Source organism: Franconibacter pulveris, assembly GCF_056780215.1.
This window is the reverse complement of record NZ_CM165555.1, coordinates 3,358,019-3,819,391: the sequence shown is the minus strand read 5'-3', so window position 1 is coordinate 3,819,391 and position 461,373 is coordinate 3,358,019. Positions and strand designations below refer to the sequence as shown.

The 461,373-nt window shown below is 56.4% G+C and carries 399 protein-coding genes, 17 tRNA genes, 3 rRNA genes, 3 other RNA genes, 5 pseudogenes and 1 other annotated feature (1 of these 428 running past the window's edge); of the genes and pseudogenes, 273 read left to right on the top strand and 154 right to left on the bottom strand.

Features of this window, described 5'->3' with window-relative positions:
* The first annotated feature begins 121 nt into the window (after nt 1-121).
* On the top strand, nt 122-388 hold the full coding sequence (gene sdhE, locus ACU4F7_RS17975) for an FAD assembly factor SdhE (RefSeq protein WP_029591037.1): 267 nt from the start codon (nt 122-124) through the stop codon (nt 386-388).
* The gene (locus ACU4F7_RS17970) at nt 369-785 is read left to right on the top strand and encodes a protein YgfX (protein ID WP_029591036.1); all 417 of its coding nucleotides are present in this window, start codon (nt 369-371) and stop codon (nt 783-785) included. Before sdhE ends, ACU4F7_RS17970 begins: the two co-directional genes overlap by 20 nt.
* A 12-nt stretch (nt 786-797) precedes the next feature.
* On the opposite strand, the gene fldB is transcribed toward ACU4F7_RS17970, so the two are convergent.
* Nucleotides 798-1,319: a flavodoxin FldB gene (fldB, locus tag ACU4F7_RS17965; protein ID WP_029591035.1), complete on the bottom strand. Its 522-nt coding sequence runs from the start codon at nt 1,317-1,319 to the stop codon at nt 798-800.
* A 101-nt stretch (nt 1,320-1,420) separates the two neighbouring features.
* On the opposite strand from fldB, the gene xerD reads away from it, so the two are divergent.
* The 7 genes from xerD (at nt 1,421) to ACU4F7_RS17930 (ending at nt 8,591) form a co-directional block, all read left to right on the top strand.
* The gene (gene xerD / locus ACU4F7_RS17960) at nt 1,421-2,317 is read left to right on the top strand and encodes a site-specific tyrosine recombinase XerD (protein WP_481637473.1); all 897 of its coding nucleotides are present in this window, start codon (nt 1,421-1,423) and stop codon (nt 2,315-2,317) included.
* A gap of 22 nt (nt 2,318-2,339) precedes the next feature.
* Nucleotides 2,340-3,059: a bifunctional protein-disulfide isomerase/oxidoreductase DsbC gene (gene dsbC / locus ACU4F7_RS17955; protein WP_481637472.1), complete on the top strand. Its 720-nt coding sequence runs from the start codon at nt 2,340-2,342 to the stop codon at nt 3,057-3,059.
* A gap of 3 nt (nt 3,060-3,062) precedes the next feature.
* Entirely contained in the window at nt 3,063-4,796 is a 1,734-nt protein-coding gene (recJ, locus tag ACU4F7_RS17950; RefSeq protein ID WP_024555520.1) for a single-stranded-DNA-specific exonuclease RecJ, read from the top strand.
* Between the two features lie 97 nt (nt 4,797-4,893).
* Nucleotides 4,894-5,992, top strand: a protein-coding gene (gene prfB / locus ACU4F7_RS17945; RefSeq protein WP_125454235.1) for a peptide chain release factor 2 whose coding sequence is annotated in 2 segments (ribosomal slippage) — nt 4,894-4,968 and nt 4,970-5,992 — 1,098 coding nt in all. Because the reading frame shifts where the segments join, the coding sequence is not laid out codon by codon here.
* 9 nt (nt 5,993-6,001) lie between these two features.
* Complete coding sequence (gene lysS / locus ACU4F7_RS17940; protein ID WP_481637471.1) at nt 6,002-7,519, top strand: lysine--tRNA ligase; 1,518 nt, start codon at nt 6,002-6,004, stop codon at nt 7,517-7,519.
* A 144-nt stretch (nt 7,520-7,663) separates the two neighbouring features.
* On the top strand, nt 7,664-8,419 hold the full coding sequence (actS, locus tag ACU4F7_RS17935) for an amidase activator ActS (protein WP_481637470.1): 756 nt from the start codon (nt 7,664-7,666) through the stop codon (nt 8,417-8,419).
* Between the two features lie 98 nt (nt 8,420-8,517).
* A tRNA-Gly gene (locus ACU4F7_RS17930) sits at nt 8,518-8,591 on the top strand.
* A gap of 31 nt (nt 8,592-8,622) precedes the next feature.
* On the opposite strand, the gene ACU4F7_RS17925 is transcribed toward ACU4F7_RS17930, so the two are convergent.
* Entirely contained in the window at nt 8,623-9,576 is a 954-nt protein-coding gene (locus ACU4F7_RS17925; protein ID WP_029591030.1) for an AraC family transcriptional regulator, read from the bottom strand.
* 110 nt (nt 9,577-9,686) lie between these two features.
* Between ACU4F7_RS17925 and ACU4F7_RS17920 the strand changes: the two genes are divergently transcribed.
* The 3 genes from ACU4F7_RS17920 (at nt 9,687) to ACU4F7_RS17910 (ending at nt 13,340) form a co-directional block, all read left to right on the top strand.
* Complete coding sequence (locus tag ACU4F7_RS17920; protein WP_024555515.1) at nt 9,687-10,886, top strand: MFS transporter; 1,200 nt, start codon at nt 9,687-9,689, stop codon at nt 10,884-10,886.
* Between the two features lie 151 nt (nt 10,887-11,037).
* Nucleotides 11,038-12,219 (top strand): acetyl-CoA C-acetyltransferase, encoded by a 1,182-nt coding sequence (locus ACU4F7_RS17915; RefSeq protein WP_029591029.1) that lies wholly within the window; start codon nt 11,038-11,040, stop codon nt 12,217-12,219.
* A 440-nt stretch (nt 12,220-12,659) separates the two neighbouring features.
* The gene (locus tag ACU4F7_RS17910; protein ID WP_029591027.1) at nt 12,660-13,340 is read left to right on the top strand and encodes an oligogalacturonate-specific porin KdgM family protein; all 681 of its coding nucleotides are present in this window, start codon (nt 12,660-12,662) and stop codon (nt 13,338-13,340) included.
* Nucleotides 13,341-13,538: 198 nt separating this feature from the next.
* On the opposite strand, the gene ACU4F7_RS17905 is transcribed toward ACU4F7_RS17910, so the two are convergent.
* The gene (locus ACU4F7_RS17905; RefSeq protein WP_029591026.1) at nt 13,539-14,714 is read right to left on the bottom strand and encodes an oligogalacturonate lyase family protein; all 1,176 of its coding nucleotides are present in this window, start codon (nt 14,712-14,714) and stop codon (nt 13,539-13,541) included.
* Between the two features lie 563 nt (nt 14,715-15,277).
* Between ACU4F7_RS17905 and kduD the strand changes: the two genes are divergently transcribed.
* On the top strand, nt 15,278-16,039 hold the full coding sequence (kduD, locus tag ACU4F7_RS17900) for a 2-dehydro-3-deoxy-D-gluconate 5-dehydrogenase KduD (protein ID WP_024555511.1): 762 nt from the start codon (nt 15,278-15,280) through the stop codon (nt 16,037-16,039).
* A gap of 379 nt (nt 16,040-16,418) precedes the next feature.
* On the opposite strand, the gene ACU4F7_RS17895 is transcribed toward kduD, so the two are convergent.
* The 4 genes from ACU4F7_RS17895 to ACU4F7_RS17880 are packed head-to-tail and all read right to left on the bottom strand — an operon-like array spanning nt 16,419 to nt 20,657.
* Complete coding sequence (locus ACU4F7_RS17895; protein ID WP_029591025.1) at nt 16,419-17,708, bottom strand: ABC transporter substrate-binding protein; 1,290 nt, start codon at nt 17,706-17,708, stop codon at nt 16,419-16,421.
* Nucleotides 17,708-18,847 (bottom strand): ABC transporter ATP-binding protein, encoded by a 1,140-nt coding sequence (locus ACU4F7_RS17890; protein WP_481637469.1) that lies wholly within the window; start codon nt 18,845-18,847, stop codon nt 17,708-17,710. Before ACU4F7_RS17890 ends, ACU4F7_RS17895 begins: the two co-directional genes overlap by 1 nt.
* A gap of 12 nt (nt 18,848-18,859) precedes the next feature.
* Nucleotides 18,860-19,774, bottom strand: coding sequence for a carbohydrate ABC transporter permease (locus ACU4F7_RS17885; RefSeq protein WP_481637468.1), 915 nt, complete (start codon nt 19,772-19,774; stop codon nt 18,860-18,862).
* Entirely contained in the window at nt 19,767-20,657 is an 891-nt protein-coding gene (locus ACU4F7_RS17880) for a carbohydrate ABC transporter permease (protein ID WP_029591022.1), read from the bottom strand. Before ACU4F7_RS17880 ends, ACU4F7_RS17885 begins: the two co-directional genes overlap by 8 nt.
* Nucleotides 20,658-21,265: 608 nt before the next feature.
* On the opposite strand from ACU4F7_RS17880, the gene wzz(fepE) reads away from it, so the two are divergent.
* Entirely contained in the window at nt 21,266-22,384 is a 1,119-nt protein-coding gene (wzz(fepE), locus tag ACU4F7_RS17875) for an LPS O-antigen length regulator Wzz(fepE) (RefSeq protein ID WP_481637467.1), read from the top strand.
* Between the two features lie 46 nt (nt 22,385-22,430).
* Here the strand turns inward: wzz(fepE) and ACU4F7_RS17870 are convergent, their stop codons facing one another.
* Entirely contained in the window at nt 22,431-22,754 is a 324-nt protein-coding gene (locus ACU4F7_RS17870) for a cupin domain-containing protein (RefSeq protein WP_481637466.1), read from the bottom strand.
* A gap of 151 nt (nt 22,755-22,905) precedes the next feature.
* On the opposite strand from ACU4F7_RS17870, the gene ACU4F7_RS17865 reads away from it, so the two are divergent.
* Complete coding sequence (locus tag ACU4F7_RS17865; protein ID WP_024555504.1) at nt 22,906-23,604, top strand: aspartate/glutamate racemase; 699 nt, start codon at nt 22,906-22,908, stop codon at nt 23,602-23,604.
* Here the strand turns inward: ACU4F7_RS17865 and ACU4F7_RS17860 are convergent, their stop codons facing one another.
* Nucleotides 23,605-24,528: a LysR family transcriptional regulator gene (locus tag ACU4F7_RS17860; protein ID WP_029591018.1), complete on the bottom strand. Its 924-nt coding sequence runs from the start codon at nt 24,526-24,528 to the stop codon at nt 23,605-23,607.
* Nucleotides 24,529-24,662: 134 nt separating this feature from the next.
* Between ACU4F7_RS17860 and lysA the strand changes: the two genes are divergently transcribed.
* Nucleotides 24,663-25,925: a diaminopimelate decarboxylase gene (lysA, locus tag ACU4F7_RS17855; RefSeq protein WP_029591017.1), complete on the top strand. Its 1,263-nt coding sequence runs from the start codon at nt 24,663-24,665 to the stop codon at nt 25,923-25,925.
* Here the strand turns inward: lysA and ACU4F7_RS17850 are convergent.
* Nucleotides 25,917-26,945, bottom strand: coding sequence for a LacI family DNA-binding transcriptional regulator (locus ACU4F7_RS17850; protein ID WP_035887649.1), 1,029 nt, complete (start codon nt 26,943-26,945; stop codon nt 25,917-25,919). The genes lysA and ACU4F7_RS17850 overlap by 9 nt on opposite strands.
* A 326-nt stretch (nt 26,946-27,271) precedes the next feature.
* On the opposite strand from ACU4F7_RS17850, the gene ACU4F7_RS17845 reads away from it, so the two are divergent.
* From ACU4F7_RS17845 to ACU4F7_RS17825, 5 genes are all read left to right on the top strand, one after another.
* Nucleotides 27,272-28,609, top strand: coding sequence for a PTS sugar transporter subunit IIC (locus tag ACU4F7_RS17845; RefSeq protein ID WP_024559251.1), 1,338 nt, complete (start codon nt 27,272-27,274; stop codon nt 28,607-28,609).
* Between the two features lie 7 nt (nt 28,610-28,616).
* Nucleotides 28,617-30,044 carry a glycoside hydrolase family 1 protein gene (locus ACU4F7_RS17840; RefSeq protein ID WP_481637465.1) on the top strand — a complete coding sequence of 476 codons (1,428 nt, stop codon included), beginning with the start codon at nt 28,617-28,619 and terminating at the stop codon, nt 30,042-30,044.
* 9 nt (nt 30,045-30,053) lie between these two features.
* On the top strand, nt 30,054-30,371 hold the full coding sequence (locus ACU4F7_RS17835) for a PTS sugar transporter subunit IIB (protein WP_481637464.1): 318 nt from the start codon (nt 30,054-30,056) through the stop codon (nt 30,369-30,371).
* Nucleotides 30,372-30,437: 66 nt separating this feature from the next.
* Nucleotides 30,438-31,211 (top strand): FCD domain-containing protein, encoded by a 774-nt coding sequence (locus ACU4F7_RS17830; RefSeq protein WP_029591014.1) that lies wholly within the window; start codon nt 30,438-30,440, stop codon nt 31,209-31,211.
* The gene (locus ACU4F7_RS17825) at nt 31,208-31,657 is read left to right on the top strand and encodes a GNAT family N-acetyltransferase (RefSeq protein ID WP_481637463.1); all 450 of its coding nucleotides are present in this window, start codon (nt 31,208-31,210) and stop codon (nt 31,655-31,657) included. The genes ACU4F7_RS17830 and ACU4F7_RS17825 overlap by 4 nt, the downstream gene beginning before the upstream one ends.
* On the opposite strand, the gene galR is transcribed toward ACU4F7_RS17825, so the two are convergent.
* On the bottom strand, nt 31,645-32,661 hold the full coding sequence (galR, locus tag ACU4F7_RS17820; protein WP_029591012.1) for an HTH-type transcriptional regulator GalR: 1,017 nt from the start codon (nt 32,659-32,661) through the stop codon (nt 31,645-31,647). The genes ACU4F7_RS17825 and galR overlap by 13 nt on opposite strands.
* An 860-nt stretch (nt 32,662-33,521) precedes the next feature.
* On the opposite strand from galR, the gene aas reads away from it, so the two are divergent.
* A complete protein-coding gene (gene aas, locus ACU4F7_RS17815; protein WP_029591011.1) occupies nt 33,522-35,681 on the top strand; it encodes a bifunctional acyl-ACP--phospholipid O-acyltransferase/long-chain-fatty-acid--ACP ligase in 2,160 nt (719 codons plus the stop codon).
* Nucleotides 35,674-36,864 carry a lysophospholipid transporter LplT gene (lplT, locus tag ACU4F7_RS17810; protein ID WP_481637462.1) on the top strand — a complete coding sequence of 397 codons (1,191 nt, stop codon included), beginning with the start codon at nt 35,674-35,676 and terminating at the stop codon, nt 36,862-36,864. The genes aas and lplT overlap by 8 nt, the downstream gene beginning before the upstream one ends.
* Nucleotides 36,865-36,910: 46 nt before the next feature.
* Here lplT and ACU4F7_RS17805 read toward each other — a convergent pair whose 3' ends face one another.
* From ACU4F7_RS17805 to mutH, 4 genes are all read right to left on the bottom strand, one after another.
* Nucleotides 36,911-37,951, bottom strand: a complete 1,041-nt coding sequence (locus ACU4F7_RS17805; RefSeq protein WP_481637461.1) for an NADP(H)-dependent aldo-keto reductase — start codon at nt 37,949-37,951, stop codon at nt 36,911-36,913.
* A 137-nt stretch (nt 37,952-38,088) separates the two neighbouring features.
* Entirely contained in the window at nt 38,089-38,307 is a 219-nt protein-coding gene (locus ACU4F7_RS17800) for a YgdI/YgdR family lipoprotein (protein ID WP_024556457.1), read from the bottom strand.
* A 128-nt stretch (nt 38,308-38,435) separates the two neighbouring features.
* Nucleotides 38,436-39,149 (bottom strand): TerC family protein, encoded by a 714-nt coding sequence (locus ACU4F7_RS17795; protein ID WP_029591008.1) that lies wholly within the window; start codon nt 39,147-39,149, stop codon nt 38,436-38,438.
* A gap of 71 nt (nt 39,150-39,220) precedes the next feature.
* Nucleotides 39,221-39,907: a DNA mismatch repair endonuclease MutH gene (gene mutH, locus ACU4F7_RS17790; protein ID WP_024556455.1), complete on the bottom strand. Its 687-nt coding sequence runs from the start codon at nt 39,905-39,907 to the stop codon at nt 39,221-39,223.
* A 684-nt stretch (nt 39,908-40,591) separates the two neighbouring features.
* Here mutH and rppH point away from each other — a divergent pair.
* The 12 genes from rppH (at nt 40,592) to recD (ending at nt 58,939) form a co-directional block, all read left to right on the top strand.
* Nucleotides 40,592-41,122, top strand: a complete 531-nt coding sequence (gene rppH / locus ACU4F7_RS17785; protein WP_024556454.1) for an RNA pyrophosphohydrolase — start codon at nt 40,592-40,594, stop codon at nt 41,120-41,122.
* 12 nt (nt 41,123-41,134) lie between these two features.
* Nucleotides 41,135-43,381, top strand: a complete 2,247-nt coding sequence (gene ptsP / locus ACU4F7_RS17780; RefSeq protein ID WP_029591006.1) for a phosphoenolpyruvate--protein phosphotransferase — start codon at nt 41,135-41,137, stop codon at nt 43,379-43,381.
* A gap of 152 nt (nt 43,382-43,533) precedes the next feature.
* Nucleotides 43,534-44,409, top strand: coding sequence for a prolipoprotein diacylglyceryl transferase (gene lgt / locus ACU4F7_RS17775; protein WP_029591005.1), 876 nt, complete (start codon nt 43,534-43,536; stop codon nt 44,407-44,409).
* A gap of 6 nt (nt 44,410-44,415) precedes the next feature.
* Nucleotides 44,416-45,210, top strand: coding sequence for a thymidylate synthase (gene thyA / locus ACU4F7_RS17770; protein WP_024556451.1), 795 nt, complete (start codon nt 44,416-44,418; stop codon nt 45,208-45,210).
* Between the two features lie 177 nt (nt 45,211-45,387).
* A complete protein-coding gene (locus tag ACU4F7_RS17765; protein ID WP_029591004.1) occupies nt 45,388-45,861 on the top strand; it encodes a prepilin peptidase-dependent protein in 474 nt (157 codons plus the stop codon).
* Nucleotides 45,852-46,412: a prepilin peptidase-dependent protein gene (locus ACU4F7_RS17760; protein WP_029591003.1), complete on the top strand. Its 561-nt coding sequence runs from the start codon at nt 45,852-45,854 to the stop codon at nt 46,410-46,412. The genes ACU4F7_RS17765 and ACU4F7_RS17760 overlap by 10 nt, the downstream gene beginning before the upstream one ends.
* Nucleotides 46,409-46,837: a DUF2509 family protein gene (locus tag ACU4F7_RS17755; protein ID WP_029591002.1), complete on the top strand. Its 429-nt coding sequence runs from the start codon at nt 46,409-46,411 to the stop codon at nt 46,835-46,837. Before ACU4F7_RS17760 ends, ACU4F7_RS17755 begins: the two co-directional genes overlap by 4 nt.
* Nucleotides 46,813-47,142: a prepilin-type N-terminal cleavage/methylation domain-containing protein gene (locus ACU4F7_RS17750; protein WP_071788445.1), complete on the top strand. Its 330-nt coding sequence runs from the start codon at nt 46,813-46,815 to the stop codon at nt 47,140-47,142. The genes ACU4F7_RS17755 and ACU4F7_RS17750 overlap by 25 nt, the downstream gene beginning before the upstream one ends.
* A 12-nt stretch (nt 47,143-47,154) precedes the next feature.
* Nucleotides 47,155-50,526 carry an exodeoxyribonuclease V subunit gamma gene (gene recC / locus ACU4F7_RS17745; protein WP_481637460.1) on the top strand — a complete coding sequence of 1,124 codons (3,372 nt, stop codon included), beginning with the start codon at nt 47,155-47,157 and terminating at the stop codon, nt 50,524-50,526.
* Nucleotides 50,527-50,679: 153 nt separating this feature from the next.
* Nucleotides 50,680-53,568 carry a pitrilysin gene (gene ptrA / locus ACU4F7_RS17740; RefSeq protein ID WP_481637459.1) on the top strand — a complete coding sequence of 963 codons (2,889 nt, stop codon included), beginning with the start codon at nt 50,680-50,682 and terminating at the stop codon, nt 53,566-53,568.
* Entirely contained in the window at nt 53,565-57,107 is a 3,543-nt protein-coding gene (gene recB / locus ACU4F7_RS17735; protein ID WP_481637458.1) for an exodeoxyribonuclease V subunit beta, read from the top strand. Before ptrA ends, recB begins: the two co-directional genes overlap by 4 nt.
* Complete coding sequence (gene recD, locus ACU4F7_RS17730; protein WP_481637457.1) at nt 57,104-58,939, top strand: exodeoxyribonuclease V subunit alpha; 1,836 nt, start codon at nt 57,104-57,106, stop codon at nt 58,937-58,939. Before recB ends, recD begins: the two co-directional genes overlap by 4 nt.
* A gap of 26 nt (nt 58,940-58,965) precedes the next feature.
* Here recD and argA read toward each other — a convergent pair whose 3' ends face one another.
* Complete coding sequence (gene argA / locus ACU4F7_RS17725) at nt 58,966-60,297, bottom strand: amino-acid N-acetyltransferase (RefSeq protein WP_024556443.1); 1,332 nt, start codon at nt 60,295-60,297, stop codon at nt 58,966-58,968.
* Nucleotides 60,298-60,529: 232 nt separating this feature from the next.
* Here argA and amiC point away from each other — a divergent pair, with 232 nt between their 5' ends.
* Nucleotides 60,530-61,777: an N-acetylmuramoyl-L-alanine amidase AmiC gene (gene amiC / locus ACU4F7_RS17720; RefSeq protein ID WP_024556442.1), complete on the top strand. Its 1,248-nt coding sequence runs from the start codon at nt 60,530-60,532 to the stop codon at nt 61,775-61,777.
* A gap of 60 nt (nt 61,778-61,837) precedes the next feature.
* On the opposite strand, the gene ACU4F7_RS17715 is transcribed toward amiC, so the two are convergent.
* Together ACU4F7_RS17715 and ACU4F7_RS17710 are read right to left on the bottom strand one after the other, a co-directional pair.
* Nucleotides 61,838-61,914 (bottom strand) — tRNA-Met (locus tag ACU4F7_RS17715).
* A 41-nt stretch (nt 61,915-61,955) separates the two neighbouring features.
* Nucleotides 61,956-62,032 (bottom strand) — tRNA-Met (locus ACU4F7_RS17710).
* Between the two features lie 203 nt (nt 62,033-62,235).
* Between ACU4F7_RS17710 and mltA the strand changes: the two genes are divergently transcribed.
* Together mltA and tcdA are read left to right on the top strand one after the other, a co-directional pair.
* Nucleotides 62,236-63,333, top strand: coding sequence for a murein transglycosylase A (mltA, locus tag ACU4F7_RS17705; protein WP_024556441.1), 1,098 nt, complete (start codon nt 62,236-62,238; stop codon nt 63,331-63,333).
* A 57-nt stretch (nt 63,334-63,390) separates the two neighbouring features.
* A complete protein-coding gene (gene tcdA, locus ACU4F7_RS17700) occupies nt 63,391-64,200 on the top strand; it encodes a tRNA cyclic N6-threonylcarbamoyladenosine(37) synthase TcdA (protein WP_481637456.1) in 810 nt (269 codons plus the stop codon).
* On the opposite strand, the gene csdE is transcribed toward tcdA, so the two are convergent.
* Both csdE and csdA read right to left on the bottom strand, forming a co-directional pair.
* Entirely contained in the window at nt 64,201-64,644 is a 444-nt protein-coding gene (csdE, locus tag ACU4F7_RS17695) for a cysteine desulfurase sulfur acceptor subunit CsdE (protein WP_481637455.1), read from the bottom strand.
* Nucleotides 64,645-65,850, bottom strand: a complete 1,206-nt coding sequence (gene csdA, locus ACU4F7_RS17690) for a cysteine desulfurase CsdA (RefSeq protein WP_029590994.1) — start codon at nt 65,848-65,850, stop codon at nt 64,645-64,647.
* A 191-nt stretch (nt 65,851-66,041) separates the two neighbouring features.
* On the opposite strand from csdA, the gene ACU4F7_RS17685 reads away from it, so the two are divergent.
* The 4 genes from ACU4F7_RS17685 to rlmM all read left to right on the top strand — a co-directional run bounded on the left by ACU4F7_RS17685 (nt 66,042) and on the right by rlmM (nt 69,063).
* Complete coding sequence (locus ACU4F7_RS17685) at nt 66,042-66,269, top strand: YgdI/YgdR family lipoprotein (RefSeq protein ID WP_029590993.1); 228 nt, start codon at nt 66,042-66,044, stop codon at nt 66,267-66,269.
* A 342-nt stretch (nt 66,270-66,611) separates the two neighbouring features.
* The gene (gene gcvA, locus ACU4F7_RS17680; RefSeq protein ID WP_024556436.1) at nt 66,612-67,529 is read left to right on the top strand and encodes a glycine cleavage system transcriptional regulator GcvA; all 918 of its coding nucleotides are present in this window, start codon (nt 66,612-66,614) and stop codon (nt 67,527-67,529) included.
* A 45-nt stretch (nt 67,530-67,574) separates the two neighbouring features.
* A complete protein-coding gene (locus ACU4F7_RS17675) occupies nt 67,575-67,970 on the top strand; it encodes a DUF423 domain-containing protein (protein WP_024556435.1) in 396 nt (131 codons plus the stop codon).
* Complete coding sequence (rlmM, locus tag ACU4F7_RS17670) at nt 67,963-69,063, top strand: 23S rRNA (cytidine(2498)-2'-O)-methyltransferase RlmM (RefSeq protein WP_481637454.1); 1,101 nt, start codon at nt 67,963-67,965, stop codon at nt 69,061-69,063. The genes ACU4F7_RS17675 and rlmM overlap by 8 nt, the downstream gene beginning before the upstream one ends.
* A 434-nt stretch (nt 69,064-69,497) precedes the next feature.
* Here rlmM and xni read toward each other — a convergent pair whose 3' ends face one another.
* The 5 genes from xni to queF form a co-directional block, all read right to left on the bottom strand.
* On the bottom strand, nt 69,498-70,253 hold the full coding sequence (gene xni, locus ACU4F7_RS17665; RefSeq protein ID WP_029590991.1) for a flap endonuclease Xni: 756 nt from the start codon (nt 70,251-70,253) through the stop codon (nt 69,498-69,500).
* A gap of 128 nt (nt 70,254-70,381) precedes the next feature.
* Nucleotides 70,382-71,749, bottom strand: a complete 1,368-nt coding sequence (locus ACU4F7_RS17660) for an L-serine ammonia-lyase (protein ID WP_481637453.1) — start codon at nt 71,747-71,749, stop codon at nt 70,382-70,384.
* Between the two features lie 65 nt (nt 71,750-71,814).
* Nucleotides 71,815-73,101 (bottom strand): HAAAP family serine/threonine permease, encoded by a 1,287-nt coding sequence (locus ACU4F7_RS17655; protein ID WP_029590989.1) that lies wholly within the window; start codon nt 73,099-73,101, stop codon nt 71,815-71,817.
* A 467-nt stretch (nt 73,102-73,568) separates the two neighbouring features.
* Nucleotides 73,569-74,933, bottom strand: coding sequence for a nucleotide 5'-monophosphate nucleosidase PpnN (ppnN, locus tag ACU4F7_RS17650; protein WP_029590988.1), 1,365 nt, complete (start codon nt 74,931-74,933; stop codon nt 73,569-73,571).
* Nucleotides 74,934-75,040: 107 nt separating this feature from the next.
* Complete coding sequence (gene queF, locus ACU4F7_RS17645) at nt 75,041-75,883, bottom strand: NADPH-dependent 7-cyano-7-deazaguanine reductase QueF (RefSeq protein ID WP_029590987.1); 843 nt, start codon at nt 75,881-75,883, stop codon at nt 75,041-75,043.
* 70 nt (nt 75,884-75,953) lie between these two features.
* Here queF and syd point away from each other — a divergent pair, with 70 nt between their 5' ends.
* The 7 genes from syd (at nt 75,954) to gudD (ending at nt 83,180) form a co-directional block, all read left to right on the top strand.
* Nucleotides 75,954-76,499 carry a SecY-interacting protein gene (gene syd / locus ACU4F7_RS17640; protein ID WP_029590986.1) on the top strand — a complete coding sequence of 182 codons (546 nt, stop codon included), beginning with the start codon at nt 75,954-75,956 and terminating at the stop codon, nt 76,497-76,499.
* A 645-nt stretch (nt 76,500-77,144) separates the two neighbouring features.
* Complete coding sequence (locus tag ACU4F7_RS17635; RefSeq protein ID WP_029590985.1) at nt 77,145-77,474, top strand: YqcC family protein; 330 nt, start codon at nt 77,145-77,147, stop codon at nt 77,472-77,474.
* Nucleotides 77,471-78,262 carry a tRNA pseudouridine(65) synthase TruC gene (gene truC / locus ACU4F7_RS17630; RefSeq protein WP_481637452.1) on the top strand — a complete coding sequence of 264 codons (792 nt, stop codon included), beginning with the start codon at nt 77,471-77,473 and terminating at the stop codon, nt 78,260-78,262. The genes ACU4F7_RS17635 and truC overlap by 4 nt, the downstream gene beginning before the upstream one ends.
* 11 nt (nt 78,263-78,273) lie before the next feature.
* Nucleotides 78,274-78,723: a flavodoxin gene (locus tag ACU4F7_RS17625; RefSeq protein ID WP_029590983.1), complete on the top strand. Its 450-nt coding sequence runs from the start codon at nt 78,274-78,276 to the stop codon at nt 78,721-78,723.
* 398 nt (nt 78,724-79,121) lie between these two features.
* Nucleotides 79,122-80,477: an MFS transporter gene (locus ACU4F7_RS17620; protein WP_481637451.1), complete on the top strand. Its 1,356-nt coding sequence runs from the start codon at nt 79,122-79,124 to the stop codon at nt 80,475-80,477.
* Nucleotides 80,477-81,817: an enolase C-terminal domain-like protein gene (locus ACU4F7_RS17615; RefSeq protein ID WP_481637450.1), complete on the top strand. Its 1,341-nt coding sequence runs from the start codon at nt 80,477-80,479 to the stop codon at nt 81,815-81,817. Before ACU4F7_RS17620 ends, ACU4F7_RS17615 begins: the two co-directional genes overlap by 1 nt.
* A gap of 25 nt (nt 81,818-81,842) precedes the next feature.
* Nucleotides 81,843-83,180 carry a glucarate dehydratase gene (gene gudD / locus ACU4F7_RS17610; RefSeq protein ID WP_481637449.1) on the top strand — a complete coding sequence of 446 codons (1,338 nt, stop codon included), beginning with the start codon at nt 81,843-81,845 and terminating at the stop codon, nt 83,178-83,180.
* A gap of 130 nt (nt 83,181-83,310) precedes the next feature.
* On the opposite strand, the gene barA is transcribed toward gudD, so the two are convergent.
* Nucleotides 83,311-86,073: a two-component sensor histidine kinase BarA gene (barA, locus tag ACU4F7_RS17605; protein WP_481637448.1), complete on the bottom strand. Its 2,763-nt coding sequence runs from the start codon at nt 86,071-86,073 to the stop codon at nt 83,311-83,313.
* 57 nt (nt 86,074-86,130) lie between these two features.
* Between barA and rlmD the strand changes: the two genes are divergently transcribed.
* The 7 genes from rlmD to queE all read left to right on the top strand — a co-directional run bounded on the left by rlmD (nt 86,131) and on the right by queE (nt 95,853).
* Nucleotides 86,131-87,429: a 23S rRNA (uracil(1939)-C(5))-methyltransferase RlmD gene (gene rlmD / locus ACU4F7_RS17600; protein ID WP_481637447.1), complete on the top strand. Its 1,299-nt coding sequence runs from the start codon at nt 86,131-86,133 to the stop codon at nt 87,427-87,429.
* Nucleotides 87,430-87,477: 48 nt separating this feature from the next.
* Nucleotides 87,478-89,706, top strand: a complete 2,229-nt coding sequence (relA, locus tag ACU4F7_RS17595) for a GTP diphosphokinase (protein WP_024556418.1) — start codon at nt 87,478-87,480, stop codon at nt 89,704-89,706.
* 143 nt (nt 89,707-89,849) lie between these two features.
* Nucleotides 89,850-90,641 carry a nucleoside triphosphate pyrophosphohydrolase gene (gene mazG / locus ACU4F7_RS17590; protein ID WP_029590977.1) on the top strand — a complete coding sequence of 264 codons (792 nt, stop codon included), beginning with the start codon at nt 89,850-89,852 and terminating at the stop codon, nt 90,639-90,641.
* A 226-nt stretch (nt 90,642-90,867) separates the two neighbouring features.
* Nucleotides 90,868-92,505, top strand: coding sequence for a glutamine hydrolyzing CTP synthase (gene pyrG, locus ACU4F7_RS17585; protein WP_029590976.1), 1,638 nt, complete (start codon nt 90,868-90,870; stop codon nt 92,503-92,505).
* Between the two features lie 82 nt (nt 92,506-92,587).
* Entirely contained in the window at nt 92,588-93,886 is a 1,299-nt protein-coding gene (gene eno / locus ACU4F7_RS17580) for a phosphopyruvate hydratase (RefSeq protein WP_024556415.1), read from the top strand.
* Nucleotides 93,887-94,045: 159 nt separating this feature from the next.
* On the top strand, nt 94,046-95,068 hold the full coding sequence (adhP, locus tag ACU4F7_RS17575) for an alcohol dehydrogenase AdhP (RefSeq protein WP_481637446.1): 1,023 nt from the start codon (nt 94,046-94,048) through the stop codon (nt 95,066-95,068).
* Between the two features lie 113 nt (nt 95,069-95,181).
* Entirely contained in the window at nt 95,182-95,853 is a 672-nt protein-coding gene (queE, locus tag ACU4F7_RS17570) for a 7-carboxy-7-deazaguanine synthase QueE (protein WP_024560156.1), read from the top strand.
* A gap of 45 nt (nt 95,854-95,898) precedes the next feature.
* Here the strand turns inward: queE and queD are convergent, their stop codons facing one another.
* Complete coding sequence (gene queD / locus ACU4F7_RS17565) at nt 95,899-96,261, bottom strand: 6-carboxytetrahydropterin synthase QueD (RefSeq protein ID WP_029590974.1); 363 nt, start codon at nt 96,259-96,261, stop codon at nt 95,899-95,901.
* A 303-nt stretch (nt 96,262-96,564) separates the two neighbouring features.
* Between queD and cysJ the strand changes: the two genes are divergently transcribed.
* The 3 genes from cysJ to ACU4F7_RS17550 all read left to right on the top strand — a co-directional run bounded on the left by cysJ (nt 96,565) and on the right by ACU4F7_RS17550 (nt 100,906).
* Entirely contained in the window at nt 96,565-98,364 is a 1,800-nt protein-coding gene (gene cysJ, locus ACU4F7_RS17560; protein WP_029590973.1) for an NADPH-dependent assimilatory sulfite reductase flavoprotein subunit, read from the top strand.
* Nucleotides 98,364-100,076, top strand: coding sequence for an assimilatory sulfite reductase (NADPH) hemoprotein subunit (cysI, locus tag ACU4F7_RS17555; RefSeq protein WP_024557183.1), 1,713 nt, complete (start codon nt 98,364-98,366; stop codon nt 100,074-100,076). The genes cysJ and cysI overlap by 1 nt, the downstream gene beginning before the upstream one ends.
* 95 nt (nt 100,077-100,171) lie before the next feature.
* Nucleotides 100,172-100,906, top strand: coding sequence for a phosphoadenylyl-sulfate reductase (locus ACU4F7_RS17550; RefSeq protein ID WP_024560158.1), 735 nt, complete (start codon nt 100,172-100,174; stop codon nt 100,904-100,906).
* A 31-nt stretch (nt 100,907-100,937) separates the two neighbouring features.
* Here ACU4F7_RS17550 and ACU4F7_RS17545 read toward each other — a convergent pair whose 3' ends face one another.
* Nucleotides 100,938-101,978 (bottom strand): aminopeptidase, encoded by a 1,041-nt coding sequence (locus ACU4F7_RS17545; protein WP_029590971.1) that lies wholly within the window; start codon nt 101,976-101,978, stop codon nt 100,938-100,940.
* Nucleotides 101,979-102,222: 244 nt separating this feature from the next.
* On the opposite strand from ACU4F7_RS17545, the gene cysG reads away from it, so the two are divergent.
* The 13 genes from cysG (at nt 102,223) to rpoS (ending at nt 113,558) form a co-directional block, all read left to right on the top strand.
* A complete protein-coding gene (gene cysG / locus ACU4F7_RS17540; protein WP_481637445.1) occupies nt 102,223-103,638 on the top strand; it encodes a siroheme synthase CysG in 1,416 nt (471 codons plus the stop codon).
* A gap of 155 nt (nt 103,639-103,793) precedes the next feature.
* Nucleotides 103,794-104,702 carry a sulfate adenylyltransferase subunit CysD gene (cysD, locus tag ACU4F7_RS17535; RefSeq protein ID WP_024557187.1) on the top strand — a complete coding sequence of 303 codons (909 nt, stop codon included), beginning with the start codon at nt 103,794-103,796 and terminating at the stop codon, nt 104,700-104,702.
* A 9-nt stretch (nt 104,703-104,711) separates the two neighbouring features.
* On the top strand, nt 104,712-106,139 hold the full coding sequence (gene cysN, locus ACU4F7_RS17530; protein ID WP_029590969.1) for a sulfate adenylyltransferase subunit CysN: 1,428 nt from the start codon (nt 104,712-104,714) through the stop codon (nt 106,137-106,139).
* Nucleotides 106,139-106,744 (top strand): adenylyl-sulfate kinase, encoded by a 606-nt coding sequence (gene cysC / locus ACU4F7_RS17525; protein ID WP_481637444.1) that lies wholly within the window; start codon nt 106,139-106,141, stop codon nt 106,742-106,744. The genes cysN and cysC overlap by 1 nt, the downstream gene beginning before the upstream one ends.
* Before the next feature lie 49 nt (nt 106,745-106,793).
* On the top strand, nt 106,794-107,114 hold the full coding sequence (locus ACU4F7_RS17520; RefSeq protein WP_024551663.1) for a DUF3561 family protein: 321 nt from the start codon (nt 106,794-106,796) through the stop codon (nt 107,112-107,114).
* 181 nt (nt 107,115-107,295) lie between these two features.
* Complete coding sequence (gene ftsB, locus ACU4F7_RS17515) at nt 107,296-107,607, top strand: cell division protein FtsB (protein WP_024551664.1); 312 nt, start codon at nt 107,296-107,298, stop codon at nt 107,605-107,607.
* An 18-nt stretch (nt 107,608-107,625) separates the two neighbouring features.
* Nucleotides 107,626-108,336: a 2-C-methyl-D-erythritol 4-phosphate cytidylyltransferase gene (gene ispD, locus ACU4F7_RS17510; protein ID WP_029590967.1), complete on the top strand. Its 711-nt coding sequence runs from the start codon at nt 107,626-107,628 to the stop codon at nt 108,334-108,336.
* A complete protein-coding gene (gene ispF, locus ACU4F7_RS17505) occupies nt 108,336-108,815 on the top strand; it encodes a 2-C-methyl-D-erythritol 2,4-cyclodiphosphate synthase (RefSeq protein WP_481637443.1) in 480 nt (159 codons plus the stop codon). Before ispD ends, ispF begins: the two co-directional genes overlap by 1 nt.
* The gene (truD, locus tag ACU4F7_RS17500) at nt 108,812-109,861 is read left to right on the top strand and encodes a tRNA pseudouridine(13) synthase TruD (RefSeq protein ID WP_029590966.1); all 1,050 of its coding nucleotides are present in this window, start codon (nt 108,812-108,814) and stop codon (nt 109,859-109,861) included. The genes ispF and truD overlap by 4 nt, the downstream gene beginning before the upstream one ends.
* On the top strand, nt 109,842-110,603 hold the full coding sequence (surE, locus tag ACU4F7_RS17495) for a 5'/3'-nucleotidase SurE (RefSeq protein ID WP_481637442.1): 762 nt from the start codon (nt 109,842-109,844) through the stop codon (nt 110,601-110,603). Before truD ends, surE begins: the two co-directional genes overlap by 20 nt.
* On the top strand, nt 110,597-111,223 hold the full coding sequence (locus tag ACU4F7_RS17490) for a protein-L-isoaspartate(D-aspartate) O-methyltransferase (protein ID WP_024557194.1): 627 nt from the start codon (nt 110,597-110,599) through the stop codon (nt 111,221-111,223). The genes surE and ACU4F7_RS17490 overlap by 7 nt, the downstream gene beginning before the upstream one ends.
* Nucleotides 111,224-111,349: 126 nt before the next feature.
* Entirely contained in the window at nt 111,350-112,504 is a 1,155-nt protein-coding gene (gene nlpD, locus ACU4F7_RS17485) for a murein hydrolase activator NlpD (protein ID WP_481637441.1), read from the top strand.
* A gap of 61 nt (nt 112,505-112,565) precedes the next feature.
* On the top strand, nt 112,566-113,558 hold the full coding sequence (gene rpoS, locus ACU4F7_RS17480; RefSeq protein WP_024551671.1) for an RNA polymerase sigma factor RpoS: 993 nt from the start codon (nt 112,566-112,568) through the stop codon (nt 113,556-113,558).
* A 101-nt stretch (nt 113,559-113,659) separates the two neighbouring features.
* On the opposite strand, the gene ACU4F7_RS17475 is transcribed toward rpoS, so the two are convergent.
* Entirely contained in the window at nt 113,660-114,070 is a 411-nt protein-coding gene (locus ACU4F7_RS17475) for a MarR family winged helix-turn-helix transcriptional regulator (RefSeq protein ID WP_024557196.1), read from the bottom strand.
* A 173-nt stretch (nt 114,071-114,243) separates the two neighbouring features.
* Here ACU4F7_RS17475 and ACU4F7_RS17470 point away from each other — a divergent pair, with 173 nt between their 5' ends.
* Genes ACU4F7_RS17470 through ACU4F7_RS17460 form a run of 3 tightly spaced genes read left to right on the top strand, consistent with a single transcriptional unit; the run spans nt 114,244 to nt 116,526 of the window.
* Complete coding sequence (locus tag ACU4F7_RS17470) at nt 114,244-114,837, top strand: non-oxidative hydroxyarylic acid decarboxylases subunit B (protein WP_481637440.1); 594 nt, start codon at nt 114,244-114,246, stop codon at nt 114,835-114,837.
* A 14-nt stretch (nt 114,838-114,851) separates the two neighbouring features.
* Nucleotides 114,852-116,279 (top strand): non-oxidative hydroxyarylic acid decarboxylases subunit C, encoded by a 1,428-nt coding sequence (locus tag ACU4F7_RS17465; RefSeq protein ID WP_029590963.1) that lies wholly within the window; start codon nt 114,852-114,854, stop codon nt 116,277-116,279.
* Between the two features lie 10 nt (nt 116,280-116,289).
* On the top strand, nt 116,290-116,526 hold the full coding sequence (locus tag ACU4F7_RS17460) for a non-oxidative hydroxyarylic acid decarboxylases subunit D (protein WP_481637439.1): 237 nt from the start codon (nt 116,290-116,292) through the stop codon (nt 116,524-116,526).
* Between the two features lie 186 nt (nt 116,527-116,712).
* Here ACU4F7_RS17460 and mutS read toward each other — a convergent pair whose 3' ends face one another.
* Nucleotides 116,713-119,280: a DNA mismatch repair protein MutS gene (gene mutS / locus ACU4F7_RS17455; RefSeq protein ID WP_481637438.1), complete on the bottom strand. Its 2,568-nt coding sequence runs from the start codon at nt 119,278-119,280 to the stop codon at nt 116,713-116,715.
* A gap of 415 nt (nt 119,281-119,695) precedes the next feature.
* On the opposite strand from mutS, the gene mltB reads away from it, so the two are divergent.
* The 16 genes from mltB to ACU4F7_RS17375 all read left to right on the top strand — a co-directional run bounded on the left by mltB (nt 119,696) and on the right by ACU4F7_RS17375 (nt 134,376).
* Nucleotides 119,696-120,787, top strand: a complete 1,092-nt coding sequence (mltB, locus tag ACU4F7_RS17450; protein WP_029590960.1) for a lytic murein transglycosylase B — start codon at nt 119,696-119,698, stop codon at nt 120,785-120,787.
* A 143-nt stretch (nt 120,788-120,930) separates the two neighbouring features.
* A complete protein-coding gene (pncC, locus tag ACU4F7_RS17445) occupies nt 120,931-121,428 on the top strand; it encodes a nicotinamide-nucleotide amidase (protein WP_024557202.1) in 498 nt (165 codons plus the stop codon).
* 87 nt (nt 121,429-121,515) lie between these two features.
* Complete coding sequence (gene recA, locus ACU4F7_RS17440) at nt 121,516-122,580, top strand: recombinase RecA (protein WP_029590956.1); 1,065 nt, start codon at nt 121,516-121,518, stop codon at nt 122,578-122,580.
* A 48-nt stretch (nt 122,581-122,628) separates the two neighbouring features.
* Complete coding sequence (gene recX / locus ACU4F7_RS17435; RefSeq protein WP_024559825.1) at nt 122,629-123,153, top strand: recombination regulator RecX; 525 nt, start codon at nt 122,629-122,631, stop codon at nt 123,151-123,153.
* 136 nt (nt 123,154-123,289) lie between these two features.
* Complete coding sequence (alaS, locus tag ACU4F7_RS17430) at nt 123,290-125,917, top strand: alanine--tRNA ligase (protein ID WP_481637437.1); 2,628 nt, start codon at nt 123,290-123,292, stop codon at nt 125,915-125,917.
* A gap of 246 nt (nt 125,918-126,163) precedes the next feature.
* Complete coding sequence (gene csrA / locus ACU4F7_RS17425) at nt 126,164-126,349, top strand: carbon storage regulator CsrA (protein ID WP_000906486.1); 186 nt, start codon at nt 126,164-126,166, stop codon at nt 126,347-126,349.
* Between the two features lie 292 nt (nt 126,350-126,641).
* Nucleotides 126,642-126,734 (top strand) — tRNA-Ser (locus tag ACU4F7_RS17420).
* 4 nt (nt 126,735-126,738) lie between these two features.
* Nucleotides 126,739-126,815 (top strand) — tRNA-Arg (locus ACU4F7_RS17415).
* Between the two features lie 84 nt (nt 126,816-126,899).
* A tRNA-Arg gene (locus ACU4F7_RS17410) sits at nt 126,900-126,976 on the top strand.
* 219 nt (nt 126,977-127,195) lie between these two features.
* Nucleotides 127,196-127,272 (top strand) — tRNA-Arg (locus ACU4F7_RS17405).
* Between the two features lie 354 nt (nt 127,273-127,626).
* Nucleotides 127,627-127,703, top strand: a tRNA-Arg gene (locus ACU4F7_RS17400).
* A gap of 342 nt (nt 127,704-128,045) precedes the next feature.
* Nucleotides 128,046-128,612 carry a fructose-1-phosphate/6-phosphogluconate phosphatase gene (gene yqaB, locus ACU4F7_RS17395; RefSeq protein ID WP_029590953.1) on the top strand — a complete coding sequence of 189 codons (567 nt, stop codon included), beginning with the start codon at nt 128,046-128,048 and terminating at the stop codon, nt 128,610-128,612.
* Nucleotides 128,609-129,040 carry a YqaA family protein gene (locus tag ACU4F7_RS17390; protein ID WP_481637436.1) on the top strand — a complete coding sequence of 144 codons (432 nt, stop codon included), beginning with the start codon at nt 128,609-128,611 and terminating at the stop codon, nt 129,038-129,040. Before yqaB ends, ACU4F7_RS17390 begins: the two co-directional genes overlap by 4 nt.
* Nucleotides 129,041-129,117: 77 nt before the next feature.
* Nucleotides 129,118-130,674: a glutamate--cysteine ligase gene (gshA, locus tag ACU4F7_RS17385; RefSeq protein ID WP_481638751.1), complete on the top strand. Its 1,557-nt coding sequence runs from the start codon at nt 129,118-129,120 to the stop codon at nt 130,672-130,674.
* 150 nt (nt 130,675-130,824) lie between these two features.
* Nucleotides 130,825-131,340 carry an S-ribosylhomocysteine lyase gene (gene luxS, locus ACU4F7_RS17380; RefSeq protein WP_029590950.1) on the top strand — a complete coding sequence of 172 codons (516 nt, stop codon included), beginning with the start codon at nt 130,825-130,827 and terminating at the stop codon, nt 131,338-131,340.
* 444 nt (nt 131,341-131,784) lie between these two features.
* Nucleotides 131,785-134,376, top strand: a complete 2,592-nt coding sequence (locus tag ACU4F7_RS17375) for a bifunctional diguanylate cyclase/phosphodiesterase (protein ID WP_481637435.1) — start codon at nt 131,785-131,787, stop codon at nt 134,374-134,376.
* Nucleotides 134,377-134,417: 41 nt separating this feature from the next.
* Here the strand turns inward: ACU4F7_RS17375 and emrB are convergent, their stop codons facing one another.
* The 9 genes from emrB to proV form a co-directional block, all read right to left on the bottom strand.
* Nucleotides 134,418-135,956 (bottom strand): multidrug efflux MFS transporter permease subunit EmrB, encoded by a 1,539-nt coding sequence (emrB, locus tag ACU4F7_RS17370; RefSeq protein WP_029590948.1) that lies wholly within the window; start codon nt 135,954-135,956, stop codon nt 134,418-134,420.
* Between the two features lie 14 nt (nt 135,957-135,970).
* Complete coding sequence (gene emrA, locus ACU4F7_RS17365; RefSeq protein ID WP_029590947.1) at nt 135,971-137,143, bottom strand: multidrug efflux MFS transporter periplasmic adaptor subunit EmrA; 1,173 nt, start codon at nt 137,141-137,143, stop codon at nt 135,971-135,973.
* Nucleotides 137,144-137,277: 134 nt separating this feature from the next.
* Nucleotides 137,278-137,808 carry a transcriptional repressor MprA gene (gene mprA, locus ACU4F7_RS17360; RefSeq protein ID WP_481637434.1) on the bottom strand — a complete coding sequence of 177 codons (531 nt, stop codon included), beginning with the start codon at nt 137,806-137,808 and terminating at the stop codon, nt 137,278-137,280.
* A gap of 90 nt (nt 137,809-137,898) precedes the next feature.
* Nucleotides 137,899-138,234 (bottom strand): L-valine transporter subunit YgaH, encoded by a 336-nt coding sequence (gene ygaH, locus ACU4F7_RS17355; protein ID WP_481637433.1) that lies wholly within the window; start codon nt 138,232-138,234, stop codon nt 137,899-137,901.
* Nucleotides 138,224-138,970 carry an AzlC family ABC transporter permease gene (locus ACU4F7_RS17350; protein ID WP_029590945.1) on the bottom strand — a complete coding sequence of 249 codons (747 nt, stop codon included), beginning with the start codon at nt 138,968-138,970 and terminating at the stop codon, nt 138,224-138,226. Before ACU4F7_RS17350 ends, ygaH begins: the two co-directional genes overlap by 11 nt.
* A 120-nt stretch (nt 138,971-139,090) precedes the next feature.
* Nucleotides 139,091-140,281, bottom strand: coding sequence for an MFS transporter (locus ACU4F7_RS17345; protein ID WP_481637432.1), 1,191 nt, complete (start codon nt 140,279-140,281; stop codon nt 139,091-139,093).
* A gap of 273 nt (nt 140,282-140,554) precedes the next feature.
* Nucleotides 140,555-141,550 (bottom strand): glycine betaine/L-proline ABC transporter substrate-binding protein ProX, encoded by a 996-nt coding sequence (gene proX / locus ACU4F7_RS17340; RefSeq protein WP_029590943.1) that lies wholly within the window; start codon nt 141,548-141,550, stop codon nt 140,555-140,557.
* Nucleotides 141,551-141,638: 88 nt separating this feature from the next.
* Complete coding sequence (gene proW / locus ACU4F7_RS17335) at nt 141,639-142,712, bottom strand: glycine betaine/L-proline ABC transporter permease ProW (protein ID WP_481637431.1); 1,074 nt, start codon at nt 142,710-142,712, stop codon at nt 141,639-141,641.
* On the bottom strand, nt 142,705-143,907 hold the full coding sequence (gene proV / locus ACU4F7_RS17330; RefSeq protein ID WP_029590941.1) for a glycine betaine/L-proline ABC transporter ATP-binding protein ProV: 1,203 nt from the start codon (nt 143,905-143,907) through the stop codon (nt 142,705-142,707). Before proV ends, proW begins: the two co-directional genes overlap by 8 nt.
* A gap of 193 nt (nt 143,908-144,100) precedes the next feature.
* Between proV and ACU4F7_RS17325 the strand changes: the two genes are divergently transcribed.
* Nucleotides 144,101-144,265 carry a hypothetical protein gene (locus tag ACU4F7_RS17325; protein ID WP_481637430.1) on the top strand — a complete coding sequence of 55 codons (165 nt, stop codon included), beginning with the start codon at nt 144,101-144,103 and terminating at the stop codon, nt 144,263-144,265.
* Here ACU4F7_RS17325 and nrdF read toward each other — a convergent pair.
* The 4 genes from nrdF to nrdH are packed head-to-tail and all read right to left on the bottom strand — an operon-like array spanning nt 144,262 to nt 148,006.
* The gene (gene nrdF, locus ACU4F7_RS17320; protein ID WP_029590940.1) at nt 144,262-145,224 is read right to left on the bottom strand and encodes a class 1b ribonucleoside-diphosphate reductase subunit beta; all 963 of its coding nucleotides are present in this window, start codon (nt 145,222-145,224) and stop codon (nt 144,262-144,264) included. The genes ACU4F7_RS17325 and nrdF overlap by 4 nt on opposite strands.
* A gap of 9 nt (nt 145,225-145,233) precedes the next feature.
* Nucleotides 145,234-147,315, bottom strand: a complete 2,082-nt coding sequence (gene nrdE / locus ACU4F7_RS17315) for a class 1b ribonucleoside-diphosphate reductase subunit alpha (RefSeq protein WP_481638750.1) — start codon at nt 147,313-147,315, stop codon at nt 145,234-145,236.
* A 35-nt stretch (nt 147,316-147,350) separates the two neighbouring features.
* Nucleotides 147,351-147,761, bottom strand: coding sequence for a class Ib ribonucleoside-diphosphate reductase assembly flavoprotein NrdI (nrdI, locus tag ACU4F7_RS17310; RefSeq protein WP_481637429.1), 411 nt, complete (start codon nt 147,759-147,761; stop codon nt 147,351-147,353).
* Nucleotides 147,758-148,006: a glutaredoxin-like protein NrdH gene (gene nrdH, locus ACU4F7_RS17305; RefSeq protein WP_029590937.1), complete on the bottom strand. Its 249-nt coding sequence runs from the start codon at nt 148,004-148,006 to the stop codon at nt 147,758-147,760. Before nrdH ends, nrdI begins: the two co-directional genes overlap by 4 nt.
* A 307-nt stretch (nt 148,007-148,313) precedes the next feature.
* Here nrdH and pdxR point away from each other — a divergent pair, with 307 nt between their 5' ends.
* On the top strand, nt 148,314-149,681 hold the full coding sequence (pdxR, locus tag ACU4F7_RS17300; protein WP_481637428.1) for a MocR-like pyridoxine biosynthesis transcription factor PdxR: 1,368 nt from the start codon (nt 148,314-148,316) through the stop codon (nt 149,679-149,681).
* A 32-nt stretch (nt 149,682-149,713) separates the two neighbouring features.
* On the opposite strand, the gene ACU4F7_RS17295 is transcribed toward pdxR, so the two are convergent.
* Nucleotides 149,714-150,049: a DUF883 family protein gene (locus ACU4F7_RS17295; RefSeq protein ID WP_481637427.1), complete on the bottom strand. Its 336-nt coding sequence runs from the start codon at nt 150,047-150,049 to the stop codon at nt 149,714-149,716.
* Between the two features lie 163 nt (nt 150,050-150,212).
* Between ACU4F7_RS17295 and ACU4F7_RS17290 the strand changes: the two genes are divergently transcribed.
* Complete coding sequence (locus ACU4F7_RS17290) at nt 150,213-150,554, top strand: DUF2002 family protein (protein WP_024558437.1); 342 nt, start codon at nt 150,213-150,215, stop codon at nt 150,552-150,554.
* Between the two features lie 41 nt (nt 150,555-150,595).
* On the opposite strand, the gene ACU4F7_RS17285 is transcribed toward ACU4F7_RS17290, so the two are convergent.
* Nucleotides 150,596-151,048, bottom strand: coding sequence for an L-alanine exporter AlaE (locus ACU4F7_RS17285; protein ID WP_481637426.1), 453 nt, complete (start codon nt 151,046-151,048; stop codon nt 150,596-150,598).
* Between the two features lie 579 nt (nt 151,049-151,627).
* Here ACU4F7_RS17285 and ACU4F7_RS17280 point away from each other — a divergent pair.
* Nucleotides 151,628-151,954: a hypothetical protein gene (locus ACU4F7_RS17280; RefSeq protein ID WP_481637425.1), complete on the top strand. Its 327-nt coding sequence runs from the start codon at nt 151,628-151,630 to the stop codon at nt 151,952-151,954.
* A 39-nt stretch (nt 151,955-151,993) separates the two neighbouring features.
* On the opposite strand, the gene ACU4F7_RS17275 is transcribed toward ACU4F7_RS17280, so the two are convergent.
* A complete protein-coding gene (locus ACU4F7_RS17275) occupies nt 151,994-152,173 on the bottom strand; it encodes a hypothetical protein (RefSeq protein ID WP_024558434.1) in 180 nt (59 codons plus the stop codon).
* Between the two features lie 107 nt (nt 152,174-152,280).
* On the bottom strand, nt 152,281-152,583 hold the full coding sequence (locus ACU4F7_RS17270) for a helix-turn-helix domain-containing protein (RefSeq protein WP_481637424.1): 303 nt from the start codon (nt 152,581-152,583) through the stop codon (nt 152,281-152,283).
* Between the two features lie 106 nt (nt 152,584-152,689).
* Here ACU4F7_RS17270 and ACU4F7_RS17265 point away from each other — a divergent pair, with 106 nt between their 5' ends.
* Together ACU4F7_RS17265 and ACU4F7_RS17260 are read left to right on the top strand one after the other, a co-directional pair.
* Nucleotides 152,690-152,911: a helix-turn-helix domain-containing protein gene (locus ACU4F7_RS17265; protein ID WP_481637423.1), complete on the top strand. Its 222-nt coding sequence runs from the start codon at nt 152,690-152,692 to the stop codon at nt 152,909-152,911.
* Nucleotides 152,912-153,042: 131 nt separating this feature from the next.
* Nucleotides 153,043-153,201, top strand: coding sequence for a YqaE/Pmp3 family membrane protein (locus tag ACU4F7_RS17260; RefSeq protein ID WP_034882227.1), 159 nt, complete (start codon nt 153,043-153,045; stop codon nt 153,199-153,201).
* A 105-nt stretch (nt 153,202-153,306) separates the two neighbouring features.
* Here the strand turns inward: ACU4F7_RS17260 and yncL are convergent, their stop codons facing one another.
* Nucleotides 153,307-153,399: a stress response membrane protein YncL gene (yncL, locus tag ACU4F7_RS17255; protein ID WP_071809129.1), complete on the bottom strand. Its 93-nt coding sequence runs from the start codon at nt 153,397-153,399 to the stop codon at nt 153,307-153,309.
* 330 nt (nt 153,400-153,729) lie between these two features.
* On the opposite strand from yncL, the gene ACU4F7_RS17250 reads away from it, so the two are divergent.
* Entirely contained in the window at nt 153,730-155,556 is a 1,827-nt protein-coding gene (locus ACU4F7_RS17250) for a glycoside hydrolase family 15 protein (protein ID WP_481637422.1), read from the top strand.
* Between the two features lie 38 nt (nt 155,557-155,594).
* On the opposite strand, the gene ACU4F7_RS17245 is transcribed toward ACU4F7_RS17250, so the two are convergent.
* Entirely contained in the window at nt 155,595-157,562 is a 1,968-nt protein-coding gene (locus ACU4F7_RS17245) for a PhoX family protein (RefSeq protein ID WP_481637421.1), read from the bottom strand.
* 242 nt (nt 157,563-157,804) lie between these two features.
* On the opposite strand from ACU4F7_RS17245, the gene ACU4F7_RS17240 reads away from it, so the two are divergent.
* The 3 genes from ACU4F7_RS17240 (at nt 157,805) to ACU4F7_RS17230 (ending at nt 159,663) form a co-directional block, all read left to right on the top strand.
* Complete coding sequence (locus ACU4F7_RS17240) at nt 157,805-158,242, top strand: putative T6SS immunity periplasmic lipoprotein (protein WP_481637420.1); 438 nt, start codon at nt 157,805-157,807, stop codon at nt 158,240-158,242.
* Nucleotides 158,243-158,316: 74 nt separating this feature from the next.
* A complete protein-coding gene (locus ACU4F7_RS17235; RefSeq protein WP_481637419.1) occupies nt 158,317-158,757 on the top strand; it encodes a GNAT family N-acetyltransferase in 441 nt (146 codons plus the stop codon).
* Between the two features lie 90 nt (nt 158,758-158,847).
* Nucleotides 158,848-159,663 (top strand): DUF4225 domain-containing protein, encoded by an 816-nt coding sequence (locus ACU4F7_RS17230; protein WP_481637418.1) that lies wholly within the window; start codon nt 158,848-158,850, stop codon nt 159,661-159,663.
* A gap of 11 nt (nt 159,664-159,674) precedes the next feature.
* On the opposite strand, the gene ACU4F7_RS17225 is transcribed toward ACU4F7_RS17230, so the two are convergent.
* Nucleotides 159,675-160,001, bottom strand: coding sequence for a hypothetical protein (locus ACU4F7_RS17225; protein WP_481637417.1), 327 nt, complete (start codon nt 159,999-160,001; stop codon nt 159,675-159,677).
* A gap of 270 nt (nt 160,002-160,271) precedes the next feature.
* On the opposite strand from ACU4F7_RS17225, the pseudogene ACU4F7_RS17220 reads away from it, so the two are divergent.
* Nucleotides 160,272-160,400 (top strand): annotated as a pseudogene (locus ACU4F7_RS17220) (phage polarity suppression protein); the annotation flags it as partial.
* Between the two features lie 400 nt (nt 160,401-160,800).
* Entirely contained in the window at nt 160,801-161,703 is a 903-nt protein-coding gene (locus tag ACU4F7_RS17215; RefSeq protein WP_481637416.1) for a hypothetical protein, read from the top strand.
* 85 nt (nt 161,704-161,788) lie between these two features.
* On the opposite strand, the gene ACU4F7_RS17210 is transcribed toward ACU4F7_RS17215, so the two are convergent.
* The 3 genes and pseudogenes from ACU4F7_RS17210 to ssrA form a co-directional block, all read right to left on the bottom strand.
* Complete coding sequence (locus ACU4F7_RS17210) at nt 161,789-163,147, bottom strand: SIR2 family protein (RefSeq protein WP_481637415.1); 1,359 nt, start codon at nt 163,145-163,147, stop codon at nt 161,789-161,791.
* Nucleotides 163,148-163,182: 35 nt separating this feature from the next.
* Nucleotides 163,183-164,383, bottom strand: a pseudogene (locus tag ACU4F7_RS17205) (integrase domain-containing protein).
* Between the two features lie 191 nt (nt 164,384-164,574).
* Nucleotides 164,575-164,939: a transfer-messenger RNA gene (ssrA, locus tag ACU4F7_RS17200) on the bottom strand.
* 619 nt (nt 164,940-165,558) lie between these two features.
* Between ssrA and ACU4F7_RS17195 the strand changes: the two genes are divergently transcribed.
* From ACU4F7_RS17195 to ACU4F7_RS17180, 4 genes are all read left to right on the top strand, one after another.
* The gene (locus ACU4F7_RS17195) at nt 165,559-177,942 is read left to right on the top strand and encodes an Ig-like domain-containing protein (RefSeq protein ID WP_481637414.1); all 12,384 of its coding nucleotides are present in this window, start codon (nt 165,559-165,561) and stop codon (nt 177,940-177,942) included.
* A 149-nt stretch (nt 177,943-178,091) separates the two neighbouring features.
* Complete coding sequence (locus tag ACU4F7_RS17190; RefSeq protein WP_235470031.1) at nt 178,092-179,390, top strand: TolC family outer membrane protein; 1,299 nt, start codon at nt 178,092-178,094, stop codon at nt 179,388-179,390.
* Nucleotides 179,391-179,415: 25 nt separating this feature from the next.
* Complete coding sequence (locus tag ACU4F7_RS17185) at nt 179,416-181,551, top strand: type I secretion system permease/ATPase (protein WP_481637413.1); 2,136 nt, start codon at nt 179,416-179,418, stop codon at nt 181,549-181,551.
* Between the two features lie 9 nt (nt 181,552-181,560).
* Entirely contained in the window at nt 181,561-182,730 is a 1,170-nt protein-coding gene (locus tag ACU4F7_RS17180; RefSeq protein ID WP_029589858.1) for an HlyD family type I secretion periplasmic adaptor subunit, read from the top strand.
* A gap of 298 nt (nt 182,731-183,028) precedes the next feature.
* On the opposite strand, the gene smpB is transcribed toward ACU4F7_RS17180, so the two are convergent.
* Nucleotides 183,029-183,511 carry an SsrA-binding protein SmpB gene (smpB, locus tag ACU4F7_RS17175; RefSeq protein ID WP_024559497.1) on the bottom strand — a complete coding sequence of 161 codons (483 nt, stop codon included), beginning with the start codon at nt 183,509-183,511 and terminating at the stop codon, nt 183,029-183,031.
* A gap of 150 nt (nt 183,512-183,661) precedes the next feature.
* On the opposite strand from smpB, the gene ACU4F7_RS17170 reads away from it, so the two are divergent.
* Together ACU4F7_RS17170 and ACU4F7_RS17165 are read left to right on the top strand one after the other, a co-directional pair.
* Complete coding sequence (locus tag ACU4F7_RS17170) at nt 183,662-184,099, top strand: type II toxin-antitoxin system RatA family toxin (protein WP_029589855.1); 438 nt, start codon at nt 183,662-183,664, stop codon at nt 184,097-184,099.
* Nucleotides 184,089-184,388: an RnfH family protein gene (locus tag ACU4F7_RS17165; RefSeq protein ID WP_029589854.1), complete on the top strand. Its 300-nt coding sequence runs from the start codon at nt 184,089-184,091 to the stop codon at nt 184,386-184,388. Before ACU4F7_RS17170 ends, ACU4F7_RS17165 begins: the two co-directional genes overlap by 11 nt.
* Nucleotides 184,389-184,541: 153 nt before the next feature.
* Here ACU4F7_RS17165 and bamE read toward each other — a convergent pair whose 3' ends face one another.
* From bamE to nadK, 3 genes are all read right to left on the bottom strand, one after another.
* Nucleotides 184,542-184,886 carry an outer membrane protein assembly factor BamE gene (gene bamE, locus ACU4F7_RS17160; RefSeq protein WP_024554293.1) on the bottom strand — a complete coding sequence of 115 codons (345 nt, stop codon included), beginning with the start codon at nt 184,884-184,886 and terminating at the stop codon, nt 184,542-184,544.
* A 244-nt stretch (nt 184,887-185,130) separates the two neighbouring features.
* Nucleotides 185,131-186,792 (bottom strand): DNA repair protein RecN, encoded by a 1,662-nt coding sequence (gene recN, locus ACU4F7_RS17155; RefSeq protein WP_029589853.1) that lies wholly within the window; start codon nt 186,790-186,792, stop codon nt 185,131-185,133.
* Between the two features lie 86 nt (nt 186,793-186,878).
* The gene (nadK, locus tag ACU4F7_RS17150; RefSeq protein WP_029589852.1) at nt 186,879-187,757 is read right to left on the bottom strand and encodes an NAD(+) kinase; all 879 of its coding nucleotides are present in this window, start codon (nt 187,755-187,757) and stop codon (nt 186,879-186,881) included.
* Nucleotides 187,758-187,879: 122 nt separating this feature from the next.
* On the opposite strand from nadK, the gene grpE reads away from it, so the two are divergent.
* Entirely contained in the window at nt 187,880-188,467 is a 588-nt protein-coding gene (gene grpE / locus ACU4F7_RS17145) for a nucleotide exchange factor GrpE (RefSeq protein WP_029589851.1), read from the top strand.
* A gap of 53 nt (nt 188,468-188,520) precedes the next feature.
* Here the strand turns inward: grpE and ACU4F7_RS17140 are convergent, their stop codons facing one another.
* Together ACU4F7_RS17140 and ACU4F7_RS17135 are read right to left on the bottom strand one after the other, a co-directional pair.
* Entirely contained in the window at nt 188,521-189,810 is a 1,290-nt protein-coding gene (locus tag ACU4F7_RS17140; protein WP_029589849.1) for an HlyC/CorC family transporter, read from the bottom strand.
* Nucleotides 189,811-189,837: 27 nt separating this feature from the next.
* The gene (locus ACU4F7_RS17135; protein ID WP_024560046.1) at nt 189,838-190,629 is read right to left on the bottom strand and encodes a cytochrome C assembly family protein; all 792 of its coding nucleotides are present in this window, start codon (nt 190,627-190,629) and stop codon (nt 189,838-189,840) included.
* 163 nt (nt 190,630-190,792) lie between these two features.
* Here ACU4F7_RS17135 and ffh point away from each other — a divergent pair, with 163 nt between their 5' ends.
* The 5 genes from ffh (at nt 190,793) to rplS (ending at nt 194,562) form a co-directional block, all read left to right on the top strand.
* A complete protein-coding gene (ffh, locus tag ACU4F7_RS17130; RefSeq protein ID WP_024554765.1) occupies nt 190,793-192,154 on the top strand; it encodes a signal recognition particle protein in 1,362 nt (453 codons plus the stop codon).
* 391 nt (nt 192,155-192,545) lie between these two features.
* A complete protein-coding gene (gene rpsP, locus ACU4F7_RS17125; protein WP_024556461.1) occupies nt 192,546-192,794 on the top strand; it encodes a 30S ribosomal protein S16 in 249 nt (82 codons plus the stop codon).
* 18 nt (nt 192,795-192,812) lie between these two features.
* A complete protein-coding gene (gene rimM / locus ACU4F7_RS17120; protein ID WP_029589847.1) occupies nt 192,813-193,361 on the top strand; it encodes a ribosome maturation factor RimM in 549 nt (182 codons plus the stop codon).
* Nucleotides 193,362-193,393: 32 nt separating this feature from the next.
* On the top strand, nt 193,394-194,167 hold the full coding sequence (gene trmD / locus ACU4F7_RS17115; RefSeq protein WP_024556463.1) for a tRNA (guanosine(37)-N1)-methyltransferase TrmD: 774 nt from the start codon (nt 193,394-193,396) through the stop codon (nt 194,165-194,167).
* A gap of 47 nt (nt 194,168-194,214) precedes the next feature.
* Entirely contained in the window at nt 194,215-194,562 is a 348-nt protein-coding gene (rplS, locus tag ACU4F7_RS17110; RefSeq protein ID WP_002914145.1) for a 50S ribosomal protein L19, read from the top strand.
* Between the two features lie 131 nt (nt 194,563-194,693).
* Here the strand turns inward: rplS and ACU4F7_RS17105 are convergent, their stop codons facing one another.
* Entirely contained in the window at nt 194,694-195,059 is a 366-nt protein-coding gene (locus ACU4F7_RS17105; RefSeq protein WP_481637412.1) for an STY0301 family protein, read from the bottom strand.
* Nucleotides 195,046-195,447: a BPSL0067 family protein gene (locus ACU4F7_RS17100; RefSeq protein WP_481637411.1), complete on the bottom strand. Its 402-nt coding sequence runs from the start codon at nt 195,445-195,447 to the stop codon at nt 195,046-195,048. The genes ACU4F7_RS17105 and ACU4F7_RS17100 overlap by 14 nt, the downstream gene beginning before the upstream one ends.
* A gap of 239 nt (nt 195,448-195,686) precedes the next feature.
* On the opposite strand from ACU4F7_RS17100, the gene ACU4F7_RS17095 reads away from it, so the two are divergent.
* Complete coding sequence (locus tag ACU4F7_RS17095) at nt 195,687-196,148, top strand: DUF2946 domain-containing protein (protein WP_481637410.1); 462 nt, start codon at nt 195,687-195,689, stop codon at nt 196,146-196,148.
* A 65-nt stretch (nt 196,149-196,213) separates the two neighbouring features.
* Complete coding sequence (locus ACU4F7_RS17090) at nt 196,214-197,590, top strand: PepSY-associated TM helix domain-containing protein (RefSeq protein WP_481637409.1); 1,377 nt, start codon at nt 196,214-196,216, stop codon at nt 197,588-197,590.
* A gap of 32 nt (nt 197,591-197,622) precedes the next feature.
* On the opposite strand, the gene ACU4F7_RS17085 is transcribed toward ACU4F7_RS17090, so the two are convergent.
* Nucleotides 197,623-197,997 (bottom strand): DUF2799 domain-containing protein, encoded by a 375-nt coding sequence (locus ACU4F7_RS17085; protein ID WP_481637408.1) that lies wholly within the window; start codon nt 197,995-197,997, stop codon nt 197,623-197,625.
* 270 nt (nt 197,998-198,267) lie between these two features.
* Between ACU4F7_RS17085 and aroF the strand changes: the two genes are divergently transcribed.
* The 3 genes from aroF to ACU4F7_RS17070 all read left to right on the top strand — a co-directional run bounded on the left by aroF (nt 198,268) and on the right by ACU4F7_RS17070 (nt 201,434).
* Nucleotides 198,268-199,338 (top strand): 3-deoxy-7-phosphoheptulonate synthase AroF, encoded by a 1,071-nt coding sequence (gene aroF, locus ACU4F7_RS17080; protein WP_481637407.1) that lies wholly within the window; start codon nt 198,268-198,270, stop codon nt 199,336-199,338.
* A gap of 10 nt (nt 199,339-199,348) precedes the next feature.
* Nucleotides 199,349-200,470, top strand: a complete 1,122-nt coding sequence (gene tyrA, locus ACU4F7_RS17075) for a bifunctional chorismate mutase/prephenate dehydrogenase (RefSeq protein WP_029589842.1) — start codon at nt 199,349-199,351, stop codon at nt 200,468-200,470.
* A gap of 76 nt (nt 200,471-200,546) precedes the next feature.
* Nucleotides 200,547-201,434, top strand: a complete 888-nt coding sequence (locus tag ACU4F7_RS17070) for an SMP-30/gluconolactonase/LRE family protein (protein ID WP_481637406.1) — start codon at nt 200,547-200,549, stop codon at nt 201,432-201,434.
* 15 nt (nt 201,435-201,449) lie between these two features.
* Here ACU4F7_RS17070 and pheA read toward each other — a convergent pair whose 3' ends face one another.
* From pheA to raiA, 3 genes are all read right to left on the bottom strand, one after another.
* Nucleotides 201,450-202,610 carry a bifunctional chorismate mutase/prephenate dehydratase gene (gene pheA / locus ACU4F7_RS17065; RefSeq protein WP_481637405.1) on the bottom strand — a complete coding sequence of 387 codons (1,161 nt, stop codon included), beginning with the start codon at nt 202,608-202,610 and terminating at the stop codon, nt 201,450-201,452.
* A gap of 20 nt (nt 202,611-202,630) precedes the next feature.
* Nucleotides 202,631-202,756: a sequence feature (Phe leader region), on the bottom strand.
* Nucleotides 202,708-202,755 (bottom strand): pheA operon leader peptide PheL, encoded by a 48-nt coding sequence (gene pheL, locus ACU4F7_RS17060; protein ID WP_121497579.1) that lies wholly within the window; start codon nt 202,753-202,755, stop codon nt 202,708-202,710. (Overlaps the previous feature by 48 nt.)
* Nucleotides 202,757-202,852: 96 nt before the next feature.
* The gene (raiA, locus tag ACU4F7_RS17055; RefSeq protein WP_029589839.1) at nt 202,853-203,191 is read right to left on the bottom strand and encodes a ribosome-associated translation inhibitor RaiA; all 339 of its coding nucleotides are present in this window, start codon (nt 203,189-203,191) and stop codon (nt 202,853-202,855) included.
* Between the two features lie 356 nt (nt 203,192-203,547).
* Here raiA and ACU4F7_RS17050 point away from each other — a divergent pair, with 356 nt between their 5' ends.
* The gene (locus tag ACU4F7_RS17050) at nt 203,548-204,759 is read left to right on the top strand and encodes a lysozyme inhibitor LprI family protein (RefSeq protein WP_481637404.1); all 1,212 of its coding nucleotides are present in this window, start codon (nt 203,548-203,550) and stop codon (nt 204,757-204,759) included.
* Nucleotides 204,760-204,817: 58 nt separating this feature from the next.
* On the opposite strand, the gene bamD is transcribed toward ACU4F7_RS17050, so the two are convergent.
* Nucleotides 204,818-205,555, bottom strand: a complete 738-nt coding sequence (gene bamD / locus ACU4F7_RS17045) for an outer membrane protein assembly factor BamD (RefSeq protein ID WP_024556472.1) — start codon at nt 205,553-205,555, stop codon at nt 204,818-204,820.
* A gap of 126 nt (nt 205,556-205,681) precedes the next feature.
* On the opposite strand from bamD, the gene rluD reads away from it, so the two are divergent.
* The 8 genes from rluD (at nt 205,682) to rrf (ending at nt 215,632) form a co-directional block, all read left to right on the top strand.
* Nucleotides 205,682-206,662: a 23S rRNA pseudouridine(1911/1915/1917) synthase RluD gene (rluD, locus tag ACU4F7_RS17040; RefSeq protein ID WP_029589836.1), complete on the top strand. Its 981-nt coding sequence runs from the start codon at nt 205,682-205,684 to the stop codon at nt 206,660-206,662.
* Nucleotides 206,659-207,390 (top strand): purine nucleoside phosphorylase YfiH, encoded by a 732-nt coding sequence (yfiH, locus tag ACU4F7_RS17035; protein ID WP_029589835.1) that lies wholly within the window; start codon nt 206,659-206,661, stop codon nt 207,388-207,390. The genes rluD and yfiH overlap by 4 nt, the downstream gene beginning before the upstream one ends.
* A gap of 129 nt (nt 207,391-207,519) precedes the next feature.
* The gene (clpB, locus tag ACU4F7_RS17030; protein ID WP_024556475.1) at nt 207,520-210,093 is read left to right on the top strand and encodes an ATP-dependent chaperone ClpB; all 2,574 of its coding nucleotides are present in this window, start codon (nt 207,520-207,522) and stop codon (nt 210,091-210,093) included.
* 442 nt (nt 210,094-210,535) lie between these two features.
* Nucleotides 210,536-212,077: ribosomal RNA gene (locus tag ACU4F7_RS17025) — 16S ribosomal RNA — on the top strand.
* A gap of 68 nt (nt 212,078-212,145) precedes the next feature.
* Nucleotides 212,146-212,222 (top strand) — tRNA-Ile (locus ACU4F7_RS17020).
* 35 nt (nt 212,223-212,257) lie between these two features.
* Nucleotides 212,258-212,333 (top strand) — tRNA-Ala (locus ACU4F7_RS17015).
* 186 nt (nt 212,334-212,519) lie between these two features.
* Nucleotides 212,520-215,425, top strand: a 23S ribosomal RNA gene (locus tag ACU4F7_RS17010).
* A gap of 91 nt (nt 215,426-215,516) precedes the next feature.
* A 5S ribosomal RNA gene (gene rrf, locus ACU4F7_RS17005) occupies nt 215,517-215,632 on the top strand.
* Together the 16S, 23S and 5S rRNA genes with 2 tRNA genes alongside form the textbook arrangement of a ribosomal RNA operon.
* 158 nt (nt 215,633-215,790) lie before the next feature.
* Here the strand turns inward: rrf and ACU4F7_RS17000 are convergent.
* Nucleotides 215,791-217,587, bottom strand: coding sequence for a thiamine pyrophosphate-requiring protein (locus tag ACU4F7_RS17000; RefSeq protein ID WP_481638749.1), 1,797 nt, complete (start codon nt 217,585-217,587; stop codon nt 215,791-215,793).
* A gap of 162 nt (nt 217,588-217,749) precedes the next feature.
* Here ACU4F7_RS17000 and ACU4F7_RS16995 point away from each other — a divergent pair, with 162 nt between their 5' ends.
* The gene (locus ACU4F7_RS16995) at nt 217,750-218,202 is read left to right on the top strand and encodes a DUF4385 domain-containing protein (protein ID WP_481637403.1); all 453 of its coding nucleotides are present in this window, start codon (nt 217,750-217,752) and stop codon (nt 218,200-218,202) included.
* 152 nt (nt 218,203-218,354) lie between these two features.
* Nucleotides 218,355-219,656 carry an MFS family transporter gene (locus tag ACU4F7_RS16990; protein WP_029593645.1) on the top strand — a complete coding sequence of 434 codons (1,302 nt, stop codon included), beginning with the start codon at nt 218,355-218,357 and terminating at the stop codon, nt 219,654-219,656.
* On the opposite strand, the gene ACU4F7_RS16985 is transcribed toward ACU4F7_RS16990, so the two are convergent.
* The 5 genes from ACU4F7_RS16985 to trxC all read right to left on the bottom strand — a co-directional run bounded on the left by ACU4F7_RS16985 (nt 219,653) and on the right by trxC (nt 225,399).
* Nucleotides 219,653-219,976 (bottom strand): YfiM family lipoprotein, encoded by a 324-nt coding sequence (locus ACU4F7_RS16985; protein ID WP_029593644.1) that lies wholly within the window; start codon nt 219,974-219,976, stop codon nt 219,653-219,655. The two genes, ACU4F7_RS16990 and ACU4F7_RS16985, sit on opposite strands and share 4 nt — an antisense overlap.
* 57 nt (nt 219,977-220,033) lie before the next feature.
* Nucleotides 220,034-221,389 carry a CDP-diacylglycerol--serine O-phosphatidyltransferase gene (gene pssA, locus ACU4F7_RS16980; RefSeq protein WP_029593643.1) on the bottom strand — a complete coding sequence of 452 codons (1,356 nt, stop codon included), beginning with the start codon at nt 221,387-221,389 and terminating at the stop codon, nt 220,034-220,036.
* Between the two features lie 112 nt (nt 221,390-221,501).
* Nucleotides 221,502-224,162 carry a bifunctional acetate--CoA ligase family protein/GNAT family N-acetyltransferase gene (locus ACU4F7_RS16975; protein ID WP_481637402.1) on the bottom strand — a complete coding sequence of 887 codons (2,661 nt, stop codon included), beginning with the start codon at nt 224,160-224,162 and terminating at the stop codon, nt 221,502-221,504.
* Nucleotides 224,163-224,196: 34 nt separating this feature from the next.
* Nucleotides 224,197-224,898, bottom strand: a complete 702-nt coding sequence (locus ACU4F7_RS16970) for a tRNA-uridine aminocarboxypropyltransferase (protein ID WP_481637401.1) — start codon at nt 224,896-224,898, stop codon at nt 224,197-224,199.
* A gap of 69 nt (nt 224,899-224,967) precedes the next feature.
* Nucleotides 224,968-225,399 (bottom strand): thioredoxin TrxC, encoded by a 432-nt coding sequence (gene trxC / locus ACU4F7_RS16965; RefSeq protein ID WP_029593640.1) that lies wholly within the window; start codon nt 225,397-225,399, stop codon nt 224,968-224,970.
* Between the two features lie 210 nt (nt 225,400-225,609).
* Between trxC and ACU4F7_RS16960 the strand changes: the two genes are divergently transcribed.
* A complete protein-coding gene (locus ACU4F7_RS16960) occupies nt 225,610-226,647 on the top strand; it encodes a tRNA/rRNA methyltransferase (RefSeq protein WP_481637400.1) in 1,038 nt (345 codons plus the stop codon).
* Between the two features lie 31 nt (nt 226,648-226,678).
* Here the strand turns inward: ACU4F7_RS16960 and ung are convergent, their stop codons facing one another.
* Nucleotides 226,679-227,368, bottom strand: coding sequence for a uracil-DNA glycosylase (gene ung / locus ACU4F7_RS16955; RefSeq protein WP_024556603.1), 690 nt, complete (start codon nt 227,366-227,368; stop codon nt 226,679-226,681).
* A gap of 306 nt (nt 227,369-227,674) precedes the next feature.
* On the opposite strand from ung, the gene grcA reads away from it, so the two are divergent.
* On the top strand, nt 227,675-228,058 hold the full coding sequence (grcA, locus tag ACU4F7_RS16950; RefSeq protein ID WP_481637399.1) for an autonomous glycyl radical cofactor GrcA: 384 nt from the start codon (nt 227,675-227,677) through the stop codon (nt 228,056-228,058).
* An 83-nt stretch (nt 228,059-228,141) separates the two neighbouring features.
* Here the strand turns inward: grcA and srmB are convergent, their stop codons facing one another.
* Nucleotides 228,142-229,470, bottom strand: a complete 1,329-nt coding sequence (srmB, locus tag ACU4F7_RS16945; RefSeq protein WP_029593638.1) for an ATP-dependent RNA helicase SrmB — start codon at nt 229,468-229,470, stop codon at nt 228,142-228,144.
* Between the two features lie 130 nt (nt 229,471-229,600).
* On the opposite strand from srmB, the gene trmN reads away from it, so the two are divergent.
* Nucleotides 229,601-230,338 (top strand): tRNA(1)(Val) (adenine(37)-N(6))-methyltransferase TrmN, encoded by a 738-nt coding sequence (gene trmN, locus ACU4F7_RS16940; protein WP_481637398.1) that lies wholly within the window; start codon nt 229,601-229,603, stop codon nt 230,336-230,338.
* On the opposite strand, the gene nadB is transcribed toward trmN, so the two are convergent.
* A complete protein-coding gene (gene nadB, locus ACU4F7_RS16935) occupies nt 230,323-231,942 on the bottom strand; it encodes an L-aspartate oxidase (RefSeq protein ID WP_029593636.1) in 1,620 nt (539 codons plus the stop codon). The genes trmN and nadB overlap by 16 nt on opposite strands.
* A gap of 277 nt (nt 231,943-232,219) precedes the next feature.
* Here nadB and rseD point away from each other — a divergent pair, with 277 nt between their 5' ends.
* The 12 genes from rseD to acpS all read left to right on the top strand — a co-directional run bounded on the left by rseD (nt 232,220) and on the right by acpS (nt 241,741).
* The gene (gene rseD, locus ACU4F7_RS16930) at nt 232,220-232,381 is read left to right on the top strand and encodes a rpoE leader peptide RseD (RefSeq protein ID WP_125454270.1); all 162 of its coding nucleotides are present in this window, start codon (nt 232,220-232,222) and stop codon (nt 232,379-232,381) included.
* Nucleotides 232,378-232,953 (top strand): RNA polymerase sigma factor RpoE, encoded by a 576-nt coding sequence (gene rpoE, locus ACU4F7_RS16925; RefSeq protein ID WP_024553705.1) that lies wholly within the window; start codon nt 232,378-232,380, stop codon nt 232,951-232,953. The genes rseD and rpoE overlap by 4 nt, the downstream gene beginning before the upstream one ends.
* 31 nt (nt 232,954-232,984) lie before the next feature.
* Nucleotides 232,985-233,638: an anti-sigma-E factor RseA gene (rseA, locus tag ACU4F7_RS16920; protein WP_481637397.1), complete on the top strand. Its 654-nt coding sequence runs from the start codon at nt 232,985-232,987 to the stop codon at nt 233,636-233,638.
* Nucleotides 233,638-234,591 (top strand): sigma-E factor regulatory protein RseB, encoded by a 954-nt coding sequence (gene rseB / locus ACU4F7_RS16915; protein ID WP_024556609.1) that lies wholly within the window; start codon nt 233,638-233,640, stop codon nt 234,589-234,591. The genes rseA and rseB overlap by 1 nt, the downstream gene beginning before the upstream one ends.
* Nucleotides 234,588-235,064 carry a SoxR-reducing system protein RseC gene (gene rseC, locus ACU4F7_RS16910; RefSeq protein ID WP_029593634.1) on the top strand — a complete coding sequence of 159 codons (477 nt, stop codon included), beginning with the start codon at nt 234,588-234,590 and terminating at the stop codon, nt 235,062-235,064. The genes rseB and rseC overlap by 4 nt, the downstream gene beginning before the upstream one ends.
* A 201-nt stretch (nt 235,065-235,265) precedes the next feature.
* Nucleotides 235,266-237,065 (top strand): translation elongation factor 4, encoded by a 1,800-nt coding sequence (lepA, locus tag ACU4F7_RS16905; protein ID WP_029593633.1) that lies wholly within the window; start codon nt 235,266-235,268, stop codon nt 237,063-237,065.
* 14 nt (nt 237,066-237,079) lie between these two features.
* Nucleotides 237,080-238,054 (top strand): signal peptidase I, encoded by a 975-nt coding sequence (gene lepB, locus ACU4F7_RS16900; RefSeq protein ID WP_024558784.1) that lies wholly within the window; start codon nt 237,080-237,082, stop codon nt 238,052-238,054.
* A 171-nt stretch (nt 238,055-238,225) separates the two neighbouring features.
* Nucleotides 238,226-238,906: a ribonuclease III gene (rnc, locus tag ACU4F7_RS16895; protein WP_024558783.1), complete on the top strand. Its 681-nt coding sequence runs from the start codon at nt 238,226-238,228 to the stop codon at nt 238,904-238,906.
* A complete protein-coding gene (gene era, locus ACU4F7_RS16890; RefSeq protein WP_024558782.1) occupies nt 238,903-239,808 on the top strand; it encodes a GTPase Era in 906 nt (301 codons plus the stop codon). Before rnc ends, era begins: the two co-directional genes overlap by 4 nt.
* A 9-nt stretch (nt 239,809-239,817) precedes the next feature.
* A complete protein-coding gene (gene recO, locus ACU4F7_RS16885; protein WP_029593632.1) occupies nt 239,818-240,555 on the top strand; it encodes a DNA repair protein RecO in 738 nt (245 codons plus the stop codon).
* Between the two features lie 74 nt (nt 240,556-240,629).
* Nucleotides 240,630-241,361 (top strand): pyridoxine 5'-phosphate synthase, encoded by a 732-nt coding sequence (pdxJ, locus tag ACU4F7_RS16880; protein ID WP_481637396.1) that lies wholly within the window; start codon nt 240,630-240,632, stop codon nt 241,359-241,361.
* Nucleotides 241,361-241,741 carry a holo-ACP synthase gene (acpS, locus tag ACU4F7_RS16875; RefSeq protein WP_024558779.1) on the top strand — a complete coding sequence of 127 codons (381 nt, stop codon included), beginning with the start codon at nt 241,361-241,363 and terminating at the stop codon, nt 241,739-241,741. The genes pdxJ and acpS overlap by 1 nt, the downstream gene beginning before the upstream one ends.
* On the opposite strand, the gene ACU4F7_RS16870 is transcribed toward acpS, so the two are convergent.
* The gene (locus tag ACU4F7_RS16870; protein WP_029593630.1) at nt 241,738-241,998 is read right to left on the bottom strand and encodes a YfhL family 4Fe-4S dicluster ferredoxin; all 261 of its coding nucleotides are present in this window, start codon (nt 241,996-241,998) and stop codon (nt 241,738-241,740) included. The two genes, acpS and ACU4F7_RS16870, sit on opposite strands and share 4 nt — an antisense overlap.
* Nucleotides 241,999-242,054: 56 nt before the next feature.
* Nucleotides 242,055-242,903: a MurR/RpiR family transcriptional regulator gene (locus ACU4F7_RS16865; RefSeq protein ID WP_029593629.1), complete on the bottom strand. Its 849-nt coding sequence runs from the start codon at nt 242,901-242,903 to the stop codon at nt 242,055-242,057.
* A gap of 120 nt (nt 242,904-243,023) precedes the next feature.
* Here ACU4F7_RS16865 and murQ point away from each other — a divergent pair, with 120 nt between their 5' ends.
* The 4 genes from murQ (at nt 243,024) to tadA (ending at nt 246,506) form a co-directional block, all read left to right on the top strand.
* Nucleotides 243,024-243,917, top strand: coding sequence for an N-acetylmuramic acid 6-phosphate etherase (gene murQ, locus ACU4F7_RS16860; protein WP_029593628.1), 894 nt, complete (start codon nt 243,024-243,026; stop codon nt 243,915-243,917).
* Between the two features lie 13 nt (nt 243,918-243,930).
* Nucleotides 243,931-245,298 (top strand): PTS transporter subunit EIIC, encoded by a 1,368-nt coding sequence (locus ACU4F7_RS16855; RefSeq protein ID WP_481637395.1) that lies wholly within the window; start codon nt 243,931-243,933, stop codon nt 245,296-245,298.
* A 3-nt stretch (nt 245,299-245,301) separates the two neighbouring features.
* Nucleotides 245,302-245,937, top strand: a complete 636-nt coding sequence (yfhb, locus tag ACU4F7_RS16850; RefSeq protein ID WP_029593626.1) for a phosphatidylglycerophosphatase C — start codon at nt 245,302-245,304, stop codon at nt 245,935-245,937.
* Between the two features lie 65 nt (nt 245,938-246,002).
* On the top strand, nt 246,003-246,506 hold the full coding sequence (tadA, locus tag ACU4F7_RS16845) for a tRNA adenosine(34) deaminase TadA (protein WP_071809287.1): 504 nt from the start codon (nt 246,003-246,005) through the stop codon (nt 246,504-246,506).
* Here tadA and mltF read toward each other — a convergent pair.
* On the bottom strand, nt 246,397-247,980 hold the full coding sequence (gene mltF / locus ACU4F7_RS16840) for a membrane-bound lytic murein transglycosylase MltF (protein ID WP_029593625.1): 1,584 nt from the start codon (nt 247,978-247,980) through the stop codon (nt 246,397-246,399). The two genes, tadA and mltF, sit on opposite strands and share 110 nt — an antisense overlap.
* Before the next feature lie 268 nt (nt 247,981-248,248).
* Between mltF and purL the strand changes: the two genes are divergently transcribed.
* The 5 genes from purL (at nt 248,249) to glnB (ending at nt 256,685) form a co-directional block, all read left to right on the top strand.
* Complete coding sequence (gene purL / locus ACU4F7_RS16835; RefSeq protein WP_481637394.1) at nt 248,249-252,136, top strand: phosphoribosylformylglycinamidine synthase; 3,888 nt, start codon at nt 248,249-248,251, stop codon at nt 252,134-252,136.
* A 569-nt stretch (nt 252,137-252,705) separates the two neighbouring features.
* Nucleotides 252,706-254,142 (top strand): sensor histidine kinase, encoded by a 1,437-nt coding sequence (locus tag ACU4F7_RS16830; RefSeq protein ID WP_481637393.1) that lies wholly within the window; start codon nt 252,706-252,708, stop codon nt 254,140-254,142.
* Entirely contained in the window at nt 254,139-254,915 is a 777-nt protein-coding gene (gene qseG, locus ACU4F7_RS16825) for a two-component system QseEF-associated lipoprotein QseG (RefSeq protein WP_481637392.1), read from the top strand. The genes ACU4F7_RS16830 and qseG overlap by 4 nt, the downstream gene beginning before the upstream one ends.
* Nucleotides 254,912-256,249 carry a two-component system response regulator GlrR gene (gene glrR, locus ACU4F7_RS16820; protein ID WP_024558769.1) on the top strand — a complete coding sequence of 446 codons (1,338 nt, stop codon included), beginning with the start codon at nt 254,912-254,914 and terminating at the stop codon, nt 256,247-256,249. The genes qseG and glrR overlap by 4 nt, the downstream gene beginning before the upstream one ends.
* Nucleotides 256,250-256,346: 97 nt before the next feature.
* Complete coding sequence (gene glnB / locus ACU4F7_RS16815) at nt 256,347-256,685, top strand: nitrogen regulatory protein P-II (RefSeq protein WP_002438074.1); 339 nt, start codon at nt 256,347-256,349, stop codon at nt 256,683-256,685.
* Nucleotides 256,686-256,819: 134 nt separating this feature from the next.
* Here the strand turns inward: glnB and hmpA are convergent, their stop codons facing one another.
* Entirely contained in the window at nt 256,820-258,010 is a 1,191-nt protein-coding gene (hmpA, locus tag ACU4F7_RS16810) for an NO-inducible flavohemoprotein (RefSeq protein WP_481637391.1), read from the bottom strand.
* Nucleotides 258,011-258,330: 320 nt separating this feature from the next.
* Between hmpA and glyA the strand changes: the two genes are divergently transcribed.
* The 5 genes from glyA (at nt 258,331) to ACU4F7_RS16785 (ending at nt 262,899) form a co-directional block, all read left to right on the top strand.
* Nucleotides 258,331-259,584: a serine hydroxymethyltransferase gene (glyA, locus tag ACU4F7_RS16805; RefSeq protein ID WP_029593618.1), complete on the top strand. Its 1,254-nt coding sequence runs from the start codon at nt 258,331-258,333 to the stop codon at nt 259,582-259,584.
* Between the two features lie 58 nt (nt 259,585-259,642).
* Nucleotides 259,643-260,005 carry a MerR family transcriptional regulator gene (locus tag ACU4F7_RS16800; RefSeq protein ID WP_481637390.1) on the top strand — a complete coding sequence of 121 codons (363 nt, stop codon included), beginning with the start codon at nt 259,643-259,645 and terminating at the stop codon, nt 260,003-260,005.
* A gap of 57 nt (nt 260,006-260,062) precedes the next feature.
* Entirely contained in the window at nt 260,063-260,464 is a 402-nt protein-coding gene (locus tag ACU4F7_RS16795; RefSeq protein ID WP_029593616.1) for a carboxymuconolactone decarboxylase family protein, read from the top strand.
* 84 nt (nt 260,465-260,548) lie between these two features.
* The gene (locus ACU4F7_RS16790; protein WP_481637389.1) at nt 260,549-262,204 is read left to right on the top strand and encodes a methyl-accepting chemotaxis protein; all 1,656 of its coding nucleotides are present in this window, start codon (nt 260,549-260,551) and stop codon (nt 262,202-262,204) included.
* Nucleotides 262,205-262,338: 134 nt separating this feature from the next.
* Complete coding sequence (locus ACU4F7_RS16785; protein ID WP_029593615.1) at nt 262,339-262,899, top strand: DsbA family protein; 561 nt, start codon at nt 262,339-262,341, stop codon at nt 262,897-262,899.
* A gap of 73 nt (nt 262,900-262,972) precedes the next feature.
* Here ACU4F7_RS16785 and ACU4F7_RS16780 read toward each other — a convergent pair whose 3' ends face one another.
* Nucleotides 262,973-263,143: a type II toxin-antitoxin system RelE/ParE family toxin gene (locus ACU4F7_RS16780; RefSeq protein WP_481638748.1), complete on the bottom strand. Its 171-nt coding sequence runs from the start codon at nt 263,141-263,143 to the stop codon at nt 262,973-262,975.
* A 106-nt stretch (nt 263,144-263,249) separates the two neighbouring features.
* The gene (gene relB / locus ACU4F7_RS16775; protein ID WP_029593614.1) at nt 263,250-263,450 is read right to left on the bottom strand and encodes a type II toxin-antitoxin system RelB family antitoxin; all 201 of its coding nucleotides are present in this window, start codon (nt 263,448-263,450) and stop codon (nt 263,250-263,252) included.
* Nucleotides 263,451-263,771: 321 nt separating this feature from the next.
* Here relB and ACU4F7_RS16770 point away from each other — a divergent pair, with 321 nt between their 5' ends.
* The gene (locus ACU4F7_RS16770) at nt 263,772-264,911 is read left to right on the top strand and encodes a 3-phenylpropionate MFS transporter (RefSeq protein ID WP_029593613.1); all 1,140 of its coding nucleotides are present in this window, start codon (nt 263,772-263,774) and stop codon (nt 264,909-264,911) included.
* On the opposite strand, the gene csiE is transcribed toward ACU4F7_RS16770, so the two are convergent.
* Nucleotides 264,908-266,191, bottom strand: coding sequence for a stationary phase inducible protein CsiE (csiE, locus tag ACU4F7_RS16765; RefSeq protein ID WP_481637388.1), 1,284 nt, complete (start codon nt 266,189-266,191; stop codon nt 264,908-264,910). The genes ACU4F7_RS16770 and csiE overlap by 4 nt on opposite strands.
* Nucleotides 266,192-266,315: 124 nt before the next feature.
* Between csiE and ACU4F7_RS16760 the strand changes: the two genes are divergently transcribed.
* Nucleotides 266,316-266,963, top strand: coding sequence for a DUF1007 family protein (locus ACU4F7_RS16760; protein WP_481637387.1), 648 nt, complete (start codon nt 266,316-266,318; stop codon nt 266,961-266,963).
* The gene (locus ACU4F7_RS16755) at nt 266,954-267,928 is read left to right on the top strand and encodes a nickel/cobalt transporter (RefSeq protein ID WP_481637386.1); all 975 of its coding nucleotides are present in this window, start codon (nt 266,954-266,956) and stop codon (nt 267,926-267,928) included. The genes ACU4F7_RS16760 and ACU4F7_RS16755 overlap by 10 nt, the downstream gene beginning before the upstream one ends.
* Nucleotides 267,929-268,020: 92 nt before the next feature.
* On the opposite strand, the gene suhB is transcribed toward ACU4F7_RS16755, so the two are convergent.
* Nucleotides 268,021-268,824, bottom strand: coding sequence for an inositol-1-monophosphatase (gene suhB / locus ACU4F7_RS16750; protein ID WP_024558758.1), 804 nt, complete (start codon nt 268,822-268,824; stop codon nt 268,021-268,023).
* A 121-nt stretch (nt 268,825-268,945) separates the two neighbouring features.
* Here suhB and trmJ point away from each other — a divergent pair, with 121 nt between their 5' ends.
* From trmJ to ACU4F7_RS16690, 12 genes are all read left to right on the top strand, one after another.
* Entirely contained in the window at nt 268,946-269,680 is a 735-nt protein-coding gene (trmJ, locus tag ACU4F7_RS16745) for a tRNA (cytosine(32)/uridine(32)-2'-O)-methyltransferase TrmJ (protein ID WP_481637385.1), read from the top strand.
* 127 nt (nt 269,681-269,807) lie between these two features.
* Complete coding sequence (iscR, locus tag ACU4F7_RS16740; RefSeq protein ID WP_024558756.1) at nt 269,808-270,296, top strand: Fe-S cluster assembly transcriptional regulator IscR; 489 nt, start codon at nt 269,808-269,810, stop codon at nt 270,294-270,296.
* Between the two features lie 123 nt (nt 270,297-270,419).
* Nucleotides 270,420-271,634: a cysteine desulfurase gene (gene iscS, locus ACU4F7_RS16735; RefSeq protein ID WP_029593609.1), complete on the top strand. Its 1,215-nt coding sequence runs from the start codon at nt 270,420-270,422 to the stop codon at nt 271,632-271,634.
* Nucleotides 271,635-271,660: 26 nt separating this feature from the next.
* Entirely contained in the window at nt 271,661-272,044 is a 384-nt protein-coding gene (gene iscU, locus ACU4F7_RS16730) for a Fe-S cluster assembly scaffold IscU (protein ID WP_024558754.1), read from the top strand.
* 13 nt (nt 272,045-272,057) lie between these two features.
* On the top strand, nt 272,058-272,381 hold the full coding sequence (gene iscA, locus ACU4F7_RS16725; protein WP_024558753.1) for an iron-sulfur cluster assembly protein IscA: 324 nt from the start codon (nt 272,058-272,060) through the stop codon (nt 272,379-272,381).
* A gap of 80 nt (nt 272,382-272,461) precedes the next feature.
* On the top strand, nt 272,462-272,977 hold the full coding sequence (gene hscB, locus ACU4F7_RS16720) for a co-chaperone HscB (protein ID WP_024560287.1): 516 nt from the start codon (nt 272,462-272,464) through the stop codon (nt 272,975-272,977).
* Between the two features lie 15 nt (nt 272,978-272,992).
* On the top strand, nt 272,993-274,843 hold the full coding sequence (hscA, locus tag ACU4F7_RS16715) for a Fe-S protein assembly chaperone HscA (RefSeq protein ID WP_481637384.1): 1,851 nt from the start codon (nt 272,993-272,995) through the stop codon (nt 274,841-274,843).
* Nucleotide 274,844: 1 nt separating this feature from the next.
* Nucleotides 274,845-275,180 (top strand): ISC system 2Fe-2S type ferredoxin, encoded by a 336-nt coding sequence (gene fdx, locus ACU4F7_RS16710; RefSeq protein ID WP_024558750.1) that lies wholly within the window; start codon nt 274,845-274,847, stop codon nt 275,178-275,180.
* Between the two features lie 11 nt (nt 275,181-275,191).
* Nucleotides 275,192-275,392, top strand: coding sequence for a Fe-S cluster assembly protein IscX (gene iscX, locus ACU4F7_RS16705; RefSeq protein ID WP_024558749.1), 201 nt, complete (start codon nt 275,192-275,194; stop codon nt 275,390-275,392).
* 67 nt (nt 275,393-275,459) lie between these two features.
* A complete protein-coding gene (gene pepB / locus ACU4F7_RS16700) occupies nt 275,460-276,746 on the top strand; it encodes an aminopeptidase PepB (RefSeq protein ID WP_481637383.1) in 1,287 nt (428 codons plus the stop codon).
* 105 nt (nt 276,747-276,851) lie between these two features.
* Entirely contained in the window at nt 276,852-277,628 is a 777-nt protein-coding gene (sseB, locus tag ACU4F7_RS16695) for an enhanced serine sensitivity protein SseB (protein ID WP_035888789.1), read from the top strand.
* A 470-nt stretch (nt 277,629-278,098) separates the two neighbouring features.
* Complete coding sequence (locus ACU4F7_RS16690) at nt 278,099-280,216, top strand: M48 family metallopeptidase (RefSeq protein ID WP_481637382.1); 2,118 nt, start codon at nt 278,099-278,101, stop codon at nt 280,214-280,216.
* A gap of 33 nt (nt 280,217-280,249) precedes the next feature.
* Here ACU4F7_RS16690 and ACU4F7_RS16685 read toward each other — a convergent pair whose 3' ends face one another.
* The 4 genes from ACU4F7_RS16685 to ACU4F7_RS16670 form a co-directional block, all read right to left on the bottom strand.
* Complete coding sequence (locus ACU4F7_RS16685; protein ID WP_024560291.1) at nt 280,250-281,026, bottom strand: MurR/RpiR family transcriptional regulator; 777 nt, start codon at nt 281,024-281,026, stop codon at nt 280,250-280,252.
* Nucleotides 281,026-281,874, bottom strand: coding sequence for a 3-mercaptopyruvate sulfurtransferase (sseA, locus tag ACU4F7_RS16680; protein WP_029593604.1), 849 nt, complete (start codon nt 281,872-281,874; stop codon nt 281,026-281,028). Before sseA ends, ACU4F7_RS16685 begins: the two co-directional genes overlap by 1 nt.
* A 93-nt stretch (nt 281,875-281,967) precedes the next feature.
* A complete protein-coding gene (locus ACU4F7_RS16675; protein ID WP_481638747.1) occupies nt 281,968-283,332 on the bottom strand; it encodes a 6-phospho-alpha-glucosidase in 1,365 nt (454 codons plus the stop codon).
* A gap of 12 nt (nt 283,333-283,344) precedes the next feature.
* A complete protein-coding gene (locus ACU4F7_RS16670; RefSeq protein ID WP_481637381.1) occupies nt 283,345-284,889 on the bottom strand; it encodes a PTS transporter subunit EIIC in 1,545 nt (514 codons plus the stop codon).
* A gap of 321 nt (nt 284,890-285,210) precedes the next feature.
* On the opposite strand from ACU4F7_RS16670, the gene ACU4F7_RS16665 reads away from it, so the two are divergent.
* The 10 genes from ACU4F7_RS16665 to der all read left to right on the top strand — a co-directional run bounded on the left by ACU4F7_RS16665 (nt 285,211) and on the right by der (nt 301,854).
* On the top strand, nt 285,211-290,175 hold the full coding sequence (locus tag ACU4F7_RS16665; protein ID WP_481637380.1) for an alpha-2-macroglobulin family protein: 4,965 nt from the start codon (nt 285,211-285,213) through the stop codon (nt 290,173-290,175).
* Between the two features lie 27 nt (nt 290,176-290,202).
* A complete protein-coding gene (gene pbpC / locus ACU4F7_RS16660) occupies nt 290,203-292,509 on the top strand; it encodes a peptidoglycan glycosyltransferase PbpC (RefSeq protein ID WP_481637379.1) in 2,307 nt (768 codons plus the stop codon).
* Nucleotides 292,510-292,674: 165 nt separating this feature from the next.
* A complete protein-coding gene (gene ndk / locus ACU4F7_RS16655) occupies nt 292,675-293,106 on the top strand; it encodes a nucleoside-diphosphate kinase (RefSeq protein ID WP_029593599.1) in 432 nt (143 codons plus the stop codon).
* A 178-nt stretch (nt 293,107-293,284) separates the two neighbouring features.
* Nucleotides 293,285-294,451: a dual-specificity RNA methyltransferase RlmN gene (gene rlmN, locus ACU4F7_RS16650; RefSeq protein ID WP_024558739.1), complete on the top strand. Its 1,167-nt coding sequence runs from the start codon at nt 293,285-293,287 to the stop codon at nt 294,449-294,451.
* 397 nt (nt 294,452-294,848) lie between these two features.
* Nucleotides 294,849-295,874, top strand: coding sequence for a cytoskeleton protein RodZ (rodZ, locus tag ACU4F7_RS16645; protein WP_481637378.1), 1,026 nt, complete (start codon nt 294,849-294,851; stop codon nt 295,872-295,874).
* A gap of 26 nt (nt 295,875-295,900) precedes the next feature.
* Nucleotides 295,901-297,019, top strand: coding sequence for a flavodoxin-dependent (E)-4-hydroxy-3-methylbut-2-enyl-diphosphate synthase (ispG, locus tag ACU4F7_RS16640; protein ID WP_024558737.1), 1,119 nt, complete (start codon nt 295,901-295,903; stop codon nt 297,017-297,019).
* 112 nt (nt 297,020-297,131) lie between these two features.
* Nucleotides 297,132-298,406: a histidine--tRNA ligase gene (gene hisS, locus ACU4F7_RS16635; protein WP_481637377.1), complete on the top strand. Its 1,275-nt coding sequence runs from the start codon at nt 297,132-297,134 to the stop codon at nt 298,404-298,406.
* A gap of 36 nt (nt 298,407-298,442) precedes the next feature.
* Nucleotides 298,443-299,063 carry a YfgM family protein gene (locus ACU4F7_RS16630; protein WP_024558735.1) on the top strand — a complete coding sequence of 207 codons (621 nt, stop codon included), beginning with the start codon at nt 298,443-298,445 and terminating at the stop codon, nt 299,061-299,063.
* 10 nt (nt 299,064-299,073) lie between these two features.
* On the top strand, nt 299,074-300,255 hold the full coding sequence (gene bamB, locus ACU4F7_RS16625; RefSeq protein WP_481637376.1) for an outer membrane protein assembly factor BamB: 1,182 nt from the start codon (nt 299,074-299,076) through the stop codon (nt 300,253-300,255).
* Nucleotides 300,256-300,375: 120 nt separating this feature from the next.
* Nucleotides 300,376-301,854, top strand: a complete 1,479-nt coding sequence (gene der / locus ACU4F7_RS16620) for a ribosome biogenesis GTPase Der (protein WP_024558733.1) — start codon at nt 300,376-300,378, stop codon at nt 301,852-301,854.
* Between the two features lie 352 nt (nt 301,855-302,206).
* Here the strand turns inward: der and ACU4F7_RS16615 are convergent, their stop codons facing one another.
* From ACU4F7_RS16615 to tssD, 3 genes are read right to left on the bottom strand one after another with little or no spacing between them, the layout of a single operon-like run.
* On the bottom strand, nt 302,207-302,656 hold the full coding sequence (locus tag ACU4F7_RS16615) for a hypothetical protein (protein ID WP_029593596.1): 450 nt from the start codon (nt 302,654-302,656) through the stop codon (nt 302,207-302,209).
* Nucleotides 302,653-303,021 (bottom strand): DUF2778 domain-containing protein, encoded by a 369-nt coding sequence (locus ACU4F7_RS16610; RefSeq protein ID WP_029593595.1) that lies wholly within the window; start codon nt 303,019-303,021, stop codon nt 302,653-302,655. The genes ACU4F7_RS16615 and ACU4F7_RS16610 overlap by 4 nt, the downstream gene beginning before the upstream one ends.
* Before the next feature lie 11 nt (nt 303,022-303,032).
* The gene (tssD, locus tag ACU4F7_RS16605; protein WP_481638746.1) at nt 303,033-303,476 is read right to left on the bottom strand and encodes a type VI secretion system tube protein TssD; all 444 of its coding nucleotides are present in this window, start codon (nt 303,474-303,476) and stop codon (nt 303,033-303,035) included.
* Between the two features lie 860 nt (nt 303,477-304,336).
* Here tssD and ACU4F7_RS16600 point away from each other — a divergent pair.
* Nucleotides 304,337-304,558, top strand: a complete 222-nt coding sequence (locus ACU4F7_RS16600) for a zinc ribbon domain-containing protein (protein ID WP_029593593.1) — start codon at nt 304,337-304,339, stop codon at nt 304,556-304,558.
* On the opposite strand, the gene ACU4F7_RS16595 is transcribed toward ACU4F7_RS16600, so the two are convergent.
* From ACU4F7_RS16595 to xseA, 3 genes are all read right to left on the bottom strand, one after another.
* Nucleotides 304,555-304,908 (bottom strand): protealysin inhibitor emfourin, encoded by a 354-nt coding sequence (locus ACU4F7_RS16595; RefSeq protein ID WP_024558728.1) that lies wholly within the window; start codon nt 304,906-304,908, stop codon nt 304,555-304,557. The two genes, ACU4F7_RS16600 and ACU4F7_RS16595, sit on opposite strands and share 4 nt — an antisense overlap.
* Nucleotides 304,908-305,933 carry a M4 family metallopeptidase gene (locus ACU4F7_RS16590; RefSeq protein WP_029593592.1) on the bottom strand — a complete coding sequence of 342 codons (1,026 nt, stop codon included), beginning with the start codon at nt 305,931-305,933 and terminating at the stop codon, nt 304,908-304,910. The genes ACU4F7_RS16595 and ACU4F7_RS16590 overlap by 1 nt, the downstream gene beginning before the upstream one ends.
* Before the next feature lie 74 nt (nt 305,934-306,007).
* Complete coding sequence (xseA, locus tag ACU4F7_RS16585) at nt 306,008-307,381, bottom strand: exodeoxyribonuclease VII large subunit (protein WP_029593591.1); 1,374 nt, start codon at nt 307,379-307,381, stop codon at nt 306,008-306,010.
* A 170-nt stretch (nt 307,382-307,551) separates the two neighbouring features.
* Here xseA and guaB point away from each other — a divergent pair, with 170 nt between their 5' ends.
* The 4 genes and pseudogenes from guaB to ACU4F7_RS16565 form a co-directional block, all read left to right on the top strand.
* Complete coding sequence (gene guaB, locus ACU4F7_RS16580) at nt 307,552-309,018, top strand: IMP dehydrogenase (RefSeq protein ID WP_029593590.1); 1,467 nt, start codon at nt 307,552-307,554, stop codon at nt 309,016-309,018.
* A 64-nt stretch (nt 309,019-309,082) separates the two neighbouring features.
* Nucleotides 309,083-310,660 (top strand): glutamine-hydrolyzing GMP synthase, encoded by a 1,578-nt coding sequence (guaA, locus tag ACU4F7_RS16575; RefSeq protein WP_029593589.1) that lies wholly within the window; start codon nt 309,083-309,085, stop codon nt 310,658-310,660.
* A 123-nt stretch (nt 310,661-310,783) separates the two neighbouring features.
* Nucleotides 310,784-310,879: pseudogene (locus tag ACU4F7_RS16570) on the top strand (type II toxin-antitoxin system Phd/YefM family antitoxin); the annotation flags it as partial.
* A 75-nt stretch (nt 310,880-310,954) separates the two neighbouring features.
* Nucleotides 310,955-311,119, top strand: a pseudogene (locus tag ACU4F7_RS16565) (type II toxin-antitoxin system RelE/ParE family toxin); the annotation flags it as partial.
* A 366-nt stretch (nt 311,120-311,485) separates the two neighbouring features.
* Here the strand turns inward: ACU4F7_RS16565 and ACU4F7_RS16560 are convergent.
* Complete coding sequence (locus ACU4F7_RS16560; RefSeq protein ID WP_229701866.1) at nt 311,486-311,686, bottom strand: YfgG family protein; 201 nt, start codon at nt 311,684-311,686, stop codon at nt 311,486-311,488.
* A 352-nt stretch (nt 311,687-312,038) separates the two neighbouring features.
* Here ACU4F7_RS16560 and ACU4F7_RS16555 point away from each other — a divergent pair, with 352 nt between their 5' ends.
* Entirely contained in the window at nt 312,039-314,261 is a 2,223-nt protein-coding gene (locus ACU4F7_RS16555; protein WP_481637375.1) for a sensor domain-containing phosphodiesterase, read from the top strand.
* A 32-nt stretch (nt 314,262-314,293) separates the two neighbouring features.
* On the opposite strand, the gene ppx is transcribed toward ACU4F7_RS16555, so the two are convergent.
* From ppx to purM, 4 genes are all read right to left on the bottom strand, one after another.
* Complete coding sequence (gene ppx / locus ACU4F7_RS16550; protein ID WP_024560304.1) at nt 314,294-315,835, bottom strand: exopolyphosphatase; 1,542 nt, start codon at nt 315,833-315,835, stop codon at nt 314,294-314,296.
* Between the two features lie 6 nt (nt 315,836-315,841).
* Nucleotides 315,842-317,902, bottom strand: coding sequence for a polyphosphate kinase 1 (gene ppk1, locus ACU4F7_RS16545; RefSeq protein WP_024558720.1), 2,061 nt, complete (start codon nt 317,900-317,902; stop codon nt 315,842-315,844).
* A gap of 174 nt (nt 317,903-318,076) precedes the next feature.
* A complete protein-coding gene (purN, locus tag ACU4F7_RS16540; RefSeq protein WP_481637374.1) occupies nt 318,077-318,718 on the bottom strand; it encodes a phosphoribosylglycinamide formyltransferase in 642 nt (213 codons plus the stop codon).
* Complete coding sequence (purM, locus tag ACU4F7_RS16535; RefSeq protein WP_029593586.1) at nt 318,718-319,755, bottom strand: phosphoribosylformylglycinamidine cyclo-ligase; 1,038 nt, start codon at nt 319,753-319,755, stop codon at nt 318,718-318,720. The genes purN and purM overlap by 1 nt, the downstream gene beginning before the upstream one ends.
* A gap of 232 nt (nt 319,756-319,987) precedes the next feature.
* Here purM and upp point away from each other — a divergent pair, with 232 nt between their 5' ends.
* From upp to ACU4F7_RS16520, 3 genes are all read left to right on the top strand, one after another.
* Nucleotides 319,988-320,614: a uracil phosphoribosyltransferase gene (gene upp, locus ACU4F7_RS16530; RefSeq protein WP_024558717.1), complete on the top strand. Its 627-nt coding sequence runs from the start codon at nt 319,988-319,990 to the stop codon at nt 320,612-320,614.
* Nucleotides 320,615-320,696: 82 nt separating this feature from the next.
* Complete coding sequence (uraA, locus tag ACU4F7_RS16525) at nt 320,697-321,986, top strand: uracil permease (RefSeq protein ID WP_024558716.1); 1,290 nt, start codon at nt 320,697-320,699, stop codon at nt 321,984-321,986.
* Between the two features lie 94 nt (nt 321,987-322,080).
* The gene (locus tag ACU4F7_RS16520; protein ID WP_024555087.1) at nt 322,081-322,782 is read left to right on the top strand and encodes a DnaA inactivator Hda; all 702 of its coding nucleotides are present in this window, start codon (nt 322,081-322,083) and stop codon (nt 322,780-322,782) included.
* A 29-nt stretch (nt 322,783-322,811) separates the two neighbouring features.
* Here ACU4F7_RS16520 and arsC read toward each other — a convergent pair whose 3' ends face one another.
* Complete coding sequence (gene arsC / locus ACU4F7_RS16515; protein WP_024558715.1) at nt 322,812-323,165, bottom strand: arsenate reductase (glutaredoxin); 354 nt, start codon at nt 323,163-323,165, stop codon at nt 322,812-322,814.
* A gap of 11 nt (nt 323,166-323,176) precedes the next feature.
* Complete coding sequence (gene bepA / locus ACU4F7_RS16510; protein WP_481637373.1) at nt 323,177-324,640, bottom strand: beta-barrel assembly-enhancing protease; 1,464 nt, start codon at nt 324,638-324,640, stop codon at nt 323,177-323,179.
* 227 nt (nt 324,641-324,867) lie between these two features.
* Between bepA and ACU4F7_RS16505 the strand changes: the two genes are divergently transcribed.
* Nucleotides 324,868-325,932, top strand: coding sequence for an AI-2E family transporter (locus ACU4F7_RS16505; RefSeq protein WP_029593584.1), 1,065 nt, complete (start codon nt 324,868-324,870; stop codon nt 325,930-325,932).
* A 39-nt stretch (nt 325,933-325,971) separates the two neighbouring features.
* Here ACU4F7_RS16505 and bcp read toward each other — a convergent pair whose 3' ends face one another.
* Together bcp and ACU4F7_RS16495 are read right to left on the bottom strand one after the other, a co-directional pair.
* Nucleotides 325,972-326,442, bottom strand: a complete 471-nt coding sequence (gene bcp / locus ACU4F7_RS16500) for a thioredoxin-dependent thiol peroxidase (RefSeq protein WP_024558712.1) — start codon at nt 326,440-326,442, stop codon at nt 325,972-325,974.
* A 2-nt stretch (nt 326,443-326,444) separates the two neighbouring features.
* Nucleotides 326,445-327,014, bottom strand: coding sequence for a glycine cleavage system transcriptional repressor (locus ACU4F7_RS16495; RefSeq protein WP_024558711.1), 570 nt, complete (start codon nt 327,012-327,014; stop codon nt 326,445-326,447).
* Between the two features lie 146 nt (nt 327,015-327,160).
* Between ACU4F7_RS16495 and dapA the strand changes: the two genes are divergently transcribed.
* The 6 genes from dapA to ypfH all read left to right on the top strand — a co-directional run bounded on the left by dapA (nt 327,161) and on the right by ypfH (nt 333,745).
* Nucleotides 327,161-328,039, top strand: coding sequence for a 4-hydroxy-tetrahydrodipicolinate synthase (gene dapA, locus ACU4F7_RS16490; RefSeq protein WP_024558710.1), 879 nt, complete (start codon nt 327,161-327,163; stop codon nt 328,037-328,039).
* 16 nt (nt 328,040-328,055) lie between these two features.
* Nucleotides 328,056-329,090 (top strand): outer membrane protein assembly factor BamC, encoded by a 1,035-nt coding sequence (gene bamC, locus ACU4F7_RS16485; protein ID WP_481637372.1) that lies wholly within the window; start codon nt 328,056-328,058, stop codon nt 329,088-329,090.
* Nucleotides 329,091-329,220: 130 nt separating this feature from the next.
* Nucleotides 329,221-329,934, top strand: coding sequence for a phosphoribosylaminoimidazolesuccinocarboxamide synthase (gene purC, locus ACU4F7_RS16480; protein WP_024558708.1), 714 nt, complete (start codon nt 329,221-329,223; stop codon nt 329,932-329,934).
* A gap of 134 nt (nt 329,935-330,068) precedes the next feature.
* The gene (gene ypfJ / locus ACU4F7_RS16475) at nt 330,069-330,935 is read left to right on the top strand and encodes a KPN_02809 family neutral zinc metallopeptidase (protein WP_024558707.1); all 867 of its coding nucleotides are present in this window, start codon (nt 330,069-330,071) and stop codon (nt 330,933-330,935) included.
* 28 nt (nt 330,936-330,963) lie between these two features.
* Entirely contained in the window at nt 330,964-332,973 is a 2,010-nt protein-coding gene (locus ACU4F7_RS16470; protein WP_481637371.1) for a tRNA(Met) cytidine acetyltransferase TmcA, read from the top strand.
* A 73-nt stretch (nt 332,974-333,046) separates the two neighbouring features.
* Nucleotides 333,047-333,745, top strand: coding sequence for an esterase (gene ypfH, locus ACU4F7_RS16465; RefSeq protein ID WP_029593580.1), 699 nt, complete (start codon nt 333,047-333,049; stop codon nt 333,743-333,745).
* A gap of 70 nt (nt 333,746-333,815) precedes the next feature.
* Here ypfH and ACU4F7_RS16460 read toward each other — a convergent pair whose 3' ends face one another.
* Genes ACU4F7_RS16460 through ACU4F7_RS16450 form a run of 3 tightly spaced genes read right to left on the bottom strand, consistent with a single transcriptional unit; the run spans nt 333,816 to nt 335,521 of the window.
* A complete protein-coding gene (locus ACU4F7_RS16460; RefSeq protein ID WP_024558704.1) occupies nt 333,816-334,004 on the bottom strand; it encodes a YpfN family protein in 189 nt (62 codons plus the stop codon).
* A 28-nt stretch (nt 334,005-334,032) separates the two neighbouring features.
* On the bottom strand, nt 334,033-335,160 hold the full coding sequence (gene dapE / locus ACU4F7_RS16455) for a succinyl-diaminopimelate desuccinylase (RefSeq protein WP_029593579.1): 1,128 nt from the start codon (nt 335,158-335,160) through the stop codon (nt 334,033-334,035).
* Nucleotide 335,161: 1 nt separating this feature from the next.
* Complete coding sequence (locus tag ACU4F7_RS16450) at nt 335,162-335,521, bottom strand: ArsC family reductase (protein WP_029593578.1); 360 nt, start codon at nt 335,519-335,521, stop codon at nt 335,162-335,164.
* Nucleotides 335,522-336,054: 533 nt separating this feature from the next.
* Here ACU4F7_RS16450 and ypfM point away from each other — a divergent pair.
* Nucleotides 336,055-336,114: a protein YpfM gene (gene ypfM / locus ACU4F7_RS16445; protein ID WP_100207200.1), complete on the top strand. Its 60-nt coding sequence runs from the start codon at nt 336,055-336,057 to the stop codon at nt 336,112-336,114.
* A gap of 111 nt (nt 336,115-336,225) precedes the next feature.
* On the opposite strand, the gene acrD is transcribed toward ypfM, so the two are convergent.
* The 3 genes from acrD to narQ form a co-directional block, all read right to left on the bottom strand.
* Nucleotides 336,226-339,342, bottom strand: coding sequence for a multidrug efflux RND transporter permease AcrD (acrD, locus tag ACU4F7_RS16440; protein WP_029593577.1), 3,117 nt, complete (start codon nt 339,340-339,342; stop codon nt 336,226-336,228).
* Nucleotides 339,343-339,491: 149 nt separating this feature from the next.
* The gene (gene narP / locus ACU4F7_RS16435; protein ID WP_029593576.1) at nt 339,492-340,136 is read right to left on the bottom strand and encodes a nitrate/nitrite response regulator protein NarP; all 645 of its coding nucleotides are present in this window, start codon (nt 340,134-340,136) and stop codon (nt 339,492-339,494) included.
* Nucleotides 340,137-340,152: 16 nt separating this feature from the next.
* Nucleotides 340,153-341,883, bottom strand: a complete 1,731-nt coding sequence (gene narQ / locus ACU4F7_RS16430; protein ID WP_035888780.1) for a nitrate/nitrite two-component system sensor histidine kinase NarQ — start codon at nt 341,881-341,883, stop codon at nt 340,153-340,155.
* Nucleotides 341,884-342,234: 351 nt separating this feature from the next.
* Here narQ and napF point away from each other — a divergent pair, with 351 nt between their 5' ends.
* The 8 genes from napF to ACU4F7_RS16390 all read left to right on the top strand — a co-directional run bounded on the left by napF (nt 342,235) and on the right by ACU4F7_RS16390 (nt 349,473).
* Nucleotides 342,235-342,708: a ferredoxin-type protein NapF gene (gene napF, locus ACU4F7_RS16425; RefSeq protein ID WP_481637370.1), complete on the top strand. Its 474-nt coding sequence runs from the start codon at nt 342,235-342,237 to the stop codon at nt 342,706-342,708.
* Nucleotides 342,698-342,958 carry a chaperone NapD gene (napD, locus tag ACU4F7_RS16420; protein WP_481637369.1) on the top strand — a complete coding sequence of 87 codons (261 nt, stop codon included), beginning with the start codon at nt 342,698-342,700 and terminating at the stop codon, nt 342,956-342,958. The genes napF and napD overlap by 11 nt, the downstream gene beginning before the upstream one ends.
* Nucleotides 342,955-345,441, top strand: a complete 2,487-nt coding sequence (gene napA / locus ACU4F7_RS16415; protein WP_481637368.1) for a nitrate reductase catalytic subunit NapA — start codon at nt 342,955-342,957, stop codon at nt 345,439-345,441. Before napD ends, napA begins: the two co-directional genes overlap by 4 nt.
* Before the next feature lie 85 nt (nt 345,442-345,526).
* Nucleotides 345,527-345,973: a nitrate reductase cytochrome c-type subunit gene (gene napB, locus ACU4F7_RS16410; protein ID WP_024561450.1), complete on the top strand. Its 447-nt coding sequence runs from the start codon at nt 345,527-345,529 to the stop codon at nt 345,971-345,973.
* A gap of 8 nt (nt 345,974-345,981) precedes the next feature.
* Nucleotides 345,982-346,581, top strand: coding sequence for a cytochrome c-type protein NapC (gene napC, locus ACU4F7_RS16405; protein WP_481637367.1), 600 nt, complete (start codon nt 345,982-345,984; stop codon nt 346,579-346,581).
* Between the two features lie 107 nt (nt 346,582-346,688).
* Complete coding sequence (gene nudK, locus ACU4F7_RS16400; RefSeq protein WP_481638745.1) at nt 346,689-347,264, top strand: GDP-mannose pyrophosphatase NudK; 576 nt, start codon at nt 346,689-346,691, stop codon at nt 347,262-347,264.
* 133 nt (nt 347,265-347,397) lie between these two features.
* Nucleotides 347,398-348,450, top strand: a complete 1,053-nt coding sequence (locus ACU4F7_RS16395) for a DUF1176 domain-containing protein (protein WP_481637366.1) — start codon at nt 347,398-347,400, stop codon at nt 348,448-348,450.
* Nucleotides 348,451-348,522: 72 nt separating this feature from the next.
* Nucleotides 348,523-349,473 (top strand): hypothetical protein, encoded by a 951-nt coding sequence (locus ACU4F7_RS16390; protein ID WP_029593569.1) that lies wholly within the window; start codon nt 348,523-348,525, stop codon nt 349,471-349,473.
* 41 nt (nt 349,474-349,514) lie between these two features.
* On the opposite strand, the gene tkt is transcribed toward ACU4F7_RS16390, so the two are convergent.
* Nucleotides 349,515-351,509 carry a transketolase gene (tkt, locus tag ACU4F7_RS16385; RefSeq protein WP_481637365.1) on the bottom strand — a complete coding sequence of 665 codons (1,995 nt, stop codon included), beginning with the start codon at nt 351,507-351,509 and terminating at the stop codon, nt 349,515-349,517.
* Between the two features lie 19 nt (nt 351,510-351,528).
* Nucleotides 351,529-352,479: a transaldolase gene (tal, locus tag ACU4F7_RS16380; protein ID WP_029593567.1), complete on the bottom strand. Its 951-nt coding sequence runs from the start codon at nt 352,477-352,479 to the stop codon at nt 351,529-351,531.
* Nucleotides 352,480-352,771: 292 nt separating this feature from the next.
* Between tal and maeB the strand changes: the two genes are divergently transcribed.
* Nucleotides 352,772-355,051: an NADP-dependent oxaloacetate-decarboxylating malate dehydrogenase gene (maeB, locus tag ACU4F7_RS16375; RefSeq protein WP_481637364.1), complete on the top strand. Its 2,280-nt coding sequence runs from the start codon at nt 352,772-352,774 to the stop codon at nt 355,049-355,051.
* A 629-nt stretch (nt 355,052-355,680) separates the two neighbouring features.
* On the opposite strand, the gene fepC is transcribed toward maeB, so the two are convergent.
* Genes fepC through fepD form a run of 3 tightly spaced genes read right to left on the bottom strand, consistent with a single transcriptional unit; the run spans nt 355,681 to nt 358,462 of the window.
* Complete coding sequence (fepC, locus tag ACU4F7_RS16370; RefSeq protein ID WP_024558682.1) at nt 355,681-356,472, bottom strand: iron-enterobactin ABC transporter ATP-binding protein; 792 nt, start codon at nt 356,470-356,472, stop codon at nt 355,681-355,683.
* Nucleotides 356,469-357,458 (bottom strand): iron-enterobactin ABC transporter permease, encoded by a 990-nt coding sequence (gene fepG / locus ACU4F7_RS16365; RefSeq protein WP_481637363.1) that lies wholly within the window; start codon nt 357,456-357,458, stop codon nt 356,469-356,471. The genes fepC and fepG overlap by 4 nt, the downstream gene beginning before the upstream one ends.
* Nucleotides 357,455-358,462, bottom strand: coding sequence for a Fe(3+)-siderophore ABC transporter permease (gene fepD, locus ACU4F7_RS16360; RefSeq protein WP_481637362.1), 1,008 nt, complete (start codon nt 358,460-358,462; stop codon nt 357,455-357,457). Before fepD ends, fepG begins: the two co-directional genes overlap by 4 nt.
* Nucleotides 358,463-358,570: 108 nt before the next feature.
* On the opposite strand from fepD, the gene entS reads away from it, so the two are divergent.
* Nucleotides 358,571-359,815 carry an enterobactin transporter EntS gene (gene entS / locus ACU4F7_RS16355; RefSeq protein WP_481637361.1) on the top strand — a complete coding sequence of 415 codons (1,245 nt, stop codon included), beginning with the start codon at nt 358,571-358,573 and terminating at the stop codon, nt 359,813-359,815.
* A 25-nt stretch (nt 359,816-359,840) separates the two neighbouring features.
* Here the strand turns inward: entS and fepB are convergent, their stop codons facing one another.
* Complete coding sequence (gene fepB / locus ACU4F7_RS16350) at nt 359,841-360,797, bottom strand: Fe2+-enterobactin ABC transporter substrate-binding protein (protein ID WP_029593562.1); 957 nt, start codon at nt 360,795-360,797, stop codon at nt 359,841-359,843.
* Nucleotides 360,798-360,988: 191 nt separating this feature from the next.
* Here fepB and entC point away from each other — a divergent pair, with 191 nt between their 5' ends.
* The 7 genes from entC (at nt 360,989) to ACU4F7_RS16315 (ending at nt 368,505) form a co-directional block, all read left to right on the top strand.
* Complete coding sequence (gene entC / locus ACU4F7_RS16345; protein ID WP_029593561.1) at nt 360,989-362,173, top strand: isochorismate synthase EntC; 1,185 nt, start codon at nt 360,989-360,991, stop codon at nt 362,171-362,173.
* The gene (locus tag ACU4F7_RS16340) at nt 362,170-363,774 is read left to right on the top strand and encodes a (2,3-dihydroxybenzoyl)adenylate synthase (protein WP_481637360.1); all 1,605 of its coding nucleotides are present in this window, start codon (nt 362,170-362,172) and stop codon (nt 363,772-363,774) included. The genes entC and ACU4F7_RS16340 overlap by 4 nt, the downstream gene beginning before the upstream one ends.
* A gap of 9 nt (nt 363,775-363,783) precedes the next feature.
* Complete coding sequence (locus ACU4F7_RS16335; protein ID WP_029593559.1) at nt 363,784-364,647, top strand: isochorismatase; 864 nt, start codon at nt 363,784-363,786, stop codon at nt 364,645-364,647.
* A complete protein-coding gene (entA, locus tag ACU4F7_RS16330; RefSeq protein ID WP_029593558.1) occupies nt 364,644-365,396 on the top strand; it encodes a 2,3-dihydro-2,3-dihydroxybenzoate dehydrogenase EntA in 753 nt (250 codons plus the stop codon). The genes ACU4F7_RS16335 and entA overlap by 4 nt, the downstream gene beginning before the upstream one ends.
* A complete protein-coding gene (gene entH, locus ACU4F7_RS16325; RefSeq protein WP_024558673.1) occupies nt 365,397-365,810 on the top strand; it encodes a proofreading thioesterase EntH in 414 nt (137 codons plus the stop codon). It begins immediately after the preceding gene.
* A gap of 315 nt (nt 365,811-366,125) precedes the next feature.
* Nucleotides 366,126-368,231, top strand: a complete 2,106-nt coding sequence (cstA, locus tag ACU4F7_RS16320; protein ID WP_029593556.1) for a pyruvate/proton symporter CstA — start codon at nt 366,126-366,128, stop codon at nt 368,229-368,231.
* 76 nt (nt 368,232-368,307) lie between these two features.
* The gene (locus ACU4F7_RS16315; protein WP_024558671.1) at nt 368,308-368,505 is read left to right on the top strand and encodes a YbdD/YjiX family protein; all 198 of its coding nucleotides are present in this window, start codon (nt 368,308-368,310) and stop codon (nt 368,503-368,505) included.
* Between the two features lie 7 nt (nt 368,506-368,512).
* On the opposite strand, the gene ACU4F7_RS16310 is transcribed toward ACU4F7_RS16315, so the two are convergent.
* From ACU4F7_RS16310 to ACU4F7_RS16295, 4 genes are all read right to left on the bottom strand, one after another.
* Entirely contained in the window at nt 368,513-368,893 is a 381-nt protein-coding gene (locus ACU4F7_RS16310) for a helix-turn-helix domain-containing protein (protein ID WP_029593555.1), read from the bottom strand.
* Nucleotides 368,894-368,905: 12 nt separating this feature from the next.
* Complete coding sequence (locus tag ACU4F7_RS16305) at nt 368,906-369,166, bottom strand: type II toxin-antitoxin system RelE family toxin (protein ID WP_024558669.1); 261 nt, start codon at nt 369,164-369,166, stop codon at nt 368,906-368,908.
* Between the two features lie 181 nt (nt 369,167-369,347).
* Entirely contained in the window at nt 369,348-370,592 is a 1,245-nt protein-coding gene (locus tag ACU4F7_RS16300; RefSeq protein ID WP_029593554.1) for an MFS transporter, read from the bottom strand.
* A gap of 120 nt (nt 370,593-370,712) precedes the next feature.
* The gene (locus ACU4F7_RS16295) at nt 370,713-371,804 is read right to left on the bottom strand and encodes an oxidoreductase (protein ID WP_029593553.1); all 1,092 of its coding nucleotides are present in this window, start codon (nt 371,802-371,804) and stop codon (nt 370,713-370,715) included.
* Between the two features lie 261 nt (nt 371,805-372,065).
* Here ACU4F7_RS16295 and ACU4F7_RS16290 point away from each other — a divergent pair, with 261 nt between their 5' ends.
* The 4 genes from ACU4F7_RS16290 to ACU4F7_RS16275 are packed head-to-tail and all read left to right on the top strand — an operon-like array spanning nt 372,066 to nt 376,896.
* The gene (locus ACU4F7_RS16290; protein ID WP_481637359.1) at nt 372,066-373,571 is read left to right on the top strand and encodes a sugar ABC transporter ATP-binding protein; all 1,506 of its coding nucleotides are present in this window, start codon (nt 372,066-372,068) and stop codon (nt 373,569-373,571) included.
* Nucleotides 373,568-374,563 carry an ABC transporter permease gene (locus tag ACU4F7_RS16285; RefSeq protein ID WP_481637358.1) on the top strand — a complete coding sequence of 332 codons (996 nt, stop codon included), beginning with the start codon at nt 373,568-373,570 and terminating at the stop codon, nt 374,561-374,563. The genes ACU4F7_RS16290 and ACU4F7_RS16285 overlap by 4 nt, the downstream gene beginning before the upstream one ends.
* Nucleotides 374,564-374,587: 24 nt before the next feature.
* Entirely contained in the window at nt 374,588-375,652 is a 1,065-nt protein-coding gene (locus ACU4F7_RS16280; protein WP_029593550.1) for a sugar ABC transporter substrate-binding protein, read from the top strand.
* Nucleotides 375,652-376,896, top strand: a complete 1,245-nt coding sequence (locus ACU4F7_RS16275; protein WP_481637357.1) for an LVIVD repeat-containing protein — start codon at nt 375,652-375,654, stop codon at nt 376,894-376,896. Before ACU4F7_RS16280 ends, ACU4F7_RS16275 begins: the two co-directional genes overlap by 1 nt.
* Before the next feature lie 526 nt (nt 376,897-377,422).
* Here the strand turns inward: ACU4F7_RS16275 and ACU4F7_RS16270 are convergent.
* Nucleotides 377,423-377,872 (bottom strand): hypothetical protein, encoded by a 450-nt coding sequence (locus ACU4F7_RS16270; protein ID WP_481637356.1) that lies wholly within the window; start codon nt 377,870-377,872, stop codon nt 377,423-377,425.
* 347 nt (nt 377,873-378,219) lie between these two features.
* Between ACU4F7_RS16270 and ACU4F7_RS16265 the strand changes: the two genes are divergently transcribed.
* The 3 genes and pseudogenes from ACU4F7_RS16265 to ACU4F7_RS16255 all read left to right on the top strand — a co-directional run.
* Entirely contained in the window at nt 378,220-379,842 is a 1,623-nt protein-coding gene (locus tag ACU4F7_RS16265) for a hypothetical protein (protein WP_481637355.1), read from the top strand.
* Between the two features lie 662 nt (nt 379,843-380,504).
* Complete coding sequence (locus ACU4F7_RS16260; RefSeq protein WP_481637354.1) at nt 380,505-381,935, top strand: hypothetical protein; 1,431 nt, start codon at nt 380,505-380,507, stop codon at nt 381,933-381,935.
* Between the two features lie 186 nt (nt 381,936-382,121).
* Nucleotides 382,122-382,235, top strand: a pseudogene (locus tag ACU4F7_RS16255) (IS481 family transposase); the annotation flags it as partial.
* Between the two features lie 257 nt (nt 382,236-382,492).
* On the opposite strand, the gene ACU4F7_RS16250 reads toward ACU4F7_RS16255, so the two are convergent.
* The 5 genes from ACU4F7_RS16250 to mtnK form a co-directional block, all read right to left on the bottom strand.
* Nucleotides 382,493-382,660, bottom strand: coding sequence for a hypothetical protein (locus tag ACU4F7_RS16250; protein WP_155553786.1), 168 nt, complete (start codon nt 382,658-382,660; stop codon nt 382,493-382,495).
* A complete protein-coding gene (locus ACU4F7_RS16245; protein WP_481637353.1) occupies nt 382,647-382,991 on the bottom strand; it encodes a hypothetical protein in 345 nt (114 codons plus the stop codon). The genes ACU4F7_RS16250 and ACU4F7_RS16245 overlap by 14 nt, the downstream gene beginning before the upstream one ends.
* Nucleotides 382,982-384,085, bottom strand: a complete 1,104-nt coding sequence (locus ACU4F7_RS16240) for a hypothetical protein (RefSeq protein WP_481637352.1) — start codon at nt 384,083-384,085, stop codon at nt 382,982-382,984. The genes ACU4F7_RS16245 and ACU4F7_RS16240 overlap by 10 nt, the downstream gene beginning before the upstream one ends.
* Nucleotides 384,086-384,120: 35 nt before the next feature.
* A complete protein-coding gene (locus ACU4F7_RS16235; RefSeq protein WP_481637351.1) occupies nt 384,121-384,657 on the bottom strand; it encodes a hypothetical protein in 537 nt (178 codons plus the stop codon).
* A 597-nt stretch (nt 384,658-385,254) separates the two neighbouring features.
* Entirely contained in the window at nt 385,255-386,454 is a 1,200-nt protein-coding gene (gene mtnK, locus ACU4F7_RS16230; protein WP_481637350.1) for an S-methyl-5-thioribose kinase, read from the bottom strand.
* A 105-nt stretch (nt 386,455-386,559) separates the two neighbouring features.
* Between mtnK and mtnA the strand changes: the two genes are divergently transcribed.
* Nucleotides 386,560-387,579 carry an S-methyl-5-thioribose-1-phosphate isomerase gene (mtnA, locus tag ACU4F7_RS16225; protein WP_481637349.1) on the top strand — a complete coding sequence of 340 codons (1,020 nt, stop codon included), beginning with the start codon at nt 386,560-386,562 and terminating at the stop codon, nt 387,577-387,579.
* A 28-nt stretch (nt 387,580-387,607) separates the two neighbouring features.
* On the opposite strand, the gene hemF is transcribed toward mtnA, so the two are convergent.
* The gene (gene hemF, locus ACU4F7_RS16220; protein WP_029593541.1) at nt 387,608-388,510 is read right to left on the bottom strand and encodes an oxygen-dependent coproporphyrinogen oxidase; all 903 of its coding nucleotides are present in this window, start codon (nt 388,508-388,510) and stop codon (nt 387,608-387,610) included.
* Between the two features lie 3 nt (nt 388,511-388,513).
* Nucleotides 388,514-389,386, bottom strand: coding sequence for an N-acetylmuramoyl-L-alanine amidase AmiA (amiA, locus tag ACU4F7_RS16215; RefSeq protein ID WP_029593540.1), 873 nt, complete (start codon nt 389,384-389,386; stop codon nt 388,514-388,516).
* 213 nt (nt 389,387-389,599) lie between these two features.
* On the opposite strand from amiA, the gene ACU4F7_RS16210 reads away from it, so the two are divergent.
* A complete protein-coding gene (locus tag ACU4F7_RS16210) occupies nt 389,600-390,025 on the top strand; it encodes a GNAT family acetyltransferase (protein ID WP_024559082.1) in 426 nt (141 codons plus the stop codon).
* 33 nt (nt 390,026-390,058) lie between these two features.
* Here the strand turns inward: ACU4F7_RS16210 and ACU4F7_RS16205 are convergent, their stop codons facing one another.
* Nucleotides 390,059-390,451: a YgiW/YdeI family stress tolerance OB fold protein gene (locus ACU4F7_RS16205; protein WP_029593539.1), complete on the bottom strand. Its 393-nt coding sequence runs from the start codon at nt 390,449-390,451 to the stop codon at nt 390,059-390,061.
* 100 nt (nt 390,452-390,551) lie between these two features.
* Here ACU4F7_RS16205 and ACU4F7_RS16200 point away from each other — a divergent pair, with 100 nt between their 5' ends.
* From ACU4F7_RS16200 to cysM, 8 genes are all read left to right on the top strand, one after another.
* Nucleotides 390,552-390,989 (top strand): DUF2919 domain-containing protein, encoded by a 438-nt coding sequence (locus ACU4F7_RS16200; protein ID WP_481637348.1) that lies wholly within the window; start codon nt 390,552-390,554, stop codon nt 390,987-390,989.
* Between the two features lie 61 nt (nt 390,990-391,050).
* Nucleotides 391,051-391,626, top strand: coding sequence for an RpoE-regulated lipoprotein (locus tag ACU4F7_RS16195; protein WP_481637347.1), 576 nt, complete (start codon nt 391,051-391,053; stop codon nt 391,624-391,626).
* A 92-nt stretch (nt 391,627-391,718) separates the two neighbouring features.
* Entirely contained in the window at nt 391,719-392,618 is a 900-nt protein-coding gene (locus ACU4F7_RS16190) for a Dyp-type peroxidase (RefSeq protein ID WP_029593536.1), read from the top strand.
* Between the two features lie 149 nt (nt 392,619-392,767).
* Entirely contained in the window at nt 392,768-393,784 is a 1,017-nt protein-coding gene (locus tag ACU4F7_RS16185) for a sulfate ABC transporter substrate-binding protein (RefSeq protein ID WP_029593535.1), read from the top strand.
* Nucleotides 393,784-394,614, top strand: coding sequence for a sulfate/thiosulfate ABC transporter permease CysT (cysT, locus tag ACU4F7_RS16180; protein ID WP_024559076.1), 831 nt, complete (start codon nt 393,784-393,786; stop codon nt 394,612-394,614). Before ACU4F7_RS16185 ends, cysT begins: the two co-directional genes overlap by 1 nt.
* On the top strand, nt 394,614-395,489 hold the full coding sequence (cysW, locus tag ACU4F7_RS16175; protein ID WP_481637346.1) for a sulfate/thiosulfate ABC transporter permease CysW: 876 nt from the start codon (nt 394,614-394,616) through the stop codon (nt 395,487-395,489). Before cysT ends, cysW begins: the two co-directional genes overlap by 1 nt.
* Nucleotides 395,479-396,564: a sulfate/thiosulfate ABC transporter ATP-binding protein CysA gene (cysA, locus tag ACU4F7_RS16170; protein ID WP_024559074.1), complete on the top strand. Its 1,086-nt coding sequence runs from the start codon at nt 395,479-395,481 to the stop codon at nt 396,562-396,564. The genes cysW and cysA overlap by 11 nt, the downstream gene beginning before the upstream one ends.
* Before the next feature lie 69 nt (nt 396,565-396,633).
* Nucleotides 396,634-397,545 (top strand): cysteine synthase CysM, encoded by a 912-nt coding sequence (cysM, locus tag ACU4F7_RS16165; protein WP_024559073.1) that lies wholly within the window; start codon nt 396,634-396,636, stop codon nt 397,543-397,545.
* 30 nt (nt 397,546-397,575) lie between these two features.
* Here the strand turns inward: cysM and ACU4F7_RS16160 are convergent, their stop codons facing one another.
* The 6 genes from ACU4F7_RS16160 to cysZ form a co-directional block, all read right to left on the bottom strand.
* A complete protein-coding gene (locus tag ACU4F7_RS16160; RefSeq protein ID WP_481637345.1) occupies nt 397,576-398,103 on the bottom strand; it encodes a hypothetical protein in 528 nt (175 codons plus the stop codon).
* Between the two features lie 75 nt (nt 398,104-398,178).
* Nucleotides 398,179-398,682 (bottom strand): PTS glucose transporter subunit IIA, encoded by a 504-nt coding sequence (gene crr, locus ACU4F7_RS16155; RefSeq protein WP_024555239.1) that lies wholly within the window; start codon nt 398,680-398,682, stop codon nt 398,179-398,181.
* 43 nt (nt 398,683-398,725) lie between these two features.
* The gene (ptsI, locus tag ACU4F7_RS16150) at nt 398,726-400,453 is read right to left on the bottom strand and encodes a phosphoenolpyruvate-protein phosphotransferase PtsI (protein ID WP_481637344.1); all 1,728 of its coding nucleotides are present in this window, start codon (nt 400,451-400,453) and stop codon (nt 398,726-398,728) included.
* 43 nt (nt 400,454-400,496) lie between these two features.
* Entirely contained in the window at nt 400,497-400,754 is a 258-nt protein-coding gene (gene ptsH, locus ACU4F7_RS16145; RefSeq protein ID WP_000487600.1) for a phosphocarrier protein Hpr, read from the bottom strand.
* 386 nt (nt 400,755-401,140) lie between these two features.
* On the bottom strand, nt 401,141-402,112 hold the full coding sequence (gene cysK, locus ACU4F7_RS16140) for a cysteine synthase A (protein WP_029593531.1): 972 nt from the start codon (nt 402,110-402,112) through the stop codon (nt 401,141-401,143).
* A gap of 151 nt (nt 402,113-402,263) precedes the next feature.
* Nucleotides 402,264-403,025 (bottom strand): sulfate transporter CysZ, encoded by a 762-nt coding sequence (gene cysZ, locus ACU4F7_RS16135; protein WP_481637343.1) that lies wholly within the window; start codon nt 403,023-403,025, stop codon nt 402,264-402,266.
* A 230-nt stretch (nt 403,026-403,255) separates the two neighbouring features.
* Between cysZ and zipA the strand changes: the two genes are divergently transcribed.
* The 3 genes from zipA (at nt 403,256) to ACU4F7_RS16120 (ending at nt 406,569) form a co-directional block, all read left to right on the top strand.
* Nucleotides 403,256-404,263, top strand: a complete 1,008-nt coding sequence (gene zipA, locus ACU4F7_RS16130; RefSeq protein ID WP_481637342.1) for a cell division protein ZipA — start codon at nt 403,256-403,258, stop codon at nt 404,261-404,263.
* A gap of 70 nt (nt 404,264-404,333) precedes the next feature.
* A complete protein-coding gene (gene ligA / locus ACU4F7_RS16125; RefSeq protein ID WP_481637341.1) occupies nt 404,334-406,352 on the top strand; it encodes an NAD-dependent DNA ligase LigA in 2,019 nt (672 codons plus the stop codon).
* 1 nt (nt 406,353) lies between these two features.
* Nucleotides 406,354-406,569: a DUF3820 family protein gene (locus ACU4F7_RS16120; protein ID WP_024559111.1), complete on the top strand. Its 216-nt coding sequence runs from the start codon at nt 406,354-406,356 to the stop codon at nt 406,567-406,569.
* Here ACU4F7_RS16120 and ACU4F7_RS16115 read toward each other — a convergent pair.
* Nucleotides 406,563-407,558, bottom strand: a complete 996-nt coding sequence (locus tag ACU4F7_RS16115) for a bile acid:sodium symporter family protein (RefSeq protein ID WP_481637340.1) — start codon at nt 407,556-407,558, stop codon at nt 406,563-406,565. The genes ACU4F7_RS16120 and ACU4F7_RS16115 overlap by 7 nt on opposite strands.
* Nucleotides 407,559-407,647: 89 nt before the next feature.
* Between ACU4F7_RS16115 and ACU4F7_RS16110 the strand changes: the two genes are divergently transcribed.
* Nucleotides 407,648-408,577 carry a LysR family transcriptional regulator gene (locus tag ACU4F7_RS16110; RefSeq protein WP_481637339.1) on the top strand — a complete coding sequence of 310 codons (930 nt, stop codon included), beginning with the start codon at nt 407,648-407,650 and terminating at the stop codon, nt 408,575-408,577.
* Between the two features lie 2 nt (nt 408,578-408,579).
* Here ACU4F7_RS16110 and ACU4F7_RS16105 read toward each other — a convergent pair whose 3' ends face one another.
* From ACU4F7_RS16105 to ACU4F7_RS16075, 7 genes are all read right to left on the bottom strand, one after another.
* Nucleotides 408,580-408,900: a FlxA-like family protein gene (locus ACU4F7_RS16105; protein ID WP_029593524.1), complete on the bottom strand. Its 321-nt coding sequence runs from the start codon at nt 408,898-408,900 to the stop codon at nt 408,580-408,582.
* A gap of 143 nt (nt 408,901-409,043) precedes the next feature.
* Nucleotides 409,044-409,170: non-coding RNA, RtT sRNA (locus ACU4F7_RS16100), on the bottom strand.
* A 22-nt stretch (nt 409,171-409,192) separates the two neighbouring features.
* A non-coding RNA gene (locus ACU4F7_RS16095) (RtT sRNA) lies at nt 409,193-409,319 on the bottom strand.
* Nucleotides 409,320-409,341: 22 nt separating this feature from the next.
* Nucleotides 409,342-409,417: transfer RNA gene (locus ACU4F7_RS16090), tRNA-Lys, on the bottom strand.
* A 4-nt stretch (nt 409,418-409,421) separates the two neighbouring features.
* A tRNA-Val gene (locus ACU4F7_RS16085) sits at nt 409,422-409,497 on the bottom strand.
* A gap of 40 nt (nt 409,498-409,537) precedes the next feature.
* Nucleotides 409,538-409,613 (bottom strand) — tRNA-Val (locus ACU4F7_RS16080).
* Between the two features lie 45 nt (nt 409,614-409,658).
* Nucleotides 409,659-409,734 (bottom strand) — tRNA-Val (locus tag ACU4F7_RS16075).
* A gap of 258 nt (nt 409,735-409,992) precedes the next feature.
* Here ACU4F7_RS16075 and gltX point away from each other — a divergent pair.
* Nucleotides 409,993-411,408 carry a glutamate--tRNA ligase gene (gltX, locus tag ACU4F7_RS16070; RefSeq protein WP_481637338.1) on the top strand — a complete coding sequence of 472 codons (1,416 nt, stop codon included), beginning with the start codon at nt 409,993-409,995 and terminating at the stop codon, nt 411,406-411,408.
* Between the two features lie 51 nt (nt 411,409-411,459).
* Here gltX and ACU4F7_RS16065 read toward each other — a convergent pair whose 3' ends face one another.
* Together ACU4F7_RS16065 and ACU4F7_RS16060 are read right to left on the bottom strand one after the other, a co-directional pair.
* Entirely contained in the window at nt 411,460-411,843 is a 384-nt protein-coding gene (locus ACU4F7_RS16065; protein WP_029593522.1) for a YfeC-like transcriptional regulator, read from the bottom strand.
* A 3-nt stretch (nt 411,844-411,846) separates the two neighbouring features.
* Nucleotides 411,847-412,209 (bottom strand): YfeC-like transcriptional regulator, encoded by a 363-nt coding sequence (locus ACU4F7_RS16060; protein ID WP_024559105.1) that lies wholly within the window; start codon nt 412,207-412,209, stop codon nt 411,847-411,849.
* 219 nt (nt 412,210-412,428) lie between these two features.
* Here ACU4F7_RS16060 and ACU4F7_RS16055 point away from each other — a divergent pair.
* The 3 genes from ACU4F7_RS16055 to ACU4F7_RS16045 all read left to right on the top strand — a co-directional run bounded on the left by ACU4F7_RS16055 (nt 412,429) and on the right by ACU4F7_RS16045 (nt 415,070).
* Nucleotides 412,429-412,504, top strand: a tRNA-Ala gene (locus ACU4F7_RS16055).
* A 43-nt stretch (nt 412,505-412,547) separates the two neighbouring features.
* A tRNA-Ala gene (locus ACU4F7_RS16050) sits at nt 412,548-412,623 on the top strand.
* 269 nt (nt 412,624-412,892) lie between these two features.
* Nucleotides 412,893-415,070 carry a sensor domain-containing phosphodiesterase gene (locus ACU4F7_RS16045; RefSeq protein WP_481637337.1) on the top strand — a complete coding sequence of 726 codons (2,178 nt, stop codon included), beginning with the start codon at nt 412,893-412,895 and terminating at the stop codon, nt 415,068-415,070.
* A gap of 46 nt (nt 415,071-415,116) precedes the next feature.
* Here the strand turns inward: ACU4F7_RS16045 and ACU4F7_RS16040 are convergent, their stop codons facing one another.
* Entirely contained in the window at nt 415,117-416,301 is a 1,185-nt protein-coding gene (locus ACU4F7_RS16040) for a NupC/NupG family nucleoside CNT transporter (protein ID WP_029593521.1), read from the bottom strand.
* A gap of 353 nt (nt 416,302-416,654) precedes the next feature.
* Here ACU4F7_RS16040 and ACU4F7_RS16035 point away from each other — a divergent pair, with 353 nt between their 5' ends.
* Entirely contained in the window at nt 416,655-417,893 is a 1,239-nt protein-coding gene (locus ACU4F7_RS16035) for an Nramp family divalent metal transporter (RefSeq protein WP_071809273.1), read from the top strand.
* A 53-nt stretch (nt 417,894-417,946) separates the two neighbouring features.
* Here ACU4F7_RS16035 and ACU4F7_RS16030 read toward each other — a convergent pair whose 3' ends face one another.
* Complete coding sequence (locus tag ACU4F7_RS16030) at nt 417,947-418,294, bottom strand: DUF2502 domain-containing protein (protein ID WP_024559101.1); 348 nt, start codon at nt 418,292-418,294, stop codon at nt 417,947-417,949.
* Nucleotides 418,295-418,424: 130 nt separating this feature from the next.
* Entirely contained in the window at nt 418,425-419,417 is a 993-nt protein-coding gene (gene mgrA / locus ACU4F7_RS16025; RefSeq protein WP_481637336.1) for an L-glyceraldehyde 3-phosphate reductase, read from the bottom strand.
* 184 nt (nt 419,418-419,601) lie between these two features.
* Here mgrA and ACU4F7_RS16020 point away from each other — a divergent pair, with 184 nt between their 5' ends.
* The gene (locus tag ACU4F7_RS16020; RefSeq protein ID WP_481637335.1) at nt 419,602-421,263 is read left to right on the top strand and encodes an alpha-keto acid decarboxylase family protein; all 1,662 of its coding nucleotides are present in this window, start codon (nt 419,602-419,604) and stop codon (nt 421,261-421,263) included.
* Here the strand turns inward: ACU4F7_RS16020 and ACU4F7_RS16015 are convergent.
* Entirely contained in the window at nt 421,260-422,495 is a 1,236-nt protein-coding gene (locus ACU4F7_RS16015; protein ID WP_029593517.1) for an ion channel protein, read from the bottom strand. The genes ACU4F7_RS16020 and ACU4F7_RS16015 overlap by 4 nt on opposite strands.
* A 213-nt stretch (nt 422,496-422,708) precedes the next feature.
* Here ACU4F7_RS16015 and glk point away from each other — a divergent pair, with 213 nt between their 5' ends.
* Nucleotides 422,709-423,674, top strand: a complete 966-nt coding sequence (gene glk, locus ACU4F7_RS16010; RefSeq protein WP_024558546.1) for a glucokinase — start codon at nt 422,709-422,711, stop codon at nt 423,672-423,674.
* Nucleotides 423,675-423,699: 25 nt separating this feature from the next.
* Here the strand turns inward: glk and ACU4F7_RS16005 are convergent, their stop codons facing one another.
* The 3 genes from ACU4F7_RS16005 to ACU4F7_RS15995 form a co-directional block, all read right to left on the bottom strand.
* On the bottom strand, nt 423,700-424,431 hold the full coding sequence (locus tag ACU4F7_RS16005; RefSeq protein WP_481637334.1) for a LytR/AlgR family response regulator transcription factor: 732 nt from the start codon (nt 424,429-424,431) through the stop codon (nt 423,700-423,702).
* Between the two features lie 11 nt (nt 424,432-424,442).
* Nucleotides 424,443-426,140, bottom strand: a complete 1,698-nt coding sequence (locus tag ACU4F7_RS16000) for a sensor histidine kinase (protein ID WP_024558544.1) — start codon at nt 426,138-426,140, stop codon at nt 424,443-424,445.
* Nucleotides 426,141-426,220: 80 nt separating this feature from the next.
* Nucleotides 426,221-427,462, bottom strand: a complete 1,242-nt coding sequence (locus tag ACU4F7_RS15995) for a DUF1479 domain-containing protein (RefSeq protein WP_481637333.1) — start codon at nt 427,460-427,462, stop codon at nt 426,221-426,223.
* A gap of 244 nt (nt 427,463-427,706) precedes the next feature.
* Between ACU4F7_RS15995 and alaC the strand changes: the two genes are divergently transcribed.
* A complete protein-coding gene (gene alaC / locus ACU4F7_RS15990) occupies nt 427,707-428,945 on the top strand; it encodes an alanine transaminase (protein ID WP_029593514.1) in 1,239 nt (412 codons plus the stop codon).
* 45 nt (nt 428,946-428,990) lie between these two features.
* On the opposite strand, the gene ypdK is transcribed toward alaC, so the two are convergent.
* Entirely contained in the window at nt 428,991-429,047 is a 57-nt protein-coding gene (gene ypdK, locus ACU4F7_RS15985) for a membrane protein YpdK (RefSeq protein ID WP_097566156.1), read from the bottom strand.
* 379 nt (nt 429,048-429,426) lie between these two features.
* Here ypdK and ACU4F7_RS15980 point away from each other — a divergent pair, with 379 nt between their 5' ends.
* Nucleotides 429,427-429,789: a cupin domain-containing protein gene (locus tag ACU4F7_RS15980; RefSeq protein ID WP_481637332.1), complete on the top strand. Its 363-nt coding sequence runs from the start codon at nt 429,427-429,429 to the stop codon at nt 429,787-429,789.
* A gap of 27 nt (nt 429,790-429,816) precedes the next feature.
* On the opposite strand, the gene ACU4F7_RS15975 is transcribed toward ACU4F7_RS15980, so the two are convergent.
* The gene (locus tag ACU4F7_RS15975) at nt 429,817-430,788 is read right to left on the bottom strand and encodes a magnesium and cobalt transport protein CorA (RefSeq protein WP_029593512.1); all 972 of its coding nucleotides are present in this window, start codon (nt 430,786-430,788) and stop codon (nt 429,817-429,819) included.
* 1,173 nt (nt 430,789-431,961) lie between these two features.
* On the opposite strand from ACU4F7_RS15975, the gene tssB reads away from it, so the two are divergent.
* The 24 genes from tssB (at nt 431,962) to ACU4F7_RS15855 (ending at nt 460,724) form a co-directional block, all read left to right on the top strand.
* Nucleotides 431,962-432,456, top strand: coding sequence for a type VI secretion system contractile sheath small subunit (gene tssB, locus ACU4F7_RS15970; protein ID WP_029593511.1), 495 nt, complete (start codon nt 431,962-431,964; stop codon nt 432,454-432,456).
* A 17-nt stretch (nt 432,457-432,473) separates the two neighbouring features.
* Nucleotides 432,474-434,024: a type VI secretion system contractile sheath large subunit gene (gene tssC / locus ACU4F7_RS15965; RefSeq protein ID WP_481637331.1), complete on the top strand. Its 1,551-nt coding sequence runs from the start codon at nt 432,474-432,476 to the stop codon at nt 434,022-434,024.
* A gap of 17 nt (nt 434,025-434,041) precedes the next feature.
* Entirely contained in the window at nt 434,042-435,382 is a 1,341-nt protein-coding gene (gene tssK / locus ACU4F7_RS15960; RefSeq protein ID WP_481637330.1) for a type VI secretion system baseplate subunit TssK, read from the top strand.
* Entirely contained in the window at nt 435,379-436,068 is a 690-nt protein-coding gene (gene tssL / locus ACU4F7_RS15955) for a type VI secretion system protein TssL, short form (protein ID WP_481637329.1), read from the top strand. Before tssK ends, tssL begins: the two co-directional genes overlap by 4 nt.
* The gene (locus ACU4F7_RS15950; RefSeq protein WP_481637328.1) at nt 436,065-437,774 is read left to right on the top strand and encodes an OmpA family protein; all 1,710 of its coding nucleotides are present in this window, start codon (nt 436,065-436,067) and stop codon (nt 437,772-437,774) included. Before tssL ends, ACU4F7_RS15950 begins: the two co-directional genes overlap by 4 nt.
* 4 nt (nt 437,775-437,778) lie before the next feature.
* Nucleotides 437,779-438,270 (top strand): type VI secretion system effector Hcp, encoded by a 492-nt coding sequence (gene hcp / locus ACU4F7_RS15945; RefSeq protein WP_001007319.1) that lies wholly within the window; start codon nt 437,779-437,781, stop codon nt 438,268-438,270.
* A gap of 183 nt (nt 438,271-438,453) precedes the next feature.
* Entirely contained in the window at nt 438,454-441,108 is a 2,655-nt protein-coding gene (gene tssH, locus ACU4F7_RS15940) for a type VI secretion system ATPase TssH (protein WP_481637327.1), read from the top strand.
* Complete coding sequence (locus ACU4F7_RS15935; protein ID WP_481637326.1) at nt 441,105-443,804, top strand: type VI secretion system Vgr family protein; 2,700 nt, start codon at nt 441,105-441,107, stop codon at nt 443,802-443,804. Before tssH ends, ACU4F7_RS15935 begins: the two co-directional genes overlap by 4 nt.
* 2 nt (nt 443,805-443,806) lie before the next feature.
* Entirely contained in the window at nt 443,807-444,223 is a 417-nt protein-coding gene (locus ACU4F7_RS15930; RefSeq protein ID WP_481637325.1) for a DUF4431 domain-containing protein, read from the top strand.
* A 14-nt stretch (nt 444,224-444,237) separates the two neighbouring features.
* Nucleotides 444,238-446,031 carry a TIGR02594 family protein gene (locus ACU4F7_RS15925; protein WP_481637324.1) on the top strand — a complete coding sequence of 598 codons (1,794 nt, stop codon included), beginning with the start codon at nt 444,238-444,240 and terminating at the stop codon, nt 446,029-446,031.
* Nucleotides 446,028-446,570 carry a M949_RS01915 family surface polysaccharide biosynthesis protein gene (locus ACU4F7_RS15920; RefSeq protein WP_481637323.1) on the top strand — a complete coding sequence of 181 codons (543 nt, stop codon included), beginning with the start codon at nt 446,028-446,030 and terminating at the stop codon, nt 446,568-446,570. Before ACU4F7_RS15925 ends, ACU4F7_RS15920 begins: the two co-directional genes overlap by 4 nt.
* Before the next feature lie 143 nt (nt 446,571-446,713).
* Nucleotides 446,714-447,100: a M949_RS01915 family surface polysaccharide biosynthesis protein gene (locus tag ACU4F7_RS15915; RefSeq protein WP_481637322.1), complete on the top strand. Its 387-nt coding sequence runs from the start codon at nt 446,714-446,716 to the stop codon at nt 447,098-447,100.
* 172 nt (nt 447,101-447,272) lie between these two features.
* Nucleotides 447,273-448,481, top strand: a complete 1,209-nt coding sequence (locus ACU4F7_RS15910; RefSeq protein ID WP_481637321.1) for a hypothetical protein — start codon at nt 447,273-447,275, stop codon at nt 448,479-448,481.
* The gene (locus ACU4F7_RS15905) at nt 448,478-451,960 is read left to right on the top strand and encodes an ImcF-related family protein (RefSeq protein ID WP_481637320.1); all 3,483 of its coding nucleotides are present in this window, start codon (nt 448,478-448,480) and stop codon (nt 451,958-451,960) included. Before ACU4F7_RS15910 ends, ACU4F7_RS15905 begins: the two co-directional genes overlap by 4 nt.
* The gene (gene tssA, locus ACU4F7_RS15900) at nt 451,960-453,561 is read left to right on the top strand and encodes a type VI secretion system protein TssA (protein ID WP_481637319.1); all 1,602 of its coding nucleotides are present in this window, start codon (nt 451,960-451,962) and stop codon (nt 453,559-453,561) included. Before ACU4F7_RS15905 ends, tssA begins: the two co-directional genes overlap by 1 nt.
* A gap of 31 nt (nt 453,562-453,592) precedes the next feature.
* Nucleotides 453,593-454,666: a polymorphic toxin type 44 domain-containing protein gene (locus ACU4F7_RS15895; protein WP_481637318.1), complete on the top strand. Its 1,074-nt coding sequence runs from the start codon at nt 453,593-453,595 to the stop codon at nt 454,664-454,666.
* A 5-nt stretch (nt 454,667-454,671) separates the two neighbouring features.
* On the top strand, nt 454,672-455,136 hold the full coding sequence (locus ACU4F7_RS15890; protein ID WP_481637317.1) for a hypothetical protein: 465 nt from the start codon (nt 454,672-454,674) through the stop codon (nt 455,134-455,136).
* A 29-nt stretch (nt 455,137-455,165) separates the two neighbouring features.
* On the top strand, nt 455,166-455,606 hold the full coding sequence (locus ACU4F7_RS15885; protein ID WP_481637316.1) for a polymorphic toxin type 44 domain-containing protein: 441 nt from the start codon (nt 455,166-455,168) through the stop codon (nt 455,604-455,606).
* On the top strand, nt 455,603-456,046 hold the full coding sequence (locus ACU4F7_RS15880; RefSeq protein WP_481637315.1) for a hypothetical protein: 444 nt from the start codon (nt 455,603-455,605) through the stop codon (nt 456,044-456,046). Before ACU4F7_RS15885 ends, ACU4F7_RS15880 begins: the two co-directional genes overlap by 4 nt.
* Before the next feature lie 471 nt (nt 456,047-456,517).
* Complete coding sequence (gene tssF, locus ACU4F7_RS15875) at nt 456,518-458,272, top strand: type VI secretion system baseplate subunit TssF (RefSeq protein WP_481637314.1); 1,755 nt, start codon at nt 456,518-456,520, stop codon at nt 458,270-458,272.
* Nucleotides 458,236-459,321 carry a type VI secretion system baseplate subunit TssG gene (gene tssG, locus ACU4F7_RS15870; RefSeq protein ID WP_481637313.1) on the top strand — a complete coding sequence of 362 codons (1,086 nt, stop codon included), beginning with the start codon at nt 458,236-458,238 and terminating at the stop codon, nt 459,319-459,321. The genes tssF and tssG overlap by 37 nt, the downstream gene beginning before the upstream one ends.
* Entirely contained in the window at nt 459,299-459,844 is a 546-nt protein-coding gene (gene tssJ / locus ACU4F7_RS15865) for a type VI secretion system lipoprotein TssJ (protein WP_481637312.1), read from the top strand. Before tssG ends, tssJ begins: the two co-directional genes overlap by 23 nt.
* Nucleotides 459,844-460,326 (top strand): type VI secretion system baseplate subunit TssE, encoded by a 483-nt coding sequence (gene tssE / locus ACU4F7_RS15860; protein WP_481638744.1) that lies wholly within the window; start codon nt 459,844-459,846, stop codon nt 460,324-460,326. Before tssJ ends, tssE begins: the two co-directional genes overlap by 1 nt.
* A gap of 158 nt (nt 460,327-460,484) precedes the next feature.
* On the top strand, nt 460,485-460,724 hold the full coding sequence (locus tag ACU4F7_RS15855) for a hypothetical protein (protein ID WP_481637311.1): 240 nt from the start codon (nt 460,485-460,487) through the stop codon (nt 460,722-460,724).
* Between the two features lie 201 nt (nt 460,725-460,925).
* Here the strand turns inward: ACU4F7_RS15855 and ACU4F7_RS15850 are convergent.
* Nucleotides 460,926-461,000: transfer RNA gene (locus tag ACU4F7_RS15850), tRNA-Arg, on the bottom strand.
* Nucleotides 461,001-461,077: 77 nt separating this feature from the next.
* Nucleotides 461,078-461,373, bottom strand: the 3' portion of a protein-coding gene (locus ACU4F7_RS15845; protein ID WP_029593492.1) for a formate/nitrite transporter family protein. 658 nt of this gene lie beyond the right edge of the window; the window shows 296 of its 954 coding nt (coding positions 659-954); its start codon lies off the right edge, out of view — the gene reads right to left on this strand; its stop codon occupies nt 461,078-461,080.

The following is a 461,373-nucleotide window of genomic DNA, read 5'->3' as shown; positions in this document are numbered from 1 at the left end:
GCCCCAGGAAATTATTTTCCTGGACAACGCTTCGCAATTCGCAACATTCCTGTCAAAGGCGGAGAAAAAAAGCGGTACACTAGCAGCCGTCTTCTAAAAGCGGTTAAGCGGGAATATGCACATGGACATCAATAACAAAGCCCGAATCCACTGGGCATGCCGTCGCGGTATGCGCGAACTTGATATCTCTATCATGCCGTTCTTCGAGTATGAATATGACACGCTGAGCGATGAGGATAAGCGGCTGTTTGTCCGTCTTCTTGAATGCGACGATCCTGATTTATTTAACTGGCTGATGAACCACGGCAAGCCTGCGGATGCGGAATTAGCGCGGATGGTGCAGTTAATCCAGACACGGAATCAGGAACGTGGTCCTGTGGCAATCTGATCTACGCGTCTCGTGGCGAGCGCAGTGGCTTTCGCTGCTGCTCCACGGCCTTGTTGCCGCAGCGATTTTGCTGTTGCCCTGGCCGCTGAGCTATATGCCGGTCTGGCTGCTGTTGCTCTCGCTGGTGGTATTTGACTGCGTGCGCAGCCAGCGGCGCATTAACGCCTGTCAGGGCGAGGTGAAGCTCACCGCCGATTATCGCCTGCGCTGGCAAGGAATAGAGTGGGAAATCGGCGATTCGCCATGGATGCTCAACAGCGGAATGATGCTGCGTTTGCGCGATGAACAGACTGCGCGTCGCCAGCATCTGTGGCTGGCGGCGGACAGCATGACGGAAGGCGAGTGGCGCGATTTACGGCGCTTGTTGCTGCAACGCCCGGGCCACCCTTGCTCCTGACCTGAAACGGTCTCAGGCGAACTGCTCGGCCATTTCGCCCAGAATTTGCTCGCACCAGTTTTCGATGCGGCTTTCGCTTAAGTCATACTGGTTCGTTTCATCCAGCGCCAGGCCGACGAACAGCTGGCCTTCGGCAATCACCGGCTTATTGCTGGTAAACTCATACCCTTCGGTAGGCCAGTAGCCGATAAACTTAACGCCTTTTGGGGCGAGTTTATCGTGCAGCATGCCGAGGGCGTCCAGGAACCATTCGCCATAGCCCAGTTGGTCGCCCATGCCGTAAAGCGCCACGATTTTGCCCTCAAGGGCGAGGCTGTCGAGCCGATCCCAGATGGCTTCCCAGTCTTCCTGAAGTTCGCCGAAATCCCAGGTAGGAATGCCGAGGATCAGCACGTCATACTGCTCCATCAACGTGGGCGAGTCATCTTTAAGGTTGTGCAGCGTTACCAGATCAGGGCCAATAATATCGCGTATTTTTTCAGCCGCCATTTCGGTGTAACAGGTGCTGGAACCATAAAAAAGACCAATGTTCATAGCGGTAACTTCTCATTTCTTCATCTGCAGAGGCGCCAGTGTACCAGATCCTGTTCGCTATCAGGCATAATGGCGCGACCCTGGCGAAAGGCGGAAAAGCGATGGAACAAGATTTAGCTCGTATAGAACAGTTTCTCGACGCGCTCTGGCTTGAGAAAAATCTCGCCCAGAACAGCCTGAGCGCCTACCGGCGAGACCTGACCATGGTGGCGCAGTGGCTGCATCACCGGGGGTTGACGTTGCTCACCGCCCAGCGCGACGATCTACAGGCGCTGCTTGCCGAAAGGGTGGAAGGCGGTTTTAAAGCGACCAGCTCCGCCAGGATGCTGAGCGCTATGCGCCGTCTTTTCCAGCATCTTTACCGTGAAAAAGCGCGTGAGGATGACCCGAGCGCCATGCTCGCCTCGCCCAAACTGCCGCAGCGGTTGCCGAAAGATCTCAGCGAGGCGCAGGTTGAACGCCTGCTGCAGGCGCCGGTGGTGGATCAGCCGATTGAACTACGTGATAAAGCAATGCTCGAAGTGCTGTACGCCACCGGGCTTCGCGTGTCGGAGCTGGTGGGGCTGACCATGAGCGATGTTAGCCTGCGCCAGGGCGTGGTGCGGGTTATCGGCAAGGGCAATAAAGAGCGGCTTGTGCCGCTTGGCGAAGAGGCGGTCTACTGGCTTGAACAGTATCTGGCGCACGGGCGCCCCTGGCTGCTGAACGGCCAGTCGCTGGATGTGCTTTTTCCCAGCAGCCGCGCCCAGCAAATGACGCGCCAGACCTTCTGGCATCGCATCAAGCATTATGCTCAACTGGCCGGTATCGACAGCGAAAAATTATCGCCGCACGTTTTACGTCATGCTTTTGCCACGCATCTGCTCAACCACGGCGCGGATTTGCGCGTAGTGCAGATGCTGCTGGGGCACAGCGATCTTTCCACCACGCAGATTTATACCCATGTGGCGACGGAACGGCTGCGGCAACTTCATCAACAGCACCACCCGCGGGCGTGAGTGCGATATCCAAGGATCGATTATGAAAAAACAGGTTTTACTGCTCTCTTTTCTGGCGGCGACGCTTTCCGGTTTCGCTCACGCCGATGACGCCGCTATCCGCCAGTCGCTGGCGAAGCTTGGCGTACAGGGAGCGGAAATTCAGCCCTCTTCGCTGCCGGGCATGAAAACCGTGCTGACGGAAAGCGGCGTGCTTTACGTGACTGAAGACGGCAAGCAGATGATCCAGGGGCCGCTTTATGACGTCAGCGGCGCGCAGCCAGTTAATGTCACCAACCAACTGCTGCTTGGCAAGCTCAATGCGCTTGAAAAAGAGATGATCGTTTATAAAGCGCCCCAGCAGCAGCATGTGATTACCGTCTTTACCGATATCACCTGCGGCTATTGCCACAAGCTGCATGAAGAGATGAAAGACTACAACGCGCTGGGCATCACCGTGCGTTATCTCGCGTTCCCGCGCCAGGGGCTGCAAAGCCAGGCGGAAAAAGATATGCAGGCTATCTGGTGCGCCAAAGATCGCAACAAAGCCTTTGATAACGCCATGAACGGCGGCCAGACGGCGCCAGCCAGCTGCGATATGAACATTGCTAAACATTACTCGCTGGGCGTGCAGTTTGGCGTTCAGGGTACGCCCGCTATTGTGCTGAGCAACGGTTACGTTGTGCCGGGCTACCAGGGGCCGAAAGAGATGAAAGCTTTCCTGAATGAACATGATAAGCCGTTAAAGGCGGGTGGGCAGTAACGGGTGAAACAACAAACGCAACTTCGTCGTCGGGCCGTGGATGAATCCGCACAGTTGCCCGATGATTTACCGCCATTGCTGAAGCGGCTTTATGCCAGCCGCGGAGTGAAGAACGCCGAAGAGCTGGAGCGCAGCGTTAAAGGCATGCTGCCCTGGCAGAAGCTTGGCGGCATTCAGCAGGCGGTGGAAATGCTGCATAATGCGTTTCGCGAAGGATTGCGAATTATGATCGTGGGCGATTTCGATGCCGACGGCGCCACCAGCACGGCGTTGAGCGTGCTGGCGCTGCGCGCGCTCGGCGGCGGGAATGTCGCCTATCTGGTGCCCAATCGTTTTGACGACGGCTATGGGCTGAGCCCTGAAGTGGTCGATCAGGCGCACGCTCGCGGCGCGCAGATGATCATGACCGTGGACAACGGGATCTCCTCTCACGCAGGCGTGATCCGCGCCCATGAGTTAGGGATCCCGGTGCTGGTGACCGATCACCACCTGCCAGGCGAAACGCTGCCAGAGGCGGATGCGCTGGTTAACCCAAACCTGGCGTACTGCGAGTTTCCGTCTAAATCGCTGGCGGGCGTCGGGGTGGCCTTCTACCTGATGCTGGCGCTGCGCGCTCACCTGCGTGAGGCGGGCTGGTTTGAAGAAAAAGGCATTCCCATGCCTAACCTGGCGGAATACCTTGATCTGGTCGCGCTTGGCACCGTGGCGGACGTGGTGCCGTTGGACGCTAACAACCGTATTCTGACCTGGCAAGGCTTAAGCCGCATTCGCGCCGGCAAATGCCGCCCGGGCATTCGCGCGCTGTTGGAAATCGCCAATCGCGATATGCAAAGGCTCGCGGCAAGCGACCTTGGCTTCGCGCTCGGCCCGCGGCTTAACGCGGCGGGCAGGCTGGACGATATGTCCGTCGGCGTGGCATTGCTGCTGTGCGACAACATTGGCGAGGCGCGCATGCTCGCTAACGAGCTGGACGCGCTGAACCAGACGCGTAAAGAGATTGAACAGGGCATGCAGGCTGAAGCGCTGACCCTTTGCCAGCAGCTTGAGCGCAGCGCGGAAACGCTGCCTGCGGGCATTGCTATCTACCATCCTGAATGGCATCAGGGCGTGGTGGGCATTCTGGCGTCGCGGATTAAAGAGCGATTCCACCGTCCGGTTATCGCCTTCGCGCCGGCAGGCGACGGGCTACTGAAAGGTTCAGGCCGCTCCGTTCAGGGGCTGCATATGCGCGATGCGCTGGAGCGCCTCGATACGCTCTATCCCGGCTTGATGCTGAAATTCGGCGGTCACGCTATGGCGGCGGGGCTGTCGCTTGAAGCGGAACGCTTTGATGAGTTCCAGCAGCGTTTTTCCAGCCTGGTGAATGACTGGCTCGACCCGGCCATGTTGCAGGGGGAAATCTGGTCCGACGGGGCGCTTGCGCCGCAGGAGATGACCCTGGAAGTGGCGGAGATGTTGCGCGAAGCGGGCCCCTGGGGGCAGATGTTCCCCGAACCGCTCTTTGACGGCCGTTTTCGTATTCTCCAGCAGCGCCTGGTAGGCGAGCGTCATCTGAAACTCATGCTGGAGCCGGTCGGCGGCGGTCCGTTGCTTGATGGCATAGCCTTTAACATTGATACCACCCGCTGGCCCGATCAGGGCGTGCGCGAGGTGGAGCTGGCGTACAAACTGGATGTGAACGAGTTTCGCGGCAACCGTAACGTGCAGTTAATCATCGACTATCTCTGGCCAGTTTAACGCCAGGATTCGCTATAAAAGGCGGCGTAAATCCGGTAGACTTTCCGTTTTACGACCGCATTTTGACATTCGTCCTCACTAAAAGATCTTACAGACCATGTTTGAAATTAACCCGGTAAAAAACCGCATTCAGGACCTCACAGAGCGCAGCGACGTTCTTAGGGGGTATCTTTGACTACGATGCCAAGAAAGAACGACTGGAAGAAGTAAACGCCGAGCTGGAACAGCCGGACGTCTGGAACGAGCCGGAACGCGCTCAGGCGCTCGGTAAAGAGCGTTCCTCTCTGGAAGCTATCGTAGACACGTTAGATCAGATGACTCAGGGGCTGGACGATGTTTCCGGCCTGCTGGAGCTGGCTGTGGAAGCCGACGACGAGGAGACCTTCAACGAGGCTGTCGTCGAGCTGGATCAGCTGGAAGCGAAACTCGCGCAGCTTGAATTCCGCCGCATGTTCTCCGGCGAGTATGACAGCGCCGACTGCTACCTGGATATTCAGGCGGGCTCTGGCGGCACCGAAGCGCAGGACTGGGCCAGCATGCTGCTGCGCATGTATCTGCGCTGGGCGGAAGCGCGCGGCTTCAAGACGGAAGTTATCGAAGAGTCTGAAGGCGAAGTGGCGGGCCTGAAATCGGCCACCATTAAAATTTCCGGCGATTACGCTTACGGCTGGCTGCGTACCGAAACCGGCGTTCATCGCCTGGTGCGTAAGAGCCCGTTCGATTCCGGCGGTCGCCGTCACACCTCGTTCAGCTCCGCGTTCGTTTATCCGGAAGTGGATGACGATATCGATATCGAAATTAACCCGGCGGATCTACGCATCGACGTTTATCGCGCTTCGGGCGCGGGCGGTCAGCACGTAAACCGTACTGAGTCGGCGGTGCGTATTACCCACATCCCGACCGGCATCGTAACGCAGTGCCAGAACGACCGTTCGCAGCACAAGAACAAAGACCAGGCCATGAAGCAGATGAAGGCGAAGCTGTACGAGCTGGAAATGCAGAAAAAGAATGCTGAAAAGCAGGCCATGGAAGATACCAAATCCGATATCGGCTGGGGCAGCCAGATCCGTTCTTACGTGCTGGACGATTCCCGCATCAAAGATCTGCGCACGGGGGTAGAAACCCGCAACACCCAGGCGGTGCTGGATGGCGATCTGGACAAATTCATCGAAGCAAGTTTGAAAGCAGGGTTATGAGGAACCAACATGTCTGAACAACAACCACAGGGCGCAGAAGCGGCAGTCGATCTTAATAATGAGCTGAAAACGCGCCGTGAGAAGCTGGCCCAACTGCGCGAGCAGGGCGTCGCTTTTCCGAACGACTTCCGCCGCGACCAGACCTCAGACCTTCTGCATGCTGAGTTCGATGAGAAAGAGAACGAAGAGCTGGAAGCGTTGAACGTGGAAGTGAGCGTGGCGGGTCGTATGATGACGCGCCGCATCATGGGTAAAGCCTCCTTCGTAACCCTGCAGGACGTGGGCGGGCGTATTCAGCTTTATGTCGCTCGCGACGATCTGCCGGAAGGCGTGTACAACGAGCAGTTTAAAAAGTGGGACCTCGGCGATATCCTGGGCGCGCGCGGCAAGCTGTTCAAAACCAAAACCGGCGAGCTTTCCATCCACTGCACCGAGCTGCGTCTGCTGACCAAAGCGCTGCGTCCGCTGCCGGATAAATTCCACGGCCTGCAGGATCAGGAAGCGCGTTATCGTCAGCGCTACCTCGACCTGATTGCCAACGACGAATCCCGCAAGACCTTTAAAGTCCGCTCGCAGATGCTGGCTGGCATCCGCCAGTTCATGGTAGGCCGCGGCTTTATGGAAGTAGAAACGCCGATGATGCAGGTGATTCCGGGCGGCGCCTCTGCGCGTCCGTTTATCACGCATCATAATGCGCTGGATCTCGATATGTATCTGCGCATCGCGCCGGAGCTTTACCTGAAGCGTCTGGTGGTGGGCGGCTTTGAACGCGTGTTCGAAATCAACCGTAACTTCCGTAACGAAGGCATTTCCGTTCGCCATAACCCTGAGTTCACCATGATGGAACTCTACATGGCTTATGCGGACTACAAAGATCTGATTGAGCTGACCGAGTCCCTGTTCCGTCAGCTGGCGCAGGATGTGCTGGGCACCACTCAGGTTCCGTATGGCGAAGAGGTGTTCGACTTCGGCAAGCCGTTCGAGAAGCTGACCATGCGCGAAGCCATCAAAAAATACCGTCCGGAAACCGAAATGGCGGATCTGGATGATTTCGAAAAGGCGAAAGGCATTGCCCAGTCTATCGGTATTAAGGTTGAGAAGAGCTGGGGTCTTGGCCGCGTCGTCACTGAGATCTTCGAAGAAGTTGCCGAAGCGCACCTGATTCAGCCGACTTTCATCACCGAATACCCGGCGGAAGTCTCTCCGCTGGCGCGTCGTAATGATGAAAACCCGGAAATCACCGACCGCTTCGAGTTCTTTATCGGCGGCCGTGAAATCGGCAACGGCTTTAGCGAGCTGAACGACGCGGAAGATCAGGCGCAACGCTTCCAGGACCAGGTTGCCGCGAAAGATGCCGGCGACGACGAAGCGATGTTCTATGACGAAGATTACGTAACTGCGCTGGAACACGGCCTGCCGCCTACCGCCGGTCTCGGCATCGGTATCGACCGTATGGTGATGCTGTTTACCAACAGCCACACCATCCGCGACGTGATCCTCTTCCCGGCGATGCGTCCGGTGAAATAATCCGTCACGCTTGCCATAAAGCCGCGCGTTCCGCAGGGAGCGCGCGGCTTTTTCTTTTTATAAGGCCGTGCGGGTTTGGCGAACGAAACGGAACTGCTAAGATAAGCGCCGTCAATTGATTATCGTCTGTAATGAGGAGCTGTTTTGAGCACGGATTGGTCGTCCGCACTACTGAATAAGAAAGCCTGGTGTCTGCTTTTTTGCCTGTTTCTTGCCGCCTGTTCCAGCAACAAAGCGGGGGTTTCGAACGCGACGAAAGGCAGCTACAGCGGTTCGACCTATACAGTTAAGCGCGGCGACACGCTTTACCGCATCTCAAGAATGACGGGCAGCAGCGTCGGCGAACTGGCGCGCCTCAATGGCCTTTCACCACCTTATACAATAGAAGTCGGACAGCGGCTGCGCGTGCAATCTTCCGCAAGCGCTGGCGCATCGCGAACCGCTTCTCGCTCAGCAACCGCCTCACGCAGGCCTGCCGCATTACCGAAAGTGGATGCGCCGCCGCCAGGGCAGCGCTGCTGGCGCTGGCCAACCAGCGGGAAAGTCGTGCTGGGCTATTCCACCGCAGACGGCGGCAACAAAGGAATCGATATCGCAGGCCAGCGCGGCCAGCCGATTTATGCTTCGGCAGCGGGCAGGGTGGTTTATGTGGGCAATCAGCTGCGCGGCTACGGCAACCTCATCATGATTAAACACACCGAGGATTACATCACCGCTTACGCGCACAACGACACAACGCTGGTGAACAACGGCCAGCAGGTGAAAGCGGGGCAGAAGATAGCCACCATGGGCAGCACCGGCACCGATTCGGTGAAGCTGCATTTCCAGATACGCTATCGCGCCACCGCGCTGGATCCGCAGCGTTATCTGCCGCCGCAGGGGCGTTCGCCATCCTGTTAAGTTAGCGTGTCCGGCAACTGCTTATTATTCCGCCAGTTAGTAAAGGGCGGGGGTTGCCATCAGGAGGTGAAGGGCTATAATGCCATACGCACCTCAACGCGGGCGTAGTTCAATGGTAGAACGAGAGCTTCCCAAGCTCTATACGAGGGTTCGATTCCCTTCGCCCGCTCCAGAACTTTTCTGCTTTTTTTCTTCTCTTATTGCTAAATATCCTCCACCGGCTCCCTGACTGCCCCCGGCGATTTCCCGACGATACGTTTAAACGCCCGGCTGAAGGCCGCCAGCGAACTGTAGCCAAGTTCGAAAGCGACAGACTCCAGCGGCTGGCGCGCCTCGTTGATGTACTGCACCGCAAGACGCATACGCAGCTCGGCCAGATAGCGCGCCGGCGAACTGCCGGTGGCGGCGAGAAAGCGTTCGGCGAAAACTGAGCGGGAGGTGCCCGCCTCGCGCGCCAGCTTCTCTACCGTCCAGTTTTCGCCAGGCTTACGGTGCATGGCGTAAATGGCGCGGCTCAGCTTCGGGTCGCGCAACACCTCCACCCAGCCGGTGGCTTTGTCGCAGCCGCATTCCACCCAGGCGCGAACAATCAGCGCCGCCACCACGTCGGCAAGCCGCGCCAGAATAGTGGCGTAACCTGCCTGGCGCGTCAGCGACTCCCGCTCCATCGCCGCCAGCAGCGGCTGGATCTCCGGCCAGCTTTTCTGCAAACGGCTTATCAGCATCACTTCCGGCATGGCGGAGATTAACGGCTGCATGCCGCCGAGCTCGAATTCCATACATGCGCTGAATACTACCGCAGGCGGCTGAGGAGGATTGCTGTCGTCCGCTTTGCTGATTTCACAAACCGATTTGCACAGCGGCTCAGTCGCAAGCTGCGCGACGTCGACTACCGCCGCGTCTGGCTCGGAAAGCAGCGTATGGGCGTCGCCGTTGGGCATCAACAGCGCATCGCCGCTCTCCAGTTCATAGATCTTGCCGCTGACGGTGCGCAGCAGCAGCGGCCCGCGGCTGACGAAGTGAAACTGTGCCCGCCCCGGCGCGTAGTGAAAGTGCACGCCAAACGGGCGGCAGGCTTCAATCCGCCGGTAGTTAACGCCGGAAAGACGCATGCCGCGCAGCAGTTCGCTGGTGAGATCGGGTGTAGAGGCCGTCATAACGTAACTCCGGACGAATTATCAATAGATGAGGATTATATGTCATAGATCGTCCTGGCAGAACTGCCTATGCTTGCCGCCTGTGTAAATATATTGCTGGAGATAAGTTAATGAATTCCTGCACCGCCGCTGCCGCAACGTCGGCACCTGCAAAAGCCGCCTGGCCTGCCGTATGGTCGCTCGGGCTTGGCGTATTTGGGCTCATCACTGCGGAGTTCTTGCCGGCAAGCCTGTTAACCCCGATGGCGAACAGCCTTAGCATCAGCGAAGGCACCGCGGGCCAGGCCGTTACCGCCACCGCGCTGGTGGCGCTTTTCAGCGGCCTGCTGATTACCGCCGCCACGCGTAATATCGACCGCCGCTGGGTCCTTATCTTTTTCTCTTTCTTACAGGCCGTTTCCAGCGTGATGGTAGCGTGGGCGCCTTCGTTCGATCTGTTGCTGGTTGGCCGTTTGCTGTTGGGCGTGGCGCTGGGCGGTTTCTGGGCGATGTCTACCGCCACCGCAATGCGTCTGGTTCCTGCCGCGCAGGTGCCGAAAGCGCTGGCGATTATTTTCTCCAGCGTGTCGATGGCGACCGTCGTCGCCGCGCCGCTCGGCAGCTTTCTCGGTAATCTGATTGGCTGGCGGGCGGTCTTTGCGCTAACCGCATTACCGGGCGTGCTGGCGCTGCTGTGGCAGCTCTGGGTATTGCCGACCATGAAGCCAGAGAATGTCAGCAGCCTGCATACGCTGATAAAGGTGCTGAAGCGCCCGGGCGTGGTGGCCGGTCTGCTGTCCACGATCCTTATCTTCAGCGGCCACTTCGCCTTTTTCACCTACCTGCGTCCGTTCCTTGAAAAAGTCGCAGGGGCAGGCGTTGAGGCCATCTCGCTCATCCTTTTGGCTTTCGGCGTGGTGAACTTTATCGGCACGTCGCTTGCGGGGCATTTTATCTCCCGCAGCCTGCGTCATACTCTGGCGCTGGCGCCGGGCCTGATGGGCGTCCTGGCGTTGCTGTTAACGCTGTTTGGTCATCTGACGCTGCTGGACGGCGTGCTGGTGGCGCTGTGGGGGCTGGCGTTCGGCATGGTGCCGGTCGGCTGGTCTACCTGGCTTGCCAGCACGGTGCCGGATGAAGCTGAAAGCGCGGGCGGCCTGCTGGTGGCTTCCATCCAGCTTGCAATAAGCGCAGGCGCTGCGGGCGGCGGCATAATCTTTGACATGAATGGCGCGACCGGGGTCTTTACCGGCAGCGCGCTGCTGCTGCTGGCCGCGATGGCGACGGTGCTGGTGGCGGTCAGGGTCAGACCGCTGCCTACCGCAGAATAACGAAAGGGGCGCGCTATGCGCCCCTTGCTTTTATCTGCCTGTAAGCGCGCCAAAGATAAGGCGTGACTGTATTCACTCTTTTTATACATTGCTGATACCACCTCTTAACAATCGACTACTATAGGCCGGTTCTGTCAAGGGAGTGTTAATCATGAAAGATGTCGTTATCGTTGGGGCTGCGCGCACGCCCATCGGCTGTTTCCAGGGGGCGCTCGCCTCCCGCTCCGCCGTGGAGCTGGGCAGCCTGGTGGTGGAGGCGCTGCTCGCCCGTACGGGACTCAACCCGCAATGGGTGGATGAGGTTATCCTTGGGCAGGTTTTAACCGCAGGCGCCGGACAGAACCCGGCGCGGCAAACCGCCATCAAAGGCGGGCTGCCGACCACGGTTTCCGCCATCACCATTAACGACGTCTGCGGCTCCGGGCTTAAGGCGCTGCATCTGGCAACGCAGGCCATTCAGTGCGGCGAAGCCGATGTGGTTATCGCGGGCGGCCAGGAGAACATGAGCCGCGCGCCGCATGTGCTTATCGACAGCCGTACCGGCGCGCGCCTTGGCAACAGCCAGCTTATCGACAGCCTGGTGCATGACGGCCTGTGGGATGCATTTAATGACTACCACATGGGCGTTACCGCCGAAAACCTGGCGCGGGAATATGGCATCAGCCGCGAGTTGCAGGACGCCTGGGCGCTCGCTTCGCAGCAAAAAGCGCGGGCGGCCATCGACAGCGGCCGCTTTCGCGATGAGATTGTCCCGGTTACGGTTGAGCAGCCGCGCGGCGCCGCTGTGGTCGTGGATACGGATGAACAGCCCCGTACCGACGCCAGCGCGGAAGGGCTTGCAAGGCTTGCGCCAGCGTTCGACAAAAGCGGCAGCGTTACGGCCGGCAACGCTTCCTCTATTAATGACGGCGCGGCGGCGGTCATGATGATGAGCGCCAGTAAAGCGGAAGAGCTGAACCTGCCGGTGATGGCGCGCATTCGCGCTTTCGCAAGCGTCGGGGTGGATCCGGCTTTCATGGGCATCGCCCCGGTTTATGCCACGCGCCGCTGCCTTGAGCGGGCGGGCTGGCAGCTTGGCGAGCTTGATCTTATCGAGGCGAACGAAGCCTTTGCGGCGCAGGCGCTCTCGGTGGGCAAAGTCCTGGAATGGGATCAGCATAAAGTGAACGTTAACGGCGGCGCTATCGCGCTGGGTCACCCGATTGGCGCTTCCGGCTGCCGTATACTGGTGTCGCTGGTGCATGAGATGGTCAAGCGGCAGGCGCGTAAGGGGCTTGCCACGCTGTGCATTGGCGGCGGGCAGGGCGTGGCGCTGGCAATCGATCGCGATTAACAGACTTGCCTGCAATAAAAAACGCCTTCTCTGCGAAGGCGTTTTTTATTGCCTGAAGGGTTATTAATTAAGGTAGAAGTGATCTTTTTCGCTGAATGGCGCTGACATTCTGACTTCGGTTTAAGACCCTCAAAGGTTTTAAATTATATTTTCCGCATCAATCACCCGCTTTATTATTATAACTGTTTTTATTTCACCCTTTTTGAAACAAACTGGCCTGCAGAAAGTTAAATAACAAATGGAAAACAACTCCCGCCTTTTTTTGTGATCACACGCTTTTTTCATAGCTCTTTTGGGCGCTTTTTATTGCGCGGCGTCACGCGTTGTTTTTTCGTTATTTTTGAAACAATCAATTACGATCGAGATCACTAAAATAATCACTTCATAAAAATAAAATGCAGTTCCATAAAAACGAAACATCATTTTATTAAGGGTACTCTATGTTTAAGAAAGCTCTGGGACTGGCGGTGCTTTGTGGCGCAACTTGTACGGCGCAGGCCGTCACCGTGGATCTCCGTCATGAATATATCGACAGCGGTTCTAACGCTGACCGCGTAGCCGTGTCGCACCGTTTTGAAAATGGTTTTGGTTTTGGCGTGGAAGCCAAATGGCGCTCCGGCGGTGACGACCAGTCTCGTCCTTTTAACGAAGTGGTAGGCAGCGGCCATGAGGATAATATTAGCTGGCGCTGGAAAGCGACGGATAATATTGCCATTACGCCGGGCTTTACGCTGGAAAGCGGCGACAGCAAAACGATTTATAAACCGAACCTGCACGTACAGTACAGTTTCGATAATGGCGTTTACCTGGCGGCTCGCTATCGCTACGAGTATACCCGCGTGCCGGATGGCGCAGAAGAAGATGACCGCGTAAACCGCGGCGACGCCTGGGTGGGTTTTGCGCTGGGCGAATGGCGTACTGAATTAAACTATGTCTACGCGAAAAGCGACCAGGGCTTTGCGCGTAATAACAATAAAAACTATTCCAACGAATATAACGCTAAGGTGGCTTATAAAATTGATAAAAACTGGGCGCCTTATTTTGAGGTCGGCAACGTGGGTGTGAAAAGCACCGATGAGCGCCAGACGCGTTTACGTGTCGGCGTAGCTTACAGCTTCTGATAAATAACTTACCCTCGCTGAGTCTCTCCTGCTGTAAAAAGCAGGGGATAATTGATGTGCTTTTATATAAGTTATGTTGTGCTTATCTGCAAAATAACGGGCCGTCCTTCGGGACGGTTTTTTTATTTATCCCGGCGGAAATAAAAAGGCCCTCCCGCAAGGGGAGGGCAAGGCCAGTTACGGAACCACTCAATTAATTCAGGCTTGCAGCATTTCACGTTGTTCGGGCAATTTCGCAATGTAGATTGCAGGCTTGCCATCTTTATCCGAGCTGAATAGCACGGCGCTGTCGTCGGGCGTAAAAGAGGGGTGCGGATGTGTGACCTGGCGGCTGTTGGCAAACGTCGCCCATGAGGTATCGTGCCGCGCCACGCGGAAATAACGCTTGCGCGCAACGTCAAAAACGTAGAGGTAAGGATCGTTGTCGATGGTGTAGCCGCCTGTGTCTTTCACATCTACCGGCGTGCCGGAACCGTCGCCCACCAGCAGCGTGCCCTCAACGTTGCTCATCAGATGGGAGCAGGCCGGTATCGGCATAATCTCTTCATTACGCTGGCTTTGAGGATCATAGCGATACACCGTGCGGCCCTGCTTGCCCTTCAGGTAAGAGACGTAAACCAGCGCGGAACCGTTCGGCACCCAAAATTCATGGGTGCAGCTTTCGCCATCCGCATGCTCTTTTACCTTGCGAACGTTGCTGCCGTCTTCATTGACCAGCCACATGCGCGCATCCACAAGATCGTGCGGACCTTCATGGCAGAACGCGACGGTATTATCATCAAATGGACGGTAAATCGGGTGGCCGAGCCAGAGCTTCTCTTCGTGAATGGTCTTGCTTTCGCCGGTTTGCAGATCCACGCGCAGCAGGCGGCAATGCGGGCCTTTATGGAAGAAATCGTGAAAAATTTTCCAGTCGCTCAGCGGCACATAGTCGCTTTTCGCAATTTCGATGCCGACCAGTTTGGTGCAGTCGCTGTTGGCCACCCAGGTGCCATAGCCCACCCACTCTTGCGGCACGCGGTACACTTCACGCTCCGCCAGGGTTTGCAAATTCACTTCGAGCAGCGTGCGGTCATTTTTCACGTAATAGAGGAAAGCGTCGTCAGGAGACAGGAAGCCGCCGAAGGTATTATCGCCAGCGCCTTCGGTTAGCTGTACCGCCTCGGCTTTCGCCAGGTTCAGCAAGTAGTAGTTCCAGTGCCCGTCGAACTCGCCTGCGAACAGCAAATGGCTGCCGTCGTTAAAAAAACATTTCTGGTAGAAATAGTTACGGTGGCAGGTCACTTCCGGAGGCGTTAAGCGCGTCACTTCCGCCCCTGTATCCGGGTCACGGCTGACCTCATAGTTCAGTTTAACCCGCATGCCTTTCGCCATAGTGCGCTCCTCGTTTGTCGGTCCGTGAATAGTTTTCAAAAATAGAGTGTTAATTTATCAAAACAATGTTTCATTGTGTGTGACTGTGGGCGCAATTTCGTTTTATCGCTTTGCTTATCCTGCACAAATTCTTCCAACGCGGCTTGCGTTTATTTTTATGGTTTTGCTTACGCGCTTTCACATTTTCTCGTTTTAGCGCAGCCATATTCTGGCTGCCACCTCTTAAGGTTAACGCTGTGCCCGATAAGCGTAACTATTATTATCAACAGCTTACGAAATTTAGCGTTAACAGGCCGAAAGAGAAAAATAGGATAAGCGTGATCGGAACATCAAATTAGACAGGAATCTCACAAAAAATTGAAACATTGTTTTAAGTATAATTGAAAACGTGTTTCGGTAAGTTTAATATGATGCCATTGATGAAAACGAAACGATGTTTTGTTGATGAGGCAGGCAACGGTTCGTCCGCATTATCGCTGTTTTCCGCTGGATTTCAGGGGAGCGATGCGGAGAGCGTAATTACACGCCTGTTCGTGACAGGCTCGATTAACAAGGAAACACACATGATTCTGGATGCATTTTCTCTTCAAGGTAAAGTCGCTGTAGTATCCGGCTGCGACACCGGTCTGGGTCAGGGCATGGCTATCGGGCTTGCTGAAGCGGGTTGCGATATTGTCGGCATCAATATCGTTGAACCGACGGAAACTATCGAGCGCGTTACTGCGCTGGGCCGTCGTTTTCTGAGCCTGACCGCCGACCTGCGTAAAATTGACGTTATCCCTGAGCTTATTGAGCGCGCGGTGGCGGAGTTCGGCCACATTGACGTGCTGGTAAATAATGCGGGCCTGATCCGTCGTGACGATGCGATTAACTTCAGCGAGCAGGACTGGGATGATGTGATGAACCTGAACATCAAGAGCGTCTTCTTTATGTCCCAGAGTGTGGCGAAGCAGTTTATCGCCCAGGGCAATGGCGGCAAAATCATCAATATCGCCTCCATGCTCTCTTTCCAGGGCGGCATCCGCGTGCCTTCTTACACCGCCTCGAAAAGCGGCGTAATGGGCATTACCCGCCTGATGGCGAACGAATGGGCGAAGCACAACATCAACGTTAACGCCATCGCGCCGGGTTATATGGCGACGAACAATACCCAGCAGCTGCGCGCTGATGAACAGCGCAGCGCGGAGATCCTCGACCGTATCCCGGCGGGCCGCTGGGGTCTGCCGAGCGATCTGATGGGGCCGGTGGTGTTCCTGGCCTCCAGCGCTTCCGACTACATCAACGGCTACACCGTGGCGGTAGACGGCGGCTGGCTGGCGCGCTAAGCGCGAGTGATGTGATAAAAAAAGCCTCCCTTTGCGGAGGCTTTTTTATTGCCAGCCCATGGGCGAAACGGCGGGCGGCGCTGCGGCTTTCTGCCGGCATCAAGGGGGGAAGGTAAACCCGGGCGAGCGTGTTTCGCAATTCACTCTAACCTTTCTCCACAAAAGGTAAGGGAGCAGGGGAGCGGGCGGTCAAAAACCTGCTCGCGTTTCTCCCTCTCCTTGTGAGGGGGAGGGTGCGTCATCGGGCAGTGGCATGAGCGACTGTGCCAACACAGCGCCGCTGCTGCGTAAGCGTGAACAGCGCGAAGCGCTCGCTCCCTGAAAGGGCAAAAAAATACCCCGCCGTAAACGGCAGGGCAGGGATACGCGCTCAACGCGCTTAACGCGCGGCGCGGCGCAAGATACGCTCCGCCTGGCGCTGGAACTCGGCGGCGGTCTCTTCCACCGATTTCTGACCGTAGTCGATATATTGCAGCGCGGTGCCGAACTGCGAAACGATCTGCGGGTCGTCAAAGTAAGGCGAAACCGCAAGCGTCGTCGGCAGCGACTGCGCCAGCTTCAGGCCTGCGACAGACGGATCTTCATCTTTGATAACGCCCTCTTTAGTCAGCTGTTCTACCGCCGCTTTGCTCAGCGGCACGCCGCGTTCAAGGCCAAGCGCCGCCACCCCTTCCTTGCTGTTAAGCAGGAAGTTAATCAACTGCGCGGCTTCTTTCGGGTGTTTAGTCGATTTGCCAATCGACAGCATCTGCGCCGGTTTAAAGAACAGGCCTGCGTCTTTGGCTTCCGGCAGCATCGGGTAGGCGCCAAGCTCCAGCTTCGCCGGCGGCTTCAGGTTGTCGGAGTATTTCGTGATGGTGGAGTTCCACATGTAGGTGCCGGCCCACTCGCCCTGGATCCACGGCTTCATCTCATACATGTTGCTCTTGCCAAACGAGGCATAGTACTTGGTGTCCGGCATCACGTGGCTGTCGATAAGCTTTTTGTACATGCCGAAAAACTCAACCCACTGCTCTTTGCTGTAGGCGAACTTTTTGGTTTTCTCGTCAACGGCCGCCAGGTTGTATTTCTGCACCATGTAAGAGTTGAGCAGCGCGAGCACGTCCTGATGCTCCAGCACGACCGGGTAATACTGTTTGCCGAGCTTGCTTTCAAAGGTTTTCCCCGCCGCCATCAGCGCATCCCAGGTTTTCGGGTATTCCACGCCCGCTTTTTTCCAGGTTTCGTTGTTGTAATAAAACACGCGGGCGGTAACGGAAATCGGAATGCCGTTCAGCTTGCCGTTAACGGTGGTGGACTGCAGCTCTTTCGCGTCGAACTGGCTTAAGTCGATAATCTCTTTAACCTGGTTGAGGTCGTAAAAGCCGTCGCCGTTTTTCGAGAAAATGGGCAACCAGTTCCAGTTAGTCTGCATCACATCCGGCTCGGTGCCGCCTGCAATCTGGGTGGTGAGGCGCGAGAGGTGACCGTCCCAGCCGGTATATTCTGGCTTCACGCTGATGTCCGGGTGCTGCTTATGAAACTCCTCCAGCGCTTTTAGCGTCACCTGGTGACGGCCGTTGCCGCCCCACCAGGACATACGCAGGTCGACGTTTTCCGCCGCCAGAGAAGGAAAAGCGCAGAGGGTGAGGGTAGAGGAAATTGCTGCGCCCAGTAGTAATTTTTTCATTATTGGACTCCTGTCAGAGAGAGGTTCTGTTCTGTTTTAGCGTCAAAAATATGACATTTATTCATGTCGAACTTAAAGTACACCTTACGATTAAGGCCCTTAGCAATCATGGGCTTAGCTTCATCGGAAGGAATGCGGCAGGTGAGTTCGAAGTCCGCTACCTTCAGGTAGACAAAGAACTCATGCCCCATATTCTCTACGCGCACCAGCTCCCCGGCGCCGCACGCTTCGGCGTAAGGCGCGTCGCTGACGCAAACATATTCCGGACGCACGCCGAAGAAGACATTCTGGCCGACGTAACCCGCCAGCTTCTCCTGCTGACGGTCAGTGAGCGCCAGCGTATCGTTGCCTACCGTCACAAACAGGCGTCCTGCTTTTTCCACCACCTTGCCAGGCTTGATGTTCATCTCCGGCGCGCCGATAAAACCCGCCACGAACATGTTTTTCGGAAAGTGATAGAGGTTGTCCGGCGTATCGACCTGCATGATGTGGCCAAGCTTCATGACGCAGATGCGGTCGCCCATGGTCATCGCTTCGGTCTGGTCGTGGGTAACGTAAACCGTGGTGGCAGGCTTGCCGCTCTGCTTAAGCTGCTTGTGCAAATCGGAAATACGGATGCGCATCGAGGCGCGCAGCTTGGCGTCGAGGTTGGAGAGCGGTTCGTCAAACAGGAAGACGTCCGGTTTTTTCACGATGGCGCGGCCTACCGCCACGCGCTGCGCCTGGCCGCCGGAGAGCTGGCGCGGCAGGCGGTCGAGCAGTTCGTCAAGCTCAAGGATTTTCGCTGCTTCGTCAACCTGGCGGGCGATCTGCTCTTTCGGCAGCTTGCTGAGCTTCAGGCCGAAGGCGAGGTTTTCGCGCACCGTCATGTGCGGATAAAGCGCGTAGTTCTGGAACACCATCGCGATGCCGCGCTCTTTCGGCGCCAGGTTGTTTACCACCTTTTCACCGATTTTCACTTCGCCGCCGCTAATGGTTTCAAGGCCCGCCAGCATGCGAAGCGTGGTGGATTTGGCGCAGCCCGACGGGCCGACAATCACCATAAATTCGCCGTCCGCGATCTTCAGGTCGATACCATGAACCGCTTTAAAGCCGTTGGAATAGACTTTTTCTAACTTATTGAAAATGACCTCAGCCATGATATTCCCTCGTTAACCTTTAATTCCGCTGCTGGCCACGCCCTGCACGAAATAGCGCTGGGCCAGGAAGAAGACGATGATGGACGGCAGAATGGAGATGCTCGCCATTGCCAGAATTTCGTTCCACGGCGCCCCTTCGGTGACGTCGATGGACATTTTGAGCGCCAGCGCGATGGGGTATTTATCCACGCTGTAGACGTAGATAAGCGGCCCGATGAAGTCGTTCATCGACCACATAAACTGGAACAGCGCCACTGAGATCATCGCCGGCTTCAGGATGGGCACAACCACATACCAGAGCACCTGGAAGGAGTTGCAGCCGTCGATTTGCGCCGCCTCTTCCATGTCGCGCGGTACGCCGCGCAAAAACTGGATCAGCATGAAAACGAAGAAACCCTGGGTGGCGAAGGCCATCGGCAGCCAGAGCGGCAGATAGCTGTTCAACATGCCCATCTCGCGGAACATCAGATACTGCGGAATCAGCAGCACGGTGCTCGGCAGCAGCATGGTGGCGATAAGCGTGGCGAACCAAAACTTTTTCCACGGGATCTCAAAGCGTGCGAAACCGTACGCCACAATGGTGGAGGAGATAACGGTCAGCAACACTTTCGGGATCACATACTTAAACGTGTTCAGCATGTAGTGGCCGAAATTGTACTCGGTGCCGGTTTTCCAGCCGTTAATAAAGCCATCCCAGGTGGCGTGGGTGGGCCACAGACCGAGCGTCGTGAAAATCTCATGGTTCGGCTTGAACGACGCTGAAAACATCCAGGCCAGCGGGTAGAGCATCAGCAGGCCGACAAACAGCAGAATGACATAGCGAACCGAGCGGTTTATTTTTTCGCGCCTCAGGGTGCGCGCCACTTCGCGGTCGGCGTTGCTCATGGCAGGCCGCGGCGAAAGTTGTTCCTGTTGAATATCAGCCATTTTTGCCTCCCTTATCGGCGGAGTAGAAGACCCAGTATTTTGACGACTTGAAGGCTATGGAGGCGAACAGCGCCACCACCAGGAACAGCACCCACGCCAGCGCCGCGCCGTAACCCATGTCGAAGTACTTGAACGCCGTGTCGTAGATATAGAGCGAGAAGAGATAGGTGTAGTAGGTCGGGCCGCCGCCGGTAATGACGTAGGGACCGGTAAACTCCTGGAACGCCTGGGTGGTTTGCATGATGAAGTTGAAGAAAATGACCGGCGTAATCAGCGGCACGGTCACTTTCATAAACATCTGCCATTTCGACGCGCCATCGATCATCGCCGCTTCATACTGCGACTGCGGAACGTTTTGCAGCGCCGCAAGGAAAATCACCATCGCGGAGCCAAACTGCCAGACGCGCAGCAGCGTGACCGACATCAGCGCAAGCGAAGGTTCTCCGAGCCAGTTCACCGGATCCAGGCCAAACACGCCGATAAAACTGTTCAGCAAGCCGTCGATGGCAAACAGCGCACGCCACAGCACGGCGATGGCGACGGAGCTGCCGAGAATCGAGGGAATGTAATACGCGGTGCGGAAAAAACCGATGCCGCGCAGTTTGAAATTGAGCACAAACGCGATGCCCAGCGCGAAGGCAAGCTTCAGCGGGATAGTCAGAAATACATAGGCAAACGTGACGCCCATTGATTTCCAGAACAGGTCATCTTCCGTCAGCATATAGCGGTAATTTTCAATACCGTTAAATACCGGCGGGTTCATCAAATCGTACTCGGTGAAACTGAGCAAGAAAGAAGAAACAAAAGGGAAGGCCGTAAAGATTATAAGCCCTATTATGTAGGGCGATATCCAGGCCAGCCCCAGAAGCTTGTTTTCATTCATACACACCTACCTGGCAATCAAGGGTTTAGAAGTCGGATGTTTTAAACGCGTATCACCGCGACAGCAAAAGCGCCTGTGAGAATCAGGGGGCGCGTAGATTTTGCTATCTCTATGTATTTATTTGTTTGTTAGGCAAGATGCTGCGGTGTGGCGTACCACCACAAATCCATCATCCCGCACTGATGAACCGCCGTTTCTTTTTTGTAAAACGGTGTTTTAATTTATTTTATTGCTATTTATTTTGCCGTCATTCGATAAATGGCGGAAATGTGATCAGAGTCGAAACGGTGTTTCGAAAATTTGAAGCAGGTGGGGTTTCGCGAAAAAATGCGGGTACTATATTTGGTAGGTTATCAGGATTGTGATTGATTCAGCCTGTATATATCCGCAATAATAATGAGTCGGCTAATTTTCCATTCATCGAAACAGGGAGTAGTTTCTTTCTTGTTACCTAATTTAATTAGGCTTGTCAAAAGGATGTCCCTCCTGGCTAAAGACTGTGCGCATAACGATGAAGCTTGATATAAGCGCAATCATTACAAGCAACATAGTTTTATTGTTAATAATTTTTATTTGACTATTCATACGCAACTATTCATTCGTTCATTATGTCTTCTATTGAAATCAAAAATGATTCACTGGCTCAACCCACCGGCCTTTCTTTTGAGCGCCCTCGCCATGAAGAAATAGATTTACTCTCTTTACTGGAGGTGCTTTTCCGTTCAGCTAAAACGGTAATTTTCGTTACCGCTGTGTTTGCTGTATTAGGCGCGGCGATGGCATTGGTCATGCCGCAGAAATGGACCAGCGAGGCGGTGATCTCAACGGCTGAAACGCCGCAACTTATCGAACTGCAACGCATGATTATTCAGTTGCAAGTGCTGGATGTTGATACGCAAATTGATGCCAAATATCTCGAAAGCCTGTTCCTGAAGAAATTCGATTCCCGAAGCATGCAGGAAGCTTTTCTGCGTTCTTCTCCGTGGGTTCAGGCGCAGTTAAGCAAAGCGCAAGGGAATACAGCAAGCCTGCAACTCGCCATAACCAATGTGGCACAGAAGATCAAAATGCAGTCTAACGATAGCCCTAAAGTCGCTTCGCCTTACAGCTCCTGGACGCTGAGCTTCACTGCGCCGAAAGCGCAGGATGCCCAGCGAGTGCTTTCCGATTACATTAATTACGTTTCGCTGGCGGTACAAAAAGAGGTGATTGATAATCTGCGCGCCAGCGTGGACTTAAAAACCCGTATGGAAGAGAGCCGTCTGACGCTTGAACGTAATAATCTCGTCAATCAGCATAATATCGCCATTCAGCGCCTGCACTACTCGCTGGAGGTCGCTAACGCGGCGGGCATTAAAAAACCTGTCTACAGCAATGGCCAGGCGGTAAAAGATGACCCGGATTATTCCATCGCGCTGGGCGCAGATGGGCTGGCGCAAAAACTTGAGATTGAACGATCCATTAAAGATGTCTCTGCGTTAAACGCAGCTATTCAGAATCGTGAATATCGCCTGGCGGAGCTGAAAAAGCTCAATGTGGAAGAGACGGACTTTACGCCGGTTAACTTCCAGATGTCCGCTTCCCTGCCAGTGAAAAACGACGGTCCGCGTAAATTATTCATAGTGGTGCTGGCGACACTTGTAGGTCTGATAATTGCCTGCGGCACGGTGCTTCTTCGCCACGCCATGGCGCAACGCGTTATACGTGAAACTGCCATTTTGCCGTAAAATTTACTGCTTCTTAAAGCCGCCTGTGGGCGGCTTTTTTATATCTTTATTTCAGGAAATCTTCGCGCATTGGCGTGAACGTATCGAGCAGCGTCCCGGGTTTCAGGCAGACGCAGCCGTGTATAACATACGGTTTTTTATAGAGCGTATCGCCCGCGCTGACACGGTGGGTCTCTTCACCGATGGTGAATTCGAACTCGCCGGAGAGCACATAGGTGAGCTGCTCATGAGGATGGTTGTGCATCGGGCCAACGGCGCCCGCTTCAAAATGCACCTCTACCGCCATCATTTTGCCGTCGTGGGCAAGAATACGGCGCGACACGCCATTGCCAAGATCTTCAAGCCGGGTCTCTTTATGAAAGGTAAACATATAGCCGCCTCTTAATAAATAAAACAATGTTTCAAATAATCTATATCAGCCTGCTGATAAAAAGAAACGGGAGCGGCGCGAAGTGGAAAGCCGATCACATTTGGCGCCGCTGTCTGTTATAAACCTTTTAACGCGTATTCACGGAGGCGATATGAAAACCATTGGCTTACTGGGCGGCATGAGCTGGGAATCCACCGTGCCTTACTACCGGTTGATTAACGAAGGGGTAAAAGCGCGGCTGGGCGGGCTGCATTCAGCGAAAATTGTGCTGCATAGCGTCGATTTTCATGAGATAGAAGCCTGCCAGTCGAGCGGTGAATGGGACCGGGCGGGGGAGATGCTGGCGCAGGCCGCGCTGGGCCTGCAAAAAGCCGGCGCTGAGGGCATAGTGCTGTGCACGAATACCATGCACAAGGTGGCGCACCATATTGAATCCCGCTGCGAATTGCCGTTTTTACATATCGCTGGCGCCACCGGGCGAGCTATTCGTGAAGCAGGCTTGCAAACCGTGGCGCTGCTTGGCACGCGCTATACCATGGAGCAGGATTTCTACAGCGGTCGGCTCGAGAGCGATTATGGCATCCGCTCGTTAACGCCTGACGAAGCGGCAAGAGCGCGCATCAACCAGATCATTTTCGACGAGCTTTGCTGCGGCCAGTTCACCCCAGCGTCAAAGGCGTTTTATCAGCAGGAGATAGCAAAGCTGGTGGCGCAAGGGGCGCAGGGCGTGATTTTCGGCTGCACGGAAATCGGCCTGTTGCTAAATCAGGACGATTGCCCGGTGCCGGTGTTTGATACCGCCGCCATCCACGCCGCTGAGGCGGTGAATTTTATGCTGGGCGAAGCATAATCAGCTCGCCAGCAGCGCTTCAAGCGGCGCGGTGAAGCGGCTCATCTGCTGCTGAAGATGAGCGCTGAAGGCTTCCACCAGCGCCGAGGCGGGGCGGTGCAGGGGGCGGATAAGGCTCACGGTAAAAGGCACCGCCACGCTGAAGCGCCGCACTACCACGCCGCTTGCGGCGTAATCCAGCGCGGTAAGCGGGTTTACCACAGAGATGCCTACGCCTGCGCGCACCATCGCGCAGACCGAAGCGGCGCTGTGCGTCTCCAGCACCATACGCCGCTTGACCTCATGCTCCTGAAACAGCGAATCCAGCAGCTGACGGTAACTGTCGGTGCGCGAAAGGCTAATGTAATTTTCCCCTTCGAAATCCTGCGGCGTCAGCGCCGCGTTTTTCGCGAGCCGGTGGCCTGCGGGGAGCACGCACACTTCGTTTAAGGTCAGCAGCGTCAGGCGTTCAGTGCCGGCGGGAGTAGTAATGTTTTCCGTCAGCCCCAGGTCATGGCGCTGGGCGGAGAGCCATTCTTCAAGCAGCGGCGACTCCTGCGGCACGATATTCAGGCTTACCTGCGGATAACGGGCAAGGAACGGCTCCAGCAGCAGCGGTAAAAAAGATTGCGAGAAAACCGGCAGGCAGGCGATGGAAAGCTCGCCCTGGCGAAACTCGCGCAGGCTTTCGGCGGCGCTGACAATCCGGTCCAGCCCATACCAGGAACGCTGCACCTCTTCAAACAGCCGCAGCCCTTGCACGGTGGGGTGCAACCGCCCGCGGCTGCGGGTAAACAGCTGCAGGCCAATCAGCTTTTCAAAGCGCGCCAGTTCGCGGCTGACGGTGGGTTGCGAGGTATGCAGCAGGTTAGCCGCCTCGGTCACATTACCGGCGGTCATCACCGCATGAAAAATTTCGATATGACGCAGCGTAACGCCGGGCATGGCTGGCTCCTTTTACCAGGCGGGGAAGGCAATCCGCCATTCCATATCATTTTTGCATAGACTCCCGAGAAAACGATATTTTTTCTTCACTCCCGCCTGTGGCGTAATGAGGCAAAGCGAATAAGGAGCCTGCTATGCCACGTCCGTTAAACGATACTGATACCGCCCTGAATGCGGCCAATCTCATTACCCTTCCCGCGCAGTTTGGCTGCCCGGTCTGGGTTTATGACGCGCAGATTATTCGCGATCGCATCGCGCAGCTGCAGCAGTTCGACGTGGTGCGTTTCGCGCAGAAAGCCTGTTCTAATATCCATATCCTGCGCCTGATGCGCGAGCAGGGCGTGAAAGTGGATTCCGTCTCGCTCGGTGAAATCGAGCGCGCGCTGGCGGCGGGATACGATCCGCAGAGCAACCCGGACGATGTAGTCTTTACCGCCGACGTGATAGACGACGCGACGCTTGCGCGGGTAAGCGAACTGCGCGTGCCGGTGAATGCCGGTTCGGTGGATATGCTTGAACAGCTCGGCGCCGTGTCGCCAGGCCATCGCGTCTGGCTGCGCGTCAACCCGGGCTTCGGCCACGGTCACAGCCAGAAAACCAATACCGGCGGCGAAAACAGCAAGCACGGCATCTGGTACAGCGATCTGCCGCAGGCGCTGGCCGTAATGCAACGCTATCAACTGAAGTTAGTAGGTATTCACATGCATATCGGCTCCGGCGTTGACTACGGTCATCTGGAGCAGGTGTGCGGCGCGATGGTGCGCCAGGTGGTGGAGTTCGGCCAGGATCTGGAAGCCATCTCCGCAGGCGGCGGGCTTTCTATCCCGTATCGCTACGGTGAAGAAGCTATCGATACCGCTCACTATTTCGGTCTCTGGAACGGTGCGCGCGAGAAAATCGCCGATCATCTTGGCCACCCGGTCAAGCTTGAAATCGAACCAGGACGTTTTCTGGTGGCGGAGTCCGGCGTGCTGATCTCGCAGGTGCGCAGCGTCAAGCAGATGGGATCGCGCCATTTTGTGTTGATCGACGCGGGCTTTAACGATCTGATGCGGCCTTCCATGTACGGCAGCTATCATCACATTTCCGCGCTGGCGGCGGACGGGCGGGATCTTAGCAAAAACCCGCTCATCGATACGGTAGTGGCCGGGCCGCTGTGCGAGTCAGGAGACGTGTTTACCCAGCAGGAAGGCGGCAAGGTGGAAACCCGGGCATTGCCGGAAGTGAAGCCTGGCGACTATCTGGTGCTGCACGATACCGGCGCGTATGGCGCGTCGATGTCTTCCAACTACAACAGCCGCCCGCTGCTGCCGGAAGTGCTGTTTGATAACGGCGAACCGCGTTTAATTCGCCGCCGTCAGACCATCGAAGAGTTGCTGGCGCTGGAGTTACTCTGAATCCGGCGGGCCGTCATAGTACGGCCCTTTTGTTACGGAGTCGCGCAGCACCAGTGTGCCGGTAAACGGCGGAATGGGCTCCAGCGGCTCGTCGTTGGCAAGGCGGATAGCCTGGTCGATGGCGGTGGTAATCATGTTGTCGATAGGCAAGTAGACGGTGGAAAGCCCCGGCTCCAGCCATGCGGCGCTGGGGGCGTCGTCAAAACCAAACAGCGAAATATCTTCCGGTATGCGCAGCCCCGCCTGGTGCAGCGCTTTCGACGCGCCAAGCGCCATGTCGTCGTTTCCGGCGAACAGCGCGGTAAATTTCACGCCGCTTTCCAGCAGTTCCTGACAGCGCTCATAGCCGCTTTGCATTTTTGAGTCGCCGTTTTTCACCCGCCGCTCGTCCCAGGCAATACCATGTTTTTCAAGCGCTTTACGATAGCCCGCCAGCCGCGCTTTGCCGGTTGGCGTGTTAATCGGCACCGTAATGCAGCCAATCTCCCGGTGCCCCTGGGCAATTAGATAATCCACTGCCTGAAAGGCGGCGTCCTGCTGTTCGAAGAAAACGCAGCGCTCGCGCGCCTGGCTGACGTCGCGGTTAATCACCACCAGCGGCACGCCGATAGAATGGATGAGCGACATTATCTCTTTTTCGCTCATGTGGCGGGTGTAGAGCACAATGGCGTCGCACTGGCGGTCGGCGAGCATCTGCACCGCTTCCAGCTCGCGGACGGGCGCGTCGTGCCCGTCGGTGACAATCAGCTGTTTGCCGTGGGTTTCCGTCTGGCGCGACGCCTGTTGCAACAGGCGGCCAAAGTAAAAGCCGTCGAAGGTGGAAAGCACCAGGCCAATGCTGTTGCTGGTGCGGTGAGCCAGCGATCGGGCAAGAAAATTGGGCCGGTAGCCCAGCTCTTCCATCGCCCGGAACACCTGCTTACGGGTGCTCTCTTTCACCTGCCCGGTGCCGTTCAGCACGCGCGAGACGGTAGCCTTTGAAACGCCCGCACGCAGTGAAACATCCAGCATCGTCGCCATTCATTACTCTCCTGTCACTTATTGCTGTGCAGTTTATCACAGCGCGCCGCTTGTTGAGCGCGGCGGGGCGTGCTTACGCCAATAGCTCCGGCGCGATCACGCTTTCAGAAGGCAATTTTAACGGCAGGTAAATGCCCTGCTAATAAAAAGGGAATGTGGTATGCCAAATTCGCAGTGAAACGTGATTGCGGAATGCCAATTTCCCGGAGTGCGAGATCAGTCACAGATAATTACCGCAGCGGGTTCTATGTTTTGGCATACCAAAAAAACGGAAGTACGCGGTCTCCGTCCATCATAACAACAGCCCCCAACTGAGGTCATACCCTATGGCACTACAGGAAAAGCTGATCGATTCGCTGGGCAGTTTCGCCACGAAATTCAACAGCTACCGCTACATTATGGCGATCAAAGCCTCGTTCATTACCCTGATGCCGGTCATTATCGTCGGCGCGTTTTCCGTGCTTATCTCCAACATGGTGCTGGACCCGAAAAACGGTCTCGCCAGCTTCCAGGCGCTGTCGTTTCTCGCCGCGCTGAAGCCCATCACCAGCGCGATTAACTACGCCACGCTTAACTTTTTAAATATCGGCGCGGTCTTTTTGATTGGTATTGAGCTTGGCCGCATCAACGGCATCAAAACGCTCTTTCCCGGCCTGCTGGCGGTTATCTGTTTTATTTGCGTCACGCCGACCACGCTTGAGATGATGATCGACGGCCAGATGCACGTAGTGAAAGATGTGCTGGCGCGCCAGTTCTCCGATACCCGCAGCCTGTTCCTCGGCATGTTTATCGCTATCCTTTCCGTGGAAATTTACTGCTGGCTCGAGAGCCGCCCGGGGCTGCGCATCAAAATGCCGGACACCGTGCCGCCTAACGTTTCCGCCTCGTTTTCCGCACTGATCCCGGCCATTATCACCACGACCGTTATCGCGACGTTCGGCTTTGTCTTCCATCAGTTGACCGGCATGTACCTTTACGATGCGGTTTATCAGGTGGTGCAGCAGCCGCTGGAACGCGTGGTGCAAAGCCTGCCCGGGATCCTGCTGTTGATGTTTGTCGCGCAGCTTTTCTGGGTGATCGGCATTCACGGCAATCAGATGATTAAGCCCATTCGCGAACCGCTGCTGCTTGGCGCGATAACCGTCAACATGAGCGCTTTCGAGCAGGGCAAAGAGGTGCCGAACATCATCACCATGCCGTTCTGGGATGTGTATATGAGCATCGGCGGCTCCGGGCTGACCATTGGCCTGCTGATTGCGGTGATGATCGCCACCAAACGTAAAGAGATGAAAGAGATAGCCAAGCTCTCGTTCGGCCCGGGCATCTTTAACATCAACGAGCCGGTCATTTTTGGTATGCCGATCATGCTCAACCCCATCCTCGCCATTCCTTTCATTATCACGCCGCTGGTCACCGGCACGATTGGCTATTTCGCCACCGTAACGGGCTTTGCCGGTAAAGCGGTGGTTATGGTGCCCTGGACCACGCCGCCGCTTATCAACGCCTGGCTCTCCACGGCGGGGTCGATGGGTGCGGTAGTGACCCAACTGGTCTGCATTCTGGTTTCAATTCTGATTTATCTGCCGTTTGTGAAAGTGGCTTCTCGTCGCGCCGAGCAGGCGCAGCTGCAGGCCGCCAACCCGGAAATGGCGAAAAACGCGTGAGGACACCATGAGTCAAAAAAGCATTACCATTCCGCAGGATTTCATTCTTGGCGCGGCCTCGTCCGCCTGGCAGACCGAAGGCTGGAGCGGCAAAAAAGAGGGCCAGGATTCATATATGGATATCTGGTACAAGAATGACCGCCACGTCTGGCACGAGGGCTACGGCCCGGCGGTGGCGACTGACCTCTACAACCGCTACCGGGAAGAGGTGGCGCTAATGAAGCAGGCGGGGCTGACGCATTACCGCACCTCCATCAACTGGTCGCGCTTTTTTACCGATTACGAAAAGGGCGTGGTGGACGAAGAGTACGCCCGCTATTACGACAACTTTATCGACGAGATGCTGGCGGCCGGCATTGAGCCGATGATCTGCCTTGAGCACTATGAGCTGCCTGCTTATCTGTTTGAAAACTACGGCGGCTGGGCGTCGAAGAAGGTGGTTGAGCTGTTTGCGCTGTACGCCGAAAAGGTGTTTGAGCGCTATCACCACAAAGTGTCGCGCTGGTTTACTTTCAACGAACCCATTGTGGTGCAAACGCGGGTTTATCTGGACGCGCTGCGCTGGCCTTATGAGCAGAACACCTCCACCTGGATGCAGTGGAACCACCATAAAAACCTCGCCACGGCGAAAGTGGTGAAGCTGTTCCGCGAGAAGGGCTATACAGGCAGCGTGGGGGCTATCCTGAACCCGGAAGTGACCTATCCGCGCTCCAGCGCGCCGCACGATGTGAAAGCGGCGGAAATGTACGATCTGTTTTATAACCGCATATTTCTCGACCCGATGGTCCACGGCCGCTATCCGCAGGCGCTGGTGGCGCTGCTGGAGCAGCATGGCGTGCAGTGGGACTACAGCGCCGACGAGCTGGCGCTCATTCGCGACAACACCGTCGATGAGCTTGGCATCAATCTCTATTACCCGCACCGGGTGAAAGCGCCGTCGCGCGCCTGGAACCCGCAAACGCCGTTCCATCCGGCTTACTACTATGAGCCTTTCGAACTGCCGGGACGGCGGATGAATAAATCCCGCGGCTGGGAAATCTACCCGCGCATTATTTATGACATGGCGACGCGCATCAAAAACGACTACCGCAACATCCCGTGGTTTATCGCTGAAAGCGGCATGGGCATTGAAAATGAAGGGCAGTTTCGCAACGCCGAAGGGGTTATTCAGGATGACTACCGCATTGGTTTTATCAGCGAGCACCTCTACCAGACGCTGCTTGCCCGCGAAGCCGGGGCGAACTGCCAGGGCTACATGCTCTGGGCCTTCACCGACAACGTCTCGCCGATGAACGCGTTCAAAAACCGCTATGGGCTGATTGAAGTTGATCTGCAAAACAACCGGGCGAGACGGGCTAAGAAATCGGCAGGCTGGTACCGGGCGCTTCGCGAAACCCGCACGCTGACCCTGAACATTGATGATGACTGGAAATAAGGAGCGACCATGAAACGTATCGTACTGTGCTGTTCCGCAGGCATGTCCACCTCGCTGGTGGTGACCAAAATGGAAAAGGCGGCGGCGGAGCGGGGGCTGGAGTACCGCATCTACGCTATCCCGGAGCAAAACCTGCGCGATGAGTTGCAAAGCCACGCCGCCGAAATCCAGGCGGTGCTGCTCGGCCCGCAGGTGCGCTTCAAGCTTGCCGAGAATAAAAAGCTGACCGATGAGCATCAGATCCCTATCGACGTTATCGATACGGTAGCCTATGGCACCTTAAACGGCGCGAAAGTTCTCGATCAGGCGCTGAGTCTGGTAATCTAGTGCGCGTTTTTTCCGCGTTTAAAGCGGAGAAGCTTCTCAGGCTCAATTCAGTACACAGGTGATATCGTGGATAAGGTGGTTGTTCCGCCCGAAAAAAAGCAGTACCAGGAGATTGGTGAGGACCTCAGGGAGCAGATAATCCAGGGCCACTATCCTGTCGGTTCGCGGCTGCCACCGGAGCGTAATATTGCGGAAAAGTACGGCGTCAGCCGCACCATCGTGCGCGAGGCGCTGTTGATGCTGGAGCTGCAGGGCACGGTGGATATCCGCCAGGGCTCCGGCGTCTACGTCATGCGTATTCCTACGGAAAATGAAACTGAGGAAGAGCGTTTTTTCAACAGCGACATCGGGCCGTTTGAAATGCTCCAGGCGCGCCAGCTGCTGGAGAGTAATATCGCCGCCTTCGCGGCGAAAATGGCCACCAAAGCCGATATCGATAACCTTAAGCGCATTCTGGAGCAGGAGCAGCGCGCCATCGCCATGAACGACAGCAGCCAGGATAATTACAAGCTGTTTCATCTGGTGCTGGCGGGCGCATCGCAAAACCAGATGCTGCTCGCCACGGTGGAGAGCATCTGGCGGCATATGGACAGCAGCCCGCTCTGGCAACAGCTGCACGCCCATATTGAAAGCCGCAGCTACCGCCTGAAATGGCTTGGCGAACACCAGACCATTCTTGCCGCTTTGCGCCGTCGCGATGTCATGGGCGCCTGGCAGGCGATGTGGCAACATCTTGAAAACACCAAAAACAGCCTGCTGGAGCTTTCAGACGCCGATGCACCCGATTTCGACGGCTATTTGTTTGAATCCGTACCTATTTTTCAGGGAAAAATGCAGTGATTATTCAGCCGCTTTATGAAGCGCCGCAGCACGCGGAGCAGGTAACCGACTGGCTCTGGCAGGCCTTCGGCCCCGCGCAGCCGCGCGACTTTTTCGCCAGCATCGTTAACCACAGCCAGAAACCCGGCGCGCTGCCGCTGACGTTTATCGCCACCGAGGGCGAAAAGCTGCTGGGCACGGTCGGCTTATGGCGCTGCGATTTAATCAGCCGTCAGGATCTCTTCCCGTGGCTCGCCGCGCTCTATATTGATGAATCGCAGCGCGGCAAGGGGCTGGGGGGAATGTTGCAGGAGACGGTGACAGGATTTGCCCGAAGCCTTGGCTTTACCGACCTTTATCTCTATTCCGCCTGCAAAAATTATTACGAACGTTCCGGCTGGCAATACATCGGCGACGGCCTGGAATATCCCGATAAATCCGTTCACCTCTACCGCTACGGGCTTTGATTCTCCTGCGGCGCGCTGACGGAGTGGCGGCGCACCAGCGTAGGGCTGAAAAGGTGGGTGACTTCCGGCGGCGTGCGGTTATCGGCGAGCGCCAGCGCGAGTTCCGCCGCCTGGGTCGCCATCGTCACGATGGGATAGCGAATCGTGGTGAGCCTTGGGCGCACGTAGCGTGAAACCAGCACGTCGTCGAAGCCGATAAGCGAAATCTCTTTCGGCACGTCAATGCCGTTGTCGTTCAGCACTCCCATCGCGCCCGCCGCCATGGAGTCGTTATAGCAGGCCACGGCGGTAAACTGTTTTCCTCGCCCCAGCAGTTCGGTCATCGCCTGTTCGCCGCCGCTCTCATCCGGTTCGCCGAAGCTCACCAGCCTTTCGTTGCAGGGCAAACCGTGCTCTTTCAGGGCGTCGTAATAGCCCTGCAGCCGGTCTTCGGCATCCGAAATAGCGTGGTTGGAGCACAGGTAGCCGATGCGGGTGTGGCCTTGTTGAATCAGGTGGCGGGTGGCGAGCCACGCGCCGTAGCGGTCATCCAGCGCCACGCAGCGGCGCTCGAAACCTGGCAAAATGCGGTTAATCAGCACCATGCCGGGAATTTGCTTCATCAGCGGCGCCAGTTCTTCATCCGGGATCATCTTGGCATGCACCACCAGCGCGGCGCAGCGGTGGCGGATGAGTTGCTCTATCGCCTGTCGCTCTTTCAGTTCGTTGTGGTAGCCATTGCCGATCAGCAAAAAATTGTTGGTGTTATAGGCCACCTGTTCCACCGCTTTCGCCATGGCGCCGAAAAAGGGATCGGACACATCGCTGACCACCAGGCCTACGGTTTCGGTGGTTTGCTGCGCGAGCGCGCGGGCGTTGGCGTTAGGGTGGTAATTCAGCGTTTCCATGGCCTCCTGCACCGCCTGACGGGAAGCATCGCTGGCTTTTGGCGAGTCGTTAATGACGCGAGACACGGTGGCGACAGAGACTCCAGCAAGCCGCGCAACATCCTTTATAGTCGCCATAAAATACCTTCTGCATGGGTAAACGTTTACACACGGTTAAGTGTTACGGAAAAACCGCGTCACTTCAAGCAACTGGCCATAAACATGGGCGCGTTTTGTGGACCATATCCAAAAGCGGGGTGTAATTGTTACATCTGACCGCGCTCTGTCATCTGTAACTGAAAAAGGGGGAATAATGTCAAACAAAACCTTTGGTTACACTTTGCGATGGGCTGTTGCGATTGGCCTGTAGCGGCAGAGAAATCGCCGCTGGTAGAGTTGAGATCCCAGAGGTATTGATAGGTGGTGTCAGTTAACTGCTGACCACAAGCATTACACCAACCTGCGCGGATGCGCAGGTTTTTTTTTGCCTGTCATTCAGGTTTATCGCCCGGCGCCAATAACCAGCGATATTGCCAGGTGGTGCCAGTTAACGGCTGACCACAAGCATTACCCAGGCCTGCGCGGATGCGTAGGTTTTTTTTGCCTGTCATTCAGGTTTATCGCCCGGCGCCAATAACCAGCGGAATTGCCAGGTGGTGTCAGTTAACGGCTGACCACACGCATTATCCAGGCCTGCGCGGATGCGCAGGTTTTTTTGCCTGTCATTCAGGTTTATTGCCCGGTGCCAATAACCAGCGATATTGCCAGGTGGCGTCAGTTAACGGCTGACCACACGCATTACCCAGGCCTTCGCGGATGCGCAGGTTTTGACGCTCGTTCATGCCCTCTGTAATCCGCCTCGCGTTATTCCGAATTGTGTCGCTGTAGCCCATCCCCGCGCCCTTTCCCGGCTTTCAACTGTCGCTCATCCCCGACAACTCGTGTAATCTGCCGCGACTATACTTCATCCTTGATAACTGAAGACAAAGGGAGTTGAGATGCTTTTTGGATTTTTCCGCAACCTCTTTCGCATACTGTTCCGCGTACAGCTTCATGGCGATATTCGGGCGCTGAGTCAGCCGCGCGTTTTAATCACGCCCAATCATGTCTCGTTTATGGATGGGATCCTGCTGGCGCTCTTTTTACCGGTGCGTCCCGTATTTGCCGTCTATACCTCTATCAGCAGCCAGTGGTACATGCGCGCGCTGACCTCGTTTATCGATTTCGTGCCGCTGGACCCGACAAAACCGATGTCCATCAAGCAACTGGTGCGCTTAATCGGCCAGGGCAGACCGGTGGTGATTTTCCCGGAAGGGCGTATTTCGGTCAGCGGCTCGCTGATGAAAATTTATGACGGGGCCGGGTTTGTCGCCGCGAAATCGGGCGCGACGGTTGTGCCGATGCGCATTGAAGGCGCAGAACTCACCTTTACCAGCCGCCTGAAGGGCCTGGTGAAACGTCGCCTCTTCCCGGCTATCGACCTGCATATTCTGCCGCCGACCACCATCGCGATGCCTGATGCGCCGCGCGCGCGCGATCGCCGCCGTCTGGCCGGTGAAATGCTGCACCAGATTATGATGGAAGCGCGGATGGCGGTGCGACCGCGTGAAACGCTGTTCGAGGCGCTGCTTTCAGCGGCGCACCGCTACGGCGAAGGCAAAAACTGCCTCGAAGATATCAACTTTAAACCGGACAACTACCGCAGCTTGCTGAAGAAGACGCTGTTTGTCGGCCGCATTCTCGATAAATACAGCAAGCCTGGCGAAACTATCGGCCTGATGTTGCCCAACGCCGCCATCAGCGCCGCCGTGATTTTCGGCGCGTCTATGCGCGCGCGCGTACCGGCGATGATGAACTACACCGCCGGGGTGAAAGGGCTTAACAGCGCCATCACCGCCGCACAGATCAACACTATCTTTACCTCCCGCCAGTTTATTGAAAAAGGCAAGCTCGGCCATTTGATTGAGCAAATCACCTCGGTTCGCTGGGTATTTCTTGAAGATCTGCGCGGCGAAATCACCACGGCCGATAAGCTATGGATTTTCGGCCACCTGCTGGCGCCCCGCCTGGCGCAGGTCGCCCAACAGCCGGAAGACGCCGCGATGGTGCTTTTCACCTCTGGCTCGGAAGGCAACCCGAAAGGGGTGGTGCACAGCCATAAAAGCCTGCTCGCGAACGTTGAGCAGATCCGCACCATCGCCGATTTTACCGCCCGCGACCGCTTTATGTCGGCGCTGCCGCTGTTCCACTCTTTTGGCTTAACGGTAGGGCTATTCACGCCGCTCTTCACCGGCGCGGAAGTCTTTCTTTACCCAAGCCCGCTGCATTACCGCGTGGTGCCGGAGCTGGTCTATGACCGCAACTGCACCGTGCTGTTCGGCACCTCAACGTTCCTCGGCCATTACGCCCGCTTTGCTCATCCTTATGATTTCTACCGCGTTCGCTATGTGGTCGCTGGCGCGGAAAAACTGCAGGAGAGCACAAAGCAAATCTGGCAGGACAAATTCGGCCTGCGCATTCTGGAAGGCTACGGCGTAACGGAATGCGCCCCGGTGGTTTCCATTAACGTGCCGATGGCGGCAAAGCCTGGCACTGTCGGGCGCATTCTTCCTTCCATGGACGCGCGCCTGCTGGCCGTGCCGGGCATTGAGCAGGGCGGGCGTTTACAGCTGAAAGGCCCGAACGTGATGAAGGGCTATCTGCGGGTAGAGAAGCCGGGCGTACTGGAGGAGCCGACGGCGGAGAACGCCAACGGCGAGAGCGAGAAAGGCTGGTACGACACCGGCGATATCGTCACCTTCGACGAACAGGGGTACGTGATTATTCAGGGACGCGCCAAACGCTTTGCGAAAATCGCTGGTGAAATGGTTTCGCTGGAAATGGTAGAGCAGCTGGCGCTGGCGGTTTCGCCGGAGAAAATGCACGCCACGGCTATCAAGAGCGATGCCGCGAAGGGCGAAGCGCTGGTGCTGTTTACGACCGACAGCGAACTGACGCGTGAAAAACTCCAGCAGCAGGCGCGAACCCACGGCGTGCCGGAGCTGGCGGTGCCGCGCGATATTCGCTACCTCAAGCAGTTGCCGGTGCTGGGCAGCGGCAAGCCCGATTTTGTTACTCTCAAATCGATGGTCGACCAGGAAGAACAGACGCATGCATGACGCCAACCATTCCACGTCGCTCTTTTCCCGCGGCATGCTGGCGGTTATCGCCGCGCAGTTTTTATCTGCCTTTGGCGACAACGCGCTGCTCTTCGCCACGCTGGCGGTGCTGAAAGCGCAGTTTTACCCGGACTGGAGCCAGCCGGTGTTGCAAATGGTATTCGTCGCCGCCTATATCCTTTTTGCGCCGTTTGTCGGCCAGGTGGCGGACAGCTTCGCCAAAGGACGGGTGATGATGGTGGCGAACAGCCTGAAGCTGCTTGGCGCGGCAGCTATCGGCCTTGGCTTTAATCCGTTCATCGGCTATACGCTGGTGGGGATTGGCGCGGCGGCTTACTCGCCCGCGAAGTATGGCATTCTTGGCGAGCTGACCACCGGCGACCGGCTGGTAAAAGCCAACGGCCTGATGGAGTCGTCCACCATCGCCGCCATCCTTGTCGGCTCGGTGGCGGGCGGGGTGCTGGCGGACTGGCACATCGGCGCGGCGCTGGCGGTTTGCGCGCTGGTCTACGCCGGCGCGGTAGTGGCGAACCTGTTTATTCCGAAGCTTGCCCCGGCGCGCCCGGGGCAGTCATGGCGCTTTACGCCGATGACCCGCAGCTTCTTTAACGCCTGCCGGGTGCTGTGGCGAAACGACGAAACGCGATTTTCGCTGGTCGGCACCAGCCTGTTCTGGGGGGCGGGGGTGACGCTGCGTTTCCTGCTGGTGCTGTGGGTGCCGGTGGCGCTCGGCATTACCGATAACGCCACGCCGACCTACCTTAACGCGATGGTAGCGATCGGCATCGTGCTTGGCGCGGGTGCGGCGGCGAAGCTGGTAACGCTTGAAACGGTATCGCGCTGCATGCCAGCGGGCATCCTGATTGGCGTGGCGGTTATCGCGTTCGCGCTCCAGCAGGCGCTGCTGCCCGCTTATCTGCTGCTGATGCTGATTGGCATTTTCGGCGGCTTTTTCGTGGTGCCGCTCAATGCGCTATTGCAGGAGCGCGGCAAGCGCTCGGTAGGCGCAGGGAATGCGATAGCGGTGCAAAATCTTGGCGAAAACACCGCCATGCTGCTGATGCTGGGGCTCTATTCCCTGGCGGTAAAAGCAGGCGCCCCGGTGGTGGGCATTGGCGTCGGCTTCGGCGCTATTTTTGCGCTGGCCATCGCCGGGCTCTGGTTCTGGCGACGCAAACAGTAATAAAAAAACCCGCTCCGGCGGGTTTTTTTACAGACCAGACCCAGCTTTACGGCGCCGGGTAGGTATAAACCTGATGGACCGCTTCCAGCTCCGCCAGGACCTCTTCGCTTAATTCCAGATGCAGGCTTTCCACATTGGTTCTCAGCTGCTCAAGCGTGGTGGCGCCAAGCAGGGTGCTGGCGACAAACGGCTGGCGACGCACAAAAGCCAGCGCCATCTGCGCTGGATCCAGCCCGTGGCGCTTCGCGATATCTACGTAGGCCGCCACCGCTTTTTGCGACTGCTCACCGCTGTAGCGCGTAAAGCGGCTGAACAGCGTGTTGCGGGCGCCCGCAGGCTTCGCGCCGTTCAGGTATTTGCCGGTCAGCGTGCCGAAGGCGAGACAGGAGTAGGCCAGCAGTTCAACGCCTTCAAACTGGCTGACCTCCGCAAGACCCACTTCGAAGCTGCGGTTAAGCAGGCTGTAGGGGTTCTGGATAGTCACGATACGCGGCAGATCGTGCTTTTCCGCCAGGTGCAGATAACGCATCACGCCCCAGGCGGTTTCGTTCGAGACGCCGATATAGCGGATTTTCCCGGCGCGCTGGTATTCGGCCAGCGCTTCCAGCGTTTCGAGGATCGTTACGGCAGGCGCGCCCTCCGTCCAGCTGTAGCCCAGCTTGCCAAAGCAGTTCGTCGGGCGCTGCGGCCAGTGCACCTGATAAAGGTCGAGATAGTCGGTTTGCAGACGCTTAAGGCTTTCATCCAGCGCAATACGGATATTCTTGCGATCCAGCGCCTGGTTCTGGCGTATGCCGCTGTCATTGTTGCGGCTCGGCCCGCTCACTTTGGAGGCGATGATCAGCTTTTCGCGATTGCCGCGCTTTTTCAGCCAGTTGCCGACATAGGTTTCGGTCAGCCCTTGCGTTTCCGGTCGTGGCGGGACGGGGTACATTTCCGCCACGTCAATGAGGTTTATCCCCTGACTTACCGCGTAATCCAGCTGCTCATGCGCATCGGCTTCGCTGTTTTGCTCACCAAAGGTCATGGTGCCCAGTCCCAGCGTACTTATCTCAAGTGAGCTATGAGGGATACGGTGATAATGCATAGCCGGCTTCCTTATTATTAGACTGTGTCAGGCACTTCCCGACAAAGGAATATAAACATGGCAGAGGGGGACCAAAAGGGGAAGGGGAGGCCGCACAAAAAACGAAAAGGCCAGCGGAAAAACTGGCCTTTTATACGTTAACGTTCAATGATTTGTGACACCTGGTCGCGGTTGATTTGCTGTTCGTTGCCCTGCGGATCGCGGTAGCTTACCAGACCCGTATCATCGTCTACTTCCGGCTTGCCGTCGGTGAGGATCATACGGCCGTCTTTCGTTGCCATAACGTAGTCGCTGCTGCAGCCGGAAACAGCAAAAGCCAGACCCACAGCGGAAATGACTACAGCCCATTTATTCATCTTTATTCGCCTCGTATGGATATGGAATGGATTAACGTAGTCATTCTAGTAAATACCAGCGAAGCGCGACAAAAAAGCAGGCAATTCTTAAAGGAAATCAAAAAGCGCTCCCGAAGGAGCGCCTGAGATTAAAGGGGATTTTTCTTGTTACGTATCAAATTAAGGCTTTCAACGGCGATAGAGAAGAACATCGCAAAATAGATATAGCCTTTAGGAATGTGAATCTCGAAGCTTTCCAGCATCAGCGTAAAGCCCACCAGGATCAAAAACGAAAGGGCCAACATTTTGACGGAAGGGTGACGCTCGACAAATTCGCCAATCGGGCGCGCTGCGAACATCATCACGCCCACGGCAATCACGACCGCCGCCATCATGATAAACAGGTGGTCGGAAAGGCCGACTGCGGTTATCACAGAATCCAGGCTGAAGATAATATCGAGCAGCATGATCTGGAAAATCGCGCCGAAGAAAGAGTGGACGTTGGTTTTAAGCCCCTCTTCTTCACCTTCAATGGATTCATGGATCTCCTTGCTCGCCTTCCAGATAAGGAACAGGCCGCCGAGCAGCAGAATTAAATCGCGCGCGGAGATCTCTTGCCCTAACACGGTAAACAGCGGTTGGGTGAGTTTGATAACCCAGGCGATGGAAGCCAGCAGCGCCAGGCGCATAATCATCGCGCCGGCAAGGCCCAGTTTTCGGGCTTTGCCTTGCTGTGATTTGGGGAGTTTCGCCACAACCAGAGAGAGAAAAATAATATTATCGATCCCAAGCACAATCTCCAGCAGCGTCAGCGTACCGAGCGCCAGCCAGGCATTGGGATCTGTTACCCATGCAAATAACATCTAAAAGTCCTGCTTATAAAGAAAACGCTAATTATATGCATCCAACACGGCAGGGTAAAAATTTAATCTCTTTATAACAAAAAATGTCGCGCCAGCAGCGCGCCGGTGAAGTTCTTCTTCAGGTAAAAACCGCGCGGCAGGGTAAGAATAGGTTCACCGTTTGCGCCAATCGCTTCCGTCAGGGCTTTGCTGTTCGCGGCTTTGGGACGAAGCTGCAACACTTCGCCGTGACGAGCGGTGATGCGCTCAACGTGTCCGAGCACGATTAAATCCATTAACTCCTCCCAGTCCTGGCGAAGCTGCGCTTCCTCATGCGCCGAAGGACTCCAGAGCAGCGGCGAGCCTACGCGCCTTTCGGCGAGGGGGATCGCGCGCTCGCCTTCCACCGGGATCCACAGCACGCGTTTTAGCTTATGACGCACATGGCTGGTTTCCCATACCACGCCGGAATTGCCGGTAAGCGGCGCAACGCAGACGAAAGTGGTCTCCAGCGGACGTCCCTGACGGTCAATGGGGATGGTTTTCAACTCTACGCCGAGCGCGGCGAAATCCTGCTCCGGCTTGCTGCCCGCGCTGGCGCCAAGCCATAACTCCAGCAATATCCCTGTCCAGCCCTTGTCGCGCTTTAAATCGGGTGGAATGGGCAAGCCTGCGAGGGCGGCGAGTTCGCCCAGCGTCATGCCTGCCAGCAGGCCAGCCTGCGCAAGCAGCTGCGCTTCATCTTCCGGCGGTTGGCGAAGGGGAGAGAGTGACAACATGGTGCTTTTCCGTTAGGTTAAAAAATGAACAGCAAAAAGAGCGCTTGTGGACAGAGTTTACCGCGCTGTGAGCAACATATGCAGCCTGTTGATTGTAATGGTTATTTTAAATAAAAAAACCAATTCCGGGCTGACAAAAAACGGGTTTTCCCAATCTGGTCACTGACAATGAACAGGATCTTACACCGGGTTATCCACAGAAAAATGGGATAACTGTGAAAAGAAGCCACTACTGGTTCGATTTACAGCCTTGACGCGAACCGCTTTTGCACTTTTTCGCCAGCCTGTGACTAACTTATTGGCACAATCTGTGGATAAAAACGGCTCTGCTCGATCTTTCATCACCACCAGGATCTTAAGCGTGATGTGCATCACATTTTGTAGGCGCGAAGGGTGGGTTATTTATTTAATTGGCTGAAAAACAAGGTTATATTCGTATGGCTGTTTTTGGCTGGGACAGAATTGTCCTGGGTTTTCCCTGGGAAATTAGCTACTTCTACACAGTGATATCCACAGAAAAAGTGAATAAAACGGCCGCTTGCGCCTCGTCTCTGTTTATAAGTCGGCATATTTTTGTGAGTTATTCAAGGTTTATTCCTTGAAGTCGCGCCCAACAGAGTGGTTTACCGTCACAAAGGAGTATGAAACAATCGTTACTATCCAGGTTTATTTTGAGGTAGTCCGGTGATCGATGATGATGGCTACCGCCCGAATGTTGGTATCGTGATCTGTAATCGTCAGGGGCAGGTAATGTGGGCCAGGCGTTTTGGCCAACACTCCTGGCAATTTCCGCAAGGTGGCATCAACCCTGGCGAATCGGCGGAACAGGCGATGTATCGCGAGCTTTTCGAAGAGGTAGGTTTACAACGAAAAGATGTCCGCATCCTCGCCACTACCCGCAACTGGTTGCGTTATAAATTACCAAAACGTTTGGTGCGTTGGGACACAAAGCCGGTTTGTATCGGCCAGAAGCAAAAATGGTTTCTTCTGCAGTTGGTGAGCAACGACACCGATATCAATATGCAGACCAGCAGCACACCTGAGTTCGACGGCTGGCGCTGGGTCAGTTACTGGTATCCGGTACGTCAGGTTGTCTCCTTTAAGCGCGATGTCTATCGTCGGGTGATGAAAGAGTTCGCAAGCGTAGTGATGCCCTTGCAGGAAGCGGCGCCGCCGAGAAACGCTTCTCCTGCCTGGCGACGTAAAAGAGGTTAAGCCACGCAAATTATGCTCACCCGGTTGCGAGAAATAGTCGAGAAGGTTGCCAGCGCCCCGCGTCTTAGCGAGGCGCTGAACATCCTGGTTAATGATATCTGTCTTGCGATGGACACCGAGGTGTGCTCGGTTTATTTAGCCGATCACGACAGGCGCTGTTACTACCTGATGGCGACGCGCGGCCTTAAAAAACCGCGCGGCCGCACCGTTGCGCTTGCCTTTGATGAAGGGATTGTCGGCCTGGTGGGACGCCTTGCGGAGCCCATCAACCTGGCGGATGCCCAGAAACATCCCAGCTTCAAATATATTCCTGCCGTTAAAGAAGAGCGGTATCGCGCTTTTCTCGGCGTGCCTATTATTCAGCGTCGTCAGTTGTTAGGCGTGCTGGTGGTGCAGCAACGTGAACTGCGCCAGTATGATGAAAGCGAGGAGTCCTTCCTCGTTACGCTCGCCACACAAATGGCGGCGATCCTCTCCCAATCTCAGCTTACCGCGCTGTTTGGCCAATATCGGCAGACCCGCATTCGCGCGCTGCCCGCCTCGCCAGGGGTAGCGATAGCGCAGGGGTGGATGGACACCACGCTGCCTTTGATGGAGCAGGTCTACGAAGCGTCCACGCTTGATACTTCTCTGGAGCGCGAGCGTCTCACCGCGGCGCTGGAAGAGGCCTCCGCCGAGTTTCGCCGCTACAGCAAACGCTTTGCCGCAGGCGCGCAGAAAGAGACGGCGGCTATCTTCGATCTTTACTCGCATCTTCTCTCCGACGCCCGACTTCGCCGGGAGCTTTATAGCGAAATCGACAAAGGCTCGGTCGCGGAGTGGGCGGTTAAAAAGGTCATTGAAAAATTTGCCGAGCAATTCGCCGCCCTGACCGATGGCTATCTTAAAGAGCGGGCCGGTGATTTGCGAACGCTCGGACAGCGCCTGCTGTTTCATCTTGATGACAACATTCAGGGGCCGAATACCTGGCCTGAGCGTTTCGTTCTGGTCGCTGATGAACTCTCCGCGACTACGCTTGCCGAATTGCCGCAGGACAGGCTGGTCGGCGTAGTGGTTCGCGACGGTGCGGCCAACTCGCATGCCGCTATTATGGTGCGCGCGCTTGGCATTCCAACCGTCATGGGCGCCGATATTCAGCCCTCTGTTTTGCATCATCGCATGCTGGTTGTGGATGGCTACCGCGGCGAACTGCTGGTGGACCCGGAACCCGTTCTGCTGCAGGAATATCAGCGGCTGGTGACCGAAGAGAACGAGCTGAGCCGCCTTGCAGAAGGGGATGTCGAACAACCCGGCGAGCTGAAAAGCGGCGAACGGGTACAGGTAATGCTCAATGCGGGTCTCAGCCCGGAGCACGAAGAAAAGCTCGGCAGCCGTATCGACGGCATCGGTCTTTACCGCACTGAGATTCCTTTCATGCTGCAAAGCGGTTTTCCCTCCGAGGAAGAGCAGGTCGCGCAGTATCAAGGGATGCTGCAGATGTTTAATGACAAACCCGTCACGCTGCGCACGCTTGATGTCGGCGCCGATAAGCAATTGCCTTATATGCCGATTAGCGAAGAGAACCCTTGCCTCGGCTGGCGCGGCATTCGCATCACGCTCGATCAGCCAGAGATCTTTTTGATCCAGGTGCGCGCTATGCTGCGAGCCAACGCGGCGACCGGCAATCTCAGCATTCTGCTGCCGATGATCACCAGTATTGACGAAGTAGACGAAGCGCGTCGGTTGATTGACCGCGCCGGGCGGGAAGTGGAAGAGATGCTCGGGTATGCCATCCCTAAACCGCGCGTCGGCGTCATGGTGGAAGTGCCGTCCATGATCTTCATGCTGCCGCAGCTGGCGAGCCGCGTGGATTTTATCTCTGTTGGCACCAACGACTTAACCCAGTATTTACTGGCGGTCGATCGCAACAACACCCGGGTCGCCAACCTTTATGACAGCCTGCATCCGGCCATGCTCCGGGCGCTCAATCTGATAGCCGCCGAGGCGCGGCGTAATAACATCGATCTCTGCCTGTGCGGCGAGATGGCGGGCGACCCAATGTGCGTGGCGCTGTTAGTGGGAATGGGGTTCCACCATCTGTCGATGAACGGTCGTTCCGTGGCGCGTGTAAAATATCTGCTGCGTCATATTACGCTTGAAGAGGCGCAGAAGCTGGCGCAACGCAGCCTTGAGGCGCAGCTGGCGGCCGAAGTGCGCCATCAGGTGGCAGCTTTTATGGAGCGTCGCGGTATGGGCGGCCTGATCCGCGGCGGCCTGTAACCCTTTTTACTCTTACACATCTTTTACAACTTCCCCCCGTCTCAAGGCGGGCTTTATGCTATGATTCGGCACTTTGGGAGCGCCCGGAATCAGGCGCGCAGCATATTACCGCTGTCCACTTTCAGCGGAATAACAACGACTTGTGGTGACAGATGAAGAGTGGCTATCTGCATTTTCCCGATTTTGATCCGGTAATTTTTTCCATCGGACCGATCTCGTTGCACTGGTACGGCTTGATGTACCTGGTAGGTTTTGTTTTTGCGATGTGGCTCGCTGTCCGTCGCGCCAATCGTCCGGGCAGCGGCTGGACGAAAAACGAAGTAGAGAACCTGCTTTACGCAGGTTTCCTGGGCGTGTTTCTCGGCGGCCGTATTGGTTATGTCCTCTTCTATAACCTGCCTCTGTTCCTCGACGACCCGCTTTATCTTTTCCGCGTCTGGGACGGCGGCATGTCCTTCCACGGCGGCCTTATCGGCGTCATCGTGGTGATGATTATCTTCGCGAAACGCACTAAGCGCACTTTCTTCCAGGTTTCCGATTTTATCGCGCCGCTGATCCCTTTCGGCCTCGGCGCCGGGCGTCTTGGCAACTTTATCAATGGCGAACTGTGGGGCCGGGTCGATCCGGGCTTCCCCTTCGCAATGCTTTTCCCTGGCTCTCGCGGCGAGGATATGGCGCTGCTGCCGGCGCACCCGGAATGGCAGTCGCTTTTCAATACTTACGGCGTACTGCCGCGTCATCCGTCCCAGCTTTACGAGCTGGCGCTGGAGGGCGTAGTGCTGTTTATTATTCTGAATCTCTTTATTCGTAAACCTCGCCCGACCGGCGCCGTTTCGGGATTGTTCCTGATTGGCTACGGCGCGTTTCGCATTATCGTGGAGTTCTTCCGCCAGCCTGACGCGCAGTTTACCGGCGAGTGGGTGCAATACATCAGCATGGGGCAGATTCTTTCCATCCCGATGATTATCGCCGGCATTATCATGATGGTCTGGGCTTACCGCCGTCCGCCGCAGCAGCAAATTTCGTGAGACGTAATGAAACAGTATCTTGAATTGATGAATAAGGTGCTCCACGAGGGCACCCCGAAAAACGATCGTACCGGCACCGGCACGCTCTCTATTTTTGGCCACCAGATGCGCTTTAACCTGCAGGAGGGTTTTCCGCTGGTGACGACGAAACGTTGCCATTTGCGCTCCATCATTCATGAGTTGCTCTGGTTCTTAAAAGGCGACACGAACATCGCTTACCTCCACGAAAATAACGTCACTATCTGGGACGAGTGGGCGGATGAGAACGGCGATCTGGGCCCGGTTTATGGCAAACAGTGGCGCGCATGGGCAACGCCGGATGGTCGTCATGTCGACCAGCTCGCCACCGTACTGAACCAGCTGAAAAACGATCCGGACTCCCGCCGCATTATCGTTTCCGCCTGGAACGTGGGTGAGCTGGATAAAATGGCGCTGGCGCCCTGCCACGCGTTTTTCCAGTTTTACGTGGCGGACGGCAAGCTCTCCTGCCAGCTCTATCAGCGCTCCTGCGACGTATTCCTCGGCCTGCCGTTTAATATCGCCAGCTACGCTCTGCTGGTGCATATGATGGCGCAGCAGTGCGATCTTGAGCCGGGCGATTTTGTCTGGACCGGCGGCGATACGCACCTGTACAGCAACCATCTGGAGCAGGCGCGTTTGCAGCTTACCCGCGAGCCGCGCCCGCTGCCGAAGCTCATCATTAAGCGCAAGCCGGAATCGCTTTTCGATTACCGCTTTGACGATTTTGAGATAGAAGGTTACGACCCGCATCCCGCTATCAAAGCGCCTGTCGCGATTTAAACAGGCTGCCATAACCGGCGCATCTGCGCGCCGGTTTTTCTTCCTCTCGTTTCATTCTCCCGAGCTGCCTTCCACGTTACATGCAATAACCTGCAACAGGCTGAATTTCTTCCGGGACGCCTTCTGAAAAAGAAAAACGGCGCTCGTGATTTTTTCTTCTGCTGGCAGACTGCCGTCATGAACAGAAACGAGCAGGGCTATAGCCTGATTGAAATGATGCTGGTGATAACGATTGTCGCGATAGTGAGCGCAGGCGGCCTTTATGGCTGGCAGCGCTGGCAGGAACAGCAGCGGCTCTGGCAAACGGCAGGTCAGCTAAGGAACTTCCTTGAGCAATTACGCGAGGACGCCAACTGGCATAACCGCGACCATAAACTCTGGCTTAAGCGAGAGGGGCAGACATGGTGCATTGGCAGCGAAGCCGCAGAGGAGAGACGCTGTCGGGCAGGCATAAAGGGGCTTTTTTTACCACGCTGGGCCGAAGTGGAGGTTGTCGAAGTGACGCCAGAGCTGGCTTTTTACGGCCTGCGTAATACCGCCTGGCCGGGCCATATCTTACTGCGCAGCCCGGCGGGGGAGTGGCGCGTCATTATCTCCGTCTGGGGGCGCATACGGCTTTGTCCGGCAGGCGGGAGCCCGTCATGTCAGTAAAAATAAAAGGCTTCTCGCTGCTGGAAACCCTGATTGCGCTCGGCATCAGCAGCGCTCTGCTGCTGGGAGCGGTGCGGATGCTGCCAGCCTTGCACCTTGGCGTTTTGCGCCAGACGCAGCAGGCGGCGATGCAGGAGGAGCTATGGCAACTCGCTTTTGCTGTAGGCAAACAGCTTCAGCGTGCAGGCTATTGCCATGGCGACTGTGCTGGAGAGCCGCTGAAAATTGCCGCCAACGGACAATGCGTCATCCTCCAGTGGGATGCCAACAGCAATGGCAGATGGGAATCCTCTTCCGCTGACTCGGAGCAGACAGGTTACCGCTTGCGGGATAAAAGTCTGGAAACCCAGCGCGGCGCAACTCAGTGTGAGGGTAAAGGTTGGGAGAAAATGACCGACCCGCAAAAAATGCGTTTTGATGCGTTCACTGTACAGAGGCAGGCGCGCAGCGGCTTGCCTCCACTGTTAATTATTCGTTTTGCGGCCACGCCGCCTGGCCAGGGCGGTTCGCCAGTCAACATTGAGCATAGCGTTGTTGGGTACAACTTATGACCAGTCAACAGAGAGGCGTCTCGTCGCTTTCGGCTGTTTTGCTGCTGCTATTACTGGGTTCCTTTATGCTGAGCGGCCTGCAACAGCAGCTCAGCGCCCGGTTTGCTTCTGTCGCCAGCGAAAGTCTGGCGCTGAAGCAGTTTTCCACCGCTGTCTCAACGCTCGCCTGGGCGGAAAAACAGCGCTGGGGGCTTAATCAGGAGTGGCAGTGCCAGGCCTTTTCGGCGTATAAGGGGCGCGCTTGCGCGAAGCGGACAGTAAAAGGCGAAGCCATTGTGGCGGCGCAGGCGGCGGTTGATAGCCACTCGTTAACGTTGTGGCGCTGGGCCGAGCCCGTAACCGCTGGAATAAAATACCGTGCTCGCGGCTGGATCGATCTTTGTCCGCTGGAGGCTTTGCAATGTCAGCTTCCCGTCGCGCAGTAAGCCAGGCGGGTTTTAGCCTGCCGGAAGTACTGGTCGCTATGGTGCTTTTCATCATGGTTACCGTTTCTTTAAGTGGATTTTACCGGTCGTTGGCGATGGGGTTTCAGTCGCAGTGGCAAGCCCGCCAGCTGTGGCGTTTTGCGAGTCAGCAGACAGAAATCGCACCGCCAGCGCTACCGCAGGGATGGAAAGCAACGAGGTTGCAGACATCATCGGCGGGATGTGTCAGCATTTCGGTTATTGTTACCAGCCCAACAGGCAGGCAAGGGCAATTGGCCCGCTTACACTGCCCATCTGGTCAGTAGTCAGGAGATTTTATGTTACGGGTTTATCACTCCAACCGGCTGGATGTGCTGGAAGCGATCATGGAGTTCATTGTTGAACGCCAGCCGCTTGACGATCCCTTCGAGCCAGAAGTCGTACTGGTGCAAAGCACCGGTATGGCGCAGTGGTTGCAGATGACCCTCGCGCAGAAGTTCGGTATTGCCGCCAACATTACCTTTCCTCTGCCGGCAAGCTTTATCTGGGATATGTTTGTGCGCGTGCTGCGCGATATTCCGGAAGAGAGCGCTTTTACCAAACAGAACATGAGCTGGAAGTTGATGACGCTGCTTCCGGCGATGTTGTCGCGCCCCGAGTTTTCGATGCTGCGGCATTACCTCAATGATGATGACGATAAACGCAAGCTCTTCCAGCTCGCTTCCCGCGTGGCGGATCTCTACGATCAGTATCTGGTTTACCGCCCGGAATGGCTGACGCGCTGGGAGGCGGGACAGGAGATCGAAGGCCTTGGCGATGCCCAGCAGTGGCAGGCGCCGCTGTGGAAAGCGCTGGTAGAACATACCGCACAGCTGGGCCAGCCGCAGTGGCACCGCGCTAATCTCTATCAGCGCTTTATCGAAACGCTGGAAAATGCCCAGCAATGTCCGCCGGGGCTACCTGCGCGCGTCTTTATTTGCGGTATTTCCGCCCTCCCGCCTGTTTATCTGCAGGCGCTGCAGGCGCTTGGCAGACACATCGACGTGCATTTGTTGTTCACTAACCCCTGCCGCTATTACTGGGGCGACATTAAAGATCCGGCATTTCTGGCGAGGCTGATGAGCCGCCAGCGGCAGCGTCACGCACAGAGCGGCACCTCGCCGCTCTTTAAGGATAACGAAACCGCCTTTTCGCTCTTCAACGAGGAGGGCGAGCAGGAAGTGGGAAATCCGTTGCTTGCCTCCTGGGGCAAGCTGGGCCGCGACTATACCTATCTGCTTTCGGGCCTGGAGCACTTTGAAGAGCTGGATGTGTTCGTTAACGTCACGCCGGATAATTTGCTGCACAGCCTGCAATACGACCTGCTTGAACTGCGAAACAACGCGCTGGCGGGCGTGACGCTGGAGGAGTTTGAGCGCAGCGAAAATAAACGACCGTTAGATCCTGACGATCGCAGCGTGACCGTGCACGTTTGCCACAGCCCGCAGCGTGAAGTAGAAGTATTGCACGATCAACTGCTGCGGATGCTGGAGGCCGACCCGGAGCTTACCCCGCGCGATATCATCGTGATGGTGGCGGATATCGATAGCTACAGCCCGTTCATCCAGGCGGTTTTCGGCAGCGCCAGTAACGAGCGCTGGCTGCCCTGGGCTATCTCTGACCGTAAAGCGCGTCAGGCGCATCCGGCGTTGCAGGCTTTTATTACGTTGCTTTCCCTGCCGGACAGCCGCTTTGTTTCTGAGGATGTGCTTGCGCTGCTGGAAGTGCCGGCGCTGGCCGCCCGTTTTTCTATCAATGAAGAAGGCTTGCTATACCTGCGCCAGTGGGTCAATGAGTCGGGCGTGCGCTGGGGCATCGACGATGATAACGTCCGTGAGCTGGCGCTACCGGCAACAGGCCAGCACACGTGGCAATTTGGTCTGACGCGCATGTTGCTTGGCTACGCGATGGAAAGCCACGTCGGCGAATGGCAGGAAGTGTTGCCTTATGATGAATCCAGCGGGTTGATAGCCGAGCTGGTCGGGCATCTCGCCGAGTTGCTGATGCAGCTTAACCTCTGGCGTAAAGGGCTTTCACAGCCGAGGCCGCTGGCCGAGTGGCTGCCCGTTTGCCGCGATATGCTGGAAAGCTTTTTCGCGCCGGATGAAGAGACGGAAGCCGCGCTGGCGCTTATTGAGCAGCAGTGGCAGGAGATGATAGAGCAGGGCATCGCAGGGCATTACGACGCCAGCGTGCCGCTGAATCTGCTGCGCGATGAACTGGCGCAGCGGCTTGACCAGGAGCGTATCAGCCAGCGTTTTCTGGCGGGGCCCGTTAACTTCTGTACGCTGATGCCAATGCGCTCTATTCCTTTTAAGGTGGTTTGTTTGCTGGGGATGAACGATGGCGTCTATCCTCGCACGCTTTCGCCGCTCGGGTTTGACCTGATGAGCCAGAAGCCGCTTCGCGGCGATCGCAGCCGCCGCGATGATGACCGCTATCTTTTTCTGGAGGCACTCATTTCAGCGCAGCAGCGTCTTTATATCAGCTATATCGGACGCTCTATTCAGGACAACAGCGAAAAATACCCTTCGGTGCTGGTACAGGAGCTTATCGACTACCTGGCGCAGAGCCATTATCTGCCCGGAGACGAGGCGCTTAACTGCGACGAGAGCGCCCGGCGGGTCAAAGCGCACCTGACGCGGCTGCATCCTCGCACGCCGTTCGATGCGGAAAATTTCCTGCCCGCCCGCGAGCTGCAAAGCTATGCGCGCGAGTGGCTGCCGGCAGCAAGCGATCAGGGCGAGGCGCACCCGGAATTTATCCAGGCGCTGGAGCCGGAGCCGGTTGAAGAGCTGCCTTTCGAGCAGTTGCAGCGCTTCTGGCGCCACCCGGTAAGGGCTTTTTTCCAGATGCGGCTTAAGGTGAACTTCCGTACTGAAGAGAGTGAACTGCCGGACGCCGAACCCTTCACGCTCGACAGCCTGGGACGTTATCAGCTTAACCAGCAGCTGTTGAATACGCTGGTTGAGAAAGAAGACCCCGACTTGCTCTACCGTCGCTACCGTGCTGCGGGCGAGTTGCCATACGGCGCGTTTGGCGAACTCTTCTGGGAAAGCCAGCTGATGGAAATGCAGACGCTGGCGGACAGGGTGACCGCCGAGCGCAGCAACAGCGAAAACCTTGAGATCGATCTTACGCTGAACAACGTGCAGCTTACCGGCTGGTTGCAGCATGTGCAGGAGGATGGGCTGCTGCGCTGGCGGCCTTCTCTGTTAAGGGTTGAGCACGGCATGCAACTTTGGCTTGAGCATCTGGTCTACTGTGCGAGCGGCGGTACGGGAACCAGCCGCCTTTATGGACGAAAGGACAGTCAGTGGCGCTTTCCTCCGCTGGCGGCGGAGGAGGCGCGCGGTTATCTCGGCGAGCTGATTGAAGGGTATAAACAGGGAATGAGCAGCCCGCTGGTTCTGCTCTCTCAAAGCGGCGGCGAATGGCTTAAGGCCTGTTACGACCCGGCCAGCAATACCATCGCATGGGATGAAGAGACGCAGCAGAAAGCGCGCAATAAGCTATTGCAGGCCTGGACTGGCAACCAGATGGTGGAAGGCGAAGGGGCGGATATCTGGTACCAGCGCCTCTGGCGCAACCTGGAGCCGGAATATTACGAGGCCATCATCCGGGAAGCGCAGCGCTATCTGCTGCCGCTTTTCAGATTCAATCAAAAATAACGTTACTGTATAAAAATTGCGCAACAGGATCCGTTTCCTTTATGATGCGCATCTTGCTCAGGGCTGATGCAAAAATACAAAACGATCCCGTAACGGGAAAGCTGTCGTTAATGATGAAAAGCTCAGGAGTTTTTGTGATTAAGAGGTTCGTAAATGCCTGATTGCCAGACCTGGTTTAAAGCGCTCTGTTTATCCGTCGCCCTTTGGGCTCCTCTCACTCAGGCAGACACGGGTTGGCAACCCATCAAGGAAACCATCCGTAAAAGCGAAAAAGATAACCGTCAGTATCAGGCTATTCGCCTGGATAACGGTATGGTGGTCTTGCTGGTCTCCGATCCGCAAGCGGTTAAGTCCTTGTCGGCGCTTGTGTTGCCAGTAGGCTCGCTGGAAGATCCGGATGCCCATCTCGGCCTTGCCCACTACCTTGAGCATATGACGCTGATGGGCTCGAAAAAGTATCCGCAGCCCGAAAGCCTTGCGGAATACCTCAAAATGCATGGCGGCAGCCACAACGCCAGCACCGCCCCTTATCGCACCGCATTTTACCTGGAAGTGGAAAACGACGCGCTGGATGGGGCGGTGGACAGACTGGCGGATGCGATTGCTGAACCCACGCTTGCGAAAGTCTATGCTGAACGCGAGCGTAACGCGGTAAATGCTGAGCTGACGATGGCTCGCGCTCGCGACGGTATGCGCATGGCGCAGGTCAGCGCCGAAACGCTTAATCCGGCCCACCCCGGTTCGCGCTTCTCTGGCGGCAACCTGGAGACGCTGCGTGATAAGCCGGGCAGCCCGCTGCAGCAAGCGCTGGTGGCCTTTCGCGATAAATATTACTCCGCCAATCTGATGAAAGCGGTGATCTACAGTAACCGGCCCTTGCCGGAACTGGCGAAGCTTGCGGCACAAACTTACGGACGCGTGCCGAACAAAAACATTGAAAAGCCCGCCATAAACGTACCTGTGGTGACCGAGGCGCAGAAGGGCCTCATCATTCATTATGTGCCGGTCATGCCGCGCAAGGTTGTGCGCGTAGAATTTCGCATTGATAACAATAGCGACCAGTTTCGCAGCAAAACCGATGAGCTTATCGGTTATCTCATTGGCAACCGCAGCCCTGACACACTCTCCGACTGGCTGCAAAACGAGGGGCTTGCCGAAGGCGTACGCGCCGACTCCGATCCGGTGGTTAACGGCAACAGCGGCGTGCTCGCTATCTCTGTTACTCTCACGGACAAAGGGCTGGCTCAGCGCGACCGGGTTGTCGCCGCTGTCTTCAGCTATTTGAACCAGTTGCGTGAAAAAGGCATCGACAAACGCTATTTCGACGAACTGGCGAACGTGCTTGATCTCGATTTCCGCTATCCCTCAATCACCCGGGATATGGATTATGTGGAGTGGCTGGCGGACACCATGATCCGCGTGCCGGTTGAGCACACGCTGGATGTCGTCAACATTGCTGACCGCTACGATCCGCAGGCGATTAAAGCGCGGCTGGCGATGATGACGCCGGAGAACGCCCGCATCTGGTATATCAGCCCTGACGAGCCGCATAACAAAATGGCCTATTTTGTCGATGCGCCTTACCAGGTAGACAAAATTCCTGCCGCCACGCTGAAAAGCTGGCGCGAGCAGGCGGGTAACATCGCCCTTAAATTACCGGAGTTGAACCCGTACATTCCGGATGATTTCACGCTTATCAAGCCGGAAAAGGCTTTCGCTCATCCCGAGTTGCTGGTGAATGAGCCAGGCCTGCGCGTGGTTTACAGCCCAAGCCAGTATTTCAGCAGCGAGCCGAGAGCGGACATCACAATGGTGCTGCGTAATCCTCAGGCGATGGACAGCGCTAAAAATCAGGTGCTGTTCGCGCTTAATGATTATCTGGCTGGGGTGGCGCTGGATGAATTAAGCAATCAGGCGGCGGTTGGCGGCATCAGTTTTTCCACTAATGCCAACAATGGGCTGATGCTTAACGCGAACGGTTACACGCAGCGTTTGCCGCAGCTTTTCCAGGCATTGTTGAACGGTTATTTTTCCTACAGCCCGACGGAAGAGCAGCTGGCGCAGGCGAAATCCTGGTATAGCCGAATGCTGGAATCGGCGGATAAAGGCAAAGCCTACGAGCAGGCTATTATGCCCGTGCAGATGCTTTCTCAGGTGCCTTATTTTCAGCGCGAAGCGCGTCGGGCGCTGCTGGATAAGATAACTTTGCAGGAAGTGATGCGCTATCGCGACAACCTTAAAACTCAGGGGCGGCCGGAATTCCTGATGCTTGGCAACATAACGCCGGAGCAGGCCAGCAAGCTCGCCCATGATGTAAAGACTTCGCTTGGCGCGAATGGCAACGAGTGGTGCCGTAATAAAGACGTGGTGGTGGACAAAAAACGGCAGGTTATTTTTAACAAAGCGGGCAGCAGCACCGATTCGGCGTTGGCGGCGGTGTTCGTGCCGAAGGGGTATAACGAAACCGTCAGCTCCGCTTACAGCGCGCTGCTTGGCCAGATTGTTCAGCCCTGGTTCTATACCCAACTGCGCACTCAGGAACAGTTAGGGTATGCCGTTTTCGCTTTCCCGATGGGCATTGGCCGCCAGTGGGGGCTGGGCTTCCTGCTGCAAAGCAGCGATAAGCAGCCCGCTTTTCTGTGGGAGCGGTATAAAGCCTTCTTCGCCACGGCGGAAGAGCGCCTGCGTAAGCTGGATCCGCAGGAGTTCGCCCAAACGCAGCAGGCTATTATCAACCAGATGCTCCAGGCTCCCCAGACGCTTTCTGAAGAAGCCTCTCGGGTAAGTAAAGATTTCGACCGGGGGAATATGGCTTTTGATTCACGTGATAAAGTAATCGCGGAAATTAAGACGCTGACGCCGCAAAAACTGGCCGATTTCTTCCATCAGGCCGTGATTGATCCTACCGGCATGGCCGTTCTGTCTCAGGTCTCCGGTATTCATAACGGCAAGGCGGAATACGCCGCGCCGCAAGGCTGGGAAGTGCAGGAGAGCGTCAGCGGTTTGCAACAATCTTTACCCCTGATGAGTGAAAAAGAATGACCGATGAACGCGCAGAGTCCCTTGATCCCCTTCGCTTGCCGTTGTTGGGTGAACGGCTGATTGAAGCCTCTGCCGGGACCGGAAAAACCTTTACCATCGCCGCGCTTTATCTGCGGCTCTTGCTGGGGCTGGGCGGCGAGAACGCCCATCCCCGGCCGCTATCTGTTGAAGAGTTGTTGGTCGTCACCTTTACCGAGGCCGCGACGGAAGAGCTGCGCGGACGTATCCGCAGCAATATCCACGAGCTGCGCGTCGCCTGCCTGCGCGAACGCACCGACGACCCGCTCTATCAACGGCTGCTGGATGAAATCCCGGATAAGCGTCACGCGGCGCAAACGCTGCTGCTGGCGGAGCGGCAGATGGACGAAGCGGCTATCTTTACCATTCACGGCTTTTGTCAGCGCATGCTGAGCCTGAATGCTTTTGAGTCCGGTATGCCATTTGAGCAGCAGCTGATCGAAGATGAATCTCTGCTGCGCTACCAGGCGTGCGCCGATTTCTGGCGGCGCCACTGTTACCCGCTGCCTAAAGCGGTCGCCCGCGCCATCAGCGAACTGTGGGACGGGCCGGAGTCGCTGCTGCGCGATATCAGCGGCTTTTTGCATGGCGAAGCGCCGCAAATTAAAGCGCCGCCGCAGGATGCGGAAACGCTGGAGGCGCGGCATCAACAAATTATCGACCGTATCGATCAGATTAAAAGCCAGTGGCGTTCGCTTGCGGATGAGATTGGCGCCATGATCGCCGGTTCCGGTGTTGATAAACGCAGCTTCAGCAGTAAAAACCTGCCTGCCTGGCTTGATAAGGTCAACGCCTGGGCGCAGGAAGAAACGCAGTCTTACCAGTTGCCGGACGCGCTTGGCAAATTCGCCCAGTCCAACCTTATTGAAAAAACGAAAAAGGGCGAGCCGCCTCGCCATCCGCTATTTGAAGCGATCGACGAGCTGTTGCTGGAGCCATTAACCATCCGCGACCTGGTAATGGCGCGGGCGATGGCGGAGATCCGCGCGACCGTCGCCCAGGAAAAACGCCGTCGCGGCGAGCTTGGCTTCGACGACATGTTAAGCCGGCTGGATGAAGCGCTGAATCAGCCAGGCGGCGACGCGCTGGCGCTGGCTATCCGTACCCGTTATCCGGCGGCGATGATCGATGAATTTCAGGATACGGACCCGCAACAATACCGTATCTTTCGTCGCATCTGGCTTGGCCAGCCTGATACCGCTCTGTTGCTGATTGGCGACCCGAAACAGGCGATTTACGCGTTTCGCGGCGCAGATATCTTCACTTATATGAAGGCTCGTAGTGAAGTTAGCGCTCACTATACTCTTGATACCAACTGGCGTTCCGCGCCGGGAATGGTGGAAAGCGTTAACCGACTTTTCAGCCTGCTTGATAATCCTTTTCTGTTTCAGGACATTCCTTTCCAGCCGGTAAAATCCGCGCCGCGCAACCAGTCGCTGCGTTTTACTTTACACGGGCAGACCCAGCCTTCCATGAGGTTCTGGCTAATGGAGGGCGAAGGCGCCGGAGTAAGCGATTACCAACAATATATGGCGCAGGTGTGCGCCCATCAGATCCGCGACTGGCTGGCGGCAGGGCTGCGCGGCGAGGCGCTGCTTTGCAAAGGCGATGAAGCAAGGCCGGTGCAGGCTTCCGATATCACCGTGCTGGTGCGCAACCGTATTGAAGCTTCGGTCGTGCGTGAGGCGCTGAATGCGCTGAATATTCCTTCGGTTTATCTCTCGAATCGCGACAGCGTCTTCGCCACACAGGAGGCGCTGGAGCTGCTCTGGCTGCTGCAGGCCGTACTGGCGCCGGAGGTGGAAACCCGCCTGCGCAGCGCAATGGCGGCCAGCATGCTCGGGCTGGACGCGCGGGCCATCGAAGCGCTTAACCGCAATGAAAGCGCCTGGGATGAACTGGTCGAAGAGTTTGACGGCTACCGGCAAATCTGGCTTAAGCGCGGCGTAATGCCTATGCTGCGCGTGCTGATGACAAAGCGTCAGGTTGCGGAAAACCTGCTGGCGACGCCAGGTGGCGAGCGACGGTTAACGGACATTCTGCACCTGAGCGAACTATTGCAGGAGGCTTCCGCGCAAGCGGACAGCGAGTACGCGCTGGTGCGCTGGCTGGCGCAGCATATCGCCGAGCCGGACGCGAACGCCGCCAGTCAGCAATTGCGCCTAGAGAGCGATAAGCATCTGGTGCAGATAGTCACTATCCATAAATCCAAAGGGCTGGAATATCCGCTGGTCTGGCTGCCTTTTATCGCCGACTTCCGCGAACAAAAAATGGGTTTTTACCATGACCGCGAAACTTTCGCGGCAGTACTGGATTTGAGCAACGACGCGAGCAGCGTGGAGCTTGCCGAGGCGGAGCGGCTGGCGGAGGATTTACGTCTGCTTTATGTCGCCTTAACCCGCTCGGTCTGGCATTGCAGTCTGGGCATTGCGCCGCTTTTTCGCAGCCGCGGAGCGAAGAATGGTGAGACCGATCTGCACCGCAGCGCGCTTGGGCGTCTTATCCAACGAGGCGAGGCGCTGGATGCAAACGGCCTTAAACGCTGCCTGGAGGCCCTCTGCGATGACGCCATTGCCTTAAACGAGCCGGCAGAGCCGGACAACAGCCCCTGGACGCCGCCGCCCGGCGAAGCGTTGAGCCTCGCTGCGCGGGAGTTGCAGCGTCGTATCGTTGATGAATGGCGCGTCACCAGCTATTCCGGGTTGCAGCAGCACGGCCCCACTTTTGCCCAGGACTGGGTGCCGAAGCTCGATATCGACGCGGCAGGCGATCGCGAGACGCAAAGCGCGCCGGCGATGACGCCGCACACCTTTCCTCGCGGGGCTTCGCCAGGCACTTTCCTGCACGGCCTGTTTGAAAATCTGGATTTCACGCAGCCTGTGCAGGGGGAGTGGGTCAGCGAGCAGCTTTTGCTGGGCGGTTTTGACGAAAGCTGGCAGCCCGTCATGACGCAGTGGATAGAGAGCGTACTGCGCGCGCCGCTAAATGATAGCGGCGTATCGTTAAATCAGCTCGCTGCGAAGGACAAACAGGTGGAGCTGGAGTTTTATGTGCCGATTAACGCCACGCTCGCCCCGCAGGCGTTGGACGAACTGATTCGCCGTCACGACCCGCTTTCCGCTGGCTGTCCGCCGCTCGATTTCCGTCAGGTTCGCGGCATGCTGAAAGGCTTTATCGATCTGGTGTTTCGCTGGCAGGGGCGTTACTACCTGCTCGATTATAAATCGAACTGGCTTGGCGACAGCCCGGCGGCTTACACCCGCGACGCGATGGCGCAGGCGATGCAGTCGCACCGTTACGATCTGCAATATCAGCTTTATACGCTGGCGCTGCACCGCTATTTGCGCCACCGGCTGGCGGATTATGACTATGAGCGCCATTTTGGCGGCGTAATTTATCTTTTTCTGCGCGGGGTCACGGGTGATGACGCTTCGCAGGGCATTTTCACCACCCGCCCGGCGCTTGAGCTGGTAGAAGGTATGGATGCGTTATTTGCCGGTGAGCAGGAGGTAGCGTCATGAAGATGCAGGAACTTATTCAACAGGCGGTCCGGCACAAGCTGCTGCGTCCGCTGGATGCGCAGTTCGCCATGATGGTAGCGAGCAATGAAGAGCCCGCAATGATGCTGGCCGCAGCGCTGGTCAGCCGCGACGCGGGCGAAGGGCATGTTTGCCTGCCTGTAAGTCGGCTTTGCGTTGAGCACTGCTTCCCCGGCAGGCAGCAGGAGCCGCTCGCGCAGGCGTTATTCGACGCCGCAGGCAATCCGCAAAACTGGCGCGAGGTGCTGCTGGCATCAAGGGCGGTCAGCGAAGACGGCGCGCCAACGCCGCTTAAGCTGATTGGCGAACGGCTTTATCTCAACCGCATGTGGCGGCATGAACAGGCGGTCGCCGCCTTCTTCCGCCAGCAAAACCTGGTTATCACGGCGGATGAGGCGAAGCTAAACCAGGTGCTGAATGAACTTTTTGCGCCAACTGACGAGGTTGACTGGCAGAAAGTCGCGGCGGCGGTGGCGTTAACCCGCCGTATCTCGGTGATATCCGGCGGCCCCGGCACCGGCAAAACCACCACTGTGGCAAAACTGCTGGCGGCGATAGTGCGGCTGGCGGGCGACAAACCTCCACGCATTCGCCTCGCCGCACCGACCGGCAAAGCGGCGGCGCGCCTGACTGAGTCGCTCGGCGCTGCGCTACGCCGTCTGCCGCTGGAGAAAACGCAAAAAGAGGCGCTGCCGGACGACGCAAGCACGTTGCACCGCCTGCTGGGCGCGCAGCCTGGCAGCCAGCGGCTGCGTTATCACGAGGGTAACCCGCTGCATCTGGATGTACTGGTGGTGGATGAAGCCTCAATGATCGATTTGCCGATGATGGCGCGGCTTATCGCGGCGCTGCCTTCTCATGCGCGGGTGATCTTCCTGGGCGATCGCGACCAGCTCGCTTCAGTCGAAGCCGGCGCCGTGCTGGGTGACATTTGTCACTACGTCAGCCATGGCTTTACCGCCGCGAGGGCGCAGGAGCTAAGCCGTATTACAGGCTGCCAGATAGCCGCAGGGGAGAGCGAACAGGCTGCCCAACTGCGGGATTGTCTGTGCCTGCTGCAAAAAAGCTATCGCTTCGGCAGCCATTCCGGTATCGGACGGCTGGCTTTTGCGGTCAACGGCAGCGATCACCGGGCGGCGCGCGGCGCCTTTTCCCAGGATTTTGACGATATCGCCAAAAAGCCGCTGCAAAGCAGCGAAGATTACACGCGCATGATTGCCGAGTCGCTGGAGGGCTATCAGCGTTTCCTCTCTTCGCTGCGGGAAGGCGCCGAACCGCAAACGGTCTTGCAGGCATTTGGCGAATTTCAGCTGCTTTGCGCGCTGCGCGAAGGGCCGTTCGGCGTTGCCGGATTAAACGAACGGCTGGAGCAGGCGCTGGCGCAGCGGCGGGTTATTACGCGCGCGCCGCTTTCTCGCTGGTATGAAGGCAGGCCGGTGATGATTAGCCGTAACGACAGCGCGCTGGGGCTGTTTAATGGCGATATCGGCATTGCGCTCGACCGGGGGCAGGGGCTTCGCGTCTGGTTCCCTATGCCGGATGGCACCGTGAAGGCTGTGCAGCCGAGCCGTCTTCCGGCGCACGATACCGCCTGGGCGATGACGGTGCATAAATCACAGGGGTCGGAGTTTGACCACGCGGCGCTGATCCTGCCCGGTCAGGTTGTGCCAGTGGTCACGCGTGAACTGGTCTATACCGCCATTACTCGCGCCCGCACGCGGCTGTCGCTTTATACCGATGACCGGGTCTTTGAGCAGGCTATCGCCACCCGTACCGAGCGACGCAGCGGATTGATGGCGCATTTTCAGGAATAAAAGGCCGCTTACGCGCGGCCTGAGCGCTAGGTGAGGTCCGCCATCAGCACCTTGGAGCGCCGCTGGTAGTTGTACATCTGCTTTTTACTCTCGGGCAGCGAGTCGATGTCCACGGGCGTAAAGCCCCGCTCCTGGAACCAGTGGATGCTGCGGGTGGTGAGTACAAAAAGTTTACTCAGCCCCATCTGCTTCGCCTGGCTTGCCACGCGCTGCAACAACGCCTCGCCGCGCGACGAGCTGCGGTAGTCCGGATGCACCGCCACGCAGGCCATTTCGCCAATCTTCTCTTCCGGGAAAGGGTAGAGCGCGGCGCAGGCAATAGTCAGGTTGTCGCGCTGAATAATGGTGAACTTGTCTATCTCCATCTCCAGCTGTTCGCGGGAGCGGCGCACCAGAATGCCCTGCTGCTCCAGCGGGCGGATCAGTTCCAGAATGCCGCCAATGTCGTTAATCGTGGCGCGACGGATCTGCTCGGCGCTCTCCATCACTATCTGCGTGCCAATCCCTTCGCGTGAGAAAAGTTCCTGCAGCAACGCGCCATCCTCCTGATAGCTGATTAAATGGCTGCGGCGCACGCCGCTGCGGCAGGCTTTCACTGCGCCGCGCAAAAAGCGCACGGTGCCGGAGTGATAGTCTCCCGCCGCTTCCAGCGTTTCCACGCGCGCCTGGGCTTCGTTCGGGAAAAGTTCGGAAACGATAGCGCCGGTTTCGTCCATCACCCCCTGCGAAGAGCAGAAGCCGATCATCTTTTCTGCTTTCAGTTTGATAGCGAGCTGCGTCGCAATCTCTTCCGACGTCAGGTTAAAACTTTCACCGGTAACGGAAACCGCCACCGGCCCCATCAGCACAATCGCGCCGCTGTCGAGCTGACGATGGATCGCCTCTTCATCAATGCGGCGAATGCGTCCGCTATGGCAGTAGTCCACCCCGTCATCCACGCCGAGCGGCTGGGCGATAATAAAATTGCCGCTTACCACGTTAATATGCGCGCCCTGCAGCGGCGTATTGTTCAGGCTCATGGAGAGGCGCGCGGTAATGTCGAGTTGTAAAAGGCCTGCCGCCTGTTTTACCAGGTCGAGCGTGCGGGCGTCCGTTACGCGGGTATGCTTGTGATAAAGCGGTTCGTGATGATGGGCCGCGAGGTTAGCGTCTATTTGCGGGCGAGCGCCATAGACGACCACCAGCCGGATGCCGAGACTATGCAGTAAGCCGATGTCATTGACGATATTAGAGAAATTCTCATGCTCAATGGCTTCGCCGCCAAGCATAATGACAAACGTTTTTCCCCGATGCGCGTTAATATAGGGAACGGAATGACGGAATCCCTGGACCAGCTCGGTTCGACGCTCCTTCACCACGGCTAAACCCCTCAATGCATGATTATTCGTAATTTATGTATTTTTATTCTTTTCCTGCCCGCCATGCAAGCAACAATTTCGCGCAATGCAAGCGCTGAACATCGGGCAAAAGCCGCCCAACGTGATTGTTTACCCTTTTATTGATGACAGCCAAAGCACCATTCGCTAAAGTTTTCCGCCTGTTTTTACGATGTTATGTCAGGGTTTCGTTTTTATTCTGCTCGGGAGAGGCATGTCTGGTTCCAGTAAATCTTTAAGCCGTCGTCAGCTTTTGCAGGGGACGGGCGCCATGTGGTTATTAAGCGTCAGCCAGATTGGTTTTGCCGCTTCAAGCCAGGTGGTGGCGGTGCGCGTCTGGCCCGCCTCCGCTTATACCCGCGTTACGCTCGAATCTAACCGCGTGCTGAAGTATCGACAGTTTGCGCTGAGCAACCCTGAGCGGGTGGTGGTCGATATCGAAGGCGTGCACCTCAACTCCGTGCTGAAAGGGCTTGGCAACCACATAAGCGACAACGATCCCTTTATCAAATCCGCGCGCGTCGGGCAGTTTGACCCGAAAACGGTGCGCATGGTCTTTGAACTGAAAAAGAACGTTACGCCGCACCTTTTCGCCCTGGCTCCGGTGGCGGAGTTTAAAGAGCGTCTGGTGATAGATCTCTACCCGGCGGACAGCGCCAGCGAACAGGATCCGCTGCTGGCGTTGCTGGAAGATTACAATAAAGGCGAACTCGACCAAAAAACGCCGCAGGGTGGACCGCAGCCGGGTAAAGCGGGGCGCGACCGACCTATCGTCATCATGATTGACCCCGGACACGGCGGGGAAGACCCCGGCGCCATCGGTAAATATAAAACGCGTGAAAAAGATGTGGTGCTGCAAATCGCAAGACGGCTGAAGGCGCTGATTGAAAAAGAGCTCAACATGAAAGCCTACATGACGCGCAACGAGGATATCTTTATCCCGCTCAAAGTACGTGTGGCGAAGGCGCAGAAGCAGCGCGCCGACCTGTTTGTCTCCATTCACGCCGATGCCTTTACCAGCCGGGCGGCGCGCGGCTCGTCCGTCTTTGCGCTCTCGACAAAAGGGGCCACCAGCGCCGCGGCGAAATACCTGGCGCAGACGCAGAATGCCGCCGACCTTGTGGGCGGCGTCAGCAAGAGCGGGGATGTTTATCTCGACCACACCATGTTCGATATGGTGCAGTCGCTGACCATTTCCGACAGTCTGAAGTTTGGCAAAGAGGTATTAAACCGCCTGGGCGGCGTGAATAAGCTGCATAAAAACAGCGTGGATCAGGCGGGCTTTGCGGTGCTGAAGGCGCCCGACATCCCTTCCATTCTGGTGGAAACCGCGTTTATCAGTAACGTCGAAGAAGAGAAAAAGCTGCGCACCGCGGCGTTTCAGCAGGAGGTGGCCGTTTCGATTCTGGCGGGGATTAAAGCCTATTTCGCCGATGGCGGAACGCTGGCAAGGCGCGGTTAACGCGCCTTTTGGTGAATTTCAGGCATAAAAAAACACCCGAAAGGGTGTTCATTTTATTGTTGGTTGCGGGGGCCGGATTTGAACCGACGACCTTCGGGTTATGAGCCCGACGAGCTACCAGGCTGCTCCACCCCGCGTCCGTCATACTTCTTCACATTGTCGCGCACGGCGCGTTAATTGGTTGCGGGGGCCGGATTTGAACCGACGACCTTCGGGTTATGAGCCCGACGAGCTACCAGGCTGCTCCACCCCGCGTCCGTGGAAGCGCACTATACTCTGCTGACATCTCGATGCAACCTTTTTTTAAAACAAACGGCCATTCCTCCGCCCTGTTGCTGAAATATCCCGCCATCTGTTTATTTTTTATCCTTATTTGATTCTGCTTAAGGCGAATCCGTTTCATTGACCCCGCGTGTTTGCTATCTTCGCCTGCGGAAAGCGGTAACCTGGAGAGAGTAATGAAAGGGCGTCTGGCAAGATATCTGGCGACAGGAGCGATGGTGGCTATCCTCGCGGCCTGTTCCTCTAAACCGACCGATCGCGGTCAACAATATAAAGACGGCAAGTTTCATCAGCCGTTCTCACTGGTAAACCAGCCGGATGCCGTGGGCGCGCCCATCAACGCGGGCGATTTTTCCCAGCAGGTCAGCGAAATTCGTAACGCCTCGCCGCGCTTATACGGCAGCCAGAGCAGCGTTTATAACGCCGTGCAAGAGTGGCTGCGCTCAGGCGGCGACACCCGCACGCTGCGCCAGTTCGGCATCGACGCCTGGCAGATGGAAGGGGCGGATAATTACGGCAACGTGCAGTTCACGGGCTATTACACCCCGGTCGTGCAGGCGCGCTACACCCGTCAGGGCGAATTCCAGTATCCGATTTACCGCATGCCGCCCAAGCGCGGCCGTCTGCCTTCCCGCGCCGAGATTTACGCGGGGGCGCTGAGCGAAAACTACGTGCTGGCTTACAGCAATTCCCTGATGGATAACTTCATTATGGACGTGCAGGGCAGCGGCTATATCGACTTCGGCGATGGTCGTCCGCTCAATTTCTTTGCTTATGCAGGTAAAAACGGCCACGCCTACCGCAGCATCGGCAAGGTGCTTATCGACCGCGGCGAAGTGAAAAAAGAGGATATGTCGATGCAGGCGATCCGCCAGTGGGGCGAAACCCACAGCGAGGCGGAAGTGCGAGAACTGCTGGAGCAAAACCCCTCTTTCGTCTTCTTTAAACCGCAGTCTTACGCGCCGGTGAAAGGGGCGAGCGCGGTGCCGTTGATTGGCCGCGCTTCGGTCGCTTCCGACCGCTCGATTATCCCGGCGGGCACCACGCTGCTCGCAGAAGTGCCGTTGCTGGACAACAACGGCAAGTTCAACGGACAATATGAGCTGCGCCTGATGGTGGCGCTGGATGTCGGCGGCGCTATCAAAGGCCAGCACTTCGATATTTATCAGGGTATCGGCCCCGACGCGGGACATCGCGCGGGATGGTATAATCACTACGGTCGCGTATGGGTGCTGAAATCAGCGCCTGGCGCGGGCAACGTCTTCAGCGGTTAATCCCTGCCTTTCGCGGGCGGTTCAGCCGCCCGCTCATTCGTATTACCCGAGGTTATCATGGCAGTCGTTCTTACTGATGCCTGGCGAAGCCGTTTCGGCGGCACCGCCCGTTTATATGGCGAAACCGCGCTTGAGCTTTTCGCCAACGCCCATCTCTGCGTCGTCGGTATCGGCGGCGTCGGCTCGTGGGCGGCGGAAGCGCTGGCCCGCACCGGCATTGGCGCCATTACGCTTATCGACATGGATGATGTCTGTATTACCAATACCAACCGGCAAATCCATGCGCTGCGCGACAACGTGGGGCTGGCGAAAGCGGAAGTCATGGCGGAGCGTATCCGGCAGATTAACCCGGAGTGCCGGGTCACGGTGGTGGATGACTTTATTACGGCCGATAACGTTGCGCAGCACCTGAACCAGGACTTCACCTACGTTATCGACGCCATCGACAGCGTGCGGCCTAAAGCGGCGCTTATCGCATTCTGCCGACGTAATAAGATCCCGCTGGTGACCACTGGCGGCGCGGGCGGGCAGATTGACCCGACGCAGATTCAGGTGACGGATCTGGCGAAAACCATTCAGGATCCGCTGGCGGCGAAGCTGCGCGAGCGGCTGAAAAGCGACTTTGGCGTGGTGAAAAACAGCAAAGGCAAGCTTGGCGTCGACTGCGTCTTTTCCACCGAAGCGCTGGTCTACCCGCAGGCGGACGGCACGGTGTGCGCCATGAAAAGCACGGCTGAAGGGCCGAAGCGGATGGATTGCGCCTCTGGTTTCGGCGCGGCGACGATGGTGACCGCCACGTTTGGCTTTGTGGCGGTCTCGCATGCGCTGAAAAAGATGGTGGCGAAAGCGGCGCGCGAGGCGCGGTAATTACCCGGCGCGGGCCGCCTGCTTCACCGCTTCGGCCAGCGCGGTTAACCCCTGATTGCGCGACGCGCTAAGCTGCGCGCGCAGCCCCAGTTCGTCGAAGAGCGCTAGCGGGTCGTGCGCCAGCAACGCTTGCGGCGCTTTCCCTTCTATCGCCACCAGCAGCACCGCCAGCAAACCGCGCACGATGCGTCCTTCGCTGTCGCCGTAAAAGTGCAGCTTCCCGTCTGGCTGGCGGCTGTGGCCGAGCCAGACGCGGTTTTCGCAGCCCGGTATCTCAATCTCTTCGCGCTTAAGATCTTCCGGCAGGGCAGGCAGCTGCTTGCCAAGCAGGATGAGCTGACGATATTTATCTTCCCACTGCGTGAGCGGGCCAAAGGTTTGCCGCAGCGTGTCGGCGGTAATGGAAACGCCGAACGGATGCCCGGCAAGGTAACCTGTTGTCATTTAGTCCACCAGAATAGTCAGTGCGCGGTCTACCGCGGCAATCAGCGCTTCGACATCGCCCTGGGTGTTATAAGGCGCGAACGAGGCGCGCAGCGTGCCGCTGACCCCCAGCGCCGCCAGCAAAGGCTGTGCGCAGTGCTGGCCCGCACGCAGCGCGATGCCATATTCAGCAAGCAGCGTCACCATGTCGCTGTGGTGTACGCCTGCGAAATCAAAGGCGAGCAGGCTCGAATCCTGACAGCGGAACGAGCGAAAACCCGGGCGCTTCGACAGCTCCGCTTCAGCAAGCGTGGCAAGCCCGCGGCTGTAGCTTTCCGCTTTCAATAAGTCTACGTCGCCAAGCCACTCCAGCGCCGCGCTCAGGCCAATCACGCCCGCCACGTTAGGCGTGCCCGCCTCAAAACGGTAAGGCACCGGCTGGGTTTTGAAACCGTCGAACGAGACGTGGGTGATCATTTTACCGCCGCCGAGCCACGGCGACATCGCCTCCAGCAGCTCGCCTTTGCCGTAAAGCACGCCGATGCCGGTCGGTCCGTATAATTTATGGCCGGAAAAGGCGTAAAAATCGATATCCAGCGCCTGAACGTCCGGTGGGCAGTGCACTACGCCCTGAGCGCCGTCCACCACGACCACGGCCTCCGCCTGATGCGCAAGCGTGATGGCGCGCGCAAGGTCCGGGCAACCGCCAGTCACGTTCGACATCTGTCCCAGCGCCAGAATACGGGTTCGCTCGTTGAGTAAGTCAGGAAGCTTTGCGAGATTGGGCAGGCGATCGACGCCGACAGGCAACTTCACCACCCGCGCGCCGGTTTGTTCCGCCACCATCAGCCAGGGAACGAGATTCGCGTGATGCTCCGCTTCGCTGACGATGATTTCGTCATCCGCTTTCAGCCGCGGGCGCGCATAGCACTGCGCGACGAGGTTCAGCGCTTCGGTCGCGCCTTTGGTCCAGATGATGTTTTTGCTGTCCGGCGCGTTAAGCCACCGCGCCACCGCTTCGCGGGCCGCTTCATAGCGCGCCGTTAAACGCTGCGCTTCGGCGAACTGGCTGCGATGCACGTTGCCTGCGCTCAGGCTATAAAACTGCTGCGTCGCTTCAATCACCACCTGCGGTTTTAAGGCGGTGGCGGCGCTGTCGAGATAGACGCCCGCGTCGGCCAGCGCCGGGAACTGCCCGCGAAAACGGGCGGGATTAAATGCTGTCATAATGCTCCTCGTGATAGCGCTCGATCGTCGCGCATTTATCGCGTCAGGACAAGGGAGTTCATAACCATCGGATTAGTCTGTTTATTCTGGCAAAACGGGGAAGGAGGGTTATGCTGAATAATGTTAGGTGAACATTTAAGCCTGTCAGCAGAAGAAGTTTACATAGCATTAAACTCTACAAGGAGAAGAATATGAAAAAGACAGCCGCTGTAGTATCTGCTTGTATTATGGCCTTCGCTCTGAGTGCTTGTTCTGGCCCTAACTATGTAATGCACACAAACGATGGCCGCTCTATCGTCTCCGACGGCAAACCGAAGACTGATGATGAAACCGGTATGATTAAGTATAAAGACGCCAACGGCAACCAGCAGCAGATCAACCGTTCTGACGTGAAAGAGATGGTGGCGCTGGAGAAATAAGCGAGCAGGCAAAAAAAAGCACCGCAATTCGCGGTGCTACATTAATCACTATGGACAGACAGGGTAAATGTACAGGAAGTGAAATAGGGTAGCTTTGCTACCATGGTCTGAATAGCAGACCAAATGCAAACACAACAACACAACATCACAACCGTAAGCCAAAAGTCCCTCAGAACGCTCATCCCGAAAAACTTTTCGTTCCGGCTCAGGAAGTGGCGCCACTATAGGTATTTGCTGGTGCAACCTCAACGGACAATTTATAATGCCTCAGATAAAAAAAACTAATAGGTGACGTCCCGTCATCCTTTTTGTTAATGAGCGTTAACACGAAACCCGACAACCATGTCCAAGCGATTACCCCCGTTAAACGCATTACGCGTTTTTGACGCCGCCGCGCGCCATTTAAGCTTTACCAAAGCCGCTGATGAACTCTTTGTTACCCAGGCGGCGGTCAGCCATCAGATTAAGTCGCTTGAGGATTTCCTGGGGCTGAAGCTTTTTCGCCGGCGTAACCGCTCGCTGCTGCTTACCGAAGAGGGGCAAAGCTACTTTCTCGATATTAAAGAAATTTTCTCTCAGCTCACCGAAGCGACGCGCAAGCTGCAGGCCCGCAGCGCGAAAGGCGCGCTGACGGTGAGCCTGCTGCCGAGCTTCGCCATACACTGGCTGGTGCCACGGCTTTCCAGCTTTAACTCCGCTTATCCGGGCATTGATGTGCGTATCCAGGCGGTGGACCGCGAAGAAGATAAGCTGGCGGATGACGTCGACGTGGCGATTTTTTACGGGCGCGGCAACTGGCCTGGGCTGAGAGTAGAAAAGCTCTACGCCGAATATTTGCTGCCGGTCTGTTCTCCGCTGCTGCTCACGGGCGATAAACCTTTGAAAACGCCACAAGATCTGGAAAAACACACGCTGCTGCACGACGCCTCTCGTCGCGACTGGCAAACTTATACGCGTCAGCTTGGTCTTAACCATATTAACGTGCAGCAAGGGCCGATTTTTAGCCACAGCGCCATGGTGCTGCAGGCGGCTATTCACGGCCAGGGCATTGCCCTTGCCAACAATGTCATGGCGCAGTCAGAGATTGAGGCGGGCCGCCTGGTCTGCCCGTTTAACGATGTGCTGGTCAGTAAGAACGCGTTTTATCTGGTTTGTCATGACAGCCAGGCAGAACTGGGTAAAATAGCGGCCTTTCGTCAGTGGATTCTTTCGAAAGCGGCCAGCGAGCAGGAAAAGTTTCGTTTTCGCTACGAGCAATAACAACATATCGCGCGCCCCGGCGCGCCTGACTTTTAGGGTTACATCATGACCAGCCGTTTTATGCTGATTTTCGCCGCGGTAAGTGGCTTTATTTTTGTGGCTCTCGGCGCTTTTGGGGCGCACGTTTTAAGCAAATCTTTAGGCGTTGTGGAGATGGGCTGGATCCAGACCGGTCTGGAATACCAGGCGTTCCACACGCTGGCTATCCTTGGGCTTGCGGTCGCGATGCAGCGCCGCATCAGCATCTGGTTTTACTGGAGCAGCGTTTTTCTCGCGCTCGGCACGGTGCTTTTCAGCGGCAGCCTCTATTGCCTGGCGCTTTCGCACCTGCGGCTTTGGGCGTTTGTCACGCCGGTAGGCGGCGTGAGTTTCCTCGCCGGTTGGGTATTAATGTTAATTGGCGCGGTGCGTCTGAAGCGTAAAGGTTCGGTTCATGAATAAGGTCATTTTGTACTGCCGCCAGGGTTTTGAGAAAGAGTGCGCGGCGGAGATAACCGACAAAGCGGCGCAGCGTGGCGTCTACGGTTTCGCCCGCGTGAAAGAGCACTCCGGCTATGTGGTGTTTGAGTGCTACCAGCCGCAAGAAGCGGACAAGCTGGGACGCGAATTGCCGTTCAGCTCGCTGATTTTTGCCCGCCAGATGATAGTGGCGGGCGAGTTGTTAACCGATTTGCCGCCGGAAGACCGCGTTACGCCGATTGTCGGCATGCTGCAGGGCGTGGTGGAAAAGGGCGGCGAACTGCGCGTGGAAGTGGCGGATACCAACGAAAGCAAAGAGCTGATGAAGTTCTGCCGCAAATTCACGGTGCCGCTGCGTGCGGCGCTGCGTGAGGCGAAGATCCTCGCCAGCTATGAAACGCCGAAGCGGCCGGTTGTGCATGTCTTCTTTATTGCGCCAGGCTGCTGTTATACCGGCTATTCGTATTCAGACAACAACTCGTCTTTCTATATGGGCATTCCGCGCCTGAAGTTTCCGGCTGACGCGCCGAGCCGCTCAACGCTCAAGCTGGAAGAGGCGTTTCACGTCTTCATCCCGGCTGATGAGTGGGACGAACGGCTGGCAAACGGAATGTATGCTGTAGACCTCGGCGCCTGTCCGGGCGGCTGGACCTATCAGCTGGTAAAACGCAACATGTGGGTTTCTTCGGTGGATAACGGTCCGATGGCGCAGAGCCTGATGGATACCGGACAAGTCACCTGGCTGCGCGAAGACGGCTTTAAATATCGCCCGAACCGCAACAACATCTCCTGGATGGTGTGCGATATGGTGGAGAAGCCCGCAAAAGTGGCGGCGCTGATGGCGCAGTGGCTGGTCAACGGCTGGTGCCGCGAAACCATTTTCAACCTGAAGCTGCCGATGAAAAAGCGTTATGAAGAGGTTTCGCAGAATATCGCCTTTATTCGCGAGCAGCTGGAAGCAAACGGCATTAACGCTGAAATTCAGGCGCGCCAGCTCTACCATGACCGTGAAGAAGTTACCGTGCATGTCCGCCGCTGGTGGGCGGCGGTGGGCGGGCGTCGCGACGAGCGTTAAGCGGTTAACCTGCAAAAATGAAGCGTGATGATAAGAGGCGGATAAGCGTAGCGTATCCGCCTTTTTTATACGCCCAACGTCTGAAGCTGCGTATGCAGAGAGGGTGAGACATCACGTTCGCCGACGCGTGAGTGCTTTACGTCACTTTTTCTCCCGCGAACGCGTTAAGGTGACTCGTCGCCCTCTTAATAATCCCGACTCCGGCGGATAATCACCCTTACGGGGAGAGCTTATCTTTTTTCCGCTGGCTTCGGGGCAGGCATGTCCCCCAGGCGCGACCCCGCCACCGTAAAAAAGCTGAGGCGATCTTCAGCCGGATTACGTTTCTCCCGTCACTGGCCGTTTCTTTATAAATTTTATAAGCGTCACGCCGCCCTGAATGGCTATTTATGGCATTCACAAAACGTGCGGAGAACGGCGTACCGCTGGCCGCTTTATCTGCCCGCCAGTCTCAACTGCTGCAGGTTGCCGTCCAGCTGTAGATCCGTTTTGAGCCGCGCGACGTCGCGGCAGATAAAGGCGCTCTCTTTATGCTCCGCCAGCTTCTTGCGCCATTTCTCCGGCGCGTCGTCGAGCTTTGCATAGAGCATCTCCAGACTGCCGAACTGCGTAATCAACTGCGTCGCGCTTTTGGGGCCAATGCCCGCCACCCCTGGAATTTTGCTGCTGCTGATGCCGGCAAGGCCCCAGAAATCAGGTAGCTGCTCCGGCGCTACGCCAAACTCTGCGGCGATAAACGGCGCGTCCAGCCAGCGTTTCTGAAAGTAATCGCGAATGCGGATGGTGGGAGAAAGCAGCTGGCAATAGCCTTTGTCGGTAGAGACAATCGTCGCCTGCTGGCCCGCCGCCGCGACTTTTACCGCCAGCGTCGCCGCAAGGTCGTCGGCTTCGTTGCCTTCGCTTACCCAGCAGGGTACGCCGTGACGGGCGAACGCCTCGCGCAGCGCGCCCATTTCCGCCTGCAGCGCTTCCGGCATCGGCGGACGACCGGCTTTATAGTCAGGCAACAGCTGGTGCCGCCAGCCCTGGCTTCGCGCTTCATCATCAAAAACCGCCACCGCATGAGTGGGCTGGCTGTGCAAAATTAACTGGTCAAGCGCGTGCAGGCACGCTTCAACGCAGGGCGAGCCCTGCACCGCATGAATGCGCCGAATCAGGTTGAGCGCGTCGACAATTAATAAATGAGCCACTGTCTTATCCCACTGTAAAAGATGGGCTAACCCTATCATTTCAGCAGGGTGCGGGCCAGAAAAGGGCGCAAATCAGGAAGGCGTCTCGCAAAAAATTCCGCCCCGGGCGGGGCGGAAAAGCGTGCGGTTTAATCGCAGGCGACGACTTTCATCGCCAGCCCCCCGCGGGAGGTTTCGCGGTACTTGGCGTTCATGTCCTTGCCGGTTTCATACATGGTTTCGATAACCTTATCGAGGCAGACGCGCGGTTCGCTGGTGCGGCGCAGCGCCATACGCGCGGCGTTGACCGCTTTCACCGCCGCGATGGCGTTACGCTCGATACAGGGTACCTGCACCTGGCCTGCTACCGGGTCGCAGGTCAGCCCCAGGTTATGTTCCATGCCGATTTCAGCGGCGATGCAAACCTGCGCAGGGCTTGCGCCGAGCAGCTCAGCCAGCCCCGCCGCCGCCATCGAACAGGCGACGCCCACTTCTCCCTGACAACCCACCTCGGCGCCGGAGATCGAGGCGTTCATTTTATAGAGCGAACCGATAGCGCTCGCCACCAGCAGGTAGCGGGTGAGAGAGTTAGCGTTTACTTCACGGATGAACTTGTCGTAGTAAGCCAGCACCGCCGGTACGATGCCGCACGCGCCGTTAGTCGGCGCGGTAACCACGCGTCCACCCGCGGCATTCTCTTCATTAACGGCCAGCGCGAACATGTTTATCCAGTCCACCACGTTCATCGGGTCAACGGTGGTTTTATCATGGCTGACCAGCATACGGCGCAGCGCGGCGGCGCGGCGCGGCACACGCAGTTTCCCGGGCAGCACCCCTTCGGTGGTGATGCCGCGCTCAATGCCGCCGCGCATCACCTCCCAGACGCTCGCCAGGTGCGCTTCCAGCTCTGCTTTGCTGTGCAGCGCCAGTTCGTTTTGCATCATCAGGCCTGAGAGCGAAAGCCCGGTCTGCTGGCAGTGACGCTGCAGATCCGCCGCGTTGCTATAAGGATAAGGCACTTCAATCGGCGCGGCGCTGGTCTGGCCGAAGTTCGCTTCATCGACAATAAAGCCGCCGCCGATGGAGTAGTAAGTCTGGCTATAGAGCACGCTCTCGCCCGCCAGCGCGGTAATGCGCATGCCGTTTTCGTGCAGCGAAAGGTTGTCGGCGTGGAAATTCATGCACCGGTCTATCGGGAATTCGACTTCATGCTGACCGTTCGCCAGCATAAGGCGACCGTGAGTATTCACGTCCTGAATGAAATGGGGAATAGCGTCTATCTCTACCGTGTCCGGCAGGTTGCCCGCCAGCCCCATAATAATGGCGATGTCGGTATGGTGGCCTTTGCCGGTCAGCGAAAGCGAGCCATAAACATCCACCACCACGCGGGTGATGTTGTGCAGTACTCCCTTCGCGATAAGGTCGTCCGTAAACTGTTTGCCCGCCTTCATCGGCCCTACGGTATGAGAGCTGGAAGGGCCAATGCCAATTTTAAAGATATCAAAAACACTGATCATGATGCGTCCGTGGCTTGCGCAGAGAAGCGAGGTGCGCCGCCGCAGGGGGCGGCGCAGGAGAGCGATTAGCTAAACAGGGAGTAGAAAATAGCGGAGATAGCGATAAGACCCATCACAACCACAAAAACGTTGCTGATATGGCCGCTGTATTTACGCATCGCCGGCACTTTCTGAATGGCGTACATCGGCATCAGGAACAGGATCATCGCGATAACCGGGCCGCCCATCGTTTCAATCATGCCGAGGATGCTCGGGTTCAGGGTAGCGACAATCCAGGTGGTCACCAGCATGAACAGCGCGGTCATGCGGTTCAGCTTGCTGATTTCGATAGTTTTTCCGCGACCGCGCAGCGATTTAATCACCATGCCGTTAAAGCCTTCGCGCGCCCCCAGATAGTGGCCGAGGAAGGATTTGGTGATAGCGATAATCGCGATGATAGGCGCCATCCAGGCGATAACCGGCGCGTTAAAGTGGTTCGCCAGATAAGAAAGGATGGAGATGTTCTGCGCTTTCGCTTCCGCCAGGTTTTCCGGCGTCAGGCTCAGCACGCAGCTGAAGACGAAGAACATTACGGTCAGCACCATCATGATGTGCGCGCGAGCCAGGATGCTGGAGCACTTCTTCTCGGCCCCTTCGGCATACTCTTCACGTTTCGCCACGGCGAAGGAGGAGATGATCGGCGAGTGGTTAAAGGAGAAGACCATGACCGGGATCGCCAGCCACAGCGTCATCCACAAACCGTTGCCGGTGGTGGCGCTGCTCAGGGAGAGGGTTTCCAGCGCAGCACCGTTCCACTGCGGGATCAGATACAGCGCCAGCAGCATCAGCGCGGCGACGAACGGGAAGACCAGCACGCTCATCGCCTTAACAATCATCTGCTCGCCGAAACGCACGATGGTCATCATGCCGATAATCAGGATAAGCGAAAGGATGGCGCGCGGCGGAGCCGTCATCTGAAGCTGGTGCGTCATGAAGCTCTCAACGGTGTTGGTGATAGCCACGCTGTAAACCAGCAAAATCGGGTAGATAGCGAAGAAGTAGAGCAGGGTGATGAGCTTGCCTGCGCCCACGCCGAAATGTTCTTCCACCACTTCCGTAATATCTTCGCCCGGGTTTTTACCGGAGAGCACGAAGCGAGTCAGACCGCGGTGCGCGAAGAAAGTCATGGGAAAAGCGATGATTGCCATAATGATAAGTGGGATCAGGCCGCCTACGCCTGCGTTGATGGGCAGGAAAAGTACGCCTGCGCCAATAGCGGTGCCGTAAAGACCCAGCATCCACATAGTGTCGGTTTTGCGCCAGGCGCTTCGTGCTTCAACGGAAGCAACGGTGCTGGTTTGAGTGGTTTCCATCTGTATCTCCTGAAGAACGCATAAATAGCAGGTTATTAGTCATATCCAACGAAAAATAGCCTGACTGTAAAATGAAACGCTGTTGATAACGGGTTTTTTATAATTTTTCCCCGTAACTATTGGCGGGCGGAAAGATACATTCATGTTACGAATGCATCAGTGATCCCGATCCCAATTGCAATAATCCACCTTTATTAAGGGTATTTTTCAGGGTATCTGTCTACTTTCACAGCATCAATTGGCATTAACGCACGCAAAGCCTGCCATTTGTGGATGTTGAGGTAAATATAAGGAAATTGAATAGATCATTTTTTGCTGAAAATATGGCGAGTAGCAGCGTTTCACCTTGCTGATAGATAAATTCAAATGATTATTGATGGTGAAAAATGCGCCGCAATCGTTTTCGCATTAAGGGGGAAAGGAAATAAAAAAGGCGACCATTCGGCCGCCTTATGAAAGGGGGTTAATCAGGTGCAAATCTCATAACATGGGATATAGGCCGAGCCTGGCAGCTTCATACGATGCTGGGCGACAAAGCCCTGCAGCAGATCGTCCATTCGCTTCATCATGCGCGGGTCGCCGTGAATTTTATACGGCCCGAACTGCTCAATGGCGCGGATGCCCACCTCTTTCACGTTGCCTGCGACAATGCCTGAAAATGCCCGGCGCAGGTCAGCGGCCAGCAGCTCCGTCGGCTGGTCCGGGTAAAGCTTCAGGTTGGCCATGTTGGCGTGCGACGGTTCGAAAGGCACCTGTAAGTCGGGCGCGATGCGAATCGACCAGTTAAAACTGTAAGCGTCGCCGGTCTCACGACGATTTTCTTTCACCATCGGCATCGCTTTTTTCATCTGGCGCGCCACTTCGGCGGCATCGTCGATGATTATCCGATAATGCTCGCGCGCCTGATGTCCCAGCGTATTGACGATAAATTCATCCAGCACGCGGAAGTAATCGGCGCTCTCTCTCGGACCGGTGAGAATAAGCGGCAACACCTGCTCGCGGTTGTGCGGGTTCATCAAAATGCCCAGCAGATAAAGCAGCTCTTCCGCCGTGCCGACGCCGCCCGGGAAAATCACAATGCCATGGGCGATACGCACAAAGGCTTCAAGGCGTTTTTCGATATCCGGCATGATGATAAGTTCGTTGACCAGCGGGTTAGGCGGCTCGGCGGCGATAATAGAAGGCTCAGTCATGCCGATAAAGCGCCCGTCTTTATAGCGCTGCTGGGCATGGCCTACCGCCGCGCCCTTCATGGGCGCTTCCATCGCGCCCGGGCCGCAACCGGTGCAGATATTCAGCTCCCGCAACCCAAGCTGCGTGCCGACACGGCGAGCATACAGGTATTCGGTTTCATTAATGGAGTGACCGCCCCAGCAGACCACCATATTCGGCGCTTCGCCAACGTGCAGCGCCCGGGCGTTGCGCAAAATGGAAAAGACCAGGTTGGTGATGTGGATGGAGTCTTCCAGATCGAGATGCTGAAAGCGTCCGGCGTTGTAGATTTGCCCGTTAACGAACAGGATATCGCGCAGCACGGCAAACAGGTTGGCCTGAATGGAACGGATGATCCGCCCGTCTACGAAAGCCTCTTCCGGCGGGTTGATCAGCTCAAGCTTGACCCCGCGTTCGCGACGCAGCACGTTGATATCGAAATTCTCAAAACGTGACAGCAATTCCTTGCTGTTGTCGGTCTGACTCCCCGAATTGAGCACCGCAAGCGAACAATTGCGAAAAAGTTGATAAAGATCGCTGCTGGCGGTGCGTTTGAGCATGTCCACTTCCAGCTGCGACAATAAATCCATTGAGCCAAGAGGGCTAATATGTGTAATCAAGTGAGCTCCTTACGGGGCGAGAATCGCCGCTCCCTCTGATTACAATAGCCCCGGCCTGTTCGGTTTAACAACCCGCCGGGAGAAAATGTCCCGGCGGGCGGCTTCGTTTACTGACGCACCAGGCGGCCCGTGGCGGGGTGAAAAACGGTATTGGCGCGCCAGGGGTTGATATCCAGGCCGCCGCGGCGGGTATAGCGGGCGTAGACGCTCAGTTTCTCAGGCCCGCAGAAGCGCTGAATGTCATTAAAGATGCGCTCCACGCACTGCTCGTGAAATTCGTTATGGTGACGAAAGGAGACCAGATAGCGCAGCAGCTTTTCGCGGTCGAGTTGCGGGCCGCGATAGCGAATCTGCACGGAGCCCCAGTCCGGCTGATTGGTGATAAGACAGTTGGATTTAAGCAGGTGGCTGACCAGGGTCTCTTCCACAATCTTTTCGCCCGCCGCTCCCTTCAGGTAGTTGGCGTCGAACTCATAGTTATCAATCGAAATATCCTGCTCGTCGATACACTCGCCGTGGAAGTGCGCAACGGGTTCGCCTTCGAGTTCGCTCAGTCGATAAAGTCGCACTTCAACGTCGCCTTCCGCGCAGGCGCTTAAATCGCGCTGTAGCGTTTCCCGCACGTTTTCCCAGGAGGAGAAACGCGTCTGATTGAAGCTATTAAGATAAAGCTTGAAGCTTTTTGACTCGACCAGGTTCCGGCTGCGGGCATCCAGGGAGACTTCGCCCACGGCGACCTGCGGCAGGCCGTTGTGGTTAAGCCAGGAGAGCTCATAGAGCGTCCAGATATCTGCGCCGTGGAACGGCAGGCTTTCGGCGCTCAGGCCGAGCGGGTCGCGGTTCAGGCTGCGCGGAACAGGTTGCAGCAGGGAGGCGTCATATTCGTCGCGGTAATCCGTGGTTTTACCCAGCGTCAGGCCGCTCAGCGCCTGGTGGTTTTCGTAAGACATGCGTCACCATCAATAATACGGGTACAATATGACGTTAAGTGTACCGTACCTGGTAGAGAGAGAGAATCTGGTGGATAACGAAGTACAACTGGCGCTCGCCGCTTTTACCGATCTTTATTGCGAAGCCTGGCGGCAAAAAGCGGGCACCGGCCCGCAAAGTGAAGCGCTTTATGGCGTACCGTCGCCCTGTGTTGTCGCCACGCGGGGCGAAACCGTAGAGTGGCAGCCGCAGCGTTTTTCCTCGTCCGCCACGCTGGAAGCGGTAGAGCGGGCGCTGGAGATTCAGATTCAGCCGGCGGCGCATGCGTTTTATGCCTCGCAGCTTGCAGGCGATATGCCGGCGCGGTTCAACGATCTGACGTTAACTCTGCTGCAAGCCTGGAGCGAAGATGATTTTCAGCGCGTTCAGGAAAATTTGATCGGCCATCTGGTTATGCAAAAGCGCCTGAAGCTGTCGCCGACGGTTTTTCTCGCCACGCTGGACGATGAAATGGAAGTGGTTTCGCTCTGTAATCTCACCGGCGAAGTGGTGCGTGAAAGAGTAGGCACCAGGCAGCGAAGCGTGCTGTCGCCCGATCTCGCCGCATTTTTGCAGGCGCTGACGCCTGATGTGTAAGACAATTTTGCTCCTCACTTTGTAAGAGATATCTCACAAGTCTGTAAGACATCAACGTCATATTTCGGGATTTCCTTAAAAGCTAATATTTACAGTTCCTTAATTATTAATGACTTATAAAGCGTTCTCATGCTTACGAATGAAACTAAAGTGAAATCGTAATCAAACAGTGCCTTGTAAGACTTCAGTGAATAGGCGATTCTATCTGCGTCGACAAGGAGTCGCACAGTGAAGCGGCTGTCAGGATGATGGGGCTTCACAACAGGACACGCCGGAGGGCGTTGCAAGGAAGGCTTCAGGAACGAAGCGAAAGGAGAGCGCAGGAGCGCTAAGGGACACCTCCAGGAAGGAGAATGAGAGCCGATCAGGATGAACGGTGGGTCAGGATGACTAAGGACGATGCGTCAGGGGGGCGCAAAGTAAACGTCAGGATGATGTGCTGCAGGATGCATTAAAAAGGATGACAGGTCGAAAGGCCGCTGGAAAAGTTGTCACGGACGAGCAGGGAGCATTAAGAAGTAGCCGGACTGCTGCGAAACGAACCGGGAGCACTGTTTTTACAGTGCTCCCTTTTTTTATGCTTTTTTCCTCCGCCCCGCACAATGCTATGCTTTGCCCCCACGCTTTTACCCAGTCGAGGTCTTCATGAAACGCGAAGAACAACTCCGTGAGCAGCTATTACGCGTTGAAGCAGCGCTCCGCCAGCATCAACTCTGGCAAAGCACGCCGCCGGACGCCGAAGCGTTCAGCAGCACGCAGCCTTTTTGCATGGATACGCTGGAGCCTTACGAATGGCTGCAGTGGGTTTTGATCCCGCGTATGCACGCTTTGCTGGATGCGGGCGGCGAACTGCCGGGCGCCTTTGCGGTGGCGCCTTATTATGAGATAGCTCTGGAGGCGCAGCACCCGGGCCGTGAGGCCGTGTTGGCTGAATTGCTGGAGCTTGATGCGCTTTTCACGGGTGACGACGCGTGAGCCTTGAGATTATCTACCAGGACGAGTGGCTGGTGGCGGTGAATAAGCCCTCCGGCTGGCTGGTGCATCGCAGTTGGCTGGATCGCGATGAGAAAGTCGTGGTGATGCAGACGGTGCGCGACCAGATAGGCCAGCACGTTTTTACCGCCCATCGCCTCGACAGACCCACTTCCGGCGTACTGTTGATGGGGCTTTCCAGCGAGGCGGGGCGCCTGCTGGCGCAGCAGTTTGAGCAGCACCAAATCCAGAAACGTTATCACGCGATTGTGCGGGGCTGGCTGCAGGCTGAGGGCGAACTGGATTACGCGCTTACCGAAGAGCTGGACAAAATCGGCGACAAATATTCCCGCGCCGATAAAGCGCCGCAACCTGCCGTCACCCACTACCGTGGGCTTGCTGTTGCCGAAATGCCGGTCGCGGTGGGGCGTTATTCCTCTGCGCGCTACAGCCTGGTGGAAATGTTGCCGAAGACCGGACGCAAGCACCAGTTACGTCGTCATATGGCGCATCTTCGCCACCCGATTATCGGTGATTCAAAGCACGGCGATTTGCGCCAGAACCGCGCGGCGGCGACGCATTTTGGCTGCGACAGGCTGATGCTGCACGCAAGCGAACTGTCGCTCGCGCATCCGGTTACCGGCGAGCCGTTAACGCTGCGGGCGCGCTTTGACGCCACCTGGATGCAAGCGCTGTCACATTTCGGCTGGCGGGGAATTATCCCGATGAATGAAGACCTTGAGTTTAACGCGCCTGGCGTCCAGGATGAGCTTAACCAGCCTGACACTTAAGAGGTACAACGATGGCGAAAGTAGGGATTTTTGTCGGCACCATGTATGGAAACTCGCTGCTGGTGGCGGAAGAGGCGGAGGCTATCCTTAAAAGCCACGGCCATGACGCCGCCGTCTACGAAGACCCGGAACTGGCGGACTGGGAGAACTATCGCAACGCGTATGTTCTTGTCGTCACCTCCACCACCGGGCAGGGCGATCTTCCGGACAGCATCGTACCGCTGTATGAAGGGATTAAAGATAAAATCGGCTACCAGCCCGAGCTGCGCTATGGGCTGATTGCGCTCGGCGACAGCACTTACGCTAACTTCTGCGGCGGCGGTAAAAAATTCGACGCGCTGTTGCAGGAGCAGGGCGCGACCCGTACAGGCGAAGTGCTGACTATCGACGCAAGCGAGTACCCGGAGCCGGAAACGCTCTCCAATCCCTGGGTAGAGAACTGGAGCGCCTTGCTCAAGTAACCCTTTGCTGCCCGGTTCGCCGGGCAGTTCTCCCTGTATTACCCTCTCTTATTTCGCCGCCGCTGCGTCGTCAAGCGACAAACCTCACACTCCTTTAACCCGCTTTGCCCTTCTTCCCGACGTAGCCCCTTTCATTTACGGTTGTGTGAAATATCTCCCACTCGCCTGGGCGAATGCCAAAAATAGACAGCTAATCGTGCCTGCAATGTTAGGGCGCTGCACGATGAGAGCCTGAAAACCCGCCGATATACTCAGACCGTCAGATAAAAAAGCAGCAGCAAAGGGGCGATTTCCCGGCGCCAGAACTGCGACAACCCTTACCCCGTCATTCTGATTACCCTACAGGCTGTGCTGTTCAGAATGAATGTAGCCAACCGCTATGATTCAGGAGTGCAACAATGAATACATTAAGCCAGGCGGCGAGCGTGGCGGAAAAACGCACAAACGCCCGCTATTGGATTGTGGTGATGTTGTTTATCGTCACCTCGTTTAACTACGGTGACCGCGCCACCTTATCCATCGCCGGTTCGGAAATGGCGAAAGACATCGGGCTTGATCCGGTGGGCATGGGCTACGTCTTCTCCGCGTTCTCCTGGGCCTATGTCATCGGCCAGATCCCGGGCGGCTGGCTGCTCGACCGCTTCGGCTCTAAACGCGTCTACTTCTGGTCTATCTTTATCTGGTCGCTCTTTACCCTGCTGCAGGGCTTCGTCGATATCTTCAGCGGTTCCGGCATTATCGTTGCGCTCTTTACGCTGCGCTTCCTGGTCGGGCTTGCCGAAGCGCCTTCCTTCCCCGGCAACAGCCGCATCGTCGCGGCCTGGTTCCCGGCCCAGGAGAGGGGCACGGCGGTCGCGATTTTTAACTCCGCGCAATACTTCGCGACCGTTATCTTCGCGCCCATCATGGGCTGGCTGACGCACGAGGTGGGCTGGTCGCACGTCTTCTTCTTCATGGGCGGCCTTGGCATCGTCATCAGCTTTATCTGGCTGAAAGTCATTCATGAACCGAACCAGCATCCGGGCGTGAATAAACGTGAGCTGGAATACATCGAGCAGGGCGGCGGCCTGATCAACATGGATCAGAAAAAGGCGCAGACCACCGTGCCGATGCGCCAGAAATGGGGGCAGATTAAACAACTGCTGGGTTCGCGCATGATGATTGGCGTTTATATCGGTCAGTACTGCATCAACGCGTTGACCTACTTTTTCATCACCTGGTTCCCGGTTTACTTAGTACAGGCGCGCGGCATGTCGATTCTGAAAGCGGGGTTTGTGGCCTCTGTTCCCGCCGTCTGCGGTTTCATCGGCGGCGTGCTGGGCGGCGTGATTTCCGACTGGCTGATGCGCCGCACCGGTTCGCTCAATATCGCCCGTAAAACGCCCATCGTGCTGGGCATGCTGCTCTCCATGACCATGGTTTTTTGTAACTATGTCGATGTGGAATGGATGATTATCGGTTTTATGGCGATGGCTTTCTTCGGCAAAGGCATCGGCGCGCTGGGCTGGGCGGTCATGGCGGACACGGCGCCGAAAGAGATAAGCGGTCTCTCCGGCGGCCTGTTCAACATGTTCGGCAACATCTCCGGCATCGTCACGCCTATCGCCATCGGCTATATCGTCGGTGTCTCCGGCTCCTTTAACGGCGCGCTGATTTACGTTGGCGTCCATGCGCTGGTGGCGGTGCTGAGCTACCTCTTCCTGGTGGGCGATATCAAACGTATCGAGCTCAAACCGGTTGCGGAGACGAAATAATGACAACGCAAGCAAGCCCGATTATTACTGACATGAAGGTTATTCCGGTAGCGGGCCGCGACAGCATGCTGCTGAATATCGGCGGCGCGCACAGCGCCTGGTTTACCCGCAACATCGTCGTACTCACCGATAACGCCGGGCACACCGGCGTGGGCGAGGCGCCTGGCGGCGAAACCATTCTGAAAACCTTGCGGGACGCCATCCCTCAGGTGATAGGACAGGAGGTCGCGCGCCTGAACAAGGTGGTGCAGAACGTTCATAAAGGGAACCAGGCCGCCGATTTCGATACGTTCGGCAAAGGGGCCTGGACATTTGAACTGCGTGTGAATGCGGTAGCGGCGCTGGAAGCGGCGCTGCTCGATCTCCTCGGCCAGACGCTTGGCGTGCCGGTTTGCGAGCTGCTCGGTCCGGGCAAGCAGCGCGACGCGGTGACCGTGCTGGGTTATCTCTTCTACATTGGCGACAGACGCAAAACCGATCTGCCCTACCTCACGGGCGAGCAGGCAACGCACCCGTGGTATGCGCTGCGCCATCAGGAAGCGCTCAGCAGCGAGGCGGTGGTAAAGCTTGCCGAGGCGGCGCAGGATAAATATGGCTTCAAAGATTTTAAGCTGAAGGGCGGCGTGCTGCCGGGCGAGCAGGAGATTGAGACGGCGCAGGCGTTGAAAAAGCGCTTCCCGGACGCCCGCATTACCGTAGACCCGAACGGCGCCTGGCTGCTGGATGAAGCCATCGCGCTCTGTAAAGGCATGCAGGACGTGCTGACCTACGCCGAAGACCCGTGCGGCGCGGAGCAGGGCTATTCCGGGCGTGAGGTGATGGCGGAGTTTCGCCGCGCCACCGGCCTGCCGGTCGCTACCAATATGATAGCCACCAACTGGCGCGAGATGGGCCATGCCGTCATGCTGAACGCGGTGGATATTCCGCTGGCGGACCCGCACTTCTGGACGCTTTCCGGCGCGGTGCGCGTGGCGCAGCTGTGCGACGACTGGGGATTAACCTGGGGCTGCCACTCCAACAACCATTTTGATATTTCGCTCGCCATGTTTACCCATGTGGGCGCCGCGGCGCCTGGCAACCCTACCGCCATCGACACCCACTGGATCTGGCAGGAAGGCGATGCGCGGCTCACGCGTGAACCGCTGCGTATCGAAGGCGGCAAAATCGCCGTGCCGGATGCGCCGGGGCTTGGCATCGCGCTGGACTGGGACCGCGTGCAGCAGGCGCACGAGGCCTACAAATCATTGCCGGGCGGCGCGCGCAACGACGCGACTGCGATGCAGTATCTGGCGCCTGGCTGGACATTCGACCGCAAGCGACCCGCTTTTGGCCGTCATTGATTGACCGAAGAAAAGGATTGAGATCATGAGTACACAACAGACCCCTATCGTGACTTCCATGCAAGTGATCCCGGTTGCCGGGCACGACAGCATGCTGATGAACCTGAGCGGAGCGCACGCGCCTTTCTTCACCCGCAACATCGTCATTATTAAAGACAACGCGGGAAACACGGGCGTGGGCGAGATCCCAGGCGGCGAAAAAATCCGCCAGACGTTAGAAGATGCTGCGGCGCTTGTGACGGGCAAAACCCTCGGCGAATACAAAAACGTGCTGACGGCTGTTCGCAACCAGTTCGCTGACCGCGATGCGGGCGGGCGCGGCCTGCAAACGTTCGACCTGCGCACCACCATTCACGTGGTCACCGGCATTGAAGCGGCGCTGCTCGATCTGCTCGGCAAACATCTTGGCGTTAACGTCGCCAGCCTGCTTGGCGACGGCCAGCAGCGCGATGAAGTCGAGATGCTCGGCTATCTTTTCTTCGTCGGCAATCGCAACCTCACTAACCTGCCTTACCAGAGCCAGCCGGATGAGCGCTGCGACTGGTACCGCATTCGCCACGAAGAGGCGATGACGCCGGATGCCGTGGTGCGCCTCGCCGAAGCGGCGTATGAAAAATATGGCTTCAACGACTTCAAACTCAAAGGCGGCGTGCTGGCGGGCGAAGAAGAGGCCGAGGCGATTACGGCGCTGGCGAAGCGCTTCCCGCAGGCGCGCGTGACGCTCGACCCGAACGGCGCCTGGTCGCTGGAAGAGGCTATCCGTATCGGCAAGCAGTTGAAGGGCGTGCTGGCTTATGCGGAAGATCCGTGCGGCGCCGAACAGGGTTACTCCGGTCGCGAAGTCATGGCGGAGTTCCGACGCGCCACCGGCCTGCCGACCGCCACTAACATGATAGCCACCGACTGGCGGCAGATGGGGCACACCCTGTCGCTGCAATCTGTCGATATTCCGCTGGCGGACCCCCATTTCTGGACCATGCAAGGCTCGGTGCGCGTGGCGCAAATGTGCCATGAGTTCGGCCTTACCTGGGGCTCGCATTCCAATAATCACTTTGATATTTCGCTCGCCATGTTCACCCATGTGGCCGCCGCCGCGCCGGGCGACATTACCGCCATCGACACCCACTGGATCTGGCAGGAAGGAAACCAGCGCCTGACCAAAGATCCGCTGCAGATCACGGGCGGCAAGGTGCGGGTGCCGCAGACGCCGGGTCTTGGCGTTGAGCTGGACATGGACCAGGTGATGAAAGCGCACGAGCTTTATCAGCAGCACGGCCTCGGCGCGCGCGACGATGCGTTGGCGATGCAGTCGCTGATCCCGGGCTGGACGTTCGATAACAAGCGCCCTTGCATGGTGCGTTAAGGTTTTCCGGCAGGTTCGAAGCGGCGCCCTCAGGCGCCGTTTCTTTTTTAAAACGTCGGGGCGGTTTTGAAAGCGTCCGCATGGCTGCGCTTCCCATGCGCATGTTACCTCCTGAAGGGGAATTTGAACGCTAGCCGAGAATGCGCCGCGCCTCCCGCGCCACGTTATCCATCTCGTCCAGCAATTCCAGAAACTCAGGCTCCAGCGCTTGCGCCGCCACGCCGCTGCGCATCTGCTGCTCAATCAACAGGCAGAGATTCTTCAGACGCGGCACGCCGCTGTAGCCGCAGCTGCCGTGCAGTTTATGAATAATCTCCAGCAAGCCTTCCGGGTTTTCTCCTACCAGTTGCTCTTCCACGGTGTTTCGCACCTGCGGCAAAAATTCAAGCAGCATGTTCAACATGTCGCGCGCGAGGTCGGTTTTATTGGCCGCCTGGCGCAGCGCCAGCGGCCAGTCGAGCGTTACGTCGTGGCGGACTTCAGGCGGGACGGGGGAAACCGGCGTGGAAAGCGCGCCAGGAACGAGGGGCATCCCCTGCTGATAACGTAAGAGCAGGGCATGCAGCTTCTCTTCTTCGATCGGCTTGGCGAGGTAATCATTCATGCCGGCCGCGAGCAGTTTCTCTTTCTGCCCGGCCAGCGCATGCGCAGTCACCGCGATAACCGGCGTCTGCTGATGATGCGCGAGCTGGCGGATAAGCTCGCAGGCGTGAATGCCGTCCATTTCCGGCATCTGAATATCCATAAGGATAATGTCGAACTGCTGTTGCTTCGCGCAGTCCACCGCCTGCTGGCCGCTTTCGCACAGCACCACGCTCTGCACCTGGTCTTCCAGCAGCGCGCCGATAAGCTTGAGGTTGGCCGGGTTGTCGTCCACCGCCATGACCTTCATCGGCATCCTGCCGCGCGCGTCGGCAAGACGGTGGGGCGCTTGCTGCATCTGGCAATGCTCAATCAGCAGCGGCAGCAAGCGCGCCGAGGTAACGGGTTTGAGCAGGCAAGCCGCCGCCCCCTCTTTCTTCAGCGCTTCGGCATCCACCTGCGCGTGGCAGGGCAGCGCCAGCAGCAGGCAGTCGGTAAGCGTCGCCGCCTTCGCCAGCATGTCATGCTGCATGGAGAGCGGCTCGTGCTGGTTCACCGGCACCGCCAGCAGCAACATGTCGTAATGCTCATCGGGGAGGGTGGCGAACGTGGCGCTGTAGATAACTTTCAGCGGCGTGCCGGCCAGCAGGTCGAGCGTGCTTTGCGCCGCCGCCGCGTTCGCTTCCACATAGGCGAGGCGTTTCCCCGCCAGGCTGTCGGTCGCGTGGCCATCGACCATGGCGTTCGGGTTCAGATCCAGACTGATATGGAACCAGAAGGTCGAGCCGCGGTTCGGCTGGCTGTGGAAGGAGATATCGCCGCCCATTTCGTGAACCAGTTTCTGCGTAATGACCAGCCCAAGCCCGGTGCCGCCGTGGCGGCGCGAGATGCTGGCGTCCGCCTGGCGAAACGCCTGGAAGAGCCGCGACTGGTCGCGTTCCGGAATGCCGATGCCGGTATCGCGGATCTGCACTTCAACCTGCACCTTGTTGTTGCTGATGGATCGCTTTTCCACAAAGAGATCGATATTGCCGCTTTCAGTAAACTTAATGGCGTTGCCCACGAGATTCGTGATGACCTGCTGAAAGCGCAGCGGGTCGCCTATTACGCTGTCCGGGACATCGTTTTTAATGTTCAGCGTCAGCTCAAGCCCTTTGTCGTGAGCCGAATGCGCCAGCAGCGTCACCACTTCGTCAAGCGTGGTGCGCAGCGGGAAGGGGATGCTCTCCAGCATCAGCTTGCCAGCTTCCAGCTTGGAGAAGTCCAGCACGTCGTTAATGATGGAAAGCAGGTTGTTCGCCGAGCGCTCAATGGTGGTTAAATGGTCGCGCTGGGTCGGGGTCAGCCCCGTTTTCAGCGTCAGGCGAGTAAAGCCGATGACGCCGTTAAGCGGCGTACGCAGCTCGTGAGACATATTCGCCAGAAATTCCGATTTGATGCGCGCCGCCTCCTGGGCCCGCTTTTTGGCCAGATCCAGCTCAACGTTCTGGATCTCCATCTGCTCCAGCGTTTCCCGCAGGTCGGAGGTCGCCTGATCGATATTGTGCTGCATCTCTTCGTGATAGGCGGCAAGCGACATCGCCATTGAGTTGATGCCGTTTTTCAGCATATCCAGCTCGCCGAGCATAAAACCTTCCACGCGGCTGTCGAGCTGGCCGCGGCGGATGCGGTCGACCGTGTTGACCATATTGCGGATAGGACCGGTTACGTCGCGCATTAGCCGCCAGGCGAAAAGCAGGGCGCAGGCGATGCAGATCATTATCAACATCACCGAGATAAACATCTCTTTATACTGCTGCAAACGGACGGATTTGAGATCCAGCTCCAGCGCCACGTAGCCAAGCATATTGCCTTCCGGCTTGGCGTCGGTCACTTCTGATTCATCCGGCGAATAGCTTTCAGCGATTATCGGCGTGCGCAGGATCATCTGCTCGCCGTCGCGGGCGACGCTCATTCCCCGCGGCAGCGGCTTGCCCGACGGGAGCTGCAATTCATCAGGGCTCAGATGAAAATTGGAGGTGACAAACAACCGGTTCTGGTCGTCGTAAATCGAGATGGCGCGCACGATATCGGAGTGACGACGGTGAAGGACGCTGATGAGCTGGCGGATAGACTCGCGATTTTGCTGGCTCATGCCATATTCGCTCGCCACCGCCAGCGGTTCGATAATGCTCGCGCCTGCGTCTTCCAGCTGGCGCTGGAGGTCATGGTAGCGGTGAACCACAAAGAAAATACTGAGCAGCAGGCCAATAAGAACGGTGGGGGCCAGTATGAGGATCATCATGCGTGCCCGCAGGCTGTAGTTGGTCATGGGGTTCCGTTATGGGACAATCAGCGTCAATATGGTTGATTGAGAAAAATCTCGGCGATGGCGCAATTCTACTCTGCAAAGCGACGCGTGACGACGCGTCAGATCATAACCGTTAACGTAACCGATCTCGATCCCTTCGGGCAGGGGGTGGCGCGTCACGAAGGCAAAGCGCTGTTCGTGCCGGGCCTGCTGCCGGGCGAAACGGGCGAGGTGACGCTGACGGAAGAAAAACGGCAGTTCGCGCGCGGCGCGGTGAAAAAACGGCTTTCCGACAGCCCGGAACGGGTGCCTCCGCGCTGCCCGCATTTTGGCGTGTGCGGCGGCTGCCAGCAGCAGCACGCCAGCGTCACCCTGCAACAGCAGAGCAAATCCCAGGCGTTAAGCCGCCTGATGAAGCGCGATGTGGACGAGGTGATTGCCGGGCCGGAATGGGGCTATCGCCGCCGTGCCCGGCTGAGCCTCGCGTTTTCCCCTCGCGCCCAGATGTTGCAGATGGGCTTTCGCAAAGCCAGTTCGAATGAGCTGGTGGATGTTCACCAGTGCCCCATTCTGGCGCCCCGCCTTGAGGCGTTGCTTGCGCCGCTGCGCGCCTGCCTGAACGAGCTGGAAACCATCCGCAACCCCGGTCATGTCGAACTGGTGCTGGCGGATAACGGGCCGCTGCTGGTGCTTCGTCATCTCGCTCCGCTCAGCGCCGCAGACCGACAAAAACTGGAACGCTTTTCGCATTCCGAAGGCGTTGCGCTGTACCTTGCCGCCCAAAGCGATACCCTTGAACAGGTGAGCGGCGAAGCGCCCTGGTATACCTCGGACCAGCTACGCTTAAGCTTCAGCCCGCGCGATTTTATCCAGGTGAACGACGCGGTAAACCAGCAGATGGTAGCTCGCGCGCTGACGTGGCTTTCGGTTGAGCCCGGCGAGCGGGTGCTCGATCTTTTCTGCGGCATGGGCAATTTCACGCTGCCGCTGGCAAAACGGGCGCAGAGCGTGGTCGGCGTGGAAGGCGTAGCTGCGCTGGTGGCGAAAGGCGACTATAATGCCCGCCTTAACTCGCTGAAAAACGTCACTTTCTTCCATGAGAATCTGGAAGAGGACGTCACCCGTCAGCCCTGGGCGAAAGCGGGGTTTGATAAGGTGCTGCTTGACCCGGCGCGAGCGGGAGCGGCAGGCGTCATGCATCATATTGTGAAATTACTGCCCAAACGTGTGGTCTATGTATCCTGTAACCCCACCACGCTCGCGCGCGACAGCGACGCGCTGCTGGCGGCGGGGTACCAGATCAGACGGCTGGCAATGCTGGATATGTTCCCGCACACTGGCCACCTGGAATCGATGGTGCTGTTTGTTCGAGAGTAATGGCCGCTCGCCTGCGGGCGCGGCGGCTGGTCCCTTAAGGAGAGGACGATGGTTGCGGTAAGAAGTGCGCATCTCAATAAAGCTGGCGAATTTGACCATGAAAAATGGGTGGCGAGCCTTGGCATCGCCAGTCAGCAGTCTTGTGAACGCTTAACCGAGACCTGGCGTTATTGTGAACAGCAAACCAGCGGTCATCCGCAGGCGGAAGCGGTGCTGTGGCGCGGCGTCGAGATGGTCGAAATCCTCTCGATGCTCAGCATGGATATCGATACCCTGCGCGCCGCGCTGCTCTTCCCGCTGGTGGACAGCGGAGTCGTCAGCGAAGAGGTGCTGACGGAAAGCGTGGGCAAACCGGTCGTTACGCTGATTCACGGCGTGCGCGACATGGCGGCCATTCGCCAGCTGAAAGCCACGCATACCGACGCCGTCTCTTCCGAACAGGTCGATAACGTGCGCCGCATGCTGTTGGCGATGGTCGACGACTTCCGCTGCGTGGTCATTAAGCTTGCCGAACGTATTGCGCATCTGCGCGAGGTAAAAGACGCGCCGGAAGATGAGCGCGTGCTGGCGGCGAAAGAGTGTACGAACATTTACGCGCCGCTCGCCAACCGCCTCGGCATCGGCCAGCTCAAATGGGAGCTGGAAGATTACTGCTTCCGCTATCTGCATCCGGCGGAATACAAGCGCATCGCTAAGCTGCTGCACGAGCGGCGTATCGATCGCGAGCATTACATTGATGAGTTCGTCGCGCACCTGCGCAAGGCGATGAAAGAAGAGGGCGTGAAGGCGGAAGTCTACGGGCGCCCCAAACATATCTACAGTATCTGGCGCAAGATGCAGAAAAAGCATCTCGCCTTTGACGAGCTGTTTGACGTGCGCGCCGTGCGTATCGTCGCCGAGCGCTTGCAGGATTGCTACGCCGCGCTGGGGATTGTACACACGCATTATCGTCATTTACCCGATGAGTTCGACGACTATGTCGCCAACCCGAAACCGAACGGCTACCAGTCTATTCACACCGTGGTGCTGGGCCCTGGCGGCAAAACGGTAGAGATTCAAATTCGCACCAAACAGATGCACGAGGACGCCGAGCTTGGCGTGGCGGCGCACTGGAAATATAAAGAGGGCGCCACCAGCGGCGGTCGCACCGGTCATGAAGACCGCATTGCCTGGCTGCGTAAGCTTATCGCCTGGCAGGAAGAGATGTCCGACTCCGGCGAAATGCTCGACGAGCTGCGCAGCCAGGTCTTCGACGACCGGGTCTACGTCTTTACGCCGAAAGGCGATGTGGTGGATCTCCCTGCGGGTTCCACGCCGCTCGATTTCGCCTATCACATCCACAGTGATGTAGGGCACCGCTGCATCGGCGCGAAAATTGGCGGACGCATCGTGCCGTTCACCTACCAGCTGCAGATGGGCGACCAGATAGAAATCATCACCCAGAAACAGCCAAACCCGAGCCGCGACTGGTTGAACCCGAACCTTGGCTACGTCACCACCAGCCGCGGGCGCTCGAAGATCCACGCCTGGTTCCGTAAGCAGGACAGGGATAAAAACATTCTCGCCGGACGGCAGATTCTCGATGACGAACTGGCGCATCTGGGCATCAGCCTGAAAGAGGCGGAAAAACACCTGCTGCCGCGCTATAACTTCAATGAAATCGACGAGCTGCTGGCGGCGATTGGCGGCGGCGATATTCGCCTCAACCAGATGGTGAATTTCCTGCAGGCGCAGTTCAACAAGCCGAGCGCGGAAGAGCAGGATGCGGCGGCGCTGCGCCAGCTCACGCAGAAAAGCTATACGCCGCAGGGGCGCAGCAAAGACAACGGCCGCGTGGTGGTAGAGGGGGTAGGCAACCTGATGCACCATATCGCCCGTTGCTGCCAGCCGATTCCGGGCGACGATATCGTCGGCTTTATCACCCAGGGGCGCGGCATCTCCATCCACCGCGCCGACTGCGACCAACTGGCGGAGCTGCAATCGCACGCGCCGGAGCGCATTGTCGACGCGGTATGGGGCGAGAGCTATTCCGCGGGCTACTCATTGATTGTGCGCGTAACCGCTAACGACCGCAGCGGCCTGCTGCGCGATATCACCACGATCCTCGCCAACGAGAAGGTGAACGTGCTCGGCGTCACCAGCCGCAGCGACACGCGCCAGCAGCTCGCCACCATCGATATGGAAATTGAAATATACAACCTGCAGGTGCTGGGCCGCGTGCTCGGCAAACTCAACCAGGTGCCGGATGTAATCGACGCCCGGCGGCTGCACGGTTAACCGCGACGGGCAGGGGCGCTGCGGGCGCCCCTGCGCTTTCGTGGGAGGCCGCTTCCCTTGACATCCAAAGCCGCAGAGCGGACCTTACCTCTCTTTTCTTCTCCTCGCGGGAGAAGAAATCCCCGAATTTGCAAGGATTAACCATGAATCAGATCGACCGCCTGCTTGGCATTATGCAGCGCCTGCGCGACCCGCAAAACGGCTGCCCGTGGGACAAAGAACAGACTTTCGCCACCATTGCGCCCTATACGCTGGAAGAGACCTATGAAGTGCTGGACGCTATCGCGCGCGAGGATTTTGACGACCTGCGCGGCGAGCTGGGCGACCTGCTTTTCCAGGTGGTGTTTTACGCCCAGATGGCGCAGGAAGAGGGACGCTTTAATTTTGACGATATTTGCCGCGCCATCAGCGACAAGCTGGAGCGTCGTCATCCGCATATTTTCGGCGAAGCGAATTTCGGCGACAGCGCGGAAGTCCTGGCTAACTGGGAAAAGACCAAGAGCGCGGAACGCGCCGAAAAAGCGCAGCACTCCGCGCTGGACGATATCCCGGAGAGCCTGCCTGCGCTGATGCGCGCGCATAAAATTCAGAAGCGCTGCTCGGCGGTGGGGTTTGACTGGACCTCGCTTGGTCCTGTTGTGGAAAAGGTGCATGAAGAAATCGATGAAGTGATGCACGAAGCGCAGCAGGCTGTCGTGGATGAAGCCAAGCTTGAGGAAGAGATTGGCGATTTGCTGTTCGCCACGGTCAATCTTTCTCGTCATCTGGGCAGCAAAGCGGAGATCGCGCTGCAAAAAGCGAACCGGAAATTTGAACGCCGTTTTCGCCAGGTTGAGTCAATCATTCACGCGCAGGGCGTGAAAATGGAGCACGCCACGCTTGAGCAAATGGAAGCGGCCTGGCAGGAAGTAAAACGCCAGGAAACTGATCGCTAAGGCTTTTTTCTTACTAAGCGCTTGTTGTGGAAAATCTTAATTAACAAGCGCTTGATTTACGTCAAAAACATTTCGCGCAAAGCCGCTATTTTCTCACGGCTTGAGATTGGCAAGACCTGGCGCTGAACGCACAGAATGAAAGTTTGTGAGCCCTGTCGTGTTCGGGTATACTACTTTCCCGTCCTGGTTATTCCATCGTCTTTAAACCTAACTTCTCAGGTTCAGCATGACAACGAACTATATTTTTGTGACCGGCGGGGTCGTTTCCTCTCTGGGTAAAGGCATTGCCGCAGCCTCCCTCGCAGCCATTCTCGAAGCCCGTGGCCTCAACGTAACTATCATGAAACTGGATCCGTACATTAACGTCGATCCGGGCACCATGAGCCCTATTCAACACGGGGAAGTGTTCGTTACTGAAGACGGCGCTGAAACCGACCTGGACCTGGGTCACTACGAGCGTTTCATCCGTACCAAGATGACCCGCCGCAACAACTTCACCACGGGTCGTATCTATTCTGACGTATTGCGTAAAGAACGCCGTGGCGATTATCTGGGCGCGACCGTACAGGTTATTCCGCACATCACTAACGCCATTAAAGAACGCATCATTGAAGGCGGCGAAGGCCACGACGTGGTGCTGGTTGAAATCGGCGGCACCGTGGGCGATATCGAATCCCTGCCGTTCCTCGAAGCGATTCGTCAGCTGGCGGTTGATATCGGTCGTGAACACGCGCTGTTTATGCACCTGACGCTGGTGCCTTATATGGCGGCGGCGGGCGAGGTGAAAACCAAGCCGACTCAGCATTCCGTAAAAGAACTGCTCTCTATCGGCATTCAGCCGGACGTACTGATTTGCCGCTCCGATCGCGCCGTGCCGGCGAACGAACGCGCCAAGATTGCGTTGTTCTGTAACGTACCGGAAAAAGCGGTTATTTCTCTGAAAGATGTCGATTCCATCTATAAAATTCCGGGCCTGTTGAAATCGCAGGGGCTCGACGATTATATTTGTAAACGATTCAGCCTCAGCTGCGCGGAAGCGAACCTGTCAGAATGGGAACAGGTGATTTATGAAGAAGCTAACCCGGCAGGCGAAGTAACGATTGGTATGGTCGGTAAGTACATTGAACTGCCGGACGCCTACAAATCCGTTATTGAAGCGCTGAAACACGGCGGGCTTAAGAACCGCGTGACCGTCAACATTAAGCTTATCGATTCGCAGGATGTGGAAACGCGCGGCGAAGAAGTGCTTAAGGGACTGGACGCTATCCTTATCCCTGGCGGCTTTGGCTACCGCGGCGTGGAAGGCAAAATCGCCACCGCGCGTTACGCTCGCGAGAACAATATTCCTTACCTCGGCATTTGCCTCGGTATGCAGGTTGCGCTGATTGAATACGCCCGTCACGTTGCGGGAATGGACAATGCCAACTCCACTGAATTTGTGCCAGACTGTAAGTATCCCGTCGTTGCGCTGATCACGGAGTGGCGCGACGAAAATGGCAACGTTGAGACGCGTACGGAAAAAAGCGATCTCGGTGGGACGATGCGCCTTGGCGCGCAGCAGTGTCAGCTCAGCGACGATAGCCTGGTGCGCCAGCTGTATGGCGAGCCGACCATTGTCGAGCGTCACCGCCACCGTTACGAAGTCAACAATATGTTGTTGAAACAGATTGAAACAGCAGGTCTGCGAGTTGCGGGCCGTTCCGGCGATGATCAGTTGGTCGAGATCATCGAAGTGCCGAATCACCCGTGGTTTGTCGCTTGTCAGTTCCACCCGGAATTTACTTCCACCCCGCGCGATGGTCATCCGCTGTTTGCAGGCTTTGTGAAAGCCGCGAGCGATTACCAGAAGCGTCAGGTGAAGTAAGCAGAGTTAGAACGGCAACGCGCGAATTTTTCGCGCGTTGTTTGTCTGGAGTTTTAGTTTAACTTGTACTGAGGAAAACCTAATGTCCAAAATCGTTAAAGTCATCGGTCGTGAAATCATCGACTCCCGTGGTAACCCGACTGTTGAAGCCGAAGTTCACCTGGAAGGCGGTTTCGTAGGTATGGCCGCTGCACCGTCAGGTGCTTCTACGGGTTCCCGCGAAGCGCTGGAACTGCGCGATGGCGACAAATCCCGTTTCCTGGGTAAAGGCGTAACCAAAGCTGTTGCTGCGGTAAACGGCCCAATCGCTCAGGCTGTAGTAGGTAAAGACGCTAAAGACCAGGCTGCCATCGACAAAATCATGATCGACCTCGATGGTACTGAAAACAAATCCAACTTCGGTGCAAACGCCATTCTGGCTGTTTCTCTGGCTGCCGCTAAAGCTGCCGCTGCCGCTAAAGGCATGCCGCTGTACGAGCACATCGCCGAGCTGAACGGCACCCCGGGCAAATTCTCTATGCCGGTTCCGATGATGAACATCATCAACGGCGGCGAGCACGCTGACAACAACGTTGATATCCAGGAATTCATGATTCAGCCGGTTGGCGCGAAGACCGTTAAAGAAGCCATCCGTATGGGTTCTGAAGTCTTCCATCACCTGGCGAAAGTGCTGAAAGCCAAAGGCATGAACACCGCTGTTGGCGACGAAGGCGGCTACGCGCCGAACCTGGGTTCTAACGCTGAAGCGCTGGCGGTTATCGCAGAAGCGGTTAAAGCGGCTGGCTATGAGCTGGGCAAAGACATCACTCTGGCGATGGACTGCGCGGCTTCTGAATTCTACAAAGACGGTAAATACGTTCTGGCTGGCGAAGGCAACAAAGCCTTCACCTCTGAAGAATTCACCCACTTCCTGGAAGATCTGACCAAACAGTACCCGATCGTTTCTATCGAAGACGGTCTGGACGAGTCTGACTGGGACGGTTTTGCTTACCAGACCAAAGTGCTGGGCGACAAAATCCAGCTGGTTGGCGACGACCTGTTCGTAACCAACACCAAGATCCTGAAAGAAGGCATCGAGAAAGGCATTGCTAACTCCATCCTGATCAAATTCAACCAGATCGGTTCTCTGACCGAAACGCTGGCTGCTATCAAGATGGCGAAAGATGCAGGCTACACTGCCGTTATCTCTCACCGTTCTGGCGAAACTGAAGACGCGACCATTGCCGACCTGGCAGTAGGTACCGCTGCAGGCCAGATCAAAACCGGTTCCATGAGCCGTTCTGACCGCGTTGCTAAATACAACCAGCTGATTCGTATCGAAGAAGCGCTGGGTGAAAAAGCGCCGTACAACGGTCGTAAAGAGATCAAAGGCCAGGCGTAATCCTGACCCTGTAAAGTAATTGAAACCCGCTTCGGCGGGTTTTTTTATGGGCGCTTTTTGCGCTCATTTGTGCTTCCTCCATACTTAACGGCGAGATATAGCGCTTGATGCTTAAAAGCTGTGAACAACAAAGTCCTGTCCATATTATGAGGAGAGACTATGAAAGCCGCCGTTGTCAGCAAAGACCATTCTGTTGAAATCATCGATAAAACCCTGCGCCCGTTGGAGCATGGTGAAGCCTTGCTCGCCATGGAGTGCTGCGGCGTTTGCCACACCGATCTGCATGTAAAAAATGGCGACTTTGGCGATGTCACCGGCAGGACGCTGGGGCATGAAGGTATTGGGGTCGTCAAAGCCATCGGCCCGGGCGTCACTTCACTTAAGCCTGGCGATCGCGTGAGCGTCGCCTGGTTTTTCCAGGGATGCGGGCATTGCGAATATTGTTCCAGCGGCAATGAAACGCTCTGTCGTAATGTGAAAAACGCCGGCTACAGCGTGGATGGCGGCATGGCGGAAGAGTGCATCGTGGTGGCGGATTACGCGGTTAAAGTGCCGGATGGCCTGGATTCCGCCGCAGCCAGCAGCATCACCTGCGCAGGCGTCACGACTTACAAAGCGGTGAAAAGCTCGAATATCCGTCCCGGTCAGTGGATTGTGATTTACGGCCTTGGCGGGCTTGGCAACCTGGCGTTGCAATACGCTAAAAATGTGTTCAATGCGAAAGTCATCGCCGTGGACGTAAATGATATGCAGCTTGAATTTGCTAAAGAGAGCGGCGCTGAGCTGACTATCAACTCCCGTAACGACGACGCGGCTAAAATTATTCAGGAAAAGACAGGCGGGGCGCACGCGGCAGTGGTGACGGCGGTGGCGAAAGCGGCGTTCAACTCAGCGGTGGATGCGGTTCGCGCCGGCGCGCGCATTGTGGCAGTAGGCTTGCCGTCGGAATCGATGAGCCTCAATATTCCTCGCCTGGTGCTGGACGGTATCGAGGTAATCGGTTCGCTGGTCGGCACGCGTCAGGATCTGGCGGAGGCGTTCCAGTTCGCCGCCGAGGGCAAGGTGGTGCCGAATGTCACCCTGCGTCCACTGGAAGATATCAACGCTATCTTCCATGAAATGGAGGAAGGGAAGATCAAAGGCCGAATGGTGATTGATTTCAAACGTAAAACCGCGTTGTAAGCCAGCCTGAGCACCGCTACCGGCGCCTGTGTTCACCGCGCAGGCGCCGCAACACATGACCCCGACCGTAACTTCTGCGATAATTACGGTTTACACCATTTGCAGAGAGTATCATGCAGTACCCGATTAATGAGATGTTCCAGACCCTGCAGGGCGAGGGTTACTTTACCGGCGTTCCCGCCATTTTTATTCGATTGCAGGGATGCCCGGTTGGCTGTGCCTGGTGCGACACCAAACACACGTGGGATAAGCTCGCCGATCGGGAAGTGTCGCTTTACAGCGTGATCGCCAAGACCAAAGAGAGCGATAAATGGGGCGCAGCCAGCAGTGAAGATCTGCTGGCGGTCATTAGCCGCCAGGGGTATACCGCGCGCCATGTCGTTATCACTGGCGGCGAGCCGTGCATTCACGATCTGCTGCCGCTCACTCACCTGCTGGAGAAAAACGGCTTTAGCTGCCAGATTGAAACCAGCGGCACGCATGAAGTGCGCTGTACGCCCACCACCTGGGTAACGGTGTCGCCAAAAGTGAATATGCGCGGCGGTTATGAGGTGCTGGACCAGGCCTTGCAGCGCGCCGATGAGGTGAAACACCCGGTGGGGCGCATGCGTGATATAGAAGCGCTGGATGAATTGCTGGCAAGGCTGCATGACGATAAGCAGCGCGTGATTGCGCTCCAGCCTATCAGCCAGAAAGAGGATGCCACCCGTTTGTGCATTGAAACCTGTATCGCTCGCAACTGGCGGCTTTCCATGCAAACGCATAAGTATCTGAACATTGCATGAAAAAAGGGGCGTAAGCCCCTTTTTTATTTCTCGCTGACGCCGCGCTTATTCGCCGCGGTATACGCAGCCCGCTGTGCAGGTCTCTTTAATCATTACCGCGCTCAGCAACGGCATCTTCGGCTTCATCTGGTCCCAAATCCATTTCGCCAGCACTTCGCTGGTTGGATTCTCAAGCCCCGGAATATCGTTGAGATAATAGTGATCCAACCGATCGTAAACAGGCTTGAAGGCTGCCTTCAGTTCGGCAAAATCGATGATCCAACCGGTATGCGGATCCACCTCGCCCGTTACTTCCAGGCGCACCATAAAGGAATGCCCATGCAGACGTCCGCATTTATGGCCTTCCGGTACGTGTGGCAGGCGGTGGGCGGCTTCGAACATGAAATCTTTAAACAGGGTGGTAGGCATAACGCAGTCTCAGTCTGGCAAAAAACCGCCGCATAGTACCGGAATTGACCGTTTTTAGCATTAACTAAAACCGTCGTTAACGATAAGCGGCATGATGGCGTTTCGCGCGTGAAATTAATCCTTTGTAATCAAAAAGTTGTTTAACCACTTTTGCCGCTTAGTCTTAGTGATAAAAGCGGTTAGTGCTTTTGGTTATTTATTATTTCCATCCCTTCTTTAATTGTTACTATGCCGCCCGTTAACCTTACTTTCTCTTCTGTTTTTACAATAAAAAACAGCTTTGCTACTGGAACATAACGACGCATGACGACGCAGGCCCCACCAAGCGCTTTGCTCCCGCTGAGCCCGGAGCAGCTGGCTCGCCTTCAGACGGCGACCCACGATTTAACGCCCACCCAGCTCGCCTGGCTTTCAGGCTATTTCTGGGGGATCTCCAACCAGCCGGGCGCCGCGGCGCAAGCTGCCGCCCCTGTCGCCGAAGCGCCAGCCATTACGCTTATCTCGGCTTCTCAGACCGGCAATGCGCGCCGGGTGGCGGAGGCGCTGCGCGACGATCTGCTCGCGGCGAAGCTGAACGTTAAGCTGGTTAACGCTGGTGACTATAAGTTTAAACAAATCGCCTCTGAAAAGCTGTTGGTGATCGTCACCTCCACCCAGGGGGAAGGGGAGCCGCCGGAAGAGGCCGTCGCGCTGCATAAATTCCTGTTCTCGAAAAAAGCGCCGAAACTCAATGGCGCCGCCTTCGCCGTTTTCGGTCTGGGCGATACCTCTTATGAGTTCTTCAGCCAGGCGGGGAAAGATTTCGACAGCAAGCTGGCGGAGCTGGGCGCTGAGCGTCTGCTCGACCGCGTGGATGCGGATGTGGAATACCAGGCGGCTGCGCAAGAGTGGCGCGCGCGCGTGGTAGAAGTGCTGAAAGCCCGCGCGCCGGCCGCGCCTGCGCAGGCAAGCATTGCCGCCCAGGGCGCCGTCAACCTGGTAGACTCCACGCCTTACACCAAAGAAGCGCCGCTGACGGCGACGCTTGCCGTTAACCAGAAAATCACCGGTCGCGACTCCGGGAAAGACGTTCGTCATCTGGAGATCGATCTGGGCGATTCCGGCTTGCGCTATCAGCCGGGCGACGCGCTGGGCGTCTGGTATCAGAACGACCCGGCTCTGGTGCAGGAGCTGGTGGAGTTGCTGTGGCTGAAAGGCGACGAGCCCGTTGAGGTGGAAGGGAAAACCCTGCCGCTTAGCGAAGCCCTGCAGTGGCACTTTGAGCTGACCGTGAATACCGCCAACATCGTGGAAAACTATGCGACGCTGACCCGCAACGAGCAACTGCTGGCGTTGGTGGGCGATAAAGCGAAGCTTCAGCACTATGCCGCTACGGTGCCGATTGTGGATATGGTGCGTTTCGCGCCTGCGCAGCTGGACGCCGATAAACTTCTCGGTCTGCTGCGTCCGCTGACGCCGCGTCTTTACTCCATCGCCTCTTCACAGGCGGAAGTGGAGAGCGAAGTGCACATCACCGTGGGCGTGGTGCGCTACGATATCGAAGGTCGTCCGCGTGCGGGTGGGGCGTCAAGCTTCCTCGCGGACCGTCTGGAGGAAGATGGCGAAGTGCGCGTATTTATCGAGCATAACGACAACTTCCGTCTGCCAGCCAACCCGGATACGCCGGTGATTATGATTGGCCCCGGCACCGGCATCGCGCCGTTCCGCGCCTTTATGCAGCAGCGTGCGGCGGAAGGCGCGCAGGGCAAAAACTGGCTCTTCTTCGGCAACCCGCACTTTACTGAAGATTTCCTCTACCAGGTGGAGTGGCAGCGCTACGTTAAAGAGGGCGTGCTGAACCGCATCGATCTTGCCTGGTCGCGGGATCAAAAAGAAAAAATTTACGTACAAGATAAACTGCGCCAGCAGGGCGCGGAGCTGTGGCGCTGGATTAACGACGGCGCGCACATTTATGTCTGCGGCGACGCGACTCGCATGGCGCGAGATGTCGACCAGGCTTTACTGGAAGTGATTGCCGAACACGGCGCGATGGACGCCGAGGCGGCAGACGAATATTTAAGTGAGCTGCGCGTAGAGCGCCGTTACCAGCGAGACGTCTATTAATGAGCGAAAAACACCCAGGGCCTCTGGTGGTCGAAGGAAAACTTACCGACGCGGAACGCATGAAACGCGAAAGTAACTTCCTGCGCGGCACCATAGCCGAAGATTTAAATGACGGCCTGACCGGCGGCTTTAATGGCGACAACTTCCTGCTGATCCGCTTTCACGGCATGTATCAGCAGGATGACCGCGATATCCGCGCCGAGCGCGCCGAGCAGAAGCTTGAGCCGCGCCATGCGATGATGCTGCGCTGCCGTCTGCCAGGCGGGATCATGACCCCGAAGCAGTGGCTGGCGATTGATAAGTTCGCCGGCGAAAACACTATCTACGGCAGCATCCGCCTGACCAACCGTCAGACGTTCCAGTATCACGGTTTGCTGAAGAAAAACGTCAAGCCGGCGCACCAGATGCTGCACTCGGTCGGGCTGGACGCGCTGGCGACCGCCAACGACATGAACCGCAACGTGCTCTGCACCTCTAACCCGGTGGAATCGCAGCTGCACGCCGAAGCGTACGAGTGGGCGAAAAAGCTCTCCGAGCATCTGCTGCCGCGCACTCGCGCTTATGCGGAAATTTGGCTCGATCAGGAGAAAGTGGCGACCACGGATGAAGAGCCGATCCTCGGGCCGACTTACCTGCCGCGTAAGTTCAAAACCACGGTAGTGGTGCCGCCGCAGAACGATGTCGACCTGCACGCTAATGACATGAACTTCGTGGCGATTGCCGAAAACGGCAAGCTGGTGGGCTTCAACCTGCTGGTGGGCGGCGGGCTGTCTATCGAACACGGCAATAAGAAAACCTACGCGCGCACCGCGACGGAGTTTGGCTACATTCCGCTGGAGCATACCCTTGCCGTGGCGGAAGCGGTGGTAACGACCCAGCGCGACTGGGGCAACCGCACCGACCGTAAAAACGCTAAAACCAAATATACGCTGGAGCGTGTCGGGCCGGACGTATTCAAAGCGGAAGTGGAGCGTCGCGCGGGCATCAAGTTTGAACCTATCCGTCCTTACGAATTTACCGGTCGCGGCGACCGCATCGGCTGGGTAAAAGGCATCGATAATAAATGGCATCTGACGCTGTTTATTGAAAACGGCCGTATCCTGGACTTCCCGGGCCGTCCGCTGAAAACCGGCCTGCTGGAGATTGCGAAGATCCACAAAGGCGATTTCCGCCTCACCGCCAACCAGAACCTTATCGTGGCGGGCGTGCCGGAAAGCGATAAGGCGAAGATTGAACAACTGGCGCGGGCGCATGGCCTGATGGACGCCGTTACGCCGCAGCGTGAAAACTCCATGGCCTGCGTGTCGTTCCCGACCTGCCCGCTGGCGATGGCGGAAGCCGAGCGTTTCCTGCCAACGTTTATCGATAAAGTGGACGCTCTGATGGCGAAGCACGGCGTGGCGGATGAGCATATCGTCCTGCGCGTTACCGGCTGCCCGAACGGCTGCGGCCGCGCGATGCTGGCGGAGCTGGGTCTGGTGGGCAAAGCGCCGGGGCGCTATAACCTGCATCTTGGCGGCAACCGTATCGGCACGCGTATTCCGCGGATGTATCGCGAGAACATCACCGAGCCGGAGATCCTGGAAACGATCGACGAGCTGGTGGGCCGCTGGGCGAAAGAGCGCGAAGCGGGCGAAGGCTTCGGCGACTTCACCGTGCGCACCGGGATAATCCGTCCGGTTCTCGATCCGGCGCGGGATTTCTGGGAATAAGCGGACCTGGCGGGTGGCGCTGCGCTTACCCGCCTCACGGGGTGAAGCGATACGCTTCCCCCGGCTGAAAGCGAACTCAAACAAGCGAGGTCAACATGTCTCAACTCGATCTGCACGCGCTTAATGGTCAGACGAAAGAAGAACGCGCGGCGGCGCTCGCCGAAACCAACGCCCGGCTTGAAACGCTGAGCGCCGAAGAGCGGGTGCGCTGGGCGCTGGAGCATCTGCCCGGCGAGTTTGTGCTCTCTTCAAGCTTCGGCATCCAGGCGGCGGTCTGCCTGCATCTGGTCACGCGCGAGCGCCCGGATATCCCGGTTATCCTCACCGATACCGGCTACCTGTTCCCGGAAACGTACCGCTTTATTGATGAACTGACGGAAAAGCTCAACCTGAACCTGAAAATCTACCGCGCCGAGCAAAGCCCGGCCTGGCAGGAAGCGCGCTACGGCAAGCTGTGGGAGCAGGGCGTGGAAGGGATTGAGAAATACAACGAGATCAATAAAGTCGAGCCGATGAACCGCGCGCTCAACGCGCTTAACGCGCAAACCTGGTTCGCAGGCCTGCGCCGCGAGCAGTCCGGCAGCCGCGCCAGCCTGCCGGTATTAGGCGTTCAGCGCGGCGTATTTAAAATCCTGCCGATTATCGACTGGGACAACCGCACCGTTTACCAGTACCTGCAAAAGCATGGGCTGAAATATCACCCGCTGTGGGACGAGGGTTATCTTTCCGTCGGCGACACCCACACCACCCGCAAATGGGAGCCGGGCATGGCGGAAGAAGAAACCCGCTTCTTCGGCCTCAAGCGCGAATGTGGATTGCACGAAGGTTAAAAGAAAAAACGCGACGAAATGTCGCGTTTTTTTATTTCCCCGCCTTCGCCAGCTCTTTCACCAGCGGCAGCATGACGCGCATCACATCACGGCTGCGTTTTTCAATGCGCCCTGGCAGGGCTTTATCAAGGTATTGCTGGTTATCGAGGCGCACGTTGTGCCAGCTGTTGCCATCCGGAAACGCTTTGCTTTTCGCGCGTTGCTGGTAGCCATCTTTTTTGCCCAGCGACCAGTTTGTCGCTTCAACCGAAAGCACCGGAATACCGGCTTTATCAAACACCTCAGCGTCGTTGCAACAGCCCGTACCCTGCGGATAGCGCGGGTTAAGGCCAGGGTTGGTGGCGGCGGGAACGCCATGCTGATGCGCGATAGCCAGCGCGCGGTCGCGGGTGAGCTTACGCACGGCGGCGGGGGTGCTCTGACCGCTGTTGAAATAAAGCCGGTCGCCCACGACCAGATTGTCCAGGTTAATCACCAGCAGCGTATTTTTCTTCTCTTTTTCGCTCATGCGCTTGAGGACATTTTCCGCGCCAAGCTTGCCCTCTTCTTCACCGCTGGTGGCGATAAAACGGATGCCGTAGCGCGTGGGCACCGTTTTCAGGCGCTGCGCGAGTTCCAGCAGCACGCCAAGTCCTGCGGCATTGTCATCCACGCCCTGCAGCGTCAGCCCGCCCAGATTGTTATCGACATCTTTATCGCTTTGCGGCGCGTAAGTGTCGAGGTGCGCCATGATGATTATCTGCTGCGGCTCTTTTCCTTCGTGCGCGGCGATAACCGTGCTGCCGGTGACGTTATGCCAGTTGGCGTGTTTATTCTCGGTGGTATAGACGTAACGGCTGTGAAAAGCGCGAATATCGCTCTGATAGCCCCACTGCGCGAACTGCTGGCGCAGGTAATCCGCCGAGAGCATTTCAGCAGGCGAGCCGGTCATCCGGCCGGGAAAGTAGGTGGCGATATAGCGAGTCTGTTGATTGGCGGTCTCCCCCAGCACAGGGGCGCGCGCCGCGGCAGGCAGGGTAAAGCATACGCTCAGCGCCAGGCTCAGGGTTAAGCGGCGCACTGCGGAAAGCATAGATAATCCTTAATCGAAAAAAGAGCGGAAAAATTTTTCCGCTTAGTATGAAACTGTGACCGAGCTTACACAATTTCATTTCATCCCAAACGCCCGAAAAACCACGTCTTAAGCACTTTTTGGTATTTGCTTTGCCAGCGACTTATTCCTTTGTGGAACTACTCATGCCAATTCGTAATTTCATTCGTTATCAAGCGCCCCCTATAGTCCCCCGTAGTCCCTGTTACTTGCGAGCTTTGCCGTTGTGGATTATCTCCCCCTGTTTGCCGCGTTAAAAAATCGCCCCGTGCTGGTTGTCGGCGGCGGTGAGGTAGCGGCGCGTAAAATCGCTTTGTTGACTCGCGCGGGCGCGCAGGTGCGGGTGGTAGCCCGAAAGCTGCACCCGGAACTGGCGGAGCTCGCTGAAGCGAAAGCCATCGACTGGTTCGCGCAGGCGTTTGATGAAGCGCAGCTGGATACTGTTTTTCTGGTCATTGCCGCCACAAACGACAGCGAACTGAACCGCCGGGTTTTTGACGCGGCGAATGCCCGCCAGCGGCTGGTCAACGTGGTGGACGATCAGCCGCTCTGCTCGTTTATCTTTCCCTCTATTGTTGACCGCTCGCCGCTGGTGGTGGCTATCTCCTCCGGCGGCAACGCGCCGGTGCTGGCCCGCTTGTTGCGAGAGAAGATTGAGGCGCTGCTGCCTGCGAATCTCGGTCGCATGGCGGAAGTGGCGGGAAGCTGGCGCGAGAAGATTAAAGTGCGGCTGACCACCACCGATGCGCGTCGTCGCTTCTGGGAACGCGCTTTCCGCGGCCGCTTCGCAAGCCAGATGGCGGCGGGCAATGAACAGGCGGCGCAGGAGACCCTGGCGCAGACGCTGGCGGAACCTGAGAGCGAGCAGGGCGAAATTATTCTCGTCGGCGCCGGACCGGGCGACGCGGGGCTGTTGACGCTTCGCGGATTGCAGGTCATGCAGCAGGCGGATGTGGTGCTGTATGACCATCTGGTCAGCGACGGGGTGCTTGATCTTGTGCGCCGCGATGCCGAGCGCATCTGTGTAGGCAAACGCGCGGGCTCTCACGCCGTCGCGCAGCACGAAACCAACCAGATGCTTATCGACTTCGCGCGGGAAGGGAAAACCGTGGTGCGCCTGAAGGGCGGCGACCCGTTTATCTTCGGGCGCGGCGGCGAGGAGCTTCAGGCGGCGAAGGCCGCGGGGGTGCCTTTTCAGGTAGTGCCTGGCGTCACGGCGGCTTCGGGCGCGACGGCCTACGCCGGCATCCCGCTGACGCACCGCGATTATGCCCAGAGCGCGATCTTCGTCACCGGACATTATAAGCCCGACAGCGCGCCGTTCGACTGGGCCTTGCTGGCGAAAAGCCGCCAGACGCTCGCTATCTATATGGGCACCATGAAAGCCGCTGAGATAAGCGAACAACTTATTCAGCACGGCCGCGACGCCGATACGCCAGTGGCGGTTATCAGCCGCGGCACGCGGGAAGATCAGCAGGTCTTCACCGGCACGCTACAACAACTCGACGCGCTTGCGAAACAGGCGCCGATGCCAGCCCTGCTGGTGATTGGGGAAGTGGTGACGCTTCACCCGCAACTGGCCTGGTATCAACAATCCAACCCGGCGGAAGAGTTCCGCTCTTCCGTGGTTAATTTGGCTTAGTCCTGAAGCAACAGGCTAGTTTATTTGCCATTTTTGTCCCGGGCTGTGCTCGCCACCCTCACGTACTTGCGTACGCTGCGGTTGCTGCGCGCAGGGCGCAACAAAACTGGCTGCAACAATAACGCCTGCTGCACCAGGCCTTATAAGGAAAGGTTATGGACCAAAAACGACTCACTCACCTGCGGCAACTGGAGGCGGAAAGCATCCATATCATTCGTGAAGTGGCTGCAGAATTTTCTAATCCGGTGATGATGTATTCCATCGGTAAAGATTCCAGCGTAATGCTGCATCTGGCGCGTAAAGCTTTTTATCCGGGCACGCTGCCGTTCCCGCTGCTGCACGTCGATACCGGCTGGAAATTCCGTGAGATGTACGAGTTCCGCGACCGTACCGCCAAAGCCTACGGCTGTGAACTGCTGGTGCATAAAAACCCGGAAGGGGTGGCGATGGGCATCAACCCGTTCGTGCACGGCAGCGCCAAACACACCGATATCATGAAAACCGAAGGGCTGAAGCAGGCGCTTAACAAATATGGTTTTGACGCCGCCTTCGGCGGAGCGCGCCGCGACGAGGAAAAGTCTCGCGCTAAAGAGCGTATCTACTCCTTCCGCGACCGCTTCCACCGCTGGGACCCGAAAAACCAGCGCCCGGAGCTGTGGCATAACTATAACGGCCAGATCAACAAAGGCGAGAGCATTCGCGTCTTCCCGCTTTCCAACTGGACCGAGCTGGACATCTGGCAGTACATCTATCTGGAAAATATCGAAATCGTTCCGCTTTACCTGGCGGCAGAGCGCCCGGTGCTGGAGCGCGACGGCATGCTGATGATGATCGACGACGATCGCATCGACCTGCAGCCGGGCGAAGAGATCAAGCAGCGGATGGTGCGTTTCCGCACGCTGGGCTGCTGGCCGCTGACCGGCGCGGTGGAATCCGGGGCGCAGACGCTGCCGGAAATCATTGAAGAGATGCTGGTATCGACCACCAGCGAACGACAGGGTCGCGTGATTGACCGCGACCAGGCAGGCTCGATGGAGCTGAAAAAACGCCAGGGTTATTTCTAAGGAGCCGTCATGAACACGACCATCGCACAACAAATCGCTAAAGAGGGCGGCGTGGAGGCTTATCTGCACGCCCAGCAGCATAAAAGCCTGCTGCGCTTTCTGACCTGCGGCAGCGTGGATGACGGGAAAAGCACCCTGATAGGCCGCCTGCTGCACGATACGCGCCAGATTTATGAAGACCAGCTTTCCTCGCTGCATAACGACAGCAAGCGTCACGGCACCCAGGGCGAAAAGCTCGACCTGGCGCTGCTGGTGGATGGCTTGCAGGCGGAGCGCGAGCAGGGCATCACCATTGACGTGGCTTACCGCTATTTCTCCACCGAAAAGCGCAAATTTATTATCGCCGACACCCCGGGGCACGAGCAGTACACCCGCAACATGGCGACTGGCGCCTCCACCTGCGATCTCGCGATTCTGCTGATCGACGCCCGTAAAGGGGTGCTGGACCAGACGCGTCGCCACAGCTTTATCTCTACGCTGCTGGGGATTAAGCACCTGGTGGTCGCGGTGAACAAAATGGACCTGGTGGAATTCAGCGAAGAGCGTTTCGAGCAGATTAAACAGGATTACCTTAACTTCGCCGCGCAGCTGCCGGGCAACCTGGACATCCGCTTCGTGCCGCTTTCCGCGCTGGAAGGAGACAACGTGGCGATTTCCAGCCTGAACATGGCCTGGTATACCGGCCCGACGCTGCTGGAAGTGCTGGAAACCGTCGAGATAAATCGCGGCGTCGACGCGCAGCCGCTGCGCTTCCCGGTGCAGTATGTTAATCGCCCGAATCTCGATTTTCGCGGCTATGCAGGTACGGTGGCCTCCGGCTCCGTGAAAGTCGGCCAGCGCGTGAAAGTGCTGCCTTCCGGCGTGGAATCCGCCGTTGCCCGTATTGTGACCTTTGATGGCGATTTAGACGAGGCGGGCGCAGGCGAGGCGATTACGCTGGTGCTGAAAGATGAAATCGACATCAGCCGCGGCGACCTGCTGGTGGATGCCGCCCAGAACGTGCCTGCGGTGCAGAGCGCGTCGGTGGACGTGGTATGGATGGCGGAGCAGCCGCTGACGCCAGGTCAGAGCTACGACATTAAAATCGCCGGTAAGAAAACCCGCGCCCGTGTCGACAACATTCAGTATCAGGTGGATATCAATAACCTGACCCAGCGCGTAGTGGAAAACCTGCCGCTGAACGGCATCGGGCTGGTGGACCTCACTTTCGACGAGCCGCTGAGTCTGGATAAATATCAGGAGAACCCGGTGACCGGCGGGCTGATTTTCATCGATCGCCTGAGCAACGTTACCGTGGGTGCTGGCATGGTGCGCGAGCCGCAAACCGAGGTCTACCAGGAGCCTTCCGCTTACAGCGCTTTTGAACTGGAGCTGAACGCGCTGGTGCGTCGCCACTTCCCGCACTGGGGCGCGCGCGACCTGCTGGGAGGCAAATAATGGCGCAGCATGACGAGAATGTCGTCTGGCACGCCCATCCCGTGACCGCCGAACAACGTGAACAACTCCACGGCCACCGTGGCGTTGTTCTGTGGTTTACCGGGCTTTCGGGCTCGGGTAAATCCACGGTGGCCGGCGCGCTGGAAGAGGCGCTGCACCAGCTTGGCGTCAGCACCTACCTGCTGGATGGCGACAATGTGCGTCACGGGCTGTGCAGCGATTTAGGCTTTAGCGACGTCGACCGCAAGGAGAATATCCGCCGCGTCGGCGAAGTGGCGAACCTGATGGTCGACGCAGGTCTGGTGGTGCTGACGGCCTTTATCTCGCCGCATCGCGCCGAGCGCGCTATGGTGCGCGAGCGCGTAGGGGCAGGGCGGTTCATCGAGGTGTTTGTGGATACGCCGCTTGAGGTATGCGAAGCGCGCGACCCGAAAGGGCTTTATAAAAAAGCCCGCGCCGGCGAGCTGCGTAATTTTACCGGTATCGACTCGGTTTACGAAGCGCCGGAGAAGCCGGAAATTCACCTCGATGGCCAACAATTAGTAACAAATTTGATTGCGCAATTGTTAGATCTGTTGCGCCGGGACGATATCATCAAATCCTGAGACGGCGCCGGGAAGCCGCTTCCCGGCAGGTCAGGTCACAGGATAAGTTATGCGCAACGGCACCAATATCATCATCTCACAGGCTCAGACGCCGCCCGCTGAAGAAACGACCTGGTCGTGGCCTGGCGCCGTGCTGGGATTTATCTCGTGGCTCATCGCGCTGGGCCCGCCCTTTCTGGTCTACGGCTCCAACACGCTTTTTTTCTTTCTTTATACCTGGCCTTTCTTTCTGGCGTTAATGCCCGTAGCGGTCGTGGTGGGCATCGCGCTCTATTCTCTGCTTAACGGCAAGCTTCTTTACAGCAGCATTGCAACATTGTTAACGGTGGTGCTGATGTTCGGGCTGCTGTTTTTCTGGCTGATGGGCTAAGACAAGCCTGCGCCTGTCGTTTTATCATGAATATGTTACAAATATGTGCAGTACGCATCGCGACGCGTTCTGTGGTACATTCTGCCGCTGTTTTGGCAGCGCTGCTGCGCCTGGGGACTGTATCGGGTGTAGAGCCTGGCAGGAAGTTATGGGATGATAAGGCCGTTTTTCAGGGGGCGGAATGGGTAAACTAACGCTGCTATTGCTGGCTTTACTGGTCTGGCTACAGTATTCGCTGTGGTTCGGCAAAAATGGCGTTCACGATTACTCCCGCGTCGCCGACGACGTCGCCGTACAGCAGGCTACTAACGCCAAACTTAAGGCGCGCAACGATCAGCTTTTCGCCGAAATTGACGATCTCAATGGCGGACAAGAAGCTATCGAAGAGCGCGCACGCAACGAATTAAGCATGACCAAACCTGGCGAAACCTTTTATCGTCTGGTGCCGGACGCCTCAAAGCGTCCTAACGGGTCAGGGCAAAACAATCGCTAACCAGACTCGGGTTAACTCATGGCGCCTTCCTTTGCGGACGTGATAGCCGTGGTGCCGGCTGCCGGAATTGGCAGCCGCATGCAAACGGAATGTCCGAAACAATATCTCACCATTGGTGAAAAAACGATCCTCGAACACGCGCTGGCGCCTCTGCTGGCGCATCCTCGCATCAGCCGGGTGATTATCGCCATCAGTCCTGGCGATGAGCGCTTTATGGCGTTGCCGCTGGCCTCTCATCCCCGTGTCCAGGTGGTGCAGGGCGGTGCGCAGCGGGCCGATTCGGTGCTGGCAGGGCTCAGGCAGGCGAACGACTGCAGCTGGGCGTTGGTGCATGACGCTGCCCGCCCCTGCCTGCACCAGGACGATCTTGAGCGTCTGCTCACCCTTACCGAAACCAGCGCCGTCGGCGGCATTCTCGCCGCCCCCGTGCGCGACACCATGAAGCGCGGCGAGCCGGGTAAACCCGCTATCGCCCATACGGTCGACAGAGAAGATCTCTGGCACGCGCTCACGCCACAGCTTTTTCCTCGCGAACTGCTGCTTGACTGCCTGACGCGCGCGCTCAACGAAGGGGCCACCATTACTGATGAAGCCTCGGCGCTCGAATATTGTGGTTTTCATCCTGAACTGATTGCTGGCCGCGCGGATAATATTAAAGTGACGCGCCCTGAAGACCTGGCGCTGGCGGCGTTCTATCTTACCCGGTTAACCCATATGGAGAATGCATAATGCGCATCGGACATGGTTTTGACGTACACGCTTTTGGCGGCGTTGGGCCGATTATTCTTGGCGGCGTTCGTATTCCTTACGAGCAGGGGCTGCTGGCGCATTCCGACGGCGATGTCGCGCTGCACGCCTTGACCGATGCGCTGCTGGGCGCGGCGGCGTTGGGCGATATCGGCAAACTCTTCCCGGATACCGACCCGGCCTTTAAAGGCGCGGATAGCCGCGAACTTCTGCGTGAAGCCTGGCGCCGTGTACAGGCCAAAGGTTACGCGCTTGGCAATGTTGACGTCACGATTATCGCCCAGGCGCCGAAAATGGCGCCGCACATCCCGCAGATGCGTGTTTTTATCGCCGAAGACCTGGGCTGCCATATGGAGCAGGTCAACGTGAAGGCCACCACCACCGAGAAGCTCGGCTTTACCGGACGTGGCGAAGGCATCGCCTGCGAGGCGGTGGCGCTGCTGCTTAAGGCTGGCGTATGATCGACGTGCATCAACTGACTTACCAGCATGGCAGGCCTCAGGGCAGCGGCGTGCTTAAAGCCAACCCGGAAGATTTTGTCGTAACGGAAGATTTGGGCTTCGAGCCGGATGGCGAAGGCGAACATCTGCTGGTGCGCATCGTCAAAACCGGCTGCAATACGCGCTTTGTGGCGGACGCGCTGGCTAAGTTCCTTAAAGTGCACGCCAGGGAAGTCAGTTTTGCCGGGCAGAAAGATAAGCACGCCGTCACGGAACAGTGGTTCTGCGTCCGTCTGCCGGGCAAAGAGATGCCTAATTTAAGCGCCTTTTCGCTGGAAGGGTGCCAGGTGCTGGAGTATGCCCGGCACAAGCGCAAGCTGCGTTTAGGGGCGCTGAAAGGCAACCACTTCCGGCTGGTGCTGCGCGAGGTGACGAACCGGGAGGAGATGGAAACCCGGCTGCAGGCGGTGCGTGACGAAGGCGTGCCGAACTATTTCGGCCCGCAGCGTTTTGGCATCGGCGGCAGTAACCTGTTGCAGGCGCAGCGCTGGGGCGAGACGGCTACGCCGCCCCGCGAGCGCAACAAACGCAGTTTTGCTTTGTCTGCGGCGCGCAGCGCGCTGTTTAATCAGATAGTCAGCCACCGTCTGAAAAAACCAGAATTTAATCAAGTTGTTGATGGCGATGCGCTACAATTAGCGGGCCGCGGCAGCTGGTTTGTCGCAGCCGCAGAAGAGCTGCCGGAGCTGCAGGCTCGCGTAGACGCGAAGGCTTTGCTTATCACCGCCGCGCTGCCTGGCAGCGGAGAGTGGGGGACCCAGCGTGAAGCGCTGGCGAACGAACAGCAGGCCATTGTTGAAGAAACAACGTTGCAGACGCTGCTGGTGCGTGAAAAAGTGGAAGCGGCGCGCCGGGCGATGCGGCTCTTTCCCCACGCTTTTCGCTGGGAGTGGTGGGACGAGGTAACTGTCGAACTGCGCTTCTGGCTGCCGGCAGGCAGTTTTGCCACCAGCGTCGTGCGGGAATTAATGAACACAACGGGTGATTATGCGGATATTGCTGAGTAACGATGACGGGATCCACGCGCCGGGCATTCAGGCCCTGGCAAGAGCGCTTCGCGAATTTGCCGAAGTGCAGGTCGTTGCTCCCGATCGTAACCGCAGCGGCGCGTCCAACTCTCTGACGCTGGAATCCTCCCTTCGCACTTTCACCTTTGAAAATGGCGATATCGCCGTGCAGATGGGCACGCCGACCGATTGCGTGTTCCTTGGCGTCAACGCGCTGATGCGTCCTCGTCCTGATGTGGTGGTTTCCGGCATTAACGCCGGACCTAATCTGGGCGATGACGTCATTTATTCCGGTACCGTCGCCGCTGCGATGGAAGGGCGTCATCTGGGCTTTCCGGCGCTGGCGGTTTCGCTTAACGGCTACCAGCATTACGACACGGCGGCGGCGGTCACCTGTACGATTTTGCGGGCGCTCATGCGCGAACCTTTGCGTACCGGCCGCATACTGAACGTTAATGTGCCGGATCTGCCGCTGGCGGAGATCAAAGGCATCCGCGTCACGCGCTGCGGCAGTCGCCATCCGGCGGATAAAGTTATTCCGCAGGAGGATCCGCGCGGCAATACGCTTTACTGGATAGGCCCTCCGGGCGAAAAGTGCGATGCCGGGCCGGATACGGATTTCGCCGCGGTGGAGGAAGGTTATGTCTCCGTCACGCCGCTGCATGTGGATTTAACAGCGCACAGTGCGCATGATGTTGTCTCAACCTGGTTAGACCGCGCCGGAGTGAACGGGCAATGGTAAGCAATCGCGTTCAAACTCTTCTCAATCAATTGCGTGCTCAGGGCATTCGCGACGAGCATGTGCTCGAAGCGCTCGCCCGTGTGCCGCGCGAAAAATTTATCGATGAAGCGCTTGAGCACAAAGCCTGGGAGAACGTGGCGCTGCCTATCGGTTCCGGGCAGACCATTTCTCAGCCTTATATGGTGGCGCTGATGACCGAGCTGCTGGAGCTCACGCCCGAATCACGGGTGCTGGAGATAGGCACCGGCTCGGGTTACCAGACGGCGATTCTGGCGCATCTCGTCCACCACGTTTGTTCCGTTGAGCGCATCAAAAGTTTGCAGTGGCACGCTCGTCGTCGCCTGAAGCAGCTTGATTTACATAATATCTCTACCCGTCATGGTGATGGCTGGCAGGGGTGGCAGGCGCGCGCCCCGTTTGACGCTATTATTGTGACGGCCGCGCCGCCAGAGATCCCGCCTGCGTTGATGTCGCAGCTGGATGACGGCGGCATTCTTGTGCTTCCCGTTGGAGATGAACATCAGCTGTTGAAGCGGGTTCGTCGGCGGGGAGATGAATTTATTATCGACACCGTGGAAGCCGTGCGTTTCGTTCCTCTGGTGAAAGGGGATCTGGCGTAATCCAGGAGTTTTTCCTGTTACTTTCAGGCGTTATCCGCGTATGGTGGGCTCATTTTGAGCCTGCCGGACGTGCAGAGCCACGGTCGTCGTAAGTAGTCACTGACAGATAACAATCCTGGGGGATAAATGAGCGCGGGAAGCCCAAAATTCACAGCACGCCGGGTAGCAACAGCAACATTCATTTCACTTTGGCTGGCGGGATGTTCATCCAATGACGCCTCTCAGGCGCCGATAAGTTCTGTAGAGGGAAATAGCGGCGCGAGCAGCAGCACGAGCAGCAGCGGCATGATGATTACGCCGCCGCCCAAAATGGGCACTTCTACCGCCGCACCGGTTTCCGCCCCCGTTTCTGCGCCGCAAATTCAGCCAGCGCAGCCTCCCGTTTCGCAGCCTCGTCAGGTTCAGCCTGTGGTCGAGCAGCCGGTGCAGACCGAAAATGGCCGCATCGTATACAACCGTCAGTATGGGAACATTCCGAAAGGCAGCTATACCGGCGGCAGCACTTATACCGTTAAGCGCGGCGATACGCTCTTTTATATCGCCTGGATTACCGGGAACGATTTCCGTGATTTGGCCCAGCGCAATAACATTCCAGCCCCGTATGGCCTGAATGTTGGGCAAACGCTGCAGGTAGGCAATGCTTCCGGTACACCGATCACAGGAGGCAATGCAATTACACAGGCAGATGCAAATGCTCAAGGAATTGTCTCAAAACCTGCACAAAATTCCAGCACGGTGGTTGCGTCGAAACCGACAATTATTTATTCTGAGGACTCAGGTGAACAAAGTGATAACAAAATGTTGCCTGGTAACAGAAATAACGGTGCTGTCGTAACGGCACCCGTTACCGCGCCAACCGTTAACACTACAGCCGAACCGACAGTCAGCAGTACGTCCACTAGCGCGCCGATAGCAGCATGGCGCTGGCCGACTGAGGGCAATGTTATCGAGAACTTTTCTGCTTCCGAAGGGGGCAATAAAGGGGTCGATATCGCAGGAAGTAAAGGCCAGGCTATCGTCGCTACCGCTGACGGTCGCGTCGTTTACGCCGGTAATGCTCTGCGCGGTTACGGTAATCTTATCATCATAAAACACAACGATGATTACCTGAGTGCCTACGCCCATAACGACACAATGCTGGTCCGGGAACAACAAGAAGTTAAGGCGGGGCAGAAAATCGCTACCATGGGTAGCACCGGAACCAGTTCTACACGCTTGCATTTTGAAATTCGTTACAAGGGGAAATCCGTAAACCCGCTGCGTTATTTGCCGCAGCGATAAATCGGCAAAGCATGCTTCTGTCAGGTGCTTTGCTCAGGGATCACGGGTAGGAGCCACCTTTATGAGTCAGAATACGCTGAAAGTTCATGATTTAAATGAAGACGCGGAATTTGATGAGAACGGAGTAGAGGCTTTTGATGAAAAAGCCTTGATAGAAGAGGAACCCAGTGATAACGACCTGGCAGAAGAGGAGTTGTTGTCGCAGGGTGCCACACAGCGTGTGTTGGATGCGACTCAGCTGTATCTGGGAGAAATCGGTTACTCTCCTCTGCTAACAGCAGAAGAAGAAGTCTACTTCGCACGCCGCGCGCTGCGTGGTGATATCGCCTCACGCCGCCGCATGATCGAAAGTAACCTGCGTCTGGTGGTGAAAATTGCCCGTCGTTACAGCAACCGCGGTCTTGCGCTGCTGGATCTGATCGAAGAAGGCAACCTGGGCCTTATCCGCGCAGTTGAGAAGTTCGATCCGGAGCGCGGTTTCCGTTTTTCAACGTACGCAACCTGGTGGATTCGCCAGACCATCGAACGGGCTATCATGAACCAAACCCGTACGATTCGTCTGCCGATTCATATTGTTAAAGAGCTGAACGTTTATCTGCGTACCGCACGCGAGCTTTCTCACAAGCTGGATCATGAGCCGAGCGCGGAAGAGATTGCAGAGCAGCTCGATAAACCGGTTGATGACGTAAGCCGTATGCTGCGCCTGAACGAGCGCATCACCTCTGTTGATACCCCGCTGGGCGGTGATTCAGAGAAAGCGCTGCTGGATATTCTGGCCGATGAAAAAGAAAACGGTCCGGAAGACACCACGCAGGACGATGACATGAAGCAGAGCATCGTTAAGTGGTTGTTCGAACTGAACGCCAAGCAGCGTGAAGTGCTGGCTCGTCGTTTCGGCCTGCTCGGCTATGAAGCGGCAACGCTTGAAGATGTGGGCCGGGAAATCGGTCTGACTCGTGAGCGTGTTCGTCAGATTCAGGTTGAAGGTCTGCGTCGCCTGCGCGAAATCCTGCAGGGGCAAGGGCTGAATATCGAAGCGCTGTTCCGCGAATAAGCTACGAAATGTAGTTTTCAGACAAAAAGGCTGGTCAAATGACCGGCCTTTTTCTTTTTATTTTCGTTGGTTACGGTCTTTGCAGAACAGGAAGATAAGCGCTATTGCTTATCCATCATCTTTCCAATCAATTGTGTAAAAAGCGCTCGCTCATCCGCCTCCAGTTTACCCAGAAACCGTTCATCCACCGCGTTGCCTACAGGGATAATGGCGTTCAGCAGAGATTCGCCTTCCGGCGTCAGATAGATAAAACGCCGCCGCTTATCAGCCGGATCGTTTTCTCGTCGAACCAGCCCGCGGCTTTCCATGCGACTTAGCATTTCCGCCAGCGTCGCTTTAGTGCTGACGGCTGCGTCGGTCAGCGCGACTTGTTCAATGCCCGGCTGCTCCTGAATCGCACGCATTACGGCATATTGCGGCTTGGTCAGTTCCGGCAGTTCGCTCTGCCAGCGTGACGTATGTTGTTGAAAAAGCTGGCGTAGCAGGTGAAAAGCCTCTTCACGAAGATACATGGCGGCTCCTGTTTTATCGTCCATCCCGCCATCATAGCCGCTTACGGCAGCCTTTATAACCTTTATAAAAATGAGCCATTCGTGCGGTTTTGCCCCTATGGGCTTGTTCATGCCGCTGGCTGGCGATAGGCTTAGTTAAAATGTTCGTATACGAACAATGTTGAGAGGTAACGATGAGATTAATAGTGGGCATGACGGGCGCCACTGGCGCGCCGCTTGGGGTAGCGCTGTTAAAAACGCTGCGGAAGATGCCGGAAGTGGAAACGCACCTGGTGATGTCGAAGTGGGCCAAAACCACTATTGAACTGGAAACGCCTTATAACGCCCGGGAAGTCGCAGCGCTGGCGGATGTGGTACATAGCCCCGCCGATCAGGCGGCGACGATTTCTTCGGGGTCGTTTCACACTGACGGCATGATTGTCATTCCATGCAGCATGAAAACGCTGGCAGGTATTCGCGCCGGCTACGCCGAAGGGCTGGTTGGGCGCGCTGCCGATGTGGTGTTGAAAGAGGGGCGCAAGCTGGTGCTGGTGCCGCGCGAAATGCCGCTTAGTACTATTCATCTGGAAAATATGCTGGCGCTATCCCGTATGGGCGTGGCAATGGTGCCGCCCATGCCCGCCTTTTATAACCATCCGAAAACCATCGAAGACATTACCCGCCATATTGTCGCGCGGGTGCTGGATCAGTTTGGGCTTAACGATCCGCAGGCGCGGCGTTGGGGAGGCCTGCACGATGCAGGCTCAGCGAATTCACATCATGCATAACAGGAGATTCACGCATGGCTTTTGACGATTTGCGCGGCTTTCTGCGCGCGCTGGAGGAGCAGAAACAACTGCTGAAAATAAGCGAGGAAGTGCAGGCGGAGCCAGATCTGGCCGCCGCGGCCAACGCGACCGGACGTATTGGCGAAGGCGCGCCGGCGCTCTGGTTTGATAATATCCGTGGTTTTACTGACGCGCGAGTGGTGATGAACACTATCGGCTCCTGGCAGAACCACGCTATTTCGCTTGGTCTTCCGCCCGCTACGCCGGTGAAACAGCAGATTGCGGAATTTATTCGTCGTTGGGATAAATTTCCGGTGACGCCGGAGCGTCGCGACAATCCGCCCTGGGCGGAAAACAGCGTAGACGGCGAAGCCATCAATCTGTTCGACATTTTGCCGCTGTTTCGTCTGAACGACGGCGATGGCGGTTTTTACCTCGATAAAGCCTGCGTGGTTTCGCGCGATCCCCTCGATCCTGAACATTTCGGCAAGCAGAATGTCGGCATTTACCGTATGGAAGTCAAAGGCAAGCGTAAGCTCGGCCTGCAACCGGTGCCGATGCATGATATCGCCCTGCATCTGCACAAAGCCGAAGAGCGCGGCGAAGATTTGCCTGTCGCTATCACGCTTGGCAACGATCCTATTATTACGCTGATGGGCGCCACGCCGCTGAAATACGATCAATCTGAATATGAAATGGCGGGGGCGCTGCGTGAAAGCCCGTATCCTATCGCTACCGCACCGCTGACCGGCTTTGATGTGCCGTGGGGCTCAGAGGTGATCCTGGAAGGGGTGATTGAAGGCCGCAAGCGTGAAATAGAAGGGCCGTTTGGTGAATTTACCGGACACTATTCTGGTGGCCGCAATATGACGGTGGTGCGTATCGATAAGGTTTCATATCGCACGAAGCCGATTTTCGAATCGCTCTATCTGGGCATGCCCTGGACTGAAATTGACTACCTGATGGGGCCCGCCACCTGCGTGCCGCTCTATCAGCAACTGAAAGCAGAGTTCCCGGAAGTGCAGGCGGTTAACGCCATGTATACCCACGGGTTGCTTGCCATTATTTCCACGAAAAAACGCTATGGCGGTTTTGCCCGCGCCGTGGGGCTTCGCGCCATGACCACGCCGCACGGCCTTGGCTATGTGAAGATGGTTATCATGGTCGATGAAGATGTCGATCCGTTCGATCTGCCCCAGGTGATGTGGGCGCTCTCTTCCAAAGTTAACCCGGCAGGGGATCTGGTGCAGTTGCCAAATATGTCTGTGCTGGAACTGGATCCAGGCTCAAGCCCGGCGGGAATTACCGACAAGCTGATTATCGACGCCACCACACCCGTCGCGCCGGATAACCGCGGGCACTACAGCCAACCGGTGAAAGATCTGCCGGAAACCGCGCAGTGGGTTGAAAAGCTCACCGCGATGCTCGCCAACCGTAAATAAGGAGGGAGAAATGATTTGCCCACGTTGCGCTGATGAACAAATTGAAGTGATGGCGACGTCACCTGTAAAAGGCGTCTGGACAGTATTTCAGTGCCAGCACTGTCTTTACACCTGGCGGGATACCGAGCCGCTGCGTCGGACCAGCCGCGAGCATTATCCCGAAGCATTTCGCATGACGCAGAAAGAGATTGATGAGGCGCCAGAAGTACCGACGATACCGCCGCTACTGGCGGAATCAAAGCGGTAAAAAACGCGTTGGCGAATTATCAAAAAGACGGGAGAGGCGCACTCTGCCCGTCTTTTTACTTTCGCCCGCGCAAAATCTGCCGTGCTTAATATGGGATAACCGTAAGACAGATAAGCGAAGCATTTTTACCATGCTTAAGACTGTCGCAAGGCGGGTAGCGAAGCGCCACCCGCCATTGTTCCAGCGTTACACCAGGTTTTTCAGGCGATAGATCCACTCCAGCGCCTGACGGGGCGTAAGCGAATCCGGATCAAGATTTTCCAGCGCTTCCACCGCAGGTGAGGTTTCTTCCGCGGGCGTCAGCAGCGACATCTGCGTGCCGTCTATCTGCGTGGCGGCGGCATTCCCTGAGAGGCTTTCCAGTTCGCGCAGTTTCTGGCGCGCACGCTTAATCACCTCTTTCGGCACGCCAGCCAGCGCGGCTACCGCGAGACCGTAGCTTTTACTGGCGGCGCCGTCCTGCACGCTGTGCATAAAGGCGATGGTGTCGCCATGCTCAATCGCGTCCAGGTGCACATTCGCCACCCCTTCCATTTTTTCTGGCAGCTGGGTGAGTTCGAAATAGTGGGTCGCGAACAGCGTCATCGCCTTAATGCGGTTCGCCAGACTTTCCGCGCAGGCCCAGGCGAGCGAAAGCCCGTCATAGGTGGAGGTGCCGCGGCCTATTTCATCCATCAACACCAGGCTGTGCTCGGTGGCGTTATGCAGAATGTTCGCCGTCTCGGTCATCTCCACCATGAAAGTGGAACGTCCGGAGGCGAGATCGTCCGCCGCGCCGACGCGAGTGAAGATGCGGTCAATCGGGCCTATCTCCGCCCGCTGCGCAGGAACGAAACTGCCGATATAGGCCATCAGCACGATCAGCGCGGTCTGGCGCATATAGGTACTTTTACCGCCCATATTCGGACCGGTGATGATAAGCATCCGTCTCTGCGGTGAAAGATTCAGCGGGTTAGCGATAAACGGCTCGTTCAAGACGCGTTCCACCACCGGATGACGCCCTTCCACCAGGCGAATGCCAGGTTTATCGGTCAGCGTCGGGCAAGTGTAATTCAGCGTTTCGGCACGTTCGGCGAGGTTGGCTAATACGTCCAGTTCCGCCAGCGCCGCGGCGCTCTTTTGCAGCGCCGGCAGGTGGGGAAGCAGCAGGTCAAAAAGCTCGTCATAAAGCTGCTTCTCCAGCCCCAGCGCTTTGCCTTTTGAGGTAAGTACTTTGTCTTCGTACTCTTTAAGCTCTGGAATGATATAGCGTTCGGCGTTTTTCAGGGTCTGGCGGCGGACATAATGGATAGGCACCAGGTGGCTCTGCCCGCGGCTCACCTGAATGTAATAACCGTGTACGGCGTTGAAGCCGACTTTTAGCGTATCCAGCCCCAGCTTCTCGCGCTCGCGGATTTCCAGCCGGTCGAGGTAATCGGTCGCTCCGTCCGCCAGCGCGCGCCATTCGTCGAGCTCTTCGTTATAACCCGGCGCAATGACGCCGCCGTCGCGCACCAGCACGGGCGGCGCTTCGATAATCGCCCGCTCCAGCAGTTCGCGAAGCTCGGTAAACTCGCCCATGTTTTCACGCAGAGTCTGTACGTAACTGGCGTCGCTTTGGGCCAGTATTTCCCTTAGCGCAGGCAACTGCTGGAAAGCGTGGCGCATACGCGCCAGGTCGCGCGGGCGAGCGGTGCGTAGCGCAAGACGCGCGAGAATGCGTTCCAGATCGCCAACCTGACGCAACACCGGCTGCACATCTCCCGCCAGGTCCATTAATGCGTTGATGGCCTGCTGACGATGCGACAGCACGGCTACGTCACGTACCGGCATATGCAGCCAGCGCTTGAGCATACGACTGCCCATTGGCGTTACGGTGCAGTCCAGCACCGAGGCGAGGGTGTTTTCGATGCCCCCCGCCAGGTTTTGGGTTATCTCAAGGTTACGGCGCGTGGCGGCATCCATGATGATGCCATCCTGCTGGCGCTCCATGGTGATAGAGCGAATGTGAGGCAGGGAGGTGCGCTGCGTATCTTTCACATACTGAAGCAGGCAGCCCGCCGCGCAGAGGCCGCGTACTGCATTCTCTACGCCGAAGCCCACCAGGTCACGCGTGCCGAATTGCAGGTTTAACTGCTGGCGCGCCGTTTCGATTTCAAACTCCCACAACGGACGGCGACGCAGGCCGCGGCGGCCTTCAATCAACGCCATTTCCGCAAAATCTTCGGCATACAGCAGCTCTGCCGGATTGGTGCGCTGCAACTCCGCCGCCATGGTTTCACGGTCTTCCGGCTCCGTTAAGCGAAAGCGACCGGAACTGATATCAAGCGTAGCGTAGCCAAAGCCGCGGCTGTCCTGCCAGATAGCCGCCAGCAGGTTATCCTGACGCTCCTGCAGCAGCGCTTCGTCGCTGATGGTGCCAGGCGTAACGATACGCACCACTTTGCGTTCCACGGGGCCTTTCGTGGTCGCCGGGTCGCCAATCTGTTCGCAAATCGCTACCGACTCGCCAAGGCTCACCAGCTTCGCCAGATAGTTTTCCACCGCGTGATGCGGCACGCCCGCCATGGGAATTGGCTCTCCCGCCGAAGCGCCGCGTTTCGTCAGCGAAATATCCATGAGCTGAGAGGCGCGTTTCGCGTCGTCATAAAACAGCTCGTAGAAATCGCCCATGCGGTAGAACAGCAAGATATCCGGGTGCTGCGCCTTGAGCTTCAGATACTGCTGCATCATGGGGGTATGGTCGGAAAAGTCCTTATCGATAGACTCAGTCATTTGATTTTGCTCATTTCTTGAAGCGAGGTACGGCCTGCGATGCCCTGTAGAAACGGCCATCTTATCATTGATAATCCCCTGCTTTCATCCGCAGAGCGCGCAATCCTGTTTCCCTTAAACGTCGCTGACAGTAGCAGCGTAAAAAGAAACAGGGGAGGGGAGAAGACGAAGCTTGCGAGTTGTTTCGCAAGCTTTAGCGCGTTTAGCGCTTCAGATTTAGGCGAATTGCGATAGGCGGCGCATTTCGTCCAGGATCGCGAGGAAAAGATAAAACCTGCAATATCAACCCGCTTTTTCAGGCTTATCAGCAAACGATCAATAAAGCTGCCTGATGGATGCGTGCGGCGCTTTCTCGGCTGGCTTGAGATGATCTACCATTAGTGCCACTTGTCTTCGAATGCCATAGGGATATTTCATGCTTAAGCGTCGCTACGCCGCCTTATTATCGACACTTGTTCTTCTTTCCGCTTGCAGCAGCAAGCCAAAAACGCAAGCGGTCGCCGCCACAGCCGGCGCGCCCGCCTCCGCGCCGTCAGGGGGCTTTCTGCTGCAGCCTCAGCACGACATGCTCATGCCCAGCGGCGATTTCGCTAATAACGCCGCCGCCCAGCAGTTCATCGATAAGATGGTGAGCAAGCATGGTTTTGATCGTCAACAACTGCATGAAATCCTTTCACAGGCGAAACGGCTGGATTATGTGCTTCGCCTGATGAATCAGCAGGCGCCGACTACGCAGCCGCCAACGGGGCCGAACGGCGCATGGCTGCGCTATCGCAGTAAATTTATCACGCCGGATAACGTGCAAAACGGCGTGGTGTTCTGGAACCAGTATCAGGACGCGCTTAATCGCGCCTGGCAGGTTTACGGCGTGCCGCCGGAAATTATCGTGGGCATTATCGGCGTGGAAACCCGCTGGGGACGCGTGATGGGGAAAACCCGCATTCTCGATGCGCTTGCCACGCTTGCTTTTGAATATCCTCGCCGCGCAGATTACTTTGCCAGCGAACTGGAAACCTTCTTGCTGATGGCGCGCGATGAAGGGGACGATCCGCTGGCGCTGAAAGGCTCATTTGCGGGCGCGATGGGGTATGGTCAGTTTATGCCCTCTTCTTACAAAGAGTATGCGGTGGATTTCAATGGCGATGGTCATATCAATCTCTGGGATCCGGTCGATGCCATTGGCAGCGTAGCGAACTACTTTAAAGAACATGGCTGGGTGAAGGGCGATGCGGTGGCCGTACCGGCAAACGGTCAGGCGCCTGGCCTTGAGAATGGCTTTAAAACGAAATACAGCGTCAGCCAGCTTGCTGTGGCGGGTTTAACACCGCAGCAACCGATCGGCAATCATCAGGAGGCGAGCCTGCTGCGTCTGGACATCGGCACGGGTTACCAGTACTGGTACGGGCTGCCGAATTTTTATGCAATCACCCGCTATAACCACAGCACGCATTATGCGATGGCGGTCTGGCAACTGGGCCAGGCGGTCGCGCTGGCTCGCATTCAGTAATTTTCTTCCCGCGTCCCGGCGCGGGAATCTCCTTTTTTGCCTGCGCTAACCTTGAATTTAGCCCGAAAAACGCAATGTAATCCTCTGCAACAAAGGGGAAGTGCTATTGTCAAACATGGGATCTGCTTACAATCGGAGCTGTCATGAATGACCGCGAAATGATGCAATTAAGTCAGCAACTTGGCGAAGCGTTGCGCCAACTCGGCGCAACGGTGACGACGGCTGAATCCTGCACTGGCGGGTGGGTGGCTAAGATGATTACCGATATCGCCGGCAGCTCCGCCTGGTTTGAACGCGGATTTGTTACCTACAGTAATGAAGCCAAGCAGCAGATGATTGGCGTCGACGGCGCCACGCTTGAGGCGCATGGCGCAGTGAGCGAGCCGGTTGTGCGTCAGATGGCGCTGGGGGCATTGAATGCCGCCGCCGCGACCTGGGCGGTCTCTGTCAGCGGCATTGCAGGGCCGGATGGCGGCAGCGCGCAAAAGCCTGTCGGCACCGTCTGGTTCGGCATCGCGAATGACCAGGGCGAGGTGCGAACTTACCTGCAAAATTTTCCTGGCGATCGTGAAGCGGTGCGGCGTCAGGCCACGGTTTTTGCCCTACAGACGCTGTGGCAAAACATTCGACAAAAAGCTTGATACTGTATAGCCATACAGTATAATGGCTGCAACAGAAACAAAGGCAGCGTGGCGCATAGTGCTTCACCCTGCATGACAGGAGTAAAAATGGCTATCGACGAAAACAAGCAAAAGGCGTTAGCGGCAGCACTTGGCCAGATTGAAAAGCAATTCGGCAAAGGCTCCATCATGCGCCTGGGTGAAGACCGCACTATGGATGTGGAAACCATCTCTACCGGTTCACTCTCTCTGGATATCGCGCTGGGTGCCGGTGGTTTGCCGATGGGCCGTATCGTGGAAATCTACGGTCCGGAATCGTCTGGTAAAACCACGCTGACGCTGCAGGTTATCGCCGCGGCACAGCGTGCTGGCAAGACGTGCGCCTTTATCGATGCGGAACATGCGCTCGATCCGGTGTATGCGCGTAAGCTGGGCGTAGATATCGACAATCTGCTCTGCTCTCAGCCTGATACCGGCGAGCAGGCGCTGGAAATCTGTGACGCTCTGGCGCGCTCCGGCGCCGTAGACGTGCTCGTTGTCGACTCCGTTGCGGCGCTGACGCCAAAAGCGGAAATCGAAGGCGAAATCGGCGACTCTCACATGGGCCTTGCGGCGCGTATGATGAGCCAGGCGATGCGTAAGCTGGCGGGTAACCTGAAAAACTCTAACACCCTGCTTATCTTCATCAACCAGATCCGTATGAAGATTGGCGTGATGTTCGGTAACCCGGAAACCACCACCGGCGGTAACGCGCTGAAGTTCTACGCTTCCGTTCGTCTGGATATTCGCCGCATCGGCGCGGTGAAAGAGGGCGATGACGTTATCGGCAGCGAAACCCGCGTTAAAGTGGTCAAAAACAAAGTGGCCGCGCCGTTTAAGCAAGCTGAATTCCAGATCCTTTACGGTGAAGGCATCAACTTCTACGGCGAGCTGGTTGACCTGGGCGTGAAGCACAAGCTGATTGAAAAAGCGGGTGCATGGTACAGCTACAACGGCGAGAAAATTGGTCAGGGTAAAGCTAACGCGACCAACTTCCTCAAAGAGAACAAGCCGATGGCGGAAGAGATTGAGAAAAAGCTGCGCGAGCTGCTGCTCAATAACCACGACGCTATCCCGGCCTTCGCCGCTGAAGACGGTGGCGACGACGCCGAAGAGACAAACGAAGAGTTTTAATGCTATAAGGGCTGCGAATGCAGCCCTTTTTTGTTTCCCTGATTGCTTATGACTGACGCCACTTCCCGCCGCACTGCTTACGCCCGCCTTCTCGATCGCGCTACGCGCATCCTCGCTATGCGCGACCACAGCGAGCAGGAGTTACGCCGCAAGCTGACAACGCCTTCGCCAGTTAAACCGCGTCAACAAGAGTCCCGCCAGGTCGCCGAAACAGACCCCGAACCTACCGCTGAAGAGATCGATCAGGTCATCGCCTGGTGCTATGAGCATCGCTGGCTTGATGACGAACGTTTCGCCGCGCAGTTTATCGCCAGCCGCAGCCGTAAGGGTTACGGCCCGCAGCGTATTCGCCAGGAGCTACAGCAGAAGGGCATTTCACGTGCGCAGTGTGAATCTGCGCTGGCGGAGTGCGATATCGACTGGGGCACGTTGGCGCGCGAGCAGGCGGAGCGAAAATTCGGTTCGCCTTTACCAAAACAGTACCCGGAAAAAGCCAAAGTGCAGCGTTTTTTGCTATATCGTGGCTACTATATGGAAGACATTCAGGACTTATACCGAAATTTTGCTTCCTGAAGCCATACGGGATTTTACTTCCCTGTGAAGAAAACTTATCTTATTCCCACTTTTTTCCGTTAAGCCCGGTAATGTTTGCGTACTCCGTACGTTACGCCGGGCGACGACATTTCGTTAGCTTGATTTCAGGATAATTATGAGCAAGAGCACCGCTGAGATCCGTCAGGCGTTTCTCGATTTTTTCCATAGTAAAGGCCATCAGGTAGTTGCGAGCAGCTCCCTTGTACCTAACAACGACCCGACTTTGCTGTTTACCAACGCAGGGATGAACCAGTTCAAGGATGTTTTCCTTGGTCTCGACAAGCGTAATTATTCCCGCGCCACCACTGCGCAGCGCTGCGTTCGCGCAGGTGGTAAGCACAACGATCTGGAAAACGTCGGTTACACCGCGCGTCACCACACCTTTTTCGAAATGCTGGGTAACTTCAGCTTTGGCGACTACTTCAAACATGACGCCATTCAATACGCCTGGGAACTGTTGACCGGCGAGCAGTGGTTCAACCTGCCGAAAGAACGTCTGTGGGTGACCGTCTATGAGACGGACGACGAAGCTTACGAAATCTGGGAAAAAGAAGTCGGTATTCCGCGCGAGCGCATTATCCGCATCGGCGATAACAAGGGCGGCCCGTACGCATCCGACAACTTCTGGCAGATGGGCGATACCGGTCCCTGCGGCCCGTGCACCGAAATTTTCTACGATCACGGTGATCACATCTGGGGTGGTCCTCCGGGGAGCCCGGAAGAAGATGGCGATCGTTATATCGAGATCTGGAATATCGTGTTTATGCAGTTCAACCGCCAGGCTGATGGCACCATGGAACCGCTGCCGAAGCCGTCCGTGGATACCGGCATGGGTCTTGAGCGTATCGCTGCGGTGCTGCAACACGTTAACTCCAACTATGAAATCGATCTCTTCCGCACGCTGATTGAAGCCGTCGCGAAAGTAACTGGCGCAACCGACCTCTCCAATAAATCGCTGCGCGTTATCGCTGACCATATTCGCTCGTGCGCATTCCTTATCGCAGACGGCGTGATCCCGTCTAACGAGAACCGCGGTTATGTGCTGCGCCGCATCATCCGTCGTGCGGTCCGTCATGGCAACATGCTGGGCGCTAAAGACACGTTCTTCTATAAGCTGGTCGCTCCGCTTATCGAAGTTATGGGTCCTGCCGGTGAAGACCTGAAACGCCAGCAGGCGCAGGTTGAACAGGTTCTGAAAACCGAAGAAGAGCAGTTTGCCCGTACGCTTGAGCGCGGCCTGGCGCTGCTGGACGAAGAGCTGGCGAACCTTAAAGGCGACACGCTGGACGGGGAAACCGCCTTCCGCCTGTACGATACCTATGGCTTCCCGGTCGATCTGACCGCAGACGTTTGCCGTGAACGCAACATCAAAGTGGATGAAAAAGGCTTTGAAGCGGCGATGGAAGAGCAACGCCGTCGCGCACGCGAGTCCAGCGGCTTTGGTGCAGACTACAACGCCATGATCCGCGTTGACTCCGCTTCGGAGTTCAAGGGCTACGACCATACCGAGCTGACTGCAAAAGTCACCGCGCTGTTTGTCGATGGCAAAGCGGTTGAGCAGATTAGCGCGGGCCAGGATGGCGTAGTGGTGCTGGACGAAACGCCTTTCTATGGCGAATCCGGCGGCCAGGTCGGCGATAAAGGCGAGCTGAAAGGCAACGGCTTTGTCTTCACCGTGAACGATACGCAGAAATATGGTCAGGCTATCGGCCATATCGGCAAACTGGCGCAAGGCGCGTTGAAGGTTGGCGATGGCGTGAAAGCGGAAGTTGATGAGGCGCGCCGCGAGCGCATTCGCCTTAACCACTCCGCGACTCACCTTATGCATGCGGCGCTGCGTCAGGTGCTGGGCACCCATGTAGCGCAGAAGGGCTCGCTGGTTAACGATAAAGGCTTGCGCTTCGACTTCTCGCATTTTGAAGCGATGAAGCCGGAAGAGATTCGTGCGGTGGAAGATATCGTCAACGCCCAGATCCGCCGTAATTTGCCAGTCGAGACCAATATCATGGAGCTCGAAGCGGCGAAAGCGAAAGGCGCGATGGCGCTCTTTGGCGAGAAATATGACGAGCGCGTACGCGTGCTCAGCATGGGCGATTTCTCTACTGAGCTGTGCGGCGGCACCCACGCCAGCCGTACTGGCGATATCGGTCTTTTCCGCATTGTTTCTGAATCCGGCACTGCTGCAGGCGTTCGCCGTATTGAAGCGGTTACCGGGGAAGGCGCGCTGGCGATGGTGCATGCGCAGAATGAGCAACTGCATGACATTGCGCAACTGCTGAAAGGCGATAGCCAGAACCTGAATGACAAAGTGCGCGCCATGCTGGATCGCACCCGTCAGCTGGAAAAAGAGCTGCAGCAGTTGAAAGCGCAGCAGGCCGCTCAGGAAAGCGCCTCTCTGACCAGCAAAGCGCAGGAGATTAAAGGCGTTAAACTGCTGGTAAGCGAACTCAGCGGCGTTGAGCCGAAAATGCTGCGCACTATGGTTGACGACCTGAAAAACCAGCTGGGCACAGCGGTTATCGTGCTGGCCACCGTGTCTGAAGGTAAGGTTTCTCTTATCGCAGGCGTGTCGAAAGATGTGACGGATCGCGTTAAGGCCGGTGAGCTGGTGGGCATGGTCGCCCAGCAGGTCGGCGGGAAAGGCGGCGGACGTCCTGATATGGCGCAAGCTGGCGGTACCGATGCGCAGGCTCTGCCTGCGGCGCTGGCAAGTGTCGAAAATTGGGTAACAGCTAAGCTGTAATAACAGTGAAGCGTGAGCGGGGCGCCATAACGGATTTGCCGTTATGGCGTTTTCGTCGCTACGCTATCTATAACGATAAAGTCGGGTTGAATTTTTCTGGATCGGCTAAACTTAGGTTTAACAGAATGTAATGCCGTGACTGCTTACACTCCATGTGTTTGTCATCGCTTACTTTTTGGCGTTATATGATGGATAATGCCGGGATACAGAGAGACCCGACTCTTTTAATCTTTCAAGGAGCAAAGAATGCTGATTCTGACTCGTCGAGTTGGTGAGACACTCATGATTGGGGATGAGGTGACCGTGACTGTGCTTGGGGTAAAAGGAAACCAGGTACGTATCGGTGTTAACGCCCCGAAAGAAGTTTCTGTACACCGTGAAGAGATCTACCAGCGTATCCAGGCTGAAAAATCGCAACAGTCCAGTTACTGAGTTATCGCGTCTCGCTGAGAGCTGGCGAGGCGCCCCCTTTTTCTTGCCTTATTTCCCCCTTCAGTCGTCTCTTCGCGATTTCCTTTTCCTTGCCCTGATCCTTCCCGGCACGCTTTTCTATGTTGATAAAACACCCGTTTTGTTGGCAAAGCAGGCGGATTGTTTGTGAAATGTGCAAACGATTAAGGGGCGGGAAAAATTGTTTGACTTATAAGTCTCAGAAAGTAATATGTGCGCCACGCAGCGACGATGAGCAGAAACAAGTTCTTCGAAGCACTCGTAAGAGGCGTGTGGTGAGGTGGCCGAGAGGCTGAAGGCGCTCCCCTGCTAAGGGAGTATGCGGTCAAAAGCTGCATCGGGGGTTCGAATCCCCCCCTCACCGCCATTTTGCATCCGTAGCTCAGCTGGATAGAGTACTCGGCTACGAACCGAGCGGTCGGAGGTTCGAATCCTCCCGGATGCACCATCTTCTTCCATGTTGTCAGCAATGACAGTGTGGCATGGCAAACGGTATAGCCGTAAGCCAGAAGCGAAGCAGTAAAATCCCGATGCATCCGTAGCTCAGCTGGATAGAGTACTCGGCTACGAACCGAGCGGTCGGAGGTTCGAATCCTCCCGGATGCACCATACTTCTCCATGTTGTCAGCAACGACAGTATGGCCTGGTAAGCGGTGATAACCGCGAGCGCCAGGGAGGATAACGCTGCTTCAGCAGCGGCCCGTAAGGGGAGGCGAAGCCGAATAATCCTCCCGGATGCACCATCTTCCTCCATGCTGTCAGCAAAGACAGAATGGCATGGCAAGCGGTGATAGCCGTAAGCCAGAAGCAAAGCAGTACAATCCCGATGCATCCGTAGCTCAGCTGGATAGAGTACTCGGCTACGAACCGAGCGGTCGGAGGTTCGAATCCTCCCGGATGCACCATACTTCTCCATGTTGTCAGTAAAGGCAGTGTGGCCTGGTAAGCGGTGATAACCGCGAGCGCCAGGGAGGATAACGCTGCTTCAGCAGCGGCCCGTAAGGGTGAGGCGAAGCCGAATAATCCTCCCGGATGCACCATACTTCTCCATGTTGTCAGTAAAGACAGTGTGGCCTGGTAAGCGGTGATAACCGCGAGCGCCAGGGAGGATAACGCTGCTTCAGCAGCGGCCCGTCAGGGTGAGGCGAAGCCGAATAATCCTCCCGGATGCACCATCTTCTTCCATGTTGTCAGCAAAGACAGTGTGGCATGGCAAGCGGTATAGCCGTAAGCCAGAAGCAAATCAGTAAAATCCCGATGCATCCGTAGCTCAGCTGGATAGAGTACTCGGCTACGAACCGAGCGGTCGGAGGTTCGAATCCTCCCGGATGCACCATCTTCCTCCATGCTGTCAGCAAAGACAGTATGGCGTGGTAAGCGATGATAACCGCGAGCGCCAGGGAGGATAACGCTGCTTCAGCAGCGGCCCGTAAGGGTGAAGCGAAGCCGAATAATCCTCCCGGATGCACCATTCTTCCTGATCGTCAGTAAAAGCAGCTGACATGATAAGCGACCCACCGCAATCATCTACTCCCTCATGTTATTAATAAAACTCCTGTTCTCTTTTCGCGTCCTCCTTCTCTGTTAGCTTCTAAGCCTTTAAGCCACCTCCTAAAAAGCGACAATCTTTCCTGTTTACGTTAAAGTAACATCCTTACCTTTAGTGAATGAGGGCATGATGTACGATCGTTACGACGGGCTGATTTTCGATATGGATGGCACCATCCTCGATACCGAACCGACTCACCGTAAAGCCTGGCGCGACGTGCTGGGACGCTACGGCATGCATTACGACGAAGAAGCGCTGGTGATGCTTAACGGTTCGCCAACCTGGCGTATCGCTCAGACTATCATTGAGCTTAATCAGGCCAATCTTGACCCTCACGCACTGGCGCAGGAAAAAACAGCAGCGGTGCGCTCGATGTTGCTGGATACCGTGCAGCCGTTGCCGCTGGTCGACGTGGTGAAAGCCTGGTATGGCCGTCGTCCGCTTTCTGTCGGCACCGGCAGCGAAAGCGATATCGCGGAAGCCTTGCTCAATCACCTTGGTCTGCGAAAGTATTTCACTGCCGTTGTCGCGGCCGATCATGTTGAAAACCATAAACCCGCCCCCGACACCTTTCTGCTCTGCGCGAAATTAATGGGCGTGGCGCCGGAAAAATGCGTGGTGTTTGAAGACGCCGATTTCGGCCTCCAGGCCGCGCGCCTTGCCGGGATGGATGCGGTGGACGTTCGCTTATTGTGAGCGACGTACTGTCGCTCGCTTCCCTGTTCGCGAGTAGTTTTCTTAGCGCCACGCTTCTGCCGGGCAGTTCAGAAGTGGTATTGGCGGCATTGCTGCTCGCCGAGAAGAGTCAGCCCTGGCTGTTAATTTTAATAGCAACAATCGGTAATAGCCTCGGAGGGCTGACTAACGTTATTCTTGGACGGCTTTTGCCGCAGCGCGAATCATCGCGCTGGCAGCGAAAAGCGCTCGCTTTGCTGCAACGATTTGGCCCGGCGGCGCTGCTACTAAGCTGGTTACCTGCGATAGGCGATCTGCTCTGCCTGCTGGCAGGGTGGCTGCGTCTTTCATGGGGACCGGTTATCTTCTTTTTGTGCCTTGGCAAGGCGCTACGCTATCTGGTGGTGGCCGTAGCGACGTTACAAGGGATAACGTGGTGGCACAATTGAATTGCTTGAGTGACCTTTAATCGTCAACCATTACAATTATGCTTAATAAAAATGATTTCGACAGGCGGGAGGTCAAATTGATCCCGGACGTATCACAGGCGCTGGCCTGGCTGGAAAAACATCCTCAGGCATTGCAAGGCATTCGCCGCGGTCTGGAGCGTGAGACGCTGCGCGTTACGCCCGAAGGCCAGCTGGCGACCACCGGCCATCCGGAAAGCCTGGGTTCAGCGCTAACCCATAAGTGGATCACGACGGACTTCGCCGAAGCCCTTCTTGAATTTATCACGCCGGTTGATGGCGATATCGACCATATGCTGACCGTCATGCGTGATATTCATCGCGTCACGGCGCGGGCGTTGGGCGATGAGCGCATGTGGCCGCTTAGCATGCCTTGCTATGTTAAAGACGGGCAGAACATTGAGCTCGCCCAGTACGGCACCTCTAATATCGGGCGGTTTAAAACGCTGTATCGCGAAGGGTTGAAAAACCGCTACGGCGCGCTGATGCAGACTATCTCCGGCGTGCATTACAACTTCTCGCTGCCGATGGCCTTCTGGCAGGCGAAATGCGGCGTGCAGGATGCGCAAAGCGGCAAAGAAGCGATCTCCGCAGGCTACTTCCGCCTTATTCGCAACTATTACCGTTTTGGCTGGGTGATCCCGTACCTGTTTGGCGCTTCGCCTGCGATTTGTCCTTCGTTTCTGCAAGGCAAGCCGACGACGCTGCCTTTCGAAAAGACCGAAAGCGGCATGTACTATCTGCCTTACGCTACCTCGCTGCGCCTGAGCGATCTCGGTTATACCAATAAGTCGCAAAGCAATCTCGGAATTACGTTTAACGATTTGCAGACCTATGTGGCAGGACTGAAGCGCGCGATCAAAACCCCTTCCGAGGAGTATGCGCGCATGGGGTTAGTGAAGGATGGCAAGCATCTGCAAATCAACACCAATATATTGCAGATTGAGAACGAGCTTTATGCGCCAATCCGTCCGAAACGCGTGACCCGCGAAGGCGAATCGCCGTCCGATGCGCTGCTGCGCGGCGGTATCGAATACATTGAAGTGCGTTCGCTCGACATTAACCCTTTCTCGCCGATTGGCGTGGACGAGCAGCAAGTGCGCTTCCTGGATCTCTTTATGGTCTGGTGCGTGCTGGCCGATGCGCCGGAAATGAGCAGCGACGAGTTGCTCTGTACGCGTAAAAACTGGAACCGCGTGATTCTGGAAGGGCGTAAGCCAGGCCTGACGCTCGGAATGGGCTGCGAAACCGCACAGCATCCGCTGAGCGAAGTCGGTCAGGATCTCTTTAAGGATTTGCGACGCGTCGCCGTCACGCTTGATAACATCGCCGGCAATCATGAATACCAGCAGGTCTGCGACCAGCTTGTCGCCTGCTTTGACGACCCGGAATTAACCTATTCGGCGCGTATTTTGCGTTCTATGATTGATAATGGCATCGGCGGCACCGGCCTTGCGCTGGCGGAACAGTACCGCGCCATGCTGCGCGAAGAGCCGCTGGAAGTGCTTTCGGAGGAGGATTTCGCGAAAGAGCACGACGCCTCCTGGCAGCGCCAGCGCGAAATTGAAGAAAACGACCGCGAGCCGTTTGAAGCGTGGCTGGCGAAGCAGGCCTGAAAAAGAAAAAGGCCACATCACTGTGGCCGAATTTTCATCTCTGTGAACAGGGATGATGATAACAAATGCGCGTCTTTCATATGTTCAGACTCGCCCCGGAACCAAGAGTTCAGTTTAATTTAAAAAAAATCACTTATCGGAGGTGACCAGATGCCGTTATTGGATAGCTTCACTGTCGACCATACCCGTATGGAAGCGCCTGCTGTTCGCGTAGCCAAAACGATGCATACGCCGCACGGGGATACCATTACCGTTTTTGACCTGCGTTTTTGCGTGCCGAACAAGGAAGTCATGCCGGAGAAAGGCATCCATACTCTGGAGCACCTGTTCGCAGGCTTCATGCGCGATCACCTGAACGGCAACGGCGTTGAGATTATCGATATCTCTCCGATGGGCTGCCGCACCGGCTTCTACATGAGCCTTATCGGCGAGCCGGATGAGCAGCGCGTAGCGGATTCGTGGAAAGCCGCGATGGGGGATGTGCTGAAAGTGAAGGATCAGAACCAGATCCCAGAGCTGAATGTGTATCAGTGCGGTACTTATCAGATGCACTCGCTGCAGGAAGCGCAGGACATTGCGCGCCACATTCTGGATCGTGATGTTCGCGTGAACAGCAACGAAGAGCTGGCGCTGCCAAAAGAAAAGCTGCAGGAACTGCATATCTAGTCAGTGCCCGTCATGTGAAAAAGGAGACCTTTGCGTCTCCTTTTTTATTTTCAGCAGAATGTTTTGTTACTGATAATCATTTATAAAAAATAACCCCCAGGTGATTATCTAAAAACGGAACGGCTAAAAACCAGGCATGACCTGTGAAGGGGGAATTAACATTTTTTTAAGCAAGGTTATTCTTAAGTCATTATTCTCATCGGAAGTAAAATAGCTTACTTTTATTTTTGCTCTTAGCCCGCTATTTCTGTTTCGCTTTTTTCAGAAGCCACTTATTCTGTCTGGCCGCCAGGCGCACGGCCTTATCAGCCGCCGCCTGGCGAGCCTGAAGTACTGTCAAAGCATCCTATTATCTGTTCCTGTCGCATAATTTTTTCGCCGGGCGAAAAGTGAAGCGGGGAGCAATAATAATAAGATGCATTACGCCGGAAATACGGATAATCGATGATGAGATGGCTGGCAATAAAAGAGAATACTCCACTATTTACCTCTTCCGCAGGCAGCACCACCTCGGTGGTAAAGCGTTCGCTGATGTTTATGCTTTCCCTGTTAGGTGCTTTTTTCCTGATAGCTATTCTGGCGCTGTTGCATATTGCCTGCGACATCAATAACCGTGCCGATGATCAGAGCCGAAACCTGTTGCAAAAAGCGCTGCAAAATCAGGAAGCGACCATAAAAGTTCACACGCAGGATTATGCCGAGTGGGGCGAGTCTTATTCGCATCTGCATAAGACGCTGGATACCGACTGGGCCTGGCAAAAACAGAACCTTGGCGCCTCGCTTTTCGAGGACTTTCACTACGAAGCCATTTTTGTCCTCGGCCCGGGCGGCGATACGCGCTACGCCGTGGTGAACGGCAAGCGCGCCCGTCTTACGCTTGAGCAGTGGGCGGGCTCGCATCCGCAGGCGGCTTTGCGGGCGGAACTTGCCAGAAAGCCTGGCGAACCCGCGGCGCTCTCGCTTGCCGTTAACGGCCAACCGGCGCTGGTGGCTGCCGCCTGGATAACCACGGGCGGCGATGAGGATGTGCAGCCGCTGCCAGGCCCGCCTTCCATGCTGGTGTTCATAGACCAGCTGCGACCGGCTGAGTTACGCGAACTGGGCGAAGAGTACGGCATTCGCGAGCTGCATGTACAGACTGAAGCGTCCAGTAAGGCGGATTACCGGCAGGTCGCTTTACCGCTCGCGCTTTATAACGCGCCGATAACTCTGGCGTGGCGCAGCGAAAACCCTGGCCGCAACCTGCTGGTCGTCGTGCTGCCGCTGCTGCTGTCCATTTTGCTGTTGACCGCGCTGCTGGCCGCCTGGTTGATGCGTAACGCGCTGAATAAAGCCCGGCTAAACGACGAAAACCATTTTCTGCTGGAGCAGAGCCGTCAGGCGCTGGCGGCGAGCGAAAGGCGCTTTCGCGACGTGGTGGAAGCGACCACCGACTGGATCTGGGAAACTGACGACCAGCTGCGCTTTACCTGGATCTCAGAGCGTTTCCCGGTCATTACCGGCCACCGTATTGACGACTGGCTGGGGCGTCCTATAACGCAGTTTATTGAATGCGAGCAGATTGAACTTGCCGACTGGCTCTTGCAACCGGGCCAGACCGCGCACCGTGGGCTGACGCACTGCCGCTATTTTTCCGCGCAGGGCCATCAGCGCTACTGCAACCTGGTGGCAAAACCAACCACCACGGCTGAAGGCGAGCTGAGTTATCGCGGCACCGCCACCGACGTCACGCTGGAGGTGGAAGCGCAGGCAAGGGTGCAATACCTCTCGCGACACGACGAGCTGACTGGCCTGCCGAATCGGGTGCGGATGAAGGAGTTTCTGGAAGGGAAGCTGCAATCTATGCCTACCCGCAACCATCCGCTGGCGATGATTAGCCTCGACCTCGACAAATTTAAGCCGGTCAACGATCTCTTCGGCCATGGGGTAGGGGACCAGGTGCTGCATCAGGTTTCTGAGAGGCTGCGCGCCTGCCTGCGGGAGTTCGACCTGGTGGCGCGCCAGGGCGGCGATGAGTTTATCCTTATTATTCCGGATATCGAACAGAAGCAGGATCTCGACCAGCTTTGCGAGCGTATCATCCGCGAAATCCGCCGCCCGCTCTATATTCAGGAACATGAGATTTTTATCGGCGCCAGCATGGGCATCGCCCTGGCGCCGCAGGATGCGGTAAACGCCACCGATTTGCTGCGCTACTCCGACATCGCCCTGTACAAAGCGAAAAGCGCCGGGCGTAACGGCTGGGTTTTCTACAGCGCCGATATGGAAGAGCAGATTGTTCAGCGGCGCGAAATGGAAAAAAGCCTGCGCGAAGCGCTGAAAGAGGATCAGTTCCGCCTGGTTTATCAGCCGCGTTACGACATGAAAGCGGGCCGCGTGGTGGCGGTAGAAGCGCTGCTGCGCTGGCATCATCCCCTCCATGGCCTGTTGATGCCGGATCAGTTTATTCCGCTGGCGGAAGAGACCGGGATTATCATTTCGCTCAGCGACTGGGTGCTGAACACGGCTTGTCGCGATGCGCAGCATGAACTGCAGGGAATGTCGGTCTCAGTAAATATTTCCGCCGTGGAGTTTCAGACCAGCGGGCTGGTGGGCCGCGTGCGCGACGCGCTGCGGGCGTCGAAGCTTGACCCGGCGCGTCTGGAGCTTGAAGTCACCGAAAACGCTACGCTCTGGAACCCGCAGAGCAGCCTTGAGATCATGAATGGCCTGAAGGCGCTGGGGGTGCGGCTGTTAATCGACGACTTCGGCACCGGTTATTCGTCGTTAAGCTATCTGCGCAACTTCCCGTTCGACGGCATCAAGCTCGATAAATCTTTCGTGGCGGGCATGCCGCATTCAGAGAACGCGAATAATATCGTTGAAAATATGATTGGGCTTGGCAAAGCGTTTTCGCTCAGCATCACCGCCGAAGGGGTGGAGACGCCGGAGCAACTGGAGCAATTGAAGATGTACCAGTGCGACGAAACGCAGGGTTACCTGATTAGCCGTCCGATGCCGCTTGAAGAGCTGAAAGCGCAAATAGAGAAGCGCTAAAAGAAAAACCCGCCCGGCCAGGCCGTAAGCGGGTTTTTTCGTTAGTGAGCGCCGCCGCCCCCTCCGCCTGCGCCAAACGGCGGACGGGCGAACCAGATAAGCCCCAGCAGCACCACAAACATGCCGGCAGAGACCCAGAAGATTTCGTTAGCGGAGATAATCAACCCCTGGTTGGTTATCTGCTGGGCGATATACCCGGAAGCCTGCTGCTGCGTCATGCCCATCCCCTGCAGCTGGTCGTACATCTGCTGGGCGTTCGGGTTATAAGGCGTGACCGACTCGGTAAACTGCGCGTGGTGCAGCGACTCGCGGTTCGTCCAGAGCGTCGTGGTAATGGAGGTGCCGATAGAGCCCGCCAGCGTACGCACGAAGTTCGACAGGCTCGACGCCGCCGCCAGCCGCTCCGGCGGCAGGCCGGAAAGGGTGATGGTGGTGAGCGGCATAAAGAAGCAGGCCACCGCAAAACCCTGAATAAACTGCGGCCACGCCGAAGCGCCAAAATCCATGCCCGGCTCAAACGTGTAAGCGCGCCAGTAGAAGCAGACCGCGTACATGATAAAGCTGAAGGTCACAAGCTTACGCATGTCGAGCTTATGGGCGAAGCGGCCGATAATCGGCGAGAGGATGACCGGAATAACCCCCACCGGCGCCGAAGCGAGCCCCGCCCAGGTGGCGGTATAGCCATAGACCTCCTGCAACAGCTGCGGCAACAGCACTATCGAGCCGAAGTAGAGCATATAGGCGAGGCTGATGCAGAGCACGCCGATGGTAAAGTTTCGCGACTTAAACAGCGAAAGGTCGACTATCGGGTGTTCGTCGGTGAGTTCCCAGACTATCAGGAAGCAAATCGACACCACCGCCACGACCGCCAGCACCACCACTTCCGTGGAGTTAAACCAGTCGAGCTCTTTACCGCGGTCGAGCATCATCTGCAAACAGCCAATGCCCGCGACCAGCAGCGCCAGGCCTACGGCGTCGATGCGCCGCTGCTCGGTGCGTGTCTCGCGATCGCGCAGGGTTTGCAGCGTCATCAACACCACGGCGACGCCAATCGGCACGTTGATGAAGAAGATCCAGCCCCAGTGATAGTTATCGCTGATCCAGCCGCCGAGAATCGGCCCGCAGATAGGCGCAACGATAACCGTCATCGACCAGAGCGCCAGCGCGACGGAGCGTTTGGCGGGCGGGTAGTTGCTCAGCAACAGGCTCTGCGAAAGCGGGATCAGCGGCCCGGCGACAATCCCCTGAATCACGCGGAAGAAAATCAGCATGGTCAGGCTGCTGGAGACCCCGCACGCCCAGGAGGCGATGGCGAAGGCGATGGTTGACCAGACGAAGAGCTTTACCTCGCCGACCCGTTTGGCAAGCCAGCCGGTTATCGGAATAGAGATAGCATTCGCCACCCCGAACGAGGTAATAACCCAGGTGCCCTGGCTCAGCGAAGAGCCAAGGTTACCGGCGATGGTCGGGATAGCCACGTTGGCGATGGTGGAATCCAGCACCTGCATGAAAGTCGCCAGCGACAGGGCGATGGTCATGATGACCAGTTTCGCCCCTTCAAGCGGTTTACGTTGTTGCATACCACCTCCGCGGATTAGTCCGCGTTCGCCTGCACAATGTCGTTGATCAGTTTGTTAACCGGCTCAAGGCTGATTTCACGCGCGTTGCTTTCATACGCGGGCTGCTTGCGGCTCTGGGTGGCGAGGACGGCGCCGTCGCGGTTGGTGGTGTCCACCTTCACCAGCGTGGAAAGGCCGATGCGCAGCGGATGTTGCTCCAGCTGTTTGGCGTCGATTTCCACGCGCACGGGCAGACGCTGCACCACTTTGATCCAGTTGCCGGTGGCGTTCTGCGCAGGCAGCAGCGAGAAGGCGCTGCCGGTGCCCATATCCAGGCCGACGACTTTGCCGTTGTAGGTCACTTCGTCGCCGTAGATATCGCTCACCACGGTGGCAGGCTGGCCGATGCGCATATGCGCAAGCTGCGTCTCTTTGAAGTTCGCATCCACCCACAGGTTAGTGGCGGGAACAATCGCCATCAGCGGCGTGCTGGAGCTAATCTGCGCGCCTACCTGAACGGCGCGGCGGGAGACGTAGCCGCTCATCGGGCTGACGATTTTGGTGCGCTGCAGCGCAAGCCAGGCATTGCGCACTTCGGTCGCCGCCTGCTGCACCGCAGGCTGATCTTCAAGCTTCGTGCCGAGGATCATCGCCTGGTTGGCATTATATTGCTGCACCGCCACATCAAGCTGCGCCTGCGCGCTTGCTACCGCGTCGCGGGCATGCTGCAACTCTTCACGGCCGATCAGGTTGGCGCTGCCGAGCGGCACGCGACGGTTAAGGTCGCTCTGCGCCTGGGCGAGCTGGGTTTTTTGCAGCTCGATGTTGGCCTGGTACTGTTTGCTGTTGATCATCAACTGGCGGGTCTGGCGTACGCTTGAAGCAAGCTGCGTCTGCGCGCGCTCGAAGGCCTGCTGGGCGTCGGTCGGGTCGAGGGTGACCAGCACGTCGCCTTTATTAACAAAATCGGTGTCTTCCACCCAGACTTTGGTCACGCTGCCGGTCACCTGGGACATAATCTGCACCTGGTTGCCCGCCACGTAAGCGTCGTCGGTTTCCTCGTAATGACGCAGCACTAAAAACCAATAGATCCCATATGCCACGGCAATAATAACAAAGAGCAAAGTCAGTAAGAGCAGGGCGCCCTTGCGTTTCCCTTTCTTTTTGACTGGTTGCTGCGGGGTCTGGCTCTCCGCATTTGCGCTCATGTTTCTCTCCACGTTCTTCTTATTTTCTTTTGTTATCGGCTGTGCCGACCGGTTTTAGCCAGACAGGCCAGCAGTATCCTGCTGGCCTGTCGTGTCAGTCTTTTTGAAATAATGCCAAACGCGCTGATGGGAAATTAGCGCACCGCTTCAAGCACGCTTTCGTCTTCATCCATCTGGTCGAGACGAGTCAGCAGCTTACGCGTGATCTGCTCGAGCTGCTCTTTCTCGCTTGCGCTTAATGAAGACCAGAGCTGGTGCAGGCAGTTATGCTGCGGCGGCAGCACCTGGCTTAAAAAGTCCTGGCCTTTGGCGGTCAGGTGCAGGTGCAGACAACGGCGGTCGTTGTCACTTTCGCGGCGCTCAATCCAGCCGCGCTTTTCCAGTTCATCGGCGATGCGGGTGGCGTTGGTGCGGGAGGAACCCAGCGCGCAGCTCAGCTCGCTTGGCTGAATGCTGTGGTTTTCCTGCGACTCAAGCGTAATCAACGCCATAAACAACGTCTCGTTAATCCCTTGAGCTTTTAGCATCTTATTGCGATTTTCCAGCAGCTTGCCCTGCATATGCATACACAAGCGGGTGAGCAGAATTTCCTGATAAGGAAAATCCTCGTAGCGGCTGGCGCGGAATTTCAGCATTTGTTCAATGGGCGTAAACGAACTATCCATTTGGGCATAACCTCATTAATTACAGCCGATATAATAACTATTGTGACAAATAAATCAAACATATTAATCACGGTTATTCATCAGCAAAATCTATAAAAACATCAGGAGTTTCCAGGCAATTCCATAGCCCAGAGCACTCAACAGCGTGGGAAAAATAATGCTGCGAGTCTTGTAGTAACTCACTCCCAGAACCGCAAAGCCAACAAGCGTCGGGAGCAAACGGCGAGTATCGTGAAGGATTTCCGGTACGCTGGAGACCACCAGCAGCGCACAGATAGACGCGATACCAATTGTGTCGAGCAACACGCGGGTCGCTCCACGTTTTGCCGGGGACGCCGCGCTGGCACGCAGGCGCAATGGCAAATAGCGAAAAAGATAGTTAACGCACCCGACCAGCATGCCGAGCAGCAGCACGTCAGTGCGCATTGTCGGCCTCCTTGCGAAGGTGTTCCACCAGCGCCGTCAGGCAACCGCAGACGATGCCCGCGAGAATCGCGGCGGGAATGGAAAAGAGGGTAACGCCAAGCAACGCGCCTGTCAGCGAAGCCGCGACGCTCAGGCTCTGTTTGCGCTGAAAAGAGGCGAGCAAAAAGCTCATAAACAGCGCAGGCAGCATAAAACCGAGCGCCGCCTCGACGGCGGGATAACCTTCCAGCAGTCCGCTGCCGGAGTAGGCGCCAACAAGCGTGCCGAGAACCCAGGAGAACCACGAGCAGAAGGCGATGCCGAGCATCCAGTTTTCTGTCCAGCGGCGGTTATCGCGCACCAATTTGGCGGTGGCGGCGGCAAACACTTCGTCCGTCAGGCCAAAGGCCCAGACCGCCGTTTTCTTTTTATTTAACGTATGATGTATACGGGTGCGCAGCGAAGGGCCGTAAAGCACGTGCCGCACATCCATCGCCATGACGGTTAACGCGGCGACCCACAGCGAGCTGCCCGCCGCCAGCATGGCGGTAATCACAAACTGGCTGGCGCCTGCGTAAATAATGCAGGAGAAGAAAACGCTTTCGAGTGGTGAGAACCCCAGGCGGGTGGCGTTCAGCCCAAAAGCGAACGCAACGGGGAGATAGCTGATAACCACCGGCAGACTGTCTCTGACCCCTTCCCGCAGCGTCGCTTCGCTGCCGGTGTGGGTCACGCTAAGGGGTGCAGGGCTTTCCATATTAGTTATTGATAAATCACCGGCGTTAAAATCACTCGAATGAATAAGTCTACATAACCTTAACAGACTGTTAGCGCCCTTAACACCCTCAATTGCCCGTCGTGCGCCTTGAAGCAACGATTAATGCAGGTCATCCCCGCTCTGACGGTGATAGCCTAATCCCCATACCACCAGATTTAGTAGGCCCACCGTCGCGCCCGCAAGGCAGACGCCGTTCCACCCGCCGTGCTGCCATGCCCAGGCCGACAGCAGCGAGCCTGCCGCGCCGCCGATGAAATAGCTGGTCATATACCCGGCGGTAAGGCGGTTACGGGCGTCTGGGTAGAGCCGGTAGATAACGCTCTGGTTAGTGATATGCACGCCCTGCACGGTGAGGTCCAGCACCAGGATGCCGACTATCAGCGCGATAACGCTGAACTGGCCGAGCGCCACCGCCGCCCACGAGAGCAGCAGCAGAATAAGACCGATGGTGGTGGTCAGGTGCGCTTTGCCTTTATCGGCAAGCCCGCCTGCCGGACGCGCGCCCAGCGCGCCCGCCGCGCCGGCAAGGCCAAACAGGCCGATGGTCCCTTCAGAGAAGTTAAACGGCGGCGCGGCGAGCAGAAAGGCCATCGAGGTCCAGAGAATGCTGAAGTTAGCGAAGGTGAAACAGCCGAGCAGGGCGCGGGTGCGCAGCAGCTTGTCGCGGGTAAACAGCGAGAAAACGGAGGCCAGCAGCTGCGGGTAATTAAGGTGCGTGTTCTGCTTCACGGCAGGCAGACCGCGCCAGAGGGCGAGGGCCATAATGACCATCAGCGCCGTAGCCACCCAGTAAACGGTGCGCCAGCCGCCAAGGCTTGCAAGCAGCCCCGCCACCGTGCGCGCCAGCAGGATGCCGAGCAGCAGGCCGCTCATGATAGTGCCCACCACTTTGCCGCGTTTTTCCGGGGCGGCAAGGGTGGCGGCAAGCGGCACGAGAATCTGCGCCACGACCGAGAAGAGACCGGTCAGGGCGGTGCCGAGGATCATCATCGAGAGCGACTGGCTGCTGGCGGTGATAAGCATCCCGGCGGCGGCAAGCAGCGTCATCGAGACAATCATCTTGCGGCGCTCGAACATATCGCCGAGCGGTACGAGGAACAGCAGCCCGGCGGCGTAACCCAATTGCGCCGCGGTGACGATAAACCCGGCCTGGCCTGCGCTAAGCGAAAAGGCGCGGGCGATGGTATCCAGCAGCGGCTGCGCATAATAGTTGCTGGCGACGGTCAGGCCGGTGGCGACAGACATCAGCGCGATAAGCGCCGGGCTAAGCCCTTGAGATTTTGTAGTCATTGGTCTTTTTGTTGTGGGTAAATGCGTGGGCGATGCGCCCTTGCCATGGGGCAATATCATAACGAAACAACACCATAGCGCCATATTGTTGAGGAGTTGTTACGTGTCGGATTGTGCCTTTTGGCGCAGGCGCAGCGCCATTTAGCATCGCGTGACGTCGCAGGAGGGTGAGCGAAGCGCCGCCCGCCGGCAAAGGACAGCAGGAACGTTTATCGCCGCCCTGAAACAAAACACCCGCCATAAAGGCGGGTGTTTTTCAAAACGCGTAAGCCATTACTTCTGCGCGGCCAGCGCTTCTTTGATCCAGCCGTCGAACTGCTGCTGGTGGGCTTTGATCCAGCCGTCGACATGACCCTGGATATCCGCCTCCGAGGATTTGCCGCTATGCATCATCGCGTTCTCGGCGTTGATGTCAGTAATCGGCAGCTTCATCACCGCGAACAGCTTCGCGGCCGCCGGGTTTTTCTGTGCCCAGGCTTTATTGGCGACGATGTGCATGGTGTTCACCGGGAAGCCATAGTTCGCGCCGTTCGGCAGTTTGGTGTCGATATCTTTCTGCTCGCCCGGCAGTGAGGAGAACGGCACCTGCAGCCAGACCACATCTTTGCCCGGCTTGAGCACGTCGCTCACCCAGTACGGCGTCCAGGTGTAATAAAGCACTGGCTTGCCTTCTTTGAAGCGGGCGATGGTGTCGGCCATCATCGCTGCGTAGTTGCCGTGGTTCACGGTGACGGTTTTCGCCAGGTCGAACGCTTCATTCTGATGGTTAATCACCGCTTCGCAGCCCCAGCCCGGCGTGCAGCCCATCATGTCCGCTTTGCCGTCGCCGTTGCTGTCAAACAGCTTCGCAATCTTCGGGTCTTTCAGCTGCGCGATGTTGGTGATGTGATACTGCTCGGCGGTTTTTTTGTCGATAAGGTAACCCTGCGCCGCGCCGGTGACATAAACCCCTTCGCGGTAAAACTTTTTGTCGCCGCCTGCCGCCGTGTACATATCGTCGTGCAGCGGCTGCCAGTTCACGGCGGTAAAGGTCGCGTCGCCGGAGGCGATAGAGGTATAGCCAACGTTGTAATCCACTTCGCTCGGCTTGTTAACGGTGTAGCCGAGCTTCTCCAGCGCGCGGCTCACAATCAGCGTCTGGAATGACTCTTCAGAGATAGTGCTCTGTATCGGCTGTACGGTAATGCCTTTGCCCGGCAGGTCGGCGGCGAAAGCGGTGGTGCTAACGAGTGTGGCAAAAGCTGTGGCGCAAAGAACAGAATGTCGCATCGTTATTCCTTTTATCGGTATGAATGGCGGCAGCACGAACTGCCTTCAGGAAAGGGACCCGGCGAACGACGTCGCCGGGCAAACTGCATTAACGGGTGAACGGGCGGGTCAGCAGACCCAGCGGCCCGGTGGCGTACCAGCGGCGGTTGCCTTTACTGCGCGCGTCGCGGCCGACCGCCTGGGTCAGACGGTCCAGGATAATCGCAAGGATAACAATCCCCACGCCGCCCACGGTGGCAAGGCCCATGTCGAGACGGCCGATGCCGCGCAGCACCATCTGACCAAGCCCGCCGACGGCGATCATCGAGGCGATCACCACCATCGAGAGCGCCAGCATCAGCGTCTGGTTAATGCCCGCCATGATGGTCGGCATCGCCAGCGGCAGCTGCACCTTAAACAGCATCTGGCGCGGGCTTGAGCCGAACGATCGCGCCGCTTCGATCAAATCCTCCGGCACCTGGTTGATGCCAAGGATAGTCAGGCGCACTACCGGCGGCAGGGCGAAGATAATCGTCACCACCACGCCCGGCACGTTGCCGATGCCGAACAGCATGACGATCGGCACCAGATAAACAAACGCGGGGGTGGTCTGCATCGCATCCAGCAGCGGGCGAATAATTTTCGACGCTTTCGGGCTGCGGGCGAGCCAGATGCCCATCGGCAGGCCAATCACCACGCAAAAGAGCAGGGCGGTCAGCACCAGCGCCAGCGTCACCATCGCCTGCGACCAGGCGCCAATCGCGCCGATGAGGACGAGCGAGATAAGCGTCGCCACGCCCATGCCGACGCTTGAAATCTGCCAGGCGAGCAGCGCGAAGATAATAATCGCCACCGGCGCCGGCATGCCCAGCAGCAGTTGCTGGAAAGCGCTCAGGATGTAATCCACCGGCACGCGAATACCCTGGAACAGCGGGCGGAAGTGCATCACCACCCAGTCGATCCCCTGCGTTACCCAGCTGTCGAGCGGGATCAGCGTCTTGTGGAACGGATCGAGAATATTGAAATGCTCCGGCTGCGGCGCAGGCGCGCTGTTGAGCCAGTCGGCGCTGCCGCTTTCGGGCGCAGGCGTCGGGCTGCTCCACGCGTCGGCGCTGCTAGCCGCGGCGCTGGTCTCCGTCGCGCTGGTCGCGCCGGTATCCCACGGATTGTTTTGATCAGCCATTGTTTGCCCCCTCGCGATCTAAAGCCTGTAGCAGCATTCCTTTGGAGATAATGCCGATGTACTGTTGCGCTTCGCCGACCACCGGCACGGCGCAGGGCGCCATCCCGACCGGCGAAAGCAGTTCGCTAAGCGGCGTTTCGGCGCTCACCGCCGCAGGGGCGTCGAGCAGGGCGTTATCCAGCCCCTGGCCTGCCGCCAGCGCCGCTTTGAGGGAATCAATCGACACGGTGCCGACAAATTTATTGCCGCGCTCAATCACATAGCCAAATTCCCGGTCCTCATCCTGCAATAATTTAATTGCCGAACGCGGGCCGAAACCTGGCGTTTTGCGCAACAGCCCCACCGGTGTGCGGCGGGCAATATCTTTGGCGCTGAAGACCTGGCTAATATCCACGCCGCGAAAGAACGTGCGCACGTAATCATTTGCCGGATTATTCAGAATTTCATCCGGCGTGCCGACCTGCACTACTTCGCCGTTTTGCATAATGGCGATGCGGTCGCCAATACGCATGGCTTCATCAAGATCGTGAGAAATAAAGACGATGGTGCGCTGATGTTTCGCCTGTAATTTAATTAATTCGTCCTGCATTTCATTACGAATTAATGGGTCGAGCGCCGAGAAAGCTTCATCCATTAATAAGATATCGGGATTAATGGCGAGCGCGCGGGCGAGGCCGACGCGCTGGCGCATGCCGCCGGAGAGTTCATCCGGATAAGCGTGCGCGTAATTTTCAAGGCCAACCTGGCGCAGCGCGTCCAGCGCTTTTTCCTGGCGCGCTTTCGCCGCCACACCCGCAAGCTCCATGCCGAAGGCGGTATTATCCAGCACCGTCATGTGCGGCATCAGGGCAAATGACTGAAAGACCATCGCAATCTTTTTCTTGCGCACCTCGCGAAGCTCGGCGTCTGAAATCCTGGCGATATCGACGCCATCAATCAGCACCTGCCCGCGGGTGGGTTCAATCAGGCGATTGAGAAGGCGAACCAGGGTGGATTTTCCGGAGCCGGACAATCCCATGATCACGAATATCTCGCCTTCTTCAATGGCCAGAGTGGCGTCTTTTACGCCAACAGACAGCCCGGTCTTTTCCAGAATTTCTGCTTTCGACAAACCTTTATCTATATATTTAAAGGCGCGATGAGGATGTTCCCCAAATATTTTATACAGGTTTCTAATTTCTAATTTAATTGCCATGCAATATCAGTGTTCCCGTTATTTTATGCGCTAAACAATTCCTGATGGAAATAATTTCTGGGCCATACCCTAGCATACTCAGATTCTGAGACAACCCTTAATGTGGGATGCTTCCCATCATACTGTTGTCATGATTTGCCGTATCGCCCCATGATATAAGGGCTGAGGGTGAACTGCCGGGCAGGATAATTTTTTGGCAATCGCCTTGAAATATCGGCGGAAAACACAATGGCCGCCCAAAAAATGGCGGCGACAGGAATACGGCTCCGTTGCAGAATATTCCGAAGAAAAAATGGTGGTGGCAGGAAATAATCGGCACGGAAATCAGGGGAATTATTTCCGTGCCGGAGAGCCTTAAAAATCCCAGTCTTCGTCGGTGGTTTCCACGGCTTTGCCGATAACGTAGGAAGAGCCGGAGCCGGAGAAAAAGTCATGATTTTCATCGGCGTTTGGCGAAAGCGCGGCGAGGATAGCGGGGTTCACGTCCGCCATATCCGGCGGGAAGAGCGCCTCGTAGCCCAGATTCATCAGCGCTTTGTTGGCGTTGTAGCAGAGGAAGGCGTTAACCTCGTTCGTCCAGCCCACCTCGCCGTAAAGCGCCTGCGTATAGGCAAGCTCGTTGTCGTAGAGATCCATCAGCATATCCAGCGCAAAGCTTTTCAGCGCGTCGCGGCGCGCGGCGTCCACTTTCAACAGCCCCTGCTGGTATTTATAGCCGATGTAATAGCCATGCACCGCCTCGTCGCGGATGATAAGGCGAATGAGATCGGCGGTGTTGGTAAGCCGCCCGCGGCTCGACCAGTACATCGGCAGATAAAAGCCTGAATAGAAAAGAAAAGACTCCAGAAAAACACTGGCGATTTTCTTCTTCAGCGGGTCTTCGCTGCGGTAGTGCTCAAGGATAATCTGCGCCTTGCGCTGCAGCGGGGCGTTCTCTTCACTCCAGGCGTAGGCGGCATCCACATCTTTCGTCTGGCACAGCGTGGAGAAGATAGAGCTGTAGGAGCGGGCGTGCACCGCCTCCATAAAGCTGACGTTCGAGAGCACGGCTTCCTCGTGCGGCGTGAGCGCATCCGCCATCAGCGCCGGCGCGCCGACGGTGTTCTGGATGGTGTCGAGCAGCGTCAGCCCGGTAAAGACGCGGATAGTTAACTGCTGCTCCTGCGGCGTTAAGGTCTGCCACGCCGCAATATCGTTAGAGAGCGGCACCTTCTCCGGTAGCCAGAAGTTGCTGGTCAGGCGGTTCCACACCTCTAAATCTTTCTCATCCTGGAGTTTGTTCCAGTTAATGGCGGAAATGCGGCTTAAACGGGTCATTTTTAATCCTCACAGGGCGCACGAAACGCAGCCTTCGATTTCGGTTCCTTCCAGCGCCAACTGGCGCAGACGAATGTAGTAGAGCGTCTTGATGCCTTTCTTCCAGGCGTAAATTTGCGCCCTGTTGATGTCGCGCGTGGTGGCGGTATCCGGGAAGAAAAGCGTCAGCGACAGCCCCTGGTCAACGTGGCGCGTCGCCTCGGCGTAGGTGTCGATAATTTTCTCCGGGCCAATCTCGTAGGCGTCCTGATAGAGCGCCAGGTTTTCGTTGGTCATAAAGGGCGCCGGGTAGTAAACGCGCCCGGTCTTGCCCTCTTTACGGATTTCAATCTTCGAAACAATCGGGTGAATGCTCGACGTCGCATGGTTGATGTAAGAGATGGAGCCGGTCGGCGGCACCGCCTGCAGGTTCTGGTTGTAAAGGCCAAACTGCATCACCTCGTCGCGCAGTCGTCGCCACATCTCCGGCGTTGGAATGGCGATGCCGGCGCGGTCGAACAGCGCCTGCACTTTGGCGGTTTTCGGCGTCCACGTCTGCTCAAGATACTTATCGAAGTACTCGCCGCTGGCGTAGCGCGATTGCTCAAAGCCCTCGAAGCGCTGCCCGCGCTCGCGCGCCAGCATCATTGAGGTGTGCAGCGCGTGCCAGGTGATGGTGTAGAAATAGATATTGGTGAAATCGAGCCCTTCCGGCGAGCCATACGCGATGCCTTCCCGCGCCAGATAGCCGTGCAGGTTCATCTGTCCAAGCCCAATGGCGTGCGACTTCGCGTTGCCCGCTTCAATCGACGGCACGCTGCGGATGTGGCTCATATCAGAGACCGCCGTCAGCGCGCGCACCGCCACCTCCACGGTGCGGCCAAAGTCGGGCGAATCCATGGTGTGGGCGATATTCAGGGATCCGAGATTGCAGGAAATATCTTTACCCACCTGCGCATAGTCGAGGTTTTCGTCGTAAGTCGACGGGCTGTTGACCTGCAAAATCTCCGAGCAGAGGTTGCTCATGTTGATTCGCCCGGCAATCGGGTTGGCGCGGTTGACGGTGTCTTCAAACATGATGTACGGATAACCCGACTCGAACTGAATTTCCGCCAGCGTCTGGAAGAAATCGCGCGCGTTGATCCAGCTTTTACGCACCCGCTCATCCGCCACCAGTTGGTCATACATCTCTGTAACGGCGATATCGCCAAACGCTTTGCCGTAGAGGCGCTCCACGTCATAGGGGGAGAAGAGCGCCATCTGCGCGTTGGCCCTGGCGAGGTGGAACGTGACATCCGGGATAACCACGCCAAGCGAGAGCGTTTTGATACGGATTTTCTCATCGGCGTTTTCGCGACGGGTATCCAGAAAGCGCAGGATGTCCGGGTGGTGGGCGTTAAGGTAGACCGCGCCCGCGCCCTGGCGCGCGCCGAGCTGGTTGGCGTAAGAAAAGGCGTCTTCCAGCATTTTCATCACCGGGATCACGCCCGAAGACTGGTTCTCGATGCGCTTGATGGGCGCGCCCGCTTCCCGCAGGTTAGAAAGCGATAAGGCCACGCCGCCGCCGCGCTTAGAGAGCTGCAGCGCGGCGTTCACCGCACGGCCTATCGACTCCATATTGTCTTCAATACGCAGCAGGAAGCAGGAGACCAGTTCGCCGCGCTGCATTTTGCCGCAGTTGAGGAAGGTGGGCGTGGCAGGCTGGAAGCGGCCGCTTAATATCTCCTGCAGCAGGCGGCTGGCGAGCGTTTCGTCGCCCTGGCCCAGCGTGAGCGCCACCATGCAGGCGCGGTCTTCGAAATGCTCCAGGTAGCGTTTGCCGTCGAAGGTTTTCAGCGTGTAGCTGGTGTAAAACTTCCACGCGCCGAGAAATGTCTGGAACCGGAAGCCGCTCTCGTGCGCCTGGGCAAAAAGCGCGTCGACAAACGCCGGGTTATAACGCTGCAACACCGTTTTGTCGTAATAGCCCTCCGCCAGCAGGTAGTCGAGACGCGCCTGAGGGCTGGCGAACGCGACGCTGTTCGGCGCTACATGCTGCGCCATAAACGCCGCCACCGCGTCTTTATCTTTCTCAAACTGAATGCGGCCTGCTTTATCGTAAAGATTCAGCATGGCGTTCAGCGCGTGATAGTCCGGCGCGCTCTGCGCTACGCGGGTGATTTCTGTCGTTGCCAAAATTCGCTTACTCCCTTACGCACGTTGTCGATATCGGCCTGCGTGCCCATCAGCTCAAAGCGGTAAAGGTAAGGCACGTGACATTTATGGGCGATGACATCCCCGGCGCGGCAGAAACCCTCGCCGAAGTTACGGTTGCCGGCGGCAATCACGCCTCGTAACAGCGATCGGTTATGTTCATCGTTAAGAAACTGGATAACCTGGCGCGGCACGGCGCCTGCCGTACCACCGCCCCCGTAGCTGGGAACCACCAGGATGTAAGGCTCGTCTACCTGTAACCGGCTGTGCATATCGAGCGGGATACGCACCGCCGGCAACCCCAGGCGCGTGATAAAACGGTGTGTGTTTTCCGACGCGCTGGAGAAGTAGACCAGCGTGCTCATGCGCTGGCCGCAAGACCGCCCGTCGGGCGCAGACGGTTGATCATGTCGGGACGAAAGCCACTCCAGCTGGTTTCGTCCGTCACCACCACCGGCAACTGACGAAAGCCCTGCGCGCGCAGCTCGTCGGCGGCGTGCGGCTGTTCGTCAATGTTGATCAGCTCAAAGCGCAAACCGCGGCTTTCCATTGCCCGTTTGGTCGCGTGGCACTGTACACAGTCATTGCGTGTGTAAATGAGTATGCGCATGATTCGTATTTCCCTTGTGAATAGAAACCTGCCGCGCTACTGCGTGGAAGGATAGTGGTCGTTGTTAAAGAAGATACTAGATATAGTTGCTATAACTTTCAACCACGCAATATATGGGATTTTCCGATTGGAGAAAGTGGAATGATCAACGCGACGACAAACCGCGTTGTCGGGCGAAAAGCCTGTAATCAGGGGCTACAGTGGGTATGGTCCGGCGCGTTAAAAGGGCTAAAATCGCTTTTTCGGGCAGGCCAGTCTCCTGTAATGGCCTGCAACTATTCACGAAAGTTATCCAGGTGAACAGACCATGACGCAGGAGAAGGACTCATCCGGGCACGCGCTGCCGCGCTATCAGCAAATCGCCCGTCAGCTCACCCAGGCTATTCTCAGCGGCGAGCTGGCGCTCGGCAGTCGTCTGCCTTCCAGCAGGACCATGGCGCTGGAGATGGGCGTCGCCCGCGCCACTATCGAAAACGCCTATGGCGAGCTGGTGGCGCAGGGGTGGCTGGAGCGGCGCGGGCAGGCGGGCACGTTCGTCAGCCAGACGCTTTCTCCGGCACAGCCTGGCTTTACTGCCAGCGCCGCGCCGGCCGGCAATGGCGAGCCGCTGCCGTTTCAGATGGGGCTGCCCGCGCTGGACGCGTTTCCTCGTGCGCTCTGGTCGCGGCTGATGGGGCGCAGGCTGCGGCTGCAAACCCGTTTCGACCTCGCCGCGCCGCAAAGCGAAGGGGAAACCGCGCTGCGTCAGGCCATCGTCGATTATTTGCGTTTTTCACGCAGCATCGACTGCCAGCCGGAGCAGGTCTTCATCACCGCCGGGTACGGGATGGCGATGACGCTTATTATGCGCGCGCTGGCGCAGCCGGGCGACGGCATCTGGCTGGAAGACCCGGGGTTTCCGTTTATTCGTCCGGTGCTGGCGCAGGCGGGGCTGCGCTTCTGTCCGGTGCCGGTGGATGGCGACGGCATGAATGTTCCTGAAGGGATAAGACAACACCCGGACGCCCGCTTCGCGCTTATCACCCCGGCGCACCAGAGCCCGCTCGGGGTAGCGCTTTCGCTCCCGCGTCGCCGCGAACTGCTCGACTGGGCGGCGCTTAACGCGCGCTGGATTATTGAAGATGACTACGACAGCGAGTTTCGCTACCAGGGCAGGCCGCTGCCGCCGGTGAAAAGCCTCGACGCCCCGCAGCGGGTTATTTACGCAGGCTCTTTTAGCAAGTCGCTCTTTCCTGCGTTGCGTACCGCCTGGCTGGTGGCGCCGCCCCAGTGCGTGGCGGCGTTTCAGGCGGCAGCAAAACAGCTCCCCTGCACGGTGCCGCCGCTTTACCAGCAGACCATCGCCGATTTTATCCGGGAAGGGCATTTCTGGCGGCATCTCAGGAAAATGCGCCACTGCTATGGGCAACGTCGCCAGTGGCTGGAAAGCGCGCTGGCGGAGCACGGGTTCAGCGTCACGCCGCAGCAGGGCGGCATTCAGCTAGTGGTGCCGGTCGAGCGTGAAGACAGCGAGCTGGCGCGCAAAGCGGTCGCCGCCGGGCTGGCGGTGCAGGCGCTGAGCGACTGGCGTATCGCGCACCCAGGCGAGAAGGGGTTAATGATGAGCTTTACAAACATTGCATCGCCCGAGCAGGCGAGGAGACAGGCCCGCGCGCTGCGCGAGGCCTTAAAATAAAACTCCCCGGCAGGGCCGGGGAGCGAAATCGATTAACGGCGGCAGGAGGAACCCGCCAGCAGGGCGCCGAGGAACAGGCCGACAGCCGCGCCAATCCCTACGCCTGACCAGGGTTTTTCGCGCACGAACGTATCCGCGCAGCTTACGGCATCGCACGCGGCCTGCGACACGCGGTTGCGGCCCTGCATGCGGGCGCGAGTTTCGCGCAACAGCGATTCAGCTTTACGGCGAGCGTTATCCGCTTCGTCTTTAGCATCACTGCCCCAGGACTTCAGGAGTTCCTCAAGGGAATCTGCCAGACGGCTCACATCGTCGTTAATTTCTTGTACGCCTTCTTGGGCATCGGTACGGGTAAATTTGTTAGCCATTTTGAATCCTCCTTTTCAGTCATGTAGTTAACAGTGTAGACCACATTTTTGCCGCTTGAAGCCCGTCACGCCTTGTTCGGGCGTTTATGGACTTTTCCGAAAGCCCTGCTAATGCTGCTTATTGTAAGGTTGCGATGCAGTAAGAAAATCACGAGGAAAAGGTATGTATTTACGACCCGACGAGGTGGCGCGCGTCCTGGAAAAAGCTGGCTTTACGATGGATGTGGTGACGCCCAAAACCTATGGTTACCGCCGCGGTGATAATTATGTGTATGTGAACCGCGAAGCGCGTATGGGCCGCACTGCGCTTATCATTCATCCGACGCTTAAAGAGCGCAGCTCATCGCTTGCGGAACCGGCTTCGGAAATGAAAACCTGCGATCACTATCAGCAGTTTCCTCTGTACCTGGGCGGCGAAGCGCAGGAGCATTACGGTATTCCGCACGGTTTCAGCTCACGCATGGCGCTGGAGCGCTATCTCTCCGGTCTCTTTGGCGACCAGTAAAAAACGCGACAGGCTTTACCCTGTCGCGCTGCTTTCCTTCATCACGCTTCAGCGCTAACCGGCGCGGCGCTCACCCGGAACAGGCGACGGCAAAACTCCAGGAAATAGCCATAGGCGGCGCCCATCAGCATCGATACCACCATATTGGAACTGACGGCGGTGACAATCTGCTGCCACTCCGCGCCGACAAACAACAGAATGGCGGCATAAACCGGCGACTGGAATGTCACATAGGCCAACATATCCGCCAGGCTTCGGACCGTTCGCGCCGGACTCAGCCGCTGCGCCTGGCGCATAATGACGTCACGATAAATACCGTACGGAAAAGCGATCACGATATTCACCGGAATGGACACTAAGCGTGAAGAGAGCGATTGCTGGAAGCTCATCCCGGAGATAAAAATTTCAATCATCATCCCCACAATGAAGCAATACACTACCATCGCGACCGTGTCGGCAACGGCGTGACGCAAGCGAGAATGCGGCGAAAACATCTTTTTAACTCCTCAGGGAAAGCAGCGGGATAACCCAGCAAAATGGCTAGTGATTGGTATTATGCAAAGGGTTTTGCGTATGACATCAGGTTATATGACTGCATATAAACAGACAATTAGCGGTTTATTTTTATTTAACGCCGTTTGGTTAACAAAATGCTTTTAACAAATCGTTTTGGCCATCTAATCGTGATTTTTTATTGCCCTTCTGAATTATTTAATTGAAAACAATAAGTTAACTGTTTCCATTGTGGTTATTCATCTTTGTGCGAGCGCCTGGCGTATCGCTTTACAGAGTGGAATCTGCCGAATGAAACGATTCAGGCGCGCTGTCGTCTTTTAATTTTACAAGTCGGCTTTTTACGGGATTTTATTCTGCTAAACCGGATGGGTAATTATTCATTTTTATGACTTTTAATGCAGCCCGGCGCGGGCTGGCGCTTAGGCTTTGAACGCGCGCAGATCTATTCACGCTGATTATTTAATAAGCCCGTTGCAAAAGAGAGTTTAACCAAAGTAACCCCACCGCTCGCGCCGCGACGCTATGCTGAGCGCCATGTTAAGTACCAGGATAAAACTATGCTTAGTGTTTACGCTCAGGGACTGGCGGAGCTTGAAGAGGCGCTGATTGCGCTTTGTGGTGAAGGGGAGCCGAAACAGCGCCTGCTGCGCTTCTGGCTGGTGTGGCTGACGGCGACGTCGGCTCAGCATATTCCCCCGCCTTTACGCCAGACGTTTGTCGACATTAAAACGCATTTCTGTGATGAAGAACGCGGCGCCATTACCCTTCACAGCGAAGCGGCGCTGGCGGAACTACGCGGAAAAATCGTGACGCTTTACCGGGAGTGGGGCGCTTATATGGCGCTGGCGTGCCCCCAGGAAAACGCAGGAGAAAACGCGGGCTGACTCAAAAAACTCACCCCCTCGCCGGAGGGGGCCGACGGCTTAGCAAACGCCAAAGTCGCCTTCTTCGTTATAAAGCGCAACATCCGCCGCTTTCAGCGTAAATTTCTCGCCGTTTTCGTCATCGGCGCGCACGGCCACAACCTGGTCGCTGTGCACTTCCAGAACTTTAAGCTTCGGGCCGCCGAGACGCGGCTGCACCAGATCGCCTGGCTGGAACATATTCACCTCCTGAATTTTTTAAAGTCGTTCAGCAACATTAGCGCAGGCCAGCGCGTGCCGACAAGTGGATTAGTAACGCGCTCGTTATTAGCATGATAAGAAAATGTTTAATTAAACGGGTGGTTTCGACTTTCGATGCGTTCACGTCGCGCGGCACGAATACGCTGGCTGCGATCCTGGTAGCGCCCCTGTTCGTCGAAATAGCGAGCAGGCCAGATTTCAGCGGCGGGAACGCCGATCGCATCGGCGATCAGCTGTTCGCCTTTCGGCCATGGGCGAGTGAGGGCGTTGGTAAGCGTGGATGAACCCAGACCGTGCGCACGCGAAAGGGCTGCGAGGCTGGTCTTGCGCTTTTTAAGGGCGGCGATGATATCGGCAGGATGCCAGTCCTGGCGGGATAACGTGGTCATGTAACATCTCCTTTGTAGATTATGAGTCACATACGCATGTTACCACAATCTGTTATGTGACTCATAGTCCGTGGTCTTATAAGCAACAAAACGTCATCGTTGCCGCATGAAAACGACGACTTCTTTACAGCAGCGCTTTGGCGCTCGCATTAAACAACTCAGAACGGAAGCAGGCTTATCACAGGAGGCTTTTGCCGATAAGTGTGGGCTGGACAGAACTTATGTAAGTGGTATTGAGCGTGGCGTCAGAAACCCAACGCTTGAAGTTATCGCGACCCTGGCGAAAGGACTCGACGTCGACATCCCGTCACTGTTTATGTTCGATTGATAACCCTCTGTATACCCGCGTTAGTAACCGTAAAGTCCTGTATGGCAGGTAGCGATTTGCGCCACAGCAGCTAAACTTAATAAAAATTGATGTTTTTACAAGAACCTGCAAAAAACAATACAGGAGTAACTATGGGATTCTGGAGAGTCATTATTACTATTATTCTGCCGCCGCTGGGCGTGTTGATTGGCAAAGGGTTCGGCTGGGCGTTTATCCTGAACATCATCCTGACGCTGCTGGGCTACATCCCCGGCCTCATTCACGCCTTCTGGGTGCAGACGCGCAATTAAGCCCGCCCAACGCCGCATAACATAAACAGAAAAGCCCGCTTCAGCGGGCTTTTTGTCAGGTCTGGCGGGCGAACCGCAGTCTCTCTTAAGGCGTAATACGCAAAATCACAGCCATTGAAAACGCACAGAAAGGGTTAACAGAAGACCCACGGCAGCCAGACAATTAATGATAACGACAGTTTTGCTGGAGACGTTCATTTTGCGAACCTGTAACAAATAAGAGTGGATACCAGAATGCAATAAAAGCTTAGCGATCAAAAAGTCAGCCAATAACTACCACCAAAGGTAGCTCAAACCGCATAAGTTGCAAAAAAATTAGCAGGATAATTAACTGCCATCATAAGTCACGAAAAAAGCCATTATTTAACAATGGGTTGTTTGCGCGTCTCCCTCCCAGGCCGCCTCTCTCTTTCTCTCCGTCAGTGATGGCGATCACAGATGTACTATGCTGAAAAGCGTACCGCTTCACTGTCTTTCCACTGTCTGAAGGACAACGGATTAGTTTTGTCACCAGGGAACCCGTCACACGTGAAAAATAAAACCTATCGATCCCCCGCCAGAGAGGACGGCTACGCTGAGCTTGGCGATTACGCCGCGATTGGCGAAGGCCGTTCGGTCGCCTTAATCGCCCCGGATGGCGCCATCGACTGGTGGTGCGTGCCTGACCTGGATTCACCGCCGCTGTTTGACCGTATCCTGGATGCAAACCTGGGCGGCTTTTTTAAGCTGGCGCCGGAAGAGGAGTGGGAGATGTCCCGCAGCTACCGCGACGACAGCAACGTGCTGGAAACGCGCTATAAAATCGCCTCTGGCGAAGTGCTCATTACAGAATCTGTCAACAGCACCTTCGCCGGGCGTTTGCCGTGGAGCGAGCTGGCGCGTCGGGTAGAAGGAATAAAGGGCGAAGTGCGGCTGCGCCTTGAGATGAAACTTGGCACCCAGGCGGAGAAGCTCTCGCCGTGGCTCGACAGGGTGCAGAAGAAGCCTGTTTTTCACGTAGGCGACCTGATGGTAATGCCGCGCTTTTCCGATGAGATTGTTATCGACCGCAGCGACGATGAAGGCCTGGTCGCGACGCTCACCGCGTCGCCCGGCTCGCGCGCCGTGGTAGGGCTGGTGGCGACGGAAAAAGAGCCGCTGGCGGTGCCGCCCGTCGGGAAAATCGACCAGCGCATCGAGACCAGCCACGCCGCCTGGTGCGACTGGGTCAACAACCTCACCTGGGAAGGGCCGTTTGTAAAACACGTCAAGCGCTCGGCGCTGGCGCTGAAGTTTCTCTGGTACGCGCCGACCGGGGCGCTGGCCGCCTCCGCCACCTGTTCGCTGCCGGAAGGCCTCGGCAAGGAAAAAAACTACGACTACCGCTACGCCTGGGTGCGCGACGCCTGCTTAATCATTAAATCGTTCGTTTACCTCGGCGCGCTGGAGGACTGTAAAGCCGCGTTCTCGTGGCTCACCTCCACCATCATCCGCCACGACGCCGAGCTGCGCGCCTGCTACACGTTGCAGGGCGATTTTGTGCCCGCAGAGCGTTACCCGGAGCTGGATGGCTACCGGGGCTCGAAGCCGGTGCGGGTCGGCAACAACGCCCGTACCCAGCAGCAGCTCAGCATGTATGGCGATCTCCTCGCCACCGCCCGGCTCTTTATTGAGGTCGGCCACGTGCTGGATCTCGCCACCTCGCGCCTGCTGGGCCACCTGGCGAACCGCTGCGCGGACTCCTGGCGCCAGCGCGACTCCGGCATCTGGGAGCTGCCCGAAGAGCAGCACTACACCCATTCGAAAATGGCCTGCTGGCTGGCGCTCGACCAGGCGGTGGCGCTGGCGGAAGGCGGACACATCGAGCCGACGTGGAAAGGGCGCTGGGAGCGCGAGCGCGACCGCATCCGCGACTGGGTGGAGGAGCATTGCTGGAGCGAGTCCCGCCAGGCTTACATTTTCTACCCTGGCAGCGATCGGCTCGACGCCGCCATTACGCTCACGCACTACTATGGCAGCCGGGTCAACCGCAAGCGCATGCTCGCCACGCTGGAGGCGATTTATCAGGAGCTGGGCCACAACAGCCCGATGCTCTACCGCTATTCCGGCGTGGAAGTGGAAGAGAGCACCTTCGTCGCCTGCGCTTTCTGGCGCGTCGAGGCGCTGGCGGAGCTGAAAAAAACCGGGCAGGCACAGAAAGATATGCAGGAGATCCTGGATACACTCTGCAACACCGGTAATATCCAGATCTTCAACGAGATGTACGACACCCGCACGCAGAGCTGGCGCGGCAACATGCCGCTTGGGCTGAGCCACCTGGCGTTTATCTGCGCGGCCAATGCGCTTTCAGAGAACAACCCCGGCCACCGCGTATAAAAAAAGAGGCCCGCGGGCCTCTATTTTGTCAGGGGGCGTCAGGTGCCGATGATGCCGCCGTCGGCTTTGGTGATGACCACGGTTGAGGAGCGCGGGCGGCCCGTCTTATCGCCATCCGGCCAGCTGGAGACCGCCGTTGGGTTCGCCGGGTCGGTGAGATCGTCGCCGCCTTCGCCCGGGTGCTGGATATTGATAAACAGCGTGCGGTTATCCGGCGTAAAGGCGATGCCGGTGATTTCGCAGCCGCGTGGGCCGGTCAGGAAACGGCGGTACTCGTTGGTGCCGGGAATGGTCGCCACCATCTGGTTGTTGCCCATCCCTTCGTACGCTTTTTTGTTGATGGTGCTGGAGGAGACGTCGGTCTGGATCCAGAGCACGCCGCGCGGGTCGAAGGAGAGGCCGTCAGGGCTGCCGAACGCCGCGCCTTTCATCGAGCCTTTCGCTTTTTCGTCCTCGCCGTCGGTGCGGCCCGCCATCACCAGGATGTCCCACCTAAAGCGCGGCGCGGCCGGGTCGCTGTTCTCTTCTACCCAGTGCATGATGTGGCCGAAGACGTTGTTGGCGCGCGGGTTGGCGGCATCGACCGGCGCTTTGCCCTCTTTGCCGCGGTCGCTGTTGTTGGTCAGCGTGCAGTAGACGCTGCCGGCGGCGTGCGGGTCCACGGCTATCCACTCCGGGCGGTCCATCTTCGTGGCGCCCACCACGTCCGCCGCCATGCGGGTTTTGATAAGCAGGTCGCCCTGGTTGGCGAAGCCGTTGCTGCTGTCGAGGCCGCCCTCGCCGTGCACCAGCGGCAGCCATACGCCGCTGCCGTCGTCGTTAAACTTCGCCACGTACAGCGTGCCGGACTCCAGCAGCGACAGGTTTGCGTCGCGGTTCGCCGGGTCATATTTTTTGTCCGACACGAACTTATAGATGTATTCGAACTTCTGGTCGTCGCCCATATAGACCACCACGCGGTTATCCGGCGCGATGGTTACTGCCGCGCCTTCATGCTTGATGCGGCCCAGCGCGGTGTGCTTGCGCGGCGTGGAGTTCGGGTTATACGGGTCTATCTCCACTACCCAGCCGAAGCGGTTCGGCTCGTTCGGCGTTTTGTCGACGCTGAAGCGCTCATCCACTTCGTTCCAGCGGTATGAGTCGTCGCTGTCGCTGATGCCGTAGCGTTTTTCCAGCGCGTTCATCTCGCCTTTTTTCACAAAAATATCGGACCAGTTCTCCTCACAGGTGAGGTAGGTGCCCCACGGCGTGTGGCCGTTGGCGCAGTTCTGCATGGTGCCGAGCACCACTTCGCCTTTGCTGTCGGCGGCGGTTTTCATCAGGTCGTTGTGGCGGGCCGGGCCGCTTAGCTGCATCGGGGTGTTGACGGTAATACGGCGGGCGAACGAGGAGGGGCGCACCACTTCCCACTGCTGGCCGTTTTTCTTCACTTCGATAACCGACACGCCCATGGCGTTCTGGCCTTTGCGCGCTTTGTCGGCGCTCCAGTTCGCCACGCCGTCTTTGAACAGCATGCCGTTGTCGATGTATTCATGGTTCATCGCCAGCAGGCCGTGTTCGGCGCTTTCACCGCCCTGCGGCAGGCTGAACCACGCCATGCCGTCGTGATGCATGCCCGCCTGCGCGGCCTGCTCCTCGGTGGTGTTGCTGCCATCTTTTTTAAACGCAGGCAGGTTGCCTTTAAGGCCCACCGCGTCGCCCCAGCGGTAGAACGGACGCGCAATGTACCCTTCTGGGACGATAACGGTGTCTTCTGAAGAGACCGGGATGCTGGTAAAGCCCAGCGATACCGCTTTCGCGAGTTTTGACGGGCTGGCGCCGCTGGCGGCCAGGGCGTTTTCAGACTTCAGCAACAGAGGGAAGGAGACGGCGGCGCCCGCCACCACGCCGAGCTGTAAAAAGCGGCGGCGGGAAAGAAAGGCGTCGGCAACGTCCGAGAACACCGGGTTGCTGCTGCGGTTGCTGATCTCTTCACTGTGTTCTTTTTTGATTAATGGTCTGCTCATAGTGGCTTCCTGTCATGTGCTGCCAGAGGGGCATTCGAAGAACGCAAGCCAGTGTAGGGATGGATTGTTACACTTTTATAACAAGTGGGGCTGCGAAGCAGAGGATGAACTGAGAGCAGCATCACCTGTGAAAACATTATGAAGACAGAAAAATAAGGGGTATAAAGACAGACGTGAATTTTGACATTATTTAATGCGATATGATCGTTAAAGGAACAGTGAATTATTTAAGGGAGCAGAGAATGACAGGCAGTAAATTATTCCGTAACGCGTTAATGTTTATATTACCTTTTGCGCTTACCGGTTGCCCTGGTTACGGCGATATTATGGTGCCTTCTGAATCGACCAGCGTGAGTATGAAAGGTGAAGAGGTATGTTTCTTTGTAGCGAACCCAAAAAATTATCAACCTGTTTTTATCGCTATTAACCCAAGAGAAACGCCGATGAAAGAGCGGGTTTTTTTTAGTGATAAGCCTCCGCTAAAAGTCACAGATGGCCAGTTATGTGTGCCTCCCTCTTTTTATAAGTTCGAGAACGGCAGGCAGTATATTGCGGATTATGTCCTGTCGCCGAATGGGCTGGATGGAGGGGACAAGTTTACCAATCGCAGCGTGACGGTAGGTTTCGAAATTGCCAATGGTCGCGCGTATTTCATCAAGTTAAATAATGATGAATATTAACTGCCAGAATCAGGGGTGCCTTATTCTGGCGTTAATGCTTAGAATTGTCTTTTTCAGCGCCACGGATGAAGATCATGCCAGTCACTATTAGCCACGCCACGCTTGATGAGATTGTTAGCCTCTATCATCGCATCCCGGAATTCACATTGCCCGTAGATAACGCGGCGCTGCAACAGCGCATTGGTGCTTCTGCTGCCTGCGCGCTGATTGCTTATGTTGGCGAAAAACCAGCAGGTTTTAAGCTCGGCTATGCACTGGATAAAGACACTTTCTATAGCTGGCTTGGCGGTGTGCTGCCGAAGTACAGACGAGACGGGGTCGCGCAGGCATTGCTGGAAGCACAGGAAAAGTGGGCAAAAGAGAAAGGTTATAAAAGCATATCGGTAAAGACGCGCAATAGTTTCCCGGCCATGCTGATGATGCTGGTAAAAAATGGGTATCAGGTGATTGAGCTGGAGAAGAAAGGCGAGGTGGTGGATTACCGGTTGGTGTTGAGGAAAACACTCTTACTATAAGTAAGGTATGAAGGCGTTAATGTCATTCTTATAGTACGTTTAAGTTATAATTAGAAAATATCAAGTTTATATTTTAAGGAGAGAAAGATAATGGATATATATCTTAATCAGTACAGGTTTACTAGTTATTACCTTGCTATGGCGCAGATCGATGCTAATTCTCTCTGGAATATTGCTACGCAAGTAGCAGGCACTCACCTGAAAGATGGGCTCACACGGATCCGATTCCTTGATGAAACTAAGGCTTTTATCAACGCGCAGTTGAACGGAATAAAGCAAGCTAAGGATGATAACGTTTGTAATAAATGCATTAAAAACCTCAAAGCCGAGCGCGAAAATCTCCAGATACAAGACAGAATGCTCAGGACGGGGGAGGCTTATGTAGTTGCTGCGGTCAAATTATATGAAAAAAATGAAAAAATAGTGGGTTATGTCATTAGTGGGATAGGAGTGATTGTTGGTGGTTTGCAGATAGCTGGCGGTATAACTATGGCTATAGGCTCCGTTGGAAGCATGAATGTACTGGGAATGCTTGCCGGAGCAACGTTAGTTTTTCATGGCACCAGCAATCTACTTGAAAATATTGATAAATTGGTTGGTACAGAACACCCTCGCAATATCGCGCAAGATGCTTATATGGGAGCTGCTCAGTTTCTTGGATTTGAACGTAAAACAGGCATGTTAGCCTATCAAAGCATGAACCTTGCCACGTCCATGTATGGTCTATTCAGCCCCATGCTTAAACCAGAGGCCTGGCGGTTATATTCCTGGCTGTCGACTGACTTTTATAGAAAGGTTTCTACTTTATCTCGTCCTGCTCTTGCTATTGAAATTGGCAAATCAGCGCAAAAAATCAACGAGATACGTAAGACATATAAAACGGATTCAAAAGAATTTGCCCGGTAAATAAAGGAGGGTTAGCCCTCCTTACGTAAGAATTTTACTGCTTTCCAGGCCAGTGGCAGAGGAGCCATACCTAAGGTGAAAATACAAAAAAAGAGGATAACTACAAAGTATATTAAGCCATTGCCATTATCAGAAGTTAGAGTGGCATAAGCCCAAAAGGCCAATAATGCAATAACTATAACCCAGGCGCCATAAAAGCGTCTTTTTAACTCAATTAACAAAGAATGCAGAGTGCGGCCCTTATTTTCAGGCTTATTAAGGACGTTGCGTAGCGCGGCTATGTTTTTATCGGTAAAACCTCTTGAACGAAGTTTTTCTTCTGACTGTGCGTCAATCATGTCTGGCTCCTTATATGGAAAAAACTTCCCTTAGAATGGTATAAACCATAACAGGTCTATACGGCGAAATACAGCTTCAGAACTTATGAGCATGCTCTCTTCTGACAAGAAAGACGGCGTTGGCTGGTGGCGGAAAACCGTGAGATTTCTTTGCCAAAGCGTATGTATCTCAGCTGCCGCAAAGCGTAGATAAAGGAAGAAGCCTTAGTTTTGCAAAGCGTAGCCTCGCGTGCGCCTGAAAAAAGGCGCGGAATAAGTTATGCCGCTTAGGATAATGACATTTTAACGGCCATCGGATTCAGGCCTGACGCGGCTTCACGCGATGATAACCGTGAAAAATTCACACCCGCTCAGAACCTGAATTACACTCACCGGCGCGCAGAACTGGTCGCGCATTAGAACCGTTAACCCTCTCCGAAAATCCCGCCTTTTTCCCGTAAAAAGCCATGCATGCATAAGGTGCATGGTTTTACATGCGTTTTACCGACGCTGAATCCCCCGCCAGCGCCAGCACTGGCGGCTCTGAGGCCGTTGATGCATGTGCATTAAAAGCAATCTCTAAAGCGGACAGGCGAGGCGGGGAGAGCATTGCGCGGTGCAGCGGGATAACTAATTAAACTCTATGACAAGATCTGCTTTGGCTTGTTAATTTTTACACCCACATAGTGAGACTGCTCACATATGAATTTTTAGGAACAAAATCAAACTAGCTTGGATAGTGCAATTGCTTGATTTTTGGGAGGCGTCAAGATTATTATGCTTTAACAATTAGAAATTTATTTTTTATTAGGCACTTAATATGTTTGAAGATTTAATAAAGACAGTGAAAGCTCAACTATACGATAGATTAACTAGTCCGCTACTTGGATGTTTTTTGCTGTCATGGGTGATATGGAACTATAAATTCATATTTACTTTATTCTCTGAGATGAAAACGGAAGAGAAATTTAAGTTTATTGAAAACTCTGTATACGCAGGGAGTTACTCCCATTTTATATACGGATTATTGCTACCTTTTATTACAACTCTATTTTTTATTTTTATTTACCCATATCCTGCAAAATTTGCATATACATTCTTCAGAAAAAGGCAAGTCGAGCTTAAAGAAATACAACAAAAAATAGACGATGAGACTCCTATGACTCGTGATGAGGCAAGAAAGATTCGTTCAGATGCTGTCAAAATGAGTATTGAATTTGAACAGGAAATAGAAAAGTTGCGTGAAGAAAATCTATCATTACGCAGTGTAATTAAAAAAATCAATGATAATCCAGAAATGAACGCTACAGACGTACCTGAACTCCAGTCATCAAGAATAGTGAGTAAAGAGGCTAAAAACACCTCCGATGATGAGGGGCAGTATAATTATGAACCTTTTTTTGAAAATAGCTCCGACATTTCAGGAAATTCTCGGTTGTTAATAACAGGCCCTGAACATATCAAAGCATCGTTGGAAAATCATATAAATAGCGACAGGAAATTTAATGGGCATACTTTTATGGTCAGGCTTGATGATAAATATATTTCTATCAATCTAATTTCCCGAAACAGCAGGAGTAAGTCTTTTAAGTATGATTATCGCATACCAGAAAATGGGAAGATAGGTTATGAATCGATGCGGATAATTAATTCGTTTGACGAGGATTTTCAACGCTATATAAAAAATGAGAATCTAGAAATCGTGGGGATGAATAAAGCATAACAGCTAAAAAAGCGTGAACAATTGAATATCTCTAAAAACCGCTGATTAAGCGGATTTTTAGAGATGTTAGACGGCGAATGAATAATTACGGAGCTTTGATTCCTAACTCAAACTCTTCTCCATCCCTAACTTTCTCGAGAAGTTCTCGAAGGTAGTTTGAATATCTATGGGACTGGATCTCATCGCCGTTCATTATGGCATAGTGGTATTTATTATCAAATGTCTTGATGTCTACGCCTGTGATGTTTTTAACTACTTCTAATAACTTGTTCGCATCATGCCAGCCTTTGAAACCAAGTGATTGTCCTAGTGTGGTTAAAGTAAAAGGATAACTGGCATTAAATGCCATACCATCTGATGATGTTGCTATACCATATAATTTCGCTAATTCGCCTTCCGACTCGCTAATGCTTGATAAAACTCGGTAATCAACCTGAACAGGATTGCGAGGTATATCAGTTCTGACGAGGTCGTAAGTGCGAGCTAAAAGGGCCCTTAATAATTTGGGATTTATGTTATCAAGTGCTCTATTCGCGCCAAACGCCGAAAATATCCAAGAGAAATCATTTGCTACTATACTTTTTATTCTAATGCTTTTGTTTGCAGATACTTGAATCAGGCGTTCACGGCGTGGGTATTCATTTTCATTTTGTTTATCTGTCCATTCTAAAATGTATATATTTGGAATAACCTCTCCATTTTCTGAAAGTAGTTCATCAATATCAGATAGTATGTTTTTTATATTCGAATCTTCTGCGCTGTAACCTATAAATAGAAGAGGGTGCTCAGCAAAGAAAGTAAGCAGTTTTGCGCTTAAGTATTTCTTTTTCTTTATAAAGTCATCGTAATCATCGCGATTTATTATTATGCTTTCAGGTATGGAGCAGCAACCATGTATTTTAAGTATTTCGCCAATACTACCGTGATTAGCGTAAAGGATTTGTTGGCCTATAATGGGGGTGAACTCAGGATATATCGATTCAAGTAATTTGTCGTAATTTGTAGTGATGATTGAATGAGGGTGGATCTTTCTTAGAAGTTCAATTTCGCCGTTGTCTACAATTTCTTTTTGTTGTAATAATGAATTAAAAATACTAGATACTTTGTGTTTAAAGTAAATACTTGGCTCATTGCCTGCGTCAAATAACTCTGCAGGAAATTCATTTTCTCCATCCCCCCATGCCCACTCGTTATAAGAATCAGAAAATACACTGCCGATATCAATCAATTCAGGGTGTTTCTGTTTATAATAGGCAAATCTTTTATCGATGTTAGGACATTCATTAGCAAGTTGTTGGAGAAGTTCTTCCCAGTTTGGGCCGGAAAGATATCTCTTGGTTAATCCCGAACCAACAAAAAGTATGGGTTGGCATCCCATTCCTTCAAGACAAGTCTTTATATCATCACTAACGTCTTCAATGTATTGATGGTAGTTATTTGGCATTTAAGACTCCTTTGCTGTGAAATCTTTTAAATCACTTACATGAGGTGGAGGCGATTGTTCGCAAATTCACTCCACCAATTCATCAAGTCTATACGTTGTTCAAGATAAGTTGAACGATTGTATGCTCTACGAACTTCATTTTTATCAGTGTGAGCAAGTGCCGCCTCAATCACGTCGGAATTAAGATCCGCTTCATTGAGAGCTGTACTTGCTGTGGAGCATATTCCATAAGCAGCCAATTTCCCACCATAACCAATGCGTTTGAGTGCGGCATTAGCAGTCTGGCTATTCATCGGTTGTTTTGGATCGTTCCTGCTCAGGAAAATATATTCGCGATGAGCACTAACAGGCTTCATAACTTCAAGAATATCCAATGCCTGAGGAGACAAAAGAACTATGTGCTCACGCTTTGCCTTCATTCGTTCGGCGGGAATCGTCCAGAGTTTGGCATCAAGATCGATCTCTGCCCATCGAGTTCCAGAAGCCTTAGAAGAGCGCACAAGCGTCAGGAGCTGACACTCAATAAAACAGCGAGTCGGAACCGATAAGTTAGACATAACTCAAGCCTCAACAACTTTGGCAATTCTTCCGGCCATAGCGTCGGCATGTTTTGCTTTTTAGGTTTCTCAAATGCCATACCAACCCCTGAGGCTGGGTTTGCATCAATCAGACCAGTGTTAACAGCATAAATCATGATTTCATTAATACGCTGTACCAGGCGTCGAACTGTCTCAAACGCTCCACGTGCTTTGATTGGCTCCAATGCTTCAACAATCGTTCTGGCCTTTATCTCCTGAACAGGTATCACACCGATTGCAGGGAACACGTCTTGATCTAATGAACGCCAGATTGTCTTTCGCATAATCTTCTGTGACGCTTCTGCTTTTAATTTGGAACCAGTTGGCGGCTACAGTTGAGAAAATGATATCCAGCTCAATCTGACATTGTTCGGATGCCTGTTCTTGTTGCTGTTGCGGATCCATACCTTGTGCGAGCGTCGATGAGTGCTGCTCGCCTATCTGGTACGCCGCCATGAGTGAAAGGGCAGAATAAAAACCGAGACTCAAATTGGTTCGGCTGCCACTTACCGGATGTCGATAGCGAAAGCGCCAGAATTTTTTACCAGATGGTTTTATGAGTAAGAAAAAGCCATAACCGTCATGTAGCGTGAAGTCTTTTACACGGGTTAGCTTTGAAGATGTAGTGGTTAGGCAGGGAGTGCATGAAGCGCGCCATACCTGGCTCCCTTCCATAAGTGATACGTAAGATTAACCAAAGTATCGCCGCGTACCCTACGCGTATCCATTTCTCTGGTTTTGCCAGTTCTTCTGGCACAACGACGGCCAACAAAAAAGCCCGCCAGGTTTTCACCTTGCGGGCTTTCAGGACTTTGTTGCATGGCTCTGGTGACCATCAACCAAGAATTTTGGTGGAGCTGGCGGGAGTTGAACCCGCGTCCGAAATTCCTACATCCTCGGTACTACATGCTTAGTCTGGTCTTTACATTCGCCTGGCAGCTGCGGACAGACACGCCACTACCAGACTAGCCTGATTAGTTTTAACGCTTCAACCCCAGGCAGGGCATCCGCGCGATCTCTTTTGGGTTTGACCTCTCTTGATCCCCGTCCTAAGAGCGGAGGCTAGGGAGAGAGGGCTCTGAGCAGGTTATTAAGCTGCTAAAGCGTAGTTTTCGTCGTTTGCGACTATGTTTTTGCGGTTTTTTTACGAGGCCTACCGCACCTCGGCATGCACCTTGGGTTTCGCGAATCCCGTCGAATCCAGAATCAGCCCCAGAAGTGTAACGCTAAGTATAGCAGAAACCGCAGGCGCCACGCCAGTCCATATCGCTACGACTTTCAGGCGACAAAAGGGCGCTTTTTTAACCATGACGTGCGCACTTAAAAAACAATCAATTATCTCGGAATTATCCTAATAATAGCGCAGCGGTAAAATATATTGTATTTTTGATAACCCTGAAATAACTGGTATTAATTATTTCCACATTATTAAGCGATATATTTTTACGTTTCTTTAAGTACCTGCCTTTTTATCCAATCCGTGATGATTAAAAAATTAATTAATTAACCCTATATAAATTATTAAGCCTCTCTGAAACAGATAAGCGGAGCGACGATTCAGCGCACGCTTTTTTGCTTTTTATTTGAAAAAAACGCGTCGCGACATTGCCGAAATCTGAAACGTTGATTATACATTTCAATATGTAACTTTTTTACCGTTTCGCTTAAGTAAAGGTAAAGAATTTATAAAACAATAAGTTATAAGCTTTCGTCTCCCTCCAGGAATGATCCGTATGTGTAGCGCCTCTTAAGAGGTGCCGCAGGTTCGCTGACGTGATTTTTTCGCGTCGTCGTCGCGCGCAGTAATGTTTTTACAGCGAGAGGAAATAAGTAATGGCCGTGCAAAATAGCCTTCCCGGCACCGTAGATGTCCTTAACCAGCAAACTGGGGATGTGGTGATTCATTATTCCCAAAGCGCTGACCGAATTGTAAATTTAACCCAGACCAGCGTAGTAAGAATTAATGCCTCGCCGGAGTCCGTTAATTCTTATGAGCGACAAGGCAACGACCTGATTGTCCATATGCGGGATGGCACCACCGTTCGATATCAAAACTTTTTCCGCCTGGATGCGGAAGGCTTGCACAGCGAACTTATCTTTCAGGATGAGCAGGGCGTGCATCACGCGCTGTTTCCTTTCGCGACCGATGCGGGTCCGGCGACTGCCGAGGCTATTGTTCCCACGTTCGCAGATACCACGACAGAGGCGCTGATTGGCTCAGAAGGCGTCTCTACCGCTGCGGTGCTGGGCGGCGTGGCCGCCGTGGCGGGGATTGCGGGCATCGCGATTGCCGCAGGCGGCAGCGGCGGTAACGGCGGTGGCGGCGACAACGATAACAACACCGGCGGCGGCGACAACGGAAATGGCGGCGGCGATAACGGCGGTAATGGCGGCGGCGACAGCGGTAATGGCGACGGTGGCGGCGACAGCGGCGAAGGCGGCGGCGACAACGGCAACGGCGGCACTGAAAACCCGCTGCCGACAGACGACCCGCCGCTTCCTTCCACGCTGATTGTTAACCCGATTACTGACGATAACATCATCAACGCCCAGGAACGCACGCAGGATATCGTCGTGTCGGGCCGTACCGAGGCGGATAACGCCGGTCTGACGGTGGTCATCACGCTCGGTGGGGTGACTTACAGCGCCGTGGTCAACAGCGACGGCACATGGAGCGCAACCCTGCCCGCCGCGGCGTTGCAGGCGCTGGCCGATGGCAGCAACCCTCTCACGGTCACGCTGGTAGACGCCAACGGCTTGCCGACCACCCAGACCATCGACCTGACGGTGGACGCCACCGCACCGACGCTGGAGCTGACCGATTTCACGCCAGCGGGCGTGCTCGATGCCAACCAGGCCGCCAGCGATAAGCTGGTGCGCGGCTACGCCTCGGCGGAGGAGGCGGGGCAAACCGTTACGCTGACGCTCAACGATCAAACCTACACGGCGGTGGTTAACGCCGACGGCAGCTGGCAGACCACCATTCCTGCCGCCGCGCTGCAGGGGCTGACCGAAGGCCAGCAGTATACGCTTGGCGTCAGCCTCACCGATGCGGCGGGCAACACCACCACCGCAGAGCAATCCTTCACGGTTAACTTCACCGTACCGGCCGTCACCATTGACCCGGTGGGCGGCGACAACGCATTGAACAACGCCGATCTGCAACTCTCGCAGATAGTCACTGGCGACACGCAGAATATTCCGGTGGAATCGCTGATTACCCTGACGTTGGGCGCGCGGGTTTACTATGCCCGCGTGCTGGGCGACGGCAGCTGGAGCGCCATCATTCCGGCGGCGGATTTCCAGGCGCTACAGGATGGCACGGTCACGCTGACCGCCACCGCGCTGCTGCCGAATAACACCACCGTGGATATCACTTCCAGCATCACCATCGACCGCGCCCAGACGGGCATCGCCATCGCCATTCTCTCAACGGACGACAACCTGAACGCGGCGGAGTCGACCCAGCCGCTGGAAGTGCGCGGCCTTACCACCGTAAGCGGCCCGGGCGTTGTCGTGCAGGTGAGCCTGAACGGCAAAGTGTATAACGCGGTGGTCGATGACGCAGGCAACTGGAGCGCCACCATTCCGCCGGAAGATCTGGCGCTGTTGCAGGACGGCCCGCGCGATATTACGGCAACCGTGGTGCTGAATGACCAGAGCGCCCAGGATGTGCGCACGCTGAATGTCGCCATCAACCATCTGCCGCAGCCGGTGGTGAACACGCCGTTCGGCGACGGGCTGCTGAGCGCGGGTGAAATCCAGCAGGATCAGACCATCAGCGGCAATACCGGCGTGACCGGCAGCGGCCAGAGCGTAGCGGTGCAGGTAGGCGGCCAGAATTACACCGCGCCGGTGGATAACGAAGGCAACTGGACGATTATCGTACCCGCAAGCCAACTGCAAACCATGCCGCAGGGCGAGGTGCCGGTGACAGTGGTCGTCACGGATAGCGCAGGCAATATCGGCAACACGACGGTTACCGCCACGCTGGACACCACGCCGCCGCTGCTGAGCGTACTGCCGCTGACCAGCGACGGCAAGCTGAACGCCGAGGAGTTGACCACCACCCAGACCCTGAGTGGCATCAGCACCGAGCCGGGCCAGACGGTGGAAGTGACGCTCAACAACCAGACCTACACCGCTGTTGTCGGCGAAGATGGCCGCTGGCAGATTGACCTGCCCGCAGAGGCGCTGGTCGTGCTTGGCACCGGCGACTATCCGCTGGTGGCGAGCATCAGCGACGCCGCGGGCAACGTGACCGCCGTCACCCAGACCATTAGCGTGAAAGCCACGCAGCCGGTCGTTAACGTTAACCCGCTCACCGACGACAACGTGCTGGATGGCGCAGAGATCAAAACCGCGCAAACCCTGACCGGCAGCGTAACCGACGCGGCGCCGGGCAGCACCGTTACCGTCTCTTTCGGCGGCTGGTCGCAGAGCGTAACGGTAGACGCCAGCAACAACTGGCGCGTTGACGTGCCGGTGACCGTCTTGCAGGCGCTGAGCGAAGGGGTGAACACGCTGCAGGTGAGCGTGACCGACACCTTCAACCAGTCTGTCACCATTCCTTATCCGGTGACGGTAGACACCACCACCGACGCGGTGGCGATTAGCATTATCTCTGCCGATGATTACCTGAACCGCGTAGAGGCGGGTTCGCCGCTGATTATCCAGGGCACCAGCGCCGGCCTGCCGGTCGGCACCGCGGTGACGGTGACTTTCAATAACGCCACCTATAACGCGACCGTTGACGCCAGCGGCAACTGGCAGACGGAAATCCCGTCCGCAGCCCTGCTGGCTATCGCCACCGATGGCGCTTATACCGTGCAGGCGACGGCGCAGCTCCCGGACGGTACGGTTACCGATCTCCACACCCTGAATGTTTTAATCAACAACCTGCCGGAAGTGACTTCAGCGCCACTCTTCGGCGACGGCGTGCTTAGCGCTGGCGAAGCCGGGCAGGACCAGGTTATCACCGGCACGACCGGCAACGCGGGAGCAGGGCAGAGCGTGAGCGTCACGCTGGGCGGCCAGGTTTACCAGGGCACGGTGGACAGCGAAGGCAACTGGAGCGTAACGGTGCCATCTGGCGCGCTGAGCGGCCTGACCGAAGCGCAGTCGCCGGTGCCGGTGCTGGTTTCCGTCACCGATGCGGCGGGCAACGCCGATACGCTGGATACCCAGTTCACCGTTGATGTTACGCCGCCGCAGGTTAGCGTCAGCGCGTTTGCCGGTGACGATTTCCTGAACATTGCCGAAGCGGGCGTTGAGCAGACGCTGACAGGCGTTGCGGCAGGGGCGGAAGTCGGTTCGCCTGTGGTGGTGACTATCAACGGCGCAACCCTGAACGGAACGGTGACGGGCGCAGGCGGCGAATGGACGGTAACGGTGCCAGCGGAAGTGTTGCAGTCGCTGCCAAATGGCCAGGCGGTCTTTAACGTGACCGCGAGCGACGCCGCAGGCAACAGCGCCACCACCACGCATACCATCAGCGTGGCGGCGGATGCGACCCGTCCGCCGCTCCTGACGATTAACCCGGTGACTAACAATAACATCATCGACGCCGCTGAACGCGACGCGGGCGTGACGCTGACCGGCACCACGCTTAACGTACAGGCGGGCCAGCAGGTTACCGTCACGCTTGGGCCGCTGCTGTCCTGGACCGGCACGGTCGACGCCGACGGCAACTGGGCGGTCACCGTTCCGGCGAGCGCGCTGGCCGGGCTGAATACGGGCAGCTATACGCTGGATGCTTCCGTCACCGACGCGGCGGGCAACCCGGCAACCGACAGCCGCGATTTCACCGTCAACACCGATCTCAGCGCTATCGTCGTCACGCCGCTGACAGGCGACGACAGCGTAGGGCTTGGCGATATCGCCAGCGGTTTGACTATCAGCGGCGCGACGGTAAACGTTGAACCGCAAAGCCAGATTGTCGTCACGCTGAACGGCAAACAGTACACCGCCACGGTGCAGGAGGGCGGCGCCTGGAGCGTTATCGTGCCGCAGACGGACGCCGCGCTTATCAGCGACGGCACCATCACCCTCAGCGCGTCAACCGTGGATGCGGCAGGCAACGCGGTCTCCACCACCCATGATTTCACGCTGATCACCACCGCGCTGCCGGTCGTCACGTTGAACACGCCGTTTACCGATGGGGTGCTGAGCGCTGCGGAAGCGAACGCTGGCGGTACGCTTGGCGGCTCGACCGGCGTGACAGGGGCGGGCCAGACGGTCACCGTGCTTATCGGGCAGACAGAATACCCGGCGACAGTGGACGCCAGCGGCAACTGGTCGCTGACGCTTGCGCCGCAAGCGCTTCAGGCGCTTGGCGACGGCACGTTGCCGCTGACCATCACCGCGACCGACGTCGCAGGCAACCAGAACGTGCTGCAAAGTTCGGTGGTGGTCGATAAAACCGCGCCGGCGCTCACCATCAACGACCTTACCGATGACAATATCGTTAACGGCATTGAAGTGACGCAGCCGCTGCAAATCACCGGCACGGCGACCTATGACCCGGCGAACCCGCAGCAGGTGGTCGTGCAGGTCAACGGCCAGACTTATACCGGGCTGGTGTTGAGCGACAACACCTGGAGCGTCACGCTGCCTGCGGGCGCGCTGAGCGGGGCGATTGACGGGCCGGTCGCGGTGACCGCGACGGTCACCGATTTCGCAGGCAACAGCACAACCGATACCGTCAGCTTTACGCTCGACGCTTCGCCGCTGAACGCCCCTGCGCTGCAAATCGACCCTGTCACCGGCGACGATTTCCTGAACGCCGCTGAAGTGGGCGTGGCCTTTACCCTTACCGGCACTACCGCGCGGGTGGAAGCCGGGCAGATCGTTCGCGTTACGATCAACGGCCAGACCTACGAAGGCGCGGTGCAGGAAGGCGGCGCGTGGAGCGTAGAAATTCCGGCCTCCGCCACCACCGGCATTCCTGACGGTTCGCTGCCGATAAGCGTGACGGTGACCGACCTCGCCGGCAACCCGATCACCGTCGATCGTCCGGTGAACGTCGTGGCGCAGCCAGGATCGCTGCCGCAGCTGACGGTGGATGTTGTCGCGCAGGACGATGTGATCAACGCCGCCGAGCGCGGGGCGGATCTCACCCTCACCGGCACCTCGCAGAACCTCGCGGCCGGTACGCCGGTTACCGTGACCTTCAACGACGTTACCTATAACACCACTACCGACGCAAACGGGCTGTGGAGTGTGCTCATTCCCGCCTCTGCGCTGGCAGCGCTCACCAACGGCGTAACCTACACCATCACCGTAACGGCCACTGACGCGGCGCAGAATCCGGCGGTGATAACCCAGGATGTGCTGGCCGATTTCAGCGGCCCGGCTATCGCTATCACCCCAGGCAACGTCTTTGATGACGGCCTGCTGAACGTGGCCGAATCGGCGGTGGATCAACTGCTGACGGGCACCACCGCGCCGGGCGCGAACGTAGTGCTGCTGGTGGACGGCCAGCCGATAACGACTGCGGTTGTGGCGAATGAAGAGGGCAACTGGACGCTGGTCATCCCGGCGGCGCAGTTGCAGGCGCTGTCAGGCGACGGCGTGGTATTAACCGTGCAGGCGACGGATGCCCAGAGCAACGTCAGCACGTCGCCGATAACGGTCAATGTGGGCAACGACGTGCTGCCGACACTGACCTTTAACCCCATATCCGGCGACAACGTGGTTAACAGCCCTGAGGCGTCCGATGTCTTCCTGATTACCGGCACCTCGACCGGCCTGGCGGTAGGGACCCCCGTCACGCTGACCATTGGCGGCCAGACCTATACCGGGGCGGTGACCGCCGGGAATACCTGGAGCGTGAACGTGGGCGCGGAGGGCAGCGCGCTGCTTTCGGCGCTTGGCAGCGGGCAGTTTACCGCGACGGTCTCCGCCGCTGACGCCTACGCTAACCCGGCCACCAGCAGCGTGACGCTGGAACTGGTGCTGGAAACGCCGACGGCAACGCTGCCGGAAACGCTCTTTACGGATGATTTCCTGAACGCCGCCGAAGCGGGGGCAGGCCAGACGCTGACCGGCTCGACCGGCCTTGCCGGGCCGGGGCAGACGGTGTCGGTCTCCATTGACGGCGGCGCGCCGATTACCGGCACGGTCGACAACACCGGCTTCTGGTCAGTGGCGCTAACGCCAGAGGCGCTGGCGGCGCTTGCCGACGGCGACCATTCGCTGACCGTGACCGTCGCCGACCGCGCAGGCAACACCGACACCAGCGAGCCGCAGCCCTTCACCAGCTTCGTTACGGCCCTGCCGCAGCCCGCGCTGACGGCGCCGCTCTTTGGCGACGATGTGCTGACGGTCGCGGAAGCGACGGGCGACTATACCTTTACCATCAATACCGGCGTGACGGACCCGAACCGTCCGCTGACCGTAACGGCGACGCTGAACAATGGCACGCCGGTTACCGCCACCTCGAATGGCGACGGCATCTGGAGCGTCACTATTCCGGCGGCGCAGCTTGCCGCGCTGCCGGACGGCGAAATTCCGCTGAATATTGTGGTGACCGACGCCGCAGGCAACAGCGTCAGCCTGCCGGAGAGCTTCACCGCCGTTATCAACAACGTGCCGGACGTCACCGTCAACCCGCTGTTTGGCGACCAGGTGCTGACTAACGCGGAAGCCAGCGCGGCGGCGGGGCAGGCCATTACCGGCAATACCGGGGCGACAGGCGCCGGGCAGACCGTCACCGTCACGCTCACGGTAAATGCGATTACCTGGACGGGCACCGCGCAGGCCGGGGCTAACGGCGACTGGGCCGTCACCATACCGTCTGAAGTGCTTTCGTCTCTGCCTTCCGGCACCACGCCGACCATTACCGTGACGGCGCAGGATGCGGCAGGCAACAGCGACACCGCTGAGCCCGTCACCTTCGCCGTCGAAACCACGCTGCCGACGCCGACCGTTGACCCGCTCTTTGGTGGCGACAACATTCTCAACATCGCGGAAGCGGCGAGCGACACCACCATCAGCGGAACGACGGGCGTAACAGGGCCAAACCAGTACGTGACCGTTACCCTGAACATTAATGGCACAACCTATGTGGCGAGCGTGGACGCCAGCGGCGCCTGGCGCGTGCCGCTGCCAGCCGGTTCGCTGCAGGGCCTTGAGAACGGCGCGCAGGTGCCTGTGATTGTGACGGCGCAGGATCAGTACGGCAACAGCACCACCCTTGAGCCTACGCCGTCGTTCCTGGTGGCCTTTACGCCGCCGGCCGTGACGCTGGACCCGGCGCTGACGCCAGCGCTGGCGGACGGTTATCTCAACATTGCCGAAGTGGACAGCGCGCTGACGCTTACCGGGGCTTACAGCACGCCGGTCATTACACAAACGCCGGTTATCACGGTCACCATTGGCGGCCGGGATTTCCCGGCAACCGTCGTCAATGGCACCTGGAGCGTAACGCTTGCGCCTGGCGCGCTGGACGGTATCCCGAACGGCCCGCAGAACATTACCGTCAACATTACCGATGCGGCGGCTAACACCGGCGTGAGCATTACGCCGGTCACCGTCGCCCTGGCTGAGCCTGCCATTACGGTCAACGCGCCGTTTGGCGACGGCGAGCTGGACTGGGTGGAAAGCCAGCAGGGGCAGACCATTACCGGCTCTACCACCAGTGTGGATGTGGGCCAGACGGTAACGGTGACGCTCTCCGGCCAAACCTTCACCACCACGGTGCAGCCGGGCGGAACCTGGGCGCTGGCGCTGACCCCGGCGCAGCTCGCCACGCTGCTTAACAGCCCGGAAAGCGGTTCGCTGGTCGCGACCGTTACGGACGCGGCGGGCAACCCGGCCGCCAGCGCGCCGGTCGCCGTGACCTACGATCCCGTGCGTCCTGATTTCAGCGTGAGCATCGACCCTGTCGCTGGCGACGGCTTTGTTAACGCAGGCGAACTCGGCGAGGGAATTATTACGGTTACCGGCAGAAGCACCGGTTTTGAAGGAGGGACGCTGGCGGTATCGCTGAACGGCGTGCTGCTGGACAACGTCACGGTTAACGCCGACGGCACCTGGGCTATCGACGTAGCGGCCAGCAGTTTCCCGACGGAGGGCGCTTACACCCTTACCGCGACGGGCATCGATCCTTCTGCGGCGGAAATTACCGGTACGGCCGCCGTCACCGTCGATATCACCGCGCCGCAGGGATTAGGCATCAACGTGGTGGCGGGGGACGATCTCCTCACTACCAGCGAAACCGGCGAGCCGCTGGTGATAAGCGGCCAGGTGAGCGCGGCTGAAGCGGGCCGCCCGGTTACCGTCAACCTTAACGGCGTGAACTACTACGCCACGGTGAACGGCGACGGCACCTGGAGTGCGACGGTGCCGCAGAGCGCGGTGGACGCGCTGGCAAGCGGCAATTACGTGGTGACGGCAACCGTGACCGACGCCGCGGGCAACGTGTCGACGGCGGAGCGTCCGCTGACGGTGGATGTGGACGCGCCGCTGCTGACGGTGGATGCGCTTGGCGTGCCGGCGGTGCTGAACACGGTGAACGCCGCGGGCGGCCTGCTGCTCTCCGGTACGGGCGACCCGGGCGAGACGGTCAACATCGTTCTCGGGCCGCTCTCCACCACCGCGACCGTGGATGAGTCCGGCAACTGGACCTACACCTTCCCGCGGCTCGATCTCACGACGCTGACCGACGGCGCGCAGGTCATTCAAATCTCCTCCACCGATGCGGCGGGCAACACCTCCACCAACCGGGTGGCGCTTAACGTGGCGCTCAACCAGGGGCTGGGCGTGCTGGTCGACGATCTGTTCGGCGGCGACGGCATCCTGAACGTGGCCGAGTCGCTGGTCACTCAGGTGCTGACGGGCCGGGTGGATGGCGACTATCGCGGCGCGACGGTTACCGCGTCCATTATCGGCACTGATGTGAATATTCCGCTCGCGCCGGTACTGGCCGGGGACGGCACTTTCACCATCGACCTGCCGCCGAGCCTCTGGCAGGGGCTGATTGACCAGACGCTGCAACTGAACGTCGGCGTAACGGATGCTTTCGGCAATACCACAAATGAGATTGTCGACTTCGACCTGGCGCTGAGCGACCTGCCGGTTGTAGGCAACGTGCTGGTCGGCCTCGATAACATTATTAATGTCAACGACCTCGCCAGCGGCGCGGGCCAGGTGGTGAGCGGCACGCTCAGCAACGCGGCTGACGTGACGTCGGTGGTGGTTAACGTCGCGGGCCAGACGCTGAATGCGGTGGTGGATGCGGCGACCGGCGCCTGGACCGCCACGCTGCCGACGACGCTGTTAAACGCGCTGCCGACGGGCGACACCGCGCTGCAGGTGCAGGTGACGGATACGGCGGGCAACGTGCTGAATACCGGCGCGAGCTTCACGCTTGCCAACGTGGCGCCGACGATTACGCTCGCCCCGCTGTTTGGCAACGGCGTGCTCAGCGTGCCGGAACTATTAAATGGCGTGATTAGCGGTAGCTCAACCGGCCTGAACGGTCAGAGCCTGACCGTGCGCATCGGCGATACCGAGGCGATTAACGTGGTGGTCGGGCCGGACGGCGCCTGGTCCGCTAACCTCCCGGCGGCGGTGCAAAACGCGCTCCAGGCGCTGGGCAGCGGCAACGTGGCGGTGAGCGTGACGGCGGCGGACGCGTATGGCAACGGGGCAACAGCGGGCGCCAGCCTGACGCTCAGCCTGCTTGAACCGGTGCTGAACACCGTCTCGGTCTTTACGGACAACCTGCTCAACGCCGCCGACGCGCTGGTCAGCCAGACCATCACCGGCTCCGTGGGCCAGGCCGCGGCAGGCTCGCTTGTCGCAGTACAGATTGGCGACCAGACCTTTAACGGAACGGTAGGCAGCAATGGGCTCTTCTCGATTCAGGTTTCGCCGTCGCAGCTGGCCAGCCTGACGGACGGCAGCCTTGCAAGCCTCATCACCATCACCACGCCGGAAGGCAACAGCACGACCACGGAAGGCCCGCTGGTGAATATCGGCATCGGCACGCTGCCGACGGTGGCTATCACCTCGCTGCTGGGCGGCGCGGATGGCTTCCTGAACGCGGCGGAAGCGGCGGCGGGGCAGGTTATCAGCGGGACGACCAACCTTACCAGCGGCACGGTGCAGGTGCTGGTCAACGGCACCGAACTGCTGGCGCCGGTGGTGAATGGCGTCTGGTCGGTCGCGGCGCCAGCCTCGCTGTTGCAGAACCTGGCTAACGGCGCGGTGACCGTCACGGCGCAGGCGGTCGACGCGGTCGGCAACGTGGCGAGCAGCGGCAGCCAGGTGGTGAACGCTATTATTCAGAACCTGCCGCAAATCGCGCTCAACCCGGTGTTTGGCGACAACAACCTGAGCCTTGCCGATCTGCTGAATCCGCAGGTGCTGAGCGGCACCGCCACCAACCTCGCGGCGGGAACGCAACTCAACGTGGCGCTGGGGCCGTTAAACCTCACCACGACGGTGGCGGCAGACGGCACATGGCGCGTGCCGGTCGCCGCCAGCCTGCTGCAAACGCTGACCGATGGTCTGCTGAACGTTTCGGTAACGGCGGCTGACCCGGCGGGCAACCCGGCAACGGCTACCGGCGGGCTGAGCGTGAATATCGGCGCGCTGCCGACGCTCGCTATCACCTCGCTGTTTGGCGATAACGGCCTGAACGCCAGCGATATTCTCAACGCGCAGGTGATTACCGGCACCAGCTCCAACGCGGTCGGCTCGCTGGTGAACGTCTCGCTTGGCGGCAAGAACTACACCACCACAGTGGGCAGCGACGGCAACTGGCAGGTCACCGTGCCGAAAACAGACCTCAGCGGCCTGCTCGACGGCACGCTCACGGTCAACGCGTCGGTGGTGAACCCGGCGGGCAACAGCTCCACGACCAGCGGGCTGCTGAACGTGATTACCCACTCGCTGCCGTCGATTTCGCTGACCTCGCTGTTTGGTAACGACAAGTACCTGAACGTCAGCGAAGCGACCTCAGGCCAGGTGCTGAGCGGGAAAATCAGCGGCGCGGCGGATGGCGCGTCCGTGGTGGTGAACCTTGGCGGCGCTAACTACAACGCGACGGTAAACAGCGACGGCACCTGGTCGCTGCCGGTGGCCAGTTCAGTGCTTCAGGGGCTGACCAACGGCGCGCTGAAAGTGGGCGTGACGGTAACCGATAAAGTGGGCAATACCAACACCACCAGCTCCGACGTGACGGTGAAACTGACCACGCCGACGCTGACCTTTAACCCGCTTTCTTCGCTGAACGTGGTCTCGCTGCTGACCAATGGACTGACGTTGCGCGGCGGCTCCACCAACCTCGCGCAGGGCTCGGTGGTGCATCTGTCGCTGCTCAACGGCACGGTCAACACCACCGCTATCACCGATGCTAACGGCAACTGGAGCGCCAATCTGGGGCTTGGGCTGAACATCCTGCAACTGCTGTCGCTCTCCAGCGTGCTGAACATCTACGCCACGGATGTGGCGGGCAACACTGGCTATCTGAATGTCGGGCTTGGCGGCAACCTCATCTCTACGACGCCGCCTGCGGGCGTAAGCACGCTCTCGGCAGAGTCGGACGCGGCCGCTTTCTCGCTGCTTAGCGTAAGCGATGAAAACAGCAGCCTGACGGGCGATGACAGCCAGCAGACCGGAACCGAGAACCTGCTTGCCAGCGCCAGCGCGGTGCGCGATGACACGCAGAGCGCTGCGGCGACGACGGAAAGCGCGACGGCCGCCACGACGCAGGCGGATGGCGCTTACACCATCGGCGGCCTCAGCATCGACCTTGCGGACGGTACGTCGGTAAGCGGCGAGACGGTGCAGGGCAGCGCGGGCAACGACACCATCCACCTCGCCTCGCTGGGCTTTACCCAGATAGACGGTGGCGCGGGCACCGATACCCTGGTGCTGGATGGGGTCAACCTGCTGCTCAACCTGACGGAACTGGCGGGCAAAGTGCAGCACGTTGAGATTGTCGACCTTGGCAAATCGGGCACCAACGGCCTGACGCTGGATGTGAATCAGGCGCTCACGGTCACCGACAAGCCGGAAGACGATCTGGTGGTGAAAGGCAGCGCGGGCGATCAGGTGAACCTGATCAACGGCGCCGGGGATGTCTGGGAGGTGAGCGGGCAGCGGGAAGTGGACGGCGTGCAGTTCGACGTTTACCACAACAGCTCGCAGACCACGACGCTTGGCGATGTGCTTATCCAGCAAGGGATCCACGTTAATCACGTGTAATGCAACAGGGCCTCAGGGAGGAGGCCTTCATCTTTATTTTAACAATATCACCACGACGCCCAGGCGGGCATAACTAAGGTGGAACCATGAAGCAAACCGAAGCGCGCCACAGGCGGCTGGGGCTTTCCGTGTGCCTTGCGGCAGCCCTGATGGGAGTAAACCTGAACGTTTATGGAGAGGAGACGTTTCAGTGGCAGACGGCGCCGAGCGAACAGCTCCAGGCGCAGCTTTCTATAAAGGAGGCGATACTGCGCGCCTTCGCCCGCAACCCGAAAATCGCCCAGGCGGCGGCGCAAATCCGCGTTGGCAAGGCCAACCTTGAAGAAGCCGAAAGCGCCTGGTTTCCACAAATCTCGTTGCAGGGAAACGTCGGGCGCAGCCATCGCACCGACTCGGCAGGCTCGCTGAACAGCAACGCGGCGGGCGGCGTTAACCTCAAACAGCTTCTCTACGATTTTGGCAAAACCGGCGGCAGCATCGATGAACAGGAAAACCTCACCGACGCTTACCGCTACGGCCTTTACGACACCCTCAACCAGGTCGGCATGCAAACCCTGCAGGCCTATTTACAGGTAAAACGCTATCAGGCGCTGGCGCAGGCGGCGCAGCGCAACCTTGATTCGCTTCAGAGCGTGCAGGAGATGGCGAACCTGCGTTCGGAGGCGGGCTTAAGCACCCAGTCGGACGTGCTGCAGGCGCAAACCCGCATCGCCGGCATGAACGCAAGCCTTGAGCAATACCGCGCGCAGACCCGCTCCGCCCAGGCGGCGCTGAGCGTGCTGACCGGCGTGGTCTCCGACAATCTGCCGGACCTGCCGGAAGATTTGATGCGCCAGAATATTTCGCTGAAATCCCTTCCTTACGAGCAGAACAACGCGGTGCGCGCCGCCCAGGCGAAACAGCTCGCCGCCGAGCAGCGCATTCGTCAGGCGCAGGCCCAGCACTGGCCGACGGTCTCCGTGCAGGCGGGACGCACCCGTTACCAGAACGACAACGGCGACTACTGGGACGACGAAGTGCAACTGGTGTTGGATGCGCCCATTTATCAGGGCGGGGCGGTCAGCGCCCGCGTCGACGCCGCCGAAGGCGACCGCGCCAGCGCCCGCGCCGACGTGGAGGCGAGCAAGCTCGACATTAACCAGCGCGCCGCCACCGCCTGGGCGGATCTTACCGGCGCGCAGCAGCGCCAGCAGGCGGGCGAGCAGCAGCTTAACAGCGCCGAACGGGCGCGGAGCGTTTATCGCGACGAATACCGGCTGAGCAAGCGCAGCCTTAACGACCTGCTGAGCATTGAACAGGATGTGTTTCAGGCCGACACCTCGTCCATAACCGCCCGCTATGACGCCTGGGATGCGGCGGTGCGCTACGCCGGCGCCGTGGACAACCTGCTCGACATGCTCGGCATTGAACGCACCCGGATGACCGGCGATACCCTGCCGACGCTCTGAGAGCTGGCTACACAAGGAGTTTTTGATGTCCCAGACCCCGGATACAGAAAGCTGGACCCGCGCCATGGCGCGCGCGGCGGGCCGTTTCGGCCTTCCCGCCGATGCCCCGGCGGCGCGCCAGCAGATGCGCTGGTTTGAAAATCTGCCGCTGGCCTCGCGCCTTGACCGGCTGGCAGGCCTGATGGGCCTGCAGGTGAAACTCACCGACCTTAATAACATGCGCTGGAACAGCCAGACCCTGCCCGTGATAGTCCAGCTGGAAGCGGGCGGGCTGATGCTGATTGAAGATATCGACGCCGACGGCCTCGCCAGCTACTGGCTGAGCGAAGGGGGCGACCTGGTGCGCGAGGAGCCGCTGGAGGCGCTGCTTACGCGCATTAAGCCGGAAATCGTGCTGCTTGGCATCGCCGCCCGCGGGCGCGATTCCCGCATTGATGACTTCGCCCGCCCCTGGGAGCCGCACTGGTTCTGGCGCCACTTTCGCCATGCCGGACGCAAGCTTGCGGAAATCTCGCTGGCTTCGGTTATCGGCAACGTGCTGGCGCTGGCGGGCATTCTCTTCTCAATGCAGGTTTATGACCGCGTTATCCCGGCGCAGTCTTTCCCCACGCTGTGGGTGCTCTTTTTCGGCGTGCTGCTGGCGGCGCTGCTGGAGTTTTTTATCCGTCTCGCCCGCACCCATGTTTCCGACATCATGGGCAAGCATATCGACCTTAACGTCTCCTCGCTCTTCTTCGCCCGGGCGCTGGCGATTAAAAACGACGCGCGGCCAAAATCCACCGGATCGTTTATTTCGCAGCTTCGCGAGATAGACCAGGTGCGCGAGCTGCTCACCTCCACCACCGTGGGCGCGGCGATGGATATCCCTTTCGTGCTGCTGTTCCTCGGCATTATGGCGCTGGTGGGCGGGCCGCTGGTGGCGATTCCGCTTATCGCCATTCCGCTTATCGTCATTCCCGGCATTCTGGTGCAGTGGCCGATGGCGAAGCTCGCCAAAGAGGGGATGCGCGAAAGCGCGATTCGCAACGCGGTGCTGGTGGAATCTATCGAAGGGGTGGAGGACATCAAGGCGCTGCAGGCGGAGCCCTATTTTCAGCGCCAGTGGGAGCACACCCACGGCGTGGGCGCGAACATCGGCATGAAACAGCGCGTCTGGGGCGCTCGCCTGAGCGGCTGGGCTTCCACTGTGCAGCAGATAACCTACGCCGGGATGCTGGTGTTCGGCAGCTATCTGGTGCTCGACGGGCAGATTACCACCGGTACGCTGGTGGCCTGCAGCCTGCTCTCTTCCCGCACCCTTGCGCCGCTGATGCAACTCACCATGGTTTTCTCCCGCTGGCAGCACGCCAAAACGGCGATGGAAGGGCTTAACGAGCTGCTGAAAAAGCCGCTCGATCGCGATGCGCATAGCAAAATGGCGCACTGCCCGGTGCTGGCCGGGCATTATCAGTTTCAGGATGTGCAGTACAGCTACGATGCGGAGAAGGGGGATCAGGCGCTCTGGATCCCAAACCTTGAGATCAAACCCGGCGAGCGGGTGGCTATCCTCGGCAAAGTCGGCGCCGGCAAATCAACCCTACTGAAACTGCTCTCCGGGCAGGCGCAGGCGAGCAAAGGCAAAGTGATTATTGATGGCGTCGATCTGGCGCATATCGACCCCACCGACGTGCGCCGCCAGGTGGGTTTTTTATCGCAAGAGTCGCGGCTCTTCTTCGGCACCCTGCGCCAGAACCTGATGCTCGGCCACCCGAACGCCACGGAGAGCGAGCTGCTGCAGGCGCTGCGCATCAGCGGGGCGCTCTCGATGGTGCAGAAAGACGCGGCCAGCCTCGACAGGCTTATCAACGAAGGCGGGCGCGGCCTTTCCGGCGGCCAGCGGCAGATGGTGCTGTTAAGCCGCCTGATTGTGCGTAATCCGCAAATTGTCCTGCTGGATGAACCCACGGCCTCGATGGACGAACAGCTGGAGGCGTATGTTATCCGCCAGCTTCATCAGTGGCTCACGGGCCGCACGCTGGTGCTGGTGACGCACCGTCCGGCGCTGCTTTCGCTGGTGGACCGCATCGTGGTAGTGAAGAACGGCAAAGTGGTGGCTGACGGCCCGCGCGACGCCATTCTCAACCAGGCAAAACGCAACAGCAACGTGGCCTCGGTGGCGTAAGGAGGAACAATGAGCCAACTAACCATTCAGGAAGAGCTGGCGCGCCAGAGCCGCTTTTACTCTTCTGTTATCTGGCTGACGCTGCTGGGGCTGGCGCTTTTCGTCGTCTGGGCGTGGTTCGCCACGCTGGACGAGGTGACGGTGGGCTCCGGCAAGGTGACGCCGTCGAGCCGCGCGCAGGTTATCGAGAGCCTGGACGGCGGCATTGTCAACGCGCTGCTGGTGCATGAGGGCGACATTGTCGAGCGCGGCCAGATGCTGGCGCGCCTTGACCCGACGCGCTTTCAGTCGAACTTTGGCGAGGCGGCGGCGCGGGTGCGGGCGCTGCGGGCTTCCAGCGAGCGGCTGCGCTCGGAGCTGACCGGCGAGCCGCTGAAGTTCAGCGCCGAGTCGATGAAGGAGCCGGAACTGGTGGCGCGTGAGCGTCAGCTTTACGAGTCGCGCCGACGCAACCTCAACGAGACGCTGGCTAACCTGAACAAAACCTATGGCCTGGTGATGGATGAGCTGCGTATGACCCAGCCGCTGGTGGCGAAAGGGGCGGCAAGCCAGGTGGAGGTGATCCGCCTGCAGCGCCAGGCGGCGGAGCTGAAAGGGAAGATGGATGACGCCCGCAACGAGTTTGCGGTGCGGGCGCGGGAGGAGCAGGTGAAAACCAACGCCGACCTCGACGCGCAGCTCCAGGTGCTGGCGGGTAAAGAGGACCAGGTGACCCGGGCGACGATTTTCTCCCCGGTGCGCGGGGTGGTGAAAGATATTCAGGTCACGACCGTGGGCGGCGTATTGCAACCCGGCGGCAAGCTGATGGAGATCGTGCCGCTGGAGGATAAGCTGCTTATCGAAACGCGCATTAACCCGCGGGATATTGCCTACATTCGCCCGGGCCTGCCCGCCACGGTAAAGGTGTCGGCCTATGACTCCTCTATTTACGGCACGCTGGACGGCACCGTGGAGATGGTATCGCCGGACACCATTCAGGATGAGGTTAAGCGCGACCAGTTTTACTACCGGGTTTACGTTCGCACCAAAAGCGCGGAGCTGCACAACCGCAACGGTAAGGCATTCCCCATCCTCCCCGGCATGGTGGCGGATGTGGATATCAAAACCGGGCAGAAAACCGTGCTGGATTACCTGATAAAACCGCTGAACAAAGTGAAAGAGGCATTGCGGGAGCGCTAACGTTTTGCTTCACCCTTCTCCCTAAAGGGGAGAGGGACCGCCTACGGTTGGGGCGCAGGTGTGGCGGGCCTTATGGCGAGAGGGCCGGTTTGCTCTGCCAGCGCTCGGGTTTTCTCTTTCACTCCCTTGTGTAGGGGACCGGGGAGGGGCTGGTGGTGTATCTCACTTGCTCAATTTAGGGTCAGGCGGGGCTTGCCTGCGGCTATCCTGCAAACAGGATGCATACGCGACACCCGCGCATAACATGCCCATAAAAAAACCGGCTTTCGCCGGTTTTTTACTGCCAGAAGCGCAGGCTTTACCGCCCGGCGTTTTTCATGATGCGTGCTTTATCCAACTGCCACTCGCGCTCTTTCAGGTCCGAGCGTTTGTCGTGCTGTTTCTTCCCTTTCGCCACGCCAATCTTCACTTTGCACCAGGCGTTCTTCCAGTAGAGGGAGAGCGCGACGATGGTGTAGCCTTCGCGGTTGATTTGGCCGTAAAGGGTATCCAGCTCGCGCTGGTTCAGCAGCAGTTTACGGGTGCGCGTTGGGTCGCAAACCACGTGGGAGGAGGCGACGCTGAGCGGCGTAAAGTTGGCCCCGAACAGGTAGGCTTCGCCATCTCTCATAATGACATAACTGTCGCCGATGTTCGCTTTGCCAGCGCGCAGGGATTTAACTTCCCACCCCTGAAGGGCGAGACCCGCTTCGTATTCGTCTTCGATGAAATATTCATGGCGGGCGCGCTTATTAAGCGCAATCGTGGCTGAGCCGGGTTTGTGTGCTTTTTTCTTCGTCATAGTGCTGCTCAGTATAGGTAATTCGGTAAAAAAAGGCACCCCATCCGGTGGGGGCGGCAAACGGCTATCTTAGCATGCCTGACGGCGAGTTTTTGTTTAACCGGTGATAAATGTTATTATTTGTAGGTTGTATGACTTACGGGAATCGCTATGCCACAAATTAGTCGTACTGCTCTGGTGCCTTACAGCGCTGCGCAGATGTATCAGTTAGTGAACGACGTGAAATCCTACCCGGAGTTTCTGCCCGGATGCGTGGGAAGCCGCGTGCTGGAAGCCACGCCTGGCCAGATGACGGCGGCGGTGGATGTCTCTAAAGCGGGCATCAGCAAAACGTTCACCACCCGCAATACGCTGACCAATAACCAGAGCATTCTGATGCAGCTGGTGGACGGCCCATTCAAGAAGCTGATGGGTGGCTGGAAGTTCACCGAGCTGACCGAAAGCGCCTGCCAGATAGAGTTTCATCTCGACTTCGAGTTTACCAATAAGCTCATCGAGCTTGCCTTCGGCCGCGTCTTCAAAGAGCTCGCTTCTAACATGGTGCAAGCGTTCACTAACCGCGCCAAAGAGGTTTACCGTGTCGGCTGAGATCCGCGTTGAGGTCGTTTATGCGCTGCCGGAAAAACAGTATCTGCGTAAGCTGACGCTGGAAGAGGGAGCGACCATTGAGCAGGCTATTCAGGCCTCCGGCCTGCTGGAGCTGCGAGAGGATATCGATCTCAAAAAGAACAAAGTAGGGATCTACAGCCGCCCGGCGAAACTAACCGACACGCTGAACGATGGCGATCGGGTGGAGATTTACCGGCCACTGATTGCGGACCCGAAAGAGCTGCGCCGCAAGCGCGCAGAAAAGTCGGCGCAAAATAAGCCTGATTAAGCGTTACGCCGCTGATTAGCGCTTCTCCCGGCGGGCTGGCCAGTCGCGAGAAACCCAAGCTGGCAAGCCAGGCCGGAAATACGCTTCAGGCTAAGGGTAAGAAAAAGAAAAGGTGCCCTCAGGCACCTTTTTTGTTTTCCGGCGAGAAGGCGCTTAGCGCTGCCCGTCCAGCTTTGGCTTATTGTCGATATTGGTCAGTACGCCGTTGCTGTTGAAGGTCAGCGTCAGGGTCTGCTGCGTGACGGTTTCATGCCCTGGCTGCTGGCGGAAAATGTAGTACCAGGTGTTGCTGCCGAACGGGTCGCTCATCATCGGCGTGCCCAGAGCATAAGCAACCTGCTGTTGCGTCATACCGATACGGACTTTAGAAACGTCGGTTGGGGTCAGATAGTTCCCCTGGTTGATATCGGGGCGGTAAACCACTCGCTCCAGAGTGGAACAGCCTGCGGTCAACATCAAAAGGACCGCTGCGGCAGCAGTCAGCGTTTTACAGCGCATAGTGAGTAGATTCCTTTTCGGGCCCGAGCAGCACGCGGCTCATACATAATTTGCCGATGATAATAAACCTTCCGTCAGTTTAAAACCTTAAGGCGCTTCACTATGACCCTGCGGGTGAAAAAAAGTTGAGGTAAATTCGCCATAACCGTGGCTTGAGGGTACGGTTTGCTCTTTTTTTAAGCGAAACCCGGCAGGTTGCCGCCGGGTTTTTACTAACGCTGCGCTTGTGGGGGCTGGCACACCCTTAAGCCGCTAACAGCTCTTTGGCGTTCGCCAGCGTGTTGCGGGTCACTTCGCTGCCGCCCAGCAGTCGAGCCAGCTCCTGCAGACGCGCGCGTTTGTCGAGCGGCTGCATATGGGTTTCGGTCATGGCGCCATCGGTCTCTTTGCTGACAAAGAAGTGATGGTGGCCACAGCCCGCAACCTGCGGCAGGTGGGTCACGCACATTACCTGCGTCGATTCGCCGAGCTGGCGCAGCAGCTTGCCGACGACCGCAGCGGTCGGCCCGCTGATGCCAACATCCACTTCATCGAAAATCAGCGCCGGGGTTTCCATCTTACGCGCTGTGATCACCTGGATGGCCAGCGCGATACGGGAAAGCTCGCCGCCCGAGGCGACTTTCGCCAGCGGCTGCAGCGGCTGGCCGGGGTTGGTGGAGACGCGGAAATCGATGCGATCCGCCCCTTCCGCCGTCAGGTGGTTTTCTTCAAAAGCCACCTCGATAGTCAGCTTGCCGTGCGGCATAGAAAGTGAATGCATACTTTCAGTGATCAGCCCGCTCAGTTCGCGCGCATAGGCGACGCGGCTTTCATGAAGCTGACGCGCCACCTTCATCGCCTGCTGATGATGGTTGTTTACGGCAAGCGTTAACGTCTCCAGACAATCCGCCTGGTCATCCAGCTGTTGCTGCTCATCCAGCAGCTTCTGGTGGAAAGCCGGCAGCTCTTCCGGCGCAATGTGGTGTTTGCGCGCCAGGTTAATCTGACGTGAAATGCGCTGCTCCAGCTCGTACAGACGGTTAGGGTCGAGATCCAGACGGTCGCAGTAATGGCGCAGCTCGTCGCTCGCTTCCGTTATCTGGATAGCCGCTTCTTCCAGCATGTCGAGCACGCCGGAGAGCTTCTCGTCCATACCGATAAGATCGGTAACCAGATTGCGCACGCTGTAAAGCTGGCTTTGCAGATTGGCGTCTTCGCCATCGGCAAGCAAATGCAACGCCTGCTGGCTGGTGGAAAGCAGCTGGCCGCTGTTGGCGAGGCGTTTATACTCTTCGTCGATCTGCTCGAACTCCCCCGCCTGCGGGTTAAAGTCGTTCAGCTCTTTCAACTGATAATGCAGCAGTTCCGCACGGGCGGCGCGCTCCTGGCTCAGCTGCTGATGCAGCGCCAAATCGCGGCAGCTCTGGTGCCACTGACGATAGGCGGCGGACATCTGCTGCGTTAGCGCCGTCTCGCCGGCGTAGCCGTCCAGCAGGGTTTTCTGGTGCTCAGGTTTAAGCAGAAGCTGGTGGGCATGCTGGCCATGAATCTGAATAAGCAGTTGACCGAGTTCGCGCAGCTGCGACAGCGGCACGGCGGTGCCGTTAATAAAGCCGCGGGAGCGGCCGTCGCTGCTGATTGCACGGCGAAGCAAACACTCACTACCATCTTCCAGTTGGTTCTCTTCCAGCCAGCGCAGCGCGGCAGGCGTATCCTTCAGCGAGAAGCGCGCGCACAAATCGGCGCGGCTGGCGCCCTGACGCACCATGTCTGCTTCCGCACGACCGCCAAGGCACAGCCCCAGCGCGTCAATCGCGATGGATTTCCCCGCGCCGGTTTCGCCGGTGATCGCCGTCATGCCAGACTGAAAATCGATTTCCAGCTCGCGAACGATTGCGAAATTACTGATGGTAAGTTGAGCCAGCATAGCCACCTTCCTGTATAAAATAACAGAGCTGTATTTGCGTACAGTATAAACTGGTTTTATATACAGTAAAGTGGCTCGGGCTCGTTTCAGAATAATTTTTTTGACCAGCCGAGCTTGGAGCTTAACGTATTGAAATAGCTATAATCTTTTGGGTGGATTAAATTCAGGTGGTAGTCGCAACGCCGGATAAAAACATCTTCGCCTTCCTGTATGGGCAACGCTATCTGGCTGTCGCAGCTAATTTCAAGGTCGCTGCGCATATGGGAAAAGCGCAGACGGATAGTGCTGCTGCTGTTGATGACCAGCGGGCGCGCAGAGAGCGTATGCGGAAACATCGGCACCAGCGTAATGGCGTCCAGCGAGGGCGTGAGGATAGGGCCGCCCGCTGAGAGCGAATAGGCGGTTGAACCGGTTGGCGTAGAGATTATCAGGCCGTCGGAACGCTGGGAGAAGGCGAATTTTTCATCGATGTAAACTTCAAACTCGATCATGTGCGCCACTTTACCCGGGTGTAAGACCACTTCGTTAATGGCGGTGCTAATGCGTTTCGGACAGTGTTGCTGGCACACCTGCGCTTCCAGCAAAAACCGTTTTTCGCTGATATAGCGCCCTTCAAGCACGTCCGCCAGCTGCTGCTGAGCGTTGTCCGGGTCTAAGTCGGTCAGAAAACCCAGGTTGCCGCGGTTAATGCCGATGACTTTGATGTCGTAGCGCGCCAGCACGCGGGCTGCGCCTAACATATTGCCGTCGCCGCCCACCACAACCGCAAGGTCCGCCAGCAGCCCGATTTCCGCCAGCGTGCCGGTTTTCACATTATGCAGGTTGAGTTCCTGGGCGATTTGCTGTTCAACGATAACGTCATACCCTTTTTCACAAAGCCAGCGCCAGAGCATCTCGTGTGTGGTGAGCGCAGTGGGATGACGCGGATGTCCGACAATACCTATGCATTTAAAAGGGGTATTCATTATCGTGAAGGTCCTTAGTGACGGAGGGCATGACAATCTGTCGTGTTCCCTTGAAACCGGCAAACTGATCCCCATAATAAGCGAAGTTAGCGATATGAATGCAAAAAAACGCGGAGAATTTCATGAGTAGTAAAGAACAGAAAACGCCTGACGGGCAAGCCCCGGAAGAAATCATCACGGAACAGCATGACGAGGTGGAGACGGTGGAATCCGCTGAAGCGGCTGAGCAGGTGGATCCGCGCGATGAACAGATTGCTAATCTGGAGGCCCAGTTAGCAGAAGTTCAGAATCGCGAGCGCGAGAACGTACTGCGCGCAAAAGCTGAGATGGAAAACCTGCGTCGCCGTACCGAGCAGGACATCGAGAAAGCGCATAAATTCGCGCTGGAGAAGTTCGTGAACGAGCTGCTGCCGGTTATCGACAGCCTCGACCGCGCGCTGGAAGTGGCGGATAAAAACAATACCGATATGGCCGCCATGGTCGAAGGTATTGAGCTGACCATGAAATCCATGCTCGACGTGGTGCGCAAGTTCGGCGTGGAAGTGATTGCCGAAACTAACGTGCCGCTGGATCCGAACGTTCACCAGGCTATCGCCATGGTGGAAGCGGAAGGCGTTGCGCCAAACCATGTCGCTGCCGTTATGCAAAAAGGCTATACCCTGAACGGCCGTACCATTCGCGCTGCAATGGTGACGGTAGCGAAGGCATAACCTTCATGCAAAAAAAGGCCAGTCTGCGGACTGGCCTTTTGCATTTCTGCGCCTTACTTCTCTTCCACGCTTTCCCGCAGCGGCTTCACCGGCGTGACGCGCACCTGCTTAATCATGTTTTCCTGCACGTCGAGAATATCGATATCGTACTTTTTGATGCGTACCCGCGTATCGACGGCAGGGATCTCTTCCAGCGCTTCGAGCAGCATGCCGTTCATGGTGCGCGCCTCTTCTTCCGGCAGATGCCAGTTGAATGCTTTGTTTATTTCGCGAATATTGGCGCTGCCTTCGATAATCACTGAACCGTCGTTTTGCGGAGTGACCTCTTCGGCAAGGGTAGGGGACATTGAGGTCGTGAAGTCGCCGACAATCTCTTCAAGAATATCTTCTACCGTCACCAGCCCCTGAATATCGCCATACTCGTCTACGACCAGCCCCACTTTCTTTTTGTTGCGCTGGAATTTTACCAGCTGGATGCTGAGCGGCGTGCCAGACGGCACATAGTAAATTTCATCGGCGGCGCGCAGGATTATCTCTTTGGAAAACGCATTTTTCTCGTTTCTCAGGCGCCAGGCTTCGCGCACGCGCAGCATGCCGATGGCGTCGTCCAGCGAATCGCGATAAAGCACGATGCGCCCGTGAGGCGAGTGGGTGAGCTGGCGGACTATCGACTTCCAGTCGTCGTTGATATCAATGCCGACGATTTCATTGCGCGGCACCATGATGTCGTCCACGCTCACTTTTTCCAGATCCAGCACCGACAGCAGCATGTCCTGATTACGACGCGAGATTTGCGAGCGCGACTCGTTAACGATGGTGCGCAGCTCTTCTTTACTCAACGCCGCGCTGACTACGTTATCGGTTTTGATGCCGACCATACGCATCAATAAGCGCGTAATGACGTTAAACAGCCAGACCAGCGGCATCATCAGGACCTGCAGCGGGGCAAGCAGGAAGCTGCTTGGAAAGGCCACTTTCTCGGGGTAGAGCGCCGCGATGGTCTTTGGCAGCACTTCGGCGAAAATCAGCACGACGAAAGTGAGCACGCCGGTGGCGATGGCGACGCCGGCGTCGCCATACAGACGCATGCCGACGATGGTTGCCAGCGACGAGGCGAGGATGTTCACCAGGTTATTGCCAATAAGCACGAGGCTGATTAAGCGATCCGGTTTACGCAGCAGTTTCTCAACCCGTTTCGCCGCGCGATTGCCCTGCTTGGCAAGGTGGCGCAGCCGGTAACGGTTGAGGGTCATCATGCCGGTTTCGGAACCGGAAAAATAAGCGGAGACCACTACCATCACGATAAGCGTGACAATGAGCGTAGTGGTTGAGATGTGTTCCAAAAGGCCTTCCCTTTAACGGTTTAAAACTCAGCCGGCGAATTGCTGCAACACGCGGCTGCCAAAATAGGAGAGCGTCAACAGAGCGGCGCCCGCGACGTTGAACCACACAACCCGGCGACCGCGCCACCCTTCATGATAGTGCCCCCACAGCAGGATGATATAGACAAACCAGGCGAGGATAGACAGCACCGCCTTATCAATATTTTCTACGCTAAAAAGATTATGCAGATAGAAAAGACCGGTGCAGAGCGTCAGCGTCAGCAGCACCACGCCGACCTGGGTGATGTGAAACATTTTGCGCTCAATGGTCATCAGCGGCGGCATATCAGCGCTGAACGCGAGCCTCTTATTTTTCAACTGGTAATCAATCCAGGCCAACTGGAAGGCATAGAGCGCGGCGATAATCAGCGTGGCGTAAGAGAACAGCGACAGGCCGATATGCACCATCATGCCTGGCGTGGTTTCCAGATGAGTGATGTACTCATTAGGAACAAAGGTGGCGAACGCCAGGTTTATCAGCGCGAAGGCGTAGACAATCGGCAGCAGCAGCCAGCCGCGGTTTCGCGAGGCGACGATGGTCATCACCGTACAGATCATCAGGCTGACCAGCGAACCGACGTTAAGCAGGCTTAAGTTTTGGCCGCCGTCGTGGGTGGAAAAAATCCGCGCCTCAAGCGCCAGCGCATGGCTGATAAGCGCAATGACGGCGGAAAGGATGGCGAGCCGACGCCATGCGCTGTTTTTCCGCAACAGACCGGGAATAATCAGCGCCAGGCTGACGGAATAGGCTACAAGCGCCAGCAGTGCAAAGACAGGCATATAAGGTTCGTCATTCGAAGACAAAGAAAGAAAAGCAGTATAGCGTTACGTGACGCGCGCTCCAACCGTTGCATCACATGCAGCGCGGCTTCATGTTATACTCCGCCACAATCTGAATCAGTGTCGCTGCGGCGGCCTTAAGCTATCCCTTAGGCAAAAGAGAATGTTTGATAATTTAACTGACCGTTTGTCGCGCACGCTGCGCAATATCAGCGGCCGCGGACGCCTGACTGAAGACAACATTAAAGAGACCCTGCGTGAAGTGCGCATGGCGCTGCTGGAGGCGGATGTCGCGCTGCCGGTCGTGCGCGACTTCATCAACCGCGTTAAAGAAAAAGCGGTGGGCCATGAAGTTAACAAGAGCCTGACCCCGGGTCAGGAATTCGTCAAAATCGTGCGCAGCGAACTCGTTTCGGCGATGGGCGAAGAGAACCAGAGCCTGAACCTGGCCGCGCAGCCGCCCGCCGTGGTGCTGATGGCGGGCCTGCAGGGCGCCGGTAAAACCACAAGCGTCGGCAAGCTCGGCAAGTTTCTGCGCGAAAAGCAGAAGAAAAAGGTGATGGTGGTCTCCGCCGACGTTTATCGCCCGGCGGCGATCAAACAGCTGGAAACCCTGGCGCAGCAGGTGGGCGTGGATTTCTTCCCCTCCGACGTAGCGCAAAAGCCGGTGGATATCGTTAACGCGGCGCTGAAAGAGGCGAAGCTTAAGTTCTACGACGTGCTGCTGGTGGATACCGCCGGTCGTCTGCACGTAGACGAAGCGATGATGGACGAAATCAAGCAGGTTCACGCCGCCATTAAACCGGTAGAAACCCTGTTCGTCGTCGACGCCATGACCGGCCAGGACGCCGCCAACACCGCGAAAGCCTTTAACGAAGCGCTGCCGCTCACCGGCGTGGTGCTGACCAAAGTGGACGGCGACGCCCGCGGCGGCGCGGCGCTCTCCATTCGTCACATCACCGGCAAGCCGATTAAGTTCCTCGGCGTGGGCGAGAAAACCGAAGCGCTGGAGCCGTTCCACCCGGATCGCATCGCCTCGCGTATCCTTGGTATGGGCGACGTGCTGTCGCTTATCGAAGATATCGAAAGCAAAGTAGACCGCGCGCAGGCGGAGAAGCTTGCCAATAAGCTGAAGAAAGGCGACGGTTTTGACCTGAACGACTTCCTCGAGCAGCTCAAGCAGATGAAGAACATGGGCGGCATGGCGAGCCTGATGGGCAAGCTGCCGGGCATGGGGCAGATTCCGGACAACGTGAAGTCGCAGATGGATGACAAAGTGCTGGTGCGTATGGAAGCCATTATTAGCTCCATGACGCTCAAAGAGCGCGCCAACCCGGATATCATCAAAGGCTCCCGCAAGCGCCGCATCGCCGCTGGCTGCGGTATGCAGGTGCAGGACGTGAACCGCCTTCTTAAGCAGTTCGACGACATGCAGCGCATGATGAAGAAAATGAAGAAAGGCGGAATGGCGAAAATGATGCGCGGGATGAAAGGTATGATGCCCCCAGGATTCCCGGGGCGCTAACGGCCTGGCTTGTTTGCCATTCTGACGCCGGGGTGTGCTCGCCATCCTCACGTACTGCGTGTACGCTCCGGTGGCTGCGCGCACGCCGTCGCCAGACTGCCTGCACCGCCGACGGCCTTCATTGCCGTTAAAATAAGGGCCTGGCTTGTTTGCCATTCTGACGTCGGGGTGTGCTCGCCATCCTCACGTACTGCGTGTACGCTCCGGTGACTGCGCGCACGCCGTCGCCAGACAGCCTGCACCGCCGACGGCCTTCAGCGCCGTTAAAACACGCCGCCTCATAAGTAGATTGCTTTTTCCGCAGAAATCAGTAAAATTTTCGGGCTTTTAATATGACGCCGGGCTCCGTTCCTCGATGGGGCCCGGTGTTTTATTCACACAAGAGGATGTTATGGTAACTATTCGTTTAGCACGTCACGGCGCTAAAAAGCGTCCGTTCTACCAGGTTGTCGTTACTGATAGCCGCAATGCACGCAACGGCCGCTTCATTGAGCGCGTTGGTTTCTTCAACCCGATCGCTAACGAAAAAGAAGAAGGCACCCGCCTGAATCTGGATCGTATCGAGCACTGGGTTGGCCAGGGCGCTACCCTTTCCGATCGCGTTGCCGCGCTGATCAAAGAAGCAAAAAAAGCAGCTTAATCTGTCACGGTGGTCATGATGAGCAAGCAAGAGACCGCGAAAGCGCCTGTTGAACCGGTAGTGCTGGGGAAAATGGGTTCTACTTACGGTATCCGTGGTTGGCTCAGAGTGTTTTCCTCCACCGAAGACGCCGAAAGCATTTTTGACTATCAGCCCTGGTTTATCCAGAAGGCGGGTCAGTGGCAGCATGTCGAGCTGGAAAGCTGGCGGCACCACAATCAGGATCTCATCATCAAGCTGAAAGGCGTTGACGATCGGGATGCCGCGAATCTGCTGACCAATTGCGAAATTGTCGTGGATTCCTCGCAGTTGCCGGAGCTTGAAGAGGGCGATTACTACTGGAAAGACCTTATGGGCTGCCAGGTTATCACCACGGAAGGCTACGACCTCGGTAAAGTCGTCGATATGATGGAAACCGGGTCGAATGACGTCCTCGTCATCAAGGCAAACCTGAAAGATGCGTTTGGCATCAAGGAGCGGCTTCTTCCGTTCCTCGATGGGCAGGTTATCAAGAAAGTCGATCTCGCTACTCGTACTATCGAAGTAGACTGGGATCCTGGTTTTTGAACCTCCGGACAATACGGTAATAAGACGGCGCTATGTGGATTGGCATAATTAGCCTGTTTCCTGAGATGTTCCGCGCGATTACCGATTACGGGGTAACTGGCCGGGCAGTAAAAAATGGCCTGCTGAGCATCGACAGCTGGAGTCCTCGCGACTTCACGCATGACCGGCACCGTACCGTGGACGATCGTCCTTACGGCGGCGGACCGGGGATGCTGATGATGGTGCAACCCTTGCGGGACGCCATCCATGCAGCGAAAGCCGCGGCGGGCGAAGGCGCGAAGGTGATTTATCTTTCACCTCAGGGACGCAAGCTTGATCAAGCTGGCGTCAGCGAACTGGCGACGAACGAGAAGTTAATTCTGGTTTGCGGCCGGTACGAAGGGATAGATGAGCGTGTGATCCAGACCGAAATTGACGAAGAATGGTCAATCGGCGATTACGTACTCAGCGGTGGCGAGCTGCCAGCAATGACTCTGATTGACTCGGTCGCCCGGTTTATACCGGGAGTGCTGGGACATGAGGCTTCGGCGACGGAAGATTCCTTTGCCGACGGGTTGCTGGATTGCCCACACTATACCCGACCTGAAGTGTTGGAAGGGATGGAAGTACCGGCGGTATTGCTGTCGGGCAACCATGCCGAGATACGTCGCTGGCGTCTGAAGCAGTCGCTGGGCCGCACCTGGCTTAGAAGACCTGAACTTCTGGAAAACCTGGCTCTGACTGAAGAGCAAGCAAGGTTGCTGGCGGAGTTCCAGCGGGAACATACGCAACAGCAACATAAACATGATGGGCAAGGCGAAGCGTAATCGCCGCCTCCCAAAACATCAGTTTACCCAGGATAAGAGATTAAATTATGAGCAACATTATTAAGCAACTTGAACAAGAGCAGATGAAGCAGGACGTACCTTCCTTCCGTCCGGGTGATACCGTGGAAGTGAAAGTATGGGTTGTTGAAGGTTCCAAAAAACGTCTGCAGGCATTCGAGGGCGTGGTTATCGCTATTCGTAACCGCGGTCTGCACTCTGCATTCACTGTTCGTAAGATTTCCAACGGCGAAGGCGTTGAGCGTGTCTTCCAGACTCACTCTCCGGTTGTTGACAGCATCGCTGTTAAACGTCGTGGTGCCGTTCGTAAAGCTAAACTGTACTACCTGCGTGAGCGTACCGGTAAGTCTGCTCGTATCAAAGAGCGTCTTAACTAAGATTCGCTTTCGCGACATCCCAGTTAAAAAGGCCTGGCATCTGCCAGGCCTTTTTTATTTTTGTATAGCGGCATAGTAGGGGGACGTTGGTTTGCCGTGCTTACTCATCAACCCTGAAGTTCAAAAGAACGTTACCAGCATAACGCAACAAGCTGGTTTTGATTATCGTACCTGGCGGAGCATTCTTTGGCGCTTTGGGGGACTTTAAGATCTACTGTTTTATCGGTGTTATGGTATTTACAGATGAGATAGAGGTCAGTATGGCTATTTTTTGCTTCATCCTGATAATCAGGAAGTGTCCAGACAGTTTCATTGGGTGTGTCAGGCATTAAGTCCGTTTTATTTTGCTGAGGGCCAATAAACAGGCTGGCATCCCGTAAGGTGTTTGCTTTATTGCTTGTTGGAAATGTCTGTGGGCAGGCCAGATTCTGCGCCTGTGCAGCACTTATTATCAGCCAGATAGCCGTGCCTGAAAATAGGTATTTATTCCACCACATAATAATTATCTCCGTCGTTTTCTGCGCGCGGCGCTTTATGAAAACGGATGATACGTTCATGTACAGGCTGTGGAACCGTTATTTTCTCACCTGTGCGAGTTAGACGGTGAGATACCCATTGATCAAGCACGCGAATGCCATTTGCATCTTGCTCCAGATAAATGGCTGCATGAGAACGTCCATCTGTGTGATTACCGTATCTCCCGCTGCTATCGAAGGTGGCAATTGCCGTACCGGGAGCAATGTCTGCATTACCTTTGACCGCATCGCCTCGTCTCCATGCAACAGTGGGAGGCATCGTAGCCGCTTTCTTTGTATAAGCTACGCACTGTCCGTTGCCAATTAATTGACCAATATAAGCCCTTGCTGTTTTTGCAATATAAGCCATTTCCTTATCTCTCTCCATGTTATTAGGGGGATAGGTTTATCCTGAACAACAACAAAGACAAGATAAGAATTTGTATTTAGGAAACGATTAAGTCTTAATGACTTGAACACGTAACAGTTAAAGCTAATCAAGCGGTTAGCAGAAGAAATCGATAAAGCATATCGCACCTGCATATTTGTAAAAATTAACTATTCCTTGTTAAATCTTTTACAATATAGTCTCAACCAAAAGGAGAGGCGGTGAATAACGTTTTTCATCACTATGCAATGAAACGCGCAGCAGCAATGCTGGCGCTGTTTGCGATCCTGTTAATTTTGGTTGCACCGCTGATTTCTGTTTCGCTACAAAGCTCTGTAACTAAAGTAATGGTCGTTATGCACCATGAAATGGGCATGTCAGTGCAGAAACACCACTCTCTTACTCATCAACGGCACGATCACCACGACATGTCGCAGATGCCATCGCACGTGATGAATGATGACGTCCCGCTAACATCGCATATTGACCACGCCGAAGCGTGCGGTTACTGCGTACTGCTGACGCATGTGCCGGGGCTTATTCTGCTTGCCGTGCTGCTGGTTTTCGGCTGGCTGCGCCAGCGTGTTATCCGTCGTGTCGTCAGGGTTGAGCCGCTCTGGCTGTTTACGCCCTGGTCTCGTCCCCATACCCGCGCGCCGCCTCGGCTGTCTGCTTTTTCCTGATCCCTTACGACACTTTTGCGCCGCTGGCGCGAAAGGCGAGGCTTCATTATTACCTAAGGAAAAGTATGACAACCTCATCTGCACGCGCGGCCTGGCTTACCCTGCTGCGCCGGTTCCATTTCTATATTGGGCTGTTCATCGGCCCGTTTATCTTTATTGCCGCGCTTTCGGGCACGCTCTATGTGGCAACGCCGCAACTGGAGAACGCGGTTTACGCTTCCGCTTTATACAGCGATGCGCAAGGAGAGGCGCAGCCGCTTGCCCGGCAGGTGGCTGCGGCTCAAAAGGCTACCGGCGAAACGCTGCGCCTTTATGCCGTTCGTCCTGCTTCTGAGCCTGGCGAAACCACGCGCGTAATGTTTGCCGACCCCACGCTCGGCCCCTCCGAAACGCGGGGAATTTTCATCGATCCGGTGACGCTTGCGGTAACAGGCGACATGACGGTCTACGGCACCAGCGGCATTTTACCGCTGCGCCAGCGAATTGATTATCTGCATCGTTCATTACTGCTGGGTGATGCGGGACGAGTCTACAGCGAGTTGGCCGCCTCCTGGATGTGGGTGGCGGCGTCTGGCGGCATCGCCCTGTGGTGGCTGACGCGTCCGAAACGGCCGCAGCGTCCTGCAAAAGCGAACGCCTTCGTTCAGACCCGACGCCTGCACATTACGCTCGGCTGGCTTCTGCTGGCGGGATTGCTGCTCTTCTCAGCGACCGGGCTGACATGGTCGCAGTGGGCAGGCGCAAACGTGGACAAGCTTCGCGCCGCGATGGGCTGGCTGACGCCGCAGGTCAGCACGGCGCTGGCAGCAGGAGAGACGGCGCTCGCCGATCCGCATGCTGAACATCATATGCACCACACTCCTGTGATGATGACGCCGAAGGCAGACGCATCGCGGATAGATGCGGTGCTGGAAGCGGCGCGCCGCGCGGGAATCGATGCTGCGAAAGTGGAAATCCGGCCGCCTCGCGAAGCGCAGCAGGCGTGGACGGTAACAGAAGTGGATCGCCGCTGGCCAACGCAGGTGGATGCCGTCGCCATCGATGCCACGCATTTACAGGTGGTGGATGAAGCCCGGTTCGCGGATTTCCCGTTAATGGCGAAGCTCACCCGCTGGGGCGTCGATTTTCATATGGGCGTGCTGTTTGGTTTGCCGAACCAACTGGCGCTAATCGCATTCGGTATTGGGCTGTGCGTCGCCATCGTCATGGGATACCGCCTGTGGTGGCTGCGCCGCCCCGCAGGGGCGCAGGTTAGCCCGGCGGTGACGCTGAGCGAAGCATGGCTTTCGCTTGGCGGCGCGGGCAAGGCAACGACGCTGCTTATGGCGCTGCTGCTCGGTTTTGCGCTGCCGGTGATGGGCGTAAGCCTGCTGCTGTTCTTTATTATAGATATCGTGCGCTGGCAGGGGCAAAAGCGCCGTCTTGCCAGCTCAAACGGCTAATCAATAACGCCCTGTTGCCTGGCAGGGCGTAATTAATTGAGCCGCGACGCGCTTACGCCTTCATCCATTCCTTTTTGCCACTGCTGGCGCAACTGCGGCGCCGCATCGACATCGTCGCACCCCGTCGGGAAAATTTTCCCGGCGAGGCCCCAGGCATAAAGCAGATCGGGCCGACAAATTTTTTGCTGACCACTGGCATAACCGCGCAGGTAGGCTTTGCGATCCACTTTCTTATCGTTGAAGTTAGCGGCAAGGGTCTCGTCGTTTTTCTTCTGTGCGCCTGCCGTGGCGTCTTCAAAACCAGCCTGATACCAGTCGGTGGCGCCGCGCGCAGGGGCGTGCGTGTAAGGATCGACCTGACAGCCGGTAAGCAATACCAGAAGCAAAGCGGATAAAATGCGCAGCACGGGAATGTATCCTTATTTCATGTTGATACTTTCAGCATAGCTTGCCGCTGCGTTTCTCGCCGGATCTTACGGCCTGCCCTTATGTCTGGTGATAGCGTCCTGGGTGCTGTAATTTTTTCTTTCCATATTTAGCCAGATATTTTCGCTTTCAGTTGGCTTGTGTAACGATTAATTTACGTATTTCGTGTTGAAATCTTTACTCTGTATGATATGGTGTTTTCACCCGTTAGGGTAACGACTATCGCAACGAGCAAACTAAGGATCGCCATCATGCAAAAAGACGCGCTGAATAACGTACATATCGCCGATGAACAGGTGTTAATCACTCCCGATCAACTGAAAGCCGAATTCCCGCTCTCCGCCGATCAAGAAGCGCAGATAGCCCGGTCTCGTCAGACGATCTCCGATATCATCGCCGGTCGCGATCCGCGTCTGCTGGTGGTTTGTGGACCTTGCTCGATCCACGATCCTGAAGCTGCGATTGACTATGCTCGTCGTTTTAAAGCCCTCTCGGAAGAGGTCAGCGATACGCTTTACCTGGTTATGCGCGTCTATTTTGAAAAACCCCGTACTACCGTGGGCTGGAAAGGGCTGATTAACGATCCGCACATGGATGGCTCGTTTGATGTAGAAGCCGGGCTGAAAATCGCCCGTCGTTTGCTGGTCGAACTGGCAAGCCTCGGTCTGCCGCTGGCGACCGAAGCCCTTGACCCAAATAGCCCGCAATACCTGGGCGACCTGTTTAGCTGGTCGGCGATTGGCGCGCGGACGACGGAGTCTCAGACCCACCGTGAAATGGCCTCCGGTCTCTCTATGCCGGTCGGCTTTAAGAACGGCACTGACGGCAGCCTTGCGACAGCCATCAACGCCATGCGCGCCGCCGCGATGCCGCACCGTTTTGTCGGCATTAACCAGGCAGGGCAGGTTTGTCTGCTGCAAACCCAGGGCAACCCGGACGGTCATGTGATTCTGCGCGGCGGCAAAGCGCCTAACTACAGCCCGGCGGATGTCGCTCAGTGCGAAAAAGAGATGGAGCAGGCGGGACTGCGTCCGGCGCTGATGATAGATTGCAGTCATGGCAACTCCAATAAAGACTATCGTCGCCAGCCAGGCGTGGCGGAATCCGCCGTGGCGCAGATTAAAGACGGCAACCGCTCTATTATCGGCCTGATGATTGAAAGTCATCTGCACGAAGGCAATCAGTCTTCTGAGCAGCCGCGCAGCGAGATGAAATACGGCGTATCGGTAACGGATGCCTGTATCAGCTGGGAAACCACCGAAGCGCTGCTGCGCGAAATTCATCAGGATCTGGACGGCTCGCTGGCGGCGCGTCTCGTATAAGAGGTTAGTTATGGTGGCTGAATTGACCGCCCTGCGCGATCAAATTGATGAAGTGGACAAGGCGCTGCTGGGGTTACTGGCGCGCCGGCTGGAACTGGTAGCGGAAGTCGGCGAAGTGAAAAGCCGCTATGGGCTGCCAATTTATGTGCCGGAGCGCGAGGCCTCTATGCTCGCCTCGCGCCGTCATGAAGCGGAAGCCCTCGGCGTACCGCCTGACCTTATTGAAGATGTGCTCAGACGCGTAATGCGTGAGTCATACTCCAGCGAAAATGATAAAGGCTTTAAAACCCTCTGCCCGACGTTGCGCCCGGTGGTTATCGTTGGCGGCGGCGGCCAGATGGGGCGTCTGTTTGAAAAGATGCTGACGCTTTCAGGTTATGAAGTACGTATTCTGGAGCAAGAAGACTGGCCGCGCGCCGAAGCGCTGCTGGCGGATGCCGGCATGGTTATCGTCAGCGTGCCGATTCATGTAACGGAACAGGTTATCGCGAAGCTGCCTGCGCTGCCGGAGGATTGTATTCTGGTCGACCTCGCATCGGTGAAAAACGGCCCGCTGCAGGCGATGCTCGCTTCCCACCGGGGACCGGTGCTCGGTCTGCATCCGATGTTTGGCCCGGACAGCGGCAGCCTCGCTAAACAGGTTGTGGTTTACTGCGATGGCCGTCAGCCGGAAGCGTACCAGTGGTTCCTTGAGCAAATTCAGGTCTGGGGCGCGCGCCTGCATCGCATCAGCGCCGTTGAGCATGACCAGAACATGGCGTTCATTCAGGCGCTTCGTCATTTCGCTACGTTTGCTTACGGCCTGCATCTGGCGGAAGAAAATGTACAACTGGAACAATTGCTGTCGCTCTCTTCGCCTATTTACCGGCTGGAGCTGGCGATGGTGGGGCGACTGTTTGCGCAGGATCCGCAGCTTTACGCCGATATTATTATGTCGTCGCCCAATAATCTCGCGCTTATCAAGCGTTACTATCAGCGTTTTGGCGAGGCCATCGGCCTGCTTGAACAGGGCGACAAACAGGCCTTTATCGATAGCTTCCGTAAGGTTGAGCACTGGTTCGGTGATTACGCGAAGCGGTTCCAGAGTGAAAGCCGCACGCTGTTGCGCCAGGCCAACGACAGCCGCCAGTAAGCCAAAAGCGACTTATACTCAAAAGCCAGTGAGAAAACTCACTGGCTTTTTTCATGGCGACAAAAGGATGGCTGGCATGACAGAACCGAAACCGTTATTTGACTACACCGGCGAGCTGCCGGAGGGGCCAACCTGGGATGCGGAGGAACAGGCGCTTTACTGGACCGATATCAATGCGAAAGAGATCCATCGCTATCATCTGCAACGCGCAGAGCACCGGGTCTGGAAGTTTCCTGAAGAGGTAGGCTGCTTTGCGCTGCGTGAAAAGGGCGGCTTTATTGTCGCGCTGCGCAACGCCATCTGGCTTACCGATGAACATGGCGCGCTGACCCATAAAGTCTGTGACAACCCCAGCAACCCGGCGCTGGCGCGCTTTAACGACGGCGGCACCGACCGCGCAGGACGTTTCTACGCGGGCACTTTCTGGGCCCCGGGCGATTATAACGGCGCGCTGCTGGTGCGGGTGGATAACAATCTTAAGCCCCGTGTCATCCATAGCGACATTCTGGGAGCGAATGGCCTGGCCTTCACGGAAGAGGGAGACTGGATGTATACCTCGGATACGCCAAACGCGGTAATTTATCGCACGCCGCTGGATGAGCAGGGCGAGCCGGGCAAGCGCGAACTATTTAAGCGCTTTGCTGAAGGAGAAGGGGGCCCCGACGGCGCCGCAATAGATAAAGAGGGTTGCTACTGGACGGCGCTCTATGACGGCTGGCGTATCTCCCGCTTTTCACCACAGGGTGAACAACTGGCGGAATATCGGCTGCCGGTGCGCTGCCCGACAATGGTCTGCTTTGGCGGCCCGGACATGAAAACGCTGTTTATCACCACCTCCCGTGAAAATATGGAGCCGCAGGAGTTGGCGGAGCGTCCGCTTTCTGGCGCTATTTTTACGCTTGAGGTCGAGGTGGCAGGCATTGAGAAGCCGAAGTTTAAAGAAACGGCTTCTCAATCGATATAACCGTCGCCAGGCCTGTCAGGCCGGGTCGACCGGCACCACGTTCTCGCTCGGATAACAGCCGAGCACTTTCATGGAGCGGGTGATTTCCGCCAGTTCGCGGAGCGCCTGCTGCATGGCGGTCTCTTTCACGTTGGCCTGAATGTCCAGGTAGAACATCTCTTCCCATGGATTACCGTGGATCGGGCGCGACTCCAGACGCGTCATAATCAGGTTATGGTTGCGCAGCACCAGTAACGCTTCAACCAGCGCGCCCGCCTGTTGACCTGTCGCCATCAGCAGGGTCGTTTTCGCCGGAACCTGTTCCGAGACGTTGATCGCCTTACGGGCCAGTATCACAAAGCGGGTGATATTCTGCGTCTGGTTCGCGAGGTTGCGCTCCAGCACCTGTAAACCGTATAGCGCGCCGCCTGCTTCGCTGCCCAGCGCCGCTACGCGAGGCGATTTAGCCTGCGCGACTTTTTCCATCGCCGCCGCGGTGCTTTCGCAATATTCAATTTTCCAGTGCGGATAGCGGTTAATAAACTGGCTGCACTGCTGGAACGGTTGCGGATGGCTGTAAACCGTGTCGATTTGCGCAAGGTCCGTTGAGGTTGCGACCAGCACGCAATGGTCGACCGGTACCGTCATCTCGCCAACAATAGAGAGCGTGGTGTGCTGGAGCAAATCGTAAACATCATTAATGGCCCCCGAGCTGGTGTTCTCCAGCGGCACGACGGCGTAGTCTGCCTGGCCTGTTTCCACCTGATTGAAAATCTCCTGGAATTTGGCGCAGCCGCTTTCGATGAAGTGATCGAAATGGCGGGCGGCATACTGCCGCGCAGCAAGATGAGAATAGGAGCCTTTCGGGCCGAGAAACGCGATGCGGGCGGAGTGCGGATTGGTGTTGTTAAGATGGTGTTGCAGCAGCGCTTGTTGGGTAAGAACAGAGTCTTCAATAATCAGCTGGAAAAGCCGGGTGATGTAATGCGCATCGAGGTGGTGCGGTTTGCCCAGCGCGATAAGCCGCTCCAGCAAATCACGCTCGCGATCGATATCGCGCACCGGACGGTGGGTGGCAAGTTTCGCTTTACCCACTTCCACTGCCAGTTCGCGACGCTGCGCCAGCAGCGCCAGCAGTTGTTCATCCAGAGCGCTGATTTTATCGCGCAGGGCTAATAACGGGTTTTCCGCAGTCATAACGCACCTTTTCGTTATCCATAAAAAAGGCCTCCCGTTTTGGGAGGCCTGTCAGTTCGTCTTCGCTTGTTTTCTTACACGACGAAACGCCTCCCATTCAGGGGAAGGTAAAAAAGAAAGCGAAGAAGAACGGTAGAAGTTTCATCAAAGATTCCTGTGTAGGCTACAGGTAAAGTACCTGCACCGTTTTTGTTCTGTCAATAAAAAACGCGCCCTGAGGCGCGTTACTGGAGCGGTTGAGTTTACTCTTCTTCTGCTTCTACGAAGCTTGCATCTTTCACTGAGGTGGTGGCGCGACGCGCTTCTCCTTTGTGCTGCACTTTGTTTAGCTGGCGCTCCAGCTTGTTGATGAGTTCATTAATGGCGGTATACATGTCGTCATGTCTGGCGCTGGCGATAAGCTGCCCGTTAGGGGTGTTGATGGTCGCATCGGCGACGAAACCCTGCGGTTCTTTTGATAAAACGATATGTGGGTTAATCAGATGCGTTTGCCATTTATCAAGTTTGGCGAGACGGTCGGTGACATGCTGGCGGATGGCCGGGGTGATATCCATTTGTTTGCTGGTAATGTTCATTGTCATAAATCTTACCTCTTGTCTTTCCGTCTTGGTAACTTCAGCATACCGCCTCGGGTGTCAATTTGTGTGATTAAGATCACTTAATTTTGTCACTTTTTGTCAATGCAGCGCTTTTGTGAGGCAGGACAGGAAGGGGGCATTTAGAACTTGTAGCCTGTGGCGAAAGCGGTCATAGTTGATAAGTTAACACTCCCGGCTGGTCTGTTCTTTTTTCATCCACTTCTTTGTGTTGCCTGTTTTTTAAACGTTTTTTCCCGCTTACCTTTTCCAGGTGCTCCACGAAAAACGCCGATTCAGTAATAATGGCGGGGTAACGCTCGCCTGAAGCTTACGGATTAAAACATTTAAAAAGGATAACTATGAGAACGCCCTTACGGCTGGCAGCGCTTTGTCGGCTCGCGGTATGTTTTACGTTGGCCTGTGGTGCAACGCCTGCTTTCGCCGCCTCATTCGACTGCGCAAAGGCTGGCACTGATATCGAACATGCTATTTGCAATACCCCGGCGCTGAACGAACTTGATGGCCGGATCGATAACTATTACGTGCGTGCTATGGCTGACCTGCCGGTCGGTCAGGCTTCCGCTTTGCGTACTGAGCAGCGCGCGTGGCTTAAAAAGCGTAATGCCTGTGCAAATAATTCCGGCGACCTTAAAGCTTGCCTGGAACCCATAATGAAAGCGCGCGCAACGGCGCTCCAGGACATTCATCATCGGGCCGCCAGCGATTTTGATGCGGCTGTAAGTCTGATCCCTGACTCTCCCGTTAATGCTGCCGATAAATTGCGGCAATACCAGACGCCGCTCGCGTCGGCATGGTTGGTTTACCTAAACCATTTTGTCCCGGCAAGCGGCGTGACGGCGCAGGAAGCTCATAAGTATCACCAGATGGCGCTTGAAGGGTTGCGGGACGACGATTTTGCTTATTCGGTGATGAAAGACATCGACAGCGATCCTAAAGAGAGCGCGGATCGCAAGGTATTGACGCTGTTGCGTATGAATATCGAGCGTGTTGATTACCAGTACGACGATGACGACGACCGGCCTTATGTGCACTGCTTTATATTCAAGGCTCATGGCGACGTGGCATATACCGCATTCGGGGGGATGTATGGTTCTTCCCGCGATGGCGGCGCGCCGGTTTGTAAGCCGCAGGATGTGATTTTCGACAATCCGGCCTGGACGGCGTTAGATAACGCTTTTTCAGATGTGCTGGCGAAGGTTAGTCAGGATGCCGGGACTATTCAGTACGCCAGCTATGCCGACTGGCGCATCTTTGATTTACACGTAACCGTGGCGCCGGAAGATTATCTGACTATGCCGAAAAAACCGGGTAAAAACGAAAGCCCGGTGGCGGAAATCCAGAACTGGAAAGATGAAAAAATCTGGCCCAAAGCGCAGCGCGAGCAAGCGCTCGCAGCGATTGAGCCTGCCCGTAAGGCAACCGCTGAATGGCTTCAGAACGATCTGGGCTGGACGGCTGAAAATGGACTTAAAGGCGCGGATAATATTGTAAACCAGTGGCTGGCTGACCGAATGATGTTTATTGATGGCTCAGGCTGGACTGGAGAGTAGCGCGGAGCGCCCATAAAAAAGCCAGCCCGCAGGCTGGCTTTTCCTGTGTCGACAGGTTTCAGGAACCGCTGTTGTTGGCCGCAATGATCTTCGCGACTTTATCCGCCTGCGCGTTGAGCTGAAGCTCGCGGTAGGCATTTTCCATCAGGCCCAGACCTTCACGGGTCGCCTGAGTATCCGGGTAATCACGCAGCATGCCTTCTACGCGGTTAACAACCGCCACCCAGGCGCCGCGGCGGGTATAATACTCAGCGACGGAAAGCTCATATTTCGCCAGGCGGTCTTTCAGGTAGACCAGGCGTTTGCTGGCGTCGGTAACATACTGGCTGCGAGGGTAGCCGCGCACCAGCTTCGAGAAATCGCGGAAGGCGTCGCGGGCGTGCTGCGGATCGCGGTCGCTGCGGTCAACGCCAAAGAAGCCCTGCAGCGCGCTGTCGTCCAGCGCCATGTTAGTCAAACCGCGCATGTAAATAACATAATCGATGTTAGGATGGGTCGGATTGAGACGCATGAAACGGTCAATAGCGGCCTGCGCCAGCGGCAGATCGGCGTTTTTATAATACGCATAAATCAGATCAAGCTGCACTTGCTGGGAGTAAGGGCCGAATGGATAGCGATTATCCAGCGCTTCCAGTTGCGTTATCGCCGCTTTCCAGTTACCGTCCTGCAACTTTTGCTGAGCAGTCGCGTAGATTTCCGAAGGCGGATTATCAGGAACCTCGTCCTTAGAACTGGAGCAACCCGCCAAAGCCAGGCTCAACGTGGCGGCTGCCACCAGATATTTCATGCGCGTCATGACTATTTGACTTTCCTCAGATGTTTGCGGGAGGTTCTGTTCCAGCTCCCGATTAAGACCAGCTACAATAGCACACTATATTAAACGGCAAAGCCGTAAAACCCAACGTTAACGAAGAAGCTGTATATGGCACAACTAGTACAACTCACCGCAACGGTGTCCGAAAAACAACTCGGCCAACGCTTAGATCAGACTTTGGCTGAATTGTTCCCGGATTATTCGCGCTCACGCATAAAAGAGTGGATTCTGGACCAACGCGTGCTGGTCAATGGCAAAATTTGCGATAAGCCGAAAGAGAAAGTGTTGGGTGGGGAGAGTGTCGCCATCAATGCTGAAATCGAAGAGGAAGCGCGTTTTGAGCCGCAAGATATTCCTCTGGATATCGTCTATGAAGATGAAGACATCCTTGTTATCAACAAGCCGCGCGACCTCGTCGTCCACCCGGGCGCAGGCAACCCCGATGGCACGGTGCTGAACGCATTGTTGCACTATTATCCGCCGATTGTTGATGTGCCGCGCGCAGGCATTGTCCATCGTCTGGATAAAGACACCACGGGTCTGATGGTGGTGGCAAAAACCGTTCCGGCGCAAACCCGGCTGGTGGAAGCGCTGCAATTGCGTGAAATTACGCGCGAGTATGAAGCGGTGGCGATTGGTCATATGACCGCGGGCGGTACGGTGAGCGAGCCTATCAGCCGCCATCCCACCAAGCGTACCCATATGTCGGTGCATCCGATGGGGAAACCTGCGGTAACGCATTACCGCATTATGGAACATTTCCGTATTCACACCCGTCTGCGCCTGCGCCTTGAAACAGGCCGCACGCACCAGATCCGTGTTCATATGGCGCATATCACCCATCCGCTGGTGGGCGATCAGCTTTACGGCGGCCGTCCTCGCCCGCCGAAAGGCGCCTCCGAGGCGTTTATTCAGGCGTTGCGTAATTTTGATCGTCAGGCGCTTCACGCCACGATGCTGCGTCTTTATCACCCCATCAGCGGTATTATGATGGAATGGCATGCGCCTATTCCGCAGGATATGGTGGAATTGATCGAAGCGCTGCGCGCCGATTTCGAAACGCACAAAGATCAAGTGGACTGGTTATGAGCAAATTGATTATCCCGCAGTGGCCGTTGCCTGAAGGCGTGGCGGCATGCAGCACCACGAGAGTAGGCGGCGTAAGTCTGTCTCCCTGGGACGCTCTTAACCTGGGCGCGCATTGCGGCGATGATCTGACGCATGTCGAAGAGAATCGCAGACGCGTTTATGAGGCGGCGAATTTCCCCTCCAAACCCGTCTGGCTCGAACAAGTGCACGGCAAGACGGTGTTAAAGCTTACCGGCGAGCCTTACGCTTCTAAGCGGGCAGATGCTTCTTACAGCAATACAGCAGGCACGGTTTGCGCGGTGATGACGGCGGATTGCCTGCCAGTCCTGTTCTGTAATAAAAGCGCTACGGAAGTGGCGGCGGCGCATGCCGGCTGGCGCGGATTATGCGAAGGCGTACTGGAAGAAACGGTTGCCTGCTTTCAGGATGAACCGCAAAACATCATGGCCTGGCTTGGGCCTGCCATTGGCCCGCAGGCGTTTGAAGTCGGGCCTGAAGTGCGTGAAGCGTTTATGGCAAAAGACGCCCAGGCGGAGCGCGCGTTTCGTCCTTTAGCTGACAAATACTTGGCCGATATTTATCAATTGGCGCGGCAGCGGCTGGCTAACGTCGGCGTTGAGCACATCTACGGCGGCGACCGCTGCACATATACCGAAAAGCGCGATTTTTTCTCATATCGCCGCGACAGAACCACGGGTCGTATGGCAAGTTTTATTTGGCTGATATAACCTATTGAATCAAGACGATCCAGTACGCGTAACTCAAACCTCTTATATTTCAGGTCATTCACCTTGAATAATTGAGGGATGACCTCATTTAATCTCCAGTAGCAATTTTGACCTGTTATGGGAGGAGTTATGCGTCTGGATCGTCTTACTAATAAGTTCCAACTCGCCCTCGCCGATGCCCAGTCTCTCGCTCTTGGGCACGACAACCAATTTATCGAACCCCTTCATGTGATGAGCGCGCTGCTCAATCAGGAAGGCGGCTCCGTGCGCCCTTTATTAACTTCAGCTGGCGTGAATGCAGGCCAGTTGAGCACCGCTATTGAGCAAGCGCTGAATCGTCTGCCGCAGGTTGAGGGCACAGGCGGCGATGTGCAGCCTTCTCAGGATCTCGTCCGCGTATTGAATCTGTGCGATAAGCTGGCGCAGAAGCGGAACGACAATTTTATCTCGTCAGAGCTTTTCGTTCTGGCGGCGCTGGAATCGCGCGGCACGCTTGCGGATTTGCTGAAAAACGCCGGTGCGACTACAGCTTCTGTTACTCAGGCTATTGATCAAATGCGTGGAGGCGAAAGCGTGAACGATCAGGGTGCTGAAGACCAACGTCAGGCATTGAAAAAATATACCGTCGATCTTACCGAACGCGCCGAGCAGGGCAAACTTGACCCGGTAATTGGCCGCGATGAAGAGATTCGACGCACCATTCAGGTGTTGCAACGCCGTACCAAGAATAACCCGGTATTGATTGGCGAGCCTGGGGTAGGTAAGACCGCTATCGTGGAAGGTCTGGCGCAGCGCATTGTTAATGGCGAAGTGCCGGAAGGGTTGAAAGGCCGCCGCGTGCTGGCGCTGGACATGGGCGCGCTGGTGGCCGGGGCGAAATACCGCGGCGAGTTTGAAGAACGCCTGAAAGGCGTGTTGAACGACCTTTCGAAACAGGAAGGCAACGTCATTCTGTTTATCGATGAGCTGCATACCATGGTTGGCGCAGGTAAAGCTGACGGCGCCATGGATGCCGGCAACATGCTGAAACCTGCACTGGCCCGCGGCGAGCTGCACTGCGTGGGCGCCACTACGCTTGATGAATATCGTCAATATATTGAAAAAGACGCTGCGCTGGAGCGCCGTTTCCAGAAAGTGTTTGTGGCGGAGCCGACGGTTGAAGACACCATCGCCATCCTGCGTGGGCTGAAAGAGCGTTATGAGCTGCATCATCATGTGCAAATAACCGACCCGGCTATCGTCGCGGCGGCTACGCTTTCGCATCGCTATATTTCAGATCGCCAGTTGCCGGACAAAGCCATCGACCTTATCGACGAAGCGGCATCCAGTATTCGCATGCAGATTGACTCGAAGCCGGAAGAGCTTGACCGCCTCGACCGCCGTATTATCCAGTTGAAGCTTGAACAGCAGGCGCTGATGAAAGAATCGGACGAGGCGAGTAAAAAACGCCTTGATATGCTGAATGAAGAACTGGCGGATAAAGAACGTCAATACTCCGGGCTGGAAGAAGAGTGGAAAGCGGAAAAAGCCTCTCTTTCGGGTACACAGACCATTAAAGCGGAACTGGAGCAGGCTAAGATCGCGATTGAACAGGCGCGCCGCGTAGGGGACCTGGCGCGAATGTCCGAGCTTCAGTACGGGAAAATTCCGGAGCTTGAAAAACAGCTGGCGGCGGCAACGCAGTCGGAAGGGAAAACCATGCGTCTGCTTCGCAATAAAGTCACCGATGCGGAAATCGCAGAAGTGCTGGCGCGCTGGACCGGTATTCCTGTTTCCCGAATGATGGAAAGCGAGCGCGAGAAGCTGTTGCGTATGGAGCAGGAGCTTCACCATCGCGTGATCGGCCAGGATGAAGCCGTCGAAGCGGTTTCAAATGCGATTCGCCGCAGCCGCGCTGGGCTCTCCGACCCGAACCGTCCAATTGGCTCCTTCCTCTTCCTGGGGCCGACCGGTGTGGGTAAAACGGAGCTGTGTAAGGCGCTGGCTAACTTTATGTTTGATAGCGACGATGCGATGGTGCGTATCGACATGTCGGAATTTATGGAGAAACACTCTGTATCTCGTCTGGTCGGCGCGCCTCCAGGCTATGTCGGTTATGAAGAGGGCGGGTATTTAACGGAAGCGGTACGCCGTCGGCCATACTCCGTTATCCTGCTGGATGAAGTAGAGAAGGCGCACCCGGATGTTTTCAACATTCTGTTGCAAGTGCTGGACGATGGACGACTGACGGATGGGCAGGGCAGAACGGTCGACTTCCGCAATACGGTTGTCATTATGACGTCAAACCTGGGGTCTGACTTGATTCAGGAGCGTTTCGGCGAACTGGACTATGCCAGCATGAAGGATTTAGTGTTGGGTGTGGTTAGCCATAACTTCCGCCCTGAATTCATTAACCGTATAGATGAGGTAGTGGTTTTCCATCCGCTTGGTCAGCGTCATATCGCCTCGATTGCGCAGATTCAGCTGCAACGTCTTTATAAACGTCTGGAGGAGCGAGGCTATGCTGTGCATATCTCCGATGAGGCGCTGCGGTTGCTTGGCGAAAATGGCTACGATCCCGTCTATGGCGCGCGTCCGCTGAAGCGCGCTATCCAGCAGCAGATCGAAAACCCGCTGGCGCAGCAGATTTTGTCCGGAGAGTTGATTCCTGGCAAAACGATTGAGCTAGTGGTGAAGGACGAGAAGATTGCAGCTGTGCAGTAAATCGCAAAATCATAAAAACGGGCCCTGCGGGGCTCGTTTTTGTTTGAAAACCAGGCAATGATGACGATCTTTTCAGCGTGATGATTGAAAAAGAAGCGGACGATAACTTTTTTCTAATTTTCACTTGTCAGCCTGAAAACAGGCCCTATAATGCGCCTCCATCGACACGGCGCTGGTGAACAACATCACACAGCGACGGTGAGTCGGAAGAGAAAAAATCCTGAAATTAAGGGTTGACTCTGAAAGAGGAAAGCGTAATATACGCCACCTCGCGACAGCAGGCTGAATGCCGCGTCGCACTGCTCTTTAACAATTTGTCAGACAATCTGTGTGGGCACTCAGGGCTGCGATATCTTAACGTCCCCGGACGATAAATGATTAGCAAGTCTCATGAGTGAACACGTAATTCATTACGAAGTTTAATTCATTGAGCATCAAACTTTAATTGAAGAGTTTGATCATGGCTCAGATTGAACGCTGGCGGCAGGCCTAACACATGCAAGTCGAGCGGTAACAGGGATCAGCTTGCTGATTCGCTGACGAGCGGCGGACGGGTGAGTAATGTCTGGGAAACTGCCTGATGGAGGGGGATAACCACTGGAAACGGTGGCTAATACCGCATAATGTCGCAAGACCAAAGTGGGGGACCTTCGGGCCTCATGCCATCAGATGTGCCCAGATGGGATTAGCTTGTAGGTGGGGTAACGGCTCACCTAGGCGACGATCCCTAGCTGGTCTGAGAGGATGACCAGCCACACTGGAACTGAGACACGGTCCAGACTCCTACGGGAGGCAGCAGTGGGGAATATTGCACAATGGGCGCAAGCCTGATGCAGCCATGCCGCGTGTATGAAGAAGGCCTTCGGGTTGTAAAGTACTTTCAGTGAGGAGGAAGGCGCGATGTTTAATACGCATCGCGATTGACGTTACTCACAGAAGAAGCACCGGCTAACTCCGTGCCAGCAGCCGCGGTAATACGGAGGGTGCAAGCGTTAATCGGAATTACTGGGCGTAAAGCGCACGCAGGCGGTCTGTTAAGTCAGATGTGAAATCCCCGGGCTCAACCCGGGAACTGCATTTGAAACTGGCAGGCTTGAGTCTCGTAGAGGGGGGTAGAATTCCAGGTGTAGCGGTGAAATGCGTAGAGATCTGGAGGAATACCGGTGGCGAAGGCGGCCCCCTGGACGAAGACTGACGCTCAGGTGCGAAAGCGTGGGGAGCAAACAGGATTAGATACCCTGGTAGTCCACGCCGTAAACGATGTCGACTTGGAGGTTGTGCCCTTGAGGCGTGGCTTCCGGAGCTAACGCGTTAAGTCGACCGCCTGGGGAGTACGGCCGCAAGGTTAAAACTCAAATGAATTGACGGGGGCCCGCACAAGCGGTGGAGCATGTGGTTTAATTCGATGCAACGCGAAGAACCTTACCTGGCCTTGACATCCAGAGAACTTTCCAGAGATGGATTGGTGCCTTCGGGAACTCTGAGACAGGTGCTGCATGGCTGTCGTCAGCTCGTGTTGTGAAATGTTGGGTTAAGTCCCGCAACGAGCGCAACCCTTATCCTTTGTTGCCAGCGGTCCGGCCGGGAACTCAAAGGAGACTGCCGGTGATAAACCGGAGGAAGGTGGGGATGACGTCAAGTCATCATGGCCCTTACGGCCAGGGCTACACACGTGCTACAATGGCGCATACAAAGAGAAGCGACCTCGCGAGAGCAAGCGGACCTCATAAAGTGCGTCGTAGTCCGGATTGGAGTCTGCAACTCGACTCCATGAAGTCGGAATCGCTAGTAATCGTGGATCAGAATGCCACGGTGAATACGTTCCCGGGCCTTGTACACACCGCCCGTCACACCATGGGAGTGGGTTGCAAAAGAAGTAGGTAGCTTAACCTTCGGGAGGGCGCTTACCACTTTGTGATTCATGACTGGGGTGAAGTCGTAACAAGGTAACCGTAGGGGAACCTGCGGTTGGATCACCTCCTTACCTTAAAGATACCTCCCTGAAGTGCTCACACAGATTGTCTGACGAAAAACGAGCAGTAAAACCTCTACAGGCTTGTAGCTCAGGTGGTTAGAGCGCACCCCTGATAAGGGTGAGGTCGGTGGTTCAAGTCCACTCAGGCCTACCAACTCTTTTGAGTTGCAGAGGTTTTAACTACTGTATGGGGCTATAGCTCAGCTGGGAGAGCGCCTGCTTTGCACGCAGGAGGTCTGCGGTTCGATCCCGCATAGCTCCACCATCACTTCAGAGTGTACTCGGTGAGTATACTGCGAAGTATTTGCTCTTTAACAATCCGGAACAAGCTGAAAATTGAAACGACATGTCGTCGCATTCCTCCGTAATAAGGAATGACGCGCGATATGTTCGAGTCTCTCAAATGCTTGCAGCACGATGATGATTCGCGAGAAACATCTTCGGGTTGTGAGGTTAAGCGACTAAGCGTACACGGTGGATGCCCTGGCAGTCAGAGGCGATGAAGGACGTGCTAATCTGCGAAAAGCGTCGGTAAGCTGATATGAGGCGTTATAACCGACGATGTCCGAATGGGGAAACCCAGTGCAATCCGTTGCACTATCGTTAGCTGAATACATAGGCTAACGAGGCGAACCGGGGGAACTGAAACATCTAAGTACCCCGAGGAAAAGAAATCAACCGAGATTCCCCCAGTAGCGGCGAGCGAACGGGGAACAGCCCAGAGCCTGAATCAGCTTGTGTGTCAGTGGAAGCGTCTGGAAAGTCGCACGATACAGGGTGAAAGTCCCGTACACGAAGACACACAGGTTGTGAGCTCGATGAGTAGGGCGGGACACGTGATATCCTGTCTGAAGATGGGGGGACCATCCTCCAAGGCTAAATACTCCTGACTGACCGATAGTGAACCAGTACCGTGAGGGAAAGGCGAAAAGAACCCCGGCGAGGGGAGTGAAACAGAACCTGAAACCGTGTACGTACAAGCAGTGGGAGCCTTCGTAAGAGGGTGACTGCGTACCTTTTGTATAATGGGTCAGCGACTTATATTCTGTAGCAAGGTTAACCGTATAGGGGAGCCGAAGGGAAACCGAGTCTTAACCGGGCGTTAAGTTGCAGGGTATAGACCCGAAACCCGGTGATCTAGCCATGGGCAGGTTGAAGGTTGGGTAACACTAACTGGAGGACCGAACCGACTAATGTTGAAAAATTAGCGGATGACCTGTGGCTGGGGGTGAAAGGCCAATCAAACCGGGAGATAGCTGGTTCTCCCCGAAAGCTATTTAGGTAGCGCCTCGTGAACTCATCTCCGGGGGTAGAGCACTGTTTCGGCTAGGGGGCCATCCCGGCTTACCAACCCGATGCAAACTGCGAATACCGGAGAATGTTATCACGGGAGACACACGGCGGGTGCTAACGTCCGTCGTGAAGAGGGAAACAACCCAGACCGCCAGCTAAGGTCCCAAAGTCATGGTTAAGTGGGAAACGATGTGGGAAGGCCCAGACAGCCAGGATGTTGGCTTAGAAGCAGCCATCATTTAAAGAAAGCGTAATAGCTCACTGGTCGAGTCGGCCTGCGCGGAAGATGTAACGGGGCTAAACCATGCACCGAAGCTGCGGCAGCGACGCGCAAGCGTTGTTGGGTAGGGGAGCGTTCTGTAAGCCGTCGAAGGTGGACTGTGAGGTCTGCTGGAGGTATCAGAAGTGCGAATGCTGACATAAGTAACGATAAAGCGGGTGAAAAGCCCGCTCGCCGGAAGACCAAGGGTTCCTGTCCAACGTTAATCGGGGCAGGGTGAGTCGACCCCTAAGGCGAGGCCGAAAGGCGTAGTCGATGGGAAACAGGTTAATATTCCTGTACTTGGTGTTACTGCGAAGGGGGGACGGAGAAGGCTATGTTGGCCGGGCGACGGTTGTCCCGGTTTAAGCGTGTAGGTGGGTGTTCCAGGTAAATCCGGTTCACTTTAACACTGAGGCGTGATGACGAGGCACCACGGTGCTGAAGCAACAAATGCCCTGCTTCCAGGAAAAGCCTCTAAGCATCAGGTAACACGAAATCGTACCCCAAACCGACACAGGTGGTCAGGTAGAGAATACCAAGGCGCTTGAGAGAACTCGGGTGAAGGAACTAGGCAAAATGGTGCCGTAACTTCGGGAGAAGGCACGCTGGTGCGTAGGTGAAGCGACTTGCTCGCGGAGCTGAAACCAGTCGAAGATACCAGCTGGCTGCAACTGTTTATTAAAAACACAGCACTGTGCAAACACGAAAGTGGACGTATACGGTGTGACGCCTGCCCGGTGCCGGAAGGTTAATTGATGGGGTTATCGCAAGAGAAGCTCCTGATCGAAGCCCCGGTAAACGGCGGCCGTAACTATAACGGTCCTAAGGTAGCGAAATTCCTTGTCGGGTAAGTTCCGACCTGCACGAATGGCGTAATGATGGCCAGGCTGTCTCCACCCGAGACTCAGTGAAATTGAACTCGCTGTGAAGATGCAGTGTACCCGCGGCAAGACGGAAAGACCCCGTGAACCTTTACTACAGCTTGACACTGAACATTGAGCCTTGATGTGTAGGATAGGTGGGAGGCTTTGAAGCGTGGACGCCAGTCTGCGTGGAGCCAACCTTGAAATACCACCCTTTAATGTTTGATGTTCTAACCTGGCGCCGTGATCCGGCGTGGGGACAGTGTCTGGTGGGTAGTTTGACTGGGGCGGTCTCCTCCCAAAGTGTAACGGAGGAGCACGAAGGTCAGCTAATCCTGGTCGGACATCAGGAGGTTAGTGCAATGGCATAAGCTGGCTTGACTGCGAGAGTGACGGCTCGAGCAGGTGCGAAAGCAGGTCATAGTGATCCGGTGGTTCTGTATGGAAGGGCCATCGCTCAACGGATAAAAGGTACTCCGGGGATAACAGGCTGATACCGCCCAAGAGTTCATATCGACGGCGGTGTTTGGCACCTCGATGTCGGCTCATCACATCCTGGGGCTGAAGTAGGTCCCAAGGGTATGGCTGTTCGCCATTTAAAGTGGTACGCGAGCTGGGTTTAGAACGTCGTGAGACAGTTCGGTCCCTATCTGCCGTGGGCGCTGGAGAATTGAGGGGGGTTGCTCCTAGTACGAGAGGACCGGAGTGAACGCATCACTGGTGTTCGGGTTGTCATGCCAATGGCACTGCCCGGTAGCTAAATGCGGAAGAGATAAGTGCTGAAAGCATCTAAGCACGAAACTTGCCCCGAGATGAGTTCTCCCTGAGACTTCGAGTCTCCTGAAGGAACGTTGAAGACGACGACGTTGATAGGCCGGGTGTGTAAGCGCAGCGATGCGTTGAGCTAACCGGTACTAATGAACCGTGAGGCTTAACCTTACAACGCCGAAGATGTTTTGGCGTGATTTGAGAAATTTCAGCTTGTGACGGATAACCACTCATGGCGAAAGCGGTGGGTGAACAGAATCTGCCTGGCGGCCGTAGCGCGGTGGTCCCACCTGACCCCATGCCGAACTCAGAAGTGAAACGCCGTAGCGCCGATGGTAGTGTGGGGTCTCCCCATGCGAGAGTAGGGAACTGCCAGGCATCAAACAGGTGAAAAGCCCATCCTCACGGATGGGCTTTTTGCTTTTCAGCGGTGCTACTTTTTTAGTTACAACATCCTAAAAAATTCGCTGAAAGAGTAAAAAAATAACCACTCGAATGAGTGGTTATTAAGATGTAGTACAACAGAAGGTAACCCTTTACGCTTTATTGCCCGGCAAAACCGTATTCATGATCTGCTGCGCCGTGTCCTTAATGACTTTTCCTGCGGAGTGGTCGCCTTTGGTCATAGAAGACATGAATGATTTTGCCTGCTGAAACGTAATATGCGGCGGTAGCGGAGCGACTTCAGGATCTGTTTTCACTTCCAGCACGACAGGACGATCGGACCCTAACGCTTCGGTCCACGCTTCATGCAGCTTATCGGGATCGTCAACAAAAATACCTTTTAGGCCAATAGATTCGGCAAATTTAGCATAAGGAACATCTGGCACATCCTGTGTGGCTTCATAACGGGGGTTCCCTTCCATTACGCGTTGTTCCCAGGTCACCTGATTCAAATCGCCATTATTGAACACACATACAATCAGACGCGGATCGGACCAGCTTTTCCAGTATTTTTGAATCGTAATTAACTCAGCAAGGTTATTCATCTGCATCGCACCATCACCTACCAGGGCGACAACCGGTTTTTCCGCAAACGCAAACTTAGCAGCAATAGCGTAGGGCACTGCTGCGCCCATAGAGGCAAGCCCGCCTGATAATGAAGAGCGCTGTCCCTGCTTCACTTTAAAGTCCCGGGCATACCAGTTAGCGCATGAGCCTGAATCAGAAGTGACGATGGCGTTATCAGGTAATAGCGGCGACATTTCCCATACCACGCGCTGCGGATTAACCGGATTGGCTTTCGCCATTGCCCGTTCTTCCATTTTTTTCCACCACTCCTGTACGGAAACAGCAATCTTTTCCTGCCATGAGCGCTCTTCTTTACGTTTAAGCAGCGGCAGCAGGGCCTGTAAGGTACTGACGGCGTCGCCATGCAGATTAACTTCAGTAGGATAGCGTAATCCGAGCATGGCGGGATCGATATCGATCTGGACGGCACGTGCCTGGCCTTCTTTCGGTAAGAATTCTGCCCAGGGAAAGCCGGTGCCAATCATGAGTAAAGTGTCGCACTCCTGCATTAGATCCCACGACGGCTCGGTACCAAGCAATCCTATACAGCCCGTTACAAACGGAGCGTCATCGGGCAAAACATCTTTACCTAACAAGGCCTTCGCCACACCTGCGCCCAATAAATTCGCTGTCTGAACCACCTCCACCGCCGCCTCGCGCGCGCCAGCGCCAATCAATATCGCAACTTTTTTACCATCGTTAAGGATATCAGCAGCGCGCTGCAGATCGTATTGATGAGGGATGACATGCGGGCGTTGATAGCCAGGCCCTGAATGCGTAAAACCATGCGCATGCTGAGGTTCTTGCCACTCTTCATCCTGAATATCTTTTGGCAGAATAAGCACCGTTACGCCATTAGTAGCGGTAGCGATACGCACCCCGCGGTCCACCAGATGGCGAACCTGTGAGGGCGTCGCCGCTTCCTGTACAAAGCTTGCTACATCGCTGAATACGCGGTCGAGGTTAAGCTCTTGTTGATACGTGGCGCCGCGGGCCGTTGCTTCCGCCTGACCGGCGATGGCGATGACCGGCATATGGTCCATTCGCGCGTCATACAGGCCTGTCAGCAAATGGGTGGCGCCAGGGCCGCCCGTTGAGAGGCAAACGCCAGGCTCGCCGGTGAATTTAGCGTGAGCGCAGGCCATAAATGCGGCCATCTCTTCATGCCGAACCTGAATAAACTCAATGCCGTTTCCTGCTTTCTCTGCACGCTGCAGCGCGCCAAGCACGCCATTAATGCCATCGCCCGGATAGCCGTAAATCCGGGTTACTCCCCATGCTTTTAACCGTTCTACAAAAAAGTCACTCGTCATCTTCGTCATTATTTTGCCTCGCTTCAGGTGGTACGTGACGGCGTTCAGCCTGAGCTGCGCTCGAACCTTTAGTCTGTTCGAGAATAGTTCACTTAAAGCAAATGGGCGAAAAAGGGGGAGTTCTCCGAAGGCTGCTATGGTTAAAAGAACAATCACAACGGAGAGCCGCCGGTGCGCAAAGAATTTGATTACCAGCAGGATTTTACTAATACCGATTTTCGCCAGCATCCTGAGCTGTATCAGGTAGGACGGGGCGAGCAGGGTGTGTTGCTGGTTGAGCCTTATAAGAGTGAAATTCTGCCCTGGTGGCGTTACAAGGATCCGGAGTCCGCTCAAAAGTCAGCGGAGAAAATTTATGCGCTGTTTGAGGCATACCGGGAAAAAGATGACTTCGTCGGCATGGACATGGCGCGGAAATTTATTCAAATGGGGTATACCCGCGCACGGCGCTACGCCAACTACAAAGGCGGCAAGAAATATGATGAAGAGCGCCAGTTAATGCCGCGCGGCAACGATCCGGTCAAAGCAGCAGCGGCGGCGATATTTAAGACGTGGTGGGATCGCATACGCGCCGATGAAGATTATCTTCGTCGTAAAAAAGCACATCAAGAAAAATGGGGATAAACAGGGGCTTTCAGGGGACGTAAAATGTTCAGCGCTTCACAGAATTAATAGCCAACAAATAATTAACACTTTATTTACCTCTAATGCGGGCGCAAGCTACGGATCCGCATTTTACGGGTTGGTTTTCCCGTAATGAAAGACAGGAGAAAAAAATGACAGAAGTAACCGCCCGTTCGGAGAAAACGGCGCTGACGTCATCGGATACTCGTCGTCGCGTCTGGGCCATCGTCGGCGCTTCATCCGGTAATCTGGTGGAGTGGTTCGATTTTTATGTCTATTCGTTCTGCTCGCTCTATTTCGCCCACATCTTCTTCCCCTCCGGTAATAGCACCACCCAGCTTCTGCAAACCGCAGGCATTTTTGCCGCAGGTTTTTTGATGCGCCCAATCGGCGGGTGGATGTTTGGCTATATTGCAGATAAGCATGGCCGTAAAACTTCCATGCTGATTTCCGTCTGCATGATGTGCTTTGGCTCGCTCGTCATCGCCTGCCTGCCGGGTTATGACGTGCTTGGCACCTGGGCGCCAGCGCTGCTGCTGTTGGCGCGTCTGTTTCAGGGGCTTTCTGTTGGCGGCGAGTATGGCACCAGCGCCACTTATATGAGTGAAGTGGCAATAGAGGGACGTAAAGGCTTTTACGCTTCTTTCCAGTACGTCACGCTTATCGGCGGCCAGTTGTTGGCGCTGCTGGTGTTGGTTGTTTTACAACAGACGTTAACGGACAGCGATTTACGCGCCTGGGGCTGGCGTATTCCGTTTGCACTGGGCGCCGGGCTGGCGATTGTGGCGTTGTGGCTGCGTCGTTCGCTGGATGAAACTTCGCAGCAGGAGACGCGTGCGCTGAAGGAGGCGGGGTCGTTAAAAGGCTTATGGCGCAACCGACGCGCTTTTCTGATGGTGTTGGGTTTTACCGCCGCAGGTTCGCTGAGTTTTTACACCTTCACAACTTACATGCAGAAGTATCTGGTCAATACCGCCGGCATGCATGCTAATGTTGCAAGCGGCGTAATGACGGCGGCGTTATTTGTCTACATGCTGGCGCAACCGTTTTTTGGCGCGCTTTCCGATAAAATCGGCCGTCGTAACTCTATGATCTGCTTTAGCGTGCTCGCCACGCTCTGTACGGTGCCCATCCTCACCGCGTTGCAGCATGTCTCCTCGCCTTATGCCGCCTTTGGGCTGGTGATCCTCGCTCTGCTGATTGTCAGCTTTTACACCTCGATAAGCGGCATTTTGAAAGCAGAGATGTTCCCGGCGCAGGTGCGGGCTTTAGGAGTAGGGCTGTCTTATGCCGTTGCAAACGCGCTGTTTGGCGGGTCGGCGGAATATGTCGCCCTCTCGCTAAAATCGTTGGGCTCGGAAACCGCCTTTTTCTGGTACGTTTCGGTAATGAGCGCGATTGCGCTGCTGGTTTCGCTCAAATTGCACCGTAAAGGAAAGGGCATGCGGCTTTAATGTTCGGCTAACTGCCAGATTGTATAGCCGGTCGTCGCGCCGGCGACATCCCAGGCGAAATCCTTCCAGCTCCAGCCGCTGCCAGCCGGGCGGCTGTCCCAAAATTCTTTTGTTGCGCCAAGAGAAAGGGAGAACATGACACCCACGGCAGCGGCGCGATCGTGGCTTATTCCCTGACGTTGTGCAAACTCGTTTCCGGCAGCGGAAAGCATGGCGGAGGCGAGAAAATGCTGAGCTTTATCCTGACCCGACCAGGCATCCTGAGCCATATGGGTACAGCCAGTTAACAACATCGTGCTGATGAGCAAAAGAAAACGCATACAGCCTGTTCCAATAAAAAAGCCCTGACGGGCAGGGCTTTTCACTATAGCTGAAAGTTACAGAATGCGGCTAATCAGCCGGTCGATACGGATACGCCGTAAGCGGCGAATCAGCTTACGAACTTTTACCGGGTAATCCGCAATGCTTTGTAACTCACGGTAATGCTTCACGACTACCGTATGGGTGCGGATAAGCTCCAGCTCTTTATCGCGCATAGCAGCCAGTTGCTGCCTGGGATCGTGGATAAGAATGGCGTTTTCCAGGTCGAGCCGCCATGCGCGTGGGTTAAGGTTGTTGCCGGTAAGCAGCATCCATTCATCATCCACCCACATGCCTTTCAGGTGATAGCTATTATCTTCATCCTTCCATAAGCGCACCACCAGCTGTCCGCTGTTGACATAATACTGCAGGCGGCTTAAGAAACGGCGCAGGTTGATTTCATAGAGGTAGGGCAGCGCGCCAATGATTTTAAAAGGCTCATTCTCAGGAATATAGAAATCGTTAGCGGTTTTGTCGCCGACGATAATTTCTACCTGTTTGCCATCGCGCAGCAACTGGATAACGTTGCGTACCAAAACGGCAGGGAGGTTGAAATAAGGAGTGCAGATAACCAGCTTCTGATCCGCGCAAGGCATGAGATGGAAGATGGTTTTATTTAGCGGGCTGGATTTACCCAGCCCAACCAGCGGCGTCACCGCCAGTTGTTCGTTATCCGCATTCCCCTGAAAATGATACGCCGCATCGCGCAATTCCTGGCGAAACAGACGGATATCATTTTTGATTTCCGGACTCTTCGGGCGGCCCGGGTTGTCCAGACGGTTTACCGCACGGCCTGCAGCCAGATGCTGCTGCACCCAAAAGTACATCTGATCGGCAAGCTCTGCGTTACGGATCCAGTGATAGCGATCGTAACGGTATTTTTCATGCTGATGCAGATAAACATCATTCAGGCTGGCGCCGCTGTAAAACACGCCGTCATCAATAATAAAGCCTTTGTAATGCAGCACGCCCAGCGCTTCGCGGGTATTAACAGGAACGCCGTAAACCGGAATTTCGACGCCTGGATTTTCCTTCGCCATACGGCAATACCAGTCAGCGTTGGTATTCGATGCCGCCGCGCCGATACGTCCGCGCTGGGCGCGGTGCCAGTCGACCAGCACGCTCACTTCCAGTTCAGGACGCTGGCGCTTTGCTTCATACAGGGCGGAAAGAATGCCTTTGCCGCCGTCGTCTTGCTCAAGATAGAGCGCGACGAGGCAGATACGCTGGGTTGCCGCCGCGATTTTTTGCAACAGGGTTTCCCGAAAATCGGCGGGGGAAAAGTAAAACTCGACATCATCAACTGACTGAGAAAGCTTCGGTAGTTGGGCAAGGTGTTGTTGATGTTTGTTTCGTTTAAATTTAGACAACATCACAGTGCATATCTTCTCTGAATAGGATGGTCTTCTGCGCAAAACAGACGACAGAAGTGGACGATAATATCACTACTGTCCGGGAAAGTGGTCACTATTTCCAGCACCTTACTCACGACTCGGCTTCCTGCGACAGCGGTAATGTCAGGCCGACAATGCCATCTTCTAACTGAACATCCACCTTAAACCCGAGTTTTCTGGCCAGCGCCACCATGCCCCGATTATGCGGCATGGTAATGCCGTTTAACCGTTGCAGACCATGCTCGCGAGTATAAGCGATCAGCTTTTCCAGCAAACGGCGGCCCAGCCCAAGGCCTTTGAGATCCGAACGCACCAGTACCGCAAATTCCGCATCAATGTTATCCGGGTCTGATATGGCGCGCGTTACGCCAAGTATCTCCGCTTCGTCGCTTTGGTTGCGCACGGCGACGAAAGCCATTTCTCGATCGTAGTCGATCTGCGTCATGTTGGCTAAGTCATCGTGGGTAAATTCGTTGATCTCGCTAAAATAACGGTAGTAGAGATCCTCTTTTGTGACCTGAGCGATAAAGCGCTGCAATAGCGGTTCATCTTCGGGCAGGATGGGGCGGAACAGGCATCTTTCGCCGTTTTTCATTTCTACCCATTCTTCAAACTGATGCGGATAGGGGCGAACCGCCAGCCGTCCGTCCGGGTCGCCTGTGAAAGGCTTAATTTGTAGCGTAACGTCGAGTGCGGTGAACTCGCTGGCGGAGGCGAGCAGCGGGTGAATATCCAGCCGGTCAATCTCCGGACAGTCCACAATCAGGTTAGAAACCTGCACCAGTAGCTGACTCAACGCGGGAATATCAAGCGGGCGAAGCGCGCTGCGCCCGCGAACGTTGCCCTTTTTAATCGCCTGAATAACAAGATAACGCGCCAGGTTCATGTTAAGCGGCGGCAGCGCTACAGCGGCTTGTTCTTCAGGGCGCCACTCGACGCCGCCTTCGCCCAGCATAATCAGCGGTCCGAATACCTCGTCATGCTCCACCACAACCCGCAACTCCTGCGCGCCCGCACGGTTCGCCATGCTTTGCACCAACAGGCCGTGAATGCGCGCCTGCGGCCAGGTCATTTTTACGCGATCGAGGATAGCATCCGCCGCCTGTTGCACTTCTTTTGCCGTGCGCAGGTAAAGCATTACGCCCTGGACTTCCGACTTATGCGGAATATCCGGCGAGCGCAGCTTCAGCGCCACCGGGTAGCCAATCTGCTCAGCGATATGCACCGCTTCGGCGCTGTCGCTGGCAATCCAGGTCGGCAAAGTCTGTAGGCCGTAGGCCTGCAAAATGGGCTGCACTTCATGAGTATCAAGCCGGGTAGCCCCGTCTTCTAACGCCTGTTGCAGCAAGCGATGGGCATCGGCGGTATTGGTCGTAAGGTTGACGGGCAGGGCCGGGATCTCGCGCAGCTGTTTCTGATTGCGGCGATACTCCACCATATGCATAAAGGCGGTTATTGCCCCTTCCGGCGTGCGGTAAGTGGGAATGCCGGCATCGCTGAAGAGTCTTCGCGCTTCTTGCGAAGAGTGCTCGCCGCACCAGTTAGTGATGAGCGTAACGTACTTGCCGCGCGAATGGCGATTGAGCAGGTCTATAAGAGCGCGCGCGCTTTCGCTGCCCGGCGCTGCGGCGCTGGGAGAGTGAATGATCATCAACGCGTCGTAATCGTGGCTATCAAGCAGCGCTTCTATCGCTTTCAGGTAGCGCTCAGGCGTAGCGTCATCCCGTAAATCAAGGGGATTGGCAGGCTCAACGCCCGTCGGCAGCGCCGTTTTTAAACGAACAAGCGTCTCTTCCCCAGGCAGTGCCAGTTTGCCGTTGCGTAACCACAGTTCATCCAGCGCAAGCGCCGCCGGGGCCGCGCCGTTGCTGACAATCATCAGCCGTTCGCCGCGCAGCGGACGCATGTGGCTGAGCGTTTCAACGGCTGAAAAGAGCTCATGCGTGTCCTGAACGCGCAACAGACCGGCGCGCTGGATGGCGGCATCCCAGGCGGCGTCCAGCCCGGCAGGCGTACGAAGCAGATGGCGCGCCTGCGGGCTACGCCCGCTTTTAATCACAAGAATGGGTTTATTACGGGAAGCGCTACGGGCGGCGGAAACAAAACGCCGGGCGTCGCTCAGGTGCTCCAGGTAGAGCAAAATGGCGCTGGTTTTGCTGTCCCGCGTCAGGTAATCAAGCAGTTCGTCGACATCAATGTCCAGGCTATCACCAAGCGCGATAAAATAGGAGAACCCCATTTCGCGCTGCTGGGCCCAGTCGAGGATAGTGTTGGAAACGGCGGCGGACTGCGAAATAAACGCCAGCTTGCCTTTACGGATCGGCACCGGGGAAAAGCTGGCGTTCAGGCCCTGCCAGGGGGCGAGCAGACCAAGGCTGTTTGGCCCTAATAAACGCATCTGAAAACGCGCCGCGCAGGCCAGCAGTTCTGCGTGCTGCTCCGCAGGCGAAGAGAGAATAATGCAGGTCTTACAGCCTTTTTCTCCCAGCGCCTCCAGCAGCGTCAGGTTTCGCCTGGCATTGGTACACAGCACAGCGAGATCCGGCGTAAAAGGAAGGCTCGCCACATCGGGCCAGGCAAGGACGCCGCAAACCGCTTTCCAGGCGGGCGTCACTGGCAGTACCGGGCCGTTGAATCCGCCCGCCAGCAAATTGCGCATCATCAGATAACCCGCGCGATCCGGCTTCATCGACGCGCCCACCACGGCGATGGATTTCGGGCGTAGCAGTGCTTCCAGTCCACGTTGGCTCATCTTCTTCTCCGCAGGGCAAAGTGACCCGATGATTTTAAACGCTTTCTGTCGCTTCTGCTGTGACGCTTCCCTGATGGTGGGGTTTTCCCGCGAGATAGCGTTCGCGGAACAGCGCGAAATGGTCGCTGAGCCGTTTTGCCGCCGCCATGTCGTCGGCGAGATCGAGCAGGGCTACCGCGACCTCGGCGGTGCAGTATTGCCCCTCTGCATGCGCTTCACGCAGGCGATAGGCGGAAACGCGGGAAAGGTCGACCGAAATGACCGGCAACGCATCCAGATAAGGGCTTTTACGAAACATTTTCCGCGCCTCGGTCCAGGTGCCGTCAAGCATAATAAACAACGGCGGTTTGCTGCCAGCGGGCGGGGCGGTTAAGACTTCCCGGCCCGCATCGGCATAAGAAGCGGGAAAAACCACCATCGGCTGATAGTCAGGGTTAGTTACCAGATCAAGCAGCGCCTGAGGCGGCTCGGTGCGCGACCACTGAAAGGCCGCGGTGTCCGGCAAAACGTCGGCTATCAAGCGGCCGGTATTGCTGGGCTTCATTGGCTCGGTGTCAAACATCACCAGACAAAAGCGGCTGCGGGCCTGCGCGGGCTGCAGCGTTGCGCACAAACATTGCTTAAGCGGCAACAGACAGCGCTGGCAGCGGCAGATACGGTTGCCCCTGGCAAGAAAAGGACGGGTGGCGCGCGCGAGGCGCTCGGCGCGTAAGCGAAGAACAGCGTTGTCGGTCATGGAAGGCCTGGCAAAAACGCCATTGTCGCAGAGGGAAAAACGGGGCGCAAATTTTGCGCCCCGTTGCGGTTACACGGCTTCGTTGACGGCTTCGTTTAGCCAGGCGTCGAACGGCGCTTTGGGCACCGCGCCGTTGAGCATGTCAACGAGCTGGCCGTTTTTGAACATCATAATGGTCGGAATGCTGCGGATGCGAAAACGCGCGCTAAGCTCACGTTCCGCCTCGGTGTTGATTTTTACGAAGCGGATTTTACCGCTGCGCTCTTCAGCCACATCTTCAAAAATCGGCGCGAAGTTGCGGCAGGGGCCGCACCACGGGGCCCAGAAATCAACCACTACCGGCAGGTCGTCTTTCAACAGGGCGTCGAAAGTTTCGCTGGTGGCGTTGATAACCTCGCCATCAAACAGCTCATGGCCGCAGCGACCGCATTTCGCGCCATCTTCAAGGCGGTCTTCCGGAATGCGGTTAATAGCCTGGCAGGCGGCACAAACGGTATTCATAACAGACCTCTGGGAAACAGGTTTACAGGAACCGGCAGGGCATGTCGGTTATGTTTCAATATTGTTGCATATTATCTGAGAAGTTGTTTCCGGCGACCAGGTGTTTTATCCAATGAGTACAATAGTTATTAGCTTTTGCGCGAAGAACATGGCGCAGCGGGGATACATCGGGTAATCTTCGCGCTTCGCGCAGCGCTGGTGGAGAAAAGCATGAATGACGATTTAAAAGGTAAAGGCGGCAAAGTCAAAGTGATGTATGTTCGCGGTGACGACAATGCCGATAAACGTGGCGCGAATCCGCGCACCGGAAAAGGAGGCGGACGTCCGTCTGGCTCTGCCCGCGCTGAAGGCGGCCGCCGTGCGCCGCGCGACGAGAAAGGCGGCGCGCGCGACCGCGACCGCGACGCTTCACCATGGCGCACCGTATCCCGCGCGCCAGGCGATGATGCGCCGGCGAAACCCGATCACGGCGGCATCAGCGGTAAAAGTTTTATCGATCCGGAAGTGCTGCGCCGCCAGCGCGCCGAAGAGACCCGCGTTTATGGTGAAAATGCCTGTCAGGCGTTATTCCAGAGCCGCCCGGAAGCCATTGTCCGCGCCTGGTTTATCCAGAGCGTAACGCCGCGCTTTAAAGAGGCGCTGCGCTGGATGGCCGCTAACCGCAAGGCCTATCATGTGGTGGACGAAGCGGAGCTGGCGAAAGCGTCCGGCACCGAGCACCATGGCGGCGTCTGTTTTCTTATCAAAAAACGCAATGGCCTGTCGGTTAACCAGTGGCTGAGCAAGAGCGGCGAAGAAGATTGCGTTCTGGCGCTGGAAGATGTCGGCAACCCGCATAACCTCGGCGCAATCGTGCGCAGCTGCGCGCATTTCGGCGTGAAAGGCGTGGTGGTGCAGGATGCCGGGCTGCTTGAATCCGGCGCGGCGGTGCGCACTGCCGAAGGCGGCGCAGAGCATGTAGAAGCGATAACGGGCGACAGCTTTAACGACACGCTCGAGCAGTTCCGCCGCGCAGGTTACGCTATCGTTACCACTTCCAGCCACAAAGGCACGCCGCTTTTCCAGGCGCAGCTGCCGAAGAAAATGGTGTTGGTGCTCGGCCAGGAGCGCGAGGGGATTTCAGAAACCACGTTCGCTAATGCCGATCTGCGTCTCTCTATTGATGGCACCGGTAACGTTGAGAGCCTGAACGTCTCGGTAGCGACCGGCGTCCTGCTTGCCGAATGGTGGCGACAGAACAAAGCCTGATAAAAAAACGCCAGCGTAAGCTGGCGTTTTGCTATTCCGATTCGGCGGGCAGCGTCGGTTCCCAGTCGATGGGCTTCTGTCCATGCGCCGTCAGGTATTCATTGGTTTTAGCGAAATGGCCGCAGCCGAAGAAACCGCGATGGGCGGAAAGCGGAGACGGGTGCGGCGCCTGTAAAACATGGTGCCGCTGGCGGTCGATAATCGCGCCTTTTTTCTGCGCATGCGAACCCCAGAGCAGAAATACCACGCCTTCACGATGCTCGTTAATAAGCGAGATGACTTTATCGGTAAAGGTTTCCCATCCGAGATTCGCGTGCGAGTGCGCTTTACCCGCCTGAACCGTCAATACGGTATTGAGCAGCATGACGCCCTGACGCGCCCAGCTCTCCAGATAGCCATGCGTTGGGCGTTCAAAGCCCGGAATCGACTTTTCCAGCTCTTTATACATATTCACCAGCGAAGGCGGCGGCGCTACGCCCGGACGAACGGAGAAAGCGAGCCCGTGCGCTTGCCCCGGGCCGTGATAAGGATCCTGTCCAAGGATAACCACTTTTACGTCGCCCAGTTCCGTAAAGCGAAAAGCATTGAACACATCTTTTTGCGGCGGATAGATAGTTACGCCTGCTTCGCGCTCGGCGGCTACGGTGGTCAGGATGTTCTGGAAATAGGGTTTCTGTTTCTCTTCGGCCAGCACGTCGTGCCAGGTGAGTTTGTCTGCCATCTCGCTCTCCTGCGAATTTTCTTTCCCTAAGCTTAACTGCTTATTTCATCTGAACAAAATTTCCAGGAAGCCATAGGCTGGCCCCGGCGAAAATTTATATTATTTGCGCCGCTACGCCTGGCGCTTAAGTTGATGCAAAACAATTCCTTGGCTTCATAACCACGTTTCTCATGTGGTTTTTGTTGATTTTAATCAAAGAATAGTGCCCCGCTGTTGGTATATAAAACAACCTATCAACAATGGTTTTACCAATTAGCCAACGCTGGCTGATGATAATCAAAGACTAAGCCCATAGGGAGGCATCATATGATTAGGGGTATCCAGATCACTAAAGCCGCGAACGACGACCTGCTGAACTCTTTCTGGCTGCTGGACAATGAAAAAGGCGAAGCGCGCTGCGTTTGCGCGAAAGCAGGGTTTGCAGAAGATGAAGTCGTCGCCGTAAGCAAACTTGGCCAGTTTGAATACCGTGAAGTACCGATGGAAGTGAAGCCGGAAGTGCGCGTGGAAGGCGGCCAGCATCTGAACGTCAACGTACTGCGCCGTGAAACGCTGGAAGATGCCGTTAAGCATCCGGAAAAATATCCGCAACTGACCATTCGCGTTTCTGGTTATGCGGTGCGCTTTAACTCTCTGACGCCGGAACAGCAGCGCGACGTTATTGCCCGTACTTTTACAGAAAGCCTGTAATCTGCCGGACGACGAGGGGGCTCTTCGTCGGCAGCCATAAAAAAACCGCCTGTAAAAGCAGGCGGTTTTTTCTTAACAGGCGGTTACTCTTCGCCGCCCGTCGTCGCTGTCGCATTGGGTTTGCGACGCTTGCCGATATTTTTAGTATCGCGATGACGTTTTTTCACGCGCGGCTTCTCTTTTTCTTTCTCTTTTTTCTTCTCTTCGCGTTTTGCCAGCACTTTCTTCGACGGCTTGCCCTTGAGCTTTTCGCTCGGCGCGCGCGTTGTCGGGCGCAGTTCATCGATAACGCGCGCTTTCAGCGGCTCTTTGACATACCGCTCAACTTTGCCAAGCAGCAGATGGTCATGGGCTTCCACCAGCGAAATCGCGGTGCCTTTACGCCCGGCGCGGCCTGTACGGCCGATGCGGTGCAAATATGTATCCGCCGTGCGCGGCATGTCGAAGTTAAAGACATGGCTGACATCCGCAATATCGATGCCGCGCGCCGCCACGTCGGTGGCGATAAGTACGTTGACGCGACCATCGGTCAGGCGCTTAATCGCTTCGTTGCGCTTAGCCTGTACCATCTCGCCTTCGAGATAACAGGTATTGATGCCCGCTTCACGCAGCCAGCCCGCCAGTTCATGCACGCGCTCGCGCTTGCGCACGAAAACGATAGAACGGCTGACGTCCGGCTGTTTTAACAGATGGACCAGCAGAGCGGTTTTATGTTGAACATCATCCGCGCGGTAATACCACTGATGGATCTTCTTACGTTCGCGAACAGAAGGGGTGGCGGAAACTTCAACCGGATCTTCCAGCAGACGCTCAGCGAAATCTTTAATCGCTTCCCCTTCGAGCGTGGCGGAAAATAGCATGGTTTGCTTACGCCAGCGCGTTTCGCCAGAGATGTGTTCGATATCCTGCGCGAAACCCATGTCCAGCATGCGGTCCGCCTCATCGAGGATAAGCGTTTCCACGGCGCGGCAGTCGAAATTCTCTTCTTTAATGTATTGCAGCAGGCGGCCGGTGGTCGCGACGACGATATCCTGGTTTTCGCTGAATACTTCGGCGTGGTTCATATACGCAACGCCGCCAGTGATCGTAGCGATATCGAGATGCGTGTGAGCGGCGAGCTCGCGGGCGTGCTCGGCAACCTGCATAGCCAGCTCGCGGGTTGGCGTCAGGATGAGAATACGCGGTGGTCCCGATTTTTTACGGGGAAAGTCCAGCAGATGCTGCAACGCCGGCAACAGATAAGCTGCCGTTTTACCGGTGCCTGTCGGCGCTGAACCCAGCACATCACGCCCTTCGAGCGCAGGCGGAATAGCGGCGGCCTGAATGGCCGTGGGACGAGAAAAACCTTTATCCTGGAGGGCGTCCAGAAGGCTTTCATCAAGTTCAAGTTCGGAAAAAGTGGTTACAGTCATTTTCTACCTCAGTGTGGGCCGCCGATTATAGACGTTCAGCCTGTAATGTTCATCCCTTTCCAGGGAGAACCGCTTCCCCGGGACGTCGCTTTCCCCTATGCTACAGCGGTTTTGTTAGCAGGTAGTGAAGATGTCTGAGCCAAAAGCCCCGCTGCGCCGTAACGGATTTACGTTTAAACAGTTCTTTATTGCACACGATCGCTGCGCGATGAAAGTCAGTACTGACGGTATCTTGCTGGGTGCGTGGGCGCCCGTCGCCGGCGTGACGCGCATTCTTGATATCGGCGCAGGAAGCGGATTGCTCGCCCTGATGCTGGCCCAGCGTACGCCGCAAAGCGTACAAATTGAAGCGGTGGAACTGGATGCCGAAGCCGCAGCGCAGGCCCGTGAAAACGCGCAAGCCTCGCCGTGGGCGCAACGCCTTGCCATCCATACTGCGGACGCGCTGGCCTGGTCGCAGCTGCAAACGCAGCGCTATGAGCTTATCGTCTGTAATCCTCCTTATTACGAAAAGGGGGTTGAGTGCGCAACGCCGGCCCGCGAGCAGGCGCGCTATACGACAACGCTCGACCATACCGCTTTGCTGAACTGCGCGGCGCAGTTAATCACAGAAGAAGGTTTTTTTTGCGTCATCCTTCCCGTAGAGGTGGGTGAGACGTTCAGTCGACAGGCGATAACACAGGGTTGGCACCTTCGGCTGCGTACGGATGTCGCTGAAACGCCGGAGCGGTTGCCGCACCGCGTGCTGCTCGCTTTTTCACCCTTTCCGGGCGAAAGTTTTACCGACAGGTTGATTATCCGTGGGCCAGACCACCATTATTCCGAGGCTTATTGCGGCCTGACCCAGGATTTCTATCTGTTTATGTGAACCAGCGGCGAAAGTATGGAAGGACCGGAGTCGGGCAGGGCATCAGGGTAGTCGAGCGTGTAATGCAGCCCCCGGCTCTCTTTGCGCATCATCGCGCAGCGCACAATAAGCTCTGCCACCTGAACCAGGTTTCGCAATTCCAGCAGGTTGTTGGAAACACGGAAATGGGCGTAATACTCGTCGATTTCCTGCTGAAGCATGGTGATGCGGCGTAATGCCCGCTCAAGCCGTCGGGTGGTTCGCACGATGCCAACGTAATCCCACATAAAAAGCCGCAGCTCGTGCCAGTTATGCTGAATAACCACCAGCTCGTCCGGGTTTTCCACGCGGCTTTCGTCCCATGCGGGCAACGCTTTCACCCCGCGCACATAAGGCATACGCTTGTTTATATCTTCGGCGGCTGACCAGCCGTAAACCAGGCACTCCAGTAAAGAATTTGACGCCATGCGGTTAGCGCCGTGCAGCCCGGTGTAGGTCACTTCGCCAACAGCATACAATCCGTCGACATCCGTGCGGCCATGCTCATCCACCATCACGCCGCCACAGGTATAGTGCGCTGCAGGCACCACGGGAACCGGATCGGTAGTGAGATCGATGCCAAGGCCCAGCAGCTTTTCGTAAATGGTGGGGAAGTGGTGGCGGATAAATTCAGCAGGTTTATGGCTGATATCCAGATACATGCAGTCCGCGCCGAGGCGTTTCATCTCATGGTCAATCGCGCGGGCGACGATATCGCGCGGCGCAAGCTCGGCGCGCTCGTCAAAGTCAGGCATGAAACGACTGCCGTCCGGCCGCTTAAGCCAGGCCCCTTCGCCGCGCAGCGCCTCGGTAAGCAAAAAATTCCTCGCCTGAGGATGGAAAAGCGCGGTGGGGTGAAACTGGTTAAACTCCAGATTCGCCACCCGGCAGCCTGCGCGCCACGCCATGGCGATGCCATCGCCGGAGGCGATGTCCGGGTTAGTGGTATATTGATAAACCTTAGAGGCGCCGCCGGTCGCCAGCACTACCGCTTTTGCCCGGCAGGTTTCCACCCGCTCTTTATTGCGATTCCAGACCCAGGCGCCCACCACGCGGCGCGTGCCGGGCAGCCCGATTTTATCGGAAATAATTAAATCAACGGCGTTGCTGCGTTCAAGAATACGGATGTTGGGATGGCTTAGCGCCTGACCGACCAGCGTGGTTTCTACGGCTTTGCCGGTGGCGTCCGCAGAGTGCAGTATGCGTCGATGGCTGTGGCCGCCTTCGCGCGTCAGGTGATAGCTTGCTTCGCCATTGGGCTGAATTTCAGTATCAAACAGCACGCCCTGGTCGATAAGCCATTGAACGCAGTGGCGCGCGTTGCTGGCCACGAATTCCACCGCTTCGCGATCGCAGATGCCTGCGCCTGCAATCAAGGTGTCTTCAACATGGGAGGCGATACTGTCGGTTTCATCAAACACGGCGGCGATGCCGCCCTGGGCGTAAAAGGTCGAGCCTTCGCTCACCGGGCCTTTACTTAGCACAATAACCTGATGCTGCTGCGCCAGACGAAGCGCCAGTGAAAGTCCCGCTGCGCCGCTCCCGACAATCAGCACGTCACAATGAAGGTCTGTAGTCGTGTTCATGATGCTGTGTTTAATTTACTAAACAAGGTTGAGCCAGCATAGCACCCTGGCTTTAAAAAGCGCACGCTTTTTTTATAAATGGTTGCAGATGCTGAACAAGAGGATGTTGAAGAACAGTGACAAGCGTAAATCTCGCAAGTTGGCCTGTTTTGCCGCGCTTCGCACACTTCTGGATTAAAAGATGAAATAAAAGCAGGGTTGCGTTACTCTGCAAACGCCCTGTGCGGCATATTACGGTGCGTAACAGCCCCTTTTTTCCGGGCGGAACATATAATGAATGAGAAAGCGCTTTCCGCAAAACAGAGCACAAAAACAAAGGCGTAACGGAACTATGCGGAGGACCGACACTCTAACCGTCTGCTTGCTCATAAGTGCAGAGTTCGGGTGGCGTTTCGATTACGCGTGGAAATTAGGTTTGGGGAGACATTACCTCGGATGAGCGAGCAGTTAACGGATCAGGTCCTCGTCGAACGGGTCCAGAAGGGAGAACAAAAGGCGTTTAATTTACTGGTGGTCCGCTACCAGCATAAAGTAGCGAACCTGGTTTCCCGGTATGTTCCCTCAGGCGATGTTCCTGACGTGGTGCAAGAGTCTTTTATCAAAGCCTATCGCGCACTGGATTCCTTTCGTGGTGATAGCGCTTTCTATACGTGGTTGTACCGTATCGCCGTCAACACGGCGAAAAATTATCTGGTAGCTCAGGGGCGTAGGCCGCCTTCCAGCGACGTGGACGCCAACGACGCGGAAAACTTCGAAAGTGGCAGCGCGCTGAAAGAAATTTCGAACCCTGAGAACTTAATGTTGTCTGAAGAATTGAGACAAATTGTTTTCCGTACCATTGAGTCACTCCCGGAAGATTTACGCATGGCAATAACGTTACGGGAGCTGGATGGCCTGAGCTATGAAGAGATAGCGGCTATCATGGATTGCCCGGTCGGTACGGTGCGCTCCCGTATTTTCCGTGCTCGGGAAGCTATTGATAATAAAGTTCAACCGCTTATCAGGCGTTGACGATAGCGGGATACTGGAAAAGGTATTAGGCATGCAGAAAGAACAACTTTCCGCTTTGATGGACGGGGAAACACTGGATAGCGAGTTGCTCAATGACTTGTCGAAAGACGAGGCATTGCAGCAAAAATGGGAAAGCTATCATCTCATTCGCGACACGCTGCGCGGTGATACGGGCGAGGTCATGCACTTCGACATTTCCGCGCGCGTTATGGCGGCGATTGAAAACGAACCGGTTCGCCATGCAGCCCCGCTTATCCCTGAATCACAACCAACTCCCCACCAATGGCAAAAAATGGGTTTCTGGCAGAAGTTGCGCCCCTGGGCGAGCCAGATTACTCAGGTTGGCGTAGCGGCTTGCGTATCGCTGGCAGTGATCGTCGGCGTCCAGCACTATAACAGTACGCCGGACGCAAGTACGGCGCAGCCGGAAACGCCCGTCTTCAACACCTTGCCGATGATGGGTAAAGCCAGTCCTGTTAGCCTCGGCGTGCCGTCAGAGAGCACCGCCAGCACGGGCCAACAGCAGCAAGTGCAGGAGCAGCGTCGCCGCATAAACGCAATGCTTCAGGATTACGAACTGCAGCGTCGTTTGCACGCTGAACAGCTCCAGTTTGAGCAGGCGCAAACACAGCAGGCTGCTGTGCAAGTGCCAGGAAACCAGACTTTAGGAACGCAATCGCAGTAATGAAGCAACTTTGGTGCGCCATGTCCCTTGTGGCTGGCAGCCTGTTCTTCTCTGTCAGCGCCTCGGCGGATGCTTCGTCAGAGGCGCTGTTGCAGCAAATGAACCTGGCTAGCCAGTCACTCAATTACGAGTTAGCTTTTATCAGCATTAACAAGCAAGGCGTGGAGTCGCTCCGCTATCGCCATGCTCGTCTTGATAACAAACCGCTGGCTCAACTTCTGCAGATGGATGGACCGCGCCGTGAAGTCGTACAGCGTGGTAACGAAATCAGCTACTTCGAGCCGGGACTCGAACCGTTCACGCTTAACGGCGACTATATTGTCGATTCGCTGCCGTCATTGGTGTATACCGACTTCCGTCGTCTGGCTCCGTATTATGATTTTATCTCCGTAGGCCGAACCCGCATCGCCGACCGGCTTTGTGAAGTTATCCGCGTGGTGGCGCGCGACGGAACGCGTTACAGCTACATTGTCTGGATGGATACGCAGAGCAAGCTGCCGCTGCGCGTCGATTTGCTGGACCGTGATGGCGAGACGCTGGAACAATTTCGCGTGATTTCATTTACCATCCAGGATAAGCCCGGCACAATGATGCAAAATCTGGCGCAGGCCTCTTTGCCGCCGTTGCTGTCGGTTCCCGGCTCGGAGAAAGTGACGTTCAACTGGGCGCCAGCCTGGCTGCCGCAGGGCTTTTCTGAAGTCTCCAGCAGCCGTCGCTCCTTGCCGACGATAGATATGCCGGTCGAATCCCGGCTCTATTCCGACGGCTTATTCAGTTTCTCGGTCAACATTAATCGCGCCAGCAGCACCAGCGCAGAACAGATGTTGCGTACCGGGCGGCGTACGGTCAGCAGCGAAGTGCGCGACAACGCGGAAATTACCGTGGTCGGCGAACTGCCGCCGCAAACCGCTAAGCGTATCGCCAGCAGTATTAAATTCAAGGCAACACAATGATTAAAGAATGGGCCACGGTGGTATCGTGGCAGGCCGGCGAAGCCGTTTTAAGCTGTGACGTAAAGGCATCTTGCAGCAGTTGCGCTTCCCGCGCGGGCTGCGGCACGCGCGTGCTGAATAAGCTTGGCCCGCAGACGACGCACTACATCACCGTACCGAGCGAAAAACCGTTAACGCCAGGGCAAAAAGTTGAATTAGGCATTGCGGAAAGCAGCCTGCTCGGCTCAGCGCTGCTGGTTTATATGTCGCCGCTTGCGGGGCTGTTTATTATGGCCGCGGTTTTTCAGACGCTTTTCGGCAGCGACATCGCTGCGGCGTGCGGCGCGGCGCTTGGCGGCGTGGGCGGATTTTTGCTGGCGCGTGGTTTTTCACCGACATTGAGCTCGCGGGAATCCTGGCAGCCCGTCATCCTGAGCGTGGGCTTGCCGCCTGATGTTTTGCGTGTTGAAACCCCTTCCTCTGAAAGCCGGTAATCGCCGGCTTTTCTTTTTGTTACCGCTCGGTTTATCGCAGCATTAAGTTGCGACTATGCTTGCAGGATGAGCATTTCCCCGCTTTCTGGTTGTAGTGTAGAATGCAGCGTTTCAGGCAGAAGACAGCCACTATTATCAGGCTCAGTACAGCGCGTTGCGCGAGGCCTCCAGAGCATTTTTAAGGCACAAAAATCTCACTATATGAAGAACATACGCAACTTTTCCATCATAGCTCACATTGACCACGGTAAGTCGACGCTGTCTGACCGTATTATCCAGATTTGCGGTGGCCTCTCCGACCGCGAAATGGAAGCGCAAGTGCTTGATTCAATGGATCTCGAACGTGAACGCGGCATTACAATCAAAGCGCAAAGCGTCACGCTTGATTATAAAGCCTCTGATGGCGAGACCTATCAGCTGAACTTTATCGATACCCCAGGCCATGTCGACTTTTCTTATGAAGTCTCTCGCTCGCTGGCCGCGTGTGAAGGCGCGCTGCTGGTGGTGGACGCCGGTCAGGGCGTGGAAGCGCAAACGCTGGCTAACTGCTACACCGCCATCGAAATGGATCTGGAAGTTGTGCCGGTGCTCAACAAAATCGACCTGCCGGCGGCCGATCCTGAGCGCGTAGCGGAAGAGATTGAAGATATCGTCGGCATAGACGCTACCGACGCCGTGCGCTGCTCGGCGAAAACCGGCGTGGGCGTTCAGGATGTGCTGGAACGTCTGGTGCGCGACATCCCGTCGCCGGAAGGCGACCAGGACGCGCCGCTGCAGGCGCTGATTATCGACTCCTGGTTCGATAACTACCTTGGCGTGGTCTCGCTGGTGCGTATTAAAAACGGTACCCTGCGCAAAGGCGACAAGATCAAAGTCATGAGCACCGGACAGACCTATAACGCAGATCGTCTGGGCATCTTCACGCCGAAGCAGGTTGATCGTACTGAACTGAAATGCGGCGAAGTAGGTTGGCTGGTTTGCGCCATCAAAGACATTCTCGGCGCGCCGGTAGGCGATACCCTGACGCAGGCGCGAAACCCGGCGGATAAAGCGCTGCCGGGCTTCAAAAAAGTGAAGCCGCAGGTTTATGCGGGCCTGTTCCCGGTCAGCTCTGACGACTACGAAGCTTTCCGCGACGCGCTCGGCAAGCTGAGCCTGAACGACGCCTCCCTGTTCTATGAGCCGGAAAGTTCTACCGCGCTGGGCTTCGGCTTCCGCTGCGGCTTCCTCGGCCTGCTGCACATGGAGATTATCCAGGAGCGTCTGGAGCGTGAATACGATCTCGACCTCATCACCACGGCGCCGACCGTAGTGTATGAAGTGGAGATGACAAACAAAGAAGTGGTTTACGTCGACAGCCCGTCCAAGCTTCCGCCGTTGAATAACATCAACGAGCTGCGCGAGCCGATTGCTGAATGTCATATGCTGCTGCCGCAGGAATACCTCGGCAACGTCATTACACTGTGCGTGGAAAAACGCGGCGTGCAGACCAACATGGTTTACCACGGCAATCAGGTTGCGCTGACGTATGAAATTCCGATGGCGGAAGTGGTGCTCGACTTCTTCGACCGCCTGAAGTCCACCTCGCGCGGCTATGCGTCGCTCGACTATAACTTCAAACGCTTCCAGGCATCCAACATGGTGCGTGTGGACGTGCTTATCAACGGCGAGCGCGTCGATGCGCTGGCGCTCATCACCCACAACGATAACGCGCCGTACCGCGGTCGCGAGCTGGTGGAAAAGATGAAAGAGTTGATTCCGCGTCAGCAGTTCGATATCGCGATTCAGGCGGCTATCGGCAACCATATTATTGCTCGCTCCACGGTAAAACAGCTGCGTAAAAACGTTCTGGCAAAATGCTATGGCGGTGACGTAAGCCGTAAGAAGAAACTGTTGCAGAAACAGAAAGAAGGTAAGAAGCGTATGAAGCAGGTCGGCAACGTCGAACTGCCGCAGGAAGCGTTCCTCGCCATTCTGCATGTTGGTAAAGACAGCAAATAACCTAAGGAGTTGGCATGGCGAATATGTTTGCCCTGATCCTCGTGATTGCCACGCTGGGCACGGGCATCTTGTGGTGTCTGGATAAATTTGTCTTCGCACCAAAACGCCGCGAACGACAGGCGGCGGCGCAGGCTGCCTCTGGCGGAGAGCTGGATACCAAAACGCTGAAAAAAGTCGGCCCGAAACCGGGCTGGCTGGAAACAGGCGCGTCCATCTTCCCGGTGCTGGCGATCGTGCTGATCGTGCGCTCGTTTATCTACGAGCCTTTCCAGATCCCGTCGGGCTCTATGATGCCGACGCTGCTGATCGGCGATTTTATCCTGGTGGAGAAATTCGCTTACGGCATTAAAGATCCGATCTATCAAAAAACGCTGATCGAAACCGGTCATCCGAAGCGTGGGGATATCGCGGTCTTTAAATATCCGGAAGATCCGCGTCTGGATTACATTAAACGCGTGGTAGGGCTGCCGGGCGATAAAGTCAGCTATGATCCGGTCGCCAAGCAGGTGACTATCGAGCCGAACTGCAGTTCCGGCCAGGCTTGCGGCAGCGCGCTGCCAGTCACCTATTCCAATGTGGAACCAGGCGATTTTGTGCAGACTTTCTCGCGTCGCAACGGCGGGGAAGCCAGCAGCGGCTTCTTTAACGTGCCGAAAAACGAAAGCCGTGAAGGCGGCATTCGTCTGACTGAGCGTAAAGAGACGCTGGGTGACGTGACGCATCGCATTTTGATGGTGCCTATCGCGCAGGATCAACTGGGTATTTACTTTCAGCAGCCGGGCCAGCAGTTAGGCAGCTGGATTGTGCCGCCGGGTCACTATTTCATGATGGGTGACAACCGCGACAACAGCGCCGACAGCCGTTACTGGGGCTTTGTGCCGGAAGAAAATCTGGTCGGAAAAGCAACCGCCATCTGGATGAGTTTTGAGAAGCAGGAAGGCGAATGGCCAACCGGCGTTCGACTGAGCCGTATTGGCGGAATCCATTGATCAATTAAATCCATTCAGACTAACGACATCCCCTGTCGTTCTGTATAGAATATTCCCCCGAGTTTTCAGGTTGGCTCCCGTAAGGGAGCCACGGCACACGAAACAGCTTTGATTCCTTTTCAGCCCTGTTCCCTGTGCTGCATTGTTGACGCATTCATTAATTGGTATCGCATGAACCCCATCGTAATTAATCGGCTGCAGCGAAAGCTGGGCTACACTTTTCATCATCAGGAGTTGTTGCAGCAGGCGTTAACCCACCGCAGTGCCAGCAGCAAGCATAATGAGCGTCTGGAGTTCCTGGGTGACTCCATTTTGAGTTTCGTCATCGCGAATGCGCTCTATCATCGCTTTCCGCGCGTAGATGAAGGCGATATGAGCCGCATGCGTGCGACGCTCGTACGCGGCAATACGCTGGCGGAAATCGCTCGCGAATTTGAACTGGGCGAATGTTTGCGCCTTGGGCCGGGCGAGCTGAAAAGCGGCGGTTTTCGTCGTGAATCGATTCTTGCCGATACCGTAGAAGCGCTGATTGGCGGTGTTTTTCTCGACAGCGATATTCAGACCGTCGAGCGCCTTATTCTCTCCTGGTATCAAAAGCGTCTGGACGAAATCAGCCCGGGCGATAAGCAAAAAGATCCGAAAACCCGCCTGCAGGAATATTTGCAGGGGCGCCATCTGCCGCTGCCTTCTTATCTGGTCGTGCAGGTGCGTGGTGAAGCCCACGATCAAGAATTTACTATCCACTGCCAGGTCAGTGGCCTGAGTGAACCGGTGGTTGGCACGGGTTCCAGCCGCCGCAAGGCGGAGCAGGCTGCCGCCGAACAGGCGCTGAAAAAACTGGAGCTGGAATGAGCGAAGAACAAACCTATTGCGGATTTATCGCCATCGTTGGTCGTCCGAACGTTGGCAAATCCACCCTGCTGAACAAGTTGCTTGGGCAGAAAATCTCTATTACCTCCCGCAAAGCGCAGACCACGCGTCACCGCATTGTCGGCATCCATACCGAAGGCCCGTACCAGGCTATCTATGTTGATACCCCGGGTCTGCATATGGAAGAGAAGCGCGCCATCAACCGGTTGATGAACCGTGCGGCGAGCAGCTCAATCGGCGATGTCGAACTGATTATTTTCGTGGTTGAAGGCACGCGCTGGACGCCGGACGACGAAATGGTGCTCAACAAGCTGCGCGACGGCAAAGCGCCGGTTATTCTCGCGGTGAATAAAGTCGACAACGTACAAGAAAAAGCCGATCTGCTGCCGCATCTGCAGTTCCTGGCAAGCCAGATGAACTTTCTCGACATTGTGCCGATTTCTGCTGAAACAGGCATGAACGTAGACACCATCGCTGGCATCGTGCGCAAACATCTGCCGCAGGCGATTCACCATTTCCCGGAAGATTACATTACCGACCGCTCGCAGCGCTTTATGGCCTCTGAAATCATCCGTGAAAAGCTGATGCGTTTTCTTGGCGCTGAACTGCCTTACTCGGTGACGGTGGAAATCGAACGTTTCCAGAGCAACGAGCGCGGCGGCTATGACATCAACGGCCTTATCCTGGTGGAGCGCGAAGGGCAGAAGAAAATGGTGATTGGCAACAAAGGCGCCAAAATCAAAACCATCGGCATTGAAGCGCGTAAGGATATGCAGGAGATGTTCGAAGCGCCTGTTCACCTTGAACTGTGGGTGAAAGTGAAATCGGGCTGGGCCGATGACGAGCGCGCGCTGCGCAGTCTCGGTTATGTAGACGACCTGTAAGGTCTGCTGATGGAAGGCTGGCAACGCGCCTTTGTGCTGCACGCGCGCCCGTGGAGCGAAACCAGCCTGATGCTTGATCTCTTCAGCGAAGAGGCAGGCCGCGTGCGCGTCGTCGCAAAAGGCGCGCGCCGCAAACGCTCTAATCTAAAAGGCGCGCTTCAGCCCTTTACCCCGCTGCTGGTGCGCTGGAGCGGGCGAGGGGAGGTGAAAAACCTCACCAGCGCCGAAGCTGTTTCCCTCGCGCTGCCGCTTTCCGGCATTTCGCTTTACAGCGGTCTCTATGTCAACGAACTCGTCTCCCGCGTGCTCGAGCCGGAAACCCGCTTCTCCGAACTCTTTTTTGACTATCTTCACTGCATTCAGTCGCTGGCGGGCACCTCAGGCTCCCCGGAACCGGCGCTGCGTCGTTTTGAACTGGCGCTGCTGGGCCATCTTGGCTACGGCATTGATTACCTGCACTGCGCGGGAACCGGCGAAGAAGTGACGGACGAGATGACCTACCGTTATCGCGAAGAGAAGGGTTTCATTGCGAGCGTGGTTATCGACCACAACACCTTTACCGGACGGCAGCTCAAAGCCCTTGCCAGCCGCGAGTTTGCGGATACCGACACGCTGCGCGCCGCTAAACGCTTTACCCGTATGGCGCTTAAGCCCTATCTTGGCGGCAAACCGCTCAAAAGCCGCGAACTGTTTCGCCAGTTTGTGCCGAAAAAACGTCCACTCACGCCGCCGCCCGATAAGGCTTAAGCCCTCAGCCGTAGCCAGCTTTTCGCTGTCGGGTGTAAACTGCCTGCACACTTTGCCGATTTACGAGGATAGTCATGGCTGAACTGCTGTTAGGCGTTAATATCGATCACATTGCCACGCTGCGTAACGCCCGCGGTACGGCGTACCCGGACCCGGTTCAGGCGGCCTTTATCGCCGAGCAGGCGGGGGCGGATGGCATTACCGTTCATTTGCGTGAAGACCGTCGCCATATTACCGACCGCGACGTGCGTATTTTGCGCCAGACTCTCCACACCCGCATGAACCTTGAGATGGCTGTCACTGAAGAGATGATCGCCATCGCCTGCGAAACCCAACCTCATTTTTGCTGCCTGGTGCCGGAAAAGCGCCAGGAAGTGACCACCGAAGGCGGCCTGGATGTGGCAGGGCAGCTTGATAAAATGCGCGACGCCTGCAAGCGCCTCGCTGACGCGGGCATTCTGGTTTCGCTCTTTATTGATGCCGATAACCAGCAAATCGACGCCGCTGTCGCCGTCGGCGCGCCTTATATCGAAATCCACACCGGCTGCTACGCCGACGCGCAGGATGACGCTACCCGCGCGAAAGAGCTGGATCGCATCGCCAAAGCCGCTACCTATGCCGCAAGCAAAGGGTTGAAGGTGAACGCCGGGCACGGCCTGACCTACCATAACGTGCAGGCTATCGGCGCGCTGCCGGAGATGCATGAGCTGAACATTGGTCACGCGATTATCGGCCGCGCGGTCATGAGCGGCCTGAAAGAGGCGGTGGCGGAAATGAAGCGCCTGATGCTGGAAGCGCGTCGCTGATGGCTATTCTTGGCCTTGGCACCGATATCGTGGAGATTGAGCGCATCGAAGCGGTCATCTCCCGCTCCGGCGACCGGCTGGCGAAGCGGGTGCTTAGCGCCAACGAGTGGTTGCAGTATCAGGCCCACCAGCAGCCGGTGCGTTTTCTCGCCAAACGCTTTGCGGTGAAAGAGGCGGCGGCGAAAGCATTTGGCACCGGCATTCGCAACGGGCTCGCCTTCAACCAGTTTGAGGTTTTCAACGACGAATTAGGGAAACCCAGGCTGAGATTATGGGATGAAGCGGAGCGGCTGGCGCAGAGGATGGGCGTAACGTCAGTGCACGTTACGCTTGCCGACGAGCGGCACTACGCCTGCGCGACGGTGATTATCGAAAGCTAAATCTTATCGGCGTGATGCAGCAGGACAAACTTGTCCCACAGCTGTTCATTGTTCTCAACGTGCGCCGGATCTTTAATGATGGTGTTAGGGATCGGGCACACTTTCTGGCAGGTCGGCGTGTCGTAATGGCCCACGCATTCGGTGCAGCGGTCGGTGTTAATTTCATAAATCGAATCTCCCATCGAAATCGCCTCATTCGGGCACTCCGGCTCGCACATGTCACAGTTGATGCATTTTTTGGTGATTAACAGCGCCATCGGGAAATTCTCAGAAACAACACAAACAGGGCGGGCATTATACGCCCATTCCCTGCTCAGACCAGTTTTTTCACCAGCGCCTCGCTGTGGCGAATGCGGTCCGGCGCTTTTTCCAGATCCTGCTGCACCAGCGCCATAAACAGTAAATCGGCAAGCATCATTTGTGCAGAGGTCGATGAGATAGCGGCGCTGCGCGTCGCCTGCTCTTCGGCAATGGTGTAAAGGCAATGGGTTGCGCGCTGCTGCAATGCGTTCGGACTAAAACCAGTGATGGCAAGCACCTTCGCCCCCACGCGCAGCGCTTCGTCGGCGGCGAGGTTGATTTCACGCCGCGTGCCGGAGTAAGAGATAGCCACCAGTAAATCGCCTTCCTCCAGCGCCTGCACGCTCGCGAGCAACGCATGCATATCCTGCTCGGCGGCGGCGTTAAGGCCAATCTTCATTAACTTCCAGGAAAAATTCTTCGCCACCAGCCCGGAGGCGCCAATGCCGGTCAGCAGCACACGTCGGGCGTCGCGCAGCAGCGTGACGCTCGCCAGCAGCTTCTCTTCCGTGTTGATATCAAGCGAAGCGTGCATGGCCGCCACGTTATCTTTAATCAGCTTTTCTCCCACCAGCCGCAGCGGGTCGTCGCCGAGAATCTCGTTATGCACCGGAATCGAATGCGGGTTGGGGCTGGTCGCCAGCGCTTCGCTGATAGCGAGCTTCATCGCCGGGAACCCTTTGTAGCCCAGCTTTTGCGCGAACTTCACCACGCTCGACTGGCTGACGCCCGCCTCGGCCGCTAATTGCTGTGAACTTAAATGGCGGGCGCGGTCTGGCTGCGCCAGCAAAAAGTCCGCCAGCCGGCGGTCGCTCTGCGCAAGCCCCGGATAGCGCTGACGGATGCATATAAGACAGTTCATCAGGTCACTCCGAAGGCGAGTGTGATCCGCTTTAAGGAGACGGGGAATTTCACTCGCCTGTTTGAATTTTATATTCCATTATAGAGCAATCATTATGAATTAAATATTCAGAGGTGCAATATGAATCTCGGCTCGCTGGTTTCCGAAAGCCGTAATCCACAAACCATGGATCTTGACGCGCTCTCCACGCTAGAAATGGTTACGCGTTTTAACGAGCAAGACGCGCGGGTGGCGCAGGCGGTAAAAGCTACGCTGCCGGAAGTGGCGCAGGCGGTGGATGCCGCCGCCGATGCCCTGAGAGCGGGCGGGCGCATTATCTACATGGGCGCCGGCACCAGCGGGCGGCTGGGTGTGCTGGACGCCTCCGAGTGTCCGCCGACGTTCGGTGTGCCTCATGGCCTGGTGGTGGGTCTGATTGCCGGCGGGCCGGGCGCTTTGTTAAAAGCGGTGGAAGGGGCGGAAGATGACCCGCAGCTTGGCGAAGAGGATCTTAAAGCGTTAAACCTTACCGCCCGTGATCTGGTCGTGGGCCTCGCCGCTTCCGGACGTACGCCTTATGTTATTGGCGGCCTGCAATATGCGCGCGCCGCAGGCTGCAAAACGGTGGCGATTTCCTGTAACCCCGCGTCGCCGATTGCCCGCGAGGCGGATATCGCGATTTCGCCCGTCGTGGGGCCAGAAGTCCTTACCGGCTCCACGCGCCTTAAGTCCGGCACTGCGCAAAAGCTGGTGCTGAACATGATCTCGACGGGCGCCATGGTGAAATTCGGCAAGGTTTACCAGAACCTGATGGTGGATATGAAAGCGACCAACGTAAAGCTGGTGGACCGCGCCTGTCGCATGGTGATGGAAGCGACAGGCGTTACGCGCGAAGAGGCGCAGACGGTGCTGGAACAGACCGGCTATGAAGTAAAACCCGCGATCCTGATGGTGCTGACTGGTCTGGATGCGCCTGCCGCCGAAGCGCGTCTGGCGGCGCATAACGGTTTTCTGCGGGCGGCGTTACAACAATAGCGAGGGAAGGGCGATGGAAAAAACGGCGTCGCTTGCCAGCGATATTCTGCTGGGCGTAGGCGGACAGAATAATATCCTGCGGCTGGAAAATTGTATGACGCGGGTGCGCATGGAAGTGCAGGACGAGGAGAAACTGGATATCGCCCGGCTGAAAGCGTTGCCCGGCCTCAGCGGCTATGTGAAGCAGGGAGAGCAGCATCAATTGATTGTCGGCCCGGGCCGCGCCGCGCAGATTGTTGATGCGATGCGCGCGCAAATAGCCGGCGCCGATACGTCCAGCGCCGCGTTTGATGATGTCGAGCGTAACCGGGCGCAGGCGAAAGCGCGTTACAAGGCGCCGATGAGCGATGCGCTACGCAAGCTCGCCAACGTTTTTATTCCGCTGATTCCCGCTTTTATCGCCTCCGGGCTGATTACCGGCATTATTAACATCCTGAAACGCCCCGATATCGTGGGCGATTTCGCCACCCACTACCCTAATTTGCTGGGACTGCTGGCCATTTTCGGCAGCGCGGTGTTCGCCATCATGAATATTCTGGTGGGGGTGAACACCGCGAAGGTGTTTGGCGGGTCGGTGGCGATGGGCGGCGTGATGGCTGGCATCCTCTCCAGCCCGCAACTGGCGCAGATAACGCTGTTCGGCGAAGCGCTGCAGCCGGGGCGGGGCGGCGTTATCGCCGTGCTGTTGGTGGTGGCGCTGATGTGCTGGATTGAAAAGCGGCTGCGCGCCTGGCTGCCAGGTTCGCTGGAGCTTATCCTCAACCCGCTTATCACCACGCTGGTCACCGGCACGCTGGCTATCGTGGCGCTGCAGCCGCTCGGCGGCTGGATTTCAGAATCCATCGCCCATGGCGCGTCGCTCGCCATCGACAAAGGCGGTTTGCTGGTAGGGGCGGTGCTGGCGGGAAGCTTTTTGCCGCTGGTGCTGACGGGGCTGCATCAGGGGCTGGTGCCTATCCACGTCGAGCTGGTGCAGGCGCACGGCTATAACGCGCTTTTTCCCATCCTTGCGATGGCGGGTGTCGGACAGATAGGCGCGGCCATCGCCGTGCTGTTAAAAACCCGCAACGCGCGGCTTAAAAAGGTCATCAAGGGCGCGTTGCCGGTAGGGCTGCTCGGCATCGGCGAGCCGCTGATTTTTGGCGTCACGCTGCCGCTCGGCAAGCCGTTTATCGCCGCCTGCCTCGGCGGCGCGGTGGGCGGCGCGCTTATCAGCTACTTCAAAGTCGCGACCGTTATCACTTTCGGCATCTCCGGTTTGCCGCTGGCATTAACTATCGTGACCGGAAAAGTCATGCTCTATCTGTTAGGCTATCTTGTAGCGGTAATCGCAGGTTTCCTGTTTACCTGGCTGATGGGCTTTCACGATCCAGAGGAGTAGAGTTTGACCAGTAACGAGCGACGGGTAGTTTTTTTCGATCTGGACGGCACGCTGCATCAGCAGGATATGTTCGGCGCCTTTCTTCGCTATCTTCTGCGTCGTCAGCCGCTCAATCTGCTATTGGTAATCCCTCTTTTGCCGGTTATCGGCGGCGCGCTGTTGATAAAAGGCCGCGCCGCTCGCTGGCCGATGAGCCTCCTGCTGTGGGGCTGCACCTTTGGCCACAGCGAGGCGCGGTTAAAACAGCTGGAGGCGGAGTTCGCGACCTGGTTTCGCGGCCACGTGACCACCTTTCCCGTGGTGCATGAGCGCCTCACCGGTTATCTCTCCAGCACCGATGCCGATGTCTGGCTGATTACCGGCTCGCCGCAATCCCTTGTGCAACGGGTCTATTTCGATACCCCCTGGCTGCCGCGCGTCAACGTCATCGCCAGCCAGATGAAGCGTGGCTACGGCGGCTGGGTGCTGACGCTGCGCTGCCTGGGTCATGAGAAAGTGGCGCAGCTGGAACAGCAGATCGGCACGCCGCTGCGTCTTTACAGTGGTTACAGCGACAGCAAGCAGGATAACCCGCTGCTCTACTTCTGCCAGCACCGCTGGCGCGTTACCCCGCAGGGGCAGCTCCAGCAGCTGGAATAAGGCGCGTTTTGCAACCTGGAAACGGTGTGTATAATGCCGCCCGCCTTATTTCCCCGGAGAACACCGTGTCGGACAGCGAACTGAATCATGAATACTGGATGCGCCACGCCCTGACGCTTGCAAAGCGCGCATGGGAAGAGGGCGAAGTGCCGGTAGGCGCTGTGCTGGTACACAATAACCAGGTGATTGGCGAGGGATGGAACCGCCCGATTGGTCGTCACGACCCTACCGCGCATGCCGAAATCATGGCGCTGCGCCAGGGCGGACTGGTGCTGCAGAACTATCGTCTGCTGGAGACGACGCTCTATGTCACGCTGGAGCCGTGCGTCATGTGCGCGGGCGCGATGGTGCATGGGCGCATCGGCACGCTGGTGTTTGGCGCGCGCGACGCCAAGACCGGCGCGGTAGGCTCGCTAATGGATGTCACAGGCCACCCTGGCATGAACCACCAGGTGCAGGTTATTGAAGGGGTGCTTGCACCAGAATGCTCTGCTCTGCTGAGCGATTTTTTTCGCCAGCGTCGCCTCGAAAAAAAGGCGTTAAAGGAAGCTGCCCGTAAAGCGGAATGAAAGAGGATAGCGGCGTGGCGGCGAGGGAGGCCTGCATTGTCGACAGCTCCGCTTCGGCTTGCGACTTCGCCTCTGCCTGCGCTTTCGCCGCCTGCTTCTCCTTCTCCTGCAAATAGCCCATCAGGCTAATCTGGTACTTACGGATATTCTCCACGTAGGCGTAAGCCTCATGGCCGCGCGCGTAACCGTAAGTGGTTTTGCTGTACCATGGCTTCTGGCTCAGCAGCGGCAAACGCTGCTTCACATCGGCCCAGCTATCGGGGTTGCCTTTCTGCTTCGCCGTCAGCGCCCGGGCGTCCAGCATATGGGCGTAGCCGATGTTATACGCGGTAAGCGCAAACCAAATCCGCTCCTCCTCCGGCACGCTCTGCGGCACTTTCGCCATCATCTCCTGCAAGTAACGCGCGCCGCCGCTGATGCTCTGCTCCGCATCCAGCCGGTCGGTCAGCCCCAGGCTCTGGGCGGTGTTGCGGGTGAGCATCATCAGCCCGCGCACGCCGGTCGGTGAGGTCGCCTGGGTATCCCAGTGCGACTCCTGCCACGAAATAGCCGCCAGCAGCCGCCAGTCAATTTCGCCCGAATATTTTTCAAACAGCGGCTGCAGCTCCGGCAGAATATTGTCTATAGCGCGCAGGAAAGTGCGGGTATCAACATAGTCAAACCCTTCGCCGTGGCCGAGGTATTTCTCTTCAAGACGCGCCAGCGTGCCGTCTTCGTTAATGCGGTTAAAGAAATCGAGCAGCGCGGCGGAAAGGGAGTTATCGCTGCTGCGCTGGCTAAACCAGGTCACCGGCTGCTCGTCGGTGATGTCGAGCGCGACGGCGAGTTGCGGATGTACGCGCTGGAACAGGCTGATGGCGACCGAATCGGCGATGGTGTAATCAAGATTACCTTGCGCAACCTGCTGTAAAAGCTCGCCGCTGTTGCGCTTGTCGTCCACTTTCCAGTTCAGATCCGGGTATTTTTTCGCTTTCAGGTTGAGCAGGTCGTCCGCCGCCACGTGGCCGGGCGCAAGCGTCAGCTGCGCTTCGGTCAAACCCGCCAGCGTGCGCGGGCGAGGTTTACCCATGCGGTAAACCAGCTGTTGAGATACGGAGTAATAGGTTGGGCCCGCCTGATAGTTCTGGCTGCGCTGGCTGTTGGAGACCAGGCCGGCGGCAAGAATGTCGGCGCGCTGGCTGTCGAGGTCGTCGAACAGCTGGTTGATGTTCTGGCGCACGGTAACCTGAAGCTTCACGCCCAGGTAATCGGCGAACGCGCTGGCAAGCTCGTAATCCAGACCCCAGACTTTATCGTCCTGGCGATTGTAGGTCAGTGGGGTGACAACGGTGCTTACGCGCAGCACGCCGCGCGACTGAATCGCTGCGATGCGATTGTCGGTTTTACCGAACCAGGGGATGGATGGCCATAACGCCACTGCCAGCAGCAAAGTAACGATGCCGATGAGCAGATAATTAATCTTTAATTTTTTCAATTAGTTAATTCTCTGCGCAGCCTCAGATCTCAGCAAAATATCGTTATTAAACCGCTTATAAGGGGTGAACACTGAGCGGCATTTTGCGTAACAAAGCGATGTATAGCAACTAATTAGAGCGATACGGCAGGGCAATCAATGGGAAAAAAGCCTGATTTTATTTCTACGCAAACGGTTTCGTCGGGGCCGGGGATTCTCTATAATGACGCCCGTTTTCCCCCTTGCGCCCACTGAAGTGCCCACTGGCGCTTCGAAGACGAGAGACTTGATGATGGAAATTCTGCGTGGTTCGCCCGCTCTGTCGGCATTTCGTATTAACAAACTGCTGGCTCGTTTCAAAGATGCACACCTTCCGGTAAGCGACATTTACGCCGAGTATGTCCATTTTGCTGACCTCGACGCCCCGCTTGGCGCCGAAGAGCGCGCCCGCCTTGAGCGGTTGTTGCAATATGGCCCGAGCCTCAGCAGCCATGCCCCGACGGGCCGCCTGATGCTGGTGACGCCGCGCCCGGGCACCATCTCCCCCTGGTCTTCTAAAGCGACCGATATCGCGCACAACTGCGCGCTGGACCAGGTAAAACGCCTGGAGCGCGGCGTGGCCTGGTATGTTGACGCTTCTGGCTTAACCGCCACGCAGTGGCAGGCCGTCGCCGACGAGCTGCACGATCGCATGATGGAAACCGTCTTCGACTCGCTGGAAGCGGCGCAGGCGCTCTTTTCTCACCACGAACCGGCGCCGGTACAGAGCGTCGACCTGCTGGCCCAGGGGCGCGGCGCGCTGGTGGAAGCCAACCTGCGGCTGGGCCTCGCGCTGGCGGAAGATGAGATTGATTACCTGTTTGACGCTTTCACAAAACTTGGGCGCAACCCGAACGATATCGAACTCTATATGTTCGCCCAGGCCAACTCCGAGCACTGCCGTCACAAAATCTTCAACGCCGACTGGGTGATTGATGGCGAGCAGCAGCCGAAGTCGCTGTTCAAAATGATTAAAAACACCTTCGAGAAGACGCCGGAATTCGTGCTCTCCGCCTATAAAGACAACGCGGCGGTGATGGAAGGGTCTGCGGTGGGACGTTTCTTTGCCGACCACGACAAAGGCCGTTATGACTATCATCAGGAAAAAGCGCATATCCTGATGAAGGTGGAAACCCACAACCACCCGACCGCTATCTCTCCGTGGCCGGGCGCGGCGACCGGCTCCGGCGGCGAAATCCGTGACGAAGGCGCCACCGGGCGCGGCGCGAAGCCGAAAGCGGGGCTGGTGGGCTTCTCAGTTTCTAACCTGCGCATCCCGGGCTTTGAACAGCCGTGGGAAGAAGATTTCGGCAAGCCGGATCGTATTGTTAACGCCCTCGACATCATGACCGAAGGGCCGCTTGGCGGCGCGGCGTTCAACAATGAATTCGGCCGTCCTGCGCTCAACGGCTACTTCCGCACCTATGAAGAGAGAGTGACCAGCCACAACGGCGAAGAGCTGCGCGGCTATCATAAGCCGATCATGCTGGCGGGCGGCATTGGCAACATCCGCGGCGAGCACGTAAAAAAAGGCGAAATTCCGCCTGGCGCGAAGCTAATTGTGCTCGGCGGCCCGGCGATGAACATCGGCCTTGGCGGCGGCGCGGCGTCGTCGATGGCTTCCGGCCAGTCGGACGCTGACCTCGATTTCGCCTCCGTGCAGCGCGACAACCCGGAAATGGAGCGTCGTTGCCAGGAGGTGATTGACCGTTGCTGGCAGCTTGGCGACGCTAACCCCATTCTCTTTATTCACGATGTCGGCGCGGGCGGTCTTTCCAACGCCATGCCGGAACTGGTGAGCGACGGCGGTCGCGGCGGTCGTTTCGAGCTGCGCGACATTTTAAACGACGAGCCGGGCATGAGCCCGCTGGAAGTCTGGTGTAACGAATCCCAGGAGCGTTACGTGCTGGCGGTGGCGCCGGAGCAGCTCGCGCTGTTTGACGAACTCTGCCGTCGTGAACGCGCCCCTTACGCAGTGATTGGTGAAGCGACCGAGGAGCTGCATCTGACGCTGAACGACCGTCACTTCGACAACCAGCCTATCGATATGCCGCTCGACGTGCTGCTGGGCAAGACGCCGAAAATGACCCGCAACGTTGAGCGCATGCAGGCGAAAGGCGAAGCGCTGGATCGCGGCGATATCACGCTTGAAGAGGCGGTGAAGCGCGTGCTGCATTTGCCGACCGTGGCGGAAAAAACGTTCCTCGTCACCATCGGCGACCGCACCGTGACCGGCATGGTGGCGCGCGACCAGATGGTCGGCCCGTGGCAGGTGCCGGTGGCCAACTGCGCGGTAACTACCGCAAGCCTCGACAGCTACTACGGCGAAGCGATGGCGATGGGCGAGCGCGCGCCGGTGGCGCTGCTCGATTTCGCCGCTTCCGCGCGTCTTGCGGTCGGCGAAGCGTTGACTAACATCGCCGCCACGCAAATCGGCGACATCAAGCGCGTAAAACTGTCTGCGAACTGGATGGCGGCAGCGGGGCACCCCGGTGAAGACGCAGGCCTGTATGAAGCGGTGAAAGCGGTGGGCGAAGAGCTCTGCCCGCAGCTCGGTCTGACCATTCCGGTGGGCAAAGACTCCATGTCGATGAAAACCCGCTGGCAGCAGGGCAACGAGCAGCGTGAAATGACGTCGCCGCTCTCGCTGGTTATCACGGCGTTTGCCCGCGTGGAAGATGTACGCCGCACCGTTACGCCGCAGCTCTGCACCACCGATAACGCCTTGCTGCTTATCGATCTCGGCAAAGGCGAAAACACGCTCGGCGCCACTGCGCTGGCGCAGGTTTACCGCCAGCTTGGCGACAAGCCTGCTGACGTGCGCGACGTAGCGCAGCTCAAAGGCTTCTATGACGCCATTCAGGCGCTGGTGGCGCAGCGTCGCCTGCTCGCCTATCACGACCGCTCCGACGGCGGTCTGCTGGTGACGCTTGCGGAAATGGCCTTTGCCGGGCACTGCGGCGTTGAAGCGGATATCGCTTCGCTTGGCGACGATCGTCTGGCGGCGCTCTTTAACGAAGAACTGGGCGCGGTTATCCAGGTGGCGGCGGACGATCGCGAGCAGGTTGAGCGCGTGCTTCACGATCACGGTCTTGGCGACTGCGTGCATTATCTGGGCAAAGCGGTGGCGGGCGATCGCTTCACGCTGACATCAGGCAGCAGCACCGTCTTCAGCGAAAGCCGCACGACGCTTCGCATGTGGTGGGCGGAAACGACCTGGCAGATGCAGCGCCTGCGCGACAACCCGGCCTGCGCTGACCAGGAGCACGAAGCGAAAGCCAACGACAGCGATCCGGGTCTTAACGTGAAGTTGACGTTTGATATCGCCGCCGATGTCGCCGCGCCTTTCATCGCGACGGGTGCGCGTCCGAAAGTGGCGGTGCTGCGCGAGCAGGGCGTTAACTCCCACGTCGAGATGGCGGCGGCGTTCCATCGCGCAGGCTTTGACGCCATTGACGTGCACATGAGCGACCTGCTGGCGGGCCGTCGCGGTCTGGACGATTTCCAGGCGCTGGTGGCGTGCGGCGGCTTCTCTTACGGCGACGTGCTTGGCGCGGGCGAAGGCTGGGCGAAGTCCATCCTCTTCAACGAGCGCGTGCGCGACGAGTTTGAAACCTTCTTCCACCGTCCGCAGACGCTGGCGTTGGGCGTGTGCAACGGCTGTCAGATGATGTCCAATCTGCGTGAGCTGATCCCGGGCAGCGAACTGTGGCCACGCTTTGTGCGCAACGCTTCAGATCGCTTTGAAGCGCGCTTTAGCCTGGTGGAGGTGGCCGCCAGTCCGTCGCTGCTGCTTGACGGCATGGTGGGCTCGCATATGCCAATCGCCGTCTCTCATGGCGAAGGCCGTGTGGAGGTGCGTAACGAAGCGCACCTCGCCCAGCTTGAAAGCAAAGGGCTGGTGGCGCTGCGCTACATCGATAACTTCGGCGCGGTGACCGAGAACTACCCGGCAAACCCGAACGGCTCGCCGAACGGCATCACGGCCGTGACCAGCGAAAGCGGCCGTGTGACCATCATGATGCCGCACCCGGAGCGCGTTTTCCGTACGGTGGCGAACTCCTGGCACCCGACTTACTGGGGTGAAGACAGCCCGTGGATGCGTATCTTCCGCAACGCGCGCAAGCAGCTTGGCTAAGCCTGGACGGTCAGAAAAAGGGTCTCTTCGGAGACCCTTTTTTTATGGGTTCGCGGCGGCAAAGAAAAGTGTCGGTAATCGGCAACAAGAGCCATGAGTGAGTGTCTCCAATTGGAGACATTTAATTAATTGATAAATAAAGGTATAAAACTATCGCTTATATACTGTCTCCTTAAGGAGACACCTCTACGAAAAAAGTATGAGATTTGAGAGCAGCTTCATAAATTAAAAACGCTTTAATTACAGATGGTTATTTTTTTACTGGTTGTGTTGGCACGATGGATGCATAATATGGCCCAGTGGCTCATTCACCTTCTTATGTCAGCCCCTTTGGTTTTCTCAAAGCGAGCGCTACATAAACTTCGAATGACGCACATACAGGTGCCTGCCGTCCAACTTCTGATCATAGCGCTGCTATTTCAGGCCCAGGGCGAAACGTTGAGTAAGGCACCGCCTCATTCCAGAACAAAGGCAGGGTAATTACCCTGCCTTTGTTGTTTCTGCCGCCCTTTCATGACGCCTCCGTCTCGGCTAGCATCAGGTCATTATCCTTGCTGGAGAAAGTGCTGTTGAAACGCTGGCCTGTTTTTCCCCGCTCGCTGCGCCAACTGGTCATTATGGCTTTTGTACTGGTGCTGGTTCCGCTCTTGATCCTCGCCTGGCAGGCCTGGCAAAGCCTTAATGCGCTAAGCGCTCAGGCGGCGCTGGTTAACCGCTCTACGCTCATCGACGCCCGGCGCAGCGAGGCGATGACCAATGCCGCGCTGGAGATGGAACGCAGCTACCGCCAGTACTGCGTGTTAGACGACAACACGCTGGCGCGGGTTTATCAGGACCAGCGTCGACGCTATGTACAAATGCTGAATGTGCAGGCGGCCGCTATTCCCGCTGACAACCTTTACGCTTCATTACGTGAAAGCCTCAATGGGCTGACGCAGCTGCATTGCATCAACAGCGGGCCGGATGAGCAGGCCGCCGCGCGCCTGAAGGCGTTTGCCGAAGCCAATACCTCGATGGTGCAAATCACCCGCAGCACCATCTTTTCTCGTGGGCAGCAACTGCAGCGCGTCATCGCCGAGCGCGGGCAATTCTTCGGCTGGCTGGCGCTGGGCCTGTTTCTGGTCAGCCTTGTGCTGGTGGTGCTTTTCACCCGCATGATTATCGGGCCGGTGAAGAGCATTGAACGCATGATTAACCGGCTGGGGGAGGGGCGCACGCCGGGCAGCGCCGGGTTGTTTAAAGGCCCTCGCGAGTTGCGTTCCGTAGGGCAGCGTATCGTCTGGTTGAGCGAGCGCCTCGCCTGGCTTGAATCCCAGCGGCATCAATTTTTACGTCACATCTCCCATGAGCTAAAAACGCCGCTTGCCAGCATGCGCGAAGGCACAGAATTGCTGGCCGATCAGGTGGTTGGGCCGCTGACAGCGGAGCAAAAAGAGGTGGTGGCTATTCTTGATAACAGCAGCCGCAATCTGCAAACCCTTATCGAGCAGTTGCTCGACTACAACCGCAAGCTGGCAACCGGCGCGGTGGAGCTTGAAAAAGTGGAGCTGGCGCCGCTTATTGAAATGGTGATTACCGCTCACAGTTTGCCGGCGCGCGCTAAAATGATGCATACCGGGGTAAATCTGGAAGCGACCGAATGTCTGGCGGAACCCACCTTGCTGATGAGCGTGCTCGACAATCTCTATTCCAACGCGGTGTACTATGGCAGTGAATCCGGTAACATTTACCTACGTAGCCGTCAGGTTGGGCAAAAAATACGCATAGAAGTCGCCAATAGCGGCGTGCCGATCCCACAAGCGGAGCGGGAGCTGATTTTCGAGCCTTTTTATCAGGGAAGCCACCAACGAAAAGGGGCGGTAAAAGGCAGTGGCCTGGGACTGAGTATTGCCCGGGATGGTATTCGCCGAATGCATGGCGAGCTTCGTCTGGTGGACGATAACAACGCGGACGTGTGTTTTCGTATTGAATTGCCTGTCTTTGACCCGGAAAGCTTAAAACAATGACTTTATTTTCGGTTAGCTCATGGCGTCGCCTGCGCGCGCGCCCGTTACAGCGCGGTTTTTTCCGCACTCTGGCCTCTTTTGCGCTCGCTCCTCTTTTACTGGTCGGGTGCGCAGAGGGGCCGGTTCACAGCAATATTCATGAAAATCAACAGGCTGCTTTGCCAGAACAGCAATTACCGGATTTTTTCGCTACCGACTGCGCCGATATCTGGCGGCTGGAAGGCCCTCATATCGAGGCGAACCCGCTTTACTGGCTGCGCGGCATGGAGTGCGCGCAGCGGCTCGGACCTGCGGAAGCCCGCGCCGAAGCCCGCGCCTGGCCGGACGATACCTGGCAGGCGACGTTCAAGCGCGGCATCCTGCTGGCGAACGCCAAAATTACCCCTATGGAGCGCCGCGACTATTTTGCTCGCCTTGATGACATGGCCGCGCAGATCCCCGCGCACGTACGCCCGCTTTTTCAGATCTGGCGCGACGGGCAAGCCGCGCAGCTGCAGCTTGCCAGCGAGCGCGGCCGCTACAGCAAGCTCCAGCAATCTACCGATCTTGAACTTGATACGCTGCGCGAGCAGCAACAGCGCCTGCGCTCGCAGCTAAACCTGACGACCCGCAAGCTGGAGAACCTGACGGATATTGAACGTCAGCTCTCCACGCGCAAAGGCGCGGGCGGTTATCTGCAGGAGCCGGAGCATCCCGCCGATGGCGCAAAATCTCAGGAAGGGAGCGCCGCTGATAAAGAAAGCGCGCCCGCGAAGGAGGAGGCGAAACCATGACATCACATAAATCCGCCCGGCTGTTGTTGGTGGACGACGACCCGGGGCTGCTGAAGCTGCTGGGCCTGCGGCTAACCAGCGAAGGGTTTTCCGTCTCAACGGCGGAAAGCGGCCAGGAGGGGCTGCGCCTGCTGGTGCGCGAGAAAATCGACCTGGTAATAAGCGACCTGCGCATGGATGAGATGGACGGCATGCAGCTGTTCGCCGAGATCCAGAAAATCCAGCCGGGCATGCCGGTCATCATCCTGACCGCCCACGGTTCGATTCCCGATGCGGTCGCCGCCACGCAGCGCGGCGTTTTCAGTTTTCTCACCAAACCGGTGGATAAAGACGCGCTCTATAAAGCGATAGACGACGCGCTCGCCCATACGGTGATTGCCGGTGACGACCCGTGGAGCGAGACCATCGTCACCCGCAGCCCGGTTATGCTGCGCCTGCTTGAACAGGCGCGCATGGTAGCGCAGTCTGACGTGAGTATTCTCATTAACGGACAGAGCGGCACCGGCAAAGAGGTACTGGCGCAGGCTATCCATAGCGCCAGCAGCCGGGGTAAAAACGCCTTTATCGCCATTAACTGCGGCGCGCTGCCGGAACAGTTGCTGGAGTCTGAACTGTTTGGCCATGCGCGCGGCGCCTTTACCGGCGCGGTCAGCAGCCGGGAAGGGCTGTTTCAGGCGGCGGAGGGGGGCACGCTGTTTCTTGACGAGATTGGCGATATGCCTATCCCTTTGCAGGTAAAACTGCTGCGCGTGTTGCAGGAGCGCAAGGTCCGCCCGCTTGGCAGCAACCGGGATATCGACATCGACGTGCGTATTATTTCCGCAACCCACCGCGATTTGCCAAAAGCGATGGCGCGCGGCGAATTCCGTGAAGATCTCTTTTATCGACTGAATGTGGTAACGCTCAAAATCCCGACGCTGCAGGAGCGCGCCGAGGATATTCCCCTGCTGGCGAACCATCTGTTGCGCCAGGCGGCGGACAGGCATAAACCCTTCGTGCGCAGCTTTTCTACCGATGCCATGAAGCGTCTGATGGCGGCAGGCTGGCCCGGCAACGTGCGCCAGCTGGTGAACGTGATTGAGCAGTGCGTGGCGCTCACCTCGGCGCCGGTCATCAGCGAGGCGCTGGTGGAGCAGGCGCTGGAAGGGGAAAACACAGTGCTGCCGACCTTTGTGGAGGCGCGCAACCAGTTTGAACTTAACTACCTGCGCAAGCTGCTGCAAATTACCCGAGGTAATGTTACCCATGCGGCGCGAATGGCCGGACGCAACCGCACCGAGTTCTATAAACTGCTCTCTCGTCATGAACTCGACGCTAATGATTTCAAAGAGTAGTTTTCATGCGCCAAAAGGCGCCAGATTGTGGTAATTTGAGCCACCGATTACGCAGTTGAGCCGCGCCGGGCAGGCGTGAAAGAGTTAAGGATCCACCATGAAAAAGATTGATGCGATTATTAAACCCTTCAAACTGGATGATGTGCGTGAAGCGCTGGCGGAAGTAGGCATTACCGGGATGACGGTGACCGAGGTGAAAGGGTTTGGTCGCCAGAAAGGTCACACCGAGCTTTACCGCGGCGCTGAGTATATGGTCGATTTTCTGCCGAAAGTGAAAATTGAGATTGTGGTGACCGACGATATTGTCGATACCTGCGTGGATACCATTATTCGCACCGCCCAGACCGGTAAAATCGGCGACGGCAAAATTTTCGTTTTCGATGTGGCGCGCGTGGTGCGCATCCGCACCGGCGAAGAAGACGACGCGGCTATCTAACGGCGCGTTGCTTCAACAAAAAGGCAGGTCGTTGGACCTGCCTTTTTTATGGGCGCGAGAGAGCGGGATTCACCCCCCGCGCATTTCCGCCACGCTCAACGGCGGGTAAGCGAAACGCTACCCGCCGCATTGCGTTAAAGCACCTTATGCGGCCCAAAACACTCGTAGTGAATGCGCTCGCTGCTTACGCCCAGCGCCACCAGCTGCTGCGCGGCGAATTGCATAAACGCCACCGGGCCGCAAAGGTAAAACTGCATTTCTGGCGCGCTGAAATGCCCTTCGTGCAGACCAAGCTCCATCAGCCCTTCGCTCTGAAAGCGCGCCGCCTCGCGGTCTGCCTCAGAAGGCGAACGGTACCAGATATGGCGGGTAAATCGTGGCAGTTCGGCGCCAAGCCGCGCCACTTCGTCGGCGAACGCATGCACATCACCCTGTTCCGCTGCGTGGAACCAGTTTACCTGCGCCGGGTGTTTTGCCTGGGAAAGGGTATCAAGCATCGCCAGCATCGGCGTCTGGCCTACGCCTGCGGAAATCAACGTGACCGGGGTGGTCGGCGCAACCTGCATAGAGAAATCGCCTGCTGGCGCGGCAAGCTGCACTACATCGCCCACTTTCGCTGCGTTATGCAACCAGTTAGAAACCTGACCTTCGCCCTCGCGCTTGACCGCAATGCGGTAAGTTTTGCCATTTGGCTTGCGTGTGAGCGAGTACTGGCGAATCTCCTGATGCATGAACCCCTCGGGTTTGATCCACACCCCTACATACTGGCCCGGCAGATAATCCGCCACCAGCTGGCCGTCCACCGGTTCAAATTCAAAACTTGTGATAATGGCGCTTTGCGGTTTTCTCTCTACGATGCGAAACGCGCGGGTGCCTTCCCAGCCGCCGGTTTTCGCCGCGTTGTCCTGATAAATCTGCGCTTCGCGGTTGATAAACACCTGGGCTAACACACCGTACGCTTTGCCCCAGGCGTCCAGCACTTCCTGGCCCGGGCTGAACATCTCATCCAGCGTGGCGAGCAGATGACCGCCGACAATATTGTACTGTTCAGGTTTAATCTGAAAGCTGGTGTGCTTCTGGGCGATTTTTTCCACCGCCGGCAGCAGCGCCGCGAGGTTTTCAATGTGAGTAGCGTAAGCGCAGATGGCGTTGAACAGCGCTTCGCGCTGGTCGCCGTTGCGCTGGTTGCTCATGTTGAAAATCTCTTTTAATTCCGGGTTATAGGTAAACATCCGGTCGTAAAAGTGGGCGGTGAGTTTCGGGCCGGTAGCGGCGAGCAGGGGGATAGTGGATTTCACAACGGCGATGGTTTGTGCATCAAGCATGGCAGCTTCCTTAACAAAGAGAAACATCTATAAGTTGTATTTTAAATACATCTTATAAAAGGTCTCCCTGTCTTGTAAAGGGTTTTTCCCGTGACAGGCGAAACGGGGCGGGAAGATGAGAAATCTGCATCACAAAGCTGAAAAGAAATCGTGATTCACTGGCTTGACTAAAGCGCGGCAGGGCCTTGTCCCGCGCCAAGCCAAACGTTTGCGTAAAAATCTTTGTCAATACCGGTCAGGCGGTTTACACTGTTGCGCGTTGCCTGCAAGGGCCCTTCAAAATGCAGTAAATTTACCGTTAGCTGAGTCAGGAGATGCGGATGTTAAAGCGTGAAATGAACATTGCCGATTATGATGCCGAACTTTGGCAGGCGATGGAGCAAGAGAAAGTACGTCAGGAAGAGCACATTGAACTGATCGCCTCCGAAAACTACACCAGCCCGCGCGTAATGCAGGCTCAGGGCTCTCAGCTGACCAACAAATATGCCGAAGGCTATCCGGGCAAGCGCTACTACGGCGGCTGCGAATATGTCGACATCGTTGAGCAGCTGGCTATCGACCGCGCGAAAGAACTCTTTGGCGCAGACTACGCCAACGTCCAGCCGCACTCCGGCTCGCAGGCGAACTTCGCGGTATACACCGCGCTGCTGCAACCGGGCGATACCGTGCTGGGTATGAACCTGGCGCAGGGCGGCCACCTGACGCACGGCTCTCCGGTTAACTTCTCCGGCAAGCTCTACAACATCATTCCTTACGGTATCGATGAGTCCGGTAAAATCGACTACGAAGACATGGCGAAGCAGGCTAAAGAGCACAAGCCGAAGATGATCATCGGTGGCTTCTCCGCTTACTCCGGTATCGTTGACTGGGCGAAAATGCGTGAAATCGCCGACAGCATCGGCGCTTACCTGTTCGTTGACATGGCGCACGTGGCGGGCCTCATTGCCGCAGGCGTATACCCGAACCCGGTTCCGCATGCTCACGTTGTGACCACTACCACACACAAAACGCTGGCGGGCCCGCGCGGCGGTCTGATCCTCGCCAAAGGCGGCAGCGAAGAGCTGTACAAAAAACTGAACTCTGCGGTGTTCCCGAGCGCGCAGGGCGGCCCGCTGATGCACGTTATCGCGGCGAAAGCGGTGGCGCTGAAAGAAGCGATGGAGCCGGAGTTCAAAACCTACCAGCAGCAGGTTGCGAAAAACGCCAAAGCGATGGTGGAAGTGTTCCTGAACCGTGGCTACAAAGTGGTGTCTGGCGGTACTGAAAACCACCTGTTCCTGCTGGATCTGGTTGATAAGAACCTGACCGGTAAAGAGGCGGACGCCGCCCTCGGCCGCGCCAACATCACCGTTAACAAAAACAGCGTGCCGAACGATCCGAAGAGCCCGTTTGTGACTTCCGGTATCCGTATCGGTTCTCCGGCGGTAACCCGTCGCGGCTTCAAAGAAGCGGAAGTGCAGGAGCTGGCTGGCTGGATGTGCGACGTGCTGGACAATATCAACGACGAAGCGCTGATTGAACGCATCAAGCAGAAAGTGCTGGATATCTGCGCGCGCTTCCCGGTTTACGCATAAGCGTTATTGCAAAACAGAGGCCGCCTTGTGCGGCCTTTTTTATTGGTCTGGAGGCGATATGCGGATACAGGCGTTTGCTGAACTCACCGGCCTTACGGCGTATACGCTGCGCTACTATGAAAAGCTGGGATTGCTGGTTCCGGGGCGCAACGCGGCGGGCCACCGCGACTATCGCCAGAGCGATATCGACTGGGCGGCGTTTATCCGACGGCTCAAAGCGACGGATATGCCGCTTGAGGAGATCCTGCGCTATGCCGCGTTGCGAAGCCTGGGCGAGAGTACCGCCGCCGAGCGTCGCGCCTTGCTGGCGGAGCATGCCGAAAGGCTGGAGCGGCGACTGGCTGAGCAGGTCATTCATCTGGAACGGCTGAAGGAAAAGATGGCCTGGTATGACCGGGAGCTTGTAAAAAACCGCGCTTGACCTGGAGTTTACTCGAAGGTTTACCGTTGTTCTCATCAACACCATGAGGAGAACAACATGACTGCATCACGTTATGAAACGGGCCTGGCGCGCCTGACGGAAATCGACGGCGCCGCAGGAGAAAAGGTCATTGCCGCGCTGGCCGACATCGCGCCGGATCTGGGCCGTTACGTTATTGAATACGGCTTTGGCGATGTTTACAGCCGCCCGGGGCTGGATCTAAAAAGCCGGGAGCTTGCCACCGTCGCCGCGCTTACCGCACTTGGCCACGCGCAGCCGCAGCTGGCGGTGCATCTTCACGCCGCGCTCAACGTGGGCTGCACGCGGGAAGAATTGATTGAGGTTATCATCCAGATGTCGCTTTACGCCGGGTTTCCAGCGGCGCTAAATGCGATGTTTACCGCAAAAGCGGTTTTTCAGGAACATGACCAGACCAGAAGTCAGACCACAATTCGATAACAAATCGTTACAAGTTCCCGTCTCCCTGCCGATAACCGGGTGGAAGGCCTTCGGGCCACACTCCTTTCAGGCAGGGAATTGATTATGGGTTTGCTCAAAAATTTTTCGATACGTTCAGTCATGCTCGCCGTGCTGGGATTGTTCTGCCTGCTATGGCTGGGCGTCGGTCTCTACAGCGCCTACTCGCTTTCGCAACTTGGCAAGGGTAACGAGGTAGACCGTGAACTGGTGACGCAGATGAGCGTGCTCAGCAAAGGCAACGACCAGTATTTTCGCTTTGTCACGCGGCTTTCCCGCGTAATGGAAACCAAAGCCGCTGGCGGCTCGCCCGATGCCAGCGCTTTCGCCCCGGCGCAACAGGCGCTGGAGGGGATGACGAAGCAGCTTGAGACGTTTAAACGTCTCTCCCCCGGACCGATGGATGTCGCCGTCTCGCAGCAGACCATCAATAACTGGCAGAAACTGCTGGACGAAGGGGTAGCGCCGCAAATGAAGCTCGCGCGGGAAGGCACGCTTGAGCAGTATCGCGCGCAGGCCAATAACGTCACGCCAGCGTTGAGCCGGGCTTTCGGCGCGGCGGCGGAAAAGTTCACCGCCACGGCCAGCGCCAGGCTTGACGAGGCGCGCGTGCGGGTGGATTCACTCACTCAGATGACGAAAGCCATTATTATCGTCGCGGTGATTATCGGCCTGCTGTTGCTGCTGCTGACCGACCGCTATCTGGTTGTCATGCTGGTGAAGCCGCTCGATCGCATTCGCCATCATTTCCGTCTGATTGCCGAAGGCGATCTCAGCCAGCCGGTGCAGGATATGGGCCGCAACTGCATAGGCAAGCTTGTGCCGCTGTTAACGGCGATGCAGGACAGCCTGCGCGAGGCGGTAAGCGCCATTCGCAGCGGCAGCGAGAATATCTGGCGCGGCGCGGCGGAGATTTCAGCGGGCAATAACGATCTCTCTTCGCGTACTGAAGAGCAGGCCTCGGCGCTTGAAGAGACAGCCGCCAGCATGGAACAGCTCACCGCTACGGTAAAACTCAACGCCGATAACGCTCGCCAGGCAAGCGATCTTGCACAGACCGCCTCGACCACCGCCAGCAAAGGCGGCACGCTGGTCGGGAGCGTAGTGAGCACCATGGAAGGCATTTCCGGCAGCTCGAAGAAAATTGCGGATATCACCAGCGTCATCAACAGCATCGCTTTTCAGACCAACATTCTGGCGCTGAACGCGGCGGTGGAAGCGGCGCGCGCGGGCGAGCAGGGTCGGGGCTTCGCTGTCGTGGCGGGCGAAGTGCGTAATCTCGCCAGCCGCAGCGCCGGAGCGGCGAAAGAGATTGAAACGCTGATTGCCGATTCCGTCGGCCGCGTGGAAGAGGGTTCTCGTCTGGTGAATGAAGCGGGCGCGACGATGACGGAGATCCTGAACGCGGTGAACAATGTCAGCACCATCATGAAGCAGATAGCCTCCGCCTCGGAAGAGCAGAGCAAAGGGATTTCGCAGGTCGGTACGGCCATCGCCCAGATGGATAGCGTAACGCAGCAGAACGCCTCGCTGGTGGAGCAGGTCTCCGCCGCCGCCGCCGCGCTGGAGCGACAGACGGACGAGCTGCAAAGCGCGGTGCGTAAGTTCCGCCTCTCATCTGGTGAGCAGAAAACCGCGCAAAGCGCGCCAACGCCCGCCGTTAAGCCAGCCCCCGTCGCGGCGACTGGCGTGAAGCGCGCCGACGACTGGGTCGCCTTCTGATAAAAACGCCCTGCTTAGCACAGGGCTTTTTTTATGCGAATGCAACGTGCAAGGTCAAAGAGGGCAGGTTAACCCGACGGTTACGTGGTAAGGTGCTGACACACAAACCCGTCCTTCTGCAAACAGGAGTTCGCATGAACGCAACAACGACACTGCACGGTGCGCCGCTGGAGTGGGGCCACGGCCCTCGCATATTTGAAGTCTTCCTTGAGCCAACCTGTCCTTTTTCAGTCAAAGCGTTTAACAAGCTCGAAGCGCTGCTTGACCACGTAGGTGAAGACAAGGTTACGGTGAAAATTCGCCTGCAGTCGCAGCCCTGGCACCTGTTTTCCGGCGTCATTGTGCGCTATATCCTCGCGGCCTCCACGCTGCCGGAGGGCAAAGCGGCAGCCTGGAAAGTGATGAAAGCGGTAGGCGATCATCGTGAAGAGTTTGAGTTTACCGACCACTGCCGCGGCCCGAATATGGACGCCACGCCACATCAAATTATGCAGCGCATTGAGCGCTACAGCGGCGTGAACGTAGATGAGCCTTTCGCTCGCGCCGAACTGCAGCAGCTGATTAAATGGCACTGCAAATACGCCCGCCAGAACGGCATCCATGTGTCGCCCACTTTTATGGTCAACGGCCTGGTGCAGCCTGATTTAGGCAGCGGCGATGATATCAGCGTCTGGGCTGAGCGCATCCTGGCCTGAGAAAAATCATTCACGCCTGGCTTTATCCAGAATGAAAGCCATGCCGGAAGGAGGTTTCCTCCTTCCGCTCTGTTCAGGGATATTCTCTGCGCGTATGCAGCACGCGCAAAATTTCTGTATGCAACTCCGATTCTCTGCAAATCAACACGTAATGTGGATGAACTACCGCTTCGCCGGTGCCGGGCACTCTACCGGAGCGATAAAGTGAAGGATGAGAGGGCAGGCTATCGGCAACCCGCATCATCTGTTCCAGCAATTTTCAGCTTGCTACGGGGTTCTGTTGCTCGATGTAATCAAGGATATTGGCCAAATCGTTTAGCGCCTGTTCTTTCCATGTAACCCGCCGCACTTTATTTCCTTAATTCAGCTTTCCTTAACTGACGCTTTTCCTTAAGCATTGCTTCCAGCTTCGCCATAGCTTCCTCATGTGGAATACCTGGCCGCGCGTCATTCAGGGCTTCCTGGACTTTCTCCGTAAACCAGTGGTCATAGCTTTCCGCTTGTTCCCGGGTGTCAAATGCACAGGCCCGTGATGATAATTTCGTAACCATTTACATACCTCCCTGTTGCTGGATTTTTAGCCAGTATAGCGGCGAGAGTCAGCCGGGCCAATCAATCCGCGAAGAAAAGGTAAATTATCCGCAGGGCTTAAGAAATACGCCTGAATTCATTATGCGAGTTAAATTCCAGATTAATTCGCACTGTCTAATAATAACTGGAGAAGTTTCTCGTTAACTATTCACTTTCCTGTAAATGAGTCTCTCCCGCTAAGCGTTCCGCTCACCTTATTTCTGTTAATGTTAAAGCAATGTTACGTCTTGCGTGGCAGCCGATAACCCGCCAGACTATCGCCTCCGCAACGGGAGGGACTCATGGTTTTGCATTCGACGCGCTGGCTTGCGCTTAGCTATTTCACTTACTTCTTCAGTTACGGCATCTTTTTGCCCTTCTGGAGCCTGTGGCTGAAAGGGGTAGGGCTGCCCCCCGAAACCATCGGTCTGCTGCTTGGCTCAGGGTTAATCGCCCGTTTTCTTGGCAGCCTGCTGCTCGCGCCGCGGGTGAAAGACCCCGCCCGGCTGGTCTTCGCCCTGCGAGTGCTGGCGATGCTGACGTTGCTTTTCGCGGTCGGCTTCTGGCTGGGCCATGCCACCGCCTGGCTACTGCTGGTGATGGTCGGCTTCAACCTCTTTTTCTCGCCGCTGGTGCCGCTGACCGACGCGCTCGCCGGCACCTGGCAGCGCCAGATAACCATGGACTATGGCCGTGTCCGTCTGTGGGGCTCGCTGGCGTTCGTTATCGGCTCGGCGCTGACCGGCAAGCTGGTCAGCCTGTTTGACGCGCAGGCTATCCTGGCGCTGTTGACTATCGGCATCGCGTCCATGCTTATCGGCATGCTGTTGCGCCCTTCGGTCATGCCGCAAGGGGAAACCCGCGTGCAGGAAGCAGCGGGCTGGCAGGCCTGGCGCAGGCTGATTGGCGAAAGCTGGCGTTTTCTCGCCTGCGTGTCGCTGTTGCAGGGGGCGCACGCCGCCTATTACGGCTTCAGCGCCATTTACTGGCAGGGCGCGGGCTATTCCGCTTCTGTGGTGGGCTACCTCTGGTCGCTTGGCGTGGTGGCGGAGATTGTCATCTTCGCGCTGAGTAAAAAGCTATTCCGCCGTTTGAGCGCCCGCGACCTGCTGCTTATCTCCGGCGTGCTGGGCATTATCCGCTGGTCGCTGATGGGCTGGACCACCGCGCTGCCGTGGCTTATCGTCGCGCAAATTCTGCACTGCGGCAGCTTTACGATTTGCCACCTTGCGGCGATGCGCTATATCTCAGCGCGCCAGGGCGGCGAGGTTATTCGCCTGCAGGCGGTGTACTCCGCCGTGGCGATGGGCGGCGGTATCGCAGTGATGACCATGTTCGCAGGCTTCCTCTACCAGCATTTACAGGGCGGGGTATTCTGGGTGATGGCGCTGGTGGCGCTGCCGGCTCTCGTTCTGCGCCCGAAAGTGGCAGCGCGCGCTTAGTGTTCTAAAAGTTCGCGGATACGCTGCCGCTGATGGTCGCCGAGCGGCATTTCAGCGGCGTGGATCAGCGGCGGCGAGAAAAGCGGCAGCGAAGTGGTGTAAGGCGTGACGATAAGCGCGACCTCTTTAGGCGCGCCCTCCTGCTGGAAGGCATGGAGAGTCAGCCTTTTTATATTGAGCGGCAGCAGGGTAAGTTCGCGCAGCTGTTGCTCAAGCTCCATCTCCAGCGCCTCGTTATTGCCGGTCAGCAGCAATACCTGCTTCTCCTGCAGATCGCTCTCCTGCATCAGCCAGGCGCCGAAAATCACCGCCACCAACCCGACCTCTTCATCTGAAAACGTCACGCCATATTCTTCTTCAAACGTCGAAAACGCATTGCGCGTGGTGCGCATCAGGCGCGGATAAAGCCGGGTTATCTCTTCAGGCAACGTATTATCGATGCCGATACCGAACAGACTGCGGTCGAGCGCCTGGCAAAGATGCACGTAAAGCTGGTCCGCCAGACCTTGTTCGTCGCTGAACGCCATGCCGGAAAGTTCGCGAAAACGGGCTATCATGCCCGTAATCGCCTCGCGCAGCCGCAAATCCTGCGGGTGGCAGTCGCGCAGCGGATCGGGCGTGCGCAGCATCATAAACAGCAGCGCCAGGAAACAGTGCTCATTAATGTGCGGCGCCTGCGCCACGCGGCGCTGCCAGTGGCGCACGATCTCCTGCGCCGCCAGATATTCGGCGCGCATGCGCGTCCACATTAACTGCGGCTCCGAGAACGCCGGCGTTTGCCCGTAATGGTGCTGAACCAGGCAATATTGCAGATAAAGGCGCAGGAATTCGTGGTCGCGCGTTTCAAACTGGCGATTCAGCCTGCGGGCGCAAAGGTTGACGAGCGCATGTAAATTCGTATCGTCATACAGCGCCTTAGCAATGCCGTGCTGTCTGAGCTCGCTTTTCAGCGCAGGGGTAAAGTTGTGCTGAACAAAGTCCGGGCACAGACGAAGCGCCCGGCGCAGCCAGTGCAGCAGACAGAGCCTGCGATCTAACGCGGTGCCTTCTATCCGGTAGCTGCCGTCTTGCTGGGTGATGATGTTAAGCCGGTGGTAACGCTGGATTTCGTCGCTGGTTTCGGCAATATCCTGGCGGGCGATGGCGCCATCCACACCGTTGACGCGGCCGACGATTTCGGGCGTCACGGTTTGTCCCGGCAGGTAAAGCATCAATAATACCTGGCAGCGGCGCTGCGGACTGGAAAGCACAGATGGTGGTGGGGCGAGAAGAGTCATCATCCGTTTAGTCCAGTGGGTCATTTTACTGCTAAGGATAGCCAAAGGATTTTTCGCTGTTATGGACAGCGGAAAGTTTCATCGCGGAATTCTGGCTGGCTCACAGAATTTTTCGCCAGAGGGGATCATGAACAAAATATTACACCGCTTATTCATAACGACGCCTTTACTGGTCATACTTTCGGCTGAGCCAGCCCAGGCGCACCCGCACAGCTTTATCTCTATGAAAACGCAAATTATCGCCGGGCAGGGCCAGATTACTGCGCTGCAAATGCGCTGGATGATGGATGAAATCACTTCAGCAGACTTATTGTATGACGCCGGAGAAGCGAAACCGGACTCGCCGGTCTGGAAACGGCTGGCGGCGGAGGTGATGGCGAACGTGCTGACGCAACATTATTTCACGGAATTCTGGCATAACGGTGAGAAAGTAAAATTCGCCGCCCGGCCTTCCGCTTACAGTCTTGCCCGCGTCGGCCACCAGGCGGTGCTCGAATTTACCCTGCCGCTGGCGCGTCCTCAGCCGCTTGCCGGGCAGCGCTACCTGTTCTCAACTTTCGATCCCAGCTATTTTGTCGACATGAGTTATGAAAACGATAACGAGGTGCTTTTGCCGGATGAACTGAAGGGCGCCTGCAAGGTCGCCGTGAAAACGCCGAAGCCGGACGCCGCGGTGCAGGCTTTCGCGCTGTCGCTCGATAAAGCGGACGCCCCGCCGGAAGAGATGGCGCTCGGCAAGCAGTTCGCCCAGCAGGTGACGCTGCAATGTCAGTGATGGCGACCTCTGGAAAAAACCGCCGCTGGGCGCACCTCTGGCCGCTGGCGCTTTTTCTTCTGCTGGTGCTGGCGGGCGGCTTCTGGCTATGGCGGGCGTGGCCGCAGGTAATGATGGAAAGCGCCCTCTGGCAGCGCAGCGTAAACCGCGAGCTGAGCAGGCTGTTGCAGCAGGTGGCGCAAAACCCGTCGCGGGCGGGCGTTTCGCTGCTGGCTTTCAGTTTTCTTTACGGCGTGCTGCATGCGCTGGGGCCGGGGCATGGCAAAATCGTTATCGCCACCTGGCTTGCCACTCATCCGTCGCGCCTGAAACGCAGCCTCGCTTTAACCCTCGCCTCGTCGCTTTTACAGGGGCTGGTGGCGATAGGGCTGGTCGTCGTGGTGCTGACGCTTCTCGCGCTCCCGGCGCGACAGCTTCATCTGAGCAGCTACTGGCTGGAGAAGGGGAGCTATCTGCTGGTAGGAGGGCTGGGCGCGATGCTCTGCTGGCGAGCGGTTAAGCGGCTACGCGGGCTGCTGCGTAAGCCGACGTTCAACGCTTTCACGCCCCATCATGCGCACAGTGAGACCTGCGGTTGCGGGCATCAGCACCTTCCTTCGCCAAACCAGCTGGAGCGCGCCGATGACTGGCGCGCAAGGTTGATGGTCGTGCTCTCGATGGGCATGCGTCCCTGTTCCGGCGCGATTATGGTGCTGCTGTTCAGCAAGGTGATCGGCGTGTTTGGCTGGGGGGTAGCGGCGGCGCTGGCGATGGCGGCGGGCACGTCGCTGACTGTCTCGGCTATCGCGCTGTTTGTGCATAGCTTCCGCCAGCTTGCGGTGCGGCTTGGCGGCGGCACGCCGCCGCTGTGGCGTCAGACCGGATGGGCGACGCTTGCGCTGGCGGGCGGCGTGGCGCTGGTGTTCGCCGCGCTGGTGATGTGGATGGGCGCGCAACCGCCAGGGCAGGGGCTGCGGCCGTTTTAACGGTTTCCCCGCCGTTTTTCAGGCAACAAAAAAGGCAGGCCGCTTTCGCGGGCCTGCCTTTTCGTTTAAGCGGAAAAACCGCCTGAATGGAATTAACGCTTCAGCGCTTCGCTCAGCTCTTCGCGCATGCCCGCCAGCAGCGCTTTCACTACGCGCGGGTTGCCTGCAACGATGTTGCCGGAGCTCATGTAGTTGTGGCCGCCGGTGAAATCGCACACCAGGCCGCCCGCTTCACGCACCAGCAGTTCGCCGGCTGCGAAATCCCACGGCTTCAGGCCGATTTCGAAATAACCATCCACGCGCCCGGCAGCAACGTAAGCCAGGTCCAGCGCAGCGGAACCGGTGCGGCGGAAATCGGCGCACTGGGTAAAGAGTTTGGTGACGATGTTCATATAAGCCGGCGCATGCTGCTTGGCTTTGAACGGGAAGCCGGTCGCCAGAATGGTGCCGTCGAGGTCGCGCGCGCTGCCGCCGCGCAGACGGTAGCCGTTGAGCTGGGCGCCTTGGCCGCGTACCGCGGTGAAAAGTTCGTTGCGCATCGGGTCGTAAACCACGGCGACTTCGGTGCGGCCTTTAATGCGCACAGCGATGGAGACCGCGAAATGCGGCAGACGCTTAACGAAGTTGGTAGTGCCATCCAGCGGATCGATAACCCATTGAATATCCTGCTCGGTGCCAGCGTGTTCACCGCTTTCTTCGGTGATGATGGTGTGTTGCGGATAGGACTGGCGAATGGTGTCGATAATTACGCGTTCTGCGCCTTTATCGATGTTGGTAACGAAATCGTTGCTGCCTTTTTGGCTGGTTTCTACGGCGTCCGGGGTTTCGTAGTTTTTGGCGATAAAGTTTCCGGCCTTGCGCGCAGCACGCACGGCGATGTTGAGCATCGGATGCATCAGGTTTCTCTCACTGGATGTTAAAGAACGGGAAAACGGCGCGGAGTATAGCAGAGGGTTCGGATTATGTCTCAGGTTTATGATAGGATGTCCCAATATTCTTTATTCGTACAGAATCGCTATGCTGGAAAATATTCGTATCGTGCTGGTGGAGACCTCTCATACCGGCAACATGGGCTCGGTCGCCCGCGCCATGAAAACCATGGGCCTGACCAACCTCTGGCTGGTTAACCCGCTGGTGAAGCCAGACTCCCAGGCCATCGCGCTCGCCGCAGGCGCCAGCGACGTCATCGGCAACGCAACGATTGTGGACACGCTTGATGAAGCGCTTTCCGGCTGTAGTCTGGTGGTTGGCACCAGCGCGCGCTCCCGCACGCTCCCCTGGCCGATGCTCGACCCGCGCGAATGCGGCCTTAAAAGCATTTCAGAAAGCCAGCACGCGCCGGTGGCGCTGGTGTTCGGCCGCGAGCGCGTGGGGCTGACCAACGAAGAGTTGCAGAAATGCCATTATCACGTCGCTATTGCCGCTAACCCGGAATACAGCTCGCTTAACCTCGCCATGGCGGTGCAGGTCATCGCTTATGAAGTGCGCATGGCCTGGCTTGCTACTCAAGAAAACGCGGCGGCGGAACACGAAGATACGCCATACCCGTTAGTTGACGATCTGGAGCGTTTTTACGGCCACCTGGAGCAAGTGCTGCTGAAAACCGGCTTTATTCGCGCTAACCACCCCGGCCAGGTGATGAACAAGTTGCGCCGCCTGTTTACCCGCGCACGCCCGGAAAGTCAGGAACTTAACATTCTGCGCGGCATTCTTGCCTCCATTGAAAACGGCGATAAAGCGAAGCCGGAATAGTTGAGTAAAATACCAGGGTAAATAGTTGACCAAATTACTCGGGAATGTCAGACTTGCGCCTTGCTATGCAACACCCATATGACAATAATCCCCCGCTTCGAGGGGCGTGTTTGAGGTTAAGTAAGACATGAGACTGACATCAAAAGGGCGCTATGCCGTGACCGCAATGCTGGACGTTGCACTTAACTCCGAAGCGGGCCCGGTTCCGTTGGCTGATATTTCCGAGCGTCAGGGTATCTCCCTGTCCTATCTGGAGCAGCTGTTTTCCCGTCTGCGCAAAAATGGTCTGGTGGCCAGCGTACGCGGTCCGGGTGGCGGTTATCTGCTGGGCAAAGACGCAAGCAGCATCGCCGTCGGCGAAGTGATTAGCGCCGTTGACGAATCTGTCGACGCAACCCGTTGTCAGGGCAAAGGCGGCTGCCAGGGCGGCGATAAGTGCCTGACCCACGCGCTGTGGCGCGACCTCAGCGACCGTCTGACCGGTTTTCTGAACAACATCACCTTAGGTGAACTGGTGAACAACCAGGAAGTGCTGGACGTTTCTGACCGTCAGCATAACGATGCCCATCGCCCGACCCGCGCTCAGGACGCCATCGACGTCAAACTGCGTGCGTAAGTAAGTTAAAAAAAACTACAGGTATTCAGAACCCGGCCGGGGTGTCCGAACACTCCGTCGGTATCGGCTTTTATCCAGCCAGCCGCCGGGTTTACGTATTGAGATGTACGGAGCATAAGAGCAATGAAATTACCGATTTACCTCGACTACTCCGCGACCACGCCGGTTGACCCGCGCGTCGCCGAGAAGATGATGCAGTTTTTGACGATGGACGGCACGTTCGGTAACCCGGCGTCCCGTTCTCACCGCTTTGGCTGGCAGGCGGAAGAGGCGGTTGATATCGCCCGTAACCACATTGCCGACCTGGTTGGCGCAGACCCGCGTGAGATTGTCTTCACCTCTGGCGCGACGGAATCTGACAACCTGGCTATCAAAGGCGCGGCCAATTTCTATCAGAAGAAAGGCAAGCACATCATCACCAGCAAGACCGAGCACAAAGCGGTGCTGGATACGTGCCGCCAGCTGGAGCGCGAAGGGTTTGAAGTGACCTACCTCGCCCCGCAGAGCAACGGCATTATCGATCTCAAAGAGCTCGAAGCGGCGATGCGTGACGACACCATTCTGGTCTCCATCATGCACGTGAACAACGAAATCGGCGTGGTGCAGGATATCGCCACCATCGGCGAAATGTGCCGCGCGCGCGGCATCATCTACCATGTGGACGCGACCCAGAGCGTGGGCAAACTGCCTATCGACCTGAGCCAGCTGAAAGTGGATCTGATGTCCTTCTCCGCTCACAAAATTTATGGCCCGAAAGGCATCGGCGCGCTCTACGTTCGTCGTAAGCCGCGCATTCGCATCGAAGCGCAGATGCACGGCGGCGGCCACGAGCGCGGCATGCGTTCCGGCACCCTGCCTGTTCACCAGATTGTCGGCATGGGCGAAGCTTACCGCATCGCCAAAGAAGAGCTGGACAGCGAGATGGCGCGCCTGCGCGGTCTGCGTAACCGTCTGTGGAACGGCATTAAAGATATCGAAGAAGTTTACCTGAACGGCGACCTCGAGCAGGGCGTACCGACCATTCTGAACGTGAGCTTTAACTACGTGGAAGGCGAGTCGCTGATCATGGCGCTGAAAGACCTGGCTGTCTCTTCCGGTTCCGCCTGTACGTCGGCGAGCCTGGAGCCGTCCTACGTGTTGCGCGCGCTGGGCATGAACGACGAGCTGGCCCATAGCTCTATCCGTTTCTCTTTAGGTCGTTTTACTACCGAAGAAGAAATTGATTACACCATCGAGCTGGTTCGTAAATCCATCGGCCGTCTGCGCGACCTTTCTCCGCTGTGGGAAATGTTCAAGCAGGGCGTGGACCTGAACAGCATCGAATGGGCGCATCATTAATCGGTATCCGACGGGAGAAATAAAACATGGCATACAGCGAAAAAGTTATCGATCACTACGAGAATCCGCGCAACGTCGGTTCTTTTGACAACAACGACGAAAGCGTCGGCAGCGGCATGGTCGGCGCGCCGGCCTGCGGCGACGTGATGAAGCTGCAGATCAAAGTCAACAATGAAGGTATCATTGAAGACGCGCGCTTTAAGACCTACGGCTGCGGCTCCGCTATCGCTTCCAGCTCCCTTATCACCGAGTGGGTGAAGGGCAAATCCCTGGACGAAGCGCAGGCTATCAAGAACACCGACATCGCCGAGGAGCTTGAGCTTCCGCCAGTGAAAATTCACTGCTCTATTCTTGCGGAAGACGCCATTAAAGCCGCGATTGCGGATTACAAAAGCAAACAAGCCAAATAATTGAGGTTGTAGTATGTCGATTACCCTTAGCGATTCCGCCGCCGCGCGTGTGAATGCCTTCCTTGCCAACCGCGGTAAAGGGTTTGGCCTGCGTCTTGGCGTGCGCACGTCTGGCTGCTCTGGCATGGCCTATGTGCTGGAATTTGTTGATGAACCCCAGCCGGAAGACCAGGTGTTCGAAGACAAAGGCGTAAAAGTGGTTGTCGATGGCAAAAGCCTGCAATTCCTCAACGGCACTCAGCTGGACTTCGTTAAAGAAGGCCTCAACGAAGGGTTTAAGTTTACTAACCCGAACGTAAAAGATGAGTGCGGCTGCGGCGAAAGTTTCAACGTCTGATACCACGACCCGCCCTGATGACCCCACCGCCCGACCGGGCGCGTGGGGCATTGCTTTACCACGCTGACCCCGAGACCGTTATGGATTACTTCACCCTCTTTGGGTTGCAGCCTGGCTTTGCGCTCGACAGTGAACAACTGGCGGCGCGTTACCAGGAGCTGCAACGTCAGTATCATCCCGATAAATACGCCAGCCGTCCGCAAGCCGAACAACTGGCGGCCCTCTCGCAATCCGCCACCATCAATCAGGCCTGGCAAACGCTGCGCCATCCGCTGACCCGCGCTGAATATCTGCTTTCGCTCCACGGCTTCGACCTGGCAAGCGAGCAGCACACCGTGCGTGATACGGCATTCCTGATGGAACAGCTGGAGCTGCGCGAAGAGCTGGATGAGATTGAGCAGGCGAAAGATACCGAACGTCTCGAGTCGTTCATGCAGCGGGTAAAAGGCATGTACAACACCCGCCATCAGCAGATGGTGGCGGAGCTGGACAGCGAAGCGTGGACGCAGGCGGCGGACACCGTGCGCAAACTCCGTTTTCTCGATAAACTGCAAAGCCAGTCAGAACAACTCGAAGAAAAGCTGCTCGATTTTTAATTCTGGAAGCTCAACATGGCCTTATTACAAATCAGTGAGCCGGGCATGAGTAGCGCGCCGCACCAGCGTAAGCTTGCGGCGGGCATCGACCTTGGCACCACCAACTCGCTGGTGGCGACGGTTCGCAGTGGGCAAACCGAAACCCTGGCGGACCACGAAGGCCGCCATCTGCTGCCCTCCGTTGTGCATTATCAGCACCAGGGCCACACCGTGGGCTGGGAAGCGCGCGCGCAAGCCGCCAGCGACCCGGTGAACACCATTAGCTCCGTTAAGCGCATGATGGGCCGCTCCCTTGCCGATATTCAGGCGCGCTACCCCCATCTGCCGTACCACTTAACGGCAAGCGAAAACGGCCTGCCGATGATCAACACGCCCGCCGGGCTGCTGAATCCGGTGCGCGTCTCCGCCGATATCCTCAAAGCGCTGGCTGAACGCGCGCGCGAAGCGCTGGCGGGCGAGCTTGACGGCGTAGTGATCACCGTTCCCGCTTATTTTGACGACGCCCAGCGCCAGGGCACCAAAGATGCCGCCCGCCTCGCCGGGCTGCATGTGCTGCGCCTGTTAAACGAACCTACCGCCGCGGCCATCGCCTATGGCCTCGATTCGGGGCAGGAAGGGGTGATCGCGGTTTACGATCTCGGCGGCGGCACGTTTGATATCTCCATCCTGCGCTTAAGCCGCGGGGTGTTTGAGGTGCTGGCGACCGGCGGCGATTCCGCGCTCGGCGGCGACGACTTCGACCACCTGCTGGCGGATTTCATTCGCGAACAGGCGGGCCTCACGGACCGTACCGACAACCGCCTCCAGCGTCAGCTTCTCGACGTCGCCATCGCGGCGAAAATCGCCCTGAGCGACGCCGAAACCGCAGAGGTCGAGGTGGCGGGCTGGCGGGGCAGCGTTACCCGCGAGCAGTTCAACGCGCTTATCGCCCCGCTGGTGAAACGCACGCTGCTGGCCTGCCGCCGCGCGCTGAAAGACGCGGGCGTAGAGGCACACGAGGTGCTGGAAGCGGTAATGGTGGGCGGCTCCACCCGCGTGCCGCTGGTGCGCGAGCGCGTGGGCGAGTTTTTCGGCCGCACGCCGCTGACCTCCATCGACCCGGACAAAGTGGTCGCTATCGGCGCGGCGATTCAGGCGGATATCCTGGTCGGCAACAAGCCGGACAGCGAAATGCTGCTGCTGGACGTGATTCCGCTGTCGCTCGGTCTTGAGACCATGGGCGGCCTGGTGGAAAAAGTCATTCCACGCAACACCACCATCCCGGTCGCCCGCGCTCAGGAGTTCACTACCTTTAAAGACGGGCAGACCGCCATGGCTATCCACGTCATGCAGGGCGAGCGCGAGCTGGTGCAGGATTGTCGGTCGCTGGCGCGCTTTACGCTGCGCGGCATTCCCGCCATGCCGGCAGGCGGCGCGCATATCCGCGTCACCTTCCAGGTGGACGCCGACGGCCTGCTGAGCGTCACCGCGATGGAAAAATCCACCGGCGTGGAAGCGTCTATCCAGGTGAAGCCTTCTTACGGTCTGACTGACGGCGAAATCGCCGCCATGATTCAGGATTCCATGAGCTTTGCCGAGCAGGACGTGAAAGCGCGAATGCTGGCCGAGCAGAAAGTGGAAGCCGCCCGCGTGCTGGAAAGCCTGGAAGGGGCGCTGAAAACCGACGCCGCGCTGTTAAGCGCCGCGGAGCGTCAGGCGGTTGACGAGGCGGTAGCGGCACTTCGCGCCGCCGCCCTTGGCGATGATGCCGACGCCATTGAACATGCTATTAAAAATACAGACAAACAAACCCAGGAGTTTGCCGCTCGCCGTATGGATGCTTCTATCCGTCAGGCGCTGAAAGGCCACTCTGTGGACGAGGTTTAATATGCCAAAGATTGTTTTTCTGCCTCATCAGGATCTCTGTCCCGATGGCGCAGTTCTGGAAGCGAAGAGCGGTGAAACCATTCTTGACGTTGCGCTGCGCAACGGCATTGACATTGAACACGCCTGCGAAAAATCGTGCGCCTGCACCACCTGCCACTGCATCGTGCGCGAAGGTTTCGACTCGTTGCCGGAAAGCAGCGAAGACGAAGACGACATGCTGGATAAAGCCTGGGGGCTTGAGCCGGAAAGCCGCCTGAGCTGCCAGGCGCGCGTCACCGATGAAGATCTGGTGGTCGAAATGCCGCGTTACACTATCAACCATGCTCGCGAGCACTAACCGGGGGTAGTATGGGACTGAAATGGACCGACAGCCGCGAAATCGGCGAGGCGCTGTATGACAGCCGCCCGGATACCGATCCGAAAACTGTGCGTTTCACCGATATGCATCAGTGGATCTGCGAGCTTGAGGATTTCGATGACGACCCGAACGCGTCTAACGAAAAAATCCTCGAAGCGATACTGCTGGTCTGGCTGGACGAAGCAGAATAACGAAACGGGCTGCCTCTGGCGGCCCGTTTTTACGTTTTAACCATGAGCCGACTATAAGGACAATAAGATGACCGAAGCCATGAAAATCACTCTTTCCACTACCCCCGCCGACGCCCGCTGGGGTGAAAAAGCCGCTTACAGCATTAACAACGAAGGCATCACCCTGCATCTGACCGGCAAAGACGACCTTGCGCTTATCCAGCGCGCGGGGCGCAAAATCGACGGCCAGGGGCTGAAGCACGTGGAACTGGCCGGCGATGGCTGGGACGTGGAGAAAAGCTGGGCCTTCTGGATGGGCTATCGCGGGCCGAAAGGCAAGCGCGTGGTGAGCTGGGCGAAACTTGACGACGCCCAGCAGCAGGAGCTTACCAGCCGCCTGAAAATCATCGACTGGGTGCGCGATGTTATCAACGCCCCGGCAGAAGAGGTGGGGCCGGAGCAGCTGGCGCAACGCGCGGTCGATCTGCTGGCGGACGTTGGCGGCGAACGCGTGACTTACCGCATTACCAAAGGCGAGGATCTGCGCGAGCAGAACTACCTTGGCCTGCATACCGTAGGCCGTGGTTCAGAGCGCCCGCCGGTGCTGCTGACGCTCGACTTCAACCCAACAGGGGACAAGAGCGCGCCGGTTTACGCCTGCCTCGTGGGCAAAGGCATTACGTTTGACTCCGGCGGCTACAGCATCAAGCAGACCGCCTTTATGGATTCGATGAAGTCGGACATGGGCGGCGCGGCGCTGGTCACCGGCTCGCTGGCTTTCGCTATCACCCGCGGCCTTAACAAGCGCGTGAAGCTGATTCTCTGCTGCGCGGACAACATGATCAGCGGCAACGCTTTCCGTCTGGGCGATATCATCACCTACCGCAACGGCAAAACCGTTGAGGTGATGAATACCGACGCCGAAGGCCGTCTGGTGCTGGCGGACGGGCTTATCGACGCCTCGGCCCAGAAGCCGGAGCTTATCATCGACTGCGCCACGCTGACGGGCGCGGCGAAAACCGCGCTCGGCAACGATTATCACGCGCTGTTTAGCTTTGACGACGCGCTGGCGGCTCGCCTGCTGGAGAGCGCGAAAGCCGAAAACGAAGCCTTCTGGCGCCTGCCGCTGGCGGAGTTCCATCGCAGCCAGCTGCCTTCCAACTTCGCCGAGCTGAACAACACGGCGGGCGGCGCTTACCCGGCGGGCGCCAGCACGGCGGCGGGTTTCCTGTCGCATTTTGTTGAAAATTATCAGCAGGGCTGGCTGCATATCGACTGCTCCGCCACTTACCGTAAAGCTGCGGTAGAACAGTGGGCGGCTGGCGCTACCGGCATCGGCGTGCGCACGCTGGCGAACCTGCTGACCGCAGAATAACGTTCCTGGCGGGCGGCGTTGCGCTGACCCGCTGCGGAAAATGCCGCTATTCCTGTGGCGAGAGGCATGACCCCTCGCCGTTAATAAACAGACGATTTAAACCTTATGTCCGAAACCAAAAACGAACTTGAGACCCTGCTGGAAAAAGCGGCCACTGAACCCGCGCACCGGCCCGCATTTTTCCGCGTCCTGCTGGACTCCACCGTCTGGGTGCCGGGCGAAGCGGCGCAGGGCGAGGCCATCGATGCCGACAGCGCGGTGGATTTGCAGCACTGGGAAAAAGAAGACGGCGCGTCCGTTATCCCGTTTTTCACCTCGCTTGAGGCCATGCAGCAGGCGGTGGATTACCAGCAGGCGTTTGTCATGATGCCTGCGCGCCAGCTTTTTGAAATGACCCTTGGCGAAACGCTCTTTCTGAACGCGAAGCTTCCGACCGGCAAAGAGTTTACGCCGCGCGAAATCAGCCATCTTATCAGCGAGCAAGGCGATGCGGTCAGCAGCCAGGAAGTGCTTGAAGGCGGCGTTTCGCTGCTGCTCTCGGAGGTCAACGAGCCGCCGGCGCAGATGATTGATTCACTCACCACGCTCTTTAAAGAGATGAAAACGGTGAAGCGGGCATTTCTCTGTTCTATCAAAGAGCAGGCGGATGAACAGCCGAACCTGCTCATTGGCATCGAGGCGGAGGGCGATATCGATCCGGTGATCCGCGCCGCGGGCAGCGTGGCGATGGATACGCTGCCGGGCGACGAGCCGGTGGATATATGCCAGGTCAAAGAGGGCGAGAAGGGAATAAGCCATTTTATGATTGCCCATATTACGCCGTTTTATGAACGCCGCTGGGGCAGTTTCCTGCGCGACTTTAAACAAAACCGTATTATTTAATTCCGGGGCGGCAGACATTGCCGCCTTTGTATTTCCCGCCATAGCGCCGTTATTTATCTATTCTCTTCATCAAGACAAATTCTGGTAGGCCCCTGTTCATCCTCTCTTTGCTAAGCTTGCCCGCTGCTGAGTCCCTCCTGTTTCGCTGTTTAGCTTAGCGCCCGCAACCGAGGCGCATCAGGGACTGGCATACCTTAGCTTCTTTTGCGAAACGGTATCGCCGGTATCCAGCGCTTTTTAACGCGTGAAATGCTGTTCACATTTATTGGCCTGTTGAGAAGCGCGCCGCGTAACGCTAACGGCAAGGCGGGTCTCTGGAAACGTGTAGGGCGTTACTGAAAACCGGATGTTAACCCACAGGCCCCTGAGAGGGCCGTGGTCTCAACGCGTCTGCCAGGCGGCAGGCGCGATTAACGGCGCGGGCAAGGCGCTCGCCCTCTATGGCTAAAACAAGGAAAACGGATATTACGATGAACAGGAAGAGCCTTATCTATCTCTTTTTGGTGCCGCTGCTGATTGCCTGCTATGGCCTCTGGCAGCACTACCGGGTAAGCGACATTACCGGACGCGTCGATTTTTCAAACGCCCTGATCCAGACGGCGAACGAGGCGTTGCAAAAAGACAGCAATGCGGTGGTGGAATTCACCGCTGACGGCGAAAACTATCGCATGCCGGCGAAAGAGCTCATCACGAATGAACGCCAACTGCAAAACCAGTACGCCAGGGAAATTATGCTGGCCCAACTGCAAAGCAAACTGGCGGACCTGGCCGTAGGCCTGGCGCTGTTGTGCATTGTGCTCAATGCCGGAGCGCTTGCTCTGTGCCGGCGCAGCGTAAACGTGGCGAAGCGCTCTCAGGACGACCTGGTGCGCGCTTTCGACCGCTGCCGCAAACTGCTGCCGTGGCTGATGGTCTCGCAAATCGTTATCTGCGGGCTGGCTTTCTTCTGCGCTGTGGTTTACGAAACGCTCTGGTTCGGCACCCATTTCAAAATGAACGCGGGCGGCATCAAAGTGATGTTTTTCGCGCTTATGGTGCTGTTCGGTATTTTGTGGGTGCTCTACAAGAGCCTTGGCAGCCTGAAGCAGTGTTTTACCCTGTTCCAGCCGGAGCCGCACGAGGTGGCGGGCCATAACCTGACCCGTGAGCAGGCGCCGGAGCTGTGGCAGTGGGTGGAGTCGCTGGCGCAGCGTCTTGGCGCTATCGTGCCGGATAATATCGTGGTCGGTCTGCTGGAGGGCTTTTATGTGACGGCTAACCCCGTACAGCTGGAAGATGGCCCGCTGCTGAAAGGGCAGACGCTTTACTTCCCGCTGACCTGGGCGGCGCTAATGGATAAAGACGAACTGAGCGCCGTCGTCGGGCACGAGCTGGGCCACTTTGCGGGGCAGGACACGCTCTACAGCCTGCGTTTTGCGCCGCTTTATGCGGGCATCAGCCACAGTATTGAAACCATGGTGCTTAACCAGCGCAACGCGCCCGTGCTGGACCATGTCATCCTTTATCCTTCGCTGCACATCGGCATTCAGTTCATTCAGCAGCTTCACGAAACGGTGAGCCACTGGAGCCGCATCCGCGAGCATGAAGCCGACGCCGTCGGCGCCCGCGCCAGCTCTCCCCGCGCCCTTGCCGCTTCGCTGCTGCGTATCTCCGCCATCGGCGAAGCGCAGAACCGCGTCTTCGAGGCTTTCTTTAACGGCAAGCTTCAGAGCGACAACCTGGTGGAAAACGTGATCGACGACCTGCGGGTCAACGGCTTTAGCGACCCGCAGCACTATCTTGAGAGCGAAACGGCGCACCCGACCGACAGTCACCCGCCGAGCCGCAAGCGCATCGAAACGCTGGGCTGCCCGCTGGACGCCTCGCTGCTGGCGCAGGCTACCCGCCCGGCTGAGGATGCCTGGCAGAGCCTGACGCCGCTTCTGCCTCAGGCCGCGGCGATGGCGGCGCAAATGACCCGTGAGCTGGATGGCAAGGCCACGCAGCATCGCGAAGCGTTCCGCCGCGAACTGGAAGAAGTAGTGGAGCAGGCGGGCGAATCGGTCACGTTGTATACCGGGAACAAGGTCTACGTTGTCGGCGGCTTTCTGGCGATTATTCTGTTCGTCGCGTCGTTCATTCTGCTCACCCAGCTTGGCTTCAACTATCTGGGCGAACCTAACCTGAATATGCTGGCTGGCGGCGCGGCCATGGGCGCGCTGGGACTGCTGGCGTGCTGGTCGCTTTGGCAACAGTGGCGTAAGCGCCATACGCCGTTCCTGACCCTGACGCCGCAAGCGCTACGCTGCCGCCAGTTCACCGCCGATATCCCGCTTAACGCGATAGAGGATTTCAAGGTGCAGAACATGAACGACACCATCACCGTGACGCTCATTTGCAAGCAAGGTTATGAACTGCCGCGCGCCACAGGCGGCTGGTGGAAAAACCGCACCCGGGTGCAGCGCAGCAAAAACCAGCTGATGTTTACCTGGATAGGCAAGCTGAAAGGTGAAGATAAAAAGGCCTATTCAACTGAAACGCTGCTGGAGCTGTTCATCCGCAACCTGAACGCGATCCACGCTCGCGAGGCGCTGAACAACTTTAAGTAACGTTCCCTTCGGCGCGGCCACTGGGCCGCGCCATTACGCCATCGCCTGCAGCAAAAGCAGATCGATGAGCAGCACCAGGTTGGACTCAAACGAGGTAATGCCGTCCGCTTGCGCCGCGAAATGGATCCCTTCGTCATAAAGGGCGAAATGCAGATCGGCCATCGCCGCCAGGCTGTTGGGCGAGGCGCGGGTAAAGGCCACCACTTTCATCCCCACGTTTTGCGCAATGCGGGCTTTATCCAGCACCTGCTCAGTTTCGCCGCTGCGGGAAACGGCGATAAACACTTCATACCGGGAAGCGTTGCTGAGAAAAATCGCCCGGCTGTCGCCCGGACCAGAAATAAACGCCGTCTTGCCCAGCACCTGCAGCTTTTTGGTCAGGTACTCGGCGAAAAGCCAGGAAAAACCGGCGCCATAGAGAAAGAAATGTTCTTTCTCACGCAGCAGCTGCGAAAACAGCGCCATTTTTTCCGGCGTCACCCACTGAAAGGTGCGCCGGTAATTGCTGAGGAAACGTTCAAACAGCGCGGGCACCGCGTCGCTCTGCGCGGCGGGCGCTTCACTGGCGATATGCGGCGAGGCGGAAAGCAGTTGCTTGCAGTGCCAGATAAGCTCGCTGTAGCCGCTAAAACCGAGCTTCTGGCACAAACGCATTATGGTGGCGGTGGAGACGTATGTCGCCTGCGCCAGTTCGCGCACCGTGACCTTGCCTACCAGCAAAGGGTGGCCGGTCAGGTGCGACAAAACGCGATACTCAGCGCGCGTCAACGACTCCCCGCGCGTCAGCAGCGGCGCCAGGCGGCTGTCCATTATTGCGCCGGTTCGATGGGCAGGTCGTTGCGCGCGCCCCATTCGCTCCAGGAGCCGTCGTATAGTTTAACCTCTTCCACTCCGAGCGTGGCGAGCGCCAGCATCACCACCGCCGCGGTTACGCCGGAGCCGCAGCTGGCGATAATGGGCTGCGTCAGATTAACCCCCTGGCGGTTAAACACCTCCTGTAACTCGTCAGTGGTTTTTAGCTGCCCTTTAATCACTAAGTCGGTCCAGGGCACGTTCAGCGCGCCGGGGATATGGCCGCGTTTCAGGCCGGGGCGCGGTTCGTCCGCTTCGGCGTTAAAGCGTGCGGCGGGACGCGCGTCGACCAGCTGCGCGGTTTTTTCATGGCTCGCCAGCAAGACTTCCGGCAGGCGCTTTATCTGCGAGTCGTCAAACTTCACCTCGAAGTCGCCCTCCGGCAGGCTGACCTCGCCTTCAATAAGCGGATAACCGTCGCGCTGCCACTCCGCCAGCCCGCCCGCCAGAATCGACACGTTCTGCACGCCAAAAGCGCGTAGCATCCACCAGGCGCGCGGCGCGGAGAAGAGGTTGCCTTCGTCATAGACCACCAGGTGTTTATCGCTGCTGACGCCCAGTTCGCGCATCGCCACCGCGAACGTTTCCGGGCGCGGCATCATGTGGGGCAGGGAGGTGGTGTGATCGGAGAGGGCTTCAATATCAAAAAAGACCGCGCCGGGAATATGGCCCGCGCGGTACTCTTCAGCCATATTGCGCAGATGCTCCTGACCTGCGGGCGCCATACGGGCGTCGAGGATCTGGATTTCCGGGTCGTCGATATGCTCTGCGAGCCAGTCGCCCGCGACAAAGAAAGTGGTGGACATGGTTTTCTCCGTGTCAAAACTGAGAAACGGATTGTTAGCGCTTTTCCGCCGGACCACAAGGACACCACTTTCATGTCGCGAGCTGGCTCGAAATTATTGCGCTGCCTCCCCGTTCCGCCAGGCTTTTTGCAGCGCCGGCCAGTAGTCGCGGTTCGCGTCGATCATCTCATCGAGAATCGCTCTGGCGTGCTGCATCGTGGGAACAGTACGGTTAAGTGTAAACGCCTGGAGCGCTTTTTCGTAACTGCCTTCAATGGTGGCTTCCACCAGCAGCTGTTCTGAAGCGAGTTGCTGCATCAGCAGCGTCTGGTGGAACAGCGGCACCGCGCCCATGCGCACGGGTTCCGGCCCGGCGGTGGTGATGTAAGCGGGCACTTCCACCATCGCGTCGTAGGGCAGGTTGGCGATAGCGCCTTTGTTCTCGACGATGACCAGGTGGCGTTGACGTAAGTCGAAGGCGAGCGAGCAGGCGACATCCACGATAAACGCGCCGTGTACGCCCACATGAAACGCATCCGGCAGCACGCCGGTGCGCTTATACTCCTGCGCGGCGGCGAAGAGCTTTTTCTCACGGCCATTCATCACTTCATTGGCGCGGGTGTAATTCGGGTCCTGATGCTCGACGATGTCGTTTGGCATCAGGTAGTACTGCAGATAAGGGTTCGGCAGGTAGTCCGGGAAGTGGTCCATAATCGGCTTGATGTTGCGCCAGGTCTTCACCCAGGACGGATCGGAATGTTGCGGGTCCGTTTGCGCCGCGTCTTCGGTCAGCAGGCCGAATTTTGCAATATGGCGACGCAGCTCCGGCAGCCGGTCTTCGCCGTCTACCATCACGCGGGTAAACCAGCCGAAGTGGTTCAGGCCGAAGTAATCCACCTCCAGCTTATGGCGATCGACGCCCAGGATCGCCCCCATATTGCGCATCGCCGCGACGGGCATATCGCAGATATTGAGCACGCGGGCGTGCGGGCGAAGGCGGCGCACCCCTTCAGCGACAATCGCTGCCGGGTTGGAGTAGTTAACAATCCAGGCTTTTTCATCGGCGTAGCGCTCAACCAGGTCGATAAGCTCCACCATCGGCAGAATGGTGCGCAAGCCATATGCCAGCCCGCCGGGACCGCAGGTCTCCTGGCCCACCACACCGTGGCGCAGCGGGATTTTTTCGTCCTGCTCGCGCATCTTGTACTGGCCCACGCGCATCTGAGCGAAAACGAAATGCGCGCCGCTGAACGCCACTTCCGGGTCGCTGGTGGTGGTGAATTTTATGGTCTGGCTGTGGTCGCGGATAACCTTTTCCACCACCGGCGCGATGGTCTCCTGGCGCGCGCTGTCGATATCGTAAAGACGAATTTCGGCGAGCGGAAAATCGCTTAAGCGCACCATCAGGCTTTTCACAATGCCTGGCGTATAGGTGCTGCCGCCGCCGGCGATGGATAAAATAAAGGGAGGTTTCAACATCATAAGCTCCTGTCAGAGAAACATTTCGACTGCTTCACGCATCTTTTTCACATGCAGTCCGTAGACCACCTGAACGTTATTGCCTTGCTTAATCACTCCTTTGGCGCCGGTTGCTTTCAGGCGAGGCTCATCAATGGCGGCGACGTCGCGCACCGTGACGCGAAGGCGGGTATAACAGTTGTCCACCACTTCAATATTTGCTCGGCCGCCCAGACCTTCGATAATCGCTTCGCCAAGGCCCTCGTTGGCGCCTTTCGCCTGGTACTCCTGCTTGCTGTACAGGCGCGTCTCCTGGTCGTCTTCTTCACGCCCCGGGGTTTTCATGTCGAAGCGACGGATGAGAAAGCGGAAAACAACGAAGTACAGCGTCGCCATGATCAGGCCCACCAGGATATACATCGGCCAGTTTGATTTGGCGGTGCCAAGCGGCAGGTTATAGAGAATGAAATCGATAATGCCGTTAGCGCCGATGGCGTGAACGCCGAGCAGGTAGAACAGCATCATGCCGAGGCCTGTCAGCACCGCGTGCACCACAAAAAGCAGCGGCGCGATAAACAGGAAAGAGAACTCAATAGGCTCGGTGACGCCTACCAGCATCGACGTGAGCGCCGCCGGGATGAGAATCGCTTTGGCCGCCGCCTTGCGCTCGGGTTTCGCCGTCATATACATGGCAAGCGCCGCGGCGGGCAGGCCGAACATTTTGCTGATGCCGCGGGCGTCCCATACCACCGTGCTGCTTAGCTGCGTAACGGTTGGGCAAGCCATTTCGGCAAAGTAAATATTGCGCGCGCCCTGATAGACGGTGCCGCATACCTCCTGCGTGCCGCCAAGCTCGGTATAAAGAAACGGGGTATAGACGAGGTGATGCAGGCCGGTCGGCACCAGGATACGCTCGAGAAAACCATACACCGCCACGCCAAACGGTCCGGCGCCTTTAATGGCGAGCGCCATCGCGCTGATGCCGTGCTGGGCGAAAGGCCACAGTTCGCTCATTATCACCCCAAGCACCATCGACACCGGCAGCATGATGATGGCGACAAAACAGTGGCCGGAGTAAATGGCCATCGCGCCGGAAAACTGCACGATGGAGTAGCGGTTATAGAGATAGCCGGAAAGCGCGCCGGTCAAAATGCCGGCAAAAACGCCCATCTCCAGCACCTGTACGCCCAGCACCATGCTCTGGCCGGCCGCGCGCATCTGGTCGGCAGGCGCCAGTTCGCCCTGCATCGCAAGCGTAACGCTCATGGCGTTAATAAAGACCACAAAGGTGACCAGCCCAATCAGCGCCGCGTAGCCTTTATCCCGCGCCGCCAGCCCTATAGGGATGCCGACGGCGAAAACCAGCGCCAGGTTCGCCAGCACGGAGACCGCCGATTTCGCGATCAGTTGACCGATGTTCTGAATTGCCGGGTGACCGAGGAAGGGCAGGTAATCAGCAAGGTTGCCATTTCCCAGCACGTTGCCGAAAGCGATAAACAGACCGACGATGGGTAAAATCAGCACCGGTCCGTACAGCGACTTGCCGAAGTTTTGTAGGGCGTTCACGGCTCGTTTCATTCAGCACTCTCTTTTTTATAGTGGGCTAAACCGTAATTGCTAAAGGTACGCCGTTAAAAGTACATTCCGGGCCGGGACCTTTCCAGCTATCTCTTTGTTTTAAAAACAAATGACTGCCAAGGTAACATGTAACGTTATGGCTTGTGATCGCGGTTGCAAATCGGCTTTTCGCCCGGACAGCAGCAAATCTCATCGTCTTGCATCGGCTTTGCGAGACGCGGTTCAGAAATAAAAATGGTGGCTTTTGTATTTGCTAAAGTTGCGCATAATACTTGCCGGTACTGAAACCCTTTGGGGGCCGTTTCGGCCAGGGATAAAAAAATGAATCGAGTACGACTGGCTGCCTTATCGGCGGCATGGCTGGCCGCGCTTACGCTTATGGGGTGCGATAATAACGATAACGCGGCGGTAAGCCCGGCGAGCGCGCAGCAAAGCCGCGCGCCTGAACCGCAAGCGGCGCAAAACGCGAAGCCCGACTCGGCGACGCTGCAAAAGCTGGCCGCGCAAAGCGCGGGCAAACCGCTTGCCTTAACCGATGCCTCGGAAGTGCAGCTTGAAGGCGCAAGCGCCCTGGCGCTCGCCTTCTCCATTCCGCTCGACCCTGAGCAGGAGTTCTCGCGCGTGGTTCATCTGGTCGACAAAAAAAGCGGCAAAGTGGATGGCGCATGGGAGCTTTCAGCCAATCTTAAAGAGCTGCGTCTGCGCCATCTGGAGCCAAACCGGGAACTGGTGCTGACCATCGACAGCGGGCTACAGGCGCTCAACAAATCCTCCTTCGGCAAGGAGTATGAAAAAACCATTACCACGCGCGATATAGCGCCCGGCGTCGGCTTCGCCAGCCGCGGCTCGCTGCTGCCGGGGAAAGTCGTGCAGGGGCTGCCGGTCATGGCGCTTAATGTGAATAGCGTCGACGTCAATTTTTATCGCGTGAAGGCGGAGTCGCTGCCCTCTTTCGTCAGTCAGTGGGAGTACCGCAGTTCCCTGACCAACTGGGAATCCGATCAACTGCTGAAAATGGCGGACCTGGTTTATACCGGGCGTTTCGATCTCAACCCGGCGCGCAACACCCGCGAAAAGCTGCTGCTGCCGTTAAACGATATCAAGCCGTTGCAGCAGCCGGGCGTTTATCTTGCCGTTATGAATCAGGCGGGCCATTACAACTACAGTAACGCCGCAACGCTGTTCACGCTGAGCGATATCGGCCTCTCTGTGCACCGTTATCACAACCGGCTGGATATTTTCACCCAGAGTCTTGAGAACGGCGCGGCGCAAAGCGGCGTGGAAGTCCGCCTGCTGAATGACAAGGGCCAGACGCTTGGCGAAGCGAAAACCGACGGCGACGGCCACGCCATGCTGGATGACCACAAAGAGGCGGCGCTGGTGCTGACGCGTCTTGGCGAACAGACCACGCTGCTCGATCTCAACCTGCCGGCGTTAGATCTCGCGGAATTCCAGATTGGCGGCGACACGGGTTACAGCAAGCAGTTCTTTATGTTTGGCCCTCGCGATCTTTATCGCCCAGGGGAAACGGTCATTCTCAACGCGCTGCTTCGCGATGGCGACGGCAAGCCGCTGCCTGCGCAGCCGGTTAAATTCGAGATGGTGAAACCGGATGGGCAGGTCGCGCGCACGCTGGTGGTAGAGCCGAAAAACGGCCTGTACCAGTTAGCGCTGCCGGTTGACAGCCGCGCCCCAACCGGCGGCTGGCATATCCGCGCCAACACTGGCGACAACCTGCCCCGCGATTGGCGCTTCCAGGTAGAAGACTTTATGCCGGAGCGGCTGGCGCTGAACATTACGGCGCAACAAGCGCCCATCGCGCCCGCCGATACGGTGAATTTTGCGGTAACAGGCCATTATCTTTATGGCGCACCGGCGTCCGGCAACAGCCTCCAGGGGCAGCTTTTCGTGCGTCCGCTGCGAGATGCAGTCGCACCGCTGCCTGGCTTTCAGTTCGGCGATATTGCTGAAGAGAATCTCTCCCGCAGCCTGGATGAAGTGCAGCTTACGCTGGATGACGAAGGGCATGGTCAGATAGAGGTGCCGAGCCAGTGGGGCGAAAGCCGCTCGCCGCTGCGCGTTATTTTGCAGGCGAGCCTGCTGGAATCAGGCGGTCGCCCGGTAACCCGCCGCGTGGAGCAGGCGGTATGGCCCGCTAAAAATCTGCCGGGCATTCGTCCGCAATTCGGCGACAAAGCCGTTTATGACTACCGCACGGGCGATACCACCAATCAGCCGATGGTGGATGAAGGCGGCAACGCCGCTTTCGACATCGTTTATGCCGACAGCCAGGGCGTGAAAACGGCGGTATCGGGCCTGCAGGTGCGGTTGATTCGCGAGCGTCGCGACTATTACTGGAACTGGTCGGAAAACGAAGGCTGGCAGTCGCAGTTCGACCAGAAAGATCTGGTGGAAGGCGAACAAACGCTTAATCTCGCGGCGGATGAAACCGGCAACGTCAGCTTCCCGGTGGAGTGGGGGTCTTACCGTCTGGAGGTCAAAGCGCCGGATGAAACTGTCAGCAGCGTGCGTTTCTGGGCGGGCTACAGTTGGCAGGATAATAGCGAAGGCGGTGCAGGGGCGCCGAGGCCGGACCGCGTTACGCTAAAAATCGACAAACCGACCTACCAGCCAGGCGACACGATTAACCTGCACATTGCCGCTCCAGCCGCTGGCAAAGGTTATGCGATGGTGGAGTCAAGCGACGGTCCGCTGTGGTGGCAGGAGATAGACGTGCCGGAAAAAGGGCTGGATATTGCGATTCCGGTCGATAAAGCCTGGCAGCGTCACGATCTCTATCTCAGCGCGCTGGTGGTCCGCCCGGGCGATAAATCCCGTTCTGCAACCCCCAAACGCGCCGTCGGGCTGCTGCATTTACCGCTTGGCGACGAGAGCCGTCGTCTGGCGCTGAGCCTGGAATCACCGCAAAAAATGCGCCCGAATCAGCCGCTCACGGTAAAAGTGAAGGCCAGCGTGAAGAACGGCAAAATGCCTGAAAAGGTTAATGTGCTGCTTTCCGCAGTGGACAGCGGCGTGCTTAATATCACCGATTACGTCACGCCTGACCCGTGGCGCGCCTTTTTCGGCCAGAAGCGCTACGGCGCGGATATTTACGATATCTACGGCCAGGTTATTGAAGGGCAGGGGCGGCTGGCCGCGCTGCGTTTTGGCGGCGACGGCGATGAGCTTAACCGCGGCGGCAAACCGCCGGTCAACCATGTCACTATTATTGCCCAGCAGGCGCAGCCGGTGCTGCTGGACGCCAATGGCGAAGGCACGGTGACGCTGCCGATTGGCGATTTCAACGGCGAGCTGCGCGTTATGGCGCAGGCCTGGACTGACGATCGCTTCGGCAGCGCGGAAGGAAAGGTAATCGTGGCCGCGCCGCTGATTGCGGAACTGAGCACGCCTCGCTTTATGGCGGGCGGAGATGTTTCACGCCTGGCGCTGGATATCACTAACCTCACGGATAAACCGCAGCAGTTAACCGCGCAGTTCACGACCAGCGGGCTGGCGCAGCTTGAAACAAATGATACGAAGCAACTGCAGCTCGCGCCGAATGCTCGCCAGACGGTGTTTATCCCTGTGCGGGCAGGGCAGGGCTATGGCGATGGCGAAATAAGCGCTCGCATTAGCGGTCTTGTTCTGCCGAATGAGACATTCGCTCCGTTGGTCAAACAGTGGAAAGTGGGCGTGCGTCCGGCTTTTGCCGCGCAGACTGTCAACAGCGGCGCCGTGCTTGGCCCGGGCGAAGTCTGGACGCCCGCCGCGCGTCATGTGAATGGGCTGGATGTCGCCACGCTTGGCGGACGACTGCTGCTGAGCGGGCAGGCGCCGCTTAACATTGCGCGTTATATCCAGGAGCTTAAGGCCTACCCTTACGGCTGCCTTGAACAGACCACCAGCGGCCTGTTCCCGTCGCTCTACACCAATGCCGCGCAGCTTAAATCTTTAGGGATTAAAGGAGAAAACGATGAACAGCGCCGGGCGGCGGTGGATATCGGTATTGCGCGTCTGCTGGAAATGCAGCGTGAAGAGGGCGGCTTTGGGCTGTGGGATAAAGAAGGCCCGGAAGAGTACTGGGCTACCGCCTATGTTACTGACTTCCTGGTGCGCGCTGGCGAACAGGGCTATAGCGTTTCCAACGAAGCGCTTAACAAAGCCAACAACCGCCTGCTGCGCTACCTGCAGGATCCAGGCGTGATGGCGCTGCGCTATAGCGATGACACGCCTGCCAGTAAATTCGCCGTACAGGCCTATGCGGGCCTGGTGCTGGCGCGTCAGCAAAAAGCGCCGCTGGGCGCGCTTCGCGAACTGTGGGAACAGCGCGCGGCGGCGCGTTCCGGGCTGCCGCTGGTGCAGCTTGGCGTAGCGTTGCAGTTGATGGGCGACGCGCCCCGCGCTAAAGAGGCGATAGAGACAGGGCTTAAGACCGGACGCAGCGAAAAAGCCGGCTGGCTTGGCGATTACGGCAGCACGCTTCGCGATGACGCGCTTAAGCTCACGCTGCTTCAGGAAAACAAACTGCTGCCGCTGGCGCAGAACCAGCTTGTCACTTCGCTTTCCGAAGAGGCTTACAGCCAGCGCTGGCTTTCAACCCAGGAGAGCAACGCGCTGTTCCTTGCCGGACGCGGTCTGCAAAGCCAGCCGGCGGCATGGCAGGCGCAAACCTCGCTGCCGGGGCAGTTCCTGCAGGGTGATAAAGCGCAGGCGATTCCGGTCGCAGGCGAACAACTGACGTCGCTTCAGGTGACCAACACGGGCAACGCGCCGCTCTGGCTGCGTCTGGACAGCAGCGGCTATCCGCTTGAGGCGCCCGCGCCTGGCGGCAATGTGCTGCACATTGAACGCCACTTCCTTGACAGCAAAGGCCAGCCGAAACCGCTTTCCAGCCTGAAGAGCGGCGAACTGGTGATGGTCTGGCTTGATGTCTGGGCCGACAAAACGGTGCCGGACGCGCTGGTTGTGGATCTGCTGCCCGCCGGGCTCGAGCTGGAAAACCAGAATATGGCAAATGCCAGCGCCAGCCTGAATAACGCTGGCAGCGAAGCGGAAAACCTGATTAACCGCATGCAGCAACTGGACATTCAACACATGGAGTTTCGCGACGATCGCTTCGTTGCGGCGCTGCCGGTAAACGAAGGGGAACATGTCACGCTGGTTTACCTGGCCCGTGCCGTCACGCCGGGCAGCTATACCATTCCTGCTCCGCAGGTTGAGTCGATGTATATTCCCCAGTGGCGAGCTAACGGCGCGGGCGGTGAAATCCTCAGTGTTACGCCTTAAACGAGCCTTATTGTGAGAAGGCGTTTAATGCGGCGTCGCTGGCTCTGGCTGGCGGCGCTGCCGCTCCTGTTGATGCTGATGCTGTGGAGCGCCGACCGGCTCTGGCCTCTGCCGCTGCGCGAAGTGCATCCTGCGCGTGTCGTCGTCACGGAAGCGGGCGTGCCGCTGTGGCGCTTTGCCGATGAAAACGGCATCTGGCGTTATCCCGTCTCTGTGAATGAGGTTTCGCCCCGCTATCTTGAGGCGCTGCTGAACTACGAAGACCGCTGGTTCTGGAAACACCCCGGCGTAAACCCTTTTTCCGTGCTGCGCGCCGCCTGGCAGGATCTACGGGCGGGCCATGTCGTTTCCGGCGGCAGCACGCTTACCATGCAGGTGGCGCGCTTATTGGATCCGCATCCGCGCACGCCTGGCGGCAAGCTTCGCCAACTGTGGCGAGCCCTGCAGCTGGAGTGGCACCTTTCAAAAACGGATATCCTCACGCTCTATCTTAACCGCGCGCCTTTCGGCGGTACGCTGCAGGGCGTGGGCGCAGCAAGCTGGGCCTATCTGGGCAAATCGCCTGAACGGCTGAGCTACGCCGACGCTGCGCTACTGGCAGTGTTGCCGCAGGCGCCGAGCCGGCTGCGTCCCGACCGCTGGCCGCAGCGCGCTCAGGCTGCGCGCGACAAAGTACTGCGGCGAATGGCGAAGGAAGGCGTCTGGAGCGACAGGCAGGTTAAAGAGTCCCTGCAAGAGCCAGTATGGCTCGCACCGCGTCAGATGCCGCAACTGGCGCCGCTCTTCGCCCGTCATCTGGCGCAGCGCGAGGCTGGCGTAAAAATTGTTTCCACGCTCGACGCCGCGCTTCAGCGGCAACTGGAGGCGCTGGCGCTTAACCTGAAAAGCCGTTTACCGGCTCGCAGCTCGCTGGCGATGCTGGTGGTGGACCATCAAAGCATGAAGGTGCGCGGCTGGGTTGGGTCAGCGGATATCGATGATGATAGCCGTTTTGGCCATGTGGATATGGTCACGGCCGTGCGCTCTCCAGGCTCGGTGCTTAAACCTTTTATCTATGGTTTCGCGCTGGATGACGGGCTGATTCATCCCGCCTCTTTACTACAGGATGTGCCGCGCCGTTTTGGCGATTACCGCCCCGGAAATTTCGACAGCGGTTTTAACGGCCCGGTCAGCATGAGCGAAGCGCTGGTGCGTTCGCTCAACCTTCCGGCGGTGCAGGTGCTGGAGGCCTATGGACCCAGACGTTTTACCGGCAGGTTGCGAAATGCCGGGCTACAGTTGCGGTTCCCGCCAGCGGCTGAGCCAAGCCTTGCGATTATTCTTGGCGGCGCGGGCGCCCGGCTTGATGAACTGGTCGCGGCGTATAGCGCCTTTGCCCGCCATGGTCGGGCAGGGCAATTGCGGCTAACGCCGCAGGATCCTTTACTTGAACGTCCGCTGATGTCGCAGGGCGCGGCGTGGATTATTCGCCGTATCCTGGCGAATGAAGCGCAACCGCTGCCGGACAGCTCGCTGCCGCAGACCGTGCCGCTGGCGTGGAAAACCGGCACCAGCTATGGCTACCGCGACGCCTGGGCCATTGGCATCACGGCGCAATATGTCATTGGCGTCTGGACAGGAAGACCCGACGGTACGCCGGTCGCAGGGCAGTTTGGTTTCGCCAGCGCCGTGCCGGTACTCAATCAGATCAACAATCTGTTGCAGGCAGGCGTACAGAGCCAGCGCATCGCGCAGCCGGTCGATCCGCGTCCCGCTTCGGTGACTTCCGGCGCGATCTGCTGGCCTGGCGGGCAAACTCTGCCTGCGGGCGACCCGAACTGTCGTCGCCGGCTTGCGACCTGGCTGCTGGACAACAGCGAACCGCCAACGCTGCTGGCGCAGGGGCAGGAGAGTAACCAGGGCATCGTTCGCCCTGTCTGGCTTAACAAGAAAGGCGAGCGTGTGGCGGCCGATTGTCCCGAGGCGATAAAAAAGGACGTTCTGCTTTGGCCTTTGCCTCTGGAGCCCTGGCTTCCGGCGTCAGAGCGTCGTGCGGCGCGCTTGCCGCCTGCCTCAGCAAGCTGCCCGCCAATGCAGGCGGAGGATGTCGCGCCGCTGCTGATTTCCGGCGTAAGCGATGGCACCATAGTGAAACGGCTGCCCGGCCAGACCGCGCTCTCCTTACGCATTGTTAGCCAGGGCGGGCAGGGAAGGCGCTGGTGGTTTTTGAATGGCGAGCTGTTTGAAGCGAGTGGCAACAGCGTAACGTTAATGCCGCAAAAAAGCGGTGAATATCAATTAGTGGCGCTGGATGAGGCGGGACAAACGGCGGTGGCGCGCTTTACTTTGCAGTAAGCCAAAATGGTGAAAAAGGCGCTTTAGGCATGAACTGTTGCTAAAGGTAACATTATTTTAAAAAAATGTTACTCCGAACCATAGGCAAGGCTGACGTTGCTCATTATAATCGGCGCCAATTTCAGTCCGGCCTGCCGGGTAAACAGAACAATTACAGAGGTAATCATGGCAATTGAACGTACTTTCTCCATCATCAAGCCGAACGCCGTAGCTAAAAACGTTATCGGCAGCATCTTTGCTCGTTTTGAATCCGCTGGTTTCAAAATTGTTGGCACCAAAATGCTGCATCTGAGCGTTGAGCAGGCTCGCGGCTTCTATGCTGAGCACGAAGGTAAACCGTTCTTTGACGGCCTGGTGGAGTTCATGACTTCCGGCCCGATCGTGGTTTCCGTACTGGAAAGCGAAAACGCGGTACAGCGTCACCGCGACCTGCTGGGCGCAACCAACCCGGCAAACGCGCTGGCTGGCACTCTGCGTGCTGACTACGCTGACAGCTTCACTGAAAACGGCACTCACGGTTCCGACTCTGTAGAATCCGCTGCGCGCGAAATCGCCTACTTCTTCAGCGAAGGCGAAGTTTGCCCGCGCACCCGCTAATCGCTGTAACACCGAAGCGCCGCGGGAGGTTTATTTTTTCTGCGCCGCTTTAAGCGATGGCATCCATGCCATAGAATTTGTACAATACTGCGCCCCGGACGAGCGTGTCTGCTCACCGGGGCGTCTCTTTTTAACCCTCCAGGGGCCATAACGTGTAATAACGAGGCCGGAATACATTATGTCTGAACACATTGTCACGCCTGAGCTCGCCTCAGCAGCAACCGCTTCCAAAGCTGAAAAAATCAACCTGCTCGACCTGAACCGTCAGCAAATGCGCGAATTCTTCAAAACGCTTGGCGAAAAGCCTTTTCGCGCCGATCAGGTGATGAAATGGATGTATCACTATTGCTGTGATGATTTCGATGAGATGACCGACATCAACAAGGTGTTGCGCGGCAAGCTCAAAGAGGTGGCGGAAATCCGTGCGCCGGAAGTCGTTGAAGAACAACGTTCTTCCGACGGCACCATAAAATGGGCCATCGCCGTAGGCGACCAGCGCGTGGAAACGGTTTATATCCCGGAAGACGATCGCGCTACCCTGTGCGTCTCTTCACAGGTTGGCTGCGCGCTGGAGTGTAAATTCTGCTCTACCGCACAGCAGGGTTTTAACCGTAACCTGCGCGTTTCAGAAATTATCGGCCAGGTATGGCGCGCGGCCAAAATTATTGGCGCGGCGAAAGTGACCGGCCAGCGTCCTATCACCAACGTGGTGATGATGGGTATGGGCGAACCGTTGCTGAACCTCACCAATGTGGTGCCGGCGATGGAGATCATGCTGGATGATTTCGGTTTTGGTCTGTCGAAACGTCGCGTTACGCTGTCTACCTCGGGCGTCGTGCCAGCGCTGGACAAGCTTGGCGATATGATTGACGTGGCGCTGGCCATTTCCCTGCACGCGCCGAACGATGAAATCCGTGACGAAATTGTCCCGATCAATAAAAAGTACAATATCGAGACTTTCCTGGCGGCAGTGCGTCGTTATCTGGAAAAATCCAACGCTAATCAGGGCCGCGTTACCATTGAGTACGTCATGCTGGATCACGTCAACGATGAGACGGAGCATGCGCACCAGCTGGCGGAACTGCTGAAAGATACGCCGTGCAAAATTAACCTGATCCCGTGGAATCCCTTCCCTGGCGCGCCCTACGGACGGAGTTCTAACAGCCGTATCGACCGTTTCTCCAAGGTGCTGATGAGCTACGGTTTCACCACCATCGTGCGCAAAACGCGCGGCGATGATATCGACGCGGCATGCGGCCAGCTGGCTGGCGACGTAATCGACCGCACCAAGCGTACGATGCGTAAGCGTATGCAGGGTGAACCTATCGCCGTTAAGGCAGTCTGACAGGCAGACTAGCGGCGCGCTGGCGATGTTTACGCCAGCGCGCCGCTTGCAGGATAAAGAAGCGTAAGGTGTAAATAATTACGGTGCGTTTCTTCTCGCTTTGAGGCAGTATGTAGCGTCGCAACAACAGTTTAGCTTGGCCGATTCTGGCTGTTCTGTGCGCATTAAACAGACAGGGCATAAAAAGCTGGCTATGGTTAACTGACCAGAGGCGCGTGCGTTAACAATGATGCAGGCTTAACGGTGAAAGCACCGTCAATCCGCGGCATGACAGCGAGCACGTAAGCTTCAATGGGCAAACAGAGTTTTCGCGGTACGGGCGGGCAATACAGGAAACCGTAGAGTCGCCAGCCGGTGCCTGGTTCCTTAATTAAAACAGTACCAGCAGTTGTAGCTAATGAATACTGAAGCCACTCACGAACACAATGCAGCACAAACCACGGGCGAACGTCTTCGTCTTGCTCGTGAACAACTCGGACTTAGCCAGCAGGTCGTGGCGGAACGCCTTTGCCTGAAGCTCTCTACAGTTCGCGATATCGAAGAGGATAAAGCGCCTGCCGATCTGGCGTCGACTTTCCTGCGTGGCTACATCCGTTCCTATGCGCGCCTGGTGCATATTCCGGAAGAAGAACTGCTGCCGATGATGGCTAAGCAGGTGCCCGTTAAAACCGCCAAAGTCGCGCCGATGCAGACTTACGCGCTGGGCAAACGCCGTAAGAAACGCGACGGCTGGCTGATGAGCTTTACCTGGCTTATCCTGTTTGTGGTAGTCGGCCTGACAGGCGCCTGGTGGTGGCAGAACCACAAAGCGCAGCAGGAAGAGATAACCACCATGGCCGATCAGTCAAGCGCTGAACTGAACGCTTCCGGCGGCCAGGGCCAGGCCGTTCCCCTGAATACCGGCGACGCCGTCGCGGCTCAGGATCAATCCACCGTGCAGGCGACGCCGCCTGCCGATCTCCCGGACGAAACCAGCACCTCTGCCGCCAGTGCGCCCGCCGCTACGGCGCAAACCAGCGCGCCGACCGCGACGCCGGTGCAGCCGCAGCAGCCGGCTGTCGTTTCGCCGAGCCAGGCGAACGTAGACGCCACAGCGCAGCAGCCTGCGCCTGCAGCCGGTCAGTTGCCGGTTGACCAGGCGGCGACGGCGCCTGCGGCGGATGCTAACGCGCTGGTAATGAACTTCACCGCCGATTGCTGGCTGGAAGTCACGGACGCTACGGGTAAGAAATTGTTCAGCGGGCTGCAACGTAAGGACGCTAACCTCAATCTTTCTGGCGAGGCGCCTTACAAACTCAAAATTGGCGCGCCGTCCGCAGTCCAGATCCAGTATCAGGGTAAACCGGTTGATTTAAGTCGTTTTATCAGAACTAACCAGGTTGCTCGTCTGACCCTCAATGCCGAACAATCAGTAACGCAGTAACAGACGGGCAGTGAGGGAGAAATTTCATGCATAACGCAGCGCCGATTCAACGCAGAAAGTCTAAACGTATTTATGTCGGCAATGTGCCGATCGGCGATGGGGCCCCCATCGCCGTTCAGTCGATGACCAACACCCGCACTACGGATGTAGAGGCGACGGTCAATCAGATCAAAGCGCTTGAGCGCGTGGGCGCCGACATCGTGCGCGTATCGGTTCCTACCATGGACGCCGCCGAGGCGTTTAAACTCATCAAGCAGCAAGTCAGCGTGCCGCTGGTGGCGGACATTCACTTCGACTACCGCATCGCCCTGAAGGTGGCGGAATATGGCGTCGATTGCCTGCGCATTAACCCCGGCAACATCGGCAACGAAGAGCGCATCCGCACGGTAGTAGACTGCGCGCGCGATAAAAATATTCCTATCCGCATCGGCGTGAACGCCGGATCGCTGGAAAAAGATCTGCAGGAAAAATATGGCGAGCCGACGCCGCAGGCGCTGCTGGAATCCGCCATGCGCCACGTCGATCATCTCGATCGTCTGAACTTCGATCAATTCAAGGTGAGCGTGAAGGCCTCCGACGTGTTCCTGGCGGTCGAATCTTATCGCTTGCTGGCAAAGCAGATCGATCAACCCCTGCATCTTGGGATCACCGAAGCGGGCGGCGCACGCGCGGGCGCCGTGAAATCAGCTATCGGCCTCGGTTTGCTGCTGTCTGAAGGTATCGGCGATACCCTGCGCATTTCGCTTGCCGCCGACCCGGTGGAAGAGATCAAAGTCGGCTTCGATATTCTCAAATCCCTGCGCATTCGTTCCCGCGGCATTAACTTCATCGCCTGCCCGACCTGCTCGCGCCAGGAGTTCGACGTTATCGGCACCGTGAACGCGCTGGAGCAGCGCCTGGAGGATATCATCACGCCGATGGATGTCTCTATTATCGGCTGTGTGGTAAACGGACCGGGCGAAGCGCTGGTTTCCACGCTTGGCGTAACCGGCGGCAACAAAAAGAGCGGCTTTTACGAAGAGGGCGTGCGTAAAGATCGTCTCGACAACGAAGAGATGATAAGCCAGCTTGAAGCGAAGATCCGCGCTAAAGCCGCCATGCTCGATGCAAGCCAGCGCATCAACGTGCAGCAACTGGAAAAATAAGGCAACTGGGAAGCGTCTGGCTTCCCGTGTATGATTGAACCCGCATGGCGCGTCGCGATTTGGCTGCGGGCCTGATTCGGGTTCATTTTTTGTATTGAATAAGAGAATAAACGTGGCAAAAAACATTCAAGCCATTCGCGGCATGAACGATTACCTGCCGGGCGAAACCGCCATCTGGCAGCGCATTGAAAGCACTCTCAAACAGGTGCTCGGCAGCTACGGTTACAGCGAAATTCGTTTGCCGATTGTAGAGCAGACCCCGTTATTCAAACGCGCCATCGGTGAAGTCACCGACGTGGTTGAAAAAGAGATGTACACCTTTGAGGACCGCAATGGCGATAGCCTGACTCTGCGTCCTGAAGGGACCGCGGGCTGCGTGCGCGCCGGTATTGAACATGGTCTTCTGTACAATCAGGAACAGCGCTTGTGGTACATCGGGCCGATGTTCCGCCACGAGCGTCCGCAAAAAGGGCGCTATCGTCAGTTCCATCAGTTGGGTGTTGAAGTATTTGGCCTGCAGGGGCCAGACATCGACGCTGAGTTAATCATGCTGACCGCTCGCTGGTGGCGCGCGCTCGGCATCGCTGACCACGTTTCTCTGGAGCTCAACTCTATCGGTTCGCTGGAAGCGCGCGCGAACTATCGTGATGCGCTGGTGGCTTTCCTTGAGCAGCACGTTGATAAGCTCGACGAAGACTGCAAACGCCGTATGTACAGCAACCCGCTGCGCGTGCTGGATTCTAAAAACCCGGAAGTGCAGGCGTTGCTCAACGATGCGCCGAAGCTTGGCGATTACCTGGATGACGAGTCACGCGCGCATTTCGCTGGTCTGTGCGCATACCTGGATGCGGCGGGCATCGGTTATAGCGTCAATCAGCGCCTCGTGCGCGGTCTCGATTACTACAACCGCACCGTGTTTGAGTGGGTGACCAGCAGCCTCGGCTCGCAGGGCACCGTCTGCGCGGGCGGGCGTTACGATGGCCTGGTCGAGCAACTTGGCGGTCGCACAACTCCGGCCGTTGGCTTCGCTATGGGTCTTGAGCGCCTCGTTTTACTGGTTCAGGCTGTGAATCCGGAATTTAAAGCCGATTCTGTTGTCGATATTTACCTGGTTGCTTCCGGCGACGGTACCCAGACGGCGGCGATGCTGCTGGCTGAAGCGGTACGCGATGCGTTCCCGGCAGGCAAGCTGATGACGAACTACGGCGGCGGCAACTTCAAAAAACAGTTCGCCCGCGCGGACAAGTGGGGCGCTCGCGTTGCGCTTGTGCTCGGCGAAAACGAAGTGGCGAACCGTCAGGTCGTCGTGAAGGACTTGCGTTCAGGTGAACAACAAACCGTCGCGCAAAGCGAGGTTGCGGCTCACCTGCAGGCGCTGCTGGGTTAATGTCCCCGGCGATTTATCGTTAAGGAGAAGGACAGCGTGGAAATCTACGAGAACGAAAACGACCAGGTTGACGCAGTAAAGCGTTTCTTTGCAGAGAACGGCAAAGCGCTGGCGGTCGGGGTGGTATTAGGGATTGGTGCGCTGGTAGGCTGGCGCTACTGGACAAGCCATGAAGTGGAGTCAGCGCGCAGCGCTTCGCTGGCCTATGACAATGCCGTTTCCGGCGTACGCGCCGATAATCCGCAATCGCTGACTGCCGTAGAGCAGTTCGCTGCGGAGAATAAAAACAACTACGGCGCGCTGGCGTCGCTGAAGCTTGCTCAGCAGTACGTTGATAAAAACGATCTGAACAAGGCTGCCGCGCAACTCCAGCAAGGGTTGAACAGCACGAAAGATGAAAATCTCCAGGCGCTTATTAATCTGCGTCTGGCGCGCGTTCAGGTTCAGCTTAAGCAGGCTGACGCGGCGCTGAAAACGCTGGAGTCGGTAAAAGGCGCGGGCTGGACGGCGATTGTCGCCGACCTGCGCGGTGAAGCGCTGCTGAGCAAAGGCGACAAGCAGGGTGCACGCGAGGCGTGGAGCAAAGGGGTGGAGAGCGATAGCTCCCCGGCGCTTCGTGAGATGATCCAGATGAAAATTAATAACTTGTCCGTCTGAGAGGGACCCGATGCAATTGCGTAAATTACTTCTGCCAGGGCTGCTTTCCGTTACGCTGTTAAGCGGGTGTTCACTGTTCAGCGGTGAAGAAGATGTGGTGAAAATGTCGCCGTTACCGACGGTTGAAAACCAGTTTGATCCGCAAACCGCATGGAGCGCTTCGGTAGGCGACGGGATTGGCGATTTTTACTCCAACCTGCACCCGGCTTTCCAGGATGGCACTGTCTACGCCGCGGACCGTCAAGGTGTTGTCAAAGCCATGAACATCGCCGACGGCAAAGAGGTCTGGCGCGTCGATCTTTCTGAGAAAACCGGCTGGCTTTCCCGCAACCGTCCGGCGCTGCTTTCCGGCGGCGTAACCGTCGCAGGGGCGCATGCTTATGTCGGCAGTGAAAAAGCGCAGGTCTACGCGCTTAACACCGCAGACGGCACTATTGCGTGGCAGACTCGCGTCGCGGGCGAAGCGCTTTCCCGTCCGATAGTCAGCGATGGCCTGGTGCTGGTGCACACCAGCAACGGCATTCTGCAGGCGCTTAACGAGAGCGACGGCGCTGTAAAATGGACCGTTAACCTGGATATGCCTTCGCTTTCTCTGCGCGGCGAATCTGCGCCGACCACCGCTTATGGCGCCGCCATCGTCGGTGGCGACAACGGTCGCGTCAGCGCGGTGTTGATGCAGCAGGGGCAGATGATTTGGCAACAGCGTATCTCCCAGGCGACAGGCGCAACCGAAATCGACCGCCTGAGCGATGTGGATACTACTCCGGTCGTGGTTAACGGCGTCGTTTATGCGCTCGCTTATAACGGCAACCTGACTGCACTGGATCTGCGCTCTGGCCAGATCATGTGGAAACGTGAACTCGGTTCGGTGAATGATTTCGTCGTTGACGGCGGCCGTATCTACCTGGTTGATCAGAACGATCGCTTGTTGGCGCTTAACACCGAAGGCGGCGTCACGCTCTGGACGCAAAGCGATCTGCTGCACCGCAACCTCACCGCGCCAGCGTTGTATAATGGTTATCTGGTGGTGGGCGACAGTGAAGGCTATATGCACTGGATCAACACCGATGACGGCCGCTTTGTCGCTCAGCAGAAAGTTGACGGTTCAGGCTTCCTTACGGAACCGGTCGTCGCGAATGACAAACTGCTGATTCAGGCAAAAGACGGCACGCTCTACGCCATTACGCGTTAATCAGAACGGGCGTAGCACAGAAAAACGGCTCCTGAATCGCACAGGGGCCGTTTCCTGTTTTCTGGAACCCTGCTAAAACGGCGGGGTTTGATCATGATTTTTAGTAATGAGGCTTTGATAATGGTACCTGTGGTCGCGCTGGTCGGGCGCCCTAACGTCGGAAAATCCACCCTTTTTAACCGCTTAACTCGCACCCGTGATGCGCTGGTAGCGGATTTCCCGGGGCTGACTCGCGATCGCAAGTATGGTCGTGCTGAAGTGGAAGGCCGCGAGTTTATCTGCATCGATACCGGCGGTATCGACGGCACGGAAGAGGGCGTGGAAACGCGCATGGCGGAGCAGTCGCTGCTGGCGATTGAAGAGGCGGATGTCGTGCTCTTTATGGTCGATGCGCGCGCGGGCCTGATGCCGGCGGATGAAGCTATCGCCAAACATCTGCGCAGCCGCCAGAAGCCGACGTTTCTGGTCGCCAATAAAACGGACGGGCTGGATCCGGACCAGGCGGTAGCGGATTTCTACTCGCTGGGCCTTGGTGAAATTCATCCTATCGCTGCCTCTCACGGGCGCGGCGTGACCAGCCTGCTGGAGCAGGTGCTGATGCCGTGGATGGATGATATCAATCCGCCGGAAGAGGTGGACGAAGACGCCGAATACTGGGCGCAGTTTGAAGCGGAACAGAACGGCGAAGAAGCTGAGGAAGAAGAAGACGATTTCAATCCGCAGGATCTGCCGATTAAGCTCGCTATTGTCGGTCGTCCTAACGTTGGTAAGTCTACACTCACTAACCGTATTCTCGGCGAAGACCGCGTGGTGGTTTATGACATGCCTGGCACCACGCGCGACAGCATTTACATTCCGATGGAGCGTGATGGCCGCGAGTATGTCCTTATTGATACCGCAGGCGTGCGCAAGCGCGGTAAAATCACCGACGTGGTGGAGAAGTTCTCGGTTATTAAAACGCTGCAGGCCATTGAAGATGCGAACGTAGTGTTGCTGGTTATCGACGCTCACGAAGGTATTTCCGACCAGGATCTGTCGCTGCTCGGCTTTATTCTAAACAGCGGCCGCTCGCTGGTTATCGTGGTCAACAAATGGGACGGGCTTAGCCAGGAAGTAAAAGAGCAGGTGAAAGAGACGCTTGATTACCGTCTGGGCTTTATCGACTTCGCCCGCGTGCACTTTATCTCCGCGCTGCACGGCAGCGGCGTTGGCAACCTGTTTGAATCGGTACGCGAAGCGTATGACAGCTCAACCCGCCGCGTTAGCACCGCGCTACTCACGCGCATCATGAACATGGCGGCGGAAGATCATCAGCCGCCGCTGGTGCGCGGTCGTCGCGTGAAGCTGAAATATGCCCACGCGGGCGGTTATAACCCGCCGATTGTGGTTATCCATGGCAACCAGGTGAAAGACCTGCCGGATTCCTACAAGCGCTATCTGATGAACTATTTCCGCAAATCGCTGGAAGTAATGGGGACACCTATCCGCATTCAGTTCAAGGAAGGGGATAACCCATTCGCTAATAAGCGCAATACGCTGACGCCAAACCAGATGCGTAAGCGTAAGCGTCTGATCAAGCATATTAAGAAAGGCAAATAACGATTCACTAAAAATCATCAACTTTCTAAAAATACAGAAGCCCGCATTGCGCGGGCTTTTTTATCAGGGACTATCATAATGAGGCAGTTAACTCATAATCCCCTTGTACCCATGAGTGTACTCAATGGGTTGTGCTTATTTTTTTGGTACAAAAATCTTTACCCAATCATGATTTAGCCCGTACTGGGTACAACCGGATGCCAGTTATGCCGAAACTAACTGATATGCAGATTAAAGCCTGAATTAAAGCGAATGAACGATTTGAAGGTCGCCGCCAGACGATAAAATCCTGTGCTGATGGTGGGCGGAATGGTGAAACAGGCCCACTACAACGTAATGGGGGCCTCAGCCGTCAGAACTCTCGTGATAAGGTGATATATCCGTTGTACCGTACTGAGCATTCATCGTCATTGGCGAACGCTGACGAAATGAACTCATCACGTTTGCCGTTTTTATCCGTAAACGTGTATTTCGCCGTCACGGTCAGTACATGCCCATCGTGATACATGCTGTAGTAATCGCTCTCAGAAAGCCTGAGATCAGCTGATTTCTTTAAGTCGGCCTGGCTATCTGCAATCGCCATTTTTCTGGCGAATACCTCAGACACAGGCAGCACATCAAGCACCTCCACGGTTGTTTTGCTGTACTGGATAGATGTCAGGTCGATGCCGAGATCGTTCTTTATGCTGGTCAGTAACATACCTTCGACATAATGCCCTGGTGCTGCGCATTCGCTACCGGGAGTAGCTGCCATTGCAAATACAGGCATCAGAACTACAGCCAGTACATATCCGCGGATCATCGTACAACCTCCAGCGACGCCCCTGTATCTTTGCTCACAAGGAGGCGGGTTGAATGGCTCATGATCATACAGCCTTCGGAAGCGAATCCGGCAATACCAACACGCTTATCAGCGTGCATACGGAATGTGTGCATATCGCGTGCGTAGGAATTACCGCTGATATGTTTCAAGGTGATGGTGAGCGGCCCTTTGCTCGTTCCTGTACTGCCTATCTTCCACATACCGCGAGGAATGGGCCCCGGGCCGCGTACCTGCTCACGGTCTGGATTGTTTTTATTGGTTAGTGCGCCGGAGTAGCCCGTTTCAATTAATTTGCCGTTGCGAAACAGTTCGCCAGTACTTTGCTTATAAAGCCATTTAGCCATGAGTGATCTCCTTATGCTGTTTTACGTTCTTTCCAGCTATCGGCGTGCTGGATGTTGCCATCGACATAGTTCCACGTGATTTTTTCGTAACGCAGGCCTACATGCTCTATATGACCCTGTTTTTCGAAGTCGGGATCTTTGGTATCAAACATAATTGGCACAACGTGGCACACCTTCACGCTCTCCAGCACGGCATTGAAATATTCTTCTTCTATGCCGTTATTGTTGATGCGGTAGTATCGGAAGATAGCTTTTGTCAGCGTGCGGCCTGTTGTCAGTGCGCGATATAAAAGTGGGGATGATGGGTCGATTTCTTTTTCTAAAGTATATGCCTCATGCTGGCGTGTACCGGTAGCAGAGCCGGTCATATCGTCGGTGGGGATAAACACGTCGTGCTGCATACCCACCAGCTCTATGCTTCCCTCTCGTCCGTTAACATCAACACCGCCTTTCAGTAGCTTTCCGTCCTCCTCGTAAAGCCATAGATAAACGGGTATTGAAATTGGGGTAACTCCTTGTTGCTGTATGAAATTCGGTTAACCATACCGCGCAACAAGTTGTGTAAATGTAATGATTGATTTGCATGAATTAACCATCATTTGCGTGGGTGATGGTATGGCGTGGTCTATTGATGCGGGTTGCCAAAAGCGGGTGGGGGAAAGGAAAAATCTCTGGAAGCCATAGCCTGTTTGGCGGCTCGCTTGGGTCGAATTTTTGCACCCGCGAGATTAAAAAACTCCACTGCGCAAAAACAGAAAATCTTTGCGCAAAACTCAAGTGCGCAGAACAGCTAAAATGAGGCTACAGGCCGTGTCAAAGCTGGGTTTTATATTGCGCAAAATCGGGTATTACCTGATCCAGAAAGATCCGCTTTTTTTGGGTAGTGCGCAGAAAAAAGCTGAACAAAATACTTCCCCGCCAGCTAAGTAAAGTTGCGCCCTTGCTGCGATGTTATCCGATCTACAGCCACGTGAAATACGTGGTCGTGATGCGCTTTAAATAGGGTGGAAACCGGTACGCAGCAGTAAGTTAAAAAGTACGTAATTGCTTGATCACTGGTAGTGATTTACGCCATCAATATGCGTAGGATTGAGTAATTCTCGCTGGTTGATAATTGTGCAAATAGTTGAGCACTTTCTCATTTCGTGTGCACAAAGGTGAGCACAATCAATGTGATAAGTGATTAATTCCTTTTAAAACAACCAATAAGATCTTATTTGTTCTTCACATTAAGAAAGGCAAATAAGCCACGGTTTCCCGTGCGATGGCGCGGGAAGCGCGCTTAAAGAGAGCGTTAAGCCAATAAGGAGGCGTTATGGAAACTATCTGCCCTGATTGCCGCCAGCCGCTGGAGCAGACAGCAGGCGGCGCGCACTGCGCCAAGTGCGATAAAGATTTCCAACTGGAGCCGCGTTGCCCTGACTGCCACCAGCCGCTTGAGGTGCTGAAGGCCTGTGGCGCGGTGGACTACTTCTGTCAGAACGGCCACGGCCTTATTTCAAAAAAACGCGTTGACTGGCAGCCTGTCCCACGCTAATCGCAGACACAATCTTCGCCGCGCCGCCACAGCTCTTCCAGCTCTGGCGGCGCTTTTGTTTCCGGCACCAGAACAATCACATCAGCGTAATGGGCGCTGTTATGGTGCGTCCAGGTTATCTGGATGCGGTAATAACGCTGGTCGCCGCGGCCCGGTGAATCGGGCTCGCCGGGCGGTTTCGCTACCGGTAAGGTCTGCTGCAGAATATTCACTATGCGCTGGCGCTGCGCTTCATTAAGCTGGGCGAGAATAATTCGCCTCAGCCCGCTCAGGCGGGGAATAAACGCCACCCCGCCTTCTCGCGCCAGCTCAATGACGGCATCGTCCGTCAGCGTCGGCAACTCATTCATTACAATACTCCCACCTGTTTCCAGGCCGCTTCAATCGCATTAGCCACGCTGCTGCCGGAACGCGTGCCGCCATGCTCGATGGTCAGGCGGGCGAAGGCGGCAAAATCGGCGTTTTGTGCAAGTGAGCGGTCACATACCGTGTCATACCAGGCATAGCCCGCCTTCTCCCAGGCATAGCCGCCCAGCGCGGTAGCTGCAAGATAAAACGCATGGTTAGGGATGCCTGAGTTCAGGTGTACGCCGCCGTTATCTTCCCGGGTTTTTATAAAATCATTCATATGAGCCGGTTGCGGATCTTTTCCCAGCAGCGGATCGTCATAAGCGGTGCCCGGCGCTGACATCGAGCGCAACCCTTCGCCGTTAATTCCTTCTGCAAGCAACCCTTCGCCGATTATCCAGTCCGCTTCCGTCGCCGTTTGTCCAAGGTGGTACTGTTTAACCAGCGAGCCAAAGACATCTGAGAGCGACTCATTCAGCGCGCCGGCTTGCTCAAAATAAATCAGTCCGGCTTCGGTTTCGGTAACGCCGTGGCTGAGCTCGTGGGCGACCACGTCAATGGCGATGGTAAAACGGTTGAAAATTTCGCCGTCACCGTCGCCAAACACCATCTGCTGGCCGTTCCAGAAGGCGTTCTGGTACTCCTCGCCGTAATGCACCGTGCCGCTAAGCACCAGGCCCTTGTTATCCAACGAATCGCGCTGATAAATTTTCCAGAAGAATTCATGCGTTACGCCCAGATAGTCATACGCCTCGTCTACCGCCACGTCGCCATTTGAGGGCTGGCCTTCTTTGCGCACCGATTCGCCCGGCAGAGACTGGGTGTTATTCGCATCATAAATATCGCGGATGAGCTCGCCCCTGGCGACAGCCTGCGGGGCATGGGGTTTGGCATGGCCTTCGGCCATCAGCGTCTGCACATGGGTTAGCGTCTGGCGCGCATACCGCTGCTGATGTTCGTTGCCGTGGTCGATAATACGGCGAAGGATATAGGGAGGAATAACGGTAGGATAACGGGACTGGATCATGCTGCTCTCCTTCTGGCGGGAAATGCCGATTAAAAAAGGAACAGCAGCAGTATAGTTGGCGAAGCGCCGGAGCGTCAGGCGCTTTTAGGTTTACGCGATTTTTTTATCGGCGCGATGGCGGTAACCTGGCTTTCCACTATGCCATCCGCAAGACGGGTGGTGAGCTTGTCGCCCGCCTGAACCTGTCGCGTTTGCTTAAGCAGCTTGCCGTCCGCCGCCTGCGTGACGCTATAGCCGCGCGCGAGCGTCGCGAGCGGGCTTACCGCCTCCAGGTGCGCGGCAAGCGTACCGAAGCGCTCGCGGGAAGCGCCAAGTCGTAAACTTAGCGCCTGCGACAGGCGATATTCGTGCTGCTGCAGGCGGCTTTGCAGACGATGAATGCGCGGCAGCGGCGTGTGCTGAGAGAGCCGTTGAGAGAGCCGCTGCTGATGCAGTGAAGCGCGCCGCAGGCGGGCGTCTATCGCCGTATCAAGGCGCTGCTTCAGACGCACCAGTTCAGTCTGCTGGCGGGCCAGCCGCAGCTGCGGATGCTGCTGTTGCAGACGATGCTGCAAACGCGTGAAGCGCTGGTTATTGCTTGCAAGAAAATAATCCATCGCCATCTCCAGCCTTTGCTGCTGCGACTGGATCTGGCGCAGCAGTTCAAGCTGGTTGCGGCTGACTATCTCCGCTGCCGCAGAAGGGGTCGGAGCGCGCAGGTCGGCGACAAAGTCGGCGATGGTTACGTCAGTTTCATGGCCGACGGCGCTGACGATGGGAATGCGGCTGGCGAAAATCGCTCGCGCCACGCGTTCGTCGTTAAAGCTCCACAAATCTTCCAGCGAGCCGCCGCCGCGCCCGACGATCAGCACGTCGCACTCATCCCTGCGGTTGGCAAGCTCAATGGCGCGCACAATTTGCCCCGGCGCATCGTCGCCCTGTACGGCCGTTGGGTAGATAACCACCGGCAGCGACGGGTCGCGGCGTTGCAGCACGTGCAGCACATCATGCAGCGCCGCGCCGGTTTTCGACGTAATGACGCCCACCTGGCGGGCCGGGGAGGGGAGCGGTTTTTTCAGGCTCTGGTCAAAAAGCCCTTCCGCGGCGAGGCGCTGCTTAAGCTGCTCGTAGCGCTGCTGCAAAAGCCCTTCGCCCGCAGGCTGCATGCTCTCGACGATTATCTGGTAGTCGCCGCGCGGCTCATAAAGCGTGATGTTAGCCCGCACCAGCACCTGTTGGCCGTGCTGAGGCCGGAAAGTGACGCGGCGGTTGCTGTTGCGAAACATCGCGCAGCGCACCTGCGCGGAATCGTCTTTCAGCGTGAAGTACCAGTGCCCGGAGGCGGGCTGGGTGAAATTAGAAATTTCGCCGCTTATCCAGACCTGGCCCATCTCCTGTTCCAGCAGCAGGCGGACCGTCTGATTCAGGCGGCTGACGGTAAAAATTCCGGAATTTTGCGTGGGTAACATGTGAGCTGGATCAAATTTTAAATCAGCGGGTTAATTAGTCGATAGTAACGCCGTTCAGTTCAATCGCAAGCATTTAACGTAAAAAAATGTGGAAGCAATCGGTTACGCTCTGTATAATGCCGCGGCAATATTTTATCTGTTCTCATTCACCCCAGGTTGAGATATTGCCCATGCTACGTATCGCTAAAGAAGCTCTGACGTTTGACGACGTTCTCCTCGTTCCCGCTCACTCTACCGTTCTGCCGAACACGGCCGATCTCAGCACGCAGCTGACTAAAACCATCCGCCTGAATATCCCTATGCTTTCCGCTGCGATGGATACGGTCACCGAAGCGCGTCTGGCTATCGCGCTGGCGCAGGAAGGGGGCATCGGCTTTATCCACAAAAACATGTCCATTGAGCGCCAGGCGGAAGAAGTTCGCCGCGTGAAAAAACATGAAAGCGGCGTGGTAACCGACCCGCAGACCGTACTGCCGACCACCACCCTGCGCGAAGTGAAAGAGCTGACCGAGCGTAACGGCTTCGCCGGCTATCCGGTTGTGACCGAAGATAACGAGCTGGTGGGCATTATCACCGGTCGCGACGTGCGTTTTGTCACCGACCTTTCTCAGCCGGTCAGCGTTTACATGACGCCGAAATCCCGCCTGGTCACCGTGCGCGAAGGCGAATCCCGTGAAGTGGTGTTCGCTAAGATGCATGAAAAACGCGTTGAAAAAGCGCTGGTTGTGGATGACAGCTTCCACCTGCGCGGCATGATCACCGTAAAAGACTTCCAGAAAGCGGAACGTAAGCCGAACGCCTGTAAAGACGAGCAAGGCCGTCTGCGCGTTGGCGCGGCAGTAGGCGCCGGCGCCGGCAACGAAGAGCGCGTGGATGCGCTGGTGGCCGCAGGCGTCGACGTATTGCTGATTGACTCCTCTCACGGTCACTCTGAAGGCGTGCTGCAGCGTATTCGCGAAACCCGTGCGAAATACCCGAACCTGCAAATCATCGGCGGCAACGTGGCGACCGCGGCGGGCGCGAAAGCGCTGGCGGATGCGGGCGTAAGCGCGGTGAAAGTGGGCATCGGCCCGGGTTCTATCTGCACCACCCGCATCGTCACCGGCGTTGGCGTGCCGCAGATCACGGCCGTAGCCGATGCCGTTGAGGCACTGGAAGGCACTGGCATTCCGGTTATCGCCGACGGCGGCATTCGCTTCTCCGGCGATATCGCAAAAGCTATCGCGGCGGGCGCAAGCGCGGTAATGGTCGGCTCAATGCTTGCTGGCACCGAAGAATCGCCGGGTGAAATCGAGCTCTATCAGGGCCGTTCTTACAAATCTTATCGCGGCATGGGTTCGCTTGGCGCGATGTCCAAAGGCTCCTCAGACCGTTACTTCCAGACCGATAACGCCGCCGACAAGCTGGTGCCGGAAGGCATCGAAGGCCGCGTGGCTTATAAAGGCCGTCTGAAAGAGATTATTCACCAGCAGATGGGCGGCCTGCGTTCCTGTATGGGCCTGACCGGCTGTGCTACCATCCACGAACTGCGCACCAAAGCGGAATTCGTGCGCATCAGCGGTGCGGGCATCCAGGAAAGTCACGTACACGACGTGACCATCACCAAAGAGTCCCCGAACTACCGTATGGGCTCCTGATTTTCCTAGCCCGGCCATGTGCCGGGCGATTTACTTTAATGCACTTGCCTCGGAATTAGCGTCAATGACGGAAAATATCCATAAACATCGCATTCTCATTCTTGATTTCGGCTCGCAGTATACGCAGCTGGTTGCCCGCCGCGTGCGTGAACTGGGCGTTTACTGCGAACTTTGGGCTTGGGATGTCACTGAAGCACAGATTCGTGAGTTTAACCCGAACGGGATTATTCTTTCCGGCGGCCCGGAAAGCACCACCGAAGAGAACAGCCCTCGCGCGCCGCAGTATGTTTTTGAAGCGGGCGTGCCGGTGCTGGGCGTTTGCTATGGCATGCAGACCATGGCGATGCAGCTCGGCGGTCATGTTGAAGGCTCTAACGAGCGTGAGTTCGGTTATGCGCAGGTAGAGGTGCAAACCGACAGCGCGCTGATCCATGGTATTGAAGACGCGCTGAGCGCGAGCGGCAACCCGCTGCTGGACGTGTGGATGAGCCACGGCGACAAAGTGACCGCTATTCCGTCCGACTTCGTCACCGTCGCCAGCACCGAAACCTGCCCGTTCGCCATTATGGCTAACGAAGAAAAACGTTTCTACGGCGTGCAGTTCCATCCGGAAGTAACCCACACGCGCCAGGGCCTGCGTATGCTGGAGCGCTTCGTGCGCGATATTTGTCAGTGTGAAGCGCTATGGACGCCGGCAAAAATTATTGACGACGCGGTTGAGCGCATCCGCCAGCAGGTGGGTGATGATAAAGTTATCCTCGGCCTCTCCGGCGGCGTGGATTCTTCCGTTACAGCGATGCTGCTGCATCGCGCCATCGGAGACCGTCTGACCTGCGTGTTCGTGGACAACGGCCTGCTGCGCCTGAATGAAGCTGAGCAGGTGATGGACATGTTCGGCGACCATTTTGGTCTCAACATTGTTCACGTACCGGCGGAAGCGCGCTTCCTGGAAGCGCTGGCGGGCGAAAATGACCCTGAAGCGAAGCGTAAAATCATTGGCCGCGTTTTTGTGGAAGTGTTCGACGAAGAAGCGCTGAAGCTTGAAGATGTGAAATGGCTGGCGCAGGGCACCATCTATCCGGATGTGATTGAATCCGCCGCGTCCGCGACCGGCAAAGCGCACGTTATCAAATCTCACCATAACGTCGGCGGTCTGCCGAAAGAGATGAAGATGGGCCTCGTTGAGCCGCTGAAAGAGCTGTTCAAAGACGAAGTGCGTAAGATTGGTCTGGAGCTGGGCCTGCCGTACGACATGCTTTATCGCCATCCGTTCCCGGGGCCGGGCCTCGGCGTTCGCGTGCTGGGCGAAGTGAAGAAAGAATATTGCGATCTGCTGCGTCGCGCCGACGCTATCTTCATCGACGAGCTGCGCCGCGCCGATCTCTATAACAAAGTCAGCCAGGCATTCACCGTCTTCCTGCCGGTTCGCTCCGTTGGCGTGATGGGCGATGGCCGTAAATATGACTGGGTCGTTTCTCTGCGCGCGGTCGAAACTATCGACTTCATGACCGCACACTGGGCGCACCTGCCGTACGATTTCCTCGGCCGCGTTTCCAACCGCATCATCAATGAAGTGAACGGCATCTCCCGCGTGGTGTATGACATCAGCGGCAAGCCGCCAGCGACGATCGAGTGGGAATAATTAGATGACCCTTCCTGTGTTTTCATGAACAGGTAAAAGTGAATATAACCCTCTGTTTATACAGAGGGTTTTCTTTATGCGCATTCATGAATTTTCTATGTGGTGCACCGTTTATGGTACTCAGTGTCTGCTTATGTTATAGGGTCCTGTGACCAGCAGGAACGGGAAAACGCCATTGCTTTGCTCAAGCAGGTGACTTTAAGTACACGCTTACGGTAAAGCACTATATCGACAAAATAACGCCGTTCCTGCGCCGTGTTGATATTAAACCATGCCCGGTTATTGCAGATTTACCCTGAACTACTGAAAATTGGCTGCGCCAAATACCGTGAGTTTAACCATGGTGAAGATTACCGGGTTTTGTATTCCGTAGACGGCCCCTTAGTGGCCGCGCATGCTATCCTGGCACATCGGCAGGATCTCCAGCCGTTACTGTTTAAGCGTCTGATAATAGCCTGATAACAACCTTTTTTATTTCCTGATAACGTCATTAAAGCCCTCTGCTGCGCGGAGGATTTTTATTAACCCGAAGGAAAGTGGATAGTATTTTGCTTTATTAATAAGCGGTAAAAACAGGTATATAAACCCGATAATTCCAGCGTCCGGCATGGCGAATAAAGTGAATTTCTAAGATTAAACACGCCGCGTTTGCCGCTCAGATTTTATTAACGTGATTAACGCAACCAGCAAGCCAGACAGGTTATGGCTTCGATACGGCCTTTTCTTTGGGCGCGATAGATTAAACCTTGTTCATTAAGCATCACTAAAGGCGAAAATAATCCCACCGCGCCGCTCGGGCAGTGTCAACTCAGGGTAGAATAGCGATTAGCGTGGCGACGTAGTTTCGATAGTCAGACTGGATTGCTGTGCCTGAACTTTGTCCTGGTAGTGATACCATGCGCCTACAGCGGAGTAGACAAAGCGGCCAAAGAGGAAGAGAAAGCTGATAAGCAGCACAATGCGGGTCATGCGGCTGTTAAAACGGTGTCGTTTTCGTATTCGTAAGGGGGAGGTGGCCTGTGTCACACCAGTATCCTTCAGGTTTGCCCGGCAGCTGCGGGCGACGTTGCTATTAAGGCACAGCGTGACGAACAGGTCAATTCTTCATCATGTAAAAATCCGTCAACCGATGATTACTGGCTGTTATCTAAAAGATATTTGGCATTAGTTAAATAAATATATTCCGTCTGGATCAATGTAAAGTCAGCGGATAAAACTCAGGGACAACCAATAAATTGATATATATCAATTATTAATTGTCTTCCTTAACTAAAATTTCACTCCATTCCGTCTCTGTCGCCGCAGACGGCGGTAACTTCCGGCCAGGTTGGATGCCTGCCTAAACGCCTTACGGACAAGGGGTTTTAATCGAGCATCTATGCAGCCGAAAACAATACTCAATATGTACAAACAGAAATGGTGGGGATTGCCCTTAATACTTCCGCTGGTTCTGCTGCCGCTTGCCCGCCTGTGCAATACCATCACGTCAATTGATGGCGTGCCGGTAATGCTTTATTACCTGCCGCTGGCGCTGGTCACCGCCTTGCTGCTCTTTTATGGCTGGGCGGCGTTGCCCGGGATCGTGCTGGGGCTGGTGGTGAACTATCACGCCTTTCGCTGTAAAAGCGATGTGTTAATTATCGTTATTCATTTTTTACTGTCAGCCCTGCTTAGCTGGGGCGGCTACCGGGTTTTCGCCACCCGCATGGCGCCCGTTTCAGGCTGGTATTCGAAATGCACGGGACAACGCCTTTTCTGGCTGGTGTTTGTTAACGCCTCGGTCTTTATCCTTTTTTATCAGTTTGCCACGTTCTTTGGCCTGTATGATGAGCATGTACGGCTGATGGGAGAAAATCCTTTTACCCTGCTGATGCTCGTAAACTATCAGGCTGTGCTGGTAGGCTGCCTGACGGGGATCCCGCTTTTTTGTCTTATTATCAGAGCGATAAGACATCCTCGTTACCTTAAGGCTTTTGTAAGCCAGATGCGCGCGCAGTGCGACAAACGCGTAACAAAAGCTGAACTGGGCATCTGGTTTGCGCTGCTCGGCGGGCTGTTCCTTTTACTGCTGTTGCCGTTGGGGCCGGACTCGACGATATTCAGCACTAACTATTCGCTTTCGCTATTGCTCCCGCTCATGCTGTGGGGCGCCATGCGCTTTGGCTATTTTCTGGTTATTACGGTATGGACGCCGTTGTTGATTCTGTTATGTCACTACTTTTACCGCTATTTTCCGCCGCTGCCGGACTATAACTTCCAGTTGGTGATTAACTCCTCAAGCTACGGCATCTTCTCGCTGGTGATTATCTTTATGGCGCTCACCTCCACGCGCCAGCGGGTTGTGCATCAGCGGGGGAGGCGGCTTGCCCTGATCGATCCGCTTTTTCATCTGCCCAACCTGCGGGCGCTCAGCCGCGATCTTGGCGACACGCCATGGTCGATACTCTGCTTTATACGTATTCCCGAACTGGATCTGCTGGGGCGAAACTATGGGCTGATGCTGCGCGTCTATTACAAACAGCGCATGGCGGCCTGGCTGCGCGAGGTTATGGAGCCGGATGAGCTGACCTATCAGCTTTCCGGGCATGACATGGTGTTGCGCCTGCGAACGGAGTCGCACCCGGAGCGAATCGACAGGCTTGCGCAGCATATCAGGCAGTTCCGTTTTATGTGGGATGGCATGCCGCTTCAGCCGCAGGTGGGCATCAGCTATAGCTTTGTCCGCACGCCCGTAAGGCACCTGCATTTACTGTTAGGAGAAATGAGCACGATGGCCGATCTGTCGCTGGTCACTAACCGGCCGGAAAGCGTGCAGGATCGCGGGGCGAACCATATTCAACAAGCGGTGAAGCGCAAAGTAGACATGTTTAATGAGCTACAACATGCGCTGGACCACAATCAGTTCGTCCTTATGGCGCAGCCGATTGAAGGTGCGCGGGGCGATGATTACTACGAAGTGCTGCTTAGAATGCAGGGCAAACACGGCGAGCTTATTCTGCCGGAGCGGTTTTTGCCGGTGGCGCAGGAGTTTGGCCTCTCCTCCCGGATAGATCTCATGGTGCTGGAAAATACGCTGGCCTTTATGGCGAAATGGCGTGAAAAAATGCCCGCTTGTCGGTTTGCCGTTAACCTTACCGCCTCTTCGCTCTGCCGGACCCTCTTTCCGAATGAGGTTCATGCACTGCTGACACGCTATCAGATAGAGGCCTGGCAGATCATTTTTGAGATAACCGAAAGCAACTCGCCTGGTCATTATGAACAGACGCACCAGAATGTGCAGCGGCTGCGCGCCATGGGCTGCCGGATTGCGATTGACGATTTCGGCACCGGATATGCAAGTTATTCCCGCCTGAAAAACATTGACGCCGACATCATGAAAATCGACGGCAGCTTTATTCGCAACCTGGCGGTCAGCAGCCTGGATTACCAGATTGTCGAGTCGATGTGCCATCTGGCGCGCATGAAGAAGATGCAGATTGTGGCGGAGTTTGTCGAGAACGAGGCGACGGGCGAACTGGTGCGGTCTTTGGGCATCGACTATCTGCAGGGGTTTCTGATTGGCCACCCGCTGCCGCTTGAATCGCTGGTTGCAGGCAATTAAAAAGGAGCGCGTATGCGCTCCTCTCAAAAGAATCAGGCCGCCACTTCCGGGCTGGCCTCTTCTTCGATGGTCAGCCGCCAGCCCGTCACCCCTTCCCAGTACTGCTGCTCGCGCTCAAGGTCAAGCATGACCAGCGCGTTCTGGCTGAACCAGTCATGCGGGAAGCGCAGCGTCCAGTGGCTATCGTCTGTTTCAAGAACCAGCGTCGGCGGGGTAGTGGTGGCCTGGCGCTGGTTGTTGAGCAACACGCCAAGACGCAGGATCTGAATCAGCGGCAGATACTGCTTTTTCTTAAACAGCGTAAAGCGGGGTAGCTCATCGAGCTTGACAGCCTTACGGTGAAAACGCACCAGCGTCGCCATCAAAGCCTGCTGTTCCTGCGTAAAGCCTGGCAGGTCGCTATGCTGCAAAATATAGGCGGAGTGGCGGTGCATGCCGCTGTGGTTGATGGTAAGGCCCACCTCATGCAGCATTGTCGCCCACTTCAGCAACGCCGCCAGCTGCGGGTTGGCCAGTTTAGCGTTTTGCGCTTGCCACTGCTCATACATCAGCGTGGTGGTATCCAGCACGCGACGCGCCTGTTCACGGTCAATATGGTACTGGTTCGCAAGGCTTTGCGCGGTGCGGCTGCGGATATCCTGATGGCGGAAACGGCCTTCCATCTCATACAGCACTCCTTCGCGCAGTGCGCCGTCGGAAAGACGCAATTCGCGAATCGCCAGCGCGTCGAACACGCCGCACAAAATCGCCAGCCCCGGTACGAATACCGCCTTGCGCTCTTCCGAGAGCCCTGGCAGCGTCAGAGAAGCGAAGCTTTTATAATTCAGCACTTCATCACGCAGCTTATCCAGACGATCGGGCGTGATAAGCCCGTCTTTTTCGCCCATCGCCAGCAGCACTTCGTGCGCCGCTTTGATGGTGCCGGAGGCGCCAAGCGCCACGCTCCAGCCATGCAGGCGATACTGCCAGGCGAGGCTTTCCAGCTTTTGCACCGCCGCAAGACGAGCGCGACGGAAATTATCCGGCGTTATCTCGCCATTGGCGAAGAAATGCTGCGCAAAACTCACGCACCCCATCCGACGGCTTTCCACCAGCTGCGGCTCGAAATCTTCACCGATAACAAGCTCCGTCGAGCCGCCGCCGATATCAATAACCAGCTTGCGGCCGCGCTCTGGCTGCGTATGCTCCACTCCCATAAAAATCAGGCGCGCTTCTTCATTGCCCGAAATGATTTCGATGGGGTAGGGGATAACCTGTTCAGCGCGCTTAAGAAACTCCGGCGCGTTAACTGCCTGACGCAGGGTATGGGTGCCAACAATGCAGACGTTAGCGGGCGAGAAGCCCTGCAACCGTTCGGCAAAGAGCGAAAGGCAGGAGAGGCCGCGCTCCATGGCCTCCTCCGTCAGCATATTATTGGCGTCCAGCCCGTCGGCCAGATGCACACGCTGTTTCAGTCGTCCGATGATTTGCATCGCGCCATCCACAACGCGGGCGATGACCATATGGAAGCTGTTAGAGCCGAGGTCGACCGCAGCGAATTCCTGCGGTCGCGGAGCTTGTGAGTTTATCGGCATAGAGTATCAGTCAGGTTGCTCGAGTGATTTGAGATAGTCGTAAATCGCCAGCTGCGCGCGCACTTTCCGGCGATTGCCGCGCGGCACGTAGCGATTGCTCAGTTCTTTATCGATAATACGGGCTTTCACCGTATCGCTGAACAAGATGTCGATAATATCCAGGATCCGCTGCTTGAGTCGAGGATCAAGCAACGGCGCGGCAACTTCGATACGGTAATCGATGTTGCGCGTCATCCAGTCTGCGGAAGAAAGATAAACCTGCTTATCGCCGCCGCGCTCGAAGATATAGATGCGATCGTGCTCAAGATAGCGGTCCACGATGCTGATTACACGAATATTATCACTCAGCCCTTCCAGCTGCGGGAGAAGCGAGCACATACCGCGAATCAGCAGGTTTACCGGCACGCCGGCGCTCGAAGCGGCGTAAAGCCGGTCCACCAGACCTTTATCGACGAGGTTATTCAGCTTAAGCGTAATGCCGGCAGGCAAGCCCTGCTGCGCATTGGCGATCTCGGTGTCTATCATCTCATAAAGCAGGCGGCGAGAATTTTGCGGCGACACCAGCAGGTAGTCGAAGCTCACCGGGCGATAGGGGTTCTCGATAAAATTAAAGACGCGGCGCACTTCGTTGGTGATGCGCGCATCGGCGGTCAGCAGCGAGTAGTCGGTATAAATGCGCGCGGTTTTCTCGTTAAAGTTACCGGTGCCGATATGGGCGTAACGCACCACTTCCTCTCCCTCTTTACGGGAGATAAGGAACAGTTTGGCGTGAATTTTAAGCCCGGGGGCGGAGAAAATAACATGCACGCCCGCCTCGGTGAGGCGTTTCGCCCAGTGGATATTCGCTTCTTCATCAAAGCGCGCCTGAAGCTCCACCACCACCGTCACTTTTTTGCCGTTGTGCGCCGCATGGATCATGGAGTCGATGATGCGGGAATCTTTCGCCACGCGGTAGATGTTTATCTTAATAGCCAGCACGCTTGGGTCGAACGACGCCTGACGCAGCAGCTCCAGCACATGTTCGAAAGTGTGGTAGGGGTAGTAGAGCAGCACGTCGCGCTCGCGAATGGCGTCAAAGCCGTTGCGGAATTTATCAAACCAGATATGACGCAGGCGCGGCAGCGGCTTGTTCACCAGGTTTGCTTTGCCGACATTCGGGAAGCTGATGAAGTCTTTGAAGTTGTGATAACGACCGCCTGGAATTATCGAGTCGTAGCGAGAAATAGAGAGCTTCTGGCGCAGCATTTCTACCATCGCGTCCGGCATATCGCGTTGATAAACAAAGCGTACCGGCTCAGCGGTCAGACGCTGCTTGAGGCTTGACGACATAAGTTCCAGCAGGCTCGACTCCATCTCATGCACTAAATCGTACTCGGCGTCGCGCGTCATCTTCATGGAGTAAGCGTTGAGCGCGTCGTAATCGAAAAAGCCCTTAAAGATGTCTTCCAGACAGAAACGCAGGATGTTATCCAAAAGAATCATTGGTTTACGTCGGCGCGGCGCTTCCGGCGGCAGGTTGACGAAGCGCGGTACTTTGTCGGAGGGGATCTCAAGCAGCGCATAGCGGATTTCATCGCCGCGAATAATCTCCACCGCCAGATAGGTGTAATCGTCTTTCAGAAACTGAACGAGATCGGTGTCGCGGTTGATAAGCGTAGGGGTAATGTGCTGGCGCAGATAATGTTTGAAATAGTGGCGCAGCCAGGTTTGCTGATTCTCAGAAAGCTGTCTTTCGTTAATGAGGAAAATTTGATTGCGCGCCATCTCCAGCAGCAGATCGTTATACAGGCCGTCAAACTCTTGATCCGCTTTCAACACGCGGGACTGGATCTTGCCTAACAGGTGGCGGGAATGTGAGTGTGAACCCTGCTCTTCGCTAATGATGATACGGCGCTTGAGTTCCGCGAAGCGCACCTTGTAAAACTCATCGAGGTTGTTGGAGTAAATCCCCAAAAAACGCATGCGCTCAATCAGCGGGTTGCTTTTGTCCGCCGCCTCCTGGAGCACGCGCTCGTTGAAAGAGAGCCAACTCAGTTCTTTTTCGATATATAGCTTTTCCTGACCCATTACTACTCACACTCCGGTTTATTCACTCGGGACGTGGCAAATCCGTCTCAGCCGCTATTATGGCGAGCATTGCCGCACGATGTCCAACTGTGCCAGAGAAGTATGACAAGAAAGCGCGCGGCCTGCCGAAAATGGACTGAACATATTGAAAAAAGGGCCATTTGGCCCTTTTTATCATTCGTCTGCAGCGTGTCCCTGAGCGGGAAGCGGGAGTCCGTCCAGCCAGGCGGCGCCATCGCGCATCGCCAGACGTCCGTCGACATACCAGCTTATTACCAGCGGGTAAATGGCGTGTTCCTGATGCTGCACGCGGGCGGTTATCTCCTCTTCCGTGTCGCCCGGGAAAACCGGCACTTTCGCCTGCAAAATAACCGGTCCGCCGTCGAGTTCGTCGGTGACAAAATGTACCGAAGTGCCGTGCTCTTCGTCGCCGTTTTCCAGTACCTGGCGGTGAGTATGCAGACCTGGATACTTCGGCAGTAGGGAAGGGTGAATATTGATAAGCCGCCCCTGATAATGCGCGACAAAATCGGGGCTGAGGATGCGCATATAGCCTGCCAGCACCACGAGGTCCGGCGCGTAGGCGTCGATCTCCTGCATGAGCTCGCGGTCGAAAGCTTCGCGGCTGGCGAACTGCGCCGCTGTCAGCGCATGGGCGGGAATGCCCGCCTCGCGCGCGCGCTCAAGGCCGAACGCGTCGGCCTTATTGCTGAACACCGCTTTGATGGCGCCGTTAATCCGCTTTGTCTCGCAGGCGTCGATAATCGCCTGCAGATTGCTTCCGTTGCCGGAAATAAGCACCACGATGTTTTTCATTACTCAATAACCACGCGCTGTTCGGAATCAGAAGCGTTGATGATACCGATTTTCCACGCCTTTTCACCTTTGCTGTTAAGCAGTTGCAGCGCGCCGTCCACCTCAGAGGCGGGCAGGGCGATAACCATGCCGACGCCGCAGTTGAAGGTGCGATACATCTCGTGACGGCTGACGTTGCCCGCCTGCTGCAGCCAGGTAAACACCGCAGGCCACTGCCATGACGATTCGTCGATAACGGCCTGGGTGTTATCCGGCAGCACGCGCGGAATATTCTCCCAGAAGCCGCCGCCGGTCAGGTGGGCGATAGCATGCACATCGACTTTCTCAATCAGCTCCAGCACGGATTTGACATAAATGCGCGTCGGCGCCAGCAGGTGATCCGCCAGCGGTTTGCCTTCCAGTTCGGTAGCTTGCGGGTCCGCGCCGCTCACCTCAAGGATTTTGCGCACCAGCGAATAGCCGTTGGAGTGCGGGCCGCTGGAGCCAAGGGCTATCAGCACATCGCCATCCGCCACTTTTGCGCCGTCGATAATTTCAGATTTTTCAACCACGCCTACGCAAAAACCAGCGACGTCGTAATCTTCGCCGTGATACATGCCCGGCATTTCGGCGGTTTCGCCGCCTACCAGCGCGCAACCCGATTGCAGGCAGCCTTCGGCGATGCCGCTAATCACGCTGGAAGCCGTCTCTACGTCCAGCTTGCCGGTCGCGTAATAGTCGAGGAAAAAGAGCGGCTCGGCGCCCTGAACCACCAGATCGTTAACGCACATGGCGACAAGGTCGATACCGATTGTGTCGTGACGCTTCAGATCCATCGCCAGGCGCAGCTTGGTGCCGACGCCGTCAGTGCCGGAGACCAGCACGGGCTCGCGATATTTTTGCGGCAGAGCGCACAGCGCGCCGAATCCGCCCAGTCCACCCATCACTTCCGGGCGGCGGGTCTTTTTCACTACGCCTTTGATGCGGTCAACCAGAGCGTTGCCTGCGTCAATATCTACACCGGCGTCTTTATAGCTGAGAGAGGTTTTATCGGTCACTGCACAATCCCCACGCGGTTGCGGTTGGTGGTATAAGAGAAAACGCGGCAATTCTAACAGCCAAGGCAAACGTTTGCTATCCCCTTCTCTTTGAGAAAGCGCTTCTGCCTTTGGCTGACTGATTCCCGTTCGCTTGATCGCGATCAAGCCCATTACGTATGGCGCGCGCTTGAAAAAGCGGTATAATCCGGCGATTTTTTTTGTGGTAGCCACTTTTCTGGGGAGAAAGAGTATGAAGATCGTGGAAGTGAAACACCCACTCGTCAAACACAAGCTTGGCCTGATGCGCGAGCATGACATCAGCACCAAACGCTTTCGTGAACTCGCCTCTGAAGTCGGGAGCCTGCTGACCTACGAAGCGACCTCCGACCTGGCTACCGAAAAAGTAACCATCGAAGGCTGGAACGGCCCGGTGGAAGTCGAACAGATTAAAGGTAAGAAGATTACGGTAGTGCCTATCCTTCGCGCCGGGCTTGGCATGATGGAAGGGGTACTGGAGCACGTGCCGAGCGCGCGCATCAGCGTGGTAGGCATCTACCGTGACGAAACCACGCTTGAGCCAGTGCCTTACTTCCAGAAACTGGTTTCGAATATCGACGAGCGCATGGCGCTGGTGGTCGACCCGATGCTGGCGACCGGCGGTTCGATGATAGCCACCATCGATCTGCTGAAAAAAGCGGGCTGCAGCAGCATCAAAGTGCTGGTGCTGGTAGCGGCGCCGGAAGGCATCGCGGCGCTGGAAAAAGCGCATCCGGACGTTGAGCTTTACACCGCTTCTATCGACAAAGGACTGAATGAGCACGGATACATTATTCCGGGCCTCGGCGACGCGGGCGACAAGATATTTGGTACGAAATAAAAAATGAGCCGACTTTGATAGTCGGCTTTTTTTTGGTCCAGCAACATAACATTTGCACACAACGACACTTGAGGAAAACACTATGACGCGCCGTGCTATCGGGGTAAGTGAAAGACCGCCGCTTTTACAGACTATCCCGCTTAGTTTGCAGCACCTGTTCGCCATGTTTGGCGCTACCGTGCTGGTGCCAATCCTGTTTCATATCAACCCGGCTACCGTGCTGCTGTTCAACGGCATCGGTACGCTGCTTTATCTCTTTATCTGTAAAGGAAAAATTCCCGCTTATCTGGGCTCAAGCTTTGCCTTTATCTCACCGGTGCTGCTGCTGCTGCCGCTCGGTTATGAGATGGCGCTGGGCGGCTTTATCGTCTGCGGCGCGCTCTTTTGCCTGGTGGCGCTGATCGTGAAAAAAGCGGGAACCGGCTGGCTGGATGTGATGTTCCCGCCTGCGGCGATGGGCGCCATTGTCGCCGTTATTGGCCTGGAGCTGGCGGGCGTCGCCGCCAACATGGCAGGCTTGCTGCCGGCGCAAGGGCAGACAGCGGATTCCACGACCATCACCATCTCGCTGGTAACGCTGGCGGTAACGGTATTCGGCTCCGTGCTGTTCCGCGGCTTCCTCGCCATTATCCCGATTTTGATTGGCGTGCTGGCGGGCTACGCGCTCTCTTTTGCGCTGGGCGTTGTGGACACCGCGCCTATCCAGCAGGCGCACTGGTTTGCATTGCCGACGTTTTACACCCCGCGTTTTGAATGGTTCGCCATCTTTACCATTCTGCCTGCGGCGCTGGTGGTTATCGCCGAACATGTCGGTCACCTGGTGGTAACGGCGAACATTGTGAAGAAAGATCTGCTGCGCGACCCGGGCCTGCACCGCTCGATGTTCGCCAACGGCTTCTCCACCATGATTTCCGGTTTCTTCGGCTCCACGCCGAACACCACTTATGGCGAGAACATCGGCGTAATGGCAATCACCCGCGTTTACAGCACCTGGGTTATCGGCGGCGCGGCTATTATCGCCATTCTGCTCTCTTGCGTCGGCAAGCTGGCCGCGGCGATTCAGATAATCCCGGTGCCGGTGATGGGCGGCGTTTCGCTGCTGCTTTACGGCGTAATTGGCGCCTCCGGCATCCGCGTGCTGATCGAATCCAAAGTCGATTACAGCAAAGCGCAGAACCTGATCCTGACCTCCGTGATTCTGATTATCGGCGTGAGCGGCGCGAAAGTGCATGTTGGCGCGGCGGAGTTGAAAGGCATGGCGCTGGCGACTATCGTCGGCGTAGGTTTAAGCCTTATTTTCAAACTTATCAGCGTGTTGCGCCCGGAAGAGGTGGTGCTGGACGCGGATGAACAGGCTGAAAAACATTCCTGATCCTGATACCGGGCGGCGATCCGCCCGGTTCAACAGCGAAACGATTCTGTGGTAAACTCAGCGCGTTTTTCTGTAAGCCTTTGAAGAGGTCCCTCTGAACACTCCGGCACAGCTCTCTTTGCCGCTCTGGCTGCCCGACGATGAAACCTTCGCAAGTTTCTGGCCGGGTGATAATCCTTCGCTTTTAGCCGCGCTACAGAATGTGCTGCGCCAGGAGCACAGCGGGTACATCTATTTCTGGGCCAGAGAAGGGGCCGGTCGCAGCCACCTGCTGCACGCCGCCTGTGCCGAGCTTTCCCAGCGCGGCGACGCCGTGGGCTACGTTCCGCTCGATAAGCGCACCTGGTTCGTACCGGAAGTGCTGGAAGGAATGGAGCAACTCTCGCTGGTCTGTATCGACAACATCGAATGCATTGCCGGCGACGAGCCCTGGGAGATGGCTATCTTCAATCTCTACAACCGGATCCTGGAGTCGGGCAATACCCGGCTGTTGATCACAGGCGATCGTCCGCCGCGCCAGCTTAACCTGCATCTGCCGGATCTCGCTTCGCGCCTCGACTGGGGGCAAATCTATAAGCTGCAGCCGCTTTCGGATGACGACAAGCTGCAGGCGCTGCAACTGCGCGCGCGTTTACGCGGGTTTGAGCTGCCGGAAGATGTGGGGCGCTTTCTGCTTAAACGCCTGGATCGCGAGATGCGCACGCTGTTTATGACGCTTGATCAACTCGACAGAGCTTCTATTACCGCCCAGCGCAAGCTGACCATTCCGTTTGTCAAAGAGATTCTGAATCTATAGCGGGCAGGGTGCCCGCTACAAGGTGAGGATTACAGGATTTCCAGCACTGACTCCGGCGGGCGGCCAATGCGCGCCTGGCCGTTGTTAACCACAACCGGGCGTTCAATCAGCTTCGGGTTATTCACCATCGCCGCAATCAACGCCTCGTCATTTGTTTCATCAGCAAGCTTAAGCTCTTTATAGCAATCCTCTTTAGTGCGCATAAGCTCGCGCGGGCTCTTCATGCCGAGCATGTGCAATAACCCTTTCAGCGTCTGCGCATCGGGCGGCGTATCCAGATAAAGCACTACCTGCGGCTCAACGCCGCGCGCTTTTAACAGGTTCAGCGTTTCGCGGCTTTTAGAGCAGCGCGGGTTGTGATAAATCGTCACGTCCTGAGACATGATTTCTCCTTTTACATTTTTTCGTAAGGGCGGAAGCGCTGCTGTAGCTGGCGCAACTGGTCGATACGGGCGTCGTAGCGCGCCTGCTGGAGGCTGCCGAGCTTCACCTGCGAGCTGGCGCCGCTGAGCAGGTTGATGGCCTGGTCGAGCTTGCCGAGCAGCGCCATGACTTCCGCGCGCGCCGCCAGCTCCTGGTCGCGGTTGCCGAGCTTCGCCTGCGCCTGCGCCAGCAGATCCCAGCCGTTGGTATCGTCCGGATGCGAGAAGGTATAGCGGTTGAGGATTTTCACCGTTTCGCCAGGCTGGCCGCCTTCCAGATAAGCGTTGGCCAGGTTCAGTTGCAGCACCGGGTTATTTTTTAAATCCGGCGCGGTCTTCAGCCGGTTGATGGCGTCGTTCGCTTTGTTCAGACCGAGATCGATATCGGTGGAAAGGTCAAGATACCAGGCGCTGCCGGGCTGGGCGGCCAGCAGCGGCTGCAGCTGACGGCGCGCCTCGGCGAAGTTTTTATCCTGCATCGCCTGTAGCGCGCGGCCATACTGGGCGGCGTGCTGTTCACGCACGTTGCCTTTCGCCAGCGCATCCAGCAGGTCGCTGGTCAACTGGTTGCGCCCTGAATTGTACATGCCAAGCGTACGCACCTTCGCCATATAGAAATCTTCTGACGATTGCGTGACAACCGGGCGCATCTGGTTGGCGCGGTTTCGGGCGTCGGCGAGGCGGCTTTCCGGCAGCGGGTGAGTCAGCAGAATTTCCGGCGGACGGGTGGAGTAGCGCGCCTGGTCAAGCAGCTTCTCAAGGAAAGTCGGCATCGCTTGCGGGTCGAAGCCTGAACGCTGCAACACCTGAATGCCAATGCGATCCGCTTCCTGTTCGTTTTGCTGCGTAAAGCTAATCACGCCCTGCTGGGTACCGGCGAGCGTGCCGGTGAGCGCCGCCATCCCCGCCTGCGGGCTCGCCATCGCCAGCAGAATCGAACCCAGCGCGCCGACCCAGGTCAGCGGCGCGCTGCGCTTTTGATCTTCCATCGCCCGCGCCAGGTGGCGCTGGGTAACGTGAGAAATTTCATGCGCCATGACCGAGGCGAGCTGGCTTTCGTTATCGGCATAGCGGAACAGCGCCGAATGCAGCACCACATTGCCGCCAAAGAAGGCGAAAGCGTTAATTTCGTCGTTGTTAATTAAAAAGAAGTGAAAGGGGGTCTTTACCGAGTTGGCATGCGAGACCAGCCGCATCCCCAGGCCGTTGATGTACTGCACCAGCAGCGGGTCGTTGATAAGCGGCGCGCTGCCGCGTAGCTGGCGAACATAATAATCGCCCATCTGCATCTCCTGACCAATGGAGAGCGTGCTTCCTGCCGAGGTTCCCATGTCCGGCAGCTGATCGCCCGAATCCGCATAGGCGGGAAGGGCCTGGCCTGCCAGCATGGCGCCGATGAGTGTCGCAACCAGTGTTGTTTTCAACTGCCTGAACATAACCTCTGTCCTGTTTGTCTGAAGTCTCTTTAAGACCGGGCTGGCCTGAATGTGTTCAGCAAAATCCATGCTTCGGGAGTGTAGCCTGCATCAAGGGCGATGAAAATCATATTCAGCCGGCAAACGCTTGTCTTGTGAGCGGGTGAAAAATCGCAGTCTTTTTTGTGACATTTCGATACAATTCGCCCTTCACTTTTCGGCTATTCCTCCGCCGGGGAAGGAGTCTTATGCTTGAGTTGTTAACGCAGTGGTACCGCCGTCGCTTCAGCGACCCGGAAGCCATTGCTCTGCTTGTTATTCTGGTTGCCGGTTTTTGCATCCTCTTCTTTTTGCATGGTCTGCTGGCGCCGTTGCTGGTCGCGATTGTGTTCGCTTACTTACTGGAATGGCCCACCGTGCGGCTTGAGCGCATCGGCTGCTCGCGCCGGCTTGCGGCCACGCTTGTGCTGGTGCTCTTTGTCGGCATCGTGCTGGTGATGGCTTTTGTGGTGATCCCCGTCGCGTGGCAGCAGGGAATTTACCTGATTCGCGATATGCCTGGCATGTTTAACAAACTGGCTGATTTCGCCGCGACGTTGCCCAAGCGTTACCCGGCGCTGACGGATGCCGGCATCATTGACGCCATGGCGGAAAACCTGCGCGCCCGCATGTCTGTGCTGGGCGATTCGGTAGTGAAATATTCGCTCGCCTCGCTGGTGGGGCTGTTGACGCTCGCCATTTATCTGGTGCTGGTGCCGCTAATGGTCTTTTTCCTGCTTAAGGATAAAGAGCAGCTGCTCAATGCGGTGCGTCGCGTGCTGCCGCGTAATCGCGGGCTGGCAGGGCAGGTGTGGGTTGAGATGAACCAGCAGGTCACCAATTACATTCGCGGCAAAGTGCTGGAGATGATTGTCGTTGGCGTCGCCACCTGGATTGGCTTCCTTATCTTTGGCCTCAACTACTCGCTGCTGCTGGCGGTGCTGGTGGGGATCTCGGTGCTGATTCCTTATATCGGCGCGTTCGTGGTGACCATTCCGGTTATCTGCGTGGCGCTCTTCCAGTTTGGACTCGGCACCGAATTCTGGAGTTGCTTCGCCGTTTACCTCATTATCCAGGGGCTTGACGGCAACCTGCTGGTGCCGGTGCTTTTCTCCGAAGCGGTCAACCTTCATCCGCTGGTTATTATTCTGTCTGTGGTGATTTTCGGCGGGCTGTGGGGCTTCTGGGGCGTTTTCTTCGCCATCCCGCTGGCGACGCTGATTAAAGCCGTGGTTCACGCCTGGCCGGATGATATGTTGCTGGAAGAGAAATAAAAAAAGCCGACCTCAGGTCGGCTTTTTTATAACATGGGTTCAGGCGTTCGCCTTCAGCCAGTTCATTACCACGTCATGGTGATTGCTGGTTTTGAAATCATCGAACACCTTTTCCACTTCGCCGTTAGCGTTAATTAAAAAGCTGATGCGATGAATGCCGTCATAGGTTTTGCCCATAAAGGACTTTTCGCCCCAGACGCCGAACGCTTCGCTGACCTGATGATCTTCATCGGAGAGCAGCGTGAAGTTCAGCAGCTCTTTCTCCGCGAAGCGGGAGAGCTTTTCTGGTTTGTCGGTGCTGACGCCCAAAACTTCAACGCCCGCTTTTTTCAACTCGTCCATGTTGTCGCGCAGCCCGCAAGCCTGCACGGTGCAACCCGGCGTCATGGCTTTCGGATAAAAATAGACCAGTACACGCTGTCCCTGGAAGTCGGCCAAATTTACTTGTTCACCGTCCTGATCGGGCAAGCTAAATTTCGGTGCGATATCACCGGCTTTCAGTGGATTCATCACTACACTCCATCCTGTTCATCTTGCTGTGGGTAATTCACCACGCTAATAGTGCCTTGCGCATTTAGTTCTGTACATAGGTCGCGAAAGGCTTGTTCGATAATTGTCGCATCCTGTGATGCCGGGCTGTGAGCGGTAATCTGAATATAGAGCTGCGCGGCGTTATCCTCCACTGCCGGCTGCGTGCGCGACACCAGTTCGGCGATATTCATATTATGGGCGTCGAACAGCGCCGTGAAACGTTCAATCAGATGCGGCGAATCCGCCACTTCGACTTGCACCCAGACCGAGGCGGGCATCGGCGCGCGGGCCTGCGCGGCGGTGCGCTTCATCACAATCAGCAGTTCAAGCTCGGCGCCCTTGAGCGGCAGCGTGGATTCAATCAGGGTTATCGCGTTCCAGCTGCCGGAAAGCAGCATGATGAAAGTGAACTCTTCACCCAACATCGCCAGACGGCTGTCTTCAATATTACAGCCGCAGCTGCTGACGTGACGAGTGATGGTATTGACGATACCAGGACGGTCCGCGCCCAGCGCCGTGATGACCAGATAATGCTGTGATGAGGGTTCCAAACGGGTTATTCCTGTGAAGCGGTGAAGTAAACTCTAGGAAAGCATAAAAAAAACCGCCATACAACCGCGTAGCCCGGCATGGCCGCTTGCTTTTATTACGACTCCAAACGTACCATTGTGACACTTGTTTGTGGAGAGGATGGCCAATGTTCACGGGAAGTATTGTCGCGCTTATCACACCGATGGATGACAAAGGTAATGTCTGCCGGTCGAGCCTGAAAAAACTGATTGATTACCATGTCGCCAGCGGAACGTCGGCGATCGTTTCGGTAGGGACTACCGGTGAATCCGCAACGCTGAGTCATGATGAGCATGGCGACGTAGTGATGATGACGCTTGAGCTGGCGGACGGGCGTATTCCTGTTATCGCCGGAACCGGCGCAAACGCCACTTCCGAAGCCATCAGCCTTACCCAGCGTTTCAACGACAGCGGCGTCGTGGGCTGTCTGACCGTCACGCCCTACTACAACCGCCCGACGCAGGAAGGGCTGTTCCAGCATTTTAAAGCTATCGCTGAACATACCGATTTGCCGCAAATCCTCTACAATGTACCGTCCCGTACCGGTTGCGATATGCTGCCGGAAACCGTAGGCCGCCTGTCGAAAGTTAAAAATATTGTCGGCATTAAAGAAGCGACAGGGAACTTAACGCGAGTTAACCAGATCAAAGAGCTGGTTGCAGATGAGTTCATTCTGCTGAGCGGCGATGACGCCAGCGCGCTGGATTTCATGCAGCTTGGCGGGCATGGCGTCATTTCCGTTACCGCAAACGTGGCGGCGCGCGAAATGGCGGAAGTCTGCAAACTTGCCGCTCAGGGGCAGTTTAAAGAGGCGCATCGCGTTAACCAGCGCCTGATGCCGCTGCACTATAAATTATTTGTCGAACCCAATCCGATCCCGGTGAAATGGGCCTGTAAGGAGTTGGGACTTGTGGCGACCGATACGCTTCGCCTGCCAATGACGCCTATCACCGACGCAGGTCGTGAAGCTGTCAGCCAGGCGCTTAAGCATGCCGGTTTGCTGTAAAGTTTAGGGAGATTTGATGGCTTACTCAGTACAGAAGTCGCACGTGGCGAAAGTGGTTACCGTTTCACTGGTGATGCTGCTTGCCGCCTGTAGTTCCGATTCACGTTACAAGCGTCAGGTCAGCGGCGACGAGTCTTATCTCGACGCCGCGCCGCTGGCGGAACTGCACGCCCCGGCCGGGATGATTTTACCGGTACAGAACGGCGACTATAACATCCCCGTGACCAACGGCAGCGGCCCGGTCGGCAAAGCGCTGGACATTCGTCCGCCCGCTCAGCCGCTGGCGCTGGTAAATGGCGGTCGCACCCAGTTTACGGGCGACACGTCTACACTGCTGCTTGAAAGCGGCCGCAACGGCTCGCTCTGGCCGCAGGTTGTCAGCGTGGTGCAGGCGAACAACTACACCATCACCAAACGTGACGATGCAGGCCAGACGCTGACTACCGACTGGGTACAGTGGAACCGTGCGGATGAAGACGAGCAGTATCGCGGACGCTATCAAATCACCGTACAGCCGCAGGGCTACCAGCAGGCGCTGGTGGTGAAACTGCTGAATCTGGAGCAGAGCGGTAAACCGGTAGGCGACGCGGCCTCCATGCAGCGCTACAGCGCCGAGATGCTGAACGCTATCTCCGCGGGGCTGGATAAGAACTTAACCGCGCGTCAGAACGCCGCTGACAACCGCAACGCGTCGCAAATCGACGTGCAGAGCGGCGCAGACGATGTTGGTCTGCCGGTGCTGGTGGTGCGCGCGCCGTTTAACGTCGTCTGGAATCGCCTGCCGGCCACCCTTGAAAAAGTGGGCATGAAAGTGACGGACTCCACTCGCTCTCAGGGCAGCCTGGCGGTGACGTACAAACCGCTCTCTGACAGCGACTGGCAAGAACTGGGCGCACGCGACCCGGGCCTGCCTGGCGGCGACTACAAGCTGCAGGTCGGCGATCTGGATAACCGCAGCAGCCTGCAATTTATCGACCCGAAAGGGCATACGCTGACGCAGGCGCAAAACGATGCGCTGGTGGCCGTATTCCAGGCCGCATTCAGCAAATAATCGCAGGGCCGGAAGATTCCGGCCCTTTTTTATTCCCTCTACGCAAACGTGTGCGTAGAATTGGGCGCAACCTTTTTTGTGTTAAATCATCAGGCCGCCCGGGCGGTCATCCCTACCTGGAGTAATAAAGATGCAAAAGCAAGCTGAGTTGTATCGTGGCAAAGCGAAAACCGTATACAGCACGGAAAATCCGGACCTGTTGGTGCTCGAATTCCGCAATGATACGTCAGCAGGAGACGGCGCGCGTATTGAACAGTTTGATCGCAAGGGCATGGTGAATAACAAGTTCAACCACTTCATCATGACCAAACTGGCGGATGCGGGCATCCCGACTCAGATGGAGCGCCTGCTCTCTGATACCGAATCGCTGGTGAAAAAGCTGGAGATGGTGCCGGTCGAGTGCGTGATCCGCAACCGCGCCGCCGGTTCGCTGGTAAAGCGTCTCGGTATTGAAGAAGGCATCGAACTCACTCCGCCGCTGTTCGACCTCTTTTTGAAAAACGACGCCATGCATGACCCGATGGTTAACGAGTCTTACTGCGAAACGTTCGGCTGGGTGAGCAAAGAGAACCTGGCGCGCATGAAAGAGCTGACTTACAAAGCGAATGATGTGCTGAAAAAACTGTTCGACGATGCCGGGCTGATTCTGGTCGACTTCAAGCTGGAATTCGGACTTTATAAAGGCGAAGTGGTATTGGGCGATGAGTTCTCCCCCGATGGCGCGCGCCTGTGGGATAAAGAAACGATGGACAAAATGGACAAAGACCGTTTTCGTCAGAGCCTCGGCGGGCTTATCGAAGCTTACGAAGAAGTCGCACGCCGTCTTGGCGTTAAATTAGACTAACCGGGCAATCGTTTCCCTCGCTGCCGGGGCGCCAACCTCTTCGTCCCGGCGCACTGCCTCCGCTTTCTTATGGTAATCCTCCCATTAACCACCTACGATCTCCTTATTACTCGATTGGTAGCAAGGAGAAAGCTATGCGTTGGCAGGGTCGTCGCGAAAGCGACAATGTAGAAGACAGAAGAAACCAGCCTGGCGGTCCGATGATGGGCGGCGGCGGGTTTCGTTTGCCGGGCGGCAAAGGCGGCATTGTTCTGTTGATTATTGTGATGGTGGCGGGCTATTACGGCGTGGATCTGACGTCGCTGCTTACCGGCGGTCAGCCGCTCACGCAGCAAACCCAGACCCGCTCTATCAGCCCGGATGAGGATGAAGCGGCGAAATTCACTTCCGTTATTCTCGCCACAACGGAGGATACCTGGGGCCAGCTGTTCGAGCAGATGGGCCACAGCTATCAGCAGCCTAAGCTTGTGATGTACCGCGGCGCCACGCGTACCGGCTGCGGCACGGGACAGTCCGTCATGGGCCCCTTTTACTGCCCGGCGGACAGCACGGTCTATATCGACCTCTCTTTCTATGACGAAATGAAAACCAAGCTCGGCGCGGACGGCGATTTCGCCCAGGGGTATGTTATTGCGCATGAAGTAGGCCATCACGTACAGAAGCTGCTGGGCATTGAGCCAAAAGTGCGTCAGATGCAGCAGAACGCTTCGCAAACTGAAGTGAACCATCTCTCCGTGCGTATGGAACTGCAGGCGGACTGCTTTGCAGGCGTCTGGGGACATAATATGCAGCAACAGGGCGTGCTGGAAACAGGCGATATCCAGGAAGCGCTGAACGCCGCCCAGGCGATTGGCGACGACCGTCTGCAGCAGCAAAGCCAGGGGCGCGTCGTGCCGGACAGCTTTACCCATGGCACTTCCGAACAACGCTACAGCTGGTTCAAACGCGGCTTCGACAGCGGCGATCCGAAGCAGTGCAATACCTTTGGCAAAAGCCTTTAATCTTCGCAGCTAACCGCAAGGTCGCCCTATGAAGCCCCTGATCCACGCCGCCGCCGAGATGGCAGAAAGCGGTATTCGTCGTCTTTTAGTGATAAGCGGCGAAAACGTCTGGTGCGAAGAGCAGGCCGTAACGCTTGCCCGCACTCTGCCCGGAGACTGGCTGTGGGTCGGCAACGCTCCCGGCCTGCCGGTCAACTGCGCGCCTTCCGCGGTGCGCACGCTTTTGGGTCAGGAGTTTCTTCATGCGGTGTTTGACGCGCGAAGCGGTCTTGACGCCGAAGCGCTGGCGGTACTGGCAGGCACGCTGAAGGCGGGAAGCTGGCTGGTGTTGCTCACGCCAGACTGGACGGCATGGCCTGAACAGGCGGACAGCGACGCCGCACGCTGGAGCGACAGCCCTCAGCCCATCGCCACGCCGCATTTTATTCACCACCTCCAGAGAAGCATGCAAAGCGATGCGGAGGTAGTGCGCTGGCGTCAGGATCAGCGCTTCGAACTGAAACCTTTTCCCTTACGCCCACGCTGGCAAGCCGCCAGCGGCGCTCCGCAGCAGGAGCAGGAGAAGATACTGGCGGAGCTGCTCGGCATGGCGCCCGGCGTGGCGGTCGTTACCGCGCCGCGCGGGCGAGGCAAATCGGCGCTGGCGGGCATGCTGCTGGCGCGTCTTGAAGGCTCCGGGCTGGTGACGGCGCCCTCCCGCGCGGCGACGGACGTTATCGCCGCGCATGCCAACGAGGCGTTTGAGTTTGTGGCGCCCGACGCGCTTCTTGCTGCGCTGCCTTCGCTTCATGCCGACTGGCTTATTATTGACGAAGCGGCCGCGCTGCCGGGGCCGGTGCTAAGAAAGCTGATTCACCGTTTTCCCCGCGTTCTGCTCACGACCACCATTCAGGGCTACGAAGGCACCGGACGCGGTTTCTTGCTAAAGTTCTGCGCCTCGGTGCCGCAGTTGCGCCAGTATTCGTTAAGCGCCCCGATCCGTTGGGCGATGGGCGATCCGCTTGAGCGCTTTATCGCCAGCGCCCTGTTATTTGACGATGAAGATTTTAGCGATGCGCCGCAGGGGGAAATCCACTTCAGCGTGGTGGAACAAACGGCCTGGGACCAGCAGCCTGAGCGGGCGGCTGGGCTTTATCGCTTGCTTTCGGGCGCGCATTACCGCACCTCGCCGCTGGATTTACGCCGCATGATGGATGCGCCGGGGCAGCGTTTTATTGCCGCTGCGACGGCGGAAAAAACCGTAGGCGCGCTGTGGCTGGTGGAGGAGGGGGGGTTAGGCGACGCGCTGAGCCAGGCCGTCTGGGCCGGTTTTCGCCGCCCGCGCGGCAATCTGGTCGCGCAGTCGCTCGCCGCGCACGGCGGCGATCCGCTGGCGGCGACGCTGAAAGGCTGGCGCGTTAGCCGCATTGCGGTGCACCCGGCTCGTCAGCGCGAAGGAGCGGGTCAGGCGCTGGTGGCGTTTGCGCGTCGACATCTGCCCGCCTGCGACTACCTCTCCGTCAGTTTTGGCTATACGCCGGAGCTGTGGCGTTTCTGGCAAGCGTGCGGCTTTACGCTGGTGCGTTTCGGCAGTCACCGTGAAGCCAGCAGCGGTTGTTACACGGCGATGGCGTTATTCCCGCTTACCTCTGAAGGTGAATCGCTCACCCGTCTTGCGCACCAGCGGTTACAACGCGATGCCGGGTGGCTGCAACCCTGGGTGGAGGAAGCGCTGCCTGTTAGTGGTAAAGCGTCTACCCTTAATGAGAGTGACTGGCGGGAGCTGGCGGGTTTTGCCTGGGCTCATCGTCCGCTGGAAACGTCTGTTGGTAGCCTGCACCGTTTGCTGCTCGCCAGTTCTTTGCCGTTGCTGGCGTTGCGGGGACGGCTGGAAAAGCGTCTGGCGCTAAACGTGTTGTGTCGCCAGCTGCGGCTTTCCGGACGCAAAGCGCTACTGGCGGTTCAGCGTCGGGAAGCGGCAATGGCGCTCGCTTCTCTGGATGCGGCTCGCGCGCAGGCGCTAAAAGAGTGGGTTTTGCAACTGCAATTTTTCCACTAACTCATTCAGTTAAATGGCATGGTCATTATCTCTGGCAGGCGTAGACTGCCTTCTGTTAACTAAGGAGACCGCCATGAAACCCGAACATTATATTGTGCAAAGTCCTGTCGCTCCGGCAAAACAGCTGCTGTTGCTGTTTCATGGCGTGGGCGATAACCCGGTCTCTATGGGCGAGATTGGCAGCTACTTCGCGCCGCTTTTCCCCGAAGCGCTGGTCGTCAGCATTGGCGGTCCTTCCGCAAGCGGCCCTGCGCCGGGACGGGAGTGGTTTTCGGTTCAGGATGTTACTGAAGAAAACCGCCAGCAGCGGGTTGATGCCGTGATGCCGACTTTTCTGAGCGTGGTGCGTTACTGGCAAGAGCATAGCGGCGTTGACCCCAGCGCCACGGCGCTGATTGGCTTTTCGCAGGGCGCCATCATGGCGCTGGAAGGCATCAAGGCGCAGCCGGGACTGGCCGCCAGAGTTATTGCCTTCAATGGCCGCTTTGCCGAGCTTCCCGAGGAGGCGACCACCGCCACCACCGTGCACCTTATTCACGGCGAAGAGGACCCGGTAATTGACCCCCGCCACGCTCAGGCCGCCGAAGAGGCGCTGATTCGCGCGGGCGGCGATGTAACGCTGGACATTGTCGAAGACCTGGGACACGCCATCGATAACCGCAGCATGCAGCTGGCGCTCGATCATCTGCGTTATACGGTGCCGAAGCACTACTTCGACGAAGCGCTGAGCGGCGGCAAACCGAAAGATGACGATATTATCGAAATGTTGTGAAATCGGAGCGCGGCAGTAATAAAAAAGGCAAGCCATCAGGCTTGCCTTTTAACGGTATCGGGCTTGCGAGTTATTTCTTTTTCGGCCAGTCGTCGTCATCGTCCCACTTGTCGTTGAAATCGCGATGCGGCGGGAGTTCCGGGCGGTTATCCATAAACTTTTTATGGTCCACCCGCTTTAAATCTTTAATGACGTTCAGCAGGACGCCGAGCAGAAAAACCAGCACCAGCACCCACCAGTATTTAGAAAGCCATTCCATGCGCCTGTCCTCTTTGCCGGAGCGCTTGTCAGGCGACAAGCTGCTCCATCACGCGTTGATACATACGAGCCAGCAGTTGCAGATCCGACGCCTTCACGCATTCGTTAATTTTATGAATGGTGGCGTTGACCGGACCGAGTTCGACCACCTGCGCGCCCATGCGGGCGATAAAGCGTCCGTCGGAAGTGCCGCCTGTGGTCAGCAACTGCGGTTTGATTTCATTATAGTGGTGAACGGCGTTTACCACCGCATCCACCAGCTTGCCGCGGTCCGTTAAGAACGGCTGTCCGGAGAGCCACCAGTCGAGGGTATAGCGCAGCTGGTATCTGTCCAGCAGCGCCTGTACGCGTTGCTGAATAATTTCCGCCGTCACCTGAGTGCTGAAGCGGAAGTTAAACTGCACAAACAGGTCGCCCGGGATAACGTTGTTGCTGCCGGTACCGGCCTGAATATTGGCGATTTGCATGCTGGTGGGCGGGAAGTACGCGTTGCCCTGATCCCATTCGATAGCGACCAGCTCGTTCAGCATCGGCGCGGCGCGGTGCACCGGGTTATCCGCCAGATGAGGGTAGGCGACATGTCCCTGTACGCCATGTACGGTCAGGTTGCAGGTAAGCGACCCGCGACGGCCGTTTTTTACTACGTCGCCAACCACTTCGCTGCTGGAAGGTTCGCCAACGAGGCAGTAATCCAGCCGTTCATTGCGCGCCATCAGCGTTTCCACCACCTTGACGGTGCCGTTAACCGCGCTTGCTTCTTCGTCAGAGGTGATTAAAAACGCCAGCCGACCGCGGTGATGTGGATACTGCGCGACAAAACGCTCCGCCGCCACCACCATTGCCGCAAGCGAGCCTTTCATATCGGCCGCGCCGCGACCGAACAGCATGCCGTCGCGAATGGTGGGTTCAAAAGGCGGATTGATCCAGCGATCGGCGTCGCCTGCCGGCACGACGTCTGTATGCCCGGCGAACGCCAGCGTCTCGCCTTTGCCACGCCACGCCCAGAAATTCTGCGTGTCACCGAAGTCCATGCGCTCTACCGTAAAACCGATGGCGCGCAGACGTTCGATAAGCAGCGCCTGGCAGCCTGCGTCATCAGGACTCAGGGAGGGACAACGAATAAGCTGCTGCGTCAGCTCAATTACCGGGCAAGACATATTACTGGACCTCATTGAAATACTGCTGATAAGTGGATTCGCTGAAACCCAGCAGCATAGGCTTACCAGGCGTGCAGAGCAATGGTCGTTTGATAATTGCCGGCATCTCCAGCATCAGTTCGACGGCGGAATTCGCATCGGTAACCGCCGCGCGACGGGACTCATCAAGCTTGCGCCACGTTGTGCCGCGCGTATTCAGCAACGCTTCCCAGCCCAGTTCAGCGATGAAGGTATGCAGCAGTGCAGCCTCTATCCCGTCGGCGCGGTAATCATGAAAACGATAGTCAAGCTGGTGCGTTTCCAGCCAGCGGCGCGCTTTTTTAATGGTGTCACAGTTTTTTATGCCGTACATAATCGTCATGCATGAATCCTTTTGTCTTTATGAGCGTTACTTAAACAAATAATTAGAACAAAACGTAAAATAAACCATAGCAGGCTAAATATAACGTAATTCGGCCGAGGCCGTGTAACAAATATAACCAGCTTGATACAAATTGAATAAAACTTCGCCTTGTCAGTATTTCATCCTCTCACCAGACTTATTCAAGATGCCTTAAATTAAATTTAAGAATTGATCAGTTTGCTAATTAAATTTTTCACAGAAAATAAGGCAGATGAATATCAAACAGTTGTACGGCAAGCGTCTTCAGAATGCGATCCAGGTTTCATTTTTCTGACAGTTTTGCAGCGCAACCCCAGAGCAGGCAAAGGCTGCAACGTAGCAGGTAAATGTTTCTGAATATTGCTAAGCGTCACATTATGCCACAGCATTATTAGGCATATTAGGTTCATAACGGCGAATCATCAGGAGGAGTAATCAAAGCGATTGATTAAATTCTCTTCACACGCAGCGGCAAGTTTTGTAATATAGCAACAATAATAAGAGAGGTTGTTATGATTGAACATGAACTGGGGAACTGGAAAGACTTTATTGAAGCAATGCTTCGTAAATAATATCCAGTGAATGCAATAAGCACGTAAAATTAAAGAAAAAGAGTGGCGAGTCAATCTCCCGCGATAAAAACCGACAGAAAAGGCGACCTTAAAGGTCGCCTTTTTATTGGCTTACGCGTCGTGCGGCGGTCGTAGTGGAAAACGGCGACGGACCAGCACAAAGAATAACGGCACAAAGAAGATAGCCAGAACGGTGGCGGAAATCATCCCGCCCATCACGCCTGTACCTACCGCATGCTGGCTTGCCGAGCCCGCGCCGCTGCTGGTGGCCATCGGCAATACGCCGAAGATAAAAGCGAGCGACGTCATTAATATGGGGCGCAGACGCTGGCGGCACGCCTCAAGCGTGGCGCTGAGCAGATCCTGCCCTTTGCTGTTCATCTCATTGGCAAATTCCACAATCAGGATGGCGTTTTTGGCGGAAAGCCCGATTACCGTCAGCAGACCGACCTGGAAATAGACATCGTTTTCAAGCCCTCGCATCCAGGTGGCAAGCAGGGCGCCGATCACCCCGAGCGGCACGACCAGCATCACGGAGAAAGGCACCGACCAGCTCTCATACAGCGCTGCGAGACACAAAAATACCACCAGCAGCGAAATAGCATACAGAGCGGGCGCCTGCGCGCCGGAGAGGCGTTCCTGGTAAGACATTGCGGTCCATTCCAGGCCAAAGCCGCCTGGTAGTTGGCGCACGAGGTTTTCCATAATCGTCATGGCCGTACCGGTGCTAACGCCGGGCGCCGCTTCACCGACAATTTCCAGCGCCGAATAGCCATTGTAGCGCTCAAGGCGCGGCGAGCCCGTTTCCCAACGCGAGGTCGCGAAGGCCGAGAAGGGCACCATGCCGCCTTCGCTGTTGCGTACGTACCACTGATTAATATCGGACGGCAGCATGCGGAATTTGGCGGCCGACTGCACATAGACCTTTTTTACGCGGCCGCGATCCATAAAGTCATTCACATAGCTTGAACCCCAGGCGGTTTGCAGCGTGTCGTTAATATCGTCGATGGCGACGCCAAGCGCCTGCGCCTTGCGCTGGTCGATATCAATCTGCAACTGCGGGCTGTCGTCGAGGCCGTTGTGGCGCACGCGGGTCAGCTGCGGGTTTTTCCCGGCCATGTCGAGCAGCCGATCGCGGGCCTGCATCAGCGCGTCGTGACCCGCCCCGGCATGATCCTGCAGCTCCATATCAAAGCCCGCTGAACTGCCAAGGCCGCTAATGGCTGGCGGACTGTTCGCGAACACGCGCGCTTCGTTAATGCTGCGAAACGCTTTCGTCGCGCGCTCGATAATGGCATCGGCGCTGCCGGTATCCGGGTCGCGCGTGTCCCAGTCTTTCAGGCGGATAAACATGCGCGCCACGTTCTGCCCGTTGCCGCCAGGGCCGGAACCCACGGTGGCGAAGACCGAGGTCACGTTCTCTTTCTCCTGGGTAAAAAAGTAGTGTTCGACTTTTTGCACCACTTTCAGCGTCTGCTGCTGGGTGGAGCCGCTCGGCAACTGTACGGAGGTGATAAACATGCCGCGGTCTTCCTGCGGCAGGAACGAGGTGGGCAGGCGTAAAAAGAGCACCACCATGCCAACCAGCAGCAACCCGTAAATCACTACCCAGCGAAAGCTGCGATGAAGGATTTTCGCCACGCCTTTTTCGTAGCGGTCGGCGTTGCGGTTGAAGAGGCGGTTGAACCAGCCGAAAAAGCCGCGCTGGCCGTGATGTTCGCCCTTATGCAACGGTTTAAGAATCGTGGCGCAAAGGGCAGGGGTGAGGATCATCGCCACCAGCACCGAAAGCACCATCGCCGAGACGATGGTAATAGAGAACTGACGATAGATAGCGCCGGTGGTGCCGCCGAAGAAAGCCATGGGGATAAATACCGCCGAAAGCACCATAGCGATGCCGACCAGCGCCCCCTGAATCTGGCCCATCGATTTTCGCGTCGCTTCGCGCGGCGACAATCCCTCTTCGCTCATGATGCGCTCGACGTTTTCCACCACCACGATGGCGTCGTCCACCAGCAGACCTATCGCCAGCACCATGGCGAACATGGTGAGCGTGTTGATGCTGTAGCCGAACGAATAAAGCACCGCGAACGTGCCCATCAATACCACCGGCACGGCGATAGTGGGAATCAGCGTGGCGCGAAAATTCTGTAAAAAGAGGTACATCACCAGAAACACCAGCAGGATAGCTTCCAGCAGCGTTTTCACCACGTCGGTAATAGAAGCCTTAACGAACGAGGTGGTCTCATAGGCGACTTTGTATTCCAGCCCGTGCGGAAAATAGTTCGACAGCTCATCCAGCCGGTCAAGCACCCGCTCCGCCGTCGCCATTTCGTTGGCGCCCGACGCAAGCTTCACCCCCAGCCCTGACGCGGGATTGCCGTTATAGCGGCTAAGGTAGTCATATTTCTCAGCGCCCATCTCCACCGTCGCCACCTGGCCCAGCGTCACCGTTGAGCCATCCTGATTGACGCGCAGCGTAATATCGCGAAACTGCTCCGGCGTTTGCAGCAGCGACTGGGCGTTAATAGTGGCGTTAAGCGCCTGATTATCTACTGACGGCGTGCCGCCAAGCTGCCCGACGGCTATCTGGCTGTTCTGCGACTCTATCGCGCTGACCACGTCCTGCGTGGTGAGCTGAAAACTGGTGAGCTTGTTTGGGTCGAGCCAGATGCGCATTGAGTATTGCGATCCATAGGCGTCGATATCGCCGACGCCGTTTATGCGGCTTAGCGGATCCTGAATGTTGCTCGCCACATAGTCAGCGATATCCTGCTTATCCATACTGCCGTCGGTAGAGACGAAAGCGATGGTGAGGATGTTGGTGTCGCCTGTTTTACGCACCGTCACCCCCTGATTCTGCACCGCCTGCGGCAGTTTACGGAGCGCCGATTGCAGCTGGTTTTGCACCTGCTGCACCGCTTCATCCGGGTCGGTGCCTGCAAGAAAGCTCAGCGTCACGGTAACCTGACCCGTACTGCTGCTCTGCGATGACATATACATCAGGTTATCAAGGCCCGTCATGTTCTGCTCGATAACCTGGGTGACGGTGTTTTCCAGCGTCTGGGCGGATGCGCCGGGATAGTTAGCGGTAATGCGAACGTTAGGCGGCGCCAGCTCCGGATACTGCTCGACCGGTAAAGACATAATCGCCAGCGTGCCCGTAAGACAAAGCAGAATTGCCAGAACCCAGGCAAAAATGGGGCGATCGATAAAAAAATTCGCCATCAGAATCAGGACCTCTTAATACTTCGCATCGTTATTATTGGTAGCCGCAATCACTGTAGCGTTAAGCGACGGGTCAAACGTGGAGAAATTGAGGAGAAAGTGTAAATTATCATGCGGTTTTTGCAGGCTGTTGTCAGCCTGCAAGGGGTTCACAGCGTGCGGGCGTTAAGAAACAGAACGGTAGCCGCCACGCGCGAGCGCACGTTAAGCTTACGCAGCAGATTGCGGATATGCACTTTTACCGTTTCTTCAGAGATATGCAGCGTGGCGGCAATTTGTTTATTCGACAGCCCGCGCGCCACTTCCTGCAGCACATCAAGCTCACGCTCGGTCAACAGGACAAAGGGGCTGTCGCTTTTGCTTTTATCGTTACGTTCAGCAAGGTAGCGGCGCACTTGTTCGCTGAACGCGTCGCCATGCGCCGCGCCGTGGCGAATGGCGCTAAGCAGCGCTTCCGGGTCGCTGTCTTTCAGCAGATAACCGTCCGCCCCGGCGTCTATCAGCGCATAAATATCGCTGCGGGCATCGGAAACGGTGAGCACGATAATACGGGCGCTTACGCCGTCGCGCCGCAGGCCGTTCAGCGTATCCAGCCCGCTTAGCCCTTTCATGTTCAAATCCAGCAGGATGACATCAGGCGACAGGCGGCTTGCAAGACTGATGGCCTCCACGCCGCTGCTCGCTTCGCCCGCCACGGTGAAATAACTGTCGGTTTCCAGCAGTTGCCGGATGCCGCGGCGCATCAGCGGATGATCGTCGACAATCAGCACCTGACAGGTGGGTTTTTCTGACATTGCGTGCTCCCGGGTATTAATCGTTATCGTCATTGTTGTTATCCGGCCTCCCTGCCGTTTGTTCGCCGCTAAGCGAAGCGAAACTCACACTCACCAGCGTACCGCCATTGCGCAGGCGGCTAATGGTCAGCGCGCCGCCTAACCTTTCGGCGCGTTCTCGCATGATAGTAAGCCCATAGTGCCCTTCAGGCTCATCCACGCTTTCAATGCCGCAGCCGTCGTCGTGAATATATACCGCATGATGCCCCTCCGGTGCGCTGACGCAGCTCACTGAAATCTCCTGCGCGCGCGCATGTTTTATCGCGTTCAGCACCGCTTCGCGGATTATCTGCAACAGATGCACCTGCTGCTGGGCATCCAGCGCCAGCAGCGACAGGCGGCAGTCGAGTCGGATAGTCGCTGCCGTTTGCGCGCGCAGCGGTTCAATCATCTCTTCCAGCGCCGCGGGAAAGTCCGCCTGCTGAAGCGTCAGGCGAAAGGTGGCCAGCAGTTCGCGCAGTTGCTGGTAAGCGTCATTCAACGCGCGGGTAAAATCGCCGATGATGCGCTGCGCCGCGTGGTTCTCTTCCGGCACGGCGCGCCGCAGCAGGGTAAGCTGAATGCGCAGATAAGAGAGCACCTGCGCCAGCGAATCGTGCAGCTCGCGCGCAATGGTGGCGCGCTCCTCCATCAGCAGCAGTTGCTGGGTGTGCTTTTGCGCCTGGTTGAAATAAAGCCCGCGACCCAGCATGTTCGCGACGCTCTGCATCAGTTGCGGCGAGGGTTTGTCAGCCGTTTCGCCCTGCCAGCGCAGCTCGCCGAATCGGGTCTCCTGCATCGTGATAGGCAGCGTCTGCCAGGGCGCGTCCGCCTGCGCGTCGCCCTCCTGCAAACGCCACGTCGCGCCGACCGCCATCTCTACGCTGCTTACCGGCTCGTGCTCGCGGACCAGCTGGAGGATGTGGCGAAAACAGCGGCGGTCGATGGTGCCGACGTTCAGCGCCTGCGAGCAGTGAAACAGCACCTCCAGCATGCGATTCGCCTCCTGCAGGCTAAGGGTTTTCTCCGCCACGCTCTCTTCAAGCGAACGGTAAAGCTTCTCCAGTTCGCCTGACATGCGCGTGAAGGTGCGGCCCAGCAGGCCGAGTTCGTTAGTCAGGCGGGTTTCCAGCGGCGGGTGATCGAATCGCCCCTGTTCAATGCGGCGGCTGGCTTCCACCAGCGCGCTAAGCGGCGCCACCACCTGCTGGTTAATGCGCCGCAGGGTGAAAAAGACCAGCAGCAAAATAGCGGCGAAGCCCAACAGGCAGATGGCGACCACCAGCAGCATTTTTCGCTCGGCGTAGTGTTGCAAAGCCAGGACGAAGCTGTCGATTTGCGCTACGTAGCTTGCGATATTCTGCCGGTACCAGATGATGTCGCCGCGCGCCAGACGGGCATCCATTTGCCGCCAGCGATCGTGGAGCAGGGCGTAGCTTTCCTGTACCTGCATCGGCACCCAGGGGTGGTGAAGCTGCTGGAAAACGGGGGAGTCAAGCGTCCGGCCATAGTGCTGGCGATGCAAGGCCAGTTGCGGATCGTTCGCCTGTAAGTCATACCCCAGCCGGTAGCTTTGCATGCGTAAGGAACCCGCAATGTTGACCGCCTCGGCGTCGCGCAGGCTGCTGGCGAGCGTAAGCAGCGCCACGCCGGTGGAAAGCAGCGAAAGCAGAACGATACAGAAAAAAGCGCGGGCCAGGCTTTTTGAGACCGGGCGTTTAACAGTCACCGGGGAGTTCCTCATCTTTACTGTGGACGCAACCTACCAGAAAGCGAGGCCGGGGAAAATGCGTGAGATCCGGGTTAACGGGTTTATTCACGCAATCATTGCGACGCGTCACGAACGTCGCGTCTTACCGGGTTTTGTTTCCCAACAGCCAACGCTTCCAGCGCGAAAGCCTGAGTTTGCGCCTGGCTCGCTGCAACCTTGATCCCGCATCGTGATTTACCCCTAAAGGGGGATGCCTGACTACTCACTGGTAACTTAATGTTACGCCGCAATAAAAGCCGCAGTGAATGCGGAGATAACCACTTTCGCGGCGCCTGCCGCAGCGCAAAACAGGGAAGGGAAATGGCGGAAATGTCGAGACGTGGCCTACTGACCGGACGCAAAGCGCCGGTTATTCGTCCGCCCTGGAGCGGGTCGGAAAGCCATTTCACCGAACGGTGCAGCCGTTGCAACGCCTGCCTGAACGCGTGCGAAACCGGCGTCCTGCGCGCCAGCGCGGGCGGCTTTCCGCAGCTTGATTTTACCCATGCCGGCTGCACGTTTTGCTACGCCTGCGCCGCCGCCTGTCCGCAACCCATTTTTGCTGAGCGAAGCGCTCGCCCCTGGGAATACCAGCTTGCTCTCAGCGCACAATGCCTCGCGTTGCACCGGGTGGAATGCCGCTGCTGTCAGGATGCCTGCCAGACGCAGGCTATCCGTTTTTCACCTGTATTGACGGGCGTCGCGATACCGCATATCGCGTCTGAAGCGTGCAATACCTGTGGCGAGTGCCTGCGCGCCTGCCCGGTGTCGGCATTAAGCCTGAGGACGGCCCATGACCGCTGAATGGCACGTATGTGGATTACTGGTTCAGGCTCGCCCCGGCGATATCGCGGCGGCGGCAAACAGCATTAACGCGCGGCCCGGCTGCGAGGTCGCGGCGCAGGACGAAGCGGCGGGCAAACTCGTGGTCGTGATGGAAGCCGCAACCAGCGCGGCGTTATTAGCCAACATTGAGTCGGCGCGCCAGCTTGAAGGCGTACTGGCGGTGTCGCTGGTTTATCACCAGCAGGAAGCATGTGAGGAAACAGCATGAAACTCAGTCGTCGTAGCTTTATGAAAGCTAACGCCGTCGCCGCGGCCGCGGCTGCGGCGGGCCTCAGCGTACCTTCTGTCGCCCGCGCGGCGGCGGGCGACGCGCAGACCATCAAGTGGGATAAAGCGCCGTGTCGCTTTTGCGGCACCGGTTGCGGCGTGCTGGTGGGCACGCAAAACGGCAAGGTCGTGGCAAGCCAGGGGGACCCGGACGCGCCGGTCAACCGCGGCCTTAACTGCATTAAAGGCTACTTCCTGCCGAAGATAATGTACGGAAAAGATCGCCTGACGCAGCCTCTGCTGCGTATGAAAGACGGTCAGTTCGATAAAGAAGGCGAATTTACGCCCGTCAGTTGGGAGCAGGCCTTCGATGTCATGGAAGAGAAGTTTAAAACCGTGTTGAAAGCAAAGGGGCCGGAAGCCATCGGCATGTTTGGCTCCGGCCAGTGGACGGTCTGGGAAGGATACGCCGCCGCCAAGCTTTTCAAGGCGGGATTTCGCTCCAATAACATTGACCCGAACGCGCGCCACTGCATGGCGTCCGCCGTTGTGGGCTTTATGCGCACTTTCGGCATGGATGAGCCGATGGGGTGTTATGACGATATCGAACAGGCGGATGCTTTTGTGCTCTGGGGCTCCAACATGGCGGAGATGCACCCTGTCCTCTGGTCGCGCATCGCTAACCGTCGCCTCTCTGACAACAACGTCAATGTTTCGGTGCTCTCGACCTTTGAACACCGCAGCTTTGAACTGGCGGATAACGGCATGGTCTTCACGCCGCAAACCGATCTCGCCATTCTTAACTACATCGCTAATTACATTATTCAAAACGATGCGGTAGATAAGACGTTCCTCAGCCAGCATGTGAATATCAAACGCGGCGCCACGGATATTGGCTATGGGCTGCGTCCCAACCACCCGCTGGAGCAAGCGGCGAAAAACCCCGGCTCCGACGCCGCCGAACCGATGAGTTTTGACGAGTACAAAGCGTTTGTGGCGGAGTATACGCTGGAGAAAACCAGCGCCCTGAGCGGCGTGCCTGCCGACCAGTTGGAAGCGCTGGCGAAGCTCTACGCCGACCCGGATAAAAACGTCATCTCCTACTGGACGATGGGGTTTAACCAGCACAGCCGCGGCGTATGGGCAAATAACCTTTGCTACAACCTGCATCTTCTGACCGGCAAAATCTCGAAGCCCGGCTGCGGGCCTTTCTCGCTGACGGGCCAGCCTTCCGCCTGCGGCACGGCGCGCGAAGTGGGGACGTTCTCCCACCGTCTGCCTGCCGACATGGTCGTGACAAACGATAAGCATCGCGACATCGCCGAGCAGAAATGGAACCTGCCAGCGGGCACCATTCCGGCGAAAGTCGGCCTGCATGCCGTAGCGCAGGACAGGGCGCTGAAAGACGGCAAGCTCAACGTGTACTGGGTGATGTGTAACAACAACATGCAGGCCGGACCGAACATCAATCAGGAGCGTATGCCAGGCTGGCGCGATCCGCGCAATTTCGTGATCGTCTCCGATCCCTATCCGACGGTGAGCGCGCTGGCGGCGGATCTGATCCTGCCGACCGCCATGTGGGTGGAAAAAGAGGGTGCTTACGGCAATGCCGAACGTCGCACCCAGTTCTGGCGTCAGCAGGTTAAAGCGCCAGGCGAGGCGAAATCGGATCTCTGGCAGCTCGTTAACTTTGCGAAGCGTTTTAAAACCGACGAGGTGTGGAGCGAAGCGCTGCTGGCGCAGAAACCGGAGCATCGCGGCAAGAGCCTTTATGAGGTGCTGTTTGCAAGCCCGGCGATAAGCCGCTTCCCGCTGAGCGAGCTGGCGGAAGACCAGCTTAACGATGAGTCCCGTGAATGCGGGTTCTATCTGCAAAAAGGGTTGTTTGAAGAGTACGCAAGCTTTGGACGCGGACACGGCCACGACCTCGCGCCGTTTGATGACTACCACAAGGCGCGCGGTTTGCGCTGGCCGGTCGTGAACGGCAAGGAAACGCAGTGGCGTTACAGCGAAGGACACGATCCGTATGTCAAAGCGGGCGAGGGCTTTACGTTCTACGGCAAACCGGACGGCAAGGCCGTTATCTTCGCGCTGCCATACGAGCCTGCGGCGGAATCGCCGGATAAAGAATATGACCTGTGGCTCTCTACTGGTCGCGTGCTGGAGCACTGGCACACCGGCAGCATGACGCGCCGCGTGCCGGAACTGCACCGCGCGTTCCCGCAAGCCGTGCTTTTCATTCATCCGCTGGATGCAAAAGCCAGGGGATTCAGGCGAGGTGACAGCGTAAAAGTGGTCTCCCGTCGTGGCGCAGTCACGTCGATTGTTGAAACCCGCGGTCGCAACCGTCCGCCGCAGGGGCTGGTCTACATGCCGTTTTTCGACGCCGCGCAGCTGGTAAACAACCTGACGCTTGACGCCACCGATCCGCTCTCGAAAGAGACGGATTTCAAAAAGTGCGCCGTGAAGCTTGAGAAAGCCTGAGGCGTACCGGCGTTACCGCGGCGCGGCGAGAGGCTGCGCCAGAGCGAGTTTCATAATAATGACAGAGGGAATTCGGGAGCTAATCATGAAGAACCATTTCCTGAAAAAGGGGCTGTTTTATTGGGCGGCGCTGTTGCTGCTCTTAAGCGGCGCGGCATGGGCGGCTGGCGGCATGGATTTTAGCCAGTCGCCGGAAGTGTCGGGCACCCGGGAGGACGCTGTCCGCATGCCGAAGCAGCAGGAGCGAATGGCGCTGAACTATGTTAATCAGCCGCCGATGATCCCGCACAGCGTGGACGGCTACCAGATAAACACCAACACTAACCGCTGCTTGCAGTGTCACGGCGTGGAACACTACCGCGCTACGGGCGCGCCGCGCATAAGCCCAACCCACTTTATCGACAGCGAAGGCAAAGTACTGGCGGGCGTAGCGCCGCGCCGCTATTTCTGTCTGCAATGCCATGTGCCGCAAACGGACGCGTCGCCTATTGTCGATAACACCTTTACGCCGTCTAAAGGCTTTGGTCAGTGAGGCGCGCCATGAACCCTTCCCGCAAACCTGGCGTACTTAAACGCCTGTGGCTGTGGTGGCGTCGTCCGAGCCGTCTGGCGCTCGGCACGCTGCTGCTCATTGGCTTCGCCGCCGGCATTATTTTCTGGGGCGGCTTTAATACCGGCCTTGAAATGACCAACCGTGAAGCGTTTTGCATCAGCTGTCATGAGATGCGCAATACCGTTTATCAGGAATACATGCAGACGGTGCACTACAGCAACCGAAGCGGAGTGCGCGCCACCTGCCCGGATTGCCACGTTCCCCATGAATGGGCGCCGAAAATGGTGCGTAAAATTCAGGCCAGCAAAGAGCTTTACGCCAAAGCGTTTGGCTTAATCGACACGCCGAAAAAGTTTGAAGATCACCGGCTGGCGATGGCGCAAAACGAATGGCGGCGAATGAAAAACAACAATTCTCAGGAGTGCCGCAACTGCCATAATTTCGACTTTATGGATTTCAGCGTGCAAAAAACCGTGGCGGCAAGCCTGCATGATAAAGCGATTAAGGCGGGGCAAACCTGTATCGACTGCCATAAAGGCATCGCGCATAAGCTGCCGGATATGGCTGAGGTGAAAAACGGCTTTTGAGTACCTCTCCCTTGACGGCAGGGGAGGGGTTTCAGACGCCTTCGCGCGACAAATCCCTTCAGGGGGCTTACTATAAATCCCCCGACAGTGTTGAACAGGAAGCCGCGATGTCGCTCAACGTCACCCTTATCAAAGATAAAATCCTCTCTGAAAACTACTTTGTTCTGCGCAACGTGACTTATGACCTGACGCGAAAAGATGGCGAAGTTATCCGCCACAAGCGCGAAGTCTATGACCGGGGCAACGGCGCCGCCGTTCTGCTTTATAACCGCGAAAAGCAAAGCGTGGTGCTGATTCGTCAGTTCCGCGTCGCCACCTGGTTGAACGGCAACGCCGACGGTATGCTGATAGAAGCCTGCGCGGGCCTGCTTGATAACGACGAACCGGAAGTCTGCATTCGTAAAGAGGCGATTGAAGAGACGGGATATGAAGTTAGCGACGCCGCTAAAGTCTTTGAACTTTATATGTCGCCGGGCGGCGTTACCGAAATTGTGCACCTTTTTATCGCCGAATACAGCGAAGCGCAGCGCGCCAGTGCGGGCGGCGGCGTGGAAGACGAAGAGATAGAAGTGCTGGAAATGCCTTTCAGTGAAGCGCTGGCAAAAGTAAAAAGCGGGGAAATCCGCGACGCTAAAACGGTGATATTACTACAGCACCTGCATGCCAGTGGAATAATGTATTGATTTCACAAGGCAATTAAACACGTATTTTAAATGAATCAATCCGATAAATCTGATTGAGCAGCCTGCGGCGGGCGATGAAGATAGGCGCATAAATCCTCAATTGACCTCTTTTTGTTCAGGGTATGTGCCGTTCATGTCGTCTCGCCTTTTTCTATTGCTTACGTTTTTTTTGTTTCTGACGCCCTGCGCTTTTGCCGCGCCAGTACAAAAAAACTTTACCGACTGGCAAGTTACCTGCAACAACCAGAACTTCTGCCAGGCCCGCAACACAGGCGAGCATCAGGGGCTGGTGATGACGCTTTCCCGCAGCGCCGGCGCGCGGGCCGATGCGCAGTTGCGTATCGACTTCGGCAACCTTAACGGCCTGAATAAAGTCCCGGCTAAAACGCCGCCCATTGCGCCGCGTCTGTTGCTGGACGATAAATCGTTGACGCCTGCGGGTGATAAATGGCGCATCAGCCCTAACCGCCTGGCTACCGACGAGCCGGCGACCATCAACACCTTTCTGGCGCAAATACAGGAAGCTTCCGCCATTACGCTTAAGGGCGGCGCAGGTAATCTTTCACTCGCCGGGCTCAAGGCGGCGTTAATGTTTATCGACGCGCAGCAAAAGCGCATCGGCAGCGAAACCGCATGGATTAAAAAGGGCGACGAGCCGCCGCTTAGCGTGCCGCCTGCGCCTGCGCTGAAAGAGGTCGCTATCACCAACCCAACGCCTACGCCGCTCTCCCAAAGTGAGCTTAACGATCTGCTTGATTACGGCTCCTGGCGCATGAACAACAGCCAGTGTTCACTGGACCCGGCGCGGCGCGAAGTGCGCGTGTCGGCGTTAAGCGATGACAAAGCGCTGATGATAATCAGCTGCGAAGCGGGAGCGTATAACACGGTCGATCTCGCCTGGCTGGTATCGCGTAAAAAGCCTTTCGCCTCCTGGCCGGTCAGGCTGCGGCTGCCCTTTACGCCCGCGAGCGATAACCCGGACCTGGAGTTGATGAACGCGTCCTATAACGAGAAAACCAAAGAGCTCGCCACGCTTGCCAAAGGGCGCGGGCTTGGCGACTGCGGCGTCGCCACGCGCTGGCGCTATGACGGACAGCGTTTTCGGCTGGTACGCTACGCCGAAGAGCCAAGCTGCGACGGCTGGAACGGTCCCGACAGCTGGCCCATTCTCTGGGTCACAAAATAATCCCGCTGTTGCCGCTGTGCTTTTTTGCGTATATTTTCGCGGGCTTAGCAAGACAAAAAGAGGCGGCGGCAAATGGCGGTTACTGGCAGCAAAGGGATGCGCGGCGCGGCGGCGCTGATGTTTTTTTTACCTCTGGCCTGCGCTGGCGCAGCGTTGACGCCGCAGGATGAGCAGGAGATAGGCAAGCTTATCGCGCAGTGGAACGCTTTCAAAAATCGCCCGCAGGCGGTCTCCGCTGCCGCTCTGTATGCCGGGCAGATTACGTTTTATGGCAAAACCCTGCCATTGAGCGCTGTGGTTGAGCAGAACGCGGCGTTTGTGCAAAAACACCCTCACTACGCCCAGAAAATCGTCAACAGGCTGACGTTTGACGCGCTTGATGAGGCGCAGCCCGCCGCGCAGGTGACTTTCGTGAAAGCCGCAGGGCTTGAGCCTTCCAGCGAGCGTTACTACCCGGCGACCCTGGTGGTGGCAAAGCAGGCTGAAGGCTGGCGCATCCGTGAAGAAAGCGACTGGATAACCGAGTCTAACCAGCAAAAAGAAAAAGATTACCGGGTCGCGGGCGGGCGCTTTAATGGCGTGACCAAAAGCTATGCCTGGCTGAGCGCAAGCGATCCCAAAACCGGCGGCGTTTGCGATGAAAGCGGCGACTGCGAGTGCGACGTCTGGAACAGCGACCCGGCGATAGCGCCTGCGAAGCTGCCCTCCTGCATTGGCGGCGGGGTCGAAACCCTTGCCGGGCTGGATGAGAGCGGCCGCGATCGCCTGCTCATTTATCCCCAATGGTGGACCAGCGCCTGGAGCGTGGCTTATCTCTATGACATCCAGCAAAAGCAGTGGGTAAAAGCCATCCCTTCGTTTTCAATGAATACCAATGTGCAGGAAAACGCGCAGGGGAAAGAACTGGTCGCTCGTGACGCGCGACATCCGGGCCAGGTCATCGTGGCGCAGGCGAAATGGGACGAAGAGAAAGAGGATATTGTGATTGAGAAAGCGTCCGTGCCGCTCAACGTACTTCACTAAAAGCGTGGCGATTCAGCCCGGCGGCTGAATCGCCAGCCGTTTTACTTGTTAAGCACTTTTTTCGCTTTTTCCACCACGTTCTCCACCGTAAAGCCGAAGAACGGGAAGAGTTTTTCCGCCGGCGCGGATTCGCCATAGCTGGTCATGCCGACAATCGCGCCCTTCAGGCCGACATATTTGTACCAGTAATCCGCAATGCCCGCCTCGACGGCTACGCGCGCTTCCACGTCGGAAGGCAGCACCGACTCTCGGTACGCTTCATCCTGGGCTTCAAACACGTCGGTGGAAGGCAGCGATACCACGCGCACCTTATGGCCTTCGGCGGTCAGTTTTTCCGCCGCCTGCACGGTAATTTCCACTTCCGAACCGGTAGCGATGAGGATAACGTCCGGCTTGCCGTCGCTCTCTTTCAGCACATAGCCGCCGCGGGCAATATTCTCAACCTGCTCCGGCGTACGGTCCATCTGCGCCAGGTTCTGGCGAGAGAGGATCAGCGCGGTTGGGCCGTTATGGCGTTCCACGGCCGCTTTCCAGGCCACCGCCGCTTCCACCTGGTCGCACGGGCGCCAGCTGGTGAAGTTCGGCGTGAGCCGCAGGCTCGCCAGCTGTTCCACCGCCTGATGCGTCGGGCCGTCTTCGCCAAGACCAATCGAGTCGTGGGTATAAACCATAATCTGGCGAGCGCTCATCAGCGCCGCCATGCGCGCCGCGTTGCGGGCGTACTCGACGAACATCAGGAAGGTGGCGGTATAAGGTACGAAGCCGCCATGATGGGCAATGCCGTTGGCGATAGCCGTCATGCCAAATTCACGCACGCCGTAGTGAATATAGTTACCCGCTTCGTTTTCCTTAAGCGATGTTGAACCCGACCAGATAGTGAGATTGCTTGGCGCAAGGTCCGCTGAACCGCCGAGCAGCTCCGGCAATGACGGGCCGTAAGCGTTAAGCGCGTTTTGCGACGCTTTACGGGTGGCGATTTTCGCCGGTTCCGCCTGCAGCTTCTTAATGTAATCCTGGGTAAGCTGCTCCCAGTTCTCCGGCAGGCCGCCGCTCATGCGTCGGTTAAATTCCGCCGCCAGCTCCGGGTGCGCTTTTTCATAAGCGGCGAATTTATCTTTCCAGCTCGCTTCCTGCTGCTGGCCTTTTTCGCGGGCGTCCCAGGCCTGGTAGATCTCCTGCGGAATTTCAAACGGCGGATAGTTCCAGCCAAGCTGCTTGCGCGTTAGCGCCACTTCTTCTTCGCCGAGCGCCGCGCCGTGCGCTTCTTCTTTCCCTGACTTATTCGGCGAGCCAAAGCCTATCACCGTACGGCAGATAATCAGCGAAGGCTTGTCCTTCACGCGCTGCGCCTCTTCAATAGCGCGTTTAACCGCCTGCGGGTCGTGGCCGTCAATTTCATGGACCACATGCCAGTTGTAGGCTTCGAAGCGCTTCGCCGTATCATCGGTAAACCAGCCTTCGGTTTCACCGTCAATCGAAATACCGTTGTGGTCGTAGAAGCCAATCAGCTTGCCAAGCCCCAGCGTGCCCGCCAGCGAGCAGACCTCGTGCGAGATGCCTTCCATTAAGCAACCGTCGCCCATAAAGACATAGGTGAAGTGGTCGACAATCTCATGGTCCGGGCGGTTAAACTGCGCCGCCAGCGTGCGTTCGGCAATCGCCAGGCCTACCGCGTTCGCCAGCCCCTGGCCGAGCGGCCCGGTGGTGGTTTCCACGCCCGGCGTATAGCCGATTTCCGGGTGGCCGGGCGTTTTGGAATGGAGCTGGCGGAAGTTTTTCAGCTCTTCCATCGGCAGGTCGTAGCCTGAAAGATGCAGCAGGCTATAAAGCAGCATAGAGGCGTGACCGTTAGAAAGAATAAAACGGTCGCGGTCATACCAGGCCGGGTTGGTCGGATTGTGCTTCAGGAAGTCATTCCATAATACTTCGGCGATATCCGCCATGCCCATCGGCGCGCCCGGATGACCGGACTTCGCTTTTTGCACCGCATCCATACTCAGGGCGCGGACGGCGTTAGCTAACTGCTGTCGTGACATGTTTCACTCCATGGCAAAGTTAAAGTTTGGCGGCGAGCAGATCTTCCAGCGCGCGCTGGTCCACAGCGAACTGGCGGATGCCCTCGGCAAGTTTTTCAACGGCCATCGCGTCCAGGTTATGCTCCCAGCGGAACTCCGCTTCGGTCAGCGGTTCCGGACGGCGGTAGCCTTGTTTATTGGGGATAAGCTTGCGTTCCACCACGGCGTCTTTTTCCTGCAGCTCTTTAAGCAGGTTAGGGGAGATGGTCAGACGGTCGCAGCCCGCCAGCGCGAGGATCTGCTCGGTACGGCGGAAGCTTGCGCCCATAACGATGGTGTCGTAATTGTGCTGTTTGTAGTAGTCGTAGATATTGCGCACTGACTTCACGCCCGGATCTTCATCCACGACATACGGGTCCATCGGCTTGCGGCTGTTGTACCAGTCGTAGATACGGCCGACGAACGGCGAAATCAGATATACCCCCGCTTCGGCGCAGGCGCGCGCCTGGGCGAAGGAGAAAAGCAGCGTCAGGTTGCACTTGATGCCCTCTTTCTCCAGCTCCTCAGCAGCGCGGATGCCTTCCCAGGTTGAAGCGAGTTTGATCAGAATGCGATCCCGGTCGACGCCCTGATCCTGGTAAAGCTCTACCAGGTGGCGCGCCTTCTGCATGCTTTTTTCTTTATCAAACGACAGGCGGGCGTCCACTTCGGTGGAAACGCGGCCCGGGATGCTTTTCAGAATTTCCGCACCCACATTGACCGCCAGCTTGTCGCTCGCTTCGGCGACCTGCTGCTCCTGCGTTTTGCCGCGCTGCTTGCCCCAGACGAGCGCATCTTCGAAAAGGTGTTGATAATGCTCAAGACTTGCGGCTTTCAGCAGCAGGGAAGGGTTAGTCGTCGCATCCTGCGGCTGATAGTGCCGGATGGATTCAATGTCGCCGCTGTCGGCGACTACGGTGGTGAATTGTTTGATGCCTTCTAGCTGATTCATGGTCAATACTCCTTGAAAAGCAAATGCTTAGCAGAGCGTTTCCTGACACGCCCCGGAAAAACTCATAGAGAACATAACTAAAAAGCATAGCAGACGAGCGTGGCGTTGCTTCCGGCGTTAGGTAACATACTCTCTATAAATTGCTAACATTCCTTACCTTACGGCCGGGAATTTTGGGAGCGTTCAAAGTTTACGGCGTCGCAAGCAGCCATACTACTCGCCTCCTCAGGCGTGCCAGTGACGGTTCGCCCCTCTGACCTTACTGAAAGACAGATAAAAAAGGATCGAACAAATGGATGATCAACTGAAGCAAAGTGCCCTCGACTTCCATGAATTTCCGGTGCCCGGAAAAATTCAGGTCTCGCCTACCAAACCCCTCGCCACCCAGCGCGACCTGGCGCTGGCCTATTCGCCGGGCGTCGCGGCGCCCTGTCTTGAGATTGCGGCGGACCCGCTGGCGGCGCACAAATATACCGCCCGCGGCAACCTGGTGGCTGTTATCTCCAACGGTACGGCGGTGCTTGGGCTTGGCAACATCGGCGCGCTGGCCGGCAAGCCGGTAATGGAAGGCAAAGGCGTGCTGTTTAAGAAATTCGCCGGTATCGATGTGTTTGATATCGAAATCGACGAACACGATCCGGATAAACTGATTGATGTGGTGGCCGCGCTCGAACCCACTTTCGGCGGCATTAACCTGGAAGACATCAAAGCGCCTGAGTGCTTCTATATTGAGCAGAAGCTGCGCGAGCGCATGAACATCCCGGTGTTTCATGATGACCAGCACGGCACCGCGATTATCTGTACCGCCGCGGTGTTAAACGGCCTGCGGGTGGTGAAAAAGACTATCTCCGACGTGCGGCTGGTGGTTTCCGGCGCCGGGGCTTCCGCTATCGCCTGTATGAACCTGCTGGTGGCGCTCGGCATGCAGAAGCACAACATTGTGGTCTGCGACTCTAAAGGCGTTATCTACAAAGGCCGTGAAGAGAACATGGCGGAGACCAAAGCCGCCTATGCGATTGACGATAACGGCAAGCGCACGCTGGGCGAGGTGATTGAAGGCGCGGATATTTTCCTGGGCTGCTCCGGCCCGAAAGTGCTCACCCAGGAGATGGTAAAACAGATGGCGGATTCGCCGCTTATCCTGGCGCTGGCGAACCCGGAGCCGGAAATCCTGCCGCCGCTGGCGAAAGAAGTGCGCCCGGACGCCATCATCTGCACGGGGCGCTCGGACTATCCGAATCAGGTCAACAACGTACTCTGCTTCCCGTTCATCTTCCGCGGGGCGCTGGATGTGGGCGCGACCGCCATTAACGAAGAGATGAAGCTCGCCGCGGTACACGCCATTGCGGAGCTGGCCCACGCCGAGCAAAGCGAAGTGGTCGCTTCCGCCTATGGCGACCAGGAGCTATCGTTCGGGCCGGACTACATTATCCCGAAACCGTTCGATCCGCGTCTTATCGTGAAAATCGCCCCTGCGGTGGCGAAGGCGGCGATGGATTCCGGCGTGGCGACGCGGCCGATTGACGATTTCGAAGCCTATAAAGACAAGCTCACCGAGTTCGTTTACAAAACCAACCTCTTTATGAAGCCAATCTTCTCCCAGGCGCGCACCGATCCGAAACGCGTCGTGTTAACGGAAGGGGAAGAGGCGCGCGTGCTGCACGCCACGCAGGAGCTGGTCACGCTTGGCCTTGCGAAGCCGATTCTGGTGGGCCGCCCGAGCGTCATCGAAATGCGTCTGAAAAAGCTGGGTCTGCAAATTCAGCCCGGGGTAGATTTCGAGATAGTGAATAACGAATCGGACCCGCGTTTTAAAGAGTACTGGAACGAGTACTACACCATCATGAAGCGTCGCGGCGTAACCCAGGAGCAGGCGCAGCGCGCGGTGATCGGCAACACCACGGTGATTGGCGCAATCATGGTTCATCGCGGCGAAGCGGATGCGATGATTTGCGGCACCATTGGCGATTATCATGAACATTTCAGCGTTGTTCAGCAGATTTTCGGCTATCGCGAAGGGGTAAAAGCGGCGGGCGCGATGAATGCGCTGCTGCTGCCGAGCGGCAACACCTTTATCGCTGATACGTATGTTAATGACGACCCGGCGCCGGAACAGTTGGCGGAGATTACCGTGATGGCGGCGGAAACCGTGCGTCGGTTCGGCATTGAGCCAAAGGTGGCGCTGCTTTCGCACTCCAACTACGGTTCGTCGAATTCACCCGCCGCCAGCAAGATGCGTGAAACGCTGCGGCTGGTGCGCGAGCGTGCGCCGGAGTTGATGATAGATGGCGAAATGCACGGCGACGCGGCGCTGATTGAAAGCATCCGCAACGACCGTATGCCGGACAGCCCGCTGAAAGGCTCCGCCAATATCCTTATCATGCCGAACGTGGAAGCGGCGCGAATTAGTTACAACTTACTTCGCGTTTCCAGCTCCGAAGGGGTGACCGTCGGGCCGGTCCTGATGGGGGTGGCGAAGCCGGTGCATGTGCTGACGCCTATCGCCTCGGTACGCCGCATTGTCAATATGGTGGCGCTGGCGGTGGTGGAGGCGCAGACGCAGCCGCTGTGATCGGTTGTTAAACGTGACGCTCCGTTCTTTTGCTGGAGCGGCGGCTTTCTCCCTCTCCCCGCTGGGGAGAAGGGCGGGGTGAGTCTGTGGGGGCGGTGAAAGGTGCCGTTCGCCTTTGCGTCGCGTTCACATGAAATCTCACATCCCGTGAACGGGTTAAGGGGGCTCGCCGCCGCCCCCTTAACAATCCCGGCTCGCGGCAGAAGGGCGGCCGCAGGAACCCTCTCGCATCCGCGTTGGTTGTGAATTCTGGATTTTCGTAGGGTGGATAAGCGAAACCGCCCAACTTTTCCCGACGGCGGACTGGCGGGGGCGCTGACCCGCCCTACGGCAGAATCAACCTCTGAGCCGTTCTTTTGCTGGAGCGGCGGCTTCTCCTTCTCCCCACTGGGGAGAGGGGCGAGGGGAGTCTGTGCGGGCGGTGAAAGGTGCCGTTCGCCTTTGCGTCGCGTTCACATGAAATCTCGCATCCCGCGAACGGGTTAAGGGGGCTCGCCGCCGCCCCCTTAACAATCCCGGCTCGCGGCAGAAGGGCAGCCGCAGGAAAACCCCCTCGCATCCGCGTTGAGATTTGGAATTCTTTTGTAGGGTGGGCGCTATCCGTTCTGCACCACGAGGGAAAAGAGCGGTTAACGCCGCCCCAACGGCACAACCAGCGGCGTACCCGCTACCGGGTCTTCGATAATCATGCAGCGCAGACCGTAAATCGCCTCAATCAACGCTGGCGTCACTATCTCCTTCGGCGCGCCTTCCGCCACGATTTTCCCTTCCCGCAGCGCAATTAAGTGCGTCGCGTAGCGGCACGCCTGGTTAAGGTCGTGCAGCACCGCCGCCAGCGTATAACCCTGCTCGCGGTTCAGCTCGCTCAGTAGCTCCAGCAAATCTATCTGGTGGCTGATATCAAGCCAGGTGGTGGGTTCATCCAGCAGCATGATAGAGGTTTCCTGCGCCAGCACCATGGCTATCCAGGCCCGCTGTCGCTGACCGCCGGAAAGGGTATCGACGCCAAGGTGCGCAAGCGAAGCCACGCCCGTCGCCGCCATCGCCTTTTGTACCGCGCGCTCATCTTCCTCGCGCCAGCGGGTAAACAGCGGCTGATGCGGGTATCGGCCGCGCGCCACCAGCTCCTGCACCGTAATATCCCCCGGCGCGCTGGCGTTTTGCGCCAGCAGCCCAATGCGCCGGGCGACCTCTTTCGTGGCGTAGCGCTGGATCTGCTCGCCATCCAGCCACACGCTGCCCGCCGCAGGCTTCATCAGGCGGCTTAAGGTGCGAAGCAGCGTCGATTTGCCGCAGCCGTTAGGACCGATGATGGCGGTAAACTGGCCGTCCGGGATCGTCACGCTGAGGTTTTCGGCAACGAGGTAATCGCCATAGCCCAGCGTCAGGGCATCGCCATGCAGGCGCGTTAAGGTGCTCATCGCTTACGGGACTCCTGAATCAACAAGGCGATAAGATAAATACCGCCGAGGCTGACGGTGACCACGCCCACCGGCAGCTGATAAGGGGCAAAAAGGTGCTGCGCGCCGAGGTCGGCGGCGAGCAACAGCAGCGCGCCGCAGAGCGCCGACTGGAAAAGCCCCCAGCGGGCGGTGCGGCTCAGGCGGCGGGCGATGTGCGGCGCCACCAGCGCGACAAACGAAATGGGGCCGGCAAGCGCCGTGGCGGCGGCGGTCAGTACGACGGCGACCAGCATCAGCAGCAGGCGCGAGCGCTCAACCGGCACGCCGAGCGCGCAGGCGCTGTCGTCGCCCATCTCTAAAAGCCGCATCCGGCGCACCAGCAGCGCGCTCGCCAGCAGACCCAGCAGCATCAGCGGCGCGGCGGGGAATGTTTTGCTCCATGTGATGCCGTTAAGGGACCCGGCGTTCCACAGGCCTGCGGACAACGCCGTCTCAAGCGAGGCCTGCAATAAAAGCCAGGTATTGAACGCCACCAGCATGGCGCGCAGGCCGATGCCGATGATAATCAGCCGGAAGGTGTCGATGCCGTTTCGCCAGGCGAGCGCCCAGACGGCAAGCGAGGTAAGGATGCCGCCCGCCATCGCCGCCGCGGCGATGGTCGTCTGATGTTGACCAAACAGCACCATCGCCACCAGCACGCCGCTCCAGGCGCCGGTATTAAAACCCATCACATCCGGGCTGCCTAAGGGGTTACGCATCAGCGACTGGAAGATAGCGCCGCTGACGCCAAGCGCCGCGCCGAGCAGCAGCGCCATCGTCACGCGGGGCAAACGCCACTCCATGACAATGAGAGAAACGTTGCGCGGGGCATCGCCCCGTAGCGCATCCGCGACCTGAGCGATGCTCAGCGAAACGGCGCCCTGGCCCAGCGCCCATACGGCAAACGCGGCGCTGAGCAGCAAAAACAGGCCGCTGACCAACCATAAGCGAGGAGAAGCCTTCATAACGACACCTCGCCGCGACGGCGGCGCACCAGATAAATCAGCACCGGCGCGCCGATAAACGCGCTCACCACCGAAACGCGCATTTCACCCGGCACGATCAGCCGGCCAATCATATCGGCCACCAGCAGCAGGGCGGGGGTGGCGAGCAGCGTAACCGGCAATGACCAGCGGTGATCCGGCCCCACCAGCCAGCGCGCCATGTGCGGCATCATCAAACCGATAAAGGCGATGGGACCGACAGCCGCCGTCGCGCTGGCGCACAGCACCGTTATCACCAGCAGGCCAAGCAGCTGCGTACGCGCCACCCGGCTGCCGAGCGCGGTCGCCGTATCGCTGCCCATGCTCAGGCTGTTTAGCGCGCGGCTTAATCCCAGCGCCAGCGCCATGCCCGCCAGCACCGGCAGAACGATGATTTTGAGGGTAGAAAGCGTGCGAATGTCGAGCGAACCCGCCTGCCAGAAGCGCAGCCTGTCGTAAACCACCGGGTTGAGCAGCGAGACGCCGCTGGTAAAGCCTTCCAGCACGGCGGTAAGCGCGACGCCAGCCAGCGTCAGACGCACCGGGCTAAGCTGACCGCCGCCTGCGCTGCCGGTAAAGGCGACGATAAGCGAGGCGAAGAGCGCGCCGCCGAAGGCGAAACCCAGCAGGGAAAGCGAAGAGGAGGCGCCCCACAGGGCGGCGCCGATGACGATAGCGAAACTCGCGCCGGCGTTGACGCCAAGCAGGCCCGGGTCCGCCAGCGGGTTACGAGTGAGGGTTTGCATCAGCGCACCCGCCACGCCCAGCGCGCCGCCTGCGAGCAGGCCCGCCAGCGTTCGCGGCAGCCGCGCATCAAGCACAATGGTGCAGTCCGCGCTCCGGCACTGACCGCTCAGGGCGTCCAGCACCACCGACACCGGCATGGACTTAGCGCCCACCAACAAACTTAACGCCGCGATGAGCAGCAAAAAAAGAAAAAGGCCCAGCAGGGAGAAAGCCCGCGCTGAAAACCGTGAGGCCGACATAACGCACATCCCACAACGATAATGATAGTTATTATCACTCTTATCGGGCTATGTTAGCATGGGCGCCCCGTTAATCGGTAAGGAAAAATTCGCTCTCAAGGCCCTGTAATGAACCGAAATTCGCTGTTGCTCAACCTGAGTTTATTGAAAACCCATCCGGCTTACCGCGCTGTCTTCCTGGCGCGTTTTATTTCCATCCTCGCGCTGGGGCTGCTCGGCGTGGCGGTGCCGGTGCAGATCCAGACGCTCACCGGCTCCCCTTTTCAGGTGGGGCTTTCAGTTACGCTCACCGGCGGGGCGATGTTTATCGGCCTGATGACCGGCGGCGTGCTGGCGGACCGCCATGAGCGCAAAAAATTGATTCTGCTGGCGCGCTCCACCTGCGGCGTGGGGTTTATCGGGCTGTGGATTAACGCCATGCTGCCTGACCCTTCGCTTATCGCCATTTACCTGCTCGGCCTGTGGGACGGCTTTTTCGGCGCGATTGGCGTCACGGCGCTGCTGGCCGCCACGCCCGCCCTTGTCGGGCGAGAAAATTTGATGCAGGCGGGGGCGATTACCATGCTGACGGTGCGTCTGGGGTCGGTTATTTCGCCGCTTATCGGCGGCCTGCTGCTGGCCTCTGGCGGCGTAACATGGAACTACGCGCTGGCGGCGCTCGGCACCTTCATCACGCTGCTGCCGCTGCTTACGCTACCGAAACTGCCTGCGCCGCAGATGCAGCGCGAGCATCCGCTAAAGGCGCTGGCGAGCGCGTTTCGCTTTCTGCTGGCAAGCCCGGTAGTGGGCGGCGTGGCGCTTATCGGCGCCCTGCTCACGATGGCGAGCGCGGTGCGCGTGCTTTATCCGGCGCTGGCTAACCACTGGCAGATGGCGAGCGGCGAAATCGGCGCGCTTTACGCCGCCGTACCGCTGGGGGCGGCGGCAGGCGCGCTTACCAGTGGCAGGCTGGCGCACTCCACGCAGCCGGGGCGCGTTATGCTCATTACTTCCGTGCTGGCGTTCGTCGCGGTAGGCATTTTCAGCCTGATGCCGTTCTGGGGCTTAGGGGTTGTCTGCCTCGCGCTGTTCGGCTACCTGAGCGGCATCAGCTCGCTGGTTCAGTACACGCTGATTCAGACGCAGACGCCGGACCACATGCTCGGGCGTATTAACGGGCTGTGGACCGCGCAGAACGTAACGGGCGATGCGATTGGCGCGGCGCTGCTGGGCGGCATGGGCGTTGCGCTCTCGCCGGTCAGCTCGGCGAGCGTCAGTGGAATGGCGCTGGCGGTTGCAGGCGTTGCGCTTACGCTGCTGTTAAGCGAGCTTCGCCGCCTGCGGCAGTCGCCGCCGCAAGCGGTGAAGCCATAACAGAAGGGGCCCTGCGGCCCCTTTTTTACGCTTTAAATAACGCCGACAGCCGTTCGAGTATCAGGCTCGCGCTGTAATAATCCAGGCGGAAGGTCTCTGGCCCCAGCGCATAAACGCGCTTGTTTTGCACCGCGGGCAGATGAGAGAGCAGGGCGTTGCCGGTAAGCGCCTCAGCGTCTTTTTCATCGCTGGCGAAGAGGAAGAGCGTCTGGCCGTTCAGCCCCGACGCCAGGTTTTCACCCCCCAACTGTACGATGTCGTGGCGCTTGCCCATGCTGCTAAGCGCAGGTAGCAACGGCGGCGTCGCGAGGGTAAAGCCCAACTGCTGCAACAGCTGCCCCTGAGCGGACATCGGCGTAAAGAGGTTCGCCCCATGCGCGGCGGCGTTGTAGACCAGCGCGCTCACCGGCTGCGGCGGCAGCTTCATGTGCGCTTTCGCCTGGTCAAGCTTTTGCGCGAAGCTTGCAATGCGCGCCTGCGCCTCTTTCTCATGGCCGGTTATCTGCCCAAGCTGGGTTAACAGCTGCTGCCAGCTTTTGTCGTCGTAATTGATGATAAGCGTGGGGGCGATAGCGGAGAGCTGATCGTAAAGCGCCAGCGCCGAGTCGCCGCCAGTGGCGCTGATTAAAATCAGGTCCGGCATCTGCGCCGCTACCGCCTCGGCGTTCGGTTCGCCAATGTACAGGCGCTGCACGTTACGCTTTTTCGCAATGTCGCCCCACTGGCGCAGAAAGCCCTGGTCGTCCGCCAGCCGGTTGCCGGGCGTGGTCGCGCCGCTTGCCACCACGGGCGCGTCGAGCGCCAGCAGCGAACCGGTCAGGGTTACGCTTGTGGAAACAATGCGCTGCGGCGCTTTTTCAAGCGTTTGCGCGCCGCGGCTGTCGGTGACCTGACGCGGCCATGCCGCCGCCTGCGTGAGTGAGGAAAATCCTAAAACCAGTGCGCTGAAAAGCAGCAGCGCCCGTCGGGCGAAAAGGGAGATCACAGCGTCGCATCCTGTAAAAAGCAAGGTGAGTAATGCTTCTCATTTTCACCATTTACCGCAGCGATGCAAGCGCGCCGCTTAACGGAAAATGTGGCGTTGGTTGACATGCCCGACGTTTCGTCTTAGGTTACGCCACCAAATACAAATGATAACAATTATCAGTTCTCTTATCATTTTTGGAGGAGCGCATGGACACGTCTTTGGCTGAGGAAACGCAAGTGGAGAGGATAACCCTTTCACCGGACAGCTTTTTCTTCATGTCGCCGTATCGCAGCCTGGCCACTTCCGGCTGTTTCGCCCGGTTGACGACGCCTGCCGCCGATGGCGCAGATCGCAACGGGAAATTCCAGAAGGCGTTGCAAAACCACTTCGCCGCCGCCCGCGCGCAGGGCGTCAGCAACCCCATCGTCGTCGGCGCCATTCCGTTCGACACCCGTAAACCTTCGGCGCTGTTTATTCCCCAAACGTGGCGCGCCTTTAACCGCCAGCGTTATCGCAGCAGCGTGAAGCCGCAAAAACCGCTTCAGGTAACGCGCCGTCAGGCTATCCCTGAACAGCCGCAGTTTATGGAAATGGTGGCCCGCGCCGCCGCGCTTACCGACACGCCGCGCGTCGATAAAATCGTGCTGTCGCGCCTTATCGATATCACAACGCAAGACGCGCCCGACAGCGTTGCGCTGCTGGAGCGGCTTATCGCCCAGAACCCCACCAGTTTTAACTTCCACGTGCCGCTGGAAGCGGGCGGGGCGCTGCTTGGCGCAAGCCCGGAGCTGCTGCTGCGTAAATCGGGCGAGTGTTTCAGCTCGCTGCCGCTGGCCGGTTCCGCCCGCCGCATGCAGGATGAAGCGCAGGACAGGGAGGCGGGCCATCAACTGCTGCGTTCTGCGAAAGACAGACATGAGCATGAGCTGGTGACGAAAGCGATGAGAACCGTGCTGGCGCCGCGCAGTCGCCTGCTCAGCGTGCCGGAAACGCCGGCGCTTATCACCACGCCCACCCTCTGGCACCTTGCCACCGCCATTGAAGGCGAGACGCAGGACGCCCGCGATAACGCGCTAACGCTCGCCTGCCTGCTGCACCCGACGCCCGCCCTGAGCGGCTTCCCCCATGAGATAGCCAAAACGCTTATCGCCGAGCTGGAGCCGTTTGACCGTGAACTGTTCGGCGGCATCGTCGGCTGGTGCGACGACCAGGGCAATGGCGAGTGGGTGGTGACTATCCGCTGCGCGCAGCTTAACGGCAACCGCGTGCGGCTTTTCGCCGGCGCAGGCATTGTGCCCGCCTCTGAGCCGCAGAGCGAATGGCGCGAAACCGGCGTCAAGCTCTCGACCATGCTCAACGTATTTGGACTGAATGAAGGAAGCCCTGCATGACCCTCCCTTATACCCGCTGGCCGGATGATTTCGCCGCCCGCTACCGTGAAAAAGGCTACTGGCTGGATCTGCCGCTCACCGATATTTTAAGCCGCCACGCCAGCAGCGACGCGACGGCGCTGGTAGACGGCGAGCGGCGCTTCAGCTATCGCGAGCTGGAGCAGGCCGCCACGCGTCTTGCGGGCGCGCTGCAGCGCCGCGGGCTGAAAACCGGCGATACCGCGCTGATGCAGCTTGGCAACGTCGCGGAGTTTTACATCACGCTGTTCGCGCTGTGGAAAATCGGCGTGGCTTCCGTTAACGCGCTTTTCAGCCACCAGCGCACCGAGCTTGACGCCTACGCCAGCCAGATTGCCCCGGCGCTGCTGATTGCCGACCGCGAGCACGACCTGTTTGGCGACGACGCCTGGCTTGAAACGCTGAAAGCCAGAACGCCTTCGCTGCGCGTTATCGCCCTGCGCAACGACACGCTGGAAGCGCTGATTGACGAGCCGGCAGATAACGTTGTCGCCTCGCCTTCCGCGCCGGATGAAGTGGCTTTCTTCCAGCTTTCCGGCGGCAGCACCGGCACGCCGAAACTGATTCCGCGCACGCACAACGATTACTACTACAGCATTCGCCGCAGCGTAGAGATTTGCCGTTTTGATAGCGAAACGCGCTACCTCTGCGCGCTGCCCGCCGCCCATAACTACCCGATGAGCTCGCCCGGCGCGCTCGGCGTCTTCTTTGGCGGGGGCTGCGTGGTGCTGGCGAGCGACCCGAGCGCCACGCTCTGCTTCCCGCTGATTGAACAGCATCAGATTAACGTCACCGCGCTGGTGCCGCCTGCGGTGAGCCTTTGGCTACAGGCAGTGGGCGAGTGGGGTGGCAATACGCAGCTCGCCTCGCTGAAGCTGTTGCAGGTTGGCGGCGCTCGCCTTTCCGATTCTCTCGCCGCGCGTATTCCGGCGGAGCTCGGCTGCCAGTTGCAGCAGGTGTTCGGCATGGCGGAGGGGCTTGTGAACTACACCCGCCTGGACGACCCGGATGAGCGCATCTTCACCACCCAGGGCCGCCCGATGAGCCCGGATGACGAAGTCTGGGTCGCGGATGAAAGCGGCGAACCGCTGCCGCCCGGCGAAGTCGGCCGCCTGATGACGCGCGGCCCTTATACCTTCCGCGGCTACTACAACAGCCCGGAACACAACGCCCGCGCCTTTGATAAAAACGGCTTTTACTGCTCGGGCGATCTGATCGCCATCGATGAGCAGGGCTACATCACCGTCAAAGGGCGCGAGAAAGATCAGATCAACCGCGGCGGCGAGAAGATCGCAGCCGAAGAGATCGAAAATCTGCTGCTCAGCCATGAGGCTATCGTTCATGCCGCGCTGGTCTCGATGGAAGACAGCCTGATGGGCGAGAAGAGCTGCGCTTATATCGTCACCTCCCGCCCGGTAAAGGCGGTGGAGATCCGCCGCTTTCTGCGTGAGCTTGGCGTCGCCGATTTCAAGCTTCCGGATCGCGTGGAGCGCGTCGACGAACTGCCGCTTACGCCCGTCGGCAAAGTGGATAAAAAACAATTGCGTCAGTGGCTGGCGGCGCGTCAGTCCGCATCTGAGTAAGGAGAGAACATGGCTATTCCAAAACTGCACGCCTATGCGTTGCCGACAGCGGCAGATATCCCACAGAACAAAGTCCAGTGGGCGTTTGAGCCAGACCGCGCGGCACTGCTTATCCACGACATGCAGGACTATTTCCTCAACTTCTGGGGTGAAAACTGCCCGATGATCGAGCAGGTCGTGGCGAATGTCGTCGCGCTGCGTCAGTTCTGCAAACAGAACGGCATCCCGGTTTACTACACCGCGCAACCTAACAACCAGAGCGATGCCGACCGCGCGCTGCTGAATGACATGTGGGGCCCGGGGCTGAACAACCATCCCGACAAACAAAAAGTGGTGGATGCGCTTACCCCCGACGCAGACGATACCGTGCTGGTGAAGTGGCGCTACAGCGCATTTCACCGCTCGCCGCTTGAGCAGGCGTTGAAAGAAGCGGGTCGCGACCAGCTGATGATTTGCGGCGTCTACGCGCACATTGGCTGCATGATCACCGCAACAGACGCCTTTATGCGCGACATTAAGCCCTTTATGGTGGCGGACGCGCTGGCGGATTTCAGCCGCGAAGAGCACCTGATGGCGCTGAACTATGTCGCAGGGCGCGCTGGCCGCGTAGTAATGACCCGCGATATCGCGGCAAAAGCCGAACTGCCGCAGAGCAAAGCGGAACTTCGCGCGCTGATCCTGCCGCTGCTGGATGAATCCGACGAGCCGGAAGATGATGAGAACCTTATCGACTACGGTCTCGACTCCGTGCGCATGATGGCGCTGGCCGCCCGCTGGCGCAAAGCGCATGGCGATATCGACTTCGTCATGCTGGCGAAAAACCCGACGCTGGACGCCTGGTGGGCGCTGCTCGCCCGGGAGCCGCAGGCATGAGCTTCGATTTTAGCGGCCAGACGGTCTGGGTGACCGGCGCAGGCAAAGGCATCGGCTACGCCACGGCGCTGGCGTTTGTGGAAGCGGGCGCAAGCGTCGTGGGTTTCGACCTCGCCTTTGAACAGGAAAATTATCCGTTTGCGCGCGAAACGCTGGATGTGGCGGACGCCGCCGCCGTTGCGCGGACCTGCCAGCGTTTGCTGGCGGCAGAAAAGCGCCTCGACGTGCTGATTAACGCTGCCGGCATTTTGCGCATGGGGCCGACAGACGAACTTTCCGCAGCCGACTGGCAGCAGACCTTTGCGGTAAACGTTGGCGGCGCGTTTAACTTCTTTCAGCAGACCATGGCGCAGTTTCGCGCGCAAAAGGGCGGGGCTATCGTCACGGTAGCCTCTGACGCCGCGCACACGCCGCGCATTGGCATGTCCGCCTATGGCGCGTCGAAAGCGGCGCTGAAAAGCCTGGCGCTGACCGTAGGCCTGGAGCTTGCCCCCTTCGGCGTGCGGGCGAATCTGGTTTCGCCCGGCTCAACGGATACCGATATGCAGCGTACGCTCTGGAAGAGTGAAGATGCCGAACAGCAGCGCATTCGCGGCTTCGCAGAGCAGTTCAAGCTCGGTATCCCGCTGGGTAAAATCGCCCGTCCGCAGGAGATTGCCAACGCTATCCTGTTCCTGGCGTCCGCCCAGGCGAGCCACATTACGCTGCAGGATCTCGTTATCGACGGCGGCTCAACGCTGGGGGCATAGATGATCTGGAAACGACACATGACGCTGGAGGCGCTTAACGCCACCAGCGAAGGGACGATGGTGGCGCATCTTGGCATCGTTTACACCCGGCTTGGCGACGACTTGCTAGAGGCGACCATGCCGGTGGACGCCCGCACCCATCAACCGTTCGGCCTGCTGCATGGCGGCGCCTCGGCGGCGCTGGCGGAAACGCTGGGTTCGATGGCGGGTTATCTCACCACCCGCGACGGTCAGTGCGTGGTCGGCACGGAGCTGAACGCCACCCATCACCGCGCGGTTTCGCAAGGCACGGTGCGCGGCGTTTGCCAGCCGCTGCACCTTGGCAGGCAGAGCCAGAGCTGGGAGATTGTGATTTTCGACGAGCAGGGCAGGCGCTGCTGCACCAGCAGGCTGAGTACGGCGGTGCTGGGGTAAAGGGGCGTGACTTGCAGGACATCCGCCTTGTTGCCTTTGTATAAATTGACTCTGCGCAGACGGTGAAAGGTTCCGTTCGCCGGAAGGTGGTTTCCATATGCCACCTTCCATCAGGCGAACGTGTTAAGGGGGTTCGCCGCCATCCCGGGGTTTTCCCCCTTCGCTCTTTCCCGTGATCCCGCTAGCAGACTGACGTAAATCCCCGCACCAACCCCGCGTTTCTCCGGTAGCCAAGTTGTTAAATTCCTTGTCGTGATATAGAAACAAAATGTAACACCTCTGTTTCATTCCACCTTCACTGAAGGGACAATTCTTATGACGAATTCAGGGAAATACTTGCTGTGGGCGGGGCTCTCCGTGGCGGCCGCCTTCGCGATGGGCTACATCGCGCTTAACCGCGGCGAGCAAATTAACGCGCTGTGGATAGTGGTCGCCGCTGTCTGCATCTACCTCATCGCCTACCGTTTTTACGGTCTCTATATCGCTAAGCGGGTGCTTGGCGTGGACGCCACGCGCATGACGCCCGCCGTGCGCCATAACGACGGCCTCGACTATGTGCCCACCGACAAAAAAGTGCTGTTCGGCCACCATTTTGCCGCCATCGCTGGCGCAGGCCCGCTGGTGGGGCCGGTGCTGGCGGCGCAGATGGGCTATCTGCCGGGCATGCTCTGGATCCTCGCAGGCGTGGTGTTTGCTGGCGCGGTGCAGGATTTCATGGTGCTGTTTGTCTCAACCCGTCGCGACGGCCGCTCGCTTGGCGAGCTGGTGAAAGAGGAGATGGGCAATACCGCAGGCGTTATCGCGCTGATAGCCTGCTTTATGATCATGGTGATTATCCTCGCCGTGCTGGCGATGATCGTCGTGAAAGCGCTCACCCACAGCCCGTGGGGGACCTATACCGTCGCCTTTACCATCCCGCTTGCGATTTTCATGGGGATCTACATCCGTTACCTGCGGCCCGGACGCATTGGCGAGGTTTCCGTTATCGGCCTCGTGATGCTGGTCTTCGCTATTATTTCCGGCGGCTGGGTAGCGCAAAGCCCGACATGGGCGCCGTACTTCGATTTCACTGGCGTGCAGCTGACCTGGATGCTGGTGGGCTATGGCTTCGTGGCGGCGGTGCTGCCGGTCTGGCTGCTGCTCGCCCCGCGTGATTACCTCTCCACCTTCCTGAAAATCGGCACCATTATTGGTCTTGCCATCGGCATTCTGATTATGCGCCCGACGCTGACCATGCCGGCGATGACGAAATTTATCGACGGCACCGGGCCGGTGTGGAGCGGCAACCTTTTCCCGTTCCTGTTTATTACCATCGCCTGCGGCGCAGTTTCCGGCTTCCATGCGCTGATCGCCTCCGGCACCACGCCGAAGATGCTGGCGAACGAAAATCAGGCCTGTTTTATCGGCTACGGCGGCATGCTGATGGAATCGTTTGTCGCCATTATGGCGCTGGTTTCCGCCTGCGTGATCGACCCGGGCGTTTACTTCGCCATGAACAGCCCGATGGCGGTGCTGGCGCCTGCCGGTACGGCGGACGTGGTGGCTTCGGCGGCGCAGGTGGTCAGCGGCTGGGGCTTCCAGATAACGCCGGATACGCTTAGCCAGATAGCCGCTGACGTGGGCGAACAAACTATTATCTCCCGCGCGGGCGGCGCGCCGACCTTAGCCGTCGGCATGGCCTATATTCTGCACGGCGCGCTCGGCGGGCTGATGGATGTCTCGTTCTGGTATCACTTCGCTATTCTGTTCGAGGCGCTGTTTATCCTGACCGCGGTGGACGCGGGCACCCGCGCGGCGCGCTTTATGCTGCAGGACCTGCTGGGGGTGATTTCGCCCAACCTCAAGCGTACCGAGTCGCTGCCCGCTAACCTGCTGGCGACGGCGCTCTGCGTGCTGGCGTGGGGCTACTTCCTGCACCAGGGGGTGGTGGACCCGCTTGGCGGCATCAACACCCTCTGGCCGCTCTTTGGCATCGCCAACCAGATGCTGGCGGGCATGGCGCTGATGCTTTGCGCCGTGGTGCTGTTCAAGATGAAGCGCCAGATGTACGCCTGGGTGGCGCTGCTGCCGACCGCCTGGCTGCTTATCTGCACGCTGACGGCGGGCTGGCAAAAGGCCTTCAGCCCGGATAATAAAGTCGGCTTTCTGGCCATCGCCAACCGCTTCCAGGCGATGATCGACAGCGGTAACATTCCGGCGCAGTACACCCAGGCGCAATTAAGCCAGCTGGTGTTTAATAACCGTCTCGATGCCGGGCTGACCATCTTCTTTATGGCGGTGGTCGTCGTGCTGGCGCTCTTTTCGCTAAAAACCGCGATGAAAGCGCTGAAAGAAAATCGCCCGACCGCCAGGGAGACGCCGTACGAGCCGATGCCCGAAAACCTTGATCGTATTGTCACCGAAGCGAAAAGCGCGCATTAAGTCTGTAACGTACATATGTCTCTCCCCTTTTCCTCAGCATTGTGGCTGAGGGGGAGGGGATAACGAGGATAAAACGATGTTTGATACCCTTGCCAAAGCCGGGAAATACCTCGGCCAGGCGGCGAAAATGATGATCGGCGTGCCGGACTACGATAACTACGTAGAGCACATGCGCGTCAACCACCCGGACCAGACGCCCATGACGTACGAAGCGTTCTTTCGGGAACGTCAGGATGCCCGTTACGGCGGCAAAGGCGGGGCGAAGTGCTGCTAAGCGTCCGTCAGCGGTACTGCACCAGCTGCTCCGGCTGGCAGCCATAGAGCGCCGCCAGTTTTTCGCGGGTACGTTTTTGCGGGCGAGAATCAGGGGATTCCAGCTGCGAAACGGCAGACTGGCTGATGCCGAGTTTTTCAGCCACCTCCTGCTGCGACAGCCCGCGCCAGATACGCCAGGCGGCCTGTAAACTCACGTTCTGCTCGACTGTAATGCCAACCACCTCATGCGGCAGCGTGGCGTCATCATCGCTATCCGGCTCATATGGCAATGACGCCAGCGCCTCGTCATCTTCCAGTTGCGCCAGCAAAGACAGATAGAGCTCATAAGGGATGACCGCATATTCGGGTTTGCCCTGTTTATCATGAATAATTTGTGCGTTGAGCATAGCGATCCCCCGTTAATTTAGATAAGTCGTCGTGGTTCTGCGTTTCACTTCCAGAATGAGGCAGATAACCGGTACGCCTGCCACGCGCTCGTAGATAACCCGATAACTCCCCACCCGCAGCCGGTAACGGGGTTTCAGCCCCGCCAGTTTTACAATGTCCAGCCTGGTGTCTTCAGCGGCGAGCGCGGAGACCTTCTTATAGAGCGTGAGTCTGTCGCTTTCCGGTACGGCATTGAGTTGTTTGTACGCCCGCTTTGTCCATCTGATCTCCATTGCGTTCCCTCACTCTATCTGTTTCCGTGTTATAAGTAAAATATAAGAATATAAGCTTTTATCTGAAAGTAATTTGCTTATATGAAGTACGCTAAACGGGGAGCGGGCGGGAGGAAAGCGGCAGCGAAAGGTTGCTCGTGCCGTCTCGCAAAAACGCCTTCCGGGCGGAAGGCGTCAGGTATCAGGCGGCTTCGGGTTTCGGCTCTTCCAGCCGCTGACGCTTGCGCAGCGACGGGAAGAGACGCATCCAGAGCCCCACCACCACCAGCGTGCCGATACCGCCGATCGCCGCGGCGGGTACGGCGCCGAGCAGCGCCGCCAGCATGCCGGACTCAAATTCGCCGAGCTGGTTAGAGGTGTTGATAAAAATCGAGTTAACGGCATTCACGCGGCCCAGCATCTCGTTGGGGGTATCAAGCTGCACCAGCGCGCCGCGAATAACCATGCTCACCATATCGAAACCGCCCGTGGCGAAGAGCGCGATAAGCGAAAGCCACAGGTTGCTTGAGAGCGCGAACACCAGCGTCGCCACGCCAAAACCAGCGACGCAGAGGAACATAATCATGCCGACGTTCTTTTCCAGCGAATGGCGGCTCAACCAGAAGCCCACCAGCAGCGCGCCGACGGCGGGGGCCGCGCGCAGCAGGCCCAAACCCCACGGGCCGGTATGCAGAATATCGTGCGCATAAATGGGCAGCAGCGCCGTGGCGCCGCCCAGCAGCACGGCAAAAAGGTCGAGGGAGATAACCCCCAGCACGTCCGGCCGCTCGCGAATAAACTTCACCCCGGCGAAGAGGGTGGCGAGGCTTGCGGGCTGGCGCTTCGGCGGCGCCTGTTCGTAGCGCAGGCGGCTGACCATCGCAATGGAAATAAGGTACAGCACGGCGGTCAGCCCATAGACCACATCCGCGCCGAAAGCGTACAGCAGGCCGCCCAGCGCCGGGCCCATGATCATCGCCGCCTGACTTGAAACCGCGCTCGCCGCCGTGGCGCGGGCCAGCAGGGCGGGCGGCACCAGGGCGGGCAGCATCGACTGCAATGACGGCGCCTCCATCACTTTCGCCACCGAAATTACAAAAATCAGCCCGAGAATGATATTTACATCCGCCAGATGCATCACCGTTACGGCGGTAAGGGCGCCGATGGCCAGCCATTCCACCAGTTGCCCCAGCAGCACCACGCGGCGGCGGTCGCGCTGGTCGGCGACGTGGCCTGCCCAGAGCGCAAGCGTAACAGAGGGAAGAAACTGCACCAGACCTATCAGACCGAGATAAAACGCGCTGTGGGTGAGCGCGTAAATCTGCCAGCCCACCACAATAGACAACATCTGGAAACCAAAGCCGGAGCAGGTGCGCGCCAGCCAGAAGGCGACAAACGAGCGATGCGCCAGCAGCGACGCCCCGCCGTCAGAGTGTACAGAAGCCATAAACCATCCCATTAACGCAAAAAAAAGAGGCGGCGCGAGTTAGTGGTTTATCGCCGCATCAACAAGGTTTTAAGCCTACAGGGATTTTGCGAAAAGTGGCATGGCGGCGCGTGCTTTTCCTTAGCGTGCGAAGCTTTCCACTTTTTCAAACGCCGCGCGCAGGGCGGCAGGCGTCAGCGCCACCGGCAGGTAGTGAATCGACTCGACCGGGCGCAGCGTATGGGCAATCACGCGCTCCAGATCTGCGGCGTTGCGGATATCCACTTCCAGTTCGCCAAGCGTGGTCGGCAGGTTAAAGCGCTGATAAGCGTTAATCAGCTGCGCAAGCACCTCATCCTGACCGAGCAGGGCGCTCTGCACCAGAATGCCGTAAGCCACCTTGGTGCCGTGGAGGAATTTCTCGGTCTGCGGCAGCACGGTGAGGCCGTTATGCACCGCATGCGCCGCCGCCACGCGGGTGTAGCGTTCGCCAAGGCCGCCCACCATGCCGCCGCCAGCGATAATCGCATCGACCACGTCGCGGAAATCCTGGGTCAGTTCGCCGCGCTGCTGGTCCGCCAGCGCCGCTTCGCTTTGCTCAAGCAGTACGTCGCGAATGGCCAGCGCGCCGTTAATGCCCAGGCGCACGGTCAGCGGCAGGGTTTCAGGCTCTGGCGCCAGCACCACCGCTTCATACCATTTGGCGAGCGTATCGCCGATGCCCGCCAGCAAATACTCCACCGGCGCGCGCAGGATAATCTCCGGCTCCACCAGCACCAGGTGGTTGGCATCGTTGAATATCTCAAAATGCAGCGCCTGGCCTGCGTCGTTATACCAGACCGAGAGCGGCGTCCAGGCGGCGCAGGTGGCGGCGATGGTCGGTATGGCGACGACCGGCAACCCCAGGCGGCGGGCCAGCGCTTTGGCGGTATCGAGCAGCGCGCCGCCGCCCACGCCAATAACGACCGCGCGGTCCTCTCCCGCTTCCTGCGCAAGCTTCGCCACATCGCTTTCGCTGCAGTGGCCCTGAAAGAGACATTTTTTCGCGCCCGGCGCGTTAAACGCGTCCGGCAGAAAAGGCCGGGCGGCGGCAATAGCGCGTTCGCCATAAACCCAGAAAGCGCGGGAAAGTTGTTCGGCCGTGTAGAAGTCCGCAAGGCGCGCCAGCGCGCCCGCGTGAGAATAGTAGTTAGCCGGGCCGGGAACGACGCGAATATCGGTGTTGCTGCTCATGATGGTGTCCTTGTTATGTTTTCTCTCACCCTACCACAAACAGACTTCCAGACGTCTGATTTAATCGCGGCGGCATGTTGCATTATTTTCATGATGCAGGGCGAAGCGCGCCGATCATGAATTATTTCGATGTTACTTCTGGACATCTGGACGGCTAATACTTTTTCGCTTTATCTTATGCCGATTCGTTCATTGCCAGCAGACAGGTCTGCGTGAAAAAGTGGCAAATCATCGCGTTATTACCACCCGGAGAGCCCCGCCATGCCTGTTTCGCAGCGCCTTGAAATGCGCGCTATCTCGATTGCCTTTGCCGGGTTTCAGGCGCTCACAAAAGTCGATTTCACGCTGCGCGGCGGCTCCGTCCACGCGCTGACGGGCGCCAACGGTGCGGGGAAATCGACGCTGATGGCGGTGCTGTGCGGCACCTATCCCGATTATCAGGGCGAGATCCTTATTGACGGCGAACCGGTGGTTATCCGCTCGCCGCGCGAGGCCAAAGCGCATGGCATTCATCTGGTGCAGCAGGAAGTGGACGTCGCGCTGGTGCCGGGGCTGAGCATTGCAGAGAACATTATGCTCGACCATCTGGCGCAGCCCGGCCACTACTATCGCTGGCGCGCCATTCGCACCAGCGCGCAGCAGGCGCTGGCGCAGCTGGATGTCGAACTCGACGTTAACCGGCGCATTGAGCGCTGCACCCTTGCCGAAAAACAGCAAATTTTACTGGCGCGCGCGCTGTCCCACCGCTGCCGTTTTTTAATTCTCGACGAACCTACCGCGCCGCTGGACCAGCATGAAAGCGAGCGGCTTTTCTCAGTCGTGAAGCGGCTGCAGGGGCAGGGCATCGGCGTGGTGTTTATCTCGCACCGCATACATGAATTAAACGCTATCTGCGACACCCTGACGGTGCTGCGCGACGGCAGGCTGATTGAAAGCGGCCCGATGGCGGCGCTCAGCGGCGAACAGATCGTCGAAAAGATGCTCGGCCATGAACTGGCGGATATCTACCCGCCAAAGCGTCCAACACTTAGCGACGAGACGCTGTTGCGCATCGACGGGCTGCATGATGAAAGCCTGCTGTACGATATTTCCCTGCGCCTTAAGCGCGGCGAAATTCTTGGCATCGCCGGACTGGCGGGGGCGGGCAAAACGGAACTCTGCAAGGCGCTGTTCGGCGCGACAAAAAGCACGCTGCGCGCAGGCGAGCTGAACGGCAAGCCCTGGCGGCCGCGCGACCCGGCGCATTCGGTGGAGCAGGGGCTGGCTTTGATCCCTGAAGAGCGGCGCAAAGAGGGCATTTTTATCGACGAGCCGGTCGTCATGAACCTGGCGGTGAGCGCTGATAACACCTTCGCCCGCGCAAGCCTCTTTCGCCATCGCGAGGCGTGGCGCTGGGCGCTTGAAAGCATCGCTAAGCTTGGCGTGCGCACCACCGGCCCGGCGCAGCCGCTGCGTCGTCTTTCCGGCGGCAACCAGCAGAAGGTGGCCATCGGCAAATGGCTGCGCGGCCAGGCGGAAGTGCTGATTTTTGACGAGCCGACCAAAGGGGTGGACGTGAAAGCGAAAACCGACCTTTTCACTCTTATCGACCAGTTGGCCCGCGAAGGCAAAGGAATTATTTACGCCTCCGGCGAATTCGCCGAACTGGTGGGCCTGTGCGACCGCATCTGCGTGCTCTGGGACGGGCGCATCGTCGCGGAGCTGGAGGGTAAACAGGCCAGCGAAGAAACCTTACTACTTTACTCCACCGGAGGAACCCCTGCGTGAGCAAAGCCGCAACCCTTAAGACGACGCCCTCGGCGCGTCATCAGCTATTTGAATTTTTCTATAAGTGGGGAATGCTGCTTACGGTGGTGGCGCTGATTGCGCTGTTCGGCATCGCCTCCGACAATTTCCTCGACCCGTTCAATATCATCAATATTCTGCGCTCTATCGCCATCGTGACGGTGATAGCTATCGGCGTGTCGGTATCGCTTACCGTCGGCGGGTTTGATCTCTCCGTGGGCTCTACCGCCTCGCTTGCCAACGCGCTGGTGATTTCGCTCTTTGTCTGGCATGGCTTCGGCGCCACCGAAGCCATCGTCATCACGCTGCTGCTCTGCGCGCTGGTGGGGCTGTTCAACGTCTTTTTGATAGTGGTGCTGAAAATCCCCGATATGCTCGCCACCCTCGCCAGCCTGTTTGTGATTCAGGGCGTGGCGATGACTTACAGCTACGGCGGGTCGATTACCGAAAACATGGTGCTGCCGAGCGGCGAGATGGCGGAGGGGGCTATCCCTGAAGCGTTCGGGCTGCTGGGACAGGTGCCGACCATCGTCATCATCATGCTGGTTGTCACCGTAGTGGCGCAGCTTGGCCTTTCGCTCACCACCCACGGGCGGCGCATGTACGCCATCGGCGGCAACCCGGAAGCGGCGCGCCTTTCCGGCATTCGCACTACCCGCTATAAAGTGGCGGCCTACATGATAGCGTCGCTGCTGGCGGGGCTTGGCGGCATTTTACTCGCTTCGCGCATCGGCTCTTCGCAGGTGAATGCAGGCGGCGGCTACTTGATGGACGCCGTCGCGGCGGCGTGGATAGGCTTTTCGCTCGCCGGAAGCGGCAAGCCGAACGCGCTTGGCACGTTAGTGGGCGCGGTGATTCTGGGCGTGCTCTCCAACGGGCTGGTGATGCTCTCGGTGCCGTACTACGCAATGGACATTATCAAGGGGCTGGTGCTTGCTGGAGCGCTTGCCATCACATATATCCAGCGCCGTTAATCACAGGACAGGGAATTAATCATAATGAAAAAATTTACGCTCTCTTTACTGGCGCTGGGTCTTTTTTCCGCGCTGCCGGGATTCGCCGCCACGCCTGCGCCGGTGCCGGAGGCCATCGCTAACCACAGCGGGCCTGTTCGTATCGCCGTTATCCGCAACCTCGGCTCGGACGATAACACTACCCAGTTTGTGGCGGGCGCGATTCAGGAAGGGAAAAAGCTGGGCTTTAAGGTCAGCACCTTCCTCAGCAACGGCGACGACGCGAAATTCCAGGATTTCGTCAACCAGGCGATTAGCCAGAAGTATGACGGCATCATCCTCTCTCAGGGTCGCGACCCTTACTCCACTCAGCTTGTGAAACGCATTGTCGATGCCGGCATTAAAGTTTCCGTGTTCGATACCGCCGTGAACGGCGAGATCCCGGGCGTGACCGTCACCCAGCAGGATGATGCTTCGCTGACGAATCTCTCTGTCGGCCAGCTGGTGAAAGATTTCAACGGCAAGGCGAATATCATCAAGCTGTGGGTCGCGGGCTTCCCGCCGATGGAGCGCCGCCAGGCGGCGTATCAGGAGATCCTTAAGCAGAACCCGGGTATTAAAGAGCTGGAGTCCATCGGCGCGGTCTCCTCCGACGTGCAGGGCGACACTGCTAACAAAGTGGGCGCGGTGCTGGCGAAATACCCGAAAGGGCAAATCGACGCCATCTGGGGCGCCTGGGACGCCTTCAGTCAGGGCGCGTATAAAGCGCTGAAAGAGAACGGACGCACCGAGATTAAGCTCTACAGCATTGATGTTTCCAACCAGGATTTGCAGCTGATGCGTGAAGCGGGCAGCCCGTGGAAAGTGACCGTGGCGGTCGACCCGAAGCTGATTGGCGCCACCAACGTGCGTCTTGTCGCCAACAAGATTGCAGGCGAGCCGACGCCGGCGACCTATGACTTTAAAGCCGCGGCTATCCCGCAGGCCTTGCTGGCGACTCAGGGCGGGGCGGTGAACGTGGCGAGCCTTGGCAAAATCATCCCAGGTTGGGGCCAGACGGAAGATTTTATCGCGCCGTGGTTCGCCACGCTTGAAGCGAAGAACAAATAATGGCCGCCCACTTACCGCAGCCCGAATACAGCCGCAATATGCGGCTGATTGGCCACTCCGACCAGGGCGGCCGCCCGGACGGCGTGCAGTTGATGGTCCACCGGGGCTTTGCGTACATCGGCCATATGGTGTCGCAGGGCTTTTCCATTGTGGACGTGCGCGACCCGAAAAACCCGAAGGCGGCAGGCTTTGTTCCCGCGCCGCCGGGCACATGGAACGTGCATCTCCAGGCGCATGACGATCTGCTGCTGGTTATCAACGCCCGCGACCTCTTTGCCGATGCCCGCTTCGCTGACGAGAAGGTTTATTACACCCGCTCGGTAGGCGACACGGTGCGTGATGTACAAGAGCAAGGCTGGAGCGCCGGGCTGCGGGTGTTTGATATCTCCACGCCCGATAAACCACGCGAGATTGGCTTTTTGTCGCTGAGCGGCATCGGCATCCACCGCATCTGGTATGTGGGCGGGCGCTGGGCCTATGTTTCCGCGCTCATTGACGGCTTTACCGACTACATCTTCCTGACCATCGATCTGGCCGACCCGCGTAAGCCTGAAGTGGCGGGGCGCTGGTGGCTGCCGGGCATGAACGAGGCGGCAGGCGAGCAGCCCGCGTGGCCTGAAGGCAAGCGCTATGCGCTGCACCACGCGATTATCGCGGGCGATACCGCCTACGGCAGCTGGCGCGACGGCGGTCTGACTCTCCTGGATGTGAAAGACCGCAGCCAGCCGAAGCTTATCGCGCATCGCAACTGGAGCCCGCCGTTTGGCGGCGGCACCCATACCGCGTTGCCGCTGCCGGACCGCGACCTGCTGGTGGTGCTGGATGAAGCGGTGCTCGACAACCAGCAAGACGGCGAGAAGTTTATCTGGCTGTTTGATATTCGCGAGCCGTCGAACCCGGTGAGCATTTCGACTTTCCCGCAGCCGGATGAAGCGGATTACGTGGCGAAAGGGGCGCACTTCGGTCCGCATAATTTGCATGAAAACCGTCCCGGCAGCTTTATCAGCTCGACGTTGATTTTCGCTACTTACCACAACGCGGGCGTGCGGGCTTACGACATTTCGAATCCGTATCGTCCGGTGGAAACCGGCGCGCTGGTGCCTGCCGCGCCCGCCAGAATGATGGATACGCGGCCAGGCCGCCCGCAGGTAATTCAGTCCTGCGATGTGTTTGTCGACGCGCAGGGCATTATTTACAGCACCGACTACAACGGCGGGCTGTCGGTGATTGAGTATCTGGGGTAGACGTTAGCGCTTTTGTTATGGTCTTTACTCTCACTCTTGTCCTGGACGCTACCGGGTTAAGTCCCGTGCCCGTTGCTGAAAATGATTGTGAACACGCCTCTAAGCGTCAGCAACAAGCTGCCGTCGAAATCAGGCGCTTTACGTCGCAAGCGCCGTAAAGCCTGCTCAGCGGGGTTAAAAGAAACTACCGGGAATTCTGCATTGTTGAAAGCAGGTTTGGGCTAATCAGGGCGGGGATTGGCCAGGCAGAATATTTGGCGCTGCAACCGGCTACGTCGGGCATACGGCGTTTTCCCGCCACGGAGTGACAGGCAATATTATCTGGCGCCTCCATGCCGCTAGCGCAGCATTTAAGGGCAGGCTGCGCACTGCAGTAATAAAGAATGTCAGCTTTGTGCCAATGGCGGACGTTCCTTAATACGCAGGATTATCATGAATTTTTAAAAATTTAGGGCCTGACTTTAATAGCAGGCCCGTGAATTCAAACTACATGGAGCGGTTCAAGTTGAATGGGTAGCCATACCCGTTAATTGTCCTGCTTTTCACTGTATTCCCCGTCATCCTGCTCATCGTCGAAGCCATTTTCATAAGGTGCCTGAGAGGCTTTGATGACTTCTTCTGCGCCTACATCTTGAAGCGTACCTTCGACAGTTTCTAGGTCTTCCATCGCCTCTTGGAATTTTTCGATGATATCAGCAGCAGGAATTTTACCTTCAGCCAGGTTTTCCAGCGTCTGGATTGCGCTTTCTAGGCCAGGCGTATCATCCTTCACGCGAAGCACTTCTTCACCCAGTGGGATGTCATCCAGAGGAACCCAGCGTGAGCTATCAATGTCGATACCACGCAATTCCTCCAATCTGATACGCTCAGCATTATTGATGCCATCAGCGATATCGACGAACTCCTCAGCTATATCTTTCAACGTCTGGGCTCGCTCCAATGCATCATCAATATCCTGCGTCGTTACTTCACTCATGTCTATCACCCTCATGAAATGCGAGGCAACACACCTCGTTGAAGACACAATGGTATTTGGTGTTAAAAAAATCAAGTTATTTAATTATTATGTTAAGTTGATATATTTTTAAAATGCCATGTTGTTTATTTTTCAGTTTGATTTATTTGCTGTCTTTTAAAATATAAAAATTACAATTTAAAATCAAATAGATAATACTTGTGATTTTTATAATCATTCTGCTATGATTTTTCAGATGGAAATATAGGCGGCGGTGTTGAAATCGCCAGCTTTATCAATTTTCTCTTAAGCTGAACGGCATAAACATAATCATATATTGTGATAAATATCACAAAAAAGAGGTCCAGATGCACCATTCTGAACATTACAAGTCTCTGTTCTGCACGTTTCTTTCTGGTGCCGCCAACCCTTTCCCGAACATTTATGATGCAATCAGCGAACAGATACTTCTCCTCATCCTTAAAGCCCGGCAACTGAATGAAGATACTGAATTCAGCAAGTGGTTTGATGAGCAGCACAAGGTACTGACGAAACTGCGAGCCCAGAGCAATAAAATCAACAAAATCTACTCTCAGAACACATATGAGCGTAATTTTAAGGAACAAAAGCAGGACAGCCTCATGGATGCACTCATTTTCATGCATCAACTCTATGCCGGTTTTGATGATGGCAAGGTCAGTCTGAAGACCTGGAGAGAGATGAACCGGCAACCAACAGAGCAGGGGTTCCGCTTTGCGGAACAAAGCAAACTTCTGGAGCAGTTTATTCACGATGATATGTTTGCCATCCTGGCCGAGGGCCCGACACATTGTTCGCCAATCCCGCCTCAGGCACGAAAAGGCTACTGCCATCAGGACCTTTCCATTGCGCACTCATGCAGCCGGGAGCTGCTTTCCCGATTGAACGATTTCCACAAAATAGATTCACTTCCGATACTCGCTGATGCAATTTACAACTTAATTACCGCTTTGCATGATGCCGGCATTGTTACTCCCGACTGGCTGTCCGAATTTGAAAAAGTTCACACAAATTTTCTGATAGGAGAAAGGCGGGAGAACGGCGTATTCCATAGAATAATAAAGTTAATTAACGATGAAGGGCGTGTTGAGTTCATTGAAAGGATTGCTGAACAGTGCGCACCTCAGTACGCCGAATATCTGTTCGACCAGTATGTGGGCATTTATGCTTCGGAGATCATACAGTGGCTGACTGAGCTTCAGATGTATTTCAAATATTCGCAATCAACGCCATTTGTCTGGAAATTCACCACTGTTACGCCTGATATCAACACCCCTTCAGAAGGGGAAGAACAGCAACCGACAGTGGCGTGGGAGAGCGATTATTGCCAGATTTCAATCAAGCGAGATACCCTCCTGAAACTCATCCAGACCAACACGTTGCATGATGCTTCAGACTCTCTCGCAGACTGCTTACTGCGTATTTATGATCAGCCAGCCGACCAGATGCGCAGACAGAAAGGTACCATTCCGCAAATCTCCGACCGGGAACGTCACGTCTATAGTTCGAACAGTTATCATTTTTACAGCGCTTCTCAAGGCAACCATCAAAAGAACAGAGATATAGTGCAATCCTTTGAAAAATGGTACGAAAACAATAAAGTGCTTCTGATTAGCCACAAGAAAACACGTACTGAGCGCGTCGGTGTCGAAGTCCGTCTGGCCGGGTTGAAATGCTATGACCTGAAAATGGGCATCCCTGAATGCAACAGAATGAAAATAAAAGACGGTGTTTACGATCTTGTGAATCAAGACACTAGCCTCCGCTTTGAAAAGTCCATTAGTGATGTCTCACTTCAGCGATACCATTCACAGGTAAAAAAAATCATCGAAAAGGATATTGATGATTTGCTCCGAATCCAGCGGAACAAAAATTCTAAATGTCCATTCAGTGGCGCCTATCACGCTATCAAGCCACTATGGAGCAAGAGCGATTATCATGAGGAAGAATGAACCTTATGGTAGGAATACCTATTCCCAGTCGACTAAAGCACGGTGGTGTACGTAATGTCTTAGTAACGTCTGATTCTCGCTCATAGCGGACCTTGCCTGGCGTACATGTCTGCTACCTGCCAAAAGCGGGCATTGGGCGTTGTGGTAAATGCCTGATAATTTCTTCTTTTACTAGCACAAGCCGCTGGATAAATTCCCATGTGTCCAGCTTAAGTAAATCAAGAGCAACTAGCGTACTGGCTGTATAAAGTTTGCCGGACGCAAATTTATTGATTTCAGAAAAACCTGTTGAAATAGAGGTATATCAGCGTTAGTTTGATGTGAGTAAAGATCAGGAAAGAAGGTAGAAAAATGTTCCACTTGCGGGCAAAAAAGCCTTCTATTAAATTGTTAAGGCTTTATGAAGATCGTACATTACGAATCGAATTCACCATGGGTAGGAAACATGAAATTTCCAAACCCTAAGTGTGGGAGGAATGACTCCTGCTTGATTCGGGATAGGTTGTACTCGCATGAAGTATGTATTGGCTCTAAACCTAAATACTGGTGGCGTTTGCTCACAAATACCTTAACAAGTCTAGGTATGGGACGCTCCTAACGTCGCGCCCCTGCTAAAAGCGTTAGCTGTTCTCTAGCCTTCAACCAGATAAGGAAATAACCGTATGAGTTCAGAATTGATTACAAAACCTGGAACAGGGGTGCTTTCCACAGATACAACAAAATTTGAAGGATATTTATCCTATCTTGGTTTGCCGACCGAAAATATAATTGCCTCTCTCCCTGAGCGCCAAATTATTGAAAAAAACCTCCCCACATTCATAGATTCTTTACCTGCTGAGGTAAAAAGAGATGCTCGATATTTATCAAAGTTCGTTGCTGGTGCGGCTATAGGACTATTTGATGCATCGTTAAATTATGTTTGGAATGAAGTTGTACTGAATTTAAGGGAAAAAGTAGTAGTTTATGGCCTCGATATGTTCTTTGATGCTGCAGTCGGCGGAGGACGTAGAGAGCTTTATTCTACCGAAGAAGATCTTTCTGGTTTAAAAGACAACACCCTTATTAATACTTGCCGAAAACTTGAATTAATATCTGACGTTGTTTACACCAAGCTCAATCATATATTGACTATGAGGAATGACATTGGTGCTTCGCACCCAAATTCATACTCCATAAATGCTTTTGAACTTCTTGGCTGGCTCCAAACATGCGTTCAAGATATTTTGAACGACAAACCGTCCGCGTCTGCCATACAAATAAAATCATTCCTTGAGAATCTAAAAAGATCCACTGATGTTCTTGATGAAGCCACAATTCAAAGCATGGAAAGACCTTTGAATGATCTGTCGCTTCAGAATACTGACAATCTACTCAATAGTATTTTCGGCATATATACAGCTGATTCAACAGGAAATGTTGTCAGAAAAAATGTCGCTCTTTTTGCTCCGCATATTTGGAATAAAAGCAGTGAGAATGTAAAATACAAGCTCGGCGTGACGCTAGACGGATACAAGAACAATCTTCACAACGAGAAACATGCTTTAGGTATTGAGTTTTTTACGTTTTGTGATGGTAATCGTTATCAATCATTAGACTCTAGAATTATATCACTGGACGGCCATGCCGACGATCTCTTAGAGGCTAGGTATGCTTGGGATAACTTTTATAATGAACCCCCTCATATGCGGAAGATTCTGTCGTATTTAAAGACTGAAAATGACATACCTTTAGAGAGGGTTCATAAGCTTATAAAAACAGTTTTGATTTGCCGTGTTGGTAAAGGAATACCATATAATACTGGTGTTTCTCCGGCGGGACGACCTTTGTATGATCAGTTTTTTGGCATGCTTGGCGATCAAAACATTATCAATACAGTTATAGCAATGCACTCTAATGAAGTGCGAGTGAATTTAGACAACAAATACTGCCAGCAACATATGGTAAGTGTTTTGACTTTGTTAAGAGCCAATGCTCGTAGCGAAAGAATTCAAGAAATTATAGATTTTTTGATCGCCAACCAAACGATCCTCCATAAAGTACAAAACGATAAGAGATATAGAGATCTAACTAAAAATCACATCAGTTTTGGCTAACAAAGCGCTGCACACGGACTAAATTAAGCTTCGCTCACTGGGACGGGCTACAGCCCGTCCCTTAACCAAACGTTAATGTCTGCAATTCGCTCATGGCGGAGCTTGGACTGCGCCGTGTACGCTTTGTGCCAAAAGCGGACACGGCTAACATCATGATGTACTAATCTACGGGGAGCAGGTCAAACTCACTATAATAATGAACGAACCCATCCGGGAAAAATGTGCTGTGGGCGGACGCCAATGGATACATTACTTGATGGAAAACGCATCTGGGCTGATAAAAATTTAAGCCAGATGTAATCTGACAGACACCTGTATAAATAACCGGTAACTGTCAGATCAGGTCTGAGCTAATACATATCAGATAACGGGAAGTGGGCATCATCAATATGCTACATATGGTTGATCGTAATACTTCGTCATTCATCTCTGGTCACTATCACGAAACCTTTTCTTTTTTGCCTCCTGCATCGCCTGATGCCTTCTTCGTCTGGGCACCTCATTGGCGCCAAATATAATAACAAAAGCAATTAATGCGATAACAATAAATAAAATAATCATTTGCCGTCCTTTTTCAGTTTTTTATCAATCCCACCCTCTTCCTTTTCAAGCGATTTTTTACGACGTTTTTCAAGATGGTCCGAAGCCTTTTTCCCTGCAAAAGCTGATGAAATAGCAGTCACTAATAACCCAACAGCGGCCAGGATGTTTTTACTTTGTGACAAGACCATATTCCTCGTTCAGAAATCTGTAGAAACCTTTGTCTATATTGCCGTTATCGAAAGGTTCCCGGCCATGGACATCGATTAAAGTATTACGCAGTTTTTGTATCTGCGACTTTAAATCATCCACTGGCATTTCGCCAGAAGCGTACTCATACCTCAGCAGTTCAAGCGAGACAATCGTTTCGAGTTGGGCGGCATCAGCAGCATTAAGATCTTTGCTTTGCCGCAAACGCTCAGCTGCTGCTGTTACTACAGCAGGCTCGCAACAATCATCGGAGTCTTCAAAATGATAAAAGTTTTTTGCATTAGTGGCATGGTTTACTAAACGCATACAGTTTTTACCCAATCGTCAAAATTTGATTCGCTGTCATTAAGTACGGCAATAGATTTCTCGTAATGAGTCATGACCTGACGATGCTGTTTATGGACTATCAACACCGAGCGGGCACTGTTCCAAAGGAACGGACCGGCAATAAGGTAGTTCAGCTTTCCGGTTCGTCCAAGAGTTCCTGTTACCAGCAGAAGCATCTGTATAACAAGCGCAGTGCCATAAGCGATCACCGCAAGTTGCGTCTTATGTAGCTCTTTTTCATCTTCCGGAGTATCCAGTCCCCTATGGGCAAAAGCGCCATAAGAGAGTAAAAGCAACTTCATAACAGCGTAGCTGGATGCATCAGCTGCGTTTATAGTTCCGTACTCATCTCCCAGAGCCTCCATCAAAGGGTTAGAAGCCGCATAGCCTGATGATTTGGTGGGGTCCTCTTTCCATTCTGTAAAAAAAGAAGAAAAGGGTAAAGGTAACCCTTTCGTTGTGGGTAAATCGGAAAGATAATGGGTCAGAATATGCAGGATTGCTTTAAGATGCAGGCCGAGTCCACTGCTCCCGGGAAAGTTACTTTCGAGGTATTTTAGCACCAGCGAATATACAGTTTGCCCACCGACATCTTGCCCTCCATACGTATAACCGTCTGGCAGTTTCTGATTAAGATTAAAGTCGTGCCCAAAGATAGATCGATGGTTAGCGCCTGCCCGGTAGTCTAAGGGACTGGCACCTGTACCCTCAGGCTTAAAATACTCATGCAGCTTTACAAACTTTTCTTCCAGCGCATCGGCATAGTGATTTGTCATATGCGCAGCGTCAACCCCCATGATTCCAATGCAGACTGCCACAACAATATCATTGGAATTGAGTGCACGATAATCCGTCGATATCTCTAGGTCAGCAAGCATCGTCTCGAAGTCTACCGTATCGACTGCCATTTTGGCCCGGTCATCCAGAGACAAGTGAGCGGTGGTCGGATCAACTACAATTTCACCCGTACGCCGCTTCACCAGATAGTCCAGGTTGGTCGCTCTTTGCTCCCAGTATGCATCTTCCGGTTCTGCTATGAAAACCGATTTAATTTTGTGCCATATATTCGCCATTACGTCCTCATGCGCTTTTTTAAGCGGAGCTATGTTCAAGGCTGGCTGTCCGTCAGCATGACGGAATAGTGGATCCCATGTGGCAGACTGATTGATAAAGGCTTATTGAGTGTCAGCGGGATGGCCTGTGGTGCAAGTGGCATTGTCCTGACAATGCCTCCTACCAGGCGGGCATTCACATATTGCTCGTGATCATAGTAATTTATCTCACCACTGATCTCGGCCGTACTGTTTCCTTTATCTACGTACAAATCGATATAGATCGTCGCTGCTGCAAATTTTCTGTCCAGATCAGAGGTGAATACTTTTCCAGGCAACGGGCGGAGTGCGTACAGTAGCAAATTACGGGTATTGTCTTTTTTCAGAAGGCTGTCCGCGGTTACAGTTACTATGGTTGGCCCTGAAACTGGTGATTGCATTTCCGTTCTCAGGTACTGCGTTCTGTTTTCTGAGGGCATAGAACTGCATCCCATCAGCGCAAGACATAAAACAGCAATTCCTGTCATTCTGTTCAATTCAAGTATTCTTCTTTCATTATCATCAAATGATAGCCATTCTGTCAGTATCGGCATGGTTCGCAAATAGTTGATACTAATATGCTCAGAGGGTATGAAAGGCGATACATATCCGGCTCATGAGGCGAATGTTGTTAGTAACCTCTGCTTTGGTTGTTATCCTTTCAGCTGGTTACTCCGCTCCATTTCCATTGATGATCACGTGCAACTTCCGCTTATCGCTCAGAGTGGACCTTCACACTTGCCCGCTTCGTGGCAGGATCTAATATCGCCAGGTCCGTACTGCATTGATTTTCAGGAAGCAGATCGCAATGGGATGCAGGTTAGAGTGATTCAATGCCGCCTCTAAAGGCGGCATTTTGTCCCAGCTGAGTACAAGACTTAAAAGTCTTTTTCATTACGTTCCGCTTAATCGAAAGCCCTGTAGACCGCTCACTCCCGACTGGACCTTATTAAAGAACTTTGATTCCGATTTTAACTGGGCCATTAGCTGTGTCGAACAGACGGTTACCGCTTCCCCATAAATGATAGGGGGTGGCAGAAGCGTAGCGGGTAGTTAGTTAACTACAAGGGAGAGGGGACCGGAAAGCGCGGTTGGCAAGGGCGGAGGATTTTCCCCCTCTCCCCGTTGGGGAGAGGGGAAGGAGAAAACGCTTAACCGTACTGCCGCACCCGGGCGACCAGCTCGTCGGCGCTGTCGATGCGCGGGGCCAGCACAATCAGCGCTTTGCCAAGCTCAATGGCGTGGCGCAGGCAGGAGAGCTTCATCTCTTTATCCTGAATGGTGTCGATATCCGCCACGTGGGAAAGCCCGACGCTTCGGCGAATCAGCTCCGTGCCGGCAAAGCCGATAGCGTCTGCCCAGACTTTCTTCAGAAACTCGCTGGCGTAGCCGGGGAAGGCCAGCGCCGCATCGCGGGTCTTCTCACGCGCAAGCCACTGAAAGCGCTCGGCGAAGGTGTTCCACAGTTCGACAATATCAGCAAGACGCTGGTCGCGGCCGCTTGCCGCCTCGCGAATGCCAAGCTGTCCCGGCAGGCCGCAATAGTTCAGCAGCAGGTTGCCGATGGCAGTGCCGACGTCAAAACCGACCGGGCCAAAATAGCCAAACTCGGCGTCAATCGCCTTCAGGCTGCCGTCAGCGACAAAAATCGATCCGCTATGGATATCGCCGTGCAGCAGCGCTTCGGCGTGAGAAAAGAAGCGGTGCTTGAGCGCGGCGACGGCGGTTTTGAGCTGCGCATCGTCACGCAGCGCCGCGACTTCCGGCTCCAGTTCTGCCGGGTAGTTATTACGCTCATGAATCTGATACGGGTCGTTGAAGAAAAGATCTTCGGTGATTTCGCACATCTCGGGGTTGATAAAGCGCGCCACCTGGGCTTTTTTCTCGTGGGGATGGAGATAAAAATCGCTGGTATGAAACAGCGTCTGCGCCAGGTACTCACCAAGCTGGCTCGCCGCCTGCGGGTAATAGACGCCGCTTATCAACTCGCCGCGCCAGATGCGGTGGCTTGAAAGATCTTCCATCACCATCACCGCCAGATCCGCGTCGTAATGGTGAATTTTCACCGTATGCTGCGGGCAATGTTTGTAGTGTTCGACCAGCGTCTGCGCTTCTAGCCGCGCGCGGTCGAGCGTCAGCGGCCAGGATTCGCCTACGCAGCGGACATAAGGCAGCGCCTGCTTGACGATAATGCGGCTAACGCCCTGGGTATCAAAAATTTTAAACACCAGATTGAGGTTGCCGTCGCCCACTTCCTGCGCCTCCACAAGGCTGGCTGGATCCGCCAGTCCGCCAAACTGTTGCGCGTAAGCCACTGCGTCATAGGCCGTGAAGGTTCGGTAGTGCGACATTGCGAATATCCTCATGCAATCAGGTTATAAAGCCGTTCAGACGTCTATACATCCGTTCCGCATCCTGACACAATACGCCACAATAACGCAACAGGGATTTAACTCATGCAGACACTTCAGACAACCAGCCTGCGGGTGGTGGACAATAAGCTCTGGATCCTCGACCAGCAGGCGCTGCCGCAGCAGAAAAACTGGCTGCCCGCCGACAGCGTAGAGGCGCTGGTCGGCCATATTCATGCGCTGCGGGTGCGCGGCGCGCCGCTGATTGGCCTGTCGGCAAGCCTGCTGCTGGCGCTGCTGGGCGAACGCGGCCTGAGCCGGAACGAACTGACCCATGCCCTCGAAACGCTGCGCGCCGCGCGGCCCACGGCGGTTAATCTGATGAATAACCTCGACCGCATGAAGCAGGCGCTTGCGCAGGAGAACGTCGCCGCCGCGCTGGAAGCCGAAGCGGTTCGCCTGGTGCAGGAAGACCGCGAACTGTGCGACCGCATCGCCCGGGCGGGCAGCCAGCTTGTGAAGCCAGGCAGCCGCCTGCTCACCCACTGCAATACCGGCGGGCTGGCGACAGCGGGCGTGGGCACTGCGCTTGGCGTTATCGCGCAGGCGTTTGATGAAGGTAAGGTCGCCAACGTCTGGGTGGATGAAACCCGACCTTTGTTGCAGGGCGGTCGCTTAACGGCGTGGGAGCTTGGCGAGCTCGGCATCCCTTATCAGCTGATTACCGACTCGATGGCGGCGAGCCTGATGGCGCAGGGGCAGGTGGACGCTATCTGGGTGGGCGCGGACCGTATCGCCGCCAATGGCGACGTGGCGAATAAAATCGGCACTTACAGCCTCGCGGTGCTGGCGAAGTTTCATCATATTCCGTTTTATGTTGCCGCGCCGCAGACCACGCTTGACCCGGATTGTCCGAACGGCGCGGCTATCCCCATTGAGCAACGGGCGCCAGCCGAGGTGACGGGCGTGGCGGGCAGTTTCGGCGCGGTGCAGTGGGCGCCGGAAAATGCGCGGGTTTACAACCCGGCGTTTGACGTTACGCCAGCGGCGCTGATTAGCGGCTGGGTGCTGGACAGCGGCGTCGTAACGCCGGATGACGTGGCGAACGGACGATTCAAAAAATAACGGCGCCTTTTCAGGGGCGCCGCGGTAGTTATACCCACTCGCGAACCGGCAGGAAATCGCGGTAGAGGGCCGCTTCCGGGCTGCCCTCTTCAGGCTGGTAGTTGTACTCCCAGCGCACCAGCGGCGGCATCGACATCAAGATAGATTCGGTGCGCCCGCCGGTTTGCAGGCCAAACAGCGTGCCGCGATCCCACACCAGATTAAACTCCACATAGCGCCCGCGGCGGTAGAGCTGGAAGTCGCGTTCGCGTTCGCCCCAGGGTTGCGCCTTGCGACGTTCGACGATAGGCAGGTAAGCGTCCAGATAGCCGTTGCCCACCGCCTGCATAAAGCGAAAGGCGTGGTCGAAGTCAGGCGTATTGAGGTCATCAAAGAACAGGCCGCCAATGCCGCGCTGCTCGTTGCGGTGCTTAAGAAAGAAATAATCGTCGCACCACTTTTTGTAACGCGGGTAAACCTCTTCGCCAAAAGGCTGGCAGAGATTACGCGCCGTTCGGTGCCAGTGCACGGCGTCTTCTTCAAAACCGTAAAAGGGCGTTAAGTCAAAGCCGCCGCCAAACCACCAGACCGGGTCGGCGCCCGGCTTCTCGGCGATAAAAAAGCGCACGTTGGCGTGGCTTGTCGGCACGTAAGGGTTGCGGGGATGCACGACCAGCGAAACGCCCATCGCCTCGAAGCTGCGCCCGGCCAGCTCCGGGCGGTGCGCGGTGGCGGAGGCGGGCATCGCATCGCCATGAACGTGCGAAAAGTTAACGCCCGCCTGTTCGAACACCTTTCCTTCGCGCAGAACGCGGCTGCGACCGCCGCCGCCCCCCTCGCGCTGCCAGGCGTCTTCAACAAACGCGGCGCCGTCGATAGCCGCCAGCTGCTGGCAGATGCGGTCCTGCAAATCGAGCAGGAACGTTTTCACTAACTGAATGTCCGGTTGCATCGGTTAGCCTCGCTTTGAATGGGCTTTGTGATTATCGAACCAGTTGAAATAGCTGATGACGCCGTTGGCGATAGCGGTAGCGATTTTCTGGCGAAATGCATTGGTGCCGAGCAGCTTTTCCTCTTCCGGATTGGTAATAAAAGAGGTTTCTACCAGCACGGAAGGGATAGAAGGCGACTTGAGCACCACAAACGCCGCCTGTTCGGTCGACCGGCTGTGCAGGCGATGCACCGGTTTAATCTGGCGCAGGATGTGCGAGCCGAGCGTAAGGCTGTTTTTAATGGTATCGGTCTGCACCAGGTCGAACAGCACCTGTTGCAGATAGTGATCTTTATTTTTTACCTTGCTGCCCGCCACGTCGTCGGCGGCGTTTTCGCGATCGGAGAGGTATTTCGCCATGGCGCTACTCGCCCCGCGGTTAGAGAGCGCAAAAACCGACGCGCCTGCGGCGGTGGGGCTGGTGAAACCATCGGCGTGAATCGACATAAAGAGATCCGCGCCGTGCTGGTGGGCTATCTCCACCCGGTCATAGAGCGGAATAAAGGTGTCGTCGCTGCGGGTAAGGCGGGCGTCGATGCCTTGCGCGCGCAGAATAGCGCGCACTTTTTTGGCAATCGCCAGCACCACGTGTTTCTCTTTTGAGCCGTTATGGCCAATAGCGCCGGTATCGATGCCGCCGTGGCCCGGGTCGAGCATCACCATGCGCTTCGCGCCCGCTTTTTTGGCTTTCGGCTTGCTGTGGCTGGTGCTGGTGGCGAGCGGTTTCTCTTCTTTAGCAAGGGCTTTGTTAATGCCGGTAACCGTCAGGGCTGCGAGGCCCGTAAGCAGCAGCTGACGGCGCGATGTGAGTTTTTTTAATGGCTTAATAGTGCTCATGCGTCCTGACTTCTGTTTTTATGGTCCCGCAGTGTTATAGCGTATCGCTCTTCAGGGGACGACATTCCGTAGCGGGAAAAGTTTTACTTTTCATTTCAAGGCGAGGCGAAAGGGTAGTATGCCATTTTTCGCGAAGTTTTGCCGGGGATATTGGCTATTGCAACAGATAGCGCCATAATCACTGTTTTTATTGCGCAAAAGATGGGTAATACCATGGAGATACGTGTTTTTCGCCAGCCAGATTTCGAAGAGGTCATTACCCTCTGGGAGCGTTGCGACCTGCTGCGCCCCTGGAACGATCCGGAAATGGACATTGAGCGCAAGCTGAACCACGACCCCGATCTGTTCCTGGTCGCCGAGGTGAACGGCGAGGTGGTGGGCTCGGTAATGGGCGGCTACGACGGGCATCGCGGCTCGGCGTACTACCTGGGCGTACACCCGGAGTTTCGCGGGCGCGGCATCGCCAACGCGTTATTAAGCCGTCTTGAGAAAAAACTCATCGCCCGCGGCTGCCCGAAAATCAATATTCAGATCCGCGAGGATAACGACGTGGTGCTGGGCATGTATGAGCGTCTGGGTTATGAACACCAGGATGTGATAAGCCTTGGCAAGCGGCTAATTGAAGACCAGGAATATTAATGGTCACCCGGCGCAGGGCCGGGTGAAAAGCGCTTAGCCTTTGGTCACTTTTTTCACGTCGATTTCAACGGAGTTCCAGTCTTTATCCACTTCCCCCTCGATACGCACCTTGTCGTTCGGGGTGATGGTGACGCCATTCCAGACGTGGTCGTCAATTTCCACATTGACAGAGCCGCTTGCGTCGCGGAACTCATAAAGCTCTTTGCCAATCTTACGCACGATGTTGCCTTCCAGCGCCACCCAGGCGTCATCGCGCAGGCTTTTCGCCTGTTCCACCGTCGTGCTGGCCGCATCCGGTCCAACGAAGCCGCCTTTCGCGGCGGCGGTGGTGTTATCCGGGCCGCTGAATCCCCCTTTCTGGGCGATAGCTGGCGCCGCCGTCAGCGCGGCCGTTGCAAATAACAACGCAATGCTACGTTTTTTCATCTCAATCTCCTTTTGTTTATCTGGTGCGAAGCGCTTTCTTCGCACCCTTACAGGGTGACATAATTCTGCCTTTTATGACGGCGAATCCCGGAATTTATACATGTTTTTACCTTCCGACTACGACAGTAAAGGGCTGTTGAAGCTGCCCGCGCTGTTCTGGGTCGTGCTGCTGTTGCAGGCGCGCACCTGGGCGCTGTTTGTGCTGGCGGGCGCATCGCGGGAGCAAGGAGAAGCGCTGCTCGCGCTCTTTTACCCGGACCGCGCCGCCTTCTGGCTCGGCTTGCTGACCGGTGTACCGGCGGCGCTGGCTTTTCTGCTAAGCGGGCGGCGGGAGCGCTTCCCACGGCTATGGCGCGCCTGGCGCTGGGTGCTTATCGTTACCCAGGGCTGGCTGCTAACCTCACAGCTGTTTATGCTGGCGAGCAATGAAGGGCAGGGCGCGGCGGCGGTGATTCTGCTGGCCGCCGACCTCTTCGCGCTCTGGTGGCTTGGGTTTAATGCCCGGTTGCGCGCCTGCTTTACGCCCGATACAGATTAACCGGCACTTTTTTCGGTTTACAGGTTCCAACAAGCGATAATGCTTAAGAAAGGGATAGAAAATGAAAAACCTGCGTTTGCTGCTCTGCGGTCTGCCGCTCGTGTTGACGGGCTGTTCTACGCTATCGAACGTACACTGGTCCGCCGCCGCGCCGTGGAACTGGTTTGGCTCGTCGCTTGAAGTGACCGAAAACGGTTTAGGGGATATCACTGCCGACACGCCGCTGAAAGAAGAGGCGATCGCCGACGCGCTGGGCGATGATTATCGCTTGCGCAGCGGGATGAAAACGCAGGGCGGCGCGGTGGTGCGCTATTTCGAAGCGCTGAAGGATGACAAGCTTGCCGTAGTGGTTAACGGCGAAAACGACAAAGTCAGCCGTATCGATGTGCTGGATAACGATATTGAGACCGACAGCGGCGTTAAGATTGGCACGCCTTTTAGCGATCTGTATGACAAAGCGTATGGCGCCTGTAAAAAAGCGCTGGATGACGACAGCGACGGCGTGGAGTGTCAGGCGCCCGGCAGTCATCATGTCAGCTACGTTTTTACCGGCGAATGGCGCGGTCCTGAAGGGTTAATGCCCTCTGACGATGCGCTCAAGAAATGGACGCTGCACAAGATAGTCTGGCGCCGTTAACGGCTTGTTTTAGCGCAACGCGCCGGCAAAAAAATCGGGTACAATAGCCCGATTCATGCCACCTTCGTGGCATCGTTTTTGCTGGAGGAGAGATGTCTCAGGTTCAAAGCGGCATTTTGCCGGAACATTGCCGCGCCGCCATTTGGCTGGAAGCGAAAGCGCAGGGCGATCGCGACGCGCTGCGTCAGGGCTGTAAAGCATTCGCTGATAAAATCGCGACCTTTCAGGCACAGTTTCCGGAAGCCAGCCTTGGGGTGGTTATCGGCTTCGGTCATGACCTCTGGTGTGAATTAAGCGGCGGGGTAGGGGCGCAGGAGCTGAAAAACTTTACCCCGCTTGGTAAAGGACTGGCACCCGCCACCCAGCACGACGTGTTGATACACATCCTTTCTCTGCGCCATGACGTGAACTTTTCCGTCGCTCAGGCCGCGCTGGCCGCCTTTGGCGACACGCTTAGCGTTGAAGAAGAGACGCACGGCTTCCGCTGGGTGGAAGAGCGTGACCTGAGCGGCTTTGTCGATGGCACCGAGAACCCGGCTGGCGAAGAGACGCGTCGCGCCGTTGCGGTGATCAACGACGGCGTGGACGCGGGCGGCAGCTATGTCTTCGTGCAGCGCTGGGAGCATAACCTGAAGCAGCTTAACCGCATGAGCGTGCCGGATCAGGAAATGATGATTGGCCGTACCAAAGCGGCGAACGAAGAGATTGACGGCGATGAGCGCCCGGTCACGTCCCATCTGACTCGCGTTGATCTCAAAGAAGAGGGCAAGGGCTTGAAAATTGTGCGCCAGAGCCTGCCTTACGGCACGGCAAGCGGCGTGCACGGTCTGTACTTCTGCGCTTACTGCGCGCGTCTTTATAACATTGAACAGCAGTTGCTGAGCATGTTCGGCGATAAAGACGGCAAGCGCGACGCCATGCTGCGCTTCACAAAGCCGGTTACCGGCGGCTACTATTTCGCCCCCTCTCTTGAGCGCCTTTTCACGCTTTAACCCCCTCGCGGCGCGGCTTTCCGTCGCGCCGCTGGCTTATATCCTTTCGCAATTGCAAATCGCTAAACGGTATATAAAAGCGTTACAGCTTTAACGCCCGTTATAAATAAACTGATGCCTGATCGTCATCACATTTATAAGGGTGCGCAATGGCCGTTAAAATCACTAGAAAAGCATGGAGCGCAATCGCCATCTCTCTGTTAATGGCAGGACACGCTCAGGCAACCGAGCTGTTGAACAGCTCTTACGACGTTTCCCGCGAGCTTTTTGCCGCCCTTAACCCGCCTTTTGCGCAGCAGTGGGCCAAAGAGAATAACGGCGACAAGCTGACTATAAAGCAGTCGCACGCAGGCTCATCCAAGCAGGCGCTGGCCATTTTGCAGGGCTTAAAAGCAGACGTTGTAACTTATAACCAGGTGACCGACGTTCAGATCCTGCATGATAAAGGCAAGCTCATCCCGGCCGACTGGCAAAACCGTTTGCCCAATAACAGCTCGCCGTTCTATTCCACCATGGCTTTCCTGGTGCGTAAGGGCAACCCGAAGAATATCCACGACTGGAGCGACCTGGTGCGCCCGGACGTGAAGCTCATTTTCCCGAACCCGAAAACCTCCGGTAACGCCCGTTACACCTACTTAGCTGCCTGGGGCGCGGCGGACAAAGCCGACGGCGGCGATAAAGCCAAAACCGAACAGTTCATGACGCAGTTTTTGAAAAACGTTGAAGTGTTTGATACCGGCGGTCGCGGCGCGACCACCACCTTCGTTGAACGTGGCCTGGGCGACGTACTGATTAGCTTTGAGTCGGAAGTGAACAACATCCGCAATCAGTACGAAAAAGAGGGTTACGAGGTCGTCGTGCCGAAGGTCAATATCCTGGCGGAGTTCCCGGTGGCGTGGATTGATAAAAACGTCAAAGCCAACGGCACCGAGAAGGCGGCGAAGGCTTATCTGAACTATCTCTATAGCCCGACGGCGCAGCAGATCATCACCAACTATTACTACCGCGTGAACAACCCGGCAGTGATGGACAAGCTGAAGGATAAATTCCCGCAGACCGACCTTTTCCGCGTAGAGGATAAATTCGGCGGCTGGCCGGAAGCGATGAAAACCCACTTCAACAGCGGCGGCGAATTTGACCGGCTGGTCGCGGCGGGGCGTAAGTAATGTTTGCAGTCTCTAAGCGTGTGTTGCCGGGCTTTACCTTAAGCCTTGGCACCAGCCTGTTGTTTGTTTGTCTGATTCTTCTGTTGCCGCTTAGCGCGCTGGTGATGCAGCTCGCCCAGATGAGCTGGGAGCAGTACTGGGAAGTGATTACCAACCCGCAGGTAGTGGCGGCGTATAAAGTGACGCTGCTCTCCGCGGCGGTGGCCTCGGTATTTAATGGCGTATTTGGGTTGTTGATGGCGTGGATCTTAACCCGCTATCAGTTTCCTGGCCGTACGCTGCTGGATGCGCTGATGGACTTGCCTTTCGCCCTGCCGACGGCGGTGGCGGGCCTGACCCTCGCTTCGCTTTTCTCCGTGAACGGGCTTTACGGCGAATGGCTGGCGCAGTTCGACATTAAAGTGACGTATACCTGGCTTGGCATCGCCGTAGCGATGGCGTTCACCAGCATTCCCTTTGTCGTGCGCACCGTGCAGCCTGTACTGGAAGAGTTAGGCCCGGAATACGAAGAAGCCGCGCAGACGCTCGGCGCCACCCGCTGGCAGAGCTTTCGTAAAGTGGTGCTGCCGGAGCTTTCTCCGGCGCTGATGGCGGGTGTGGCGCTCTCGTTTACCCGCAGCCTTGGCGAGTTCGGCGCGGTGATTTTTATCGCCGGCAACATCGCCTGGAAGACCGAGGTTACCTCGCTGATGATTTTCGTACGGTTGCAGGAGTTTGATTACCCGGCGGCCAGCGCTATCGCTTCAGTGATCCTCGCCGCTTCGCTGTTGCTGCTGTTTGGCATTAACACTCTGCAAAGCCGCTTTGGCCGGCGCGTGGTAGGTCATTAATGGCTGAAGTTACTGAAGTGAAAAATTACGATCGCCCCGGCGTGAACTGGGGCAAATGGTTGCTTATCGGCACGGGCGTGCTGGTTTCCTGCCTGATCCTGCTGGTGCCGATGATTTCTATCTTTGCGCAGGCTTTTTCGCAGGGGCTGATGCCAGTGCTGGAAAACATCGCCGACCCGGACATGCTGCACGCCATCTGGCTGACCGTGTTGATTGCGCTTATCACGGTGCCGGTTAACCTGGTATTCGGTACTTTGCTCGCCTGGCTGGTGACGCGCTTTGACTTTCGCGGCCGTCAATTATTGCTGACGCTGCTTGATATTCCGTTTGCCGTCTCGCCGGTGGTAGCGGGCCTGGTGTATCTGCTCTTTTACGGCTCTAACGGCCCGCTCGGCGGCTGGCTGGATGAACATGATATGCAGATTATGTTCGCCTGGCCGGGCATGGTGCTGGTGACTATCTTCGTCACCTGTCCGTTTGTGGTGCGCGAGCTGGTGCCGGTCATGCTGAGCCAGGGTAGCCAGGAAGATGAAGCGGCTATTTTGCTTGGCGCGTCCGGCTGGCAGATGTTTCGCCGCGTAACGCTGCCGAATATCCGTTGGGCGTTGCTGTATGGCGTGGTGCTGACTAACGCGCGCGCCATCGGCGAGTTTGGCGCGGTGTCGGTGGTATCCGGCTCCATTCGCGGCGAAACGCTTTCGCTGCCTTTACAGATTGAATTACTGCAGCAGGATTACAACGCGGTGGGTTCGTTTACCGCCGCCGCCCTGCTGACGTTAATGGCTATTTTGACCCTGTTTTTAAAGAGTGCGTTGCAGTGGCGCCTGAATAATCAGGAAAAACGCGGGCAACAGGAGGGAAATCATGAGCATTGAGATTGCCAATATTAAGAAGTCTTTTGGTCGCACCCAGGTGCTGAATGATATCTCACTGGATATCCCTTCCGGCCAGATGGTGGCGCTGCTGGGGCCTTCCGGCTCCGGTAAAACGACGCTGCTGCGTATTATCGCCGGGCTTGAGCACCAGACCAGCGGGCGCATTCGCTTTCACGGCACCGACGTGAGCCGCCTGCATGCCCGCGACCGTAAGGTGGGGTTTGTGTTTCAGCACTATGCGCTGTTTCGCCATATGTCGGTATTCGACAATATTGCGTTCGGCCTGACCGTACTGCCAAGGCGCGAGCGCCCGAACGCGGCGGCTATCAAACAAAAAGTGACGCAGCTGCTTGAGATGGTGCAGCTTTCTCATCTGGCGGACCGCTATCCGGCGCAGCTTTCCGGCGGCCAGAAACAGCGCGTGGCGTTGGCTCGCGCGCTGGCGGTGGAGCCGCAAATCCTGCTGCTCGACGAGCCTTTCGGCGCACTGGACGCCCAGGTGCGTAAAGAGCTGCGCCGCTGGCTGCGCGAGCTGCACGAAGAGTTAAAATTCACCAGCGTTTTCGTTACCCACGATCAGGAAGAGGCGATGGAAGTGGCCGACCGCGTGGTGGTGATGAGCCAGGGCCATATCGAACAGGCTGATGCGCCGGAGCAGGTGTGGCGAGAGCCCGCCACGCGCTTCGTGCTGGAGTTCCTTGGCGAAGTTAACCGCCTGAAGGGCACCGTGCGCGGCAGCCAGTTCCACGTTGGCGCGCACCGCTGGCCGCTCGGTTTTTCTCCTGCGCACCAGGGGCCGGTTGACCTGTTCCTGCGTCCGTGGGAAGTGGATGTCAGCCGCCGCACCAGCCTTGATTCGCCGCTCCCGGTGCAGGTGCTGGAAGTGAGTCCGAAGGGGCACTATATGCAACTGGTCGTGCAGCCGCTTGGCTGGTATGACGAACCGCTAACGGTCGTGCTGCGCGAAGACTATGTGCCGCACCGCGGCGAGCGTCTGTATGTGGGCCTGCAGCACGCCCGTCTTTACAACGGCGATGAGCGGATCCAGAGTGTTGCTCTGGCTGAGACGGCCTGATAGGTTAACGTCCTACACGACGAGCAAGCGGCCCCGTGGCCGCTTTTTTTATGCTTTGGACAGACTGACGTGAACACATTAGAACAGACTATCGGCAATACGCCTCTGGTGCGGCTGCAGCGGACCGGGCTGACCAACGGCGCCGAAATTTGGGTCAAGCTCGAAGGTAATAACCCGGCGGGTTCGGTGAAAGACCGCGCCGCGCTCTCGATGATTACCGAAGCGGAAAAGCGTGGCGAGATTAAGCCCGGCGACGTGCTGATTGAGGCGACCAGCGGCAATACCGGTATCGCGCTGGCGATGATAGCGGCCCTGAAAGGCTACCGCATGAAGCTGCTTATGCCGGACAACATGAGCATGGAGCGCAAGGCAGCGATGCAGGCTTACGGCGCGGAGCTGATTCTGGTAAGCCGCGAGCAGGGGATGGAAGGCGCACGCGATCTGGCGAAAGAGATGGGCGAACGTGGCGAAGGTAAGGTGCTGGACCAGTTTAATAACCCTGATAACCCTTACGCGCATTACACCACCACGGGTCCTGAAATCTGGCGGCAAACCGAAGGGCGCATTACGCACTTTGTTTCCAGCATGGGGACAACGGGCACCATTACGGGCGTGAGCCGCTTTCTGCGCGAACAGGCGAAAAAGGTGACGATTGTCGGCCTGCAGCCGGAAGAAGGCAGCAGCATTCCGGGAATTCGCCGCTGGCCCCAGCAATATCTGCCGGGCATTTTCAACGCGTCGCTGGTGGATGAGGTGCTGGATATCAGCCAGCTTGATGCGGAAAACACCACCCGCGAGCTGGCGCGTAAAGAGGGACTATTCTGCGGCGTGAGTTCCGGCGGGGCGGTAGCGGGCGCGTTGCGCGTCGCGCAGGCAAACCCAGGCGCGGTAGTGGTGGCGATTATCTGCGATCGCGGCGACCGCTACCTTTCGACCGGCGTATTCGGGGAAGAAAGCTACAGCCAGGGCGCGGGAATTTAACCGTGGCGGCGGACGCAAACGTCCGCCGATTCAGATTTCACGGGGAATTTGCGCCGCCGCGTCCTCAAGCAGCCTGTCCAGGCTCTGCTGCGAAAGGTAACGTTTAACGGGTCTACTCACCTTGTGCAATGCTTTACCCGGCAGAGCAGGCATCGCATAAATGCTGACGACGCCTTGAAGATGCTCGTAAATAAGCAACCCATCCACTTGATAGCCATCTTTATCTGCAAACGCCGCAAGTTGTTGCTGCATTCGGTTACGGGCATTTTTATCGCCTCTGACGGCAAGGCGCAGCGCGTCCGCTGACAGACCCGGCGGCAGACGATAAAGATAGAGCACCTCAACCTGAGCGCTTTCCTCGCATAAAAAACAGGTTTCTCTTTCCGCTATTGACGGCGCTTTACGCAGCGCGGCGGTAAGGGCCTGGCCGTCATTGAGCGGTGGGACGGAAATGTCGATAAACGCCAGCACGTAAGGGCCGGGAGAACCGGCATAAAGCGGTGATGCGGGCAGCAGCAGGGCAATGAAGCACAGCCAGAGAGAACGCCAGCGGCGCATAGTTCAGAGTCCGGTTAATGGCCGAAGGATAAAAAAATGGCGCCTTACGGCGCCATTTTCGAATTGGAGTCAGTCTTACTTCTTGATACGGATAACCGGCGTTTCGCCCACGGTTACGCTACCAGAGAGTTTGATCAACTCTTTGATTTCATCCATATTGGAGATAACGACCGGCGTCAGCGTGGATTTCGCTTTTTCTTCCAGCAGCGGCAGGTCGAACTCGATAACCGGGTCGCCTTTCTTCACACGCTGGCCTTCTTCAGCGAGACGCTTGAAGCCTTCGCCTTTCAGTTCGACGGTGTCGATACCGAAGTGAACGAACAGCTCAATGCCGCTATCGGATTCGATAGAGAACGCATGGTTGGTTTCAAAGATTTTGCCAATGGTGCCATCTACCGGCGCAACCATTTTGTTGCCGGTCGGTTTGATAGCGATGCCATCACCAACAATCTTCTCTGCGAACACTACATCCGGCACGTCTTCAATGTTAACGATTTCACCGGACAGTGGAGCAACGATCTCAATGGTTCCGGTGTCGCTATTGCCTTTATCACCGAACAGCTTACTAAATAACCCCATTAGCCTTCTCTCCTAAGCAGTAATTTGGGCCGCATCTCGTGGATTAGCAGATTGTTTTTTCTTCAATGAACTTGTTAACCAGCGTCATTAACTCGTCCGTTGTCGGTTGAGCAAGAGCCTGCTCTGCTAAAACCTTCGCATCTTCGAAGTTCGTGTTACGAATAATCTTCTTAATGCGCGGGATAGAAATGGCACTCATACTGAATTCATCCAGACCCATCCCCAGCAAAAGAAGTGTAGCACGTTCATCGCCAGCAAGCTCACCACACATGCCCGTCCACTTGCCTTCAGCATGAGATGCATCAATTACTTGCTTAATCAGGTTCAGCACAGACGGCGACATCGGCTGGTAGAGGTGGGAAATCATATCATTACCACGGTCAACTGCCAGGGTGTACTGCGTCAAATCGTTAGTGCCGATACTGAAGAAATCGACCTCTTTCGCCAGGTGACGAGCGATGGTCGCCGCCGCCGGGGTTTCTACCATCACGCCAATTTCGATCGTTTCGTCAAACGCTTTGCCTTCATCGCGCAGCTCTTGTTTGAACGCGTCGATCGCTTTTTTCAGTACGCGCACTTCTTCCACAGAGATAATCATCGGGAACATGATGCGCAGTTTGCCGAAAGCGGAGGCGCGCAGAATGGCGCGCAGCTGGTCACGCAGGATCTCTTGACGATCCATAGCGATACGAATCGCGCGCCAGCCGAGGAAGGGGTTCTCTTCTTTCGGGAAGTTCATGTACGGCAGCTCTTTATCGCCGCCGATATCCATGGTGCGCACGATAACCGCCTGAGAACCGCAGGCTTCCGCCACGGCTTTATAAGCCTGGAACTGCTCTTCTTCAGTCGGCAGCGAGTCACGGTCCATGAACAAAAATTCGGTACGATAGAGGCCTACGCCTTCCGCGCCGTTACGCTCGGCGCCCGCGACGTCGCGCACGGTACCGATGTTGGCACAAACTTCAACCTGATGGCCGTCAAGCGTGATAGCCGGCAGATCTTTCAGTTTGGCGAGCTCGGCTTTCTCTTCAGCCACCTGGGCCTGGGTGTTGCGCAGCGTTTCGATCTCTTCGTTAGTCGGGTTAACGTAAACTTTGTTGTTAACCGCATCGAGGATCAGGTAATCGTCGTTTTTTACCAGAGAGGTAACGTTGCCAGTGCCCACAATTGCCGGCAGCTCAAGAGAGCGCGCCATGATAGAGGTGTGGGAAGTGCGGCCGCCCAGGTCGGTGATAAAACCGAGCACCTTTTTCAGGTTCAGCTGTGCGGTTTCCGACGGGGTCAGGTCAGCGGCAACCAGGATAACTTCATCCTGAATCGCGCTTAAATCGATGATGGCGAGGCCAAGGATATTGCGCAGCAGACGCTTGCCGATGTCGCGCACGTCAGCCGCACGCTCTTTCAGGTACTCGTCGTCAAGCTCTTCCAGCGCGGTAGCCTGACCTTCGATAACCTCGTGCGCCGCGGCGTCCGCGGTAACGAGCTTATCCTTAATCAGGGCTATGATTTCCTGCTCCAGCTCTTCATCTTCCAGCAACATGATGTGGCCTTCGAAGATAGCTTCCTTTTCTTCACCGAAAGTCTCACCGGCTTTCACCTTGATCGCTTCCAGCTGAGAAGAAGCCTTAGCGCGCCCGCTCAGGAAACGCTCAACTTCCTGATCAACCTTGTCGGCAGAAATTTTTTTCCGGTCGATGACAATTTCATCTTCCTTCAGCAGCAGTGCTTTGCCAAAGGCGATACCCGGAGATGCTAAAATGCCTGAAATCATAACCCTACCTTACTTGTGACTGATTTTGAAAAGAACCCGGAACTTACTCGAGTTCAGCCATCAGTTTTACCAGATGTTCAACTGCCTTCTGCTCATCTTCGCCTTCCGCAGAAATGGTCACAACAGTGCCCTGAGTCAGACCCAGAGTTTGCAGCTTGAACAGGCTTTTCGCGCTGGCGCTTTTGCCGTTGGAAGTCACAGTGATCTCAGAGGTGAAGCCTTTCGCTTCTTTTACAAACTGAGCAGCAGGGCGGGTATGCAGACCGTTCGGAGCGGTAATGGTAACTTCTTGCTGGAACATTGTATTTCCCCAACTTATAGGTTTAGTGTTGTGGAACTAAAGTCTAGCCTGGCGGCCAGACTTTAGCCTGTATTGTTAGCGCCGACGTAAACGGAACGCAGCACAGGATGCCAGAACGACGAAAATCGCACGGCATCTATTCCATGCGGCACGCGTTTCGCTCGTCATCAATCATTATGCCGCGAATAAAGCGGCTTAACCAAATCATTAAATCGATTCAGCAAACACGAATGGTGCCAATGATTAATTTCACGCATCGAAATAATTTGCTGGTTAAATACCAGACCCAACAGACTGAAGCAATGCCAGGGGGGGTAAAACTTTGACGTACGCCACAAAAAAGCACCCCTGGGGGTGCTTTTTTAGCCAGATTTAACAATCTGGTATCACTGTTGCAGTTCTTTCTCGGTAAAGAGATCGGCAAACAGCGCAGTACTAAGGTAGCGTTCGCCAGAAGAGGGGAGAACGACCACAATGTTTTTGTTGCTGAAGGCTTCATCTTCCTGCAGTTTCAGGGCTGCCGCGACGGCCGCGCCTGAAGAGATACCGGCCAGAATGCCTTCTTCTTCCATCAGACGGCGGGCGGTGGAAATCGCTTCCTCGTTGGTGATGCCAATGACTTTATCAATCAGCTTAAGGTCCAGGTTGCCAGGAATAAAACCTGCGCCGATGCCCTGAATTTTATGCGGGCCCGGCTTCAGCTCCTGGCCTGCCAGCGCCTGGGCGATAACCGGAGAATCGGTCGGCTCAACCGCTACGGTGATAAGGTCGGTTTTGCCTTTAGTGTTTTTGATATAACGCGTCACGCCAGTCAGCGTACCGCCGGTGCCCACGCCGGAGATGAAGACATCAACCTGGCCGTCGGTATCTTCCCAGATTTCCGGACCGGTGGTTTTTTCATGAATTTCGGGGTTAGCCGGGTTGCTGAACTGTTGAAGCAGCAGATATTTTGACGGATCGCTCGCCACAATCTCTTCAGCTTTCTGGATTGCGCCTTTCATGCCTTTCGCGCCTTCGGTCAGCACAAGATTAGCGCCCAGCGCTTTAAGCAGCTTACGGCGTTCAATGCTCATGGTTTCCGGCATGGTCAGCGTTAGCTTGTAGCCGCGGGCGGCGGCGACATAAGCCAGCGCGATGCCGGTGTTGCCGCTGGTCGGTTCAACCAGTTCCACGCCCGGCTTCAGTACGCCACGTTTTTCGGCATCCCAAATCATATTGGCACCGATACGGCATTTGACGCTGAAGCTCGGGTTACGGGACTCGACCTTCGCGAGGATGCGTCCATTACCGATACGGTTCAGTCGAACCAGAGGCGTATGACCAATAGTCAACGAGTTATCTTCAAAAATCTTACTCATGGCCTGTCCTTAACTGTATGAAATTTGGGAACCGCTCCAGCATACCCGCTCAGGTCTTATGCGGAAGTAAGGAATTCGCATATCTATATACTGTCGCGAAATAATGCTTATCAGTATGGAATAAGAGGCGGCATATGCCACCTCTGCAGGGTTACTTCCAGAGCGCATGCTGGGTGCGGTAGCAATCGACCCACATGGCTGTGGCGCCGCATACGGCGACAGGCATGATGACCAGGTTAAGTACCGGTACAAGGGTAAAGAGGTTAACCAGCGCGCCAAACTGCATGTTGGTTATTTTTTGTCGGCGCAGCGCCTGGCGCATCTCTTTAAACGGCACTTTATGATTGTCGAACGGATAATCGCAGTACTGAATTGCGAGCATCCAGGCGCTGAACAAAAACCACAATACCGGTGCTACGGTCTGGCCGATGCCGGGGATAAAATAGAGCATCAGCAGCACCACAGCGCGCGGCAGATACCAGACGAACTTCTGCCATTCCCGCTTCATGATGCGCGGCACATCTTTCATTATGCCGAAGATACCGGTATCTGGCGGGGTAGCGCCTGTCAGGCGAGCTTCAAGCTGTTCAGCCAGCAATCCGTTAAACGGGGCGGCTATCCAGTTCGCGAGCGTCGAGAAGAAATAGCCGAACACGAGCAAAATGGACAACACGGCGATGGGCCAGAGCAGGTAACTTAGCCACTGCAGCCAGTCAGGAACGGAGGCCATTAACTGCGGTATCCAGAGATCGAGCTGTGTAAAAAGCCACCAGAATGCGCCGCCCATGAGCAGGATATTCACCAGAAGCGGTAAAAGGACGAAGCGTTTTAATCCCGGCTGGCTTAACAATTTCCAGCCCTGTGAAAAGTAATAAAGGCCGCTGCGCGGGGCTGTACCTGTATATGAAACCATATCTCTTGCTGTGCTCCTGAATATCGGCCCGAAAAGGGGCAGGATTATCTTAACCGAGCCGGTTAAATGCGCCAGTTCGGAAATGGTCGAAAAAACAGCAAAAAGCAGTTTTTCTTACATCTTTATGCTGAGAAAACCGAGTGCGCACTTGCACTTGAGCAGATGGGCAAATACTCTTAGTGAGTAAATGTTTGCCGTGGTGGCAAGGTGTTAGAACAACAGAGAATATAATGATGCAGGACTTGCGTCTGATATTAATCATTGTTGGCGCGATAGCCATAATAGCCTTACTGGTTCATGGACTCTGGACCAGCCGTAAGGAGCGTTCTTCCGTGTTCCGCGATCGTCCGCTTAAGCGAATGAAATCGAAGCGTGACGAAGAGGATTTTGATGAAGACGCCGAGGACGATGAAGCGGAAGGTGTTGGTGAAGTGCGTGTACGCCGCGTAAATACGCCGCAAGACAACGCGAACTGGGAACAGGAAACGCCGCGTCAGCCACAGCACAACTACCAGCCGCCTTATGAGTCGGCCCAGCCGCGCCAGCCAGCTCAACAAGCGCCTGAACAGTCGCCTGTCGCCGCCCCGCGCCCGCAAGCGCCCGTGCAACAGCCTGCACCGCAGCACTCCGCAGCGCAGCCGCAACCGCGCGCGCCGGTTCAACAACCCGTCCAGCAGCCCGTGCAGCCCGCCGCGCCGCAATACGCTCCGCCGCCTGTGCAGCAGCCGGCGCCGCAACCTGCGCAGCAACAACCCGCGCCGCAGCCTGTTGCTGCGCCTGCTCAGCCTGAGCCTGTCGAGACGCCAAGGCCGCAGCTTAAAGAAACGGTTATTGTCATGAACGTAGCGGCGCATGCCGGTACGCAAATCAACGGCGATGTCCTGCTCAACAGCATCCAGCAGGCAGGTTTCAAATTCGGCGATATGAATATTTTCCATCGCCACCTGAGCCCGGACGGCAGCGGCCCGGTCTTGTTCAGCCTTGCCAACATGGTTAAGCCTGGCTCTTTTGATCCTGAAATCATGACCGACTTCTCCACGCCTGGCATTACCATCTTTATGCAGGTGCCTGGTTTTGGCGATGAGTTGCAGAATTTTAAACTGATGCTGCAGTCGGCTCAGCATATTGCTGATGAAGTGGGCGGCGTGGTGTTAGATGACCAGCGTCGTATGATGACGCCGCAGAAACTGCGTGAATATCAGGACCGCATTCGCGAGGTCAAAGAGGCTAACGCCTGATATCATCCTGGCCCCCGAACCTTATAACAGCCCCCGCATGTCGGGGGTTTTTTATCATTGATGGTGCGATATGGACTCAATCGAAGAAAAACTGACTCAACTGCGAACCACGCTTCGCCATCATGAATTTCTCTATCACGTCATGGACGCGCCCGAAATCCCGGATGCGGAGTATGACCGCCTGATGCGCGAACTGCGCGCCATGGAAGAGGCGCATCCGGAACTGATTACCCCCGATTCGCCCACCCAGCGCGTGGGCGCCATGCCGCTTACGGAATTCAGCCAGGTGCGTCATGAAGTGCCGATGCTGTCGCTGGATAACGTTTTCGATGAAGCCAGCTTTCTGGCCTTCAATAAGCGCGTGCAGGACCGACTGAAAAGCACCGACGCGCTGATTTATTGCTGCGAGCTGAAGCTTGACGGGCTCGCGGTCAGCCTGCTGTATGAAAACGGTCTGCTGGTGCGCGCCGCCACGCGTGGCGATGGCACGACAGGGGAAGATATTACCCTGAATGTACGCACCATCCGCGCTATCCCGCTTAAACTGCACGGCAAAGATATTCCCTCGCGCCTGGAAGTGCGGGGCGAAGTTTTTCTGCCTCAGGCAGGCTTTGAAAAAATTAACGAAGAGGCGCGCCGCAATGGCGGCAAAGTGTTCGCCAACCCGCGTAACGCGGCTGCGGGCTCCCTGCGTCAGCTTGACCCGCGTATTACCGCAAAGCGCCCGTTGACCTTTTTCTGCTATGGCGTAGGTCTGCTGGAAGGCGGCGAGCTGCCGCGCAGCCATATGGCGCGCCTGCAGCAATTCAAAAAATGGGGGCTGCCGGTCAGCGACCGCATTCGCCTGTGCGAGACGCCGGAGGCGGTGCTGGAATTTTACCGCAAAGTAGAGGCGGACCGTCCTGGACTTGGCTTCGATATCGACGGCGTAGTCATCAAAGTCGATTCGCTGGAGCTGCAGGAACAGCTGGGCTTTGTCGCTCGCGCGCCGCGCTGGGCTGTAGCCTTTAAGTTCCCGGCGCAGGAACAGATGACTACCGTACGCGATGTAGAATTTCAGGTTGGGCGTACCGGGGCGATCACCCCAGTGGCGCGTCTTGAGCCGGTGCAGGTCGCTGGCGTGTTGGTAAGCAACGCCACACTGCATAACGCCGATGAAATTGAACGTCTCGGCCTGCGTATTGGCGACAGAGTGGTGATTCGCCGTGCGGGGGACGTTATTCCGCAGGTCGTCAACGTTGTGCTTTCCGAGCGCCCGGAAGAGACGCGCCCGGTCGAATTTCCCGCGCATTGTCCGGTTTGCGGTTCTGATGTCGAGCGCGTTGAAGGCGAGGCGGTGGCGCGTTGTACCGGCGGATTGATTTGCGGCGCTCAGCGTAAAGAATCGCTCAAGCATTTTGTCTCCCGCCGTGCGATGGATGTCGATGGCATGGGAGATAAGATAATCGATCAACTGGTGGAAAAAGAGTACGTGCACACGCCAGCGGATCTGTTTGGCCTTGGCAAAGAGACGCTTGAGCGTCTTGAGCGTATGGGGCCAAAATCGGCGCAAAATCTGGTAGACGCGCTGGAGAAAGCGAAGCAAACCACGTTCGCCCGCTTTTTGTACGCCCTCGGCATCCGTGAGGTTGGCGAAGCGACGGCGGCCGGGCTTGCCGCTTACTTCGGCACGCTCGACGCGCTGATGGCCGCCTCGATTGAAGAGCTGCAAAAAGTGCCGGACGTCGGCGTTGTGGTCGCCACGCACGTCTTCAACTTCTTTGAAGAAGAGAGCAACCGTGAGGTTATCCGGGAGCTGGTTGAGCAGGTAGGCATCAGCTGGCCTGCGCCGCTTGTCGTTAAAGCGGAAGAGATAGACAGCCCCTTTGCCGGAAAAACCGTCGTATTGACCGGCTCTTTAAGCCAGATGTCGCGAGATGACGCTAAAGCCCGTCTTGAGGCGCTTGGCGCTAAGGTGAGCGGCAGCGTTTCAAAGAAAACCGATATGGTCATCGCTGGCGAAGCGGCGGGCTCTAAGCTTGCCAAAGCGCTGGAGCTTGGCATAGAGGTTATTGATGAAGCGGAAATGCTGCGTCTGCTTGGAGAGTGAAATGGAAAAGGCCCAGCTCATTGAGATAGCGAATACCGTGATGCCGTTTGGCAAATATAAAGGGCGGATGCTTATCGATTTGCCGGAAGAGTATCTGCTGTGGTTTGCCCGCAAGGATGAATTCCCGGCGGGCCGTCTCGGCGAGCTGATGGCTTTTACGCTACTGATTAAAAGCGAGGGGCTGACACACCTGGTGCAGCCCCTGAAGCGTCACTGAGCCTGAATGGCGCGGGCATCCGCCTGCGCTTTCGCGGTCTGGCGCTGATAACGACGCGCCAGCGCCGCACAGACCATCAGTTGGATTTGATGGAAAATCATCAGCGGCAGCACCATCACCCCAACCGCGGCGGCAGGAAAAAGAATATTCGCCATTGGAATGCCGTTAGCGAGACTCTTTTTCGAACCGCAGAATACGATAGTAATTTCATCCGCCTTATTAAAGCCGAGACGGCGGGCGACTACCGTGTTAACAATGATAACTATCGCCAGCAGCACCAGGCTTACCGCCACGATAAACAGCAGCGAGCCTGCACCCACCTGATGCCATATGCCGTTAACCACCGCCTCGCTAAAGGCGCCATAAACCACCAGCAGAATGGAAGCCTGGTCGGTCTTGCCTATCCATTTTTTATGTTTTGCTACCCAGTCGGCAATCCAGCGGCGGGAAAGATGGCCCAGTACGAACGGCAACAGCAGTTGCAACATAATGGTGCCGACTTGCTCAAGGCTGCCGCTGGCGCCGTTAAGGTGCATCAAAAGGCCAACCAGTAAAGGGGAAAGGAAAATTCCCAGCAGGCTTGATGCAGAAGCGGAGCAGACCGCCGCCGCCACGTTGCCGCCTGCCAGCGAAGTAAAGGCAATAGCGGATTGCACGGTGGCGGGCAGAATGCACAGATAGAGGAAGCCGGAATAGAGCTCGGGGCTTACCGACACCGGCGCCCACCAGGCAAACAGCACGCCCAGCGCGGGGAAGAGGATAAATGTGCTACACATCACCCACAGATGCAGGCGCCAGTGGCTGCCGCCTGCGATGATGGCTTCTCGTGAGAGCTTCGCGCCATGCATAAAAAAGAGCAGGGCGATGGCCGCATTGGTCAGCCAGTCGAACCAGGTGACCCATTCCCCACGTACCGGGAAGAAAGAAGCCAGCAGAACCACTGCGATAAGCGTAAGGGTGAAAGGATCGAGGATGCGAAAAAGTTTCATAACCGTTCCTGCCATAAGAAAGCTTCATTGTGCTCAAGGCGGTTTAAGAAATAAAATTGATTTATTGCATCCATTGATGAATAAAACAGATGAATTATACCTTACGCCAGCTTCGTATTTTTGTCGCCGTAGCGCAGGCGGGCAGCTTTAGCCGCGCCGGCAGCCAGATAGGGCTAAGCCAGTCCGCTGTTAGTCATAGCATCAAGGAACTGGAGATGCAGACTGGCGTGCGGCTGCTTGACCGTACTACCCGTGAAGTCGTACTGACTGAGGCTGGTCAACAGCTGGCGGTGCGTTTGCAAAGACTCCTTGATGAGTTAAGCAGCACGCTCCGTGATGTCGGCAGGCTGGGGCAACAACTCTCGGGTACGGTGCGGGTAGCGGCCAGCCAGACTATCTCCGCTCACCTTATTCCTCAGTGCATCGCCGAAGGAAATCAACGCTACCCGGAGATCGATTTTGTCCTTCACGATCGTCCGCAGCAGTGGGTGCTGGAAAGCATTCGGCAGGGCGATGTGGATTTCGGCATCGTGATTGATCCGGGACCGGTAAGCGATCTGGCGTGTGAAGTCGTGCTCGCGGAGCCGTTTCTTTTGCTCTGCCGGGAAAATGATCCTCTGGCTTCCCTGCCGCATGTAACGTGGCAGGCTTTACAAGGGGCGAAGCTGGTTTTGCAGGATTACGCTTCCGGCAGTCGTCCGCTGATCGATGCCGCGCTCGCCGCTCAACAGGTGCAGGCGATGATTGTGCAGGAGATAGGGCACCCGGCAACGCTGTTTCCGATGGTGGAAGCGGGAATTGGCATTAGCGTGTTGCCTGCTCTGGCGCTGCCGTTACCGCAAGGGAGTCGTCTTGCGGTACGACGTTTAACGCCTGTTATTGAGCGTAAGTTGATGCTGGTGCGCCGTAAAAACCGCTCACTATCGGGCGCAGCCCAGGCTATCTGGGATGTGGTACGTGAACAGGCCCGGCAGTTAACCGAGGCCCGGTGCGGCGATCCACTCTTTGAGGAAGAGTAAACTTAAACGTAGATATCAATCTGATGATCGCCAGAGGCTGTTTTTATTTCACTCGCCAGATCTGCTTTCTGCTGTGCGGCCTGCGCTTTTTGTTGTTGCTGTTGTTGCAGTTGCTGGAGTTGCGCTTCCAGCATCTCTATTTGCTGTTGAACAAGCTCTTGCTGACGCTGCTTCTGTTCAGCGCTGCCGCTGCCGCTGGTTATTTCTTTAAGCTGTTGCGTCAGTTTTATAATTTTTTGCGTAATTTGCTCGATTTGGGACGATACGTTGCTGCTATTGCCTGCAGAAGGTGAAGAACTGGTAGCGCTGATGGTGATAGACATGATTTTCTCCAGACGGAAATGGTACGAATGTTATCGGCAGAGAAAATAATATCTTGAGCAAAGCGGTTTTTTTGATGATTGAATTGGCTTTGTTAGCATGACGCTGAAAAGCAAAAAGGCGCCTTTAGGGCGCCTTTTTACACTGGTGGGGCGTGCAGGATGACTTCGCCCTCCGGGCCATTGCCGCAAGCGGCAATGTTGCCTCGCTAAAGCTCGGCTCGAACCTGCGGCAGGTTCGAATTATTGACAGCTGCGCATAGCAAAAAGGCGCCTTTAGGGCGCCTTTTTACACTGGTGGGGCGTGCAGGATGACTTCGCCCTCCGGGCCATTGCCGCAAGCGGCAATGTTGCCTCGCTAAAGCTCGGCTCGAACCTGCGGCAGGTTCGAATTATTGACAGCTGCGCATAGCAAAAAGGCGCCTTTAGGGCGCCTTTTTACATTGGTGGGTCGTGCAGGATTCGAACCTGCGACCAATTGATTAAAAGTCAACTGCTCTACCAACTGAGCTAACGACCCGAAGTGGTGGGTGATGACGGGATCGAACCGCCGACCCCCTCCTTGTAAGGGAGGTGCTCTCCCAGCTGAGCTAATCACCCACTTCGGTACTTCATAATAAGAAATTCGCTGGCGAGAAAGTGGTGGGTGATGACGGGATCGAACCGCCGACCCCCTCCTTGTAAGGGAGGTGCTCTCCCAGCTGAGCTAATCACCCACTTCTCAATTTCTTATCTACACGGCGGAAGCCACTTCTTTAGAGTGGTGGGTGATGACGGGATCGAACCGCCGACCCCCTCCTTGTAAGGGAGGTGCTCTCCCAGCTGAGCTAATCACCCCCGCTGTGTGGAGTCGCATTATAGGGAGAGTTGAAAATGAGTCAACGCCTTTTCCAAAGTTTTTGTTTGTTCGTCGTAAAATTAGCCAGGGTGATGGTTTGTTAAGCTTTTTCGCCTGAATTCGCGCCAAAATCACGCTTTGTGCCGCTGAGCTCAGGCGGCAACATTGAGGAATCAATTCAGGGTGGTAGAATATTGCGCACTGAAATTCCCTGGCATTTGCCGCTTTTCGGCACTGTTCAACACTAAGGCCACTTAATGAAAATCAAAACCCGCTTTGCGCCGAGCCCGACTGGCTATCTCCACGTCGGCGGCGCCCGTACTGCTCTCTATTCCTGGCTTTTTGCGCGTAATCAAGGCGGCCAGTTTGTGCTGCGTATTGAAGATACCGATCTTGAGCGTTCCACGCCGGAAGCAATCGAAGCCATTATGGATGGGATGAACTGGCTGAGCCTGGAATGGGATGAGGGTCCGTACTTCCAGACTAAACGTTTTGACCGCTATAACGCGGTTATCGATGAGATGCTGGAAGCGGGTACTGCTTATAAATGCTATTGCTCGAAAGAGCGTCTGGAAGCCCTTCGCGAAGAGCAAATGGCGAAAGGCGAAAAGCCGCGTTATGACGGCCGTTGCCGCCATAATCATGAGCATCATGCTGACGATGAGCCTTGCGTCGTGCGTTTTGCTAACCCGCAGGAAGGCTCCGTCGTATTTGATGACCAGATCCGTGGGCCTATAGAGTTCAGCAACCTTGAGCTGGACGATCTGATTATTCGCCGTACAGATGGCTCGCCAACCTACAACTTCTGCGTCGTGGTTGATGACTGGGATATGGAAATCACGCATGTTATCCGTGGTGAAGACCATATCAACAATACGCCGCGTCAGATTAACATTCTGAAAGCGCTGGGTGCGCCAGTGCCGCTCTATGCACATGTCTCTATGATCAACGGCGACGATGGCAAAAAGCTTTCTAAACGTCATGGCGCGGTGAGCGTGATGCAGTATCGCGACGACGGTTATCTGCCGGAAGCGCTGTTGAACTATTTAGTGCGCCTGGGCTGGTCTCACGGCGACCAGGAAATTTTCAGCCGCGAAGAGATGATTCAACTCTTTACCCTGGGGGCGGTCAGTAAATCCGCCAGCGCGTTCAACACCGACAAGCTGCTGTGGCTGAACCACCATTACATCAACACTATGCCAGCGGAATATGTTGCAACGCATCTGCAATGGCATATTGAGCAGGAAGGGATTGATACCCGTAATGGCCCGCAACTGGCGGAGCTGGTGAAACTGCTGGGCGAGCGTTGCAAAACGCTTAAAGAGATTGCCGGGACCTGCCGCTATTTCTATGAAGAGTTCGCTGAGTTTGATGCTGACGCCGCGAAGAAACACTTGCGTCCGGTTGCTCGTCAGCCGTTGGAAGTGGTTCGCGATAAGCTGACTGCTATTAACGAATGGACAGCTGAAAATGTCCATCACGCCATTCAGGCTACGGCCGATGAGCTGGACGTCGGCATGGGCAAAGTTGGCATGCCGCTGCGTGTCGCGGTGACCGGGGCAGGGCAGTCTCCTGCGCTGGATGTTACGGTACATGCTATTGGCAAATCCCGCAGCGTAGAGCGCATTAATAAAGCGCTGGCTTTTATTGCAGAGCGTGAAAGTCAGCAATAATTAGCAGCTGGATATTGTGCGTTATAAAAAGCCGGTCTTGATACCGGCTTTTTACTCTTCTTCAATCCCGAGCCGTGAAAGCAAACCGCTGACGCCTTCGTTTTCCAGTAATTCGCTAAGTCTGTGCTGCTCCCTTGCCGTCATCATGCTGAGCGCTTCCTGTAACTGAAGGGCTAAATCGCTGGTAGAGATGCTGTAATCGGCGGGCGTTTCCTCTGCGTAAGCCATTTCGCCTGCGAAGTAACGCAGCTGCTTTGTGCTAAGAAGATACTCACGTACCGCGGCATTAACGAAAATCTCAAGCTGACGCTTGCTGCCTTTCAGCTTTCTTCTTTTCCAGTTTTGCGCCCGCGCCCAGCGACTAATTGTCTGCGGCGTAGTGGCCGCCAGTGCTGCCAGCTCCGCAGAGGTCATCCTTGTTTTAAACTTAATCATTCTCTATTCCGCGCTTCGGATACCCAGCCGCAGCAACAGCCCGGAAATGCCTTCACGCAGCAATAGCGAAGTCATTTGCTTTTGTTCCGACGCTGTCATCTCTTTAAGGGAGTTTCGCAATAAGATCTCAAGGGGCGTGTCAGGAACGGCCGCGATGTAAACGCCGGTGTTATCTGCCGCCCGCTGCGTGCTGCGGATGAAATTTCTGACCTGTTCATCAACGTGGATAAGCCTGGCTTTACCACCCTGTACGCCGGGTTTAGGCGAGGTTTCCCATCCCTCTTTACGAACCCATTTGTTGATTGTTTGACGGCTATAACCCGTCATCATCGCCAGTTCTTCAGGCGTCATTCGTTCCTTGAGCATGAATAGTCCTGCTGACAGTGTGTTTATTAGGGCTTCATCTTAACGCGTAATTTTACTGGAAACTGTGATGTGAATAACTAGCGGATTCGGGAAAGCCGCTTCTTTTCAGATAAGTTGCTGGCTTTTTCATCGGTTGAAAAGGGATGATAAATTTGCCGTTGACAGTATGGAAGGGAATTCTTATTATGCCGCCCGTCAACACGACAGAGTGTTTACGTTGGGGCTATAGCTCAGCTGGGAGAGCGCTTGCATGGCATGCAAGAGGTCAGCGGTTCGATCCCGCTTAGCTCCACCAAATCTCATCCCACAAGATTTGGTCACGTAAAACGACATTCCGTGGGGCTATAGCTCAGCTGGGAGAGCGCTTGCATGGCATGCAAGAGGTCAGCGGTTCGATCCCGCTTAGCTCCACCAAAATTCAAACCCTCGCCAGACGGCGGGGGTTTTTTATTTCTGCTATTCCCTGTCACAGAACGTTCCTTAAACGCTGGCTAAATAACGCTTTAAGTAAAAATAAACATATATGATTATTTGTATTTTATTTTTATTTAATTCAATTAGTGAATGTATTTTTACTAAAAACGTAATTCATCTTTTGCCGCCTTGTCACACAGGTGAAAGGTATTTACCATTGGCAATGAATTCCCTTTCTTTTAAATAACAGAAAAATAACATTCATTGCTATGAAATATTACAATCAGCTGCGGAAATCAGGCATCGCTCTTGGGTTATGTTTTCTGTTAATACCTTTATCCCGTCTGTTATCTCCTCAGGCTGAGATCGATGGCGCTATGCTTTATCTCGCTTATTTGCCCTTAAGCGTAGCCATAGCAATGATGTTTATTTTTGGACGGTTCGCCTTACTTCCCCTTTTTATCAGTTTATATTTCTGGTATTGGCAACAATTGTCGCTGGAAACACTGCAAAATCTCACCCTGGTATCATGCTTTATTATGTCGCTTATTGCCGGGGGACTCGTTTGTCGACGCTTGCTTGGCCCGCGCTGGCGCTATGCTCTGCCGGGTAAGGGGGTGGGGATTCGGCTGTTTGGTTTTGGTTTGATAACGCCTTGTGTATTAAAATTATTGATGCTGCTGGCAGGGCTTTATCTTGGTTATCCCACTACCATCGCTTCTTATTTTGGTGAAAGCTCGCTATTTTACAGCGTGGTGGATTTCCAAAACCTGTTTCTCACTGCCTCGGCTTTTACCGTACTTTTTTATTATCCTTTACGAATAATATTGAGTAAGGTCGTCGCCAGAAATTTTTGGCGACGCTGCGTGCTCCCTGCCATAGCGCCGGACAAAATCATCTTTACCCTTAGCTGGTTATTTACCGTTGTTGTATTAACCTTGCTCTTTTGCTTGCCTTATAAGGCGGTGATTGTCTCCGGCTATATGGTTCCGGTTGTCTTTATCTTATTTACTATGGGCGTATTCCATCTGGGGCCCCGGCTGGTAACGCTGTGCTGGGCGCTGGTGACGTTATCGCTGCTTTCCTGGTACACCGGTTTTATTCCTGATGAAAATGCGCAATTCATGCTTTGCTTCGTGCTTTCCATTTTTATCGCTTTCACTGTCTCTATGCTTTTTATGACGGTGATATTTCAGCGTAATGCCTGGATGCAGCGTCGTTATCATACGCTTGCTCAGACCGATCCGCTGACCCAGTTACCTAACTTGCGGGCGCTGGAGTTCCACCTGGAGCGGGAACGCGCCGGCACGCTCTGTTGTCTGCGCCTGGGAAATCTGGAGATTCTCAGCCGCCACTATGGTTTGCAGATGCGCATTCACTGTAAAAAGACCGTCGTTCAGGCTCTGCAACCCTGGCTTGGCGTTAACGATAGCGTGTTCCATTTGCCGGGCTGCGATTTGTTAATCTTTCTCGCCGGGCCGGAGCCTGCATCCCGGCTGCGACATATTGTCGACATGCTTAACAGTAAGCGTATCCACTGGCATAACACGGCGCTTGAACTGGAGTACGGCGCCGCCTGGGCGAGCGTAGAGAACAATAAAGAGCTGCTTTACCGGCTTATTGGCCAACTCAGCTATCTGGCTGAGCAAACGCAAATGAGCGAGCCGGTGCTGGCGCTGAACGAGCGTGAAGCTAACGTTTCGGGCCAAATCACTGGACAAGTGCTTATGCTGCAAAGCGTGAAGCGCGCTCTGGATGAAGACCAGATAATGCTCTATGCCCAGCCGATCGTTGACGGGAACGGTCGGGGATATCATGAAATCCTTTCCCGTCTTTACTGCGACGGACAGGTTATTGCGCCAGATAAATTTATGCCCATCATCGCTCAGTTTAACCTTAGCGCCTGCTTTGACATGCTGGTGCTGCAAAAGCTGCTTCGTTACCTGAGCGTGCGCCCGCAAGCCAACAACGAGGCGCGCTTTTCCCTGAATTTAATGCCGATGACATTGATGCAAAAGGGAATTGCGAGACAAATCGTGTCGCTCTTCAACCAATATCAGGTTTCGTTCAGCGCAGTGATTATCGAAGTGACCGAAGCGCAGGCCTTTTCAGATTCGGAAACCAGCCTGAAAAACGTCGCTCTGTTGCGCCAGAGCGGGTTGCGTATCGCCATTGATGACTTTGGTACAGGTTACGCTAACTATGAGCGTCTGAAGCATATTGAGGCGGATATCATCAAAATTGACGGCTGCTTCATTAAAGACATTATCAACGATCCGGTTGATGAAATGATCGTTAAATCCATCTGCGAACTGGCGAAGGTCAAATCGCTGACGGTGGTGGCGGAATATGTTGAAACGCAGGCGCAGCGCGAAATGCTGCTTCGTCTTGGGGTGAATTATCTGCAAGGTTATCTGCTCGGCAAACCCGAACCACTGCAGTTCTGATATAAAAAAACCGGAGCCTGAGCTCCGGTTTTTTATTTTTTATCTATTACAGCACCAGCGCGGCGATAGAAGCGGAAAGCACGCTGACAAGCGTTGAGCCATATACCAGCTTCAGGCCAAAGCGGGAAACCACGTTACCCTGTTCTTCGTTCAGGCCTTTAATCGCACCGGCGATGATGCCGATGGAAGAGAAGTTAGCAAAAGAGACCAGGAACACGGAGAGGATGCCTTCGGCGCGTGGTGAAATTTGACCTGCCAGTTTCTGCAGATCCATCATAGCGACGAATTCGTTAGAAACCAGTTTGGTCGCCATAATACTGCCCACCTGCAGCGCTTCGCTTGCCGGAACGCCCATCACCCAGGCTACCGGGTAGAAGATGTAGCCCAGAATGCCCTGGAAAGAGATGCCAAGCACCGCCGCGAACAGAGCGTTAAGACCGGAAATCAGCGCGATAAAGCCAATCAGCATTGCAGCGACGATAATCGCCACTTTAAAACCTGCCAGAATGTACTCGCCCAGCATTTCGAAGAAGCTCTGACCTGCGTGCAGATCGGACATCTGCAGATCTTCTTCATTCTCAACACGGTACGGGTTGATGATTGAGAGGACGATAAAGGTGCTGAACATGTTCAGAATCAGCGCCGCCACCACATATTGTGGTTTCAGCATGGTCATGTAGGCGCCGACAATCGACATGGAGACGGTGGACATCGCCGTTGCGGCCATCGTGTACATGCGGTTGCGCGACATTTTGCCCAGGATATCCTTATAGGCGATAAAGTTTTCTGATTGTCCCAGAATCAGCGAGCTTACCGCGTTGAAGGATTCGAGCTTGCCCATACCGTTAACTTTAGAAAGCACGGTACCGACGGCGCGAATAATAATCGGCAGCACGCGAATATGTTGCAGGATACCGATCAACGCAGAAATGAAGACGATAGGGCAGAGCACTTTCAGGAAGAAGAACGCCAGGCCTTCATCGTTCATTTTGCCAAAGACGAAGTTAGTCCCTTCGTTAGCGAAGCCAAGCAGTTTTTCAAACATGTCGGCAAAGCCTTTTACGAAGCCCAGGCCGATATTTGAGTTCAGGAAGAACCAGGCCAGAAGAACTTCAATGACTAATAACAGACCAATATAAGGCAGACGAATTTTCTTGCGGTCATGGCTAACCAGCAAGGCAAGCAGCGCAACAACAGCAAGCGCCAGAATAAAGTGCAGAACGCGGGACATGTTTGCTCCGAATATGAGGCAGGTTTAATTTCCGTGCACATTCTATGCAACAAACATTTAGAAAACGAGAGTAAACGCACACTATAGTAAGGTCCTGTGACGGAACGCAAAAAAAGTGATCCATCATACAATTCTGATATGTTAAGTAAGGAAGTGAAAAGTTACATCATACTGCTACACTTGCATAACAACCGGGTCGCCAGAGCCGTCGGCTGTGACCGGACGCCATAAACCCCACCTTGCATCGTTTTCAGCTATCAGAGAAATCACGATTATCTTTCCTTAATGATCTTGATAATCATTCTCATTTTGTTAGCATGAAACATAGCAAAGGCTATATTTAGAGGCAAAGCATGAACAACAGTCGCGTTGAGAGTGGCAGTGGGCGTACAGCGCGCAAGTTAAGGCTGGCGCTAATGGGGCCGGCATTCATTGCGGCCATCGGCTACATCGATCCAGGCAACTTCGCTACCAATATCCAGGCGGGCGCCAGCTTTGGCTATAAGCTGCTGTGGGTCGTGGTCTGGGCGAACCTGATGGCCATGGTTATTCAGGTGCTTTCCGCCAAACTCGGTATCGCCACCGGTAAAAACCTCGCAGAACAAATCCGCGACCATTATCCACGCCCGGTAGTCTGGTTTTACTGGGTGCAAGCCGAGATCATCGCTATGGCGACGGATCTCGCTGAATTCATCGGCGCCGCCATTGGCTTTAAGCTTATCCTTGGCGTTTCGCTGTTGCAGGGCGCGATATTAACGGGTATCGCTACCTTCCTGATTCTAATGTTGCAGCGGCGCGGACAAAAGCCGCTGGAAAAAGTGATCGGCGGCCTGCTGCTCTTTGTCGCAGCGGCTTATATTGTCGAGCTCATTTTTTCTCAACCCAAAGTCGCCGCGTTGGCGAAAGGGATGATTATCCCGAGCCTGCCCACTTCTGAAGCCGTCTTTCTTGCCGCCGGGGTGTTAGGGGCGACTATCATGCCGCACGTTATTTATCTGCATTCTTCATTAACGCAGAACCTGCATGATGGTTCCCGCAAAGAACGTTACTCCGCCACCAAATGGGACGTCGCCATAGCGATGACCATCGCCGGTTTTGTTAACCTCGCAATGATGGCGACCGCGGCGGCGGCTTTTCACTTCAACGGCCACAGCGGCGTGGCGGATCTCGATCAGGCTTACCTGACGCTTGAACCGTTGTTGAGCCACGCGGCAGCCACCATTTTTGGCCTGAGCCTGGTCGCCGCAGGGCTTTCCTCGACAGTAGTCGGCACGCTGGCCGGGCAGGTGGTGATGCAGGGTTTTGTGCGTTTTCACATTCCGCTGTGGGTACGCCGTTCTATTACCATGGCGCCTTCCTTTATCGTTATCCTGATGGGGCTCGACCCGACTCGTATTCTGGTCATGAGTCAGGTATTGCTGAGTTTTGGCATCGCGCTGGCGCTCATCCCGCTGCTTATCTTCACCAGCAACCCGAAGTTAATGGGTGAGCTTGTCAATACCACGCTGGTCAAACGCACCGGTTGGGCGATTGTCACCGTGGTGGTGGCGCTGAATCTCTGGCTTCTGGTAGGGACGGCGCTGGGGCTGTAAGCGCATCGGCAGATAAGAAAAAAGCAGGCTTTGCGCCTGCTTTTTTTGTTCGGTTAGTGATGGTGATGGTGGCCTTTTCGCCCCCAGCCATGGCGGTCGCTGCGGTCTTCCCAGCCAGCGCGGTAGCCGCGCTCATAGGCCCGGCGGTTATCCCAGCCGCGTTTTTTATCCCAGCCGTGGTGCCAGCCATTATCATGGCGCCACCAGCGGCCATCGCGTCGTTCATAGTGACGATGCCAGTAATCACGGTCGCGCCAGCGGCCGCCGTCCCAGTAGTTACCGTAATTGTCACGATCGCCAATTTGTAATTTTATCGATGGCAACAGGGTGATTTCGCCAGCACTGGCGATAAGCGGCGTACCAGCGAGTAATACTGCCGCAAGAATCAGGGACCTGAACATACTTTTCTCCTTCACGATCGGGGCCATAAGGGCCTGTTACGAGAATATTACGGTCAGGTAAAGAACTCCTTTATCGCTTTAACTCCTAATTCCTGCGGCATAGCACTTTTTGCAAAATGTTTCAGGCAAGCTAACCGTTGAGTATGGCTTCGATTTCCTGCCGTTCTTCCTGCGTAAACTGCCGATTCTCCAGCATGCCGACAGCATCCTCAAGCTGGCTGGTCTTGCTCGCGCCAATTAATACCGAGGTTACTTTTTCATCACGCAGTACCCATGCGAGCGACATTTGCGAAAGCTTCTGGCCGCGGCGTTCCGCCATCGCGTTAAGTTGACGCACCTTCTCAAGCTTCTCTTCAGTAATCTGATCCGGATTGAGGAAGCGGCTGCCGCTTGCCGCGCGGGAGTCTGGGGGGATGCCGTGCAGATAACGGTCCGTAAGCTGCCCGCCCGCGAGCGGTGAAAAAGCAATGCTGCCTACCCCTTTTTCGGCCAGCACATCCAGTAATTCCTCCTCTACCCACCGCTCAAACAGAGAATATTTGGGTTGGTGAATAAGGCAGGGGGTACCGAGATCGTTCAGTATATCTATTGCCTTGCGGGCAAGCGGCGCCGGGTAGTTGGACAGACCGACATAAAGCGCTTTACCCAGGCGTACCGCATGATCCAGTGCGCGCATCGTCTCTTCCAGCGGCGTTTCCGGGTCTGGCCGGTGATGATAAAAAATATCTACGTACTCAAGCCCCATACGTTTCAGGCTCTGGTCGAGGCTGGAAAGCAGGTATTTGCGCGATCCCCAGTCGCCGTAGGGACCGTCCCACATGGTGTATCCCGCCTTTGAAGAGATGATCAATTCATCGCGATAAGGCAAAAAATCTTCCCGTAAAATGCGGCCAAAGTTGCTCTCCGCTGAACCTGGCGGCGGCCCGTAGTTATTGGCGAGGTCAAAATGCGTAATGCCCAAATCGAAAGCGCGGCGCAACAGTTGGCGGCTGGTTTCCAGCAGCGTGGCATCGCCAAAGTTATGCCAAAGGCCAAGAGAAATAGCCGGAAGCTTCAGCCCGCTGCGGCCGCAGCGGCGATATTCCATCGTCTGGTAACGAGCCGGATCTGCCTGATAAACCATGAAGAAAGCCTCTGTATGAAGGTCTGCAGTAAGTGTATGCGTTTACACTAAAAACGGTTGATCCTCAGCCTACACCGCAGCGCGCCGTAAATCCTGCTTTCCAGTCTGAATTGCTGCCGCATTCTGGACAGCGATCACACTTCTTCGATACTCAAATCAGGCCCTTATTAAAAGGATGGCTGTTATGTCTTCTCATTACAGCGTTGCGGATTATCTTCTCGACAGGCTGGCAAGCCTCGGCATTTCTCATTTGTTCGGCGTGCCGGGAGACTACAACTTACAGTTTCTGGACAATGTGATTAGCCACCCGCAGGTCAGGTGGGTAGGATGCGCTAACGAACTCAACGCCGCTTATGCAGCGGATGGTTACGCCCGCTGCCAGGGCGCAGGGGCATTGCTGACAACCTTTGGCGTCGGCGAACTCAGCGCGCTTAACGGCATTGCCGGAAGCTATGCCGAATATGTCCCGGTTTTACATGTGGTTGGCGCGCCCTGCCTTGGTGCGCAGCGCAAAGGAGAATGCTTGCACCATACGCTGGGCGATGGCGACTATTCTCACTTTCTGCGTATCGCACGCGAAGTATCGGCAGCGCAAGCGTTGTTAAAGCCGGAAAATGCCTGCGCTGAAATCGATCGGGTTATCCGCGAAATGCTGACGACCCGGCGGCCTGTTTATGTATTGCTGCCTGCCGATGTGGCAAAAATGCCTGCCACCCCCTCTGTAAACGTTCTCACTGAGGCCGTTATTCCTTCCGATGAAAATGGTCTGGCGGCTTTTAGCGAAGCGGTGAACCAGCGGCTGGCGCAAAGTCGGCGGCCTGCGCTACTCGCTGATTTTCTGGCGCAGCGCTTTGGGCAACAAAAAGCGTTACAGCAATGGCTGGACGATACGCCGATGCCGCACGCTTCGCTGCTGATGGGCAAAGGATTGCTGGATGAAAGCCAGCCTGGGTTCGCAGGCACCTACAGCGGAGCGGCGAGCGTTAAGCACGTGCGCGAAGCCATTGAAGAGGCGGATTTGGTCATCTGCGTGGGCGTACAGTTTTCCGACACGATTACCGCCGGCTTTACCCAAAAGCTCTCTTACAGCCAGACTATCGACATCCAGCCGCAGGCCACGCGCATCGGCGACCAATGGTTCAGCCCATTACCGATGGCGCAGGCGGTGGAGATCCTGCATCAGACCTCTAAGCGTCATGTGCAGCGCTGGCCGCAGCCCGATATCAAACCGCCCCGTCCCGAGCGGGGGGAGGGGAAAGGGCTGGACCAGGCTGCTTTCTGGTGCGAAATACAGAGATTCCTCCGCCCCGGCGACATCGTGGTCGTGGACCAGGGAACCGCCGCTTTCGGCGCGGCGGCGCTGCAGTTGCCCGCAGGCGTGACTTTTCTTGTGCAGCCGCTTTGGGGCTCTATCGGTTACGCGCTGCCCGCCGCCTTTGGCGCGCAAACCGCCTCGCCGAACCGGCGCGTAGTACTGATTACCGGCGATGGCGCGGCGCAGCTTTCCATTCAGGAACTGGGTTCAATGCTGAGGGAAGGGCAAAAGCCTGTCGTGATTATCCTTAACAATGACGGCTATACGGTTGAGCGCGCTATTCACGGCGCGGAGCAGCGCTACAACGATATTACCCGCTGGGACTGGACGGCGCTGCCGCACGCCCTGGACATCAGTCATCAGGCGCAAAGCTGGCGCGTCTGCGAGCCGGTGCAGTTGCGGGAAGTGCTTGAGCGCTTAAGCCAGCCCGCGCAGTTGAGCCTGGTAGAAGCGGTGCTGCCGAAAGAGAGCCTGCCTGCGCTGCTCGGCGCCGTCAGCGCGGCGCTTGAGGCGCGCAACGCCGGCGGCTAGCTATCGTCGCGCGAAGCCATCATCAACGGTTTGCCCGCCAGCAGCAGCCAGGCGGGCAGCATAACGATGCAAAGCAGCGGCAAAAGATTAAGATCCGGCACTATCGCCGCCGCCATAAAGAGGCTAAGCCAGCCGTCGCGCGTGACCACCAGCACCATTCCCAGTACCGCGCAGGAAAGCGTAATGGCGGCAGGCACCGCTTCTACATGTTCATGCAGCATGAACCCAAGCGACACGGCGACAAATACCGCCGGAAAGATTCGACCGCCGCGAAAGCCGCAGGCGGCGGCGATGACCAGCGCGGCCAGTTTTACCATCGCAAAAAGCAGGTAATCCGCCACGCTGTAGGTCTGGCTGAAGGCGAGTTGCTGCATCTCATCCAGCCCTTTGAATAGCGTAACGTGCCCGCCGATAATGCCGAGCAGCCCCAGGCAGAATCCCCCCACGCCCAGTATCAGTACCGGGTGTTTTAGCCTGCGCATCAGTTTATGCAGGCGCGGCAGGCACCATACGGCGACCATCCCAAGCGCGATGGCGATAGCCGCCACCACCGCCCCGCTGAGAATGTCCACCAAACGCATCTGGCCATAAGGTGCGACGGACAGCGAAAAATGGGGATGGAAAAAGAGGTTGGTTGTTATTCCGCCAGCGGCGGCGGCCATCAGCGGTGCGAAAAGTTTATCCCACAGCGGCGCATCGTTGCTGCTGTTAAGGGTTTGCGAAAAGATAAGCGCGGCGGCGACCGGCGTGCCAAACAGCGCGCCGATAGTGCCCGCCGCGGCAAGTATCGTCCAGTCCAGCGGATTGACGCGAGGCAATACCCGCGCGCCAAGCGCTACAGCCAGCGCGATATTCAGCGCCATAATTGGATTTTCTGGCCCAAGACTCACGCCGCCTGCCAGCCCCAGCACCAGCGCGATAATAAGACCCGGCAGCGCGTGGGGCGATACCGGCGCGCCGATAAGCGGTTCCAGCGCCGGGTCTGGCCCGCCGTGGCCCGGCAGGTAGCGAATCACCAGTCCTACCGCCACGCCGGTCAGCGTCAGCATTAATAAAATCCAGAAAGGGGAATCGAGAGAAATGCCAAGCCGGGAGGGAAGCGACTGCCATAATAGCATTTGCAACGCCGCGGCCATCTTCATAACGCCTGACAGGACGAGACTTGAACCCACGCCAATCATCAGCGCGGGGAAGGAGAGCAGCAGCATGGTTCGGGCTCGCGGATGGAGCATGATACCTTCCTTAACATATTGTACCGTTGTCTTATTCAGGACGCGCGCGCCCCTGTGCCATAATCGCATGACAAAAGGTGCTGAAACGGTAAAGGTAATCTGTGACAGCAGTCAATAAACCTGGGGCACTTATGCTATGGTCATTGTTGTTCTGGCGCCGGGAAATTACAGTGTGCCAGGGACCAATTCTGAATTTAGCGGAGCAGTGAAAGAATGACAAAATATGCTTTGGTGGGGGATGTCGGCGGCACCAACGCACGCTTAGCGCTATGCGATGTGGACAGCGGCGAAATTCTGCGGGCGAAGACCTATTCCGGGCTGGATTATCCGAGCCTTGAAGCGGTGGTGCGTGTCTATCTGGATGAACATAACGTCACTGTTACCGACGGTTGTATCGCTATCGCCTGCCCCATTACCGGCGACTGGGTGGCGATGACCAACCATATCTGGGCTTTCTCCATCGCGGAAATGAAAAAGAACCTTGGCTTTGCGCATCTGGAGATAATCAACGATTTTACCGCCGTGTCGATGGCCATTCCGATGCTCAAACAAGAAGAGCTGATCCAATTCGGCGGCGGTGCCGCTCAACCGGGCAAACCTATCGCCGTGTATGGCGCAGGTACCGGGCTTGGCGTGGCGCATCTGGTGCATGTCGATCGCCGCTGGGTGAGCCTGCCGGGCGAGGGCGGACATGTGGACTTCGCGCCTAACAGCGAAGAAGAAGCGATTATTCTTGAACAACTGCGCGCCGAAGTGGGCCACGTTTCCGCCGAGCGTGTGCTCTCCGGTCCGGGTCTTGTGAATCTTTATCGCGCGATTGTAAAAGCCGATGGCCGCCTGCCGGAAAACCTGCAGCCGAAAGACATTACTGAACGGGCGCTGGACGATAGCTGCACCGACTGCCGCCGCGCGCTTTCACTGTTCTGCGTCATTATGGGCCGTTTTGGCGGCAACCTGGCGCTGACGCTGGGAACCTTTGGCGGCGTTTATATCGCAGGCGGCATCGTGCCGCGCTTCCTGGATTTCTTTACCGCGTCAGGCTTTCGCGGCGGGTTTGAAGATAAAGGCCGCTTTAAAGCCTACGTGCAGGATATTCCGGTTTACCTCATCGTGCACGACCAGCCAGGGCTGCTGGGCGCAGGCGCGCACCTGCGCCAGACGCTGGGGCAAATCCTCTAATCTCAGGCGCCGCAAGGCGCCTTTTTTATAACCGCATCAGCAGGCGAAATTCTTTTACTTTGCTTCGGCTCACGGGCACCTGAAAGTCGAGATCCCGCAGGCGCAGAATATACGTGTTGTTAAACCACGGTTCTATCTCGCGGATTTTATTCAGGTTAACGCAGTAGGACCGATGGCAGCGGAAGAAATGCGCCTCCGGCAGACGGCTGCAAAACTCGGTGATGTTTATGGGCATCACATAAGCTTCGCGCCGGGTATAGACGAAGGTCATTTTTTCATGCGCTTCGGCATAATAAATATCGTTAATATCGGTAACGATAATTCGCTCATCTTTAATGAGGTTAATCGTCGCGTTTTCGCGGTTTGCCGGGCCTGCGGCATGCGGGCTCGTCTGCTGTGAAAAGGCGGCCTCCAGTTTCTGCAGCATGCTGATGATGCGCGATTCCTGATAAGGCTTAAGAATGTAGTCAAACGCCTCCAGTTCAAATGCTTCCACTGCATGCTCTTTCCAGGCCGTGATAAAAACGATAAACGGCTTATGGGCGAATTGGCTGATGTTCTGCGCCAGCAGCACGCCATCGAGCGAGGGAATGTTGATGTCGAGAAAAATAGCGTCCACGCGGTTATGCTGTAAAAATTTCAGCACGTCCAGTCCGTCGTCGAAGATGCCGACAATTTCCATCTCGCTGTGTTCTTTGATAAGCCAGCTCAGCTCCTGCTGCGCCAGCACTTCATCTTCAACAATGATGACTTTCATACGGCTCACCGTTACGGCTGAAGGGCGGCAGACGCGGCCAGCGCCTGCGGCTGATTAGGAACATAAAAAGCAATTTCGGTGCCCGGGTCGAGGCGGCGGATAAGCAGCCCTTCGCCATAAAGCAGTCTGACGCGGTGGTGCACGTTCAGAAGACCTATCTTATTGCCCGGCATTTCGTTCGCTTCCACCCGGTCGATAACCTGCTGGTCGATGCCGTGGCCGGTATCACGTACAGCGATGCGCACGCGGTTGCCGCTCTCCGTGACGCTAATCGTCACCACGCCTTTGCCTTTGCGAGGCTGGATGCCGTGTACGATAGCGTTTTCCACCAGCGGCTGGATAAGCAGACTGGGCACTACGCAGTTAACCTCCTCGTCGATGTCGTAGATGACGGTCAGCTTGTCGCCGAAGCGCGCCTGCTCAATAGCGATATAATCTTTTATCTGATAAAGCTCTCTTTTAATGTCTATCTGCTCATCATCGTTGAGTTCAATGTTGTAACGCAGGTATCGAGAAAGATTAAAAATCAGCTGGCGCGCGGTGTCCGGATTCAGGCGAATGGAGGAGGAAATCGCATTCAGCGCGTTGAATAAAAAATGCGGGTTAATTTTACTTTGCAGCGCCCGCAGCTCCGCTTTGTTCGCCATCTCGCGCAGCTGTTCGGTGCGGGAAACCTCAAGCTGAGTAGAAATGATTTGCGACAGGCCGATAGCCATCTCCTGCAGAGAAGAGGTTATCTGGTGCGCGTGACAGTAATAGATTTTTAGCGTCCCGGTCACCACCCCTTTTTCCCAGAGCGGAATAACGAGCATAGAGTGAATTTCCGGCGTACGGTGCGCTTCGTCATTGTTTTTGATAATGATCTTGCCGTAGCGGATCGCCTGTAGCGTAGTAGGACTGAGTTCGTCGTTATTGTCCCGATAGTTGTGCTCGCCCACGCCCACATAAGCCAGCACCCTTTCATTGTTGGTGATGGCGACGGCGTCGGCCTTGATATCGCGGCAGATAATCGCGCACACCTGGCGCAGCGATTCGCTGTTGACCTGGCGAAACAGCGGCAGCGTTTTGTTGGCGATATCCAGCGCGAGCTTCGCCTGGCGCGCGGCGCTGGCCTCTTTTTCGCCTTCCACGCTTCTGACCAGCAGCACGATAAAGCCAATCGACACCGTGCCGAGAATCATCGGCACGCCGATTTTCGACACGATATCGAGCCCAAGCGACAGCGTCGGCGCCCAGACGATCACCAGAATCATTGTCAGGGTTTCACACGCCATTCCGGCAAGAATACCGATGCGCCAGTGCTGCGCTTTCGGCACCCGCTGGTGGATCCAGCCTGAAAGGCAGCCCGCCACGATGCTGGTAATAAAACAGGGAATGGAGGTAATGCCGCCGATATCAATCAAGTAGCGGTGAACGCCTGCGATAAGGCCGGTAATAATACCCACCCAGGGGCCAAACAGGATGCCGCCGGACATGACCGCAATAATTCGCACGTTAACCAGCGAGCCTTCTACCGGTACGCCGGACCAGGTGCTGAACAGCGCGAACAGAGAGAAGATGGCGGTGACCGCTAACAATTCTTTGGCGGTGTGAGCGCTTTTATGCAGCAACTCGCGGAAAAGGCGGATGCGAATCAAAAAGAAGAGGCAGATAAGCATTAATGCCGCGCGGTCAAACACCGCCAACAGCATGTTGAAAATTTCGTGCACGTAATACTCGGGTTGTCATCAGGGAGAAAGGCCATAATAGAAAACCTGGCGGCAGATGACCAGCCGCCAGGTTTGCTGCGTTATTCGCCTTTCAGCTGTTCACGGCCAGCCGGGGTGAGACAGGCTTCGGTAGCGCGGCCGGTAAAATCCACCTCAAAGTCGTCGGCGGCGAAATCGGGCGGGGATCTGCCTTCGACAAACGCCGGCCACTGGCGCTTGAGGTAGGCGGCGTTTTTCTCGCACCAGGGCGCGGCGGCGATATACATTACGTTGCTGTCAAACTCGCCCTGATGTTCGTTTTCCACGGCGTGAATAACATCACAGTGCCAGAAAACCGTGTCGCCCGGCTCCATATCAGGAATTGAGGAAATCCCAGTCAGCAAAAGGGGATGCCACTGTTCGTTAATGGATAATGCGCGGCCAGGCTTCGCCTCGCACAACGACTCCTCCGGTACGTCATCCTGAAGGGCGCGCAGCAGGATGTAAGCCATGGCGTTGGCGATGGGCAGCAGCGTCAGCGTGCCGCCGTGTTTGCGCTGTTCGCTCAGCGCCGTCCAGCCCTGGAAAGTGCGGAACATAGAGCAGACTGCGGGGGAGGGAATTTCCCGCGCTTCGGTGCGCCCCTCAGCCTCAAAGGGATTATAACGACGCCACTCGCCGCTAAAGACATGACGATAAACGTGGCGGAAATTTTCATCCAGCCAGCGCTCCACCGAGCCGCCATCCACATGCGGCGACAGGCCCAGCGAAGAGGAGCGCGGCGGGCGGCGGCGGGTGCGGTCTGCATAAGTCACTACGCGGTTCGGATCGAAATGCTGCTTGCCCTGGCTTTCCGTCTGCCAGAGGTTATTAAGGAAAACTTGCGCGGCTTTCATGCGTTCGTGCTGACGCGCTTCTACCTGCGGCTTCGACCAGTAGATGCCGTAGATCTGCGGCTTACTGTCGGCAAGCGTGCCGAAGTAGTTATCTTCAGCGGCGTTTTTCAGTTTTTCGACGAAGTTATTGCGCTCCAGGTAGTCGCCGATTTCCTGATTCCAGGCGCGTGCCTGGTTTTCTGCAAACACGCCTTTGATAACGCAGCAGCCGCGCTCGCGGATTAACGCTTTTTGTTGGTCGCTGATGCGGTTATGCAGAATATCTTCGGCGTGGATTTGCGGAACCGGGCTTTCGCCGCGCTCCAGCTCTTCGCGGATAGCCTGGATTTGGCGCTTCATGTCCGCTTCCAGTTCGTTAAACACCGCTTTGTAATGAGGTAAGTCGCGGCGAAGCTTCTGTTTAACGTCACGAATAGCAACGGGCAGATCGTTGATTTGCAGGGTCATCGCGGTAACTCCGTAAGTGAGAGGAAAGAGGTTATAGGTTTGTTGCGACAGAGTTAATATAGCGTCTGATAATTGGATAAAACAGGGATATCTTTCAAATGAAAGTTCCTGTTTTTTCCGACGTCAAAAATTTTTTGTTTTCCCTCTCGACAGAAGAAAATTTTTCAGGCTATTTTCTATGCATGCCACAATCGTGGCGGCGTCGCTCGGACGGTCCGGGCGCTAACGTAAATCTGAGGAACTTATGGCTGACTCCAGCGCTATCCGTCGTTTTTCCCGTATCGATCGTCTTCCCCCGTACGTTTTTAATATCACTGCTGAACTGAAGATGGCTGCGCGTCGGCGCGGCGAAGATATTATCGACTTCAGCATGGGGAACCCTGACGGCGCGACGCCGCCACATATCGTGGAAAAGCTTTGTACCGTCGCGCAACGCCCCGATACGCACGGCTACTCAACCTCACGCGGTATTCCGCGCCTTCGCCGCGCCATTTCGCGCTGGTATCAGGAGCGCTACCAGGTCGATATCGACCCTGAAAGCGAGGCGATTGTCACCATCGGTTCGAAAGAAGGGCTGGCGCACCTCATGCTGGCTACGCTCGACCATGGCGATACCGTGCTGGTGCCTAACCCAAGTTATCCCATCCACATTTACGGGGCGGTCATCGCGGGCGCCCAGGTGCGCTCAGTACCGCTGGTGGAAGGGGTGGATTTTTTCAACGAGCTGGAGCGGGCAATCCGCGAAAGCTATCCGAAGCCGAAGATGATGATTCTGGGCTTCCCCTCAAACCCCACCGCGCAGTGCGTGGAACTGGAATTTTTTGAGAAAGTAGTGGCGCTCGCTAAACGTTACGACGTGCTGGTGGTGCATGACCTCGCTTACGCTGATATCGTTTATGACGGCTGGAAAGCGCCTTCTATCATGCAGGTGCCGGGCGCGCGCGACGTGGCGGTAGAGTTTTTCACGCTGTCCAAAAGTTACAACATGGCGGGCTGGCGAATTGGCTTTATGGTCGGCAACCAGCAACTGGTGAGCGCGCTGGCGCGTATTAAGAGTTACCACGATTACGGCACTTTTACGCCGTTGCAGGTGGCGGCTATCGCGGCGCTGGAAGGGGATCAGCAGTGCGTGCGCGATATTGCGGAGCAGTACAAACGTCGCCGCGACGTGCTGGTAAAAGGTTTGCACGAGGCAGGCTGGATGGTGGAGTGCCCGAAAGCGTCGATGTATGTCTGGGCGAAAATCCCGGAGCAATACGCCGCTATGGGGTCGCTCGAGTTCGCCAAAAAGCTGCTGCAGGAAGCAAAAGTCTGCGTTTCGCCGGGCATCGGTTTTGGGGAGTATGGCGACACCCATGTACGCTTCGCGCTGATTGAAAATCGGGATCGCATTCGGCAGGCTGTGCGCGGCATTAAAGCGATGTTCCGTGCGGATGGTCTGCTGCCCTCAGGGAGTAAAACCGCAAGCGAAAGCGCCGAATAAAACAAAACAGGAGCCCAATGGCTCCTGTTTCACTCAGGTGTTTTGCTAAATCATCAGGGCAAACGTGCCGGCCCACAACAGCAGAATCACCGATACGCCCATAAAGAAGTATTTCACGTCACATCGCTCCGCATACTCTATTGTATGCTTAAAAACTCTACGCAAGGTCTCAGTATAGAGAGATAAAACCGCAGTCGGAGGACTTTGAGATTTTTCCCGTCCTGACCTGTCGATTCCCCGGAAACGTTGACCATTCTGGGGCGCCAGCGGCCGCTAATGTACCCCTAAATTTTGAGGGAGACAAGCGGCTGCCGAGCCGCTAAGAATTATTTTTTTATGGTTTTGCTTACCGGTGTTATCCCCTTAAAAACATTAGAAAATACAACATTTACGGTGAGTAACTATCCATTCGCTCCCCCTTGCTTAGCCGCCGCCTGGTATGTAAATGTAAGTGATTTGTTGCATCAGCAGAGCAGGACAAATGGTTATCAGTAAAACTAACGCAGAACACTACCTGTGGGGTGGGGACTGCGACGGCTGGCATCTGGTAAAAGCGCAGGATTTAAGCGTCATTCATCAGCGCATGCCGTCGGGCCGGGGAGAGCAGTGCCACTATCATGAAACCGCAAGACAGTGCTTTTTTGTCATCAGCGGTGAAATGACGGTCGAACTTAACAATAAGGTTTTTGTACTGAAACCGGGCGAGTCACTTGAAGTTGCGCCGGGGCAACTTCATCAGATTCGTAACGAGGCCAATCCTGATACCGAATACCTGGTTATTTCCCAGCCTATGACGCGCAATGACCGTCGCGACTTTGCGGACAAGTTGGCGGCAAAGCGTTAACCGCCAGGATATGCGGCAAGCCCCCCTTTAAAGCCAGCCCGTTTTCCGCAATTTGCGATAAAGCAGGTAGCAGGCCAGGAAAGTGCCGCCAATCGTAACCGGATAGCCATAAATCGATTTTATTTCCGGCATGTGTTCGAAGTTCATGCCGTACATACTAAAGACAATGGTTGGGATAACCAGGATAGCACCCCATCCCGCCAGCCGCTTGGTCACTTCGTTTTGCTGTACGGTCACCAGCGCCAGGTTAACGTGCATGGCGCTGGTCAACATTTCATGCATATTTTCCGCATCCATTACCGCGTGATGAGCATGGTCCTGCACGTCTCGCAGATAAGGCCGAAGCGACTTCGGAAAAATATCTTCATGCAGGCGAATCAGCTGATTGCAGATTTCGTTAACGGGTAGCGCGGCATTGCGAATTTCCAGCAACTGCCGACGCAGCGTATAAACCTCCTGCATCGCTTGCTTATCGAATTCGCTGCGGAACATTTTTTCTTCAAGCTTTGTAATACGTTCTCCAAGCGAAGCGGTAATTTCCAGATAGTGATCGACAATAAAATCGAGCAGGCAGTAAAGCGCGTAACCCGGGCCGCCTTCCGTCAGCATTTCCGGTCGTTCCTGAGCCCGCATGCGGACTGGCGCATAGCTTTGCGAAGGGCCATGCCGTACGGAAACCAGATAATTTTTGCCAACAAAGAAGTGGGTTTCGCCAAAGTCGATACGGCCGGCATCGGACATATAGGCGGTTTTCGCCACAATAAAAATCGACTCGCCATACTGATCGATTTTAGGGCGCTGATGCGCCGTCAGGGCGTCTTCAATAGCCAGTTCATGCAGGCCGAACTCTTCCTGCATGTTTTGCATAAACGGCGGATCGGGCTGCCAGAGACCGAGCCAGACAAAGTTATCCGGCGACTTTAGCGCGTCGCTGATGTCCTCGACATTAATCACTTCAAACTCGCCGCCAGGGCGATAAACCATACTGTTAACAATCATATTTCTTCCCTGCGCACGCATAGTAATAGGGTAACTATAGCGACCGTTATGCTGCGTTTCCTGTTTAGTTTTCTGAATGTTGCGAAGGGCCGCTGACCTTTTTTAGAAATAGCCACTCTTGCAAGATTCATCTTCATGGCTGTCTGTCAGCGTAGGCGCGCGTTTATGACCCTGAACGCGTCGATGCGTTTGTAGCCGCCAATTCTTCATGTTCCCGGCTACAGGCAAAATGCTACATCGGTCATACCTGACCCGCCCTTCGTTAACCATCTTACCTAAGGCTTGCAGGGCATATTCAATGTATAGATGCTGAGCAGGCTCTTAAATGCATTTATTACATGCGTTCAACGACGTCCCCTTTAGCCGATGCAGTAGCATAAAGGTATCGAGAATAAAGATGCCTTATCGACGTGCCGGGAGGTCTTTAAAAAAGTGAAGGCATAACGGACCCGGCACCAGTAAAAAAGGTAAGCACTACAATAATACCCCTCTTCCTGCTCGAAATATTTTCTATATTTATAGGATGATTTTGGTTTATTAATTTATTGTATGCATACCCGAAAGGGGAATAATAACCATGAAACCCCTTTCCTTTATTTCTTGTGCTAAATAAGCATACCGTGCGGAAAGGGCGTTTTCTTATTCAGGGCAAGTGACTAACGTAAATACCAGCGGTGGGCGTCTATTTCTTCGCGTAAACACAAATGGTTTTATTATATCAATTAGTGATCTGAATGTGTTTTTGTTAATTCATTTAGCATTTTAATGGGATAATCAATTTTAACATTGTTCTCCTTGAAATTATTAATATTTTCCTAAGATGTCTGGAATTAAATTGTTACCGTGTGGAAATAATTTTCAACAGAAAATAACTGAGGAAAAAAGGCCAGTATATATTTCCTTGTGCCGGAATATCTGCCTTAACGGAAAGTGATTTGAAATTTATTTGCTCTGGCATTGCTCATTTTTTACAGCGCTCCGATCATGAGTATTTACATTTAAGCTATATTCCCCTCTTGTTCGTGCTTGCAATTCGCGTAGCATTTATCGCGTAACTGTCTGTTTTATAGATTCTATTTCATCGCTGTGGATGCGGCGAGGTGCTGTCCGGAAGATGTGTCAGAGATTTCCGGTAATCAGCCGTCTGAAGCACGTCATATGAAGGAACATTGTATGTCCGGTTCATTCCAGGAAGAAATTCCGAAAGCCCGTATTAACCTCAAATTGAACCTGCACACAGGGGGCGCTCAGAAAAAAGTGGAGCTGCCGCTTAAATTGCTGGTGACCGGTGATTTCAGTAACGGACAAGAGAACCGTCCGCTGTCTGAGCGTACCAAAATCAACGTTAATAAAAATAATCTGGGTAGCGTTTTGGCTGAGTTTTCACCGTCCGTTAACCTCACTGTTGAGAATACGCTCGCTGGTGATGGCAGTGAAGAAAACATCCGGCTCAGCTTTAAGGAGATGAAAGATTTTGAGCCGGAGCAGGTGGCCCGCCAGATCCCTCAGCTTAAAGCGATGCTTGCCATGCGTAGCCTGTTACGCGACCTCAAATCCAATCTTCTGGATAACGCCACATTTCGTAAAGAGCTGGAGGCCATTTTACGCGATCCGGCGCTCAGCAATGAACTGCGCGCTGAACTCAATGCCCTTGCTCCGAAAGCCTGACGGAAAATTAAAGGAAGATGCTGATGTCTGTACACAATGAAACCGCTGTGCCAACCGGTGAGACACTTGTCCGGGAACGTCCTGCAACTGATGGTGTTTACGCTTCCCTGTTTGAAAAAATCAACCTGAAACCTGCTTCCAGCCTCAGTGACCTGTCAGTCTGGCAGGATGAAACCGCCATGGCGGAAGCCGGTGCTAACGAACGCATTACTGCAGGTGTGCAGGTATTCCTGGAGCGTCTGCGCCAGTCCGGTCAGAAAGTGGATAAGCTCGATAAGACGCTGATTGACCATCATATCGCTGAACTGGATCACCAGATTAGCCGCCAACTGGATGTAGTCATGCACCACGAGGCGTTTCAAAAAGTTGAGTCGCTGTGGCGCGGCCTGAAGCATCTGGTGGATAACACTGACTATCGTCAGAACGTGAAGACCGAAATCCTGGATGTGTCTAAAGAGGATTTGCGCCAGGATTTTGAGGATGCGCCGGAAGTTATCCAGAGCGGGCTGTACTGGCATTCTTACGTTTCGGAGTACGACACCCCGGGGGGAGAACCCATTGCGGCGGTGATCTCGGCATATGAATTTGATGCCAGCCCGCAGGACGTAGCCCTGATGCGCAATATTTCTAAAGTGTCGGCGGCGGCGCATATGCCGTTTATCGGCTCTGCCGGTCCGAAATTCTTCCTCAAAAACTCAATGGAAGAGGTCGCCGCCATCAAAGATATCGGCAACTACTTTGATCGCGCCGAGTACATCAAATGGAAATCCTTCCGCGAGACTGACGACAGCCGCTATATAGGGCTGGTGATGCCACGCGTCCTGGGCCGCCTGCCGTATGGTCCGGACACCGTGCCGGTGCGCAGCTTCAACTATGTTGAGCAGGTGAAAGGCCCGGACCATGAGAAATACCTGTGGACCAGCGCGTCCTTTGCCTTTGCGGCTAACATGGTGAAGAGCTTCATCAACAACGGCTGGTGTGTGCAGAACCGTGGCCCGCAGGCCGGGGGCGCGGTGAACGATCTGCCGATCCATCTGTATGACCTTGGCACCGGCAATCAGGTGAAAATCCCGTCGGAGGTGATGATCCCGGAAACCCGTGAGTTTGAATTCGCCAATCTGGGTTTCATCCCCCTGTCGTACTACAAAAACCGTGATTACGCCTGCTTCTTCTCGGCGAACTCCACGCAGAAGCCAGCGCTGTACGACACTGCCGATGCGACCGCTAACAGCCGTATCAATGCCCGTCTGCCATACATCTTCCTGCTGTCGCGTATTGCCCACTATCTGAAGCTGATCCAGCGCGAAAATATCGGCACCACCAAGGATCGTCGCTTGTTGGAGCTGGAGCTGAACACCTGGGTACGTGGGCTGGTCACCGAAATGACCGATCCAGGCGATGAGCTGCAGGCATCTCACCCACTGCGTGACGCGAAAGTGGTAGTGGAAGACATCGAGGATAACCCGGGCTTCTTTCGCGTAAAACTGTTCGCTATTCCGCATTTCCAGGTGGAAGGGATGGACGTCAACCTGTCGCTGGTTTCCCAGATGCCGAAGGCCAAGTCATAAGCTAAGGCAGGAAGCCAATGAAGACGGAACAACCGTTATGGGGCAGGGGCGTTATGGTCTCTCCCCAGCACTTCCAGCAACAGGCCGCGTACGCGGCCTGGTCTGCGGAATGCATTGCCCGACTGGGGCTCTCCCATCCCTGGGGAATGATTGAGGCCACTTTCGAACCGGATGCACTGAAACTGGGCCGCCTGCAGGCCCGTCATCTGCACATCCGTTTCCCCGACGGCACGCTTATCGACACGGATAATGCCGATTCCCTGCCGCCGGTGCTGGCGCTTGAGGGCGAATCACAGGAAGTGGTGGTGGTTCTGGCGCTTCCGCTACTGCGGGCAAATGGCGGCAACTGCCTTAAACCCGATGAGGTGGCCGAGCGCCCTGTGCGTTATCGCCAGCGCTGGCGGGATGTCCGCAACACCTTTGGGGACGATACCCGCCAGATTGCGGTGATGCAGCCCGAGCTGACGCTGCGTTTCGCCCATCAGAACAACAGTGATTACCTGACCTGCCCGGTCGCCCGTCTACAGCAGGATTCACAGGGGAGCTGGGCAATCGATGAAACCTTTCTTCCGCCACTGCTGGCTCTGCAGGGCAGTCGCTGGCTGGTGACCCAGTTGGAACAGCTGATGACGCAACTGCGTGCCCGTCTGAGTCGCCTGATGGACATGCGTCGTGAAAGTAACGAGCGCATGGCCGATTTTGCTGTGGCTGATGTGTCTCTGTTCTGGCTGCTCAATGCCCTGAACAGCGCAGAACCCGTGCTCGGACAGTTTCAGCGTCACCCGCAAAGTCCACCGGAGCGTCTGTACCCGGAACTGGCACGCCTTGCGGGCAGCCTGCTGACCTTCTCGCTTGAGCATCAGGTGAGTGCTATTCCTGTCTGGCAGCATGATCAACTGAATAACGTCTTCCCGCCGCTCTTTGACCTACTGGGCGACCTGCTGGAAGCCAGCTTGCCGTCGCGGGTGGTAGCGATTGAGCTTGAGCATGATGCCCGGCTTCACTTCTGGCAGGCCCGTCTGCATGACCCACGCCTGCGCGAAGGGGCGGATTACTACCTCTCCGTGCGTTCACCGATGCCGGTGGCACAGCTGCAGGAACAGTTCCCGCGCCAGTGCAAGGTTGGCAGTCCCGATCATGTCAGGAGTATCGTCAATTCATCACGGGTGGGTGTGCCCCTGATGCCCCTGCGTCATGTGCCGGCCGCCATCCCACTGCGTCTGGAAAACCAGTATTTCAGCCTCGATGTCTCTCATCCTCTGGCCAGCGAAATGCTACAGGGCGGCACCTGTATGTTTTACGTTCCGGGCATGCTCGGCGAGCCTGAACTTGAACTCTTTGCGGTACTGAGAACATGAGTGAGCCTAAACGCAGCGCTGCTGCGTCCATTGATATTGATGCCCTGCTGCAGGACACCTGGTTGCAGGTCATCAGCCTGCGTCACGGTCCGACGTTTCAGGATGGAGAAGGGCGCACGTTGTGGGAGCGCTGCATTGCTGATGTTGAGCGTGTGCAGCGTGAGCTGAAAGCGAGTGAACTCGATGAAGCCAGCTGTCAGCATATTCTCACTGCACAGTGTGCGCTGCTTGATGAAGCCGTCAAAGGTCGCGGTGTTGAGGATGATGCCTGCGTGCAGTGGTATGACATTCCCCTGCAGGGGCACTTCCTCGGCACCATGGATGCCGGTGATACGCTGTGCGATCGCATGCGCGATGTGCTGCGTGAACCGGCGCCTGATCATGCTGTCGTGACATGCTTTCAGCGGGTCATGATGCTGGGGTTTCTGGGAAGTTTCCGCTCGCTGAACGACCCGGAACGCCTGCAACTCGCCAACGCGCTCAGTAAACATGTCACGCCGTTCAGCTATCCACAAACCCATCCGGTCCTGGCGGAAAGCCGTACCGGGCGTGGAATGGGCGGCTGGCTGGCGTCATGGCCCGTGCGTATTGGCCTGAGCGTGGTAGTGGTGGCCGCGCTGTGGTGGGGACTGAGCCACTGGCTGGATCAGACACTGCTGACCCTGCTGCCGGGAGCCGTGAAATGAGTTCTGCACAACAGCGCGGGCTTGCGCTCTGGGCCGCCCTGCTGAGTGCAGTGGTCTGCCTGGGCTTCCTGCCGCTATCCCGACTGGTTTCTGTACTTGTTCTGCTTACCGTTCTGGGACTTATCCTGGCGTTCTGGACTGTCGCCAGTCGTCGTGCGGAGCATGACGTCACCTTGCGTCTGGATGACCTTCCGGAAGCCGCTTACCGTCAGCCCGTGGTGCTGGTCTGTGGCGATCTGCCGCTGGCATGTATGCAGCAGTCACCGGTGCTTACGGTCACACAGGGTTGCTGGATCCGCGTGGAGGATCATCAGGATCTGGAGCAGGCCGCCCGCCAGGTACTGTGGTTGCGACCTGACTGGGGTCGCCAGCTGTCGGTGATGGTCAGCGTCTGTCCTCAGAAACACGCCGCCAGTGAAGCGCTGACCAGTCGTCTGCTGGCCCTGCGCTGGCAAATCAGTCAGCTGCGTAAAGAGACGGGACATTCTGTGCCGCTGGTTCTGAATGGTCAGGTTGGCAGCGCGATGACGAATGATCTGCTCTGGCAGGCGGCTATCCCGGGAGAAGGGGTGAGGGTCTGGCGTGAATCTTCAGCGCCGAGTTCAGTCGCTGCATGGGTTACCACCGGTGGGTCGCCTGCGATGCAGCAACAGGTGTTGATGAACAGTCTGATGAGCTGGTTCCATCAGCACGTCAAAGCTGTCTTTATGGATGAGAACCCCGACGTTCCTGTCATTGCTCCTGTCGCGGTGCTGTGGGGAATGGGACCGATCCTTGCCGGAAGTCTGGCCACATCTGCCTGGACTGCGTGGCTTTCCCGTCACACTGCGATGCAGCAGGTAGCGGGCTGGCAGCCGTCAGGAACGGACAGTACGGTTATCTCCCCCTTGCCGGATTTTATCCTGCCGCTGCTGCCCGAAGGACGAGGCCTGACGCCGCGTGGGCGAACCTGGCGTTGTGCGCTCGGGCTTTTCACGCTGGCGACGATTGCAGCTCTGCTCAGTAGTGGCTGGAACAATCGCCAACTGCTGCAGCGTGTGAGCTTCGATATTGCCCGCTATGACCGTATCCCGATGCATGATTTCGGACCAAAAGCCGCTGCCGTTGCTGTCCTGCGTGACGATGCGGCAGAGCTGGATGACCAGGCGCGCAATGGCGTACCGGCGCGGATGGGCCTCGGTTTGTACCAGGGTGAGCGTCTGCGAATGCCTGTGCTGGATGCGATCCGTTCGTATGTGCCTCCACCGCCGCCTGAACCACAGCCGAAACCCAAACCGATGCCGAAAATTGTCCGCCTCGACAGCATGTCGCTGTTCGATTCCGGTAAATCCGTGCTGAAGGCTGGTTCCACCAAAATGCTGGTCAACTCACTGGTCGGTATCAAGGCGAAACCGGGCTGGTTGATTGTTGTGAGTGGGCATACCGATAACACCGGTAACCCGAAACTGAATCAGACGCTATCACTCAGGCGTGCCGAAGCGGTACGTGACTGGATGCGTGATACCGGTGATGTACCGGAAAGCTGTTTTGCGGTGCAGGGCTATGGCGAGAGCCGTCCGATCGCAACCAATGACACCCCGGATGGGCGTGCGCTCAACCGCCGTGTCGAAATCAGTCTGGTACCGCAGGCCAGTGCCTGTCAGATACCGGGCCACAACCAGGCGTCATCGCAGGATGATGGCGCATCACAACACAATGGAGAGTAATTCCATGGCAATTCCTGTTTATCTTTGGCTGAAAGACGACGGCGGCGCGGACATTAAAGGTTCTGTGGACGTTCAGGATCGTGAAGGCAGCATCGAAGTGGTCGCTCAGGAACATAACCTGTACATCCCGACCGACAACAACACCGGCAAACTGACCGGCACCCGTATCCATACCCCGTTCCTGTTCACTAAGGAAATCGACTCCTCCAGCCCGTATCTGTACAAGGCGGTAACCACCGGTCAGACCCTCAAGTCTGCAGAATTCAAGTGGTACAAAATCAACGACGCGGGCCAGGAAGTGGAGTACTTCAACACCAAACTGGAAAACGTGAAAGTGGTGAAAGTGAACCCGGTGATGCACGACATCAAGGATCCTTCCTTCGAGAAGCACAACCACCTCGAGCAGATCGAACTGCGTTACGAAAAAATCACCTGGACCTATAAAGACGGCAACATCATTCATTCCGATTCCTGGAACGAACGCGCCACCGCGTAAGCCACGAGCGGGCAGAGTTTCTCTGTCCGCTTTTCTTTTTCGCTGAATGTCTGCCGGGGCGGGCTTTCAGCAACGAAATCCGCAATCTGCCTGCCCGACCCTATGCGCTTTGGTCCCCTGAACAGGAAACAGCGAGGGGCGGTAGCATGCCCCGAATCAATCGACCAGAGAGAACACCGAGAAATGGAAAATCCAGCCATTCTGTTACGCCGTCTGAACCCATACTGCGCCCGGGCGATGGAAGGCGCCGCCTCTTTATGCCAGACCCGGGCGCATGCGGAGATCTTACCCGAGCACTGGCTGCTGAAACTGCTGGAGCAGGGAGAGGGCGACCTGACCGTGCTGGCGCGCCGCTATGAGTGGGATATGGACAGCATCTGGCAGGATTTACTCAGTTGGCTTGACAGACAACCCCGCTCGGTGCGCCATCGCCCCCAACTTTCTGAACCCATTCAAATATTTATGCAGGAGGCATGGCTGATTGCTTCACTCAATGGTGAAGATCAAATCCGCAGTGTTCATCTGTTGATGGCGCTGGTTAAGAAACAGGGCCTGGTCCGTTGTGATGGTTTGTGGCCGCTGCTAACGCTGGGGCAGCGACAGTTAGAACGTCTGAGGCCACTACTTGATGCGCAATCGGATGAACGCCCGGATGTGCAGCTTGAAGCTCAACTGGCCCACAACCGTGGCGGGGACGTGGAGTTTGTCGGGCGTCCAGTCGGAGCTGAAGTGAAAGAGGGCGAACTGACCCCGGCGCTGCAGAACGCGCTGGATAAATTCACCCTCGACGTAACTGCTAAAGCGAAAGCTGGCAACATTGATCCGGTCTTTGGCCGTGACACTGAAATTCGCCAGATGGTGGATATTCTCTCTCGCCGTCGCAAGAACAACCCGATCCTGGTGGGGGAACCCGGTGTCGGCAAAACCGCGCTGGTGGAAGGTCTGGCGCTGCGCATTGCCGAAGGCAACGTGCCGGAGTCGCTCAAGCCTGTGGCGCTGCGTACCCTCGACCTCGGCCTGTTGCAGGCAGGCGCAGGCGTGAAGGGCGAATTCGAGCAGCGTCTGAAAAACGTCATTGACGCTGTGCAGCAATCGCCGACCCCCATTTTGCTGTTCATCGACGAAGCGCACACCATTATCGGGGCCGGCAACCAGGCTGGCGGCGCAGATGCGGCTAACCTGTTGAAACCTGCCCTGGCGCGTGGCGAACTGCGCACCATCGCCGCCACCACCTGGTCAGAATACAAACAGTATTTCGAACGCGATGCCGCACTGGAGCGTCGCTTCCAGATGGTTAAAGTCGACGAGCCGGATGACGATACCGCCTGTCTGATGCTGCGAGGCCTGAAATCCCGTTATGCGGAGCACCACAACGTCCATATCACCGACGACGCGGTGCGCGCCGCGGTCACGCTTTCGCGCCGCTATATAACAGGCCGTCAGTTGCCGGACAAAGCGGTCGATTTACTTGATACCGCCGCAGCCCGTGTGCGCATGAGCCTCGATACCGTGCCGGAGCAGTTGACCCGCATTCGCTCGCAAATTACGTCGCTGGAAATGGAGAAGCAGGCGCTGCTGGAGGACATTGCTGTAGGCAGCCAGAACCACGACGAACGTCTAATGGCGATTGAACAGGAAGAAGTACGCCTGATTGTTGAGCTCGACGAACTGGAAACCCGGTATGGCCAGGAGCTGGCGCTCACCGGGCAACTGCTGAAAAGCCGCCAGGATATCTCCCGCCAGAGCGAGAGTCACACGTTACAACAGGAACTGAATGGTTTGCACCACAGCAACCCGTTGCTCACCGTGGATGTGGATGTACGCACCGTCGCCAACGTAATTGCCGACTGGACCGGCGTGCCGCTCTCCTCACTGATGAAAGACGAGCAGACCGAACTGCTGACCCTTGAAAACGAAATCGGCAAACGCGTGGTGGGCCAGGACGCCGCTCTGAACGCCATCGCTCAGCGCCTGCGCGCGGCAAAAACAGGTTTAACGTCAGAGAATGGCCCCCAGGGCGTGTTCCTGCTGGTCGGCCCGAGCGGGGTCGGTAAAACCGAAACCGCGCTGGTGCTGGCGGACGTGCTGTACGGCGGAGAAAAATCCCTTATCACCATTAATCTCTCCGAATACCAGGAGCCGCACACCGTTTCCCAGTTGAAAGGCTCGCCGCCGGGCTACGTGGGTTACGGTCAGGGCGGTATCCTCACCGAAGCCGTGCGCAAGCGACCGTACAGCGTGGTACTGCTGGATGAAGTAGAGAAAGCTCACCGCGACGTCATGAACCTGTTCTATCAGGTGTTCGACCGCGGCTTTATGCGCGACGGCGAAGGGCGTGAAATCGACTTCCGCAACACGGTCATTCTGATGACCTCGAACCTTGGTAGCGACCACCTGATACAACTGCTGGACGAACAACCCGAAGCGACGGAAGCGGATGTGCACGAACTGCTGCGCCCGATACTACGCGACCACTTCCAGCCAGCACTGCTGGCGCGTTTCCAGACCGTGATATACCACCCATTAGCCGAAGCTGCGATGCGTACCATCGTGGAAATGAAGCTGTCACAGGTCAGCAAGCGCTTACATCGTCACTACGGTCTGACCACGCAGATTGATGAGAGCCTGTATGACGCACTCACTGCCGCCTGCCTGCTGCCGGACACTGGCGCACGCAACGTCGACAGTCTGCTCAATCAACAAATTCTGCCGGTGCTGAGTCAGCAGTTGCTGACCCACATGGCTGCGAAACAGAAACCACAGTCGCTATGGCTTAGCTGGAGTGAGGAAGAGAGTATCGGGCTGGAGTTTGACCGTACACAAGGAGTGCACGCATGAGCAGTAATCCCCCGATCAGATTCAGCCACAACCATCACCAGCTGTCGGTGAAGGGATGTGACGCAGAGCTCGATGTGCTGGCGTTTGAAGGCGATGAAGCCCTGAGCCGGCCTTTCAGCTACCGTGTTGAGTTCACCAGCGCTGACCATGCCATCAGCAAAGAGATGATGCTGTTGAAGACCGCTTCCCTGACGCTGCAGGCTCCGGTTGACCAGGGTTACGGCATCAAAATGCAGCAGGCCGTGCGCACCCTTCAGGGAGTGGTGAGTGGCTTTGAACGTCTCAACACCTCAAAAGATGAAACCCATTATGCCCTGACGCTCCGGCCACGCCTGGCGCTGCTTGACCGTTCGCACCAGAACGCCATTTACCAGGACATGTCGGTTCCGCAGATTGTGGAAAAAATCCTGCGCGAACGCCACAGCATGCGCGGCCAGGATTTCCTCTTCTCGCTTGCAAAAGAGTACCCGCGCCGCGAGCAGGTGATGCAGTACGGTGAGGACGACCTGCATTTTATTACCCGTCTGCTGGGCGAGGTGGGTATCTGGTTCCGCGTTACCACCGACACGCGCCTGAACATCGACGTCGTGGAGTTTTACGATGGTCAGCAGGGCTATGAAAAAGGACTGACGCTGCCCTCGGTTCCGCCATCAGGACAGCATTCTGAAGGTGTGGACTCGGTCTGGGGCATGGAGAGCCACCATAACGTGGTGCAGAAACAGGTCAGCACCCGTGATTACAACTACCGCCAGGCCACGGATGACATGAACACCCGGGTCGATGCGGCCCGCGGGGATGTCACCACCTGTGGGGAGGCTTACCACTGGGGAGATAACTACCTGACGGCGGGGAATCCCTGTGACCGCAACCCGGCCCCGGAGTCCGGAGCATTTTATGCCCGCATTCGTCATGAGCGCTACCTGAATGGCCAGACGCAGACCCGTGCCATCACCAGCTGCCCGACACTCTCTCCGGGTCAGGTACTGAAAGTCACCGGCGGGTACGAAGTGGCAGACGTGTTTGCTCATGGCGTGGTCATCACGGCGATGCACAGCCATGCGCGCCGGGATGAAGATTTTAGCGTCAACTTCAACGGCATTCCGGACAGCACGGATTTTAGTTTCCGTCCTGAGTCTGGCTCACGCCCGGTGATGGCTGGCACTCTGCCTGCCCGCGTCACGAGCACCACCGAGAACGACACCTACGGGCACATCGATAAAGACGGCCGCTATCGCGTCAACATGCTGTTTGACCGTGATAACTGGGAGACCGGGTTCGAGAGCCTGTGGGTGCGCCAGTCCCGCCCGTATGCCGGCGATACCTACGGCCTGCATCTGCCGCTGCTGGCGGGCACCGAAGTGGCGATTGGCTTTGAGGATGGTAACCCGGACCGGCCGTACATCGCGGGCGTACTTCACGACTCGGCGCACGGGGACCACGTCACCATCCGCAACTACAAACGCAACGTCCTTCGCACGCCGGCGAACAACAAAATCCGCCTGGATGACGAGCGCGGAAAAGAACATATCAAGGTCAGCACGGAGTACGGCGGCAAGAGCCAGCTGAATCTCGGACATTTAGTGGATGCTGAGAAGCAGAAGCGCGGTGAAGGTTTTGAGCTCAGAACCGACAGCTGGGGTGCGATTCGGGCGCAGAAAGGGATTTTTATCAGCGCTGACGGGCAGACGAAAGCACAGGGCCAGGTGCTGGAGATGCAGCCAGCGGTCAGCAATCTGGGTGATGCCCGGGACCAGATGACGTCCATCTCCGATAATGCACAGAAGGCGACCGCGAATCCGGCCGATCTCCAGGCGCAGATTAAGCTGCTGGAACAGCAGCTGACAGACCTCAAAAAATCGGTTCTGCTGCTCAGCGCGCCGGAGGGTATGGCGATGACCAGCGGCCAACACCTGCAGGTGTCAGCCAGCCAGAATCTGATTGCCACTGCCGGTAAAAATGCTGATGTCAGCGTGGTGAAAAATCTGTTCATCGGGGTAGGCAATGCCCTGAGCGTGTTTGTTCGCAAGCTGGGGATCAAGCTCATCGCGAACCAGGGGCCGGTAAAAATACAGGCGCAGAACGACCTGATGGCGCTGCTTGCTCGTAAAGAAATCAGCATTGTCAGCACGGAGGATGAAATCAAAATCATCGCGAAGAAGAAACTGACTTTGAATGGCGGTGGGAGCTATATCAGGATTGATGCAAGTGCGATTGAATCTGCTACTGCAGGTGAATATCGTACGAAAGCAGGACACTATGGGCGTAAAGGAAGCGCATCAGAGAAGGTCGCGATGCCTGTATTTCCTGTAATGGAACCTGGCGAACAAAGTTTACGTTTTGCTTTTCCTGGTGCCGATAGTGTCATCCACAGTATGGACTGGATGATAAATCAGCCGTACAGCATTACAGACAGTAATGGGAAAATCCTGTCTACCGGTACGGTTGACAGTTCAGGTCGTTTCCCGGAAATAGAACTTTCTGAAAGTGAAACATTAAATTTAATCATTGGACGAGAAACCTGGAGTAAAGAAGATCTTTCTATTTCATCAAACGAAGATGACAGTGTAGAGGATCTTGAGGATGAAGAATCTAATGCCGATCTTTATTTAAGTGAAGTGGATTCTGAAGATGATAGAGCATCAGCATTGACTGAATCAATGATTTCAACTTTATTAAATTTAACAAAGGTTAATTGATAATGTTAAATGTGCTTATGAAACTGACTTTGAGTATGGCTATCTTATTTTATAGCTTCGGTGCATATGCTATATGTCTGAAAGAGGGGGATAAGATAGTACTCACAGGAGTAATGAAAGAAGAATTATTTTACGGCCCCCCAAATTGGGGGGAAGATAGAAAGCATGACGAAAAATTACTCTACTGGATCCTGCATTTAAGTAGCCCACTAAAGTGCGTAATTGATGCTAACACTGAGCAAGAAGGCTGGGACAGCAATGTTCAGCTCATTATTAGCGGTGACGATTATAAAACTAAACGCAATTTACTTAATCACCATGTTACTGTAGATGGAAATGTTATGCTTGCTGTCACAGGCTATCATATGACTTCAGTTTTACTAAAAGACACCAGTTTTAAACCAACGGAAGAAAAATAAAAAAAGGATGATGTATGAGATTTGTAAAAGCGACATACCATCTTGAAACCAAGACGGTTGAGTACGAAGCTGGTGATGGGACTCGTTTGCTAAAAACTGCAGGGACATTAAACTGGAGATTTAACAATCCCGGAAACATTATGGCATTGCCTGATGCAAGTAAGCAAAAAGGGCGGATAGGTGCCGGGACTGTATATAATCCGAAAGAAAATACATTTGCGATTTTTTCCAGCATTGAAGCTGGGGAACGTGAAAAATGTGCATTATTGAAGCGAAAGTATAGAGATAACACCATCTCTGAGATGATGTCGCAGTATGCTCCTGAAACCGCAGGCAATGATCCCGTAGCTTATTCCAACTTTATAAGTTCAGAGAGTGGCATTGCAAAAGATAAAAAAATATCTGACTTGGATGATAATGAATTCGGCAAAGTTGTGGATGCAATCAGTAAAAAAGAAGGTGGCCTGAAGGCCGGTACTGAAAAATGGGTGTATGTGACAAACTTGACGGTTTCAGACGGCTCCCGCCCAGTTGCTGATGTGCCATTTAAGGTGACACTAGGAAGCACTAGCTACGAGTGGAAAACAGATGCTTACGGCAAGCTCAAGACAATCATCCATACGAAACAAGGAATGGCTATTGTCGTCAAATATACTAATTCTGCTGGAAAAGAGGATGCGGTTTATTCAGCAGTTGCTGGGGATGAAACGAAGAATATACTGCTCACGCGAAATTTTTCTCAATTCTCTGCAAAAACACTTGCCGAGACTCCCAAAGTGCCACGTGAGAAGAGCCCTCAGAAACCGATAGAGTATATAGTCATGTCAGGAGACTCTCTATCAAAAATTGCCGAACGTTATAAGACAAGCACTGATGAAATTGCCAAGAACAATAATATAAAAGATGTGAGTAAGATCTTCCCCGGTCAGCATTTGACGATTTATGGTGTCAATACTAATGGCCCTGCAATCTATATTGTTGCACCAGATGATACGTTGGCGAAGATCGCAGAAAAAAATGGTACTAATGTTGATGATATTGTGCGGCAGAATAATATATCAGATCCTAATAAAATATACCCGGGGCAATCAATTTCTATAGACAAAAGTGGCAATGCTACGTCTGGTCAGACTGAAAAGCCAGTTGCAAATCCGATAGCCTCAAAACCAGTATATAAAAAACCTGAAAAAAATAGTGTAATCAATACGAATAAAAAAGCACTGGATTCAGTTGGAGGAAAAAATTCTGGCAATCCGATTGCGTTACTTCCACATGACCAGAGAGAGGCTCCATGGATGAATATAGCACTGAGTGAGGCAAAGAAATGGCATGGGACTAAGGAAGACCATATTACTAGTAATTACCATGCATTAATAGGTCATGGGTGGATAAAAAATCTAATTGGGACATTGAATGCTTGGTGTTCGTCTTTTGTAAATTATTGTTTTCAAGAAAGTGGGTATCATAAAACAGCCCCAGATCCGTATCGCGCTATTTCTTTTTTTAGAGATAGCACTAATTTTTTTGAAATCAAAAAACCTATCTATGGATGTGCCGCATCATCAGGACATCACGCAACCTTTGTGTATGGAAAATCGAAATCAGGGGCATTAATTTGCTTGGGAGGGAATCAGGGCGATACAATAAAATTCTCCCCCTATAATGGATTGAGATTTTTTTTACCAGTGGCATACAAAGGATATTATCAGTCGAATGTACATAAAGAATTAGATATCTTTGATGTAAATGAACTCAATGAAATGATTGGTATTCATTCCAAAACAACTGGACGTGAGAGTATAAGATGATTCTAAAAACAAAAATAACCCTTGCATTAGCTTTGATGGTTTTACCTGTGATGAGTAGTTTAGCAACTACTTTTACCAAAGAGTTCGAACGCCCGGATGGTATTCATAAGGTCAAAATTGATATTTACGAAGAAAATAATGGTGACACTAAAAATTCAAAGATTACCGCTTCGGAATATGTAAATGACAAAAAGGTATGGAGTCTTGTCGATTATGTGAATAATTGTCCGCTTGATATAAACATGGCTTTAATTAAGGATTCCTTCGAGATTAAGAACATTAATGGCTCATTTGATGCTGTATTGTTTTCTTATACCATAGGTTGTGTGGGGGGACTTGATCCAGTTACTGTAAAATATTTTGCTTACGAAAATGGCATGAAGCATTCTCTTCGAGGAGAAGAGCGGATGGTTACGCCAGATGGGGTAATTGATGATAATGTTAAGCCGGTGCCTGATACTAATTTGAAAAACAATGTCCTATTATATAAATATATGACAAGTAACTGGAGTAAAGCGTCGACAGTTGTTCTAGAATAAATTCTTTTAATTAAATATTTAGTCAACATAGCAGGTCAGAATGAGAGTGGCAATAGCGGTGATTTTGAATTCAATTATTGCTTTTACATTCATATTGTCTCAGTCGGTTTTTGCAAGTTCTGAAATATTGCAGAAAGCATGGAGTGACCTTGCTTGTTAAGCAAATTACAAGGAATAGCACCGATTGGACTCTTAAGGATTTTGTCCGAAACTGCGACGAAGATATAAAGCTGGATATTGTACCTGATTCTGTCGAAGTGAATGAAAAGTTTTCTGGTGGTACAGGAACCGTTTTATTTGCCAACAAGATTGGGTATGTTGGTGGGATTGACCCCGTTGCTGTAAAATATTTTGCGTTTCGAGGTGGAGTAAAATATTCGTTAAGGGGAGAGGAGCATATTATTGTTGGCGATTATGAATTCGGTGGAGAGAAGGCTCCAGTACCTGATTTTAATCTCCAGAACGACAGGTCTCTTCTGAAGTACATGACTAAAAAGTGGGTTTCTATTTCATTGTCCAAAGGAAATTAATAATCAAAGTGCTTTATAGCGCTGACGAATGGATGCTTTATTGAAATTATCATTATCTTTCGTTCTGTAGGTAATAATGATTTGAGTGTTTGCGTTGGGTATGAATAATGACAATTCAGATAGCATAAGTAATTTTGACTGAGTTATATAATCCAGTAACTAGAGAGTGAACATGCCATATACACTTAAACATTTTCCTGAATGCTACCCCAGACCTAAGCCTCTGAAATTTTCTCGTTGGCTTATTGCCCTGGTTGCCATGCTTTCGGTCAGTGTTATATTAATGCGTATATTTGGGTGTTATGTTGAAAACCTGTATTTTTGGAAATTTGCTTTAGGCGTGCCTATTGTTTTGTGGAGTGTTCCGTTTACTTCTTGTCTGCTTCTGTGGGCATTGCAGGATAGCAAAGCAAATGCTTTCGACAAACAGCGAGAACAATGGATCCTTCAAGAAACCCGTAAGGCACGGCGTGCACTGCAGGTGCTGAATGCAACTTTTATTACCGGCCATTCATCAATTACTCAGAAAGATACGGCCATTGCAATGCAAAACAACGATAGCATTATTGTTTCACAGGTCGACCGGGATGGTAATGAAAGCTCCAGAATGAGCCAAATTTCTTCTAGCCCGCAGGACTCGCTAAAATTCGTGATAACAAATATTTTTTCGAAGTTGATTGCTGACCTTCCTTTTGCACAGTTCCCTGACAAAGTTCGACTGGTTGTAGTTTTTGATATAACAACATCTCTGCCTCCAGAGAATATTCGCCATTACTGGGATGAGGCATGGCAAAAGAACAATATTACTCTTCCTGTTGAATATGGTGAAGGGAGTGGTCTCAGGGTAATTGACCGCTGGTTGAATGAACGTATTAAAGATAAAGCAATGTTATTGATTGTGGGTCTCCAGTTTAATCCTGCCGTTTCTGACAACACAGCTGAGGCCGGTGTAGCACTGCTTCTTGGCAACCGCCTGACGCAAGAGGCACTCGAACCTCTCGCGTTGCTTCACCGGCCAGATGCTGCTCCATCAGGTGAACTGAGGGAGGGGATGAACATGGCTGCCTGGAACGTCCCGCTCAAAGAAAATATCGTGAAAAATTTATGGCTTGCCGGTCTGACGGGTGAGCAGCGGGCAGAAGTTATCGAGTGCCAGAATGCACACCCTGCGCAGTCTGTAGAGGACAAAGCCGTCGTTTCGCTCGATATATCCATGGGACATGCCGGAGCTGCAGCCCCCTGGCTGGCTATCGCTGCCGCCACTGAAATCGCCCGACAAACTCAGTCACCACAGATGATTATCTGCGGTGATACCACACAGAATGTGCTTTGGAGCACGCTCATTACCCCGATTGCTTCCCGACAGGAGATGGATCCGTGAAGCTACCTTTAGCACCGAAGACTACGGAAGGCCGCTATCTTGCTGTCGTATTGATTTTCTTTTTGCTGTTAGCCGTTATGACGTTCATGATCTGGAAACATCCAGATATTGCCGGGATTGAAGACGGTAGTCAGCAGCAAATTTACTGGCTTATCGCCAGCGTATGTATTTCAGGCTGCGCCCTTATCGTATCCGTGGTGCTCCTGGCGGCGGTACGTAGTGCCGGTAAGCAGGAGTTTAATGCGCTTGTCGCCAATACCAACGGTGATGATGAGAAAAAGAAACGGGAAAATGATAAAGCGCCTGTTCACCCCGCGGTGGCCATGTGTGACAAGATTCGGGGACATCTCCGCTCCCGTATTGGCCTTTACTGGCGTCGTAAAACCCGTCTGTTGTTAATCACTGGCGATGAGGCGGCAATCGAACAGTTGGTACCTGGCCTGCAGGAAAACCAGTGGCTTGAAGGTAACCGTACCGTGCTGATTTATGGCGGCAGCCTGACAATCGAGCCCGATCGCGAAAAATACACCGCGCTGCGTAAACTGCGCCGCGGACGCCCACTGGACGGGATTGTTCGGGTATTGCCGCAGTCGCTGACTCTGACCCCGCACATCAGCGACAGCGATTTACGCGGACTGGAAAAGATCAGCGAGTTACTGCGTTATTCCGCCCCGGTCTGGCTGTGGCAACTGTGCGACAGCAAATGGTCGCAGGCAAAACGCACTGAACAGACGGTAGGGGCCGCTTTCCCGCTGCGTGCTAAGCCTGACGATATTACCCGTCAGCTTGAGTTGATGCTGCCTGCATTGCGTACGCAGGGGGTGAGTCAGGTCGCTGAGAACAACGGCCACGACTTCCTGCTGCGCCTTGGCCAGTACCTCAAAGACGGCGGTATCGCCCGCTGGGCTCAGCAACTTGTGCCATGGCTGCACTCTTCTCAGCAGCGCGTTCCGCTGCGTGGCCTGATGTTCAGCCTGCCGGAGAATAAACCCGCCGCTATCGCAGGAAAAACAGCCGGTGCTGTACCTGCCGACGCTGAGAAATATATCCCGGAATCACAACGCCATGCGCTGACCCTGCCGGTGACCTGGCAGGGGATCGTTGATGACTGTACCCGCGTGCGTGGCCGCCGTGTCGGTATGGCGTGGGAACAGACGTTTGCCTGGACGTTGATGGTCATTATCGGTGTCTGGGGGGCGGGAACACTGTTGTCGTTTGCGGTCAACCGTCTGCAAATTGTCTCTGTGGCGCAGCAGGCGCATGCTCTGGTGGAGCATCCTTCCGTATCGGATTATCAGCTCACGGCTCTGCATACGCTACGTAATGACGCCGGTCGTCTGCAGCACCGCATTCAGGATGGAGCCCCCTGGTACCAGCGCTTCGGTCTGGACCATAACCAGCAGTTGCTCGACGCGATGCTGCCGTGGTACGGCGTGGCAAACAACCACCTGATACGCGATCCGGCAAATACTGCCCTGACGCAAAAACTGACAGAGCTGGTCAATTCAGCGCCAAACAGCGACCAGCGGGCACAGCTGGCGAAGCCGGGTTATGACCAGCTGAAAGCCTGGCTGATGATGTCCCGTCCGGATAAAGCCGACGGCGCGTATTACGCACAGACCATGAAAACCGTGCAGCCGACGCGAATGGGCATTTCAACCGGTCTGTGGCAAAGCCTGTCGCCGGATTTATGGGCGTTTTACATTTCCGAACTGCCTGAGCAGCCGCAGTGGAAAATCACACCGGATGCGCAGCTGGTGAGCCAGAGCCGCCAGGTACTGTTGCAGCAGATAGGACGGCGTAATGCTGAAAGCACACTGTATGAAAATATGCTCAAGTCAGTGCGTCGTAACTTTGCCGATGTATCCCTGGAAGACATGACCAGCGGTACTGATGCGCGGCGACTGTTCACCACCGAGGAAGTGGTGCCAGGCATGTTTACCCGCCAGGCGTGGGAAGGGGGCATTCAGCAGGCTATCGAAAAGGCCGCAAATTCCCGCCGGGATGAAATTGACTGGGTGCTGAGTGACAGCCGAAAAGCGGTTTCCTCAGACCTGTCACCGGAAGTCCTGAAAGCACGTCTGACGCAACGTTACTTCACTGACTTTGCCGGCAGTTGGCTGAGCTTCCTCAACAGCTTGCGACTTAATCCGGCAAACAACATTGCGGACGTTACCGACCAGCTGACGCTGATGAGTGATGTCCGTCAGTCGCCACTGATTGCCCTGATGAATACCGTCGCCTGGCAGGGGCAGACCGGCCAGCAACGCGAAGGCCTTTCGGATTCCATCATCAAATCGGCTAAAGATCTCGTAGGCGGGAAAGACAAACCTGCGATTGACCAGTCTGCGCCAGGGCCGCAGGGACCGCTGGATGAAACCTTTGGCCCGCTGCTTCAGCTTCTGGGTAAAAACAAAGGCAGCAATGTGATGTCGGCTGACAACTCGCTGAGCCTGCAGACGTATCTAACCCGCATCACCCGCGTGCGCCTGCGCCTGCAACAGGTGGCCAGTGCTTCTGATCCGCAGGAGATGATGCAGACCCTGGCGCAGACCGTATTCCAGGGCAAAAGCGTGGATCTCACCGATACCCAGCAGTACGGAAGTCTCATCTCTGCAAGCCTTGGCGAAGAGTGGAGCGGTTTTGGCAGCACGATGTTTGTGCAGCCACTGACCCAGGCCTGGGAGACCGTGCTTCAGCCGTCGGCGGCGAGTCTGAATGACAAATGGAGCCGCTCCGTGGTGGCGAACTGGCACACCGCCTTTGACGGACGTTTCCCGTTTGCCGCCAGCAAAAGTGATGCTTCTTTGCCGATGCTGGCTGAATTTGTGCGCAAGGACAGCGGACGTATAGAGCGCTTCCTGACGACAGAGCTCAACGGTGTGCTGCACAAGGAGGGCAGCCAGTGGGTACCGGATAAGGTCAACAGCCAGGGGCTGAGCTTTAACCCGGCTTTCCTGCGGGCCATTAATCAGCTGAGCCAGCTGTCAGACATTCTGTTCATCGATGGTAGCCAGGGCATCAGTTTTGAGCTGCAGGCGCGCCCTGTACCACAGGTGGTCGAAACACAGCTGACCATTGATGGACAAAAGCTGCACTACTTCAATCAGATGGCCGACTGGCAGAGCTTCCGCTGGCCGGGAGAGACTTACAAGCCGGGGACGATGCTGACCTGGACCACGGTCAACGCTGGTGCGCGCCTGTTCGGGGATTACAGCGGGACCTGGGGCTTTATTCGCTGGCTGGACCAGGGCAAGTGTGCGCAGCTTGACCGCAGCCAGTGGATGATGAGCTTTGCCGCCCCGGACGGTCGCACCCTGCAGTGGGTGCTGCGCTCGCAACTCGGAAAAGGTCCGCTGGCGCTGCTGGATCTGCGCGGTTTCACGCTGCCGGATCAGATATTCAGTGTCGACAGCGCGGCCACCGCGCAGGCGCTGATGGCCAGTGCCGGAAACAGTGACATGGAGGGAGTCGAATAATGAGCACACTGCAGAATCTGGTCGCGATCTGTCAGGCTGACGACGCGCAGCTGCGGCAACAGACGCAGGCACGCACGGAAAACTGGCAGCCCTGGCTTGCTCCGGTAAGTGATGCCAGTCCGACGGGAGAAGACCCCGGCTATGACGATGATTTTCAGCGTATCCGGGAGGAGGTCAATAAACTTTCCGGCATCGATACCGGGTTGATTTGCACGCTTGCCGAAAAAGTGTTGACCACTACAGCCAAAGATATCCGGGTTGCCACTTACTACTGCTGGGCACGTCTGTACCAGGACGGGGAAACCGGATTTGCCGAAGGGCTTGAACTGCTGGCGGGGTTGATACAGCGCTATGGAACGCAGCTTCACCCTCAGCGCGAGCGGAGCCGTAAACCGGCGCTGGAGTGGCTCGCAGGCTCCCGGGTTCTGGACAGCCTGTCACTCTGGCCGGAAGTGGCACGCGACGATGCACTGCGCACTGCCGGTGCGCTGTTGCTCATCCACGACAGTCTGGAGACAGAGCCGGAGGCGTCACGACCAGAGCTGAATGCCCTGTACAGCGCCCTGGAATCTCGCCTGATAAAAGCCGGTGGCGTGGATGCCGTGGTCCCGCAGAACGCCGGTAATAAGGCTCAGTCACAGACCTCCACGCACACGACCGAGTCAGACGTGCCAGTTCTGAACCGCATTACCTCCGGTCAGGATTTGCTGGCTCAGGCCCGTACCCTGACCGGATATCTGCGTGAGCAGCCCGATGGCTGGCTCGCCGCACACCGGCTGATGAAAAGCCTGCGTCATGACACGCTGAGTGCTATTCCGGCACCGGATGCCGAAGGGAAAACCCGAATAGAGCCGCCGCGAGCTGACCAGCGGGCGATGCTAAAACGCCTGTATCTGCAGCAGAGCTGGCTGGAGATACTGGAGCAGGCGGACAGCACCTTCTCGCGTGGCGCCAATCACCTCTGGCTGGATTTACAATGGTATATCCACCAGGCCCTGGTGAAGTCGGGGCAGGATGTACTGGCTGATATCATCGCCGCCGACCTGAAAGGGCTGCTGCGCCGCCTTATCGGGCTGGAAACCCTGGCCTTTAATGACGGTACGCCGTTTGCCGATGAGGTCACGCTGAACTGGATAAATCAGAGCGTGCTGGACGATATGTCCGGCTGGCGGGATGAGCCGGTTAGTGCCGTCGGTGAGAGGGATAACGATATCCTGGCGCTCGAGCCGGAAGCGCTGGAGAAAGCCGACACAGACGGTCTGGATGCCACTCTTCACTGGCTGCAGACCCGCCCGGGCACCGACGCCACAAAAGACAAATGGTTGCTGCGTTTGCTGATGGCCCGAGTGGCTGAGCAGAAGGGCAAGAATGAACTGGCGCTGCATCTGCTGGGTGAGCTCGACAGTGCCGCACAGTCCATCACCCTCACGCAGTGGACACCGGCGCTGTTGTTTGAAGTGAAATCGCGTCGCCTCAGACTGCTGCGCATGAAAGCCACGCGCAGTGAAACCGAAAAATCACGGCTTCAGCCGGAAATGGACTTGCTTTTGTCCGGTCTGATTGCGCTCGATCCGGCCAGCAGTGCTGTGCTTTGTGGGTAATCAGGACTGAATTAAGGGAAAAGGGAAACGTATGGGAGCTGAAGGCTTTTACCTGGTGCAGGGCGACAAGACGACCTGCGGCGGGAAAATCACCACGGGCGCAGAGGATCACACGTTGTTTGATAAACCTGTTGCCCGGGAGCAGGACAGTGTGACCTGCGGTAAACACGCCGGGCTTTACAGGATAGCCGGCGGCATTGATAACGACACCATCCATGGCAGGCGAATGGCTGGCACGCTCGACAGCTACAGTACCTGCCCCTGCAAGGCGAAGTTTATTCCGTCGATGATGGATGATACGTACGAGAAGAGTGGAGACAGTGCAAATTCCGCAGGAGGAACAACGACAGCGGCAGCCACAGCCATTTCATCAGCAACTACTCCGACAGTAACGACTACCGGGCAGTCGTCAGATCTTAAGAGTAAGCTGCATTGTCAGCATACTGACGGCGCTATAAAGGTTGCTGACTATATACTCAATGAAATCAAAACCAATGTCAGAGGTCGAATTGCAAATGTTATAAGAGGTTATATCGATGATGAAACTATAAAGAACGCAAAAAAAGAATGGGATAACCTACCGTTTTACGCGAAATTAGCTCCTCGTCCTGAGCCTCATCTATCTGAAGCTATAATTGTTTGGTATCAAACAGTGAAAACAGGTTCAGTGTGGGATCATAAGCCAAAAATTCGTGATATGTTTGGTTCAGTAGCTGTTGCTCGTCCACTTCCACCGCCAAGTAGAACTCCGTCTAAATCGTATTATCATAAATTTAAGCAATATGATTATTTTTATGATGTATGGTCAAATATTCATTATGGTTATGTTGGCTTAAGTGTCGGTTTTAGCGAATGGGAACTGTTAAAAGGTTCATCCTTAGAGCAATATATGACTCCAGGTGCCGAGGGTGATGATACATTAGATGATATAACCAGCATGAAAATCGGCTTTTCGTTGTACCACAGATTTGGGAAAATGGCTGACGCCTTAACAGCCCAGGACATTCTGGACGCACTCGATAACACGCCACAAACATCAATGCCAGTGTCCAAACAGAAACACTGGTGTTGGAATGAAGATAATCCTGATGAAATTGGGAAATAAACATTATGAAAAAAACCTTGATTTTGATGTTTATTTCTTTATTGATTTTTCTCGGTGTGGTTCGTATTATTCCTCTCAGGCCCGTTGTTATTATACAGAATGACACAAATGAAAATTTATATTTGCAAGCTGATGAGAGCTTGTTTGGTATAGAACCAGCGCCAGAAGAAGTTGATAAAATAATGAAAGCCCGCCCTGATATTATTGTTCCTGGAGGAGAGCTGAAGTTAACTACATCTTTCTTTTCTGTAATTTCAGAGGGGTATGAGCTTAATGTCGGCTGGCTAATTGGGGGGCGCTATGCATATAACTCCACTGGCGGTGGTGGTCAGAATTTTCTACTTTCTTCAAAAACAGGCGTGTGTTCGGCACAGTTAACAATAAAGCCTGGGCACAATAACCTCGAGATTATTAATGAAGTGGGTGGGATATGCCTAAAAAAACTTTCCCCTATCAAAGAGAAATATTAAAGCTACCAGAAGTTTCGTTAATATGTTAAATGAAAATGAACAGAATAAGGAAAAAATTTAAATCAGTTGCGGTAACTCGGCCTTTGGAATCAAAACAAATGTCAGAAAGCTACTATCATAAATATAAAGAGTATGATTTTTACCTTGATGTCTGGTCAAATATCCATTACGGATATGTGGGGCTAAGTGTCGGGTTTTCTGAAGATCTATTATTAAAAGGCTCTACTTGGGAACAAAATATGACCCCGGGTGCTATGGGTGATGATACTCTGGATGATATTACAAGCATGAAGATTGGTTTTGAGTTATACCACCGTTTTGGTAAGTATGCTGAAAAACTTGCTTCTCAGCATATTCTTGATGCGCTTGTAAATACATCAACGAAAGGTTTTTCAGAGTCCAGAACTGATCATTGGTGCTGGAATGGGAAGAGTCCTGAGCGGATTAATATGCCTGCGGAGTTTCAATGATAAAAAATACTGTTGTCATTCTCTTTGTATTGTGTTGTTTTGTTATATTTGCTAATTACCTTAAGCCTTCTGTAAGTATATATAATAATTCAGGTGATGTTGTTTACCTATACAAAGGCACAGGCGTGAAAAAGGTTGAACCTGATATTGAACAGGCTGAGAATTCGATGAGGCCTGTTTTGATAAATAATGATGGACATGAGGAAATCATTCTATCTTGGCAGGATCTTAATTTAAATAATGGTCAATTATACCTTGGGTGGAATAATAAAAACCAGAAGGGTTCAGCTGCTATTGTTAGCGGTGGCAGGATTTTTGATATTACTTCAAATGTTGGTTACTGTTCATATAATGTGTACATTGGACATGAAAGTGAAACGATTGAACCATTGAAGGGTGTTATGTGCTTTAAAAAATTAAATGTATCACCAGAAAAATAAATTGAATTAACCTAAAAAAGTAACAGGGGAAAAGGGGTGAGTTACATTTGGAATCCTCCGTTCAAAAAGCATAGCGTTGGAATGCAGATGACCTGGAGAAGAGTGAGGACTTATTCTGGAAAATAAAACACTTCTGATTTCCATTGCATTCTTTTAAGACGATTGGTGCTAGTTGTTCACTTCGTTTCGGCATAACTTATTGTTACCATTAAAAAACAACGTCAATAAACCTCTGTTCGTATATGCAAGTGAGGGTATCTATGTCGTCGACTCTGAGTCTATGAAGGTTGAGCGAATTGCAAGGGCAAAACCTGAAGTAATAGCATTATGAGAGAAAAATAAATTCACCACTTTAATTGTATCTCTGATTAAAAGAAGTTCAGCAATCGATATCAGCTAGCTGTTAGTTTTAATATAAATTAACTGAAGTTGGAATCCCCAGTATTTAATTAATGATAAGAATATAACTATATGGATGATTTAACCCTGCGTTATTACGACGCTGAAATGCGCTACCTGCTGGAAGCTGGTGAAGAGTTTTCCCGTGCTCACCCCGAGCAGGCAGCAATGCTCAATCTCGATAAAGCGGGTGCGCGCGACCCGTACGTGGAACGCCTGTTCGAGGGCTTTGCCTTCCTGATGGGCCGGTTGCGTGAGAAGCTTGATGACGACCTGCCTGAACTGACCGAAGGGCTGGTCAGTCTGTTGTGGCCGCATTATCTGCGCACCATTCCGTCAATGTCGGTGGTGGAGTTCACCCCCGACTGGCGCGCAATGAAAGAGCAGATGCGTATTGTGAAAGGCTTTGAGGTGAACTCGCGGCCGATCGGTGAGAAGGGCACTCGCTGTCGGTACACTACAACCAAAGAGATTACCCTTCAGCCGTTGTCGCTGGAGCGCGCCCGCCTGTCGACTGACTCTGACGGGCGTTCGGTCATCACCCTGCGTTTCAGTTGCAGTCATCTTGCCGACTGGAGTCGTGTCGACCTCAGCCAGCTCCCGTTCTACTTCAACGCCGATGCACCGCTGGCCTGCGCCATGCATGAAGCCTTTACCATGAACACTGCGCGCCTCTGGCTGCGGATGCCGGGTGACATGGACAGAAGACCGCTCGACGGGTATTTCACCGCGCTGGGATTTGGTGATGATGACGACCTGTGGCCGAAGGGAAGCAGCAGCTTTAGCGGCTATCAGCTGCTGCTGGAGTACTTCACCTTCCGTGAGAAATTCATGTTCACGGGGCTATGTGGACTGGATACCGCAGCCTTTCCGGCTGAGCTCCCATGGTTTGAAATCGACGTGGTGCTGGCGGAGCGCTGGGAACATGACTTCAGCTTTACTGAAAAACATCTGCGCCTGAACTGTGTGCCGGTGATTAACCTGTTCCCGCTGGAATCTGACCCGTTAACGCTCAACTCTCTGCAGACCGAATACATGCTGCGCCCGATGCGCGTGCAGGATGGACATACCGAGATATACGCGGTGGATTCGGTGATGTCGTCGAGCCAGCATACCTACGTGCCGTTCTCGAGCTTCCGCCACAAGGGTGGGATGATGCGCCATGAAGCCCCGGAGTATTATTACCATACCCGTGTGCGCCGCGGTCCGTCCGGGCTGCATAACACCTGGCTTATCCTCGGCGGCGAAGCCTTTGATAACCACACGGTGCCGGAGGATGAAAGTCTGTCGTTGACGCTCACCGGCACCAATGGCCAGCTGCCACGACGTGCGCTGCAGAGCACGGTGCTCGATACGGTGATGAAAACCACCTCGACCAGTATTGCCGTCCGTAACCTGTGTGCGCCGACGTTACCCTGTTATCCCCCGGCACAGGATCGTTTTCACTGGCGTGTGCTGAGTCATCTTGGCAGAGGCTTCCTGTCGATGATGGACAACGCTGAAGTGCTGCGTGGCACCCTGGCGCTGTACGAGTGGACCGACAGCGAGATGAACCGTCGTCGTCTGGAAGCCATCATTGATGTGAAGCACAGTGAAACCGAGCGCTTCGAGCAGGGCTACCTGGTGCGCGGCGTGCAGATTGAAGTGACGCTGGACAGCCACGGCTTTGCCGGACGCGGCGACATCTGCCTGTTTGGTGAGATGCTGAGCCGCTTCTTTGCGCTGTATACCGATATCTATCTGTTTAACCGCCTGATTATCATACTGCAACCGACCGGAGAACGCCTGGAATGGGAAGAGAAGCACAACCGCCGTATTCCCGGCTGACCCCGCGCCTGGAGGCTGACCTTAATCGGATAAACTTTTACCGTTTCTGCCAGTTACTGGAGAAACTAAATCCGGACCGGCCGTTGATGGGCTCAACCAGCCATCCCGCAGATGACACGGTGCGGTTTGCGCCACATCCGGGGATGGGCTTCCCGGCCAGCGAACTGAAGGCTGTCGAATATGACGAGTATGATGACAGCAGGCCACCGCTCATCCGTACGACCTTTATGGGGATGTACGGTGTCGATTCCCCCTTACCAACTGCGTACCTCGATGACATCACCCAGCGTCGCGAAGGGCACGAGGCATTGCAGGGCTTTCTGGATATCTTCAGCCACCGCATCCTGACGCAGTTTTACCGCATCTGGCGTAAATACTCTTACCCGGCGACGTTCGAGCCTGGCGGCACCGACAGCATTTCACAGTCACTGCTTGGCCTGGTGGGGCTGGGCATTCCGGGCACCGCAGAGCACATCGCCACTCCGGTATCACGCTTTCTGTCGCTGCTTGGCGTACTGCAGCAGCCGGGCAAAACCCAGGAGGGCATGCAGGCGCTGGTGACCCTGCTGGCTCCGGATACCACCGTACAGGTCAGTCCGTACTGTTTGCGTCCGGTGGAAGTCAGTCAGCCTCTGGGTTTTCATGGCGATGATGATTTTCTCCTGGATGGTAACACGCCGCTCGGTGACGAGACGATGGATGCCAACAGCCAGCTACTGGTAGCGTTGTCCACCGATAATGAACAGGAAGCGCAGGGCTGGAAACCGGATGGCCTGCTGTATCAGGATTTTCTGGTGATGCTGAGGGTGTATCTGGGCTGGCGCTTTAAGGCAAAAATCACCCTTACCACCGCCACTCCTCTGTTGGCCCCGCCGCCGCTCGGCGAAGGCCCATTCTGGCTGGGGATGAATGGCGTTCTGGGCGCGGAAGACGAAGACCTCCCGGACGATATCCCGCAGACCTTTACGACGGAACTGGGCTATTACACCGGCCTGCAGCCCGCGACACCACAACAAGGAAACCGACGTGTTACGTACAAGTTTAACTAAATCTGCCGGCTTACTGTTACCGCTGCTGGCCTTCAGCCTGACGGGCTGCGGGGCGACCCAGGGCATCACCGATGGCGCAAAATCGACGTTTAACAGCGTGTTCTATAAAAAGATTAAGGTGCTGCACCTGGATTTCACCGCCCGTGAAGCGCTGAACACGGATTCCCGCGAAAGTAACTCGCTGTCTGAGCCGGTGGTGGTTCGTGTCTGGCAGCTGAAAGACCGCAAAACCTTCGATAAAACGGTCTACCAGCAGCTCCTCAAGGATGGCGACACCGTACTGAAAGCCGACCTGCTCGCGATCCGGGATGTTGTGGTGAAACCTGGCGGTGATGCAAATCTTGATATGCCAATGGAAGAAGACGCGCAGTTTGTGGCTGTGGCAGGGCTGTTCCGTCACCCGGATATGGTCAACAACACCTGGAAGCTGGTGATAGGGCGCGAAGACCTTGACCCGGATAAGCCGCGCATTCTGGAAGCCGGTAACAATCATCTGATTCTGCAACCTCTCAAGGATGAATGATGCCCCAGGGACACAACACACCTTCACTGTATGAAATGCTGACCGGCAACTTCACCGGCGGCCTCGATCTTCACCAGGTCAGTGAAGAAAATCAGGTCATCCTCTCGGTACTGGACAACATGCAACGGATCCTCAACTGCCGCGCCGGCACGCTTAAACATCTGCCGGACTATGGCCTGCCTGACATGACTAAAATCCTGCAGGGTATGCCGGGTACGGCCCATGAACTGATGGGCATATTGTCTGCCGTACTGCTCAGATATGAACCCCGTCTGAAAAAGGTAGCCGTTGTCCTGCTTGAACAGGACGTCCCCGGTGAGCTTCGCTATGCCATTGACGCTGAACTCAAAGGGGTTGGACTGGTGCGCTACGGCACAGAGTTTATGCCGGAAGGGCGGGTATTGTTACGGCATCTGAAACAACAGCATTATCTCGACACGACAACCCGCCGCCGTCCCGTTCAGCAGAAAGCGTCAGGTTGATATCCTGGAGTTTCGTCTGCGAATGGAGCGGCTTCAGGAGCGAATGGACGAGTGACTGGCGGGGACTAAACAGAATGTGCAGACGTTACTGCATTCATCACAGGCCCGCTGGTGGAGGGCGAGGCTTTTTCTATTCCTGTTACTCGGGTTAGATGATCATGGATGTAAAAAGAAATAAAACATGGCGCAAAGATACCCATCCTGCAGGTATCGTTCTGGTCACTATTGGTGTTCTGGCCTGGGGCGTTTATGCAGCTGTAAGAGCCTTAATCAATCGTAATGAGCGGCTTAGTGACTCTGTATCTGAGCCGCCAGGCGCCCTGTTTGTTGATTGCTGTTGCGATGGTACTGCGAATTTTAAGTTACCGGGGCTACAGGAAGAAAACGACAGCGCGTGAACAGGCTGTGTCAGGTCTCGCTCAGAAAGAGAACATTTGAAGAGACAGTGCCTACCGAAGCGGCCCGAGGTATAGATCTCAGACGTTTATCCATTCACGTTGAATTGAGTAGGCATGGATTTATGGCGGATCGCCGGGCTGAGAGTTTGCTGCTGATTATAGGGGGAGAGTGAATTCAGTAGAGGTCAGGAGGGGTATCGATGGCGTCCCCTGCAGGAATCGAACCTGCAACTAGCCCTTAGGAGGGGCTCGTTATATCCATTTAACTAAGGGGACAAGGCGGCGTTAGTATACCGATTTTTACCCTCGCGTTAAGGGCCACGCCGCCTGTTTGTTCACTCTGTCGCCAATGCTCAACGCGCCGCGCGTCGCGCCTCCTGCTCTTTTTGCGCGATAACCCGCTCGCTTTTCGCCTGCGCGTTGGCTTTCTCTTTTTTCTGCGTCGCCATGTCGTTGCGAATTTGCGCATGGCTTAACAGCGCAAAAATAAACGTCCCGCCGCAAATGTTGCCGGCAAGGGTCGGCAGGGCGAAAGGCCAGAAAAAGTCGCTCCAGTGAATGGTGCCGTTAAACACGAGGTAGAGAATTTCCACCGTACCCACGACGATGTGCGTCGTGTTACCCAGCGCGATAAGCCAGGTCATCAGGA

What these genes read in the sequence shown, in the direction of transcription:
- ACU4F7_RS16065 (WP_029593522.1), bottom strand. Translation starts at nt 411,843, where the DNA reads ATGATTAAGTTTAAAACAAGGATGACCTCTGCGGAGCTGGCAGCACTG.
- tssE (WP_481638744.1), top strand. Translation starts at nt 459,844, where the DNA reads ATGCCCCAGGGACACAACACACCTTCACTGTATGAAATGCTGACCGGC.
- rimM (WP_029589847.1), top strand. Translation starts at nt 192,813, where the DNA reads ATGAGCAAGCAAGAGACCGCGAAAGCGCCTGTTGAACCGGTAGTGCTG.
- ACU4F7_RS17760 (WP_029591003.1), top strand. Translation starts at nt 45,852, where the DNA reads ATGTCAGTAAAAATAAAAGGCTTCTCGCTGCTGGAAACCCTGATTGCG.
- ACU4F7_RS17190 (WP_235470031.1), top strand. Translation starts at nt 178,092, where the DNA reads ATGGGAGTAAACCTGAACGTTTATGGAGAGGAGACGTTTCAGTGGCAG.
- raiA (WP_029589839.1), bottom strand. Translation starts at nt 203,191, where the DNA reads ATGACAATGAACATTACCAGCAAACAAATGGATATCACCCCGGCCATC.
- ACU4F7_RS17755 (WP_029591002.1), top strand. Translation starts at nt 46,409, where the DNA reads ATGACCAGTCAACAGAGAGGCGTCTCGTCGCTTTCGGCTGTTTTGCTG.
- ACU4F7_RS16110 (WP_481637339.1), top strand. Translation starts at nt 407,648, where the DNA reads ATGAATTATACCTTACGCCAGCTTCGTATTTTTGTCGCCGTAGCGCAG.
- ACU4F7_RS17475 (WP_024557196.1), bottom strand. Translation starts at nt 114,070, where the DNA reads ATGTATCTTCGTGAAGAGGCTTTTCACCTGCTACGCCAGCTTTTTCAA.
- entC (WP_029593561.1), top strand. Translation starts at nt 360,989, where the DNA reads ATGGACACGTCTTTGGCTGAGGAAACGCAAGTGGAGAGGATAACCCTT.
- ACU4F7_RS16390 (WP_029593569.1), top strand. Translation starts at nt 348,523, where the DNA reads ATGGCGGTTACTGGCAGCAAAGGGATGCGCGGCGCGGCGGCGCTGATG.
- ACU4F7_RS17260 (WP_034882227.1), top strand. Translation starts at nt 153,043, where the DNA reads ATGGGATTCTGGAGAGTCATTATTACTATTATTCTGCCGCCGCTGGGC.
- ACU4F7_RS16770 (WP_029593613.1), top strand. Translation starts at nt 263,772, where the DNA reads ATGGTTTTGCATTCGACGCGCTGGCTTGCGCTTAGCTATTTCACTTAC.
- ispF (WP_481637443.1), top strand. Translation starts at nt 108,336, where the DNA reads ATGCGCATCGGACATGGTTTTGACGTACACGCTTTTGGCGGCGTTGGG.
- ACU4F7_RS16505 (WP_029593584.1), top strand. Translation starts at nt 324,868, where the DNA reads ATGCTTGAGTTGTTAACGCAGTGGTACCGCCGTCGCTTCAGCGACCCG.
- tal (WP_029593567.1), bottom strand. Translation starts at nt 352,479, where the DNA reads ATGAATCAGCTAGAAGGCATCAAACAATTCACCACCGTAGTCGCCGAC.
- ACU4F7_RS16210 (WP_024559082.1), top strand. Translation starts at nt 389,600, where the DNA reads ATGGAGATACGTGTTTTTCGCCAGCCAGATTTCGAAGAGGTCATTACC.
- recX (WP_024559825.1), top strand. Translation starts at nt 122,629, where the DNA reads ATGACTGACGCCACTTCCCGCCGCACTGCTTACGCCCGCCTTCTCGAT.
- ACU4F7_RS16870 (WP_029593630.1), bottom strand. Translation starts at nt 241,998, where the DNA reads ATGGCGCTGTTAATCACCAAAAAATGCATCAACTGTGACATGTGCGAG.
- ACU4F7_RS16005 (WP_481637334.1), bottom strand. Translation starts at nt 424,431, where the DNA reads ATGAAAGTCATCATTGTTGAAGATGAAGTGCTGGCGCAGCAGGAGCTG.
- entS (WP_481637361.1), top strand. Translation starts at nt 358,571, where the DNA reads ATGAACCGAAATTCGCTGTTGCTCAACCTGAGTTTATTGAAAACCCAT.
- ACU4F7_RS16275 (WP_481637357.1), top strand. Translation starts at nt 375,652, where the DNA reads ATGGCCGCCCACTTACCGCAGCCCGAATACAGCCGCAATATGCGGCTG.
- surE (WP_481637442.1), top strand. Translation starts at nt 109,842, where the DNA reads ATGCGGATATTGCTGAGTAACGATGACGGGATCCACGCGCCGGGCATT.
- dsbC (WP_481637472.1), top strand. Translation starts at nt 2,340, where the DNA reads ATGAAAAAACAGGTTTTACTGCTCTCTTTTCTGGCGGCGACGCTTTCC.
- rodZ (WP_481637378.1), top strand. Translation starts at nt 294,849, where the DNA reads ATGAATACTGAAGCCACTCACGAACACAATGCAGCACAAACCACGGGC.
- rseB (WP_024556609.1), top strand. Translation starts at nt 233,638, where the DNA reads ATGAAGCAACTTTGGTGCGCCATGTCCCTTGTGGCTGGCAGCCTGTTC.
- murQ (WP_029593628.1), top strand. Translation starts at nt 243,024, where the DNA reads ATGAATCTCGGCTCGCTGGTTTCCGAAAGCCGTAATCCACAAACCATG.
- recA (WP_029590956.1), top strand. Translation starts at nt 121,516, where the DNA reads ATGGCTATCGACGAAAACAAGCAAAAGGCGTTAGCGGCAGCACTTGGC.
- alaS (WP_481637437.1), top strand. Translation starts at nt 123,290, where the DNA reads ATGAGCAAGAGCACCGCTGAGATCCGTCAGGCGTTTCTCGATTTTTTC.
- proV (WP_029590941.1), bottom strand. Translation starts at nt 143,907, where the DNA reads ATGGCAATTAAATTAGAAATTAGAAACCTGTATAAAATATTTGGGGAA.
- trmD (WP_024556463.1), top strand. Translation starts at nt 193,394, where the DNA reads ATGTGGATTGGCATAATTAGCCTGTTTCCTGAGATGTTCCGCGCGATT.
- mprA (WP_481637434.1), bottom strand. Translation starts at nt 137,808, where the DNA reads ATGGATAGTTCGTTTACGCCCATTGAACAAATGCTGAAATTCCGCGCC.
- ACU4F7_RS17090 (WP_481637409.1), top strand. Translation starts at nt 196,214, where the DNA reads ATGACAACCTCATCTGCACGCGCGGCCTGGCTTACCCTGCTGCGCCGG.
- ACU4F7_RS16760 (WP_481637387.1), top strand. Translation starts at nt 266,316, where the DNA reads ATGAACAAAATATTACACCGCTTATTCATAACGACGCCTTTACTGGTC.
- ACU4F7_RS15975 (WP_029593512.1), bottom strand. Translation starts at nt 430,788, where the DNA reads ATGATTGTTAACAGTATGGTTTATCGCCCTGGCGGCGAGTTTGAAGTG.
- recO (WP_029593632.1), top strand. Translation starts at nt 239,818, where the DNA reads ATGGAAGGCTGGCAACGCGCCTTTGTGCTGCACGCGCGCCCGTGGAGC.
- ACU4F7_RS16300 (WP_029593554.1), bottom strand. Translation starts at nt 370,592, where the DNA reads ATGGCTTCTGTACACTCTGACGGCGGGGCGTCGCTGCTGGCGCATCGC.
- ACU4F7_RS16985 (WP_029593644.1), bottom strand. Translation starts at nt 219,976, where the DNA reads ATGCGTTTTCTTTTGCTCATCAGCACGATGTTGTTAACTGGCTGTACC.
- ACU4F7_RS17350 (WP_029590945.1), bottom strand. Translation starts at nt 138,970, where the DNA reads ATGGAAAGCCCTGCACCCCTTAGCGTGACCCACACCGGCAGCGAAGCG.
- cysK (WP_029593531.1), bottom strand. Translation starts at nt 402,112, where the DNA reads ATGAGTAAGATTTTTGAAGATAACTCGTTGACTATTGGTCATACGCCT.
- ACU4F7_RS15880 (WP_481637315.1), top strand. Translation starts at nt 455,603, where the DNA reads ATGATAAAAAATACTGTTGTCATTCTCTTTGTATTGTGTTGTTTTGTT.
- relA (WP_024556418.1), top strand. Translation starts at nt 87,478, where the DNA reads ATGGTTGCGGTAAGAAGTGCGCATCTCAATAAAGCTGGCGAATTTGAC.
- glrR (WP_024558769.1), top strand. Translation starts at nt 254,912, where the DNA reads ATGACATCACATAAATCCGCCCGGCTGTTGTTGGTGGACGACGACCCG.
- ffh (WP_024554765.1), top strand. Translation starts at nt 190,793, where the DNA reads ATGTTTGATAATTTAACTGACCGTTTGTCGCGCACGCTGCGCAATATC.
- ACU4F7_RS16190 (WP_029593536.1), top strand. Translation starts at nt 391,719, where the DNA reads ATGTCTCAGGTTCAAAGCGGCATTTTGCCGGAACATTGCCGCGCCGCC.
- iscR (WP_024558756.1), top strand. Translation starts at nt 269,808, where the DNA reads ATGAGACTGACATCAAAAGGGCGCTATGCCGTGACCGCAATGCTGGAC.
- bamC (WP_481637372.1), top strand. Translation starts at nt 328,056, where the DNA reads ATGGCTTACTCAGTACAGAAGTCGCACGTGGCGAAAGTGGTTACCGTT.
- ACU4F7_RS16295 (WP_029593553.1), bottom strand. Translation starts at nt 371,804, where the DNA reads ATGAGCAGCAACACCGATATTCGCGTCGTTCCCGGCCCGGCTAACTAC.
- thyA (WP_024556451.1), top strand. Translation starts at nt 44,416, where the DNA reads ATGAAACAGTATCTTGAATTGATGAATAAGGTGCTCCACGAGGGCACC.
- cysD (WP_024557187.1), top strand. Translation starts at nt 103,794, where the DNA reads ATGGACCAAAAACGACTCACTCACCTGCGGCAACTGGAGGCGGAAAGC.
- ACU4F7_RS16335 (WP_029593559.1), top strand. Translation starts at nt 363,784, where the DNA reads ATGGCTATTCCAAAACTGCACGCCTATGCGTTGCCGACAGCGGCAGAT.
- tssK (WP_481637330.1), top strand. Translation starts at nt 434,042, where the DNA reads ATGAAGACGGAACAACCGTTATGGGGCAGGGGCGTTATGGTCTCTCCC.
- aas (WP_029591011.1), top strand. Translation starts at nt 33,522, where the DNA reads ATGCTTTTTGGATTTTTCCGCAACCTCTTTCGCATACTGTTCCGCGTA.
- lgt (WP_029591005.1), top strand. Translation starts at nt 43,534, where the DNA reads ATGAAGAGTGGCTATCTGCATTTTCCCGATTTTGATCCGGTAATTTTT.
- entA (WP_029593558.1), top strand. Translation starts at nt 364,644, where the DNA reads ATGAGCTTCGATTTTAGCGGCCAGACGGTCTGGGTGACCGGCGCAGGC.
- cysT (WP_024559076.1), top strand. Translation starts at nt 393,784, where the DNA reads ATGTTTGCAGTCTCTAAGCGTGTGTTGCCGGGCTTTACCTTAAGCCTT.
- kduD (WP_024555511.1), top strand. Translation starts at nt 15,278, where the DNA reads ATGATTCTGGATGCATTTTCTCTTCAAGGTAAAGTCGCTGTAGTATCC.
- ACU4F7_RS15995 (WP_481637333.1), bottom strand. Translation starts at nt 427,462, where the DNA reads ATGACCCTGCAAATCAACGATCTGCCCGTTGCTATTCGTGACGTTAAA.
- ACU4F7_RS17470 (WP_481637440.1), top strand. Translation starts at nt 114,244, where the DNA reads ATGAGATTAATAGTGGGCATGACGGGCGCCACTGGCGCGCCGCTTGGG.
- ACU4F7_RS17000 (WP_481638749.1), bottom strand. Translation starts at nt 217,587, where the DNA reads ATGACGAAGATGACGAGTGACTTTTTTGTAGAACGGTTAAAAGCATGG.
- clpB (WP_024556475.1), top strand. Translation starts at nt 207,520, where the DNA reads ATGCGTCTGGATCGTCTTACTAATAAGTTCCAACTCGCCCTCGCCGAT.
- bamD (WP_024556472.1), bottom strand. Translation starts at nt 205,555, where the DNA reads ATGACGCGCATGAAATATCTGGTGGCAGCCGCCACGTTGAGCCTGGCT.
- tssB (WP_029593511.1), top strand. Translation starts at nt 431,962, where the DNA reads ATGTCCGGTTCATTCCAGGAAGAAATTCCGAAAGCCCGTATTAACCTC.
- ACU4F7_RS16270 (WP_481637356.1), bottom strand. Translation starts at nt 377,872, where the DNA reads ATGAGTGAAGTAACGACGCAGGATATTGATGATGCATTGGAGCGAGCC.
- lysS (WP_481637471.1), top strand. Translation starts at nt 6,002, where the DNA reads ATGTCTGAACAACAACCACAGGGCGCAGAAGCGGCAGTCGATCTTAAT.
- ACU4F7_RS16280 (WP_029593550.1), top strand. Translation starts at nt 374,588, where the DNA reads ATGAAAAAATTTACGCTCTCTTTACTGGCGCTGGGTCTTTTTTCCGCG.
- ACU4F7_RS17275 (WP_024558434.1), bottom strand. Translation starts at nt 152,173, where the DNA reads ATGTTCCAGCCAGGCGATCTGGTGCAGCCGCGTCTCGGCGGCCCGAAG.
- mltB (WP_029590960.1), top strand. Translation starts at nt 119,696, where the DNA reads ATGCTTAAGCGTCGCTACGCCGCCTTATTATCGACACTTGTTCTTCTT.
- gudD (WP_481637449.1), top strand. Translation starts at nt 81,843, where the DNA reads ATGAGTACACAACAGACCCCTATCGTGACTTCCATGCAAGTGATCCCG.
- napD (WP_481637369.1), top strand. Translation starts at nt 342,698, where the DNA reads ATGACCGCTGAATGGCACGTATGTGGATTACTGGTTCAGGCTCGCCCC.
- ACU4F7_RS17245 (WP_481637421.1), bottom strand. Translation starts at nt 157,562, where the DNA reads ATGAGCAGACCATTAATCAAAAAAGAACACAGTGAAGAGATCAGCAAC.
- ACU4F7_RS16240 (WP_481637352.1), bottom strand. Translation starts at nt 384,085, where the DNA reads ATGGCGAATATATGGCACAAAATTAAATCGGTTTTCATAGCAGAACCG.
- csrA (WP_000906486.1), top strand. Translation starts at nt 126,164, where the DNA reads ATGCTGATTCTGACTCGTCGAGTTGGTGAGACACTCATGATTGGGGAT.
- pbpC (WP_481637379.1), top strand. Translation starts at nt 290,203, where the DNA reads ATGCGGCGTCGCTGGCTCTGGCTGGCGGCGCTGCCGCTCCTGTTGATG.
- ACU4F7_RS17490 (WP_024557194.1), top strand. Translation starts at nt 110,597, where the DNA reads ATGGTAAGCAATCGCGTTCAAACTCTTCTCAATCAATTGCGTGCTCAG.
- glnB (WP_002438074.1), top strand. Translation starts at nt 256,347, where the DNA reads ATGAAAAAGATTGATGCGATTATTAAACCCTTCAAACTGGATGATGTG.
- der (WP_024558733.1), top strand. Translation starts at nt 300,376, where the DNA reads ATGGTACCTGTGGTCGCGCTGGTCGGGCGCCCTAACGTCGGAAAATCC.
- ACU4F7_RS16105 (WP_029593524.1), bottom strand. Translation starts at nt 408,900, where the DNA reads ATGTCTATCACCATCAGCGCTACCAGTTCTTCACCTTCTGCAGGCAAT.
- ACU4F7_RS16665 (WP_481637380.1), top strand. Translation starts at nt 285,211, where the DNA reads ATGAATCGAGTACGACTGGCTGCCTTATCGGCGGCATGGCTGGCCGCG.
- ACU4F7_RS15890 (WP_481637317.1), top strand. Translation starts at nt 454,672, where the DNA reads ATGAAAAAAACCTTGATTTTGATGTTTATTTCTTTATTGATTTTTCTC.
- ACU4F7_RS17625 (WP_029590983.1), top strand. Translation starts at nt 78,274, where the DNA reads ATGGCGAAAGTAGGGATTTTTGTCGGCACCATGTATGGAAACTCGCTG.
- ACU4F7_RS16035 (WP_071809273.1), top strand. Translation starts at nt 416,655, where the DNA reads ATGAACAACAGTCGCGTTGAGAGTGGCAGTGGGCGTACAGCGCGCAAG.
- ACU4F7_RS17620 (WP_481637451.1), top strand. Translation starts at nt 79,122, where the DNA reads ATGAATACATTAAGCCAGGCGGCGAGCGTGGCGGAAAAACGCACAAAC.
- ppk1 (WP_024558720.1), bottom strand. Translation starts at nt 317,902, where the DNA reads ATGGGTCAGGAAAAGCTATATATCGAAAAAGAACTGAGTTGGCTCTCT.
- ispG (WP_024558737.1), top strand. Translation starts at nt 295,901, where the DNA reads ATGCATAACGCAGCGCCGATTCAACGCAGAAAGTCTAAACGTATTTAT.
- ACU4F7_RS17885 (WP_481637468.1), bottom strand. Translation starts at nt 19,774, where the DNA reads ATGGCTGATATTCAACAGGAACAACTTTCGCCGCGGCCTGCCATGAGC.
- glyA (WP_029593618.1), top strand. Translation starts at nt 258,331, where the DNA reads ATGTTAAAGCGTGAAATGAACATTGCCGATTATGATGCCGAACTTTGG.
- guaA (WP_029593589.1), top strand. Translation starts at nt 309,083, where the DNA reads ATGACGGAAAATATCCATAAACATCGCATTCTCATTCTTGATTTCGGC.
- rpoE (WP_024553705.1), top strand. Translation starts at nt 232,378, where the DNA reads ATGAGCGAGCAGTTAACGGATCAGGTCCTCGTCGAACGGGTCCAGAAG.
- grpE (WP_029589851.1), top strand. Translation starts at nt 187,880, where the DNA reads ATGAGTAGTAAAGAACAGAAAACGCCTGACGGGCAAGCCCCGGAAGAA.
- ACU4F7_RS16685 (WP_024560291.1), bottom strand. Translation starts at nt 281,026, where the DNA reads ATGGACAGCCGCCTGGCGCCGCTGCTGACGCGCGGGGAGTCGTTGACG.
- rluD (WP_029589836.1), top strand. Translation starts at nt 205,682, where the DNA reads ATGGCACAACTAGTACAACTCACCGCAACGGTGTCCGAAAAACAACTC.
- ACU4F7_RS15925 (WP_481637324.1), top strand. Translation starts at nt 444,238, where the DNA reads ATGAGATTTGTAAAAGCGACATACCATCTTGAAACCAAGACGGTTGAG.
- ACU4F7_RS16595 (WP_024558728.1), bottom strand. Translation starts at nt 304,908, where the DNA reads ATGAATGAGTTGCCGACGCTGACGGACGATGCCGTCATTGAGCTGGCG.
- ACU4F7_RS17915 (WP_029591029.1), top strand. Translation starts at nt 11,038, where the DNA reads ATGAAAGATGTCGTTATCGTTGGGGCTGCGCGCACGCCCATCGGCTGT.
- ACU4F7_RS17280 (WP_481637425.1), top strand. Translation starts at nt 151,628, where the DNA reads ATGCTTAGTGTTTACGCTCAGGGACTGGCGGAGCTTGAAGAGGCGCTG.
- cysW (WP_481637346.1), top strand. Translation starts at nt 394,614, where the DNA reads ATGGCTGAAGTTACTGAAGTGAAAAATTACGATCGCCCCGGCGTGAAC.
- ACU4F7_RS16205 (WP_029593539.1), bottom strand. Translation starts at nt 390,451, where the DNA reads ATGAAAAAACGTAGCATTGCGTTGTTATTTGCAACGGCCGCGCTGACG.
- queF (WP_029590987.1), bottom strand. Translation starts at nt 75,883, where the DNA reads ATGTCTTACGAAAACCACCAGGCGCTGAGCGGCCTGACGCTGGGTAAA.
- ung (WP_024556603.1), bottom strand. Translation starts at nt 227,368, where the DNA reads ATGGCAGACAAACTCACCTGGCACGACGTGCTGGCCGAAGAGAAACAG.
- nrdE (WP_481638750.1), bottom strand. Translation starts at nt 147,315, where the DNA reads ATGCTGAATCTTTACGATAAAGCAGGCCGCATTCAGTTTGAGAAAGAT.
- acpS (WP_024558779.1), top strand. Translation starts at nt 241,361, where the DNA reads ATGGCTATTCTTGGCCTTGGCACCGATATCGTGGAGATTGAGCGCATC.
- ACU4F7_RS17185 (WP_481637413.1), top strand. Translation starts at nt 179,416, where the DNA reads ATGTCCCAGACCCCGGATACAGAAAGCTGGACCCGCGCCATGGCGCGC.
- cysC (WP_481637444.1), top strand. Translation starts at nt 106,139, where the DNA reads ATGGCGCAGCATGACGAGAATGTCGTCTGGCACGCCCATCCCGTGACC.
- ACU4F7_RS17635 (WP_029590985.1), top strand. Translation starts at nt 77,145, where the DNA reads ATGAAACGCGAAGAACAACTCCGTGAGCAGCTATTACGCGTTGAAGCA.
- trmN (WP_481637398.1), top strand. Translation starts at nt 229,601, where the DNA reads ATGTCTGAGCCAAAAGCCCCGCTGCGCCGTAACGGATTTACGTTTAAA.
- xerD (WP_481637473.1), top strand. Translation starts at nt 1,421, where the DNA reads ATGGAACAAGATTTAGCTCGTATAGAACAGTTTCTCGACGCGCTCTGG.
- ACU4F7_RS16690 (WP_481637382.1), top strand. Translation starts at nt 278,099, where the DNA reads ATGAACAGGAAGAGCCTTATCTATCTCTTTTTGGTGCCGCTGCTGATT.
- alaC (WP_029593514.1), top strand. Translation starts at nt 427,707, where the DNA reads ATGGCTGACTCCAGCGCTATCCGTCGTTTTTCCCGTATCGATCGTCTT.
- adhP (WP_481637446.1), top strand. Translation starts at nt 94,046, where the DNA reads ATGAAAGCCGCCGTTGTCAGCAAAGACCATTCTGTTGAAATCATCGAT.
- ACU4F7_RS17660 (WP_481637453.1), bottom strand. Translation starts at nt 71,749, where the DNA reads ATGATCAGTGTTTTTGATATCTTTAAAATTGGCATTGGCCCTTCCAGC.
- rlmD (WP_481637447.1), top strand. Translation starts at nt 86,131, where the DNA reads ATGGCGCAATTCTACTCTGCAAAGCGACGCGTGACGACGCGTCAGATC.
- cysZ (WP_481637343.1), bottom strand. Translation starts at nt 403,025, where the DNA reads ATGGTTTCATATACAGGTACAGCCCCGCGCAGCGGCCTTTATTACTTT.
- ACU4F7_RS17520 (WP_024551663.1), top strand. Translation starts at nt 106,794, where the DNA reads ATGCGCAACGGCACCAATATCATCATCTCACAGGCTCAGACGCCGCCC.
- fepD (WP_481637362.1), bottom strand. Translation starts at nt 358,462, where the DNA reads ATGTCGGCCTCACGGTTTTCAGCGCGGGCTTTCTCCCTGCTGGGCCTT.
- iscS (WP_029593609.1), top strand. Translation starts at nt 270,420, where the DNA reads ATGAAATTACCGATTTACCTCGACTACTCCGCGACCACGCCGGTTGAC.
- sseB (WP_035888789.1), top strand. Translation starts at nt 276,852, where the DNA reads ATGTCCGAAACCAAAAACGAACTTGAGACCCTGCTGGAAAAAGCGGCC.
- nrdH (WP_029590937.1), bottom strand. Translation starts at nt 148,006, where the DNA reads ATGCGCATACTCATTTACACACGCAATGACTGTGTACAGTGCCACGCG.
- gcvA (WP_024556436.1), top strand. Translation starts at nt 66,612, where the DNA reads ATGTCCAAGCGATTACCCCCGTTAAACGCATTACGCGTTTTTGACGCC.
- napB (WP_024561450.1), top strand. Translation starts at nt 345,527, where the DNA reads ATGAAGAACCATTTCCTGAAAAAGGGGCTGTTTTATTGGGCGGCGCTG.
- ACU4F7_RS17550 (WP_024560158.1), top strand. Translation starts at nt 100,172, where the DNA reads ATGTCTCAACTCGATCTGCACGCGCTTAATGGTCAGACGAAAGAAGAA.
- ACU4F7_RS16040 (WP_029593521.1), bottom strand. Translation starts at nt 416,301, where the DNA reads ATGTCCCGCGTTCTGCACTTTATTCTGGCGCTTGCTGTTGTTGCGCTG.
- cysI (WP_024557183.1), top strand. Translation starts at nt 98,364, where the DNA reads ATGAGCGAAAAACACCCAGGGCCTCTGGTGGTCGAAGGAAAACTTACC.
- ACU4F7_RS17845 (WP_024559251.1), top strand. Translation starts at nt 27,272, where the DNA reads ATGGCACTACAGGAAAAGCTGATCGATTCGCTGGGCAGTTTCGCCACG.
- iscA (WP_024558753.1), top strand. Translation starts at nt 272,058, where the DNA reads ATGTCGATTACCCTTAGCGATTCCGCCGCCGCGCGTGTGAATGCCTTC.
- ACU4F7_RS17375 (WP_481637435.1), top strand. Translation starts at nt 131,785, where the DNA reads ATGATGAGATGGCTGGCAATAAAAGAGAATACTCCACTATTTACCTCT.
- trmJ (WP_481637385.1), top strand. Translation starts at nt 268,946, where the DNA reads ATGCTGGAAAATATTCGTATCGTGCTGGTGGAGACCTCTCATACCGGC.
- aroF (WP_481637407.1), top strand. Translation starts at nt 198,268, where the DNA reads ATGCAAAAAGACGCGCTGAATAACGTACATATCGCCGATGAACAGGTG.
- ACU4F7_RS17675 (WP_024556435.1), top strand. Translation starts at nt 67,575, where the DNA reads ATGACCAGCCGTTTTATGCTGATTTTCGCCGCGGTAAGTGGCTTTATT.
- ACU4F7_RS16265 (WP_481637355.1), top strand. Translation starts at nt 378,220, where the DNA reads ATGCACCATTCTGAACATTACAAGTCTCTGTTCTGCACGTTTCTTTCT.
- truD (WP_029590966.1), top strand. Translation starts at nt 108,812, where the DNA reads ATGATCGACGTGCATCAACTGACTTACCAGCATGGCAGGCCTCAGGGC.
- cstA (WP_029593556.1), top strand. Translation starts at nt 366,126, where the DNA reads ATGACGAATTCAGGGAAATACTTGCTGTGGGCGGGGCTCTCCGTGGCG.
- mazG (WP_029590977.1), top strand. Translation starts at nt 89,850, where the DNA reads ATGAATCAGATCGACCGCCTGCTTGGCATTATGCAGCGCCTGCGCGAC.
- ACU4F7_RS15920 (WP_481637323.1), top strand. Translation starts at nt 446,028, where the DNA reads ATGATTCTAAAAACAAAAATAACCCTTGCATTAGCTTTGATGGTTTTA.
- yqaB (WP_029590953.1), top strand. Translation starts at nt 128,046, where the DNA reads ATGTACGATCGTTACGACGGGCTGATTTTCGATATGGATGGCACCATC.
- ACU4F7_RS16990 (WP_029593645.1), top strand. Translation starts at nt 218,355, where the DNA reads ATGACAGAAGTAACCGCCCGTTCGGAGAAAACGGCGCTGACGTCATCG.
- emrB (WP_029590948.1), bottom strand. Translation starts at nt 135,956, where the DNA reads ATGCAACAACGTAAACCGCTTGAAGGGGCGAAACTGGTCATCATGACC.
- purC (WP_024558708.1), top strand. Translation starts at nt 329,221, where the DNA reads ATGCAAAAGCAAGCTGAGTTGTATCGTGGCAAAGCGAAAACCGTATAC.
- hmpA (WP_481637391.1), bottom strand. Translation starts at nt 258,010, where the DNA reads ATGCTTGATGCACAAACCATCGCCGTTGTGAAATCCACTATCCCCCTG.
- purL (WP_481637394.1), top strand. Translation starts at nt 248,249, where the DNA reads ATGATGGAAATTCTGCGTGGTTCGCCCGCTCTGTCGGCATTTCGTATT.
- csdA (WP_029590994.1), bottom strand. Translation starts at nt 65,850, where the DNA reads ATGACAGCATTTAATCCCGCCCGTTTTCGCGGGCAGTTCCCGGCGCTG.
- mutS (WP_481637438.1), bottom strand. Translation starts at nt 119,280, where the DNA reads ATGACTGAGTCTATCGATAAGGACTTTTCCGACCATACCCCCATGATG.
- hscA (WP_481637384.1), top strand. Translation starts at nt 272,993, where the DNA reads ATGGCCTTATTACAAATCAGTGAGCCGGGCATGAGTAGCGCGCCGCAC.
- ACU4F7_RS17865 (WP_024555504.1), top strand. Translation starts at nt 22,906, where the DNA reads ATGAAAACCATTGGCTTACTGGGCGGCATGAGCTGGGAATCCACCGTG.
- proW (WP_481637431.1), bottom strand. Translation starts at nt 142,712, where the DNA reads ATGGCTGATCAAAACAATCCGTGGGATACCGGCGCGACCAGCGCGACG.
- ACU4F7_RS16800 (WP_481637390.1), top strand. Translation starts at nt 259,643, where the DNA reads ATGCGGATACAGGCGTTTGCTGAACTCACCGGCCTTACGGCGTATACG.
- relB (WP_029593614.1), bottom strand. Translation starts at nt 263,450, where the DNA reads ATGGTTACGAAATTATCATCACGGGCCTGTGCATTTGACACCCGGGAA.
- lepA (WP_029593633.1), top strand. Translation starts at nt 235,266, where the DNA reads ATGAAGAACATACGCAACTTTTCCATCATAGCTCACATTGACCACGGT.
- ACU4F7_RS17105 (WP_481637412.1), bottom strand. Translation starts at nt 195,059, where the DNA reads ATGTGGTGGAATAAATACCTATTTTCAGGCACGGCTATCTGGCTGATA.
- rseC (WP_029593634.1), top strand. Translation starts at nt 234,588, where the DNA reads ATGATTAAAGAATGGGCCACGGTGGTATCGTGGCAGGCCGGCGAAGCC.
- ACU4F7_RS15885 (WP_481637316.1), top strand. Translation starts at nt 455,166, where the DNA reads ATGAAAATGAACAGAATAAGGAAAAAATTTAAATCAGTTGCGGTAACT.
- ACU4F7_RS17345 (WP_481637432.1), bottom strand. Translation starts at nt 140,281, where the DNA reads ATGACTACAAAATCTCAAGGGCTTAGCCCGGCGCTTATCGCGCTGATG.
- rlmN (WP_024558739.1), top strand. Translation starts at nt 293,285, where the DNA reads ATGTCTGAACACATTGTCACGCCTGAGCTCGCCTCAGCAGCAACCGCT.
- ACU4F7_RS17215 (WP_481637416.1), top strand. Translation starts at nt 160,801, where the DNA reads ATGTTTGAAGATTTAATAAAGACAGTGAAAGCTCAACTATACGATAGA.
- bamB (WP_481637376.1), top strand. Translation starts at nt 299,074, where the DNA reads ATGCAATTGCGTAAATTACTTCTGCCAGGGCTGCTTTCCGTTACGCTG.
- rpsP (WP_024556461.1), top strand. Translation starts at nt 192,546, where the DNA reads ATGGTAACTATTCGTTTAGCACGTCACGGCGCTAAAAAGCGTCCGTTC.
- napC (WP_481637367.1), top strand. Translation starts at nt 345,982, where the DNA reads ATGAACCCTTCCCGCAAACCTGGCGTACTTAAACGCCTGTGGCTGTGG.
- rseA (WP_481637397.1), top strand. Translation starts at nt 232,985, where the DNA reads ATGCAGAAAGAACAACTTTCCGCTTTGATGGACGGGGAAACACTGGAT.
- rpoS (WP_024551671.1), top strand. Translation starts at nt 112,566, where the DNA reads ATGAGTCAGAATACGCTGAAAGTTCATGATTTAAATGAAGACGCGGAA.
- ACU4F7_RS16015 (WP_029593517.1), bottom strand. Translation starts at nt 422,495, where the DNA reads ATGCTCCATCCGCGAGCCCGAACCATGCTGCTGCTCTCCTTCCCCGCG.
- ACU4F7_RS17910 (WP_029591027.1), top strand. Translation starts at nt 12,660, where the DNA reads ATGTTTAAGAAAGCTCTGGGACTGGCGGTGCTTTGTGGCGCAACTTGT.
- bamE (WP_024554293.1), bottom strand. Translation starts at nt 184,886, where the DNA reads ATGCGCTGTAAAACGCTGACTGCTGCCGCAGCGGTCCTTTTGATGTTG.
- iscU (WP_024558754.1), top strand. Translation starts at nt 271,661, where the DNA reads ATGGCATACAGCGAAAAAGTTATCGATCACTACGAGAATCCGCGCAAC.
- queD (WP_029590974.1), bottom strand. Translation starts at nt 96,261, where the DNA reads ATGCCTACCACCCTGTTTAAAGATTTCATGTTCGAAGCCGCCCACCGC.
- ACU4F7_RS17685 (WP_029590993.1), top strand. Translation starts at nt 66,042, where the DNA reads ATGAAAAAGACAGCCGCTGTAGTATCTGCTTGTATTATGGCCTTCGCT.
- ACU4F7_RS16610 (WP_029593595.1), bottom strand. Translation starts at nt 303,021, where the DNA reads ATGGCTAAATGGCTTTATAAGCAAAGTACTGGCGAACTGTTTCGCAAC.
- mtnA (WP_481637349.1), top strand. Translation starts at nt 386,560, where the DNA reads ATGCAGACACTTCAGACAACCAGCCTGCGGGTGGTGGACAATAAGCTC.
- ACU4F7_RS17860 (WP_029591018.1), bottom strand. Translation starts at nt 24,528, where the DNA reads ATGCCCGGCGTTACGCTGCGTCATATCGAAATTTTTCATGCGGTGATG.
- pncC (WP_024557202.1), top strand. Translation starts at nt 120,931, where the DNA reads ATGAATGACCGCGAAATGATGCAATTAAGTCAGCAACTTGGCGAAGCG.
- ACU4F7_RS16315 (WP_024558671.1), top strand. Translation starts at nt 368,308, where the DNA reads ATGTTTGATACCCTTGCCAAAGCCGGGAAATACCTCGGCCAGGCGGCG.
- hcp (WP_001007319.1), top strand. Translation starts at nt 437,779, where the DNA reads ATGGCAATTCCTGTTTATCTTTGGCTGAAAGACGACGGCGGCGCGGAC.
- ispD (WP_029590967.1), top strand. Translation starts at nt 107,626, where the DNA reads ATGGCGCCTTCCTTTGCGGACGTGATAGCCGTGGTGCCGGCTGCCGGA.
- ACU4F7_RS17460 (WP_481637439.1), top strand. Translation starts at nt 116,290, where the DNA reads ATGATTTGCCCACGTTGCGCTGATGAACAAATTGAAGTGATGGCGACG.
- ACU4F7_RS17870 (WP_481637466.1), bottom strand. Translation starts at nt 22,754, where the DNA reads ATGTTTACCTTTCATAAAGAGACCCGGCTTGAAGATCTTGGCAATGGC.
- ACU4F7_RS16670 (WP_481637381.1), bottom strand. Translation starts at nt 284,889, where the DNA reads ATGAAACGAGCCGTGAACGCCCTACAAAACTTCGGCAAGTCGCTGTAC.
- ACU4F7_RS16975 (WP_481637402.1), bottom strand. Translation starts at nt 224,162, where the DNA reads ATGAGCCAACGTGGACTGGAAGCACTGCTACGCCCGAAATCCATCGCC.
- lepB (WP_024558784.1), top strand. Translation starts at nt 237,080, where the DNA reads ATGGCGAATATGTTTGCCCTGATCCTCGTGATTGCCACGCTGGGCACG.
- qseG (WP_481637392.1), top strand. Translation starts at nt 254,139, where the DNA reads ATGACTTTATTTTCGGTTAGCTCATGGCGTCGCCTGCGCGCGCGCCCG.
- luxS (WP_029590950.1), top strand. Translation starts at nt 130,825, where the DNA reads ATGCCGTTATTGGATAGCTTCACTGTCGACCATACCCGTATGGAAGCG.
- yfiH (WP_029589835.1), top strand. Translation starts at nt 206,659, where the DNA reads ATGAGCAAATTGATTATCCCGCAGTGGCCGTTGCCTGAAGGCGTGGCG.
- mgrA (WP_481637336.1), bottom strand. Translation starts at nt 419,417, where the DNA reads ATGGTTTATCAGGCAGATCCGGCTCGTTACCAGACGATGGAATATCGC.
- ACU4F7_RS16160 (WP_481637345.1), bottom strand. Translation starts at nt 398,103, where the DNA reads ATGCGCCGCTGGCGTTCTCTCTGGCTGTGCTTCATTGCCCTGCTGCTG.
- rnc (WP_024558783.1), top strand. Translation starts at nt 238,226, where the DNA reads ATGAACCCCATCGTAATTAATCGGCTGCAGCGAAAGCTGGGCTACACT.
- cysA (WP_024559074.1), top strand. Translation starts at nt 395,479, where the DNA reads ATGAGCATTGAGATTGCCAATATTAAGAAGTCTTTTGGTCGCACCCAG.
- ACU4F7_RS17835 (WP_481637464.1), top strand. Translation starts at nt 30,054, where the DNA reads ATGAAACGTATCGTACTGTGCTGTTCCGCAGGCATGTCCACCTCGCTG.
- iscX (WP_024558749.1), top strand. Translation starts at nt 275,192, where the DNA reads ATGGGACTGAAATGGACCGACAGCCGCGAAATCGGCGAGGCGCTGTAT.
- proX (WP_029590943.1), bottom strand. Translation starts at nt 141,550, where the DNA reads ATGCGACATTCTGTTCTTTGCGCCACAGCTTTTGCCACACTCGTTAGC.
- ACU4F7_RS17880 (WP_029591022.1), bottom strand. Translation starts at nt 20,657, where the DNA reads ATGAATGAAAACAAGCTTCTGGGGCTGGCCTGGATATCGCCCTACATA.
- purN (WP_481637374.1), bottom strand. Translation starts at nt 318,718, where the DNA reads ATGAAAAACATCGTGGTGCTTATTTCCGGCAACGGAAGCAATCTGCAG.
- ligA (WP_481637341.1), top strand. Translation starts at nt 404,334, where the DNA reads ATGGACTCAATCGAAGAAAAACTGACTCAACTGCGAACCACGCTTCGC.
- ACU4F7_RS16120 (WP_024559111.1), top strand. Translation starts at nt 406,354, where the DNA reads ATGGAAAAGGCCCAGCTCATTGAGATAGCGAATACCGTGATGCCGTTT.
- ACU4F7_RS16310 (WP_029593555.1), bottom strand. Translation starts at nt 368,893, where the DNA reads ATGCTCAACGCACAAATTATTCATGATAAACAGGGCAAACCCGAATAT.
- lysA (WP_029591017.1), top strand. Translation starts at nt 24,663, where the DNA reads ATGCCACGTCCGTTAAACGATACTGATACCGCCCTGAATGCGGCCAAT.
- ACU4F7_RS17210 (WP_481637415.1), bottom strand. Translation starts at nt 163,147, where the DNA reads ATGCCAAATAACTACCATCAATACATTGAAGACGTTAGTGATGATATA.
- ACU4F7_RS17135 (WP_024560046.1), bottom strand. Translation starts at nt 190,629, where the DNA reads ATGCCTGTCTTTGCACTGCTGGCGCTTGTAGCCTATTCCGTCAGCCTG.
- rplS (WP_002914145.1), top strand. Translation starts at nt 194,215, where the DNA reads ATGAGCAACATTATTAAGCAACTTGAACAAGAGCAGATGAAGCAGGAC.
- ACU4F7_RS17235 (WP_481637419.1), top strand. Translation starts at nt 158,317, where the DNA reads ATGCCAGTCACTATTAGCCACGCCACGCTTGATGAGATTGTTAGCCTC.
- srmB (WP_029593638.1), bottom strand. Translation starts at nt 229,470, where the DNA reads ATGACTGTAACCACTTTTTCCGAACTTGAACTTGATGAAAGCCTTCTG.
- arsC (WP_024558715.1), bottom strand. Translation starts at nt 323,165, where the DNA reads ATGTCTCAGGACGTGACGATTTATCACAACCCGCGCTGCTCTAAAAGC.
- ACU4F7_RS17240 (WP_481637420.1), top strand. Translation starts at nt 157,805, where the DNA reads ATGACAGGCAGTAAATTATTCCGTAACGCGTTAATGTTTATATTACCT.
- ACU4F7_RS16115 (WP_481637340.1), bottom strand. Translation starts at nt 407,558, where the DNA reads ATGAAACTTTTTCGCATCCTCGATCCTTTCACCCTTACGCTTATCGCA.
- dapA (WP_024558710.1), top strand. Translation starts at nt 327,161, where the DNA reads ATGTTCACGGGAAGTATTGTCGCGCTTATCACACCGATGGATGACAAA.
- ftsB (WP_024551664.1), top strand. Translation starts at nt 107,296, where the DNA reads ATGGGTAAACTAACGCTGCTATTGCTGGCTTTACTGGTCTGGCTACAG.
- cysN (WP_029590969.1), top strand. Translation starts at nt 104,712, where the DNA reads ATGAACACGACCATCGCACAACAAATCGCTAAAGAGGGCGGCGTGGAG.
- napA (WP_481637368.1), top strand. Translation starts at nt 342,955, where the DNA reads ATGAAACTCAGTCGTCGTAGCTTTATGAAAGCTAACGCCGTCGCCGCG.
- era (WP_024558782.1), top strand. Translation starts at nt 238,903, where the DNA reads ATGAGCGAAGAACAAACCTATTGCGGATTTATCGCCATCGTTGGTCGT.
- ACU4F7_RS17285 (WP_481637426.1), bottom strand. Translation starts at nt 151,048, where the DNA reads ATGTTTTCGCCGCATTCTCGCTTGCGTCACGCCGTTGCCGACACGGTC.
- csiE (WP_481637388.1), bottom strand. Translation starts at nt 266,191, where the DNA reads ATGATGACTCTTCTCGCCCCACCACCATCTGTGCTTTCCAGTCCGCAG.
- ACU4F7_RS16185 (WP_029593535.1), top strand. Translation starts at nt 392,768, where the DNA reads ATGGCCGTTAAAATCACTAGAAAAGCATGGAGCGCAATCGCCATCTCT.
- ACU4F7_RS17615 (WP_481637450.1), top strand. Translation starts at nt 80,477, where the DNA reads ATGACAACGCAAGCAAGCCCGATTATTACTGACATGAAGGTTATTCCG.
- ACU4F7_RS17465 (WP_029590963.1), top strand. Translation starts at nt 114,852, where the DNA reads ATGGCTTTTGACGATTTGCGCGGCTTTCTGCGCGCGCTGGAGGAGCAG.
- rlmM (WP_481637454.1), top strand. Translation starts at nt 67,963, where the DNA reads ATGAATAAGGTCATTTTGTACTGCCGCCAGGGTTTTGAGAAAGAGTGC.
- ptrA (WP_481637459.1), top strand. Translation starts at nt 50,680, where the DNA reads ATGCCTGATTGCCAGACCTGGTTTAAAGCGCTCTGTTTATCCGTCGCC.
- fepC (WP_024558682.1), bottom strand. Translation starts at nt 356,472, where the DNA reads ATGAGCACCTTAACGCGCCTGCATGGCGATGCCCTGACGCTGGGCTAT.
- fldB (WP_029591035.1), bottom strand. Translation starts at nt 1,319, where the DNA reads ATGAACATTGGTCTTTTTTATGGTTCCAGCACCTGTTACACCGAAATG.
- ygaH (WP_481637433.1), bottom strand. Translation starts at nt 138,234, where the DNA reads ATGCGCACTGACGTGCTGCTGCTCGGCATGCTGGTCGGGTGCGTTAAC.
- ACU4F7_RS17765 (WP_029591004.1), top strand. Translation starts at nt 45,388, where the DNA reads ATGAACAGAAACGAGCAGGGCTATAGCCTGATTGAAATGATGCTGGTG.
- ypfJ (WP_024558707.1), top strand. Translation starts at nt 330,069, where the DNA reads ATGCGTTGGCAGGGTCGTCGCGAAAGCGACAATGTAGAAGACAGAAGA.
- gltX (WP_481637338.1), top strand. Translation starts at nt 409,993, where the DNA reads ATGAAAATCAAAACCCGCTTTGCGCCGAGCCCGACTGGCTATCTCCAC.
- fepG (WP_481637363.1), bottom strand. Translation starts at nt 357,458, where the DNA reads ATGAAGGCTTCTCCTCGCTTATGGTTGGTCAGCGGCCTGTTTTTGCTG.
- ACU4F7_RS17890 (WP_481637469.1), bottom strand. Translation starts at nt 18,847, where the DNA reads ATGGCTGAGGTCATTTTCAATAAGTTAGAAAAAGTCTATTCCAACGGC.
- ACU4F7_RS15930 (WP_481637325.1), top strand. Translation starts at nt 443,807, where the DNA reads ATGTTAAATGTGCTTATGAAACTGACTTTGAGTATGGCTATCTTATTT.
- ACU4F7_RS17840 (WP_481637465.1), top strand. Translation starts at nt 28,617, where the DNA reads ATGAGTCAAAAAAGCATTACCATTCCGCAGGATTTCATTCTTGGCGCG.
- xseA (WP_029593591.1), bottom strand. Translation starts at nt 307,381, where the DNA reads ATGTTACCCACGCAAAATTCCGGAATTTTTACCGTCAGCCGCCTGAAT.
- ACU4F7_RS17895 (WP_029591025.1), bottom strand. Translation starts at nt 17,708, where the DNA reads ATGAAAAAATTACTACTGGGCGCAGCAATTTCCTCTACCCTCACCCTC.
- ACU4F7_RS16060 (WP_024559105.1), bottom strand. Translation starts at nt 412,209, where the DNA reads ATGCTCAAGGAACGAATGACGCCTGAAGAACTGGCGATGATGACGGGT.
- entH (WP_024558673.1), top strand. Translation starts at nt 365,397, where the DNA reads ATGATCTGGAAACGACACATGACGCTGGAGGCGCTTAACGCCACCAGC.
- upp (WP_024558717.1), top strand. Translation starts at nt 319,988, where the DNA reads ATGAAGATCGTGGAAGTGAAACACCCACTCGTCAAACACAAGCTTGGC.
- ACU4F7_RS17850 (WP_035887649.1), bottom strand. Translation starts at nt 26,945, where the DNA reads ATGGCGACGATGCTGGATGTTTCACTGCGTGCGGGCGTTTCAAAGGCT.
- pheA (WP_481637405.1), bottom strand. Translation starts at nt 202,610, where the DNA reads ATGACTGCGGAAAACCCGTTATTAGCCCTGCGCGATAAAATCAGCGCT.
- recD (WP_481637457.1), top strand. Translation starts at nt 57,104, where the DNA reads ATGAAGATGCAGGAACTTATTCAACAGGCGGTCCGGCACAAGCTGCTG.
- hemF (WP_029593541.1), bottom strand. Translation starts at nt 388,510, where the DNA reads ATGCAACCGGACATTCAGTTAGTGAAAACGTTCCTGCTCGATTTGCAG.
- ACU4F7_RS16795 (WP_029593616.1), top strand. Translation starts at nt 260,063, where the DNA reads ATGACTGCATCACGTTATGAAACGGGCCTGGCGCGCCTGACGGAAATC.
- cysJ (WP_029590973.1), top strand. Translation starts at nt 96,565, where the DNA reads ATGACGACGCAGGCCCCACCAAGCGCTTTGCTCCCGCTGAGCCCGGAG.
- recC (WP_481637460.1), top strand. Translation starts at nt 47,155, where the DNA reads ATGTTACGGGTTTATCACTCCAACCGGCTGGATGTGCTGGAAGCGATC.
- ACU4F7_RS16600 (WP_029593593.1), top strand. Translation starts at nt 304,337, where the DNA reads ATGGAAACTATCTGCCCTGATTGCCGCCAGCCGCTGGAGCAGACAGCA.
- bcp (WP_024558712.1), bottom strand. Translation starts at nt 326,442, where the DNA reads ATGAATCCACTGAAAGCCGGTGATATCGCACCGAAATTTAGCTTGCCC.
- ndk (WP_029593599.1), top strand. Translation starts at nt 292,675, where the DNA reads ATGGCAATTGAACGTACTTTCTCCATCATCAAGCCGAACGCCGTAGCT.
- uraA (WP_024558716.1), top strand. Translation starts at nt 320,697, where the DNA reads ATGACGCGCCGTGCTATCGGGGTAAGTGAAAGACCGCCGCTTTTACAG.
- guaB (WP_029593590.1), top strand. Translation starts at nt 307,552, where the DNA reads ATGCTACGTATCGCTAAAGAAGCTCTGACGTTTGACGACGTTCTCCTC.
- tssC (WP_481637331.1), top strand. Translation starts at nt 432,474, where the DNA reads ATGCTGATGTCTGTACACAATGAAACCGCTGTGCCAACCGGTGAGACA.
- ACU4F7_RS16615 (WP_029593596.1), bottom strand. Translation starts at nt 302,656, where the DNA reads ATGATCCGCGGATATGTACTGGCTGTAGTTCTGATGCCTGTATTTGCA.
- napF (WP_481637370.1), top strand. Translation starts at nt 342,235, where the DNA reads ATGTCGAGACGTGGCCTACTGACCGGACGCAAAGCGCCGGTTATTCGT.
- bepA (WP_481637373.1), bottom strand. Translation starts at nt 324,640, where the DNA reads ATGTTCAGGCAGTTGAAAACAACACTGGTTGCGACACTCATCGGCGCC.
- ACU4F7_RS16865 (WP_029593629.1), bottom strand. Translation starts at nt 242,903, where the DNA reads ATGAACTGTCTTATATGCATCCGTCAGCGCTATCCGGGGCTTGCGCAG.
- amiC (WP_024556442.1), top strand. Translation starts at nt 60,530, where the DNA reads ATGTCTGGTTCCAGTAAATCTTTAAGCCGTCGTCAGCTTTTGCAGGGG.
- ACU4F7_RS16260 (WP_481637354.1), top strand. Translation starts at nt 380,505, where the DNA reads ATGAGTTCAGAATTGATTACAAAACCTGGAACAGGGGTGCTTTCCACA.
- tssA (WP_481637319.1), top strand. Translation starts at nt 451,960, where the DNA reads ATGAGCACACTGCAGAATCTGGTCGCGATCTGTCAGGCTGACGACGCG.
- sdhE (WP_029591037.1), top strand. Translation starts at nt 122, where the DNA reads ATGGACATCAATAACAAAGCCCGAATCCACTGGGCATGCCGTCGCGGT.
- galR (WP_029591012.1), bottom strand. Translation starts at nt 32,661, where the DNA reads ATGGCGACTATAAAGGATGTTGCGCGGCTTGCTGGAGTCTCTGTCGCC.
- ACU4F7_RS15895 (WP_481637318.1), top strand. Translation starts at nt 453,593, where the DNA reads ATGGGAGCTGAAGGCTTTTACCTGGTGCAGGGCGACAAGACGACCTGC.
- ACU4F7_RS17800 (WP_024556457.1), bottom strand. Translation starts at nt 38,307, where the DNA reads ATGAATAAATGGGCTGTAGTCATTTCCGCTGTGGGTCTGGCTTTTGCT.
- pyrG (WP_029590976.1), top strand. Translation starts at nt 90,868, where the DNA reads ATGACAACGAACTATATTTTTGTGACCGGCGGGGTCGTTTCCTCTCTG.
- pepB (WP_481637383.1), top strand. Translation starts at nt 275,460, where the DNA reads ATGACCGAAGCCATGAAAATCACTCTTTCCACTACCCCCGCCGACGCC.
- ACU4F7_RS17295 (WP_481637427.1), bottom strand. Translation starts at nt 150,049, where the DNA reads ATGGCTAACAAATTTACCCGTACCGATGCCCAAGAAGGCGTACAAGAA.
- ACU4F7_RS17230 (WP_481637418.1), top strand. Translation starts at nt 158,848, where the DNA reads ATGGATATATATCTTAATCAGTACAGGTTTACTAGTTATTACCTTGCT.
- barA (WP_481637448.1), bottom strand. Translation starts at nt 86,073, where the DNA reads ATGACCAACTACAGCCTGCGGGCACGCATGATGATCCTCATACTGGCC.
- ACU4F7_RS16020 (WP_481637335.1), top strand. Translation starts at nt 419,602, where the DNA reads ATGTCTTCTCATTACAGCGTTGCGGATTATCTTCTCGACAGGCTGGCA.
- ACU4F7_RS17225 (WP_481637417.1), bottom strand. Translation starts at nt 160,001, where the DNA reads ATGATTGACGCACAGTCAGAAGAAAAACTTCGTTCAAGAGGTTTTACC.
- nadB (WP_029593636.1), bottom strand. Translation starts at nt 231,942, where the DNA reads ATGAACACGACTACAGACCTTCATTGTGACGTGCTGATTGTCGGGAGC.
- ACU4F7_RS17905 (WP_029591026.1), bottom strand. Translation starts at nt 14,714, where the DNA reads ATGGCGAAAGGCATGCGGGTTAAACTGAACTATGAGGTCAGCCGTGAC.
- ACU4F7_RS16305 (WP_024558669.1), bottom strand. Translation starts at nt 369,166, where the DNA reads ATGGAGATCAGATGGACAAAGCGGGCGTACAAACAACTCAATGCCGTA.
- ACU4F7_RS16470 (WP_481637371.1), top strand. Translation starts at nt 330,964, where the DNA reads ATGAAGCCCCTGATCCACGCCGCCGCCGAGATGGCAGAAAGCGGTATT.
- ACU4F7_RS16450 (WP_029593578.1), bottom strand. Translation starts at nt 335,521, where the DNA reads ATGACGATTATGTACGGCATAAAAAACTGTGACACCATTAAAAAAGCG.
- fdx (WP_024558750.1), top strand. Translation starts at nt 274,845, where the DNA reads ATGCCAAAGATTGTTTTTCTGCCTCATCAGGATCTCTGTCCCGATGGC.
- ptsP (WP_029591006.1), top strand. Translation starts at nt 41,135, where the DNA reads ATGCTCACCCGGTTGCGAGAAATAGTCGAGAAGGTTGCCAGCGCCCCG.
- nudK (WP_481638745.1), top strand. Translation starts at nt 346,689, where the DNA reads ATGTCGCTCAACGTCACCCTTATCAAAGATAAAATCCTCTCTGAAAAC.
- nlpD (WP_481637441.1), top strand. Translation starts at nt 111,350, where the DNA reads ATGAGCGCGGGAAGCCCAAAATTCACAGCACGCCGGGTAGCAACAGCA.
- ACU4F7_RS16960 (WP_481637400.1), top strand. Translation starts at nt 225,610, where the DNA reads ATGAATGACGATTTAAAAGGTAAAGGCGGCAAAGTCAAAGTGATGTAT.
- ACU4F7_RS17655 (WP_029590989.1), bottom strand. Translation starts at nt 73,101, where the DNA reads ATGGAAACCACTCAAACCAGCACCGTTGCTTCCGTTGAAGCACGAAGC.
- ACU4F7_RS17050 (WP_481637404.1), top strand. Translation starts at nt 203,548, where the DNA reads ATGAGAACGCCCTTACGGCTGGCAGCGCTTTGTCGGCTCGCGGTATGT.
- tcdA (WP_481637456.1), top strand. Translation starts at nt 63,391, where the DNA reads ATGGCAGTCGTTCTTACTGATGCCTGGCGAAGCCGTTTCGGCGGCACC.
- nrdI (WP_481637429.1), bottom strand. Translation starts at nt 147,761, where the DNA reads ATGAGCACGCTGGTCTACTTCTCCAGCGCGTCGGAAAACACACACCGT.
- glk (WP_024558546.1), top strand. Translation starts at nt 422,709, where the DNA reads ATGACAAAATATGCTTTGGTGGGGGATGTCGGCGGCACCAACGCACGC.
- ACU4F7_RS15935 (WP_481637326.1), top strand. Translation starts at nt 441,105, where the DNA reads ATGAGCAGTAATCCCCCGATCAGATTCAGCCACAACCATCACCAGCTG.
- mltA (WP_024556441.1), top strand. Translation starts at nt 62,236, where the DNA reads ATGAAAGGGCGTCTGGCAAGATATCTGGCGACAGGAGCGATGGTGGCT.
- emrA (WP_029590947.1), bottom strand. Translation starts at nt 137,143, where the DNA reads ATGAGCGCAAATGCGGAGAGCCAGACCCCGCAGCAACCAGTCAAAAAG.
- ACU4F7_RS17290 (WP_024558437.1), top strand. Translation starts at nt 150,213, where the DNA reads ATGTATTTACGACCCGACGAGGTGGCGCGCGTCCTGGAAAAAGCTGGC.
- ACU4F7_RS16340 (WP_481637360.1), top strand. Translation starts at nt 362,170, where the DNA reads ATGACCCTCCCTTATACCCGCTGGCCGGATGATTTCGCCGCCCGCTAC.
- ACU4F7_RS16590 (WP_029593592.1), bottom strand. Translation starts at nt 305,933, where the DNA reads ATGATCCAGTCCCGTTATCCTACCGTTATTCCTCCCTATATCCTTCGC.
- tssG (WP_481637313.1), top strand. Translation starts at nt 458,236, where the DNA reads ATGGGAAGAGAAGCACAACCGCCGTATTCCCGGCTGACCCCGCGCCTG.
- ACU4F7_RS16460 (WP_024558704.1), bottom strand. Translation starts at nt 334,004, where the DNA reads ATGGAATGGCTTTCTAAATACTGGTGGGTGCTGGTGCTGGTTTTTCTG.
- hscB (WP_024560287.1), top strand. Translation starts at nt 272,462, where the DNA reads ATGGATTACTTCACCCTCTTTGGGTTGCAGCCTGGCTTTGCGCTCGAC.
- queE (WP_024560156.1), top strand. Translation starts at nt 95,182, where the DNA reads ATGCAGTACCCGATTAATGAGATGTTCCAGACCCTGCAGGGCGAGGGT.
- tssH (WP_481637327.1), top strand. Translation starts at nt 438,454, where the DNA reads ATGGAAAATCCAGCCATTCTGTTACGCCGTCTGAACCCATACTGCGCC.
- tssF (WP_481637314.1), top strand. Translation starts at nt 456,518, where the DNA reads ATGGATGATTTAACCCTGCGTTATTACGACGCTGAAATGCGCTACCTG.
- ACU4F7_RS17100 (WP_481637411.1), bottom strand. Translation starts at nt 195,447, where the DNA reads ATGGCTTATATTGCAAAAACAGCAAGGGCTTATATTGGTCAATTAATT.
- ppx (WP_024560304.1), bottom strand. Translation starts at nt 315,835, where the DNA reads ATGCCGATAAACTCACAAGCTCCGCGACCGCAGGAATTCGCTGCGGTC.
- ACU4F7_RS15950 (WP_481637328.1), top strand. Translation starts at nt 436,065, where the DNA reads ATGAGTTCTGCACAACAGCGCGGGCTTGCGCTCTGGGCCGCCCTGCTG.
- csdE (WP_481637455.1), bottom strand. Translation starts at nt 64,644, where the DNA reads ATGACAACAGGTTACCTTGCCGGGCATCCGTTCGGCGTTTCCATTACC.
- mutH (WP_024556455.1), bottom strand. Translation starts at nt 39,907, where the DNA reads ATGTTGTCACTCTCTCCCCTTCGCCAACCGCCGGAAGATGAAGCGCAG.
- ACU4F7_RS16785 (WP_029593615.1), top strand. Translation starts at nt 262,339, where the DNA reads ATGAACGCAACAACGACACTGCACGGTGCGCCGCTGGAGTGGGGCCAC.
- ACU4F7_RS16290 (WP_481637359.1), top strand. Translation starts at nt 372,066, where the DNA reads ATGCCTGTTTCGCAGCGCCTTGAAATGCGCGCTATCTCGATTGCCTTT.
- ACU4F7_RS16675 (WP_481638747.1), bottom strand. Translation starts at nt 283,332, where the DNA reads ATGTTGAAACCTCCCTTTATTTTATCCATCGCCGGCGGCGGCAGCACC.
- yncL (WP_071809129.1), bottom strand. Translation starts at nt 153,399, where the DNA reads ATGAACGTCTCCAGCAAAACTGTCGTTATCATTAATTGTCTGGCTGCC.
- suhB (WP_024558758.1), bottom strand. Translation starts at nt 268,824, where the DNA reads ATGCATCCGATGCTCAACATCGCCGTGCGTGCTGCGCGCAAGGCCGGA.
- lplT (WP_481637462.1), top strand. Translation starts at nt 35,674, where the DNA reads ATGCATGACGCCAACCATTCCACGTCGCTCTTTTCCCGCGGCATGCTG.
- narP (WP_029593576.1), bottom strand. Translation starts at nt 340,136, where the DNA reads ATGTCAGAAAAACCCACCTGTCAGGTGCTGATTGTCGACGATCATCCG.
- crr (WP_024555239.1), bottom strand. Translation starts at nt 398,682, where the DNA reads ATGGGGTTATTTAGTAAGCTGTTCGGTGATAAAGGCAATAGCGACACC.
- ACU4F7_RS16200 (WP_481637348.1), top strand. Translation starts at nt 390,552, where the DNA reads ATGTTTTTACCTTCCGACTACGACAGTAAAGGGCTGTTGAAGCTGCCC.
- nrdF (WP_029590940.1), bottom strand. Translation starts at nt 145,224, where the DNA reads ATGACCCGTTTAAGCCGCATTTCCGCCATTAACTGGAACAAACTCCAG.
- ACU4F7_RS16395 (WP_481637366.1), top strand. Translation starts at nt 347,398, where the DNA reads ATGTCGTCTCGCCTTTTTCTATTGCTTACGTTTTTTTTGTTTCTGACG.
- tyrA (WP_029589842.1), top strand. Translation starts at nt 199,349, where the DNA reads ATGGTGGCTGAATTGACCGCCCTGCGCGATCAAATTGATGAAGTGGAC.
- recB (WP_481637458.1), top strand. Translation starts at nt 53,565, where the DNA reads ATGACCGATGAACGCGCAGAGTCCCTTGATCCCCTTCGCTTGCCGTTG.
- ACU4F7_RS16235 (WP_481637351.1), bottom strand. Translation starts at nt 384,657, where the DNA reads ATGCCGATACTGACAGAATGGCTATCATTTGATGATAATGAAAGAAGA.
- mtnK (WP_481637350.1), bottom strand. Translation starts at nt 386,454, where the DNA reads ATGTCGCACTACCGAACCTTCACGGCCTATGACGCAGTGGCTTACGCG.
- ACU4F7_RS15980 (WP_481637332.1), top strand. Translation starts at nt 429,427, where the DNA reads ATGGTTATCAGTAAAACTAACGCAGAACACTACCTGTGGGGTGGGGAC.
- eno (WP_024556415.1), top strand. Translation starts at nt 92,588, where the DNA reads ATGTCCAAAATCGTTAAAGTCATCGGTCGTGAAATCATCGACTCCCGT.
- trxC (WP_029593640.1), bottom strand. Translation starts at nt 225,399, where the DNA reads ATGAATACCGTTTGTGCCGCCTGCCAGGCTATTAACCGCATTCCGGAA.
- ACU4F7_RS16045 (WP_481637337.1), top strand. Translation starts at nt 412,893, where the DNA reads ATGAAATATTACAATCAGCTGCGGAAATCAGGCATCGCTCTTGGGTTA.
- ACU4F7_RS17920 (WP_024555515.1), top strand. Translation starts at nt 9,687, where the DNA reads ATGAATTCCTGCACCGCCGCTGCCGCAACGTCGGCACCTGCAAAAGCC.
- ACU4F7_RS17270 (WP_481637424.1), bottom strand. Translation starts at nt 152,583, where the DNA reads ATGACCACGTTATCCCGCCAGGACTGGCATCCTGCCGATATCATCGCC.
- recN (WP_029589853.1), bottom strand. Translation starts at nt 186,792, where the DNA reads ATGCTGGCTCAACTTACCATCAGTAATTTCGCAATCGTTCGCGAGCTG.
- nadK (WP_029589852.1), bottom strand. Translation starts at nt 187,757, where the DNA reads ATGAATACCCCTTTTAAATGCATAGGTATTGTCGGACATCCGCGTCAT.
- ACU4F7_RS16195 (WP_481637347.1), top strand. Translation starts at nt 391,051, where the DNA reads ATGAAAAACCTGCGTTTGCTGCTCTGCGGTCTGCCGCTCGTGTTGACG.
- ACU4F7_RS17805 (WP_481637461.1), bottom strand. Translation starts at nt 37,951, where the DNA reads ATGCATTATCACCGTATCCCTCATAGCTCACTTGAGATAAGTACGCTG.
- ACU4F7_RS17170 (WP_029589855.1), top strand. Translation starts at nt 183,662, where the DNA reads ATGCCACAAATTAGTCGTACTGCTCTGGTGCCTTACAGCGCTGCGCAG.
- ACU4F7_RS17750 (WP_071788445.1), top strand. Translation starts at nt 46,813, where the DNA reads ATGTCAGCTTCCCGTCGCGCAGTAAGCCAGGCGGGTTTTAGCCTGCCG.
- ACU4F7_RS16755 (WP_481637386.1), top strand. Translation starts at nt 266,954, where the DNA reads ATGTCAGTGATGGCGACCTCTGGAAAAAACCGCCGCTGGGCGCACCTC.
- pdxJ (WP_481637396.1), top strand. Translation starts at nt 240,630, where the DNA reads ATGGCTGAACTGCTGTTAGGCGTTAATATCGATCACATTGCCACGCTG.
- tkt (WP_481637365.1), bottom strand. Translation starts at nt 351,509, where the DNA reads ATGTCACGACAGCAGTTAGCTAACGCCGTCCGCGCCCTGAGTATGGAT.
- rseD (WP_125454270.1), top strand. Translation starts at nt 232,220, where the DNA reads ATGAGAAAGCGCTTTCCGCAAAACAGAGCACAAAAACAAAGGCGTAAC.
- ACU4F7_RS16245 (WP_481637353.1), bottom strand. Translation starts at nt 382,991, where the DNA reads ATGCGTTTAGTAAACCATGCCACTAATGCAAAAAACTTTTATCATTTT.
- ACU4F7_RS16555 (WP_481637375.1), top strand. Translation starts at nt 312,039, where the DNA reads ATGCAGCCGAAAACAATACTCAATATGTACAAACAGAAATGGTGGGGA.
- ptsI (WP_481637344.1), bottom strand. Translation starts at nt 400,453, where the DNA reads ATGATTTCAGGCATTTTAGCATCTCCGGGTATCGCCTTTGGCAAAGCA.
- ACU4F7_RS17195 (WP_481637414.1), top strand. Translation starts at nt 165,559, where the DNA reads ATGGCCGTGCAAAATAGCCTTCCCGGCACCGTAGATGTCCTTAACCAG.
- ACU4F7_RS15910 (WP_481637321.1), top strand. Translation starts at nt 447,273, where the DNA reads ATGCCATATACACTTAAACATTTTCCTGAATGCTACCCCAGACCTAAG.
- tssL (WP_481637329.1), top strand. Translation starts at nt 435,379, where the DNA reads ATGAGTGAGCCTAAACGCAGCGCTGCTGCGTCCATTGATATTGATGCC.
- ACU4F7_RS15855 (WP_481637311.1), top strand. Translation starts at nt 460,485, where the DNA reads ATGGATGTAAAAAGAAATAAAACATGGCGCAAAGATACCCATCCTGCA.
- ACU4F7_RS17925 (WP_029591030.1), bottom strand. Translation starts at nt 9,576, where the DNA reads ATGACGGCCTCTACACCCGATCTCACCAGCGAACTGCTGCGCGGCATG.
- dapE (WP_029593579.1), bottom strand. Translation starts at nt 335,160, where the DNA reads ATGTCTTGCCCGGTAATTGAGCTGACGCAGCAGCTTATTCGTTGTCCC.
- ypfH (WP_029593580.1), top strand. Translation starts at nt 333,047, where the DNA reads ATGAAACCCGAACATTATATTGTGCAAAGTCCTGTCGCTCCGGCAAAA.
- ACU4F7_RS16780 (WP_481638748.1), bottom strand. Translation starts at nt 263,143, where the DNA reads ATGATGCGGGTTGCCGATAGCCTGCCCTCTCATCCTTCACTTTATCGC.
- ACU4F7_RS17265 (WP_481637423.1), top strand. Translation starts at nt 152,690, where the DNA reads ATGAAAACGACGACTTCTTTACAGCAGCGCTTTGGCGCTCGCATTAAA.
- ACU4F7_RS16970 (WP_481637401.1), bottom strand. Translation starts at nt 224,898, where the DNA reads ATGACCGACAACGCTGTTCTTCGCTTACGCGCCGAGCGCCTCGCGCGC.
- ptsH (WP_000487600.1), bottom strand. Translation starts at nt 400,754, where the DNA reads ATGTTCCAGCAAGAAGTTACCATTACCGCTCCGAACGGTCTGCATACC.
- ACU4F7_RS17545 (WP_029590971.1), bottom strand. Translation starts at nt 101,978, where the DNA reads ATGCTTTCCGCAGTGCGCCGCTTAACCCTGAGCCTGGCGCTGAGCGTA.
- zipA (WP_481637342.1), top strand. Translation starts at nt 403,256, where the DNA reads ATGATGCAGGACTTGCGTCTGATATTAATCATTGTTGGCGCGATAGCC.
- pdxR (WP_481637428.1), top strand. Translation starts at nt 148,314, where the DNA reads ATGACGCAGGAGAAGGACTCATCCGGGCACGCGCTGCCGCGCTATCAG.
- acrD (WP_029593577.1), bottom strand. Translation starts at nt 339,342, where the DNA reads ATGGCGAATTTTTTTATCGATCGCCCCATTTTTGCCTGGGTTCTGGCA.
- ACU4F7_RS16855 (WP_481637395.1), top strand. Translation starts at nt 243,931, where the DNA reads ATGGAAAAAACGGCGTCGCTTGCCAGCGATATTCTGCTGGGCGTAGGC.
- ACU4F7_RS17795 (WP_029591008.1), bottom strand. Translation starts at nt 39,149, where the DNA reads ATGTTATTTGCATGGGTAACAGATCCCAATGCCTGGCTGGCGCTCGGT.
- sseA (WP_029593604.1), bottom strand. Translation starts at nt 281,874, where the DNA reads ATGTCCACCACTTTCTTTGTCGCGGGCGACTGGCTCGCAGAGCATATC.
- grcA (WP_481637399.1), top strand. Translation starts at nt 227,675, where the DNA reads ATGATTAGGGGTATCCAGATCACTAAAGCCGCGAACGACGACCTGCTG.
- smpB (WP_024559497.1), bottom strand. Translation starts at nt 183,511, where the DNA reads ATGACGAAGAAAAAAGCACACAAACCCGGCTCAGCCACGATTGCGCTT.
- ACU4F7_RS16790 (WP_481637389.1), top strand. Translation starts at nt 260,549, where the DNA reads ATGGGTTTGCTCAAAAATTTTTCGATACGTTCAGTCATGCTCGCCGTG.
- ACU4F7_RS16030 (WP_024559101.1), bottom strand. Translation starts at nt 418,294, where the DNA reads ATGTTCAGGTCCCTGATTCTTGCGGCAGTATTACTCGCTGGTACGCCG.
- amiA (WP_029593540.1), bottom strand. Translation starts at nt 389,386, where the DNA reads ATGAGCACTATTAAGCCATTAAAAAAACTCACATCGCGCCGTCAGCTG.
- ACU4F7_RS17070 (WP_481637406.1), top strand. Translation starts at nt 200,547, where the DNA reads ATGACAGAACCGAAACCGTTATTTGACTACACCGGCGAGCTGCCGGAG.
- ACU4F7_RS17180 (WP_029589858.1), top strand. Translation starts at nt 181,561, where the DNA reads ATGAGCCAACTAACCATTCAGGAAGAGCTGGCGCGCCAGAGCCGCTTT.
- maeB (WP_481637364.1), top strand. Translation starts at nt 352,772, where the DNA reads ATGGATGATCAACTGAAGCAAAGTGCCCTCGACTTCCATGAATTTCCG.
- pssA (WP_029593643.1), bottom strand. Translation starts at nt 221,389, where the DNA reads ATGTTGTCTAAATTTAAACGAAACAAACATCAACAACACCTTGCCCAA.